This is a genomic window from Microbacterium rhizomatis (assembly GCF_008710745.1).
GTDB classification, from domain to species: Bacteria; Actinomycetota; Actinomycetes; order Actinomycetales; family Microbacteriaceae; genus Microbacterium; species Microbacterium rhizomatis.
Genome location: NZ_VYSA01000003.1, coordinates 1 through 439372 on the forward strand (window position 1 = coordinate 1; position 439372 = coordinate 439372).

The 439372-nt window shown below is 68.9% G+C and carries 384 protein-coding genes, 7 tRNA genes and 3 pseudogenes; 232 read left to right on the forward strand and 162 right to left on the reverse strand.

What is annotated here, in order from left to right:
- Positions 1-227 precede the first annotated feature (227 nt).
- Together F6B43_RS13960 and F6B43_RS13965 are read right to left on the reverse strand one after the other, a co-directional pair.
- Positions 228-1673 (reverse strand): CCA tRNA nucleotidyltransferase, encoded by a 1446-nt coding sequence (locus tag F6B43_RS13960; protein WP_150449610.1) that lies wholly within the window; start codon positions 1671-1673, stop codon positions 228-230.
- A gap of 170 nt (positions 1674-1843) precedes the next feature.
- Complete coding sequence (locus F6B43_RS13965; RefSeq protein WP_246159971.1) at positions 1844-3397, reverse strand: N5-glutamine methyltransferase family protein; 1554 nt, start codon at positions 3395-3397, stop codon at positions 1844-1846.
- Between the two features lie 147 nt (positions 3398-3544).
- Here F6B43_RS13965 and F6B43_RS19625 point away from each other — a divergent pair, with 147 nt between their 5' ends.
- The 5 genes from F6B43_RS19625 (at position 3545) to F6B43_RS13990 (ending at position 9546) form a co-directional block, all read left to right on the forward strand.
- Positions 3545-5794 carry a DUF6049 family protein gene (locus F6B43_RS19625; RefSeq protein ID WP_170285670.1) on the forward strand — a complete coding sequence of 750 codons (2250 nt, stop codon included), beginning with the start codon at positions 3545-3547 and terminating at the stop codon, positions 5792-5794.
- Positions 5791-7392: a murein biosynthesis integral membrane protein MurJ gene (murJ, locus tag F6B43_RS13975; RefSeq protein ID WP_150449612.1), complete on the forward strand. Its 1602-nt coding sequence runs from the start codon at positions 5791-5793 to the stop codon at positions 7390-7392. The genes F6B43_RS19625 and murJ overlap by 4 nt, the downstream gene beginning before the upstream one ends.
- Before the next feature lie 160 nt (positions 7393-7552).
- Entirely contained in the window at positions 7553-8539 is a 987-nt protein-coding gene (trxB, locus tag F6B43_RS13980) for a thioredoxin-disulfide reductase (protein ID WP_150449613.1), read from the forward strand.
- Positions 8540-8620: 81 nt separating this feature from the next.
- A complete protein-coding gene (trxA, locus tag F6B43_RS13985) occupies positions 8621-8944 on the forward strand; it encodes a thioredoxin (protein ID WP_150449614.1) in 324 nt (107 codons plus the stop codon).
- Between the two features lie 194 nt (positions 8945-9138).
- A complete protein-coding gene (locus F6B43_RS13990; protein ID WP_343030101.1) occupies positions 9139-9546 on the forward strand; it encodes a YciI family protein in 408 nt (135 codons plus the stop codon).
- A 17-nt stretch (positions 9547-9563) separates the two neighbouring features.
- Here F6B43_RS13990 and F6B43_RS13995 read toward each other — a convergent pair whose 3' ends face one another.
- The gene (locus F6B43_RS13995) at positions 9564-9911 is read right to left on the reverse strand and encodes a tryptophan synthase subunit alpha (protein ID WP_150449616.1); all 348 of its coding nucleotides are present in this window, start codon (positions 9909-9911) and stop codon (positions 9564-9566) included.
- Between the two features lie 59 nt (positions 9912-9970).
- On the opposite strand from F6B43_RS13995, the gene F6B43_RS14000 reads away from it, so the two are divergent.
- Positions 9971-11281 (forward strand): RNA polymerase sigma factor, encoded by a 1311-nt coding sequence (locus tag F6B43_RS14000; RefSeq protein WP_150449617.1) that lies wholly within the window; start codon positions 9971-9973, stop codon positions 11279-11281.
- Positions 11282-11318: 37 nt separating this feature from the next.
- On the opposite strand, the gene F6B43_RS14005 is transcribed toward F6B43_RS14000, so the two are convergent.
- From F6B43_RS14005 to rpmH, 10 genes and pseudogenes are all read right to left on the reverse strand, one after another.
- The gene (locus tag F6B43_RS14005) at positions 11319-11678 is read right to left on the reverse strand and encodes a nuclear transport factor 2 family protein (protein WP_170285671.1); all 360 of its coding nucleotides are present in this window, start codon (positions 11676-11678) and stop codon (positions 11319-11321) included.
- Between the two features lie 54 nt (positions 11679-11732).
- Positions 11733-12419 (reverse strand): DJ-1/PfpI family protein, encoded by a 687-nt coding sequence (locus F6B43_RS14010; protein ID WP_150449619.1) that lies wholly within the window; start codon positions 12417-12419, stop codon positions 11733-11735.
- Positions 12420-12499: 80 nt separating this feature from the next.
- On the reverse strand, positions 12500-13486 hold the full coding sequence (locus F6B43_RS14015) for a ParB/RepB/Spo0J family partition protein (protein WP_150449620.1): 987 nt from the start codon (positions 13484-13486) through the stop codon (positions 12500-12502).
- Positions 13486-14457, reverse strand: coding sequence for a ParA family protein (locus F6B43_RS14020; protein WP_150449621.1), 972 nt, complete (start codon positions 14455-14457; stop codon positions 13486-13488). The genes F6B43_RS14015 and F6B43_RS14020 overlap by 1 nt, the downstream gene beginning before the upstream one ends.
- A gap of 1253 nt (positions 14458-15710) precedes the next feature.
- Positions 15711-16334, reverse strand: a complete 624-nt coding sequence (gene rsmG, locus F6B43_RS14025; RefSeq protein ID WP_150449622.1) for a 16S rRNA (guanine(527)-N(7))-methyltransferase RsmG — start codon at positions 16332-16334, stop codon at positions 15711-15713.
- 19 nt (positions 16335-16353) lie between these two features.
- Positions 16354-16872, reverse strand: coding sequence for a Jag family protein (locus F6B43_RS14030; RefSeq protein WP_150449623.1), 519 nt, complete (start codon positions 16870-16872; stop codon positions 16354-16356).
- A 224-nt stretch (positions 16873-17096) separates the two neighbouring features.
- Positions 17097-18134: pseudogene (yidC, locus tag F6B43_RS14035) on the reverse strand (membrane protein insertase YidC); the annotation flags it as partial.
- A gap of 3 nt (positions 18135-18137) precedes the next feature.
- On the reverse strand, positions 18138-18494 hold the full coding sequence (gene yidD / locus F6B43_RS14040; protein WP_246159972.1) for a membrane protein insertion efficiency factor YidD: 357 nt from the start codon (positions 18492-18494) through the stop codon (positions 18138-18140).
- Complete coding sequence (gene rnpA / locus F6B43_RS14045; RefSeq protein ID WP_150449625.1) at positions 18491-18826, reverse strand: ribonuclease P protein component; 336 nt, start codon at positions 18824-18826, stop codon at positions 18491-18493. Before rnpA ends, yidD begins: the two co-directional genes overlap by 4 nt.
- 9 nt (positions 18827-18835) lie before the next feature.
- On the reverse strand, positions 18836-18973 hold the full coding sequence (gene rpmH, locus F6B43_RS14050) for a 50S ribosomal protein L34 (RefSeq protein ID WP_150449626.1): 138 nt from the start codon (positions 18971-18973) through the stop codon (positions 18836-18838).
- 318 nt (positions 18974-19291) lie between these two features.
- On the opposite strand from rpmH, the gene dnaA reads away from it, so the two are divergent.
- The 11 genes from dnaA (at position 19292) to F6B43_RS14105 (ending at position 31200) form a co-directional block, all read left to right on the forward strand.
- Positions 19292-20713 carry a chromosomal replication initiator protein DnaA gene (dnaA, locus tag F6B43_RS14055; protein ID WP_150449627.1) on the forward strand — a complete coding sequence of 474 codons (1422 nt, stop codon included), beginning with the start codon at positions 19292-19294 and terminating at the stop codon, positions 20711-20713.
- 472 nt (positions 20714-21185) lie between these two features.
- Positions 21186-22337 carry a DNA polymerase III subunit beta gene (dnaN, locus tag F6B43_RS14060; protein WP_150449628.1) on the forward strand — a complete coding sequence of 384 codons (1152 nt, stop codon included), beginning with the start codon at positions 21186-21188 and terminating at the stop codon, positions 22335-22337.
- A gap of 37 nt (positions 22338-22374) precedes the next feature.
- Positions 22375-23532, forward strand: a complete 1158-nt coding sequence (gene recF, locus F6B43_RS14065; RefSeq protein ID WP_150449629.1) for a DNA replication/repair protein RecF — start codon at positions 22375-22377, stop codon at positions 23530-23532.
- On the forward strand, positions 23525-24043 hold the full coding sequence (locus F6B43_RS14070) for a DciA family protein (protein WP_150449630.1): 519 nt from the start codon (positions 23525-23527) through the stop codon (positions 24041-24043). The genes recF and F6B43_RS14070 overlap by 8 nt, the downstream gene beginning before the upstream one ends.
- A gap of 124 nt (positions 24044-24167) precedes the next feature.
- Complete coding sequence (gene gyrB / locus F6B43_RS14075; protein ID WP_150449631.1) at positions 24168-26210, forward strand: DNA topoisomerase (ATP-hydrolyzing) subunit B; 2043 nt, start codon at positions 24168-24170, stop codon at positions 26208-26210.
- A 33-nt stretch (positions 26211-26243) separates the two neighbouring features.
- A complete protein-coding gene (gene gyrA / locus F6B43_RS14080; RefSeq protein ID WP_150449632.1) occupies positions 26244-28835 on the forward strand; it encodes a DNA gyrase subunit A in 2592 nt (863 codons plus the stop codon).
- A complete protein-coding gene (locus F6B43_RS14085) occupies positions 28832-29236 on the forward strand; it encodes a DUF3566 domain-containing protein (protein ID WP_150449633.1) in 405 nt (134 codons plus the stop codon). The genes gyrA and F6B43_RS14085 overlap by 4 nt, the downstream gene beginning before the upstream one ends.
- A gap of 188 nt (positions 29237-29424) precedes the next feature.
- Positions 29425-29498, forward strand: a tRNA-Ile gene (locus F6B43_RS14090).
- A gap of 12 nt (positions 29499-29510) precedes the next feature.
- Positions 29511-29583, forward strand: a tRNA-Ala gene (locus tag F6B43_RS14095).
- Positions 29584-29669: 86 nt separating this feature from the next.
- A complete protein-coding gene (locus F6B43_RS14100; protein WP_150449634.1) occupies positions 29670-30719 on the forward strand; it encodes an acyltransferase family protein in 1050 nt (349 codons plus the stop codon).
- 55 nt (positions 30720-30774) lie between these two features.
- Positions 30775-31200: an NUDIX hydrolase gene (locus tag F6B43_RS14105; RefSeq protein ID WP_150449635.1), complete on the forward strand. Its 426-nt coding sequence runs from the start codon at positions 30775-30777 to the stop codon at positions 31198-31200.
- A gap of 33 nt (positions 31201-31233) precedes the next feature.
- On the opposite strand, the gene F6B43_RS14110 is transcribed toward F6B43_RS14105, so the two are convergent.
- Together F6B43_RS14110 and F6B43_RS14115 are read right to left on the reverse strand one after the other, a co-directional pair.
- Positions 31234-31716: an aminoacyl-tRNA deacylase gene (locus F6B43_RS14110; RefSeq protein WP_150449636.1), complete on the reverse strand. Its 483-nt coding sequence runs from the start codon at positions 31714-31716 to the stop codon at positions 31234-31236.
- 76 nt (positions 31717-31792) lie between these two features.
- The gene (locus F6B43_RS14115; RefSeq protein WP_150449637.1) at positions 31793-32374 is read right to left on the reverse strand and encodes a DNA helicase; all 582 of its coding nucleotides are present in this window, start codon (positions 32372-32374) and stop codon (positions 31793-31795) included.
- 99 nt (positions 32375-32473) lie between these two features.
- On the opposite strand from F6B43_RS14115, the gene F6B43_RS14120 reads away from it, so the two are divergent.
- On the forward strand, positions 32474-33031 hold the full coding sequence (locus F6B43_RS14120; RefSeq protein ID WP_150449638.1) for a peptidylprolyl isomerase: 558 nt from the start codon (positions 32474-32476) through the stop codon (positions 33029-33031).
- 18 nt (positions 33032-33049) lie between these two features.
- Positions 33050-33952: a rhomboid family intramembrane serine protease gene (locus F6B43_RS14125; protein ID WP_150449639.1), complete on the forward strand. Its 903-nt coding sequence runs from the start codon at positions 33050-33052 to the stop codon at positions 33950-33952.
- 129 nt (positions 33953-34081) lie between these two features.
- Here the strand turns inward: F6B43_RS14125 and F6B43_RS14130 are convergent, their stop codons facing one another.
- On the reverse strand, positions 34082-34321 hold the full coding sequence (locus F6B43_RS14130) for a cell division protein CrgA (protein WP_150449640.1): 240 nt from the start codon (positions 34319-34321) through the stop codon (positions 34082-34084).
- A 103-nt stretch (positions 34322-34424) separates the two neighbouring features.
- On the opposite strand from F6B43_RS14130, the gene F6B43_RS14135 reads away from it, so the two are divergent.
- The 3 genes from F6B43_RS14135 to F6B43_RS14140 are packed head-to-tail and all read left to right on the forward strand — an operon-like array spanning position 34425 to position 36066.
- Complete coding sequence (locus F6B43_RS14135) at positions 34425-35216, forward strand: class E sortase (RefSeq protein WP_246159973.1); 792 nt, start codon at positions 34425-34427, stop codon at positions 35214-35216.
- Positions 35216-35371 carry a hypothetical protein gene (locus tag F6B43_RS19630; RefSeq protein WP_170285672.1) on the forward strand — a complete coding sequence of 52 codons (156 nt, stop codon included), beginning with the start codon at positions 35216-35218 and terminating at the stop codon, positions 35369-35371. Before F6B43_RS14135 ends, F6B43_RS19630 begins: the two co-directional genes overlap by 1 nt.
- 50 nt (positions 35372-35421) lie before the next feature.
- On the forward strand, positions 35422-36066 hold the full coding sequence (locus F6B43_RS14140) for an anthranilate synthase component II (RefSeq protein WP_170285669.1): 645 nt from the start codon (positions 35422-35424) through the stop codon (positions 36064-36066).
- Between the two features lie 12 nt (positions 36067-36078).
- Here the strand turns inward: F6B43_RS14140 and pknB are convergent, their stop codons facing one another.
- From pknB to F6B43_RS14175, 7 genes are all read right to left on the reverse strand, one after another.
- A complete protein-coding gene (gene pknB / locus F6B43_RS14145) occupies positions 36079-37779 on the reverse strand; it encodes a Stk1 family PASTA domain-containing Ser/Thr kinase (protein WP_150449642.1) in 1701 nt (566 codons plus the stop codon).
- Positions 37780-37848: 69 nt separating this feature from the next.
- Entirely contained in the window at positions 37849-39549 is a 1701-nt protein-coding gene (locus tag F6B43_RS14150; protein ID WP_150449643.1) for a serine/threonine-protein kinase, read from the reverse strand.
- Positions 39546-41003, reverse strand: a complete 1458-nt coding sequence (locus F6B43_RS14155; RefSeq protein ID WP_150449644.1) for a peptidoglycan D,D-transpeptidase FtsI family protein — start codon at positions 41001-41003, stop codon at positions 39546-39548. The genes F6B43_RS14150 and F6B43_RS14155 overlap by 4 nt, the downstream gene beginning before the upstream one ends.
- 1 nt (position 41004) lies before the next feature.
- On the reverse strand, positions 41005-42393 hold the full coding sequence (locus tag F6B43_RS14160) for an FtsW/RodA/SpoVE family cell cycle protein (protein ID WP_150449645.1): 1389 nt from the start codon (positions 42391-42393) through the stop codon (positions 41005-41007).
- Positions 42390-43628 carry a PP2C family protein-serine/threonine phosphatase gene (locus F6B43_RS14165; protein ID WP_150449646.1) on the reverse strand — a complete coding sequence of 413 codons (1239 nt, stop codon included), beginning with the start codon at positions 43626-43628 and terminating at the stop codon, positions 42390-42392. The genes F6B43_RS14160 and F6B43_RS14165 overlap by 4 nt, the downstream gene beginning before the upstream one ends.
- A 16-nt stretch (positions 43629-43644) precedes the next feature.
- Positions 43645-44175, reverse strand: coding sequence for an FHA domain-containing protein FhaB/FipA (locus tag F6B43_RS14170; RefSeq protein WP_150449647.1), 531 nt, complete (start codon positions 44173-44175; stop codon positions 43645-43647).
- Positions 44172-44912: an FHA domain-containing protein gene (locus tag F6B43_RS14175; RefSeq protein WP_150449648.1), complete on the reverse strand. Its 741-nt coding sequence runs from the start codon at positions 44910-44912 to the stop codon at positions 44172-44174. Before F6B43_RS14175 ends, F6B43_RS14170 begins: the two co-directional genes overlap by 4 nt.
- Positions 44913-45097: 185 nt before the next feature.
- Between F6B43_RS14175 and F6B43_RS14180 the strand changes: the two genes are divergently transcribed.
- A tRNA-Leu gene (locus F6B43_RS14180) sits at positions 45098-45181 on the forward strand.
- Between the two features lie 185 nt (positions 45182-45366).
- Here the strand turns inward: F6B43_RS14180 and F6B43_RS14185 are convergent.
- Positions 45367-45852, reverse strand: a complete 486-nt coding sequence (locus tag F6B43_RS14185; RefSeq protein ID WP_150449649.1) for a GNAT family N-acetyltransferase — start codon at positions 45850-45852, stop codon at positions 45367-45369.
- Between the two features lie 310 nt (positions 45853-46162).
- On the opposite strand from F6B43_RS14185, the gene F6B43_RS14190 reads away from it, so the two are divergent.
- Positions 46163-46369 carry a cold-shock protein gene (locus F6B43_RS14190; protein ID WP_150449650.1) on the forward strand — a complete coding sequence of 69 codons (207 nt, stop codon included), beginning with the start codon at positions 46163-46165 and terminating at the stop codon, positions 46367-46369.
- 69 nt (positions 46370-46438) lie between these two features.
- Here F6B43_RS14190 and F6B43_RS14195 read toward each other — a convergent pair whose 3' ends face one another.
- The 5 genes from F6B43_RS14195 to F6B43_RS14215 form a co-directional block, all read right to left on the reverse strand.
- A complete protein-coding gene (locus F6B43_RS14195) occupies positions 46439-48547 on the reverse strand; it encodes a bifunctional lysylphosphatidylglycerol flippase/synthetase MprF (RefSeq protein ID WP_150449651.1) in 2109 nt (702 codons plus the stop codon).
- A gap of 66 nt (positions 48548-48613) precedes the next feature.
- A complete protein-coding gene (locus F6B43_RS14200) occupies positions 48614-49879 on the reverse strand; it encodes a hypothetical protein (protein ID WP_246159974.1) in 1266 nt (421 codons plus the stop codon).
- A gap of 5 nt (positions 49880-49884) precedes the next feature.
- Complete coding sequence (locus F6B43_RS14205) at positions 49885-50682, reverse strand: HAD hydrolase-like protein (RefSeq protein ID WP_150449652.1); 798 nt, start codon at positions 50680-50682, stop codon at positions 49885-49887.
- A gap of 149 nt (positions 50683-50831) precedes the next feature.
- A complete protein-coding gene (gene nucS / locus F6B43_RS14210; protein WP_150449653.1) occupies positions 50832-51527 on the reverse strand; it encodes an endonuclease NucS in 696 nt (231 codons plus the stop codon).
- A gap of 31 nt (positions 51528-51558) precedes the next feature.
- Positions 51559-52800 carry an MFS transporter gene (locus F6B43_RS14215; RefSeq protein WP_150449654.1) on the reverse strand — a complete coding sequence of 414 codons (1242 nt, stop codon included), beginning with the start codon at positions 52798-52800 and terminating at the stop codon, positions 51559-51561.
- 61 nt (positions 52801-52861) lie between these two features.
- On the opposite strand from F6B43_RS14215, the gene F6B43_RS14220 reads away from it, so the two are divergent.
- The 8 genes from F6B43_RS14220 (at position 52862) to mnhG (ending at position 61567) form a co-directional block, all read left to right on the forward strand.
- Positions 52862-53926, forward strand: coding sequence for a LacI family DNA-binding transcriptional regulator (locus F6B43_RS14220; protein ID WP_150449655.1), 1065 nt, complete (start codon positions 52862-52864; stop codon positions 53924-53926).
- A 205-nt stretch (positions 53927-54131) separates the two neighbouring features.
- Positions 54132-55121, forward strand: coding sequence for a hypothetical protein (locus F6B43_RS14225; protein ID WP_150449656.1), 990 nt, complete (start codon positions 54132-54134; stop codon positions 55119-55121).
- 199 nt (positions 55122-55320) lie between these two features.
- The gene (locus F6B43_RS14230; RefSeq protein ID WP_150449657.1) at positions 55321-58269 is read left to right on the forward strand and encodes a Na+/H+ antiporter subunit A; all 2949 of its coding nucleotides are present in this window, start codon (positions 55321-55323) and stop codon (positions 58267-58269) included.
- Entirely contained in the window at positions 58266-58832 is a 567-nt protein-coding gene (locus F6B43_RS14235; RefSeq protein WP_150449658.1) for a Na(+)/H(+) antiporter subunit C, read from the forward strand. Before F6B43_RS14230 ends, F6B43_RS14235 begins: the two co-directional genes overlap by 4 nt.
- Complete coding sequence (locus tag F6B43_RS14240) at positions 58829-60388, forward strand: Na+/H+ antiporter subunit D (protein ID WP_150449659.1); 1560 nt, start codon at positions 58829-58831, stop codon at positions 60386-60388. Before F6B43_RS14235 ends, F6B43_RS14240 begins: the two co-directional genes overlap by 4 nt.
- Complete coding sequence (locus F6B43_RS14245; protein ID WP_150449660.1) at positions 60385-60948, forward strand: Na+/H+ antiporter subunit E; 564 nt, start codon at positions 60385-60387, stop codon at positions 60946-60948. Before F6B43_RS14240 ends, F6B43_RS14245 begins: the two co-directional genes overlap by 4 nt.
- Positions 60945-61214: an MrpF/PhaF family protein gene (locus tag F6B43_RS14250; RefSeq protein WP_150449661.1), complete on the forward strand. Its 270-nt coding sequence runs from the start codon at positions 60945-60947 to the stop codon at positions 61212-61214. The genes F6B43_RS14245 and F6B43_RS14250 overlap by 4 nt, the downstream gene beginning before the upstream one ends.
- A complete protein-coding gene (gene mnhG / locus F6B43_RS14255; protein ID WP_150449662.1) occupies positions 61211-61567 on the forward strand; it encodes a monovalent cation/H(+) antiporter subunit G in 357 nt (118 codons plus the stop codon). Before F6B43_RS14250 ends, mnhG begins: the two co-directional genes overlap by 4 nt.
- 68 nt (positions 61568-61635) lie before the next feature.
- Here mnhG and F6B43_RS14260 read toward each other — a convergent pair whose 3' ends face one another.
- From F6B43_RS14260 to argG, 6 genes are all read right to left on the reverse strand, one after another.
- Positions 61636-62403, reverse strand: a complete 768-nt coding sequence (locus F6B43_RS14260) for an aggregation-promoting factor C-terminal-like domain-containing protein (RefSeq protein WP_150449663.1) — start codon at positions 62401-62403, stop codon at positions 61636-61638.
- A gap of 296 nt (positions 62404-62699) precedes the next feature.
- Entirely contained in the window at positions 62700-64568 is a 1869-nt protein-coding gene (locus tag F6B43_RS14265) for an alkyl/aryl-sulfatase (protein WP_150449664.1), read from the reverse strand.
- Positions 64569-64658: 90 nt separating this feature from the next.
- Positions 64659-66554, reverse strand: coding sequence for a YhgE/Pip domain-containing protein (locus F6B43_RS14270; protein WP_150449665.1), 1896 nt, complete (start codon positions 66552-66554; stop codon positions 64659-64661).
- Positions 66551-67333, reverse strand: a complete 783-nt coding sequence (locus F6B43_RS14280) for a P-loop NTPase family protein (RefSeq protein ID WP_211368149.1) — start codon at positions 67331-67333, stop codon at positions 66551-66553. Before F6B43_RS14280 ends, F6B43_RS14270 begins: the two co-directional genes overlap by 4 nt.
- Entirely contained in the window at positions 67330-67959 is a 630-nt protein-coding gene (locus F6B43_RS14285; protein WP_150449666.1) for a TetR/AcrR family transcriptional regulator, read from the reverse strand. The genes F6B43_RS14280 and F6B43_RS14285 overlap by 4 nt, the downstream gene beginning before the upstream one ends.
- Before the next feature lie 69 nt (positions 67960-68028).
- Positions 68029-69471: an argininosuccinate synthase gene (gene argG, locus F6B43_RS14290; RefSeq protein ID WP_150449667.1), complete on the reverse strand. Its 1443-nt coding sequence runs from the start codon at positions 69469-69471 to the stop codon at positions 68029-68031.
- Between the two features lie 260 nt (positions 69472-69731).
- Here argG and F6B43_RS14295 point away from each other — a divergent pair, with 260 nt between their 5' ends.
- Positions 69732-77312 (forward strand): DUF5979 domain-containing protein, encoded by a 7581-nt coding sequence (locus F6B43_RS14295; protein WP_211368150.1) that lies wholly within the window; start codon positions 69732-69734, stop codon positions 77310-77312.
- A gap of 94 nt (positions 77313-77406) precedes the next feature.
- Positions 77407-78147: a TIGR00645 family protein gene (locus F6B43_RS14300; protein ID WP_150449669.1), complete on the forward strand. Its 741-nt coding sequence runs from the start codon at positions 77407-77409 to the stop codon at positions 78145-78147.
- Positions 78148-78176: 29 nt separating this feature from the next.
- On the opposite strand, the gene F6B43_RS14305 is transcribed toward F6B43_RS14300, so the two are convergent.
- Positions 78177-78887 (reverse strand): Pr6Pr family membrane protein, encoded by a 711-nt coding sequence (locus F6B43_RS14305; protein ID WP_246159975.1) that lies wholly within the window; start codon positions 78885-78887, stop codon positions 78177-78179.
- 107 nt (positions 78888-78994) lie between these two features.
- On the opposite strand from F6B43_RS14305, the gene F6B43_RS14310 reads away from it, so the two are divergent.
- Positions 78995-80281 carry an adenylosuccinate synthase gene (locus F6B43_RS14310; RefSeq protein ID WP_150449670.1) on the forward strand — a complete coding sequence of 429 codons (1287 nt, stop codon included), beginning with the start codon at positions 78995-78997 and terminating at the stop codon, positions 80279-80281.
- 52 nt (positions 80282-80333) lie between these two features.
- Positions 80334-81575 (forward strand): lactonase family protein, encoded by a 1242-nt coding sequence (locus F6B43_RS14315; RefSeq protein WP_150449671.1) that lies wholly within the window; start codon positions 80334-80336, stop codon positions 81573-81575.
- Positions 81576-81601: 26 nt separating this feature from the next.
- Here the strand turns inward: F6B43_RS14315 and F6B43_RS14320 are convergent, their stop codons facing one another.
- On the reverse strand, positions 81602-82801 hold the full coding sequence (locus tag F6B43_RS14320; protein ID WP_150449672.1) for an AI-2E family transporter: 1200 nt from the start codon (positions 82799-82801) through the stop codon (positions 81602-81604).
- A gap of 143 nt (positions 82802-82944) precedes the next feature.
- Between F6B43_RS14320 and F6B43_RS14325 the strand changes: the two genes are divergently transcribed.
- From F6B43_RS14325 to F6B43_RS19910, 3 genes and pseudogenes are all read left to right on the forward strand, one after another.
- Positions 82945-83250, forward strand: a complete 306-nt coding sequence (locus tag F6B43_RS14325) for a chorismate mutase (RefSeq protein ID WP_150449673.1) — start codon at positions 82945-82947, stop codon at positions 83248-83250.
- Positions 83251-83255: 5 nt separating this feature from the next.
- Positions 83256-83561, forward strand: a pseudogene (locus F6B43_RS19905) (helicase HerA domain-containing protein); the annotation flags it as partial.
- Between the two features lie 193 nt (positions 83562-83754).
- On the forward strand, positions 83755-84375 hold the full coding sequence (locus tag F6B43_RS19910; protein WP_246160007.1) for an ATP-binding protein: 621 nt from the start codon (positions 83755-83757) through the stop codon (positions 84373-84375).
- Between the two features lie 15 nt (positions 84376-84390).
- On the opposite strand, the gene F6B43_RS14335 is transcribed toward F6B43_RS19910, so the two are convergent.
- From F6B43_RS14335 to F6B43_RS14350, 4 genes are all read right to left on the reverse strand, one after another.
- Complete coding sequence (locus F6B43_RS14335) at positions 84391-85077, reverse strand: hypothetical protein (RefSeq protein ID WP_150449674.1); 687 nt, start codon at positions 85075-85077, stop codon at positions 84391-84393.
- Complete coding sequence (locus F6B43_RS14340) at positions 85074-86006, reverse strand: ABC transporter ATP-binding protein (protein ID WP_150449675.1); 933 nt, start codon at positions 86004-86006, stop codon at positions 85074-85076. The genes F6B43_RS14335 and F6B43_RS14340 overlap by 4 nt, the downstream gene beginning before the upstream one ends.
- On the reverse strand, positions 86003-86395 hold the full coding sequence (locus F6B43_RS14345) for a GntR family transcriptional regulator (protein ID WP_150449676.1): 393 nt from the start codon (positions 86393-86395) through the stop codon (positions 86003-86005). Before F6B43_RS14345 ends, F6B43_RS14340 begins: the two co-directional genes overlap by 4 nt.
- Before the next feature lie 86 nt (positions 86396-86481).
- Positions 86482-87558, reverse strand: a complete 1077-nt coding sequence (locus F6B43_RS14350; RefSeq protein ID WP_150449677.1) for a VanZ family protein — start codon at positions 87556-87558, stop codon at positions 86482-86484.
- A 32-nt stretch (positions 87559-87590) separates the two neighbouring features.
- On the opposite strand from F6B43_RS14350, the gene F6B43_RS14355 reads away from it, so the two are divergent.
- The 3 genes from F6B43_RS14355 (at position 87591) to F6B43_RS14365 (ending at position 89885) form a co-directional block, all read left to right on the forward strand.
- Positions 87591-87923 carry a hypothetical protein gene (locus F6B43_RS14355; protein ID WP_150449678.1) on the forward strand — a complete coding sequence of 111 codons (333 nt, stop codon included), beginning with the start codon at positions 87591-87593 and terminating at the stop codon, positions 87921-87923.
- Between the two features lie 297 nt (positions 87924-88220).
- Positions 88221-88607: a YciI family protein gene (locus F6B43_RS14360; RefSeq protein ID WP_150449679.1), complete on the forward strand. Its 387-nt coding sequence runs from the start codon at positions 88221-88223 to the stop codon at positions 88605-88607.
- 33 nt (positions 88608-88640) lie between these two features.
- Positions 88641-89885, forward strand: coding sequence for an RNA polymerase sigma factor (locus F6B43_RS14365; protein ID WP_150449680.1), 1245 nt, complete (start codon positions 88641-88643; stop codon positions 89883-89885).
- A gap of 16 nt (positions 89886-89901) precedes the next feature.
- On the opposite strand, the gene F6B43_RS14370 is transcribed toward F6B43_RS14365, so the two are convergent.
- The 3 genes from F6B43_RS14370 to F6B43_RS14380 form a co-directional block, all read right to left on the reverse strand.
- The gene (locus F6B43_RS14370) at positions 89902-90129 is read right to left on the reverse strand and encodes a hypothetical protein (RefSeq protein WP_150449681.1); all 228 of its coding nucleotides are present in this window, start codon (positions 90127-90129) and stop codon (positions 89902-89904) included.
- 174 nt (positions 90130-90303) lie between these two features.
- Complete coding sequence (locus F6B43_RS14375; protein WP_150449682.1) at positions 90304-90561, reverse strand: type II toxin-antitoxin system RelE family toxin; 258 nt, start codon at positions 90559-90561, stop codon at positions 90304-90306.
- Complete coding sequence (locus F6B43_RS14380; protein ID WP_150449683.1) at positions 90558-90806, reverse strand: type II toxin-antitoxin system Phd/YefM family antitoxin; 249 nt, start codon at positions 90804-90806, stop codon at positions 90558-90560. Before F6B43_RS14380 ends, F6B43_RS14375 begins: the two co-directional genes overlap by 4 nt.
- An 81-nt stretch (positions 90807-90887) precedes the next feature.
- Between F6B43_RS14380 and F6B43_RS14385 the strand changes: the two genes are divergently transcribed.
- The 3 genes from F6B43_RS14385 to F6B43_RS14395 all read left to right on the forward strand — a co-directional run bounded on the left by F6B43_RS14385 (position 90888) and on the right by F6B43_RS14395 (position 93564).
- Entirely contained in the window at positions 90888-91508 is a 621-nt protein-coding gene (locus F6B43_RS14385) for a TetR/AcrR family transcriptional regulator (protein ID WP_150449684.1), read from the forward strand.
- 170 nt (positions 91509-91678) lie between these two features.
- Positions 91679-92443 (forward strand): sugar phosphate isomerase/epimerase family protein, encoded by a 765-nt coding sequence (locus F6B43_RS14390; RefSeq protein WP_150449957.1) that lies wholly within the window; start codon positions 91679-91681, stop codon positions 92441-92443.
- Positions 92440-93564, forward strand: coding sequence for a Gfo/Idh/MocA family protein (locus tag F6B43_RS14395; RefSeq protein ID WP_150449685.1), 1125 nt, complete (start codon positions 92440-92442; stop codon positions 93562-93564). Before F6B43_RS14390 ends, F6B43_RS14395 begins: the two co-directional genes overlap by 4 nt.
- A gap of 46 nt (positions 93565-93610) precedes the next feature.
- Here the strand turns inward: F6B43_RS14395 and F6B43_RS14400 are convergent, their stop codons facing one another.
- Positions 93611-94552 carry a diacylglycerol/lipid kinase family protein gene (locus F6B43_RS14400; RefSeq protein WP_150449686.1) on the reverse strand — a complete coding sequence of 314 codons (942 nt, stop codon included), beginning with the start codon at positions 94550-94552 and terminating at the stop codon, positions 93611-93613.
- A gap of 797 nt (positions 94553-95349) precedes the next feature.
- Between F6B43_RS14400 and F6B43_RS14405 the strand changes: the two genes are divergently transcribed.
- Together F6B43_RS14405 and F6B43_RS19755 are read left to right on the forward strand one after the other, a co-directional pair.
- Positions 95350-95895: a hypothetical protein gene (locus F6B43_RS14405; protein ID WP_150449687.1), complete on the forward strand. Its 546-nt coding sequence runs from the start codon at positions 95350-95352 to the stop codon at positions 95893-95895.
- 41 nt (positions 95896-95936) lie between these two features.
- On the forward strand, positions 95937-96551 hold the full coding sequence (locus F6B43_RS19755) for a hypothetical protein (RefSeq protein ID WP_211368151.1): 615 nt from the start codon (positions 95937-95939) through the stop codon (positions 96549-96551).
- Positions 96552-96597: 46 nt separating this feature from the next.
- Here F6B43_RS19755 and F6B43_RS14415 read toward each other — a convergent pair whose 3' ends face one another.
- On the reverse strand, positions 96598-97866 hold the full coding sequence (locus tag F6B43_RS14415; protein ID WP_150449689.1) for an NAD(P)/FAD-dependent oxidoreductase: 1269 nt from the start codon (positions 97864-97866) through the stop codon (positions 96598-96600).
- Between the two features lie 139 nt (positions 97867-98005).
- On the reverse strand, positions 98006-98968 hold the full coding sequence (locus tag F6B43_RS14420; RefSeq protein WP_246159976.1) for a sugar-binding transcriptional regulator: 963 nt from the start codon (positions 98966-98968) through the stop codon (positions 98006-98008).
- A 114-nt stretch (positions 98969-99082) separates the two neighbouring features.
- On the opposite strand from F6B43_RS14420, the gene F6B43_RS14425 reads away from it, so the two are divergent.
- The 3 genes from F6B43_RS14425 to F6B43_RS14435 all read left to right on the forward strand — a co-directional run bounded on the left by F6B43_RS14425 (position 99083) and on the right by F6B43_RS14435 (position 102203).
- Entirely contained in the window at positions 99083-100822 is a 1740-nt protein-coding gene (locus tag F6B43_RS14425; RefSeq protein WP_150449690.1) for a glycerol-3-phosphate dehydrogenase/oxidase, read from the forward strand.
- 85 nt (positions 100823-100907) lie between these two features.
- Positions 100908-101480, forward strand: a complete 573-nt coding sequence (locus F6B43_RS14430; protein ID WP_150449691.1) for a YdeI/OmpD-associated family protein — start codon at positions 100908-100910, stop codon at positions 101478-101480.
- A 312-nt stretch (positions 101481-101792) separates the two neighbouring features.
- Positions 101793-102203: a hypothetical protein gene (locus tag F6B43_RS14435; RefSeq protein WP_150449692.1), complete on the forward strand. Its 411-nt coding sequence runs from the start codon at positions 101793-101795 to the stop codon at positions 102201-102203.
- Between the two features lie 23 nt (positions 102204-102226).
- On the opposite strand, the gene F6B43_RS14440 is transcribed toward F6B43_RS14435, so the two are convergent.
- A complete protein-coding gene (locus F6B43_RS14440; RefSeq protein ID WP_150449958.1) occupies positions 102227-103114 on the reverse strand; it encodes a DUF1214 domain-containing protein in 888 nt (295 codons plus the stop codon).
- A gap of 165 nt (positions 103115-103279) precedes the next feature.
- Here F6B43_RS14440 and F6B43_RS14445 point away from each other — a divergent pair, with 165 nt between their 5' ends.
- The gene (locus F6B43_RS14445) at positions 103280-103591 is read left to right on the forward strand and encodes a hypothetical protein (protein WP_150449693.1); all 312 of its coding nucleotides are present in this window, start codon (positions 103280-103282) and stop codon (positions 103589-103591) included.
- Between the two features lie 209 nt (positions 103592-103800).
- Here F6B43_RS14445 and F6B43_RS14450 read toward each other — a convergent pair whose 3' ends face one another.
- Positions 103801-104097 carry a HigA family addiction module antitoxin gene (locus F6B43_RS14450; RefSeq protein ID WP_150449694.1) on the reverse strand — a complete coding sequence of 99 codons (297 nt, stop codon included), beginning with the start codon at positions 104095-104097 and terminating at the stop codon, positions 103801-103803.
- 12 nt (positions 104098-104109) lie between these two features.
- Positions 104110-104391 carry a type II toxin-antitoxin system RelE/ParE family toxin gene (locus tag F6B43_RS14455; protein ID WP_150449695.1) on the reverse strand — a complete coding sequence of 94 codons (282 nt, stop codon included), beginning with the start codon at positions 104389-104391 and terminating at the stop codon, positions 104110-104112.
- A gap of 70 nt (positions 104392-104461) precedes the next feature.
- Between F6B43_RS14455 and F6B43_RS19635 the strand changes: the two genes are divergently transcribed.
- Entirely contained in the window at positions 104462-104614 is a 153-nt protein-coding gene (locus F6B43_RS19635) for a hypothetical protein (protein WP_170285674.1), read from the forward strand.
- Positions 104615-104658: 44 nt separating this feature from the next.
- Here the strand turns inward: F6B43_RS19635 and F6B43_RS14460 are convergent, their stop codons facing one another.
- The 6 genes from F6B43_RS14460 to purL form a co-directional block, all read right to left on the reverse strand.
- Complete coding sequence (locus tag F6B43_RS14460) at positions 104659-104970, reverse strand: winged helix-turn-helix transcriptional regulator (protein ID WP_150449696.1); 312 nt, start codon at positions 104968-104970, stop codon at positions 104659-104661.
- Positions 104967-105371, reverse strand: coding sequence for a VOC family protein (locus F6B43_RS14465; RefSeq protein WP_150449697.1), 405 nt, complete (start codon positions 105369-105371; stop codon positions 104967-104969). The genes F6B43_RS14460 and F6B43_RS14465 overlap by 4 nt, the downstream gene beginning before the upstream one ends.
- A 79-nt stretch (positions 105372-105450) precedes the next feature.
- Positions 105451-106419, reverse strand: coding sequence for a hypothetical protein (locus F6B43_RS14470; RefSeq protein ID WP_150449698.1), 969 nt, complete (start codon positions 106417-106419; stop codon positions 105451-105453).
- A gap of 61 nt (positions 106420-106480) precedes the next feature.
- Positions 106481-107287, reverse strand: coding sequence for a hypothetical protein (locus F6B43_RS14475; RefSeq protein ID WP_150449699.1), 807 nt, complete (start codon positions 107285-107287; stop codon positions 106481-106483).
- A gap of 130 nt (positions 107288-107417) precedes the next feature.
- Positions 107418-107552, reverse strand: coding sequence for a hypothetical protein (locus F6B43_RS20030; protein WP_281349560.1), 135 nt, complete (start codon positions 107550-107552; stop codon positions 107418-107420).
- Positions 107553-107678: 126 nt separating this feature from the next.
- Positions 107679-110006, reverse strand: a complete 2328-nt coding sequence (gene purL / locus F6B43_RS14480; protein ID WP_150449700.1) for a phosphoribosylformylglycinamidine synthase subunit PurL — start codon at positions 110004-110006, stop codon at positions 107679-107681.
- 171 nt (positions 110007-110177) lie between these two features.
- Here purL and F6B43_RS14485 point away from each other — a divergent pair, with 171 nt between their 5' ends.
- From F6B43_RS14485 to F6B43_RS14495, 3 genes are all read left to right on the forward strand, one after another.
- Positions 110178-110558 carry an ArsR/SmtB family transcription factor gene (locus F6B43_RS14485; RefSeq protein ID WP_150449701.1) on the forward strand — a complete coding sequence of 127 codons (381 nt, stop codon included), beginning with the start codon at positions 110178-110180 and terminating at the stop codon, positions 110556-110558.
- Between the two features lies 1 nt (position 110559).
- Positions 110560-111540, forward strand: a complete 981-nt coding sequence (locus tag F6B43_RS14490; protein ID WP_150449702.1) for an SRPBCC family protein — start codon at positions 110560-110562, stop codon at positions 111538-111540.
- Between the two features lie 105 nt (positions 111541-111645).
- On the forward strand, positions 111646-112539 hold the full coding sequence (locus F6B43_RS14495) for a TerC family protein (RefSeq protein ID WP_150449703.1): 894 nt from the start codon (positions 111646-111648) through the stop codon (positions 112537-112539).
- Between the two features lie 52 nt (positions 112540-112591).
- Here F6B43_RS14495 and F6B43_RS14500 read toward each other — a convergent pair whose 3' ends face one another.
- The 20 genes and pseudogenes from F6B43_RS14500 to F6B43_RS14585 form a co-directional block, all read right to left on the reverse strand.
- The gene (locus tag F6B43_RS14500) at positions 112592-113275 is read right to left on the reverse strand and encodes a response regulator (protein WP_150449704.1); all 684 of its coding nucleotides are present in this window, start codon (positions 113273-113275) and stop codon (positions 112592-112594) included.
- Positions 113272-115806 (reverse strand): DUF4118 domain-containing protein, encoded by a 2535-nt coding sequence (locus F6B43_RS14505; protein WP_150449705.1) that lies wholly within the window; start codon positions 115804-115806, stop codon positions 113272-113274. Before F6B43_RS14505 ends, F6B43_RS14500 begins: the two co-directional genes overlap by 4 nt.
- 9 nt (positions 115807-115815) lie before the next feature.
- Positions 115816-116427 carry a potassium-transporting ATPase subunit KdpC gene (gene kdpC, locus F6B43_RS14510; protein ID WP_150449706.1) on the reverse strand — a complete coding sequence of 204 codons (612 nt, stop codon included), beginning with the start codon at positions 116425-116427 and terminating at the stop codon, positions 115816-115818.
- 18 nt (positions 116428-116445) lie between these two features.
- Positions 116446-118653 carry a potassium-transporting ATPase subunit KdpB gene (kdpB, locus tag F6B43_RS14515; RefSeq protein WP_150449707.1) on the reverse strand — a complete coding sequence of 736 codons (2208 nt, stop codon included), beginning with the start codon at positions 118651-118653 and terminating at the stop codon, positions 116446-116448.
- 2 nt (positions 118654-118655) lie between these two features.
- Positions 118656-120359 carry a potassium-transporting ATPase subunit KdpA gene (kdpA, locus tag F6B43_RS14520; RefSeq protein ID WP_150449708.1) on the reverse strand — a complete coding sequence of 568 codons (1704 nt, stop codon included), beginning with the start codon at positions 120357-120359 and terminating at the stop codon, positions 118656-118658.
- Entirely contained in the window at positions 120359-120448 is a 90-nt protein-coding gene (locus F6B43_RS14525) for a potassium-transporting ATPase subunit F (RefSeq protein WP_150449709.1), read from the reverse strand. Before F6B43_RS14525 ends, kdpA begins: the two co-directional genes overlap by 1 nt.
- Positions 120445-120588 carry a hypothetical protein gene (locus tag F6B43_RS19640; protein WP_170285675.1) on the reverse strand — a complete coding sequence of 48 codons (144 nt, stop codon included), beginning with the start codon at positions 120586-120588 and terminating at the stop codon, positions 120445-120447. The genes F6B43_RS14525 and F6B43_RS19640 overlap by 4 nt, the downstream gene beginning before the upstream one ends.
- 247 nt (positions 120589-120835) lie before the next feature.
- The gene (locus F6B43_RS14530; RefSeq protein ID WP_150449710.1) at positions 120836-122977 is read right to left on the reverse strand and encodes an APC family permease; all 2142 of its coding nucleotides are present in this window, start codon (positions 122975-122977) and stop codon (positions 120836-120838) included.
- 96 nt (positions 122978-123073) lie between these two features.
- Positions 123074-124363: an LLM class flavin-dependent oxidoreductase gene (locus tag F6B43_RS14535; protein ID WP_150449711.1), complete on the reverse strand. Its 1290-nt coding sequence runs from the start codon at positions 124361-124363 to the stop codon at positions 123074-123076.
- Positions 124360-125772, reverse strand: coding sequence for an LLM class flavin-dependent oxidoreductase (locus F6B43_RS14540; protein ID WP_150449712.1), 1413 nt, complete (start codon positions 125770-125772; stop codon positions 124360-124362). The genes F6B43_RS14535 and F6B43_RS14540 overlap by 4 nt, the downstream gene beginning before the upstream one ends.
- Positions 125769-126995 carry an aminotransferase-like domain-containing protein gene (locus tag F6B43_RS14545; RefSeq protein WP_170285676.1) on the reverse strand — a complete coding sequence of 409 codons (1227 nt, stop codon included), beginning with the start codon at positions 126993-126995 and terminating at the stop codon, positions 125769-125771. The genes F6B43_RS14540 and F6B43_RS14545 overlap by 4 nt, the downstream gene beginning before the upstream one ends.
- The gene (locus F6B43_RS14550) at positions 126988-128556 is read right to left on the reverse strand and encodes an FAD-binding oxidoreductase (RefSeq protein WP_150449714.1); all 1569 of its coding nucleotides are present in this window, start codon (positions 128554-128556) and stop codon (positions 126988-126990) included. The genes F6B43_RS14545 and F6B43_RS14550 overlap by 8 nt, the downstream gene beginning before the upstream one ends.
- Complete coding sequence (locus F6B43_RS20070; RefSeq protein ID WP_425486849.1) at positions 128553-128804, reverse strand: alpha-hydroxy-acid oxidizing protein; 252 nt, start codon at positions 128802-128804, stop codon at positions 128553-128555. The genes F6B43_RS14550 and F6B43_RS20070 overlap by 4 nt, the downstream gene beginning before the upstream one ends.
- An 80-nt stretch (positions 128805-128884) precedes the next feature.
- Positions 128885-129613: pseudogene (locus F6B43_RS20075) on the reverse strand (alpha-hydroxy acid oxidase); the annotation flags it as partial.
- Entirely contained in the window at positions 129610-131277 is a 1668-nt protein-coding gene (locus F6B43_RS14560; protein WP_150449716.1) for a dipeptide ABC transporter ATP-binding protein, read from the reverse strand. The pseudogene F6B43_RS20075 and the gene F6B43_RS14560, both read right to left, overlap by 4 nt.
- On the reverse strand, positions 131274-132185 hold the full coding sequence (locus F6B43_RS14565; RefSeq protein WP_150449717.1) for an ABC transporter permease: 912 nt from the start codon (positions 132183-132185) through the stop codon (positions 131274-131276). The genes F6B43_RS14560 and F6B43_RS14565 overlap by 4 nt, the downstream gene beginning before the upstream one ends.
- A complete protein-coding gene (locus F6B43_RS14570) occupies positions 132182-133189 on the reverse strand; it encodes an ABC transporter permease (protein ID WP_246159977.1) in 1008 nt (335 codons plus the stop codon). Before F6B43_RS14570 ends, F6B43_RS14565 begins: the two co-directional genes overlap by 4 nt.
- Positions 133186-134847: an ABC transporter substrate-binding protein gene (locus F6B43_RS14575; protein WP_150449718.1), complete on the reverse strand. Its 1662-nt coding sequence runs from the start codon at positions 134845-134847 to the stop codon at positions 133186-133188. Before F6B43_RS14575 ends, F6B43_RS14570 begins: the two co-directional genes overlap by 4 nt.
- A gap of 40 nt (positions 134848-134887) precedes the next feature.
- Entirely contained in the window at positions 134888-136057 is a 1170-nt protein-coding gene (locus F6B43_RS14580; RefSeq protein WP_150449719.1) for an LLM class flavin-dependent oxidoreductase, read from the reverse strand.
- A gap of 203 nt (positions 136058-136260) precedes the next feature.
- The gene (locus F6B43_RS14585) at positions 136261-137475 is read right to left on the reverse strand and encodes an amidohydrolase (protein ID WP_150449720.1); all 1215 of its coding nucleotides are present in this window, start codon (positions 137473-137475) and stop codon (positions 136261-136263) included.
- Between the two features lie 132 nt (positions 137476-137607).
- On the opposite strand from F6B43_RS14585, the gene F6B43_RS14590 reads away from it, so the two are divergent.
- On the forward strand, positions 137608-138060 hold the full coding sequence (locus F6B43_RS14590) for a DUF2975 domain-containing protein (RefSeq protein ID WP_211368152.1): 453 nt from the start codon (positions 137608-137610) through the stop codon (positions 138058-138060).
- A 43-nt stretch (positions 138061-138103) separates the two neighbouring features.
- Here F6B43_RS14590 and F6B43_RS14595 read toward each other — a convergent pair whose 3' ends face one another.
- The 3 genes from F6B43_RS14595 to F6B43_RS14605 form a co-directional block, all read right to left on the reverse strand.
- Positions 138104-138655, reverse strand: coding sequence for a hypothetical protein (locus F6B43_RS14595; protein ID WP_150449722.1), 552 nt, complete (start codon positions 138653-138655; stop codon positions 138104-138106).
- 285 nt (positions 138656-138940) lie between these two features.
- Positions 138941-139168 (reverse strand): hypothetical protein, encoded by a 228-nt coding sequence (locus tag F6B43_RS14600; protein ID WP_150449723.1) that lies wholly within the window; start codon positions 139166-139168, stop codon positions 138941-138943.
- 105 nt (positions 139169-139273) lie between these two features.
- Entirely contained in the window at positions 139274-140959 is a 1686-nt protein-coding gene (locus F6B43_RS14605) for a glycoside hydrolase family 13 protein (protein ID WP_150449724.1), read from the reverse strand.
- A 178-nt stretch (positions 140960-141137) separates the two neighbouring features.
- Here F6B43_RS14605 and F6B43_RS14610 point away from each other — a divergent pair, with 178 nt between their 5' ends.
- A complete protein-coding gene (locus F6B43_RS14610; RefSeq protein WP_150449725.1) occupies positions 141138-141674 on the forward strand; it encodes an adenine phosphoribosyltransferase in 537 nt (178 codons plus the stop codon).
- A gap of 9 nt (positions 141675-141683) precedes the next feature.
- Here the strand turns inward: F6B43_RS14610 and F6B43_RS14615 are convergent, their stop codons facing one another.
- Genes F6B43_RS14615 through uraD form a run of 4 tightly spaced genes read right to left on the reverse strand, consistent with a single transcriptional unit; the run spans position 141684 to position 144901 of the window.
- Positions 141684-143081, reverse strand: coding sequence for an amidohydrolase family protein (locus tag F6B43_RS14615; RefSeq protein ID WP_246159978.1), 1398 nt, complete (start codon positions 143079-143081; stop codon positions 141684-141686).
- Between the two features lie 28 nt (positions 143082-143109).
- Positions 143110-144021 (reverse strand): factor-independent urate hydroxylase, encoded by a 912-nt coding sequence (gene pucL, locus F6B43_RS14620; protein ID WP_150449727.1) that lies wholly within the window; start codon positions 144019-144021, stop codon positions 143110-143112.
- 2 nt (positions 144022-144023) lie between these two features.
- Entirely contained in the window at positions 144024-144371 is a 348-nt protein-coding gene (gene uraH, locus F6B43_RS14625) for a hydroxyisourate hydrolase (protein ID WP_150449728.1), read from the reverse strand.
- The gene (gene uraD, locus F6B43_RS14630; protein ID WP_150449730.1) at positions 144368-144901 is read right to left on the reverse strand and encodes a 2-oxo-4-hydroxy-4-carboxy-5-ureidoimidazoline decarboxylase; all 534 of its coding nucleotides are present in this window, start codon (positions 144899-144901) and stop codon (positions 144368-144370) included. The genes uraH and uraD overlap by 4 nt, the downstream gene beginning before the upstream one ends.
- Before the next feature lie 246 nt (positions 144902-145147).
- Here uraD and allB point away from each other — a divergent pair, with 246 nt between their 5' ends.
- From allB to F6B43_RS14680, 10 genes are all read left to right on the forward strand, one after another.
- Positions 145148-146536: an allantoinase AllB gene (gene allB, locus F6B43_RS14635; protein ID WP_246159979.1), complete on the forward strand. Its 1389-nt coding sequence runs from the start codon at positions 145148-145150 to the stop codon at positions 146534-146536.
- A 56-nt stretch (positions 146537-146592) separates the two neighbouring features.
- The gene (locus tag F6B43_RS14640; RefSeq protein WP_211368153.1) at positions 146593-147702 is read left to right on the forward strand and encodes an acetamidase/formamidase family protein; all 1110 of its coding nucleotides are present in this window, start codon (positions 146593-146595) and stop codon (positions 147700-147702) included.
- A gap of 140 nt (positions 147703-147842) precedes the next feature.
- Positions 147843-149459: an AtzH-like domain-containing protein gene (locus F6B43_RS14645; protein ID WP_150449732.1), complete on the forward strand. Its 1617-nt coding sequence runs from the start codon at positions 147843-147845 to the stop codon at positions 149457-149459.
- Entirely contained in the window at positions 149456-150703 is a 1248-nt protein-coding gene (locus F6B43_RS14650; RefSeq protein ID WP_150449733.1) for a pyridoxal-phosphate-dependent aminotransferase family protein, read from the forward strand. Before F6B43_RS14645 ends, F6B43_RS14650 begins: the two co-directional genes overlap by 4 nt.
- 118 nt (positions 150704-150821) lie before the next feature.
- Entirely contained in the window at positions 150822-152096 is a 1275-nt protein-coding gene (locus F6B43_RS14655) for an allantoate amidohydrolase (RefSeq protein ID WP_150449734.1), read from the forward strand.
- A 296-nt stretch (positions 152097-152392) separates the two neighbouring features.
- Entirely contained in the window at positions 152393-153472 is a 1080-nt protein-coding gene (locus F6B43_RS14660; RefSeq protein ID WP_150449735.1) for an ABC transporter substrate-binding protein, read from the forward strand.
- 13 nt (positions 153473-153485) lie between these two features.
- Complete coding sequence (locus F6B43_RS14665) at positions 153486-154355, forward strand: ABC transporter ATP-binding protein (protein WP_150449736.1); 870 nt, start codon at positions 153486-153488, stop codon at positions 154353-154355.
- Entirely contained in the window at positions 154345-155199 is an 855-nt protein-coding gene (locus F6B43_RS14670; RefSeq protein WP_150449737.1) for an ABC transporter permease, read from the forward strand. The genes F6B43_RS14665 and F6B43_RS14670 overlap by 11 nt, the downstream gene beginning before the upstream one ends.
- A complete protein-coding gene (locus F6B43_RS14675) occupies positions 155196-156077 on the forward strand; it encodes an ABC transporter permease (protein ID WP_246159980.1) in 882 nt (293 codons plus the stop codon). The genes F6B43_RS14670 and F6B43_RS14675 overlap by 4 nt, the downstream gene beginning before the upstream one ends.
- 4 nt (positions 156078-156081) lie before the next feature.
- Positions 156082-156693: a helix-turn-helix domain-containing protein gene (locus tag F6B43_RS14680; RefSeq protein ID WP_211368154.1), complete on the forward strand. Its 612-nt coding sequence runs from the start codon at positions 156082-156084 to the stop codon at positions 156691-156693.
- Between the two features lie 128 nt (positions 156694-156821).
- Here F6B43_RS14680 and F6B43_RS14685 read toward each other — a convergent pair whose 3' ends face one another.
- From F6B43_RS14685 to F6B43_RS14705, 5 genes are all read right to left on the reverse strand, one after another.
- Positions 156822-159596 (reverse strand): molybdopterin-dependent oxidoreductase, encoded by a 2775-nt coding sequence (locus F6B43_RS14685; RefSeq protein WP_150449739.1) that lies wholly within the window; start codon positions 159594-159596, stop codon positions 156822-156824.
- Positions 159593-160432, reverse strand: a complete 840-nt coding sequence (locus F6B43_RS14690; protein ID WP_150449740.1) for an FAD binding domain-containing protein — start codon at positions 160430-160432, stop codon at positions 159593-159595. Before F6B43_RS14690 ends, F6B43_RS14685 begins: the two co-directional genes overlap by 4 nt.
- A gap of 434 nt (positions 160433-160866) precedes the next feature.
- Positions 160867-162225 carry an 8-oxoguanine deaminase gene (locus F6B43_RS14695; RefSeq protein ID WP_150449741.1) on the reverse strand — a complete coding sequence of 453 codons (1359 nt, stop codon included), beginning with the start codon at positions 162223-162225 and terminating at the stop codon, positions 160867-160869.
- A gap of 36 nt (positions 162226-162261) precedes the next feature.
- Positions 162262-162789, reverse strand: coding sequence for a nucleoside deaminase (locus tag F6B43_RS14700; protein ID WP_150449742.1), 528 nt, complete (start codon positions 162787-162789; stop codon positions 162262-162264).
- On the reverse strand, positions 162786-163868 hold the full coding sequence (locus tag F6B43_RS14705) for an XdhC family protein (protein WP_150449743.1): 1083 nt from the start codon (positions 163866-163868) through the stop codon (positions 162786-162788). Before F6B43_RS14705 ends, F6B43_RS14700 begins: the two co-directional genes overlap by 4 nt.
- Before the next feature lie 98 nt (positions 163869-163966).
- On the opposite strand from F6B43_RS14705, the gene F6B43_RS14710 reads away from it, so the two are divergent.
- The gene (locus F6B43_RS14710; protein ID WP_246159981.1) at positions 163967-164530 is read left to right on the forward strand and encodes a nucleotidyltransferase family protein; all 564 of its coding nucleotides are present in this window, start codon (positions 163967-163969) and stop codon (positions 164528-164530) included.
- Positions 164531-164545: 15 nt separating this feature from the next.
- On the opposite strand, the gene F6B43_RS14715 is transcribed toward F6B43_RS14710, so the two are convergent.
- The 3 genes from F6B43_RS14715 to purS are packed head-to-tail and all read right to left on the reverse strand — an operon-like array spanning position 164546 to position 166464.
- The gene (locus F6B43_RS14715) at positions 164546-165478 is read right to left on the reverse strand and encodes a 2-hydroxyacid dehydrogenase (protein ID WP_246159982.1); all 933 of its coding nucleotides are present in this window, start codon (positions 165476-165478) and stop codon (positions 164546-164548) included.
- 33 nt (positions 165479-165511) lie between these two features.
- A complete protein-coding gene (gene purQ, locus F6B43_RS14720) occupies positions 165512-166219 on the reverse strand; it encodes a phosphoribosylformylglycinamidine synthase subunit PurQ (protein WP_150449744.1) in 708 nt (235 codons plus the stop codon).
- A complete protein-coding gene (gene purS / locus F6B43_RS14725) occupies positions 166216-166464 on the reverse strand; it encodes a phosphoribosylformylglycinamidine synthase subunit PurS (protein ID WP_150449745.1) in 249 nt (82 codons plus the stop codon). Before purS ends, purQ begins: the two co-directional genes overlap by 4 nt.
- Before the next feature lie 372 nt (positions 166465-166836).
- Between purS and F6B43_RS14730 the strand changes: the two genes are divergently transcribed.
- From F6B43_RS14730 to F6B43_RS14750, 5 genes are all read left to right on the forward strand, one after another.
- Entirely contained in the window at positions 166837-168117 is a 1281-nt protein-coding gene (locus tag F6B43_RS14730) for an ABC transporter substrate-binding protein (RefSeq protein ID WP_150449746.1), read from the forward strand.
- 86 nt (positions 168118-168203) lie between these two features.
- Positions 168204-169331: a carbohydrate ABC transporter permease gene (locus F6B43_RS14735; RefSeq protein ID WP_425486850.1), complete on the forward strand. Its 1128-nt coding sequence runs from the start codon at positions 168204-168206 to the stop codon at positions 169329-169331.
- Positions 169328-170242, forward strand: a complete 915-nt coding sequence (locus F6B43_RS14740) for a carbohydrate ABC transporter permease (protein ID WP_150449748.1) — start codon at positions 169328-169330, stop codon at positions 170240-170242. Before F6B43_RS14735 ends, F6B43_RS14740 begins: the two co-directional genes overlap by 4 nt.
- Complete coding sequence (locus tag F6B43_RS14745) at positions 170239-171756, forward strand: GH1 family beta-glucosidase (RefSeq protein WP_211368155.1); 1518 nt, start codon at positions 170239-170241, stop codon at positions 171754-171756. Before F6B43_RS14740 ends, F6B43_RS14745 begins: the two co-directional genes overlap by 4 nt.
- Before the next feature lie 16 nt (positions 171757-171772).
- Positions 171773-172786, forward strand: a complete 1014-nt coding sequence (locus tag F6B43_RS14750) for a LacI family DNA-binding transcriptional regulator (RefSeq protein WP_150449749.1) — start codon at positions 171773-171775, stop codon at positions 172784-172786.
- Positions 172787-173152: 366 nt separating this feature from the next.
- Here the strand turns inward: F6B43_RS14750 and F6B43_RS14755 are convergent, their stop codons facing one another.
- Positions 173153-174472, reverse strand: coding sequence for a uracil-xanthine permease family protein (locus tag F6B43_RS14755; protein ID WP_150449750.1), 1320 nt, complete (start codon positions 174470-174472; stop codon positions 173153-173155).
- Between the two features lie 293 nt (positions 174473-174765).
- Here F6B43_RS14755 and F6B43_RS14760 point away from each other — a divergent pair, with 293 nt between their 5' ends.
- On the forward strand, positions 174766-175653 hold the full coding sequence (locus tag F6B43_RS14760; protein WP_150449751.1) for an ABC transporter ATP-binding protein: 888 nt from the start codon (positions 174766-174768) through the stop codon (positions 175651-175653).
- On the forward strand, positions 175635-177212 hold the full coding sequence (locus F6B43_RS14765; protein ID WP_150449752.1) for a hypothetical protein: 1578 nt from the start codon (positions 175635-175637) through the stop codon (positions 177210-177212). Before F6B43_RS14760 ends, F6B43_RS14765 begins: the two co-directional genes overlap by 19 nt.
- Positions 177213-177510: 298 nt before the next feature.
- On the opposite strand, the gene F6B43_RS14770 is transcribed toward F6B43_RS14765, so the two are convergent.
- Together F6B43_RS14770 and F6B43_RS14775 are read right to left on the reverse strand one after the other, a co-directional pair.
- Complete coding sequence (locus tag F6B43_RS14770; protein ID WP_150449753.1) at positions 177511-178431, reverse strand: phosphoribosylaminoimidazolesuccinocarboxamide synthase; 921 nt, start codon at positions 178429-178431, stop codon at positions 177511-177513.
- A 24-nt stretch (positions 178432-178455) separates the two neighbouring features.
- Positions 178456-178794 (reverse strand): MmcQ/YjbR family DNA-binding protein, encoded by a 339-nt coding sequence (locus tag F6B43_RS14775; RefSeq protein WP_150449754.1) that lies wholly within the window; start codon positions 178792-178794, stop codon positions 178456-178458.
- 172 nt (positions 178795-178966) lie between these two features.
- On the opposite strand from F6B43_RS14775, the gene F6B43_RS14780 reads away from it, so the two are divergent.
- Positions 178967-179593, forward strand: a complete 627-nt coding sequence (locus F6B43_RS14780; RefSeq protein WP_150449755.1) for a PadR family transcriptional regulator — start codon at positions 178967-178969, stop codon at positions 179591-179593.
- Between the two features lie 122 nt (positions 179594-179715).
- Positions 179716-181146, forward strand: a complete 1431-nt coding sequence (locus tag F6B43_RS14785; RefSeq protein WP_246160003.1) for a DHA2 family efflux MFS transporter permease subunit — start codon at positions 179716-179718, stop codon at positions 181144-181146.
- Between the two features lie 154 nt (positions 181147-181300).
- Here the strand turns inward: F6B43_RS14785 and F6B43_RS14790 are convergent, their stop codons facing one another.
- Both F6B43_RS14790 and purD read right to left on the reverse strand, forming a co-directional pair.
- Positions 181301-182290, reverse strand: coding sequence for an alpha/beta fold hydrolase (locus F6B43_RS14790; protein WP_150449757.1), 990 nt, complete (start codon positions 182288-182290; stop codon positions 181301-181303).
- Positions 182291-182324: 34 nt separating this feature from the next.
- Positions 182325-183596 carry a phosphoribosylamine--glycine ligase gene (gene purD / locus F6B43_RS14795; protein ID WP_150449758.1) on the reverse strand — a complete coding sequence of 424 codons (1272 nt, stop codon included), beginning with the start codon at positions 183594-183596 and terminating at the stop codon, positions 182325-182327.
- A gap of 166 nt (positions 183597-183762) precedes the next feature.
- Between purD and F6B43_RS14800 the strand changes: the two genes are divergently transcribed.
- The gene (locus F6B43_RS14800; protein ID WP_150449759.1) at positions 183763-184146 is read left to right on the forward strand and encodes a sterol carrier family protein; all 384 of its coding nucleotides are present in this window, start codon (positions 183763-183765) and stop codon (positions 184144-184146) included.
- 37 nt (positions 184147-184183) lie between these two features.
- Positions 184184-184546 (forward strand): potassium transporter Trk, encoded by a 363-nt coding sequence (locus F6B43_RS14805; protein ID WP_246159984.1) that lies wholly within the window; start codon positions 184184-184186, stop codon positions 184544-184546.
- A gap of 120 nt (positions 184547-184666) precedes the next feature.
- Here F6B43_RS14805 and F6B43_RS14810 read toward each other — a convergent pair whose 3' ends face one another.
- The gene (locus tag F6B43_RS14810; protein ID WP_150449760.1) at positions 184667-185278 is read right to left on the reverse strand and encodes a zinc-binding alcohol dehydrogenase; all 612 of its coding nucleotides are present in this window, start codon (positions 185276-185278) and stop codon (positions 184667-184669) included.
- 282 nt (positions 185279-185560) lie between these two features.
- Between F6B43_RS14810 and purM the strand changes: the two genes are divergently transcribed.
- Positions 185561-186715, forward strand: a complete 1155-nt coding sequence (purM, locus tag F6B43_RS14820) for a phosphoribosylformylglycinamidine cyclo-ligase (RefSeq protein WP_150449761.1) — start codon at positions 185561-185563, stop codon at positions 186713-186715.
- 9 nt (positions 186716-186724) lie between these two features.
- On the forward strand, positions 186725-188185 hold the full coding sequence (purF, locus tag F6B43_RS14825; RefSeq protein ID WP_150449762.1) for an amidophosphoribosyltransferase: 1461 nt from the start codon (positions 186725-186727) through the stop codon (positions 188183-188185).
- Between the two features lie 12 nt (positions 188186-188197).
- Here the strand turns inward: purF and F6B43_RS14830 are convergent, their stop codons facing one another.
- Entirely contained in the window at positions 188198-189580 is a 1383-nt protein-coding gene (locus F6B43_RS14830) for an LLM class flavin-dependent oxidoreductase (RefSeq protein WP_150449763.1), read from the reverse strand.
- A 102-nt stretch (positions 189581-189682) separates the two neighbouring features.
- Here F6B43_RS14830 and F6B43_RS14835 point away from each other — a divergent pair, with 102 nt between their 5' ends.
- Entirely contained in the window at positions 189683-190462 is a 780-nt protein-coding gene (locus F6B43_RS14835) for a YqjF family protein (RefSeq protein WP_150449764.1), read from the forward strand.
- Here the strand turns inward: F6B43_RS14835 and F6B43_RS14840 are convergent.
- Entirely contained in the window at positions 190450-190797 is a 348-nt protein-coding gene (locus tag F6B43_RS14840; protein WP_150449765.1) for a LysR family transcriptional regulator, read from the reverse strand. The genes F6B43_RS14835 and F6B43_RS14840 overlap by 13 nt on opposite strands.
- A 66-nt stretch (positions 190798-190863) precedes the next feature.
- Positions 190864-191607 (reverse strand): hypothetical protein, encoded by a 744-nt coding sequence (locus F6B43_RS14845; protein WP_150449766.1) that lies wholly within the window; start codon positions 191605-191607, stop codon positions 190864-190866.
- A gap of 153 nt (positions 191608-191760) precedes the next feature.
- On the opposite strand from F6B43_RS14845, the gene F6B43_RS14850 reads away from it, so the two are divergent.
- Entirely contained in the window at positions 191761-192990 is a 1230-nt protein-coding gene (locus F6B43_RS14850) for an MFS transporter (RefSeq protein WP_150449767.1), read from the forward strand.
- A gap of 12 nt (positions 192991-193002) precedes the next feature.
- Here F6B43_RS14850 and F6B43_RS14855 read toward each other — a convergent pair whose 3' ends face one another.
- The gene (locus tag F6B43_RS14855) at positions 193003-193182 is read right to left on the reverse strand and encodes a DUF3073 domain-containing protein (protein WP_150449768.1); all 180 of its coding nucleotides are present in this window, start codon (positions 193180-193182) and stop codon (positions 193003-193005) included.
- Positions 193183-193332: 150 nt separating this feature from the next.
- Between F6B43_RS14855 and F6B43_RS14860 the strand changes: the two genes are divergently transcribed.
- Positions 193333-193884, forward strand: a complete 552-nt coding sequence (locus F6B43_RS14860) for a universal stress protein (RefSeq protein ID WP_150449966.1) — start codon at positions 193333-193335, stop codon at positions 193882-193884.
- A gap of 27 nt (positions 193885-193911) precedes the next feature.
- Here the strand turns inward: F6B43_RS14860 and F6B43_RS14865 are convergent, their stop codons facing one another.
- Positions 193912-194523: a PadR family transcriptional regulator gene (locus tag F6B43_RS14865; RefSeq protein ID WP_150449769.1), complete on the reverse strand. Its 612-nt coding sequence runs from the start codon at positions 194521-194523 to the stop codon at positions 193912-193914.
- Entirely contained in the window at positions 194520-195485 is a 966-nt protein-coding gene (locus F6B43_RS14870) for a DUF4097 family beta strand repeat-containing protein (protein ID WP_150449770.1), read from the reverse strand. Before F6B43_RS14870 ends, F6B43_RS14865 begins: the two co-directional genes overlap by 4 nt.
- Positions 195486-195619: 134 nt before the next feature.
- Here F6B43_RS14870 and F6B43_RS14875 point away from each other — a divergent pair, with 134 nt between their 5' ends.
- A complete protein-coding gene (locus F6B43_RS14875; protein WP_246159985.1) occupies positions 195620-196396 on the forward strand; it encodes a MerR family transcriptional regulator in 777 nt (258 codons plus the stop codon).
- 80 nt (positions 196397-196476) lie between these two features.
- Here the strand turns inward: F6B43_RS14875 and F6B43_RS19645 are convergent, their stop codons facing one another.
- On the reverse strand, positions 196477-196641 hold the full coding sequence (locus tag F6B43_RS19645) for a hypothetical protein (RefSeq protein WP_170285677.1): 165 nt from the start codon (positions 196639-196641) through the stop codon (positions 196477-196479).
- A 253-nt stretch (positions 196642-196894) separates the two neighbouring features.
- On the opposite strand from F6B43_RS19645, the gene F6B43_RS14880 reads away from it, so the two are divergent.
- The 5 genes from F6B43_RS14880 (at position 196895) to F6B43_RS14900 (ending at position 202457) form a co-directional block, all read left to right on the forward strand.
- Positions 196895-197179 carry a DUF7218 family protein gene (locus tag F6B43_RS14880; RefSeq protein WP_150449771.1) on the forward strand — a complete coding sequence of 95 codons (285 nt, stop codon included), beginning with the start codon at positions 196895-196897 and terminating at the stop codon, positions 197177-197179.
- Positions 197180-197182: 3 nt separating this feature from the next.
- The gene (locus F6B43_RS14885) at positions 197183-198142 is read left to right on the forward strand and encodes a DNA topoisomerase IB (protein WP_150449772.1); all 960 of its coding nucleotides are present in this window, start codon (positions 197183-197185) and stop codon (positions 198140-198142) included.
- A gap of 49 nt (positions 198143-198191) precedes the next feature.
- On the forward strand, positions 198192-198611 hold the full coding sequence (locus F6B43_RS14890; RefSeq protein ID WP_246159986.1) for a fluoride efflux transporter FluC: 420 nt from the start codon (positions 198192-198194) through the stop codon (positions 198609-198611).
- Positions 198608-198982, forward strand: a complete 375-nt coding sequence (locus tag F6B43_RS14895; RefSeq protein ID WP_150449773.1) for a fluoride efflux transporter FluC — start codon at positions 198608-198610, stop codon at positions 198980-198982. The genes F6B43_RS14890 and F6B43_RS14895 overlap by 4 nt, the downstream gene beginning before the upstream one ends.
- A gap of 124 nt (positions 198983-199106) precedes the next feature.
- Positions 199107-202457: an efflux RND transporter permease subunit gene (locus F6B43_RS14900; protein ID WP_150449774.1), complete on the forward strand. Its 3351-nt coding sequence runs from the start codon at positions 199107-199109 to the stop codon at positions 202455-202457.
- Positions 202458-202612: 155 nt separating this feature from the next.
- On the opposite strand, the gene F6B43_RS14905 is transcribed toward F6B43_RS14900, so the two are convergent.
- The gene (locus F6B43_RS14905) at positions 202613-203665 is read right to left on the reverse strand and encodes a DUF998 domain-containing protein (protein WP_170285678.1); all 1053 of its coding nucleotides are present in this window, start codon (positions 203663-203665) and stop codon (positions 202613-202615) included.
- A 450-nt stretch (positions 203666-204115) separates the two neighbouring features.
- On the opposite strand from F6B43_RS14905, the gene F6B43_RS14910 reads away from it, so the two are divergent.
- Complete coding sequence (locus F6B43_RS14910; RefSeq protein ID WP_150449776.1) at positions 204116-206524, forward strand: DEAD/DEAH box helicase; 2409 nt, start codon at positions 204116-204118, stop codon at positions 206522-206524.
- A 442-nt stretch (positions 206525-206966) separates the two neighbouring features.
- Here the strand turns inward: F6B43_RS14910 and F6B43_RS14915 are convergent, their stop codons facing one another.
- Complete coding sequence (locus F6B43_RS14915) at positions 206967-208028, reverse strand: Rv2578c family radical SAM protein (RefSeq protein WP_150449777.1); 1062 nt, start codon at positions 208026-208028, stop codon at positions 206967-206969.
- A 705-nt stretch (positions 208029-208733) separates the two neighbouring features.
- Between F6B43_RS14915 and F6B43_RS14925 the strand changes: the two genes are divergently transcribed.
- Both F6B43_RS14925 and F6B43_RS14930 read left to right on the forward strand, forming a co-directional pair.
- Positions 208734-209969 (forward strand): M15 family metallopeptidase, encoded by a 1236-nt coding sequence (locus F6B43_RS14925; RefSeq protein WP_211368156.1) that lies wholly within the window; start codon positions 208734-208736, stop codon positions 209967-209969.
- 164 nt (positions 209970-210133) lie between these two features.
- On the forward strand, positions 210134-211297 hold the full coding sequence (locus F6B43_RS14930; protein ID WP_150449780.1) for an acyl-CoA dehydrogenase family protein: 1164 nt from the start codon (positions 210134-210136) through the stop codon (positions 211295-211297).
- 127 nt (positions 211298-211424) lie between these two features.
- Here F6B43_RS14930 and F6B43_RS14935 read toward each other — a convergent pair whose 3' ends face one another.
- From F6B43_RS14935 to F6B43_RS14955, 5 genes are all read right to left on the reverse strand, one after another.
- On the reverse strand, positions 211425-212243 hold the full coding sequence (locus tag F6B43_RS14935; protein WP_150449781.1) for an energy-coupling factor transporter transmembrane component T: 819 nt from the start codon (positions 212241-212243) through the stop codon (positions 211425-211427).
- Positions 212240-214057, reverse strand: a complete 1818-nt coding sequence (locus F6B43_RS14940; RefSeq protein WP_150449782.1) for an ABC transporter ATP-binding protein — start codon at positions 214055-214057, stop codon at positions 212240-212242. The genes F6B43_RS14935 and F6B43_RS14940 overlap by 4 nt, the downstream gene beginning before the upstream one ends.
- Before the next feature lie 83 nt (positions 214058-214140).
- Complete coding sequence (locus F6B43_RS14945; RefSeq protein ID WP_150449783.1) at positions 214141-214707, reverse strand: ECF transporter S component; 567 nt, start codon at positions 214705-214707, stop codon at positions 214141-214143.
- A gap of 148 nt (positions 214708-214855) precedes the next feature.
- A complete protein-coding gene (locus F6B43_RS14950) occupies positions 214856-215848 on the reverse strand; it encodes a pirin family protein (protein WP_150449784.1) in 993 nt (330 codons plus the stop codon).
- Positions 215845-216195: a GNAT family N-acetyltransferase gene (locus tag F6B43_RS14955; protein WP_211368157.1), complete on the reverse strand. Its 351-nt coding sequence runs from the start codon at positions 216193-216195 to the stop codon at positions 215845-215847. Before F6B43_RS14955 ends, F6B43_RS14950 begins: the two co-directional genes overlap by 4 nt.
- Before the next feature lie 111 nt (positions 216196-216306).
- On the opposite strand from F6B43_RS14955, the gene F6B43_RS14960 reads away from it, so the two are divergent.
- From F6B43_RS14960 to F6B43_RS15060, 21 genes are all read left to right on the forward strand, one after another.
- Positions 216307-218877: a DEAD/DEAH box helicase gene (locus F6B43_RS14960; protein WP_150449785.1), complete on the forward strand. Its 2571-nt coding sequence runs from the start codon at positions 216307-216309 to the stop codon at positions 218875-218877.
- A gap of 215 nt (positions 218878-219092) precedes the next feature.
- Positions 219093-219626 (forward strand): hypothetical protein, encoded by a 534-nt coding sequence (locus tag F6B43_RS14965; RefSeq protein ID WP_150449786.1) that lies wholly within the window; start codon positions 219093-219095, stop codon positions 219624-219626.
- Positions 219623-220663, forward strand: coding sequence for a class I mannose-6-phosphate isomerase (locus F6B43_RS14970; RefSeq protein ID WP_150449787.1), 1041 nt, complete (start codon positions 219623-219625; stop codon positions 220661-220663). Before F6B43_RS14965 ends, F6B43_RS14970 begins: the two co-directional genes overlap by 4 nt.
- A 114-nt stretch (positions 220664-220777) precedes the next feature.
- A complete protein-coding gene (gene recQ / locus F6B43_RS14975; protein WP_150449970.1) occupies positions 220778-222706 on the forward strand; it encodes a DNA helicase RecQ in 1929 nt (642 codons plus the stop codon).
- A 185-nt stretch (positions 222707-222891) separates the two neighbouring features.
- Positions 222892-224685 (forward strand): glycoside hydrolase family 3 protein, encoded by a 1794-nt coding sequence (locus tag F6B43_RS14980; protein WP_150449788.1) that lies wholly within the window; start codon positions 222892-222894, stop codon positions 224683-224685.
- Positions 224686-224855: 170 nt separating this feature from the next.
- Positions 224856-226961 carry an acyl-CoA dehydrogenase family protein gene (locus F6B43_RS14985; protein ID WP_150449789.1) on the forward strand — a complete coding sequence of 702 codons (2106 nt, stop codon included), beginning with the start codon at positions 224856-224858 and terminating at the stop codon, positions 226959-226961.
- A gap of 139 nt (positions 226962-227100) precedes the next feature.
- Positions 227101-227673 carry a DNA-3-methyladenine glycosylase I gene (locus tag F6B43_RS14990; RefSeq protein WP_150449790.1) on the forward strand — a complete coding sequence of 191 codons (573 nt, stop codon included), beginning with the start codon at positions 227101-227103 and terminating at the stop codon, positions 227671-227673.
- Between the two features lie 182 nt (positions 227674-227855).
- Positions 227856-230216, forward strand: a complete 2361-nt coding sequence (locus tag F6B43_RS14995) for an ATP-binding cassette domain-containing protein (RefSeq protein WP_150449791.1) — start codon at positions 227856-227858, stop codon at positions 230214-230216.
- A 260-nt stretch (positions 230217-230476) separates the two neighbouring features.
- A complete protein-coding gene (locus F6B43_RS15000) occupies positions 230477-236548 on the forward strand; it encodes an Ig-like domain-containing protein (protein WP_150449792.1) in 6072 nt (2023 codons plus the stop codon).
- Between the two features lie 60 nt (positions 236549-236608).
- Positions 236609-237595, forward strand: coding sequence for an AAA family ATPase (locus F6B43_RS15005; RefSeq protein WP_150449793.1), 987 nt, complete (start codon positions 236609-236611; stop codon positions 237593-237595).
- Positions 237595-238851 (forward strand): DUF58 domain-containing protein, encoded by a 1257-nt coding sequence (locus tag F6B43_RS15010; protein WP_150449794.1) that lies wholly within the window; start codon positions 237595-237597, stop codon positions 238849-238851. The genes F6B43_RS15005 and F6B43_RS15010 overlap by 1 nt, the downstream gene beginning before the upstream one ends.
- Entirely contained in the window at positions 238848-241244 is a 2397-nt protein-coding gene (locus F6B43_RS15015) for a transglutaminase-like domain-containing protein (protein ID WP_211368158.1), read from the forward strand. The genes F6B43_RS15010 and F6B43_RS15015 overlap by 4 nt, the downstream gene beginning before the upstream one ends.
- The gene (locus F6B43_RS15020; protein ID WP_150449795.1) at positions 241237-242355 is read left to right on the forward strand and encodes an RDD family protein; all 1119 of its coding nucleotides are present in this window, start codon (positions 241237-241239) and stop codon (positions 242353-242355) included. The genes F6B43_RS15015 and F6B43_RS15020 overlap by 8 nt, the downstream gene beginning before the upstream one ends.
- Positions 242352-243203, forward strand: coding sequence for a PP2C family protein-serine/threonine phosphatase (locus F6B43_RS15025; protein WP_150449796.1), 852 nt, complete (start codon positions 242352-242354; stop codon positions 243201-243203). Before F6B43_RS15020 ends, F6B43_RS15025 begins: the two co-directional genes overlap by 4 nt.
- Positions 243200-244501 carry an FHA domain-containing protein gene (locus F6B43_RS15030; RefSeq protein ID WP_150449797.1) on the forward strand — a complete coding sequence of 434 codons (1302 nt, stop codon included), beginning with the start codon at positions 243200-243202 and terminating at the stop codon, positions 244499-244501. The genes F6B43_RS15025 and F6B43_RS15030 overlap by 4 nt, the downstream gene beginning before the upstream one ends.
- Entirely contained in the window at positions 244498-246141 is a 1644-nt protein-coding gene (locus F6B43_RS15035; RefSeq protein ID WP_150449798.1) for a serine/threonine-protein kinase, read from the forward strand. The genes F6B43_RS15030 and F6B43_RS15035 overlap by 4 nt, the downstream gene beginning before the upstream one ends.
- Positions 246142-246179: 38 nt before the next feature.
- Positions 246180-246917, forward strand: coding sequence for an FHA domain-containing protein (locus F6B43_RS15040; protein WP_150449972.1), 738 nt, complete (start codon positions 246180-246182; stop codon positions 246915-246917).
- Positions 246914-251350, forward strand: coding sequence for a type VII secretion EssC family protein (locus tag F6B43_RS15045; protein ID WP_150449799.1), 4437 nt, complete (start codon positions 246914-246916; stop codon positions 251348-251350). The genes F6B43_RS15040 and F6B43_RS15045 overlap by 4 nt, the downstream gene beginning before the upstream one ends.
- 287 nt (positions 251351-251637) lie before the next feature.
- Positions 251638-251907, forward strand: coding sequence for a WXG100 family type VII secretion target (locus F6B43_RS15050; protein WP_150449800.1), 270 nt, complete (start codon positions 251638-251640; stop codon positions 251905-251907).
- Between the two features lie 130 nt (positions 251908-252037).
- Positions 252038-253285 carry a WXG100 family type VII secretion target gene (locus F6B43_RS15055; protein ID WP_150449801.1) on the forward strand — a complete coding sequence of 416 codons (1248 nt, stop codon included), beginning with the start codon at positions 252038-252040 and terminating at the stop codon, positions 253283-253285.
- A complete protein-coding gene (locus F6B43_RS15060) occupies positions 253282-253788 on the forward strand; it encodes a hypothetical protein (RefSeq protein ID WP_150449802.1) in 507 nt (168 codons plus the stop codon). Before F6B43_RS15055 ends, F6B43_RS15060 begins: the two co-directional genes overlap by 4 nt.
- A gap of 21 nt (positions 253789-253809) precedes the next feature.
- Here F6B43_RS15060 and F6B43_RS15065 read toward each other — a convergent pair whose 3' ends face one another.
- The 3 genes from F6B43_RS15065 to F6B43_RS15075 all read right to left on the reverse strand — a co-directional run bounded on the left by F6B43_RS15065 (position 253810) and on the right by F6B43_RS15075 (position 257348).
- On the reverse strand, positions 253810-254970 hold the full coding sequence (locus F6B43_RS15065; RefSeq protein WP_150449803.1) for a N(5)-(carboxyethyl)ornithine synthase: 1161 nt from the start codon (positions 254968-254970) through the stop codon (positions 253810-253812).
- Positions 254971-255062: 92 nt separating this feature from the next.
- Positions 255063-255545 (reverse strand): recombinase family protein, encoded by a 483-nt coding sequence (locus F6B43_RS15070; RefSeq protein WP_150449804.1) that lies wholly within the window; start codon positions 255543-255545, stop codon positions 255063-255065.
- A gap of 60 nt (positions 255546-255605) precedes the next feature.
- The gene (locus tag F6B43_RS15075; protein ID WP_150449805.1) at positions 255606-257348 is read right to left on the reverse strand and encodes a cation:proton antiporter; all 1743 of its coding nucleotides are present in this window, start codon (positions 257346-257348) and stop codon (positions 255606-255608) included.
- A gap of 284 nt (positions 257349-257632) precedes the next feature.
- Between F6B43_RS15075 and ypfJ the strand changes: the two genes are divergently transcribed.
- Both ypfJ and pip read left to right on the forward strand, forming a co-directional pair.
- Complete coding sequence (ypfJ, locus tag F6B43_RS15080) at positions 257633-258502, forward strand: KPN_02809 family neutral zinc metallopeptidase (protein WP_150449806.1); 870 nt, start codon at positions 257633-257635, stop codon at positions 258500-258502.
- Positions 258499-259479: a prolyl aminopeptidase gene (gene pip / locus F6B43_RS15085; RefSeq protein WP_281349562.1), complete on the forward strand. Its 981-nt coding sequence runs from the start codon at positions 258499-258501 to the stop codon at positions 259477-259479. The genes ypfJ and pip overlap by 4 nt, the downstream gene beginning before the upstream one ends.
- Before the next feature lie 110 nt (positions 259480-259589).
- Here the strand turns inward: pip and F6B43_RS15090 are convergent, their stop codons facing one another.
- The 6 genes from F6B43_RS15090 to F6B43_RS15115 are packed head-to-tail and all read right to left on the reverse strand — an operon-like array spanning position 259590 to position 266524.
- Complete coding sequence (locus tag F6B43_RS15090) at positions 259590-261287, reverse strand: GMC family oxidoreductase (protein WP_150449809.1); 1698 nt, start codon at positions 261285-261287, stop codon at positions 259590-259592.
- Positions 261284-263059, reverse strand: a complete 1776-nt coding sequence (locus tag F6B43_RS15095) for an aldehyde dehydrogenase family protein (RefSeq protein ID WP_150449811.1) — start codon at positions 263057-263059, stop codon at positions 261284-261286. The genes F6B43_RS15090 and F6B43_RS15095 overlap by 4 nt, the downstream gene beginning before the upstream one ends.
- A 58-nt stretch (positions 263060-263117) precedes the next feature.
- Positions 263118-264359 carry a kynureninase gene (locus F6B43_RS15100; RefSeq protein ID WP_150449815.1) on the reverse strand — a complete coding sequence of 414 codons (1242 nt, stop codon included), beginning with the start codon at positions 264357-264359 and terminating at the stop codon, positions 263118-263120.
- The gene (locus tag F6B43_RS15105; RefSeq protein ID WP_150449816.1) at positions 264349-265341 is read right to left on the reverse strand and encodes an amidohydrolase family protein; all 993 of its coding nucleotides are present in this window, start codon (positions 265339-265341) and stop codon (positions 264349-264351) included. The genes F6B43_RS15100 and F6B43_RS15105 overlap by 11 nt, the downstream gene beginning before the upstream one ends.
- Positions 265342-265343: 2 nt before the next feature.
- A complete protein-coding gene (kynA, locus tag F6B43_RS15110; protein WP_150449818.1) occupies positions 265344-266216 on the reverse strand; it encodes a tryptophan 2,3-dioxygenase in 873 nt (290 codons plus the stop codon).
- A gap of 50 nt (positions 266217-266266) precedes the next feature.
- Positions 266267-266524 carry a glutaredoxin family protein gene (locus F6B43_RS15115; protein ID WP_150449819.1) on the reverse strand — a complete coding sequence of 86 codons (258 nt, stop codon included), beginning with the start codon at positions 266522-266524 and terminating at the stop codon, positions 266267-266269.
- Positions 266525-266646: 122 nt separating this feature from the next.
- On the opposite strand from F6B43_RS15115, the gene F6B43_RS15120 reads away from it, so the two are divergent.
- A complete protein-coding gene (locus tag F6B43_RS15120) occupies positions 266647-267807 on the forward strand; it encodes a glycosyltransferase (protein WP_150449820.1) in 1161 nt (386 codons plus the stop codon).
- 493 nt (positions 267808-268300) lie between these two features.
- On the opposite strand, the gene F6B43_RS15125 is transcribed toward F6B43_RS15120, so the two are convergent.
- Positions 268301-268903 carry an acyltransferase gene (locus F6B43_RS15125; RefSeq protein WP_150449821.1) on the reverse strand — a complete coding sequence of 201 codons (603 nt, stop codon included), beginning with the start codon at positions 268901-268903 and terminating at the stop codon, positions 268301-268303.
- 253 nt (positions 268904-269156) lie between these two features.
- Here F6B43_RS15125 and F6B43_RS15130 point away from each other — a divergent pair, with 253 nt between their 5' ends.
- From F6B43_RS15130 to F6B43_RS15185, 13 genes are read left to right on the forward strand one after another with little or no spacing between them, the layout of a single operon-like run.
- Positions 269157-274523: a DUF4082 domain-containing protein gene (locus F6B43_RS15130; RefSeq protein WP_150449822.1), complete on the forward strand. Its 5367-nt coding sequence runs from the start codon at positions 269157-269159 to the stop codon at positions 274521-274523.
- A gap of 45 nt (positions 274524-274568) precedes the next feature.
- Positions 274569-275654: a Gfo/Idh/MocA family protein gene (locus F6B43_RS15135; RefSeq protein ID WP_150449823.1), complete on the forward strand. Its 1086-nt coding sequence runs from the start codon at positions 274569-274571 to the stop codon at positions 275652-275654.
- The gene (locus F6B43_RS15140) at positions 275651-276643 is read left to right on the forward strand and encodes an NAD-dependent epimerase/dehydratase family protein (protein ID WP_150449824.1); all 993 of its coding nucleotides are present in this window, start codon (positions 275651-275653) and stop codon (positions 276641-276643) included. The genes F6B43_RS15135 and F6B43_RS15140 overlap by 4 nt, the downstream gene beginning before the upstream one ends.
- Positions 276640-277803 carry a DegT/DnrJ/EryC1/StrS family aminotransferase gene (locus tag F6B43_RS15145; protein ID WP_246159987.1) on the forward strand — a complete coding sequence of 388 codons (1164 nt, stop codon included), beginning with the start codon at positions 276640-276642 and terminating at the stop codon, positions 277801-277803. The genes F6B43_RS15140 and F6B43_RS15145 overlap by 4 nt, the downstream gene beginning before the upstream one ends.
- A complete protein-coding gene (locus F6B43_RS15150) occupies positions 277800-278426 on the forward strand; it encodes a NeuD/PglB/VioB family sugar acetyltransferase (RefSeq protein ID WP_150449825.1) in 627 nt (208 codons plus the stop codon). Before F6B43_RS15145 ends, F6B43_RS15150 begins: the two co-directional genes overlap by 4 nt.
- Positions 278423-279544 carry a DegT/DnrJ/EryC1/StrS family aminotransferase gene (locus F6B43_RS15155; RefSeq protein WP_150449826.1) on the forward strand — a complete coding sequence of 374 codons (1122 nt, stop codon included), beginning with the start codon at positions 278423-278425 and terminating at the stop codon, positions 279542-279544. Before F6B43_RS15150 ends, F6B43_RS15155 begins: the two co-directional genes overlap by 4 nt.
- Positions 279541-280578: a glycosyltransferase family 2 protein gene (locus F6B43_RS15160; protein ID WP_150449827.1), complete on the forward strand. Its 1038-nt coding sequence runs from the start codon at positions 279541-279543 to the stop codon at positions 280576-280578. Before F6B43_RS15155 ends, F6B43_RS15160 begins: the two co-directional genes overlap by 4 nt.
- Before the next feature lie 58 nt (positions 280579-280636).
- The gene (locus F6B43_RS19915; RefSeq protein WP_246159988.1) at positions 280637-282079 is read left to right on the forward strand and encodes an oligosaccharide flippase family protein; all 1443 of its coding nucleotides are present in this window, start codon (positions 280637-280639) and stop codon (positions 282077-282079) included.
- Positions 282076-283191, forward strand: a complete 1116-nt coding sequence (locus F6B43_RS19920; RefSeq protein ID WP_246159989.1) for a glycosyltransferase family 2 protein — start codon at positions 282076-282078, stop codon at positions 283189-283191. Before F6B43_RS19915 ends, F6B43_RS19920 begins: the two co-directional genes overlap by 4 nt.
- Positions 283188-284402, forward strand: a complete 1215-nt coding sequence (locus tag F6B43_RS15170; protein WP_150449828.1) for a rhamnosyltransferase WsaF family glycosyltransferase — start codon at positions 283188-283190, stop codon at positions 284400-284402. Before F6B43_RS19920 ends, F6B43_RS15170 begins: the two co-directional genes overlap by 4 nt.
- On the forward strand, positions 284399-285961 hold the full coding sequence (locus tag F6B43_RS15175) for an acyl-CoA ligase (AMP-forming), exosortase A system-associated (RefSeq protein WP_150449829.1): 1563 nt from the start codon (positions 284399-284401) through the stop codon (positions 285959-285961). Before F6B43_RS15170 ends, F6B43_RS15175 begins: the two co-directional genes overlap by 4 nt.
- Positions 285958-287184, forward strand: a complete 1227-nt coding sequence (locus F6B43_RS15180) for a pyridoxal-dependent decarboxylase, exosortase A system-associated (RefSeq protein ID WP_150449830.1) — start codon at positions 285958-285960, stop codon at positions 287182-287184. The genes F6B43_RS15175 and F6B43_RS15180 overlap by 4 nt, the downstream gene beginning before the upstream one ends.
- A 40-nt stretch (positions 287185-287224) precedes the next feature.
- On the forward strand, positions 287225-287479 hold the full coding sequence (locus F6B43_RS15185; RefSeq protein ID WP_150449831.1) for an acyl carrier protein: 255 nt from the start codon (positions 287225-287227) through the stop codon (positions 287477-287479).
- Here F6B43_RS15185 and F6B43_RS15190 read toward each other — a convergent pair.
- Positions 287476-288198, reverse strand: coding sequence for a hypothetical protein (locus F6B43_RS15190; protein WP_211368159.1), 723 nt, complete (start codon positions 288196-288198; stop codon positions 287476-287478). The two genes, F6B43_RS15185 and F6B43_RS15190, sit on opposite strands and share 4 nt — an antisense overlap.
- A 102-nt stretch (positions 288199-288300) precedes the next feature.
- Between F6B43_RS15190 and F6B43_RS15195 the strand changes: the two genes are divergently transcribed.
- The 4 genes from F6B43_RS15195 to F6B43_RS15210 are packed head-to-tail and all read left to right on the forward strand — an operon-like array spanning position 288301 to position 292484.
- The gene (locus F6B43_RS15195; protein ID WP_150449832.1) at positions 288301-289053 is read left to right on the forward strand and encodes a hypothetical protein; all 753 of its coding nucleotides are present in this window, start codon (positions 288301-288303) and stop codon (positions 289051-289053) included.
- Entirely contained in the window at positions 289050-290354 is a 1305-nt protein-coding gene (locus F6B43_RS15200; RefSeq protein WP_150449833.1) for an O-antigen ligase family protein, read from the forward strand. Before F6B43_RS15195 ends, F6B43_RS15200 begins: the two co-directional genes overlap by 4 nt.
- 5 nt (positions 290355-290359) lie before the next feature.
- The gene (locus F6B43_RS15205; protein ID WP_170285680.1) at positions 290360-291259 is read left to right on the forward strand and encodes a glycosyltransferase family 2 protein; all 900 of its coding nucleotides are present in this window, start codon (positions 290360-290362) and stop codon (positions 291257-291259) included.
- 1 nt (position 291260) lies between these two features.
- Entirely contained in the window at positions 291261-292484 is a 1224-nt protein-coding gene (locus F6B43_RS15210; RefSeq protein WP_150449835.1) for a glycosyltransferase family 4 protein, read from the forward strand.
- Here F6B43_RS15210 and F6B43_RS15215 read toward each other — a convergent pair.
- Entirely contained in the window at positions 292459-294060 is a 1602-nt protein-coding gene (locus tag F6B43_RS15215) for a DUF4082 domain-containing protein (RefSeq protein ID WP_150449836.1), read from the reverse strand. The genes F6B43_RS15210 and F6B43_RS15215 overlap by 26 nt on opposite strands.
- 187 nt (positions 294061-294247) lie before the next feature.
- On the opposite strand from F6B43_RS15215, the gene F6B43_RS15220 reads away from it, so the two are divergent.
- Positions 294248-294676 carry a VanZ family protein gene (locus F6B43_RS15220; RefSeq protein ID WP_150449837.1) on the forward strand — a complete coding sequence of 143 codons (429 nt, stop codon included), beginning with the start codon at positions 294248-294250 and terminating at the stop codon, positions 294674-294676.
- 4 nt (positions 294677-294680) lie between these two features.
- Here F6B43_RS15220 and F6B43_RS15225 read toward each other — a convergent pair whose 3' ends face one another.
- Genes F6B43_RS15225 through F6B43_RS15235 form a run of 3 tightly spaced genes read right to left on the reverse strand, consistent with a single transcriptional unit; the run spans position 294681 to position 297770 of the window.
- Positions 294681-295700, reverse strand: coding sequence for a PD40 domain-containing protein (locus F6B43_RS15225; RefSeq protein ID WP_170285682.1), 1020 nt, complete (start codon positions 295698-295700; stop codon positions 294681-294683).
- Entirely contained in the window at positions 295697-297055 is a 1359-nt protein-coding gene (locus F6B43_RS15230) for an MFS transporter (RefSeq protein ID WP_246159990.1), read from the reverse strand. The genes F6B43_RS15225 and F6B43_RS15230 overlap by 4 nt, the downstream gene beginning before the upstream one ends.
- Before the next feature lies 1 nt (position 297056).
- Positions 297057-297770, reverse strand: a complete 714-nt coding sequence (locus F6B43_RS15235) for a hypothetical protein (RefSeq protein ID WP_150449839.1) — start codon at positions 297768-297770, stop codon at positions 297057-297059.
- A 98-nt stretch (positions 297771-297868) separates the two neighbouring features.
- Between F6B43_RS15235 and F6B43_RS15240 the strand changes: the two genes are divergently transcribed.
- Complete coding sequence (locus F6B43_RS15240; RefSeq protein WP_211368160.1) at positions 297869-298735, forward strand: hypothetical protein; 867 nt, start codon at positions 297869-297871, stop codon at positions 298733-298735.
- Between the two features lie 15 nt (positions 298736-298750).
- Here the strand turns inward: F6B43_RS15240 and F6B43_RS15245 are convergent, their stop codons facing one another.
- The 5 genes from F6B43_RS15245 to F6B43_RS15265 all read right to left on the reverse strand — a co-directional run bounded on the left by F6B43_RS15245 (position 298751) and on the right by F6B43_RS15265 (position 304970).
- Positions 298751-299404: a polysaccharide deacetylase family protein gene (locus F6B43_RS15245; RefSeq protein WP_211368161.1), complete on the reverse strand. Its 654-nt coding sequence runs from the start codon at positions 299402-299404 to the stop codon at positions 298751-298753.
- Positions 299401-300309 carry a glycosyltransferase family 2 protein gene (locus tag F6B43_RS15250; RefSeq protein WP_150449840.1) on the reverse strand — a complete coding sequence of 303 codons (909 nt, stop codon included), beginning with the start codon at positions 300307-300309 and terminating at the stop codon, positions 299401-299403. The genes F6B43_RS15245 and F6B43_RS15250 overlap by 4 nt, the downstream gene beginning before the upstream one ends.
- Before the next feature lie 33 nt (positions 300310-300342).
- Positions 300343-301788, reverse strand: a complete 1446-nt coding sequence (locus F6B43_RS15255) for a glycosyltransferase family 4 protein (RefSeq protein WP_246159991.1) — start codon at positions 301786-301788, stop codon at positions 300343-300345.
- 186 nt (positions 301789-301974) lie between these two features.
- Entirely contained in the window at positions 301975-303534 is a 1560-nt protein-coding gene (locus tag F6B43_RS15260) for a sugar transferase (RefSeq protein ID WP_150449841.1), read from the reverse strand.
- Positions 303535-303800: 266 nt separating this feature from the next.
- Positions 303801-304970 (reverse strand): polysaccharide deacetylase family protein, encoded by a 1170-nt coding sequence (locus F6B43_RS15265; RefSeq protein WP_150449842.1) that lies wholly within the window; start codon positions 304968-304970, stop codon positions 303801-303803.
- Between the two features lie 123 nt (positions 304971-305093).
- On the opposite strand from F6B43_RS15265, the gene F6B43_RS15270 reads away from it, so the two are divergent.
- Both F6B43_RS15270 and F6B43_RS15275 read left to right on the forward strand, forming a co-directional pair.
- Positions 305094-305615 (forward strand): glycine cleavage system transcriptional repressor, encoded by a 522-nt coding sequence (locus tag F6B43_RS15270; RefSeq protein WP_150449843.1) that lies wholly within the window; start codon positions 305094-305096, stop codon positions 305613-305615.
- Between the two features lie 82 nt (positions 305616-305697).
- Complete coding sequence (locus tag F6B43_RS15275; protein WP_150449844.1) at positions 305698-306294, forward strand: TMEM175 family protein; 597 nt, start codon at positions 305698-305700, stop codon at positions 306292-306294.
- Between the two features lie 66 nt (positions 306295-306360).
- Here the strand turns inward: F6B43_RS15275 and F6B43_RS15280 are convergent, their stop codons facing one another.
- On the reverse strand, positions 306361-307038 hold the full coding sequence (locus F6B43_RS15280) for a TetR/AcrR family transcriptional regulator (RefSeq protein WP_150449845.1): 678 nt from the start codon (positions 307036-307038) through the stop codon (positions 306361-306363).
- A 99-nt stretch (positions 307039-307137) separates the two neighbouring features.
- Between F6B43_RS15280 and F6B43_RS15285 the strand changes: the two genes are divergently transcribed.
- Positions 307138-308640, forward strand: a complete 1503-nt coding sequence (locus tag F6B43_RS15285) for an MFS transporter (RefSeq protein ID WP_150449846.1) — start codon at positions 307138-307140, stop codon at positions 308638-308640.
- A gap of 87 nt (positions 308641-308727) precedes the next feature.
- Here F6B43_RS15285 and F6B43_RS15290 read toward each other — a convergent pair whose 3' ends face one another.
- The 3 genes from F6B43_RS15290 to F6B43_RS15300 are packed head-to-tail and all read right to left on the reverse strand — an operon-like array spanning position 308728 to position 310225.
- Positions 308728-309066 (reverse strand): hypothetical protein, encoded by a 339-nt coding sequence (locus F6B43_RS15290; RefSeq protein ID WP_150449847.1) that lies wholly within the window; start codon positions 309064-309066, stop codon positions 308728-308730.
- The gene (locus tag F6B43_RS15295; RefSeq protein WP_150449848.1) at positions 309063-309659 is read right to left on the reverse strand and encodes an Asp23/Gls24 family envelope stress response protein; all 597 of its coding nucleotides are present in this window, start codon (positions 309657-309659) and stop codon (positions 309063-309065) included. Before F6B43_RS15295 ends, F6B43_RS15290 begins: the two co-directional genes overlap by 4 nt.
- Entirely contained in the window at positions 309650-310225 is a 576-nt protein-coding gene (locus F6B43_RS15300) for an RNA polymerase sigma factor (RefSeq protein WP_150449849.1), read from the reverse strand. The genes F6B43_RS15295 and F6B43_RS15300 overlap by 10 nt, the downstream gene beginning before the upstream one ends.
- Before the next feature lie 130 nt (positions 310226-310355).
- Between F6B43_RS15300 and F6B43_RS15305 the strand changes: the two genes are divergently transcribed.
- The 7 genes from F6B43_RS15305 (at position 310356) to treS (ending at position 315321) form a co-directional block, all read left to right on the forward strand.
- Positions 310356-310832 (forward strand): Asp23/Gls24 family envelope stress response protein, encoded by a 477-nt coding sequence (locus F6B43_RS15305; RefSeq protein WP_150449850.1) that lies wholly within the window; start codon positions 310356-310358, stop codon positions 310830-310832.
- A complete protein-coding gene (locus tag F6B43_RS15310) occupies positions 310829-311017 on the forward strand; it encodes a DUF2273 domain-containing protein (protein WP_150449851.1) in 189 nt (62 codons plus the stop codon). The genes F6B43_RS15305 and F6B43_RS15310 overlap by 4 nt, the downstream gene beginning before the upstream one ends.
- Positions 311017-311370, forward strand: coding sequence for a hypothetical protein (locus F6B43_RS15315; protein WP_150449852.1), 354 nt, complete (start codon positions 311017-311019; stop codon positions 311368-311370). The genes F6B43_RS15310 and F6B43_RS15315 overlap by 1 nt, the downstream gene beginning before the upstream one ends.
- Positions 311367-311951 (forward strand): DUF6286 domain-containing protein, encoded by a 585-nt coding sequence (locus F6B43_RS15320; protein ID WP_150449853.1) that lies wholly within the window; start codon positions 311367-311369, stop codon positions 311949-311951. The genes F6B43_RS15315 and F6B43_RS15320 overlap by 4 nt, the downstream gene beginning before the upstream one ends.
- A complete protein-coding gene (locus tag F6B43_RS15325; RefSeq protein WP_150449854.1) occupies positions 311948-312562 on the forward strand; it encodes a hypothetical protein in 615 nt (204 codons plus the stop codon). The genes F6B43_RS15320 and F6B43_RS15325 overlap by 4 nt, the downstream gene beginning before the upstream one ends.
- Positions 312563-312617: 55 nt before the next feature.
- Positions 312618-312797 carry a CsbD family protein gene (locus tag F6B43_RS15330; protein ID WP_150449855.1) on the forward strand — a complete coding sequence of 60 codons (180 nt, stop codon included), beginning with the start codon at positions 312618-312620 and terminating at the stop codon, positions 312795-312797.
- A gap of 169 nt (positions 312798-312966) precedes the next feature.
- On the forward strand, positions 312967-315321 hold the full coding sequence (treS, locus tag F6B43_RS15335) for a maltose alpha-D-glucosyltransferase (RefSeq protein ID WP_150449856.1): 2355 nt from the start codon (positions 312967-312969) through the stop codon (positions 315319-315321).
- 98 nt (positions 315322-315419) lie between these two features.
- Here the strand turns inward: treS and F6B43_RS15340 are convergent, their stop codons facing one another.
- From F6B43_RS15340 to F6B43_RS15355, 4 genes are all read right to left on the reverse strand, one after another.
- Complete coding sequence (locus F6B43_RS15340) at positions 315420-316079, reverse strand: class I SAM-dependent methyltransferase (RefSeq protein WP_150449857.1); 660 nt, start codon at positions 316077-316079, stop codon at positions 315420-315422.
- A 256-nt stretch (positions 316080-316335) separates the two neighbouring features.
- A tRNA-Phe gene (locus tag F6B43_RS15345) sits at positions 316336-316408 on the reverse strand.
- Positions 316409-316479: 71 nt separating this feature from the next.
- A tRNA-Asp gene (locus F6B43_RS15350) sits at positions 316480-316553 on the reverse strand.
- A 28-nt stretch (positions 316554-316581) separates the two neighbouring features.
- Positions 316582-316654: transfer RNA gene (locus tag F6B43_RS15355), tRNA-Glu, on the reverse strand.
- A gap of 219 nt (positions 316655-316873) precedes the next feature.
- Between F6B43_RS15355 and F6B43_RS15360 the strand changes: the two genes are divergently transcribed.
- Positions 316874-318265: a M23 family metallopeptidase gene (locus tag F6B43_RS15360; protein WP_246159992.1), complete on the forward strand. Its 1392-nt coding sequence runs from the start codon at positions 316874-316876 to the stop codon at positions 318263-318265.
- Between the two features lie 85 nt (positions 318266-318350).
- On the opposite strand, the gene ppa is transcribed toward F6B43_RS15360, so the two are convergent.
- The gene (ppa, locus tag F6B43_RS15365) at positions 318351-318884 is read right to left on the reverse strand and encodes an inorganic diphosphatase (RefSeq protein WP_150449859.1); all 534 of its coding nucleotides are present in this window, start codon (positions 318882-318884) and stop codon (positions 318351-318353) included.
- Between the two features lie 190 nt (positions 318885-319074).
- On the opposite strand from ppa, the gene tilS reads away from it, so the two are divergent.
- From tilS to lysS, 12 genes are all read left to right on the forward strand, one after another.
- Positions 319075-320070, forward strand: a complete 996-nt coding sequence (tilS, locus tag F6B43_RS15370; protein WP_246159993.1) for a tRNA lysidine(34) synthetase TilS — start codon at positions 319075-319077, stop codon at positions 320068-320070.
- A gap of 2 nt (positions 320071-320072) precedes the next feature.
- Positions 320073-320624, forward strand: a complete 552-nt coding sequence (hpt, locus tag F6B43_RS15375) for a hypoxanthine phosphoribosyltransferase (RefSeq protein WP_150449861.1) — start codon at positions 320073-320075, stop codon at positions 320622-320624.
- Between the two features lie 152 nt (positions 320625-320776).
- Entirely contained in the window at positions 320777-322783 is a 2007-nt protein-coding gene (gene ftsH / locus F6B43_RS15380) for an ATP-dependent zinc metalloprotease FtsH (protein ID WP_150449862.1), read from the forward strand.
- Between the two features lie 9 nt (positions 322784-322792).
- On the forward strand, positions 322793-323395 hold the full coding sequence (gene folE / locus F6B43_RS15385) for a GTP cyclohydrolase I (RefSeq protein ID WP_150449863.1): 603 nt from the start codon (positions 322793-322795) through the stop codon (positions 323393-323395).
- 1 nt (position 323396) lies between these two features.
- Positions 323397-324242: a dihydropteroate synthase gene (gene folP, locus F6B43_RS15390; protein WP_150449864.1), complete on the forward strand. Its 846-nt coding sequence runs from the start codon at positions 323397-323399 to the stop codon at positions 324240-324242.
- Positions 324215-324589 (forward strand): dihydroneopterin aldolase, encoded by a 375-nt coding sequence (folB, locus tag F6B43_RS15395; protein ID WP_150449865.1) that lies wholly within the window; start codon positions 324215-324217, stop codon positions 324587-324589. The genes folP and folB overlap by 28 nt, the downstream gene beginning before the upstream one ends.
- Complete coding sequence (folK, locus tag F6B43_RS15400; RefSeq protein ID WP_150449866.1) at positions 324586-325128, forward strand: 2-amino-4-hydroxy-6-hydroxymethyldihydropteridine diphosphokinase; 543 nt, start codon at positions 324586-324588, stop codon at positions 325126-325128. Before folB ends, folK begins: the two co-directional genes overlap by 4 nt.
- Positions 325125-325619: a DUF3180 domain-containing protein gene (locus tag F6B43_RS15405; protein ID WP_150449867.1), complete on the forward strand. Its 495-nt coding sequence runs from the start codon at positions 325125-325127 to the stop codon at positions 325617-325619. Before folK ends, F6B43_RS15405 begins: the two co-directional genes overlap by 4 nt.
- Complete coding sequence (locus F6B43_RS15410; RefSeq protein ID WP_150449868.1) at positions 325564-326175, forward strand: PH domain-containing protein; 612 nt, start codon at positions 325564-325566, stop codon at positions 326173-326175. Before F6B43_RS15405 ends, F6B43_RS15410 begins: the two co-directional genes overlap by 56 nt.
- Positions 326172-327740, forward strand: coding sequence for a PH domain-containing protein (locus F6B43_RS15415; RefSeq protein ID WP_246159994.1), 1569 nt, complete (start codon positions 326172-326174; stop codon positions 327738-327740). The genes F6B43_RS15410 and F6B43_RS15415 overlap by 4 nt, the downstream gene beginning before the upstream one ends.
- On the forward strand, positions 327737-328441 hold the full coding sequence (locus F6B43_RS15420; protein ID WP_150449869.1) for a DUF2520 domain-containing protein: 705 nt from the start codon (positions 327737-327739) through the stop codon (positions 328439-328441). Before F6B43_RS15415 ends, F6B43_RS15420 begins: the two co-directional genes overlap by 4 nt.
- A gap of 228 nt (positions 328442-328669) precedes the next feature.
- On the forward strand, positions 328670-330199 hold the full coding sequence (gene lysS / locus F6B43_RS15425; RefSeq protein ID WP_150449870.1) for a lysine--tRNA ligase: 1530 nt from the start codon (positions 328670-328672) through the stop codon (positions 330197-330199).
- Between the two features lie 23 nt (positions 330200-330222).
- On the opposite strand, the gene F6B43_RS15430 is transcribed toward lysS, so the two are convergent.
- Positions 330223-331422, reverse strand: a complete 1200-nt coding sequence (locus F6B43_RS15430) for a DUF4192 family protein (RefSeq protein WP_150449871.1) — start codon at positions 331420-331422, stop codon at positions 330223-330225.
- A 92-nt stretch (positions 331423-331514) separates the two neighbouring features.
- Between F6B43_RS15430 and F6B43_RS15435 the strand changes: the two genes are divergently transcribed.
- The 7 genes from F6B43_RS15435 to F6B43_RS15465 all read left to right on the forward strand — a co-directional run bounded on the left by F6B43_RS15435 (position 331515) and on the right by F6B43_RS15465 (position 339896).
- Complete coding sequence (locus tag F6B43_RS15435; RefSeq protein ID WP_246159995.1) at positions 331515-331769, forward strand: hypothetical protein; 255 nt, start codon at positions 331515-331517, stop codon at positions 331767-331769.
- An 87-nt stretch (positions 331770-331856) separates the two neighbouring features.
- Positions 331857-333323 (forward strand): cardiolipin synthase, encoded by a 1467-nt coding sequence (gene cls / locus F6B43_RS15440; RefSeq protein WP_150449872.1) that lies wholly within the window; start codon positions 331857-331859, stop codon positions 333321-333323.
- 74 nt (positions 333324-333397) lie between these two features.
- Positions 333398-334120: a hypothetical protein gene (locus tag F6B43_RS15445; RefSeq protein WP_150449873.1), complete on the forward strand. Its 723-nt coding sequence runs from the start codon at positions 333398-333400 to the stop codon at positions 334118-334120.
- Between the two features lie 119 nt (positions 334121-334239).
- Complete coding sequence (locus tag F6B43_RS15450; protein ID WP_150449874.1) at positions 334240-335664, forward strand: dihydrolipoyl dehydrogenase family protein; 1425 nt, start codon at positions 334240-334242, stop codon at positions 335662-335664.
- Between the two features lie 198 nt (positions 335665-335862).
- Complete coding sequence (locus tag F6B43_RS15455) at positions 335863-338382, forward strand: ATP-dependent Clp protease ATP-binding subunit (RefSeq protein WP_150449875.1); 2520 nt, start codon at positions 335863-335865, stop codon at positions 338380-338382.
- A 207-nt stretch (positions 338383-338589) separates the two neighbouring features.
- Complete coding sequence (locus tag F6B43_RS15460; protein WP_150449876.1) at positions 338590-339093, forward strand: amino-acid N-acetyltransferase; 504 nt, start codon at positions 338590-338592, stop codon at positions 339091-339093.
- A gap of 86 nt (positions 339094-339179) precedes the next feature.
- Entirely contained in the window at positions 339180-339896 is a 717-nt protein-coding gene (locus F6B43_RS15465) for a hypothetical protein (RefSeq protein WP_211368163.1), read from the forward strand.
- A gap of 347 nt (positions 339897-340243) precedes the next feature.
- Here F6B43_RS15465 and F6B43_RS15470 read toward each other — a convergent pair whose 3' ends face one another.
- Positions 340244-341806 carry an amino acid permease gene (locus tag F6B43_RS15470; RefSeq protein ID WP_150449877.1) on the reverse strand — a complete coding sequence of 521 codons (1563 nt, stop codon included), beginning with the start codon at positions 341804-341806 and terminating at the stop codon, positions 340244-340246.
- A 209-nt stretch (positions 341807-342015) separates the two neighbouring features.
- Between F6B43_RS15470 and F6B43_RS15475 the strand changes: the two genes are divergently transcribed.
- From F6B43_RS15475 to F6B43_RS15500, 6 genes are all read left to right on the forward strand, one after another.
- A complete protein-coding gene (locus F6B43_RS15475; RefSeq protein WP_150449878.1) occupies positions 342016-343371 on the forward strand; it encodes a glutamine synthetase family protein in 1356 nt (451 codons plus the stop codon).
- Positions 343352-344119: a gamma-glutamyl-gamma-aminobutyrate hydrolase family protein gene (locus F6B43_RS15480; protein ID WP_150449879.1), complete on the forward strand. Its 768-nt coding sequence runs from the start codon at positions 343352-343354 to the stop codon at positions 344117-344119. The genes F6B43_RS15475 and F6B43_RS15480 overlap by 20 nt, the downstream gene beginning before the upstream one ends.
- Positions 344116-345474 carry an aldehyde dehydrogenase family protein gene (locus tag F6B43_RS15485; RefSeq protein WP_150449880.1) on the forward strand — a complete coding sequence of 453 codons (1359 nt, stop codon included), beginning with the start codon at positions 344116-344118 and terminating at the stop codon, positions 345472-345474. Before F6B43_RS15480 ends, F6B43_RS15485 begins: the two co-directional genes overlap by 4 nt.
- Positions 345475-345505: 31 nt before the next feature.
- A complete protein-coding gene (locus F6B43_RS15490) occupies positions 345506-346285 on the forward strand; it encodes a 3-oxoacyl-ACP reductase (protein ID WP_150449881.1) in 780 nt (259 codons plus the stop codon).
- Between the two features lie 299 nt (positions 346286-346584).
- On the forward strand, positions 346585-347301 hold the full coding sequence (locus F6B43_RS15495; RefSeq protein WP_246159996.1) for a FadR/GntR family transcriptional regulator: 717 nt from the start codon (positions 346585-346587) through the stop codon (positions 347299-347301).
- 24 nt (positions 347302-347325) lie between these two features.
- A complete protein-coding gene (locus F6B43_RS15500; RefSeq protein WP_150449883.1) occupies positions 347326-347736 on the forward strand; it encodes a dehydrogenase in 411 nt (136 codons plus the stop codon).
- A gap of 58 nt (positions 347737-347794) precedes the next feature.
- Here F6B43_RS15500 and F6B43_RS15505 read toward each other — a convergent pair whose 3' ends face one another.
- The 3 genes from F6B43_RS15505 to F6B43_RS15515 are packed head-to-tail and all read right to left on the reverse strand — an operon-like array spanning position 347795 to position 350369.
- Positions 347795-348007: a type II toxin-antitoxin system VapC family toxin gene (locus F6B43_RS15505; RefSeq protein WP_150449884.1), complete on the reverse strand. Its 213-nt coding sequence runs from the start codon at positions 348005-348007 to the stop codon at positions 347795-347797.
- Positions 347988-349355 (reverse strand): DNA repair protein RadA, encoded by a 1368-nt coding sequence (gene radA / locus F6B43_RS15510; protein WP_150449885.1) that lies wholly within the window; start codon positions 349353-349355, stop codon positions 347988-347990. Before radA ends, F6B43_RS15505 begins: the two co-directional genes overlap by 20 nt.
- Before the next feature lie 60 nt (positions 349356-349415).
- Positions 349416-350369 carry an L-lactate dehydrogenase gene (locus F6B43_RS15515; RefSeq protein WP_150449886.1) on the reverse strand — a complete coding sequence of 318 codons (954 nt, stop codon included), beginning with the start codon at positions 350367-350369 and terminating at the stop codon, positions 349416-349418.
- Positions 350370-350608: 239 nt separating this feature from the next.
- Between F6B43_RS15515 and F6B43_RS15520 the strand changes: the two genes are divergently transcribed.
- From F6B43_RS15520 to ruvA, 4 genes are all read left to right on the forward strand, one after another.
- Positions 350609-351664 carry a hypothetical protein gene (locus F6B43_RS15520; RefSeq protein WP_150449887.1) on the forward strand — a complete coding sequence of 352 codons (1056 nt, stop codon included), beginning with the start codon at positions 350609-350611 and terminating at the stop codon, positions 351662-351664.
- A gap of 4 nt (positions 351665-351668) precedes the next feature.
- Positions 351669-352643, forward strand: coding sequence for an LLM class F420-dependent oxidoreductase (locus F6B43_RS15525; protein WP_246159997.1), 975 nt, complete (start codon positions 351669-351671; stop codon positions 352641-352643).
- A gap of 133 nt (positions 352644-352776) precedes the next feature.
- Positions 352777-352867: transfer RNA gene (locus F6B43_RS15530), tRNA-Ser, on the forward strand.
- 627 nt (positions 352868-353494) lie between these two features.
- A complete protein-coding gene (gene ruvA / locus F6B43_RS15535) occupies positions 353495-354088 on the forward strand; it encodes a Holliday junction branch migration protein RuvA (RefSeq protein ID WP_150449888.1) in 594 nt (197 codons plus the stop codon).
- Between the two features lie 184 nt (positions 354089-354272).
- Here ruvA and F6B43_RS15540 read toward each other — a convergent pair whose 3' ends face one another.
- Positions 354273-354920 (reverse strand): TetR/AcrR family transcriptional regulator, encoded by a 648-nt coding sequence (locus F6B43_RS15540; protein ID WP_170285683.1) that lies wholly within the window; start codon positions 354918-354920, stop codon positions 354273-354275.
- 113 nt (positions 354921-355033) lie between these two features.
- On the opposite strand from F6B43_RS15540, the gene F6B43_RS15545 reads away from it, so the two are divergent.
- The 7 genes from F6B43_RS15545 (at position 355034) to F6B43_RS15575 (ending at position 365065) form a co-directional block, all read left to right on the forward strand.
- On the forward strand, positions 355034-357520 hold the full coding sequence (locus tag F6B43_RS15545; protein ID WP_246159998.1) for a glycoside hydrolase family 2 TIM barrel-domain containing protein: 2487 nt from the start codon (positions 355034-355036) through the stop codon (positions 357518-357520).
- A gap of 43 nt (positions 357521-357563) precedes the next feature.
- Positions 357564-358916, forward strand: a complete 1353-nt coding sequence (locus F6B43_RS15550) for an MFS transporter (RefSeq protein ID WP_150449891.1) — start codon at positions 357564-357566, stop codon at positions 358914-358916.
- 83 nt (positions 358917-358999) lie between these two features.
- Positions 359000-360214 (forward strand): glycoside hydrolase family 1 protein, encoded by a 1215-nt coding sequence (locus tag F6B43_RS15555; protein WP_150449892.1) that lies wholly within the window; start codon positions 359000-359002, stop codon positions 360212-360214.
- Between the two features lie 8 nt (positions 360215-360222).
- Complete coding sequence (locus F6B43_RS15560) at positions 360223-360819, forward strand: GDSL-type esterase/lipase family protein (RefSeq protein WP_150449893.1); 597 nt, start codon at positions 360223-360225, stop codon at positions 360817-360819.
- 38 nt (positions 360820-360857) lie between these two features.
- Positions 360858-362948, forward strand: coding sequence for a hypothetical protein (locus tag F6B43_RS15565; protein ID WP_150449894.1), 2091 nt, complete (start codon positions 360858-360860; stop codon positions 362946-362948).
- Positions 362939-364015 carry a family 43 glycosylhydrolase gene (locus tag F6B43_RS15570; protein WP_246159999.1) on the forward strand — a complete coding sequence of 359 codons (1077 nt, stop codon included), beginning with the start codon at positions 362939-362941 and terminating at the stop codon, positions 364013-364015. Before F6B43_RS15565 ends, F6B43_RS15570 begins: the two co-directional genes overlap by 10 nt.
- Positions 364016-364054: 39 nt before the next feature.
- The gene (locus tag F6B43_RS15575) at positions 364055-365065 is read left to right on the forward strand and encodes an SDR family NAD(P)-dependent oxidoreductase (RefSeq protein ID WP_150449895.1); all 1011 of its coding nucleotides are present in this window, start codon (positions 364055-364057) and stop codon (positions 365063-365065) included.
- A gap of 85 nt (positions 365066-365150) precedes the next feature.
- Here the strand turns inward: F6B43_RS15575 and ald are convergent, their stop codons facing one another.
- A complete protein-coding gene (ald, locus tag F6B43_RS15580; RefSeq protein ID WP_150449984.1) occupies positions 365151-366275 on the reverse strand; it encodes an alanine dehydrogenase in 1125 nt (374 codons plus the stop codon).
- A 126-nt stretch (positions 366276-366401) separates the two neighbouring features.
- Between ald and F6B43_RS15585 the strand changes: the two genes are divergently transcribed.
- The 7 genes from F6B43_RS15585 to F6B43_RS15615 all read left to right on the forward strand — a co-directional run bounded on the left by F6B43_RS15585 (position 366402) and on the right by F6B43_RS15615 (position 372409).
- Positions 366402-366887, forward strand: a complete 486-nt coding sequence (locus F6B43_RS15585; protein WP_150449896.1) for an Lrp/AsnC family transcriptional regulator — start codon at positions 366402-366404, stop codon at positions 366885-366887.
- 27 nt (positions 366888-366914) lie between these two features.
- Positions 366915-367430: a YybH family protein gene (locus F6B43_RS15590; RefSeq protein WP_170285684.1), complete on the forward strand. Its 516-nt coding sequence runs from the start codon at positions 366915-366917 to the stop codon at positions 367428-367430.
- 26 nt (positions 367431-367456) lie between these two features.
- Positions 367457-368665, forward strand: a complete 1209-nt coding sequence (locus tag F6B43_RS15595; protein ID WP_150449898.1) for a M24 family metallopeptidase — start codon at positions 367457-367459, stop codon at positions 368663-368665.
- 218 nt (positions 368666-368883) lie between these two features.
- Positions 368884-369831 (forward strand): transporter substrate-binding domain-containing protein, encoded by a 948-nt coding sequence (locus F6B43_RS15600; RefSeq protein ID WP_150449899.1) that lies wholly within the window; start codon positions 368884-368886, stop codon positions 369829-369831.
- 25 nt (positions 369832-369856) lie between these two features.
- Positions 369857-370630, forward strand: coding sequence for an SDR family oxidoreductase (locus F6B43_RS15605; RefSeq protein ID WP_211368164.1), 774 nt, complete (start codon positions 369857-369859; stop codon positions 370628-370630).
- Positions 370611-371618 (forward strand): amino acid ABC transporter permease, encoded by a 1008-nt coding sequence (locus F6B43_RS15610; protein ID WP_246160000.1) that lies wholly within the window; start codon positions 370611-370613, stop codon positions 371616-371618. The genes F6B43_RS15605 and F6B43_RS15610 overlap by 20 nt, the downstream gene beginning before the upstream one ends.
- On the forward strand, positions 371615-372409 hold the full coding sequence (locus F6B43_RS15615) for an amino acid ABC transporter ATP-binding protein (RefSeq protein ID WP_150449901.1): 795 nt from the start codon (positions 371615-371617) through the stop codon (positions 372407-372409). The genes F6B43_RS15610 and F6B43_RS15615 overlap by 4 nt, the downstream gene beginning before the upstream one ends.
- Before the next feature lie 18 nt (positions 372410-372427).
- Here F6B43_RS15615 and F6B43_RS15620 read toward each other — a convergent pair whose 3' ends face one another.
- The gene (locus tag F6B43_RS15620) at positions 372428-373225 is read right to left on the reverse strand and encodes an IclR family transcriptional regulator domain-containing protein (protein ID WP_150449902.1); all 798 of its coding nucleotides are present in this window, start codon (positions 373223-373225) and stop codon (positions 372428-372430) included.
- Positions 373226-373307: 82 nt separating this feature from the next.
- Positions 373308-374072, reverse strand: a complete 765-nt coding sequence (locus tag F6B43_RS15625; RefSeq protein WP_150449903.1) for an SDR family NAD(P)-dependent oxidoreductase — start codon at positions 374070-374072, stop codon at positions 373308-373310.
- Positions 374073-374270: 198 nt separating this feature from the next.
- Here F6B43_RS15625 and F6B43_RS15630 point away from each other — a divergent pair, with 198 nt between their 5' ends.
- Complete coding sequence (locus F6B43_RS15630) at positions 374271-375983, forward strand: FAD-dependent oxidoreductase (protein WP_150449904.1); 1713 nt, start codon at positions 374271-374273, stop codon at positions 375981-375983.
- A gap of 24 nt (positions 375984-376007) precedes the next feature.
- Here F6B43_RS15630 and F6B43_RS15635 read toward each other — a convergent pair whose 3' ends face one another.
- A complete protein-coding gene (locus F6B43_RS15635; RefSeq protein ID WP_150449905.1) occupies positions 376008-377165 on the reverse strand; it encodes an NAD(P)/FAD-dependent oxidoreductase in 1158 nt (385 codons plus the stop codon).
- Between the two features lie 57 nt (positions 377166-377222).
- Here F6B43_RS15635 and F6B43_RS15640 point away from each other — a divergent pair, with 57 nt between their 5' ends.
- The 20 genes from F6B43_RS15640 to F6B43_RS15735 all read left to right on the forward strand — a co-directional run bounded on the left by F6B43_RS15640 (position 377223) and on the right by F6B43_RS15735 (position 399770).
- Positions 377223-378155: a dihydrodipicolinate synthase family protein gene (locus F6B43_RS15640; RefSeq protein WP_150449906.1), complete on the forward strand. Its 933-nt coding sequence runs from the start codon at positions 377223-377225 to the stop codon at positions 378153-378155.
- 165 nt (positions 378156-378320) lie between these two features.
- On the forward strand, positions 378321-378767 hold the full coding sequence (locus tag F6B43_RS15645) for a nuclear transport factor 2 family protein (protein ID WP_150449907.1): 447 nt from the start codon (positions 378321-378323) through the stop codon (positions 378765-378767).
- Positions 378764-380350, forward strand: a complete 1587-nt coding sequence (locus F6B43_RS15650) for an ABC transporter substrate-binding protein (protein ID WP_150449908.1) — start codon at positions 378764-378766, stop codon at positions 380348-380350. The genes F6B43_RS15645 and F6B43_RS15650 overlap by 4 nt, the downstream gene beginning before the upstream one ends.
- 89 nt (positions 380351-380439) lie before the next feature.
- Positions 380440-381453, forward strand: a complete 1014-nt coding sequence (locus F6B43_RS15655; RefSeq protein WP_150449909.1) for an ABC transporter permease — start codon at positions 380440-380442, stop codon at positions 381451-381453.
- A complete protein-coding gene (locus F6B43_RS15660; RefSeq protein WP_211368165.1) occupies positions 381450-382364 on the forward strand; it encodes an ABC transporter permease in 915 nt (304 codons plus the stop codon). The genes F6B43_RS15655 and F6B43_RS15660 overlap by 4 nt, the downstream gene beginning before the upstream one ends.
- Positions 382364-383146 carry an ABC transporter ATP-binding protein gene (locus F6B43_RS19760; RefSeq protein ID WP_150449910.1) on the forward strand — a complete coding sequence of 261 codons (783 nt, stop codon included), beginning with the start codon at positions 382364-382366 and terminating at the stop codon, positions 383144-383146. Before F6B43_RS15660 ends, F6B43_RS19760 begins: the two co-directional genes overlap by 1 nt.
- Positions 383143-384015: an ATP-binding cassette domain-containing protein gene (locus tag F6B43_RS19765; protein WP_150449911.1), complete on the forward strand. Its 873-nt coding sequence runs from the start codon at positions 383143-383145 to the stop codon at positions 384013-384015. The genes F6B43_RS19760 and F6B43_RS19765 overlap by 4 nt, the downstream gene beginning before the upstream one ends.
- A gap of 72 nt (positions 384016-384087) precedes the next feature.
- Positions 384088-385329: an amidohydrolase family protein gene (locus F6B43_RS15675; RefSeq protein WP_211368166.1), complete on the forward strand. Its 1242-nt coding sequence runs from the start codon at positions 384088-384090 to the stop codon at positions 385327-385329.
- Entirely contained in the window at positions 385326-385652 is a 327-nt protein-coding gene (locus F6B43_RS15680; protein WP_150449912.1) for a TIGR04076 family protein, read from the forward strand. Before F6B43_RS15675 ends, F6B43_RS15680 begins: the two co-directional genes overlap by 4 nt.
- A 13-nt stretch (positions 385653-385665) precedes the next feature.
- Positions 385666-386691 carry an LLM class flavin-dependent oxidoreductase gene (locus tag F6B43_RS15685; RefSeq protein ID WP_150449913.1) on the forward strand — a complete coding sequence of 342 codons (1026 nt, stop codon included), beginning with the start codon at positions 385666-385668 and terminating at the stop codon, positions 386689-386691.
- A 75-nt stretch (positions 386692-386766) separates the two neighbouring features.
- On the forward strand, positions 386767-388752 hold the full coding sequence (locus F6B43_RS15690) for a S9 family peptidase (protein WP_150449914.1): 1986 nt from the start codon (positions 386767-386769) through the stop codon (positions 388750-388752).
- A gap of 91 nt (positions 388753-388843) precedes the next feature.
- A complete protein-coding gene (locus F6B43_RS15695; RefSeq protein WP_150449915.1) occupies positions 388844-389443 on the forward strand; it encodes an Lrp/AsnC family transcriptional regulator in 600 nt (199 codons plus the stop codon).
- 159 nt (positions 389444-389602) lie between these two features.
- Positions 389603-390796 (forward strand): pyridoxal phosphate-dependent aminotransferase, encoded by a 1194-nt coding sequence (locus F6B43_RS15700; protein WP_170285686.1) that lies wholly within the window; start codon positions 389603-389605, stop codon positions 390794-390796.
- A complete protein-coding gene (locus tag F6B43_RS15705; RefSeq protein WP_150449917.1) occupies positions 390793-391797 on the forward strand; it encodes an LLM class flavin-dependent oxidoreductase in 1005 nt (334 codons plus the stop codon). Before F6B43_RS15700 ends, F6B43_RS15705 begins: the two co-directional genes overlap by 4 nt.
- Positions 391794-393440, forward strand: coding sequence for a DUF885 family protein (locus F6B43_RS15710; protein ID WP_150449918.1), 1647 nt, complete (start codon positions 391794-391796; stop codon positions 393438-393440). The genes F6B43_RS15705 and F6B43_RS15710 overlap by 4 nt, the downstream gene beginning before the upstream one ends.
- A 222-nt stretch (positions 393441-393662) precedes the next feature.
- Positions 393663-395447 (forward strand): ABC transporter substrate-binding protein, encoded by a 1785-nt coding sequence (locus F6B43_RS15715; protein WP_150449919.1) that lies wholly within the window; start codon positions 393663-393665, stop codon positions 395445-395447.
- Positions 395448-395494: 47 nt separating this feature from the next.
- Positions 395495-397342, forward strand: coding sequence for a dipeptide ABC transporter ATP-binding protein (locus tag F6B43_RS15720; RefSeq protein ID WP_150449920.1), 1848 nt, complete (start codon positions 395495-395497; stop codon positions 397340-397342).
- Entirely contained in the window at positions 397339-398394 is a 1056-nt protein-coding gene (locus F6B43_RS15725) for an ABC transporter permease (protein WP_150449921.1), read from the forward strand. Before F6B43_RS15720 ends, F6B43_RS15725 begins: the two co-directional genes overlap by 4 nt.
- Positions 398391-399350, forward strand: a complete 960-nt coding sequence (locus F6B43_RS15730) for an ABC transporter permease (RefSeq protein WP_150449922.1) — start codon at positions 398391-398393, stop codon at positions 399348-399350. Before F6B43_RS15725 ends, F6B43_RS15730 begins: the two co-directional genes overlap by 4 nt.
- A 30-nt stretch (positions 399351-399380) precedes the next feature.
- On the forward strand, positions 399381-399770 hold the full coding sequence (locus F6B43_RS15735) for a TIGR03618 family F420-dependent PPOX class oxidoreductase (protein WP_150449923.1): 390 nt from the start codon (positions 399381-399383) through the stop codon (positions 399768-399770).
- Positions 399771-399785: 15 nt separating this feature from the next.
- Here F6B43_RS15735 and F6B43_RS15740 read toward each other — a convergent pair whose 3' ends face one another.
- Genes F6B43_RS15740 through F6B43_RS15760 form a run of 5 tightly spaced genes read right to left on the reverse strand, consistent with a single transcriptional unit; the run spans position 399786 to position 404904 of the window.
- A complete protein-coding gene (locus tag F6B43_RS15740; protein ID WP_150449924.1) occupies positions 399786-401462 on the reverse strand; it encodes a DUF885 domain-containing protein in 1677 nt (558 codons plus the stop codon).
- Entirely contained in the window at positions 401459-402220 is a 762-nt protein-coding gene (locus F6B43_RS15745; protein ID WP_150449925.1) for an HpcH/HpaI aldolase family protein, read from the reverse strand. The genes F6B43_RS15740 and F6B43_RS15745 overlap by 4 nt, the downstream gene beginning before the upstream one ends.
- A 59-nt stretch (positions 402221-402279) precedes the next feature.
- Positions 402280-403296, reverse strand: coding sequence for a 3-hydroxyacyl-CoA dehydrogenase (locus tag F6B43_RS15750; protein WP_150449926.1), 1017 nt, complete (start codon positions 403294-403296; stop codon positions 402280-402282).
- Positions 403297-403345: 49 nt separating this feature from the next.
- Entirely contained in the window at positions 403346-404104 is a 759-nt protein-coding gene (locus F6B43_RS15755; RefSeq protein WP_150449927.1) for an SDR family NAD(P)-dependent oxidoreductase, read from the reverse strand.
- 14 nt (positions 404105-404118) lie between these two features.
- Positions 404119-404904, reverse strand: a complete 786-nt coding sequence (locus F6B43_RS15760; RefSeq protein ID WP_150449928.1) for an SDR family NAD(P)-dependent oxidoreductase — start codon at positions 404902-404904, stop codon at positions 404119-404121.
- A gap of 202 nt (positions 404905-405106) precedes the next feature.
- Between F6B43_RS15760 and F6B43_RS15765 the strand changes: the two genes are divergently transcribed.
- The 7 genes from F6B43_RS15765 to F6B43_RS15795 all read left to right on the forward strand — a co-directional run bounded on the left by F6B43_RS15765 (position 405107) and on the right by F6B43_RS15795 (position 412581).
- The gene (locus F6B43_RS15765) at positions 405107-406069 is read left to right on the forward strand and encodes a VOC family protein (protein ID WP_150449929.1); all 963 of its coding nucleotides are present in this window, start codon (positions 405107-405109) and stop codon (positions 406067-406069) included.
- Positions 406066-406869, forward strand: a complete 804-nt coding sequence (locus tag F6B43_RS15770; RefSeq protein WP_150449930.1) for an amino acid ABC transporter ATP-binding protein — start codon at positions 406066-406068, stop codon at positions 406867-406869. Before F6B43_RS15765 ends, F6B43_RS15770 begins: the two co-directional genes overlap by 4 nt.
- Positions 406869-407645 carry an amino acid ABC transporter permease gene (locus F6B43_RS15775; protein WP_150449931.1) on the forward strand — a complete coding sequence of 259 codons (777 nt, stop codon included), beginning with the start codon at positions 406869-406871 and terminating at the stop codon, positions 407643-407645. The genes F6B43_RS15770 and F6B43_RS15775 overlap by 1 nt, the downstream gene beginning before the upstream one ends.
- A gap of 84 nt (positions 407646-407729) precedes the next feature.
- Entirely contained in the window at positions 407730-408578 is an 849-nt protein-coding gene (locus F6B43_RS15780) for an ABC transporter substrate-binding protein (RefSeq protein ID WP_170285687.1), read from the forward strand.
- A gap of 3 nt (positions 408579-408581) precedes the next feature.
- Positions 408582-411278, forward strand: coding sequence for an FAD-dependent oxidoreductase (locus F6B43_RS15785; RefSeq protein WP_150449933.1), 2697 nt, complete (start codon positions 408582-408584; stop codon positions 411276-411278).
- Positions 411279-411313: 35 nt separating this feature from the next.
- Entirely contained in the window at positions 411314-412258 is a 945-nt protein-coding gene (locus F6B43_RS15790; protein ID WP_150449934.1) for a dihydrodipicolinate synthase family protein, read from the forward strand.
- Entirely contained in the window at positions 412255-412581 is a 327-nt protein-coding gene (locus F6B43_RS15795) for a (2Fe-2S)-binding protein (RefSeq protein ID WP_150449935.1), read from the forward strand. The genes F6B43_RS15790 and F6B43_RS15795 overlap by 4 nt, the downstream gene beginning before the upstream one ends.
- A 65-nt stretch (positions 412582-412646) precedes the next feature.
- On the opposite strand, the gene F6B43_RS15800 is transcribed toward F6B43_RS15795, so the two are convergent.
- From F6B43_RS15800 to F6B43_RS15810, 3 genes are read right to left on the reverse strand one after another with little or no spacing between them, the layout of a single operon-like run.
- Positions 412647-413729, reverse strand: a complete 1083-nt coding sequence (locus F6B43_RS15800; RefSeq protein WP_150449936.1) for an NADH:flavin oxidoreductase/NADH oxidase — start codon at positions 413727-413729, stop codon at positions 412647-412649.
- Positions 413730-413770: 41 nt separating this feature from the next.
- Positions 413771-414568: an IclR family transcriptional regulator domain-containing protein gene (locus F6B43_RS15805; protein WP_150449937.1), complete on the reverse strand. Its 798-nt coding sequence runs from the start codon at positions 414566-414568 to the stop codon at positions 413771-413773.
- A 43-nt stretch (positions 414569-414611) separates the two neighbouring features.
- On the reverse strand, positions 414612-416081 hold the full coding sequence (locus F6B43_RS15810; RefSeq protein ID WP_150449938.1) for an NAD-dependent succinate-semialdehyde dehydrogenase: 1470 nt from the start codon (positions 416079-416081) through the stop codon (positions 414612-414614).
- A 120-nt stretch (positions 416082-416201) separates the two neighbouring features.
- Between F6B43_RS15810 and F6B43_RS15815 the strand changes: the two genes are divergently transcribed.
- The 6 genes from F6B43_RS15815 (at position 416202) to lhgO (ending at position 423587) form a co-directional block, all read left to right on the forward strand.
- Complete coding sequence (locus F6B43_RS15815; protein ID WP_150449939.1) at positions 416202-417572, forward strand: aminotransferase; 1371 nt, start codon at positions 416202-416204, stop codon at positions 417570-417572.
- Positions 417573-417580: 8 nt separating this feature from the next.
- On the forward strand, positions 417581-418696 hold the full coding sequence (locus tag F6B43_RS15820; protein ID WP_150449940.1) for an ATP-NAD kinase family protein: 1116 nt from the start codon (positions 417581-417583) through the stop codon (positions 418694-418696).
- Positions 418697-418733: 37 nt separating this feature from the next.
- Entirely contained in the window at positions 418734-420134 is a 1401-nt protein-coding gene (gene gcvPA, locus F6B43_RS15825) for an aminomethyl-transferring glycine dehydrogenase subunit GcvPA (RefSeq protein ID WP_150449941.1), read from the forward strand.
- Positions 420131-421657, forward strand: a complete 1527-nt coding sequence (gcvPB, locus tag F6B43_RS15830) for an aminomethyl-transferring glycine dehydrogenase subunit GcvPB (protein ID WP_150449942.1) — start codon at positions 420131-420133, stop codon at positions 421655-421657. Before gcvPA ends, gcvPB begins: the two co-directional genes overlap by 4 nt.
- 28 nt (positions 421658-421685) lie before the next feature.
- Positions 421686-422153, forward strand: coding sequence for a nuclear transport factor 2 family protein (locus F6B43_RS15835; protein ID WP_150449943.1), 468 nt, complete (start codon positions 421686-421688; stop codon positions 422151-422153).
- Positions 422154-422381: 228 nt separating this feature from the next.
- Positions 422382-423587 (forward strand): L-2-hydroxyglutarate oxidase, encoded by a 1206-nt coding sequence (gene lhgO, locus F6B43_RS15840; protein ID WP_150449944.1) that lies wholly within the window; start codon positions 422382-422384, stop codon positions 423585-423587.
- A gap of 30 nt (positions 423588-423617) precedes the next feature.
- On the opposite strand, the gene arfA is transcribed toward lhgO, so the two are convergent.
- The 3 genes from arfA to F6B43_RS15855 all read right to left on the reverse strand — a co-directional run bounded on the left by arfA (position 423618) and on the right by F6B43_RS15855 (position 427300).
- Entirely contained in the window at positions 423618-425147 is a 1530-nt protein-coding gene (gene arfA / locus F6B43_RS15845; protein WP_150449945.1) for an arabinosylfuranosidase ArfA, read from the reverse strand.
- A gap of 62 nt (positions 425148-425209) precedes the next feature.
- The gene (locus F6B43_RS15850) at positions 425210-426040 is read right to left on the reverse strand and encodes a phosphoenolpyruvate hydrolase family protein (RefSeq protein ID WP_150449946.1); all 831 of its coding nucleotides are present in this window, start codon (positions 426038-426040) and stop codon (positions 425210-425212) included.
- Between the two features lie 6 nt (positions 426041-426046).
- Positions 426047-427300, reverse strand: a complete 1254-nt coding sequence (locus F6B43_RS15855) for a Tm-1-like ATP-binding domain-containing protein (protein WP_150449947.1) — start codon at positions 427298-427300, stop codon at positions 426047-426049.
- Positions 427301-427356: 56 nt separating this feature from the next.
- On the opposite strand from F6B43_RS15855, the gene F6B43_RS15860 reads away from it, so the two are divergent.
- The 8 genes from F6B43_RS15860 to F6B43_RS15895 all read left to right on the forward strand — a co-directional run bounded on the left by F6B43_RS15860 (position 427357) and on the right by F6B43_RS15895 (position 436198).
- Positions 427357-428820, forward strand: coding sequence for an aminotransferase-like domain-containing protein (locus F6B43_RS15860; protein WP_150449948.1), 1464 nt, complete (start codon positions 427357-427359; stop codon positions 428818-428820).
- Positions 428821-428997: 177 nt separating this feature from the next.
- Positions 428998-429378, forward strand: a complete 381-nt coding sequence (locus F6B43_RS15865; protein ID WP_150449949.1) for a cupin domain-containing protein — start codon at positions 428998-429000, stop codon at positions 429376-429378.
- Positions 429375-430373 (forward strand): Gfo/Idh/MocA family protein, encoded by a 999-nt coding sequence (locus tag F6B43_RS15870; RefSeq protein ID WP_211368167.1) that lies wholly within the window; start codon positions 429375-429377, stop codon positions 430371-430373. Before F6B43_RS15865 ends, F6B43_RS15870 begins: the two co-directional genes overlap by 4 nt.
- Positions 430373-431116, forward strand: coding sequence for a sugar phosphate isomerase/epimerase family protein (locus F6B43_RS15875; RefSeq protein WP_150449950.1), 744 nt, complete (start codon positions 430373-430375; stop codon positions 431114-431116). The genes F6B43_RS15870 and F6B43_RS15875 overlap by 1 nt, the downstream gene beginning before the upstream one ends.
- 60 nt (positions 431117-431176) lie before the next feature.
- Positions 431177-432439, forward strand: coding sequence for an ABC transporter substrate-binding protein (locus F6B43_RS15880; RefSeq protein WP_150449951.1), 1263 nt, complete (start codon positions 431177-431179; stop codon positions 432437-432439).
- A complete protein-coding gene (locus F6B43_RS15885; RefSeq protein ID WP_211368168.1) occupies positions 432439-433398 on the forward strand; it encodes a carbohydrate ABC transporter permease in 960 nt (319 codons plus the stop codon). Before F6B43_RS15880 ends, F6B43_RS15885 begins: the two co-directional genes overlap by 1 nt.
- Positions 433395-434300, forward strand: coding sequence for a carbohydrate ABC transporter permease (locus F6B43_RS15890; protein WP_211368169.1), 906 nt, complete (start codon positions 433395-433397; stop codon positions 434298-434300). Before F6B43_RS15885 ends, F6B43_RS15890 begins: the two co-directional genes overlap by 4 nt.
- Complete coding sequence (locus tag F6B43_RS15895) at positions 434300-436198, forward strand: glycoside hydrolase family 127 protein (RefSeq protein WP_170285689.1); 1899 nt, start codon at positions 434300-434302, stop codon at positions 436196-436198. Before F6B43_RS15890 ends, F6B43_RS15895 begins: the two co-directional genes overlap by 1 nt.
- A gap of 100 nt (positions 436199-436298) precedes the next feature.
- Here the strand turns inward: F6B43_RS15895 and F6B43_RS15900 are convergent.
- A partial coding sequence (locus tag F6B43_RS15900) for an RHS repeat-associated core domain-containing protein (protein ID WP_150449953.1) occupies positions 436299-439372 on the reverse strand: 3074 nt, incomplete at its 5' end.

Genomic DNA, 439372 nt, shown 5'->3' on the forward strand with positions numbered 1-439372 from the left:
CGGGCGGGCGGCCGGGGGGTGGCCGGGCGGCGTCCGGGTGCCGGGCCGGGGCGGCCGGGCCGGCACGCGGCCGGCCATCTGCAGGGAGCGATGGGACAGAAGTGGCCGAAGTGCGCGTGAGCGACCGCGCACGGGCCCACCTCCCTGCAGATGGCCGAACGGCCGGGCGGCCGGGCGGCCGGGCGGCCGGCCGGGCGGGGCGGCCGGGTGCCGGCGGCCGGGGCGGGTCAGGCCCGAGCGGCCCACCACTCGCGGAGGCGCTGCTCGGCAGCATCCGCCCCGAGGAGCCCCTCGTCGAGCCGCAGGTCCAGCAGGAACCGGTAGGCCGCACCGACGTCGCGGCCCGGCGGAATGCCCAGCACTTCCTGGATGCGATTGCCGTCGAGCTCGGGCCGCATGGCATCGAGCTCTTCCTGCTCGCGGAGTTCGGCGATCCGCCGTTCGATGTCGTCATACGCGCTCGAGAGCATCGCGGCCTTGCGGCGGTTGCGGGTGGTGACATCGGCCCTGGTGAGGATGTGGAGCCGGTCGAGTTCGGAACCCGCGTCCCGCACGTAGCGCCGCACCGCCGAATCGGTCCAGGCGCCTTCGGCATAGCCGAAGAACCGGAGGTGCAGCTCGATCAGCAGGGCGACGGCATCCGTCGTCGCCGAATCGAAGCGCAGGTCGCGCATGCGTTTGCGCGCCATGCGCGCTCCGCGGACGTCGTGGTGGTGGAACGTCACGATCCCGCCGTGCTCGAGCTTCCGCGTGGAGGGCTTGCCGATGTCGTGCAGCAGGGCAGCGAGCCGAAGGGTCACGTCGGGCGCAGCATCCGGCGTCCGGGCACGTTCCAGCGCGATCGCCTGCCGCAGCACGGTCAGGGAGTGCTCGTAGACGTCCTTGTGGTGGTGGTGCTCGTCGACCTCGAGCCGCAGTGCGGGGATCTCGGGCAGGAACTGCGCCATCAGTCCGGTCTCGACGAGCAGCCGGATGCCGCGCACCGGGTCGTCGGTCTGCAGCAGCCGCACCAGCTCGCCCTGGATACGCTCCGGGCTCACGATCGCGAGCGTCTCGCGCAGCGTCGCCATCGCATCGACCGTCGCGGGGTCGACCTCGAACTCGAGCTGGGAGGCGAAGCGGGCGGCCCGCAGCATCCGAAGCGGATCGTCGCCGAAGCTCACTGCCGGATCGGCCGGAGTGCGCAGGCGCCGGGCCAGCAGATCCTCGACACCGCCGGTCGGGTCGACGAGCGTGCGGCCGGGCACCCGCAGGGCCATCGCGTTGATCGTGAAATCGCGCCGGACGAGGTCGGCCTCGAGCGTGTCGCCGAATTCGACGGTGGGCTTGCGCGTCGTGCCGTCGTAGCTGTCGGCGCGATAGGTCGTGATCTCGACCTGCTCGGCGGTGCCTCTCTCGCCGTCGCGGATGCGCGCGCCGATCGTGCCGAACTCGCGGCCGATGTCCCACTGCGCGGTGCTGATCGGCGTCACGATCCGGAGGATGTCGTCGGGTCGGGCGTCTGTGGTGAAGTCGAGGTCGTGGGTCGTGCGGCCCAGAAGCAGGTCACGCACCGGACCGCCGACGATCGCGAGATCGTGGCCGGCGGCGGCGAACGCTCGACCCAGGGCCGAGACCACCGGCGAGCGGGTCAGGGCGTCCAGACGCGCGATCCCCTCGGCCATGTTGATCACCCCCCGAGCCTACCGATCCGCACCGGAGCCCGAGCTTGCCCGCCCACTCCTGTGCACAACGCAGGATCAACGCCCCGCCGCCACCGCGGCACCCGCGGAATCACGGGGCCGCGCGACACCGACACGAGGATCGGTCCTGCGTTGTGCAGCGCAGAAGGCCGTCACCGGGCTCAGGCGAAGCCGAGGAATCCGGTGAACACCAGCTCGCGCACCTTCGGCAGCAGCTCCGCGCGCAGCGCGGCGGGGTCGGCCTCGAGCAGCTGCGCGATCGCCTCGATCAACGTCCCGACGGGCAGGTCGCCGTCGCACGCGCCGACGAGGGCAGCGAGCCCCGGATCAGCGGTCACTGTCCGTGCGAAGCCGCCGCCCTGCCTGAGCTCGATCACGCTCGGGTGCTCCGCGCCGGGCAGATGGTGGCGCGCCTCGGTCACGTCGGGCGCCGTGATCAGCACTGCCTCTGCGAGAGCGGATGCTCCGGCAGGGCCGTCGCCGAGGGCCACCACTGTGTCGTGCGCGGCGAGCGACGCGGCCAGGTGCGCCCCCAACGGCGCGTCCGCCAGCCCGCCGGTCAACCTCTCATAGCGGGCGAGGGTCGGCCCGTCGCCGGATGGAGGCCGCCGCAGCAGCACGTACCCGAACCCGATGCGAGTCACACCGCGCGCGGCGAAATCCTCGAGCCAGGCGTCCACGAGCGCCGCGAACGCGGGCGTCCCCGCGACGGTGCCGCCGTCGCGCACCCACAGCTCGGCGTAGGCGAGCGGGTCGAGCGACTCCCGCTCGATCACCCACGCGTCCATCGGGACCGGCGATGCCTCGACCCAGCCCCGTACGCGGTCCAGGCCGTCGATGCCGTCGAGCGTCTCCCAGTTGCCGAGCAGCTGCGCGACGCCCCCCGCCGTCAGATGCGCCCCCACGTCGTGGATGACCGCCGCCACCAGATCGTCGCCCACCATGCCGGCGTCGCGATACTCGTACGCGGGCACGCCCGTCACGCGCGGAGTGATCACGAACGGCGGATTCGAGACGATCCGATCGAACGTCTCGGCGATGCCGGTCGGTGCACTCACGGGCTCGAACAGGCTCCCCAGCCGGGTCTCGATCCCGTCGATGCCGTTGAGCAACGCGTTGAGGCGGGTGAATCGCAGCGCGCGCTCCGAGATGTCGGTCGCGATGACCCGATCGACCATCCGGCGCGCGCGCAGCGCCTGGATGCCGCATCCTGATCCGAGGTCCAGCCCGAATCCGGCCGGAGTCGGCAGCTGCAAGCCGGCGAGGGTGAGCGAAGCGCCGCCGACGCCGAGCACGTGCTCCTCCGGGAGGGCCGTCCCCAGCGCACCTTCGTCCAGGTCACTCGCGATCCACCATTCGCCCTCCCCCTGCGCGTCGACGAACGACTGAGGGCGCACCAGCACGAGAGGACGGATGCTCTCCCCCTCGCGCACCGCGATGCCCAGGTGCTCGATGCCGGCCACTCCGCAACGCGGCGCGGCTGCCGCGACGTCTCGCGCCGGCTGCGCGACGCCCAGCACGAAAAGGCGCCCGAGGACGGCGAGCGCGTCGGAGCGAGCATCGAGAGATCGCAACGCCGGACCGCGGAGCCCGCGCGGGATCGCATCGTCGGCCTGCGCACCCCATGCTTCCCGCAGCGCTCCGGCGGTGAAATCCGCGGCGTGCAGATCTTCGGCGAGAAGTCGGCAGAGTTCGGGCTCGGGTTCGGGCAGCACGCCTCCATTCAACCCCCTTCCGCCGCACGCGCAGGGGCGATGGAGCACCGGTGCCGGGCGCCTGCGGCGCGCGCTCGGGGTGCTCGGAGGGTCGGACCGTAGAATCGCACCCGATCGTGCGGTCATGAATCGCACAGGAGCGCCCACATGACCGTCACCCCTGCCCGCACCCGCGCCTCGTCGCGCCCGTTGGCGCGCGGGCGCGACCAGTCGGGTGCCAGCGGCCGAGGAAGACGCCGGGCGCGGTTCGTCGGTGCCATCGCGGCGACGATCCTGGTGCTCGGATCCGGTGTGTGGGCCGCCGCCCCCGCGACAGCCTCCGGTGTGGTCGGCGCGGCCGGCAGCACCGCCACTCCCTCCCCGTCACCGAGCCCCACGGCGAGCGGACGGATCGACCTGACCCTGTCGCCCTCAGGCAACGGGGTCGTCACCGCCGGCGAGGGACTCTCGGCCACGGTGACGATCGCGAACGGCACGGAGGCGACCCTCCCGTCCGTCCGCATCACGCTGAGCCTCGGGGCCACGGCTCTGCCCGATCGCGCAGCGCTCACCGCGTGGCTGAGTTCGACCGGCGGCACCGGCGGGATGGTCGGCGTCGGTGACGTCGACATGCCCGCCATCGATGCGGCGTCCTCCCAGAGCCGCACGATCTCGATCGCATCGACCGACGCCGCTCTGGCCAACCGCGCTCCGGGCGTCTACCCGATGATCGCGTCGTACACGGACTCTTCGGGAACCGTCTCATCCACCAGCACGATGATCGTCCCCGATGCCACGGCCACGGCGACCGGCGTGGGGATCGTGGTGCCGATCACCGCCCCCGCCATCGGCACCGGGCTCCTCACCGCCGACGAGCTGACCGACCTGACCGCCGCGGACGGGTCGCTCACGAGCCAGCTCAACGCCGTCGACGGCACGACGGCGATCCTCGCCGTCGACCCCGCGATCCCGGCTGCCATCAGGGCGCTCGGCACGGCAGCGCCCACGCGAGCGATCGCGTGGCTGAGTCGGCTGGAGGCCCTTCCGAACTCGCGATTCGCCCTGCAGTTCGGCGATGCGGATGTCGCCGCCCAGGTCGCGTCGACGTTCGCCGCCCCGCAGAGCCCCGTCTCACTCCAGGCGTACATGTCGGCGCCCGACTTCGTGACCGCGGCGGGCGACAGCCCGACCCTGAGACCGACCTCGTCGCCCACGCCCTCACAGACACCGACTCCGGCATCGACCTCCCCCTCGGGTCCGGCATATCCGTCGCTCGATGAGCTCCTCGACATCGGCGACGAGCACTCCGACGTGTACTGGCCGGAGGGGGGTACCGCGAGCGCCGCCGTCCTGAGCGCCTTGGCGGGCAGCGCGCCGCAATCGCTCACCCTGGTCCCCTCGGCGACGCTCGCCGGCGCGAACCCCGGCGCACGCGCGACGGCCGACGGCGCTCAGGTGCTGGCGTACGACAGCGACGTGTCGTCCGCGCTGCACGCAGCATCGCTCGTCGACTCCGCCGCCCTCCGCGGGGCTCCCCTGACCACGGCCACGGCCTATCTGGCATTCGCCGCGAAGGATGCCGGGGGCCGCCCGCTCCTCGTCACCGTCGATCGTGGGTCCGGTCGCTCCGCGCTCGCGCTGGGGGCTGCGATCTCGGCCGCGCAGGCGCCCGGGCTCGTGCCCGTGGGGCTCGACGCACTCGCTTCCACGACTCCGCTGCCGGCGCAGACCGCAGAGACGGCGATCGACCAAGAGCGTTCGGCTGCCGCATCCACGCTGGCGGCGAGGGAGGCACGAGTCGCCTCGTTCGCGACGATCCTGGACGATCCTTCGCTGCTGACCGGGCAGCAGCGCGCCGAGACCCTCCAGCTGCTCGGCAACGCCTGGCGTGACACCCCGGATGCGTGGCAGTCCGCCCTCGCGGTCAACGAGGCGGCCACGGCGGCGACGCTCAACTCCGTCGGGATCCTCGCTCCCACGACGATTCAGCTGCTCAGCCCCCAGACACCCCTGCAGTTCTGGGTGCACAACGACCTCCCCTACCCCGTGAACGTCGTGCTTCATGCCTCGCGCGATGACCTCCGTATCGACGTTCAATCGCAGACGGTCGTGAACGGGGCCAGCCCCCGCAGCAACACACGTGTCGAAGTGCCGGTCACCACCCATGTCGGGAATGCCCAGGTCAGCATCGCGATGCAGCTGCACAGCCCGACGGGTGAGGTGATCGGCGCATCGCAGCGTGCCGACGTCACCGTCCGCGCCGATTGGGAGGGCATCGCGATCACGGCGCTCCTCATCATCATCGGGGTGCTCGTCGTCTTCGGCCTGGTCCGCACGATCCTGCGGCGTCGGCGGGCCCGCGGCGCGGGAGCCGCACCGGCGTCGGATGCCCCCACCGACGGTGCGGGGTCCACATGAGCAGCCTCGGGCGCGCGAGCGTGATCATCGGCGCGGGCACACTCGTCTCGCGCGTGACGGGCCTCCTCCGCACGATCGTGCTGGTGGCGGCGATCGGGGCGGTCGGTAAGGCGTCCGACGCGTTCACCGTCGCCAACACCCTGCCCAACTCGATCTTCGCGATCATCTCAACTGGCCTGCTCACGGCGGTGATCGTGCCGCAGATCGTCCGAGTGAGCGCCGACCCCGACGGCGGCAGGGCGTTCATCTCGAAGCTCTTCACCCTCGGCACCGTGGTCCTCATCGTCACGGCGGCGATCGCGACGGCCGCCTCCCCGTGGCTCGTGCAGCTGTACGCGCCAGACTTCACGGCCGACCAGCTCGCGCTCGGCACGGCGTTCGCCTACTGGTGCATGCCGCAGATCCTCTTCTACGGGCTCTACGCGCTGCTCGGCGAAACGCTCAATGCGCGGCGCATCTTCACGCCGTTCACGTGGGCGCCGATCGTGAACAACTTCGTCTCGATCGCCGGGTTCGTGCTCTTCATCGTGCTGTTCGGCAGCGACCGTTCCGGCCTCGAGGGCTGGACACCCGAGATGGTCACGGTCCTGGGCGGCACGGCCACCGTGGGCATCGTCGTCCAGGCCGGCGTGCTCATGCTGTTCTGGCGCCGCACCGGCATTCACGTGCGACCCGACTTCCGGTGGCGCGGCGTCGGCCTCAATCAGATCGGCCGGCTCGCGGGCTGGACGTTCCTGATGGTGATCGCCGGCCAGCTCGCCGGCCTCGTGCAGTCCCGGGTGGTCTCGGCGGCCTCGGGCGGCAACGCTGCGCAGACGGTCATGGGCAACGCCTGGCTGATCTTCATGCTCCCCTACTCGATCATCGTGCTGTCGATCGGCACGGCGTACTTCACCCAGCTGAGCGAGCACGCCGTCGCGGGGCGACACGATGAAGTGCGCGGCGACGTCGCGCGCAGCATCCGCACCCTCGGTGTCTTCCTCGTGGGAGGCACCGCTGCACTCGCGGTCACAGCGATCCCCGCCTCGCGCATCTTCACGAACAACCGAGCGGATGCTGCCGCCGCCGCAGAGGTGCTGCTCTGCTTCCTCGTGGCCCTGGTGCCGCTGGCCGTGCTGTTCGTCGTGCAGCGCACCTTCTACGCCTACAACGACACCCGTACACCGTTCTTCTTCACGCTGCTGCAATGCGTGCTCGTGGTTGTCTCTGCGTGGATCGCCGCCGCCGTCTTCCCCCCGCAGCACCTGGCCGCCGGCATCGCCCTGGGGCAGTCGTTCGCGAGCATCGTGCAGGTGATCGTGGCGACGTGGTTGCTGAACCGGCGCCTGGGCGGCATCGCCGTCGGATCGTGGATGCGGGCGCTCGTCCGTTTCGCGATCGCCGCGCTGCCGGCAGCCGGCGTCGGCTGGCTCACGTTCGTCCTGCTGGGCGGGATCGAGGGATGGATGGTGTCGAGCACCGTCCTCGCGGTGGTGGGGACGATGATCGTCGGCGGCGTGAGCATGCTCGTGTACATCGGCTTCCTCGCGCTGCTGCGCGCTCCGGAGCTCGAGCCCGCTCTCGACCTGGTGCGCCGGCGGCTCCCGGGCCGACGCTAGCGCTTCGTCGGAGAATCCGGCGCATGTCGAAGGATTGGCCGCAAATCCTCCGACAATCCGTGGATGCTCCGACGTTCAGGGTTTCGCGACCCCGCGATCGCGGGAATGCCACGCGGTTACCATGTGTTGAAGCGTCTGTCACTCATCGAGGGGAATCGCCGTGCGTCAGGTCATCATCATCGGATCAGGTCCTGCGGGCTACACGGCCGCGGTCTACGCGGCGCGTGCCAACCTCGAGCCCCTCGTCGTCGCGAGCTCCGTCGAGGCGGGTGGCGAGCTCATGAACACGACCGAGGTCGAGAACTTCCCCGGGTTCCCCGAGGGCATCCAGGGCCCCGAGCTCATGGAGAAGATGCAGACGCAGGCCGAGAAGTTCGGCGCCGAGATCCTCTACGACGACGTCGTGGAGCTCGATCTCGACGGCGACGTGAAGACCGTCACACTCGGCAGCGGCGCCGTGCACGAGGCGTCGGCTGTCATCTATGCGACGGGTTCGGCGTACCGCAAGCTCGGGCTCGCAGGCGAAGAGCGCCTCTCCGGCCGCGGCGTCTCCTGGTGCGCCACCTGCGACGGCTTCTTCTTCCGCGAGAAGACGATCGCGGTCGTCGGCGGCGGCGACTCGGCGATGGAGGAGGCGACCTTCCTCACGCGCTTCGCATCGAAGGTCTACATCATCCACCGCAAGGATTCGCTGCGCGCCTCGAAGATCATGCAGGAGCGCGCGTTCGCGAACGACAAGATCGAGTTCGTCTGGAACAGCGAAGTGGCCGACATCCTTGGGGAGGATGCGGTGAACGGCGTCGTCCTGAGAGACACCGTCGACGGGTCGACCCGTGAACTGGCGCTCGACGGCCTTTTCGTCGCGATCGGCAACGACCCGCGCACGCACCTCGTGCACGGCAAGCTCGACCTCACCCCCGAGGGCACGATCTGGGTGGACGGCCGCTCTTCCCGCACCTCGGTGCCCGGCGTCTTCGCGGCAGGCGACGTGATCGACCCCACCTACCGTCAGGCTGCGACGGCCGCCGGCAGCGGAACGGTCGCGGCCCTCGACGCCGAGCATTTCCTCGCCGCTCTGGGTGAAGCCGGCTTTCCCGAGGTGAGCCGCGACCAGATCGAGAACCTGGCCGGGGCCGACGCCGCCTGAGCGCCTCCTGTGAGGGTGGAACAATCCGCCTCCACCGCATGTTCTACCCGATATCAAACGTTCCGATCTAAGGAGAATGACATGACCGCCAAGGCAACGAATTCCAGCACGTGGGACCAGGACGTCCTGCAGGCGGAGGGGCCTGTGCTGGTCGATTTCTGGGCTGAGTGGTGCGGGCCGTGTCGCATGGTCGCCCCCGTGCTCGACCAGATCCAGTCGGAGCACCCCGACAAGATCACGATCCTCAAGCTCAACGTCGACGAGAACCCCGACCTCGCGATGAAGTACCAGATCACCTCGATCCCCGCGATGAAGGTGTTCTCCGGCGGCGAGGTGAAGACCACGATCATCGGCGCCAAGCCGAAGTTCGCTCTCGAGAAGGATCTCGCCGACTTCATCGGCTGATCGATCCCGCTTCGGTGAACGGGGAGCGAGCGTGCGAGCGTATCGAGATCCCCGAACCGACGAGAAACCCCCGAGGATATTTCCTCGGGGGTTTTTCCGTGGGAGTGTCGATCTCGCTCGACCCCGTTCGACGTACAGGGTGAAGGGGCCGATGGGTGCCCCGCCCGACCGAGAGGACCACTCCGATGCGTTACATGCTGATCATGAATGTGCTGCCCGAGGCCGCTGAGGCCGCGAAAGACCTCGACATGGCCGCGATCGTCGCCGCGATGGGCGCATACAACGAAGAACTGCAGGGAGCGGGCATCCTGCTGTCCGCGGAAGGCCTGTCGGATGCCTCCGAGGGCTTCCGCGTCGACTTCTCGTCGACACCGCCCGTGGTGACCGACGGGCCGTTCGCCGAAGCCCGCGAGGTCTTCACGGGATTCTGGATGCTCGAAGTCGCCACCCGCGAAGAGGCCGAGCACTGGGCCCGCAAGTGCCCGCTGGGCCCCGGTGTCTTCCTGGAGGTGCGCCGGGTGAACGAGATGGCCGACTTCGATCTGCCCGCCGACAACGAGTGGCTCGTCAAGGAGCAGGAGTGGCGCGCCGCCCAGGCGTGAGCGTTCTCCTGCCGCGCTCAGGACGCGTCCGCACGCACCACCGCATCCCAGCGGCGGTGCGTGTTGGCGTCGCCGAGCAGACGCCACACGGCGGGCGTCAGGGGCGGGTAGTCGAGAGCGATCTGCCGCAGCACACGGTAATGGCGTGCGGCATTGGGCTTGGCTCCGCCGTTCTCGGTGATGTTGTCGGCGCGGAGCATGAACACGACCAGCTCATCGACGCTCGGGAGATCTTCCATGAAGTCCCACGGGTCTTCGCCCTCACGGAGCCGCTCGTGGATGAGGGTCTGACGCTCATCGGATGCCTCGGCACGAAGCACTTCGAGGCTCGCCCGCCGTCTCGTGGTGTCATCACGCCTCTCCATGAATCCAGCCTACGACGAGCACGAGAGCCGGGACCTTCCCTCGCGAATACGCTGGGCGGATGAGCGAGGACACGGCGTCCGGGCACCGCACGGCCGATGGCGGGCGCGGGTCCGGGCAGCGCGCGGTCGAGGCGGTGTGGCGTGCCGAATCCGCGCGCATCGTCGCCGCCCTCACGCGTCACACGGGCGACTTCGCGTGGGCGGAAGACCTCGCCCAGGAGGCTCTTGTCGAAGCTCTCGCGAATTGGCCGGGGTCCGGCATCCCCGACAATCCGGGTGCGTGGCTCCTCACCGTCGCCAAGCGTCGGGCGATCGACGGCTGGCGGCGCCGAGAGCGTATGAGCCGGCGTGAGCCGCTCCTGGCCCACGATGTGATGCTCGCGGAGCAGGAGGACCCCGTCGAGGCCCTGGGCGACCCCGATCGCATCGACGATGACGTGTTGAGGCTGGTCTTCATCGCGTGTCACCCGATCCTTCCGGCGCAGGCCCGTCTGGCCGTCACGCTCCGAACTGTCGCCGGGCTCACCACCGAGCAGATCGCCCGCGTCCTCCTGATGACCGTTCCCGCGGTGCAGCAGCGGATCGTCCGGGCCAAGCGCACGCTCAGCTCCGCGCACATCCCCTTCGAGGTACCCGACCGCAGTGAGCGACCCGAACGGCTCGCGAGCGTGCTCCAGGTGATCTACCTGCTCTTCACCGAGGGGTACGCGGCCGCGGGGGGCGATCATCCCATCCGCCCGGATGTCGCTCGCGAAGCCGTGCGCCTCGCCAGGCAGCTCGCTCCTCTCATGCCCGCGGAGCCCGAGGTTCAGGCACTCATCGCGCTCATGGAATTTCAGTCATCGCGATTCGCGGCTCGCGTGGATGCCGAGGGACTGCCGTTGACCCTCGCCGAGCAGGACCGGCGCCGGTGGGATCGCTCTGCGATCGGCCGGGGGCGAGCGGCTCTGGCACGCGTCGCCGCCGCCGATCGAGGACTCGGGTACTACGGACTGCAGGCGTCGATCGCGCAGTGCCACGCGGTGGCGCCCACCGTCGACGACACCGACTGGCCGCGGATCGTCGCACTCTACGATGGCCTGCTCTCGCTGGCGCCCTCCCCCGTCGTGCGCCTCAATCGCGCCGTCGCCGTCGCCATGGCAGACGGGCCCGACGCGGCCCTCGTGCTCGTCCGGGAGCTCGAGAGCGATCTGGGTGACTTCCGGCCGCTGCATGCGGTGCGTGGCGAACTGCTCGAGCGAAGCGGAGATGCGGATGCTGCCGCCGCCGCCTTCGACAGGGCTGCCGCACTCCCCGGCAACGCGGCCGAGACGATCGTGCTCCGCCGCCGCTCGGCCGCGCTGCGGCCCCACCCCGCGGTGGTCGAGTAGCGGGCTTGCGAGCGTATCGAGACCCCCGCGCCTCCCGTCAGGCCGTCGCAGATCCGGCCGGACCACCGCTTCCGGGCGGAATCACCGTCCCCTGATGAAACCGAATCCTCGGCACCCCGCTCTTCGTGTCCCAGATCGACGAGTGGCGGCTGCTGGTCGCATGCGTGTCCAGCCGATAGGTCACCAGAAACAGGCCCGGTGCGATCTCGTTGAACAGCCATTCGTCTGTCGTCGGCATTTCGCGTCTTTGTTCCGCCGCCAACGCCCCGACGATCTCGTCGCGCGTCCAACGCCGTCCCGAGCGCCCGATCTCGATGAAGTCGGTGTCGAGCAATGCGTCAACCCCCGTCGGGTCGCGCCGGGTCTCGTTCCTGAGGAGCGCGATCTCGGCATCCATGATCGCTTCGAAGCGGTCGGCGGGTTCCCACATGAGATGAACCTATCGACGCGATCAGTAGCCGAGCCGTGCCGCCGCACGCCGGACGATCGGCTCACGGCTCATCCTCGCGCTCACCATGCCGGCCTCCACCTGCGCCGGGTCGACATCGCTGCCGTGCGGTGACCCCGCGTCGAAGGGAGGTTCGGGTTCGTACTCCATCGCAAGCTGAGCGCTTCGCGCCACATCGGCGCCATAGAGTTCTGCGGCCAGACTGAGAGCGAAGTCGATGCCGCTCGTGACACCGCCTCCGGTGATCAGAGCGTCATCGCGAACGACCCGCGCATGCACCGGGATCGCTCCCAGAATCTCGAGCATGGGGTGGGATGCCCAGTGGGTGGTCGCGCGGTGTCCGTGGAGAAGCCCTGCCGCGCCGAGAACGAACGACCCCGTGCAGACGCTCGTCACATACCGGGCACCTGCGGCTTGCCGCCTCACGAAATCGAGCACCGCGGCATCCTCCATCACGTCGAACGCACCAGGCCCACCGGGAACCATCAGGACATCTGCCTGCGGTGCGTCTTCGAAGCTGACTGTGGGAAGGATCGAGAAGCCCGACCCCGTCATGACAGGTTCGATGCGGTGCCACACCAGATGACTGACTGCTCCCGGCAGCCGTGAGAACACCTCGAGGGGTCCGGTGAGATCGAGCTGAGTGACCCGCGGAAACAGCAGGGAGACGAAATGAATGGGCGACGTCATCCGTCCATCGTGCCCGAGGACCGACACCCGCGGTGCTCGAGTAGCGAGCTGCGAACGTATCGAGCCCCCGCGCCGTCCGCTCAGACCGCGCCGTACTCCGTCTCACCGATCGCGGCGAGGATGCGGTTCAAGTCCTGAATCGTGGCAAAATCTATGCTGATCTGGCCTTTTCGTGCACCGAGATTGATCCGTACCTTGGTATCGAGTCGATCTCCAAGCCGCTCGGCAACCTCGTCGAGGTGCGCCCGACGCGCTCCCGCCTTGGGTGCGGGTGACCGCCGATCGGCAGCATCCGCTCCCTTAGCCGCGGCCTCAGCGGCGCGCACCGACAGATCTTCGTTCACGATCTTGTCCGACAGGCGCTGCATCGCGTCCGGATTGTCGAGCGACAGGATGGCCCGGGCATGGCCGGCACTGAGTACACCGGCGGCAACGCGCTGCTGCACAGGGATCGGCAGCTTCAGGAGGCGGATGGTGTTGCTGATCTGCGGACGTGAGCGGCCGATCCGCGTCGCCAGCTGCTCCTGGGTGATGCCGAAGTCGGCGAGCAGCTGCTCGTAAGCGGATGCCTCTTCGAGGGGATTCAGTTCCGACCGGTGAAGGTTTTCGAGCAGGGCGTCGCGCAGGAGGTTCTCGTCAGCTGTATCGCGTACGACAGCGGGAATCGACGTGAGTCCCGCCTCGCGGGCCGCGCGGGTGCGTCGCTCCCCCATGATGAGCTCGTAGGTCCCGTCGCCTGCCGCGCGAACCACGACAGGCTGCAGCACACCGAACTCGCGCACGCTGTGAACGAGCTCGGCGAGATCATCGGCATCGAAATTCGTGCGTGGCTGGCGAGGATTCGGCACGATGGCGTGCGGATCGATCTGTACGAGATGAGCGCCCGGAACCGCGACCAGATCATCCGCAGCCGCGGGCGCTGCCACGGTGCTCTCGGCGTCCCCCGTGGACTGTGCGGGCCCGATCTGTGCGCCGGGAAAGAAGACGTCGACCGGTCGCGCCTCGTTGGGCTCCTGCGTCGGGATCAGGGCACCGATGCCGCGTCCGAGTCCAGTTCGCTTCGCCATCAGGATTCTCCCTCACCGCGCTCGGCGGAATCGGGCACCGGGGATGTGCTCCCGGTGCCGGTGTTGTCACGGCGGATGATCTCGACGGCTGCTTCGCGATACGCCACTGCGCCTGCCGATTGCCCATCGTAGGCGATGACCGTCTGGCCGAAGCTCGGTGCCTCCGAGACGCGCACCGAGCGCGGTATGACGGTTGTGAGCACTTCCTGCGGAAAGTGACCTCGCACTTCTTCCGCAACCTGCTGCGCGAGACGGGTGCGGCCGTCATACATCGTGAGGAGGATGGTGGACAGGCGCAGCTTCGGGTTGAGGTGCTTCTGGATCATCCGGACCGTGCCGAGAAGCTGGCTGAGCCCCTCGAGGGCGTAGTACTCGCACTGAATCGGGATGAGGAGTTCCTGTGCCGCGGCGAAGGCGTTGATGGTGAGGAGTCCCAGCGACGGCGGACAGTCGATGAGAACGAAATCCAGTCTGTCTTCGAGGCCGTCGAGATAGTCGTCGAGAGCCGTGCGGAGCCGATACTCACGGGCAACCTGCGTCACGAGCTCAATCTCTGCGCCGGCAAGGTGAATCGTGCTCGGCGCACAGAGAAGGTCGGGGGATTCGGGACTCGTTTGCACGATGTCAGCGAGCGGGAACTCATCGATCAGGACGTCGTAGATGCTCGGGATATCGGCTGTGTGCGGAACACCGAGCGCCGTGGACGCGTTCCCCTGCGGATCCAGGTCGATCACGAGGACCCGGGCACCGACCGATACGAGTGCCGCGGCGATGTTCACTGCCGTCGTCGTCTTCCCCACGCCACCCTTCTGGTTCGAGACCGTCAGCACTCTCGTCCGCCCGGTGAGCGGTACATCAACCGCCTCGAGCGCACGGCGGCGGGCGGAAAGGTCCGCGATCTCGCGGCCAAGGGGAGTGTCGTCGTCGAGAGAGAAGGATGCTGCTGCACCCGTGGTCTCGGGATGTTCCACGTGAAACGCTCCGCTCACTCACTCGGGGGACCTCCCTACTCTAGGCGAGGCCTTCATGACTCTAGGCGAGGCCTTCATGGACTTGTTGTCGACGTCGGTTCACGGACGTCTGGTGGACGCAGCGAGCTCGCCTTCACCCGCTGATCGATTGGTGAGCTCCTTCACCCCGTGGTCGAGTAGCGAGCTCCTTCGCCCGGTGGTCGAGCTCGCGACCGCCACCCGTTTCACGTGAAACACCACGATCTCGATACGCTCGTCGAAGCTTCACTGCTCGATCACCGAAAGACCCTCACCCGCTGTCCAGTCTCGGACTTGCCCGCAGCCGTTGGTCGAGTGACGACCTCGCGAGCGCATCGAGACCGCCACCCGTTTCACGTGAAACACCACGATCTCGATACGCTCGCTGGGGCCACTGCTCGATGACTGAAACACCCTCCATCGCTGGCCGAGTCGCGGACTCATCCTCACCCGCGGGTCGAGTAGCGAACTCGCGAGCGTATAGAGACAGTCACCCGCTCACGTTTCACGTGAAACATTCGTTGATCTCGTACACTCACCGGCGCCTCCCTGCGGATGGCGATCGAGTAGCGAGCTCGCGATCGCATCGACTCCACGACGATCACACCAGGCACTCCGGAGCGTCGAAGGGCACATCGGCTTCCGGGGACTCTTCCTGCTGAGCGCGGACAATACCTCTGTGTACCCCCAGATGAGCGCGCGCCGCTTCGCTCGACTCCCGTTCAGCGCCTGCTTCTGTCGGAAGCACGCCGCGACTGCCAGCGACCTCTCCGAGTAGCCGAGTCGCACAGGAAGCCGTCGTTCGGTGTACTCCGAATCTGCGCGCAGATTGCGATGGGCGACAGGGCGATCGAGATCCCACCTCCTGCCGACATAGAGCGATCCGTCGGCACAGGTCCGGATGTACATGAACGGCATCACCCCAGCATCGAGTACGTCACCCGATGCCCGCGCCGCCGAAATCACATCTGTGCAGAACGGTCCTCCAACCCCCACCTGGGGAGGGCTCGTGATCTCGATACGCCCGAAGCCCGGTCCTCGATCACCGTCGCACCTTGGTCGATTCGGCGCGCGGCGCCGTACCGAAACTCCACGCTCATGACGCTCCCGCAGTGTTTCACGTGAAACACCCCGGAGCTCGATACGCGCTAAATCTCGCTACGCGCCCCGCCGCCTGGGGGTTGAGCGGGCGCGCGGCGCCATACCGAGACCATGGGCCGGCAACACGCGGATCGTCAGCGAACGGTCGCCCGGAACACGCGGGTCGCTTCGTCAACGAGGCCTTCACCGACGACCTCGACGCGCACGTCGCTCAGACCGTATTTGCGGATCTGCTTGCTCGCCGCGGCGACTTCACTCTCGACGCTTGCGCCCTTCATGAGGATCAGCTCGCCACCATCGCGCACGAGGGGAGCGGTCAGAGGAATCAAGGTTCGCAGTGCGCTGACCGCCCGAGCCGTCACCGCGTCGAGCGGAGCATCCGGCTTCCAGTCCTCAGCGCGAGCTCGAACGACCTCTACGTTGTCGAGTTTCAACTCATCGACCTGCTCGTTCAACCACGCGATGCGTCGCTCCATCGGCTCGATGAGAACCCACTGCACATCAGGGCAGACGATCGCCAGCACAAGTCCGGGTAGTCCCGCTCCGGAACCGACATCTCCCACCCGACCGGAGAAGAGGGGACCGACGATGGCGCTGTTGAGTACGTGACGACTCCACAACCGCGCTGGTTCGAGCGGGCCGATCAGGCCCCGTTCTTCACCATGCTCAGCGAGCGCCATTGTGAAGCGTCGCGCGACGTCGATCCGGTCTCCGAAGATCGCAGCGGCTGCCGGTGGCTCTGTCTCAAGGGAAGCCATCACCGTTTCACGTGAAACATCAACCGCGGCGAATCACGGTGTGACGGTCAGCGCCCTCGCCATACGACTCAGAGACCAGACCGCGATCAGCGACGATGTCGTGGATGAGCTTGCGTTCGTAGCTCGACATCGCCGGCAGCGAAGCCTGAGTCGCCCCGTCGTCCAGACGCTCTATTGCGCGCGACACGAGCGCCTCGAGCTCGCGTTGCCGCGTGTCTCGCGACCCCGCGACATCGAGGATGAGCCTCGAGAACCGTCCTGTCTTGGTCTGCACGGCGATTCGTGTCAGTTCTTGCAGCGCCTGCACGGTGTCGGGATCTGCGAGCAATGAGAGGGATGTTGCATCCTCACCCTCGACGGAGAGATACGCCCGCCCGCCACGCACGTCGATAGCAAGATCCCCGTCGATGTCAGCGATGTCGAGCAGTTCCTCGATGTAGTCGGCGGCGACGTCGCCCTCTTGCTCCAACTGCTCTACGGTGGCTGTCGCTCGCTCCGGAATGGTGTCGATCGACGCGTTCTCAGACGTACTGGTCATGGCTGTCCTCGGTGGAAGGGGTATCAGGAGGTCGCAGGCTTGCCGGTCGCGGCATCACCGGGTCGTGAAGATTCAGAGCGAGCCTGCGACTGGTTCTTCACCTTCGAGGCAGGCTGACCGCCGGCTTTCGCCGCGGGCTGGCCGGCCGGCTTCGCGCTGGGCTGATTGCCGGAGTTCGGACCGGATTGGTTCGCGGTCTTCGGCCCCGACTGCGCGGGCGGCTTCGTCGTGTCCTGCGGCTTTGCCGGGGGGAGCTGCTTCTTCGCGCGCTGCTTGCCCACAGGTTGCTGTCGCTTCGGCGCGGCAGCCTTGGCCTTCTCCGCCTCGTCGAGTAGACGCTGCTGCTCGGCCTGATACTTCTCCATCGAGATGATCTTGCCGCTCGAATCGATCGCCTTACCTCGGCGGGCCAATCGCTCCTCGCGCAACTTCGCTGCTTCCGAGCCGGGCGTCGGGAGATTACGGATGACGAGGAACTGCTGCACCATCGTCCACACGTTGGAGGTGAACCAGTAGATGACGACACCCAGCGGGAAGAACACGCCCGAGAAGACGAACGCGAAAGGAAGGATGTAGAGCATGATGCGCTGCATCTGGTACGCCTGGCCGGTCTTCGCCTCGGGGGAGAGGTTCTTCGAGATGATCTGCAGCTGCGTGAGGAACTGCGATGCGATCATCAGGACGACCAGCACCACGAGGATCGTGACGGTGACCTGCCATCCCTCGGGCTGAGTCTGCCAAGCGCCCACGAGCGTGTCGTGGAGGGAGGCGACCCCGAAGAGTTTGGCGTTGTAGAACTCCATCGTGAGCTCAGGGGTCAGCGGACCGACACCACCGCGGCCGGCCTCGGCGTTGGCCTTGATCGAACTCAGTGTGCTGTACAGCGAGAAGAACACCGGCATCTGCACGAGCAGGGGAAGACACCCTGAAACGGGGGAGGTGCCGTTCTTCTTATAGAGCGCCATCGTCTCTCGGCTCATGGCTTCGCGAGAGAGCTGATCCTTCTTGCCCTTGTACTTCTCTTGAACTTTCCGCAGTTCAGGCGCAATTTCCATCATCTTGCGCTGACTCTTGATCTGCTTGACGAAGAGGGGGATCAGCGCCGCCCGGACGACGACCACCAGCCCGATGATCGCCAACACCCACGTGATACCCGCGGCCGCAGGCAACCCGATGAAGGTGAAGACCGCGTGCCATGCGACGAGCACGAGCTCGACCACCCATTTGAGTGGCCACAGGATGGTTCCAAGCAGATCCGGCACGGATCAGTCCTTTCCAAGGGGTACGACGAAACCGTGGGGGGTCAGGTCGTACGAGAAGTTCTTGTGCGGGGGCACGTCGTCGATCCCGCCGGCTGCCCACGGGTGGCAACGAGCGATGCGAGCCGCGGCCATGAGCGAGCCTTTCAGTGCACCGTGCTGCTGCACGGCGCCCACGGCGTAAGCGGAACAGGACGGGTAGTACTTGCAAACGTCGCCATAGGCATGAGAGATCGTCGCACGGTAACCATGGAGCAGGCTCAACGCGACGTTGCGTGGAACGAGAGGCACCGATAGCCAGAGCGCGGATGCCGCGAGGCGTCCGTCACCGGTGGCCGACGTGGGCAAGGTCGCCGAACTCATGCGGCTCTCCGTGCGAGACATCGAGCCACTTCGTCGCGAAGATCGCCGTACGCGGCGGTCGCGGCGGTCGGAAGTGCGCGGATCACGATCTCGCTGCCGGGGCGAACAGACGGAAGGGCCTCGAAGCACACGGCCTTCAGACGGCGGCGGATCGTGTTTCGTACGACCGCGTTCCCGACCTGCTTGCTGACGATGAAGCCGAAACGAGATGCTCGGACTTCACCCGAGGTGACGACGTACGTCACCGTGTGGGCACCGGCACACCGCTGCCCCCGACGGACGACGGCCTTGTACTCCGCCCCTCGGGTGAGTCGGTTCGGCCGTGAGAGCACCGCTGCGGGTCAGGCCGAGAGCTCGGTGCGCCCCTTGGCGCGGCGAGCCGAGAGGATGGCGCGACCGGCGCGCGTGTGCATACGGGCACGGAAACCGTGCTTCTTCGCGCGACGGCGGTTGTTGGGCTGGTAGGTGCGCTTGCTCATGAAGATCACTTCCGGATCAGGGTGTCACCGGTATCGTTGCGACGCTCGACCGGGACGAAGGGATGCAGGGACTGCCGCGAAGGCATAAGTCAACCGATTTAGGCTACGTCGGATCGCGGAAATACTCAAACCGGCACCCGAGCGCCGCATTATCCCCATTCTCTGTCACGGGCATGGCAAAGACACGCGGGCGGCCCCTACAGTGGAGTTTGCTCAAGCGACGCCCTCTGACTAGCGTGGCTCCGGCAAGTTATCCACAGGCCGACGTGCGTTTCTCCGTCGGAGCCGCGGACGCAACAAGATAACCCCGGGGGGGTCATGTCACCGCACGATATTCCAGATGTTCCCATCTGGTCGGCCGTGCTCGGCGAACTCGCCGGCGATGACAGGATCACCCCGCAGCTCCAGGGCTTTCTGAACCTCGCTGTGCCGCAGGGCGTCATGAGCGGCACGCTCTATCTGGATGTGCCGAACGACCTGACGGCCGCTCAGATCAACAAGCGCATGCGCGCGCCCATCCTCGAGGCGCTTTCACGAGTGGATGCGGAACCGGAAGCCGCGTCGTTCCGCGTGGTCGTCAATCCGGAGCTGACCGAGAACTCCCACGCCTTCTCCGCACCGGCGCCCGCGCAGTCGGTCGCCCCGACTGCACCGATCAGACCGCAGACGGAAGAGGCGGCGGATGCCGCAGCATCCGTCTCGCGAAGTGACACGCGACTGAACCCGAAGTACACGTTCGACAACTTCGTCATCGGGCAGTCCAACCGCTTCGCACATGCTGCGGCAGTCGCCGTGGCAGAGGCCCCCGCCAAGGCATATAACCCGCTGTTCATCTACGGCGATTCGGGGCTCGGCAAGACACACCTGCTGCACGCCATCGGCGACTACGCGATGAGCCTGTACTCCGGCATCCGTGTCCGCTACGTCTCGAGCGAAGAGTTCACGAACGACTTCATCAACTCGATCGCGAACAACCGCGGCTCCGCATTCCAGGCGCGGTACCGCGACGTCGACATCCTCCTGATCGACGACATCCAGTTCCTGCAGGGTCGTGCCGAGACACAGGAAGCCTTCTTCCACACGTTCAACACGCTGCACGATCATGACAAGCAGGTCGTCATCACCAGCGATGTGCCCCCCAAGCACCTCACGGGCTTCGAAGATCGCATGCGCAGCCGATTCGAGTGGGGCCTGATCACCGATGTGCAGGCGCCCGATCTCGAAACGCGCATCGCGATCCTCCGCAAGAAGGCGCAGAGCGAGCGGCTGCAGATCCCCGACGAGGTGCTGGAGTACATCGCCACGAAGGTCTCGTCCAACATCCGCGAGCTCGAGGGCGCGTTGATCCGTGTCTCGGCATTCGCCAGCTTGAACCGTTCGACGCTCGACATGTCGCTCGCGCAGACCGTGCTCCGCGACATCATCGACCAGGACGACGCGAACGTCATCTCGCCGACGGACATCATCACCGCCACAGCGCAGTACTTCAAGCTGTCCGTCGATGACCTCTACGGCTCGAGCCGATCGCAGTCCGTAGCCACGGCGCGTCAGATCGCCATGTATCTGTGCCGCGAACGAACCAGCCTCTCCTTGCCGAAGATCGGGCACCTCTTCGGCAACCGCGATCACACGACGGTCATGTACGCCTACAAGAAGATCAGCGACCTGATGAAAGAGCGTCGGTCGATCTACAACCAGGTCACCGAGATCACGACGCAGCTCGGCCGCGTCGGCCGCTGAGAGGCGTTCCGATCCGCATCTGTCGGCGTTGATCGCTCCTCCGAGCGCGTCAGCGTGTTCCGACACGCCCGCCGATGGAATATGCCGCAATCAGTCCTTGACACGAGGGCCGCAGCGGGGCCATTATTCCGGTTCTGCACAGTGTGGAAAACCTGTGGATAACTTTTCTAAGTTGCGGAAACCGTGTGCGTGGCGCCGACTCACCTGTGGATGGATTCGCCGCGAGTGCACGACGTCCACGGACGATGGGATGTCGGTTCCGCAGGCCGTGCACATCTCACACCGTTGTAGTTCCCCGCTCTCGACAAGCATCGCTCGAGTTGTCCACAGTTTCCACAGGCGTTAAGAAGATGACAGATAACTACTCAATTGAACTCCGATCGATCACCTTGACGGCGAAAGTCCCGGATCTGGTGTGCAGCGCGGCGGGCACTAGCATGGGAACCCAGACTCGAAGCTCGAAGGAGCGCCAGTGAGGTTCCACGTCAATCGCGATGTGTTCAGCGAAGCAGTGTCGTTCGTCGTCAAGCTTCTGCCGCAGCGCAATCCGCAGCCGATCCTGGCGGGCGTGCTGATCGAAGCATCCGATGCGGGGCTCTCGCTCGCAGCCTTCGACTACGAGGCCTCCGCACGGACCACGATCGAAGCCACGGTCGACGAACCCGGCACGATCCTCGTGCACGGACGGCTACTGTCCGAGATCGCCAGCCGCCTGCCGAACGCCCCGATCCAGATCGAGGTCGATGACGACGGCGGGATCGTGCTCACCTGTGGGTCGGCACGCTTCACGCTCTCGTCGATGCCGGTGCAGGAGTACCCCGCGATCCCCGAGGTGACGGGTGACTCGGGTCTCGTCCCGGGTGAAGATTTCGCGACGGCGATCGCCCAGGTCGCCTTCGCGGCGTCTCGCGACGACGTGACCCCGGTCCTGACCGGTGTACAACTCGAAGTGAGCGGCACGCAGCTGAGCCTCGTGGCGACCGACCGCTACCGCGTCGCGCTGCGTGAGATTCCGTGGGACGGCGGAGCGACAGCATCCGAAGAATCCACCACCGCTCTCGTGCCGGCACGCACACTCCAGGAGGTGGGCAAGACCTTCGCCCACGGTGGCGACATCTCGATCGCTTTCTCGGGTGCCGGCGACCGCGAGATCATCGCCTTCACGGCGGGCAACAAGACGGTCACCTCGCTGCTGATCAAGGGCAACTTCCCGCCGGTGCGACGCTTGTTCCCCGAGGCGACCGACCACCACGCGGTCGTCAACACGGCCGAGCTGACCGAAGCCGTGCGGCGCGTGTCACTCGTTCTCGATCGCTCGGCTCCCCTCCGGTTCACGTTCACGACCGACAGCGTGTCGATGGATGCCTCGGGCACCGAGCAGGCGCGGGCATCGGAGTCCGTCGATGCCCACCTGGTCGGCGAAGACGTGACGCTCGGCCTCAACCCGCAGTATCTGCTCGAGTCACTCGCGGCTGTTCGCAGCGAGTTCGCGCGGATCACGTTCACGTCGAGCGAGAACGCGAACAAGCTCAGCCCCGTGCTCGTGACCGCGCAGACGTCGGTCGACAAGGCAGGCTCGGACTCGTTCAAGTACCTGCTGCAGCCGAACCTCCTCCTGCGCTAGCGCGGGCGGCGTCGGAATCCCCGACTAGCCTGAACCAGTGATCGTGGAGCACCTGAGCCTCGTCGACTTCCGCAACTATGCGGTCGCCGATGTCGCACTGGTACCCGGGCCGAATGTCTTCGTCGGGCGAAACGGCCAGGGCAAGACCAACCTCGCTGAGGCGATCGCCTACTTCGCCACGCTCGGGTCACACCGCGTGTCGTCCGACGCGCCGATGGTCCGCGACGGTGCCGACGCCGCGATCGTGCGCGCTCGACTTGCACACGGCGAACGGCGTGTGCAGCTCGAGCTGCAGCTGAACAGACAGGGTTCGAATCGCGCGCGAGTCAACGGTTCGGCGGTGAAGACCGCTGAACTGCCGCGCTACGCGCAGGTGGTGCTCTTCGCGCCGGAAGATCTCCAGATCGTGCGCGGCGACCCGTCCGCGCGTCGCCGCTTCGCTGATCAGCTGCTCGTGCAGCGCGCGCCCCGCATGTCGGGTGTTCTCGCCGACTACGACCGGGTGCTCCGTCAACGCACCGCGCTCCTGAAGTCGGCGAAGGCGAGAGGCATCCGCGGTGATGCCCTTTCGACTCTCGATGTGTGGGACGAGAAGCTCGTCTCACTCGGTACCGAGCTGATCGAGGCGCGCCTGGGTCTCGCGGCCGACCTGGCCGCGCCCCTGGCCGACGCCTACACCGCCATCGCAGGAGCGGATCACGAGCCCCGGCTGGACTGGGCGCTCTCGGTTCGCGGCGGCGATCCTGAAGAAGATGCCGCAGCTCCCGCGCCGGATGGGACTGCGACCTCGATCGGCGACCTGTTCCGTGCTGCACTCGCGGCGAAGCGCCCCGCCGAGATCGATCGTGGTCTCACGCTCGTGGGTCCGCACCGCGACGACCTCGTGCTGCGGGTGCGCGGTCTGCCGGTGAAGGGGTACGCGTCGCACGGCGAATCGTGGTCGATGGCGCTGAGCCTGCGGCTCGCGTCCGCCGAACTACTGCGCGCGGAGTCTCAGCTGGGCGACCCGGTGCTCATCCTCGACGATGTGTTCGCCGAACTGGACACGGATCGGCGGGCCCGGCTCGGCGAGCTCGCCGGCGGGTACGAACAGGTCATCGTCACTGCTGCGGTCGAGCAGGACGTTCCGCCCGGGCTGCGCGCGCGCATCGTGCGTGTCGAGGGCGGAAGAATCGTCGAGGAATCGGATGCCTGATCCCGCCGCCCCCGGCGAAGCAGGCGCCGGCGAACCCGATGTCCCCGAGACACTCGCCACCTACCTCCGGCTGCGGGGTCTCAAGCCCTCGGCCCGGGCGAGCCGTCGCAAGCGTCGTGTCCGTGGCGACGATGAGAATGCGCCGTTCACACCGGGGCGCGATCCGCACGGCGTGGGCGACGTGCTGTCGGATCTCACGCGCAGCGCGGGCTGGGATTCTCAGCTCGCCCGCGAAGACCTCGTGCGCCAGTGGGCCGATGTCGCCGGTGCGGACACGGCCGGCCACACCCGTCCGGTGGCCCTGACCGACGGTCTGCTGACCGTGCAGGCTGATTCCACCGCATGGGCGAAACAGCTCCAGCTCATGCGTGCGCACATCCTTTCGGAGGTCATCCGGCGCTTCCCGGATGCGGGGGTCGACAGCATCCGCTTCATTGGGCCGGACGTTCCCTCTTGGAAATGGGGTCCCAGAGCCATTCCAGGGCGCGGCCCGCGCGACACCTACGGCTGAGCCACGGTTTGGGGACACCCCGTGCAGTTCATCGCTCCACAGGGGCGTATAAACCCCGGTCGAAGCTCGTCTCTTGGTAGGCTGGGGTCACACTGCCGAACCGATCTGGAGCGCTCGAACACCTATGACGTCTCTTACCCCCGAAAGCGTTCCCGACGAACCCGTCTCCTCTGCCGCTGCGACCACCCCGCATGAGTACGGAGCCGACGAGATCCAAGTTCTCGAGGGGCTGGAGGCGGTGCGCAAGCGACCGGGCATGTACATCGGGTCCACGGGTCCGCGCGGTTTGCATCATCTGGTTCAGGAGATCGTCGACAACTCGGTCGATGAGGCCCTCGCGGGAGCCAATGACGCGATCATCGTGACGATCCTCGCCGACGGCGGTATCCGCGTCATCGACTTCGGTCGAGGCATCCCGGTCGATCCTCATTCCTCGGATCCGACGAAGTCCACCGTCGAGGTCGTGCTGACGATCCTCCACGCCGGAGGCAAGTTCGGTGGCGGCGGCTACGCGGTCTCGGGTGGTCTGCACGGCGTCGGTTCGTCCGTGGTGAACGCCCTCTCGACCCGGTTCGAGGTCGAGATCAAACGGCAGGGTCACGTCTGGCGGCACAGCTTCGCGAACGGCGGCCAGCCGCAGCAGCAGCTGGAGAAGGGCGAGGAGACCGACGAGACCGGTACAACCATCACCTTCTGGCCCGACCCCACGATCTTCACCGAGACCGTCGAGTTCGACTACGACACCCTCCGCACGCGGTTCCAGCAGATGGCGTTCCTGAACAAGGGCCTACGGATCGAGCTCCATGACGAGCGCCCCCAGGCCACGATCGACGAAGAGGTCGACGGGGTTCTCGTCACGAAGCAGCGCGAAGACGTCTTCCTCTATGAGCGCGGCCTCGTCGACTACGTCGAGTACCTCAACAAGGTGCGCAAGGCCGAGCACGTCAACGAAGAGATCATCGACTTCGAGTCCGAAGACACCGAGCGCAAGATCGCGCTCGAAGTCGCCATGCAGTGGACCACGAGTTACACCGAGAACGTCTTCACCTATGCGAACACCATCAACACGCACGAGGGGGGCACACACGAAGAAGGCTTCCGAGCCGCGCTGACCACCCTGGTGAACAAATACGCCCGTGCGAACGGCCTCCTCAAGGAGAAGGACGAGAACCTCTCGGGCGACGACGTGCGCGAAGGCCTCACTGCGGTGATCTCGGTGAAGCTGTCGGAACCGCAGTTCGAGGGTCAGACGAAGACGAAGCTCGGAAACACCGAAGCGAAGGCGTTCGTGCAGAAGGTCGTGGGCGACCGGCTCGGAGACTGGTTCGATCGCAACCCGGCGCAGGCCAAGAACATCATCCGCAAGTCGATCGATGCCGCCACGGCCCGGCTCGCCGCGCGCAAGGCGCGCGAGACCGCGCGCCGCAAGAGCGTGTTCGAGAGTGCGGCCATGCCCGACAAGCTCAAGGACTGCACGAGCAAAGACCCCTCGATCAGCGAGATCTTCCTCGTCGAGGGCGACTCGGCCGGCGGCTCGGCCGTTCAGGGTCGCGACCCGCACACGCAGGCGATCCTCGCCCTCCGCGGCAAGATCCTCAACGTCGAGCGCGCACGCCTCGATCGCGCACTGGGTAACAAAGAGGTGCAGGCGATGATCCAGGCGTTCGGCACGGGCATCGGCGAGGACTTCGACATCACCAAGGCGCGCTATCACAAGATCGTGCTCATGGCTGATGCCGACGTCGACGGCCAGCACATCACGACGCTGCTGCTCACGCTTCTGTTCCGTTACATGCGCGGACTCATCGAAGCCGGGTACGTGTACCTCGCTCAGCCTCCGCTGTACCGGCTCAAGTGGTCGAACTCGCCGCACGAGTACGTCTACAGCGACCGCGAGCGTGACGCGCTTCTGGCCGAGGGCGTCGCCGGTGGCAAGCGGATCCCGAAAGACAACGGCATCCAGCGCTACAAGGGCCTCGGCGAGATGAACGACAAAGAGCTCTGGGAGACCACGATGGATCCCGAGACACGCACTCTGCTGCAGGTGACGATCGACGACGCCGCGTCGGCCGACGAGATCTTCTCGACGCTCATGGGCGAAGACGTCGAATCGCGCCGGACCTTCATCCAGCGCAACGCCAAAGACGTCCGCTTCCTCGACATCTGAGCCCCGCTCGAGCAATAGCCAGGAACTGAGAACATGACTGACGAAGAACGCCCCGACGTGACGCCCGAGCACAACCACGGCCAGATCGACCAGGTCGACCTGCAGTTCGAGATGCAGCGCAGCTATCTCGACTATGCGATGAGCGTGATCGTCGGGCGGGCGCTGCCCCGCGTCGAGGACGGGCTGAAGCCCGTGCACCGCCGGGTCATCTACGGCATGTACGACGGCGGCTTCCGCCCAGACAAGTCGTTCTCGAAGTGCGCTCGCGTCGTCGGCGAGGTCATGGGGCAGTACCACCCGCACGGTGATGCTCCCATCTACGACGCGCTCGTCAGGCTCGTCCAGCCGTGGGCTCTGCGGTATCCGCTCGCGCTCGGGCAGGGGAACTTCGGCTCGCCCGGCAACCAAGGCGCCGCGGCGCCCCGCTACACCGAGACGAAGATGTCGCCGCTCGCGCTCGAGATGGTGCGGGACATCGAAGAAGACACCGTCGACTTCCAAGACAACTACGACGGGCAGACGCAGGAGCCGGTCGTGCTGCCTGCGCGCTTCCCCAACCTGCTGGTCAACGGGTCGGTCGGAATCGCGGTCGGGATGGCGACGAACATCCCGCCGCACAACCTTCGAGAGGTCTCAGCGGGTGCTCTGTGGGCTCTTGAGAACCCGGATGCATCGCGGGAAGAGCTGCTCGAAGCGCTCATGGAGCGCATCCCCGGGCCGGACTTCCCCACTGCCGCGCAGATCCTCGGGACGCGCGGGATCAAGGACGCCTATCGCACGGGCCGCGGATCGATCACGATGCGCGCGGTCATCAACGTCGAAGAGATCCAGGGCCGCACGTGCCTGGTGATCACGGAACTGCCCTACCAGGTCAACCCCGACAACGTCGCGGTCAAGATCAGCGACCTCGCCCGCGAGGGCAAGATCACCGGCATCGCCGACATCCGCGATGAGACATCCGGCCGCACCGGGCAGCGTCTCGTGGTCGTGTTGAAGCGGGATGCTGTCGCCAAGGTCGTGCTGAACAACCTGTACAAGCACACGCAGCTGCAGGAGAACTTCGGCGCGAACATGCTCGCGATCGTCGACGGGGTGCCGCGCACGCTCCCCCTCGACGGATTCATCAGCCACTGGATCGATCACCAGATCGACGTCATCGTCCGCCGCACGCGGTTCCGCCTGCGCAAGGCCGAGGAGCGGATGCACATCCTGCGTGCGCTCCTGAAGGCGCTGGATGCCCTCGACGAGGTCATCGCGCTCATCCGCCGCTCGCCCACCGTCGACGAGGCGCGTGAAGGCTTGAAGTCACTGCTCGACATCGACGAGATCCAGGCCGACGCGATCCTGACGATGCAGCTGCGCCGGCTCGCCGCCCTCGAGCGTCAGAAGATCATCGACGAGGCGGCCGATCTCGAGACTCAGATCGCCGGCTTCCAGGCGATCCTGGCCGACCCCTCCCTGCAGCGCGAGATCATCCGTGACGAGCTCACCGCGATCGTCGAGCGGTTCGGGGATGACCGTCGCACCGAGATCCTCCACGGTTTCGACGGCGACATGTCGATCGAAGACCTCATCCCGCAGGAGGAGATGGTCGTCACCGTCACGCGTGACGGCTACATCAAGCGGACGCGCAGCGACAACTACCGCCAGCAGCATCGCGGGGGCAAGGGAGTGAAGGGCGCGCAGCTGCGCGCCGACGACGTCGTCGAGCACTTCTTCGTCACCACCACGCACCACTGGCTGCTGTTCTTCTCGACCAAGGGCCGGGTATATCGCGCCAAGGCGTACGAGGTCCCGGAAGCGGGTCGCGACGCGAAGGGTCAGCACGTCGCGAACCTCCTCGCACTGCAGCCCGACGAAGAGATCGCACAGATCCTCGACATCCGCGACTACAGCGTCGCGACGTACCTCGTGCTCGCCACCAAGAGCGGGCTGGTCAAGAAGACCCGCCTGACCGAGTACGACACCAACCGGCAGGGTGGTGTCATCGCGATCAAACTGCGGTCGGATGCCGGCGAAGCCGACGATGACGTGCTCGGCGACGTCTCGGACGAGCTGGTCAGCGCGCTCCTCGTCGACGAGGGTGACGACATCCTGCTCATCAGTCGCCACGGCATGTCGTTGCGGTTCTCGGCGACGGACGAAGCACTACGGCCGATGGGCCGATCGACCTCCGGGGTGAAGGGAATGTCGTTCCGCGAGGGCGACAGCCTGCTCTCAGCGTCCGTCGCCCAGGACGAGGGTTACGTGTTCGTCGTCACGGAGGGCGGCTACGCGAAGCGCACCTCGGTCGACCAGTACCGAGTCCAGGGACGCGGTGGCCTGGGCATCAAAGTGGCCAAGCTGAACGAGGATCGGGGCGTGCTCGCGGGCGGTTTGATCGTGAGCGAGGACGACGAGGTCTTGGTGGTTCTTGCCAGCGGCAAGGTGGTACGCTCTGCCGTGGCCGAGGTGCCGGCCAAGGGGAGAGACACGATGGGTGTCGTGTTCGCCCGTGCCGGCGACGATGACAAGATCATCGCGATCGCGCGCAACGGAGAGCGTGGCCTGACCGAGGAATCGGAGGCCGCCGCCGACGAGGAGCAGCCCTCCCCCGAGACCCCCGAAGAGAGTACTGACGCATGAGCACGGTAGCCGACAAGCTGGCGAAGAAGTCGACCCACAAGACCAGCGCCAAGCAGGTGCGCCTGCGTCTCGTCTATATCGACTTCTGGTCCGCCGTGAAGCTCTCGTTCCTCGCGGCGGTCGCTGTGGCGATCGTCACGGTCGTCACGTTCTTCCTGGTCTACACGGTGATCCAGACCACGGGTCTGGTCGACAAGGTCGACGAGTTCTTCCAGAGCTTCTCGGACGGCGGAGTCTCGATCCAGACATTCATCGGCCTCCCCCAGGTGATGGCGTTCGCTGCGATCGTCGCGATCCTCAACCTGATCGTCATCACGGTGCTCGGCGCCGTTCTCGCGGGCATCTACAATCTCGCGGTGAAGGTGACCGGCGGCTTGCTGGTGGGCTTCACCTCGAACTGACCCCCTCTCCCCTTTCCGCTCCTCTCCCCTTTTCGCGAGACCGGATATGCGCCACGAAACCGGGTGCATTCGCGTCGGTCTCGTGGCGGCTATGCCGTCTCGCGGATGGAGGGCCGGACGGATTCGAGAAATCGGCGGCCGTCGGGTAAAGTCTTGGAGGTTGACGGCGCTCGCGTCGTCGCAGTTTCGGGGCTATAGCTCAGGCGGTTAGAGCGCTTCACTGATAATGAAGAGGTCCCAGGTTCAAGTCCTGGTAGCCCCACGTAAACCCCTCGGGGCCTTAGCTCAGTTGGTAGAGCGCCTGCTTTGCAAGCAGGATGTCAGGAGTTCGAATCTCCTAGGCTCCACAGTTACCCACTCCGGCGCTCCCGCTGCCGGACCGGGGTCGAGATAGGATCGATCACTCGATTCCCCCGATGAGACGGTGAACGTCGTGAGAACTCCTCCTCTCTCTGCGCCCGCGGCTCGCGTGGCCTGGCCCGACGTGGCGCGCGGGTTGAGTGTCGTACTGATCGTGATGCTCCACCTGTGGGCGACTCATCTCGTTTTCTGGATCGGCGACGAGAGGATCATGTCGGTCATCTCCACGGTGCTCGAGTGGACCACCCCTCTGCGCGTCCCGCTGTTCTTCTTCATCTCCGGCTACCTCGCCTCACGCTCCCTCACGCGCCCGTGGAGAGCCGCGTGGCGGGGACGAGTGCTCTCGGTCGCGTACCTCTACGTGCTGTGGGTTGCCATCATCGCCGTCTTCGTGTGGCTGGACAACCTCGCGAATGACTTCTCGTCGGTCAACCCGCTGACGATGCTCGCGCGGAACATCGGCTCGCCTGAGACGCACATGTGGTACCTGTGGGCACTCGTCGTGCTGTTCGTCGCAGTCTGGGCGACAAAGGCGGTTCCGGCGTGGATCGTCATCGGCGTCGGTGCGCTCATCAGCGTCGGCGCCCCCTTCCTCATCGACCAGCCGTATCGGCAGGTGGCTGCAGCGGTCCTCTTCTACGCCCTCGGCGCACGACTTCCGGCGGTCGGGGACTGGCTGGCTTCGACACGAGGGGTATGGATCTTCCTCGCGGGCGCAGCCCTCTATACGGGGTCGATGCTCCTCGGACCGACCGGTCCGTACGGCTTTGCAGATCCGCTGACCTCGTTCATCGGCGTCGCTGCAACCATCGCCATCATCGGCGTCGTGGCGAATCGACCGTGGATGGCTCTGTTGCGCAGAGTGGGCCGGAACACACTGCCGATCTTCATCCTCAACCCACTCATCTTCCTTCTGCTCAACGATGTCCTTCGCGCGATGCCCGGCCTCGCAGCCTGGCTCGGCGAACATGCCGTGTGGGGCTCGCTCTATGCGGTGGGCATCGTCGTGGCCACCCTGGCGGGAAGCATCTGCATCAAGATGGCGGCAGACCGTGTCGGACTGCGCTGGCTGTTCGAGATGCCCGACCGGTGGGCGCGCGTGACCTCGCCCGGACGCGTGTAAGACGACGCAACCGCTCGCGGTCGCCGTCCACGCCCGCTTCGATAGGGTGAAGCGCATGGATATGCGCGTCGCGGCGTACTGCGTCATCACGGACGACGTCGGCCGCGTGCTGCTCGCGCACTGGACCGAGGGTCGCCGCGCCGCGTGGACGATGCCCGGTGGGGGGCTGGAGCCCGGCGAGGATCCCGCGCGCGCAGCGCGTCGTGAGGTGCGCGAAGAGACCGGGTATCGCGCCGTGATCGGTGACCTGCTCGGCATCCATTCCCGGGTGATTCCCGCCGGGAGGCGCATTACTGCGGAGACGGACGGACCACTGCACACTCTGCGCATCGTGTACCGCGCACGCATCACCGGCGGCAGACTGCGTAACGAGAAGGCGGGGTCGACCGATCGTGCGGACTGGTTCACCCTCGCCGAGGTGCGCGCCCTTCAGCGCGTGAAGCTCGTCGACATCTCGCTTCGTATGGCCGGTCTCATCTGATGCGAGACCGAGTCGGCCGAAGTGGGGATGCCGTCACTCTGCCGGCTGCGATATGTCGGCCACGGTCGCGCCGTACGCCGCGATGAGATCGTCGGCGTCGACGAACAGGCTGTAGCCGTGAGCACCGGCACCCATCGCGATGCGCGCGCCCACGATGAGTTGGTCAGCGAACACCGGCCAGTCCGTCGTGCTGCCGATGGGCACGATCGTGCCGCGTTCATAGCCGGTAGCCTCCAGGGCCCGACCGGCGTCCGGGAGCTGCAGCTTGTTGACACCGACCACCGCGCGCAGCTTCGCCCAGGAGATCGAACGGTCGCCCGGGATGAGTGCGAACAGGTAGGTGTCGTCACTGCGCTTGACGACGAGCGTCTTGACGATCCCGGCTGCCGGGATCCCTAAGAGCTCGGCGGCTTCCGCGAGGCTGTTCGCCGGGGGCCGTTCGCGGATCTCGATCTCGAGGCCGCGTGCGGATGCCGCGTCGCGGACGCGCGCGAGCGGGTCTGTGTCGTCCGTCATCAGTCTCCCTGTGTCCAGTACCAGGCTACTCACGACAAAGAGCCCCGCCTGAGGGCGGGGCTCTTCGAGAGGTCGATCAGGCGTCCGGCGCGCGCAGCGGGTCGTCGGCCACCCAGAGCTCGTCGTCGGCGCGGAGCGTCTGCCACGCGGCGTACAGCACACCGGCCGCTGCGGCGACGCCGAGGATGATGGCGATCACGCCACCCGCGCCGATGCCCTTCTTCTGCGGCGCAAGGGCGAGAGAAGCGGCGAGCTTCTTCGTGGCGGCCTTGCTGTACTTGTCGGCGCTCTTGGCGTAGACGCCGGCATCCGGCAGGGCGAAGCCGTTGCCGGCCGCGATCCGCGCCCGGGTATCGTTCGCTGCATCCCACACCGAGAGGGCCGACCCGACGACGGCGCCTGCGGCGGGGACGACTCGGTCCGAGAGCACCTGCTTCGAGAACTTGACGCTCTTGTCGACGTACGGCGCGGCGTACCGGCCGTAGCCGTCTTTGACGGTGGGAACCACCTGTTCACGACCGAAGTTGCCGAGCTGACGGCTGGCTTCCCGTGCGACACCGGCTGCTTCACCGACGAGGATCTGCTGTGACGACCACAGATCGTTCGCCTGGGACTGAAGCTTGCGGAGTTCCTTCTTGCGCTTGCGGCTGAGGCTCACGAGGGGCCCTCCCTTAAGGCTGGGGGTTGTAGTCGTCCCATCTTGCCAGACCAGACTCTGCGCGGGAGGGCTTGCACAGAACTCTGAGAGAATGTACCCATGCCTCAGCACACAGCGGTTGCCACTCTGCACACCAACCACGGCGACATCGTCATCAACCTGTACGGCGACCACGCGCCGCGCACCGTCGCGAACTTCATCGGGCTCGCCGACGGCTCCGGCCAGTGGACCGACCCCAAGACGGGAAAGCCCGGCGAGGGACCCCTGTACAAGAACGTCGTGTTCCACCGCATCATCCCCAACTTCATGATCCAGGGTGGCGACCCGCTCGGTCAGGGCACCGGCGGCCCCGGCTACAACTTCGACGACGAGATCAACGGCGAGCTCAACTTCAACGAGCCGTACAAGCTGGCGATGGCAAATGCGGGGCTCCGTCGCAATGCGATCACGGGGAAGGCCGAGGGCACCAACGGGTCGCAGTTCTTCATCACCACCGATCCGACGCCGTGGCTGCAGGGCAAGCACACGATCTTCGGTGAGGTGGCGGATGCTGCTTCCCGCCAGGTCGTCGACGCATTGGGTGCCGTCCCGACCGGCGCCGGCGACCGCCCGGTCGAGCCCGTCGTCCTTCAGTCGATCGACATCGTCGCCGTCTAGGCGCCTCGCTCCACACCTGTGACCACTGCCGAGTTCCGCCGCAACAGCGACAACTTCTGCTATCGGCACCCCGATCGGCAGAGCTTCGTGCTGTGTCAGCGGTGCCTGCGCACGGTATGCCCTGAGTGCCAGACCCAGGCTGCCGTGGGCGTGATCTGCCCGGAGTGCCTCCGCGATCAGCAGAAGGCGCAGACCCCTGCCCAGGCGAAGGCGGAGCGGCGCTGGGGGCGGTCTCGCACCCGCGTGGTCACCGCATCCGATTCACGTCCGCTCGTGACCTACGGCATCATCCTGGTCACGGCGATCGCTTACCTGACGCAGCTGATCCCCGGCTCCCCGGTGCAGCAGTGGCTGGCGTTCTACGCCCCGCTGCTGTACCCGGAATTGTCGGGCGTCTTCCAGCCGTGGCGATTGTTGACGGTGCTGCTCGTGCACTCGAGCTTCTGGCACGTCGGGCTGAACATGCTCGCGCTGTGGATGATCGGGCGGAGCCTGGAACCCCTGCTCGGCAGAGGGCGCTTCCTCGCGCTGTACCTGATCAGCGGCTTGGGCGGTTCGGTGGCGGTCGCCCTCCTTGGATTCAGCGTGCCTGTCGTCGGCGCATCGGGAGCGATCTTCGGGCTGTTCGGAGCGCTCCTCGTGATCGGCCGGCACATCGGTGCGAACGTCACGGGGATCGCGATCCTCATCGCGATCAACTTCGCGTTTCCGTTCGTCCAGGGCTTGATGGCGGGGTCGATGGCCGCCGTGCAGATCTCTTGGCAGGCGCACCTCGGGGGTCTGATCGCCGGCGCAGCCGCGGGGTTCATCTTCGCCCGCACCAGGTCGGTGCGGCGTCGCCGGCTTCAGGTCGTCCTGCTCGTCGCGCTGACGATCGTGCTCCTGCTCCTGCTGCTGATCCCCGTCGCGCTGTACGCGTAGGATCCGAGCGCAGGGAGATCTCGATACGCTCGCAAGCGCGCTGCGCGTCGAGTTATCCACAGGTTCATCCACACATGGGGATGAATCACACGGGTGTAATTCGACAGGCTGTAATTCGAAAGCGAAGCGCTATCGCCAGCGCGTCGTCATCAGGAAGCCCACGAAGGCGATCCCGAAGCCGATGACGAGGTTCCAGGCGTCGATGCCCGGAATCGGGTACTGCATGCCGCTGAGATAGAAGTCCAGCACCCAGACCAATCCGACGAGCATGAGCCCGATCATGATCGGCTTGAACCACACCGGGTTGGGCGCGGCCTCACCCTCGCTGCGCTCGACGAGCGGATCCTCGTTCTTTGCTGACCGTGCCATGGCGACCATCCTACCCGGCCGGTTGGTTCCCGCGAGATATCGCGGATGGGGCCATCGTCTACTGCCAGCGGGAACACAGCCCTCGCTCAGTAGAATTCCCCCTGTGAGCACTGCGACGAACGAGACGGACGGACCGGCCATGCCGGGTGTCAGCCGTCGCGCCCGTCGCCCGCGCCGTCGCACGACATTCTTCGGCGTCCTCGGTGAGATCCTCATCACGGTCGGGGTCGTCACGCTGCTCTATGTGTCGTGGCAGCTGTGGATCGGCGACATGATCTACGGCGCAGAGCGCAACGCTGCGGGTCAGCAACTCACACAGCAGTGGGAGGACGATTTCCTCGCGCGGCCGAAGCCGGCGACGGTGCCGGACACCTCGCCGACCGCCGACCCGATCGCCCTTCCTCAACCCGAGAACTCGCAGGTGTTCGGAACGATGCTGATCCCCCGCTTCGGTTCGGACTACAACGTGAGCATCGCCGGCGGCGTCACGCGCGAGGGCACTCTCGACACCATCGGGATCGGGCACTACCCCGGCACCAATATGCCCGGTGAGGTCGGCAACTTCGCCCTCGCCGCCCACCGGACGACGTGGGGCAAGCCGTTCAACCGCATCGCCGACCTTCATGTCGGCGACGCGATCGTGATCGAGACGCCGGACGGGTGGTACACCTACCGATTCCGCACCCTCGAGTACGTCACTCCGGATGCGGTGAACGTGCTGCTGCCGGTGCCGCAGGTCACCGGGGCCGCCGCTGACGGTCGGTACATGACCATGACCAGCTGCAGCCCCATGTACGCGATGAGCGAGCGGATCGTCGCGTACAGCGTGTTCGAGTCGTTCACTCCGCGCGCATCCGGACCTCCGAGCTCGCTGACCGAAGGGTTGACCACCTGATGTACGCCGGACTGTGGCGCATCCTTCCCGGCCCATGGTGGGTGCGGACGTTGATCCTCCTCGCGCTCGCCGCTGCGGTGCTGTACGGCCTGTTCTTCTACGTGTTTCCCTGGGTGAGCCAGTTCGTGAATCCCCAGGACGTCACGGTTCAGTGAGCAACGGCGGAACCGGCGGGCCGGTGACCGACGGCGAAGCAGGCGGGCCAGTGACCCTCAACGCCCGAGCTGATGTGCTCGTCGTCGACAACCACGACAGCTTCGTGCACACCCTGGTCGGGTACCTCCACGAGCTGGGTGCCACCACGACGCTCGTCGAGGCGGATGCCATCGACCCGGAGGACGCGGCATCCGTCGTCGTTGAGTACCGAGGTGTGCTGATCTCGCCCGGGCCGAGTACTCCAGCCAACGCCGGGGCGTCGATCGCAGTGATCCGCGATGCGGCCGGTCTCGGCATCCCTGTCTTGGGGGTGTGCCTGGGTCACCAGGCGATCGGAGAGGCGTTCGGCGCGCGCGTCGACCATGCCCCCGAGCTCATGCACGGCATGACTTCGCTCGTCGAGCACGACGGCAGTGCGCTGTACGCGGGCCTACCGAACCCGTTCACAGCGACGCGCTACCACTCGCTCGCCATCGTGCCCGAGACCCTCCCCGACGAGCTTGTCGTGACCGGACGCACCGCCAGTGGCGTGATCATGGGCATCGCGCACCGTGATCTTCCGGTGTGGGGCGTGCAGTTCCACCCCGAGAGCGTGCTGACCGAGGGTGGTCATCGACTGCTCGGCAATTGGCTCGAGAGCGTAGGAATCGTGGATGCTGCCGTCCGCGGCGCTTCTCTCACACCGCGACGCTGACCGGCAGACTCGTCAGGGACCGGAGCAGTAGGTCAGCGTCACCGTGGAGTGCACGGGCGCTTCGCCGGGGGCGATCGACTGCGTCTTGACGATGGTCGGGTTCGACGCCTTGCAGCTGGGATCCTCTTGCGTCGCCACGGTGAGCTGCGACGAGGGATCCTCGAGTTCGCGCGTGGCTGCCTCGACCGTGTAGCCCGTCAGATCGTTGATCACGACCCGGCCGGTCGCGACAACGAGGTCGATCGTCGTTCCCACCGGCACGACGGCGCCGTCAGGCTGGGCCGCCGAGATCACCACCCCGGCCGATAGGCCGGCGTCATTCCGCGACGTCACGGCACCGAGGGCGAGTCCTGCCTGAGTGAGAGCCGTGGCCGCCGCATCCTGTGACAATCCGACGAGCACAGGGACCGTAGCGGTCTGCTGCCCCTTCGAGACGTAGACGGTGATGCGCTGCCCAGGGTTCACCGAGGCGCCTGCGGCGGGATCCGTGCGTGTCACGTTGCCGGCGGCGATGTCGGAATCGGCGACGTCGATGCGGAATGCGATCAGATCCTCTTCGGCGAGCATGCTGTTCGCCTTGTCGTACCCTGTGTCGACGACGTCCGGCACGATACGCGCGTTGGCGGGAATCTCGTTGCCGCGGGGAATCGTCATGACCCAGATGAGTACCGAGATCATCAGTACCGCCAGGACGGCTACACCCGCCCAGATCCACGCCACCGGAGGGCCGGCCTGCGTGCGCTTCATCGTCGTGTCGGTGCTCAGCTGGCGCAGCGACCGGGCCGTCTCAGCCGCCTGACGCGGGCTCGGCCCGTACAGTTCGCTCGTCAGTGCGCCGAGCTGGCGCTTGGAAGGCGACGCACCATCGATCGTGGCATCGAGCGCTTCACGGAAGCTCGCCGCATCTTGATACCGCTGGAACGGGTCTTTCGCGAGCGCACGGAGGGCGACGGCATCCAGTGCTCGGGGCACTGTCTCGTTGACTTCTGACGGCGCGAGCGGCGTCTCGCTCACGTGCTGGTAGGCGACGGCAACCGGAGACTCGCCGCGGAACGGCGGGCGTCCCGCGAGCAGCTCGTAGAGCACGACACCGGCGGAATAGAGGTCGGCGCGGGCATCGACAGGTTCGCCCTTGGCCTGCTCGGGCGAGAAGTAGGCGGCCGTGCCGAGGATCGCGGTGGTCTCGGCGACAGTGGAGGACGAGTCCGATACCGCGCGGGCGATGCCGAAGTCCATGACCTTGACCTGGCCGGCGCCGGTGACCATGACGTTGCCGGGCTTGATGTCGCGGTGCACGACGCCCGCGCGGTGGGAGTACTCCAGCGCTTCGAGGATGCCGTCGACGTAGCGCACCGCGTCGTCAACCGGAACGGGGCCTGACGCGATGACGTCTTTGAGGAGTTCGCCGTGCACCAGTTCCATGACGATGTACGGAACGGGATGCGACGTGCCATCCGGCGCGACCTCGGTGTCTTCGCCGGCATCGAACACACGGACGATCGTGGGATGCGACATCCGTGACGCGGCCTGCGCCTCGAGGCGGAAGCGCGTTCGGAACGCGTTGTCGAGGGCGAGATCATGCTTGAGGATCTTGATCGCGATCTGCCGGCCGAGCGTCACGTCATACCCGCGGTACACCGAGGCCATTCCACCGCGCCCGATGAGCTCGTCGACGCGATAGCGCCCCGAAAGCACTCGTGGCTCAGATGTCACGGTCGCCCCCTGCGTGGAAAGATCCCAGCCTAACCCAGTCCGCTGACCGGGCCAGGCCGGGATGGTCGATCAGGGGGTCGCCGACGGCGCGGGCGTGGTTGTCACAATCTGCGCGTTGGCTTCGGGCGAGTCACCCGAAGCGCGCTGGCCCGCGCTCCCGCTGCACGTCACGGTGTACTTGACCGTCAACGTCCCTGGAGTGTTCGCCACGTTGATGTCAGCCGTGCGGTCGCTCGGGCCGAACGAGGCTGATGAGGCGCCGTTGACGGCGAAGATGCCGTTGATGGCGACCAGGTTGTACGCGGTCACCGCAGTGCCCGCGGGGCACGTGTATCCGGTCCATGCCGCCTTCGCGGTTCCGCCCGCGTTGACCTGGGCGGGCAGCGTCGGAGCGGTCGGGGTCTCCATAGGCGTCTGGTCGCTGTAGAACGTGAGCGTGAGGAGCTGGGAGGGCTCGATGCGTCCGGTCGGCGATACGCGGTACACCTTGTTGACGTCGTCGGCGGTGGGCGCGGGGTCACCGCCCACGCAGTTGACGGCCTCTACCCCTGCGGCCTTGGCCGCTTCGCTCGCCGCGGTGCAGTCCATCCCCACCAGGTTGAGAGCATCGATGTTGATGCGCGTGGCGCTCGGACTCGGGGTACTGGAGGGCGTGTTCGACGGCGTCACGGCCGACGTCGTCGTGTTCGACGGCGCCGGCGCCGGCGCCTGATTGGCGACCAGCGCCCACACCGTTCCTGCGATCACGAGCGCCAGCAGCACGATCAGGGCGATGAGCGGCCAGGTCCACGGACTCCGCTTGCGCTCGGCATCGGTCGCCTTCGCCGGCTCGGCGGATGGGAGCAGGCGGGTCGTGTCGGCGCCGGCGGCCGGCGTCAGCAGCTGCGTCATCTCTTCGCCGACGGCGGCACCGGTCGCGATCGCCGGGACTGCTGCGGCCGCAGTGGCGAGATCGCCACGACGCAGCGCGGTCGCCGCGCGGGCGACCGCGGCGGCGGAGGCCGGGCGGTCTTCCGGCTTCTTGGCGATCATGGCCATGACGAGGTTCTGCACGGGCACGGCCACGGTGGGCGGAAGCGGCGGGGGCTGCTCGTTGATCTGCGCCATCGCGATGGCGACCTGCGACTCGCCCGTGAACGGGCGCTTTCCCGCGAGGCACTCGTACGCGACGATGCCGAGCGAGTACGTGTCGGTCGCCGGCGATGCCGGGTGACCGGATGCCTGTTCGGGCGACAGGTACTGGACGGTGCCCATGACCTGGCCGGTCGCGGTCAGCGGCACCTGGTCGGCGATGCGGGCGATCCCGAAGTCGGTGATCTTGACGCGGCCGTCGGGCGTGATCAGCAGATTTCCCGGCTTGATGTCGCGGTGCACCAGACCGGCCGAGTGCGCGGCCTGCAGTGCGGCAGAGGTCTGCGCGACGATGTCGAGCGTCTTGTCGGTCGAAAGGGACCCGTCGCGCTCGAGGATCGTCGACAGCGCCTCACCCGGCACGAGCTCCATCACGAGGAAGGCGCTGCCGGCCTCTTCGCCGTAGTCGAAGACACTGGCGATGCCCTCGTGGTTGACGAGCGCGGCATGGCGCGCCTCAGCGCGGAAGCGCTCGAGGAAGCCGGGGTCGCCCATGTATTCGTCTTTGAGGATCTTGATCGCGACGGTGCGACCGATGACGTGGTCGGTCGCCTCCCACACCTCGCCCATGCCGCCGATGGCGATCCGCGAGTCGAGCTCGTAGCGGCCGCCGAAGGTCACTCCCTGCGTCGGTCTCATTTCCCCAGCACCGCCTCCATGACCTTTTTCGCGATGGGCGCCGCGATGGTGTTGCCGCTGCCCGTTTGACCCTGGCCGCCCCCGTCTTCGACGACAACTGCCACGGCGACCTGAGGGTTCGTCGCAGGGGCGAAGCCGGTGAACCACAGCGTGTAAGGCTGGTCCGACCCGTTCTCCGCGGTGCCCGTCTTACCGGCCACGTCGACCCCGTCTATTCTTGCACCCGAGGCTGCGCCATCACTGACATTGGCCACCATCATCGTCACCATCTCCTGTGCCAGACCCGAATCGAGCGCGCGCCCGAACTGGGTGTTGTCGAACGTCTGCTGCACCGACAGATCGGGTGCGATGACCCGGTCCACCATGCGCGGATTCATCACGACGCCGCCGTTCGCGATGCCCGCCGAGACCATCGCCATCTGCAGCGGGGTCGCGCGCACGTCGCCCTGTCCGAACCCGGTCAGGGCGGTGCGGTCGTCGGAGAGGCCGCGCGGGTAGGTCGAGGGGGTCGAGGCGAGGGGCATCGTGAAGGACGAATTGAACCCGTACTTCTCCGCCTCCTGACGGATCGCATCGTCGCCCAGTTGCACGGCGAGCTGCGCCATCGGGATGTTGCAGCTCAAGCGCAGCGCGTCCGCGATCGAGACGGTGTCGCCGCCGCCGCAGGTACCACCGCCGGCATTGCTGATAGCCGTGTTCGTACCCGGGAGGGTGTACGACGCCAGGTTGGGCAGCGTAGAGGCGGGGCTGAAGTTGCCGGATGCCAGCGCAGCCGACGCCACCACGAGTTTGAACGTCGAACCCGGTGGGTTCAGATTTCCCCCGATCGCGCGGTTGAAGAGGGGATGCGCGGGGTCGGTGTCGAGGATGTCGTACGCGGAATTGGCCCCGTCGCTGTCATGCGAGGCGAGCAGGTTCGTGTCGTAGCTGGGGCTCGTCGCCATCGCGAGGATGCGGCCGGTGGACGGCTCGATCGCGATGACCGCGCCCTGCAGGCCGTTCAGAGCCTCGTACGCGACGCGTTGCACGTTGGCATCCAGTGAGAGCACGACGTTCGAGCCACGGGCGGTCTGACCCGTGATGATCCGGTCGACGCGATCGAGGAACTGCGAGCTCGCGGTACCGCTGAGCTCTTGATTCATGGCCTGTTCGATGCCCGTCGCCGAGCCCAGGGCCGGGTTGATGAATCCGGTCACCGGCGCCCACATGGCGGCGTCGGTGTACACGCGCTGCCAGCTGTACACGTCGTCGGACGGAACGGACGACGCGATCGCGGCACCGGACGCGATGATCGATCCTCGCTGGACCTGGTAGGAGTCGTAGAGGGCACGCGTGTTGCGCGCATTCGCGGAGAGCGATTCGGCCTGCACCACCTGGATCCAGCTGGTGGAGCCGAACAGCGCGAGGAACATGATCAGCATCAGGATGCTCAGACGGCGGAGTTCTTTCGTCATGTCAGCCGATCACCACCCGCGGACGGCTGCGGACAGCATCCGAGATGCGCAGCAGAAGCGCGACGATCAACCAGTTCGCAACGAGCGAGGAACCACCCGCGGCCAGGAACGGGGTCGTGAGGCCGGTCAGTGGGATCAAGCGCGTCACCCCGCCGACCATGATGAACACCTGTAGGGCGATCGTGAACGACAGGCCGGTCGCGAGCAGCTTGCCGAAGTCGTCCTGCCCGGCGAGGCCGATCCGGATCCCGCGGCTCGTGAACACCATGTAGAGGCACAGGATCGCGAAGACACCGACGAGCCCCAGCTCTTCACCGAGACTCGGCAGGATGTAGTCGCTCTGGGCGAGCGGCGTGATGTACGGTCGCCCCTGCCCGAGACCGGTGCCCATGAGACCACCCTGCGCGAGGCCGAAGATGCCCTGAACGAGCTGATAGCTGCCACCGTTGCGGTCGATGACCTCGGGGTTGAACGCATCCAGCCAGTTCGCGAAGCGTCCTCCGACATAGGGGAGCACGCGCGAGGCCAGGAATGCACCGGCTGCGGCGAGGATGACGCCGATCACGACCCAGCTCGTCTTGCCCGTCGCGACGTACAGCATGGCCACGAACATGCCGAAGATGAGCAGGCCGGTGCCGAGGTCGCGCTGGAGCACGATGATGCCCAGTGACACGAGCCAGATCACCAGGAGGGGTCCGAGTTCGCGCGCGCGGGGCCACGTCAGGCCGAGGAACCGGGTTCCGACCGATGTGAGGCTCTCGCGCGTGCGGACGAGGTAGCCGGCGAAGAAGATCGCGAGCGCGATCTTGGCGAGCTCGCCAGGCTGGAAGGAGAAGATGCCGAACGACACCCACACGTCGGCGTTCGCGTCGGTGCCGATGCCCGGGATGAAGGGCAGCACCAGCAGCATGATGCCGACGAAGCCCGACACGTATGTGTATCGGAAGAGCACCCGGTAGTTGCGCAGGAGCACCACGATGAGCACCGCGCCGACGAGTGCGATTCCGGCCCATGCCAGCTGGCGGGTCGAGAACGCCTCCCAGCCGTGCAAGCCCTCGGCGATGTCGATGCGGTAGATCATCGCGATGCCGATGCCGGTCAGGAGGGTGGCGATCGGCACCACGAAGGGATCGGCGTCTCTGGCCACGAGCCTGAGCACGATGTGCAGCGCGACGACGAGAGATGTGAGACCGCCGCAGTAGATCAGGAACTTGGGGTCGATGACTCCCGCGGCACCCAGCTGCACCAGGGCCACGGCCGAGGCGTTGATCGCGATCGCGAAGATGAGGAGCGCGAGCTCGCGGTTGCGCTGCGTCTGCGGAACGCGGATTCGCCGCAGGGCCCGGATGACGGCGGTGTCGGTGGAGACCTGCTCCGGCGCAACGGTCATTTCGTCACCGCCACGGTGGCTCGCAGGCGCGCGGCGATGTCTTCCGCTTCGGCGAGCGACTGCGCTGAGACCGTCGCTTCGACGGCCGATCGCTCGAACTCGGGCAGGTCCGCGATCGGGATGCCCGTGTCTTCGTACACGGACGAGAGCGAGATCGGTCCGATGCCCTGTTGGATCCCGCGGTAGATGATCACGGTGTCCTCGTCGGTCCCGACGAAGAAGCGCGTCTGCGTCCACTGGTAGCCGCCGAACAGCCCGGCGGCGATGAGGGCGAGCACGACGATGAGTCCGACGATCCAGCCCGCACGGCGCCTGCGGGCTCTGCGCCGGTCTTCCTCGATGAGCTCCTCGAGGAACTGCGCCTCGGGTTCGAAGTGGGTCGGCTCGTTCGCCGCCTGACGGTTCGGGTGCAGCCAGCCTCCGCGCCCCGATCTCGCCGCGGGCACGACGATGCCGTTCGGGTTGGAGGCGGACCCCACGATCGTAGGAGTGCCGGAGAAGATCGGATGCTGGCCGCCGACGTCGACCAGAACGAGCGTCACGTTATCGGGTGCACCGGCGTCGAGCGCCTGCTTCAGCAGGGAGTCGGCGGTGCGGCCGGGAGCGAGTCCGGCTCCGAGCGCCTTCGCGGTGTGCGCGTCGTCCACGACGCCCGAGAGCCCGTCGGAACAGAGGAGCCACCTGTCGCCCTGCTGGGTCGGCATGATGAACGTGTCGACCTCGGGGTCGGGATCCATGTCGCCGAGCACCCGCATGAGGACCGATCGGCGGGGATGGAACCGCGCCTCCTCCGGCGTGATCCGGCCCGAGTCGACGAGTCGCTGGACGAACGTGTGGTCGGTCGTGATCTGGGTGAGCGCGTCGTCGCGGTACAGGTAGATGCGCGAGTCGCCGATGTGCGCGATCACCGCGTAGTCGTCGACCATCACGAGCGCGCTGACGGTCGTACCCATCCCCGCCAGTTCCGGGCGCATCGCGACGGTGTCGATGAGCTCGGCCGCGGAATCGGAGATCGCATCCCGCAGCGCGCGTTCGGCCTCGGACGTCGAGGCGAACGGCTGATCGACCGCCTGGAGGCGCATGATGGCCAGGCTCGAGGCGACATCGCCTCCGGCGTGCCCGCCCATACCGTCGGCGACGGCGAAGAGGTTGGAGCCCGAGTAGCCGGAGTCCTGGTTGTTGGAGCGCACCTTGCCGGTGTGCGAGATCGCCGCGCTCGATCCTTGGAAGACCATGGGGAGGGGCCGCCCGCTACTTCCGCAGCTCGAAGGTCGTCGCGCCGACCTTGATGGGAGCGCCGACCGTGATCGGAACAGGTGCCGTCACGCGCGCGCCGTCGTGCCACGTGCCGTTCGTCGAATCGAGATCCTGGATCATCCACTGCTCGCCCCACAGGACGAGCCGGGCGTGGTGGCTGGAGGTGTAGTCGTCGCGAATGACCAGACCGGATTCGCTCGAGCGGCCGATCGTGAGCGGCTCGGTGCCCAGTGGCAGCTCCAGGCCCGCCTTCGGACCGCTGGTGATGACGATGCGTGAGACGGCGGAGGTCGTGGCGGCGCCCCCTTTCACGCCTTTGTCGCTGGGCTTGGGCGTGGCGACCGGAGCGACCGGAGTCGTCGCACCCCCCGCCTTCGCCGGGGCTGCCGGGGCGGCGGATTCCGGCATCCGACGCACCTTGACGCCGAACAGGTCGGCGCGCAGCGAGTAGACGACCGCGAACACGAAGAACCACAGCAGCAGCAGGAAGCCGATGCGCAGAAGCAGAAGGGTGAGCTCGCTCACGGCTGGAAGCCCCCCTGACGAGTGTCGAACACTCGCGTGACATCGGATGCCTGTGTGCTCGGACGTGGGGGTGCGGCCTGAGCGACCACGCGGAAGACGATCCTGGTGCGCCCGATCGTCACGGTCGAATCAGGCGGAAGCGCGGCTTCGGTGACCTTGCGGCCGTCCAGGAGCGTGCCGTTCGTGGAGTTCATGTCACGCACCATCGCGCGCTCGCCGTCCCAGAGGATCTCGACGTGCTTCCGGCTCGTGCCCGCATCGGAGATCGTGATGTCGGCGTCGCTCCCGCGCCCGATCACGGTGCGCGACTTGACCAGCGGGTGCCGCTGCCCGTCGATGTCTACGACGCCGCGCCAGGCGACGGTGCCCTGCGCGGTGGAGGATTCGACCCGGAGCGTCCCGGTAGACAGCTGCTCGTCGCGGACGAGGGTGATCGACACCGGACCGGCGAACGAGTAGCCCTGGGCCTTCGCGTGCTTCTGCACGAGCGTATCGAGCTCGTCGCCCAGGGCGGGACCGATCGTCCGCATCCTCTCGTCGTCGGTCGGTGCCAGTCGCACCGTGAACGTGTTGGGCGCGAGGATGCGGTCGCGGCTGACGACCGCGGCCTTCTTGTCGAGCTCGCTGCGCAGCGCGGATGCGATCTCGACAGGCTGGATGCCGCTGCGGAAGGTCTTCGCGAACGCGCTGTTGACGGCGCGCTCGAGACCCTTCTCGAAGCTGTCTAGTAGTCCCACGGGGCTCCTCAGGCAGGCCAACCGGTCGCGTACATGTTAGTTGCCTCCGCTGTGCCCGCCGTGAGAGGCGCGGGAGAGCCCCGGATCGGCGACATCCTGGGGCTCGGGAACCGCCCGTTCGGGCCGCCGCGGGGCGCGTGATATCCTCGGGAGGTTGAGTCGTGGATCTTCGGATGCCGCGGTTCGCGCGAGTGGCGGAATAGGCAGACGCGCTGGCTTCAGGTGCCAGTGCCCGAAAGGGCGTGCGGGTTCAACTCCCGCCTCGCGCACGGAATGGAAAGACCCCCCGATGTATTTCGGGGGGTCTTTCTGTGTTGCTGGGGGTAGTTCCTCGCAGACCCCCGCTCGTGGATACCGCCCGACGATCCTGCCGTGTCGTGCCGAACCCGCCCCTTCCTGACGTCAATTAGCGGCGGGCTGGGCACGACACGGCAGGCTCGAGCAAAAGGCGGGATCACTCCAGGGTGGGGACGAGCGCGAACACGATCTCATCGACATCGCGGCCGAGCCCCGGGGCGAAGCTCACCTCGCGCCTCACCTCGGTGAAGCCCGACTTCGACAGCACCGCGACCGAACCGCCGTTGTGCGCTGCGGCCCGGGCGAAGAGAGGTCGCTCCGGCTCGTGCGACACGAGCAGATCGAGCGCGGCGGTGGCGACGCCCCGACCCCAGGCGTGGCGCGCGATCCAGTACGTCACTTCGCGGTCGCCGTCTACGGTGAACAGGCCCGCGGTACCGGCGAAGCCGCCGTCCTCGGTGACCACGAACATCCGCACTCCGGGGGTGGATCGCTGACGCGCGAGCCACGCGTCGAATGCGGCGCGATCGTCCGGGTCGGATGCGGTGAACGCAGCCATGGCGACCGCCTCGGGGTCGCGCATCATCTCGAAGATCGCGTCGACGTCGTCATCGTCGAGGTCGCGCAGTGCGATGTGGCCCACACCGCCACGTTACCCACACGGCAAGATCGGCAGAAGCACTCCATGGCATCTGAGCCTCGCCGGCGAATCGATCTGTCAGTAGAGTTGGCGCCAGCTGCGTTCGCGTGGCCTATCCGGGGGGATCCGTCGACGCCCGGGCCTCAGAGCCTCGCTCGGGCCTGGGCGTCGAATGGTTTGCGTGTCGGATGCCGCGATCGCCGTTGCAACGTTTGTGTCACCATCCGATCTCGGGGGTGAGTTCGCCCGGCGCGTTCGTTAGCGTGGGAAAATCCGCGCACGGGGCGCGGAAACCCCAGCAGAACGGCACGAAATGAGTACCCAGGGCACTGTCAAGTGGTTCAACTCGGAGAAGGGCTTCGGCTTCATCGCACCCGATGACGGAGGCGCCGATGTGTTCGCGCACTACTCCGCCATCGCAGCGAGCGGCTACCGCTCCCTCGAAGAGAACCAGCGCGTCGAGTTCGAGGTCGCGCAGGGCCCCAAGGGGCTCCAGGCCGAGAACATCCGTCCTCTCTGAATGACCGTCACGCTCTGACGAGCAGCTGACGAGGGGATGCGGCATCCGACCGGGTCGGATGCCGCATCCTCAGTCTTTCCCGCCGCCGCGCACGAGTTCGATCCCCGCGCCGGCGAATTGACGCAGCGTCGCGTCCGGGAGGAAGGCGCGCGTGAGCGCGGCCGCGATGCGAGTGAGGTCGCCCTCGTCGTGGAAGAGCAGATACATCGTCTCGAAGCGCGGGTTGAACTTCATCTTGAATTTGTGCAGGGACTGGAAGCCGTAGAGCGGTTCGAGGGAATCGGCGAGCTTGTCGCTCAGATCGGCGATCATGCCGGCTCCCGGCGGGTAGTCGTGCGCGAGAGGCGCGCCGGACAGCGACATGATCTGGGCGCCCTCCTCGGAGAAGAACCGCGCTGATGACCCGATGAGGAACTCCATCACCGGGCCGAACCCCCCATCGCGTCGCCGCATCAGGTCGAGGGTCCAGCCGCGGACCTCTCCCTCGCCGCCGTAGACCGGCAGCCAAGAGAGGAAGCCGTCGATGTCGCCGGCGGGCGAGACGGCGATCGCGAGGCGCACCTCCGGGTCTTTCGCCTCGTCGAGCGAACCGAGGGTGAACCCCATCTCAGGGAGCCCCTTGTCGCCCACCCACATCTCGGAGATCGCCCGGATCTGCTGCTGGATGCCCCACGACTCCTTCTTCAGCTGGGTCATCCGGAACGTCATCTCTTCTCGCCCCGCTTTGTTCATGGCGGTGCGCACCGAGTTCCATTGCTTGCCGGTGAAGGCCAGGCCAGGCAGATCGACGATCGTGTCGTCGGCCACGACGAGGCTGCGCCATGTGTCGGGAACTGCAGCTTTGGTGGCTTCGGATGCACTGAAGAAGCAGGGGATCAGGCCCGCGCGCTCGGCCATGTCGATGAACTCCCGGACCGACTCCGCGCGATGCTCCGCGGGCCCCAGTGGATCGGCGAGTGCCAGAGCCACCCCGGCGCGCCGCTGATAGACGACGAGCCCGTTCGTCGTGCGCGCGAAATTGTTGTCTCGCCACGTGCTCATCCACGAGAGCGTGCCGCCGCCGTACTGGCGGATGTCGTCTTTCACCTCGTCGAGCGTCGGGGTTGCCGTCCGTCCGATCGTGGATCTGCGCCGTGCCTGGAACGCCCCGCGCACCCACACCAGATAGATGAAGATCAGGGTCCACAGCACCGCGGTGGCCAGCGGGACCGTCGGGTCGCCGTCGATCGTGAGCTCGATGTACTGGTGGTCCAGCAGCAGCATCGCGACGATCAGGAGTGCGCCGACCATCATGTTCACGAGCGAGAGCAGGATCGTGACGATCCACGCCCAGCGTCGCCCGCGGTTCAACCCCGTGGCGACGAGCAGGATCACGACCGTGTCGATCGCCACGTCGATCCACGAGCCGGATCCCGGAGCGGAGCTGCCGAACGGACCGAACGTCGGGGTGAGGAACGTGAGGATCTGCACCGCTCCGAGAGCGAGGATCGCGATCGATGCCACAAGCCGCTGTTCGCGGATCGTCGTGCGCTGCACCCGCAGAGAGCGATCGACGGCCAGGACGCCCAGCGCTCCCAGGGCATGCTCGACATCCGCGAGGGCACCCCAGAAGAGCACCGCGACGAAGAGGAAAGCGAGAAACACCAGCCACGCGCGGGTGCGCCACGGCGCGACCAGCAGGCCGATGGCGGCAGCGATGCACGCCATCGCGCCACCGGACGGCCCGACGTCCGTCACGAGGGATTCGTACTGCGCCCACGGCCACGGCAGCATCGCGGCCAGCCAGAAGAACAGCGCGGCACCGAGCACGGCGAACAGCTGCCCGCCCGCGAAGTACAGGAGAGCGATCCGCGTGCCGCGGCGGAATTCGAGGTACCCCATTCCGACGAAGGCGCCGATGGTGAGCACATAGACCCACGGCAGATTGACGAAGAAGGTGCCGGTCACGACGGTCCACCACTGACCCTGCTGGAACGCGGGGAGTCCGTACGAGACGACGTCGAACAGCGGATCGTCTTCGAACGGCGACCAGAGCCCGCCCCAGATCACACCGGCGAGCAGCAGTGCGACGACCACCGCCAACGTGGCGGGGATGCGCCGCAGCACCTTCACGATCAGTGGTCGGCCGACCTGCGGCGAGGATGATGCGGTGGCGTCAGGAGCGGCGGCATCGGTCATGGGGCCAGGGTACCGGCGGGTGGGCAGGGGAAGTCCAGCCCCGCGGATGCGCCGACGGAGTGCGACTCAGATGCCGCCCCGCCTGTCGTAGTCGGCCAGGGCCTTCGCATCCTCGGCGTGCCGCATCGCGCGGCGTGCAGCATCCAGTGCCTCGACCGGATCCTGCGCGCGCCGCGCTGCGGCCAGGTCGTCCTGCGCCGCCGCGAGTCGTGCACGGGCGTCGGCGCCCGATCGGGCGTGTGCGGCAGCTCCCTCCGCGCGTGCGACGGCGCCGCGTGCGGCCGCGAGGGTTCCGGGCAGCGCCGTCCGCGCACCGCGCAGGCGCTGCTGCGCGGTGCGGGCGTCGCCGAGGGCGAGGTCGAGCCGGTCACGCAGGCGCGCGATGGCGTCGACCGTGCGCGTGGGGCGGCGCGCCGCATCCTTCTCGAGGGCTTCCAGCGCGTCCTGGATGCTGCGCACTTCGTCGCCGAGCCGGTCGGCGTCCGACGGCTCGAGCTGCTCGCGCGTCACCATCGCGTGCCGGACCGCGGCGCGCGCCGCATCGAACTCGGACGGGAGGGCCTGGGCGGCCTGGGTCACGAGCCGGTGAGTCTCTTCGAGAGTGCGCGCGTCGGCCTGCGCCCGCCGGAGGGACCGCTCGGCGGCGGCGAGGTCGGGCAGCGCGCTGCGCGAAGGATCGGCCGCTGCGGCGGCGGCTGATTCGAGGAGGCGATCCGCCTCTTCGGCCTCGGCCGTGGCGTCTGCCGCCGCACGGGCCGCTTCTCGCCATTCGTCGTCGTCGAAACGCGAGGAGAGCTCGGCAACGAGCGCAGCGGGATCACCCATGCCCTCGCGGAGCCCGGCCAGCCGGGCGCGCGCCGAGGCCACCTGCTCTGCGGCCGAGACGTTCTGGGCCACCCAGTCGGAGTGCTCGGCGCGCGCCCGCGAGATCGTTGCGAACGCGGCATCCGTCTTCGACGTGATGCGTGCCGCCACCCTGCGGATCTCGCTCGGCGCCACCTCGGAACCGCTGATCGCGCGATACTCGACGAACGCGTCGTCGCGGATGTGCTGAGCCGTCATCCGCGCGCGGCGCAGTGATGTCGGCGCACCACCGCCGTACAGAGCTCCGGACAGTCCCGCCTCGAGCTCGAGCTCATCGACGGCGTCGTCCAGGCGCACGAGCGAGGTGCCGGCATGCGCCCGCGCGGTCTCGGCCGCTGCGCGGGCCTGCGGCGAGCGTCGGGAACGGCGGATCGCCCAGGCGATCGCAGCGATAGCGATCGCGGTGACGCCGAAGACGATCAGGGCAGGGATCGCCCAGCCGAGTATCGCCGCGACGATCTCGGGCACTGTTCTCAGGCCCCGGTCTCGGTCGCGCTGACGGTCTGCGTCGCAGGGACGGTCTGCGTCGCAGGGACGGTCTGCGTCGCAGGGACGGTCTCGGCTGCAGGGACCGTATCGGCTGCGGGGACCGTATCGGCTGCGGGGAGCAGGAGCAGGGCGCGCAGCTGCGCCACGTCGTCCACGACCGCCTGCGCTCCCTCCGATTCGTGTGGCCAGCTGAAGCCCCACCGCACGAAGATCGAGGGGATGCCGTTGGCCGCGGCGCCGTCGACGTCGTGGTGACGGTCGCCGATGAGGACGGGGCGGCTGACGTCGATCCCTTCCGCCGCGAGACGGCGCAGCGCTTCCGCCACGATGTCGGCCTTGGCGCCGAGCGTGCGCTCGTCGGGGCTCGCGCCGACGATCGTCGCGAAGTCGTCGGTGAGGCCGAAATGCTCCATGAGGGCGCGGACCTGGACTTCGGGCTTGGAGCTCGCGGTGGCCTGCGGCACTCCGGCCGCGTGCAGCTCCGAGATGAGTTCACCGACGCCCGGGTAGAGCTTGGCGCCGGTCGTGTAGCCGTCGCGTTTGCCGAGCTCGCGGTAGTAGCTGACGGCCTCCGTCGACTGATCGGGCGTCATGCCGAACTGCTTCTGGAACGTCTCGAACATCGGTGGCCCGATCCAGTGGATCAGCTCCGCCCGCGTCACCTCGGGGCGGCCGTAGTGGCGGCTGGCGATCTGGAGGCGTCGCAGGATGCCGTCGGAGGCGTCGACGATGGTGCCATCGACGTCCCACAGGATGCAGGTCCAGGGCGATCGGTGTGGCATGGTCCTACGCTACCCGCCCCCCGTCCCCGCCCCGCCCTCCCCCCGCCCCGCCTCCCGCGAGACCGGATGGGCGGTGCGAGACCGAGCGCATCTGTCCGGGTCTCGTGGCGCCTATCCGGTCTCGCGGACTGGACAGGGGGGCGGGGGGGTTAGAAGAGGCGGCCGGCGCTCGAGTCGACGCCCTTCATCTCGTCGTAGTCGAGGGTGACGCAGCGGATGCCGCGGTCCGTCGCCAGCACGCGGGCCTGGGGCTTGATCTCCTGTGCCGCGAACACGCCGGTCACCGGGGCGAGGTGCGGGTCGCGCCCGAGCAGCTCGAGGTAGCGCGTGAGCTGCTCGACCCCGTCGATGTCGCCCCGGCGCTTGACCTCGACGGCGATCGTGCCGCCCAGGGGGTTGCGCAGGAGAAGATCCACCGGTCCGATCGCCGTCGGGAACTCGCGGCGGACGAGCGTGAGGCCGTCGCCGATCACCTCGACCTGATCGGCGAGCAGGCGCTGCAGATCGGCCTCCACACCGTCCTTCACGAGCCCGGGATCGATCCCGAGCTCATGCGACGAGTCGTGCAGGATCTCGTGGATGTGCACGAGTAGCGAGTCGCCGGACTTGGCGTGCGTGACACGCCACTGCTCGATCACCCCGTCGGCGATGCTGTCGGCATCCGGAGACTCGACTGCGAGCGTGCACGGGGGGCTCATCCAGTTGAGGGGCTTGTACGAACCGCCGTCCGAGTGCACGAGCAGGCTGCCGTCGGTCTTGTGCACGAGCAGGCGCGTGGCCAGGGGAAGGTGGGCGTTCAGTCGTCCGGCGTAGTCCACGGAGCATCGGGCGATGACGAGGCGCATCCGATGAGCCTAGTCCGACGTGCCGTGCGCGTCAGTGATGCGGGCCCTTGTGCCCGGCGCCGACCTCCGAGCCGGCGATCGGCTTGGCGGCGCCGGAGGCGAGTCCGGATGCCACGATCAGCGCCACGAGGATGTACAGCGTGTTCAGCAGGCCGATGTGCTCGCTGATGACTCCGAGCAGCGGCGGCCCGGCGAGGAACGCGATGTACCCGATCGTGGCGGCCGCGCTCACGCGCGCGGCGGCCTTGGCGGGGTCATCGGCCGAAGCCGACATCCCGAGCGGGAAGCCGAGGGAGACTCCGGCGCCCCACAGGGCGGCTCCGACGAAGATCAGCGGGATGCTCGGGGCCAGGATGAACAGCAGGAGCCCGACCGTGGCGGTCACGGCGAGCACCCGGAGCGTCGCGACACGGCCGAAGCGGTCGACGAGCGGGCCGCCGAAGACGCGCACGACCGTCATCGATACGGAGAACACCGCAAGGCCTGCGGCGCCGAGCGCAGCATCCGCTCCATGTCCTTCGACCACGCCTAGGGCGAGCCAGTCGTTCGCGCCGCCCTCGGCGAACGCCATGCCGAGCATGATGACGCCGAGCGCATACGTACGGGGCTCTCGCCAGGCCGAGAGCGAGACGGACAGGCGATCGCGCCAGCCCGCCTTCTCAGCGGGTTCCGCGACGTCCATGGTCGCCTCGCGGGCCGGCACGTTCGCGATGCTCACGACGCCGACCACGACGATGAGCACGGCGATCACGGTGAGGTGCGTGATGATGTTCAACCCCGCCCAGATCGCGAGCACGCCGAGGGCCGCGCCGATCACCGTGCCGAAGCTGAAGAAGGCGTGGAAGAGCGGCAGGATCGTCTTGTTCCACTGCTTCTCGATCGCCGCGCCCTCGACGTTCATGATGACGTCGCACACGCCGTTGCCGAAGCCCCACAGGGTCAGGCCCACGATCACGACGCCGTACGATCCGAACACGTCGGCGCCGACGCCGATCACGGCGATGCCCAGCGCGAACAGGACGATGGCCCCCAGCATCCCGTTCCGCGCTCCGAACCGCGCGAGGATGACCGATGCCAGCGTCACGCCGATGATCGAGGCGACACCGCCGACGAAGAGCATGAGGCCCAGCTGGGCGCGGTCGACGTCGACGGCGACCTTGATGTCGGGCACGCGGGCGGCCCAGGTCGAGATGCTCAGACCACTCGCGAGGAAGATCGCGAAGACCGCCGCGCGCCAACGCACGAGCTGGGGGCGGGTGAGCACTGCGTCCATGGCGACAGCCTACCGAATCGATTCGACGGCGTGAAACACGCCAAGGTACGATCGATCGGACATGAGCACGCACCGGGCAACCATCACGGACGTCGCACGCGCGGCGTGCGTCTCTCCGTCGACCGCCTCGGTGGTCTTCAGCGGTAAGACGCCCGTGTCGGATGCCACGCGCCGCCGCGTGCTCGACGCCGCGGCCGCGCTCGGCTACACCGGGCCCGACCCGCGCGCGGCGTCGCTGCGACGAGGGCGTTCCGGCATCGTGGGGGTCGTGTTCGAGGAGCACCTGGGCGCCGCGTTCCTCGACCCGGTCAAGACGCTCATGATGGACGGCCTGGCCGACGGCGTCGCGCCGCTCGGGGCGGGGCTCCTCCTCCTGCGCGACCACGTCGGGTCAGCCGACCGGCCGCTCGGCACCGAGCCGACCCTGACGACCGCACCGCTGGACGCCGCCGTGCTCATCGGCTGCAGCGGCACCCTCCGGGAATCGCTCGACGTCGTGAAGGCCCGAGGCATCCCGGTCGTCGTGATCGAGGGCGATGCCGGTGAGGGGGTGCCGCAGATCCGGCTCGACAATCGCGAGGCGCAGCGCCAGGCCGCCAGCCACCTGCGCTCACTCGGCCACACGCGGGTCGCGATCGTGACCCTGCCGCTCGACAACGCCCGCGAGCGCGGCTGGATGACGCCCGAGCGCGAGGCGGCGATCGTGGTCGACGTGACCCGTCACCGACTCGAAGGCGCACGGGACGTGTTCCCGGATGCTCCCGCCTACGTCTCGGCGGGGAGCTTCATCGACGAGGGGCACGCCGCCGGGCGCCTCTTGTTCGCCGGCGAGGACCGCCCCACCGCCGTGATCGCGCAGAGCGACCTGCTCGCGGCCGGTGTGATCCGCGCCGCCGAGGAGGCGGGTCTCAGGGTGCCCGACGACGTGAGCGTCACCGGGTTCGACGGCATCGTCGTGGACGGGCTGTCGCCGTACGAGCTCACGACCCTGGTGCAGCCGGCGACCGAGAAGGGACGTGCCGCCGGGCAGGCGGTCGCCGCGATGCTGGACGGACGGGATGCCGCATCCCTCCGTTTCACGTGCGTCTTCCGCGAGGGCAACACCGCAGGCCCCGTCCCGTCCTAGCCCCCCCGCCCCCCCGCCGAGCCTGCCGTGTCGTGCCCGGCCGGCCGGAAATCGACGTCAGGAAGGGGCAGGTTCGGCACGACACGGCGGGTTCGGGGGAGGGGGGGGAGGGGGGGCTCCTCCCCAGGGGGGGAAGTTGTGACTCAGGGGGAAGGTGGGCTGTGGATGCTGCGCACCGTGGCCACGGGGCATCCATAGTGCGGTGATGCCGAGGATGATCACCGCGCACGAACTTCGGGGCGCGCTCCTGGATCGCGGCCAGTTGCTTGCGCGCGGCTGGAGCGATCGCGGTATCCGTGCCGCCGTCGAGAGCACCCGGCTCCACCACGTGCGTCGCGGAGCCTTCATCGATGGCGCCCTCTGGGGGGAGCTCTGGGCGGAGGGCAGACATCTCGCTCGGATGATCGCGGTCGATCGTCACGCCCAAGGCGATCCCCCCGTATTCGCGGGGCTCTCGGCCGCAGTCGCACACGGGTTGCCGCTCTATCGGGTCGAACCGGCGAAGGTCCATGTGCTCGTCGGTGCGGCCGAGCGGCGCAGCAGTTCCGACGTCCATCGGCACGAGGGAGCGCTTCCGGAAGCGGACGTCTGCGTTGCGCAGGGGCTCGCGTGCACGACGCCGGAGCGGACGGTGTACGACGTGGCTCGCCTCGAGCGTCCGGAGGTCGCGCTTCCGATCGCGGATGCCGCGCTTCGCCAGGTCGCGCTCGCGGGCACCGAGTACAGCGAGGCCCGGGCGGCGGATTGGCTGCAAGGCCTTCACGCCAGGATCGGCAGGGGGGTGGGCGCTCGCGGCATCCGGCGTCTGCGCATGATCGCGGACCTCGTCGACGGGCGTGCGCAACTTCCCGGAGAGAGCGTGAGCCGGCTGCAGCTCCACCGGCTCGGGTTCGCACGCCCGCGTCTCCAGGTCGCCGTCGTGGGCCCGGGGGGTCGTCGATATTACGTCGACTTCGCCCTCGATGACGTCGACGCGTTCGGCGAGTACGACGGCAAGGGCAAGTACCTCGATCCGGATCTTCGGTCTGGACTCACCACGGAGGAGGTACTGCTCGCGGAGAAGGAGCGCGAGGACTGGATACGCGGAACAACCGGGCGCGCATTGCTCCGGTGGGGGGCCGAGCATATCCGCTCGCCCGAGCTCCTCGGCGAAAGGCTCCGCAGGTTCGGCATCGTGCCCCCCCTTGCACGGTGAGGTCGCGCGAACCTGCCGTGTCGTGTCGACCCCGCCCCCTATCCACGACGATGACCGGCGGGTTCGAGACGACACGGCAGGTTCGGGGGAGAGGGGTCGGGGGAGAGAGGGGGGAGAGGGGGGAAAGGGGCCGGGTAGACTGGGGTGGACCCCGATCGCCCGCCCCTGCTTCGGCCGACGACCCTGAGGAGGCCTCCTTTTGCTGGCCATCCTCGGCGCGTTCGCGATCGTTCCGCTCGTGCTCCCCTGGCTGGTCGGCCGGATAGGCGCCAGAGCATTCTTCATCGCCGCGCTGCTGCCCATCGCCGCGTTCGTCCAGGCCGCCATGATGACCTCCGCGGTGCAGAGCGGCGCCATCCCGTTCGAGGTATACGACTGGATCCCGAGCCTCGGCATCCAGCTCTCCATGCGGATGGACACCCTGGCGTGGGTGATGACGCTCATCGTCACCGGCGTCGGTGCGCTCGTGATGATCTACTGCCGCTGGTACTTCCGCGACAAGACCGAGGGCGTCGGGCAGTTCTCGGCGGTGCTGCTGGCGTTCGCCGGCGCGATGTACGGGCTCGTGCTCACCGACGACATCGTCGTGCTGGTGATGTTCTGGGAGATCACGAGCGTGCTCTCGTACCTCCTGATCGGCTTCTACCACCGTCGAGGCGCCAGCCGCCGCGCGGCTCTCCAGGCGCTGCTGGTGACGACACTCGGTGGCCTCGTGATGCTCATCGGCGTCGTGCTGCTCGTGGTCGAGAGCGGCACGTCGAGCCTCTCCGGCATCCTCGCCCTCGCCCCCAGCGGCCCGATCGTGGACGCCGCACTCGTGCTCCTCCTCGTGGGGGCCCTCAGCAAGTCGGCGATCTTCCCGTTCCACTTCTGGCTGCCGGGCGCGATGGCCGCGCCCACCCCGGTGAGCGCCTATCTTCACGCCGCGGCCATGGTGAAGGCCGGCATCTACCTGATCGCGCGCCTCGCCCCGGTCTTCGCGATCGCCGCTCCGTGGCGGCCGATCGTGATCTGCCTCGGGGTGTTCACCATGCTGCTCGGCGGTGTGCAGGCGCTCCGCGAGACCGACCTCAAGCGCATCCTGGCGTTCGGCACGGTGAGCCAGCTCGGCTTCCTCACCGTCGTCCTCGGATTCGGCACTCAGGCGGCGGCCCTGGCGGGGCTCGCGCTGCTGCTCGGTCACGCGCTGTTCAAGTCGGCACTCTTCCTCGTCGTCGGCGTGATCGACCGTCAACTGTCGACGCGCGACATCTCCGAGCTGAGCGGGGTGGGCAGGCAGGCGCCGGTCATGGCGGTGATCTCGTTCGTCGCCATCGGCTCGATGATGGGCATCATCCCGACGATCGGCTTCGTCGCGAAGGAGTCCGCGCTCACCGCCCTCCTCGACGAGGCGGCCGGCGGCTCGGGGTGGGGGCTCGTCGCGCTGATCGGAGTGGCCCTGGGTTCGGTGCTGACGGCGGCCTACGGCATCCGCTTCCTGTGGGGTGCGTTCTGGACCAAGAAGACGCCCGCCGGCGATGCCGCGCCGCGCACCGAATGGCCCGACCCGCCGATCGGCTTCCTCGGCGCACCCGCCGTGCTGGCCGTGATCACGCTGGCCGCGGGCATCGCCGCTCCGCTGGTGGATGCTGTCCTCCAGCCGTACGCGGCCACCGCACCCGAGTCCACCCCCGGTGTCCCCGCGCCCGAGTACCCCGCGCACCTGCAGCTGTGGCACGGCCTCGAGCCCGCCCTCTGGATCTCGATCGGATCGATCGTGCTGGGCGCCCTCGTCTTCCTGGTCACTCGCACCGGGCTCGCGCGGAAGCGCGTGCTGCCCTTCACCGCGAACGACATCTACAACCTCGCCCTGCGCGGGATCGCGCGGCTCTCGGTGCTGACCACGAGCTTCACGCAGAGCGGGTCGCTCCCGGTCTACGTCGGCACGGTGTTCGTCGTCTTCGTCGCGGCAGAGGGCACAGCGCTGCTCGCCGGGTCGGAATGGCGGGCACAGCTCGACCTCTTCCAGACTCCGATGCAGCTCGTCGTGGCGCCGATCATGATCGTCGCGGGCTTGATCGCCGTCCGTGCGCGCAAGCGCTACACCGGCGTCGTGCTCGTGTCGGTGACGGGCCTCGGCATGGTGCTGCTGTTCGCGACCAGCGGCGCGCCCGATCTCGCACTCACCCAGATCCTCGTCGAGACGGTCACGCTCGTCGCGTTCGCGCTGGTGCTGCGCCGCATCCCGTCGCGGCTGGGCGATCACAACGCGTCGGTGTGGCCGGTCGCCCGAGCGGTCCTCGCCGTGGCGGTCGGAGCGACGATGGGGGTGATCGCGCTCGTGGCCACCGCCGCACGCACGGCGACCCCGATCTCCGACTCGTTCCCCCAGCTCGCCTATGAGCTCGGCCACGGGAAGAACGTCGTCAACGTCGCCCTCGTCGACCTTCGCGGATGGGACACGATGGGCGAGCTGTCGGTGCTCGTGCTCGCGGCGACGGGTGTGGCATCCCTCGTCTTCGTCACCCACCGCGCCGACACGCTCTCGAACCTGACCGCGCCGCTTCCCCAGGCGGGCGTTCGCGACCGACGCGTTCTCGTCGAGACGGACGACGGTGCCCGGCCCCGCACGCCCGGCACCCGCAATCAGCGGCAGGCGTGGCTCGTCGGCGGCCAGCGCGTGCGGCCGGAGAACCGCGCGATCATCCTCGAGGTGGTCGTGCGGATCCTCTTCCACTCGATCATCATCGTGTCGCTGTACCTTCTGTTCGCGGGGCACAATCTGCCCGGAGGCGGTTTCGCCGGCGGACTCGTCGCCGGTATGGCGCTGGTCATGCGCTACGTCGCGGGCGGGAGATACGAGCTCGGGGCCGCGGCCCCGACCGATGCGGGCAGGCTGCTGGGCGTCGGGATGACGCTGGCGGTCGCGTGCGCCGTGGTGCCCTTGCTCTTCGGCGCCGCGCCCCTGACGAGCATGGCCTTCGAGTGGGACGTGCCCGTGCTGGGGCACATCGAATTCGTCACCTCGACGATCTTCGACATCGGGGTGTATCTCGTCGTGATCGGCCTGGTGCTCGATGTGCTGCGCAGTCTCGGCGCCGAGGTCGACCGGCAGGCACAGGAGCTGAGGGATGCTGCGGCTCGGTCCGGCGAGGTGAGCGCCCGATGAATGTCTCGCTGATCCTCATCGTCGTCATGGCGGCTTTATTCGCGTGCGGTGTGTACGCGATGCTCGAGCGCAGCCTCACCCGGGTGCTCATCGGCTTCCTCCTGCTCGGGAACGCGACGAACCTGCTGCTGCTGATCGTGATGGGCCAGCCGGGCATCGCGCCCTTCTTCGGTTCGGCGACGCCCGACGAGATGTCAGACCCCCTGCCTCAGGCACTCACCCTCACCGCCATCGTGATCACCTTCGCGGTGTCGGCGTTCCTCCTCGCGCTGATCTACCGCTCGTGGCAGCTCGGTCAGGCCGACACGGTCGAGGACGACGCGGAAGACATGGCCGTCCGCGAGCGCGGGACCGAGGACGAGGACACGATGGACGACGAGCTCGACCGAGAGTCGGATGACGCGGCCACCGACTTCGTCGGAGTCGACACCTCGCCCATCACGATCCTCGGCAGCCGCGACCTGTCGTCGCTGCGCGACGATGCCCCGACGGATGCTCCCACGGATTCCCCGGTCGGCCGGTCGCGCGGCGACCGCCCCGGCAACGAGGGAGGCGCGTCGTGAACGCCGAATCTCTCGTCCCGCTCCTCGTCGCCCTCCCGCTCGTGGGTGCGGCGATCGCGCTGATCGCAGGCCGCCATCGCAGGACGCAGGTCGTCGTCTCGATCATCACGCTCACCCTCGTGCTCGTGATCGCGGCGATCCTGCTCGTGGTCGTCGACGTGGGTGACGCGCCGATCGCGGTCTCGGTCGGCGGTTGGCCGATCCCGTTCGGGATCGTGCTGTACGTCGACCGGCTCGCGGCCCTCCTCGTGGTGGTCTCGAGCATCGTCCTGCTGGCGGTGCTGCTGTTCTCGGTCGGCCAAGGCGCCGCCGATGGCGACGATGACACCCCGGTCTCGATCTTCCATCCGTCGTACCTGATCCTCGCCGCCGGGATCTTCAACGCCTTCATCGCCGGCGACCTGTTCAATCTCTACGTCGGCTTCGAGATCCTCCTCGTCGCCTCGTACGTGCTCATCACCCTGGGAAGCACCGAGTCGCGCATCCGGACGGGTGTGGTCTACATCGTCGTCTCGCTCGTGTCGTCGATCCTGTTCCTCGCGGCGATCGCGATGATCTACGGCGCGCTCGGCACGGTCAACATGGTGCAGATCTCCGAGCGCATGGTCCAGCTGCCGCAGCAGACCCAGCTCGTGCTGCATCTGATGCTGCTTCTCGCCTTCGCGATCAAGGCGGCCGTGTTCCCCCTGTCGTTCTGGCTCCCGGACTCGTATCCGACGGCGCCGGCCCCGGTCACCGCCGTCTTCGCCGGCCTGCTGACCAAGGTCGGCGTGTACGCGATGATCCGCACCGAGACCGAGCTCTTCCTCGACAACGACGTGAATACGCTCCTGCTGGTCGTTGCTCTCGCGACGATGATCGTGGGCGTGCTGGGCGCCGTCGCGCAGGCCGAGCTCAAGCGCATCCTGTCGTTCACGCTCGTCAGCCACATCGGCTACATGGTCTTCGGGCTCGCGATAGCGACCCCGGCGGCGATCGGCGCGACCATTTACTACATGATCCACCACATCGTGGTGCAGACGACCCTGTTCCTCGCGGTCGGTCTCGTCGAGCGTCGCGCGGGCAGTACGTCGATCCTCAAGGTGAAGGGCCTGATGCGCGCGGCGCCGGTGATCGCCGTGCTCTACTTCATCCCCGCGATCAACCTCGGGGGCCTTCCGCCCTTCTCGGGGTTCATCGGCAAGTTCGCGCTCTTCGACGCCGCGGCTCAGATCGGCACGCCGATCATGATGGTGATGATCGTCGGCGGGATCGTGACATCGCTGCTCACCCTGTACGCGCTCATGCGCGCATGGAACCTCTCGTTCTGGCGTGAAGAGGACGACTCCGCCGAGACCGAGGCGCGCATCTCCTACCTCGGCGCGTCACCGACAGGGGTCGAGACCGAGCGCCGGGTCATCCCGAAGATCATGACCGCGGCGACCTCGGGGATGGTCGTGATCACCGTAGCTCTCACGGTGTTCGCCGGCCCGCTCTACGAGGTGTGCACGCGGATAGGGGCTTCGCTCCTCGAGCCGGTGACCCTCGTGCAGCTTCAGGACGAGGCCGACCAATGAGCCCGCCCACGCGCCGGCAGCAGCTGTGGCGTCAGCTCCCGTTCTTCGTGTGGCTGGTCGCTCTGTGGATGCTGCTCTGGGGCCAGTTCACCGTGCTGGCGTTCCTTACCGGCCTGATCGCGGCGATCTTCGTCACCCGCATCTTCCGCCTGCCTCCCGTGGAGCTCTCCGGCCGGGTCAACCTCTGGTGGGGGCTCGTCTTCGTCGTCGAGTTCATCGGCGCGCTCATCCTCGGATCGCTCACGGTCGCCTGGCAGGTCCTCGATCTGCGGCGGCAGCCCGGCACGGCGATCGTCGCGGTGCCGCTCGTGACCGATGACGACCTGATCATGACCCACACGGCGGTGACGGCATCACTCATTCCCGGATCGCTGCTGGTCGAGGCCGACCGTGACCGCCGCATCCTGTACCTGCACGTGATCGGCGTGCGATCCAGCGCCGACCTCGAACGCCAGCGCCGCGATGTGCGCCGCTGGGAGCGCCGGATCGTCATGGCGGTGGGCTCGTGCGCTCAGCTCGAGAAGGTGCGGGCGGATGCTGTCGCCGGAGGTGTCTCGTGAACCCGCTCCTGATCGTCATCTACGCGGTCTTCTCGGTCGCGGCGCTTCTGACCCTGGTCCGCATCGTGCGGGGTCCGTCGATCCTCGACCGGGCCGTGGCATCCGATGTCCTTCTCACACTGGTGATGTGCGTGCTCGGAGCCGAGATGGCGATCAACCACCACACGCGCACGCTTCCCGTGCTGCTCGTGATCGCGGCGGTCGGTGTCTTCGGATCGATCTCGATCGCCCGGTTCGTCGCGAGGAAGGACAACGTCGACAAATGAACGAGTTCCTCGATGCCGCGTCGCTGATCCTCATCCTGATCGGTGCGATCCTGTGCCTCACGGCCGCGATCGGGCTGCTGCGGTTCCGCGATGTGCCGACGCGGCTGCACGCCGCGACCAAGCCGCAGGTGCTCGGGTTCGTCCTCATCTGCCTGGCGATCGCCCTGTCGCTGCGGTCCTGGCCGGTCGTGGCATTCCTGATCCCGGTCGTGCTCATCCAGCTGGCGACGGCGCCGCTCGCGGCGTACATGGTCTCGCGCCAGGCCTACCGCAACGGCACGATCGACGAGAACGCCCTGCTGGTGGATGAGCTGTCCGAGTCGAGCGAAACGCCCCCCGCCGCGGGCGGCTGACCTCGCGCCCGCTCGACCCCTTTCGCCCTCAGGCTGCCCCGGGCGAGGGCGAGAGGTGGCGTGGGGCGTCAGTACCAGTTGACCGACTGGGAGTGGCTCCATGCCGAGCAGGGCGAGCCGTAGCCGCGCGAGATGTAGTCGAGACCCCACGCGATCTGCGTCGCCGCGTTGGTCTCCCAGTCCGAGCCGAACGAGGCCATCTTCGAGCCGGGAAGCGACTGGGGGATGCCCGTGGCTCCGCCGTCCGCGTTATAGGCCTGGTAGTTCCAGCCCGACTCCTTCTGCCACAGCGAGTCGAGGCACGAGAACTGGCCGTCGCCCCAGCCGTACTGGCTGGCGGCCATCGCGCGCGCGGTCGCCCGGGCGCCGTCCGGAGTGTTGGCCTGTGCGAGCGCATCGGCCGCGGCCTGTGCGGCGGCTGCGGCCGCCTGCGCCGCGGCCTGTGCGTTGTAGTCGGCGACGGCGGCAGTGACCTTCGCCGACGAATGCTGAACGAGGCTGGTGAGCGCCTGGACCGAAGGCTCAGGCAGCGCCGACGAGTCGTTGAGCGCGTCGATCTGGCGGGCGAGGGTGGCCGTGTCGACCTTGCCGGCGGCGGACTTCTCGACCGCGTTCGCCACGGTGACGTAGAAGGCCGCATCGTGATCGATCGGTCGCTCGACTGTGGCGATCTCGGCGGTGGCGGTGCGTTCCTGCGATGAGGTGGCTGCGATCGCGCTCGTCGTGCCGGCGGCCACGCCGGCTGCCGCGAGGAGGGCGATGGCGAGACTGGCCGGAAGGATCGTGCGGCGGGCGCGGTGGACTCGGTGGATACGGGCGATCGTGCGAAAGCGCACAGGGCTCCAATGGTCGAGCTTCCCTGCGGTGCCCCGTCATGGGGCGGGCGGACGCAAGGGTGGGACGCGACCTGCAGCAGGCTGAACGCTCCACTCGCACGCTCTCGTCGGATGGCTTCGGGGCCACCCGGTGACCGGGACGTGCGGGCGGAGCATCCGTCACGTCATCCTTCGGGTGGATTCCGTGACGAACCCGTACACGGTAGACGCCGTTTCTGGACGACTCCTCCGAAAGCCCTAGCCGTTCCATCCACGCGAATCGATCCGCACGGAGCTCTCTTGCGGTGCGATGACTTCTACGGCGTCACGATGTCGAAGGCGGGGTCGCCCGGATCGAGTACGCCGAGCAGCGAGTCGAGCACAGCCCGATCGCCCTCGATCTGCACGCCGGGGCTCGTGAGATCGCCGCCGGCCAGGGCGATGAGTCGCGGTTTGGTAAGGATCAACGAGACGCCCGCACCGCCCGGCTCGCGGCGACGGTGGATCAGCACGCCGTTGCGCAGGGTCAGGCGATAGGTGACCTCGAGGTCGGTGAGGGTGACGTCGATCGCGAGATCGAGATCCCACGCCTTCGGGCCGTCGATCGAGAGGGCGAGCGAGTCGAAGAGCTGTTCGGGCGTGAGCTGCGCGACGATCGCGGGGGCCGCGGTCGCGGCCGGCGTGCCGAAGTTGCCCTCGCGCAGCTCGGTGGCACCGGAGAGGTAGAAATTCCGCCAGGTGCCGTTCTCGGCGCCGTACGCGAGTTGCTCGAGCGTGTCGGCATAAAGCTCGCGTGCGGCGGCGTGACCGGCGTCGGTGAAGATCGCGTGGTCGAGCAGAGTCGCCGCCCAGCGGAAGTCGCCGTCGTCGAAAGCGGTCCGGGCGAGCGCGACGACCCGGTCGATCCCGCCGATCGCCGCGACGTAGCGATGCGCCTGCTCTTGTGGGGGGTGCGGCCAGAGCCGGGCCGGGTTGGCGTCGAACCATCCCATGTACCGCTGGTAGACGGCCTTGACGTTGTGGCTGACCGACCCGTAGTAGCCGTGCGTGCTCCAGGCGTCGGCGAGAGCAGGGGGGAGCTGCATCATCTCGGCGATCTCGGCCCCCTGATACCCCTTGTTCAGCAGGCGCAGCGTCTGGTCGTGCAGATACGCGTACAGGTCGCGCTGCGTCTCGAGGAAGGCGATGACGCGCTCCTTCGTCCAGGTCGGCCAGTGGTGCGATGCGAAGGCGACGTCGGTGCGGTCGCCGAACGTGTCGATCGCCTCGGTGAGGTATTCCGACCACACGTGCGGGTCGCGCACGAGCGCGCCGCGAAGGGTCAGCAGGTTGTGCAGCGTGTGAGTCGCGTTCTCCGCCATGCACAGCGCACGATAGCGCGGAAAGTAGAAGTGCATCTCAGCCGGCGCCTCGGTGCCGGGGGCCATCTGGAACTCGATCTCGACTCCGTCGACCGTGAGCGTCTCGCCCGTTTCGGTGACTTCCACGTTCGGGACGATCAGCCCGACCTCGCCGCTCGAGGTGGTCTGCCCGAGCCCGGCGCCGACCTGGCCCTGCGGACCGCGGGCGAGCGCGGCTCCGTACATGTAGCCGGCTCGGCGGCTCATCGCCGTGCCCGCATAGACGTTCTCGGCGACCGCGTGCCCGGTGAAGCCCTCGGGCGCGATGATCATGACGGCGCCGGACGCGGCATCCTCTTCCGTGGTCACTCCGAAGACGCCGCCGAAGTGGTCGACGTGGCTATGGGTGTAGATGACCGCGACGACCTTCTTCTCGCCGCGATGCGCGCGGTACAGACTGAGAGCCGCGGCGGCTGTCTCCGTCGAGATCAGCGGGTCGATCACGATCACGCCGGTGTCGCCCTCGACGAATGTGATGTTCGACAGGTCGAGGCCGCGCACCTGGTAGATACCCTCTACGACCTCATACAGCCCCTGCTTGGCGACGAGCTGCGACTGCCGCCACAGGCTCGGATTGACGGATGCCGGTGCCTCGCCGTGCAGGAACGCGTAGCTGTCGTTGTCCCACACGACGCGGCCGTCGGCCGTTCGGATCACCCCCGGATCCAGTGCGGCGATGAAGCCGCGATCGGCGTCATCGAAGTCCTGGGTGTCGGCGAAGGGCAGCGTCGTGAGCAGCTCGCGGTTGGCCTTCTCGATTGCGGGGGTGACGGGCTTGCCGACCATGATTGCGCCAATCTTCGGGGCATTCGAATACGACACCCTCACTCTGCACCCATTCGCTCGGCCCGTGCGTGGAAATTCGTCCGGGCCCGATCAGCCGATCAGGCTGGGCTGCAGGTCGCGCAGCGTGCGTCGATGGGTCATGCGCGTCACACCCACCGCTGCGAGAGCGAGCGCACCGACGAGCCAGCACAGCAGGACGAGGATGTCGCCGCCCACGCGCGCGACATCGCCGCCGTACATGAGCTGGCGCATGGCGTCGACCACGTACCCCATCGGCAGGACGTGGTGCAGTGCCGCCAGCGGAGCGGGGAGCGTCTGCCACGGGAACGTGCCCCCCGCGGTCACGAGCTGCAGCACCATGAGCACGAGACCGAGGAACTGCCCGACCGAGCCGAACCACACGTTCAGGGCCAGGATGATCGCCGCATACGTGAACGACGCGAGCACCATGATCCCCAGGGTGCCGAGCGGATTCGCGAAGCCGAAGCCGAGAGCCACGGCAAGGACGCCGAACAGTGCCGCCATCTGTACCGCCCCGAGCGCCGCGGGGGTGAGCCAGCCGGCGAGCGTCACGCGCAGGGGTGAGTGCAGGGCGGTGACCGCGCGCCGCGAGATGGGCTTGACGATCAGGAAGAGTGCGTAGATGCCGATCCAGCCGGCCAGAGCCGCGAAGAACGGAGCGAGGCCCGCGCCGTAGTTCGAGGCTTTCGTGAGAGCGCTCGATTCGACGTCGACGGGATTCGCGAGCGTCGATGCCTGCAGCTGGCGCGTGGCCTCGTCGGTGTCCGGAAGCTGCTGCACCCCGTCGGCCAGGCCGCTCTGCAGCGTCTGCGCACCGGTCTGCAGGGTCGCCAGGCCGCTGTCGAGCGCGGTTGCGCCATCGCGCAGCTGCGCGGCGCCCTGCGCGGCCGTCGTCGCTCCCGCCGACAGCGCGGCGGCCCCGTCGGCGGCGGTGCGGGCGCCCGTGGCGAGCTGTGCGCTCCCTGACGCGACCTGGCCGGCGCCGTCATTGAGTCGGTCGATGTCCGACACGGCGGTCTGCACCCTCTGATTGACGTCGACCAGCTTTGACCCGACCGGATCCAGCGCGGCGAGCACATCGGCGATCTGCTGCGGAGTGAGTCCCGCCGCCTCCAGGCGCGCCTGAATGTCGGCGCGTGCCTGAGGAAGGAGGGCGATGGCGTCGCGGGATGCGGCGCCCACCCGGTCGGCGACTCCTGCGAGCTGCCCCGTGCCGGCCGACACCTGGGCGGCGCCGTCGCTGAGCGTCACGAGGTTGTCGGCGATCTGCCCCGTGCCGGAGGCCAGCTGTGCCGCTCCGCTCTGCAGTGCCGCGGTGCCGTCGGCGAGCTGCGTCGAGCCGGAGGCCAGCTGCGAGCTGCCGTCGTGCGCGGTACCCAGGCCGTCGGCGAGTTGCTGCGCGCCGTCCGCGGCATTCGAGAGGTTTACGCGGACGGTGGCGAGAGCATCCAAGAGTGTGAGTCCGCCTTCGCGCACGATCTTCTGCGCGACTGTGGTGCGGATCTTCTCCACGGCCTGCGTGCCGATCGTCGACGCCAGGTAGTTGTTCGCGTCGTTCGTGCGCAAGAGGATCTGCGCCGTGCGTGGGTCATTCGACGTGATCGAGGCGATGGCCGAAGAGAAGTCGGCGGGAACCTCGACGGCGAAGTCGAACTCGCCCGAGTCCAGGCCCGCCGTCGCGGCGGCATCGTCGACGACGTGCCACTGGAAGCTGCCGCCCGAGACGAGTTCGTCGGCGACCTCGTGGCCGACGTTGCGGTCGGTGCCGTTGATCGTCGCGCCCTCGTCGTCGATCACGAGCGCGACCGGGATGTCGACGAGCTTGGCGTACGGGTCCTGGTTCGCCCAGAGATAGAGGCCGCCGTATAGCACCGGCACCGCGATGAGGGCGATGAGGGCGATGACCGCCATGCGCGTCGACGTCAGCCGCCGGAGTTCGGCGGCGATCATCTGTGGCACCTTCACGAGTGCTGTCCCTCTTGTTCTTCTTGTTCTTGTTCTTGTTCTTCTTGTTCTTGTTCTTGTTCTTGTTCTTGTTCTTGTTCTTCGCTTGTCGGAGCATCCGCGGAATCTCGGACGATGTCGCCGGGATCCTCCGACAAGGGGTCGATTCTCCGACTTTCGGATGCGGCCGGCTCCGGTTCATCCGTGGGTTCGGGCGCGGCGAGGACGGACTGCGATGCCCGCCCGGCGATCACGAGGACGGCCGTGCCGCGCGCGGCGAACTCCTCGGCGATCTCCCACCAGACGAGCGGCTCACCGCCGTGGCGGTCGGGAGACGTGAGCACGAGCCCGGTGACGCCCGGCCGCTGCGCGGCGAGCTCGCACAGGAGCCGGATGCGCTGGGCGGGATCGACGTCGCCGATCGGCATCGACGCGACCGCCGCGAGTCCATGTTCGTCGAGCCAGCGCCGTGCGGCGATGGGGTGCGAAGGACGGCCGGCGAACATCAGCTCCTCGGCGACGACACCCGCGACCGACACGTTCGGCTCGGGCTCGGAGACATCCAGCGCGTCGACCAGGGCGACGGCACGGCGGAGGGCTCCGGCATCCGTCCGCCCGTCGATGCGTACGCTGCCGCTGTCGGGGCGCATGCGGCCGGAGGCGATCAGGCCGAGCACCGTCGGGCGCTGCTCCGTCTCGGCGCACACCAGCGCGGCACGGCCGGATTCGTAGACGAGCGACGTCTCAGGAAGTGCGCGCCGGTCGCGCCCCTTCGTGACGGCATCGAGCTCGACCCTCACGACTGGCCTCCGAGCAGATCGGGATGCTGGGCCAGCAGCGCGACCGCCTCGCGCCACGACAGGCCCGCGATGCTCATGACCGCCTTGACGGCGAGAGCGTGCGCCGCCGGAGAGGTGCCGTCCACACGGGTGATGACGCTCCGCGCCGCTTCTTCGATGAGGCGAGCGAGCGTCGGCGCGGCGATGTCGGTGCGGAGGGCGTCGCGGCTCTGCCCTTCGCGCACGATCTCGACCAGCCGGCGGCGGAGCGGCGCCAGTGCGGCGGCTGTGTCGTCGATGTGCGCGTCATCCAGGGCGATCGCCGCGGCGACCTGCACGTGCGCGGCGTCCTGCCAGAGCAGTGACGCGAGTCGCGCGAGCGCGAGCCGGGGGTCATCGTCCGTGACGCCGTCGGCGATGTCGTTGAAGCGCCGCGCGCCCGTGGTCACGAGCTCGCGGATCAGCGCGTCGCGGTCTTCGAAGTGCCCGTACAGCGCACGACGGGAGAGCCCCGCGTCGAGCGCGATGGTGCCGAGGGATGCTGCGGGGTCGACCGCGAGGGCACGACGGGCGGCATCGAGGATCGTCTGCCTGTTCTGCAGCGCATCGCGCCGCTGGGGCCGTTGAGGAGGGGCTTCTGTCGTCACGTCTCCAGGATAGCTAACCTGCACATCGGTGTGCAAGTTAAACGGTGGCGGCGACCGCGGAGTGCGGGGTCAGTCGGTGCCGAAGTCGAACGCCGAGCCCTCGGACGCCTCGTCGACAGCATCCGCGAGGGCCTCGCGATCTGCGTCGAAAGGCACCGCGTGCTCCGTGATCTCGTCGGCTTCGCCCGCGGTGACGCTCCCGACGAGATCGGCTGTCGCGCCGCCGATGAGCCCCATCGCGGCGTACTGCTCCAGGCGCGAGCGCGAGTCGGCGATGTCGAGGTTGCGCATCGTGAGCTGGCCGATCCGGTCCACGGGTCCGAACGCCGCATCCCCGACGCGTTCCATCGAGAGCTTCTCGGGTGCATACGAGAGGGTCGTTCCCGTCGTGTCGAGGATCGTGTAGTCCTCGCCCCGACGCAGCCGCACCGTGACCGAGCCGCTGACGGTCGACCCGACCCACTTCTGGATCGACTCGCGCAGCATGAGCGACTGCGGCTCGAGCCAGCGCCCTTCATACATCAGGCGGCCGAGCCGTCGCCCCTGCTCGTGATACGTCGCGAGGGTGTCTTCGTTCAGGATGCCGTTGACCAGGCGCTCGTATGCGATGAACAGGAGCGCCATTCCGGGCGCCTCGTAGATGCCGCGGCTCTTCGCCTCGATGATGCGGTTCTCGATCTGGTCGCTCATACCCAGCCCGTGGCGACCGCCGATGCGGTTGGCCTCGAGCACGAGCGCCACGGGATCGGGATACTCCACGCCGTTGAGCGCGACGGGGCGGCCACGGTCGAAGGTGACGGTGACGTCTTCGGGATCGATGGATACCGCAGCATCCCAGAATCGGACGCCCATGATGGGCTCGACCGTCTCGAGCGACACGTCGAGGTGCTCGAGCGTCTTGGCCTCGTGCGTCGCGCCCCAGATGTTCGCGTCGGTCGAGTACGCCTTCTCAGCCGAGTCGCGGTAGGGGAAGCCGTGGGCGACGAGCCATTCGCTCATCTCCTGGCGGCCGCCCAGCTCGGTGACGAACTCGGCGTCGAGCCACGGCTTGTAGATGCGCAGTGCGGGGTTGGCCAGCAGGCCGTAGCGGTAGAACCGCTCGATGTCGTTGCCCTTGTAGGTCGAGCCGTCGCCCCAGATGTCGACGCCGTCCTCTTTCATGGCCCGCACGAGCAGCGTGCCGGTGACGGCGCGCCCCAGCGGCGTCGTGTTGAAGTAGGTGCGTCCCCCCGAGCGGATGTGGAAGGCCCCGCATGCGAGGGCGACGAAGCCCTCTTCGACGAGGGCGGTCTTGGCGTCGACGATGCGCGCGATCTCGGCGCCGTACTCGAGTGCGCGGACCGGGATGGCGTCGATGTCGTCTTCGTCGGGCTGACCGAGATCGCCGGTGTAGGTGCAGGGGATGGCGCCCTTGTCGCGCATCCACGCGACCGCCACCGAGGTGTCGAGTCCTCCGGAGAAGGCGATGCCGACGCGCTCGCCGACGGGCAGGGATTGAAGGACTTTCGACATGCGCCAAGTCTAGTGAGCGCCGCCCGCCGGCCCCGCGGGCCCGGGGTGCGGAGGGGGGTCCGCGCGGATGCCAGAATGGGACGCCGGATATATCACGATTCCCTTTCGTGTACATCCGTAACACTGGTGTCGGTGCTGAGAGCCTGGCTAGGCTGACGCGGGCGGGCACCGGGGGCTTCGCAATGTTGGGGTTTGAAGATTCCGGGGGGAATACCGTGCGCAGTGGTCTGATGAGGCGTGTTCTGGCAACGATCGCCGTCGTGGCGACGATCGCAGCGAGCGCCGTGGCGATCGGTGCACCCGCAGCTGCGGCCGGCGACACCGCCGTGCTGTCACAGCTGAAGACCGTTGTGGGTTCTCAGACGAACTTCGCGCCGGGCGACACGTTCCAGTACCAGATCGATCTGGGATGCTCGTCCACGATCGATCCGTCGTGCCGCAACACCAAGATCACCGACATCCTCCCGGCCCCCCTGGTCCTCGACCCGAGCGACCCCAGTCCCGTTTCGGCGACGACCAGCCCCAATGCCCCCGTCGACATCGCGCTGAGCGGCAACAACGGCTTCACCGTCACACCGCGCCTCTCGGCGGGCGGGTCGGCGGGGCTTCCCGCGGGCGGGAGCATGACGGTCTTCGTCTCGGTCCAGGTGCCGACGACGACAGGCGCCGACTTCAACGGGCAGACGATCACGAACACCTCGTTGGCGACCGCCGACAACGCGCAGGACGACCAGTCCTCCGCCGACATCACGCTCACGGTCACCACGACGCTGTTCGCCTCGCTCTCGAAGACCGTGTCGCCCACGTCGACGCTTCCCGCCGCGGCGGGGCGCACCGTCGACTGGACCCTCGTCCCGGGGAACGCCTCGAATCAGACGGTCGACACGATCACCGTTCAGGATCCGATCACCCCGCCGGGGCCGTTCACGTACCTCGACATCACGAGCGTCGACATCACCGACCCGGCCGGGGCGACAGGAAGGGCGACCGAGTACTACGTGGGCGGCGTGTGGACGGCAACGCCACCGACGCCGATCAGCCTTGCCAAGGGCGTACGCGTCGTCTTCACGGGATCGTTCGCGCCCGGCGTCACGGGGAACGTCGTGGTGCACTCGGTGACCAACGACACCGTGAGTTCGATCCCGAACGGCCAGACCGTCGATGTCCAGAACGACGCGTCCACGACGGTGACGAAGTCGGGCGTCGACAGCCCTGTCGTCACCGACACCGCGTCGGTGTCGATCGCCGCGGTCGATCCCGACGTCAGCATCACCAAGAGCTTCCTCGACTCGACACTGGTCGCCGGACAGAGCACGACGATCGCGATCGTCGCGACCAACGGTGCGCAGGACGTGCAGACCTTGACGGTCACCGAGCCGTCGTCGGGCGAGCCCGGATTCACCGCCCAGGGCCTGGCCTTCAACGGCTTCGGGCCGACGCTCGCGTGGCCCGTGGCGGCGAGCTCGGCGACCATCCTCTACACCTACTCCGGTTCCGGATGCTCCACCCTGCCGCAGACGACCACCACGCCGCAGACGCTGCCCGCTCCGCAGAACGGATGCACGGTGGAGGGATTCACTGTCACCTATGCATCGACAGGCGACGGGATCACGGCGGGCGGCTACGCCGCACTCCCGCTCCTGGTGACGGCGCTTCCCGTTCCCACGCTCGCGCCGGTGAGCAGCACGAACGTCGTCGACACCCAGGTCGTCAACTCCGACGGCGCGAGCGGCGAGGCGACGGCATCCACGCCGTTCACGATCGATCCGCTGCGTATCGACACCGTCGTGTCGAAGTCGATCACGCCAACGGAGGCGTTCGCCGTTCCCGGGGCGAGCATCAGCATCGCCCTTTCGGGCAAGGTCAGCGATGACTCGACGGTCGGATCGACCAAACTCGAGATCTCGGACCCGGTGGACCCCGCGGCGACGCCGGACTTCTGGAACACGTTCGCGCCCACCGCGGTGCGCAACACCGACATCCCCGGATGCAGCTCCCTCGAGTTGAGCTACTACTCCAAGGCCTCCGGGGACTGGGTCGACTTCCCCGGTGCGGGCAACGTGGCCGGCCCTGTGGCCGGCTACACCTATCCGATTCCTTCCGCCCTGCGCTCCGACATCGGCGGCATCCGGTTCACGTTCCGGCCGCTGCTGACGTCGCCCTGCACCGGCACGTTGCCGCCCGGATTCACGGTGCTGCCGAACATCGCGGCAGAGGTGCGCGAGTACTCGGATGTCAGCTCCGTCCACACCAACGACGTCCGGTCGGCCGTCAACAACCCCGTCGCGGTCGAGCCCGACGCGATCGACGACGCGTCCGCGCCGATCACCCTGCAGCCCATCAACGGCGGCGACGGACCCGACTTCGTCGATAAGGCCTGGCTCGACGCGACCCTCCCCGCCCAGGTGCCCGCCCTCTCGGCGCAGACACGCACCGCGCGGCTCTCGTGGAGCACGCAGGGACTCAACCTCACCTCGATGACACTCACCGACCCGGCCTCCACGGGCGAGCTGACGAACCCGGCGACCTCCGTGTACGACGCGTTCGACCTGGTCGCGATCAAGCCGATCACGCCGTCCACCGATCCGCTCATCGTCAACGATGTCGTCACGAGGGTGGAGCTGTACTCGACGACCGCGAACGACTGGGTCGACATCACGGCGGCCGCCTGCGCGCTCGGGTGCGACGGCGGTTTCGGCGGCTACGCGCTGTCGACCGCTCAGCAGGCAGACACACTCGGCGTGCGCGTCACGTTCACGGAGAAGACCGCCGGCGCGGGAGTGGGAACCTCCTACACCGGCCGCCCGTTCGACCTCGATTACCGCATCCGCGACACGCTCCGCAGCGATCCGACGCAGTACGTCCTGGGTCAGTACCACTCGTACACGTACAACACCACCACCCCCGGGCTGGTGAACAACACCGTCAGCGCGCGCGGCCAGAACCCGAGCATCGACTTCGATTCCACTTCGACGGATGCCGACACCATCCAGGTCATCGACAGCCCGGTCAACGTCACCCTCACCAAGAGCTTCGATCAGACGGTACTCGGGCTGCCGCAGGCCGGCACGCCTCAGGCGAACTACCCCCTCATCTCCGGCACCATCACCTCGCGGAACCAGTCCAACACCAAGATCGCATCGATGGTCATCGACGACCCCTCGCCCGGTCAGGTCGCTCCGACCGCCTTCGAGACGCTCAACCTGTACTCCATCGATACGCTCACTCCGCCGAAGCCGCTCACCGCCGCGGATGTCACCGTCACGCTGACGCGAGAAGGGGGCGGAGTCGACCTGCCGATCTCGGGCGATGCTGCGAAGCTGCTGACTCCGGACCAGCTCGACGATGTCGTCGGCATCTCGGTCCGCTACGCCGACGCCGCCGGTCGCCCCATCATCGTGGCGGCGACCCCGGACTCAAACGACGCGGCAGGCGTCGTGGGTCTCACCTGGCAGCTTCGTGCCACCCAGCGCACATCCGGTGACCCGATCGCGGTGACCGAGCCCGGCGGCGAGCCGATCGTGAACGTCGCGCACACCGCCCTCGACAGCCCCGGACGCATCCCGTGCGTCAACGGTCAGAACATCCCCGGCTGCAGCACGGGGGAGTTCTACGCGTCCAGCCAGTTCAACATCGTCGCGGCCGACTACTCGATCTTCACCGACAAGGCCATCAACCCCGCGTCGGTGCTCGAGAACGGCTCGAAGAACTACACCACGACCCTCACCGCACGCCCGAACGGGAACGCGCGGACGTACCTCGCGACGGTGAGCGACAGCACGCCGACGTTCTGGAACACGATGACCTTCGTGGGCGCGCGCATCACCGTTCCGCAGCCCGTCAACCAGGTCGCCATGGACGTGCTCGTGAACGACGCGACCCGCGTGGTCGCCTATTCGGTCGTCGGCGGAGCGCTCGTCGCCACGTGCAACGGCCTGCCGCTGGACCAGACCTCCCCATGCTGGGCGACGGGTGACTGGGTGACCGCGAACCCGGGGTCCGCCGTGACGTTCGGCCTGCCGGGCGGCGTTTCTGCCGGTGATGTGGTGGGCACCCGATTCCGCGCCCAGGAGGTCGTCGACGGTGAAGTCGTGGTGTGGGAGCGCCCGTACAACCCGAAGCTCGACTTCGTCGTTCAGACGACGCGACGCGACTTCCTCCGCAGTGATCCCTCCGTGCCGGTGTCCACGACCCGCCCCGGCGTCGCCCCGAACCCCGGTGAGACGGTCTCGGGCACGATCACGAACACGGTCGTCACCGACGGGAACGCCCGGTTCGGAGCGTCGCAGCTCTATACCGGACATGCCGAGAAGACGACCACGACGCGCGTGACGCACCTGGTGAATCAGATCAGGGTCACCAAGACGCGCGGTACGACAGCCCTCTATCCGGCCGGCAGCACTGTGCCGTTCACGATGGTGGTCACCAACACCGGTCGCTGGGACATGACCGGCTTCACAGTCGTGGATCAGATCACTCCCGTGGGCGGGTCGTCGCCGATGGTCGAGCCGAACCCGGCGCAGTACTCCTTCGCGATCACGGGCCCGAGCGCGCCGTCCGGCTCGGCCGGGTTCTCCGCCTCGCTGGATGCCGGCACCGGGCTCCTGTCGATCGTCAACTCCGACCCGAACTTCGTCTTCAAGGCGGGGTGGACGCTCACCATCAAGGCCGGTCTCAATTTCCGCGCGGGCCTCTCGCCGGATGTGACGGTGCAGAACGCCGTGACTGCGACATCCGACCGCGCCTTCGAGAAGTGCGAGTCGACCTCGACCGACCTCAGGCCCAAGCCCGACGAGACCAACGTCGCATCGTGCACGGCGAACACGTCTGTGACTCCGCGCGCCGCCGCCACCGTGTCGCTGAAGAAGTGGGTCAAGGGCGAGCTCGCCGGCGACCCGAAGGACCCGACAGCGGACGACCTGGGCGTGCTGAACGTGGACGACACGATCGCGGGCGGTTCCGGCTCGGCGTGCGACTCGACGACGGACGCACCCAGAGACGCCGGCTACTACGATGAAGCCCGCTTCTACTCGTACCCGTGCGCGCCGATCACCCGCCCGGGCGGCCTCGAGCGATGGCGGCTCGACTTCACGAACACGGGGAACGCGAACGCCAAGGTGCTCGCCATGGTCGACACGCTGCCCGCCGTCGGCGACAAGGGCGTCATCACGACGAACCCCCGCGGTTCGCAGTTCCCCGTGACGCTCGTGGGCAACGTGCAGACCAACATCACCACCCTGCGGGATGCGAGCGACGCGCAGGTCGCCGCCTATTTCTCCACGGTCGTCCTGAGCGCCGACTGCAACAAGAACGCGATCAACGTCCACACTGCGAACTCTGCACCGCTCCCGTCGTGCGTCTTCAACTGGACGCCGTTCACCTCCTCCACGCCTGAGTCGGATCTGGTGAACGCCAAGTCCGTCAAGTACGTCGTCACGTTCACCCCGACCGTTGCGAAGCCGACGCCAGGACTTGCCCCCGGCGAAGTGCTCTCCCTCACCTACAGCACTCGGACCCCGTACGTGCTCCCGAAGGAGACGGCGATCTCGCAGGGCGCGTCGACCGCGTACAACTCGTTCGCCGGTGCCTCGCGCTCGGTCGCCACCCTGACGCAGCCCGAGACCCCCCAGGTCCCGCTCGAGCCGCAGCGCGTCGCGGTGGCGACCTCCACGGGTCAGCTGCAGATGAGCAAGAGCGTCGTCGCACCGTCGTTCTCCACGCCCATCCAGCTGCCGACGACGTACCCGCTCCTCGTGACGTGTGTGTCGGGCGGCGAGCCCGTCACCTTGCTCTACGCATCCGGCGGCGACGCGAGCCGGCCCACGGTCGCAGCCGATGGCACACTTCTGGTGTACGACGACCCGACAGGTCCCGTGAACCTCCCGCTGTTCGCTGACTGCACCGTCGTGGAAGACCCGGTTCCGCCCGGGGCGACCTCGGTGATCACCCCGCCGACCGCCCTGACCGCCGAGCGCGACCTGAGCTCGAATCCGCGTATCTTCAACGGCTATGCCGGCGACCCGACCCAGTCGTTCTTCGGCATCGAGAACACCTTCACCGCCGGCGGCTTCGTCGTCTCGAAGTCGATCGACAACGGCGGCGCGGTCGATCAGGACGGCACGCCGATCGCCTACAACAGCCTGTTCGGCTTCACCGCGTCGTGCACGTACCTCGGACAGGAAGCCGTCCCCGAGGGCGACCGTTCCTTCGCGCTCGCCGATGGAGAGAGCAAGACTTTCACCGGCATCCCGACCGGGGCCACCTGCGTCGTCACCGAGACCGACACGGCGGGCGCGGCATCGACGACGGTGAACGGTGTCCCGCAGGAAGGCACCCCGACTTCGAGCTTCACGATCGAGGAGGGCGAGACCCCGGCGTTCACGGCCGCGTTCGTGAACAACTACACGGTCGGCAGCGTGCAGGTCACGAAGCAGATCACCGGTACGGGAGCGGATGCCTGGGGCCAGGGTCCGTTCACCTTCCAGCTCGTGTGCACGCTCGACGCGGCCACCCCGAGCGTCGTCTACTCGGCGACGCACGACGTGACGCCCGACGAGCCGACGTGGACCGTAGACGACCTTCCGACGGGTGCGACGTGTGCGGTCAGCGAGCCGGACAACGCCGGTGCGACGGAGTCGACGTTCTCGCCGGAGAGCCGCACCGTCACCGTCGGCGTCGCGGATCAGGATGAGCCCGCCCTCGTCACGGTGACGAACGACTTCCGCACCGGAGGGCTGAGGATCGCCAAGACGCTCTCCGGCCCCGGGGTGCCCGACTTCGGACGGGGACCGTTCGTGTTCTCGGTCGTCTGCACCTACCAGGACGCGACCGTCTATACCGGCGATCTCACGGTGAGGACCGACGGTGAGCACCCGCTGTTCTCCGATACCGTCACCGGCATCCCGGTCGGCGCGGTCTGCGTGATTCGCGAGACGGACTCGGCCGGTGCGGACGACGTTCCCGGGCCGACGACCATCACCATCCCCGACGAGGAGAACGGCGTTCCGCAAGTCGCGACCACCGACCCCTTCGTCAACGAGTTCTCGGTCGCCGAACTGACGCTGACCAAGACGCTCGACGGTGCCGGTGCGACCGCCGACTACGCCACCAGCGCGGTCTTCACCGTCGTCGTGACGTGCGAGATGGAGGCCGGCGACGGCAGCATGATCACGCTGCTCGACAGCCCGTACGACATCAAGGGCGGCGAGACGATCACGCTGACGGATGCCGACGGAAACCCGGTGCGGATGCGGGCCGGCGCCCACTGCTACGGCACCGAGACGGTGACCGGCGGAGCGACGGCATCCGTCGTCACTCCGGACAACTACGAGGACGGCCTGGTGGTCCAGCCGGGCGCCGAGGTGCAGACCCTGGCGCTCGAGGCCACCAACACGTTCGACCCCGGCATCCTCGCCCTCTCGAAGGTCGTGACGGGGACCGCGGCCGAAGGCAATGCGTCCAAGACGTTCACGCTCGATCTCACCTGCGTGCTCGATCAGGGTCAGGAGACCCCGACCGTGCTGATCGACCATCGCGCGGTCACGATCACGGGTGGTCAGACGATCCGTATCGAAGACCTCCCTATCGGTGCGCAGTGCTGGGTGGCCGAGACCGATAACGGCGGTGCCGATCGCGTCGAGATCACCAACTCGACCGCGGCGATGCCCGCGGTGGTCGCTAGCGACCCCGTCACGATCACCGTGACCAACACGTTCACCGCGCCGCTGCCGGCCACCGGTGTCGACGGTCGGGCGCTGCTGATCGCAGGCGGGGTCGCCGGCATCCTGATCCTCGCGGGTGTCGTCGTGATGATCGTCATGCGCCGGCGCCGCCGGGATTGAAACGAGCAGCGCCGGATCGGGATGCGGTCGATCCGGCGCTGCTCGCCTGCGCGGCTCAGGGATCTCATAGCATCACTGGGTAATATACTGCAATATGAGAACTCGCGGGCGTGCGGCTAACGGCATAGGTGGCCTGATCTTCTTCAGCCGGTGGCTACAGGCACCTCTGTACCTCGGACTGATCGTGGCGCAGCTGATCTACGTCGTGGTGTTCCTCATCGAGCTCATGCATCTGGCCGAGACGGTGATCGCCGACCCGGCGCATATCGACGAGGCGCAGATCATGCTCGCCGTGCTCGGGCTGATCGATGTGGTGATGATCGCGAACCTGCTGATCATGGTCATCATCGGCGGGTACGAGACGTTCGTCTCCCGAATCAATCTGGAGCACCACCCGGACCAGCCGGAGTGGTTGTCGCACGTGAACGCCAATGTGCTCAAAGTCAAGCTCGCCATGGCGATCATCGGGATCTCATCCATCCACCTGCTGAAGACGTTCATCGAGGTGGGCGATCTGGGTGCGCCGAATGCGGGGCAGGACTCCATCACCGGACAGACGTACACCGGTGAGGGAGTGTTCTGGCAGGTGATGATCCACAGCGTCTTCATCGTCTCCGCGCTCGCACTCGCTTGGATCGACCGAGCCTCTCATTCCGCTCCGAGCGCCGGGCCCACCCCTCCGCAGGTCGCCGCAGGCGGGGCCGCCGCCATCCCTCTCACGCGCGCGCTCGGGACCACCGGTCAGAGCACGTCTTACACCGACGAGAAGCACGTACCGCCCACCGTCACCGGGCATATCGTCGATGGCTACTTCATTCCCCACACGACCACCTGAGGTCGCGGCGGTTCGACGTCGCAGTCGGGTCAGCGCATGTTCCCGCCGGAGCCGCGGCGTCGTCCGATCCACACCACGAACAGCGCGACAGCGACGATCGCGACCGCGATGCCCACGACGTAGATGAGCACGGTCAGATAGCCGTTGGCGAAGTTGTTCGGATTGAGGAACGGGTACGGGTACCAGAACGGGTCTGCGCTCACGGGGTTGGTCACGAGCGGCCCGCGGATGAGGGTGTAGATCACCCAGACGACCGGGAAGACGATGATCGCGAGCACCGCCCTCCAGGGGAGCCGGCGGCGAAGCGGCCCGACGAACAGGTCGAGCAGAAGGAAGATCGGCGCGACGACGTGCAGGGTCTCGTTCGACCACGGCACGGGCTGGCTGCCCTGCGGCAGCTCGATTCCGCGCAGCAGCAGGTTGTAGACGATGCCGGTGACGATCATGTACACCGTCACCGATGCGAGGGCGACGGCCAGCCCACGCGGCTCATGGGTCGCGGCACCGCGACGGGTGAGGTACCAGATCGCGGCCCACGCGAGCACCACCACCGAGCCGGCGTTGGAGAGGATCGTGAAGAAGCTGAAGAAGTTCGCGACCACCGTGCCGACGTCTTGACCGTTCGCGGCCGTGCGTGTCACGGAGGCGACCAGTTGGGTCACGATGGCAGCGGTGATCGCCGCAGCCATCACGAGTCTCAGGATCGTCCAGGTCGTCGCCCATGCGGAGGTACGCAGCATGCGATCACCCTAGCGGCGGCATCCCCCGGAGTACGCGAGCCCGGCCGATAGGATGGGGCGTAAGCGTGCTCTCCGCCAGGAGTGCCCGACAGCGGGGGAGTGGACCCATGCCAGGCATCGTGATCGTCGGCGTCCAGTGGGGTGACGAGGGCAAGGGCAAGGCGACCGACCTGCTCGGCGAACGCACCGACTGGGTCGTCAAATTCAACGGCGGCAACAACGCCGGTCACACCGTCGTCATCGGCGACGAGAAGTATGCACTGCACCTGCTGCCGTCCGGCATCCTGTCGCCCGGGGTCATCCCGGTCATCGGCAACGGCGTCGTGGTCGACCTCGAGGTGCTCTTCGGCGAGCTCGAGGCGCTGAACGCGCGCGGTATCGACACGTCGCGACTCAAAATCAGCGCGAACGCGCACATCATCACGCAGTATCACCGCACGCTCGACAAGGTCACCGAGCGGTTCCTGGGCAAGCGGATGATCGGGACGACGGGCCGCGGCATCGGTCCGGCATATGCCGACAAGATCAACCGCGTCGGCATCCGCATGCAGGACCTGTTCGACGAGAACATCCTGCGACAGAAGGTCGAGGGTGCCCTCGACCAGAAGAACCACCTGCTCGTCAAGGTCTTCAACCGTCGCGCGATCACGGTCGACGAGGTCGTCGAGGACCTGCTCTCGTACGCCCCCCGGTTGCGTTCGATCGTGTGCGACACTTCTCTGCTGCTGAACACCGCGCTCGACGACGGCGACGTCGTCGTCTTCGAGGGCGGCCAGGCGACCATGCTCGACATCGATCACGGCACCTATCCGTTCGTCACGTCGTCGTCGGCCACGGCGGGCGGTGCGGCAACGGGTGCAGGCATCGGACCCAACCGGCTCGACCGCATCGTGGGCATCGTGAAGGCCTATACGACCCGGGTCGGCTCGGGCCCCTTCCCGACCGAGCTGTTCGACGAGCAGGGCGAGTGGCTGCGCTCGCGCGGCTTCGAGTTCGGTACCACGACGGGCCGGCCGCGCCGCGTCGGGTGGTACGACGCCCCGATCACGCGCTACGCGACGCGCGTCAACGGCATCACCGACCTCGTGCTCACCAAGCTCGATATCCTCACCGGGCTCGCTGAGATCCCGGTGTGCGTCGCCTACGACGTCGACGGCGAGCGGTTCGACGAGGTGCCGGTCAACCAGTCCGACTTCCACCACGCCACGCCGATCCTGCAGTACTTCTCCGGCTGGAAGCAGGACATCTCACGAGCGCGCACGTTCGAAGATCTGCCGCTCGAGGCGCAGGACTACGTGCTCGCGCTCGAGGAGATGAGCGGCACCCGCATCTCGGTGATCGGCGTCGGTGCGGCGCGCGACGCCGTGATCGTGCGCCACGATCTCATCGACTGATGCCGGGTCTCGACGCGCTTATCGTGCGGCATCTGCGCGACGGAACCCGCTGATGCGGCTCTGGCTGGGCGCGTACACCGCTGACAGCGACGGCCGCGCGAGCGGCATCGGCACGATGGTCGCCGGCTCCGCCGACACGGGGTCGGCCGCGGGAGCTCTGTCGTTCACCGGAACCGCGATGACCGCCGACTCTCCGTCGTGGCTGGCGCAGCATCCCGCTCTCGACGTGGTCTACGCGTCGCTCGAGGCCGCAGAGACCGTCGCGGCGTTCGTGCGCACCGGCGAGAGCACGTTCGCCGCGCTCGGCTCACCGGTCACCGCCGGCGCCGCCGTCTGCCACGTCGCCGTGGCGCCCGACGGCCGCTCGCTCGTCGCGAGCTGCTGGGGCGACGGGCGCGTGGTGCGGATGGCCCTGGATGCTGCGGGCCGGCCCTCCTCTCCTGTGCTCGGTGCGGCGGCTGCCGACCCGTTCGCCGGGCCGGTCGACCCGTTCGCGAGCGTCGCCGTCGACCCCGCGTCCGCCCGCGACAGCGGGATGGAGAGCGAGCTCGCCGCTGCGGCCCGATCGTTGCGCGCTGCGGCCGGCGACGAGTTCGCCCACCTGGTGCCCGGCTACGATGAGCTCGCCGATCCTCCTGCCGCGGGGTCGGGCGTCCTGCTCTTCGGATCGGGCGAGGAGGACGCCGTGCCAGAGCGGATCTCGCGCGCGCACTCGGCCGTGTTCCTCTCCGATGGGCGCATTGCGACGACCGATCTCGGGTTCGATCTCGTGCGCGTCTGGCGGCCGACATCCACCGGCCTGCGGCTCGACCACGAGGTCGTGCTGCCGCTCGGGACCGGCCCGAGGCACATGGTGCTGCACCCCAGCGGTCATCTGCACGTCGTGACCGAGTACTCGTGCGAGGTGTTCACGCTCGCCCCGGGACGCGATGGCCGATGGCGCCTGCTCGGAGGCGTTGCGGTGAGCCCCTTCGCCGCCGCCGACGACAGCGCTGCCGAACTCGCTCGGTCGCGCGACGGCGATTACCTGTACGCGGGCCTGCGGGGCACCAACACGATCGCGACGCTCCGCGTGCGCGGTGCGGGCGAGCGGGTAGAGCCCGTGGGCTTGGCCGACTCGGGCGTCGACTGGCCCCGCCACCACCTCGTCGTGCGCGACACGCTTCTGGTGGCGGGTCAGCGCTCCGACGACGTCGTCTCACTCACGCTCGACGCCCGCACGGGCGTGCCCGGCGCCGTTCGCCATCGCGGCGAGGCGCCGAGCCCCACTTGCCTGCTTCCGGCCCGCTCCTGACCCGGCCTCTGCCCCCGGGGCGGGGGTCAGACCTTCGCGTCCTGCCGGGGGATGAAGACCTGCTTGATGATCAGCAGAATGGATGCCGCGACAGGCACCGCGATCAGCGCGCCGAGCAGCCCGAGGAGCGTGCCACCGATCAGCGCGCCGATGATCACGAGTGATCCCGGGATCGAGATCGCCTTGCTCATCACCCTCGGGGTGATGACGTACGCCTCGATCTGGATGTAGATGAAGTAGGCGATCGCGAAGATGAGCGCCGAGAGAGGGCTCGTGAAGAGGGCCAGGACGGATGCCGCGATCCAGTACAGCACCGGACCCACCAGCGGGATGATCGTGATGGCGAACGCGAGAACGCCCATCAGCAGCGGGTACGGCAGCCCGAGGAACAGGTGCAGCAGGAAGGCCACGATCGAGTTGAAGAACGCGAGGATGACCATGCCCATGAGGTAGCCGCCGATCGAGTCGGTGATCTGGTTGGTCATGTCGCGCACCTTGGCCCGGTTGCGGGCCGGTGCGAACTGTGTCAGCGACTCCTTGATGCCGGGCAGCGTCGCAACGAAATACAGCGTCAGCACGACGATGATGAGGCCCCCCGATACCGCGGTCGCGATGCCCGCGCCCACCTTCAGGATTCCCCCCGAGATCGCCGCGATGTTCGACGGGGTGGTGAGGAACTTCTGGACCTCGGTCACGAGGTCGGTGAGTCCTGTCCCGAAGATCCCTTCCAGCCAGTGGTAGAAGTCCGTCGTCTGGAAGTTCGTGACGGTGGAGGGGATGCTGGTGAAGAACTGCCCCACCTGCGTGATGAACGTCGGGATGACCAGCACGAGGAGGCCCCCGCCGAGCACGAACAGGATGAAGAAGATGATCACGATCGACCACGTTCGCGACACGTGGTGCCTGCCGAGCATCTTGATGACGGGATCGAGGCCGAGCGCGGCGAACATCGCGAGGGCGATGTAGATGATGACCGTGGCGATGTTGGTGATCGCGATGCCGAGCAGGATCGCGACGAGTCCACCCAGGGTCAGGAACAGGCCGACGGCGAACGGACTGTCGAGGCGGGCCCAGAGCGGCTTGCCGCCTCGGTCGGTCGGCAGAGTCGCTTCGGATGCGACGACTTCGAGCGGCTTCGCGTCTGCCTGCGCGGAGGGGGTGGCCGCATCGGTGCCGGCGCGCGGGTCGGCCGCGAGCGGCTCGGGAGAGGGTGTGCCGTCGGTCATGGACACACTCTAGGGCTCGACGGCGGGCCAGAACGACGGCTGTCGTTCGATATCGCCCCATGAGGATGACGGGTGTCGTCGGGCCACGTCTCATCGGTACCGCGCGGTATCGTCGGAAGCCCCAGCCGGACCGAGGAGGACCGATGGCACAGAATCCTGACAGCGATCCCACATCGACGCTGCTTCGCCTCCGCAGCAGCATCGACAACATCGACGCGGCGCTCGTCTACATGCTCGCGGAGCGATTCCGCTGTACCCAGCAGGTGGGTGAACTGAAGGCGGAGTATGGGATGCCGGCATCCGACCCCGCCCGTGAGCAGCGGCAGATCGAGCGGCTCCGCTCCCTCGCTGCCGAGGCCGATCTCGACCCCGAATTCGCGCAGAAGTGGTTCACCTTCGTCGTGGCCGAGGTCATCCACCACCACGAGCGCGCCGCAGAGAGCCGCTGAACCCCATGCCCAGTGTCTTGCCGATCGGCACCCTGCTCGAGTCCGAAGACGCCGCCGTCGCCCATCTGCACGCCGCCAAGTTCAACCGCCACACGTTCTGGTGCGGGCAGAGCGGTTCGGGCAAGACGTACGCGCTCGGCGTCGTGCTGGAACAGCTCATGCTGCACACGCACCTGCCGCTCGTCATCCTCGATCCCAACTCCGACTTCGTCCGGCTGGGTGAGATCCGTGCGGATGCCTCGACCGAGGCGAAGGAAGAACTGGCGACGCGCGACATCCGGGTGCTCCGCAGCGGCGACCGCGAGGGCCTGCCGCTGCACGCGCGATTCCTCGACCTTCCGCTCCGCTCCCGCGCGGCGGTGCTGCAGATCGATCCGGTGTACGACGCCGAAGACTTCAACGTCATGCTGCACATCGAAGACCAGATGCAGGAGATGGTCCGCGGCGGCGGAGCCGATCGGGTGACCGGGGACGGAGCCCTGGTGAAGTTCCTCCGCGCTTCGGATGATCCTGCCCGTCATCGCCTGGCGACCCGGCTCGAGAACCTCGGCATCGCCGACTGGGGACCTGTGGTCGTGGGGGCGCGACGGCGTCACGGATGTGATCGATCAGAAGCCCGACGCGACCGTCGTCGATCTCGGCAGCTTCGCAACGCAGCCCGAGATGCGATCCGCGGCTCTCGCCGTGCTCGATCATCTCTGGCTGCATCGCGAAGACCGCATCCCTCGCCTCATCGTGATCGACGAGGCGCACAACCTGTGCAGCCCCGAGCCCGAGACTCCGCTCCAGCGGCTCCTGACCGAGCGGATCGTGCAGATCGCCGCCGAGGGGCGCAAGTACGGCCTGTGGCTGCTGCTTTCCACCCAGCGGCCCTCGAAGGTGCACCCGAACGCCCTCTCGCAGTGCGACAATCTCGCTCTCATGCGCATGAGCTCGACGCGGGATCTCGACGAGCTCGGGTCGGTGTTCGGCTACGCACCGGCCTCTCTCCTCGAGCGCTCACCGGGGTTCGCACAGGGTCAGGCGCTGTTCGCGGGCGGCTTCGTCAATGCCCCGGTGATCGTGCAGATGGGCGGCAGGCTCACGCACGAGGGCGGCATCGACGTCAGCGTGCCGCTGCGCTGACCCGAGGCATCCCGGTCAGGGGATCGCGCGGCGGAGAGTGAGGAACGACGATGCCGCCAGCACGGCGATCAGGAGCATGCCCCAGAGGGTGAGCCCCAGCGCGCCCTGCGCGCCGATCCAGCTGAACACCCGGGCCCACGCGTCGGCCAGTCCGGTGAGCCACATCAGTGCTACCAGCACGGCACCGAGCCCGACGAGCACGATCGTGAGCACGAGCGGGCCGCCGCGCTTGTAGATCGTCGCGCCCCAGAAGCCCGCGACGAACAGCAGCATCGCGATCGCGAAGTACGCGAGCCACGCCGCCCACCAGCCCGCCTCCCAGAGCCAGCCGAGGTAGAAGAAGTACCCGTTCATGCCGTACCCGTTTGTCGCCTGCTCGGCGAAACCGCCGATCACGAAGATCGACGCGAGGATGCCCGAGGTCAACGCCGCGGTGAGCAGAGTGCCGAGGTAGAACTCGCGGCGCGTCACGCTCAGCGCCTGCGAGAACGGGAACGAGAGGGTGAGCGCCTGGACCCCCACGAACATGAAGTACCACAGCGGCGCCTGGGCTCCGCCGCCGTACTTCGCGCCGTCGTAGGGGATCATGCTGAAGACCACGAGCGTCAGCACCCATGACCCGGCGAGGATCAGGAGCGGCACCCAGATGTACGTCTGCCGGTTGACCAGCTGCAGCCGGACGACGTTGAGCGTACGACTCATCGGGAGACCTCCTCGGTCGTGGTGCCTGCGGGTGGAGCGAAGTCTGCGGATGTTCCGCCGGCGTGCTGCGTGAGCCGCACGATGAGCTGCTGGAGAGACACTGGTGCGATCTCGAGGCCGGCGGCGGCCAGTCGTGCCCGGTCTTCCTGGGTGAGAGCACCGAGCACGGTGACCGACGACACATGACCGAGCGACTCGCGGTGGATGATCTCGCGGCCCGCGACGAATGCGTCGACGGCAGCCGAGTCGCCCACGATCGTTGACGCGCGGTCGCGCACATCGTCGGTCGGCTCGTCGAGAAGGATGCTGCCGCGATCGATCACGAGGACGCGCTCGATGAGGTTCGCGACCTCGTCGATGAGGTGGCTCGAGAGGATCACCGTGCGCGGATGCTCGGTGTAGTCCTCGAGCAGCCTGTCGTAGAAGATCTGGCGCGCGACAGCATCCAGACCCAGGTACGGCTCGTCGAAGAAGGTGATCTCGGCGCGCGAGGCCAGGCCGATGATGACGCCGACCGCAGAAAGCTGCCCGCGCGACAGCTTCTTGATGCGCCGCGTGAGGGGCAGTTGGAACTCGGCGATCAGCTCTTTGGCGAGCGCTTCGTTCCAGTTCGGGAAGAACAGGCTCGCCGCGCGGAACGCGTGCAGGGGCTTCGAGTCGTCCGGATACTTCTGCCCTTCGCGCACGAAGCACATCCGGCTGAGCACGCGGGCGTTCTCGTACGGATGCTCGCCGAAGATGCGCACGTCGCCCGCGGTCGCGAAGTTCTGCGCGGTGAGGATCGACATGATCGTCGTCTTGCCCGCGCCGTTGCGGCCGAGCAGCCCATAGATGGTGTCCTTCTCGATCGAGAAGGACACGTCGTCCACGGCGCGTACGTCGCGATAGGTCTTGACGAGGTTCCGCACCTCGATCACCGTCTCGGTCATCGCGTGGTCCCTTCGGTGGATGCCGCATCCGCCCGCGCGAAGCGTTCCTGGATGAGGCGGCTGATGTCGTCGGGGGCGAGCCCGAGCTTGCGCGCCTCGCCGAGCAGCGGCTCGACGAAGCGGTCGGCGAATGCCGTGCGGCGCTCGGCCAGGAGGCGTTCGCGCGCGCCCTCGGCGACGAACATGCCGATGCCACGGCGCTTGTAGATCACACCCTTGTCGACGAGCACGGCGACCCCTTTCGCGGCGGTGGCGGGGTTGATGCGATAGAACGCGGCCAGCTCGTTCGTGGACGGTGCCTGGCCCTCTTCGGGCAGGCTGCCGTCGACGATCGAATCTTCGACGCTCTCCGCGATCTGCAGGAAGAGCGCACGTCCTTCTTCGATCACATCCACCTCGTTCTTTGGTTACTTACTCAACTAACTAACCACAGAACCCGCGCAACCGCAACAGATACTTCAGCGCTGTACCTCGTCTATGCGCCGGCGACGTCCGCCTTCGCGCGCTCCCGCGCATCCGCAAGGCGCATCCCAGAGATCAGACCGGGGATGCCGCGACCACCCTGCGTCGCGAAGAACGCGATGAGCGTGATCACGCCGAAGACGCTCGCGCAGAGGTTCCATGGCTCGGGAAGCAGGGTGAGCAGCGCGTAGCCGCTCACTCCGCCGATCCACCGCAGGACCTGGGCCAGCCACGACGGCGCTGGGCCACCCCCGTAGCGGAGCTGCACCGCGAGATCGCCGAGCGAGCGGCCCGTTGCCAGCACGAGGATGAGCCACACCGCCGCCGGCAGCACGGTGGCGGCGGTGCCGGCGATGTCTCCTGTCAACACCTCGTCGTGGGCGCCGACGACGAATTCGAGCCAGAGCTGGATCGTGACGCCGATGATCAGCGAGGTCAGTCCGAAGGCGACGGTGTCGCACAGCATCCCGAGCGCCCGTCGTCCGCGCGTGACCGGGCGGGGGTCGTCGGCGCCCGCGAGCACGCCTGACCCGCGGAGGCGGCGCGGCACCACGAGTGAGAGCACCGAGCCGACGAGCGCACCGAGCGTGTTGGTGAGCATGTCGTCGACGTCGAAGACGCGGTAGGCGCAGGGGTACAGCGTCCAGACGCCGGTCACCTGCGTGGTTTCGATGAACACCGATACGGCGAAGCCGACGAGGGTGGCTACGACGATCCCGCGCCCGCCGAGCACGCGGACGAAGAAGCCCAGCGGCACGAACAGCAGCACGTTGAGGAGCAGCTGCAGAACGCCGGGGTCGGTGAGCGCGTTACCCGGGCGCCGTATCGCCCCCTGAATGTCGCCGACGAATGCCCACACGTCGAGATTCGCCCCGGCGCAGCGGATCGCGTCGGGGTCGGGAAGGGAGAGGAGCGTGTACGTCCAGATCGCCATGAAGTAGACGAGGGCGGCGGCCCACAGCGTGAGGCGTCCGAGCGTGAGTCCCCCGCGGCGCCGGTAGCTGATCGCGACGAACGGCACGAACAGGATGAGGCCGGCGAGACCGCCGAGCACGATCGCCACCGCGCCGAGACCGAGCTGATCGTGCACGGGAGAATTCTTTCAGGTGATATCTTCGGGCCGTGAGCCTGGGGGGACGAGACACCGCGAGCGGCCCCTTCGTCGTGACCCTCGTCGCCGACATGCCCGTCACGAAGCTCGACGCGCTCGAGGTCATCGCATTCGTCTCGGACGGTGGCGTCGAGCACGCCGGCACCGCGTTCCCCCGCGTTCCCGTCGGCCCGAACGCATGGGCGGAAGTCCAGATCCCGCGCTTCGCCGATCCACCTCCCGTCGCCATCGACGTGTGTTCGGATGCCTCGATCGAGGTCGCCCGGGTGGCGGCCGCCCGTCTCACCGCCGCCCTCGAGCGTGTCGGCTGGACGATGCGCGCTCCGCGAGCCGACGAGATCTGACCCCCCGCCGCCGCGGCGCACCGAGTCGCATCCCTCCCTTCTGCGGCTCACGCCACCTCGTCCTGCCGAACCACCCCGCTACTTTCGAATCACCCCTCTGCCGAGGCGGTATGGAGGGGTGGCTCGGAGATACGAGGGTGGTTCGGCGGACAGGGAGCGTTCGGGTAGTCCCCCTACATTTCTCGGGGATATTGTCGTAATCGGGCATCGCCGTTCGTGGATCAGGTGTGCGGCCCGATCGGGTCGCCGCCGGCGAGGAGCACGACACGGCCCTCGTCCCGACGTGAGGAGACGACAATGCCGAAATATCTGATCGCATTCAACGACGAGTGGGTTCCTGCGCACACGCCCGAGCAGTTGCGGAGCAAGAGCGAAGCGTCGAAGGCCGTGCTCGATGACATGCAGGCCGCGGGGGTGTTCCTGTTCGCCGATGGCGGGATCGATGCCTCGACCGCGGTGTTCAGCGTCGTGAACAAGGGCGGTGAGCCGGTGTTCACGGATGGGCCCTTCGTCGAGACGAAGGAGCATCTCGGCGGATTCACCGTCGTGGAGGTGGCGGACGATGACGCTGCGCGCTACTGGGCCGGGCGCCTCGCCGTCTCGCTCGACTGGCCGCAGGAGGTGCATCGCTTCCCCTCCGGCGTGGACGAGATCGTCGAGCGCCAGGCGCCTGCGAGTGAGTGACATGACGGCATCCGTCGAGGTACTGCGGGGGTCGTGACCGCTTCCCCGGTCGACGACGCGATCACCCGTGCCCATCACGAAGAGTGGGCACGGGTGGTCGCGGGCCTCGCCCGCCGCTTCGGTGACCTCGATCTCGCAGAGGATGCTGCGGCCGAGGCGTACGCCGCCGCGGTGGAACGGTGGCCGCGCGACGGCGTGCCTCCGAACCCCGGCGCGTGGCTCACCACGACCGCGACGCGAAAGGCGATCGACCGGTTGCGCCGCGAGTCTCATCGGCACGACAAACACCGAGCAGCCCTGATAATGTCCGACGACACTCCTCACGAACCGACCGGCCCGGTCGAGGACGACCGGCTCCGGCTGATTTTCATCTGTTGCCACCCCGCCCTCCCGATGGAGGCGAGGGTCGCCCTGACTCTGCGGCTGCTCGGCGGCCTCTCCGTCGCAGAGATCGCCCGCGGCTTCCTCGTGCCCGAGACGACGATGGCGAGGCGCATCACGCGCGCGAAGGCGAAGATCAAGGCTGAACGGATCTCCTTTCGGGTGCCGCTGGAGACCGACCTCCGCGAACGGCTGGGCAGTGTGCTCGCTGTGATCTACCTCGTCTTCAACGAGGGGTACCTGGCCACGGCGGGCGAGGATTCGGTGCGCGCAGAACTGACCGACGAGGCGATCCGCCTGGCCCGCCTGCTGCACGCTCTTCTTCCCGAGGAGGGCGAGGTGACGGGCATCCTCGCCCTCATGCTTCTCTCGGATGCTCGCCGCGCTGCCCGCGTGTCGCACTCCGGCGAGCTCGTCACTCTGGAAGAGCAGGATCGTGGCGCGTGGAACCGTACGCAGATCGTCGAGGGTCACGCTCTCGTGCGGGAGCGGATCGCCGCCGTCGCCGCCGGTGCGAACCCGCCCGGCAGGTACCAGCTCCTCGCTGCGATCAACGCGGTCCATACGGATGCCCCGTCCGCACGCGACACCGACTGGTCGCAGATCGTCGCTCTCTATGACCGGTTGACTGCGACGGATCCGTCGCCGATCGTGCGCCTGAACCGGGCGATCGCGGTCGCGGAGGTGGACGGGCCCGACGTTGCGCTCGCCGAGATCGACCGACTCGACGTGACCCTCGACGGGTATCACGCCTACCACGCCGCACGCGCCGACCTCTTACGGCGGGTCGGGCGGAGCGGCGAATCGCGAACCGCCTACGACCGGGCGATCGAACTCGCGGGCAACCCCGCCGAGCGCGCCTACCTCACCCGTCGTCGCGACCAGCTTGGCGGGTGACCCGGCGCTCGGGTATTCATTGGCGACGGGAGGGGAGCTTCTTTTGTAGCGCTGCCGCCCATGCCAGCAGGGCAACAGTCGTCAGGAGGGCCACAACGATCAGAGGCGGAACGAAAGCGGGAACGGGTTCGTTTGCGTTCGCCACGAGGAGCATCTGAAAGGCGATGACGCCGCCTGTGGCCGAAGCGATCATCGCACCGATCGTCACGATGGCGATGTTGATCCGGGGTTTCATCTGCTTCACACTCGCCATCACTGGCCCCAGCAGGACATGCCCATGACGCCCACGGCGGCTCCAACGATGTTCTCCGCTGATGTGATTGTCCAGCCAACGGCGGCGAGCACCGTTGCGAAGCGGTTCTCATCTTGGCCGTGTGGGGGTCCGCAGTCGTGGCCGTCACCCACCGTCGGCGCGCGATCAGCGGTCGTATACGTCGCGGCGGTGGCCGAGCGTGATCACCGCGACGATGAGGATGTCGTCATCGATCGTGTAGATGATGCGGTAGTCGCCGATGCGTACGCGCAGACCCGGACGCCCTTGGAGTGCTCGTGCGCCGGGCGGGCGCGGGTCTTCGCCGAGGAGTGCGATCGCCCCACGGATTCGGTCGCGATCCTGATGATCGATTCGCTTCAGCGCCCGAACCGCGGCTGGGCGCAGTTCGACCCGATACGTCATACCCAGCCCAGGTCGGCTTTCACCTGCGCCCAGGGGATGTTCGGACCTTCTTCCGCCATGGCGTCATCGAATGCGGCGACGTCTTCGGCGTCTTCGAGGGCTTCCATCATGCGTTCGTATTGGTCAGGGCTTACGACAACCGCGGCACGGTGGCCGCGCCGTTCGATGAACACCGCCTCATTCTGCGAGCGAGCGATGACCTCCGAGAGGTGGTTGCGGGCGTCTGCGACACTGACCGTGGACATGGGGCAATTGTACATCTCAGCGATTCAGATGTACACGCGTGAGCTAAGCCGTGCAACCGGGGCGCTGGCTAGAATTCGACGATGAGCGCGCCTCCGTCGGAATCCTCTCGTGAACGGGGCAGCTACCCGAAGGGTGTTGCACGACGCCAGGAGATCCTCGACCGGGCGATCGAGGTGTTCGCCAAACGTGGCGCGCAGCGAACCAGTCTCCGGGCGATCGCACAAGAGGTCGGGGTCACGCACGCTGCCCTCACGCACTACTTCGGGTCACTGGAGGAGCTGCTCGTCGCCGTGTACCGGGAATCCGAGCTGAGGCTGGATGACAGTGCTCCGGCAGCGCCGCCGGACGAGAATCCCGCGGAGAGCATGCGCGTCTCCGCGGAGAAGAACCGCGAGATCCCGGGAATGGTGCAGCTCTACTCGACGCTCGTCGCAACGGCGTTGGAGGAGGGCCACTCGGCAGCGCAGGAGTTCGCCACCGCGCGATTCGCGCGTCTGCGCGCCGAGCTTGCGCAGCGCGTGCGGCACCTGCAGTCGGTCGGTGGTCTCCGCGAAGACCTCGACCCGGAGCTCGTCGCTGCTCTGATCATCGCCGCATCGGACGGTCTGCAGACCCAATGGCTCCTCGACCCGACGGTGGATCTCGAGGCCGGGCTCGGCATGCTCGGCGTGCTGATCGCGAAACCCCCCACTGGCCATTGACCGACGACGCGAAGTCTGCATAAACTTCCGGGTGGAGGTTTTCTGTTCCTCCCGGGCATGCGAGTGCTGCCTGCATCGACGACGAGAAGGTCACCGTGGCCCTGCCTGAAGAATCCAAGCCCCTAGCATCCGTCCAGCTGTATACGCTCGCCTCGGCGTTCTCCGCCGATATGGGCGGATCGCTCGACAAGCTCGCCGCGATCGGCCTGAAGAACGTCGAGGCGTTCGATTTCGTTCGCCGCCCGAAAGAGATCCGCAGCGCTCTGGATGCTTCCGGACTGGCGTCCCCGACCGGACACGCGCCCCTGCTCTCGGACGAGCTGTGGACGCCCGACGGCTCGATCCCCACTCCGGCACCCGAGGTCGTCTTCGAAGCGGCAGCGGAGGTGGGAATCACCACGGTCATCGATCCGTTCGTCGCGCCGGATCGGTGGCTGACCCTCGAAGGTGTCACCGACATCGCCGATCGCCTCAACCGGCTGGTCGACGTCGCCGCCGGTTTCGGACTCAGCGTCGGATACCACAACCACGCGCAGGAGTTCGTCGCCGATTTCGACGGGCAGACCGCGTACGAGCGCTTCGTCGCACTCACCGACCAGCGCGTCGCCATCGAGCTCGACCTGTACTGGGCACTGGTCGGTGGGCAGGACGGCGTCGGACTCGTCTCGCGGCTCGGCGACCGGCTCGTCGCGGTGCACGTGAAGGACGGCATCGCTCCCGCAGTGAACCCCTTCGGACCGGATGCCGGCGAGTTCGGCTCTGCGAGCCTGGACCAGCGCCGCCCGGGCCAGGGCGACGTACCGCTCGCCGACGCGCTGCGCGCAGCGACCGCGGTCACGTACGCGGTCATCGAGTACGACAACTGCCCCGGAGACGTGTTCGACGACATCGCGGCGAGCTACGCGTTCCTCACCGACGGCGGGTTCGTCCGATGAGCGCGGTGGGTGTCGGCATCGTCGGTGTCGGAGTCATCAGCGACACCTATCTGCAGAACCTCTCGTCCTTCCCGGACGTCGAGGTCGTCATCCTCGGCGACCTGCTCGTCGATCGCGCGCGCGAGCAGGCGGAGAAGTACGGGGTGCCGGCGTACGGCACGGCCGAAGACGTGTTCGCGCACCCGGGCGTCGACCTCGTGATCAATCTGACGATCCCGGCCGCGCACATCGAGGTTTCCCGCGCCGCGATCGCGGCGGGCAAGCACGTCTGGACGGAGAAGCCGCTCGGCCTCGACCGTGACGCGGCAGCGCTCCTGCTCAGCGAGGCGGACGCCGCCGGACTCCGTGTCGGGTCGGCCCCCGACACGCTCCTCGGACCGGGCTTCCAGGCCGCGCGCCGCGCGATCGAGGAGGGCCGGATCGGCCGGCCCCTGTTCGCGCAGACGGTGTTCCAGACGCAGGGGCCCGATCTCTGGCATCCGAACCCGGCGTTCCTCTTCGCGGAAGGTGCCGGCCCGCTGCTCGACATGGGTCCGTACTACTTCTCGGCACTCGTGAGCCTTTTCGGCGCGGTTGACCGAGTGTCGGCCTTCGGCACGAAGGCGAACGAGGTGCGCAGGATCCACACCGGCCCGAATGCCGGCGAGACCTTCCCGGTCGAGGTGCCCTCCACGATGCAGATCATCGCTGCCTTCGATTCGGGTGCGCAGTCGCAGAGCCTGCTCAGCTTCGATTCGGCACTCGAACGACACGGCATCGTCGAGATCCACGGCACCGAGGGCTCGATCGTCATCCCCGACCCGAACCAGTTCGCCGGCCGTATCGCCGTGGTCGCCCCGCTGGGTGTCCTTCGCGACGGGATGTCGTTCGAGCAGACGTGGATCGAGATCGAGCACGACGAGCTCGAGGTCGGTCGCGGGCTCGGGGCCCTCGACATGGTTCGTGCGATCGCGGAAGGGCGACCGCATGTCGCCTCGGGCGAGCTCGGATTCCACGTGCTGGACGTGCTGCTGTCGGCCGCCGAATCCGCGTCGAGCGGCGAGACGGTCAAGGTCCGCAGCACGGTCGCGCCCGTACCGCTGCTCCCGGAGGGATTCGACCCCTTCGCCTCGACTCTCTGAGGTGAACGGTCGCAAGAGTCGGGGTCTTGGCCAAGACCCCGACTCTTCAGCGCACGCGGATGGCGCCCGGTTGAATCGTCACGGCGAATGAGCTCGTCTCGCCGATCTCCTCGCCGTCGATCTCGAACGCCCGGGGGTCGGGGAGCGTGATCTCGAGCTTCTTCGCACGACCGTGATTGACGGAGTCGGTGCTCGTGGTCTCGGCCTCCTTGTTGAGGGCCTTCTTCAGGCCGTTGTCCCACACCATCGTCTTCAACGTCCCGACCCACTGACCCACGCCTTCGGCGCTCAACAGCAGATAGTCGAGTTCGCCGTCGGACGGGTCGGCGTCGGGAAGCAGGGTGATGCCGCCCTGCAGCATCCCGCAGTTGGCGATCAGCAGGGTGTGGCCCTCTTCGTCGCTGCCCGGTTCATCGTCTTTGACGATGTGGAACGGGACGATGTCGCTGGCGTCGAGGGCGCGACCGAGCGATTCGACGTAGGCGAGCCAGCCGGCCTTCGCCTTCAGGTCGTCATCGGTCTCGGCGATCATCTGCGCGTCGATACCGAAGCCGACCATCACCACGAACGCGTGGCGTTCTGTTGCGGCCTCCAACTGGACATCGACCCACCCCACATCGATGGAGAGGGGATCGCCGGTCAGCGCTCGCGCGAACGCCGCCGCGATGTCGTTGAGCGGGACGCCGAGGTTGCGGGCGAGGAGATTACCGGTGCCGAGCGGCACGATACCCAGATCGACGTTCGACCCGTCGTCTGCGAGCCGCTCCGCGACCGCCCGTACGGTTCCGTCCCCGCCGGCGACGACGAGCAGCTGAGCGCCGGCATCGATGGCGCGCTTGGCGACCGCCTGGCCCGCATCGTCGGCGCTGGTCTCCCACCACTGCACACGCGGTCCGGCCTCTCCATCGAGGGCTTTGGCGAGGCCTGTCTCGAGAGCCTCGCGGTCGGTCTTGGTCGGATTCCAGATGACGCCAACGTCCGTGAGCATGCGGATGTCCTCTTCCTGGGCCCGGATCACCCGTCGCCACTCCTGCGACGATACTGAGCGCCGAGGACGAGCCCGATGGGGTTGACAGTGAGCCGAACGATTGCGGTTCGTCGACCAACGGTACAGCGCCGTCGCGGGTGGGGCCTCGATTTGTCTACGACCTGCCCTGCGAATGCAGAGTGATGTACTATAACCGTAATATTCGATATGCAAGGGAGCTCACGCATGAGGATGATGATCACCATCGGCGCAATCGCAGCAATGTTAACCGCGGGGGTAGGGGGTCCGGCTCTCGGCTCAGGCCTCGATTCCGAGCCAGAGCCCGCGTCGGTGGCAAGTCCGTACCCCGACGGTGGCGACAATCCCACTGATCCGGCTCTGGTGTACCCCTCGATTTCGAGCCTCCGTGCCGAGGGCAACGATCATGCGGTTTCGGCGACAGGAATCAGTCCAGCCGGGTGCTACGGCCAAACAGACATTCCTCACCCATCTGAGCTCATCTATGCGTCCGTGCATGGCCGCACGTATTGCGAGCTAGCACCAGTGCTGGAGTTGGGTGTGACCACGACACTCCAGAAGCTGGGATGGCTCTATTGGGAGTACGCGCTTGCCGACAAGAACATGAGCCAATACAGTCGCACCTCAAATGACGCTCATCCTCACTGGCAGTGCAGTGGCTGGGGATCCCAGGCCTATCGGGGGACCTCGTTCCACTACTCGGTAGAGCCATCGGGGACGTACACCTCCAACACGACGGGCTTGGAGCGGCGCTTCTCTTGCTGAGGAAGGTAATCGTCATGGTCACGGTTGCCTTATTGTGCGCCGGTTGCACTCCGGAGGCATCGACGCAACGGCGAGAGGCTGGGCAACCGCTTTCCTCCTCTGCCCCGGTCCCATCGACACCGCCAAGCCTGCTCGTCAACAACGCGCCCATCGACCTCGCCTCATACGACTGGGTGATCGATGGAAAGAAAGAGAACTTCAGGGTGTCCGCGCAGGAGAACGATGCGACGCTGCAGGAGGTGGCCCTCGAGCAGAATGTTCCCGTAGTCATGACGATTCGGCCCGGGAGGATGCCAGATCAGTTGATCGTGAGCGCTTTCGACGAATTGGATGATCGGGGGATTCCTACCTCGAGCACTGGCAAAGAGTTCGACTGCAATCGCGGGCAGTGCGACGTGACTTCAGTATCCAGCGCGATGCTCACGTTCAGCGTGACCCTTCCACCAGAAACACGCGTCTTCGCTACGCATGTTGGCTACTTCGACGCAACGGGGTTGGGTTCGGGGCGAGAGCCGGTCCTGCTATCTGCCTCCTGGGGTGTGCGGGTTGCACATGACTAGCCGCGCCTCGAGCTGTCATGTCAGTTGAAGACGCGAAATGGTTGCAGACGCCATCGCTCAGGCCGGCCGTCGTTGTCTCGGACTACGTCTCTGGATACTTCAAGGCGTATGTCAGGGTCATGAACCCAGCGACCGATCTGACGACAGGGAAGCCGACCAGTTGGTCTCGCGTCGCGGCAGGTCACAAATTGGTGGTTGACGGGACGACGCAGTGGCATCAGATCGCACAGATTCTGCCGCCCGCCCAGTGGGAGCTGATCCTGCAGCCGGAGATGGGAACCATGAGCAGGGACACTGCGCGAGCGCTCGCTACCCACCTCCCCGGCGCACATGATGATCACATCATCGGTGCCGTGTGGGCAGGATATGCGGATGTTCCGGTCGGTCCGAGGATCTTCCTCAGCGGTGACCGCGAATACATCATCGTCGCGGGATCAATCGATGAGGTGCCTGGCGGATACCAGCCGCATGCATTCGAGCGCATCCCTCTGAGGTGGTGGCCGGGCGACCACGCGTGGTGCATCGGAAACGACATCTACGCGAGAAGCGTGTACGTCGGCGCAAGCCAGGACGTGGCAGACGCGATCCTGGCCGACTCGTCGCTGGAGGCGTATCCCGTGTCGCCTGACATGACCGTTCGCGCCGAGGATCTCTGAAGTATTCGGGCTTGCTGTCGTGTCCCCTGCCCAATTCAGAGCAGGGTCAGCCCGCTCGGTCGGCGAGCACCGCCCGGGCTGCGCGGTCGCCCGACACGAGCGCCCCCTGGATCGACGCGGTGTCGCGATAGTCGCCGGCGACGTAGACGCCGTCGCCGAGGTGGGCGGGACTCGTGGTGCGCAGCGGCGCCGGCTGCGCGGGCAGCGCGTCGGCGATGTCGTCGCGGCGCAGCAGCTCCCACCCGGCCGATTCGGCTTCCCAGACCTCAGAGAGCTGGCGCCGGACGTCAGCCTCGCGCGCCGGGCCACCGGCATCCACTCCCTCACTTCTCGGCAGCAGGCACGTGGCCGCCACGAGGTGTCGCCCCGGGGGCGCATACGACGGGGCGCCGTTCGAGATCACGACGGTGTTGACGATCGGTCCGCGGCGCCTTCCGTCGACGGCCAGGAGAGCGGATGCTGTCGGTGCGGCGTCGGACGCGAACCACCACGTCTGCAGACCTTTCGTCGCCGGCGGGGAGATGTCGAGCAGGTCGGCGACGGCTCCGGGTCCGACGGCGACGATGACCGATCGCGCCCGCAGAGGGTCGGAGCCCGCGACGTCGACCTCGACGCCGTCCGTGCCGGCGCGAAGCCCGCACACCCGAGCGTCGAGGCGGATGTCGGCCCCCGCGACAGCGGCCACGCCCGCCAGTTGCGCGGGCAGGGCCCCGATCCCGTTCGCGGGAAGGCCGGGCGCACCGAGGGCGAACATGCGCATGAGGAGCCGGGTGAAGGCATCCGACGAGGTGCCGTCATCTTCGCCCAGCACCCCGGCGAGGAACGGCTCGAGAACCTCCGTGCGAAGCGGGCCGCGCAGGCCGATCCGTTCCCATTCCGCGCGGACGGCGCGATCGCCGCCGGCGATGACCGACCGAGGGCGCAGGAGCACGGGCGCGAGCCACCGCACGAGCGCGGCGAGGTCCTTCGGAGTGATCAGTCCGCTCCGCAGGGTCGCCGGGATGCCGGCGGGAAGCCTCAGCGGGTGGGTGAGCTCAGCCGAACCGCGCTCGCGTCGGACGCGAACGCCGACGGGGAAGCGCTGCAGGTGCAGCTCCGCGACATCCACCCAGCGTGTGACCGCCGGGTACGCGGGATTCAGGATCTGGAATCCGCGATCCAGGAGGAACCCGTCGACCGCGTCGGTGCGCTGGCGTCCGCCGACGACCTTCTCGGCCTCGAGCACGACCACGTCCCTGCCCGCCTCAGCCAGGCGGGCAGCGCTTCGCAAACCCGCCAGGCCGGCGCCGATGACGATCGTGTCGTGCGTGTCCACGCTCTCACGATAGGCGTCGGGCGCGGAGGGGGGTCGAGCGCAGACGAGCAGTGCAGAGTTCCGGTGCCCGGGACGATGCGCGATGCGCGTCGACACGTGCGAGGAGAGTCGCCACACACGTTGCAAAAATGTGCAGCTTTCAGCGACCCGATCGCAGGGTCGCGAGCGCGAGGTCTCGATCGACGATGAGGTCGGTGATCAGGCCGGCCGCGAGCGCACCGCCCAGTGCGGGGGACTTGCCGGCGCCCGAAACGACGCACACGCGTCGGCGCGCGCGGCGCAGCACGGCGAACGACGGACCGCTCGCGCGATCGTTGAGGGGGATGCCGGTGAACGACCCGTCTGCGCGGTAGAACACGGTGGCGACGTCGCCGACCACCCGTTCCGCTCGCAGCTGGCTGTAGTCGCTGCGCTCGAGGTATCCGCCCTGATACACGTGGCCGGGAGTGTTGGCGAAGGGCGACCCGATGCCGAAGACGGCGAGATCCAGGCGCGCGTGGAGGGCGAGGATCCGCCGCGTCGTGCGTTCGCGCCAGAACGCGTCGCGCGTGGCTGCGGCATCGAAGAAGGTCGGGACCGGGAACTGCTCGATGCGCGCGCCGAACGCCTCGCCGAATCGACGGAGCAGCTCGCTCGCGTAGGGCACGCCGCTGGTGTGGAAGTTGCCCGCGCCGTTGAGCTGGACCACGGTGGAGCCCGGTGTGGCCCGAGCGGGAAGATGCCGGCTCACCGCTTCCATCGTCGAGCCCCACGCGACGCCGATGACCGACTCGGGGGTGACGGCGTCGGCGATGACTCGCGCGGCCATCTCGGCGACGTGCTCCAGTGTCGCCTCGTCTCCGGAGCCCGGCGGGACAGCGGCGACGACGACCTTGATGCCCCACCGCTCTGAGAGGCGACGCTCGAGGGGCGCGATCTCGTCGGGGCTCGATGCGACGCGCACCTCGACCAGCCCGATGTCTCGCGCGTGCTGCAGCAGGCGCGAGACCGTCGACCGCGAGACGCCGAGACGATCGGCGATCTCCTCCATGCTGTGACCGCCTTCGAAGTGCAGGCGGGCGACATCCCACGCTGCGCGATCGCGACGGGCCGTAGAAGCCACTCCCACCTCCTCGTCGACCGTCAGGGGCCGACGACCCTGCACATTATTGCAAAAGCGTGTGCAGCCCTGTCAAGGCGTGGCACTGTGGCGGAGTCGCCCGACCAGAGGAGCCCCGTGACCAGCCAGCATCCGCCATCGACGGCCCGCGAGTCCGCGCTCGAGGAGGCTCGCGCGAGACGCCGTGCGGATGTGCTCATCATCGGGGGTGGCATCAACGGACTCGGTCTCCTGCGCGAGCTCGCCCTGCAGGGGGTCGATGTGACGCTGGTCGAACGCGATGACTTCGTGTCGGGGGCATCTGCGGGTTCATCGCACATGGTGCACGGCGGCATCCGCTACCTGGAGAACGGCGAGTTCCGTCTGGTCCGCGAGTCGGTGCAGGAACGCAACGCGCTGATCCGGCTCGCCCCCCACCGCGTCGTCCCGCAGGCGACGACGATCCCCATCTACTCGACCTTCTCCGGCCTGCTGTCGGCTCCGCTCACCTTCCTCACCGGATCCAAGCGCCCCGGCCGGCAGCGCGGAGCGATCGTGATCAAGGTGGGCCTTGCCCTCTACGACGCGTATTCACGAGCGGGGCGGACCGTCCGCAGACACCGATTCACGGGTCGCCGCAGGGCCCTGGCCGACCTGCCGGAACTCAACCCGCGCGTGAAGTACGCGGCGACCTACTACGACGCGGTGATGGCCAGCCCCGAACGCCTGGCCCTGGACGTACTCGCCGATGCCGTCGCCTGCGGACCGGCCGTCCGGGCCCTGAACTACGTCGAGGCCGTCGGACTCGATGCCGACGGAGTGCTCGTCCGCGATCGCCTCACCGGCCGAGAGTTCACACTCGATGCGGAGCTCATCGTCAACGCGACCGGCCCCTGGACCGATCTGACGAACGGGGCGCTCGGGCGCACGACAGTGTTCATGGGGGGAACCAAGGGATCGCACATCGTGCTCGATCATCCCGAGCTCCTGGCGGCGACCCGCGGACGCGAGTTGTTCTTCGAGCACGAGGACGGCCGGATCGTGTTGATCCTCCCATTGGGCGATCGCGTGCTGGTGGGCACGACCGACCTCGAGCACCGCATGGGGGATCCGATCGTCTGCAGCGACGCAGAAGTCGACTACTTCCTCGACCTCGTCCCGACCGTGCTGCCCGGCATCCGGGTAGATCGCTCGCAGATCGTGTTCCGGTTCGCCGGTGTCCGGCCGCTCCCCGCCCATGGCGATGCCAGCGCAGGAGCAGTCAGTCGCGACTACCGGATCGAGGAGCGGGAGGATGCCGGGCGCCCGGGCCGCACGTTGCTGAGCCTGGTCGGTGGAAAGTGGACCACGTTCCGCGCTCTCGCCGCCGAGCTCGGGGCCCGGATCCTCGGTGAGCTGAACCGTCCAGGGCCTGTCGACACGTCGGATGCGCCCATCGGGGGCGGGCGCGGCTACCCCGTCACCCCGGTCGCCCGCAGCGCCTGGATCGAATCCCACGCTGACGGCGTTGCGAGGTCGCGCGTGGACCAGCTTCTGTCTCGCTACGGCACCGCGGCAACGGCGTACATCGATGCCATCTCCGGCGGGTCGGATGCGCCGCTCGGATACGCGCCCGGGTACTCGCGTGCCGAGATCCGGCACCTCGTCGAGACGGAGTCGGTGTGTCACCTCGATGATGTGCTCCTTCGCCGCACCACGCTCGCGTTCGAGGGACGGGTCACCGACGAGCTGCTCGCCGAGCTTGCAGAGATCGTGGGCGACGCGCTCGGGTGGGACCACGACGTACGCGCGGCCGAAGTCGCACGTACCGCCGGCATCCTCCGCGAGCGTCATGGGGTTGATCTCGAGACGCCCGCGGCGTATCCCGCACGCGGCTGATCCGGGGACAGCCGGTGTCGTGAGGCGGTGTCGTCGCGGTCAAGGTGGGGTGACTCGTGTCGGGGGCGGGAGCTATCCTCGCGTCATGGTGGATCGCTCGACCAAGCCCGAACTCCACGTCGATACGGTCGCCGACTGGGAGAGCTGGCTTGACGCGGGCCCCGACTCGAACGGGGTATGGCTGCGACTGCGGAAGAAGGGCACGACCCGACCAGGCATCACGTACGCAGAGGCGCTCGACGTCGCCCTGTGCTTCGGGTGGATCGACGGGCAGTCGCGATCCCTCGACGAGGACTACCACCTGCGGATCTTCACTCCGAGACGACCGCGGAGCATCTGGTCGAAGGTCAACATCGGCCATGTGAATCGGCTCATCGACGAAGGTCGTATGCGGCCTCGGGGCCAGGAACAGATCGACCTCGCGAAGGCGGACGGTCGATGGGATGCCGCGTACCGGCAGAGCGACGGAGAGCTCCCGATCGAACTGCAGCAGGTTCTGGACGCAGACCCTGTGATCGCCGAAGCATTCGCGCGCCAATCGGCCCAGAACCGGTTCGCGATGGCGTTCCGCGTGGCCAACCTCAAGCGGCCCGAGTCGCGAGCGGCACGTGTCGCACGGTACGTCGAGATGCTCAAGCGAGGCGAGACGATCTACTGAGCGCTCGCCCGAATTCGAACACCCTCACGGACGAAGCCGCAGCATCCCCTCTGCGCGATGACGTGACGTCATAGGCGTTATCCACAGCTGGCGAATGCGCCTCCGGCACGTCCGCTACGGTATTCGAAATGCGCGTTACGAAACCCTCGTAGCTGAAGCCGCCCTTTTCACGCCCGAGGTATCTACCCGAACTGCACGAACGTGCTGCCGAGCCGACACACGCGGAGACAGGGCACACGTCCACCCGCGCATAGGCATCACCGGTACCGACGTCGCCAGGCATCGACAACTCGCGGTCGCTACACTCACGAGGTGCGATTGCGCCCCACCGACCTCGTCGACGTCTTCGTCTATCTCGTCGTGCTGGGCATCTTCATCCAGCTCTTTCCTGCCGTCATCTCCGAGTCTTTTCTGCTCGCGCTCCTGACCGCCATCCTTCTGAAGCTGATCCTCGAAGTCGTGCTCTGGGTGAAGAAGAAGATCCTGAACCGATTTCGCACCGCCGACACGGTGCGGGCTCGCGTGGTCAGCGTGATCACGCTCGTGCTCGTTCTGCCGGCGAGCAAGTTCGTCGTGCTCGAACTCGTCGATCTCGTGTTCGGCGATGCTGTCTCACTCGGCGGGTTCTTCCAGGTCACCGCGCTGATCATCGTGCTGATGCTCGCGCGCGGGGGAGTGCGGCGACTGCTCGACCGGTCGGGCGACTCACCGACAGCGGGTTAGAAGAACGTCGCCGGGGGAATCGGCTACCTGGCGAGCGCCGGGAACACCCAGCTGCCATCGGTGATCTCGGGGCGAGGGCGGTAGAGCCGAACGAGGTAGTTCCACCCCTCGGTGATCGGGATCGCGTTCGGAGTGTCCGCCGGATAGTCGCCGAACCGCACCGTCGTCGACCCATCGGCGTTCTTGACCGCGGTGATGTTGTTGACGGTGTAGGAATCACGAGCATTCGGCTCGAAGAACCCCTTGGCGTTGTAGACCGAGATCGACCAGAAGCCATCGACGGGAACGTCTCCGACAGTGAGTTCGTACCGCCCCACCGGCAAGCGCGGATCCACGCCGATGTAGGCAGCTTCGCTCGTCGGCAGACCACCCCACCCGGCCGCTGTCCCGATCAGATGCCGGATCGGCTGCACCTCATCGCTCGTGCCGAACATGTGGTCGAAGCCGCTCATGTTGCGAGCCAGGGAAAGCAATGCGTCCCGGGTCTCGTCCAGCGACGCGCTGTCGTATTCCGGATACTCGAAGGGCTGGGCGGAACGACTCGTCAGCGCGATCTGATCCTGCAGCGCCGTCACCTCGGCGATATCCGCCTGGTCCGCCGGGTCGACGAGGATTCGCACAGCCACCCCGACGTAGCGAGTGCCCAGCTCGTCTGCGGTGAGTTCGTAGTCGCCGGCGTTGTGGAAGATCGCTTCCACGAAGTGGTCTTCGCTGACCACCATCGCCGACAGATACCGCTCACCTGCGTCCGGAAGCGTCAAGGTCGCGCCGGCCGCCACGTCGACCACAGCGAAGCTGTACAGCGTGTCGCGGTTCAGCCGAATGACAGTCTGCTTGTCGATCGCCGCGGGCTCACGATTGTGCAGGAACGTGTTCACCCCGCCCGCGCTCTCTTGGAGATCGTGGAACATCCGATCCGTCTCCGCGCGAACGAAATTGTCAGCGTTCACCCGAATAGCCACGAGGCCGATCTTTCCACAATGCCTCATCACGCGTCAGTGCAGGAGTGCGGGCCCAGCTGCTCGGCCCGCCTGCAGACCGTTGGCGACCCTAGTGAAAGATGGCACGATGAAACGATGACGACTGCAGACGCGACTCCGGCTCGAGTCACAGGTGCCCCCTCCCTGACCCTCGCTCGATTCCAGGCCGAGAGCGGGCGTGGCCTCGCCGTCGCCTCGCTGATCTTGGGGCTCTACTTCCTCCTGGGATCTCTCCTGCTGGTGGCGACGTCCGCAGGAGCCGGCGCCGTGGCTGCCATCTTCACCGGGCTCATCGGGCTTTATCTGGTGGTTGTGGCCGTCCTCGGCCTCTCTCGAGCGGCAGCGCGGGTTCGGGCGTTCGAGGCGACCTATGGTCGTGACGCGGGCAAGCAGCAGCCGGTCACATAACCAGCGGAGGCATACCCGGGACATCCCTCCTCTACGGATGAGTCTCGCGATCTCGGGCTTCCTGAGCATCCTCCGCTGCCCAGCGTCTGAGCTCGGGGATGGTCGCGCGCAAAGCGAGGCCGCGAGCGGTCAGCGCGTACGCCCGGTGAATGGACGGGCGGTGTCAAAACCCGCCGCGCCCCGGGCAGAGGGTCATCCCGATGAGGCCGTCAAGCGGGGATGAGCAATTCGACCTGAGCAAGGTCCGCGTCGTGTTCGTCGTGTTCGAGTTCGATGTCGTAGTCGTTCTGGATGTTGAGCCAGAAGCGCTCGGAGAGCCCGAACGCGCGGGAAAGCCGCAATGCGGTGTCCGTGGTGATGCGCCGCTTGCCGCGGATGATCTCGCTCAATCGGGTCTGGGGCAGGCCGGTGGCCTGCGCGAGCCGATACGCAGTGATCCCGAGTGGCTCCAGAAACTCGGTCCGGAGGATCTCGCCCGGCGTGATGGGCGCGTGTGCCTTCGTCATCGGAGTGCCTCTCTAGCGATAGTCGACCAGCTGGACGTCTGCGGGGCCGGCGGCCGTCCAGACGAAACAGATGCGGTATTGATCGTTGATCCGGATCGAGTGCTGACCGTCGCGATCGCCAGACAGCTTCTCGAGCCGGTTTCCCGGCGGGATGCGCAGGTCATTGATCGTTTCGGCCGCGTTGAGCAGACGAAGCTTCTTCTGGGCTGCGCGCTGCAGTTCCGGACCGAACTGCCGGACATGCTCGCGAGTCCAGACTCTGCGGGTCGGCTCATCTGCGAATGAGTGGATCACACCCAATAGTAACGCGCTGCGATAGTATCGCCGAACAGAACTAGCCCCGAAACCGTGCTCGCACCGCACCGTGGAGCGCGAGATCATCCGGGTCGCGGTGATGCTCATCGGGCTCTACCCGGTGGTTGTGGCCGTCCTCGGCCTCTCTCGAGCGGCAGCGCGGGTTCGGGCGTTCGAGGCGACCTATGGTCGTGACGCGGGCAAGCAGCAGCCGGTCACATAGCCCGCTCTCGGGGGAGCCGGGCGAACCCCGGGGCGATACCTCGTCTACGGATGAGCCGTGGGATCACGGGTGTCGTGAGCATCCTCGGCTGCCCAGCGTGTGAGCTCGGTGATCGTCGCGCGTAGAGCGAGGCCGCGATCGGTCAGCGCGTAGGCTCGGGTGTTGTGCCTGAGGGGCAGACGTCGGAGGATGCCGGCGGCTTCGAGCTCGCGAAGGCGGGTCGCGAGCATGTTCGTCCCCAAGCCGAGGTCGCGCTGCAGATCCCCGTACCTCTGCGGGCCGTCGAGCAGGCGCTCGACGATGAGGAGGGCCCACCGTGCTCCGACGATGTCGAGGGCTGCGGCGAGGTCGCTCACGCGGTCGGATCGGTGTCCGGCTTCATCCAGAACGGCGAGTAGTGGTAGCCGTCAGGATCATCGAACTGGCGCTGGTACATGAAGGGGTAGTCATCGACGTCGCCGACGCGCCCCCCGGCGAGGCCGGCGCGCTCGACGAGGTCATCGACGGCCTCACGGCTGCCGAGGTCGAACGAGACCGTCACCTTGGAGGGGGTGTCGGGCCCGCCGACCAGCTCGTCGGTGCCGCCGACGCTCGCGTACATCTCGCGGCTGCCGAGCATGACGTACTGCTCAGGCGCGATCGCGAAGCACGACACGTTGTGATCTGACATCTGGGCGTTGAGGGTCCAGCCGAGGGCGGTGTAGAACGCGGTCGCTCGCTCGACGCTCTCGACCGGGCAGGTGATGAAGAGGCTCATGTGGCCAACACTTCCAAAATGAAAGTGCCGTGTCAAGACCTGTCGCGCCTCCGGCAGTCGTTCGTCCCGATGAAACGGGCTACGGCTGCGGCTTGGGGTGCGTCACGCGCCCGGGGGCGGTGTTCGTGCCGCGCGCGGGCACCGGCCAGGGGCCGGTCTTGGGCTCGCGCATGGGTAGAGGCAGGGGTTCGGCCAAGGGAGGCGAGGCGCTCTGCGGCACCGGGCCCGGAGAGGGCGAGGGGGTTGCGCCCGCCGAAGGCGCGGGGGGTGCCGTCGACGCGGGGGCCGCGGCATCCGGAACTCTCGGCTGCGCACCCGTCGTGAGCTCGAGCGTGACCTTGTGTTCGAGCACCTCGATCGCCTCGTCCGAGAGCGAGATGAGTCCGTCGAGCTCTTCGCGTACACGGCGGTAGGCCAGCTGCCGTTCGGCGGGGGTCGCGGCCTGATCGATCGCGACGCTCAGCAGCTGCTTCGCCGTGTCGAGCCGCTTGCGCTCGACGACGCTGAACGACGAATCCTTGATGCGCCTCGCGTCGCGCTCCGCGACGTCGAACGCCACCTCGTAATCGGTCACGGCATTGCGGTACTCGGCCAGCTGCTCGCGCGAGAGTCGCGCCTTCGGCGAGGCGGGCCGGAGGCCGTCGGCCATCTTCTTCGCGCGGAGGAAGGCCGCGGTGAGGGGCTGCCGGCCGTCGCTCATCGCGGGGAACGCGATGATCTTCGCCACATCGAGCTCGTACTCGAGCCAGCGCGCGGTGACCGCATCGTGCGACGCCAGCAGGCGCTCGAGTTGGGTGGCAGCGGGAGCGGATGCTGTCGCCCCAGCACCCGCGCCGACCGAGGTCGTCGTTATCGGCGCTGTCGCAGGGAGGGCTCGACCGGCTGCCGCGGCGGCCTTCAGCTCGGCCTTGGCGTGCAGCACTTCGAGTCGGCGCTGATGCCGCCGGCGCGCGCCGCGCTCCCAGGCCCTGCCGGCCCCGCCCAGAACCCCCAGAAGAGGAAAGACGAGCCACCAGTAGCCTCCGACGAACTGGAAGAACTCCTGCACTCTGTCATGGTAACCGCCGGGCGGCGCGCAGGACCGGGCGGTCAGGGCACTCGCAGGTCGGTCAGGCAGGCGGGTTGGGTCGGCGCACCTTCGACATGGTCTCGGCCGACCACGCGACGGCACGCTGAGCGCCCGCCAACAGGTCTTGCGCGGTGTCGATCCACGCCCCCGAGACGAAGGGGATGCCGGGGCGTTCCGGCTCGCCGCGAACCTCACGCTCCGCGGCATCGAACGCCCGCTCCAGGCGGCGGACGGCGTCGCGGTATGCCGCGAAATCGGCAGGGGTCATGCGTACGGACGCCGAAGCAGGGCGCAGCCACTGGGCCTGCGACTGCTCGCGGAGGAAGTCGGCCATGAGGGGTGAGCGGCCGTCGCTCATCGCGGGGAACGCGATGAGCTTCGCCGGATCGGTCTCGTACTCCATCCACCGGGCGAGCACGCGGTTGTGCGCGTCCATCACCTTCGCGAGCGGGTACTCGGATGGATCGGCGCCGACGTGCGGCATGCTCACCCGTGCCGCGCGGAGACTCGCGCGACGGGCCAGGAGCGCCGCGTTGGCCGACTTGACGTTCTGTCGCGCGTTCTGCAGCGCGTGCCGCGCGGATGCCAGATCGCGGTCGGAGCCACCGCGGGCCGAGCGCTCGGCCTGCACACGCATGACCTCGGCGTGCGCGACAGCCACGTCGGCTCGGCGCTGAGTCAGTGCCTGGCGGGCGGCGCGCACGTCATGCCCCGCCGCGTCCACCTCGAGCCGCCGTGCCCCGGCGGTGCGCTGCCCGCGCAGGCCGAACCAGCCGAGTGCGCCCGCACCGACGATCGTCGGCGCGATCCACCACACCCCGGCGACGAACGCCCACAGCGGATCCACGGTCTCATGCTAACCGCGCCGGGGAGTCCCGGCCTGGGAATCAGATCCTCATGCGCGCTCAGCGCGGCTCAGCGCGGGTCAGCGCGGGTCAGCCGAAGAGCAGCGCGGGTCAGCCGAAGAGCAGGGCGGGTCAGCCGAAGAGCAGGGCCAGGACCGTGGCGCCCCCGCCGACGAGGATGAGCGAGACGATGACGACCCACGCGACGACCTTGATGCGTCGCTGCCGCGTCTCGGTGTACGCGTCGTACTCTTCGTCGTTCGCCATGGGCCCAGTCTAGAGGGACGGTCCCAGAGACCGCGAAACAGGGGGGGTTCCGCCGAGGCAGGGCGAGCACGTGCCCCTGTGTCGGCGAGATCCCCTGTCTCGGCGGCCATGTCCGCACCGCGGGGGTCAGACCGGCTCGGAGACCGTGGGGCCGAAGTGCGCGGGCAGCGTCGACGTGGACAGCTCGAGCAATTCGCCGAGCGGCACGGTGAAGACGTCCTGCACCTCGAGCGCCGCGGCGCCGTCCTCGGCGACGTCGGTCACCCCGATGCGCAGCACTGGGTAGCCGCGACCGTCGCAGAGGCCCCGGAACTTCACGTCGTCTTCGCGCGGCACCGTCACGATGACGCGGCCGGTGGATTCGGAGAAGAGGGCGGATGCCGCATCCACCCCATCGCGCTCCATGATCTCGCCCAGCCACACGCGGGCGCCGACGCCGAAGCGCATCGCGCCCTCGGCGAGGGCCTGTGCGAGGCCGCCGTTGGAGAGGTCGTGCGCGCTCGAGATCAGCGACTGCGTCGCACCGGCGTGCAGGAGTTCGGCGAGACGCTTCTCGTTCGCGAGGTCGACGGCCGGCGGTCGTCCGCCGAGGTGTCCGTGGATCGTGTCGGCCCACGCCGAGCCGCTGAGCTCGCCCGCCGTGACGCCGAGCAGGTAGATGTTCTCACCCGCGTCCTGCCACCCGCTCGGGATGCGGCGCGCGACGTCGTCGATGATCCCGAGCACGCCTACCACCGGCGTGGGGAAGATCGGCACGTCGCCGGTCTGGTTGTAGAACGAGACGTTGCCGCCCGTGACGGGGATGCCCAGTTCGAGGCATCCGTCCGACAGCCCTTCGACGGCACGCGAGAACTGCCACATGACCTCGGGGTTCTCGGGGCTGCCGAAGTTGAGGCAGTCGGTCACCGCGGTCGGCACGGCGCCCGTGACGGCGACGTTGCGGTAGGCCTCGGCGAGGGCGAGCTTGGCGCCCTCATACGGGTCGAGCTGGCAGAACCGGCCGTTGCAGTCGGTGGCGATCGCGAAGCCTAGGCCGGACTCCTCGTCGACGCGGATCATGCCCGCATCATCGGGGAACGCCAGCGCCGTGTTGCCCATGACGAAGTAGTCGTACTGGTTGGTGATCCACGACGTGTCGCTGAGGTTGGGGCTCGCGACCAGCCGGGTGAACTGGCTGCGAAGCGTCTCGGCATCGGTCGGGCGGGGCAGCGCGCTCGCCGAGTCGTCGCGGAGCGCATCGATCCAGGTCGGATAGGCGACGGGCCGGTCGTATACCGGTCCGTCGACGGCGACGGTGGACGGGTCGACGTTGACGATCTCGTGGCCGTGCCAGTCGATCACGAGGCGCCCGTCGCCGGTGACCTCACCCAGCACGCTGGTCTCGACATCCCACTTGCCCACCACGGCCAGGAACGCGTCGAGCTTCTCGGGGGCGACTATCGCCATCATCCGTTCCTGCGACTCGGACATGAGGATCTCTTCGGCCGTCAGCGACGGGTCGCGCAGCAGCACCCTGTCGAGCTCGACCTTCATACCGCTGTTGCCGTTCGCGGCCAGCTCGCTCGTCGCGCACGAGATGCCCGCGGCGCCGAGGTCTTGGATCGCCTCGACGAGGTCACCCTGGTACAGCTCGAGGCAGCACTCGATGAGCACCTTCTCGGCGAACGGGTCGCCGACCTGCACGGCGGGGCGCTTGGTCGGGCCCGTGGAATCGAACGAGTCGGAGGCGAGGATGGATGCTCCGCCGATGCCGTCGCCGCCCGTGCGGGCGCCGAACAGCACCACCTTGTTGCCGGCGCCCGTGGCGTTGGCGAGCTTGATGTCTTCGTGGCGCATGACGCCGACAGCGAGGGCGTTGACGAGAGGGTTGCCCTGGTAAACCTCGTCGAAAACGGTCTCGCCGCCGATGTTCGGCAGGCCCAGGCAATTGCCGTAGAACGAGATGCCGCTCGTGACTCCGTGCACGACGCGGGCGGTGTCGGGGTGGTCGATCGCGCCGAAACGCAGCTGGTCCATGACCGCGACCGGGCGGGCCCCCATCGAGATGATGTCGCGCACGATCCCGCCGACGCCGGTGGCGGCGCCCTGGAACGGCTCGATGTAGCTCGGGTGGTTGTGCGACTCGACCTTGAAGGTGACGGCCCAGCCCTCGCCGACGTCGACGACGCCCGCGTTCTGACCCATGCCGACCATCAGACGCGTCTTCATCTCATCGGAGACCTTGGAGCCGAACTGCCGCAGGTAGATCTTGCTCGACTTGTACGAGCAGTGCTCGGACCACATCACCGAGTACATCGCCAGCTCGCCGCTCGTGGGGCGCCGACCCAGGATCTCGCGGATGCGCGCGTACTCGTCGGGCTTCAGCCCGAGAGCGGCGTAGGGCTGCTCCTTGTCGGGAGTGGCGGCGGCGTTGTCGACGGTGTCGATGGACAGGGCTGCAGGGGAAGTCGTCACGCGGCTGGACTCCAAGATCGCGGGATGCCGGACCCATCGAGTCTAGTTGGGGCCGCGGTGCCGCGAGTCCGGCGGTTCTCTCCCGGCTTTGCCGCCATTCGTGACTGCCCGCACACGATCACGAGAGAGGAGGGTTGCGGCGAAAGCATCCGGTCGCTAATGTACAACCAAATGGTTGCACAACAGGAGCTCAGCGATGATGAGATCGACCGCGTCTTCCACGCCCTCGCGGACGCGACGCGGCGCGACATCGTGCGGCGGACGATCGCCGGCGAGCTGTCGATCTCGAAGGTCGCGGCGGATTACGACATGTCGTTCGCCGCGGTGCAGAAGCACGTCGCCGTGCTCGAGTCGGCTCGGCTCATCGTCAAGCGTGCCGAAGGGCGCGAACGACTCGTCCGGGCAGACCCCGCCATGATCGCCCGCGCCCGCATCCTGCTCGCGCGCTTCGAAGACATGTGGCGCGCCCGCGTCGACCGCCTCGACGCGCTCCTCGCCGAACCCGCATCTCCACCCACCGATGAAGGCCCATCCACCGAAAGAGGAGAGTGACATGCCTGTCACCGCCGTCAGCACCGATCCCGAAGCGTTCACCATGACCCTCGAGGCCGAGTTCGCCGCTCCCGTCGAGCGACTCTGGTCTGTCTTCACCGATCCCCGCCAGCTCGAGCGCTTCTGGGGTCCTCCCGGGTGGCCGGCCACGTTCACGGCGTTCGACTTCGCCGTCGGAGCGCACGCGAACTACGTCATGACGGGCCCGCAGGGCGAGCGCGCCGGGGGTCGGTGGGAGTTCGTCGAGATCGATGCCCCCCGCTCGTTCTCCGTGCTCGACTCGTTCGCCGACGAGCACGGCGCCCCGATCGAGGCCATGCCCTCGATGCGCATGGTGCTGTCGTTCGAGCCGACGGACGCCGGGGCGAAGCTCGTCAGCACGAGCTACTTCACCTCGGCCGAAGCGCTCGAGCAGGTCGTGGCGATGGGCGTCGTCGAAGGATCGACGCTCGCGATGAACCAGCTCGACCGTGTGCTCGAGGGGCTCCGTGCGTACGCCCAGGGCACCGGCACGCGCACCGAGATCCTCGACGACCAGCACGTGCGCATCACCCGGCTGATCGAGGGGCCGCGAGAGCTCGTCTGGCGTGCCCACACCGAGCCCGAGCTGATGACGCAGTGGCTGCTCGGGCCGGACGGCTGGCGCATGAGCGTGTGCGACTTCACCCCGGAAGCGGGCGCGTCGTACCGCTACGCCTGGGAGCCGGTCGGTGACGCCGAGGGCGAGCCGTTCGGCTTCGACGGCGAGATCCTCGTGGTCGTGCCCCAGCGTCGCCTCACGAACACCGAGCACATGACCGGCACCGACTACCCGTCGACCCTCAACGACCTGACCCTCGAAGAGGAGGACGGGGTGACGCTGATCACGACGCTCATCGAGTATCCGGATGCCGCGACCCGCGACATGGTTCTCTCCACCGGCATGACCGACGGCATGGAGGCGAGCTACGCACGGCTGGAGCGGGTGCTGATTCCGGCCTGACCGGGCCCGATCGGGCATGACCGTGCGCGGAGGCCCCTGGCTGCGACGATCCTGCGAGGTCGGCTGCGGCTGGGGGCCTCCGCGTTCGCCGCCTACGATGGCGGCGTGGACTTCTCCTTCGACTTCACACCGGATCTGATCGCGGTGTTCCTGACGCTCTTCGTCCTCGAGGTGGTCCTCGGGGTCGACAACGTCATCTTCATCTCGATCCTCGCGTCCAAGCTGCCGCCCGAGCAGCAGGCCAGAGCACGCAACCTCGGCCTCACGCTGGCGATGGTGGTCCGGGTCATCCTCGTCTTCTTCGCCGGCTGGATCATCACGCTGAAGGAAGACGTCGTCGTGCTGTTCGGGATGGGCTTCTCGGTCAAAGACTTCATTCTCATCGCGGGCGGCCTGTTCCTCGTCTACAAGGCCGTCACCGAGATACACCACAAGCTCGAGGGCGCAGAAGAGGAAGAGGCGGCGGGCCCCAAGCGGATCACCTTCGCGTCGGTGCTGACGCAGATCCTGCTGCTCGACATCGTCTTCTCGCTCGATTCGGTCATCACCGCCGTCGGCATGACCGAGAACCTGGTCGTGATCATCACCGTCGTCGTGCTGTCCTTCGGCATCATGCTCTTCGCCTCGAGGTTCATCTTCGCGTTCGTCAACAAGCATCCGACGGTCAAGATGCTGGCTCTCTCGTTCCTTCTGCTGATCGGGGTGTTCCTCGTCGCCGAGGGCTTCGGGGTGCACATCGACAAGGCGCTGATCTACGCCCCGATGGCGTTCGCCATCCTGGTCGAGGCGCTCAACCTCACGTACTCGGCGCGCAAGGCCGCGCGGGAGAAGAAGCGGCAGAGCGCGGTGCAGCTGCGCCCGACCTACCCCGGCGTCGATGAGTCGATCGCGGTCGCCGCGGCGCTGTCGAACGCTCCGGATGCCGGATCCGTCGGCCTCTCTCGCAAGCCCGTGCAGGGCACCGCCGAGCCCGGAGAGGAACGCGCGGGCCTCGGGTGAGAGCGGGGGCGCGCGCCAGCTGGCTCACGTGCTCAGAGAGACCCGGGGCGGCTCAGGGGTCGACCACCAGCCGATAGCCCATGCCCGACTCGGTGAGGAGGTGGCGCGGAGCGCCGGGGTCGGCCTCGAGCTTCTTTCGCAGCTGCGACATGTACAGCCGCAGATAGCCCGAGTCGCTCACCTGCTCGCTCGCCCAGATCTCCTTCAGCAGGGTCTGGCGGGTCACGAGGGCGCCCGGGTTCTTCGCGAGGAACTCGAGCATCTGCCATTCGGTGGGGGTCAGGTGCACGCGCGCGCCGGCGCGGGTGACGTCGCGCGCGGCGAGGTCGACCACGACATCGCCGAATCGCACGAGGGGCGCCGAGGTTCCGGCCGCGGCGGCGGCGCGTCGGCCGAGGGCGCGCAGCCGGGCGAGCAGCTCGTCGATCTGGAAGGGCTTGGTCACGAAGTCGTCTGCTCCGGCGTCGAGCGCCTCGACCTTGTCGGCCGAACCGGTGCGCCCCGACACGACGATGATGGGCGCCGTCGTCCAGCCGCGCAGCGCGTGGATCGCCTCGACGCCGTCGAGCCGGGGCATCCCGAGATCGAGCACGACGATGTCGGGTCGCTCCTGTGCGGCGAGGGTGATGGCGGCTGCGCCGTCTGCGGCGGCCACGACGTCATAGCCGTGTGCGGCCAGGGTGATGCGCAGCGCACGGACGAGCTGCGGATCGTCATCGGCGATCAGCACCTTCACGAGACGGCCCCATCCAGGACGGATGCCGCAGCCACCGGCAGTGCGATGACCATCGTGAGCCCGCCGCCGGGGGTGTCCTCCGGGGTCAGTTCGCCGCCCATGCCCTCGGTGAATCCCTTCGAAAGCGCTAGCCCGAGCCCGAGCCCCATGGTGTTGTCGACATCGCCGAGTCGCTGGAACGGCGCGAAGATGTCGTCGCGGCGCTCGGGCTCGACTCCGGGCCCGCGATCGATGACGCGGATCTCGGATACCCCGCCCAGACGGCTCGTGGTCACGCGGACGCGCTCGCCGCGTGGGCTGTGCCGGTGCGCGTTCGCGAGGACGTTGACGAGCACCCGCTGCAGCAGGACGGCGTCGGCGAGGACCGCGGGCAGCTCGGCGTCGAGGTCGAGTTCGACTTCTTCGGGGCCGAGCCCGAGTTCGGCCAGAGAGGCCAGGACGACCGCCGCCGCGTCCGTCGGCGCCAGCGAGACGGCGAGCACGCCGGCCTGCACCCGACTGACGTCGAGCAGGTCGGTGACCAGGGCCGAGAGGGTGGCCAGGCTCTCGTCGGCGGTTTCGAGCAACTCACGGCGATCGTCAGCAGACAGTGCTGATCCTGCGGCGCGGAGGCCGCCGATCGCGGCGACCGCGGCGGCGAGAGGGCGGCGCAGGTCGTGGCTGACCGCCGAGAGCAGCGCGGTACGCACCTGGTCGGTCGCGGCGAGCACGCCCGCTTCGCGGGCCGTCTCGGTGAGGTCGGTGCGTTCGAGGGCGGCGGCGAGCTGCGCGACGATGACGTCGAGGAGCCGGCGCTCCGATGCATCCAGATCGCCACCGTGCCTCTGCAGACCGTGCAGCTCCAGCGTCGCGCGCGGCGCAGCGTCGGTGCCGACCGGGATGCGGATCACCCGCCCGTCGGGCACGGGCTCTCCGTCGGCGGCGAGCACCTCGCCATCTGGTGCGACGAGGCGCACTCCGGTCATCGAGAACGCCTCGCGGGTGCGTCCGATCAGGGCAGGAACCGCGCTCTCGCCCCGCAGCACGCTGCCGGCGACCGTGGCGATCAGCTCGGACTCGGCCGCCGAGCGGCGGGCGGCGCGCGACCGGCGGGCGGCCTGGTCGACGATCCAGCTGACGAGGATCGCGATGACGACGTAGAGCGTGAGCGCGAGGGCGTGCAGCGGGTCGGCGATCGTGATCGTGTAGAACGGCTCGACGAACAGGTAGTCGAGCGTCAGCCCCGACAGCACCGCGGCGAACAGCGCCGGCCAGATTCCGCCGACGAGGGCGACGACGACGACCAGCAGCTGGTAGGCGAGCACGTCGGAGGTGATAGAGGCATCGCTGCGCACCGAGACGAGCAGCCACGACAGCAGCGGTCCGCCGACCACGGCGAGCACGAACCCGAGCACGCGACGCGTGACGCTGAGCGCCCCGCCTCTGATCCGGGGCAGGGCGAAGCGGCCGCCGGCCGCAGCGTGGGTCACGATGTGCACGTCGATATCGCCCGATTCGCGGACGACCGTGGCCCCGATGCCGGGGCCGGTGACGGCGGCGGCGAAGCGTCCGCGACGGCTCACCCCGATCACCAGCTGCGTCGCGTTCACGCCGCGGGCGAAGGCGACGAGCGACCGGGGCACATCGTCGCCGACCACCTGGTGATACGAACCGCCGAGCGATTCGACCAGGGCGCGCTGCGATGCGAGGGCCTCGGGGGCGCCGGCGCGCAGGCCGTCCTGGCTTGAGACGTGTACCGCCATGAGCTCGCCGCCGGCGGCGCGCGACGCGATCCGGGCGCCGCGCCGGATCAGCGTGTCGCCCTCCGGGCCGCCGGTGAGCGCCACGACGACGCGCTCGCGGGCACGCCACGATCCCTGGATGCCGTGCTCGGCGCGGTACGAGTTGAGCGCCGTGTCGACCTCGTCGGCGAGCCAGAGCAGGGCCAGTTCGCGCAGGGCCGTGAGGTTGCCGATCCGGAAGTAGTTCGACAGTGCGGCGTCGACCCGCTCGGCGGGGTACACGAAGCCGGCGGCGAGGCGGTCGCGGAGCGACTGCGGCGCGAGGTCGACGACCTCGATCTGGTCGGCGCTTCGGACCACCGCATCCGGAACCGTCTCGCGCTGCACGACACCGGTGATCTGCTCGACCACGTCGTTGAGCGACTCGATGTGCTGCACGTTGAGCGTCGTGATCACGTCGATGCCTGCCTCGCGGAGCGTCTCGACGTCTTCCCATCGCTTGGCATGGCGCGATCCGGGGGCGTTCGTGTGTGCGAGCTCGTCGACGAGCGCGACCTCGGGGGCACGGGCGAGGACCGCGTCGAGGTCCATCTCGCTCAGCTCGACCCCGCGGTGCGGCACGGCCCGGCGGGCGACCTCGGGCAGGCCGACCGCCTGCGCGAGGGTGGCCGCGCGCCCGTGCGTCTCGACGATCGCGATCACGACGTCGACGCCTTCGCCCTGCAGACGCCGGCCCTCTTCGAGCATCTCGTACGTCTTGCCGACGCCGGGAGCGGCCCCGAGGAGGACCCGCAGTCGCCCCCGCTTCATCTTCCGCTCCTAGCCTTGCAGCGCATCGAGCGCCAGGTTGAGCTCGAGCACGTTCACCCGCGGCTCGCCCAGGTAGCCCAGGTCTCGTGACTGAATCTTAGACTCCACGAGCGCGACGACCTCGGTGTCGGTGAGGCCGCGCTCGCGCGCGATGCGCGGTGCCTGGAGCAGGGCGTAGGCCGGGCTGATGTGCGGGTCGAGCCCAGACCCCGACGCGGTGAGGGCATCGGCCGGGATGCTCGAGGGGTCGACTCCCTCGAACGCGGCGATCGCCGCCCGGCGCTCGTCGATCGCCGAGACGAGATCGGCGTTCTCGGGGCCGAGGTTGCTGCCGCTCGAGGCTCCGCCGTCGTATCCGTCGCCCGCGGCCGACGGGCGGGGCTGGAAGTACCGGGGGAGCGGGTTGCCGTCGCTGTCGGTGAACGACTGGCCGATGAGCGCCGAGCCGACGGGCGTGCCGTCGGCGGCCACGACCATCGAGCCGTTCGCCTGCGAGGGCAGGAACGCCTGGCCGATGCCGGTGATCAGGAGCGTATAGCCGACCCCGAGGACGAGGGTGAACACGAGCATCGCGCGGACGGCGACGCCCGCCTGACGCAGTGTGGCGCGGGTGAGGGACATGGGATTCTCCTTGGAGGGTCAGAAGCCGGGGATCAGGCGCACGACGAGGTCGATGAGCCAGATGCCGATGAACGGGGCGATGACGCCGCCGAGTCCGTAGACGAGGAGGTTGCGGCTCAGGATGCTCGACGCACTCGCCGCGCGATACTTCACGCCGCGCAGCGCCAGTGGGATCAGCACGACGATCACGAGCGCGTTGAAGATGATGGCGCTCGTCACCGCCGATGCCGGCGAGTGCAGCTGCATCACGTTGAGGGCGGCCAGGCCCGGGAAGATCCCCATGAACATCGCGGGGATGATCGCGAAGTACTTCGCCACGTCGTTGGCGAGCGAGAACGTGGTGAGCGCGCCGCGCGTGATGAGCAGCTGCTTGCCGATGCGGACGATGTCGATGAGCTTGGTCGGATCCGAGTCGAGGTCGACCATGTTGCCGGCCTCCTTCGCCGCCGATGTGCCGGTGTTCATCGCCACGCCGACGTCGGCTTGCGCGAGCGCGGGCGCATCGTTCGTGCCGTCTCCGGTCATCGCGACGAGGTTGCCGCCCTGCTGCTCGCGCCGGATCAGCGCGAGCTTGTCTTCGGGCGTGGCCTCGGCGAGGAAGTCGTCGACGCCCGCCTCGGCGGCGATCGCCTTCGCGGTGAGCGGGTTGTCGCCGGTGATCATCACGGTGCGGATGCCCATGCTGCGGAGCTCGTCGAACCTCTCGCGCAGGCCGTCCTTGACGACGTCCTTCAGGTGGATGACGCCGAGCACCTGACCGCGGTCGTCTGTGGACGTTTCGTCTCGCTGCGCTCGCTCAACGACCGGTGGGCGAAGGGTCGCGACCACGAGCGGCGTCCCGCCCGATTGGGCGATCGCATCCGTCTTGCTGGTGAGCTCTGCGCGGGTCGTCGCGGGAAGGATGACACCGGATGCCTCGAGCCACGCCGTCACCGCCGAACCGGCACCCTTGCGGATCTGCGATCCGTCGGGGAGATCGAGGCCGCTCATGCGGGTCTGCGCGGTGAACGGAACGATCACGGCGCCGGCCGGCTCTTGCACCCGGATGCCGCGGCTCGCCGCGAGTTCGACGACCGACGTCCCCTCGGGGGTCGGGTCGGCCAGCGATGACAGGGCGGCGGTGCGGGTCAGGACGTCTTCGCGGACGCCCGGCATCAGGACGAAGTCGCTCGCACGGCGGTTGCCGTAGGTGATCGTGCCGGTCTTGTCGAGGAGCAGCGTGGTGACGTCGCCCGCGGCCTCGACGGCGCGACCGGACATCGCGAGCACATTGCGCTGCACGAGCCGGTCCATGCCGGCGATGCCGATCGCCGACAGGAGCGCGCCGATCGTCGTGGGGATCAGGCACACCAGCAGCGCGACGAGCACGGGGATGCTCACCGGAGCCGCCGCGTACGAGGCGATCGGGTTGAGGGTGAGCACGACGATCACGAACACGATCGACAGGCTCGCGAGCAGGATGTTCAGCGCGATCTCGTTCGGAGTCTTCTGGCGGCTCGCGCCCTCGACCAGGGCGATCATGCGATCGACGAAGGTCTCGCCGGGGCGTGAGGTGATGCGCACGACGACGCGGTCCGACAGCACCCGCGTCCCGCCCGTGACGGCGCTTCGGTCGCCGCCGGATTCGCGGATCACCGGCGCGGACTCGCCGGTGATCGCCGACTCGTCGACGGTTGCGATGCCCTGCACGATGTCGCCGTCGCCGGGGACGAGTTCGCCCGCCGACACGATCACCACATCCCCGAGCACGAGGTCGGAAGATGCGACCTCGGTCGTCGCGGCGCGGAGGGCCGCGGCATCCGTCCCCTCGTCGTAGTCGTCCACCCGGTGCGCCATGGTGCTCGTGCGTGTCTTGCGGAGACTCGCGGCCTGGGCCTTTCCGCGGCCCTCGGCCACCGCCTCCGCCAGGTTCGCGAAGATCACTGTGAGCCAGAGCCACACCGCGATGCCCGCCGTGAAGCCGGTCGGCACGGGCGTGCCTCCGGACGAGTCGGGGCCGCCGATGAACGGTTCCGCGATCGCGATCAGCGTCGTGAGGGCTGCGCCCACCCACACGAGGAACATGACGGGGTTGCGCCAGAGCTCGGCGGGGTTGAGCTTGCGCAGCGCGCCGGGGAGCGCCTGCAGGACCTGCGCTGCGGTGAACGCCCTGGTCGGCGGGGCGGCCGGCCGCGGCGAAGCGTCGCTCGTTGAGCGAGCGGAGCGAGACGAAACGTTCAGAGACATTTTCAGACGAGCCCTTCCGCCAGGGGACCCAGCGTCAGTACGGGGAAGTAGGTCAGTGCGGTGACGATGACCGCGACGCCGACGAGCAGTCCGACGAACTGCGGTCGATGCGTGGGGAGGGTTCCGGCCGTCGCCGGGACCGGCTCCTGCGCCGCCAGCGAGCCGGCGAGGGCCAGGACGAGCACGATCGGCACGAAGCGCCCGAGCAGCATTGCGACGCCGAGCGCGGTGTTCAGCCACGGGGTGTTGGCGGTCAGACCCGCGAACGCCGAGCCGTTGTTGTTCGCGGCAGAAGTGAACGCGTAGAGGACCTCGCTCAGCCCGTGCACGCCGGGGTTCCAGATCGAGACGGTCTCGACGTCGGACCGGATGCCGGGAATCGCGAAGCTGAGGGCGGTGCCGGCCAGCACGAGCATGGGCGTGACGAGGATGTAGAGGCTCGCCAGCTTGATCTCGCGTGGCCCGATCTTCTTGCCGAGGTACTCGGGCGTACGGCCGACGAGGAGCCCTCCGACGAACACCGCGATGACCGCGAGCACCAGCATCCCGTACAGTCCCGAACCCGTGCCGCCGGGGGCGACTTCGCCGAGCATCATGTTGACCATCGGCATCATGCCGCCCAGGGCCGTGAACGAGTCGTGCATCGAGTTGACCGCGCCCGTCGAGGTGAGGGTGCTCGCCCCCGCGAAGAGGGTCGAGCCGAGGATGCCGAAGCGCTGCTCCTTGCCCTCCATCGCGCCCCCCGCCGCCTGCGGCGCGCTCCCACTGCCGAGTGCCTCGAGCACGGACAGGGCTGTGATGCTGACGAGGAAGATCGTCGCCATGACGGCGAGGATCGCGTAGCCCTGACGGTTGTCGCCGACGATGCGGCCGAAAGCGCGGGGCAGGGCGAAGGGGATGGCGAGGAGCAGGACGATCTCGAGCACGTTCGTCCACGGCGTGGGGTTCTCGAACGGGTGCGCCGAGTTGGCGTTGAAGAATCCGCCGCCGTTCGTGCCGAGCAGCTTGATCGCCTCTTGCGAGGCCACCGGGCCGCCGGGGATCGACTGGGCTCCGCCGGTCAGGGTCGTGACATCGGTGAAGCCCGCGAAGTTCTGCACGACTCCGCCCGCGAGCAGGGCGATCGCCGCGATGACCGAGATCGGCAGGAGCAGCCGGAACGAGCCCCGCACGAGGTCGACCCAGAAGTTGCCGATCGTGGCTGCGCCGGTGCCGCTCCCGCGTGAGCCCCGGGCGGCGAAGCCGCGCACGAGCGCGATCGCGATGGCGATGCCCACGGCGGCAGAGACGAAGTTCTGCACCGCGAGGCCCGCGAACTGAACGGTGTAGCCCATCGTCAGCTCGGGCGAGTACGACTGCCAGTTCGTGTTCGTGACGAACGACACCGCCGTGTTGAACGCGAGGCCCTCGGGCACGGGCGGGAGTCCGAGAGAGGCGGGCAGCACCGCCTGGAAGCGCTGCAGGGCGTAGACGAAGAGCACGCCGACGACCGAGAAGACCAGGACCCCGCGGAGGTAGGCCTGCCATGTCTGCCCGGCCTTCGGGTCGACGCCGATGACGCGGTAGAGGGCCCGCTCCACGCGCCAGTCCTTCGGCGAGGTGTAGATGCGGGCGATCCCGTCGCCCAGTGGTCGGTAGAGGAGCGCCAGGATCAGGATGACCGTGGCGACCTGGAGGATGCCGAAGAGGATGGTCTGAGCATCCATCAGAACCACTCCGGCTTCACGAGTGCGATGACGAGGTACCCGATCGCGGCGAGTCCGAGGACGGCGGCGATGATCGAGAAGACGATCACAGCTTCTCGACCCCCTTTGCGACGAGGCCCACGATCGCGAAGAGCGCGAGGGTGGCGAGGAGGTAGATGAGATCGAGCACGGCGGACTCCTGCTGTGGGGTGCGGCGCCCGGGATTCCGGGCGCGTGCCCGGCGGGGCACAGCAGACGACTCAACTCCTGTTCGCCGGTCGCCCGGTCGGTCCTCACGCTTTCCATACGGCGCGAGCCCGGATGCCTACGGCTCCCGAACGATGAGGTTCGTCGCGCGCCGGTGAAGCCGCCGGGATCGAGTGCGCCGGGCGCGGCGCGCCGGGCGCTGAGCGCCTGGAGTCTCCCGGAGTTCGACTCTTCGCGGCGGCGAGGAGAGGTCAGGCCCGGGCGGCGGTCAGGCCGGGCGCGGGCGGGCGTCAGTCGGTGTGAGGAGCCTTCGGGGCCGGCTCGGGCGGACCGGCGGGGCGCGTGGCCCGCGCGTGATGCTGCTGCAGCGTGGCCTGACTCGGCAGTCCGGAGCGCTGCTGGCCGGGAAGCGGGCGCGAGCGGCGCCCGTAGATCAGCTCGGACGAGTCGAGGAGCCACGGCACGAGGTTGATCGAGACGCCGTGGATCAGCATGAGCTGGTTCGCGATGCGGCGGGCGCGGCGGTTGTGGAGGATCGCCTCCCACCAGTGCCCGACGATGTACTGCGGCAGGTAGACCGTCACGACGGCCGAGCCGTGCTTCTTGCGGTACTCCTTGATGAATCCGGCCACCGGGCTCGCGAAGGTGCGGTACGGCGAGTCGATGATCACGAGCTGCACGGGGATGCTGTGCTCGGTCCACTGAGCCTGCAGGTGCGCGGTCTCCTCTTTGTTGGTGGAGACGTGTACGGCGAAGGTCTTCTCGTGCTTCGCGGCGAGCGCATAGTCGATCGCCTTGACGATCGGCTTCTGCAGCCGGTTCACGAGGATCACGGCGACGTCGCCGCTCGAGCCGAAGTGCGTCTCGTCGTCGACCTCGATCTCGTGCTCGACGTCGCGGTAGTAGCGGTTGACCCCCACCATGAGCGTCGCGAGGATCGGGATCAGCAGGAACACCAGCCATGCGCCGTGCGTGAACTTCGTGATCGTGACGATGACCAGCACCAAGATCGTCAGCGCCGCACCGGCGGTGTTGATGACGAGTCCGTTCAGCGCCGATCGCCGTTCATACGCGGCGGATGCTTGAGCCGCCGCCTCGGCGGAAAGCCCGCGGAGGTTGCGCAGCGACCTCTTCCAGTGCCGCACCATCCCGATCTGGCCGAGCGAGAACGAGACGAACACGCCGATGATGTACAGCTGGATCAGGGTCGTGAGGTTGGCCTGGTACACGATCAGGACCGCGATCGCCGCCAGGCCGAGGATGATCATGCCGTTGGAGTAGACGAGGCGGTCGCCGCGCGTGTTCAGGCCCTTGGGGGCGTAGCCGTCGCGGGCGAGCACCGACCCCAGCAGGGGGAAACCGTTGAAGGCGGTGTTGGCCGCGAGCAGGAGCACCAGAGCGGTCGCCGCCTGGATGACGTAGAACGGGATCGACCCCATCCCGAACGTCGCGCTCGCCACTTGCGCCATCAGGCTCGGCTGGGGGTTGTTCGCGCAGTCGAACCCGATGAGGTCGCAGGGGTTCTCGGCGTAGTGCACACCCGACACGAGGGCGATCAGCGTGAGGCCGGCGAACAGGCAGATCGCGATGCCGCCCATGAGGGTGAGCGTCATCTGGGCGTTGCGGATCTTGGGCTTTCGGAACGCGGGCACGCCGTTGGAGACGGCCTCCACGCCCGTGAGGGCGGAGCATCCGCTGGAGAACGCACGAAGGATGAGGAGGATGACGGCGACCTGCCCGAGGTCTTGCGCCTCGACGCCGTATTGGGCGCTCGAGGCGATCGGCGGGTCGCCCAGCGCCATGCGCGCGAGACCGACGACGATCATGACGGCGACGGATCCGATGAACACGTACGTCGGGATCGCGAAGACGGTCGACGCCTCGCGCACTCCGCGCAGGTTGACGATCACGATGATGACGACGAAGAGGATCGCCAGCTCGACGCGCCACGAGTTCAGGAACGGCAGCGCCGAGATGATGTTGTCGACCCCGGAGGCGACCGACACCGCGACGGTCAGGACGTAGTCCACGAGGAGGGCGGATGCCACGACCACCCCGGGGATCTCGCCGAGGTTCTTCGACGCGACCTCGTAGTCGCCGCCGCCCGACGGATACGCCTTGATCAGCTGGCGGTAGCTCACCACGACCACGATGAGCAGCACGACGACGGCCGCGGCGATCCACGGGCTGAAGGCGAGGAACGCGAGCCCGCCCGTGAGCAGGATCATCAGCAGTTCCTGCGGTGCGTACGCCACCGACGAGAGGGCGTCGGACGCGAAGATCGGCAGGGCCATCTTCTTCGGCAGCAACTGCTCGTCGAGCTTCTCGCTGGTCAGCGGGTCGCCGATCAGCAGGCGCTTCGCTATCGGGGATTCGGCGATCGGAGACTCGTCTCCGGGTTCGCGGCTCTCATCTGCCACGGCGGGCGACACTACGCCTGTCCCGTCGCCTATGCAACGCGACGGGCTGTGCTTCACCGGATCGTCGCTGGATATTGGTACCTCGGTCAGGGTGATCGCCGGCTCGGCTCACGCGGAGGGAAGGGGCGCGAGCAGGTGCGATCGGAGCGTCGTGTCGGCGTACTCCGTCGGGTAGACCCCGCGTTCCTGGAGGAGCGGGATCACCTTCTCGGTGAACTCGTCGAGCCCCGTCGGGGTGATCGTGGGCACGAGGATGAATCCGTCGCTGCCGCGCGCCTGCACGAATTCGTCGAGGCGCGCGGCGATGTCGCCGGGGGTGCCGACGAACGGCGGTCGAGCATCCTTCGTGATGACCGCCTGGCGGATGCTGAGACCTTCGGCCTCGGCACGTTCATGCCAGGCCTCGGCGACGCCGCGCGTGTCGTGATGGATCGTCGCCCGGCCCTCGGCCAGCTGCGCGCCGGTGACGACCAGGTCGAGCGGGGGGAGCGGTCCGTCGGGGTCGAAGTCGCTGAGCTCGCGGCCCCACACCGCCTCGATCGTCCGCAGCGCCGTGGCCCCGCTGATCTGGGCGGAGCGCTCGTAGCGGTATCGCTCGTCGGCCTCACTCGGGGTGTCGCCGAGGACGAAGGTCGCACCGGGGAGGATCTTGAGGTCGTCGGGCTCGCGTCCGGCGGCGACGACGCGGGCCTTCACGTCTTCGTAGAACTCCTCGGCGGGCCCGGTCGTCGCGAACGGAGAGAAGATCGCGTCGGCATACCGGGCGGCGAAATCGCGACCTTCGGCCGAGACCCCGGCCTGCAGGATCACGGGCCGCCCCTGGGGGCTGGCGGGGGTGTCGAGGCGTGCGCGCACGTCGAAGAAGTCGCTCTCGTGCACGCTCTCGGCCCGCGTGCCGGCGTGCTCCCACAGCGCCCGTGCGAGCTCGACGAAGTCATCGGCGCGGCGATAGCGGTCGGCCGAGCCGAGGTACCCTCCGCGGCGGAAGTTCGCGCCGGTGAACGCGTCGTTCGTCGTCACGACGTTCCATCCCGCGCGTCCGCCGGACAGGACGTCGAGCGAGAGCAGCTGGCGCGCGAGCTCGAACGGCTCGTTGTAGGTCGTGTTCAGTGTGGCGACGAGCCCGACGCGCTCGGTGACGGCAGCGACGGCGGCGAGCACCGAGATCGAATCGGGTCGGCCGACGACATCCAGATCGTGGATGCGACCGGCGTGCTCGCGCACCCGCAGGCCCTCGGCGAGGAAGACGAAGTCGAACAGACCTCGCTCGGCCGTCCGCCCGAAATGCTCGAACGACGTGAAGTCGATCTGGCTGCCGGCCCGCGGGTCGGACCAGATGGTGGTGTTGTTCACCCCGGGGAAGTGGGCGGCCAGATGCACGCGGCGCTTGGCGGTCATGCGGTGATCCCTTCACGGACGTAGCGGCTGGCGGGCCTTATGAGCCCCAGGCGATCGCGGAAGGTTCCGCCGCGGCCCGAGCCGGTGCCGCGGACGGCCTCCGCGATGTCGCGGATCTCAGCGGGGATCCGGTCGAAGACGATGACCGCTCCGTCGGCGCCCGTCTCCTGTCTGATCGAGACCGCGCGCCCGGCGTCGCCGCGCGGTGAGGCCGAGGCGGGCAGCTCGACGATCACGGCGACACCCTCGCGGCCGACCGCGCGCACGGCATCCCTCGCCCGCGCGACCCCCGACGCGGAGACGCGGATGACGTCGGCCCGCGCCGCGGCGACGGCCAGAGCATCCTCGTCCTCGTCGTCGACCCTGAGTACGATCGGCGGCTGCCCCTGCGGGCTGCGCGGCACGATCGACGGCCCCTTGACGGAGAAGAATCGCCCCACGAAATCGATGTGGTGCACGCGGTCGCGGTCGATGAAGCGGCCCGTCTCGACGTCGCGGATCTCGGCGTCGTCCTCCCAGCTGTCCCAGAGGCGGCTGACGACGTCGATGACCTCGTCGGCCTCGGCCCACAGCGTGGCGTCGTCCTCGACGCCCTTGCGTCCGAAGAGGGCGGCGATGCGAGCATCCGTCTCGACTCCCGGCTGCCACCCGGCGCGACCGCGACTGACGAAATCGAGGGTCTGGATGACCTTCGCGACGTGGAACGGCTCGGTGTGGGTCGCGGTGATGACGGGAACGAGCACCGCGTGCCGGGTGCGGGGCGCGGCGAAGGTGGCGAGGGTGCCGGCATCCAGGAGCAGTGAGCCCTCCGGCGCGAGGTAGCCGTCGGTCAGGACGATGAAGTCGGCGGCGTCGGCGGCGAGGATCGCCTCGATCACGTGCTGAGGGACGGCTCCGGCGTTCGCGCCGGCGGGGAGCTCGACGCCGACGATGAGGGGCTGGAGGGGCTTTGCGAAGCAGCGGCTGATCTCTCCATCGTCGGCATACGGCCCGAAGGGCGCGATCGGCGTCCAGCCCTCGCGTTCGTACAGCGCGATCGCCTCGGGCTGCCTTGCCCCCGTCTGCAGGACGAGATCGAGGATGCCGCGGCTCCGCGCCACCTCTTCGAGCCCGGCGAGCAGCCGGGCCGCGAGCCCGGTGCGGCGATGGGTGGTCTCGATGAACACGCGCTTGACCTCGGCGTACGGGCCGGTGCGCTTGAGCGAGGCGGTTCCGACCGGCTCGTCGCCGTCGTAGGCGACGAGCGTCGCGATGACGTCGTCAACCTGCACGGGGGGCGGGGTCGTCGACCCGTCGCGCAGCAGGTCGGCGTAGCGCGGGTGCACGTCCTCGTCCATCCGGGCGCGCAGAGCGGTCGCGGCAGCGCCGTCCCAGCTCTCTTGGACGATGCGGATGCTCGACTCGGTCATCGTGCGACCTCCCGGTAGGCGGCGCCGAGGCGCCGGACGCCCTCGTGGATCTGCTCGGGCGAGGCCTGCCCGAACGACGTGCGCGCGTGCCGTGCGATGTCGGCGGCATCGGCATCCCCCCCCGCGCTGCCTGCCCGGGCGGCGAATTGGCTCCCCGGCAGGATCACCACGCCCGCGCGCGCAGCGGCGGCCGCGATGTCGTCGACGCTGACTGACTCGTCGACGAAACGGGGCCACGCGAACACGCCGCCGTCGGGGGCGCTCACCTCGATCGCGTCGCCCAGTTCGGCGCGCAGGGCGCCTTCGAGCACGACAGCTCGTTCGCGATACAGGGATGCTGCTGCCCCGACGAGTCCGTCGAAGAAGCTCGGCCGCGACACGAGCTCGGCGACGACGGCCTGCGTGAGCGTCGAGGCGTGCTGGTCGCCGCGGGCCCTGAGATCGAGCACACCGGGTCGCACCCACTCGGGCACGACCGCCCACCCGAGCCGGAGCCCCGGGCCGAACGTCTTCGAGAACGAGTTGACCCGGATGACCCGGTCGCTCGCGACGTCGAGGTCGGCGGGGCGTGCGCCGTGCCCGCGCAGCTCGGCATACGGGTTGTCGGAGACGACGACGAACCCGTACGTGTCGGCGAGCTCGACCAGGTGCGCGCGGCGCTCGGGCGAGAGCGTGCGACCGGTCGGGTTGTGGAAGTCGGGGACGGTGTAGAGCGCGCGGGGGCGAAGGCCCGCGCGCAGTCGCTCCTCGAGGACGTCGGTGCGGAGACCGTCGGCGTCGAGGGGGACGGGGTGGATCTCGGCCCCGGTCAGCTGCAGAGTCTTCACCGCCAGCGGGTAGACCGGGTTCTCGACGACCACGACATCAGCGGGGTCCACGGTCGCGAGGAACGACAGGCTCAGGCCGTGCAGGGCGCCGTTGGTGATGACGACGCGGTCGGCGTCGACGCCCTCCCGCTCGGCGATCCAGGCGCGGAGGGCAGGTGACCCCTGGTGCCCCGAGTAGTCGAGGACGGCGCTGCGCGCCGGCGACTCGAGCACGACGGCGGTCGCCGCGATGAGCTCCGCCCAGGGCAGGGCCTCGGCCGCAGGCGAGCCCCCGGCGAAAGAGATCGCCGTGATCGGAGAAGCGCCCAGCACCGCGCCGAAGGCGGACGGCGACGCGAGCCCGGCCACGCGGGCGGCCAGGGCGGGTGGGGCGAGGGGGGTCAGAACGTCAGTCATGGGTTCTTCCGGTCGTTTCGGGGGAGCGCGGATTCGGAGAAGCGGGGTCGGGGGCCGCCGGTTGGGCTTCGGTGGCTGTTTCGGCTCCGGCGGCGTGGGCTGAGGCGGATTCCGGAACGGCACCGGGCAGGGTGGGGTCGTCATCGTGGATGCCGAGGAACCCGTCGGGCGCCAGCAGGTCGAGCGGGTCGAAGGCGCGCTTCACCTCGCGCTGAAGCTCGATCTGCGTCGCGCCGAGCTCGTGTTCGAGCCAACCGCGCTTGAGGGACCCGATGCCGTGCTCGCCGCTGATCGTGCCGCCCATCGCGAGGGCGGCCCTGATGAGCTCGTCGGCGGCGATCGCGAGGCGGGCAGGCGGGCGGGTCTCGCCGCCACGCCGCGGTGTCGAGAAGCCGGGATGCAGGTTGCCGTCGCCGGCGTGCGCGACAGCCTGCACGGCCAGGTCGTGTCGGGTCGCGATGTCTTGGATCGTCGCGAGGATGTCGACAAGCTTCGACCGGGGGACGGCGATGTCTTCGCCGATCGACCAGTCGTCTCCCGAATACCCCCGGCCGGTGCGGCGGAGCTCGTAGTACCACGCGCCCGCCGCGTCATCCAGCACACGGACGGTCAGGCCGGCGGCGGCAAGGGCGTCGCCGAGAAGGTCGATCTCGACGCTCGCGCCCGGGCCGTCGGTCTGCACGAGCACGAGCCCGTCGCCGTGACGCGCGACGAGATCCGTCCCGCTGTGGGTGTCGATGTTCTCGAGGCTCGCGCGATCGAGCAGCTCGACGCACGACGGGCGTACCCCCGAGCCCGTCACGACGCCGACCGCGCGGCCCGCCTCGCGGAGGCTCGGCACCGACACCACCAGCGTCCGGACGTGGAGGGGCGCGGGCACGAGCCGGAGCGTGGCGCCGACGATGATGCCGAGGGTTCCCTCCGAGCCGACGAGCAGCGACGTGAGGTCGTACCCTGTGACGCCCTTGACCGACCGGTGACCGGTCTGCACGCGGCGCCCGTCGGCCAGCACGACGTCGAGGCCGAGCACGGCATCCCGCGTCACGCCGTATTTGACGCAGCGGAGGCCGCCGGCGTTCGTCGCGATGTTGCCGCCGATCGTCGACCACGCCGATGAGGCCGGGTCGGGCGCGTACATCAGGCCGTGCGCTCGGGCGGCCGCGTCGACGTGGTCGGTGATCGCACCAGGGCCGACGACGGCGACGTGATCGTCGACGTCGATGCGGATGCCGGTGAGGCCGGCCGTCGACAGGACGATGCCGCCCGCGGGGGCGGTCGCCGCGCCGGAGAGCCCTGTGCCCGCGCCCCGGACGACGAGCGGCACGCGGTGGCGCGTGGCCGCGCGTGCGATGGCCTGCACCTGCTCGATCGAGCGCGGTGTGACGACCGCGAAGGGCGGAGCGGCGGCGAGCGTGCGCGTGAGGTCGGACCGGTAGGAATCGATCGCGTCGGGCTCGGTGAGGATGTCGGCCGGATCGAGGGCAGCCGCGAGGTCGGCCAGGAGCTCGTGCGGGGCGATCACAGCACCGTCATCCAGAGCGGTGTCATCGACGATGGTCATGATGTCTCCTGCGGAGTCGAGGCGACCAGATCGAGGCCGACGGATGCGATCGTGGGGGCGCCGCACAGGATGAACGCCCGTCGGACGTCTTCGACCGTCTCGCGGGCCCATCGGGCGACGCCGTCTTCGCCGTCGGCCGCGAGGGCGGTGGCGATCGGACGCCCGACGAGCACCGCGTCCGCGCCGAGCGCGAGCGCCCGGACGACGTCTTCGCCGCGGCGGATTCCGCCGTCCACGAGTACCGGCACCGCCGAGCCGACCGCGGCGACGACCTCGGGGAGCGCGGCGGCCGTGGTGATCGAGCCCGCGAGCTGGCGCCCGCCGTGGTGATCGAGCCCGCGAGCTGGCGCCCGCCGTGGTTCGACACGACGATGGCGGCGGCTCCGGCATCCACGGCTCTCTGGGCGTCGTCCGCGCGGACGACGCCCTTCACGATGACAGGGAGCCCGGTCTTCGCCGCGAGCACGCCGATGTCGGTGGGCCCGAGGTCGGTCGCGGTTCCGAGGGCTGAACCCGATGGCAGATCGGCGAAGTTCGGAGGCGGTGCGTCACCGCTGAGGATCCGCCCGAGGCCTGCGCGGAACGGGAGCGTGTTGCCCACCGCGGGATGATCGACCGTGAGCACGAGGGCGGTCGCGCCGGCCGTGACCGCCCGTGCGAGGAAGCCGTCGATCAGGGTCCGGTCGTCGGGCACGTAGACCTGCTGCCAGAACGGCCCGCTGTGCACGGCGACATCGTCGAGGGCGACGGACGAGCCCGCCGACTGGACGAGGGGGATCCCGGCGGCGCGGAGCCCGCGGGCGGTCGCGATCTCGCCGTCCGGGTAGAGCAGGCCGTGACCGGCCCAGGGCGCCGCGATGACGGGCACCGGCGAGCGCAGGCCGAATAGGTCGATGCCGAGGTCGACCGTGGTGACATCGCGCAGTACGCGTGGACGCAGCGCGATGCCCTCCCACGCCTCGACGTTGGCCCGCACGGTCGCTCCGTCGGCGGGGCCGCCGTGGATGTAGGCCTCGATGACTTCTCGCACGTCGTCGGCTGTCGCGGTGACGCTCATACTGCCGCCCCCTCGGGAAGGGCCGCGACCAGCTCGCGCGTGTAGGCGTGCTGCGGGCGCAGGAAGACATCGTCGACAGGGCCGCTCTCAACGACCTGGGCGTCCTTCAGGACGATGACCCGATCGGCGATGTGGTGGATGACGCCGAGGTCGTGCGAGACGAAGACGAGCGACGTGCCGCGCTCGGCCTGGATCTCGGCGAGCAGGTCGAGCACTTCGGCCTGCACCGAGACGTCGAGCGCGCTCGTGGGCTCGTCGCACACCAGGATCTCGGGCTCGGGCGCCAGCGCGCGGGCGATCGCGACACGCTGGCGCTGCCCGCCGGACAGCGAGCGGGGATGCCGCGACAGCACCGATTCGTCGAGTCGCACGCGATCGAGCAGTCGGACGGCGCGGCCACGCACCTCGGCGGCGGGAAGACGCAGGTGCAGCGTCGACTCTGCGATGATCCGGCCGACGGTCCAGCGCGGGTCGAACGACGACAGCGGATCCTGCGAGATGAGCTGGACGTGACGGCGGCGCGGACGGCGCTCGCGCTCGGAGAGCGCCGTCCACGGCCGCCCGAGGATGTCGACCTCGCCGGAGTCCGGGGTGAGGAAGCCCAGGAGCAGGTTCACGACCGTGCTCTTGCCCGAACCGGATTCGCCGACGATCCCCAGCGTCTCGCCTCCGGCGACCGTGAACGAGACGTCGTCGACCGCGACGTGACGCTCGTGGCGCCCGTCGCCGAACGACTTCGTCAGGCCACGGGCCTCGAGCACGATGCGCTCCCCGTCGACACGGCGCGACGGGAGCGGCGCGCGCTCGCCGACGCGGGCCGCTTCGGCGGTGCGGGTCAGGCGCAGCCCGCGGGAATCGGCCGAGGGCACAGCATCCAGCAACGCGCGCGTATACGCCTCGCGAGGCGATTCGAGCACGTCACGCGTGGGACCGGATTCGACGACGACGCCGTCGCGCATCACGATGACCTGATCGGCTATGCCCGCGACGACCGCGAGGTCGTGCGAGATCAGGAGCAGCCCCGACCCCGCGGCGACCCGGGCAGCGAGGGTGTCGAGCACCTGGGCCTGCACCGTGACGTCGAGCGCCGTCGTCGGCTCGTCGGCGATGATCAGCTGCGGCTCCGCCGCGATCGCCGAGGCGATGAGCGCCCGCTGCCGCAGGCCCCCGGATAGCTGATGCGGGTACTGGCGGGCCCGCACCTCGGGGCGCGGCACCCCGACGTCGCCGAGCAGCTCGATCGTGCGCTCGTGCGTTCGGGTCCGCGGGACGACGCGATGCGTGTCGATCGCCTCGCCGATCTCGGCCCCGACGGTGCGGAGCGGATCGAGAGACACGAGAGCATCCTGCAGCACCATCCCGATCCGGCCGCCTCGGACCTCGCGCCACGCGTTCTCGGTGAAGGCCGTGGCATCGTCGCCCGTGATCTCGAGCTGTGCCGCCGTGACGCGCGAGGCGGGGCCGGCGAGCCCGAGCAGCGCGCGCGCCGTCACCGACTTGCCCGAACCCGACTCGCCGACGATCGCGACGCACTCGCCGGCGTGGACGGTGAACGATACGCCGCGCACCGCGGGAGTCCAGGTCGCACGGCGTCCGCGACCGGACGAGAACTCGACCGTGAGGTCGCGGACCTCGACGAGGGGTGCGACGGATTCGGCGGTCATGCGTTTCTCCCATCCAGGCGCACCTGCAGCCAGCGGCCCAGGACGGTGAAGGCGATCACCGAACCGGTGATGAAGATCCCGGGGAAGAGCCCGGCCCACCAGGCGACCCTCAGCACATCGCGGGCCTCGGCCAGCATGACCCCCCATTCCGGGATCGGCGGCTGCGGGCCGAGGCCGAGGAAGCTCAGGCCCGACACGGCGAGGATCGACGTGCCGATATCGATCGCGGCCAGCACGGGGACGGCGGTGAGGGCGTTGGGGAGGACGTGCTCGCGCAGCACGGCCCAGCGTGAGCGCCCGTAGACGGCCGCGTGGGCGACATAGTCGGCCCTGGTGACGACGAACGTCTGGGCACGGACGATGCGTGCGTACAGCGGGATGCCGGCGATCCCGATCGCCACCGCGATGTTCCAGACGCCCGGGCCGGTGAAGGTCACGACCAGCATCGCGAGCAGGATCGCGGGAAAGGCCGAGATGACATCGAGTGAGCGCGTGAGCCCCTCGTCCATCGTGCGCCCCGTGCGGCCGGTGATGAAGGCGCCCGAGAGACCGGCCGCCATGCCGATGAGGGTGCCCAGGACGACCGAGAGGGAAGTCGCGGCCAGCCCGATCAGCACCGAGTAGCGCGCTCCGTAGGCGATGCGCGACCAGATGTCGCGCCCCAGCCGGTCGGTGCCGAACCAGTGCTCGGGTGACGGCGGCTTGAGCGATGCCGCGATATTCGTGGCGTACGGGTCGCTCGTCGCGAAGAACCCCGGCACCAGGACCAGGAGCACCAGGAGCGTGATGAACGACGTCGCCACGACCACGCGTACCGGCGGCCGAGGGCGGCGTCGCGCGGTGCGGACGACGGTCGGTGCGGGCAGAGCGGAAACCGCCTGGACGGAGGGCTCGAGGGTCGTGGTCATCGCGCACCTCGCAGGCGGGGATCGACGGCGGTGTAGAGGATGTCGAGCAGCGTCGAGACGACGACATAGACCAGGGCGGCCAGGAGCACGACCCCCAGCACGACCGGGACGTCCTTGTTCGTGACGGCCGAAAGGGTGACGGATCCGAGGCCGGGGCGCCCGAAGACCTGCTCGGTGATGACGGCGCCGCCGAGGAGCCCGCCCACGAGGGCGCCCGCGATCGTCATTCCGGGCAGCATCGCGTGACGCAGAGCGTGGCGCCAGATCACGAGCGTCTCGCGTACACCGCGTGCGCGCACCGAGACGATGAACGGCTCGTCCATCGTGCGCTGCATGGCTTCGCGCAGCACCTGGCTCAAAAGGCCGGCGGCGGGAAGGGCGAGGGCGATCGTGGGCAGGACGAGCGATTGGATGCCGTTGCCGCCCGCGACGGGGAAGAGCTTGAGTGCGAACGAGAACACCATCAGCAGGAGCAGACCCGACCAGAAGACCGGGATCGACACGAAGATGAGCTCGACCGTCGACAGCGACGCCCGGAGCCGCGGGCGACGACCGACCGTGAGCGTCGACAGGACGATCGCGAGGATCACGGCGAGCACTCCGGCAGCCACCGCCAGCGTGATCGTCGGGAGGATCTGATCGCCGATCACGCCGAGCACGGGCTGGCGCTGCACGTAGGACGTGCCGAGGTCGCCGACCGCGAGGCGCCCGAGGAAGGCGAGGTACTGATCCCACGCCGAGAGGTTCAGGTGCCACTCCGCGATGAGCGCCTCGCGCAGTGCGGGATCGTTGAGGTCTCCGGCGAGGATGTCGACGACCGAGCCGGGGACGAGCTGGAGAGTCCAGAAAGCGAGCGTCGCCGCCGCCCAGAGAACGACGATGCCCGACGCGATCCGTGTGACGAGGCGTCGCACGAACGGGTGGCGGCCACGCACGGCCGTCCTTCCCTCCCCCGATGCGGGGGAGGGAAGGACGTCGTTCGCCTGGATGGCGGCTGATGTCACGGCTGGATCCAGATGTCGTACGAGCTCGCCGGCGAGTCCAGCTGCGGCTCGAACGAGATGCCGCCGACGGTGCTCTTGGCCGCCACGGTGTACACCGGGTGGTAGAGCGGGATGTAGCGGGCGTCCCCGACGACGGATGCCTGAACAGCATCCAATGCCTTCTTGCGGGCGACGGGGTCGATCGTCGCCCGGCTCTCCGCGACGAGCGCGTCGAGGTCGGCGGTGACGTCCGTGGCCTTGGCGTAGAGGAACCCGCTGCTGGTGAAGATGCTGCGGAACAGGTTCGACGGGTCGGCGGTCGGGAGCGTGTTCGGGTATACCGTCCACGTCTGGCTCGCGAGTGCGTCCGAGAAGGCCGCGCCGGTGATGATCTGCACGTCGAGGTTCAGGCCGATGTTCTCCTTGAGCTTGGCCTTGATGCCCTGCAGCAGCACGTCGCGCTCGTCGCGGACGTACGGCTCGGGGTAGCCGACGACGATCGTGAGGCGCTCGCCGTCCTTCGTGCGGTAGCCGTCGCTGTCGCGGCCGGTCCAGCCGGCCTCGTCCAGCAGTTTGTTCGCGCCGTCGACGTCATTGCCCCACGTGCCGACGAGGTCCTTGTCGAAGTACGGGCTGTCGGGCCCGACGCTCGAGTAGGCGCGCTGGACGGTGCCCTGGTACTGGCCCTGGATGAGCGCGTCGAGGTCGAAGCCGTCACGCAGCGCCTGGCGTACGCGTACGTCGTTCGCGGGCGCGATCCTCGTGTTGATGTTGAGGCTGAACGCCGTGCCGGTCGTCGGGCCGGTGAGGTACTGGAAGCCGTCGACGTCCTTGAACAGCGACGTGTCGGTGACCTGGACGTTCTCGATGATGTCGACCTGGCCGGCCGACAGCGCGCCCGAGCGGACGGTCGCCTCCGGCAGGTAGCGGTACGTCACGGTGTCGAGATACGCGGGCCCCTGGTGCTGTGCGTAACCGGGCGCCCAGTCGTAGTCGGCGCGCTTGGCGAACGAGATCTCCTGGCCGGCCTTCCAGTCGGCGACGGTGAACGGACCGGTGCCGACGAGGTCGGCGGTGGGCTGGCACAGGTCGCCGGAGGCCGCGAGTGAGGCGGGGGCGAGGATCGCGGCGCCGATCGAGGCGACGGAGTCGAGGAACGCCGCGTCGGGCTGCTTGAGGGTGACGACGAGTGTCGTGTCGTCGGTCGCTTCGGACGAGGCGTACGCGACGAAGCCGGTGCGCGCATTGAGCGTCGAATCGGCGGCCACGAATCGGTCGTAGTTCTCTTTGACGATGGATGCCGTCAGGGGCGTGCCGTCCGAGAAGGTCACGTCGTCGCGCAGTGTGAAGGTGTAGACCGTCTCGTCGTCCGAGATCGTCCACGACTTCGCGAGCCAGGGCGTGTACTCGCCGGACGTGTCTTTCCCGACGAGGGATTCGGCGAAGTTGCGGATGATCGGGTACGAGTTCTGCTGGCCCGAGCGCTGCGGGTTGTAGCAGACGGGCTCGACGCTCACGCCCCACGTGACGGTTCCGCCCGCCACGGGAGTGGCGGCGGACGACGCGCCCGGGTCGGCGGAGCCGCCGGTCGCGCAACCGGCGAGGGCGAGCGCGGCGGCCACGGCGAGTGCCGCAGCGCTGAGGTGGCGGCGGCGCCGCGACGGGGTCTGGAAGGTCATTGCAGTTCTCTCTTGTCGTTCGGTTGGTGGAGGGGGTGCCTCACGCGTCCACGGGGACGCGCGATTCTGTGCGGCGGGAAAGGGCAGTGCGGGACAGGGCGCCGACGAGTCCATCGGCGACCCACCGGGTCTCTTCGAGGTTGGGGAAGCCGGAGACGATGAACTCCGAGATCCCGACCCGCGCGTATTCGGCGAACCGGTCGGCGACGTGGTCGAAACCGCCCACGAATCCGAGCGCGGGACCGCCGGCGACGAGCCCGAAGCCGCCCCAGACGTTCGGCGCGATCCAGAGCGAGTCGGGGCGCCGCAGGTCGGCATCGTTCAGATGGGCCTGGCCGCGCTGCTGACCCACCGACTGACGCGAGAGGAGCTGAGTGCGCGACTGCGCGAGCTGCTCAGGGGTCGCGCCGTCCAGGAGGGCGAGGGCCGCGCGCTCGGCCTCGGCGTCGGTGTCGCGTACGAGGATCCATGAGCGTACGCCGAACCGCACGGTGCGGCCCTGGGCGGCGGCGAGGGAGCGGATCCACTCCACCTTCTCAGCGAGCTGGTCGAGCGGCTCGAGCCACGACAGGTACACGTCGGCATGCGCCGCAGCCACGGTCCCGGCGTACTCCGACGAGCCGCCGAACCACACTTCGGGTGCAGGCGGGAGGCCGTCGCCGCTGCGAGGACGCGCGAGCTTTCCGTCGCGGACCCTGTAGTGGCGACCGTCGCGGTTCACCGTCTCGCCCCGGAAGAGCGCGCCGTAGATGTCGAGGAACTCGCCCGTGCGGGCGTACTGGTCTTCCTTGTCGCCGAAGTCTCCGTGCAGCCACGCCTCGGCGCCCGGTTCTCCGGTGACGACGTTCAGGGCGAGCCGGTCGCCGGAGAGTCGCTGCAGGGTCGCCGCGCGGTGCGCCGCGTACGCCGGGGTCGTGGTGCGCGGGTGCTGCGCGACCAGGAAGCGGAGGTCGCGGGTCACCCCGGCCAGCGCTGCAGCCACGATCCAGGGATCCTCGCAGTACGACCCGGTCGGAATGAGCACCGAGTCGAAGCCCGCCTCCTCGACGGCGAGGGCGACCTGCGTCAGATACGAGAGCGAGGGGCGGCGGAACGGCGCACCGGCCGGCTCGCCGTCGACCGGGTACACGTTGGTGCCCCCGCGCAGCGTGTCACGCGACTCTCCGGCGGTCGGCAGGTACCAGTGCAGTCCGAGGCTGCTCGTGCTCATCGCTAGGGGTCTTCCGCGCCGGGTGATGGATCAGGACGAGATCCAGGCTCGCCGCTTCGCCGAGCGCGCGGCGGCCGGCACGTCACCGCCGGTCATGGACCGTCACGCGGGTTCACGCGGCAACACAATTCGTCACACGCCCGTGCGCCGGGCCGGATTGCACGACCCCCGGGCCGCCCGTCAAGGCACCGGGATACTCCGGGTCAGCCCAGGAATTCCTTCGCGGCCACGACGAGTGCATCGATGCCGCGGCTGAGCGTCGGCTGCAGCACCGGGGCGAAGAACGGGGAGTGGTTGGTCGGCACGTCGCGGTCGAGGGTGCCGGCGGCCGCAGCATCCGCGAATCTCTGCGGATCCACCCCACCCCAGAACCAGTACACGAGCGGCACTCCGGCTTCGCGCGCGAACCACGACACGTCTTCACTGCCGGTGAACATGCCGGGGTCGACCACGGAGCCGTCGCCGAACGCGCTCTCGAAAGCCGCAGTCAGGCGGGCCGTCGCGGCCGCATCGTTGATCGTGGGCGGCAGGGTGTGGTCGGTGACGATCTCGGGCTGGCGTTCGGCCCCGGATGCCGCGGCCTCCGCCCGCACGACGCGCTCCACCTTCTCGAGCACGCGTGCGCGGGCCGCGTCGTCGGGATAGCGGAGGCTCAGTTCGAGCTTCGCCTCGGCGGGGATGATGTTGTTCTTGAGCCCGGCGTGGATCGAACCGACGGTGACGACCGCCACATCGCGGGGGTCGACCTCGCGCGAGACGATGGTCTGCAGCCGCATCACGGTCGCGGCGGCCATCACAACCGGATCGATCGTCGAATGCGGGCGCGAGCCGTGCCCGCCGCGGCCGAAGAGCGTCACCGTGAGGCCGTCGGATGCGGCCATCTGCGTGCCGGGGCGCACCCCGATCACGCCGGCGGGGAGTGGAGTGACGTGCTGGCCGAGCACGATGTCGGGGCGGGAGAAGCGGTCGAGCACGCCGTCGGCGATCATGGCCTGGGCTCCGGCGCCGTACTCCTCGGCGGGCTGGAAGACGACGACGATCGTGCCCGACCATTCGTCCTTCGTGTGCACGAGCTTCTCGAGGGCTCCGAGCATCGCGGTCACGTGCATGTCGTGCCCGCACGCGTGCATCACCGGCACGTCGTTGCCTGCGGGGTCGGTGCCGCGCGCCGTGCTCGCGTACTCGAGGCCCGTCTGCTCGTGGACGGGGAGCGCATCCATGTCGGCGCGCAGCCACACCGTCGGTCCGTCACCGTTGCGGATCACCGCGGCGATGCCCGTCTTGCCGATGCCCTCTTCGAACTCGATGCCGAGTTCCGCCAGGGTCGCGGCGATGACGCCCGCGGTGCGCGTCTCCTGGAACGAAAGCTCGGGATGCCGATGCAGGTCGATGTAGAGCGCTTCGAGGTCGATCGTCATGCCCCGAGCCTACTTGCGCTCCGTCTCGGGTCGGGGGTCATCTGACCTCAGGCGTATGCCCGGCCGAAGAAGTGCCGTGCATGTCGGAGAAGCAGTGCACGCTGACTGAATGGTCGAGGAATAATGGATACTATGAACCGCGGTGGATCGACCTTCCTCTTCTTCCTCGTCGTCGTAGCTCTGGTCGTTTCCGCATTCGTGGAGGTGTGGGTTCTTCCGACGACGATCAGCCGCGTGGTGGAGGCCTTTCCCGAGGTGAGTCGCCTTTCCCTGCCAGCTGCGGTATGGGGAATCGCGGCGATCACGTGTCTCCAGGGCGCCGCGGTCACATGGCTCACCCTCCTTTACGAAACGCGCGGAGGGTCGGCGCGATCGAGGGGCGGTCGCACCGGATTGAAGGTCATCGCAGGCTTCCTATGCGCCTTCGCTGTTCTTACCGCGGTCGCGCTCGTCGCGCTTGTGGCGCTCGGATTCGCCTCGCCGGGCGTGATGATCGCCCTTCTCGTGTTGGGGCTTGCCGCGGTGGTCACCACGGTATGCCTCCTGCTCAGCCTCGCGGCGAGATCACAAGTGCGGAAGATCTAGCGCGGCGCAGCGGAAGAGAGTTCATTGCAGCGGACGGAGGCGATCACAAGTTCGGGTCGACGCGAGCCGTCGAGATGTTGAAGATTGTCGGCGGAGCGACGGGATCGAGTGTGTCGTTCATCGATCCAGTAACCTCTCGGCCAGCCACCCAGCTTCCGTTCGCAAAAGACGCATCGGAGCAGAAATTCGAGGTGAGACGGACCCCTCCCCGACTCCACCAGAAGCAAACTTGCACGATCCGTTGACCTCCGGAAACGTTGGCACCGGCCTTGCCGTGCCCGACATATCCCAACTGGACGACCTCCTCGGCGTACGCGAAGCTGCTGCCCTCCACCCATTGAGGTGAAATGACTCCGTCCGTCGGCGGATCCGTGTAGTACGTCGTGCCAACGCGCCCGCCGCCTGACGCCATCTCGAACGACTCCGTGGTGATGGTGAGACCGTCGTCAGCGTCGAGTCGCTGGCCATCGACCATCAGCGCGTCCGGGATCGGCCCGTTGTCGGCAGCATCGGCGCCGCCGCCACTCAAACCGACACCGCACACCAGAGTGGCACCGATCGCGATAGCCGTGAGGGTCCGCAGTGGATCTGCCATTTTTGCTCCATCCAGTCCAATGTGTGTGCCAGTTGCAGCTGACGTCGGGCGCGTCCCGCTTTTCGATTGACCCTCATAACCCTTACTGCCACTGTTCTAGAATCCGATATTTCCAAATACATAGCAAGTATTGTGAAATGAGCGTCCGGAGCAGCGCTCGACAGCCAAACACCCCGAACGCGATCAGTGTGAGTGACTTCTGAAGGCGTGGCGCGGATGGACCGCCACAGGGTGGGTGGCTTAGGGGCGGATCGCTACGCGTCGGTGTATCGACCGCAGCGTGGGTTATGACTCGTTCTGCCCGAACCGCCATACGCCGATCCCGATCGCGGCGATCAGCAGCACAGTGAGCACCGGAGCGACTGTCCCCCAGATCAGCTCCTCGACGGGTCTGGGAGCGAGAACCGCGGAGACGGCGATCACGGCCGCGCATGCGAGGGCGACGGTGGCAAGGGAAACCAGCAGTTGTCGTGTTCGGCGGGCGACTCTCGCCGCGTCGTCGGAGGTTGTCATGTGGTCATCCGCATCGATACGTGATCCAGGGTTCTGGGCCTTTTGACGACCATAATCGATGCTCTGTTCTTGGTGACTACTCTCCGAAGTGCGGCGCGCGGCCGGTCAGGCGCGCGCGATGAGCCAGACCGTGACGTCCTGCGGGACGGCGGAGCCGGCGAGGGGCTCGCTGCTGAGCAGCACATCCGACCCGGCCGGGATCGCGACCGGCTCTGCCCCGAAGTTCGTCAGCACCGTGACATCCCCATTGCGGAAGGCCAGCACCTCGGCCTGGGCGGGCAGCCACTCGAGCGCACCGAGCCCGAGGCGGTGCGCGCGGCGGGCGCGCAGCGCGTCGCGGTACATCGAGAGCGTGGACGCCGGGTCGTCGCGCTCGACGTCGCGGGCGAAGCGCGCCCACTCCGCCGGCTGCGGGAGCCATGCGGCGCCGGTGTCGTTGAAGCCGTAGGCGGGGGCCGATGCTGCCCAGGGGAGGGGGACGCGGCATCCATCCCTCCCGTACTTCTCGCCGTGCGTGCGGAACCACGTCGGGTCTTGCCTGGCGTCGTCGGGAAGGTCGATGACCTCGGGAAGCCCGAGCTCCTCGCCCTGGTACAGGTAGCTCGAGCCGGGAAGGGCGAGCATGAGCGCCGTCGCAGCGCGCGCCCGGCGCAAGCCCAGCTCGGGGACCGGCTGCCCTTCCGACCGCGGACCCACGCCGTATCCTTGCGGGTTCTCGGCGGTCAGAGCGAGACGGCTCGCGTGTCGCACGACGTCGTGGTTCGACAGCACCCACGTGCTCGGCGCGTCGACGGCCGCGTACTCGCGCAGCGACTCGTCGATGACCGACTGCAGGGCCGCCTCGTCCCACGGCGTCTCGAGATACGCGAAGTTGAACGCCTGATGCATCTCATCGGGACGCACCCACTGGGCGGTCTCCTTCACCGTCGGCAGCCACGCCTCGGCGCACAGCGCGCGATCGCCGTCGTACTCGGCGAGCACCTTGTGCCAGTCGCGGTACACGTCGTGCACGCCGGCCTGGCCCCAGTACGGCACGTCGACGTCGTCGCCGCCCATCGATCCGCCCTCCGGGTCGGGGAGGTGGTCGGGCAGGCCGTCGGCCTTCACGAGCCCGTGCGCGACGTCGACGCGGAACCCGTCGACGCCCCGGTCGAGCCAGAAGCGCAGGACGCGCCGGAACTCGGCCCACACCTCGGGGTTCGACCAGTCGAAGTCGGGCTGCGACGCGTCGAACAGGTGCAGGTACCACTGGCCGGGTGTGCCGTCGGCCTCGACGACGCGCGTCCATGCCGGGCCGCCGAAGACCGACTCCCAGTTGTTGGGCGCGATCTCGCCGTGCTCGCCCTTGCCGTCGCGGAACATGTAGCGAGCACGCTCGGCGCTGCCGGGGCCGGCGGCCAGGGCGGCCTGGAACCAGGCGTGCTGGTCGGACGAATGGTTCGGGACGAGATCGACGATCACCCGGATGCCGCGGGCATGCGCCTGCGCGAGCAGCTCGTCGAAGTCGGCCAGCGTGCCGAAGAGCGGATCGACGTCGCAGTAGTCGGCGACGTCGTAGCCGGCATCCTTCTGCGGGGAGGTCATGAACGGCGACAGCCAGATCGCGTCGACGCCGAGTTCGAGCAGGTCGTCGAGGTGTGTCTCGACCCCGCGGAGGTCACCGACGCCGTCGCCGTCGGCGTCGGCGAACGAGCGGGGGTAGATCTGGTAGATGACGGCGGAGCGCCACCACTCGTGGCCGGGGCGGGAGGCGAGCCCGTCTACGAGCAGGGCAGCGTCGGGCGAGGTCATGCGTTCCAGCGTACGGGAGCCCTGATGTCGTCCCGGCCGCGGGGCGCCCGCACCGGTACAGGAGAGATCGTCGGGACAGGATGCTGTGGGGCCACATCCTCCTGTTCTGGTGCGTTCTCCTGCCTCGGTGCGGCGGCAGCCGGCGGGGACCCGGCGCCGGGCCGGGTAGGGTGGGCGCGTGCCGACCACCGACCCGACCGCTGCCGCGCTCGATCGCGCCGAGTCGCTGATCCTCAGCATCCCCGACTATCCCGAGCCGGGCATCCTGTTCCGCGACATCACCCCGCTGCTGGCGGATGCTGCGGGCCTGCGCGCGTGCATCGACGCCCTCATCGAGCCCTTCGCCGGCACGTTCGACGTCGTCGCCGGCGTCGAAGCGCGCGGATTCCTGCTGGCCGGGGCGATCGCCGTCGCGGCGGACGTCGGGCTCGTGCCGATCCGTAAGGCGGGCAAGCTGCCGCGGCCCGCGGCGGCCGTCTCGTACACGCTCGAGTACGCCACCGCGACGATCGAGGCGCACGACATCGTCGACGGCACGCGCGTGCTGCTCGTGGACGACGTGCTCGCGACCGGCGGCACCATCGCGGCCGCGCACGAACTCGTCGACGCCCTCGGCGGCGTGGTCGTCGGTACGGCCGTGCTCATGGAGCTCGACGCCCTCGGCGGCCGCGCGGTGCTCGGCGGGATGCCGGTCACCGCGCTCTTCCACGCCTGAGCGCGAACGTCAGTCGGCGACCACGCGTCTGCCGCGCACGTGCACAGCGGCGACGGCCGCCTCCCGCATCCCCATGAGCAGCGTGAAGAGGTGCGCTTCCGGACTCTGCTCGGCCGCGAAGGCCAGGGCGGTGTCGAAGCCGGGCTGGGCAGCAGCATCCACGATGACGAAGTCCGCGTCCTTGCCGACGTCGAAGTTGCCGAACAAGCGCTCCTGATCGAGGGCGCGAGCGCCCGCGAGTGTGCCGAGGAACAGCAGCTGAGCCGGGTGGATCGCCTGCGCCAGGAGCCCCTCTTCGCTCATGTGCACCTTGAAGGCGTCGTTGAGCACACGCGGAATGAGCCACTCGTCGCCCGCGCCGACGTCGGTTCCGATCGCGATGTTCACGCCGGACGCCACCGTGCGCCGCCACGGCATCGTGCCGCTCCCGAGGAAGAGCTGCGAAGTCGGGCAGTGCGCGATAGACGACTTCGTCTCGGCCAGGCGGTGCAGCTCGCGCTCGCGCGAGTGCACGGAATGGGCCAGGACGCTCCGCCGCCCCAGCAGAGATTCACCACCGCGCCGCGAGCCGGGGAGGAAGAGCCCGTCGTACGTGTCGAGGTAGGCCTCGACGCCGTATACGTCGCGCACCGCGGCGATCTCGCCGTCGCCGGGGCGATCATTCTCGTTGAGGTGCGAGTGGAAGTAGACCCCGGCCTCGCGCACCTCGGCGTAGAGATCGCCGAGCCGGCCGAGCGTGTCGGTCGTGACCGACAGGCTGAATCGTGGCACCACCGCGACCTGCGCGAGTGCATCGCGGGCGTCGCGGGCGAAGCCGTCCGCCTCGCGGCCGTGCCAGCGGGCGATCTCATCGCGGGTCAGGCCGATCGCGGTGTCGTCATCGGTGAGGAGAGGAGCGGCGGAGGCGGGGCCGACCGTCTGGATGCCGCGGCCGCTGATGATCCTCAGGCCCGCGTCGAGCGTCTTGCCGAAGAGGGCGTCCTGCGCGGCCGGGAACGCCGAGCCGAACACCATCGCCGCCGTCGTGCCGGCCGCGATGCGACGCCGCACGAACTGGGCCGCGATCGCATCGGCGTAGTCGGTGTCGGCCAGCCGCGCCTCGGCGGGGAAGACGCAGCGCTCGAGCCACTCGAGCAGCTCGCCGCCCCCGAATGCATCCGTCGTGAAGGTCTGGGGGTAGTGCAGGTGGGTGTCGACGAACCCGGGGAGGAGGCATCCGGCCGTCTCCACGACCTCGTCGTGCGCCATGTTGGGAGGAAGGTCGCGCCAGGGTCCGGCGTACGAGACCCGGCCCTCGGGGTCGACGGCCAGGGCGCCGTCGGGCTCCGACACGAGCGCACCGGCCGCCTCGTGGAGCGTCGGAGTGCCGGCGATGTGGATGAGATGCCCGCGGTAGATCAAGCGCACCTCCTCAGGTGTCGGCTTCAGGATCGGCTCAGACGAACGTCGGCAGATCGGCCCACGCTGCGGGGGCCGGCGCCACGCCATCGCGTGTGATCGTGCCCTCGATCAGGCCGTAGGGGCGGTCGGCCGCGTAGAACACCTCGTTCGGGTTCTCGAGCCCGAACGGCGACAGGTCGTACACGAAGTGGTGCTTGTTCGGCATCGCGAAGCGCACTTCGGCGATCTCGGGGCGGGCCTCGATCGCGGCCCTGCCCATCTCCCACAGGGTCTGCTGCAGGGCGAGCGAGTGCACGGTCGCGAACGTCGACAGCAGGACCGCGCTCACCTCGGCGTAGAGGCCGTTGTAGTCGATGCCGGCGGCGACCGCCTCGGGGATGAAGCGCCAGCGACCCGTGACCGACGTCGCCATCACCCGGTCGTCCGTCTCGACGAGCGTCGTATACGTATCGCGGGGGAAGCCGGCGAACTCGCTGCCGGTCGACTTGAGGACGACGAGGTCCTTCACCCCGCCGGTGACGTGCGTCTCACCGTCCACGGCGCGGACGGCCGCCAGGCGCGTGCCCCGGCCCGACCGCACGAACGAGTGGTCGTGCGGCTGACCGTCGACCAGGATGCGCTCCCATTCGTACTGCTCGGCCTGCCAGAGGCCGCCCTCGATCCACTCGAACCCCGACACGAAGTGGTCGGCGAGCGTGAGCAGGAACTCTTCCGGCGAGCGGATGCCGTGCTTCTTCGCGAATGCGAAGATCGTGTTCTTCTGGGTGTCGGTCGCGACGACCGGGCCGTTGTCGCCCTCGAAGTACGAGGGCGCCAGGGCGGCTCCGGTGAGCTGCGAGGTCACGTTCAGGTCGACGATCTCGTGCCGCGGAGTGTCGCGGTAGATCCGCACGACGCGGTTCTCGGCCTTGCCGTACTTGTGGGCGCCCAGGCTGACGGAGACCATGTCTAACTCCCTCGATAGGTCGAATAGGCGAACGGGCTGAGCAGGAGCGGCACGTGGTAGTGCGGCCTGCCGGTCTCTTCGACGGTGAAGGTGACGGTGACCAGGGGATAGAACGTCGGTGTGCCGCGGTCGGCGAAATAGGCGCCGGTGCCGAACGTGAGCGCGTACATCCCGGCATCCAGAGTCTCAGGACCCAGCCCGAGCCGGCCGTCGCCGTCGGTGAACCCCTGCGCGATGCCCTCGGTGCCGCCTCCCGGAAGGTGGCGGGCGAGCGAGACGACCACATTCACGGCGGGGCCGCCGGTCGTCGCGTCCAGCACGTGGGTGGTCAGGTGCGTCGAGGCTGTCATGACGGCATTCTCGCGTGCGGATCGGATGCCGCGCTCGGCGTGATCGCGGATCGCAGCCGCAGGAGGGCTATTTCTGCAAGCTGCCGGGTCGCCTCCGTCGCCTCGGCTTCGTCGGTGTTGTCGAGACGCCGTTCGAGCTCGCCGAGCATCTCTTCGGGCGAACGCCCGGCGGCGCGGATCAGGAAGACGCGCCCGAATCGCGCTTCGTAGCCCCGGTTGCCGGCGGCGAGGCGCGCGGCGACATCGTCGGTCGCGTGCGCCATGGACGACTGCTCGGATCGGGATGCTTCCGCCGCCGCGCCCGACCCTCCGGGCTTCTCGCCGATCCGCGGGTGGTGCGCGAGCGCGGCGTCGAGATCGGCGCGCGTCCACGTCGCGGCGAGCTCGGCGGCACGGTCGGCGAGGGCGTCGATCGATGCGTAGGGTCGCCCCCCGACGACGGCGTCGACCCACGCCGGGATCGCCGCCCAGACGCCCACGAGCGCGGCGGCGGTCGCGGCATCCGCGGCGTTGAAGTCGTCGAGCTCCATCGGCACACGGTACCGTCCGCGCGTTTCCCGTCGGTTACGGGCGTCCCGCGGACATCTCGAAGGACGAATGGGGCACGTGTGTGCTCACGGGGCCACATCGGCGCTCACGCGAGCCGTCCATCCTCCGAAATGCACGGTGAGCCGCGCGAAGAATCCGCTGGAGCGCGGAGCGCGGCGGCTCGCGGCCGTAACCCGGCCGAAACCGGGATAGGCGAACCTAGAGTCAGCTCAGCGAAGGGGGCTGCCGTGGCATCCAGCGAAGCATCGACGGTCATCCGCGCTGCACGGACGTGGCTCGACGGCGCGTTCCGCCCCGCCGCCGTCCTCATCCAGGACGGCCGGATCGCCGATGTGCTCGACCTGCGCGCGGCGGTCGCCGGGGCCGAGGTGGTCGAGGTGCCGGACCACGCGGTGGTGCTCCCCGGCCTCGTCGACTCGCACGTCCACGTGAACGAACCCGGGCGTACCGAGTGGGAGGGGTTCGCCTCGGCCACCCGCGCCGCCGCAGCGGGGGGCGTCACGACGATCGTCGACATGCCGCTGAACTCGCTCCCGCCCACCACGACGGCGGAGGCGCTCGCGATCAAGAAGGCGGCCGCCGCGCCCTCGGCTTTCATCGACGTGGGATTCTGGGGCGGCGCCGTGCCCGAGAACCTCGGTCGTCTCGCTCCCCTCCACGAGGCGGGCGTCTTCGGCTTCAAATGCTTCCTGTCGCCGTCCGGCGTCGACGAGTTCGGGCACCTCGACACCGCCCAGCTCAACGCGGCGATGGAGGAGATCGCCGCACTCGGATCCCGCATCATCGTGCACGCCGAAGACCCGGCCCTCCTCCACGACAGCCCTCTCGCGACCGGCGGTGCCCTCGGCCCCGGCTACGACGCGTTCCTGCAGTCCCGACCGGCCGAGAGCGAGGCATCCGCCATCCACACCGTCATCGACGGCGCGCGCCGCAGCGGCGCTCGCGCGCACATCCTCCACCTGAGCGATGCGCACTCGCTTCCGGCCATCCGCGCCGCCAAGTCCGAAGGCATCGCGCTCACGGTGGAGACGTGCCCGCACTACCTGACGATCATCGCCGAGGAGATCCCCGACGGGGCGAGCGAGTTCAAGTGCTGCCCGCCGATCCGCGGCTCCGCCAACCGCGACCTGCTGTGGGAGGGCGTCGTCGACGGCACGATCGACGCGATCGTCAGCGACCACTCGCCCAGCACCGTCGACCTCAAGCGCTCCGGCGGCGGTGACTTCGGCCTGGCGTGGGGCGGGATCGCAGGGCTCCAGGTGGGGCTCTCGGCCGTGTGGACCGAGGCGCGGGGCCGCGGCATCCCCCTCGAACGCATCCTTCCCCTCTTCACCACCGGACCTGCCGCGGTCGCGGGCCTGACAGGTGCGGGGATCATCGAGATCGGCGCGCCCGCCCACCTCACGGCGTTCGGCGTCGACGACCCACTTCTGGTCGAGGCCGTGAGGCTCCAGCACAAGAACCCCATCACCGCGTACGACCACCGCCATCTCACCGGACGGGTGCGCCGCACGTGGTTGCACGGTCGGTCGGTCTACGACGCCGACACGGCTCCGCAGTTCCGGGCCGAGCCCCGGGGGCGCCTGCTGTCGGCGCCGGTGCAGGCACCCGCATGACGACCCGTGCGCCGCAGACCCCGATGCACTCGGCCCGGATGGACTTGGATGGGACCATGCCGACCGACTTCGCGATCCTGCAGCCCGGCACGGGCGCTCTTCCCGGCGACCACTACCTCGCCTCGAGCGTCGAGACGGTTCTGTGGGGGCGTCTGCCGTGCGGGACGGATGCTCCCGCTCTCACGATCTCGTCGGGCCAGACCGTCACGATCGATACGGTGAGCCACGAGGGCATCCTCGAAGACCACGGCAAGGATCCGCTCGGCTACTTCACGTCGCAGGGTGTGGCTGCCGCATCCGTCCTCGAGGACGCGATCGCGATCGCCGCCGGTCTCTCGCGCGACCCGGCGACGGACGGGCCGCACATCGTGACCGGACCGATCTTCGTCGAGGGTGCGCAGCCGGGCGATCTGCTGAAGATCACGGTCGAGAGCCTCGTGCCGCGCGTGCCGTACGGCGTGATCTCGAACCGGCATGGCCGGGGCGCCCTCAAGGGCGAACTGCCGCGCGGCGACTACCACGTGAGCGTCTTCACGCCCGTCGAGGAGCGTGACGGGGCGCTGTTCGGCCTGCTGCCGATCGTCGATGACGGCGAACGGGTCGTAGCCTTCCCGCTCGCGCCGTTCCTCGGCACGATGGGCGTCGCCGTGGCGGGCGATGTGCGCCCGCACTCGGTGCCGCCCGGCTCGCACGGCGGCAACATCGACATCAATCTGCTCGTCGAAGGCTCGGTGCTCTACCTGCCCGTGCAGGTGGCCGGGGCTTTGGCCTACGTCGGCGATCCGCACTTCGCGCAGGGCGACGGCGAGGTCGCGCTCACGGCGCTCGAGGCATCCCTGCGCGCGACGCTGCGCTTCGACGTCGTGCCGCACGATGAGGCGATCGCCGAATTCGGAGTGGTGCTCGGGCCGCTCGTGCGCACCCCCGAGTACCTTGTGCCCACGGGCCTCCACGAAGACCTCGACGAAGCGATGCGCAACTGCGTGCGCGCGGCACTGTCGCTCATCGAGGCGCGGTGGGGCCTGTCGGAGCACCTCGCCTACGCCTACCTCAGCGCGGCCACCGACTTCGACATCTCGCAGGTCGTCGACATCGTGTGCGGGGTGCATGCCCGCATCCGCGAGTCCGATTTCGCCGCGATCGACCGGAGTGCCCGGCATGGCTGAGCGGAACATCCGCTCGTCGCGCTCAAGGGCCGCGCACACGAGCACAGGACAACGCGCCGGAACAGGCCCCGCGGCGCCGCATCGTCCTGCGCCGGTGATTTCTCCTGTCGCCGTGCGGGCTCCGAGGGGGCGCAAGGCGCATGCCTGACTCCGACGAGCACGGGATCCCCGGTTCGGAGAGCATCCCCGCCGACCTGCTCGCCGCGTTCGACGCGTACGAGCGGGCGATCGTCTCGAATGATCTGGATGCTCTCGACGCGGCGTTCGCGCCGGGTGAGGCCACCCTCCGGGGCGACGCGGCGGGGCTGCTCGTCGGCCACGACCGCATCAGCGCGTTCCGCGGCGGCCGTGGGGGAGTCGCGGCGCGGGTCATCTCGCGGATCGAGTACCGCCCGATCGGCGACGATGCGGCGCTGCTCGTCTCGGTGTCGTGGTTCACGGGCGGCGGAACGGGTCTTCAGACCCAGCTCTGGCAGCGCGTCGACGGCACGTGGCTGATCACCGCGGCCCACGTCACCCCCCGCGGGCAGGCGTTGGACCGATCGGTGTGGCGTACCGTCGGCGATCCGCTGTGGCAGGGGGCGTGGGAGGGGCCGCTTGCCGGGCTCACGGTCGCGGTCAAAGACCTCTTCGCGATCCGCGGCTACCGCATCGGCGCGGGTAATCCGACGTTCCTCGACGGCGCGCGGGCGGAGAAGACGACCGCCCCGGCCGTGGCCGACCTCATGACCGGCGGCGCGTCGCTGCGCGGCATCGCGCGTACCGACGAATTCGCCTACTCGATCGCCGGCGACAACGTGCACTACGGCACGCCTCCGAACGGTGCGGTGCCGGGGGCACTTCCCGGCGGATCGTCCAGCGGCCCCGCGACGGCGGTGGCGACTGGCCAGGCCGAGATCGGCCTGGCCACCGACACCGCGGGGTCGGTGCGGGTGCCCGCGTCGTACCAGGGCCTGTGGGGTCTGCGGACGACGCACGGCCTCGTGCCCCGTCAGGGGCTCCTGCCGTTGGCGCAGTCGTTCGACACGGTCGGGTGGCTCACCCGTGACGGTGCGACGATGCAGCGCGTCGTCGACTGGTGCCTGAGCTACGACGGGTCGGACTCGACCGAGAGCGTGCTCGGCGAGTCGGACGTCGACCTCCCGTGGCGCATCCTCGTGCCGGCGGAGGTGCGCGACGCGGTCGAGCCCGAGACGCGTGCGGCCTTCGACGCCGTGCTCGGCGCCCTCGACGCCGCCGGTGCGGGCGGGGCGACGGCATCCGTCTCGATCGGCGATCTCGACGAGTACTACGCGCCCTTCCGAACGGTGCAGGGTGCCGAGGCGTGGCGGAACAACGGCGACTGGATCCGCGAGCACCCCGGCGCGGTCGGCCCGGCGGTGGCCGAGCGGTTCCGCATCGCCGCCGCGATCACCCCTGAGCAGGAGGCCGACGCACGCGACGCGCTCGCGGCGCTCCGGGAACGGATGCAGGCGATCGTGGCCGACGCGGTGCTGATCATGCCCACCGTGCCCGGCACCGCACCGCTGCGCACCGCCGCGGGTGAAGCAGTGGATGCTGTCCGCCAGGCCACGCTCCGCATGACCACCCCGGCCGCGGTCGGCGGACTGCCCGCGATCTCGGTCCCCCTGATGACCGTCGCGTCGCCGGTAGGCCACGCACCCGTCGGCATCTGCCTCGTATCCCGCGCCGGCACCGACATCGCCCTCGTACGTCTGGCACGCCGCATCCACGATCTTCTTCAGGAGTCCTCATGACCGTCCCGGTTCCGCCCGCCCTGCCCGGCCCGATCGACCCGCCCGCGCGGCTCCTGATGGGCCCGGGCCCGATCAACGCGGACCCGCGCGTGCTGCGCGCGATGTCGGCCCAGCTCGTCGGCCAGTACGACCCGGCGATGACCGGCTACATGGCGGAGACGCAGGAGCTGTACCGCGCGATCTTCGCGACGCGGAACGACGCGACGGTGCTCGTCGACGGCACCAGCCGCGCGGGCATCGAGGCGGCGATCGTGTCGCTCGTGCGCCCGGGCGACCGCGTTCTCGTGCCCGTGTTCGGCCGGTTCGGGCACCTCTTGGCTGAGATCGCCGAGCGGGCGATGGCCGAGGTGCACACGATCGAGGTTCCGTGGGGGCAGGTCTTCCCGGTGTCCGTCGTCGAAGAGGCGATCGAGCGGGTGAAGCCCACCCTGCTCGCGCTCGTGCAGGGTGACACGTCGACGACGATGAACCAGCCCCTGGACGAGATCGGCGAGATCTGCGCGCGCCACGGCGTGCTCTTCTACACCGACACGACGGCGTCGCTCGGCGGCAATGCGTTCGAGGCCGACGCGTGGGGAGTGGATGCAGCGACCGCCGGCCTGCAGAAATGCCTCGGCGGGCCGTCCGGGTCGGCGCCGATCACCCTGTCGGAGCGCGCGGTCGCGGTCATCTCGTCGCGCAAGAAGGTCGAGGCCGGCATCCGCGAGGCCGGCGACGTGGACGCGCCCGACTTCGTGCGCTCGAACTACTTCGACCTCGGCATGATCCTCGACTACTGGGGACCGCGCCGCCTCAACCACCACACCGAGGCGACGACGATGCTGTACGGGGCGCGCGAGTGCGCGCGCATCATCCTGGAAGAAGGGCGGGATGCCGTCATCGAGCGGCACCGCGTCGCCGGCGCCGCGATGCTGGCCGGTGTGCAGGGGCTCGGGCTGTCGGTCTTCGGTGACGTCGCGCACAAGATGAACAACGTCGTGGCCGTCGAGATCCCCTCGACCGTCGTCGGAGACGCCGTGCGGGCCTCGATGCTCTCCGACTTCGGCATCGAGATCGGCACGTCGTTCGGGCCGCTCCACGGCAAGGTGTGGCGCCTGGGCACCATGGGGGTCAATGCGCGCAAGGATGCGGTGCTGCAGACCCTCGCGGCGCTGGAGGCGGCGCTGCGCCGTGGCGGAGCATCCGTCCCCGCCGGCGGGGGAGTCGACGCCGCGATGGACGTCTTCGGCGGCACGGAGGTGTAGGGCCAGTGGCGAGCATCCCGAAGGACCGATGGGGCCGAAGTAGCGACTCGGGGCTCCCCCCGTCCACTGCCGCCCCCGCCGTCCTCCCAGATGTCCGGGCAGACGGAGGCGGAGCCTGATGCCGACGCGGCTGCACGACCTCGCGCCCGATCACTTCGAGGTCGCGTCGCGGCGGGTGATGGCGCGGTGCGAAGAGCTCGCCCGGGTCACCGCCACGCCGGGCGAGATCGAGCGCGTGTACCTCTCGCCCGAGCATGCGCGCGTCAACCGCCTTGCCGCCGAGTGGATGCGCGAAGTCGGGATGACGACGAGACAGGACGCCGCGGGCAACCAGGTCGGAAGGCTCGGCGGGGCGGACCTCCCCGCCCTCATGATCGGCTCGCACCTCGACACCGTGCCCGACGCGGGCCGGTTCGACGGCATCGTCGGGGTGCTCATGGCGCTCGAGGTGGTGCGCATCCTGCGACCCCGGATCGACGCGTTCCCGTTCGCGATCGAGGTCGTCGCGTTCTCGGACGAGGAGGGCACGCGGTTCGGCAAGGCACTGCTCGGCTCGTCGGCGGTCGCCGGCTCATGGAACGACGAATGGTGGACCCTGGAAGACGCCGACGGCACCACCCTGCGTCAGGCGTTCCTCGAGTTCGGGCTCGATCCGGGGCGGATCGGCGAGGCCGCGCGGCGGCCCGACGAGCTGGTGGGCTACCTCGAGGCGCACATCGAGCAGGGGCCCGAGCTCGACCGGCGGGGCGAGTCGCTCGCCGTGGTCTCGTCGATCGCGAGCGCCCGGCGATTCCAGCTTTCGATCGAGGGCGAGGCCCGGCACGCCGGCGGCACACCGTACGACGTGCGCCACGACGCGCTGCTCGGCGCGAGCGAGGCCGCTCTCGCGGTCGAGCGCATCTGCCGCGCCGAGCACCACATCATCGGCACGGTCGGCCAGCTCGAGGCGTTTCCCGGGGCGGTCAACATCATCCCGGGCGAGGCCCGCATGAGCGTCGACCTCCGCGGGGAGTTCGACGGCGCGCGCGACCGCGTGTGGGACGAGATCGAGCGCGAGCTCTACGCGATCATGGGCCGCCGGGGGCTGCGCTGGCGCGCGCACGAGATCCACAACGCCCCCGCGGTGCTGTGCGCGCCCCTGCTCCAGGACGTCGTGCGGCAGGGCATCGTCTCCACGCTACCGCGCGGAGCCGACGCCCCCGCCTCGATCTTCAGCCGCGCCGGGCACGACGGCATGGCGATCGGGGCGATCACCGATGTCGGGATGCTGTTCCTCCGCAACCCCGACGGCATCAGCCATCACCCCGACGAGTCGGTGAGTGCGGGCGACGTCGCGCTCGGCATCCGCGCCCTCACCGAGTCGGTGCTGCACCTGGCCGCCGAGCCCGCCTGAGGTTTGCCGCCGCACGTCCCGCGGTTTCTCGGAGATCTGCAGGATCTCGGGGAATCTCCCACCGAACTGTCCGATGTTCTGCAGATCTCCGAGGTTGCGGCGGTGATCGGGGAGCGAGCGTGCGATGTGCACCGGCGGCGATTGATCTCGGCTGACCTTTTACGCCCAGGAAACATCCGGGCAAGTGTTGGGGAAATCTACATCGCCTAGCTTCAGGATCAGCCGCTTCGTCGAGCCCCGTAGGCGTGCGTGCCCATCCACCCGATGCATCACATCCGCTTCTGGAGACACAGCACATGACTCTTCTTTCCTCTCGGCGCGCGAAGCGCGTCGCGACCGCCCTCGCGGGCATCGCCCTGGCCGCCCTGGCCCTCGCCGGCTGCGCATCCGGCAGCGGCTCGAGCCCGTCCGCATCGTCGGACGGCGCCGCCGCGGGGCTCGGCGACCTCAACGTCCAGCTCAGCTGGATCAAGAACGAGGAGTTCTCGGGCGAGTTCTTCGCCGACTCCGAGGGCTACTACACCGCGGCCGGCCTCGGTACGGTGACGCTCGTCCCGGGTCCGTCGACCGGTGCCGCCGAGCTCATCTCGGGCAGCGCAGACATCGCGCTGTCGGATGCTGTCTCCATCGGCTCCGTCGTATCGTCCGAGGGTGCGCCGCTCAAGATCATCGGCACCACCTATCAGAAGAACCCGTTCACGGTGCTCTCGCTCAAGAGCGGCGGCAACATCGCGACGCCCGCCGACCTCAAGGGCAAGAAGATCGGCGTGCAGGACTCGAACACCGCCCTGTTCAAGGCGCTGCTCGCCGCGAACGGCATCGCCGAGTCCGACGTGACGATCGTTCCCGTGCAGTACGACCCGGCCCCACTCCTCAACGGCGAGGTCGACGGATTCATCGCCTACCTGACCAACGAGGCGATCACGGTCGCCGCATCCGGAGTCGCGACGACCAACCTGCCCTTCGCCGACAACGGCCTCCCGTTCGTCGCCGAGACGATCACGACGACCGACGACATGATCGCGAACAAGCGCGACGCCCTCAAGGCGTTCCTCCTCGCCGAGATCAAGGGCTGGACCGACGCGGTCAAAGACCCGGAGGCCGGCGCGAAACTCGCCGTCGACGTCTACGGCAAAGACCTCGACCTCAACCTCGAGAACTCGATCGCCGGCGCGAAGGTGCAGGCCGAAGAGCTCGTGACGTCGGACGAGACCAAGAAGAACGGCCTCTTCACGATCTCGGACGAGCTTCAGTCCGAGACCGTCAAGAGCCTCGCCGGCGCGGGGATCATGCTGTCGGCATCCGACCTGTTCGACCTCTCCCTTCTGGCCGAGGTCTATCAGGAGAACCCCGACCTGGTCGCCTACGCGGGCTGACAGGATCACGGTCATGTCGCAGCCCACTCTCACGACGGGTCCCGCTCAGCCGGGAAGCGCCCAGGCCGGTACTGCAGAGGCCGGTGTCCAGGGTGAATCCCTGGGCACCGGCCTGCAGATCTCGGGTCTGAACAAGGTCTTCACCACCGGTCGCAAGAGCGTCGTGGCGCTGAAGGACGCGAACCTGCACACCGAGCAGGGGTCGTTCCTGGCCCTGCTCGGTCCGTCGGGATGCGGCAAGTCGACCATCCTCCGCATCCTCGCCGGTCTCGAGGCGGCGACGAGCGGCACCACGCGCGTCGACGGCAAGAGCCCGAAGGAGCTCCGCAAGGCGAACAAGCTCGGCATCGCCTTCCAGGACTCGGCGCTCCTGCCGTGGCGGAGCGTCCTGACCAACATCCGCCTGCCGTTCGAGATCGCCGGCCAGCCCGTCGACAAGGAATACGTCAACGACATGATCTCGCTGGTGGGGCTGAAGGGTTTCGAGAAGGCCAAGCCCGCCCAGCTGTCCGGCGGCATGCGCCAGCGCGTCTCGATCGCGCGATCCCTCATCCTCAAGCCCGAAGTGCTCTTGTTCGACGAGCCGTTCGGCGCGCTCGACGACATGACCCGGCAGAAGCTCAACCTCGAGCTGCTCCGCATCTGGATCGAGAAGCCCGCCACGACGCTCCTGGTCACCCACGGCATCTCTGAGGCGATCTTCCTCTCCGACTACGTCGCCGTGATGAGCCCGCGTCCTGGCCGGGTCAAAGAGGTCATGACGATCGACCTCCCTCGCCCGCGCACGCCCGAGATGATGCGCACGCCCGAGTTCCACGCGTACGTCGACCAGGCCTCCGAACTGCTCTTCGGAGAGGGCGGAGCGGCCACCGATGACCACTAGCACCGCGCCCGTCGGCCAGGCTCCGGGGCCGCAGAAGCCGCGGACGATCGTGTGGCAGGACATCGCGCTGCCGGCGTGGGTCACCGGAGTCATCGGCGGCGTCCTGATCGTCATCGCCTGGTGGGTGATCGCCGAGGTGTTCGTGACCTCGACGGGCGCGCATCCGATCCCCACTCCGCTCGCGGTGCTCATGGCCTTCATCGACAACGGGTTCGCCTACTACTGGCGCAACTTCCTGGTGACGATCACCGAGGCGGGGATCGGATACCTCTGGGGCAACGGCATCGCCCTCATCCTCGCCGCGATCGTGCTGGTCGTGCCGCGCCTCGAAGGCGTCGCGATGCAGCTCGCGATCATCACGTACTGCATTCCGATCGTCGCTGTCGGGATGCTGGCGATCGTCGTGATCCCGGCACCCGGGGTGGGTCAGCCCAGCGGCACGGCCATCCTTCTCGCCGCCCTCTCGGTGTTCTTCACCACCGTCGTCGGCGCGCTCCTCGGGCTCAAGTCCGCCGATCGCTCGAGCCTCGACCTGATCACCGTCTACGGAGGCAACAGCTTCACCCAGCTCGTCAAGGTACGCCTGATCGCCGCGCTGCCCGCGATCCTGAACGCCTTGCAGATCGCCGTGCCGGCCGCCTTCCTCGGCGCGGTCCTGGGTGAGTTCTTCGGAAAGATCGAGGTCGGCGTCGGGATCGCGATGATCCTCGCGCAGCAGAACTCGAACGCGCCGTTGGTATGGTCGCTCGCGCTCGCGAGCGGCGCGGTGGCGCTCGCCGGATTCGCATTGATCGGGCTCGTCGCGCGCGGGATCGCGCCGTGGTCGAGGGGGAAGTCCGCATGACGACGATGACCGCCGCCCACGAGATGCAGCTGTCTGCTCCGGCCGCCGACCTCAGCCGCGACGTCCGCCGCGCCGCGCGGAGGGGCGTGCTCACGGCCCTCGGCTGGAGCGTGCTCACCTTCGTCCTTACCCTCGTCGCCGCCACCGCTCTCTGGGTGGGCGTGCTGTGGATCTTCCAGATCTCTCCGCTCATCGCCAAGGGCCCGGTCGACGTCTGGCGCTACTTCTTCGTGGTTCCGGCTGCTCCGGCGAACCGCGAGCTGATCATGGGCAACCTCGTCGTCACCCTCGGCGACGCCGCCATCGGCTTCATCGCGGGCCTGGTCGCGGCGATCATCGGTGCGGCGGTGTTCCAGCTCAGCAAGGGCATCGAGAACGCGCTCATGCCGGTGGCCATGCTCCTGCGATCGGTGCCGCTGATCGCGATGGCGCCCGTGATCATCATGATCTTCGGCCGCGACGTGGTGACCGTCGCGGTCATCGGCGGCATCGTCGTGCTCTTCCCGGCCCTCGTGAACATCTCGTTCGGCCTGAAGTCGGCATCGACCCAGATGAACGACCTCGTCGAGGTGTACGGCGGCGGATCGTGGTCGAAGCTCAACAAGGTCGCCATGCCGTCGTCGCTCCCGGCGTTCTTCGCCGCGGTGCGCATCTCCGTCCCCGGGGCCATCACCGGCGCGCTGCTGGCCGAGTGGCTGGCCGTCGGAGGCGGGATCGGCGGATCGATCGGCGGCTTCATCCCGCAGGCGCAGTTCACCGCGCTGTGGGCGTCGGTGGTGGTGGTCACGGCGACCTCGCTCATCCTCTACAACGTCATCCAGATCGTCGAGGATGTCGTGCTGGCCCGCATGGGCATGCACCCGCAGAAGAACCTCTGAGCGCGTGGCCGCCTCCGCCGTGCTCGCGGATCCGTCCGCCGACCGCTCCGCTGACACTCCGCGAGACGATCAGGCGGGTCAGCGTCTCGGAGCCCACATCCGGATGCTGCGCCGAGCCCGAAGACTCACGCTCGTGCAGGTCGCGACCGAGACCGATCTGTCGCATCCGTTCCTGAGCCAGATCGAACGCGGGCTCGCACAGCCCAGCCTCGGTTCGCTGCGGCGCATCGCCGTGGCGCTCGGCACGAGCCCGATCGAGCTGATCGCCGCGGCGGAGGGCCCGGCATCCACCGCTCCCGCCGTGGAAGTGCACCGCCGGGGGGACGGGGCGGTCGCGGCCGATTTCGCTTCGGGCTCGGCGCGGATGCTCGCGCACGGCGACCGGGCGTTCCGGCCGATGGAGTACGAGGGCGAGAACACCGAGCCGGGCGAGCACTTCGTGCATGCGGAGGACGAGTTCGTCTATGTGCTCGAGGGCACGGTCTGCGTCGATCTCGACGGCGAGCTGCGCACTCTCGACGCCACCGAGTGCGCGTATTTCCGCGGCGGCGTGCGGCACCGGTGGTGGTCGGTCCGCCCCGGCATGTACCGCCTGCTGATCGTCAAGTCGACCTGATGCGCCGATCGCCGCGCACCTCGAAGGATGGACGGCTCGCGTCGGCGCCGGTATTGCCTCCCGAGCACACTCCTGCCCCATTCGTCCTTCGAGATGCCCGGCGCGATCTCGATACCAGCGCGAACTCGCTACTCCATCACCTCGGGCCGCGCAGCGGCGACCCGCCAGACGCGATCGCGCGAGAACGGCTGGACGAACGGCCGGGCGCCGAGCGCGCGGGCGATGGCGTTGCCCAGTGCCGGGGCGACAGGGTTGTAGGGCGACTCGCTCATCGACTTCGCCCCGAACGGTCCGAGGTCGTCGCTGGTCTCGGCGAAGTACACCTCTGTGTCAGGGATGTCGGCGAACTGCGGAACACGATACGTGCGGAACACAGGGTTCTCGATGCGCCCGTCGGGATCGATCATGACCTCTTCGTACAGGGCGCTGCCGATTCCCTGCGCCACGCCGCCCTCCACCTGGCCGAGCGCCTGGGCGGGATTCATGACGAAGCCGGCGTCGGCGGCGTGGACCGACTGGAGGATCCGCACCGTGCCGGTCGCCGCATCCACCGCCACCCGGAACGCCTGCACGTCGAACGCGAGCGACCGCAGCTCGCCGTACTCGCTCCCGTCGGCGGTCAGCCCGTTCGCATCGACGAACTCGCGGGGCGCGGCGGCGACGATCTCGTCGAACGCGACGAGCCGCGCGCCGGTGCGCACACCGTCCGTCTCGAGGTGGGCGTCCGCGGCGGCGGTGCCGGTGAGCGATGCGGCGGTCTGCAGCATCCGGTCCTTGAGCGCCAGGCACGCGGCGTGCAGGGCCTTGCCCGCGACCGTGATGCCCGCCGAGGCGAAGGCGCCGGTGTCGTGTCGCACGGCGTCGGTGTCGGCGCTGTGCAGCTCGAGCCGAGCGAATGAGGCCCCGAGAACGGATGCCGCGATCTGGCGATGTACGGTCGTGGTGCCGTTGCCGAACTCGGCGGTGCCGACCCCGAGCAGGAACGTTCCGTCCGGGCGAAGGGTCGCGGTGGTGTGGGCGATGTGGCCGCGCGGAGCCATGGTCGCGATCATCGCGACCGCCATCCCCTCACCGATCGCCCAGCCGGAGGGCGCTTCCGCCCCGTTTCCGCGGCGCAGGGCCGATTCGGTCAGATCGAGGCACTGGTCGAGCCCGTAGCTGCCCCAGACCAGGTCTTCTTCGTACTTGTCGTCTTCGTCGTGGAGCCGGTCGCCCTCGCGGACGGCGTTGATCCGACGAAGTTCGAACGGATCGATGCCGAGCTCTTCGGCGAGCATGTCCATCGCGGACTCGACGCCGAGGATCACCTGGCCGAGGCCATACCCGCGGAACGCGCCCGACGGCACGTTGTTCGTATACACCGCCTCGGCGTCGATGCGGCGAACGGGGCAACGGTAGATGGTGGTCGATTCAGCGACTCCGTGGAACATCACGCCGATCGCGTGGTTGCCGTACGCGCCGGTGTCGCTCAGCACGTCGACCTTCATCGCGGTGAGCACGCCGTCGGAGGTCGCTCCGAGGGAGACGCTCACGCGCATCGGATGCCGCACCGCGGCGCGCTGGAATTCTTCGGTGCGCGAGTACTCGAACGCGGCGGGGCGCCCCGTCCGCAGGACGGCGAGGGCCACGAGGTCCTCCGTGAAGATCTCCTGCTTGCCGCCGAAGCCCCCGCCGACGCGGGCGGCGTACACGCGCACCCTCACGGGGTCGAGGTCGAAGATACGGGCGAGCTCGTCGCGCGTGAGGAACGGCACCTGGGTGCTGGAGCGGATGACGAGTCGTCCCTCGTCGTCCATCCACCCCACCGAGCCGTGGGTCTCGAGCTGGGCGTGCACGACCCGCGACGTCCGCCACGTGCCTCCGACGCGAACAGGGCTCGAGGCGAGCGCCGCATCGATGTCCCCTCCGCTTCCGTCGTGCAGCGCCGCGACGACGTTGCGGGATGCCTCGGCCACTCGGTCATCGGGAGTTCGGTCGGGGTGCAGCAGCGGTGCGCCGGGGGTTCGAGCCTCTTCGGGGTCGAACACCGCCGGGAGAACCTCGTACGAGATATGCACCAGGCGGCATGCTTCCTCTGCAGCGGCAGCGCTCTCAGCGACGACCGCGACGACGCGCTGGCCGACGAAGCGGACGACATCGTCGAGCATCCTGGTGTCATCCGGATCGTCTTCGCGATGCTCGTGCCGAGCGGTCGAATAGCGACCCTGCGGCACGTTCTGGTGCGTGTAGATGTCGACGACGCCCGGCACGGCGGCGGCCGCTGCCGTGTCGATCGCCGTCACGCGTGCGTGCGCGTGAGGAGAGCCCACGACGCGGATCGTGAGGGCCCCGGGTACGGGCTCGTCGAACGTGAACGGCTCGAGTCCCTGCACGACGCGCCGCGCGGCCGGAGGCGTGACGGAGCGGCCCACCCCGTCGGGCGGTCCGGGGTTCGCCGTGGCGTCGTACCGCTCTCCCGTCTCGCGCACGGGCCCTCGCACGGACTGGGCGATCGCTGCGCGGATCGGGCGATAGCCGGTGCACCGGCACAGGTTTCCCTTCATCCGCTTCTCGAGGTGCGGCAGGTCGTCAGCGGTCAGGGTAGAGGCGGTCACGCTCATGCCGGCCGTGCAGAATCCGCACTGGAATCCGAAGTGCTCGACCAGTGCCTCCTGCACGGGGTGCAGCTCCTCGCCCGTGGCGAGTCCGGCCGCCGTCGTCACCGCGCGACATTCGACCCGCGCCGCGGGGATGATGCACGAATGAACGGGCTCGCCGTCGAGGAGCACCGCGCAGGCTCCGCAGTCTCCGGCGTCGCAGCCCTTCTTCACCTCGCTGTGCCCGTGCTCGCGCAGCAGCGTGCGCAGGCATTGGCCGGCGCGCGGTTCGGCGTCGACGTCCTCGCCGTTCACTTCGAACCTCATGCGACGCCGCCGAGGTCTCGGCGCAGTCGCTCGGCGAGCGCCGCGCTCACCGCGCGGCGCCAGTCCGCCGGGCCGAGGGGATCCGTGTAATAGCCCGACGCCGTGGCGACCGCGCTCGCGAGGGCCGCAGCATCCGGAATGCCGGCGAACCGCAGCACCTGCGGCGTCAGGGTCGCGGCCGTGATCACGAACGTCGAGCTGCCGTCCTCATCGCGGCGCGCTGTGACCACCGCGCCCGAGCGACCGAGTTCGGCGAGGGCGATCTTGCGCAGCAGCGCGCGCCCGCGGAGCGCGGTGGATGGCAGATCGATCGCGCGCACCACCTCGCCGCGCTCCAGCACGTGAGTCCCGTTGCCGGTGGGGAAGTCGGCGACCGCGACCGTGCGCTCGGTGCCGTCCGGACGCCAGATGAGCGCTGTCCCGTCGAGCCCCGCGGTGAGCGAGATCATCGCGCCGGCACAGAATGCGCGGCCGAGGTTGCCTCCGATCGTGGCGGTGTTCCAGATCTTGAACGAGGCGAGCAGGGCGTCGGCCGCGTCCGGAACGATGTCCAGCGCCGTCCACTCCGCGGGGCGGGGTGCGGCATCCGGAATCTTCTCGCCCTTCGACCAGGCCAGCAGCCGGGCGATCGTGCAGGTCGCGCCGATACGGAGGCCGGCCTCGGACACTTCGATGTCGGGCCAGTCGAGGGTCGTGAGGTCGACGAACCCGGTCGTGGCGGGCTGGGGCTCACTCATCAGCCACGTGCCGCCGGCGATGAACACCTCGCCGGGCGCGAGTGCGAGATCGGTGCGCGTGCGCGCGCTGCGGAAGCTCGTCACGGTGTTGATGTCCATCCCTGCCCCTTCTCGACTCAGTCAATCAAACCTCGGTTTCCCCGGTGTTTCGCCGGATCGGGCTGGCCCCCGGTGCACAACGCAGGATCGCTTGCCTGCGTGCGCGGCGACATCCGCGTGATTCCGGGAGAGCGGCGGCCGCAGCCGCCGGTCGATCCTGCGTTGTGCAGCGGGGACGGGCCTGAGTATGCAGGGGGGACGGGCCTGAGTGCGCGGCGGCGCCGGCGGGGGCGCCGGGGGCGCCGGGGGCGCCGGCGGGGGTCACAGCCGCGCGGCAATCTCGCGCGCCACGTCGGTCCACCCGTCGCAAGCTGCACAACGCAGGATCGCTTGCCTGTGTGCGCGACGACATGCGCGTGATTCCAGGGGAGCGGTGGCCGCGGCCGCCGGTCGATCCTGCGTTGTGCAGCGGGGACGGGCCGAAACGCAGGGGGTCAGAGTCGCTCGGCGAGCTCGCGCGACGCGGCAGCGACCTCTTCGGCCAGGATCGGCGCCTCGGCGGTGACGAGCTCGGACTCCTCGACGACGACCCTCCCGTTGACGAACAGACGCGCGAGCGGAGGCAGCGCGCCCAGCCCGAGAGCGGCGACGGGATCGAGGATGCCGGCATGCTCGACCGTGTCTACCCGCCAGACCGCGATGTCGGCGAGCTTGCCGGGCTCGAGCGAGCCGATCTCGGCGTCGCGGCCGAGCACCCGCGCCCCGCCCATCGTCGCGATGCGCAGGCCCGCGCGGACGCTGAACGAGTCGGCACCGGTCTTGAGCCGGCCCATGAGCACGGCCTCGCGGATCTCGATGCCGAGCTGACCCGACTCGTTCGACGCCGCCCCGTCGACGCCCAGCCCGACGGGAACCCCGGCCCGCAGCAGATCGCGCACCGGCGCGATCCCCGAGGCGAGCCGGGCGTTGGATGAGGGGCAGTGCGCGACGCCCGTGCCTGTGGCGGCATATCTCGCGATCGCCGGCTCGTCGAGGTGCACGCCGTGCGCCATCCAGACGTCGGGGCCGAGCCAGCCGAGGTCCTCGAGGTACTGCGTCGGAGTCTTGCCGAACCGCTCGAGGCAGTACGCATCCTCCTCGACCGTCTCGGACGCGTGGGTGTGCAGCCGAACGCCGAGCGAGCGGGCGAGCTGTGCCGACTCGCGCAGCAGGTCGGCCGTGACGGAGAACGGCGAGCACGGCGCGATCGCGACGCGCGCCATCGATGCGAAGGACGGGTCGTGGTACGTCTCGACCGCGGTGCGGGATGCTTCGAGAATGGCGTCGGTCGTCTCCACGGCGAAGTCCGGTGGGAGGCCGCCCTGCGACTGCCCGAGATCCATCGATCCGCGGGTGGCGTGCACCCGGACCCCGATGCGCTCCGCGGCCTCGACGATCGAACCGACGATGTCGCCCGAGCCCCGGGGGAACACGTAATGGTGGTCGCCGACCGTCGTGCACCCCGATCGCGCGAGCACCGCCATCGCACCGGCAGCGCCGATGCCGGTCAACCGGGCGTCGATCCGCGACCACAGCGGATACAGCGCCGTGAGCCAGTCGAACAAGATCGCGTCCTGCGCGTAGCCGCGCGTGAGCCACTGGTACAGGTGGTGGTGGGTGTTGACCAGACCCGGGGTGACGAGGCATCCCGACCCGTCGACGATCTCGGCGCCTGCGCGCCACTCGCCGGGCGCCGCTCCTGAGCCCACGGCGGCGATCGTCTCGCCTTCGATCACGACATACCCGTCCGGATGCTCCGACCCCGCGCCGTCCACGGTCGCGACGTACGCGCGCTCGATGATCGTCCGGGCCACCTCAGTGCACCATCTCGAGCGCCACCGGAGCCGCCGTCACGCGTGGCCCTCCGGCGTTGTCCAGAACCCCGCGTGCACGGCCGCCGCCTCGGGGAGCGCCACCGGACCGACGACGTCGATCGGCCGCCCGCCGCGTGCGAAGACCTCACGGCACGGCAGCGCGAGGGTGGGGATGCCCTCCTGCGCGTCCACGATGCGGATGAGCTCGTCCTCGCCCAGCGCATACACGACGCGGCTGATTCCCGACCAGTAGATCGCGCCCGCGCACATCGCGCAGGGTTCGGTGCTCGTGTAGAGAGTGGATGCGGTGAGCTCCGCCGCGGGAAGCGCGGCAGCCGCGATGCGCACGAGGTTCGTCTCGGCGTGGCCCGTGGGGTCGGCTCCGGTGACGACCGAGTTCAGTCCTTCGACGATCGTGCCGGCGGCGGTGACAACGATCGCCCCGAACGGATGGTCGCCCCGCTCGCGCGCAGCGCCGGCCAACGCGATCGCACGCAGGAGGTGGGCGCGCTCGTCGGGCGGCAGTTCGGCGCTGGGGCGTTCGGTCATCGCGGGTTCGGTCATCGTCGGGCCTCCGAGGTGAGTGCGGGCGAGCACGAACGGTCGACCTCGCCGGTGCTGCGGTGCACCGCGCTCGAGAGGTCGCGCAGCGGCAGGCCTGTGCCGTGCCGGCGTGCGGCCACGATCTCGGCGAGCACGGCGATCGCGGTCTCGTCGGGGGTCGTACCCTGCAGGTCGAGGCCGAGCGGCGAGTGCAGGCGGGCGAGGTCGTCCTCGTCGACGCCGGACTGCCGCAACAGCTGCGCCCGTCGCGCCACCGTCGAGCGCGACCCCATCGCTCCGACGAACCCGATGGGCAGCGCGAGCGCGGCGCGCAGCGCGGGCACATCGATCCGCTCGTCGTGGGTGAGCACGCACACCGCCGTGCGTTCGTCGAGTTCATCGGCCGGGATGCTGCGCAGATACTCGTGCGGAAGACCCGCCACGAGCCGTTCCGCGTCCGGGAAGCGTTCGCGGGTCACGAGAAGCTCCCACGGATCGCACACTGAGACGGCGAACCCGGCGGCTGTCGCCACCCGGCACAGGGCTGCGGCATGGTCGCCCGCGCCGGCGATGATCAGGCGCGGCCGGGGTCGGTGCGTGAGGACGAGGAGGTCGGAACCGTCGTATGCCGCGGGGAGCATGCGGCTGTCGGCCACCTCCATCGACCGGTCGGGAAGCACCTCCGCGGGGAGGATGCGACCCGGATCCCGGTCCCCGCACGTCACGCCCATCGCGACCCGCCGGTCGGCCGCGGCGAGTGCGAGGGCGCTCAGCGCCGCCGCGTCCGTCGGATCGATCCGATACACGACGACGTCGATCGCGCCGCCGCACGCGAGCCCCGCCGCGGAGGCGGCTTCGTCGGTGAACCCGAATCGCGCGGTGCGCCCGACGCCGTCCCTCAGCACCGCGTGTGACAGCAGTACAGCGTCGCCCTCGACGCAGCCGCCGGAGATCGAGCCGATCACTCGCCCGTCGGCCGTGACCGCCATCGAGGCGCCGACGCCGAGCGGGGCGCTGCGCGGCACCCCGATGATCGTGACGACGGCCACCGCGCTCCCGGCGCGCAGCACCGGCAGAAGTTCGGGCGCGAGTTCGAGCATCCCGTCACGTTACTCGCGACGTGTTTCCTGCGCGCTACGGGATGCGGCGGAGCCCCGGACGCTCCCGCGATCGCCCACCGGGGCTACGCTCGGTGCTCGTGGATTCTCCAGCGCTCTGCGGGCTCGTGCTGGCCGCAGGCGCCGGCACGCGGTTCGGTGGGCCGAAGGCGCTCGCGCGGTCGGCGGACGGAACGCCGTGGCTGCACGCCGCGGTGCGGATGCTGCGCGCCGCCGGGTGCGCCGAGGTGCTGGTCGCTCTCGGTGCGGGTGGCCACGAGGCCGCCGGGCTCGTGCCCGCGGCAGCGGAGATCGTCCACGTCGCGCACGGGGGCGACGGGCTCTCTGCGACGCTGCGAGCCGGAATCGCCGCGGTCGAGGACATGGGCGCCGATGCGGTCCTCATCACGCCGGTCGACACCCCGGACGCACCGGCGTCGGCCGCGATCCGGGTGATCAGCCTTGCGGGCACGCGAGCGGGGCTCGCTCAGGCGACGTACGGGGGCGAGCCGGGGCATCCGGTGTTCATCGGGGCCGACCACTTCGCCGATGTGATCACGTCGCTGTCGGGCGATCGCGGGGCCGGGCAGTACCTCCGTGAGCACGGCGCCCTCGCCGTCGAGTGCGGCGACCTGTGGTCGGGCGCTGACATCGACCAGCGCTGAGCGCCTGCCCGGGTTTCAGCCGCCGATGACCACGTTCAGCGGCCGCTCGCCTGCCAACGCGCGGTCGATCTGGGCGCGCACGAGGCGGGCGACGCGCGGCCGCATGGCGGTCGAGGCGCCACCCACGTGCGGGGCGATGAGCACGCCGTCGAGGCTCCAGAGCGGGTGGTCGGCCGGGAGCGGTTCGGGCTCGGTCACGTCGAGCGCGGCGCGGATACGGCCGCGCCGGACGTGCGCCACCAGCGCGTCCGGATCGATCAGCGATCCGCGCCCGACGTTGACGACGAGCGCGCCGTCGGGCAGCGCGCTCAGCGCATCGTCGTCGATGATGTGCCTCGTCGTCGCCCCTCCCGGGAGGCTCACGATCAGGATCTCCGCCGAGCCGAGCAGGGCGGGCAGCTCGTCGACGCTGTGCACCGGCATCCCGTCCTCGTCGCGGGCGCGGGATGCGACGGCGGTGATCTCGACCTCGAAGGGTGCCAGGCGCGCGGCGATCGCCTTGCCGACGCCGCCGTAGCCGAGCAGCAGCACGCGGCGGTCGGCGAGGCTGGCCGCGAAGTCCGGCGCCCAGCGTTGCTCGTCCTGCGCGCGGACGTAGGCGGGCAGATGGCGCTGCGCGGCCAGCGTCAGGGCGACCGCGAGCTCGGCGGTCGAGGTCTCGTGCACCGTCGCCGCGTTCGCGAAGACCATTCCCTCAGGAAGCTGCGCTTCGATCCCCTCGTAGCCGATCGACTGCCCCTGAACGAACCCGACCTCGACGCCCTCGAGTCGGGGCAGTACGTCGCTCATGCTCATGTACGGCGGCACGACGATGTCGATGCGGTCCGCCGGCGCGGGACTCTCCATATCCCAGACGTGAAGCTCGACCCGGTCGGGAAGAGGCCCGAGATCGGCGGCGAGCTGCTCGGTCGGAACGGACACGATCAGGGACGGGATGCCGGTGGTCACCCCCTCACGCTACCCGCGCGCGGACACCCGGGGTCAGGCGGCGGCGCCCACGACAGCGGCGATCGCCGAGGCGAAGAACCCGAGGCCGTCGACGCCGGAGCGCATCGCGAGAGCGGTGTCGGGGCCGAAACCCTCTTCCACGGCGTGCTCGGGGTGCGGCATGAGACCCACCACGTTGCCGCGCTCGTTCGTGAGTCCGGCGATGTCGTCGAGCGAGCCGTTCGGATTGACGCCCACGTAGCGGAAGGCGACGAGCCCTTCGCCCTCCACACGGGACAGCGTGTCGGCATCCGCGATGTAACCGCCGTCGGCGTTCTTCAGCGGGATCACGATCTCTTGCCCGACCTCGAACGCCGAGGTCCAGGCGGTCGACGCGTTCTCGACCCGGAGGCGCTGGTCGCGGCGGATGAACTGCTGGTGGGCGTTGCGGATGAGGCCGCCCGGAAGCAGGTGCGCCTCGACGAGCATCTGGAAGCCGTTGCAGATGCCGAGGATCGGCATGCCCTGGGCCGCGGCATCCTTCACCTCGCTCATGATCGGCGCGAGCGCGGCGATCGCGCCGGCGCGCAGATAGTCGCCGTAGCTGAAGCCGCCGGGCAGGACCAGGGCATCGACGCCGTCAAGGTCGTGCGCGCCGTGCCAGAGGGCGACGGGCTCTGCGCCGGCGATCCGGATGGCGCGCTGCGCATCGCGATCGTCGAGCGATCCGGGGAAGGTGATGACCCCGATCCGTGTGCTCATTCCACCACCTCGATGCCGATCACGTCTTCGATGACGGCGTTCGAGAGGATCTCGTCCGCGATCTCGCGGGCCTTGGCGAGGGTGTCTTCGCCCACGGGGCCGTCGACGGTGAGCTCGAACCGCTTCCCGATCCGCACGGACGTGAACTGGTCGACTCCGAGGCGGCTGAGCGCGCCGGAGACCGCCTTCCCCTGGGGGTCGAGCAGCTCGGCCTTGGGCATGACGTCGACGACGATGGTGGCCATTGAGAACGCTCCGGATGTCGCGGGCAGGGGGTTCACCCATTCTACGGCCGCCGCATCCGAGGGCTGTGCCGCTCGCCTCCGGTACATCTGGAAGGACGCCGGGGTCCGCGGCCGCCGATCCGGTTCACACCAGGCTCCACCTGCAACATCCGTCCTCCCAGATGTGCGCCGACCCCGCGTGACCGAACCGTGATCGACCGGTGGGAGCGCTCCCTTGACTTCGTGGGAGCGATCCCATAGCGTGACTGATCGTCTGGTGAGAGCGCTCCCACGGCCACGTCGACGTCGTCGACCGAAGCGGAAGGGCGTCGCCCAGGCCCCACCGCACGACCCACACCACAGCTGTACCCCCACACACACAAAGGAGTGACCGTGAAATCACGCGCACTGCGCCGGACCGCCATCGTGGCGGCGACCGCATCCATTTCCGCCCTCGTCCTCGCGGGCTGCGCCTCCGGTGGCAGCTCGGCACCGACGGCCGATCCGAACACCCCGGTCACCCTGACCGTCGCCACGTTCAACGACTTCGGCTACACGCAGGAGCTCGTCGACGAGTACACGAAGCTCCACCCGAACGTGACTGTCGAGCTGACCAAGGCGGCAACGTCCAACGATGCGCGCGCGAACTACTTCCAGAAGCTCGGCAAGTCGGGCCTCGCCGACATCGAGGCCATCGAGGTCGACTGGCTGCCCGAGGTCATGAAGTACTCCGACCTGCTCGCCCCCGTGCCGGCAGACCTGAAGAGCCGCTGGCTCGACTGGAAGACCGCAGCCGCGACCGATTCGTCCGGCAACCTCATCGGGTATGGAACAGACATCGGCCCCGAGGGCATCTGCTACCGCTCCGACCTGCTCGCCGCCGCCGGCCTGCCCACTGATCGCGATTCCGTCGCCAAGCTCTTCGAGGGCGACTGGTCGAAGTACTTCGAGGTGGGGGCCAAGTACACGGCGGCCACGGGCAAGGCCTTCTTCGACTCCGCCGGAGGCACCTACCAGGGCATGATCAACCAGGTCGAGGCGGCGTACGAAGACCCGAAGACCGGCGACATCACCGCCACGACGAACCCCGAGGTCAAGGACATCTACGACCAGGTGCTCGCCGCCAGCGCGACGCAGTCGGCACACCTCGGCCAGTGGTCGGACGACTGGATGGCGGGCCTGAGCAACGGCGCGTTCGCGACGATGCTCTGCCCCGGCTGGATGCTCGGAGTCATCTCGGGCAACGCCAAGGACGTCACCACGTGGGACATCGCCAACGTCTTCCCCAACGGCGGCGGCAACTGGGGCGGCTCGTACCTGACCGTCCCCGCGAACGGCGCGCACGTCGCGGCCGCGCAGGAGCTCGCCGACTGGCTGACCGCTCCTGAGCAGCAGATCAAGGCGTTCGGCAACGCCGGCACCTTCCCGAGCCAGAACGACGCGCTGACCGACCCGACGCTGCTGAACGCGACCAACACGTTCTTCAACAACGCTCCGGTCGGCCAGATCCTCTCCGACCGCGCGAAGGCGGTCACCGTGGCGCCGTTCAAGGGGGCGTTCTACTTCCAGATCAACGACGCCATGCAGAAGGCGCTGACCCGTGTCGAAGACGGCACGCAGGACGCGACGGCTTCGTGGAACCAGTGGGTCTCCGAGGTCGGAACCCTCAAGTAGAAGACCGGATGCTGCGGGCCCGGGCCTCTCCGGGCCCGCAGCATCCCCCACCGCGTTCCCCCATCACCGACCGGCTGGACTTCACCGTGACCACCACACTTCACCCCTCCACAGAGGCGAAGCCGTCTGCCGAGCCGGCACCGCGCCAGCCGAAGCGGATCGGCTTCAGCCAGCGTCTCAGCGCGTGGGACTTCAAGCTCGCGCCCTACCTGTACATCTCGCCGTTCTTCATCCTCTTCATCGTGATCGGGCTGTTCCCGATCGCGTACACCGCGGTCATCTCGTTCATGGACTGGGACCTCGTCCGCGGCCGCGGCACCTTCATCGGGTTCGACCAGTACATCTACGTGCTGAGCAACCCCAAGTTCTGGATCGCCCTGCGCAACACCTTCAGCATCTTCCTGCTGTCGACGATCCCGCAGCTGATCCTCGCGATCTTCATCGCCGCGATGCTCGACCAGAACATCCGCGCGAAGACCTTCTGGCGCATGGGCGTCCTCGTGCCCTACGTCATGGCCCCCGTGGCGGTGGCCCTCATCTTCAGCAACATGTTCGGTGACCAGTACGGCATCGTGAACACGTGGCTCGGCGACATCGGGCTCGGCCCGATCAAGTGGCACAGCGACGCGTTCGCCAGCCACATCGCGATCGCCACGATGGTGAACTTCCGCTGGACCGGCTACAACACGTTGATCCTCCTCGCCGCGATGCAGGCCATCCCGCGCGACTACTACGAGGCGGCGGCGATCGACGGCGCGAACAAGTTCCGCCAGTTCCTCTCGATCACGGTGCCGAGCCTGCGTCCGACGCTCATCTTCGTGATCGTCACCTCGACCATCGGCGGGCTCCAGATCTTCGACGAGCCGCGCATGTACGACCAGTACGGCACCGGCGGCGCCGATTCGCAGTGGCTCACGATCACCCTCTGGCTGTACAACATCGGCTGGGGCGAGTGGAACTTCGGCCGGGCAGCGGCCCTGGCCTGGATCCTGTTCCTGATCATCCTCGTGATCGGCGTCATCAACCTCTTCGTCACGCGCGGGCTCGTCCGTGATGAGGGCACGCGAGGGGCCCACCTCAGTCGCCGCGACCGCAGAGCGGCGGCTCGCAGGGCCCAGGAGTCCGTGGCGGCGCAGTCCAGAGAGTCGGCGCATTCCCGAGACGCGGATGCCGCAGCATCCGATCTTCGCAATCGAAACGAGGCAGCGCGATGAGCTCTGTGACCCGCGTGCCGCTGCACGTCGACGACGATCAGATCCCGGGCGAGGAGACGCGCCGCCCGCGCCGTTCCCGCCACATCAAGGGCAGTCGTCCCGGATGGTTCGTGTACGGCTCGCTCGGCGTCGTGCTCGCCGCCGCCCTCTTCCCGTTCTACTGGTCGTTCCTGATCGGCTCGGGCGACTCGTCGACCATCCGCGACCCGAACATGTCGTGGCTGCCGGGCGGCAACTTCATCGCCAACGCGCTGTCGGTCATGAACGACCCGGCCGTGAACTTCTGGCCGGCGCTGTGGAACTCGATCTACAGCTCCGCGCTCATCGCGCTCTCGGTCGTCTTCTTCTCGACCCTGGCGGGCTGGGCGTTCGCCAAGCTCCGCTTCCGCGGGAGCAGGTGGCTGCTCGTGTTCGTCGTGGCCACCATGGCCGTCCCGATGCAGCTGGGCGTGGTTCCCCTCTACATCCTGTTCAGCAATCTCGGCTGGACCGGCCAGATCGGCGCGATCATCGTGCCGGCCCTGACCAGCGCCTTCGGCGTGTTCTGGATGACGCAGTACCTCCAGCAGGCCGTACCTGACGAGCTGCTCGAAGCCGCCCGCGTCGATGGCGCGAGCGCATTCCGCACGTTCTGGACGATCGGCGTCACTGCCGCCCGACCCGCGGCGGCGATGCTCGGCCTGTTCACGTTCGTCTCGGCCTGGAACAACTTCTTCTGGCCGTTCATCGTGCTCGACCGCTCGAACCCGACCCTGCCGGTGGCGCTGTCGCTCCTGCAGTCCAACTACTTCGTGGACTATTCGATCGTGCTCGCCGGCGTTCTGCTGGCCACGATTCCTCTGCTCATCCTGTTCGTCTTCGTCGGCAAGCAGCTCGTGAGTGGGATCATGGCGGGAGCGGTGAAGGGATGACCTCGATCACCGACGCGCTCCACACCGTGACCGAAAGGACGACCCTCGTCGTGCCAGCATCCTCTCGCTCCTTCCCCGCCGGTTTCCTCTTCGGTGCGGCGACCGCCGCCTATCAGATCGAGGGCGCCGCCCACGAGGACGGGCGGCGCGATTCGATCTGGGACGCGTTCAGCCGCGTACCGGGCGCCGTCATCAACGGCGACAACGGCGATGTCGCGTGCGATCACTACCATCTGTACCGCGATGACGTCGCGCTCATGAAGAGCATGGGCCTGCAGACGTACCGGTTCTCGTCGTCCTGGTCGCGCGTGCGCCCCGATGGCGGGCCGCTCAACCCCGCAGGGCTCGACTTCTACAAGCGCCTGACCGACGAACTGCTGGATGCCGGCATCCTGCCCTGGCTCACCCTGTACCACTGGGATCTGCCCCAGGCGCTGCAGGACCGCGGCGGCTGGACGGTTCGTGAGACCGCCGACCTGTTCACGGAGTATGCCCTCGACATGCACGACGCCCTCGGCGACCGCGTGAAGGTGTGGACGACGCTGAACGAACCGTGGTGCTCGTCGTTCCTCAGCTACACCGCGGGCATCCATGCGCCGGGCCACTACAGCACGGCCGAGGGCTTGCTCGCCGCCCACCACCTCCTGCTCGGTCACGGCCAGGCGGTCAACGAGCTGCGCGCGCGCGATTCCTCCCTCGAGCTGGGCATCACGCTCAACCTCACGGTCGCCGATCCCGCCGACCCGAGCGACCCGGCAGACGCCGCCGCCGCGCGCAAGATCGACGGCCGCTTCAACCGGTGGTTCCTGGATCCGGTGTTCCGCGGTGAGTACCCCGCGGACGTCATCGACGAGATCCGAGCGGTGGATGCTGCGGCCGTCGACGCCTTCGAAGCCGCCGTGCACCCGGGCGACCTCGATGTGATCTCGACCCGGATCGATGCTCTGGGCGTGAACTACTACCACGGCGAGCTCGTGGGGGCACGGCCGCCGGCCACCCCCGCGCGCAGCGGTGACGCTCCGACCGACCGGGCCGCGGCATCCCCGTTCCCCGCGTCCGACGGGATCTACTGGTACGACCGCGGGCTCGCCCAGACCGCGATGTACTGGGATGTGCAGCCCGAGGGCCTGACCCGCCTGCTGCGGCGCGTGTCGGAGGAGTACGCGGCCGCGGTCGGCACCGTCCTGTACGTCACCGAGAACGGGGCGGCGTACGACGACGAGCTCGTCGTGGAGGCCGGGGAGAGGCGCGTTCACGACGCCGACCGCGTCGACTTCCTGCGCGGGCACCTCGGGGCGATCCTGGATGCGGTCGAGGCGGGCGTCGATGTGCGCGGGTACTTCTACTGGTCTCTTCTGGACAACTTCGAGTGGGCCTGGGGGTACGCGAAGCGGTTCGGGATCGTGCGAGTCGACTATGAGTCACAGGAGCGGACGCTGAAGGACAGCGGGCGCGAGTATCGTCGCATCATCACGGATCGGGCGCTGGATGTGAGCCCGGCCTCGACGAACTAGAGCCCTGGGGGCGGCGATGAGCACGGAGGGGCTTCAGCGCGCCATCACGATCGAAGAAGTGGCCGCCGCATCCGGCGTGTCGCGCTCGACCGTGTCGCGCGTCGTGAACGGGTCGACGGCGGTCAGCCCGAGCGCCCTGGCCGCGGTGCAGCGCGCGATCGCCGACCTCAACTACGTGCCGAATCGCGCCGCGCGGTCGCTGGCGAGCCGGCATACCCACGCCGTCGCGCTCGTCGTTCCGGAAGACACGACGAGGTTCTTCGGCGACCCCTTCTTCGCCTCTGTCGTCTCGGGGATCAACACCGGCTTGAGCCGCTCCGACTATGTGCTGAACCTCTTCATCGCAAGCGACGACCCCGGCGACAAGACGACGAGCTATGTGCGCAGCGGCAGCATCGACGGGGCGTTCATCATCTCGCACCACACGAGCGACACCTTCATCGACCGCATCGCCTCGTCGGTGCCGGTCGTCTATGGCGGCCGGCCGCTGCGTGAGCGCGAGAATGACTACTACGTCGACGTGGACAACGTCGCGGCGGCGCGGGATGCCACGGCCTACCTGATCGAGAAGGGACACCGCCGGCTCGCGACGATCACGGGGCCGCTCACGATGCCCGCCGGCATCGACCGCCTCCAGGGATTCCGCGACGCACTCCGCGCCGCCGGGCTGCGCGAGGGCGCGATCGAGGACGGCGGGTTCACGAGCGACGGCGGCGCGGACGCGATGCGCCGCATCCTCGAGCGCGGTGAGGCGCCGGATGCGGTGTTCATCGCGAGCGACCTCATGGCGCGGGGAGCCCTGTCCGTGCTCGCAGCCGCCGGGCTGCGTGTGCCCGACGACATGGCGATCGCGGGATTCGACGACTCGCCCGTCGCGACCTCGGTCACCCCTCATCTCACCACGATGCGGCAGCCGTCGTTCGAGCAGGGCGAGAAGATGGCGGGCGTGCTGCTCGACCTGCTCGCGGGCCGCGCTCCGCAGCGCGTGACGATCCTCGACACGGCGCTGATCGTCCGCGACAGCGTCTAGCCCGCCCGGCCGACGTACGACGCCAGGCTTTCGCGCCCCCGCTCCGCGGGGTGTCCTGTCGGCGAAGCTTCCCCCGCGGCGGCCTTCGGTCGCCGCTCCCGCCAGTCCCGAGCCAGCTTCGCCGGCGGGACACCCCTCTGCGCTCTCCCGGACTCCGCCGCGATCCGCCGAACCGACGTACGACGCCGGGCTTTCGCGCCCCGCTCCGCCGGGCGTCCTGTCTGCGCTCTCCCGGAGAGCGCGGGGCTTTCGCGCCCCGCTCCGCCGGGCGTCCTGTCGGCGCTCTCCCGGAGAGCGCGGAGGCCCGGCGGACCGGCGCACGACGCCGCGCTGTCGCGCGCCCGCGCCCGCGGCATCCCCGCGTCCTTACTGGGGATCGCCCCCCAGCTGACCGATCACCGGGAGCGGCCCGCCGTCGTCGGCGCCGGTCTTGCGCCAGCGGGCGATCGCATTGCCCACGTGGTAGATCAGCAGCGCTGCGGCGGCGCCGAGCACGATCGCCCCCAGCTGGAAGTCGCCCCACTGCATCGTGAAGCCCGCGATCGCGATGACGAGTGCGACGGCCCCCGTGTACTGGTTCACGGGGCGCGAGAAGTCGACGCGGTTGTCGACCCAGATCTTGATGCCGATGATGCCGATCAGTCCGTACAGGGCGGTGGTGACACCGCCGAGCACGCCGGCCGGAATCGTGTTGAACACGGCGCCGATCTTGGGCGAGAGGCTGAGCAGGATCGCCGTGGCGCCGGCCACCCAGTACGCCGCGGTCGAGTACACGCGCGTCGCGGCCATGACACCGATGTTCTCGCCGTACGTCGTCGTGCCCGACCCGCCGAACGTGCCGGCGATCGTCGTGGCGACGCCGTCGGCGATCAGCGCGCGACCCGTCTGCTTGTTGACGGATGCTCCGGTCATGGTCGCAACGCCCCGCACATGTCCGACGTTCTCGGCGATGAGCACGAGGACGACCGGAAGGAACATCGCGATGACGCTCCACGTACCGGGCGAGGCGAAGTTCGCGAGGTGGAACTCGGGGAGGCCGACCCACGGCGCGGCGTCGATCGCGGAGTAGTCGAGCTCGCCGACGATCGCGGCGAAGACGTAGCCGACGATCACCCCGAGGAAGATCGAGATCCTGCCGAGGAATCCGCGGAACAGCACGCTGAAGAGGATCACGGCGCACAGCGTGACGGTGCCGGTGACCGGCGCCTGCTGGAAGTTCGTCCACGCGACGGGCGCGAGGTTGAACCCGATGAGCGCGACGATCGAGCCGGCGACGACCGGGGGCATGAGCCTGTCGATCCATCCGAGACCTGCGAACTGCACGATGAGGCCGACGGCCACGAGGAGCACTCCGACCGCGACGATGCCGGCCAGCGCCGATCCCATGCCCTGGCTCGCGGTCGCGGCGGTCACGGGTGCGATGAACGCGAACGATGATCCGAGGTAGCTGGGCAGCCGGTTGCGCGTGATGACGAGGAACAGCAGCGTCCCGATGCCGGAGAACAGGAGGGTCGTCGAGACGGGGAATCCGGTCAGCACGGGCACGAGGAACGTCGCACCGAACATCGCGATGACGTGCTGCACGCCCACCGCGATCGTGGCGGGCCAGCTGAGCCGCTCGTCGGGGGCGACGACCTCGCCCGGCGCCACCGTCCGGCCGTTTCCGTGCAGCTTCCAGATCGGCATGGCACTCCTTCATGGGGTCTTCGCCGCGCGGAGCGCGGCATGAATCGTTGCGCTCACGATAGCGCCGAGCTCGAAGTCGCCCATGTGGCAGCGGCGCCTCGCCCCGAACCCGCCGTGTCTTGTTGAGCCGACCCCTTGTTTGAGACCAGAAGGCGGGGGGTTCGGCACGACACGGCTGGCTCGGCGCCACGCGCGGGCGCGGGGCGGGGCGGGCGTTTGCGCCCGGGGGGAATGTCCGAGAGGGTGGGACGGGAGCGCTCCCGCCGTTGAGAGGTGCGCGAGTCCGCCGGACGATGCAACGACGCGATGGAGATGATGTGACCGACAGCCTGCCGCGCCACCAGCCGGCACCCGCCCCCGTAGGGGGCGCCGCGACGGTGCCGACACCCGCGCCGACACCCGCGCCGACGATCGATTCCCCGGCGCCCGACGCAGCCCTGCAGCTCGAAGGCCTCGTCAAGCGCTTCGGCGACAAGGTGGCGGTCGACGGCATCTCCCTCACCGTCCCCTCGGGTTCGTTCTACGGCCTGGTCGGGCCCAACGGCGCGGGCAAGACGACCTCGCTGTCGATGGCGACGGGGCTGCTGATGCCCGATGCGGGCCGCGCGATCATCCACGGCGTGGATGTCTGGCGCGAGCCGGTGAAGGCCAAGGCGATGCTCGGCAATCTGGCCGACGGAGTCAAGCTCTTCGACCGGCTCACCGGCGAGCAGCTCGTCACCTACAACGGCCTCCTGTTCGGAATCTCGCACGACGAGATCGCGCGCCGCACCGCCGACCTGCTCGCGCTCATGGACATGACCGCCGCCGCAGGCACGCTCGTCGTGGACTACTCCGCCGGCATGACCAAGAAGATCGCCCTCGCGTGCGCGCTCGTGCACGCCCCCCGCGTTCTCGTGCTCGACGAGCCTTTCGAGTCCGTGGATCCGGTCTCGGCCGCCAACATCCAGGACGTCCTGACGGGCTATGTCGGCAGCGGCGGAACGGTCATCGTCTCGAGCCACTCGATGGATCTCGTGCAGCGCCTGTGCGATCACGTCGCCGTGATCTCGGCGGGACGCCTGCTCGTCGCGGGCACCGTCGACGAGGTGCGCGCCGGCGAGTCGCTGCAGGACCGCTTCGTCGACCTCGTCGGGGGTCGCCGCCACTCGGAGGGCCCGGAATGGTTGCGACGCTCCTGAGGCTGCGGTTCCGCGTGCTGGGCAACCAGCTCGCGCGGAGCCCTTGGCAGCTCGTCGGATTCCTGTTCGGCGTGCTGTACGGCCTCGGGGTGCTCGCCGCCGCCGTCATCGGCCTCTTCTTCCTCGGTTCCGCGCCCCAACAGGTGGCGGCGAGCGTGATCGTCGGTGTCGGGAGCCTCGTCACGATCGGCTGGGTCGTGGGTCCCCTCGTCGCGTTCGGAGTCGACACCACCCTCGACCCCGAGCACCTCGTGGTGTTCCCGATGTCGCTGCGCCGCATGATGGTGGCGCTCACGCTCGCGGGGGTCTGCGGCATCCCGGGCATCGTGACCTCCGTCGCTGCGCTCGCCACCCTCGTGACGTGGGTGCACTGGCCGGCGGCCGCCGCGACGGCGATCGTCGCGATCCCGGTCGCCGTGCTGACCGCCGTCATCGCGTCGCGGACGATGGCATCGCTCGCCTCCGGCACGGGAGGTAATCGGCGGCTGCGCGAAGCATCCGGCATCCTCGTCTTCATCCCGCTGATCCTCGCGGGCCCGATCATCGCGGGCATCGCCACCGGATTCGCGCTCAACCTCGACACGCTCGGCGTCGTGGTCCGTGTGCTCGGCTGGACCCCCGTCGGGGCGGCATGGTCGGTACCCGCCGATGCGGCGGCCGGTGACTGGGTCGCGGCGCTCGCGAAGCTCGTCATCGCGCTCGCGACGCTGGGTCTGCTCTGGATGCTGTGGGGCTGGTCGCTGCGCAGTGCACTGGCGCGCCCGCGCCAGCAGTCCGCAGCGAAAGTACGGCCCGGTCGCATCGGCTGGTTCGGCCGAGTTCCCGCGACGCCCGCCGGCGCCGTGTTCGCGCGCTCGCTGACCTACTGGATCCGCGACCCGCGGTATCTGCGGCAGCTGATCGGCGTGCCGCTCGTGCCCGTTCTGCTCTGGTTCTACCTGCGCAACGGCGACGTGGCCGCCGGGCTTGCCTTCTCAGCCCCGCTGATCGCGCTCGTGGTCGGCATCATCCTGTACTCCGACATCTCCTACGACGGCACCGCGTTCGCCTCCGAGCTCGCCACCGGAGCACCGGGGCGCGCCGACCGCAGCGGCCGGATCCTCGCGGCCGCGGTCATCGCGGTTCCCCTCGTGGTGATCGCCGCCGTCCTGCCGTTCGCGTTCTCGGGTCAGTGGGCGCAGTTCCCCGGCATCCTCGGCATGTCGCTCGGCATCCTGCTCACCTCCTACGGGGTCTGTGCGGTCACATCGGCGCAGCTCGTCATCCCGGTCGCGGGCTCGGGCGACAACCCGTTCAAGCGCGTGCCGGGAACGACATTCCTGCAGGGGATGTCGTTCCTCCTGATCTGGCTCATCGCGATCGGCCTGTCGTCGCCGTCGATCGTGATCGGCCTGATCGCGTTCTTCACCGGCAACGCGGCACTCAGCCTGATCGGCGGGGCGATCGGCGTCGTCCTCGGTGTCGTCTTCGTCATCATCGGCATCCGGGTGGGCGGACGGATGCTGGACCGCACCGGCCCGCTCCTCCTGAGCCGCCTGAAGGCGATGAAGAACGCCTGACCGGGGCATCCGAACAGCCTCGGAGATCTGCACAGCCTCGGAGATCTGCACAGCCTCGGAGATCTGCACAGCCTCGGAGATCTGCACAACCTCGGAGATCTGCACAGCCTCGGAGCGACGCGCCGCGAGGCGCGCCGCAGAACAGCAGACCTCCGAAGAACGGCAGGCGACAGCCTCGGGGATCTGCACATCCTCGGGGATCTGCACAACCTCGGAGATCTGCACAGCCTCGGAGCGACGCGCCGCGAGGCGCTCCGCAGAACAGCAGACCTCCGAAGAACGGCAGGCGACAGCCTGGTCAGGCCGCGGTGAGTCGCTCGAGCAGCTCGCGGTAGCGGGCGGCAGTACGCTCCACGATCTCGGGCGGCAGTGGGGGCGGCGTGCCCTCCTTGTCCCAGTGGGCGGCGAGCCAGTCGCGCACGATCTGCTTGTCGAAGCTCGCCATGCGCTCGGCCGGGGTCGTGCCCGCTGCCCAGGCCGCAGCATCCCAGTATCGCGACGAGTCGCTCGTGAGCACCTCGTCCGCGAGGGTGAGCGTGCCGTGCCCGTCGGCTCCGAACTCGAACTTCGTGTCCGCGAGGATCAGGCCGTGCCTCTCGGCGAGGGCCGCGGCACGGCGGTAGATCTCGAGCGAGGCGTCGCGGAGGGCGGCCGCGGCATCCGCGCCGACGAGCGCCACCGTGCGCTCGTACGAGATGTTCTCGTCGTGCTCGCCCATGGGCGCCTTGTAGGCCGGGGTGTAGAGGGGCTCGGGCAGGCGGTCGCCGTCGCCGAGTCCTGCCGGCAGGGCGATGCCGCACACCGTGCCGCTCACCTGGTACTCGGCCCAGCCCGACCCCGTGAGGTACCCCCGGACGACGCATTCGATCGGGTACATCTGCAGACTCCGCACGAGCATCGCCCTGCCGATCACCTCGGCCGGGATCAGCTCCCGCACCGTATCGTCGGCGCTGAGCTCGTGATCGGCCACGAGATGGTTCGGGATGCTCCGCCCCCCGTCCGCGCCCGCCAGCTGGTCGAACCACCACAGGCTGAGGGTCGTGAGCAGCTCGCCCTTGCCGGGGATGCCGGGCTCCAGCACGTGGTCGAACGCGCTGACGCGGTCGCTCGCCACCACGAGCATCCGGTCGGCGTTCGCCGCAGGGTCGGGTACATAGAGATCACGCACCTTGCCCGAGTAGACGTGCCGCCAGCCGGGGAGATCGAGGGGGGTGCTCACCCGCCCATTATCGCGTGGAGCGACTCAGGGGGTGATCTCGTCGACGTAGGCGAACGCCTCGGCGATGAGCGGTGCCCACTGCTCGTGGTCGGCGCGAGCGACGCTGAGCCACTCGCGCATCTCGCGCTCGCGCATCACCATGCGCGCGGCGACGCCCTCGGCGACGATCTCGTCGGCGCGGCTCTGCGGGACCTTGACGACGAGCCCGCCGCGGAAGTCGAGGAAGGCGAAGATCTTGCCGCGCACGCGCAGGCCCTCGCTGCCGAACATCGGGCCGATGTCGACCTCGGGGCGCGTCAGATAGTCGTCGGCGATCGGATCGAAGATCGCGTGGGCTCGGGCCAGGCCTTCCTCGTCCTTCATGCACACACGGTAGCCGCCGACCCGGACATCCGGAAGGACCGATGGGACAGGAGGTGCCCCGAGCCGTCCTTCGCGTCTCGTTCCGCACCAAAACTCCTTCGAGAAGTCCGGCCTCAGATGGGCTATAGTCCATATGGACTAACCCATATCGAACACTCTCGGGACGCACCTCATGAAAGACGCCGTCGACCGGCTCACGCCGCTGGGGCTCATGGTTCTCGCGCTGCTGCGCGAGGACGACATGCACCCCTACGAGATGATGCGGCTCATGCGTCAGCGGCACGACGACCGCCTCGTGACCATCACGAACGGCACGCTGTACCACACGGTCGGGCGCCTCGTCCGGGCCGGGCTCCTCGTCGAGGTCGGTGTCGATCGCGAGGGCAACCGCCCCGAGCGCACGACCTACTCGCTCACGGCCGACGGGCGCGATGCCGTTGAAGAGTGGGTGCGTCGCGAGCTGCCGCGCACGGACCATCCTGCGGAATTCCGCATCGCGCTTGCAGAGGCGCACAACCTCGACCGCACCGAGGTCATCGACCTCCTCCACGAACGCCGGTCCAACCTCACCGGCGAGCACCTCATCCACAGCGGCGGCCGTAGCAAGGCGCTGGAACGCGGAGTCCCCGAGCAGTTCCTGCTCGAGGTCGAGCGGACCGAGATCCTGCTCGAGGTCGAGCTCCGCTGGACGGACGCCCTGATCACCCGCCTCGAACAACACGTCTTCCCCTGGGGAGCGGACGAACTCTTCCCGCTCTCCGAGCGTTACCTCACCGATCGAAAGGCCGCACGGCAATGACCGATGCATCGACAAGCTCCGCAACCGAAGGACGGCGGGCCGCAGCATCCGCCGCCCGCGACAAGAAGACGAGCGAGCGCAATCCGTGGCCGGCCCTGTGGGCGCTGGTCATCGGATTCTTCATGATCCTCGTCGACACCACGATCGTCTCGGTCGCCAACCCTGCCATCAAAGCGGCACTCGACCCTGCGACCAACAACCTCGACAACGTCGTGTGGGTGACCTCGGCCTACCTGCTCGCCTATGCGGTGCCGCTGCTGGTCACCGGCCGCCTCGGCGACCGCTTCGGTCCGAAGAACATCTACCTCATCGGGCTCACGGTCTTCACGCTGGCATCGCTGTGGTGCGGGTTCTCGACGACGCTCGGGATGCTGGTGGCCGCCCGAGCGGTGCAGGGCATCGGCGCCGCGCTCCTGGCCCCGCAGACGATGGCGATCATCACCCGCACGTTCCCGCCGAACCGCCGCGGTGCGGCCATGGGCCTGTGGGGCGCGACCGCCGGTGTGGCGACCCTCGTCGGCCCCCTCGCGGGCGGCCTGCTCGTGGACGGGTTCGGCTGGGAGTGGATCTTCTTCATCAACATCCCGGTCGGGATCATCGGCTTCGTGCTGGCTTGGATCTTCGTGCCCAAGCTCGAGACGCACGCGCACACGTTCGACATCCCGGGCGTCCTCCTGAGCGGTGCGGCCCTGTTCCTCATCGTGTTCGGCCTCCAGGAGGGCGAGACATACGACTGGGGCGTGATCTGGGGCCCGATCACGGTCTGGAGCATGATCGTCACCGGCATCGTGCTGCTGGTGCTGTTCATCTGGCTGCAGAGCCGCACCAAGCGCGAACCGCTCGTTCCGCTCGTGCTGTTCCGTGACCGTAACTTCTCGGTGTCCAACATCGGGATCTCGGTGGTGGGATTCGCGGTCACCAGCATGTCGCTTCCCCTGATGTTCTTCATCCAGCTCGCCCGGGGCCTCACGCCCACCGAGTCGGCGCTCCTGCTGATTCCGATGGCCGTGCTCACGGGGGTGCTCTCGCCGCTCAGCGGCCGGCTGCTGGACCGCGTCGATGCCAGGGTGATCCTGGTGCCCGGTCTCGTGCTCTACGCCGCCTCGCTCGTCTGGTACTCGGCGCTGATGAACGCATCCACGCCGATCTGGATGTTCCTGCTGCCGTCGGCGCTGATGGGCGTTGCGAGCGCCGGAATGTGGGGCCCCCTGGCGACCACGGCGAACCGCAACCTGCCCGTGCAGCTCGCCGGCGCCGGGTCGGGCATCTACAACACGACGCGCACGGTCGGGTCGGTGATCGGCTCTGCCGCGATCGCCGCCTTCATGCAGTCGCGCTTGAACGCGAACCTGCCCGGAGCCGACACGGCATCGGGCGGATTCGGCGGCGGGCAGCTCCCGCCGCAGGTCGTGGACGGATTCTCGCAGGCCATGGCGCAGACGCTGCTGCTGCCCGCTGCGGCGATGGTGGTCGCGATCGTCGCGGTTCTCTTCCTGCGCCCGACCCGGGCGTCTGCGAACACGGAGTGGAAGGCGTCCGCGGACGCGCAGTAGCTGCACATCCGCCCCCCCGCCCTCGCCGCCCCCCGCCCCCGCGCCGATAGCCACCGCCGAACCGCCCCCCTGCGCCCATCAACCCCGTCCCGCGCGCGGAGCAACGGGTGGGCTCGGCGGGAGGGGGGCGGCGCGGGATCAGCGCGCCGCGGCGTCAGCGCGCCGCGGTCGTCGCGCCGGCGCGGACCTCGGTCACGACGTCGAGGATCGCCTCGGCGACCAACGCGGGTTGCGTGTGGTGCACGTTGTGGCCGCTGTGCGTCTCGGTGATGTGCACCGCTCCTTCCACCAGGTCCGCCTGATCGGCCTGGCTCCGCGCCTGAGCGGCATCGAGCACGGAGCCGAAATCGTCGGGCACGTCGGCACCGATCGCTCCCGACGCCTTGAGCGCGGGGAAGGTCGGCCCGATCGGCGCGTCCGCCGAGATCACGATCAGCGGCATCTGATGAATCGGCGGTGCGCTCTCCAGCTCGTCGAAGCTGGCGTCGGGTGAGATCCATTCGAGCGCCGGATACTCGGCGATCGATGAGTCGATCTCGCCGCGCAGCAGCGGCTTCTGGACGGCCCACTGCTCGGGAGTCATGTGGGTGCGCAGGCCGTCGGACAGAGCATCCACCAAGACCATCCCGGAGACCTCGTCCGGGTGCAGCGAGGCGAGCAGCCTGCCGGCCAGTCCGCCCGCCGAGTGCGCCGCGATGACCACGGGACCTTCGATCCCGGCGGCGCCGAGGAGGGCGTGCAGATCGTCGGCCATCTCGAGCGCCGTCACCGGCTGGGGGACGGGGTCGCTGCGGCTCGGAGCGTCTCCGACGGGCGTGCCGGGCCGGTCGTACGCGCACACCCGCGTGTGGTCGCCCACGAGCGACCAGACCGATGGAGAGGTCACGCCCGGATCCACGATCTTCCAGTCGTCGGCCGATCCGCGCTGGCCCGAGATCAGGACGATCGTCGGCGAGCCGGTCCCGTGGCACTCGAGGTACATCATGCGGCCGCCGCCGACATCGAACCGTCCCGCCACATCGGCGTCAGGAGTCGCGAGGGGCCTCGACGGGCTTGCCGCCGTGCACGCGGAGAGCGCTGCGGCGGTCGCGACGGCCGCGACCAGGACGAGTCCGCGCAGCCGCACTCGACTCGTTCGCGTCATCCCGTCACCTCCGTGGTCTGCGGCCCCGCGTCGCTCAGTCGCCCGCTACTCGCGCGGCGATGTCGGTGCGGAACTGGCCCCCCTCGAGGTGGATCTCGCCGAGGGCCCGGTAGGCCCGCTCGCGCGCAGCGCCGAACGAATCCGCCGTCGCCACAACGCTCAGCACTCGGCCGCCGGTCGCCACGAGACCGCCGGCGCCGCGCGCGGTCGCCGCGTGCGCGATGTGGACTCCGTCGACGGATGCCGCAGCATCCAGCCCTTCGATCGCGCGGCCTGTGAGCGGGGCCTCGGGGTAGCCTTCGCTCGCCAGCACGACCGTGATGGCGGCGGCGTCCGAGAACGCGGGCTTCGTCTGGTCCTCCAGGGTGCCGGCCGCCGCCGCGAGCAGCAGCGCGGAGAGCGGGTCGACCAGGCGCGGCAGCACGACCTGGGTCTCGGGGTCGCCGAACCGTGCGTTGAACTCGATGACCTTGACGCCGTCTTCGGTGAGGATCAGGCCGGCGTAGAGCAGCCCGATGAAAGGAGTGCCTTCGGCATCGAGCTGACGGATGACCGGCTCGGCGATCCCGCGGGTGACGAGGTCGACGAACTCGGTCTCACTGCCGTACCGATCGGCGAGCCAGGGGAGCGGCGAGTACGCGCCCATGCCGCCGGTGTTGGGCCCGGCGTCGCCTTCTCGCAGGCGCTTGAAGTCCCGCGCCGGACTCAGCGGAAGCACGTGGTCGCCGTCGCTGAGGAAGAAGAGCGACACCTCGGGGCCGGAGAGGAACTCCTCGATGAGTATCGTCCCGTCCGCGAGGTACGCGTCGGCGTGGGCGAGGGCCGCGGCACGGTCGGAGGTGACGATGACGCCTTTGCCGGCGGCGAGTCCGTCCGCCTTCACGACGTAGGGTGCGCCGAGCTCGTCGAGGGCGGCATCGACCTCGGCCCGGGTGTGGGCGCGGAGAGCCCGGCCGGTCGGCACCCCCGCGGCATCCATGATCCGCTTCGCGAACGACTTCGATCCCTCGAGCTGCGCCGCCGCCTTGCCCGGCCCGAAGACGGGGATGCCCCGGGCCCGCAGGACGTCCGCGACGCCCGCGACGAGCGGGGCCTCGGGGCCGATGACGACGAGGTCGATCGCCTCGTCCTGAGCGAAGCTCTCGACGGCGGCCGGATCGTTCGGATCGAGCACGACGAGCGTGGCGTCGTGGGCGATGCCGGCATTGCCCGGGGCGGCGAACAGCTCGTGCCCGACATGCTCGGATCGCAGCGCGAGGATGATGGCGTGCTCGCGCGCGCCCGAGCCGAGGACGAGGATTCTCACCCGGTCAGCCTATCCGGGCGCGTTTCGAGTCTCCCGGTGCGTGGTGCACAACGCAGGACCGATCGCCCGGAACGGGCCGGATCGGCCGAGAATCGCCGCACCGCGGGTGGGTGATCCTGCGTTGTGCATCGGACGGGGGGCGAAACGCAAGGCGTACGGTGAGGGGATGGCGCGCAAGATCTCGACGGACGAAGGTCGCGACGCGCTCGCCGCGGTGCAGGTGGCCGTCCAGCAGGCGGGGGCGACAGCATCCGCGAAGCCCGCCCGCACCGATCTCGCGACGGCGGTGCGATATCTGCTGCAGCTGCTGGCCGAGAAGGCGCCGGGGCACTCTGTCGAGGTGCGTGTGCCGCCGTTCGGCGCCGTACAGGTCATCGAGGGCCCGCGGCACACGCGCGGGACCCCGCCGAACGTCACCGAGACCGACGCGCTGACGTGGATAGCGCTCGCAACCGGGCAAGAGCAGTGGGCGGATGCGGCAGCCGCAGGCCGCATCCTCGCCTCCGGCACCCGGGCCGACATCTCCGGCCTCCTCCCCCTTCGCCCGTAGCCGCGACGGCCGCGCCCGACGGTGAGACAATGGAGCCATGGCCGATCAGGTGCAGTCCGGAGCAGAGGCGGATGCGGGAGCCCCCGTCACCTCCACCGTCGTCGACGCGGAGCTCGTCACGGTGCGCCGCTCGCCCAAGTACTCCGTGTTCCTCATCTTCGGTGCAGCGCTGGGCGTGCTCGTCGCCTTGATCCTGACTTTCGCATTCCACGGCACCGACGGCCAGAGCCCCAACACCGCGATCGTCTACTCGCAGTCGCAGGTGTTCGGCTTCCTCGCGCTGGTCGGCGCGGGCGTGGGCGTGCTCGTGGGCGGGGTCACCGCCCTCATCCTCGATCGTGCCCTCGCCCGCCGTACGCGCCGGATCGCCGCCGACCGCGAGCACACCATCGTCCTCTGACTCCGGGCCCCTTCGCCGAGCCTGCCGTGTCGTGCCGAACCGGCTCGATCTCGACGTCGGCAACCGGCCCGCTCGGCGCGACACGGCAGGCTCGCGGGGGCTGAGAGGGGCTGAGAGGGGCTACGCGAGCTCGGCGATGATCGGGTGGATGGCCGCGTCGAACGCGACGACATCGCCGCGCAGGCCGTCGGTGACCGCGATCGTGAGCGACCCGATCCACCACACTCCGCGCTGGGTCAGGGGCAGCACCTGCACGTTCAGCTCGAACGAGTGCGCCCGCCGGCCGACCTGCCTCTCGTGCTCGGCGATCGCGCTGGCGTACGCGCGATACGACACACCCGGCTTGGCCGTGGCATCCTTCCGATACCTCTCGTACGCCGACTGCGAGAACGCCAGCGCGCCCGCCGCGTGCGGTTCGATCGCCGCCCGCAGCTCGGCCGATCCGTCTGCGGGCAGGGCGATGAGCGTCTCGAATCCGTCGACCAGGTCGAGTGGCACCGGCGAAGGGTGCGCCTGCGGCTCGACGGTCATGGCCCAGTACTCGCGCCACTGCCGCTCCAGCAGGGCCTGGTCGGTCTCGCTCCGGTCGTTCACGCGAGGAGGGATGCCGCGCAGCTGGGGCAGCTCGTCGGGTGAGCGGATTCCGAGCACCTGGCGCAGGTAGAGCGCGAGGAGTACCGGGCGACCCGCATCCTCGCGGATCACCCACTCCGGAGACCCCGTCCCGCCCATGCGCCTCATTGTACGGCCGGGGCACCCGCGCGGACCCGGGTCTCGCTCCGCCGCGCACGAAGACAGGCGAAATCGCCGAGACAGGGCGGATCAGCGCCGATTCGTCCTGCCGCAGTGCGTTCTCCTGCCTCCGTGCGGTGAGCGCCGTGCGGTGAGCGCCGTGCGGTGAGCGCCGTGCGGTGAGCGCCGTGCGGTGAGCGCCGTGCGGTGAGCGCCGTGCGGTGAGCGCCGTCCGGCTCCGGCCCGGCGTCCGGCCCCGCCGCCCGCCGGTAGGCTGAGCGGGTGGCCTCCGCATCCACCAATCCCTACACCGAGGCCGGCGTCGATACGGCTGCCGGTGACCTCGCCGTCGAACTGATGAAGTCGGCCGTCCGCCGCACTCACGGCCCCGAGGTGCTCGGTGGCGTGGGCGGATTCGCGGGCCTCTTCGACGCCAGCGCGCTGCGCGGCTACCGCCGGCCGCTCCTGGCGACCAGCACCGATGGCGTGGGCACCAAGGTCGCGATCGCCCAGGCGATCGACAAGCACGACACGATCGGCATCGACCTCGTCGGCATGGTGGTCGACGACATCGCCGTCGTGGGCGCGAAGCCCCTCTTCATGACCGACTACATCGCGTGCGGCAAGGTGTACCCCGAGCGGATCGCCGACATCGTCGCCGGCATCGCGCGCGGCTGCGCCCAGACCGGCACGGCCCTGGTCGGTGGCGAGACCGCCGAGCATCCCGGCCTTCTCGGCCTGGGCGACTACGACGTCGCCGGTGCGGCGACCGGCGTCGTCGAAGCGGATCGGATGCTGGGCGCACAGCACGTCCGCGAGAACGACGTCGTCCTGGCCCTCGCCTCGAGCGGCCTGCACTCGAACGGTTACTCTCTCGTCCGGCACATCGTGGCGGGAGCGGGCATCGGCTACGGCGATCGCGCGCCCGACCTCGGCACCCACGGCACGACGTGGGGCGAGGCGCTCCTCGAACCCACGCGGCTCTATACCGCCGAGCTCCTGCGCCTGATCGCGACGCTCGACGGCGACCTCGACGGCGACCTCGACGGCGATGAGCGCGGCGTGCACGCCCTCAGCCACGTGACCGGCGGCGGGATCGCAGCCAACCTCGCACGGGTTCTCCCTCAGCAGACGTGGGTGCAGGTCGACCGGTCGACGTGGTCGCCGCCCCCCGTGTTCCGCGTCCTCGCCGACCTCGGCGGACTCGACCTGGCCAGCACCGAGGGCACGTGGAACCTCGGCGTCGGCTTCATCGCCGTCGTCTCGCCCGCGGTGGCCGATGCGGCGGTCACCGCGCTCGCCGCGGATGGCATCGACGCGTGGCAGGTGGGCACCGTGCAGGGCGGGGATCGGCCGGCAGAAGACTTCGAACAGGGCGCGAAGGGTGTCGACGGTGGAGCCGTCCGGCTCGTCGGCGCCTACGCGGACGGGAGCTAGACGCAATCCATGTGCGGAATCGTCGGCATGGTGGGCCGTGGGCCCGTCAACCAGGAGATCTACGATGCGCTCCTGCTCCTTCAGCATCGCGGGCAGGACTCGACCGGCATCGCGACGGCGGAGTCCAACGGCACGTTCCACATCGCCAAGGCCAAGGGCCAGGTGCGCGAGGCGTTCCGCACGCGCGACATGCGCGCTCTCCTCGGCGAGATCGGCCTCGGCCACGTCCGCTACGCGACGCAGGGTACGGCGGCCAACGAGCAGGAGGCCCAGCCGTTCTACGTCAACGCGCCGTACGGAATCGTGCTCGTCCACAACGGCAACCTGACCAACACGCGCGAGCTCACCGATGAGCTGTTCCACACCGACCGCCGGCACCTCAACACGACCTCCGACACCGAGCTGCTCGTCAACGTGCTCGCCAACGAGCTGCAGTCCCAGATTTCGGGGCTCGAACTCGACCCCGAACAGGTCTTCGAGGCGGTCGCCCGGGTGCACGACCGCGTCGAGGGTTCGTATGCGGCCATCGCCCTGATCGCGGGGTACGGGCTGCTCGCGTTCCGTGATCCGTTCGGCATCCGGCCCCTCATCCTCGGCACCCGGCACGCTCCCGAGGGCGGATACGAGTGGACCGTGGCATCCGAATCCCTCGTCCTCGAGAACGCCGGCTTCGACATCGTCCGCGACGTGATGCCGGGCGAGGCCGTCTTCATCGACCTCGACGGGCACCTGCACACGAAGCAGTGCGCGAAGAACCCCATGCTCGTGCCGTGCTCGTTCGAGTACGTCTACCTCGCGCGCCCCGACTCCGAGATGAACGGCGTCTCGGTGTACGAGGCGCGCCTGCGCATGGGCGAGCGTCTGGCCGACACGATCGCGAAGTACACCCCAGAAGGATCGATCGACGTCGTCATGCCGATCCCCGACTCTTCACGACCCGCGGCCATGCAGGTGGCACGCAAGCTGGGTCTCGAGTACCGCGAGGGCTTCTACAAGAACCGCTACGTGGGGCGCACGTTCATCATGCCCGGGCAGGCGGTGCGCAAGAAGAGCGTGCGTCAGAAGCTGAACGCGATGTCGAGCGAGTTCAAGGGCAAGAACGTCCTGCTGATCGACGACTCGATCGTGCGGGGCACGACGAGCAAAGAGATCATCCAGATGGCACGGGATGCCGGAGCCAAGAGCGTGACGTTCGCCTCAGCCGCCCCGCCCGTTCGCTACCCGCACGTCTACGGCATCAACATGCCTTCGCGCCACGAGCTCGTCGCCCACGGCCGCACGATCCCCGAGATCGCCGCCGAGCTCGGCGCCGACTACCTCGTGTATCAGGAGGTCGCCGACCTCAAGGCTGCGATCCTCGAGGGCTCCGACCTCGACGATCTCGATATGAGCTGCTTCGACGGCCGGTACATCACCGGAACCGTCAGCGAGGAGTACCTGGCCTGGGTCGAGGGCTCGCAGGAGTCCTGACCATCCCGTCTCTCAGCGGGTGACGGGTTGCCCGACCTTGTACCGCGCGCCGTGGTGCTCTTCGGGCAGGCGGTCGCCGCGGCCGTGCAGCTTGTTGCGCAGCGTCCCGGCGGCGTAGCCCTCGGGGTACGCGCCGCGGCGGCGCAGTTCGGGGATGACGAACGTCACCACGTCTTGGAAGGTGCCGGGCGTGATGGCGTAGGCGAGGTTGAAGCCGTCCACATCGGTCTCCTCCACCCATGCCTGCAGTTCGTCCGCGATCTCGGTGGGTGAGCCCACGACGAACGGGCCGAGCCCGCCGATGGCGCCCAGGCGTGCGATGTCGCGCACCTTCCACTCGCCGCCCTCGTCGTTCGCGGCCTGGAAGTTCGAGACCGTCGACTGGATGGCGTTGCTCTTGACGTTGCCGATCGGCTCGTCGAGGTCGTACTGCGAGAGGTCGATCCCCATCCATCCCGACATGAAGACGAGCGCGCCCTCTTCGCTGGCGTACGACAGGTAGTCGGCGTACTTCGCCTGCGCCTTCTCGGTGGTCTCGTCGGTGATGATCGTGAGCAGCGTGTAGATCTTCGCCGAATCGCGGCTGCGCCCGGCCTGCTCGAGCGCGTCGCGGATGTTCTTCACCACGCCCTTCAGCACGGACTTGGTCGGCGCGGCCACGAAGATGGCCTCCGCATTCCCCGCGGCGAAGGCGATGCCGCGGGGGCTCGCCCCTGCCTGGTAGATGACGGGCGTCCGCTGCGGTGACGGCTCGGAGAGGTGGATGCCGGGCACCGTGTAGTGCGTGCCGTAGTGCCCGATCTCATGGACCTTGGCGGGGTCGGTGAACACGCCGGACTCGCGGTCGCGCACAACGGCGTCCTCTTCCCACGAGCCCTCCCACAGCTTGTACAGCACTTCGAGGTATTCGTCCGCGACGTCGTACCGCTGGTCGTGCTCGAGCTGGTCGTCGTGGCCCATGTTGCGGGCGGCGCTCGGCAGGTAGCCGGTGACCACGTTCCAGCCCACGCGGCCACCGGTGAGGTGATCGAGCGTCGACATCCGCCGGGCGAAGGGATATGGATGCTCGTAGGCGGTTCCCGCCGTCACCCCGAATCCGAGGTTCTCGGTGACGGCGGCCATCGCGGAGATCAGCAGGATCGGGTCGTTCACCGGCACCTGGGCCCCGTGCCGGATCGCCGCCTCGTTCGACCCGCCATACACGTCGTAGGTCCCCAGCACGTCGGCGATGAAGATTCCGTCGAACGCGCCGGTCTCCAGCAGCTTCGCCAGTTCCGTCCAATACGACAGCTCCTTGTAGCGCCAGGACTGGTCGTCGGGGTGGCGCCACATGCCGGAGGACTGGTGGGCGACGCAGTTCATGTCGAACGCGTTGAAGCGGATCTGCTTGGTCATCCCGCAATCCTGAGGTCACACCTCGCGAGTGTCGATCCGTTCGTCACACGGGGTCACCTTCGCCACGGATCCCGCACATCGGTGACCGGGGAGAATAGGGCTGTGCAGATCTCGCGAACGGCACCGCCCTTGGCAGGACCGGTCGTCGCCGCGCAGGAGTGGCGCGATGTGACGTTCGCGCACTGGCGGATTCCCCCTGACGATGTCGCACCCCTCCTCCCAGAGGGGGTCGTACCCGACGTCTTCGACGGGTCCTCGTGGGTCGGGCTGATCGCGTTCGAGCTCGGCGAGGCGCGCGTGGGGCCGTTCCCGCCTTCGCCGGTGGGGAGCCGCTTCACCGAAGTGAACGTCCGCCTCTACGGGGTGGACGAGACCGGGCGCCGTGGTGTCGTGTTCCGCTCGCTCGAAGCATCCAGTCTTCCGGCCGTCCTCGCCGCCCGCGCGCTGTTCTCGCTGCCTTACCTGTGGGCGCGCACGGCGCAGTACGCGCGCGATGGCGGTTGGGATTACGCGTCGCGTCGCATCTCGGCGCGCCCTGGGCAAACGGGTCCGGGTTTTCAACTGAGCGCCTCGGTCGACACGTCCACGGTGGTGGATGACGAACTCACGCACTTCCTTACCGCTCGGTGGGGCCTCTTCCAGTCGCGATTCGGCCGCACGCAATGGCTGCCGAACGCGCACGAGCCGTGGATCATCCATCCCGCGAGAATCGATCACCTGCGTGATGACCTCGTGGCGGCCGCAGGGCTGGCCGGCGTCACGCAGCGCGCACCCGACTCGGTGCTCTACAGCGAAGGAGTGACCTCGAGGTTCGGGCTCGGGGAATGGCTCGGCTCCGCGCGTCGAGGCGCTGGGTGGTCCGAGGCCGCTCAGCGCCCCTGACGCTTCTTGAACGGCTTCGGCTGACCCTTCACAGCGGGCGCGCGCCCTTTGCCCTTCGACGCCTTCGCCTTGCCGCCGGCCGGTACGACGGGCTTGGGCGGCGGGGGAGGAGCCGCGGCGAGCTCCCGCTGGGCATCGGCGAGCAGCAGCACACCGGCGGGTGTCAGCCGGGTAGGCCCGTCGCCGCGCGTGAGGAGGGGCTGCCCGACCTCTTCCTCGAGTTTGTCGATCGACGAATAGAGCGAAGCGAGAGGGATGCCGAGGGACTCCGCCGCGCGCGGGAAATGCAGCTCCTGTGCCACCGCGATGAAACGCACAAGCAGAGTGGTGTTCACGACAGCCCTTTCGTCTTCCTCCTCACGATAGGCGCGCGGGGGCCGAAGACAGGTATCCGGCCGGACTCAGCCTCCGGGGGAGGGGGCGTGCGCAACCCACACTCCGACGTCATCGCCGCTCAGGACGAAGCGGATCACGCTGCCGGTCGGGAGGCCGCCGACCAGGCCGGGCCGCACGTCGTCGCCGACACGCAGGTCGAGGGATGGGTCCAGCGGAGCAGGGGCGCACGCGGACCGGAACTCGGAATCGCCGGAGCCCACGAGCAGGCATCGCGTCCCCGATTCGTTCGTCGCCGACCACACCGAGAGCGCGCCGTATCCAGCGAACGGGTCCAGGCGGGCACCCAGCATCCCCATCGCGATCAGATCGACGTGGTCGACGAGATTCTGCCGAGCCTGCGCGCTCGACCGAGCGGCGGCGAGCGTGTCGTCTGGGTGGGGAATCAGCACGAAGCTCGCGATCCACCCCAACGCGACGATGCCGGCGATGATCGCCGCGACCCGTCGGGTCGACCAGCGGCGCCCGACGGGCGGCCTTTCCGCGACGTGTCGGAGCGGGTCGAGCAGCTCGTCGGGCTCGCGGGCATCGACGAGGGTCGTGGCCAGCGCACGGGTTGCCCCGGCCGACAGCAACCCGACGGGTGAGGGAGCGGGCGGATGCTCGAGCGACGAGTGCGCCGCCGCCTCGAGCTCGGCCAGCCGCCGCAGCGCGACCGGGTCGCTCTCGATGTCGGCGTCGAGCCCGTACGCCCGACGCCGCAGAGCATCGAGTTCGCGAACGAACTCGGGCGGCATCGGCGACGCGTCCACGCCATCATCATCCTCCCGTTTCAGCCCGCCTACCAGGCCTTCTCGGCGTCGATGCTGATTCCGCGGGTCTCGCGGAGCCGGCAGTGCTCACCAGGGCATCAATATATGAGATGACGGCGAGGGGCAGTCTGCGCCGGACCATAGGCTGGTCTGATGCCTGACGAACCCGCCCGCCCGCTCTGGCGGGGTCGCACTCTGGCCGTCGTCGGCATCGTGCTCTTCGCGTTCTCGCTTCGATCGGCCGTGGCGTCGCTCTCACCGCTGATAGCTCTCATCACGCTCGACTTCCCGATGCCCGCGTGGATCATCGGCCTGATCGGCACGGCGCCACCGGTCTGCTACGCCGTGTTCGGCATCCTCACTCCGATGTTCGAACGCAGACTCGGGCTCGAACGCCTCGCCGTGGTCTCCTTGGCTGTCGTCACCGTCGGGATGGTGGTGCGTGGATTCGCACCGGACGCCATCGCGCTGCTGCTGGGGACGGCCCTCATCTTCGCGGCTGTGGGGGTCGGCAACATCCTGCTGCCACCGCTGGTGCGCACGTACTTCCCCGATCGCATCGGGCTCATGACGACGATCTTCTCCACGACCATGGCGATCGCCACACTGATGCCGCCTCTGATCGGGGTTCCGATCGCCGAGGCGACGCACTGGCAGTTCTCGCTCGGCATGTGGGCGATCCTCGCTGCTGTCGCGCTCGTTCCGTGGATCGGGATGAGCATGCGAGCACAGGCGGCGGCATCCGAAGCAGCGATCGAACCCCCGAGCGCCAGGGTCTTCGAGCGCATGTGGCGAATCCCCCTCGCCTGGGGTCTGGTGGTGGGTTTCGCGTGCGGCGCCTCCATCGCGTACGCGACGTTCGCATGGCTGCCGCAGCTGCTGGTCGACACCGCCGGGGTGACCCCGGCGATCGCGGGTGCTCTGCTGGCACTCTTTGCCGCGATGGGCGTGCCGGCCTCACTCCTGGCGCCGCTGCTGGTCACGCGCTACCACGCGACGCAGGCGCTGTTCGCGGTCGCCGCGGTGACCGGATTGGTGGCGATCGCGGGCCTGATCTTCCTTCCCCAGACGCTCACCTGGCTGTGGGTCGGGATGCTCGGACTCGAGCCCCTTCTGTTTCCGCTCACCCTCGTGCTGCTCGGACTGCGTGCCCGCACGCACGAGGGCTCCGTGGCGCTGAGCGGTTTCGTGCAGAGCGTCGGCTACGCGATCGCCGCCCTGTTCCCGGTGGGCATCGGCCTGATGCACGACGCGACGGGCGGATGGACGCTTCCGCTCATCGTGCTCGCCGCGGTGGTCGCGGCATCCATTCCCACGGGTTTCGTGGTCGCGCGACGTACGACGATCGAACAGGAATGGGAGCGTCGCCACGGTTCGTGGTGACGCGAGAGGGCGCTACGCCTTCTCGTCTTCCAGCTCGTCCTCGTATTCGTCGGCCCACTTGTCGACGTAGAGGTCGCCGTCACCCGTGGGGTGCAATTCGCGTTCCAGCGCGCCGTAGTTCACGGTCGGACTGTACGACTTGAGTTCACGGGCGATCTTGGTGTGCTTTGCCTTCTGACGGCCACGACCCATGCGAGACCCCCTCATTTCTGAGACGCGGGCTGTGCGTGCCCGCCGCATTCACGAAAACCGGCCCGAAGCCGGTAAGAGTAGCATTCAGGATATCACGGAGCATCCCCACGACCGGCTGTGCGGGTGACGATGCAGAAGGGCCACACAGGCATGTCACAAGAGGCATCCGACCCGCTCGACGGCGAGCAGCCCCCCTCGCCCGACCCGGCGCAGGGCGCCGTGATCGTCGGGGTCATTCCCGACCAGCCCGTACGCGTGCTGAAAGAGGCGGCGCGCTACGCCAAGCTCCTGGGCGCGCACCTGCTCGTCGTCTACGTCGACGTCACGCGCTTCGTCACGTATGAGGACCCGGACGGCTACGTGCACGCCACCCCGATCGATGTGACGCTGGCGCTCGGAGAGGGTGAATTCGCCGCTGTGAAGGCCTCGGCCGCCGCTCTTCTGGACGGGCACGACCTCGACTGGAGCGCCCGTCAGCTCGTGGGCGACCCCGCGCTGTCGATCAAGCATCTCGCCGACCAGATCGACGCGAAGCTGCTCGTCGTCGGCACACGCAAGCGTGGGCTCGGCGAGTCCATCCGAGAGTTCTTCACCGGCGCAGTCGCGGCGCGCCTGGCACATCGGCAGCACCGGCCGATCCTCGTCGTCCCGTTGGGTGAGCCCGTGCCGGACGATCAAGACATCTGGCCCGACCGGGTCTGAGTCGGCTCAGACCCGGTCGCGCCGGGCCTATCCGCGCAGAACGCGGGTGAGCTCGTGACCGGCCGCGTCGAGCGCCCCGGTGAGCGAATCGACGACCGACGCTTCGAGCACGCCTCCGCGCGCGACGAATGTCCGCAGGTCGGCACGCACGCGCGCCCGGAATTCGCTCACCGCGGCGTCGGCGCGTGCGAGCTGCTCACGGCTCGCAACGCGTGGCGACTCCTCATCGGGCCGACTCTGCGCCGCGTTCGCGTGCTCTTCGCGCGAGGCCGCAGCCAGATCCGCTCGCAGGCTCTTCATGGCGTCCCGCACGCTGCCGCGCACCTCGTCGGCGATGAGTCGGATGCTGTCCGTCAGACCCGCCTCGATCCCTTCCAGGTCGCCTGAGCGCGAGGCCACCTCGGCGCGTCCGGCATCCGTGATCTCGTAGACCGTCTTGCGGCCGTCCACCGTCTTTGTCACGAGGCCCTCTTCTTCGAGCTTCGCGAGCCGCGGATAGATCGTGCCCGCGCTCGGCGTGTAGGTTCCCCCGGTCCGATCCGACAGGGCCGTCATGATGTCGTACCCGTGTCGCGGCCCTTCGTCGAGCAGGCTCAGGAGGTAGAGGCGCAGGTCGCCGTGCGAGAAGACCGGGCTCACGACCGCTCCTCCGTGCCGAATCCGCTCGCGAACCCTGCACCGAAATCGGCGCCGGCCTCTCCACTGGCGTCCGCGTGGTCGCTCTGGGGCGCGGCGTCGGCAGCGCCACGGCCGGCCGCCTCCACCCTGTCGGCGGTCGCCGCATCCGTGCCCCGGCGCAGCACCGTGATGTCGCCCGAGACCGAATTCGCTCGCACATCGACGAACGAGCCGCTGAGCTCGCCGACCGAACCGGCGAAGTTCGTTGTGGGCCCGCCTGTCGTGCGCGTGCGCACCACGCCGTCGACCTGTACACGCCCACTCACGCTGCGCATGACGTAGTTGGCGGGGAGACCTTCGTCCAGCCGGATCGTCATGTTGCCGCTGACCGTGTTGAGTGCCACCGAGCTGACCGGCCCGGTCGAGTCGACGAGCGTGGCGCCCGAGACGGTGTCGATCGTCGCCTTGCGAATCTCACCGGTCACGGCGACGTCGCCCGACACGCTGTTGGCGCTCAGGCCACCGACGACCTGTCGCGCCTGGACATCGCCCGAGACGGCGTTGACGCTGAGGTCGCCGGTCAGGCCGTCGACGATGATGTCGCCCGAGACGGTGTTGAGCTTCGCGTCATGGCGGATGCCCGAGACGAGCGCGCTCGCGCTGACCACGCCGAGCGTGAGGGCGACCTCGCGGGGGACGGCGACGCTGATCTCGGCCTTGGGTCCGCCCGAGCCGAAGTTGCGGAACACCTCGAGGAAGTTGTCCCACCGCAGCTGCGGGTGATCGATCTCGACCACATCGCCGGTGACCTCGATCCGCAGATCCTTGATCGTGACGGCGTGGACCTCGATGCGCGCGCCCGGCTCGTCGTGGGCGATCACGTCGATCTGGCCGCCGATGAGGCCGATCTTCAGTTTGCGCACGTCTTCGATGTCGATGACGCGCGTCTCGCCCGGGTGGATGATCCACTTCTCAAGGGTCATGACTGCTCCTGTCCTCAGGTTTCACACGCGATATATCGCGTGTGAACAGACTAACACGATATATCGCGAGTTTGTCAAGAGTTCTTGGGTTGAGCGCCTTGACCTTGACGCTACGTCAACGTCTAGCGTGATCGATGAAGGAAGGGGACGAGGTGGACTGGTCCATCCAGGAGATCGCGAAGCTCGCCGGGACGACGAGCCGCGCTCTTCGCCACTATGACGACATCGGCCTGCTCGCGCCGTCGAGCATCGGGGCCAACGGATATCGCCGCTACGACGGGGATGCGCTGGTGCGGCTCCAGCGCATCCTGCTCCTGCGCGAACTCGGGCTCGGGCTGCCGCAGATCGCCGAGATCGTCGATCGCGACACGCCCCAGGAGGACGCTCTGACGAGCCATCTTGCATGGCTCCGCCAGGAAGAGACCAGGCTGGCGCGGCAGATCGCGTCGGTCGAATCGACCATTCAGGCACTGAGAGGAGGTGAACGACTCATGGCAGAGAACATGTTCGACGGGTTCGACCACACCCGGTACAAGGATGAGGTGGAGGAACGCTGGGGTGCCGACGCATACGCGCGCGGCGACGCATGGTGGCGCGGGATGTCGGATGACGACAAGACGGCGTGGCAGCAGCGCGTCTCAGACCTCGCCGCGCAGTGGACGGCGGCAGCCGAGCGCGGCATCGCGCCCGATGGCGACGAGGCGCAGGCGCTCGCCGCGCGTCACGTCGACTGGGTGACCGGCATCCCCGGTACCCCCGCGTCCGTGCCGGGCGGCGACGTGAAGGCGTACGTGATGGGCCTCGGCGAGATGTATGTCGCCGATCCGCGCTTCGGCGCGAACTACGGCGGCGAGGTCGGAGCGGCGTTCGTGCGCGACGCGCTGCGCGTCTATGCGGAAGCGAACCTGTAGACCGAACACAAGAAGCCGGAAAACAGAAGGATGCCGCGACCCGAACGGGCCGCGGCATCCTCCTGCGTGTGTGCGACGGGTCAGACGCGGTTGCGCCCGCCGATGACGCGGAACAGGAACGCGATCAGCGCGATCACACCGACGATGAGGGCGACCCACAGCAGCCAGTTGAGTGCGGAGCTGAGGCCGCCGACGATCGCGAGAACGATGGCGACGACGATGATGATGATCAGGGCAATGTTCATGGGAGGGTTCTCCTTCTCCAAAACCGTGTGCAAAGGGGGTCTCGCGCACGGGTGCCTCGTGGGCACGGCACCTGACTCTGCCACCACCGCGACCTCGCAGGTACGGGCTTGACTCGGCGAGCCGCGCGGTGGTACGTCGGTACCGGACGGTGGTTAGCGACGCCGCCGCCCCCTGTCAAGAGCAGGTTGCGCCGATCGCGGAGCTCTACTCTCTGCTTGCAGCAGCCACGTCCGTGGCGCAGAGGGAGCAGTCATGCCCAGCGCAAGAAAGTCCGCCCGGCAGGCATCCGGCAGTCTGAAGGATCCCAGCCTGTACACGGAGCTCCGTGACAAGGGCGCCTCGAAAGAGAAGGCCGCTCGAATCTCGAACGCGGTCGCCCGCGACGGGGCCGAGGCCGTGGGTCACCGGGGTGGCGAGGCAGGCGACTACGAGGACTGGACGGTGCCGGAGCTTCGCGCTCGCGCGAAAGAGCTGGGTATCACCGGATACTCGGGCAAGAAGAAGTCCCTGCTCATCTCCATGCTCAGGAATCACTAGCGGATGCCGCGCCTCAAGCGAGTCGTTCCGTTCATCGACCCCGGGTACACCCGCATCCGCGTGGGCAAGGACTTCCGCTTCGTGACCCCCCGGGGCCGGGATGCTTCGAAGAAGGACACGGAGCGCATCCGTGCGCTCGTCATCCCGCCCGCCTGGACCGAGGTGTGGATCAGCGCCCACGCGGACGGTCACATCCAGGTCGTCGGGACGGATGCCGCGGGGCGCAAGCAGTACCTCTACCACCCGCGATGGAGCGCGAGCCGCGACAAGGGCAAGTTCGCCCGGGCGCTCGCTCTGGCCGACGCACTCCCGCGCGCTCGTGCGCGCGTCACGCAAGATCTGCGCCAGGACGGGCTCTCGCGCCAGCGGGTGCTCGCCGTCGCGTTCCGGATGCTCGATCAGGCCGCGCCGCGCGTGGGTTCGACCGTGTATCTGAAGGCCAACGGAAGTCGCGGCCTGTCGACGCTGCAGCGGAGGGACGCCTCGGTGGAGGGCTCGGTGGTCACCCTCTCGTTTCCGGCCAAGAGCGGCAAGCGTGCGCTGCTCAGGATCGACGACGCGGATCTGGCCACCGCGATCGGAGAACTGGCGGCGGGGCGTCCGGGTGCACCACTTCTCTCGCCTCGACGCGGCCGCAAGCGCGTCTCACTGAGCGCCGGCGACATCAACGAATACCTCCGCGCCGTCACCGGCGGCAGGTTCACGGCGAAGGATTTCCGCACGCTCCGCGGCACGGTGCTCGCGGCCGAGACGCTCGCCCGGATCGGCTCGGTCGAGACGAAGAAGGACCGCGCACGCGCCGAGGCGCTCGCCGTCGCAGCGACCGCGGAGGGTCTGGGCAACACTCCTGCGGTGGCGCGTGGCTCCTACATCGATCCTCGTGTGTTCCAGCGCTATCGCGAGGGCCGGGTGCTTTCGCTCGAGGGTTCGCGCGACAAGGCGATCCGGGCGCTCCTCGGCTGACAAACCTCGCCCGCGCGGATGGAGGCGCGACGGGCGCTAGCGTTGCACCGTGGCATCGACCCCGGCGTTCTCGTGGCGCATCCTGGGACTCGTCGTTCTCGGCGGGATGCTGGGGGTCGCCGCGCGCGCGGCACTCGTGTGGCCGTTCGACGCCGCCGCGGTTCCCCTTGCCACCGCAGCCATAAACATCGTCGGCGCGTGCGCGCTCGGGATCGTCGTCGGGGCGCTGGGGACGCGGCATCCCTCGGCGCGTGCGTTCCTCGGCACCGGCATCCTCGGAGGCTTCACGACCTACTCCGCGTTCGCGGTACAGGTCGCGACGCTGGCGCCCGTCGCGCCGTGGCTCGCCCTGCTGATCGCGGCCGTCTCGCTCATCGCCGGGGTGGCGGGCGCCGGGCTCGGGCTGTGGGTCGGGCGCCGTCTCGGCCATCGCCCGGGCGCACCAGACGCCCCGGCGGAGGCGGAATGAACCCGCTCACGCTCCTCCTCGTGGCCGTCGCCGGCGGGGTGGGCGCCGGCCTCCGCTATCTGGTGGATGCCGGAGTGACCGCGATCGCGCGCGGGCGATTCCCGTGGGGGATCCTCGTCGTGAACATCTCGGGCTCCTTCGCCCTGGGCGTCGTGACCGGCGCGGTACCGGCATCCGATCTCACCTGGATTCTCGGTACCGGACTCCTGGGCGGCTACACGACATTCTCGACGGTCGCCGTGGAGACGTGGCTGCTCGGAGAGAAGCGCGACGTGCGGGGCTTGTGGGGGAACGTGGTCGGGACCGCGATCGCCTGCTTCGTCGCGGCGGGAATCGGAGTCGCCTCGGCCTCCTTCCTGCTGGCGACCTGACAGCGATTCGACAGCGAAGTGTCAGGAACGACCATGGGATACTGACAGCCGATACATCTTCGTATCCGCGCCGGGCTTTCACTGTTCGCCGCGACTCCGCAGCTCTTGCCCAGAAGGCCGTCCCGTGTCGAATCTTGCCGTCCTGAGCCTGCGCAACCGCGCCCTCATCGCCCTCGTCACGATCGTCGTCGCGATCTTCGGGGGCATCGCTCTGACCAGCCTCAAGCAGGAGCTCATCCCGTCGATCGAGTTCCCCCAGCTCGCGATCGTCTCGACCTACCCCGGCGCCTCTCCAGAGGTGGTCTCGAACGACGTCTCCACGCCGATCGAGAACGCGATCCAGGGTGTGGCAGGCCTCGAGTCCAGCAGCTCGACGAGCACGACGAACGCCTCGATCGTGCAGGTCTCGTTCACCTACGGCACCGACCTCGCGACGGCTGAGCAGAAGCTCACCCAGGCGATCAACCGCATCAAATCCACGCTTCCCACCGGTGTCGAGCCGAACGTGCTCTCGGCGAGCTTCGACGATTTCCCCGTCATCCAGGTCGCCGTCACCGGCTACACCGATCAGGCGACGATCCAGCAGCAGCTCGAGAGCACGGCGATCCCCGCCCTGAAGAAGGTCACCGGCGTCAACGGCGCCCAGATCGTGGGCGGACAGGGCTCACGAGTCACGATCACTCCGGATGCTGCCAAGCTCGCCGCATCCGGATACACCGCGCAAGCGATCCGCGACGCGCTCGACAAGAACGGCGTGCTGTTCCCCGGCGGGAGCATCACCGAGAACGACCAGACCCTCACGGTGCAGACCGGTATGAAGATCACGAGTGTCGACGAACTCTCGGCTCTTCCGCTCGTGCCATCGAGCGCGGCTCAGTTCGCCGCGGGAACCCAGACGATCGCAGACGTCGCCACCGTCGCCCAAGGCACTGACCCGGTGACGACGATCTCCCGCGTCAACGGCGAGCCGGCCCTCACGATCGCGATCACGAAGCTTCCGTCCGCCAACACGGTCGACGTCTCGAAAGGCGTGATCGCGGCGCTCCCCGGCATCGAGGACTCGCTCGGCGGCCCGGCGTTCACCGTGGTCTTCGACCAAGCTCCTTACATCCAGCAGTCGATCGACTCGCTCGCCCAGGAGGGCCTGCTCGGCCTGCTGTTCGCGGTCATCGTCATCCTCATCTTCCTCGGCTCTGTCCGCTCCACCCTCGTCACCGCGATCTCGATCCCGACGAGCGTTCTGATCACCTTCATCGGCATCCAGGCCTTCGGCTACTCGCTGAACATCCTCACCCTGGGCGCGCTGACGATCGCGATCGGGCGCGTGGTGGATGACTCGATCGTGGTGATCGAGAACATCAAGCGTCACTACGTCGGCGGGGCCGACAAGCTGGCCTCGATCCTTCGCGCCGTGAAGGAAGTGGCGTCGGCGGTCACGGCTTCGACGATCACGACCGTGGCGGTGTTCCTTCCGATCGCGTTCGTCGGCGACGTGACGGGTGAACTGTTCCGCCCGTTCGCGCTCACGGTCACGATCGCCATGGTGGCCTCGCTCCTGGTGGCGCTCACGATCGTGCCGGTGCTGGCCTACTGGTTCCTGCGTCCCGGTAAGCCCCTGCTCGATGCGGACGGCAACGAGGTCGATCCCGAGTCGGCTGCCGCGCCGCCCACTCGACTGCAGCGCGGGTACCTGCCGATCCTGCACTGGACGCTCAAGCACTCGTGGGTCACGCTGCTGCTCGCCGTTCTCGTCCTGGGCGGGACGGTCGCTGCCGCGCCGTTCATGAAGACCAACTTCCTCGGCGACTCGGGACAGAACACGTTCACGATGACGCAGGACATCGGCCCCGCCCCGAGCCTGCAGGCCGAAGACGCCGCGTCGCAGCAGGTCGAGAGCGTCTTGATGGGTGTCAACGGCATCAAGAACGTCCAGGTCTCGATCGGATCGAGCGGATCAGCCCTGCGCGACGCGTTCTCGGGCGGCGGATCGGGGATCACCTACTCGATATCGACCGACACCGGTGCCGACCAGGTCGCTCTGCGACAGGAAGTGCAGACGGCCGTCAGCGCCCTCGACAACGCGGGCACCTTCACGGTCGCCGGAGGCGGCGGCGGCTTCGGGTCGACCGACGTCGCCGTCGACGTCACCGCGCCCGATCAGACGACGCTCCAGACCGCGACGGATGCCGTCGTCACGGCCGTCACGGGTCAGCCGGGCATCGGGCAGGTCACGAGCAACCTGGCCGCATCGCTGCCCTACATCGCCGTGCAGGTCGACCGCGAAAAGGCGGCGGCGCTCGGCCTGTCCGAGGTCGCTGTGGGCGCCCTGGTCTCCAACACGATGCAGCCGCAGCAGATCGGCACCGTCGAAGTGAACGGCACCGGGCTGACCGTCTACCTCGCGGCGTCGCAGACCCCCCAGACGATCGACGAGCTCAAGCAGCTGACCGTTCCGTCGGCGACCGGTCCGATCCAGTTGCAGACCATCGCGAATGTGACGCAGAGCGAAGGCCCGACGACGATCACGACCCAGCGCGGCGAGCGCACATCGACCGTGACGGTGACCCCCGCGACCGACAATCTGAACGAGGCCTCGGCGTCGGTCACCGCCGCGCTGAAGACCGTCGACCTGCCCACGGGTGCCGGTGCGTCGATCGGAGGTGTGGTCACCAGCCAGCAGGACGCGTTCCAGCAGCTCGGCCTCGCGCTGCTCGCCGCCATCCTGATCGTCTACATCGTGATGGTCGCGACGTTCAAGTCGCTGCGCCAGCCGCTCCTGCTGCTGGTGTCGGTGCCGTTCGCGGCGACCGGGGCGATCCTGCTGCAGATCATCACAGGCGTGCCCCTCGGCGTCGCCTCGTTGATCGGCGTGCTCATGCTCATCGGCATCGTCGTCACCAACGCGATCGTGCTCATCGACCTTGTGAATCAGTACCGGGTGAAGGGGATGTCGGCGCACGACGCCGTCGTCGCGGGAGGGTCCCGCAGGCTCCGCCCCATCCTGATGACGGCCCTTGCCACGATCTTCGCGCTCACTCCGATGGCCCTGGGCATCACGGGTCACGGCGGTTTCATCTCGCAGCCGCTTGCGATCGTCGTGATCGGCGGACTCGTCTCCTCCACGATCCTGACGCTCGTCGTGCTGCCCACGCTCTACAACCTCGTCGAGGGTGCGCGCGAGCGGCGGAGGCTGCGCAAGGGCGGAGTGGATGCCGGTCCGCAGGCGCCGGCGCGTGAACCCGAGCTCGCTCTGGCCGGCGGCGCCCCGGCCTCCCAGACCCGTCGCGAGCGTCGCGAGCGCGAGGTGTCGGAGGCGACGGGCGCGACCGGCGCGGCTCTCCCGGCCGTTGGATCGGAAACGGTGACATCGGTCGAGAAGGAGCGCGCCCAGGAGGGTCCCGATACCGACGTCGGGCAACACCCCGAGCCCCTTGATCCGTCCGATCCAGATGCTTCGCACCGCGAGGACGATTGATTCAGGCGAAGGCAGATATCACTGTAGTATTCATGAATACGAGCGTGATACGCTTCCCGACATGCCGTTCTTCGTCCTCGCCGTACCGTTCCTTCTGATCTTCGGGTCCATGGGTCTCACAGCCCTTTTCCGCTGATCCGACGTGGATGGGCGGGTCAAGCTGGCGCGGCGACGAGGGTCCGTGGCGTGCGTGTGTGACGGGCGTGGCGGCGTTTGGTTCCGTTTCGCTGAAGCGAACCGACGATATGGGGCGCGGCATCCGTCGTGAATCGGGCATGGTCCGGTGGGCTGCCGGAAGGCGTCCACGAATGCGATGTGCGGTGAAGCGCGAGAGAAGCGGGTGCGTCGGTGCGCGCCCGCGCGATGCTTTCGCGCACCGCGATGAACTGGCGATCCGACTCGCGGACGAGGGCTCGGCGCGGCGCAGACACGCGGCGGCGGCGAGCGGGAGCGACATGCCTGCCCTCGGCGTTCGAGGTGCGGGACGAGCGGTCATGGTTCGCCTCGTGCTTGCCGAGGCATGCGACGAAGAGCAGAACCCAAGTGAACATCACCGCGAAGCCGAGAAGCTCGTACGCGGCGAGGTTAATCACGCCGACGACCATCGAGACGCCGCCGCCCACGAGCAAGGCGATAGCGGGAGCAGTGATCGCGGCGAGCGGCCGGCCGAGGCCGCGGAGCATCGATGGCACGCAGATGAGGATGGCGAGGAACGAGAACACCATTCCCTGCGCGCCGCGATCGTGCAGGAAGGTCCAGGTGTTCACCGGGACGCCGCCCACGAAGGCGAGGTGCACGCCCAGAGAGCCGAAAAGGATCGAGACCACGATCGGAGAGCCTCGCCACGAGCCCGAGCGGGCGGCGTGCTTGGCCAATTCGCGGCGGAAGTAGCGTGCGAATGCCACGATCAGTGCCCCGGTGAGGAACAACGTGCCATTGAAGACATAGCTGGAGAAGGCGTTGAAAGTGCCGAGCTCGCTGAAGTGCAGTTGCCACCACAGCGGATCGGGTGTGGTGATCATCGCGATCGCGATGCCGATCATGATGAAGATCATGATGCCGGCGACGCGGTGAGTAGGGCTGGCGCGGGCGAGCTGCCGTTCGGCAACACGCCGCGCGCCATGGGTCGACAGGATGCCGCGCAGCCTTGTGCCGGCGCGCGTCAGATCGATCGGCGAGGGTGAGGGGAGGATCTCAAGTGTCGTCATTTTGGGCCTGCTGGATTCGCTCGGTGAGCAACCCAACCGAGGGCCCCAGGACGTCGCCGCCATTTCCCACGGTCGGGAGCGCGTTTCGGCAGCCGTTCCCAGTCGACTCGTTGGGCTGATCGTACCCTGGCAACGTTACTAGGAGTAAACCGAAAGACGCTGAAAAGACCGTGTCGCATACAGCGGCGGCGCAGGTCGATGCGGTAGTCTTCCCGCAGTCGGCTCTGGACACCGCGATGGATCGCGGAGGGTTTGTGAGTCCAAGGGGCCGATGGTGGGGATGAATCCATCCCGACGACCATCCAGTGAATGGCCCCCGGCCGACAGTGTCCGGGTTACTCCCGCTTCTGCCTGAAGAAGCATGCCGCTCGTGTGCGGCAGCGCCTCCGCGTGTTGCGGAGCGCTCTGGAGTGCTGTTCTCATCACGAGACAACCCAGGAAGACACGATCATGCCCAAGAGCAAGAAGCCCGCCGGCGGGCGCCCGGCCAAGAATTTCGAACCCCGTTACGGCGAGAAGAAGACCTCGTTCCAGGACCGCCAGCACCGCCCGGCTACCGGGGCACCCAAGGCGGGCAGCCGCAGCGCCGGCCACCGCGGATTCCGCGCACCCGAAGAGGGCGCTGCGGCGCCGAAGGCGCGGTGGACCGCCACACAGCGAGCGGGTCGCGATGAATCGCGCAGCATCCGTTCCTCGCGCCCGAACGACGATCGTCCGGCGCGTTCGTACGATTCGCGTCCGGTGCGTTCGAATGATTCGCGTCCGGCGCGTTCGTTCGACAGCCGTCCGCCCCGCACGGACGATCGTCCGGCGCGTTCGCATGACGATCGTCCGGCGCGTTCGTATGACGATCGTCCGGCGCGTTCCTACGACAGCCGTCCCGCGCGTTCCTACGACAATCGTCCGCCCCGCACGGACGATCGTCCGGCGCGTTCGTACGATTCGCGTCCGGTGCGTTCGAATGATTCGCGTCCGGCGCGCTCGTTTGACGGCCGTCCGCCCCGCTCGGACGATCGTTCGCCTCGGTCGTACGATGACCGACCGGCTCGTTCGCACGATTCGCGTCCGGCTCGTTCGTACGAGGATCGTCCGGCGCGTTCGAATGATTCGCGTCCCGCGCGTTCCTACGACAACCGTCCGGCTCGGTCGGACGACCGTCCGGCGCGTTCGTACGACAACCGTCCGGCCCGCTCGGGCGACCGTCCGGCGCGTTCGTACGAGGATCGTCCGGCTCGCTCGGACGACCGTCCGGCGCGTTCGTACGAGGATCGTCCGGCGCGTTCGAATGATTCGCGTCCCGCGCGTTCGTACGACAACCGTCCGGCTCGCTCGGACGACCGTCCCGCTCGTTCGTACGACAACCGTCCGGCTCGCTCGGACGACCGTCCCGCGCGTTCCTACGATGACCGTCCGGCTCGGTCGGACGATCGTCCGGCTCGCACCTCCAGCGATCGCCCTGCCCGCTCGTACGACGACCGGCCGCGTCGCGATGATCGCGACCAGAACCGTCGGTCCGGGGCATCCGCGGCTGCTGCCGGAGCATACGCGGGCAGCCGCTCGAACTGGAACGACAAGGGGTCAAAGCCCGTCGACCACAAGTACGAGCAGCACGTCGACGTCGTGCACGAGCGCCTGCAAGCCGAGGCCGTACAGGCCGACGAGGTCGGCGGCACGAGCTGGGCAGACCTGGGCCTCGGTCAGAACATCGCCAACACCCTGATCGACCTCGGTGCTCCCGCGCCGTTCCCGATCCAGGCCGCGACGATCCCGGAGGTGCTCGCAGGTCGCGATGTGCTCGCCCGCGGTCGCACCGGCTCGGGCAAGACGATCGCCTTCGGCGCCCCGCTCGTCGAGCGCGTGCTCAAGGCACAAGCAGGCAAGAAGCGCGAGTTCGCCCGGGCCCCGATGGCGCTGATCCTCGCTCCGACGCGCGAGCTTGCGCTGCAGATCGACCGCACCATCCAGCCGATCGCGCGCAGCGTCGGCCTCTTCACGACGCAGATCTACGGCGGTGTGCCGCAGGCGCGCCAGGTGGGCGCCCTGCGCAAGGGCGTGGACATCATCATCGGCACGCCCGGACGCATCGAAGACCTCATCAACCAGCGCAAGCTGGATCTGTCCGACGTCATGGTCGCGGTGATCGACGAGGCAGACCACATGAGCGAGCTCGGATTCCTCGAGCCCGTGCAGCGGATCCTCCGCCAGACCGGCGAGGGCAGCCAGAAGCTGCTCTTCTCGGCGACGCTCGACCGTGAGGTCGCAGGAGTCGTCGACGAGTTCCTCGTCAAGCCCGCCGTTTACGAGGTCGCGGGCGAGACACAGGAGACGGGCACGATCGAGCATCGCGTGCTCGTGATCGAGCACCGCGACAAGGCCGAGATCCTCGACCGGCTGGTGGATCGCGACGGCAAGACCCTCGTGTTCGCCCGCACCCGCGCATACGCCGAAATGCTCGCCGAGCAGTTCGCCGATTCGGGCATCCCGGCGGTCGCGCTCCATGGGGATCTGAACCAGGCCAAGCGCACGCGCAACCTCGAGCGACTCACGTCGGGCCGGGTCAACGTCCTGGTGGCGACGGACGTCGCGGCACGCGGCATCCACGTCGACGACATCGATCTGGTGATCCAGGCCGACCCGCCGGATGAGTACAAGACGTACCTGCACCGCTCGGGGCGTACCGGCCGCGCCGGTGCGCAGGGGCGCGTCGTGACGCTCATCACACGCCAGCGTCGTCGCAAGATGACCGAGATGCTCGAGCACGCCGAGATCAATGCCCCGTTCGAGGACGCACGCCTCGGCGACGACATCATCGACGAGCTCGCGGGCTCGTTGCTCACGAACGCGGAGCTCACGGCCTAGTCGAGCGTGAAGAAGGGCCCCGGGTTCATTCCCGGGGCCCTTCTTCGTCCCTCGTACATCTGGAAGGACGCCCGAGCGGGAAACTCGCCGATAGCGTCCCACCCATCGACTTCAGGAACCTCCGTCCTTCCGGATGTTCGCGGAGGGGGTGTGAGAGCGGGGCGGGGCGTCGATCACCTCTCTGTAGGCACGCACCTCCTCGCGGCGTGCACAACGCAGGATCGATCGGCCGAATCCAGCCTCCGGAGGCGGTTTCGGACCCGGGATCACGGGTTGATCCTGCGTTGTGCGGCCGTGGCCGGGCCGACGGGGGCTGGCCGGGCCGACGGGGGCTGGCCGGGGCTGGCCGGGCTGGCCGGGCTGACCGGGGCTGGCCGGGCTGGCCGGGGCTGGCCGGGCCGACGGGGCAAGGGGCGTGTCAGTCGGAGCGGAACGCTGCGGTTCAGAACAGGCGGTCTGCCTCCGCAGGCTTCCCGGTCGTGATGAAACGCGGAGCGGAACGTGTCGCCAGGCCGGGGGTTCGGCTCCCACGCGGATGGGCGTCTTCGTCGTGACCGTCGAGGCCGTACGCGCGCATGAGTGGCCGCACCCGCTTAGCCAGCCACGCTCGATACGGCTTCGGCGCCTGTGAAACCACGCCGGGATACAGCCCGAGGTATGACGAGACGAGTTCCGGATGCTCGCGCTCCAGCCAGCGCATGAACCACTGCTTCGCACCTGGGCGCAGGTGAAGTGCGCCGAACACGACCCGCCGCGCGCCGGCCGCCTTGATGCGTCTGAGTCCATCGTCGATCGCCGCGATGGAGTCGGTGAGATGCGGCACGATCGGCATGAGGAAGACCGTCACCGCGAACCCCGCCGCGGTCGCTGCCCGCACGGTTTCGAGTCGCGCGGAAGCGGAAGGGGTGCCCGGCTCGATCGCATGCTGCAGCGCGTCGTCGTAGAAGGCGATCGACATGGCGAGCGAAACAGGGACGGATGCCGCAGACTCGGTCAGCAGCGGAAGGTCGCGGCGCAGCAGGGTGCCCTTCGTCAGTATCGAGAAAGGCGTGCCGGATGAGGTCAGGGCCTGGATGATGCCGGGCATGAGCCGATACCGTCCTTCGGCCCTCTGGTAGGGGTCGGTGTTGGTGCCGAGCATGACCGGTTCGCGCGCCCACGAGCCGCGCCGGAGCTCTCTGCCGAGCACTTCAGCCACATTGATCTTCACAACGATCTGCGAGTCGAAGTCGCGCCCGGCGTCGAGGTCGAGATATTCGTGCGTACCGCGAGCGAAGCAATATGTGCACGCATGGGAGCACCCTCGATACGGGTTGACGGTCCAGTCGAAAGGCATCGCGGATGCCCCGGGCACGTGGTTGAGCGCCGACCTGCACATCACCTCGTGGAAGGTCATCCCGGAGAACTCCGGCGTCGTGACAGATCGTACGAGGCCGTCGATGCGTTCGAGGCCGGGCAGCGCCGCCCCATCCGCCACACCCAGTTCCTGCCCCTGCCATCGCATGATTCCATGGGAACAGAAATACGAATATAGGTCAAGTCCGATTGCGCGGATATCGAACACATCTGGAAGGGATGCCCGAGCCCGGCGCGGTTCAACCTGCAAGCCCGGTGGGTCGGGGGGAGAATGGGATGCGTGACGGCCCCCGAACCGCACGAGACCCCCGCTTCGCCCCGCGCGTCACGTGCTGCCCGTGAAGAGGCCGTCGAGCGCGCGTCGGACACGTCAGGATCGAAGTCCTCAGCGCCCGATCCACGTTCACGTCGTGAGCGTCGAGGCTCTCCTCCGGCGCCTGCCGGCCAAGCCGGCTCCGAGGCGCTCCCGACCCGCCGGTCCCAGCGACGGGTCGCCGATTCGCGGTCGACGGATCTTCGTCGCGCGGATACCCCGATCGACGGGTCGCACGCGGAGCCGCCGAGCTCTCGGGCGATGCGCCGTCCGGAGCCGCTGCCGAAGCCCATGCCGGCCAGTCGGGAAACGTCGGCGCCCGCGCCGACCGATGCGGAGGCGCTCGACGAAGCACCGCGCAGACGTCGCCGCGCGGGGATGCCTGCTCCCGAATCGCCACCCTCATCGCCGGTCTCCGCGCGTCGGACCGCGGCCCCTGTCCGGGAGGCGGTCCCTGTCCGGGAGGCGGCCCCTGTCCGGGAGGCGGTCCCTGTCCGCGAGGCGGTCGCTGTCCGCGAGGCGGCCCCGGCGGGGACCCCGGTGCCGGCAGTCCCGTCCACGTCTGACGATTCCGCGCCCCTCGCCCCCGCGCCCGTCGCCCCCGCGCCCGTCGCGCCCGCGCCCGTCGCGCCCGCGCCCGTCGCCCCCGCGCCCGTCGCGCCCGCGCCCGTCGCGCCCGCGCCCGTCGCGCCCGCGCCCGTCGCGCCCGTCTTACGCGGGCCCGCCTCAGTGGCCGCGCCCGCGCGCCGGCAGGAGCCCGCCACCCCCGCTCGCCGGGCCGCCCGGGCGGCGTCGATGCCGACCCACGACGGCGCGACGCTCGTGCGCCATGCCCGCGCGCGGCGCGCACGTTGGATCGGAGCGATCTTCGCGTGCGTCGCCGCGGGAGCCCTCGTCTTCGGCGGCGCCGCCGCGGTGACAGCCGCCGTCACCGGACCGGTGCTCTCCGGCGCGGAGGATCAGCGTCTCGACGAGAGCGGGCCCGCGGTGGCGGAGGCGGCAGCATCCCCTTCGCCGTCCCCGACCGCGACGCCCGTGGCAACCCCCCTGGCCGCACCGGCGGCGGTCGACATCTGCGCGAATCCCGCCGTGTCGGCGGCGCTCGCGGCAGGGGACGACGAAGGCGCCATGACGGCGGCGGGGGGAGCGGCGGTATTCCGCGACGCGGTCGCGGGGGGGCGGGCTCCGTGCGTCGCGCTCGACGATCCGAGCCACGACTGGGTGATCGTGAACAAGCTGCGGCCGTTCTCGCCGGTCGACTGGGAGCCGGCATCGCTGGCTCTGCCATCCGGCGTCCAGAGCCTCGAAGGCGGCAGGCTGCGGCCCGAAGCCGCGACCGGCCTCAGCGCGATGGCGGCCGCCGCGGTCGCCGAGGGCGCCGGCGAGATCGCGCTCGACAGCGGCTACCGCTCGTACGCGACTCAGCAGACGAACTACGGCGACGGTGGCCCGTCGGTGGAGGCGTCCGTCGCGCGGCCGGGATACAGCGAGCACCAGTCGGGGCTCGCGGCCGATGTCGTGGCGTGCTCGGGCGGCTGCGGAACGCTGGACGACCTGGCGGCGAGTCCGCAAGGCGCGTGGATCGCGGCCAACGCCTGGCGGTACGGCTGGATCGTTCGGTATGAGAGCGGCAAGACCGATGTGACCGGCTACATCCCCGAGCCGTGGCACCTGCGCTACGTCGGCACGCAGCTCGCGGCGGCCTACCACGCGGGGGGCTGGCACTCCCTCGAGGAGTTCTTCGGCCTGAGCGCCGCGCCCGACTACGCGGGCTGAGGCATGCCGGTTCGGGGTGATCCGGACTGCGAGACCGAGTTCCAGCATCCGTGGGATGGAATGTCAGCCAGCACCCACCTGGCTGGCCTAGAATCGCAGGCGGCGACGTGGCTTCAGCCGGTCGCGAATGCGAACCGCTCGATGCGGAGAGGAAGGACCGGCACATGGACCGCGAGATCTACGACGAAGACCACGAGGCGTTCCGCGACGTCGTGAAGGAGTTCGTCAAGCGCTACGCGACGGAAGAGAAGCGCAAGCAGTGGGACGCGGACGGCGAGATCGACCGGGCGACCATGCTCGCGGCGGGTGAGGCCGGCATCATCGGACTCTCGGTGCCGGAAGAATTCGGCGGCGCGGGGATGCTGCAGGACTACCGCTTCCGCTCCGTCGTGCTCGAAGAGACGATCGGCGCCGGACAGGGCTCGCTCGCCGGCGCTCTCGGCATCCAGGACGACCTCGCCGTGCCCTACATCGTGCACATGGGCACGCAGGAGCAGAAGCAGAAGTGGCTCCCGGGCATGGCGACCGGCGAGATCCTCGGCGCTCTGGCGATGACCGAGCCGGGAGCGGGCTCGGACCTGCGGGGCATCAAGACCACCGCGAAGCGCGTCGAGGGCGGCTATGTCGTCAACGGGGCGAAGACCTTCATCTCGAGCGGCAAGACCGCCGACATCGTCGTGACCTTCGTCAAGACCGGTGAGGGCAATCGGCCCGACGCGTTCAGCCTGCTCATCCTCGAAGACGGCATGAAGGGCTTCGAGCACGGCAAGAAGCTCGAGAAGATGGGCTTCCACGGGTGGGATACCGCGGAGCTGTCGTTCGTCGACGTGTTCGTGCCGGAGGAGAACCTGATCGGCGGCAAGGAGGGCATGGGCTTCATCCAGCTCATGATGAACCTCCCGCTCGAGCGTCTGTCGATCGGCGTCGCGGCCGCCGCGGCCGGCGAAGCGGCGTTCGTGTGGACGCGCGACTACACGCTGAGCCGTGAGGCGTTCGGCCAGCCGGTCGCCGACTTCCAGAACACCCGGTTCCGACTCGCCGACATGGCAACGACGGTCGACGTCATGTGGACCTACATCGACCGGGCCATGATGCTCTACAAGGACAAGAAGCTCACCGCCGAAGAGGCTGCGAAGGTCAAGTTCTGGGCGACCGACCGCGAGTGGGAGCTGCTGGACCTGGGAGTGCAGCTGCACGGCGGATACGGCTACATCACCGAGTATCCGATCGCCCGGGCCTTCCTGGATGCTCGTGTGCACCGGATCTACGGCGGCACGAACGAGATCATGCGCGACATCGTGAGCCGTCAGATCGTCGGTCGACGCTGAGTATCGGGAGCCCGGCGTACATCTGAGAGGACGGTCGGTGCGCGAGTGGGCCCGGGTCGCCGCCCGGGGGCCGCTCGCGCACCGGCCGTCCTCTCGCGTGTACGGCTCGACGTCGAGACCGGCCGGTTCAGCCGAGCTGCCAAGGGAAGAACAACCACAGCACCGCCGCCGAGACGATCCAGAAGAGCGCGATGAAGACGATGTCGCGAGGGCGGAACGGAACGAGGTATCGCTCGGTGCGGGTGGGGTAGGCGCCGAAGGCGCGAGCATCCATCGCCAGCGCGACGCGCTCGGCGTGCCGGATCGCGCCCGCGAGGAGCGGAACGATGTAGCCGATCGCCCGGGCGGCGCGCGAGAACGGGCCAGCACCGCCGTGATGGCCGCGCACACGGTGCGCGGCGCGGATGACGTCGAGTTCGTACGCGAAGCGCGGCACGAACCGGAAGGCGGCCAGGGCGGTGTAGCCGATGCGGTACGGCACCCGCAGCTGCTGCACGGTCGCTCGGACGAGATCCGGTCCCGTGGTCGTGACGCCGCCGATGAGGGCGAGCGCGACGATCGCGGCGAGCCGCAGCGCGGTGGCGAACCCGAGTTCGAGCGCTCCGCTGTACAGCACCCCGTCGCCGATCCGCAGGACGGCCGGCGTGGCCTCGACGAGCGCGGAATCGACCCACACGGAGAAGCCGAATCCGACCACGGCGACTGCGACGGGGACGCCGAGGAACATCACGGCCGCGAGGCGGCCCGTCAGACGTGCACCGACCAGCACGACGGCGTACGAGATCGCGACGAAGACGAGCGGGGTGGCGAGGTCGCGGACGAAGACGAGCGCGATCATCGCCGGCACGGGCGCGGCGAGCTTGGCGAGCGGGTTGAGTGCGTAGAGGAAGCGCACAGGGGATGCCGGCGCAAGGGTCGCATAAGGGTCGAACGCCGCGGAGGTCATGCGCGCAGCACCCCGGGAAGGTCGGCGAGACGCAGCGCTCCGCGCAGAGCGGGGATTCCGTGGAACGCGGCCGCGAGGGGCGGCTGACGCAGCCCCGCTCGGTCGAGAAGGGCGTCGTCGGCGAGCACGTCGGTCGTGGCCCCCGACGCGAGGATGCGCCCGTCCGCGAGTACGACGGTGTGGCTCGCGTACTCGGCGACGAGCTGCATGTCGTGCGTGACGACGATGATGGTGGTGCCGTCGGCGTTGAGCGCCGAGAGCAGCCCGAGGAGTTCGTCGGCCCGCGCGCGATCCTGTCCGAAGGTGGGCTCGTCCAGTGCCAGAACAGGAGCCCCGGCGATCAGTGCGGTACCGACCGACAGCCGCCGCTTCTGCCCGCCGGACAGCAGGAACGGGTGCGACCGCGCCTTCTCGGCCAGACCGAACCGCTCGAGCATGTGTCCGACCCGTTCGTCGATCTCCGCATCGGGGAGTCGGGCGAGGCGCAAGCCGTGCGCGAGCTCGTCGGAGACCGTGTGGGCGATGAACTGGTGCTCGGGGTTCTGGAAGACGAATCCGATGGTCGAAGAGACCGCCCGCGGCGAAGCCGTTCCGGGGTCGATGCCGCCGACACTGATGCGTCCGCGCGGGGGCGCGACGACGCCTGCGATCGCCTGGACGAGGGTCGTCTTGCCCGCGCCGTTCGCTCCGACGACGGCGACGAACGATCCGGCCGCCACGTCGAGGTCGACCCCGTGCAGAAGCTCGCGGCGCCTTCGGCCGCGGCCCCTGGTGACCGAGAGCGCCCGGACGCGGATGAGCGGCGGGACAGCGTCGCCCGGGGGCTGTGCGCTTCGCTCGATGACCGAAGCTCCGCTGGCTGCGGGCGCGAGGCGCGACGAAACGGGGTCTTCCGATGGTCGCGGCGCGGCACCGCGCGCCTCGAGGCCCGCGCGCAACTCGGCCGGGGTGAGCGGCAGCGGGTCGAGCGTCCAGCCGGCCTCGCGCAGGCGCAGCGCCGCGATCGCCGCGGAAGGCAGCCAGACGCCCATCCGCACGAGCTCATCCACGTGTGTGCGGAGCACCTCTTCGGCAGGCCCGTCGAAGACCAGGTGGCCCTGCTGATCGAGCACGACGACACGATCGACGAACGAGATCGCAGCATCGAGGTTGTGCTCGACCAGCACGATCCCCCTGCCACCGTCCGCGACGAGTTCGGCCAGGGCGGCGTAGACCTCGTCGATGCCCGCCGGATCGAGGTTGGCCGTCGGTTCGTCCAGCACAAGGAGTGGCGACCCCATCGCCAGCGCGCACGCGATCGCGAGCCTCTGGCGGCCGCCGCCGGAAAGCCGGTCGGGATTCTCGTCCCGCCGATCCCACAGCCCCACGCGTCGCAGCGCGGCCTCGGCGCGCGCACGGACCTCTGCCACCGGCATCCGCAGGTTCTCCGGACCGAACGCGACCTCGTCGAACAGGGTGCCGGTCACCAGCTGGGCATCCGGATCCTGGAACACCATCGCCACGCGCGTGCTCAGTTCGGCGACGGTGGTGTCGGATGCTGTCACCCCGCCGACCTCGATCGCGCCGGTCACCCTGGCGGGCACAGCGTGTGGGATCAAGCCGTTGAGCGCGAGGGTCAGCGTCGATTTGCCCGATCCGCTCGGGCCGAGCAGCAGCACCACCTCGCCGGGGGCGACGTTGAAGCTCACGGCGCGGGGGGTCGGAGCATCCTCACCGTCGTGGGTGATCGACACGTCGCGCACCCGCAGGAGGGTGCCGCCGGCGGCGCCGACCGGCGCAGGGGCGGCGGAGAAGTCGCGTTCAGGTGCGGTCACAGCTCGTTCCGGATCGGGTAAGTCCAGCCTAACTTAGCCGACCCTTAGCCGAACGTCGGCCCATCGTCGAGCCGCCCGCGATGTCAGCCTCGGGAGCGTGGGCGGGCTACGCCCGCGCGACGCAGGCCAGCGCCGATCCAGAGTGCGACGGCCGTCCAGGCGATGGGCCCGAACACGGAGAGCACGAGGTAAAGGGCTTGCGCCCACACCGGAAACACCGAGAGATGGGCCGCGAAGAACACGACGACAGCGACGAGGACGCCGATGATCCCGCCCGAGATGAAGAAGCGCCATGCGCCCCATGCGCGGTACCGGGTCGCCGCGGCGACGAGTTCCTGGATTCCGCCGAACAGCAGCGCCGTCCCCAGGAAGCGCGGCGCGAAGGCGACCGCGAACGCGCTCGCGACCAACGCGGCGATGAGGTGGGTGATGATCGCCACGAGCGGCAGACGCAGTGTCTCCTGCGCGATGATCCCCGGCAGCACGTGCACGCCCAGCACCAGTCCGTAGAGGGGTGCGGCGGCGGCTATCACAAGCGGTGTGAGAGCACCCGCGATACCGCCGGCGACCCCGGTGGCGACGCCGATCGCCGCGCATACGAGCAGGACGCGCGTCGAGAGCACAGGGGTTTTCCGGGGAGGCGAGGACACACGCTCAGCGTACTGGCTGGTCGTTTCGAGCTCGGGGTCTTCGCGGATCCGCGCGCATCCGGAAGGACGGTTGTGGCTCGAGTCGCCCAGTGGGGCTGCCCGGGCGCCGTCGACACCTGTGCATCCTTCCGGATGTCCGGGTCGGGCGTCAGACCCGGCGTCGGCGCTGGGTGAGACGTACGCCGGGGAGGGGCGGCGCGGGGATGCGCTCGTCGCCGTGGCCGACGACGTGACCGAACCGGGGGGAGCCCTGCTCCCACGCGTCCCTGGCGTCGACGATCTCCTCGTGCGTTCGGCCGACGAAGTTCCACCACATCACGATGTCGTCTTCGAACGGCTCGCCGCCGAGGAGGAAGACGACGGTGTCGGTGTCGCCGCCGATCACGAGGTCTTCGCGGCCTGTCCCGAGATAGAGCAAGTGCTCGGGGTCGATGAGGGTCGCCTCAGGAAGAGAGAGGGATGCAGCGCCCTCGACGCCCGCGAGGGCGTACTCCCAGTCGGGGTGAAGGGGCAGGTGCACCCGCGAGCCGGCGGGGATCCGCAGTTCGGCGCCGACGATGGGCGTGTACGCCGTCGCGGGCGAGGTCGCACCGCCGAACTCGCCGAGGACGACGATCGCCTCGCCCGTCTCTCCTTGGTCGGCGACGAGGGTGACCCGCGGCAGGTCGTCGTGGCGTTCGAAGTCGGGCGCACCCGCGCGCCGCGACTCGGGCAGTGCGACCCAGAGCTGCAGAGCGTCGAGCGGGATCGCCTCTTCGCCGACCGAATACTCGGAGTGCGCGATGCCGGCGCCGCTGGTCATGATGTTCAGCGCTCCGCGGCTGATCACGACGTCGCTGCCGACGGAGTCGCGGTGGTGCACCTCGCCCACGAACGGCCAGGTCACCGTCTGCAGCCCGATGTGCGGATGAGGCTCGACGCGCATCCGCGTGCGCTGTGGCCCGAACCGGTCGAGGAAGCACCAGGCGCCGACCATCGGCAGGTCGCGCTGCGGCAGCGCGCGATGCACCTCCATGCCCCGCACGCCGCCGAGCGGGACGGCCCGGAACTCGAGGAGGAGCGCGCGGGGCCCGTCGGTCGTCGGGGTCGGCTCGTCCGCGTGGACGACAGCGGATTCGGGCCCGACGTCGAGGCGGGTCATACGCCCGAGCCGCCGGCGGCGGCGCCCGTGCCGGCGGTGCCGCTGCGTGACCAGTCGATCTCGAGCCCCTCGACCTCGTGCTTCTGCAGGAACCGCACGACGTACGGGCACTCCGGCACGACGGTCTCGTGGCGGGCGACAGCATCCTTCATCGCGTCGCCCACCAGAACCGCACCGAGGCCGCGGCCCGCGAAGGCGGGATCGATCGAGGTGTGCGGGAACACGAGGCGCCCGCGGCTGTCGACACGGAACTCGGTGAACCCACCGAGCACGTCGCCCACGTGGATCTCGTATCGACCAGCGGCGTCGTTGCGGGTCACGGTCACATCTTCGGTCGGCTCTGTCACGGGGCATCCTCTCGTCGTCGCTTCCAACGTAGGTCGCTTCGGGATGCTTCCGCCACCGGTTCATCGGCGACTGCGGCCGCGGACGCAGCCCGGACCAGGCAGACTCGGGGGATGGCCGCTTCGCTCCTGGACTCCGTGCCGCGCGGCGCGGACCCCGATGCCGCATATGCGGGCTTCGTCGAATGGGCCGAGGGCGCGGGGTTCGCCCTGTACCCGGCGCAGGACGAGGCCGTGATCGAGCTGGTCTCGGGCGCCAACGTGATCCTGTCGACGCCGACGGGCACGGGCAAGTCGCTCGTCGCGGTCGCCGCGCACGCGATCGCCCTGGCCCGCGGCGGCCGGACGTATTACACCGCGCCGATCAAGGCGCTCGTGAGCGAGAAGTTCTTCGCCCTGGCGGACGTCTTCGGGGCCGAGAACGTCGGGATGGTCACGGGCGATTCGTCGGTCAACCCGGATGCTCCGATCATCTGCTGCACGGCCGAGATCCTCGCGAACCTCGCCCTCCGGCACGGCGCCGACACCCAGGTGGATCAGGTCGTCATGGACGAGTTCCACTACTACGGCGACCCCGACAGAGGGTGGGCGTGGCAGGTGCCGCTGCTGCTTCTGCCGCGCGTGCAGTTCGTGTTGATGTCGGCGACGCTCGGCGACGTCACGGCGATCGCCGACGACCTCTCGCGCCGCACCGGCCGGCCGACGGCGCGGATCACCGGCGTCGAGCGCCCCGTGCCGCTGCACTTCTCGTACGCCCGCACCCCCGTGCACGAGACGGTGGAGGAGCTGCTGACGACGAACCTCGCGCCGATCTACATCGTGCATTTCTCGCAGGCCGCCGCGATCGAGCGGGCACAGGCCCTGTCGAGCGTGCGGATCGTCAGCCGCGAGCAGCGCGACGAGATCGCCGAGGCGATCGGCGGATTCCGTTTCACGACGGCGTTCGGCCGCACCCTGTCGAAGTACGTGCGCGCGGGCATCGGCGTGCATCACGCGGGCATGCTGCCGCGGTACCGCCGTCTGGTCGAGACGCTCGCGCAGCGCGGCCTGCTGCGGGTGATCTGCGGCACCGACACGCTCGGCGTCGGCATCAACGTCCCGATCCGGACGGTGCTGATCACCGCGCTCGCGAAATTCGACGGGCAGCGGATGCGGCAGCTCAGCGCCCGCGAATTCCACCAGATCGCCGGCCGCGCGGGACGCGCGGGGTACGACACGGCGGGAACCGTCGTGGTGATGGCGCCCGAGCACGAGATCGAGAACACGTCCGCGCTGGCGAAGGCCGGCGACGACCCGAAGAAGCTCCGCAAGGTCGTACGGAAGAAGGCCCCTGCGGGGTTCGTGAACTGGGGCGAGGCCTCCTTCGAAAGACTCGTGGATGCTGAGCCCGAGCCGCTCACTCCGCAGATGCAGCTCACCGCGGCGATGCTCATCAACGTCATCGCGCGCGGCGGTGACGTGTTCGCGAACGTCCGGTCGCTCGTCTTCGACAACCACGAGCCTCGGGCGCGGAAGTACGAGCTGGCCCGGCGGGCGCTCGGCATCTTCCGCACGCTCGTCGCGGCCGAGGTCGTCGTGGTGGCGCCGGGTGGGAGCATCCGCCTCACCGTCGATCTGCAGCCGAACTTCGCGCTCAACCAGGCCCTGTCTCCGTTCGCGCTCGCCGCCATCGGGCTGCTCGACCCCGAGACCGAGCTGAGACACGGTGCCGCGGCGTCGGGCGCGCCGGGCACCGCGGGGACCGGGCATTACGCGCTCGACGTCGTGAGCGTCATCGAGGCCACGCTCGACGACCCTCGTCCGGTGCTCTCGCAGCAGCAGTTCATGGCGCGGGGCGAGGCGGTCGCGGCGATGAAACGCGACGGCATCGAATACGACCAGCGCATGGAGCTGCTGGAAGAGATCACCTACCCTAAGCCGCTCGAAGAACTCCTCGCGCAGTCGTTCGAGGTGTTCGCGTCGAGCCAGCCGTGGGTGCGCGACTTCGAGCTGTCGCCGAAATCGGTCGTGCGAGACATGTTCGAGCGGGCGCTGTCGTTCGCCGAGCACATCCAGCTGTATTCGCTCGCGCGCAGCGAGGGACTCGTGCTGCGGTACCTCAGCGATGCGTACCGTGCGATCCGGCAGACCGTGCCCTCGGACGCCCAGACTCCCGACCTGCTCGACCTGATCGAGTGGCTCGGCGAGCTCGTGCGGCAAGTCGATTCGAGTCTCGTCGACGAATGGGAATCGCTCGTCAACCCGGTGCTCGATCCGTCGGCACCCGTCGTGCCGCCCGCACCGCCGTCGGTGCTGACGAACCGGCGCGCGTTCCTCGTGCTCGTTCGCAACGAGATGTTCCGCCGGGTGCAGCTGGCCGCCCTCCAGCGCGACGACGAACTGGCCGCTCTTGATCCCGACGTGGATTGGCCGGCCGCCCTCGACGCCTACTTCGACGAGCACGACGAGATCCGCACCGGTGGCGCGGCCAGGTCGTCGGCGCTCGTGGCCATCGACGAGTCGGTCGCCACGCCCGCTCCGGGCGCCGCCGGCGCGGCGGCGGCATCCCGGATCTGGCGTGTCGAGCAGACGATCGATGACCCGGCCGGTGACCACGATTGGCGCATCCGCGCCGAGGTCGACCTCGCCGAGTCGGAAGAGCTCGGTACCGCCGTCGTGCGCGTCACCGAGGTGCTCCGGCTGTGATCCCGCCGCGCCTTCCCGCTCCGCCCGGTGCACAACGCAGGATGGATAGCCCCGGGCGGCCGCGAATGACGGCGTGTCGGGCATTGCGGGCGCACTTCGTCCTGCGTTGTGCACGCCGGGGAGAGGGCAGAGGGGGGCGGGGGCTATGGGGCCGGGAGGGTGCGGACGGCAAGGCCGGTCTGTACTGATCGGCCGATGTCGGAGAGGATCACCCTGTGAGCGCCGAACTGCTGCTGGGGCTCGGCGGCACCGTCGACGACGAGATCGCGTGGGATGCCGCCGTGCTGGAGGGCGTGGCCCGGTACGACGGCATCCGCGCGCCCGAGCTCGACGCGTCGGCTCCGGACGAGGCCGCTGAGGCGCTCGCGCGGGTTCGCCCGCTCATTCCGGCGCCCACGCTCGTCGTTCACACGAAGCACTGGGCGCTGGCGCACGGGGCGGGAGCCGGCCGGTGGCGCGATGCGCTCGAGGGCGCGTCGGCCATGGCCGCCACACGGTTCCGCGTCGGCGACGCGCTCACCGCCGACGAGTACGAAGCGACCATCGCGCTGCCGCGACAGGGGGCAGCCGTCGCGTTCGCGCGAGCGCTGGAGCGGCGGCTCGGCGATGATGTGGCCGTCGTACCGTCCTACTTCCTCGATGTCGCCGCGCCGACCACGATCGGCCTGGGCGACAGCTTCGTCGGGGGTTTCATCGCCTCGCTCGCGCGCGCCGATGCATCCGCCACGGCCGTCGGCACTGCCTCATGAACCTGTACGTCCTCGCCTCGAACCGCCCCGCCGCGAGGTTCTACCGCGGGGGTGCGCGCATCGCGGACTTTCGCGGCGAAGCGCCGTACGGCCCGGATGAGCCCGAGGACTGGGTCGGTTCGGTGACGACCGTGGCCGGCGAGCAGTCCGTGGGTCGGACTGTGCTTCCCGGCGGATCATCGCTCGCCGAGGCGATCGCCTCGGATCCGCGCGCATGGCTCGGTGATGAGCACGTCACGGCGTTCGGCGCCGACCCGATGCTGCTCGTCAAGCTGCTCGATGCGGGTCAGCGCCTTCCCGTCCATGCGCATCCGGGCCGGGCATGGGCGTTGGAGCATCTCGGTGCTGCGCACGGCAAGACCGAGGCGTGGTACATCCTCACGCCGGGAACCGTTCATCTCGGCCTCACCGAGAGCATCCCCCGCGACGAGATCGAGCGCATCGTCCGCGTGCAGGACACGACCACCCTTCTCTCGGCCATGCACCGCATCGACGTGCGGCCCGGCGACACCGTGCATGTTCCTGCGGGAGTGCTCCACGCCATCGGCGCGGGCATCCTGCTCGTGGAACTCCAGGAACCCGAGGATCTCTCGATCCTCCTCGAGTGGCGCGGGTTCGCCATCGACGGCAGCGCGGCGGGCCACCTGGGGGTGGGATTCGACACGGCTCTGGGCGCGGTGGAGACGCGGGCCATGAGCATCGACGAGGTCGAGCACCTCATCCATCGCCAGGAGGATTCCTCTCGTCTGCTGCCGGACGAGGCCGCGCCCTACTTCCGGCTCGAGCGGACCGCCGTCGACGGCCCCGCGCAGCTCGCGCGCGGGTACGCGATCATCGTCGTCCTGGAGGGCGAGGTGACCCTGACCGCCCTCGATGAGATGCCTGAGAAGCTCCGCTCGGGATCAACCGTCCTGGTGCCGTATGGCGCAGGAGAGGTGCGGGTCGAGGGTGCCGGCGCGCTCCTGGTGTGCCGGCCTCCTCTCCCGGGGTCGTCCGGCCGCTCCGCATCGAGGACGACTGTCGCGGGGCGTCGTTAGACTCGCCGGGTGACTCCCCGCCCCTCCGACGACATCGTGCAGGGGGAGTACGTCCCGTGGGATGACGAGCCGCCGCCGGATGACGAGTGGGGGCCTCCTCCGGACGACGGATGGATGCCGCCACCGCCCGATCGCGGAAGTGCGATCGTACGCGGGGTCGGGCAGCCGCGGGCTGCCGCACCATCCTCCTCCGCCCCGACCCGAGCCACTCCCTCGCGCTACGCGACCCCGCTCGAGGCGCTCCGAACCGTCTTCGGCTACGACGCGTTCCGTGGCGATCAGGCCGCCGCGATCGACACGATCGTCGCCGGCGGCGACGCGGTCGTGCTCATGCCCACCGGCGGCGGCAAGAGCCTGATCTATCAGATCCCCGCGCTCGTGCGCGAGGGAACGGGACTGGTCGTCAGCCCCCTGATCGCCCTCATGCACGACCAGGTCGACGCGCTCCGCGCGAACGGCGTGCGCGCGGCCTATCTCAATTCGACGCAGCGCGCCGACGAACGGGCCGCGGTCGAGCGTGCCTACCTCTCGGGCGAGCTTGATCTGATCTACGTCGCGCCCGAGCGCCTGTCGAGTCCCGCGACGCTCGCTCTCCTCAAGCGCGGCACGCTGAGCGTCATCGCGATCGACGAGGCGCACTGCGTGTCGCAGTGGGGCCACGACTTCCGCCCCGACTACCTCGCCCTCGGCGGGCTCGGCGACGATTTCCCCGGTGTTCCGCGGGTCGCGCTGACCGCGACGGCGACCGAGGCGACGCACACCGAGATCGGCGAGCGCCTGCGGATGCCGCGGGCCCGCCACTTCGTCGCGAGCTTCGACCGGCCCAACATCCAGTACCGCATCGCCCCGAAGGCCGAGGCTCGCCAGCAGCTGCTCGCGTTCATCCACTCGATGCGAACACCCGCAGAGCCTGCCCCTGCGGGCATCGTCTACGCCCTGAGCCGCAAGAGCGTCGAGCAGACCGCCGAGTTCCTTCGCGGCAAGGGCGTCGACGCGCTGCCCTACCACGCCGGCCTCGACGCGTCGATGCGGGCGTCGCATCAGGCGCGCTTCCTCCGCGAAGACGGCGTGGTGATGGTGGCCACGATCGCGTTCGGCATGGGCATCGACAAGCCCGACGTGCGCTTCGTCGCCCACATCGACCTGCCCAAATCCATCGAGGGCTACTACCAGGAGACCGGCCGCGCCGGTCGCGACGGCGAACCGGCCGTCGCCTGGATGGCGTACGGTCTCGGCGACGTCGTGCAGCAGCGCCGGCTCATCGACCAGGGCGACGGCGACCGCGCGCACCGCATCCGCCAGGGTCAGCACCTCGACGCGATGCTCGCGCTGTGCGAGACGACGGGCTGCCGTCGCGTCGACCTGCTCGGCTACTTCGGCCAGTCATCGACCCCCTGCGGCAACTGCGACACGTGCCTCGAGCCGCCGGAGGTGTGGGACGGCCTGATCCCCGCTCAGAAGCTGCTGTCGACGATCGTGCGTCTGCAGCGCGAGCGCAATCAGTCGTTCGGTGCGGGCCAGCTCATCGACATCCTCCGGGGCAACCGCACCGACCGCGTCGTGCAGCAGCGCCACGACACTCTCGCGACGTTCGGCATCGGCGCCGATCTGAGCGAGCCCGATTGGCGCAGCGTCATCCGGCAGCTGCTGGCCAGGGGCGTGCTCGTCGCGCGCGGCGAATACGGCACGCTCGCGATCGGCGAGGCCGGCGCCGGAGTTCTGGCGGGCGCGACACCCGTGCCCCTGCGGCGGGATGTGCTCGGCCGCACCGGCGGTGGGTCCTCGCGCGTGCGCAAGGCGGCAGCATCCGAGACTCTGGATGCCGGCGATCGCGGGCTCTTCGAGGCGCTCCGCGCGTGGCGCGCCGAGACCGCGCGTACGCAGGGCGTGCCGGCGTACATCGTCTTCGGCGACGCGACGCTGCACGCGCTCGCCGCGGGCCGGCCGACGTCGCTGAGCGACCTGGACGGGATCAGCGGGATCGGCCAGAAGAAGCGCGAGGCCTACGGCGACGCCGTCCTCGCCGTGATCGCCAGCCACTAGGGGGTTAACGGAGGCGCGAGCGCCGTATCGAGATCCCTCGGGCCGGTGCGCGACGCGGGCTCCGCGGATCTCGGTACGCTCGCTGGCGCTCGCTACTCGATCAACGAATCGCGCTCCGCGCGAAGAATTCGACGGCACGGGGATCACGCTAAGAAACCAAGCGCTGTTCGGTTTACACTCGATCCATGAGCAACGAAGCCACGACCACCGCTGTCGACGACCGTTATCGCGATGCATCGCTCCCCGTCGAGGAGCGCGTCGAGATCCTCCTGAACCAGATGACGCTCGACGAGAAGGCCGGGCTGTTCTTCCAGACGATGATCTCGATCGGCCCGGACGGCGAGCTGTCGGACGGCGACCCCGCGTTCAACCTGCCCTCCAACGCGCACTATGTGCTCGAGCGCTCGATGAACCACTTCAACCTGCTCGGCGTCGCCCCCACCGCCGGCACGATCGCGCGCTGGCACAACAGGCTGCAGGAGCTGGCAGCATCCACCCGCCTGGGGATCCCGGTGACGATCTCGACGGATCCGCGGCACGCGTTCAGCGAGAACCCGGGCGCGGCGTTCCTCTCGGGCCCCTTCTCGCAGTGGCCCGAGCCGCTCGGGCTGGCCGCCACCCGCGATGCGGACCTCGTGCAGGGCTTCGGCGACATCGCGCGACAGGAGTACACCGCCGTCGGCATCCGTGTCGCACTGCACCCGCAGGTCGACCTCGCGACCGAGCCGCGCTGGGCGCGAGCTCTGCAGACCTTCGGCGAGGACGCAGACCTGAGCGGCGAACTGGGCGCGGCGTACGTGCGCGGGTTCCAGGGCGAGTCGTTCGGCGCCGGCTCGGTGTCGACGATGACGAAGCACTTCCCCGGCGGCGGCCCGCAGAAGGACGGCGAAGACCCGCACTTCGCCTACGGCCGCGAGCAGGTCTACCCCGGCGACAACTTCGAGTACCACCTCAAGCCCTTCGAGGCCGTCTTCGCGGCGGGCGGGCGGCAGATCATGCCGTACTACGGGATGCCGGTCGGCACCGAGCACGAGGAGGTGGGGTTCGGCTTCAACAAGTCGGTGCTCACCGGGCTCCTCCGCGAGCGCTTCGGCTTCGACGGCATCGTCTGCACCGACTGGGGATTGGTGACCGACTCCGAGATCATGGGGCAGCCGTTCCCGGCGCGCGCGTGGGGCGTCGAGGACCTGACCCCCGCCGAGCGGATCGTCAAGATCCTGGATGCCGGAGCCGACCAGTTCGGCGGCGAGAAGTGCACCGAGCTGCTGATCGAGCTCGTCGAGCAGGGCGTGATCACCGAGGAGCGCCTCGACGTCTCGGCCCGCCGCCTGCTGCGTGAGAAGTTCGAGCTCGGACTCTTCGAGAACCCGTACGTCGACGCCGAGGCCGCCGATTCGATCGTCGGCTCGGCCGCGTTCCGCGCGGCGGGCGACGCCGCGCAGCGAGCATCCATCACGGTCCTCTCGAACGAGCGGACGGATGCCGGAGCCCCCGCACTCCCGTTCGCGCGCGGCGCGAAGCTCTACGTCGAAGGCCTCGCCCCTGAGGCCGCGGCCGCGTACGGCGAGGTCGTCGCCACGCCCGCCGAGGCGGATGTCGCGATCCTGCGGCTGCAGGCGCCGTTCGAGCAGCGCGACACGATGTTCGAGAACTTCTTCCACGCTGGCTCGCTCGAGTTCCCGGCCGAAGTGCTCGACCACGTCGCCGAGGTCGCCGCCCAGGTGCCGACGGTGGTGGACGTGTTCCTCGATCGCCCCGCGATCCTCGCCCCGATCGTCGAGTCGGCGGCGGCGGTCGTGGCGAACTGGGGCGTGAGCCCCGCGGCGCTGCTGGACGTGCTGACCGGCGAGGCCGCGGCCCACGGCAGGCTGCCGTTCGATGTGCCGCGCAGTATGGCGGCGGTCGAGGCATCCCGCCCGGACGTGCCCTTCGACACGGCGGACCCGCTCTTCCGCTTCGGGCACGGCCTGACGCTGTGACCCTGGGGATGTCGCGGGTGATGCGGGGGGCGGGGACTGTCGGGAGCGCACAATCGGACGGGGCTACGGGTCCCGAGGGGTTTGTGGGAAGTGTCCATGCACTTTCGGGTGGCGTTGTGGGACTTCTACCATTGGAGGAACTTCCCTTCTCCGCGTGATGTGAGGATCCCATGACCGACGCCGTCGTTCGTTCCCAGAAGCCCGCCACCAGCAAGCGCACCCCCGCGGGCGGCGCGGCTCCCACGCCGCACACCGCCGCCGAGGCATCCGAACCGCGCATCCACGTGTCGCAGGTCACCGACATGCTGCTCGGCACGTGGGCCGACACGCGGCGCGAGGCGCGCGAGATGATCAAGGATCCGGCGTTCTGGCGCGTCGACGGGCTGAGCATGGACGAGCACCGCGAGCGCGTGCTCTCGCAGCTGCACCTCCTCGTCGAGCAGGGCGGTGTGCACCGCGCGTTCCCGAAGGAGTACGGCGGCGCCGAGAACAACGGTGCGAACATCGCCGGATTCGTCGAGCTGGTCGCGGCAGACCCCAGCCTGCAGATCAAGGCGGGCGTGCAGTGGGGTCTGTTCGGCTCGGCCGTGCTGCAGCTCGGCACGAAGGAGCACCACGACAAGTGGCTCCCCGGCATCATGAGCCTCGAGATCCCGGGCGCGTTCGCGATGACCGAGACGGGGCACGGATCGGATGTCGCCGCCGCCGGCACCACAGCGACGTATGACCCCGAGGCCGAGGAATTCGTCATCCACACGCCGTTCCGGGGCGCATGGAAGGACTACCTCGGCAACGCGGCGGTGCACGGCATCGCGGCCACTGTGTTCGCGCAGCTCATCACGAACGGCGTGAACCACGGCGTGCACTGCTTCTACGTGCCGCTCCGCGATGAGAACGGCGAGTTCCTGCCCGGTATCGGCGGCGAGGACGACGGCCTCAAGGGCGGCCTCAACGGCATCGACAACGGCCGGCTGCACTTCGACCACGTGCGCGTGCCGCGGACGAACCTGCTGAACAAGTACGGCGACGTCGCCCCCGACGGCACCTACTCGAGTCACATCTCGAGCCCGGGCCGCCGCTTCTTCACGATGCTCGGCACGCTCGTGCAGGGCCGTGTGTCGCTCGACGGCTCGGCGGCATGGGCCTCGGCGCTGGGGCTGAACATCGCGATCACGTACGCGAACCAGCGTCGTCAGTTCGACTCCGGTGCGGGCACGGACGAGATCGTGCTGCTGGACTACGGAAAGCACCAGCGACGCCTGCTGCCGCGCCTGGCGACGACATACGCGTCGATCTTCGCCCACGACGAGTTCCTCCAGAAGTTCGACGCGGTCTTCAGCGGTGCCGCCGACACCGACCACGATCGCGAAGACCTCGAGACCCTCGCGGCGGCGCTCAAACCGCTGTCGACCTGGCACGCGCTGGACACCCTCCAGGAGGCGCGCGAAGCGTGCGGCGGCTCGGGATTCCTCGCCGAGAACCGGCTCGTGGGCCTGCGTGCCGACCTCGATGTGTACGCCACATTCGAAGGCGACAACAACGTGCTCCTGCAGCTCGTCGGCAAACGCCTCCTCGCCGATTACGCGAAGCAGTTCAAGGGTGCGGATGCGGCGAAGCTCGCCAAGTACGCGGTCGGCCAGACCGCCGGCAAGCTCTTCCACGGTGCCGGGCTGCGCCGCCTCGGCCAGGCCGTGGGCGACCTCGGTTCGACCGCGCGCTCGGTCGAACGCGGGCTCCGCGCCGACCAGCAGCACGAGTTGCTCGCCGGTCGCGTGCAGCAGATGGTCGCTGATGTCGCGGGGCGCCTGCGTCCGGCATCCAAGCTCTCCAAGACGGAGGCCGCAGCGATCTTCAACGCGAACCAGTCCGAGCTGATCGAGGCAGCGCGCGCACACGGCGAGCTGCTGCAGTGGGAGGCGTTCACGGATGCGGTCAACTCGATCACCGACCCGGGTACGGCCCACGTGCTGACCTGGCTGCGCGACCTGTTCGGGCTGAGCCTGATCGAGAAGCACCTCTCGTGGTACCTCATCAACGGCCGGCTCTCGACGCAGCGTGCGGCCGCCGTGTCGAGCTATATCGATCGGCTGTGCCTGCGCCTGCGTCCGCACGCCCAGGACCTCGTCGATGCGTTCGGCTACGCGCCCGAGCACGTTCGCGCCTCGATCGCCTCCGGCGCCGAGCAGGCTCGCCAGGACGAGGCAAGGGCCTACTTCGCCGCGCTTGAGGCCTCTGGCGAGGCCCCGATCTCGGAGAAGGCCGCGGGCAAGCGCTAGCCCCCCGCATCCCCTCGCTCCTCTTCTCTTTTCTTCTTCTGCGAGACCGGATAGGCGACACGAGACCTGGTGCGTTCGTCACCTTTTCGTGGCGCCCATCCGGTCTCGCAGGCTTTGGAGGGGACGTAGGGTGGGCGAGGTGAGCAGCGTGCGGGTCGGGGAGGACGGTATCGCGCGGTGCGGGTGGGCCGACAGCGACCCCGAGTACCGCCGGTACCACGACGAGGAGTGGGGAACCGCCCTGCACGGCGACCGCGCCCTGTTCGAGAAGATGAGCCTCGAGGGCTTCCAGGCCGGGCTGTCGTGGATCACGATCCTGCGCAAGCGCCCGCGGTTCCGTGAGGTGTTCGCCGGCTTCGACCCCGCAGTGGTCGCCGCGTTCGGGCCCGACGACATCGAGCGGTTGATGGGGGATGCCGGCATCATCCGCAATCGCGCCAAGATCGAGGCGACGATCTCGAACTCGCGACTGATGCTCGATCTCGAGCCCGGGGAGCTGGACGCGTTGCTCTGGTCGTTCGCGCCCGCTCAGCATCGGCCGCCCGCGACGTTCGCCGAGGTACCGGCGACCACGCCCGAGTCCGAGGCCATGAGCAAGGCGCTGCGCACGCGCGGGTTCCGCTTCGTCGGCCCGACGACGATGTACGCGTTGATGCAGTCCGCCGGCATGGTCGACGACCACGTCGCCGGCTGCTGGCGCGCGCGGCGCTGAGGCCCCGTGGGGCGCCCCCGCGTGCCTCGCCCCGTGCACAACGCAGGATCGACCAGCGCCATCGGGGGCGACACGCCGCGCAGTGGTGCTCGGCGGGCCGGTTGATCCTGCGTTGTGCACCCGGGGCGGGGGTGAGCAGGGCCGGAGAAGGCGTCGTCGGAGGCGTACGACAGAATGTCGGCATGACGGAAAGCGCAGTGTCCGCTCACATCGCCGACTCGCACGAGGTGATCCGCGTCGTCGGGGCACGGGAGAACAACCTCAAGAACGTCAGCGTCGAGATTCCCAAACGGCGCCTCACCGTCTTCACCGGGGTGAGCGGATCGGGCAAGTCATCGCTCGTGTTCGGCACGATCGCGAACGAGTCGCAGCGGCTGATCAACGAGACCTACCCCACGTTCGTGCAGCAGTTCATGGGCCAGCTCAGCCGCCCCGAGGTCGACGCGCTCGAGAACGTGAGCCCGGCGATCATCGTCGACCAGGAGCGCATGGGCGCGAACGCGCGCTCCACCGTGGGCACAGCCACCGACGCGCACGCCATGCTGCGGCTGCTGTTCAGCCGGCTCGGCCAGCCCCACGTCGGGTCGCCGCAGGCGTTCTCGTTCAACGTCCCCTCCGTCAGCGGCGCGGGCGCCGTCACGCTGCAGAGCGGCAAGAAGGAGCGCCGCTCGTTCGAGATCACGGGTGGGATGTGCCCGCGCTGCGAGGGCCTCGGCGAGGCGAGCGACATCGACCTCGACGAGATCTTCGACCGCGAGAAGTCGCTCGCCGAGGGCGCGATCGCGGTCCCCGGCTACAGCGTCGACGGGTGGATGGTGCGCGGCTTCACCGAGTCGGGCTTCGTCGACCCCGACAAGAAGATCAAGGACTACTCCGAGCAGGAGCTCGCCGACTTCCTCTACAAGGAGCCGACGAAGGTCAGGATCCAGAACATCAACATGACGTACGAGGGGCTCATCCCCAAGCTCACCAAGTCGATGCTCCAGAAAGACCGCGACGCGCTCCAGCCGCATGTCCGCGCCTTCGTCGATCGCGCGGTCAGGTTCACGGCGTGCCCGGCGTGCGGCGGCACCCGGCTCAACGACGGCGCCCGGTCGTCGAAGATCGCCGGCGTCAGCATCGCGGATGCCGCGGCCATGCAGATCACGGACCTCGCGGCGTGGCTGCGCACCGTCGATGACCCATCGGTCGCTCCGCTCATGGTGACGCTCCGGGATGTCATCGACTCGTTCGTCGACATCGGGCTCGGGTACCTCTCGCTCGACCGGTCCAGCGGCACGCTCTCGGGGGGCGAATCGCAGCGCACGAAGATGATCCGGCACCTCGGCTCGGCGCTCACCGACATCAGCTACGTGTTCGATGAGCCCACGGCCGGCCTGCACCCGCACGACATCCAGCGCATGAACGCGCTGCTGCAGCAGCTTCGCGACAAGGGCAACACCGTGCTCGTCGTCGAGCACAAGCCGGAGGTCATCGAGATCGCCGACCACGTCGTCGACCTGGGCCCCGGGGCGGGTCGCGCGGGCGGTGAGATCCAGTACGAGGGGGATGTCGCGGGCCTCCGCGCATCCGGAACCCTGACCGGGCGGCACCTCGACCACCGGGCGCGGCTCAAAGCATCCACCCGCACCTCGAAGGCCGCGATCCAGATCCGCGGGGCCGCGCAGCACAACCTGAAGAACGTCGACGTCGACATCCCTCTCGGGGTCCTCACCGTCATCACCGGCGTCGCCGGATCGGGCAAGTCGTCGCTCATTCACGGAAACGTTCCCGCGTTCGACGATGTCGTCGTCGTCGATCAGGCGCCGATCAAGGGCAACAGGCGCAGCAGCCCTGCGACCTACACCGGCATCCTCGATACGGTCCGTGCGGCGTTCGCGAAGGCCAACGGCGTCAAGCCCGCGCTGTTCAGCGCCAACTCCGAGGGGGCGTGCCCTGCGTGCAGGGGGCTCGGCGTGATCATCACGACCCTCGGGTTCACCCAGACCGTCGAGACGCTCTGCGAGCTGTGCAACGGCAGCGGTTTCAGCGACGAGGTGCTCGAGCACCTGCTCGACGGCAGGAACATCGCCGAGGTGCTCGCGATGTCGGCGGCTGAGGCGGCCGAGTTCTTCGCCGGACGCAAGGGCATGGGGCCGGCAGAGGTGACCCTCGCCCGCATGATCGACGTCGGAATCGGGTACATCACGCTGGGCCAGGCGCTCAGCACGCTGTCGGGCGGCGAGCGTCAGCGCCTCAAGCTCGCGATCAGCATGGCCAAGAAGGGGGCCATCTACGTGCTCGACGAGCCCACGACGGGCCTGCACCTCGCCGACGTCGACAACATGCTCGGGATGCTCGATCGCCTCGTCGAGGCGGGCAACAGCGTCATCGTGATCGAGCACCACCAGGCCGTCATGGCGCATGCCGACTGGATCATCGACCTCGGACCGGGGGCAGGGCACGACGGCGGGACGATCGTGTTCGAGGGCACCCCCGCCGACCTGGTCGCGACGGCCGAGACCCTCACCGCGACGCACCTGAAGGCGTACGTCGCGGGCTGATCGCGTTTCGTCTCGCGTCGCTCGCTCGACGAGCGGCTCCGCGGAGCCCCTGGACCGACGTACTGCGCAGATGCGGCGGATCTCGGTACGCGAGCAAGCTCGCACCCCGATCACCGGATCGCGCTGGCGCGCGAAGAATTCGGGGGCGGGGAAATGTCCCCATCCATAGCACGCCGACGCGCAGGTTAGTCTGAGAAAGCTCTTAGTCCGTCTCGCTCGCGGATTCCCCACTCTGACGACGACCGAAAGCGCTCCCGCTCATGAAGTCCTTCGCGTGGCTCCGTGCGCGCCCCAAGGCGCTCGCATCGGCGGGCGTGGTGACCGTCTCGGCGCTCGCCGTGACTCTGATGGCGTTCGTCTACCAGGGGTTCCCGACCACGGAGGTCGACCTCCACGACGGTGGGGTGTGGGTCACGAAGAAGTCGAGCCTGCTCGTCGGGCACTTCAACCACGTCTCGCAGGTGCTCGACGGCGGCCTGCGCACGTCGTCCGATGAGTACGACGTGCTCCAGGCGGGTTCGACCGTGCTGGTGGTCGACGACTCCGCCAGCACCGTGACCACCGTCGACCCGGCGATGGTCGTGCTCGCCGACTCGGCGCACGTCCCCGCCGGCGCGAAGGTGCTGCTGGGCGGTTCGACCGTCGCCGTCCTCGACCCCGCCTCCGGGTCGCTCTGGGTCGTCCCGTCGGCCGCGATCGGCTCATTCGCGGTCGAGGGCACCGACCCGACGCTGGAGCTGGGCCCGGATGCGGTGGCCGCCGTCGGCGTCGACGGCGTCGTGCACGCGCTGTCGGTGCAGTCCAGCGAGCTCGTCTCGATCGGGCTGGATCCGACGGGCGAGCCGGGCGACCCGTCACGGCGGGGCATCGATCCGGTACCCGCCGGCGCGAAGGTCGCCGTCACGGCGGTCGGATCGGTCGGGGTCGCGCTCGTGAACGACACGATCGTCACCTCCGACGGAACGAAGACGACGGTCGCCGGATCCACCGGCGCCGCCATCCAGCAGCCCTCGGCGGAGGCGACGACCGTGGCGCTGGCAACATCCTCCGCGCTCGTGCAGGTGCCGCTGGACGGGTCGGCGCCCGCCGAACAGCCCGCGGGCGCGGACGGAACCGCCGCCGACCCCGTGACACTCGCCGGATGCACGTACGCCGCGTGGTCAGGTTCTGCGAAGTTCCTCCGCGACTGCGCCGGAACGGACGACGACCTCGCCGCGGACATTCCGGGTGCAGATCCGGCATCCGTCCTGCGGTTCCGGCAGAACCGCGACGTCGTGGTGCTCAACGACATCGTCGGTGGGGCGGCGTGGATGGCGAGTCAGAGCCTGCAGCGCATCGACAACTGGAACGACATCACGCCCCCGCAGGGCGATACCGACGAAGACCAGCAGACGACCGAGGAGACGGTCGAGACGACGCTCCCCGAGCGCACCGACGTCAATACGGTCCCCGTCGCGACCGACGACTCGTTCGGCGTCCGCCCCGGCCGCACCACGGTGCTGCCTGTGCTCGACAACGACAGCGATGCAGACGGCGATGTGCTGACCGCATCCGTCCCCGATGGAGACCCGCGCCTGGGGCCGGTGCAGCCGATCAACAACGGCGCGGCGCTGCAGATCTCGGTACCCGCCGACGCCACGGGCTCCGACTCGTTCGGCTACAAGATCGACGACGGCCGAGGCGGCACGGCCACGGCCACCGTGCGCCTGGCCGTCCACGGGTGGGAGACGAACGCCTCGCCGACGCAGAAGCGCGTGACGACGGTCACGGTGGAGGCCGGCGGCACCGTCTCGTACAACGTGCTGCCCGATTGGATCGACCCCGACGGCGACGACGTCTTCCTCAAGGCGGTCACGCCCGCCGCGGGGGACGAGGCCGATTTCACCTCCGACGGACGGATCACCTATCGCGCGATCGGCGGCACGCAGGGCCGGAAGGATGTCGCGATCATCGTCTCGGACGGCGACGAGGTCACCGAGGGGGTCGTGCGCTTCGACGTGCGCCCTGTGGGCTCGACCGTGCCGGTCACGAACGCAGACCATGTGGTCGTGCGCGCCGGTCAGACGGCGACGGTGTCTCCGCTCGTGAACGACACGAGCTCGAGCGCCGAGCCGCTGCGGCTGACGCGGGTGGACGAGGTCGCGAACGCGACGATCGTGCCGGACTTCGCGAACAAGACCTTCTCGTTCCTCTCGAGCATTCCCGGCACCTACTACGTGCAGTACCTCGTCGCCGCAGGTGCCAACGCGGTACCGGGACTCGTCCGCGTCGACGTGCTCGACGGCACCGAGACCGACCTTCCGCCGATCGCCGTCCGCGATGTCGCACTCCTGCCCAGCGGCGGCGAAGTGCTCGTCAACGTGCTCGCCAACGACACCGATCCGGCAGGAGGCATCCTCGTCGTGCAGTCCGTCACGGTCGACGCGAACGCCGGAGTCGCCGTGTCGGTGCTCAACCACGAGACGCTCCGCATCAGCGATCAGGCGGCGCTCGCCGCGCAGGTGCGCATCTCGTACCGGATCTCGAACGGGTCGAAGACCGCCGACGGCGAAGTCGTCGTGATCCCCGTGCCCGCACCCGCGCAGCTGCGCCCGCCCGTCGCCAACGACGACCAGGTCGTGGTGCGCGCCGGCGACGTCGTGACGATCCCGGTGCTGGAGAACGACTATCACCCGAACGGCGATACGCTCCACGTCGCGCCAGACCTCGTGCCTCCGCTGGTGACGGCCGACAAGGGCGAGATGTTCGTCTCGCAGGACACGCTGCGCTTCCGCGCCTCCGACACCCCCGGCACCGTGTACGCGACGTACGAGGCGGTCGACAGCACGGGCCAGAAGGATGCCGGCTACGTCACGATCCAGGTGCTGCCCGTCAACGCCGACACCAATTCGGCGCCGCGCCCGCGCGACCTGGTCGCCCGCGCGCTGAGCGGATCGAAGGTCCGCATCCCGGTGCCGCTGGACGGCATCGACGCCGACGGCGACTCCGTCGCTCTGGTCGGGCTCGCCTCCGCGCCTACGAAGGGCGCGATCTCGGACATCGGCTCGAACTACATCGAGTACGACGCGTTCACCGGTTCCAGCGGCGTCGACCTCTTCACCTACCGCGTCCGCGACCGGCTCGGCAAAGAGGCGACGGCCACCGTGCGGGTCGGCATCGCGCCGCCCGAGGCCGCGAACCAGGCGCCGTATGCGGTGAAGGATGCCGTCATCATGCGCCCCGATCGCTCGATCGCGGTGCCGGTGCTGCAGAACGACTCCGACCCGGACGGCGATGAGATCTCGCTCGTGAGCAACGGGCTCGTGCTCCCGGACGTACCGGGACTCTCGGCCACCGTCGAGGGCAACCGCGTCGTGGTGACCTCGCCGTCGACGCCGGTCGAGACCTCCCTCCAGTACACGATCCGCGACAGCCGGGGCGCCACGGCCACCGCGGTGCTGCAGGTGACAGTGAAGGACGACGTGCCGCTGCTGCGGCCGATCGCCCGCGACGACACCGTCCGCGCCGCCGACATCGTCGATGCGTCGGTCGATGTCACCGTGCTCGCCAACGACGAAGACCCCGACGGCACGATCGCGGCGCTCGACGTCTCGGTCGCCGACCCGCAGGCGCGCGTCCTGGGCGACGGCGTCGTGCGCATTCCTGTCACCGAGCAGGATCAGCTGATCACCTACACGATCACCGACCAGGACGGACTCACCGCCTCGGCCTTCATCCGCGTGCCCGCCCTCTCGTCGCTGCCGCCCACGCTGACCTCGACGGCGGGGATCACCGTCAAGAGCGGCGAGACCGTCGACATCCCGCTCGCCGACCATGTGAAGGCGGCCGGGGGCGGCACCGTCATCGTCACCGAGGCCGCGAAGGTCTCGGCGGTGCACTCCAACGGATCGTCGCTCGTGAAGGACCAGACGACGCTCGTCTACACCTCGGCCCAGGGATACTTCGGGCGCGACGCGATCACTTTCGAGGTGACCGATGGCACGGGGCCCGATGACCCGGCCGGCCGAAAGGCCACGCTCACGCTGCCGATCACGGTGCTGCCGCCGTCGAACCAGCCGCCGACGTTCGTCAACGGACAGATGGACGTCGCGCCCGGTGAGGACGCGACGAGCCTCGACCTGCTCGCCCTGACGTCCGACCCGGATCCGGAAGATCTTCCCGGGATGCGCTACTCCATCGTGGGGGGCTCGCCCTCCGGCATCTCTGCCTCGGTCGACGGTCAGCTGATCAAGGTCAGTGCCGACTCGTCGACGCCGAAGGGCACCGCGGCGACGATCCGCCTCTCGATCACCGACGGTCAGACTGCTCCGGTCGAAGGATCCGTGACGGTGCGGGTGACAGCATCCACCCGCCCCCTCGCAACGGCCAATGACGACACCGTCGCCGAGGCACCGCAGGGCAAGACCGTGAGCGTGCCCGTGCTCGCGAACGATTTCAACCCTTTCCCCGACAAGCCGCTCAAAGTGGTGGCAGCGGTGGTCGAGACCGGGCAGGGAGCAACGCCCGAGATCTCGGGAGGCAACGTCAACGTGACCCCCGATGCGTCGTTCTTCGGCACCATGGTGGTGCGCTACCGCGTGCAGGATGCCACCGGCGACCCCGAGCGCGAGGTCGAGGGCCGCATCCGGCTCACGGTGCAGGGCAAGCCGGAGGCGCCCGGCACACCGACGGTATCGAGCGTGCAGGACCGCACGGTCGTGATGTCGTGGAGCCCGCCCGCCAACAACGGTGCCGACATCACCGGGTACACCGTGAAATCCGTCGCGGGCAACTACACGAAGGCCTGCGTCGCGACCACGTGCACGCTCGACGGGCTGACGAACAACGTCGAGTACAACTTCGTCGTCACCGCCACGAACAGGGTGGGCACATCGGACCCGTCGCCGGCATCGGCGACCGCGCGGCCCGACGCCCGGCCCGACACTCCCAACCCCCCGACGCTCGTCTTCGGCGACAAGAGCCTGAACGTGTCGTGGACGACCCCGTCGACGCCCGGCTCGCCGGTCGAGTCGTACACGCTCGAGATCTCGCCCGCCCCGCCGTCGGGCATCACCCAGAAGACCGGCGTGACCGGCAACGCGCTGGTGTGGGAGGGGCTCGAGAACGGCGCCGCGTACCAGGTGCGCGTGCGCGCGCACAACCGCGCACCCGAGCCGTCGAGCTGGAGCGGCTACTCGGCGACCACGGTGCCCGCCGGCCCGCCCGCCGCCGCGGGTGCGCCGACGACCGCTCGCCTCGCACCCGTCGGCTCGCAGGCCCAGATGCAGGTCTCGTGGAACGCTCCGAACTCGAACGGCGACGCGATCTCGGGATACCGGCTCAACGTCATCCGCGGCGGCTCGGTCATCAGGACGATCCCCGTCGGGGCCGGCCAGACCTCGCAGGCTGTCGTGGTGGATGCCAACACCACCGATTACACGTTCACGGTCGCCGCCTCGAACAAGGCCGGCTGGGGCGCCGACAGCGCGCCGTCCGCGCCGCGGCGCGCGTTCGTCGCACCGGGTCAGCCGAGCAACGTCCAAGCGTCGACGCCGGCGGGCGACGGTCGGATCGTCGTCACGTATGGGGCAGCTGCCGGCAACGGCGCCAACGCCAGCGAGATGGGCTACGAGTACTCGGTCAACGGTGGGGCGAGCTGGAGCGGCAGCTGGGACGGCAGGGTCATCTCCAGCGGCATCTCCAACGGGAGCAGCTACAACGTCCTCGTGCGGGCGTACACCTCGCTGGACGGTGTGCGCTACGACGGCCCGGCATCCAACCCGTCGGGCGCGGTGGTCCCCTACGGTCCCGTGAACACCCCCGGTGCCAGCGCGACGAACAACGGCACGAGCATCACCGTCGGCTGGTCGATGCCCGGCGAGAACGGGCGTGCGATCGTGCGGCTCGAGATCAACGTCGACGGCAACGGCTGGGAGAATGTGGGCGCATCGGGCGGTTCGCGCCAGGTCGGCAACGGCTACAGCCAGGGGCACTCGATCCAGGTGCGCGCGATCGACAGCGCAGGGCAGACGTCCGCGACGAACTCGGCCAGCGCGACGACGAGTCCGCCGCCGCAGCCGGTTGCGATCACCCAGAAGGGGCCGGGGCGCGCGCCGGACGGCAACTGCGGCAACTCCTCGTGCGCGTTCTTCCGCCTCCACGTCGAGAACTTCCCCGCCGGCCGGTACACCCTCGCGTGCTCGCACCAGGGCGACGTGCGCTTCTCGGTCCAGGCCTACGACATCCCCGCGAACGGCGACGTCGACCTGCGCTGCTACATGGGCTACCCGGGCTACGAGGCATGGATCACGATCGACGGCTGGGGCGACGCGCAGCACATGACCTGGTATTAGCGAAGAACCGGCATCGACCGACATCCCGAGAAATCCCTCTCAGAACAGGACTCTTCCCGCATGACCGCATCTCTCACGACGATGACACCCGAGCAGGCAGCGTGGTTCCAGGGCACTTTCGCGCGCCTCGTCGACAACGTCGACCGCGCCGTGATGGGCAAGCGCGAGATCGTGAGCCTCGTGCTCTCGGCGATGCTGTCCGAAGGACACGTGCTGCTCGAAGACGCCCCGGGCACGGGAAAGACCAGCCTGGCCAAGGCGATCGCCGCGACGGTGCAGGGCACGAGCAACCGCATCCAGTTCACGCCCGACCTGCTGCCCTCCGACGTGACGGGCGTCACGATCTACGACCAGGCCGCACACCGGTTCGAGTTCCACCGCGGCCCGATCTTCGCCTCGATCGTGCTGGCCGACGAGATCAACCGTGCCTCGCCGAAGACGCAGTCGGCGCTGCTGGAGGTCATGGAGGAGTCGCGGGTCACCGTCGACGGCGTCACTCACGAGGTCGGGCGCCCGTTCCTCGTGATCGCGACGCAGAACCCGATCGAGCAGGCCGGCACCTACAAGCTTCCCGAGGCGCAGCTCGACCGCTTCCTGGTGAAGACCTCGATCGGCTACCCCGATCTCGCGGTCGCCGAGCGGATCCTCGCCGGCGCCGCCGACCGCAACCCGTCGGCGAGCCTGCCAGCCCTCATCACCACGGGTGCCGTCGCCGATATGGCGGACCTCGCCGCCACGGTGCACGTCGAGTCGGCTGTGCTGCGCTACGTCGCGCAGCTCGCCGAGGCCACGCGCACCGACCCCGCGACCCGCGTGGGCGTTTCGGTGCGCGGTTCGCTGGCGATGGTGCGCATCGCGAAGGTGTGGGCGGCCGCGCAGGGTCGCCACTTCGTGATCCCGGACGACGTGAAAGACCTCGCGGCGTCGGTGTGGACGCACCGGCTCGTGCTCGATCCCGAGGCGGAGTTCTCGGGCACGACGCCGGCGACCGTGCTGAACCGCGTGCTCGAGACCGTTGCGGCACCGCAGGCGAGGTCAGCCGCCTGATGGCCGACGAGGTGCTCTCGACGACGATCCCCCGGGGGGATCGCGCGGGCTGGCGCGATATCGCCGGCCCGCTCGTCGAGCGCGTCCTCGGACGCGTGCGTGCCGTGCTGAGCGTGGCCCGGCCCGTCACGTGGGTGCTGATCGCCGGGGCCGTCGTGCTGTGGATCGCCGGGCAGGCGCTCGGCTGGTGGGAGCTCACCGTCGCCGCGCTCGTGATCGCGGTGACCCTGGCGCTGTGCGCACTGTTCCTGATCGGACGCACGGCATACGACATCTCGCTCGACCTCACCCGCACGCGCGTCGTGGTGGGGGAGCGGGCGGTCGGCGCGCTCACGCTCTCGAACCCGGGAACCCGGGCGATCCTGCCATCGCGCGTCGTGCTTCCCGTGGGCTCGGGCCGCGGCACGTTCTCGGTGCGGCGTCTGGCGGCCGGCGACTCGGCGGAAGAGCTGTTCGCGATCCCGACCCAGCGCCGCGGCGTGCTGCAGGTCGGACCGGTGAGCGTGGTGCGCGGCGACCCGCTCGGGCTGTTCGAGCGCGTGCATCGACGCGACGAGCCGGTGGACCTGTTCGTGCACCCCCGCACGGTGCTCTTCGCCGGTCAGTCGCTCGGTTTCCTCCGCGACCTCGAAGGCCTCCCGGCCACCGACCTGTCACCCGATGACGTGTCGTTCCATGCGCTTCGTGAGTACCACCCCGGCGACGACCTGCGGCACGTGCACTGGAAGTCGACCGCCCGCACCGGCACGGTGATGGTCCGTCAGTACGAAGAGACCCGGCGCTCGCACTTCGTGATCGGCCTTTCGCGCAGCCCCGCCGATTACCGCGACGACGCCGAGTTCGAGCTCGCGATCTCGGCGGCCGGCTCGCTGGGGCTCCGGGCACTCCGCGACTCGCAGCGCGTCGAGGTGCGGGTGCAGGGTCGCTCGCTGCCCGCGGCGACGGGCAAGCAGTTCCTCGACTCGCTCTCGGCGCTCGAGCCGTCGCGGCCGCGCGAGGGCGGCATCGTGCCGCTGGCCGGTGTCGTCGCGGCCACGCTGGCTCTCGCGAGCGTCGTCGTGCTGGTGTGCGGGAGCGCGGTGGATGCTGCGCAGCTGCGCGTCGCGTGCTCTCGCCTGCCCTACGGGGCCCGGGCGCTCGCGGTCGTCGCGCAGACCGACGCCGCCCCGTCGCTCCGGCGCATCGGCGAGGCCGACGTCCTCACGATCGGCTCTCTCGATCAGCTCGCCGGAGCACTGCGGAAGGTGCTCGCGTGAGCGCGCCGGCCCGCGTTGCGGCCCCGAACACGCCGGGGGCGGCCGTGTCGATCGCGCCCCGCCGCACCGCACTGGATCTCGCCGCGACGGCAGCCCTCCTGCTCGTCGGCATCGTGGGCTTCTGGCCGACCTTCGGCGGCCCGGGCTACCTCTTCGCCGCCCTCGGGGCGCTCGCGCTGGGCGTCGCCATCGCCTGGCTCGGCGCCCGGTTCCGGTGGGGCATCCTGATCGTGGCCGCGCTGACCGTCGCGACGTACTTCGTGTTCGGCGGCGCGCTCGCGCTGCCCCACACCGCGATCGCCGGCGTGATCCCCTCACTCGACACGCTGCAGCAGCTCGGGCTCGGCGTCGTCACGTCGTGGAAGCGCCTGCTCACCACGGTGGCGCCGGTCGCCGCATCCGACGGCCATCTCATCGTGCCGTTCCTGCTCACCCTCGTCGCCGCCGTGGTGACGGCGAGCCTCGCCCTGAGGCTGCGGAGTGCGGGGTGGGCGCTCATTCCCGCCGCGGCATACCTCGGTCTGCAGATCGCCCTCGGTACTCCCCAGCCCGCCGTTCCCATCATCCAGGGCGTCGTGTTCGCGATCGCGGGCGTGGTCTGGCTCGCGGTGCGCCAGGCATGGTCGTCGTCGAGCGGCGCGGTCTCGCTCGGCGGCGAGGACTCCGCGAGCACGGGCATGGCCGTCCGCCGCGTGGTGGCGGGGGGCGCCATTCTCGCGGTCGCCGCCACCGCCGGATTCGCCGCCGCCGCGATCGCCGCGCCCGCGGCGCCCCGCTACGTCCTGCGCGACGCGGTGATCCCTCCGTTCGACATCAAGCAGTACGCGAGCCCGATGCAGGGGTACCGCGGGTACGTGCGCGACGACGCATCCACGACCCTGTTCACGGTGTCCGGCCTGCCCGTCGGGGCGCGCGTGCGCATCGCCACGATGGACGCGTACGACGGCACCGTGTACAACGTCTCCGACGAGGGCGCCGGTTCGTCGAGCGCCTTCACGCCGGTGCGCGCCAGCATGTCGGCCGGCGCCACCGGAACGCCGGCGACCGTGCGCGTCGACATCGGCGACTACGACGGGGTGTGGATGCCCGAGGTCGGCGCCGTCACGAACGTGACGTTCGACGGGGCCCGCGCCGACGACCTGCGTCGCTCCGCGCACTACAACGAGTCGACCGAGACCGGGGTGGTGACCTCGACTCTGCAGACCGGCGACGGGTACACGATGAGTGCGGTGCTGCCGACGGTGCCGAGCGACACGAGCCTGGCGAACTCTCGCTTCGCGCCCGTCCGCATGCCGAAGCAGGAGGGCGTGCCGCAGGAGTTCGCCGACATCGCTGCGAAGGCGGTCGCCGACGCGAACACCCCGATCGAGCAGGCGCGAGCGCTGGAGCAGATGCTCTCGAAGGGCGGGTTCTTCAGCCACGGGCTGGAGGGCGAGGTGCTCTCGCGCGCCGGGCACGGCGCCGCGCGCATCACGACGCTGCTGGGCTCGACGCAGATGGTCGGCGACGACGAGCAGTACGCGACCGCGATGGCACTCCTTGCGGGCGAGCTGGGGATGCCCGCGCGGGTCGTCATGGGCTTCTACCCCGCGGAGGATCAGGCGCAGAACCCGGTGTTCGACGCGACGGGCGACAACCTGCACGCATGGGTCGAGGTCGCGTTCGAAGGCGCCGGATGGGTGCCGTTCGATCCGACACCGCCGAAGGATCAGATCCCGACCGACCAGACGACCAAGCCCCGCGCCGACCCCAAGCCGCAGGTGCTGCAGCCGCCGCCGCCCGAGCAGCAGCCCGCGGATCTTCCGCCCACGGTGCCCGACGAACGGGCGACGGACGACCCGTCGCCGCTCGATCTCGGGCTGCTGCTGATGTGGATCGCGATCGGCGGCGGCATCCTGCTCCTGCTCGCTCTGCTGGCGGCACCCTTCATCGTGATCGGCGCGGTGAAGGCCGCCCGCAGGCGTCGCCGGCGTGCCGCCGAGCGCGCGGCCGATCAGATCAGCGGCGGGTGGGACGAACTGCGTGACCGTGCGGTGGACTACGGCACTCCCGTGCGCCTCGGCGCCACCCACGCCGAGGACGCTGCGATCATCGCGACCGCGTTCGGCGAGCCCCGCGTGACGACGCTCGCGCGGCGCGCGGACGTCGACGTGTTCGGGCCGGCCGAGCCGACAGCATCCGATGTCGACGAATTCTGGCGGCAGGTCGATGAGATCGTCGACGGCATCGGGGAGCGCGCGACTTTCCGGCGGCGGCTCGCCGCCCGGCTCAGTCTGCGGTCGCTGCTGGCCGGTACGAGGTTCTCGCGCACGCTGAGCGTGCTGGCGCCGGTGCGCAGGAGCGCGGCGGCCGAGAGCCGTTCGATCGTGAAAACGGAGGAGCACGATGACTGACCCCCTCTCCGGCCAGGCCGTGATCCCTGCGGCGATCGGTCGCCGTGTCGCCGCGTACGCGATCGATCTCGCCATCGCGCTCGTGATCCCGATCGTCTTCGGGCTCATCGGCGGGGTCATCCTGCTCACGTCCGGCACGAGCGGTTCGCGCGGCGGGCTGCCGATCGCACTCCTGATCACGTACGGCGCAAGCTCCGTCGTCAGTGTCGCGTGGCTGCTGGTCTACACCGCGATGCAGGGCGGGCGAGGCTCCATCGGGCAGCGCGCACGGGGACTGATGCTGGCGGACGCCACCACCGGCGGCGACATCGGATTCTGGCGCGCGCTCCTGCGAAACGTGGTGTGGGCGCTCGCCGCCGCGATCGTCGTCGGCTACTTCACGCCTCTGTTCGACTCATCGAGCCGCCGTCAGGGCTGGCACGACAGAGCGGCGCGCACCGTCGTCGGTGACCGGAAGGCGGCGGAGGCCGCGGCCTCCGCCGTCGCCCCGCCGCTTCCCGCGCCGGCCGCGAACCCCTTCCTCCCGCCGCCCGCCGGTGCCACCGCAACCGCGTCGGTCGTTGCGCCCCCCGCGCCCGTTCGCACGGCCGGCTTCGCGCCCCCGGCCTCCGCGCCCGCGGGCGCGGTGGCCTCCGCGCCCGCGATTCCTGTGGCCGAGGGGCTGATCTCGCAGGTCCCCGGCGTCTCGGCACCGCCGGTCCCCGCCGTGGCTTCCGACGTCGCTGCGCGCGCGGCTTCCCCCGCGAGCGACGACGTCGACGCGACCCGCGCAGGGCGCTCGAGCGCCCCCGCAGTGGTGGCGGCGACGTGGGACGACGGCACGCGGTTCGCCGTGTATGGCCGCACGCTCTTCGGCCGGAACCCTGCCACCGAAGATGGAGCGACCGCGGTGGCCGTGCGCGACGAGACGCTGTCGCTCTCGAAGACCCATTTCGAGCTCGACGGCGATGCCGGCGGCGCGTGGGTGATCGATCGGCACTCGACGAACGGCACGGCGCTCGTGCGCGACGGCGAGCGTCTGACGGTCGAGCCCGGCGAACGCACCACTCTGCGCGCGGGCGACCGGCTCGAGTTCGGCGATCGCAGCCTCACGATCGGGGGCGGCGCATGACCGGAACGACCCCACCCATCACGGTCGCGTTCGGCGCGGCCACCGACACGGGACTCCGCCGGCGCGTGAACCAGGACTCCCACCTCGCCGCTTCGCCCCTCTTCTTGGTGGCCGACGGCATGGGCGGCCATCAGGCCGGAGAAGTCGCCAGCGCCACGGTGATCGACGAGTTCGCGCTCCTCGCCGGGCGATCGAGTCTGCGTATCGACGACGTGCAAGCGGCCCTCGTGCGTGCGCGTCGGCGGGTGGCGGAGCTGCCGATGGGCGCCGGCGCCGGGGCGGGTACGACGCTCACCGGCGTCGTGATCGCCGATGTCGACGGCGACGGCTACTGGCTCACGATCAACCTGGGCGATTCGCGCACCTACCGTCTGAGCGAAGGCGAGTTCGAGCAGATCAGCGTCGACCACTCGGTCGTCCAGGAGCTCATCGACCGGGGCGAGCTCGATCCCGTCTCGGCCGCGATCGATTCGCGACGCAATGTCATCACGCGGGCGATCGGCGCGGGCAGTGACGGTGAGCCGGACTACTGGCTGCTGCCCGCGGAGCAGGGCGACCGCATCCTGGTGTGCTCGGACGGACTTTCGGGAGAGGTCGACCGCAGTCGCATCCACGCGATCCTGCGGGACGAGCCCGACCCGCAGGCCGCCGCCACCCGTCTCGTGCACGAGGCGATGCTGCACGGCGGGCGCGACAACATCACCGCACTGGTCGTCGATGCCGTCGCGGTGAGCGCCCGCACCCGGTGGTCGTTCGACGACGACACCGCGCCCGGAGCGGCATCCAGCCGTGACGACATCGACAGCGACACGCGCCCGCGCGCAGGTCATACGATCGGAGGTCGATGATGGCGCCCGTCCGCTATTCCCCGGGTGCGATGCACCTGATCGTCACGGATGAGGGCGTCGCCCTGCTCGGCGGCGACCTGCCGGCCGCCCTGGTCACTCGAATCTGGACGCACGTGGGCGAAGGCCGCGGTCTCGCCGCCGTGCTGGAGGCGCTCACCGGCGCTTTCGGCACGTCGCTCGCAGCGATTCCGCCGTTCGCGGTCGCGCTCGCCGAGGGCGGATCCGTACGCCTCGCCGTGCGCGGGGCGCTCACCGCGACCATCGAGACCTCTGCGGGTGGCGAGGCGGTGAGCGGGGCGGGTGTCACGACGTGGGCCGAGCGGATGTTCGACGGGGTCGTCCGCGTCGGGATCACCGTGGCCAGGGGAATACCGGAACCCCCCGAGCTCCCCGTGCGCGACGGTGTCGTGCTCGCCTCCCGCGTCGACTGGCTGCTGTACAGCGGTGGGATGGATGCTGCGCCCCCGCCGGCGAACGAGACGACGGGGCTCATCGAGCCCCCGGTCATGGAGCCCCCGGTCATGGAGCCCCCGGTCATCGAGCAGCCGGCCGAGCCCGGCGATCTCGCGCAGCCGGACCCCGAACAGGCTGCCTCCGCGGATGCCGCGGACTCTCCCACCCGGGTCATCGATTCGGTCCCCGGCGCGGGCTCGCTCGACACGTGGCTTCCGCCCGAGGCGACGTACGCTCCGACTGTCGAGTCGGATGCCGTCTCATCGACGACCGGCTACGACCATCTGTGGGGCGAGACGGTGGTGCGCTCGGTCGAGGACGCGGCCGTGCGCCCGGACGATGAAGCCGAAGCCGAGGCGCCGGTCGTCGAGCCTGTTCCCGACGGCGCCTCCGAGACCTTCGGCGACCACGACGGCGAGACGATCTCGGTCGCGCAGGCGCGCGCGCTGCGCGCGGCGGATCCTGATTCCGCGCCGCCCCCGCTCGCACCACCGCGCCCGCCGGCGTTCGGACGCATCCGGCTCTCGACCGGTCAGACGCTCCTTCTGGACCGCACCGTCGTGATCGGGCGGCGCCCGCGGTCCACCCGCGTCACCGGCACCGATCTGCCGCATCTCGTGGCCGTCGACAGCCCGCAGCAGGACATCTCGCGCAGCCACCTCGAGCTGCGGGCCGAAGGCGACAGCATCCTGGCCACCGATCTGCACACGACCAACGGCAGCACGCTCCTTCGTGCCGGCGCCGAACCCGTGCGGCTGCACCCGGGTGAGCCGACCGTCGTCGTGCCGGGCGATGTCATCGACCTCGGCGACGACATCACGGTCTCCATCGAGGACGCCCCGTGAGTCCGAAGCGCGCCCCCATGGCGCCGCCCGATCTGCAGGGCTTCACGTACGTGGATGTCCTCGGTTCGGGCGGCTTCGCCGACGTATACCTGTACGAGCAGCATCTGCCCAAGCGCCGCGTCGCGGTGAAGGTGTTGCTCACCGAGCGCATGTCGACCGGCTCTGTGGCCGAGTTCACCGCCGAGGCCAACGTCATGGCGATGCTCTCGACCCACCCGGCGATCGTGACGATCTACCAGGCCGGGGTCGCCCGCGACGGTCGCCCCTACCTCGTGATGGAGTACTGCCCCAAGCCGAACCTGCAGGTGCGGTATCGCCGCGAGCCCTTCGCGGTCGCCGAGACCCTCCGTGTCGGCATCCAGGTCGCCGCCGCGGTCGAGACCGCGCACCGCGCCGGCGTGCTCCATCGCGACATCAAGCCCGCCAATATTCTGGTGACGGAATACAACCGTCCCGCCCTGACCGACTTCGGGATCGCGTCGACGACGGCGGCCGCTGCGGAGTCGGCCGGGCTCAGCATCCCGTGGTCTCCGCCCGAGTCGTTCGCCGACGTCCCGCAGAGCGGGCCGCGTTCGGACGTGTATGCGCTCGGCGCCACGGTCTACACGCTGCTCGCCGGTCGGTCGCCGTTCGAGGTTCCCGACCAGCGCAATACGGGGGCCGACCTCATCCAGCGGATCGAGACCTCGCCGCTCCCGCCGCTCCAGAGAGCGGATGCTCCACTGTCGCTCCAGCGCGCGCTGGAGCGGGCGATGGCCAAGGCGCCCGCCGACCGCTACGACACCGCCCTCGCCTTCGCCCGGGCACTGCAGAAGGTGCAGATCGAGCTGTCGCACTCCGTCACGCCGATCGACATCCTGGACGACGGCCTCCCCGACGACGTCGAGGCGGACGACGACGACGGGCTCACGCGCGTGCGCGGCGTGGTGAGCATCAGCCCCGAGACGTCGCCGGCCGCCGGTCGCACGCGACAGCCCACGGACCCGATCACCGTTGTCCCGCGGGCCGATGTCACCACCTCCACGCCGGCGACGTCCGCGACGATCGGCGCCGCGCCGCTGGACACCGTCCGGCGCGATACGGTGCCGCCCCCGCCGCCGGTCCTGCCCACCGTCGACTTCCTCGCGCCGTCGACCGGACTCGGCGAGACGATCGCCCGCCCGGTCTCGGTCGCCGCCGAGCCGGCCGAGGCGTCCTCCGATCTGCCGCCCGCTCCGCCCCGCTCGCGCCGCGGACTCCTGTGGTCCCTGGCGGCAGGCGCGTTCCTCGTGATCGTCGCGGCGATCATCGTGTTCTCTCTGCCGGGCGTCCTGGCCGGTCCCGCCCCGGCCCAGCCCTCGTCGCCCGCGACCTCCGACCCGCAGAACCCGATCGACACGCTCGTCGCACCCGCGACCGGCATCACCGGTGCGGTGGACGCGAGCGGCGTGCTGTTCACGTGGAGCAACCCGTCGCCGCAGGAGGGCGACTACTACCTGTGGGGTGTCGTTCCCCGCGATGGGTCGGCGCCCGAACTCGACAAGGTGGATCAGCCGAGCGTCACGACGGCCGCCGATGCGTCAGGGACCACGTGCATCGAGGTCACCGTCGTCCGGGCCAACGGCCGCCCCTCCGAGCCGGCGCGGGGGTGCACGCCGTGAGCGACAGCATCCGCTCCGATGGCATGCGTTCCGGAGGCATGCGCTCCCAGGGCATCGTCGTCGAGTTCGCCGGCGAAGAGTTCGCCGTTGCGCCGGGGTCTTCCTTCACCGTCGGTCGCGAGGGCGATCTGTCGATCGACGACAACCTCTTCCTCCACCGCCACTTCCTGACCTTCGAGCACGTCGAGGGGCTGTGGCTGCTCTCGAACGTCGGCAGCCGGCTCGCCGCGACGGTCACCGATTCGGGCAGCCGCGTGCAGGCGTGGCTGGCACCGGGCGCGCGCCTGCCGATCGTCTTCGAGACCACGACGGTGATCTTCAGCGCCGGCCCGACGACGTACGAGCTGACGGTGCACGCCGATCAGCCCACGTTCCACGAGACGCCGCGCTTCGACGACGCCGACGGGCTCAGCACGATCGGCGACGTGCCGCTCACGGTCAGCCAGCGCCTCATGATCCTCGCGCTCGCCGAACCCGTGCTGCGCCGCGAGGGCGCGGGTATGAGCGACCTGCCGACCTCCGCCCAGGCGGCTGCCCGCCTTGGCTGGACGCTCACGCGTTTCAACAGGAAGCTCGACAATGTCTGCGACAAGCTCGACCGCATCGGCGTGCCCGGCATGCGCGGCGGAGCACGGTCGTATGCGACCAACCGGCGCGTGCGGCTCGTCGAGCACGCCGTCGCGGCGCGGCTCGTGACGCGCGACGATCTGTCGATGCTCGACGATCAACCCGACGATCCGAACGACGGCGAGAGCGCCGCGGAGGACAACGCGTGAAGCTCAAGTTCACCCTGCAGCGCCCGGCCGGACCCATCGATCTCGAGGTCACCGCAGACGGCACGTCGACCGTCGGCGACATCGCCCGCACGCTCGCCGTCTCGGATCCGTCGGCCGACAGGGTGGGCGACCCCGTCGAGCCCGATCGCCTCACGATCGTCGCCCACGAGAGCGGCGGCCCTCGCGTGCTCGACCCCGCGCGCGCGGTGGGCGAATCCGGCATCCGTTCCGGGACGACGCTGCAGCTCAGCGCCGCCCCGGACGACGCAGGCGATGACGCACCCGCCGCGGTGCTGCGCATCCTGAGCGGTCCGCACAGCGGCACCCAGCGTCCGCTCCGGTCCGGATCGAACGTCGTCGGCCGCGACCCCGGCGTCGACGTCGTGCTCGATGACCCCCTCGTCTCCAAACGTCACGCTCGCATCAACGTCGACGCGGGGGTCGAGATCATCGACCTCAACTCCGCGAACGGCCTCATGATGGGCGGCGAGCAGATCGCCCGGTCTGCCCTCGGCCCCGCCGACGTCGTCCTGCTCGGCGGCACCGAGGTCTCGATCGTGCCGCTCAGCCGCCCCGGCACCGCGCATGTCGCGAGCTCCACCGTCGACGTGGTGCGTTCGCCCCGCGTCGTGCCGCGGTACCCGCGCCAGAAGTTCGTCGCTCCGAAGGCTCCGAAGCAACCGGCGCTGAACCGGCTGCCGATCGTGGCCCTCATCGCCCCGCTCATCATGGGCGCGGTGCTGTTCGCGTTCACGCAGCAGATCCTCGCGGTGATCTTCATCGGCCTGAGCCCGCTCATCATGATCGGCGCCTACATCGACAATCGCCTGACCGCGAAGGCCGAGCACAAGAAGGCCGTCCAGCAGTTCGACGCCAACATGCAGAACTTCGACGCGCGAATGGTCCGCGAGCACGAGGCCGAGCGCGCCGCGCGATCGGCCGAGGTGCCCGCCCTGGCCGACGCTCTCGCGTCGCTGTCGTCGTGGGGCGACCTGACGTGGACGCATCGGCCCGAGCATCCGTTCTTCCTCACCGCGCGACTGGGCACCGGCCGTCTGCCTTCGCGCGCCGAGATCGAGCTGAACGGCACCGACGAGACGCTGCCCGAATACTCCGACCGCCTCTTCGACCTGCGCGACCGCTTCGCGGGCATCGACGACGTGCCCGTGATCGCCGACCTCCGTGAAGCCGGCAGCGTCGGGATCGCGGGGGCGAGAGGGCAGGCGGATGCCGCGGCCCGCGCCATGCTGATGCAGCTCGTGACCACGCATTCGCCCGCCGAGCTCGTGGTCGCCGCGTTCACCTCGCCCGCATCGCGGCCCGCATGGTCGTGGCTCGAGTGGCTGCCGCACGCGAGCTCGCCGCACACGCCGCTGGAAGGCTCGCACCTCGCGGCCAACCCCGGCACGGGCGCCGCGCTGCTCTCACGGCTGGAGGGCCTCGTCGAGTCGCGCCAGGCCGAGCGCGAGGGCAACGTCACGGACGGCGGCCCCCGCGGACCGATCGAGACGAACGCCGAGGCCGCCCCCGCGCCCGCGCGCACGCCCGTCGTGATCGTGCTCGTCGAAGACGACGCCACCGTCGATCGGGCACGGCTCACGCGCCTCGCCGAGCGCGGGCCCGACGTGAGTGTGCATCTGGTCTGGGTGGCCCCGTCGCAGGGCGCGATCCCCGCCGCGTGCCGCACGTTCCTGCTCGTCGACGGCGTCGCCGAGGGCACGGCCGCAGGCATCGTCCGCCGCGGGCTCGTCACCACGCCCGTGCGCGTCGAGCTTCTCGACGAGGGCTCGGCGACCGCCTGGGCACGCGTGCTGTCGCCGACGGTGGATGCCGGAGCCCCCGTCGAAGATGAGTCCGACCTTCCCCGCAGCGTCTCCTATGTCGACCTCTCGGGCACCGACCTCGGCGCCGACCCGGGGGTCATCGTCGACCGCTGGCACGAGAACGACTCGATCACACCTCGCGACGGACGCGCCCCGCGGCGGCGCGCGCGGGAGGGCAACCTCCGCGCCCTCGTCGGGTATGCCGGCTCAGGCTCGTTCCACCTCGATCTGCGCGCGCAGGGGCCGCACGCGCTCGTGGGCGGCACGACCGGCGCGGGCAAGTCCGAGTTCCTGCAGTCGTGGGTGCTGGGAATGGCCTCGGCGCACAGCCCCGACCGGGTGACGTTCCTGTTCGTCGACTACAAGGGCGGCTCGGCGTTCGCGGACTGCGTCGACCTGCCGCACACCGTCGGCCTCGTCACCGACCTCTCGCCGCACCTCGTGCGCCGTGCGCTCACGTCGCTCCGCGCCGAGCTGCGCTACCGCGAGCATCTGCTCAACCGCAAGAAGGCGAAAGACCTCGTCTCGCTCGAGCGCACGGGCGATCCCGAGACGCCGCCGAGCCTCATCATCGTGGTCGACGAGTTCGCCGCGCTCGTGCAGGAGGTGCCCGAGTTCGTGGACGGAGTGGTCGACGTCGCGCAGCGCGGCCGCTCGCTCGGGCTGCACCTCATCCTCGCGACGCAGCGCCCCGCCGGCGTGATCAAAGACAACCTGCGCGCCAACACGAACCTCCGCGTCGCCCTCCGCATGGCCGACGCCGAGGATTCCAGCGACATCCTCGGCGACCAGATGGCCGCCCACTTCGACCCGTCGATCCCCGGCCGCGGAGCCGCCAAGACCGGCCCGGGGCGGATCGTCCCGTTCCAGACCGGCTACGTCGGCGGCTGGTCGAGCGGTGAGAAGCCGCGTCCGCAGATCGACATCCACGAGCTCGATTTCGGCGCCCGGGCCACGTGGGAGCTGCCCGACGAAGCGATCGTCGAGGTCGCCGACCCCGGCCCCACCGACATCGCGCGCATCGTCCGCTCGGTGCGGTCCGCCGCATCCGAACTCTCGATCCCGGCCCCCCGCCGCCCGTGGCTCGACGAGCTGGCCGTCACGTACGACCTCGCCAGGCTGCCCAGCCCTCGTACCGATGAACGGCTGCTGCTCGGCGTGCTGGACGACCCCACCACCCAGTCGCAGCCGACCGCGTTCTACGAGCCGGATCGCGACGGCAACATCGCTCTGTTCGGCACCGGCGGCTCGGGCAAGAGCACGGCCCTGCGCTCGATCGCCGTCTCGGCGGCGATCACTCCGCGCGGCGGTCCGGTGCAGGTCTACGGCCTCGACTTCGGCGCCGGAGGCCTTCGGATGCTCGAGACCCTCCCGCACGTGGGTGCGATCATCGCCGGCGACGATCAGGAGCGCGTGACGCGCCTGCTCCGGATGCTGCGCGACATCGTCGACGAGCGCTCGGTGCGCTACGGCGAAGTGCGGGCGGGCACGATCGCCGAGTACCGGCGGCAGGCGAATCGCCCCGGCGAACCCCGGATCCTCGTGCTGATCGACGGGCTCGGCGCGTTCCGCGAGGCCTACGAGTTCGCCGCGGGCAGCGCCGGGTGGTTCACGATCTTCTCGCAGCTCGCAGTGGACGGCCGGCAGGTCGGGGTGCACTTCGTGATGTCGGGGGATCGGCCCAACTCCCTGCCGACCTCGATCGCCTCGACCGTGCAGAAGCGGTTCGTGCTGCGCCTCGCCACCGACGACGACTACCTGCTGCTGGGCGCGCCGAGAGACGTGCTGGATGCGGCATCCCCTCCTGGGCGAGGGATGATCGACGGCGACGAGCTGCAGTTCGCCGTGCTCGGGGGCAGCGCGAACATGGCGGTGCAGTCGCGCGAGCTGGAGCGCCTCGGCGAATCGATGCGCCGCAACGGCATCCCGCAGGCGCCCGCGGTGGGCCGGCTTCCCGAGTCCGTGCCGCTCGCCGACCTGCCCGTCCGCACCGCGGGGGGCGAGCCGGTCATCGGCCTGGCTGACCTCGACCTCGGGCCGCTGGGCATCGACCCGAAGGGCGCGTTCCTGCTCGCCGGGCCCCCCGGCAGCGGGCGGACGACCGCTCTCGCGACGATCGGCCGCGCCGTGCGCCGTGCTTCCCCGCAGCAGCCGGTCGTGCACCTGGCGCCGCGCCGGACGACTCTCGGGCTCGCGTCCGAGTCGCGCTTCGCCGCCGACGACCCGGCGACCGTGGCGGCGCTCGCGGAGAGCGTCGCCACCGCGATCGAGGGCGGGATGCTCATGCGCCCGGCGATCCTGATCGAGCACGTCACCGAGTTCACCGGGACGGAGGCCGAAGCATCCCTCGACCGCCTCATCCGCGTCGCGGTGCGCGCCGACGGCTTCGTGGTCGGGGAGGCGGAGTCCTCGACCTGGGGGCAGGCGTGGATGCTCGCCCAGCCGTTCAAGGCCGCACGTCGCGGGCTCGTGCTGGCGCCGAGCGACATCGACGGCGAGGCGCTGTTCGGCACCTCCCTGGGTCGCGTGCGGCGGTCGGACTTCCCACCCGGGCGCGGGTTCGTGATCCACCAGGGCCGTGTCGCCCGCCTCCAGGTATCCACCCCCTGACCCCCCCCGCCCCCCCACCCCCCGCCGAGCCTGCCGTGTCGTGTCGACCCCGCCGGTCGTGTCGGGCAGCAACCGGCCGGTTCGACACGACACGGCAGGCTCGGGGGAGGTGAGGGGGGCGGGAGAGGGAGAGGGGGTGGGGATTTGTCCCCATCGACGGTGCGTCGCCTGTCGCGTTAGCGTCGAGGTACACGAGAGGCAGGCCTCTCACGGGGACTTCCCGGAGATCCGGGTCACGTCATCACAACAGCGCCGGCCGGAAGAGCCGTCCAACGAAGGAGAAAACAATGGCCGTATGGGGTCTCGATGTCCAGCAGGTCCGTCAGCTCTCGTCGCAGCTGAACAGCAAGGCGAGCGACATCCAGGGCATCCTTTCGCAGCTCACCTCGGCGCTCGCGTCGACGCAGTGGACCGGCCCCGACGCCGAGCAGTTCCGCAGCGACTGGTCGGGCCAGCACACCGCTTCGCTGAAGAATGTCATCGCCGCGCTGCAGGATGCCTCGCAGAAGGCGTCGTCGAACGCGTCGGCGCAGGAGAGCACGTCCTCGTCGCTCTAGGCGCTCGCAAACCCGCGAGACCGCAACCGAGCGCCGAGACGGCGGGTGATAACCGCTGTCTGGCCCTCCCGTTGCGGTCTCGCGGTATGAGAGCGGGCAGGACAGGACGAGTCGGGGGAAGGGACGAACGGTGAGTGTCTACGGAGCGGATGTCGCGGAGCTGCGCGCGACGGCGGCCGAGCTCGATCGCTCCGCCGACCGCCTGGGCAGCACGCGCACCGAGCTGACCGCGCAGCTCGCCCGGACCCCGTGGACGGGACAGGATGCCGCATCCTTCCGCTCCGCATGGAACTCGTCGCATGCACCGCGGCTGAACGCGGCGGCCGACCGCCTCCGCGAAGCGGCGGCGGTCCTCCGCCGCAACGCCGATGCCCAGGAGACGACGAGCGCGGCGGCCGGAGGGTCGACGTCGAGCCCGGGCGCGCCCGGCGCGAGCGCACCCGCCGGGTCACCGGCATCCGATTCACCCGATGACGTACGCGACTGGTGGACGGGGCTCAGCGACCAGCAGCGGCAGGACCTCTTGACGAGCTATCCGCTCCGCTACGGCAACCTCGACGGGATCCCCATCGAGGACCGCGTCGAGGCCAACCGGCTCACCGCCGAGGATCGACTCAGCCAGTCCGGACTCTCGGACGCGGAGCGGGCGTACCTCGAGGCCGTCGTGCGCGGCGACCGCAACCTTGCGCTGTACGACCCGGCCGGTGAGCGCCTGGTCGAGATGATCGGCACGTTCGGCCCCCAGACCACCGATGTGCTCACGTATGTGCCCGGCACCGGCACGAACATGGACAGCTTCTACGGCGGCGGCGCCCAGACTGTCGCGACCTACCTCACCGACCGCGACAAGAGCGGGGGCACCGTGTCGTTCGTCTACAAGGACGGACCCTGGGCCGACTGGACGTTCTTCGGCGAGCACGGCACCGCGAACGAAGGCTACGTGCTGAACGCGGGCCAGGGCCTCGCCGAGTTCACGACGGCTGTGCAGTCGGACCCGGCGCTCGGCGGGGACGTCTCGTTCTCGGCGGCCGGGCACAGCGCGGGCATCAGCTACGTGTCGGCGTCGGAGGTCGCGGGCGCGCACTACGACCACGTCCTCTCGCTGGCGGGCTCGTGGCTCGCGCCGGGCTGGCAGGCGAACCCCGGCACCGACTACCAGCACTACCAGTACGGCGTCGACGCACTGAACTACCTCACGCCCGTGAAGAACATGCCGATCGAGAACGACGTGTTCTCGCAGCACGTCTATGCCCCCGACACATTCGAGATCCTCGGTGTGACGTTCCAGAATGAGGGACAGAACCACACGCACATCGCCGAGGGACCGACCACCAACCAGAATGCGCTGAACGACATGTACAAGGACCTGCACCGATGACCCGGCGATGGGCGATGGCGCTCGTGCTCCTGCTCGCCGCTCCCCTCAGCGCCTGCGCCACGACACCCCAGGAGGCACCCGTGACCCTCACCCTCGAAGACGCCAAGGCCGACGTCCGTGCCGCCGAGGACGAAGTGATCGCCCTCATCCCTTCGGGCGTCGTCACCGAGACGCTGCCGCGCACCGAGACCTCGCGGACGCTGTTCGCGTGCGACGGGCCGGACACGTACTACTGGCCGGGCGGCGCCCAGCTGCAGATCGACCCCTCCACCGACAGCGGCGCCGTGATCGGCGCGATCGGCGATGCGTGGTCGGCGAAGGACGGGTGGAAGGTCACGTGGGTCGAGCGGGGCGAGAAGGACGGCGTCTACCACCTCGACATGCTGCGCGACGACGGGCTGCACCTCGCGGTGATGAACCTCGAGGGCAACACCCTCCTCGACATCAGCTCGTTCTCGCCGTGCTTCGGCCTGGATGACTACGACCCGAACCGCTCCTACTGACCCGGACTCAGCCCGGCGGGTTCAGCCGAGCGGCAGGTAAGGGTAGACGGGCGACCGCCGCTGGAATTCCAGGATCGCCTCATTGCGGATCCGGCCTTCCGCGATCTCGATCGCTCGCGTGATCGTGTCGGATTCGGCCCACGCCGCGGGACCCTCCATCACCGTCCGCAGGAACGGCATGAGCGCGTCGCTGATCTCCCATGTGGCCGAGTTCCACAGCACCGAGGGGCTGTGGTCGACCGCGTAGTAGTTGGTCGACTCGCCGACGGTGATCATGGGCTCGGCGAACGTCGTCGGGCGCGCCCACTCGAATCCCATGCCCTCGTCGATCGACACGTCGACGATGAGGCTGCCCGGCCGGAAGGCCGCGAGGTCTTCCGTGCGCAGGTACGTCAGGGGCGCGTTCGGGTCTTGCAGCGTGCAGTTCACCACGATGTCGTGGCTCGCCAGGAACGGCGCGAGCGGCACCTGTCCGTCTTCGGTGTTGACCGTGCTGTCGAACGGCGCATCCGGATTGTGCTCGAACTGGATGATGTCGATCGACGGGATCGGAGAACCCACCGCCGCCACATCGCGGTTCGTCAGCACGCGCACGTCGTGGATGCCGTGGGCATTCAGCAGTGTGACGGCTCCGCGCGCGGTCGCTCCGAACCCGATCACGACCGCGTTCAGACGCCGGCCGTAGTCTCCGGTCGAGCCGCAGAGCTGGAGGGCGTGCAGCACCGAGCAGTAGCCGGCGATCTCGTTGTTCTTGTGGAAGACGTGCAGCCCGAACCCGCCGTCGCTCTTCCAGTGGTTCATCGCCTCCCATGCGATGAGGGTGAGGCCCTTGTCGACCGCGTGCTGCGTCAGCTCGCGGTCCTGCACGCAGTGCGGCCATCCCCACAGCACCTGACCATCGCGCAGGTCGGCGAGGTCGGAGGCGAGCGGCTTGGGGAGCGTGATGATGTCGGCCTCGGCGATGATCTGCGCCCGCGAGGCGATCGCGCCCACGAGCGGAGCCAGCTGCGCGTCGGGAACACCGAACCTGGCCCCGTAGCCGGTCTCGAGCATCATCGCGGCGCGCAGGTCCTCGTCGATGCGGTCGAAGTGCGCCGGGTGGATCGGCAGACGCTTCTCGTCGGGCTTGCGGGAGGTCGCCATCACGCCGAGGCGCAGGAGCGGGGGTGCGGTCGGTGACATCGGAGCTCCGCTCTGAGGGTGGATGCAGCATCCGCCCTCTTTCGAAGGCCCGCCCTTCTGTGAAGGCTACGCCACGCGCGGTTCCCGCGCGGTCAGCGGCCGGCGTCGAACAGGTGCCGGCCGCCGTGACCGAGCACCTTGACGACCACGCCGTTGCGGTGCAGCTCGGCGACCGTGCGGGTCTCTTCGTCGATGTCGCGGCCGAGCGCGTGGACGCTCGTCACCACCAGCACATCGCCGTTTCGGAGGGTGCTGATGAGGCGGGTGAGGCGCTCCTCCCACGACTCGAGCGTCTCGGGAGCGGGATGCCGGAACCCCTCGATCGGCACGCCGAACCGTGTCAGCTCATCGCGCTGGGCCTTGATCGACGGCATGTCGTCGCGGGCCACGACCAAACCCACGAGCCGCGACCCGGCCGGGCGGGCGACCCACCAGTCTCGGTCGCGCTGGAGTTCCGTGAAGCACTTCGGGCAGTCAGCGGCATCGTGGGGGAGATGGATCGGGCTCGTGTCGGCCGAGTCGATCGCTCGCGAACGCCGGAGGGCGGCATCCGTCATTTCCGTCGCCTCGCCCATCGATCCTCCTCGCTCCCTCTTATTGTGCCCTGCCCTGCCGACGCGCCGCGACGGCGGAGGTCACTCCTCGTCGTCGAGCCGGAGCTGGATGCTGATCTCGTCGGCGTCGAGCTCGGCGAGCGAGTGACGCAGCGCAGCGGTGCTGAAGGTCCCGTCCGAGGAGAGTTCGTTGAGTCGCTTGCGCATCGCCCCGATCATCGCGAGCCGCATCTCGATCATGTCGCGGGCGGTCACGGTGGTCTCGTCGTCCGGCGGGGTCGTGAAGCGGTCCCCCACCCGCCGCACGAACCCGTCGGGGAAATCGGTGCCGTCGCGCCGGGTGATGTGCTCGTGGGTGAGCGCCCGGGCCGCCGCTGCGCGCAGCTCCTCGTCGAGCGCCTTCTGCTCCTCGGCGGACAGGCCGCCTCGGCCCGTCCCCACCAGTCCGAGCATCCGCGCGACCCAGGGCAGGGTGAGGCCCTGCAGCAGCAGGCTTCCCGCCGCCACGAGGAAGGCGATGAAGACCAGGAGCGCGCGCTGCGGCGAGTCGCTGGGCAGTGTCTGGGCCGCGGCGAGCGTGACCACGCCGCGCATGCCCGCCCACACGATGATCGTGCCGTGCCGCCAACCCAGCGGCGACGCCTGGTAGTAGTCGAGGTCGGCGAGGGCGCGGGAGATGCGCTTGCGCCCCACCGCCAGCCATCGCTCCTGGCGGGCCGGGTCCGGCGGCCGACGGCGGCCGCGGGCCAGCGCCGCTCGGTTCTCGGGCTGGAGGGTTCCGGCTTCGAGCCGCTCCTGGAAGTCGGTCAGTCGGTCGCGGTCCATCGCTTTCGCACGCCGTTGCTGCAGCCACAGGAGCACAGACACGTAGGCGGCCCGCACGACGAGCACGATCACCAGCGCGATCGCCGCGAGCCTGACCCCGTGCCAGATCCCCTCGTGGTCTTCGACGTTCGCCAGCACGATGTCTTTGAGCTCGAGGCCCATGATCAGGAAGACGGCTCCCTCGAGCATCAGCTCGATGGTCCGCCAGTTCAGCTCGTCCGACAGGCGCTGCTCGGGCGTGAATCGGCGGGCCGCTCCCTGCCCTGTGACGATCCCGGCGACCACGGCGGCGACCAGACCCGAGCCGCCGAGGTGCTCCGTAGGCAGATACGCCACGAACGGCACGACGAAGCTCAGTGCGGTGTTCGCGGCCGAGTTCGACACCCGCTCGCGCACCCGCAGATTGAGGTAGCCGACGATCGCGCCGATCACGATCGCGATCAGTACGCCCCACACGAACGACCCGATGGCCTGGCCCCATGACACTGTTCCGGCAACGAATGCGGCGGTCGCGGTGCGCAGCAGCACGAGGGCGGTGGCATCGTTCAAGAGGCTCTCGCCCTCGACCAGCGTGATCACGCGGGGTGAGATGCCCAGGCGCTTCGCGATCGTGGTGGCCACCGCATCCGTCGGACTCAGGATCGCGCCGAGCCCGATCGCCAGCGGAAGCCCCAGGCCCGGGATCATGAAGAAGAAGAACGCACCGAGCGCGATCGAGCTCAGCACCACGAGGAACACCGAAAGACCCGCGATCGGACGGAAGTCGCGGCGGAACTCGATCGCGGGGAGCGAGACGGCGGACGAGTACAGGAGCGGCGGCAGCACGCCCACGAGGATGATCTCGGGATTGACGTGCACGCTGACGAACGGCAGGAGGCTCACGGCCGCCCCGATCGCCACCAGCAGCAGGGGACCGGCGACACCCAGCCGCGGCGACACCGCGGTGGTCAGCGCGATGACGACGACGCACGCGAGGATGACGATGAGCGGATCGAGCATCAGAGCACTCCGAGGGTGCCCGCGGCAGCCCGCCGCCCGACGAGACCGGTCGTGGGAGCGTGTCGCATGGACCGAGCATATTGCCGTGCCGGGGCTCCTCTCGCTCTTCGCCGAGCCACCCCGTTCGCGCCGAACCACCCCCCTCCGGGCCGTCAGGATCGGGGTCCCTCGATACGAAGGGGGCGGCTCGGCCAGCGCCGGGGTGGCCGCCCTGCAGCGCGGGGGTGGGGCCGCGCTCCGCGAGGCTCGTCGGCGCGGGGCGCAACCCCCGGTACGGTGACCCCATGACGTTCAACGACAACGCCAGTGTCGGCGGCAACACCGCGAAGCGGCGCGGCGCGGGCATCGCCGTCGCGGGGGGCGGGGTGGCGGGGCTCGGTGCGATCGCGGTTCTGCTGCTCAGCTACTTCACCGGCACCGATCTCTCGGGGTTGCTCGGCCAGGCGACGGGTGGCGGATCATCGGCCGAGAGCAGCATCGCGCAATGCCAGACGGGAGCCGATGCCAACCGCAGCGACGATTGCCGGCTGGCCGCGGCATCCCTCGACATCGATCAGTTCTGGGCGAAGAACGTCACCGGGTACACGCAGCCCCAGTTGATCATCGTCGACGGATCCACCTCGACGCAGTGCGGGACGGCCTCGAACGCGACCGGCCCGTTCTACTGCCCGCCGGAGCAGACCGTGTACGTCGATCCCACCTTCTTCGGGCTGTTGCGTCAGCAGTACGATGCCACCGCCGGCCCGCTCGCGCAGCTGTACGTGCTCGCCCACGAGTACGGGCATCACGTGCAGAATCTGATCGGCGTGATGGACCAGCATCCGAACAACGGCACAGGCCCCGACAGCAACGGCGTACGCACCGAGCTCCAAGCCGATTGCTTCGCCGGCGCGTGGGTGGCGGGCGCGGCGGGCGAGCTCGATCCGAACGGGGTCCCCTTCCTGAAAGCCCCGACACAGCAGCAGATCGCCGACGCCCTGAACGCCGCGGCCGCTGTGGGCGACGACCACATCCAGCAGCAGTCCGGCGGTCGCGTCAATTCCGAGAGCTGGACGCACGGCTCGAGCGAGCAGCGGCAACGCTGGTTCGCGGCCGGCTACCAGGGCGGCGCGCAGGCGTGCGACACCTTCGCGGTGTCGGGGCGGCAGCTGTGAATCCCGGTCCGAACTCGGGCCTCGACGCGCTCTATCCGCCCATCGAGCCGTATGAGACGGGGATGCTGCTGGTCGGCGACGGCAACCGGATGTACTGGGAGCAGAGCGGAAACCCCGACGGCAAGCCGGTCGTCTTCCTCCACGGCGGCCCGGGTTCGGGCACGTCGCCCTGGCACCGCCGCTTCTTCGACCCTGAGCGGTACCGCATCGTCCTCCTCGACCAGCGCGGCTGCGGGCGCAGCACGCCCCACGTCAGCGATCCCGACGCCGAGCTGCGCTACAACACGACGTGGCATCTCGTCGCCGACGTCGACCTGCTCCGCCGTAATCTGGCGATCGAGAAGTGGCAGGTGTTCGGCGGATCGTGGGGGAGCGCCCTCGCGCTCGCCTACGCGCAGTCGCACCCCGACGCCGTCTCGGAGCTCGTGCTTCGCGGCATCTTCACGCTGCGCCGCCACGAGCTCGAGTGGTTCTACGAGGGCGGTGCGGCATCCCTCTTCCCGGATCTGTGGGAGGAGTTCATCGCCCCCATCCCGGTGCTGGAGCGCTCGCGGATGATCGAGGCCTACCACCGGCGCCTGAGCGACCCCGATCCGGCGGTGCACGTGCCTGCCGCCGTCGCCTGGACCCGCTGGGAGGCATCGACCCTGACCCTGCTCCCCGATCCCGAACTCGTCGCCTCCATGACCGAGGCGTCGGCGGCGACCGCGTTCGCGCGCATCGAGAACCACTACTTCCTGCACGAGGGGTGGTTCACAGAGGGCCAGCTCATCGCCGGCGTCGGGGCGATCCGGCACATCCCCGCCGTGATCGTGCAGGGACGGTACGACGTCTGCACGCCGATCATGACGGCGTGGGATCTGCATCGTGCGTGGCCCGAGGCGGAGCTGGTGGTGATTCCGGATGCCTCGCATTCGGCGTCGGAGCCGGGTATCGCCGCGGCGCTCCGCGCCGCCACCGACCGCTTCGCCGGGTAGCCCTCCCGCTCCGCGCGCCGAACCTGCCGTGTCGTGCCGAGCCAGCCGGTTCCAGGCGTTGACAACGGGATGGTTCGGCACGACACGGCAGGCTCGCGGGCGCGGCGAGGTCAGGCGCGGAGCAGGTCGGCCGCGACCTCGCCGATCACGATCGCCGGGGCGTTCGTGTGCCCCCGGATCACCGTCGGCATGATCGACGCATCCGCGACACGCAGTCCCTCGACGCCGCGAACGCGCAGCTCCGGATCGACGACGGATGCCGGATCCGCTCCCATCCGCGCCGTCCCGACCGGGTGGTACAGCGTATGCGAGTAGCGGCGCAGCGACAGCTCGGCGCGCTCGGGCGCGGTCATCGCCTCGCCCCCCTCGGGCTGCACCCAGCCGCCGGTCGTGATCGCGCGGAGCGCCTCGGTGTCGATCAGTCGCTCGCACGCCGCGAGGCCCGCGAGCATGGTGTCCTGGTCGATCCCGTCCGGGTCGGACAGATAGGCCGGGTCGATCACGGCCTTCTCCGCAGGGTCGGCCGAAGCGAGCCGGATGGTTCCCCGACTCCGCGGCCGCAGCAGGATCGCCCCCACCGTGAGGCCTTCGCCCGGGAGGGGCACGAGGCCCTCGCCGACGTAGGGCGCGGGCGCGAAGATGATCTCGATGTCGGGCAGGTCGGCCGCCATCCCCGCGCGGTCCGCCACCTCGGTGCGGACGAACCCGCAGCCTTCGCCGACGTTGGAGGTGAGCATCCCCCGCCGTCGCGTCAGGTAGTTCGCCAGCTGCGACACCTTCTCGGCGCCGTACAGTGTGCCCTCGCGCGCTTCCGGCGCGAGGCCCGCCACCAGGTGGTCCTGCAGGTTCGCCCCCACTTCGGGCGCATCCACGACGAGGGGGATGCCGTGCTCCGCCAGGTGCGCGGAGGGCCCGATGCCGCTCAGCATCAGCAACTGGGGCGTGTTGACGGCTCCGCCCGCGAGGACCACCTCGCGCCGTGCGAGCGCGTGCCGGGTCACGCCGTCGATCTCGACATACACGCCCGTCGCCCGCGGAGCCCCGGTCCCCGAGCCGGAGCCGGAGCCGGAGCCCGAGCCGGAGCCGGAGCCCGAGCCGGAGCCCGAGCCCGAGCCCGAGAACGTCACCTTCCGCACGAGCGCCCCGGTGACCACGCGGAGATTCGGGCGACCCTTCGCGGGACGCAGATACGCATCGGCCGTGGAGGCGCGAGCGCCCCGGTGCTGCGACACCATCGTCTGGCTGAAGCCCTGGCCCTCCGGAAGGTTCGCGGGAGTGACGGGGTACCCGGCCTCGCGCGCGGCCTCCAGGAACGCCGCCGTGTGCGGCCGGGGGTCGCGCTGGGTCTCGACGGACTGCGCTCCGTTCGTGCCCTGCGTGTCGTCGGTCGGGTGGTCGGTGCGCTCGACTCGGCGGAAATACGGCACGAGGGATGCCCATGACCAGCGCTCGCCGGCGGTCCGGGCCCATTCGTCGTAGTCGGCGGCGAACCCGCGCACCCACATCATCGCGTTGAGCGACGACGACCCGCCGAGGGTCTTGCCCCGCGGCCAGTAGATCGTGCGGCCCTCGAGCTCGGGCTGGGGGACGGTGTCGTAGCCCCAGTCGTACTCGCCGCGGAAGAGTTTCGAGAACGCCGCCGGCACGTGCAGCTCGAGCGCCTTGTCCGGCCCGCCGGCCTCGAGGAGCAGCACGCTGACCGACGGGTCCTCCGTGAGACGAGCGGCGAGGGCGGCCCCGGCCGAGCCCGCGCCGACCACGATGTAGTCGGCGGTGAGCCCGTCGCGCCCGAAGGCTCCGGTGCTCACGCCCCGTACGCCTTGACGAGGGTCGCGCTGAGGCGCGCGAGGTTGCCGTCCATGCGGAACCGGGTGAACCCCTCGCTCACGGCGGCGCCGGTGCGCGACGTGACGAACCACGGCGGCTTCGGCAGCACGCTCACCCCGCCTCGGCCGCGCGCCCGCACGACCCCGGGCACCGACCGGGGGAACGGGCGGAACGGTCCGCGCGCGACGGACCGCTCGACCCGCTCGAGCAGCATCGCGTTGTGCACGACCCCGATCCCGCTCTCGACGTCGTCGATGGATGCACCTGGGAAGGCTCCCCACGTGGCCGTCGGGGTCAGGAACGCGAACGCCGTCCACGTGTTGATCGCGATGTCGCCGTAGCGGAGGTCGGCGATCGCCCGCTCGAACCCGTCGCCCAGCGCCGCCTGGGTGACCGGATCGATCAGCACGTTCGCGCCGAGCGTGCCGGTGAGCCTCTCGTTGGCGTGCGCGACGGCGGCGTCGAGGAACTCCTGGCCGTTGCCCGGCAGTGTGACGACGCCGAGGACGGGGGAGAAGTACTCCGTCGTCTCGAGATCGGATGCTTCGTCCTCGGCGCCGATCTCGACGATCGCGCGCGTGTGGTCGACGCTCCACCGGGCGTCGGGGTACGAGGCGGCCGCGGCATCCATCTTCGCCGCGCTGTTCGGATACCACACCGGGCGGGCCGGCGCCCTGTCGTAGGCGGCGCGGAGTTCAGCGAGGAACGCGTCGCGCTGCGCCCAGTCCGAGCTCAGGATGACGACCTGCCCGGCGATGCAGTTGTGACCGCTGTTCTGCAGGCGCATCGTGGCGACGTGCTCGGCGTGGAACCGGAGGTCGGCCGAGGTCCACTCGCCCGGAACGATGATGATCGGCGAGACACCGCCGAGCTCGGCGGTGATCGGCTTCTTCAGCTGCGGGCGGTTCTCGCGGCGACGCCGGGCGCCGTCCGCGCCGGTTCCCCACGTGATCGCGTCGAACGTCGCCGCCGAGCCGGTGATGTGCACGTGGGCGATCTCGGGGTGTGAGACGAGGTAGCCGCCCACATCGCCCGCCCCCCGCACGATGCGCAGGAATCCGGGTTCGATGAGCGGCGCCAGCGCCCGTTCGTAGACCGGGACGAGTGAGTCCTGCGTGGGATTCACCTTCAGGATCGCGACGCGGTTGAACGCGAGCAGTTCGTACAGCACGTCCAGCACGGGGATCGAGGTGATGTTGCCCGCGCCGAGCACGAGGCCGACGGAGCTCGTGCCGGTGGCATCGAGCTGACCCAGGCCCGCCCGGGCGCGCGCCTCCGCCTCGGTCACGCCCGGTTCGAACCACACCTCGGTCGTGTAGCCCGACAGCAGCAGCCCGTCGATCGCGTGGGTCGGAAACGTGTGGACGCGCACGCGCTCGCCGGGTGCGGCATCCATCCGCACCCCGTCCAGCGGCGAGCCGCCCCTCTCGATCCTGCCGAGCGATTCGGCGTAGGCGTCGAGGGCGACGAGGGTGGCATACGGCCCCGACAGCCACTCCTCGCCCCGGAGCGGATGCCCCGGCTCCAGGCCCTTCGACAGCGACGCCACGTCCGCCCACTCGGCCGCTGTCGCGACGACCGTCGCCCGCACGCGGCCGAGGAGCTTCGCCCGCTGCCCGATGGTGAGGTGGCTCCACGCCCGCGCCCCGCGCTGGAGGTCGGAGATCGCCGCGTCGATCGGCGCTCGCCGCTCGTCGTCCAGCTGCGGGGCGCCCTTCGGCGGACTCTTCAACGCGGTGCGCTCAGCGGCCATGACGGTCTCCTTCGACGGGTGCAGACAGTGTACGTCTCGCGGTTCACGGCGGACGGGGTCAGGCGGCGATCGCCCGCAGCGCGGCGGCCACGGCATCCAATCCGGTGAGCGTCTCGGTGAAGCTCGTCGACAGCGGGGCGAGCCCGATCCGCAGGCCGCCGGGGTCGCGGTAGTCCGGAATCACGTCCTGGCTCCACAGCCGCGCCGTGACCTCGCGCATCGCCGGATGGGCGAGCGTGACGTGTCCGCCGCGCTGCGACGGGTCGCGGGGCGAGGCGAGGGTGACGCCCAGCGGAGCGAGGATGCTGTCGCTCACCCTGACTGCGAACTCGGTGAGCGCGATCGACTTGTCACGGATCGCGTCGATTCCCGCTTCGCCGATCATCTCGAGGGTGTCCTGCATCGCCAGCATTCCGAGCACCGGCGGCGTCCCGGACAGGAATCTGCGCATACCGTCGGCCGGGCGGTAACCGGGACCCATCGCGAACACGTCGGCCGTGCCCATCCACCCCTGGATCGGCTGAGCGAGCGAGTCCTGGTGCCGCTCGGCCACGTAGGCGAAGGCGGGCGAGCCCGGGCCGCCGTTCAGATACTTGTAGGTGCACCCGACGGCGAGGTCGAATCCCCACTCGTCCGCCCGCACAGGCACCGATCCGGCCGAGTGGCAGAGGTCCCACACCGTCAGCGCCCCGGCATCCCGGGCGATCGTGGTGAGCGCCTCGGCATCGGCGAGGTGCCCCGACCGGTAGGCGACCTGGCTCAGCAGCACGACGGCGGTCTCGGGGCCGACCGCGGCTCGGAGGCCGTCGGCGTCGACTCCCGCGGTACGGTCGACCTCGATCCACCGCACCCGCCCGCCCCGCTCGGCGGCGATGCCGTCGACGATGTAGCGGTCGGTCGGGAAGTTGTCGCGATCGACGACGATCTCGACGCGGGCGGGATCGGCCGCGCACTGCGCGTCGAACGCCGCGCGGACGAGCTTGTAGAGCAGTACGGTCGTGGAATCGCCGATCGTGGTCTGCCCGGGGGCTGCGCCGATCGCGACGCGCCCGATCTCGTCGCCGATCGCGAACGGCAGGCCCATCCACGACTCGTCCCAGCCCCGGATCAGCCGGCCGCCCCACTCGTCGCGGACGAAGTCCTCCAGCCGGGCGAGCGTCGCCAGGGGCGGGCGTCCGAGAGAGTTGCCGTCGAAGTAGACGAGCGGCGAGTCGGCGCCGACGAAGCGGTCGCGGAATCCGCGGAGGGCATCGCGCGCGTCGAGCGAGGATGCCTCGGCGGCGAGGTCGTCAGAGATCATCGTGGATCAGCTCCTCGGTGGGCACGACCGTCGCCAGCGCGAGCCACAGGGTCAGGTCGTCGTCGGTCGGCGGTCCGCCGGGGACGAAGGTCGAGGTGCCCGCGAGCAGCGAAAGCCCGTCTGCGCTGTCGTCGGGCCACGGGTCGATCAGGCTCGCGACGATTGAAGCGGCATCCAGCCCCGCCTCTCGGAGTGCCGCCAGCTCGTCGGGGTTCACGCCGACGGGCAGGTCGCCATTTCCCAGATCGGTGCCGTACAGCACGCGTCCGCCTGCCGCCGCGAACGCCCGCAGGTTCGCCACGGCGATCTCGTGGGTCGCGGGATCATCGCGATGGATGGCGAGTGTCGAGATCCATGCCTGGCGTGCGGCGGCGCGCTCGATGAGGTCCGGGGCGAGGATCGCGGTGAAGGGTGTGTGGGCGAGCGCGTCCAGACCGGCCTCGATCGCCCTCTCCGCGGTGTCGTCGCCCTGCACGTGGGCGACGACGGGCAGCCCGCGGCCGTGTGCGGCCCTGACGATCGCCGCCAGCAGCGCATCGTCGAAGACCGGGCCGCTCTGCGCGTTGAGCGCGATCTTGATCACGGATGCCCCGCACTCCGCCTGTTCGTCGACCGCCGTCGTCGCTCCCCCCGCGACGCCGGGCCTCGTGGAGGGGTCCGTCACTTCGCGCACCGTCTGCGACGGCGCCCACGACCGGCCCGAGGGGTAGCCGCCGGCCGCGGTGAGGAACGCACCGGCGTATGCCACGTGCGGCATGCCTCCATGGGGGCGCCGGGCGAAGGAGAGCGGGTCGCCGCCGAGGTCGACCACTCCGGCGATTCCGTGCGCGGGCAGCGGCGACTCGTCGACGAGGTGCAGATGCACGTGGTGATCGAGGAACGGGGGAAGGGCGATTCCGCGGGGGCCGGCGACTCCGCGCCGGCACGGCACGGCGTGCGAGCCGAGGAGGGCCTGGACGGTGGCGGGGTCGGGATGCGGCATCCTCACCCCTCCGGAACGGAGCCGATCTCGGTGCGGACGGCGAACAGCTCGGGGAAGAACGTGAGCTGGAGCGCGCGCTGCAGGAAGGGCACGCCGCTGGAGCCGCCGGTTCCGGTCTTGAACCCGATGATCCGCTCGACGGTCTTGAGGTGGCGGAACCGCCAGAGCTGGAAGTTGTCCTCGAGGTCGACGAGCTCTTCGCACGCCTCGTAAGCGGCCCAGTGACTCTGCGGGTCGGCGTAGATCGCGGCGAAGACCGGGACGAGGTCCGGCGTGAAGGTCCACGCCGCCGTCACGTCGCGATCGAGGATCGCCTCGGGGATCGGGTAGCCCGCACGCGCGAGCGAGCGGAGGAATTCGTCGTACAGGCTCGGGGCTGCGAGGGCTGCGCTCACCAGCTCGAGCGCCGCGGGCTCTGCGGAGAACACCCGCAGCATCCCGGCGTTCTTGTTTCCGAGGGTGAACTCCACAGCACGGTACTGCGCCGACTGGAAGCCGCTCGCGTTGCCCAGGACGCCGCGGAACTGCGAGTACTCGGCGGGTGTGAGCGTCGCGAGCACCGACCACTGCTCGGTGAGGGTCTTCTGGATGTGCTTGACGCGGGCGATGCACTTCAGTGCGGGCGCGAGCTGATCTTCGCGCAGCAGGCGGCAGGCAGCACCGAGCTCGTGCAGCACGAGCTTGAGCCACAGCTCGGTCGTCTGGTGCTGGACGATGAACAGCAGCTCGTCGTGGTGCTCGGGGACGCTCAGCGGCCGCTGCGCGGCCAGAAGCGTCGACAGATCGAGATACCCGCCGTAGCTCAGGCGGTCCTCGAAGTCGGTGACGACCGATTCCTCGATCGCCCGGGTGTTTCGTTCGACGCCCTCGCTCACGGGATCACCCTACCGAGGGACGCCTCGGCGCCGCGCGAGGCCGCGGAGCCTCAGATCAGCGCGAGCTCGCGGAGCTTCTCTTCGACGTCGGCGTTGGACGGCTCGACGTGGTGGGTGGAGTCCGGATACACCACGACGGGGATGCTCGTGCGACCCGAGATCTCGCGCGCGACGTCCGCCGCGGCGGGGTCTGCCTCGAGGTCGATGTACTCGTATGCGACGCCGAGCTCATCGAGCTGCTTCTTCGTGCGGCGGCAGTCGATGCACCATGCCGCGCCGAACATCGTGAGGGAGGGGGCTTCAGTCATGGATCGAGCCTATGTCCGCACTGCTGAACGGGCGCCGGGAGCGCGCGCCATAGCTGTGCAGTGCCTATGGCTTTGTGTCAAGAGGATGAACCTCACAGGCTGGTCATGGGACGATAAGGGGGATGCTGCTCTCCATCGTGGTCCCCACCTTCAATGAAGCTCCTAACATCATGGAGCTCGTTCGTCGTGTCACGGACGTCGCCGGCCGTATGGCGCGCGACGGAGTCGAGACCGAGATCATCTTCGTCGACGACAGTCGCGATGCCACACCGGACGTGATCCGCGGTGTCGCCGTGAACGCGCCGATCCCGATCACGCTGATCCATCGCGACGTGCACACCGGCGGGCTCGGCGGTGCCGTGGTCGAGGGAATCCGCGCGGCCGCATCGGACGTCTGCGTCGTCATGGACGGCGATCTGCAGCATCCGCCCGAGACCATTCCCGACCTCGTCGACCGCTACCGTCGCGGCGGCGTCGACCTCGTCGTCGCGTCACGCTACGTCGACAACGGCTCGGCGACCGGTCTCGCCGATCGCTCCCGCGTGCTCGTCTCGAAGAGCTCGACGGCCCTGACGAAGTCGATGTTTCCGATCCGGCTGAGGGACGTCAGTGATCCGATGACCGGGTTCTTCCTCGTCGATCGCCGCGCGATCGACATCGACACCCTCGCACCGCGCGGATTCAAGATCTTGCTCGAGATGCTCGCGCGCAAGTCGATGCGCGTCGCCGAGGTGCCCTTCGATTTCGCCGACCGTCACGCGGGCGCTTCCAAGGCGTCGATGCGGCAGGGCCTCCACTTCCTCGTCCAGCTGGCGGCGCTGCGCTTCGGCAAGATGTCGCTTTTCGCGGTCATCGGCGGGCTCGGTGCGATCGCGAACGTCCTGATCGTGTGGGCGCTCACCCACCTCGGCATGGACTACATCGCCGCGGCGATCATCGCTGCGGAGTTGACGATCGTCGCCAACTTCCTGCTGATCGAGCGCTTCGTCTTCCAGGACATGAAGAACGACGCGTCGAACGTCTGGTCTCGTTTCGCCAAGTCGTTCACGTTTAACAACGCCGAGCTGCTGATCCGTATCCCGATCGTGGCGCTCATGGTCGGCAGCGGCCACATCACCGCCGTTGTCGCGACCGCCATCACGCTCGCGATCGCCTTCTTCGTGCGGTTCCTGTTCCACTCGCTCGTCGTCTACGCGCCGCGCAAGACCGGAGCGCGCCCGAGCCGTGTCCGCGAGCTGGTCGAAGAGCTCGACTCGCAGTCGATGTCGCCGGGCGAACTCTAGGCACCGATCGACAACGGCCTGAGATCTCTGAGATCGACTCTCCGCGGGCCGACGGACGATTCAATGAGTTCGGAGTGAAGTGATGACAGGCGACCTGACGGCCGAAGCGATTCTCGAGTTTCCCCACATATTCAAAATCGACGCAAAATCGTCGCTGCCAGTGCAGGACTGATCCTTCTCATCTGTAGCGGGATCAGCCAACTGCAGGTCCTCTTAGGAGTTCCTGGGTTCATTCAGGAACAACAGGGCTGGGTCGCAATTCTCGGAGGCTCCCTGGTCGTTGCTTCCTTCCTCGCCATCGCTCTTCAGAAGATGCAGGATCACCACAGCTGATACGTGGTCTGTCGCGAGGCAGAGGGAGGGCCAGCCTGGGTTGGCTGCTGCGTGGGGGCGAACTCGCAGGACATTGTGGCTCCTCGGTGCTCGCAGTCGCGCCGAAGAACGGGTGGCGTTCCCTGCTCTCGTCAACACCGACAGAGCGAACTGGCCGGCATCAGGCGACCGGCGAGAGAGCTCCGTCGGTCTCGGCGTAGCGGTCGCCCGTGACGGGGCACACCCACTGGCCGTCGCGTGACTCGAGCGGGCTGCCCGCTCGTCCCACCCATCCGATCCGGCGTGCGGGCACACCGACGACCAGCGCGTAGTCGGGCACGTCGGAGCGCACGACCGCGCCCGCGGCGACCAGTGCCCAGTCGCCGATCCGAACCGGCGCGATGCAGACCGCGCGAGCGCCGATCGACGCTCCTCGGCCGATCGTCACCCCCACCGCCTCCCAGTCGTGAGCGCTCTTGGGGGTGCCGTCCGGATTCACCGCGCGCGGGAACACGTCGTTCGTCAGCACCGCCGCCGGCCCGATGAACACCCCGTCGGCGAGGCGCGCAGGCTCGTAGATGAGCGCGTAGTTCTGCACTTTGCACGCGTCGCCGAGCACGACGTCCGGCCCGATGTAGGCACCGCGGCCGATGTTGCAGTCGGCCCCGAGGCGCGCGCCCTCGCGCACCTGGGCGAGGTGCCACACCCGGGTCCGTGCGCCGAGCACGGCGGTCTCATCGACGTCTGCGGTGGCCTGCACGACGGGAGCATCGACTTCGTTCACGGGGCATGACCTCCTGGTCGGGGCGCGGGCGGTCTCAGCTTACGGCGAGGCCGATCACCGGCATCCGGAGTCTTCTCAAAACCCGATGGTGACGAAAGCGGCCCCTTCCGGGTATGCTCGCCGAGGGGAAAGATCTCTGTCGCGACGTCACTGGGGCTTTTTGGACGCAGACGGAGATTCAACGCACGTAGCGATGGGGATCGCCGGGGCGCAGGTACGCGCGGGGCGTTTCCAGGTCTGGGGACTGGAATACATGGGGAACATTGCCGGCACACGGCGCCGTTGGGCGAACCGCTTCTCGGGGAGCCTTCGGGCGACCGCGATCACGGCGATGGCGGTCCTTGTCGCTGCCACCCTCGTCGCCGTGGCGCCGCCGGCGACCGCCGCGGCAGGCAGCCCCTGCGGTGCCACCATCAACGCCATCACGTGCGAGAACTCCAAGCCGGGCACCGATCCGAGCATCTGGGACATCCAGGGCGCGGGTGATGCCGACATCCAGGGCTTCGCCACCGACATCAGCGTCAACGTCGGCCAGAAGATCGACTTCAAGATCGACACGACGGCGTCGTCGTACAAGATCGACATCTACCGCACCGGCTGGTACCAGGGGCTCGGAGCGCGATACATCGCCTCGGTGAACCCGTCCGCGGCGCTGCCGCAGAAGCAGGGGCAGTGCGTCTCCGATCTCAACACCGAGCTGTACGACTGCGGGACGTGGGCGGTTTCGGCCTCGTGGAACGTACCGGCGGACGCGGTGTCCGGCGTGTATGTCGCGAAGCTCACACGCAACGACAACGGCGATGCGAGCCACATCATCTTCATCGTCCGCAACGACGGCAACACGTCGCAGGTGCTGTTCCAGACGTCGGATCCGACCTGGCAGGCATACAACACGTACGGCGGATCGGACTTCTACCAGGGTGCTGCCAACGGCCGCGCCTACAAGATCAGCTACAACCGGCCGTTCGCCACACGCGGTCTCGAGCAGGGCCGCGACTTCTACTTCGCCTCCGAGTACGCCACGGTGCGCTTCATGGAGCGAAACGGCTACGACATGAGCTACATCGCCGGTGTCGACACCGACCGCCGGGGCGGCGAGCTGCTCTCGCACAAGGTCGTGCTGTCGGTCGGGCACGACGAGTACTGGTCGGGCGCGCAGCGCGCCAACCTCACGGCGGCACGTGACGCGGGAGTGAACCTGCAGTTCCTCACCGGCAACGAGGGGTACTGGCGCACCCGATACGAGAACTCGGTCGACGGATCGAACACCGCCTACCGCACGCTCGTGACGTACAAAGAGACGTGGGGCAATCAGGCCAATCCGGGCGGCGGCAAGATCGACCCGAGTTCGGAATGGACGGGCACCTGGCGCGATCCGCGCTTCGCCACCCCTGCACAGGGCGGTGGGTCGCCCGAGAACGCGCTCACGGGCACGATGTACATGGTCAACCACGGCGATCTGCCCGTGACGGTTTCGTCGACCGAGGGAAAGACCCGGCTCTGGCGCAACACGGGGCTCGCCTCTCTGGCGGCGGGCACGACCGCAGCCCTGGCCCCGCACACCGTCGGCTACGAGTCCAACGAAGACATCGACAACGGCTTCCGTCCCGCGGGTCTGATCCGGCTCTCGACCACGACGGGGGCGGTGCCCCAGTACCTGACCGACTACGGCAACACCGTCGTGGCCGGCACCACCCGGCACCACGTCACGTTCTACAAGGCCCCGAGCGGTGCGAAGGTCTTCTCCGCCGGCAGCATCCAGTGGGGCTGGGGGCTGGACCAGGAGCACGACGGTGCCGGCGCCCCCGCCGATGCGCGGATGCAGCAGGCGCAGGTCAACCTGCTCGCCGACATGGGGGCTCAGCCCGGTTCGCTCATGTCCGGCCTGGTGGCCGCGACGGCCAGCACCGACACGACGGCTCCGACCACCACGATCACCAGCCCCGCCGCCGGTGCCTCCATCCCGGGGGGAACCACGGTGACCGTGACGGGAACCTCGGCCGATGCCGCGGGCCAGGTCGCCGGCGTCGAGGTCTCGACGGACGGCGGCACGACGTGGCATCCCGCCACCGGCACCACGTCGTGGACCTACACCTACGTGCAGCAGGGATCGGGCGCCTCGACGATCAAGGCACGCGGTATCGACGACAGCGGCAACTACAGCGCCTCCGGGACCTCGACGGCGATCACCGTGACCGGCCCGTACTCGGCGTTCGGCACCGCCACGCCGACGATCGCGTCGGCCTCCGACGCGGGAGCGGTCGAGCTCGGCCTCAAGTTCACGCCGACCTCGGACGGTTTCGTCAAGGGCGTCCGCTTCTTCAAGGGTGCCGCCAACACCGGCGCCCACGTCGGCTCGCTGTGGGACACCTCCACGGGCGCCCGCCTGGCGACGGTGAACTTCACCGGCGAGACGGCCACAGGGTGGCAGACCGCATCATTCACGACCCCGGTGCCGGTGAGCTCCGGGCACACGTACACCGTGTCGTATTCCGCGCCCAACGGTGGATACGCGGCCGACCAGCTGTACTGGCCGTACGTGGCACGCGCCAGTGCGCCGGTGAGCGTGACGTCGGGCGTCGGCGCCGCCGCACCGGGTGTGTACGGAGCGCTCGGGACAATGCCGGCCGCGACCAACCTGGAGACCAACTACTACGTCGACGTGCTCTTCGACAGCACCGACAACTCGCCATTGCGCCTCTCATCGACGACTCCGCTCGCGGGCTCGTCCAGCGTCGCACCGGGTGTGCCGATCTCTGCCACGCTCTCGCGAGCGGCGGTCGCGGCATCCGTATCGATCGCCGTGAAGACCTCTGCCGGGGCGTCCGTCGCGGGGAGCACGGCCTACGACACCGCCACGCGCGTGGCGACCTTCACGCCTTCGGCCGCGCTCGCGCCGTCTACGACGTACACCGCCACGGTCACCGCGACGGATGCTGCGGGCATCGGCGTCGCGCCGGATGCCAACAGCTGGTCGTTCACCACCGCCGCAGCCACGCTGCCGGACGGCACGTGCCCGTGCACGCTGTTCCCGGATGCATCCCAGCCCGCCGTCTTGAACGGCAATGACCCTCTCGCCGTCACCGTCGGTGTCCGCTTCACGAGCACGACGGCCGGCACGATCACGGCGCTGCGCTTCTTCAAGTCCACCGCGAACACCGGCGCGCACACGGGTACGCTGTGGCGCGCCGACGGAAGCGTCGCCGCGACGGTGAACTTCACCGGGGAATCGACGCAGGGATGGCAGACCGCCACGCTGTCGCAGCCGGTCGCGATCACCGCGAACACCGAGTACATCGCCTCCTACACCGCTCCGGCGGGTGGGTACTCCGTGACGCCCGGTCAGTTCGGGAGCGCGTTCACCCGCGGTCCCCTGGTGGTGCCGGCGAACGGTGGCAGCTACACCTACAGCAACGGATCGTTCCCGGGCCAGCGCTCGACCGCGGGCTACGGCGTGGACGTGGTGTTCCAACCCGCCGCCATCGGGCCCGCCATGTCGGCGACCACCCCGCAGAACGGGTCGGCGTCGGTCGCGACATCCTCGACGATCACGACGACCTTCGACAGTGCCCTGACCAGCGCGTCGGTCGCAGTGACGAGCGCGGGATCACCGATCGCAGGGTCGACAGCACTGTCGGCCGACAGCAAGTCGATCGTGTTCACTCCCGCTGCCGCCCTTCCCGCGGGAGCGATCATCGCGGTCGCGGTCACGGGGATCGTCGGTTCGAACGGCGCCGCCGGAACCGATGCGTCCTGGTCGTTCGAGACCGCCGCCGCCGGAGCGACCGTCGTGTCGTTCTTCAGCGGTCAAGGGGCGGCGTCGTCCACGGCGACCAACGACACCAGCGCCGTCGTGCTCGGCATGAACTTCACGACGTCCGCACCCGGTGAGGTGCGCGCCATCCGCTTCTACAAGGCTGCGGGGAACACCGGCACGCACACCGGATGGCTGTGGGGGAGCGGCCCGACGCCGCTCGCGACGGTGACCTTCAGCGGCGAGACCGCCTCCGGCTGGCAGCGCGCGGTGCTGAGCACCCCGGTGCAGCTCCAGCCCGGCACGACCTACACGGTCTCCTACCTTGCGCCCGCGGGGAACTACTCGTTCCAGGGCGGTGCGTTCTCGTCGCCGGTGTCGAGCGGTCCGCTGACGGCGGCCTCGCCCGCCAACGGCGTGTATCTCTACGGCACGTCCGGAAGGCCGACCGCGAGCTACAACTCGACGAACTATTTCGTGGATGTCGAATTCGTCCCCTCCACGGCCGTCGTGCCCGAGACCCTGTTCGGCCAGACCGTCCCCATCGAGTCGTCGGTCACCGACACGGCCGCGGTCGAGTTGGGCACGGCGTTCACCGTGGCCGAAGCCGGTCAGGTCACCGCCATCCGCTTCTACAAAGGGCCGGGCAACACCGGTCAGCACACCGGATCGCTGTGGCTCGACGACGGGACGAAGCTCGCGACCGTGACCTTCACGGGAGAGACGGATGCCGGATGGCAGCGCGCCGTCCTCACCACGCCCGTCGGGGTCGACCCCGGCAAGACCTACGTCGTGTCGTACTTCGCGCCCTCGGGCGGCTACGCGCGTGAGCTGTCGTACTTCGCCACTCCCAAGGCCAACGGACGCATCACCGCGGTGACGCCGCAGAACGGCCGCTTCTTCTACGGTGCGAACGGCGGCTTCCCGACGGGGTCGTACCAGTCTTCCGCGTACTTCGTCGACGCCGAGGTGACCTTCGCGACGTCCCCGGGGACCACCCCTGCGCCGGTGCCCAGTCCGTCCGCGACGCCGACCAGCACGCCGACACCTACACCTACACCTACGCCGACGCCGACGCCTACGCCGACGCCGACGCCGACGCCGACGCCGCCGCCGGCCGTGACGATCTCCGCGCGCACTCCGGCGAGCGCGGCGACGGGCGTGGACCCGGCCACGGTCAAGACCGTGACCGCGACGCTCGCGAACGCCTCGTCGGCCACGCTCGCCCTCACCCTCGCCGGTGCGAACGTCGCGGGGTCATCGGCCTACAACACCACGACGAAAGTCGTGACCTTCACGCCGACGGCGCAGTTCGACTGGTCGAAGACCTACACCGCGACCGTCACCGCGAACGGCGCGGCCGTGACGGGCGGCGGCTGGACGTTCACGACCAAGTCCGCGCCCTCCACGATCTTCGGCACCACCGCCGCTCCCGCGAACGCCAACACGTCGGTCGCTCAGGCGATGCAGATCGGCACGCGGTTCAAGACCTCGGCAGCGGGCGTGGTCACCGCGATCCGCTTCTACAAGGGCAACCTCAACACCGGCACCCACACGGGCTACCTGTGGGCGTCCAACGGCACCAAGCTCGCGACGGTCACGTTCACCGGCGAGACGGCGTCCGGGTGGCAGACGGCGACGCTGTCCACACCCGTCCGGCTCACGGTCGGGGCCGAGTACCGGGTCGGCATGTACAGCACGTCGGGGCGCTACCCGTCCACGACGAGCGGGCTGTCGGCGGTCGTGACCTCGGGACCGCTCTCAACGTACGCAACCGGCGGAGCGTATATTTACTCCGCGAACTATCCCAGCACCACATCAACGACGAACTTCTGGGTCGACGTCATCTTCAACCCAGACAACTAGGACAACGCGTCCACATCTGATTACGCCGCGCGGGGGTGCGGTTACATGAGGGGGAGTGACTTCAGCGTGTCTTCGCGACTGAACGTGGCAGTGATCGGCGCCGGCTATTGGGGCCCGAATCTCGCCCGCAATTTCCGGGCGAGCCCGGACTGGAATCTCGCAGCGATCTGCGATCTCGACATCGAGCGCGCCCAGCGCGTGGCCGACGGCGTGGGTGGCGTGCCGGTCACGCCGAGCCTCGACGACGTGCTGGCCGACCCGGGGATCGACGCGATCGCGATCGCTACCCCGGCGCGCACGCACCACCCGATCGTGCTGAAGGCGCTGGATGCCGGCAAGCACGTCATGGTGGAGAAGCCGCTCGCAGACGAGCGCGCGCGCGGTGTGGAGATGGTCGAGCGCGCACGGGCGAACGGCCTCGTCCTGATGGCCGACCACACCTACTGCTACACGCCAGCCGTCCTGAAGATCCGCGAGCTCATCGCCGACGGCTTCCTCGGCGACATCCTCTTCGTCGACAGCGTGCGCATCAACCTCGGGCTCATCCAGCCCGATGTCGACGTCTTCTGGGACCTCGCGCCGCACGACCTGTCGATCATGGACTTCGTCCTCCCGGGGGGCCTGGACGCGACGACCGTCTCGGCGCACGGCGCAGACCCGCTCCGCACCGGCAAGTCGTGCGTGGGCTACCTCGCCATGCCCCTGCAGAACGGCGCGATCGCGCACGTGCACGTCAACTGGCTCAGCCCGACGAAGATCCGTCAGATGGTGATCGGCGGCACCAAGCGCACCCTCGTGTGGGACGACCTCAATCCGCAGCAGCGCGTGAGCGTCTACGACCGCGGTGTCGACCTCGCCCTCCAGTCCGCCGGGACAGCCGACACCAGGGACTCGACGATCTCGTACCGCCTCGGCGACACGTGGGCTCCTGCCCTGCCCGAGCGCGAGGCCCTGGCCAACGTCGCCGCGGAATTCGCGGCATCCATCCGAGAGAAGCGCGACGCGCGCACGAGCGGCGAGTCCGGCCTGCGCGTGCTGTCCGTGCTCGAAGCAGCCACCGGCAGCCTCGGCCGCCAGGGCGCCCCCTACCCCGTGGCTTCCGGCCACACGAACGGAGACCACGCATCATGACGAACCTCGAAGGCACCGACATCCTCGTCACGGGGGGTGCGGGCACGATCGGCTCCACGCTCGTCGACCAGCTCCTGGATGCGGGCGTCGCGCACATCGACGTCCTCGACAACCTCGTCCGGGGGCGGGTCGGCAACCTCGACGACGCGCTCGCGTCGGGGCGGGTCACGCTGGTGGACGGCGACATCCGCGACGCGAAGCTCGTCGACGACCTGACCGCAGGCAAAGACCTCGTGTACCACCAGGCGGCCATCCGGATCACGCAGTGCGCGGAAGAGCCCCGGCTCGCGCTCGAGGTGCTCGTGGACGGTACGTTCAACGTCGTCGAGTCGGCGGCCAAGCATCGCGTGAAGAAGCTCGTCGCAGCCTCCAGCGCCTCGGTGTTCGGCCTGGCGGAGGAGTTCCCGACGACCGAGCGTCACCACCACCACAACAACGACACGCTCTACGGGGCGGCGAAATCGTTCAACGAGGGTCTGATCCGCAGCTTCCGCGCGATGCAGGGCCTGGACTACGTCATCCTCCGCTACTTCAACGTGTACGGCCCGCGCATGGACGTGCACGGCCTGTACACAGAGGTCCTCGTTCGCTGGATGGAGCGGATCGCCGACGGCAAGCCCCCACTCATCTTCGGTGACGGCCAGCAGACGATGGACTTCGTCTGCGTGCCCGACATCGCCCGGGCGAACGTCCTGGCGGGCGCGAGCGACGTCGTGGACGGCGACTACAACATCGCCAGCGGCACCGAGACGAGCCTGCTCGAGCTCGCCGAGGCGCTGCTGCGGGTGATGGGGTCGGATCTGGGTGTCGAGCACGGCCCGGAACGCGCCGTCAACGGGGTGACCCGACGCCTCGCCGACACGAGCGCGGCCAAGCGCGACCTCGGATTCGAGGCGACGATCGGGCTCGAAGAGGGTCTGCGTCAGCTCGTCGAGTGGTGGACTCCGCTGCGCGACGAGATCGGCGCCGGACGGACGGTCAGCGCATGAGCGAGCGCATCAACGTCATGGTTCCCTGGCTCGGCCAGGAGGAGGCGGATGCTGTCGCCGAGGCCATCGCGAGCGGCTGGGTCGCGCAGGGTCCGCGCGTGCTGCGCTTCGAGCAGGAGTTCGCGGCAGCCATGCAGGCGCCGTACGCGGTCGCGACCACGAGCTGCACGACCGCGCTGCATCTCGCGCTCATCGTCGCGGGCATCGGGCCCGGCGACGACGTCGTGATCCCGTCGTTCTCGTTCATCGCGACCACCAACGCGGTGCGCTACGTGGGTGCGAATCCCGTGTTCTGCGACGTCGATCCGGTGACGGGCAACATCACGGGCGAAACGGTCGCCGCGGTGCTCACGGACGCGACGAAGGCGGTCATCGCGGTCGATCAGGGCGGCGTACCGGTCGACCTCGATGATGTCCGCGCGGTGACCGATCCCCGCGGGATCGTCGTGGTCGAGGACGCCGCGTGCGGCGCCGGATCGACCTACAAGGGCCGCCCCGTGGGTGCCGGAGCCGACATCGCCGCCTGGTCGTTCCACCCCCGCAAGCTCCTGACCACGGGCGAGGGCGGCATGATCACGACGCAGCGCGAGGACTGGGCGGCGCGTGCGCGCCACCTCCGCGAGCACGCCATGAGCGTCTCGGCCGCCGACCGGCATGCCTCCGTGCTCCCTCCGGCGGAGGAGTACACCGAGATGGGCTTCAACTTCCGGATGACCGACCTGCAGGCAGCCGTCGGACTCGTCCAGCTCGGCCGCCTTCCGCAGATCGTGGAACGTCGCCGCGAGATCGCGGAGACGTATCAGCGCGCGATCGACGCGATCCCGGGGCTCCGCGCCGTGGCCGATCCCGCATACGGGACCGGTAACTTCCAATCGTTCTGGGTCGAGGTCGGCGAGGACTACCCGACCGACCGCGAAGGGCTGCTGGAGGCGCTCGCGCTCGCCGACATCTCGGCGCGGCGCGGGATCATGGCATCGCACCGGCAGCCGCCCTACCGTGCACTCACTCCGTCGCAGGGTCTGCCCGTGACCGAGCGGCTGAATGACCGGACGCTCATCCTCCCCGTGTTCCATACCCTCACGGATGCCGACCAGGCGCGCGTCATCGCCGTGCTGCGCAACCCCGGAGAATTCGCAGCCGCCGGGAGCGCACTGTCGTGAGCGGGGGACTCCTGCTCGTGGGGGCGAGCGGACTGGCGCGCGAGGTGATCGCCGCCGGCATAACGGGTGTGGTCGGCATCGTCGACGACAACGAAGACCTGCACGGCGGCGACATCGAGGGAGTGCCGGTGGTGGGCTCGATCGCCGACGCGGTCACCCGCGACGAGTCGCTGCTGGTCTGCGTGGGGCCGAGCGCGAGCAGGCGCAACGTGGTGCGTCGGCTCGTGAAGTTCGGTGTGACGCAGGAGCGCTTCGCGATTTACGTCGCGCGATCGGCGCGGATCGGGGCCAGCAGCGAGATCGGCCCGGGCAGCATCCTGCTGGACGGCGCCGTCGTCACCGCGAACGCGACGATCGGCCACCACGTCGTGGTGATGCCCAACTCCACGATCACCCACGACTGCGTCCTCGAGGATTTCGCGACGCTCGCCTCCGGCGTCTCGCTCGGCGGGGGCACCCGTATTCGCGAAGCGGCATACATCGGCATGAACGCGTCGATCCGGCAGGGAGTGACCATCGGCCGCGAGGCCACCGTCGGGATGGGAGCCGCCGTGCTCGCCGACGTACCGAAAGAACAGACCTGGGCCGGCGTGCCCGCCCGACCTCTGGAAGTGTCCGAATGACAACGATCGTCCCGTTCCTCGACCTCGCCGCCCAGCAGGCGGAGATCGCCGCCGAGGTACTGCCCGTGTGGGAGCGCCAACTCGCCTCCGCCGGCTTCATCGGCGGCCCGGAGGTCGACGCGTTCGAGCGCGAGTACGCCGACTACATCGGCGTGCGGCACGTCGTCGGCGTCTCCAACGGCACGGATGCGCTCGAACTCGCCTACCGCGCCGTCGGTATCGAGCCCGGCGACGAGGTGATCATCCCGGCCAACACGTTCATCGCGACAGCCGAGGCCGTCTCGCGGATCGGGGCGATACCTGTCCCGGTCGACGTCGACGATGAGTTCCTCCTCCTCGATCCCGACGCCGTCGAGGCGGCGATCACGTCACGCACCCACGCGATCGTGCCCGTCCACCTGTTCGGCCAGACCGCACCGGTCGAGCGGATCGCTCCGATCGCCGAGAAGTACGGACTCGTGGTGATCGAGGATGCCGCGCAGTCCCAGGGGGCCACGTCCGGCGCCGGCCGCGCGGGCGCGCTGTCCAGGGTCGCCGCTACGAGCTTCTACCCGGGCAAGAACCTCGGCGCCGCCGGCGATGCCGGCGCTGTCATGACCGACGATGCCGAGGTCGCCGCCCTCGTCCGCAACCTCGGCGGCCACGGAAGCTCGGTCAAGTACGTGCACGACCACGTCGGCATGAACGCGCGACTGGACGCCGTGCAGGCCACGGTCCTCCGGGCGAAGCTCCGTCGGCTCGACGGCTGGAACGCTGCGCGCCGGGCCGCCGCCGACCGCTACGCGGATCTCCTGAAGGACGTCGCGGGCGTGCGCACCCCGTCGGTGCGGCCGGGCAATCAGGACGTGTGGCACCTGTACGTCGTGCGGGTCGCCGAGCGCGACCGCGTCATGGCAGAGCTCGGTGCAGCCGGCATCGGCGTGGGCATCCACTATCCGACGCCCGTCCACTTGACCCAGGCGTACGCGTCGCTCGGCTACCGCCGAGGGCAGTTCCCCATCGCCGAGGCGGCGGCAGACAGCATCCTCTCGCTGCCGATGTTCCCGCACCTCACCGAGGCTCAGCAGGATGCCGTGGCCGATGCGCTCCGCGCAGCCGTCGGCGAGGACAAGAGATGAAGCTGCAAAAACCGGCGCCGCTGCGGCGCCGTCCGCTCGTCACCGTCGTGGTGCCGCACTACAACTACGGGCAGTTCCTGCCGGTCTCGGTGCGGTCCGCGCTCGACCAGCGCGGCGTCGACGTCGAGGTCATCATCGTCGACGACAAGTCGACCGACGGCAGCGAGCAGGTAGCCCGCCGTCTTGCCGAGGAGCACCCTCAGGTCACCCTCGTCGAGCACGAGCAGAACATGCGGCACATCCGCACCTACAACGACGGTCTCTCCCGCGCCAACGGCGACTACGTCGTGCTGCTCTCGGCCGACGACGCGCTGACCACCGACTCGCTCACCCGCTCGCTCGCCCTCCTCGAGGCCCATCCCGAGGTCGGGCTTGTCTACGGGCGCGTCGAATGGTTCGACGGCGAGCCGCCGGAGTTCGGCCCGACCAGGGAGTGGTGGCAGATCTGGCGCGGCGACGAGTGGGTCGACCGCGTATGCCACCGCGGTCGCAACCCAATCGGCAACCCCGAGGTCGTCATGCGGCGTTCGGTGTATGACGACATCGGCGGCTACGACCCCGATTTCCCGCACGCTGGCGACATGTTCATGTGGCTGCAGGCGGCCGCGCGCGCCGACGTCGGCTTCATCGGCGGCCCTCGCCAGGCGTACTACCGCAATCACGGCGGCAACATGCACACCAACGACTTCGGCGGGGTGCTCGATGACATGACGCAGGTGCGTGATGTGTACCGCCGCTTCTTCGTGCACGACGGTTTCGATCTTCCCGGCGCAGGGCGGATGCTCCACACGGCCATGAAGTCCGTCGCCCGCGAGTCGCTGCTGCGGGCTGCCCTGCTCACGGCGCAGGGCGCGCCGGCCGAGACGCTCGCGCAGCTGCAGCGCTTCGCGGAGGAGACGGCGCCGCATGCCGCCGACAGCGCGACATGGCGGTGGGCCGACCTGTCGCGCCGGCGCGTCGCCCCGGCGATCCGTGCCACCGAGAGCCTGCGCTGGAAGGTCCGCTCCCGCCGCACCGACCTGATCGGCCTCTGACCGCGCACGGGCTCACGAACCCTGACACCCCTCACCGACGACAGACATTGACGCACCCATGACACAAGAGCAGCCATCGCTCCGCGCCGCCGCCGCACGCGGCGCGGCGTGGAGCGGCCTGAGCACGATCGTGCTCAGGCTCGGCGGTCTCGTCGTGGGCATCATCCTGGCCCGCATCCTCGCTCCCGAGCAGTTCGGCGTGTACGCGGTCGCGCTCACGGTGCAGGGCATCCTCCTCACGGTCGCCGACCTCGGCCTCTCGGCTGATCTGATCCGCTCGGACGACCCGCGGCGGATCGCCCCGACGGTCGCCACGCTCGGACTGCTCAGCGGCACGACGCTCGCCATCCTGACGATGACGACCAGCGGGATGCTGGCGGATGTGCTCGGCAGCCCTGATGCGGCGCCCGCGATCGCGGTGCTCTCGCTCACGCTGTTCTTCGGCGGCGCGTCGGTCGTGCCGTTCGCGATGCTCTCGCGGCGCTTCCAGCAGCGGGAGCTGTTCTTCGTGGGAGCCGCGGATTTCGTCGTGTCGACCACGGTCACGCTCGCGCTGGTCGGGCTCGGTTTCGGAGTGATGGGCCTCGCCGTCGGCCGCGTCGCCGCTCAGCTGGTGTCGAGCACGATGCAGTTCATCCTCGCCCGAGAGGTCCCCCGCTTCGGCATCGACCGTGTGATGCTCCGACCGGTCCTCGCCTTCGGCCTGCCGATCGCCGCGGCGAACCTCCTGTCGTGGGCGCTCCTCAACGTCGACAACATCGTGCTCGCCCGCGTCGCGGGGGCCACCGCGCTGGGCTACTACGTGCTCGCATTCAACATCTCGAGCTGGCCGATGAGTGCGCTCTCGCAGATGGTGCGCTCGATCTCGCTGCCGTACTTCTCGCGGACGGGACAGAGCAGCGAGGGTCTCGCCTCCGTCACGGCGATCGCGTGGGCGGTCGCCCTCCCCGCCGGCGGCGTGCTCGCCGTGCTCAGCGCGCCCGTGATCAACGTCGTCTACGGCGAGAAGTGGATGCCGGCAGCTCCCGTTCTCGCCGCACTCGGGCTCTACGGGAGCCTCCGCGTCGTCTTCGACATCTTCGCGGGATACCTCTACGCGCGGGGCCGCTCCAAGCCAGTGCTCTGGATCCAGATCGCCTGGCTGGTGGTGCTCGTCGGCGGGATGATCGTGGCCACGACGCAGTTCGGAATCCTCGGAGCCGCCTGGGTGCACGTCGCTGTCGCCGTCGTGATCATCCTGCCCATCTACCTCCTGGTGCTGCGCGCCGCCGGCGTGCACGTCGGCGAGATCGTGCGCGCGCTGTGGTGGCCGACGCTCGGTGCCGTGGGCGCGATCGCGACGGCGTTCGCCGTGCACGCGCTGATCAGCGAGTCGCTCCCCGCGCTCCTGGCGGGCGGATTCGCCGCGGTCGCGGTGTGGGCGGCGATCATGTGGCCGTGGGCGCGACGACGCCTGGCCGAGATCCGGCGCACACGTGCGGTGGCGGCGGAGGTCTCGTGAGATCCCGTCACGATCGGTCGATCGACACACGCGCCGTCTCGCCCGAGGAGTCTCCCTCGCGCGCCACGGTGAGTGTCGTCATCCCCTGCTACAACTACGCCCGGTATCTGCCGGAGGCGGTCGCGAGCGCGCTCGACCAGATCGGTGCGGATGTCGAGGTCATCGTCGTCGACGACGCCTCGACCGACGACAGCGCGGCGGTCGCGGCGGATCTCGCACGATCCGACGGTCGCGTGCGCGTGGTCGCGAATGCCGAGAACAGCGGGCCGGTGGCCACGTTCAACCGCGGCCTCGCCGCGGCGACCGGAGAGTTCGTCGTTCGCCTCGACGCCGACGATGTGCTCACTCCCGGCGCGCTGCAGCGGGCGGCGGCAGTGATGCAGCGGCTGCCCGACGTGGGTCTGGTCTACGGTCGTCCGCTGCACTTCTCCGGCGACGCGCTCCCGCCCGCGCGCAGCCGGCCGTCGCAATGGCTGGTCTGGAAGGGCGCCGACTGGCTCGCCGCACGCTGCGCCGACGGCACGAACGTCATCACCTCACCCGAAGTGACGATGCGCCGCAGCGTGGTGGACGTCGTCGGCGGCCAGCGCGAGCTCGCGCACACCCACGACATGGAGATGTGGCTGCGGATCGCGGCGCACGCGGACGTGGCCTACATCCAGGGCGCGGACCAGGCATGGCACCGCGAGCACGCGGCCAGCCTGTCGACGCAGGCCGAAGCGCCGCTCGTGATCCTCGCGGACATCCGCGTCGCGTTCGACACGCTCTTCGCGGGGCTCGGACCCGGCTATCCCGCGATCGATCGGCTGCGGGCGCGTGCGCACCGGGCGGTGTCGCGCCAGGCCCTCGCCGAGGCGGGGAGCCGGATCGACCGCGGCCGATCGGCGGACGACCTGCTCGACTTCGCCGCCGCGGTGGACCCGACGATCACCGGCACGAAGGCGTGGCGTCGCGCGAAGGCGCGGTCGCAGCATCCCGCCCCGCGGAGCGTCGCCCTGGCGCGCGGGCTGCCGGACCGGGTCCGGCGGCGGTTGTCGGCGGCGTCGCGTATGCGACGATGGCGCGAGGCGGGCGTGTACGAGAAGATCCGCGTGGAAGGGGCTCCGGCATGAGCGGGCGGTTCAGCGACGTCCTCTCGCGGCTGCGGCGCGCGCGGGACGTGGGGATGCGCGGCGTGGCCCAGCGGGTGGCGCAGCGCGCGTATCGTCAGACCGGCGCGGCGGAGCTGTCGTTCCAGATCGCCCCCGACGACCTGCTCACCGCCGTGCCCGATGCCCTGCCGGTGCCCGCGCGCCGACCGGCGAAGGGCGCCCCGCTCGTCATCGGCTGGATCATGAGTCCTCCGACGGTCGGGTCGGGCGGTCACACCACGCTCTTCCGGATGATCGAGAGCCTCGAGAAGCGGGGCCACACCTGCATCGTCTACATCTACGACATGCACGGCGTCGACGTCGAGGCCATCACCCGCGTCATCCGGCGCGGCTGGGCCGCGGTACGTGCCGAGGTGCGCGACGCCGACGAGGGGCTCGCGGGGGTGGATGCCGCCGTCGCGTCGTCCTGGGAGATGGCCCATGTCCTCGCACGACGCGGCACCGACCCGCTGCGGCGTCTGTACTTCATTCAGGACTACGAGCCGTACTTCTACGCGCACGGCGCCGAGTACGAGTTCGCGAAGATGACCTATCGCCTTCCCTACCGTCGGATCGCGCTCGGCGAGATGCTCGATGCGATGCTGCGCGAGGGGTCGGGGGTCGACTCCGATGTCGTCCCCTTCGGATGCGACTCGTCGGCGTACGGGCCGCCCCCGGCAGGCACGCGCCGGAGCGGCATCGTCTTCTACTGCCGGCCTGACACCCCGCGACGCGGCTATTTCCTCGCGCGCGCGGCGCTCGAAGAGTTCCACCGGATGCATCCGAACGAAGAGATCCACGTGTACGGCGCCCGACCGGAGGGGCTCGACATCCCGGTGACGTTCCACGGACGCCTGTCGACCGACCGGTTGAACGAGCTGTACGGGCGCACGGTGACCGGACTCGCGATGTCGTTCACGAACATCACCCTGGTCGCCGAGGAGATGCTCGCCGCCGGCAACATCCCCGTCGTGAACGATATGGAGCTCGCGCACCTGGTGCTCCCGAACCCCCACGTGCGGTGGGCGGAGCCGACGGCTCGTTCTCTCGCCGAGCAGCTCAGCGCCGCCGTATCGGCGAACGACATCGACGAACGCGCGGCGGCGGCGGCGGCATCCGTCGTCGGGCGATCCTGGCAGCCCACGCATGACGCCGTCGTGCGCATCATCGAAGAAGAGGTATACGGCGCATGAGCGCTCGGACCAATCTGCATCACCTGCTCTCCCAGGCGGCAGCCTCGACCCCCGAGGCGCCCGCGCTGTCGTACCGCTCGCAGACGCTCACCTACGCGCAGACCTGGGCAGCCGCGCAGGCTGTGGCCGCTCGGCTGCAGGCGATCGGCCTGCAGCGGGGGGATCGCGTCGCGATCTACCTCGAGAAGCGATTCGAGACGGTCGTGTCGATCTTCGCCGCATCGGCCGCCGGCGGCCTGTTCGTGCCGATCAACCACGTGCTCAAACCCGCCCAGGTCGGGCACATCCTCACCGACAGCTCCGCGCGCGTCCTCATCACCTCGGGCGATCGGCTCGCCCAGCTGGAGGGCACCCTGCCCCCCACCATCGAAGACGTCGTGGTCGTCGGGACCCCGCCCTCGGGGCACGCGGGCATGTACCGCGTGCACGCGTGGGACGAGCAGGTCCGCGGGACCGCAGCGCCGGCCTTTCGCGGAGTGATCGACGTCGACCCCGCTGCGATCCTGTACACCTCGGGGTCCACGGGGGCGCCGAAGGGCGTGGTGCTCAGCCATCGCAACCTGATCGTCGGAGCCGAGAGCGTGAGCACCTACCTCGGCAACACGCGCGAGGACGTGATCCTGAGCGTTCTGCCGCTGAGCTTCGACGCGGGCCTGAGTCAGGTGACCACGGCCTTCGCGGTGGGAGCGCACTGCGTGCTGATGAACTATCTCCTCCCGCGCGAGGTGCCCAAGCTCTGCGCCCAGTACGGCGTCACGGCGCTCACGTGCGTGCCGCCCCTGTGGCTGCAGCTCGCCGACCTTGACTGGCCGGCCGAGACGGCGGGGCGGCTGCGCTACTGGGCGAACACCGGGGGACGGATGCCGCGCGCCACGCTCGATCGGCTGCGCGGGATCTTCACCGGCGCCAGCCCGTTCCTCATGTACGGGCTCACCGAGGCGTTCCGCTCCACGTTCCTCGACCCGGCGGAGGTCGACCGCCGGCCGGACTCCATCGGCAAAGCCATCCCGAACGCCGAGATCCTCGTCCTGCGCCCGGACGGAACGCCGTGCGATCCCGGGGAAGAGGGAGAACTCGTGCATCGCGGAGCCCTCGTCGGCCTGGGTTACTGGAACGATCCGGCGCGCACCGCCGAGCGGTACCGGCTCATCGCGCGACCGGGCGAGGAGTGGCGCACCCCCGAGATGGCCGTGTGGTCCGGCGACACCGTCGTCGCCGACGAAGACGGCTTCCTCTTCTTCGTCGGACGCCGCGACGACATGATCAAGACGTCCGGCTACCGGGTGAGCCCCACGGAGGTCGAAGAGGCGTCGTACAGCACCGGCCTCGTCCGTGACTGCGTCGCGCTCGGGATTGAGGACGCCGCCCTCGGGCAGCGGATCGTCCTCGTTGCCACGCCGACGGGCGAGACTCTCGATCAGGATGCTCTGACCGCCGCGCTGCGGCAGGTCCTGCCCTGGTTCATGGTCCCGTCGGAGATCCAAGTGCGCGACGAGCTTCCCCGGTCGCCCAACGGCAAGTTCGACAGGAACCTGATCAAGGGGGAGGTCACCGCATGAACGCGAACGATCACGTCGCGCCTTTCGGCACGATCGACGGCGAGCTGAGGGTGGGAGGCATGCCCCTCAGCCGATTGGCTGCGCGCGTCGGATCTACCCCGTTTTTCGCGTACGACCGCGGCCTCCTCGATGCACGGGTCGATCGCCTCCGCGCGGCTCTGCCCGAGCGCGTCGAGCTCAGTTTCGCGATGAAGGCGAATCCGATGCCCGCGGTCGTGCAGCACCTCGCGCGCCGTGTGGACCGCATCGACGTCGCGTCCGGCCTCGAGATGCAGGCCGCCCTGGATTCGACCATCCGTCCCGACCGGGTGAGCTTCGCCGGTCCTGGCAAGGCGCCCGCGGAGATCCGCCAGGCGGTGGCTGCCGGCATCATCGTCGAGGTCGAATCGACGACCGAACTGGATCGCGTGCTCGCCGCCGGTGACGCCCTCGGCATCACCCCGACCGTCGCGATCCGCGTCAACCCCGACTTCGCGGTCAAGGGCTCCGGCATGCGCATGGGCGGTGGGCCGCAGCAATTCGGCATCGACGCCGAGCAGGTCCCTGCCGTGCTCCAGAAGTATTCCTCGACGGGCATAGACGTGCTCGGATTCCACGTCTTCGCCGGCTCGCAGAATCTGAACGCCGAGATCATTGCGGAATCGCAGCGCCGAACGGTCGACCTGGTCACCGACCTGTCCGCGCACCTTCCTACGGCGCTGCGGTACCTGAACCTCGGCGGTGGCTTCGGCATCCCCTACACCGAGCGCGATCAGCCGCTCGACCTCGACGCGATCGGCGGGGCGCTCGCCGACCTCGTCGATGGACCGATCGCCGATCGCTTCCCGGAGGCGAGCCCGGTGATCGAACTCGGGCGCTACCTCGTCGGCGAGTGCGGGGTGTACGTCACGAAGGTGCTCGATCGCAAGGTATCGCGCGGCAAGACCTATCTCGTCGTCGACGGCGGCATGCATCATCAGCTCGCGGCGTCCGGCAATTTCGGGCAGGCGATCCGCCGCAACTACCCGCTCGTGGTGGGCAATCGCGTGGAAGAGACCTCCGGCGAGGGGGTGACGGTCGTCGGCTGTCTGTGCACGCCACTCGACCTGCTCGGCGACGATGTGGCACTCCCGGCCGCGGGCATCGACGATCTGATCGTCATCTTCCAGGCCGGCGCGTACGGCCTCACCGCCAGCCCGACGGCGTTCCTCGGGCACCCTGCCCCCGCCGAAGTGCTCGTCTGACCCTCTCACCCCACTTACTCGTCCACGTCAAGGAGACATCATGACCGACACCCTGAATGCCGTGCGCGGCGTACTCATCGAGACGCTCGAGCTCTCGCAGCAGCCCGCTGACCTCACTCCGGAAACCGCCCTGTTCGGCGCGCTCCCCGAGCTCGATTCGTTCGGCGTCGTGCAGCTGGTGGCCGCGATCGAGGAGCGCTTCGACATCACGATCGACGACGATGAGTTCGGGGCCGAGTTGTTCGACACCGTCGGGACCCTGACGGCGTTCGTCGACGAGAAGCTCGCCGCCTAGCGAGAAGCGGACGACTCCGCCATCGCGGGCGGAGTTGCGCCCGCCGGAGTGACCCTTTCCCGGGGGGCCGATGTGATCTTCGCCGTGGTGCGTCGTCGCGCCCGGTGCTCGAGGAACACAACCAGCGCGAGCACGGCGCCCATCCCGAGCACTCCGGTCATCGCGACGGCACGGATGCGGCTGCCGATCACGTGGTTGACGACCGCCGAGGCGGGAGTCACCGTCGAGATGATGTCGTTTACCGGATCGACGCCCTGCTCGCGCTGGAGCGCGTCGAGCTGGGTGGCGATCTCGGCGATCAGCTCGTCCTGGCGGGTCTCGACGGATTCACGGGTCGGCCCCACCACTTCGAGGATGATGGTCTGGCTCGCGAAATTGGTGGCCCACTGGCCGCCCGTGTCGGGAAGACGCATCGACCACCCGTCGCGGACGCCCTCCCCGATGAGGTTGACGGAGGAATCCGCGAACTTCGGCACGGCCGCCGGCCCCTCGATCCGCTTCGCCACAATGCCCGCGGTGATGATGAGGTCGCCCGAGGTGGTCTGCAACGAGTTCGGGTAGCGCGCGCTCGAAGGGGCCAGGAAGGCCACCTCTGTCCTCGACCAGTAGACGCCGCGGTCGCTGACGGCGAGAAATGCGACGGCGCCGGTCACGAGGGCTCCGATGAGCAGGATCGGCCAGCGGCGCACGAGCGCCCGCACGAGATCCCTGATCGTCACGCCCGAACTCTACGGCCACTGCCTGTGGGAGTGCCTCACATCGTCGGGGAGAACGCCTGACCGGGACGGCAATCGGTCCAGGGTTGCCTAGGATGAGGGACTGTGATCCTCATCGACTTCCTCCGCGCGCTCGGGCGCCGGTGGTACGTGCTCGTGGTCGGGCTCGTCCTGACCGTCGCGCTCGCGGTCGGTGCCTACGTCATCACGCCGCCCGAGTACACGGCGCGGGGCCTCATCATCCTGCTCCCTTCGGAGGAGGCGGTCGCCAACGGCGGCAATCCGTTCCTCGCGCTCGACAACCTCGACCTGCCCGCGCGCATCCTGGTCTCGTACTTCCAGAGCGAGTCCGCCCAGACCGACGTAGCGAACGTCGCAGCCGAGGCCACGTACGTCGTGTCCATCGAGGAATCCACGCGCGGCCCGATCATCGCGATCGATGTCAAGGACGTGAGCGCCGCCGGAGCCCTCTCGACACTCAACTACATCGCGGGCGAAGTGCCGTCCAATCTCGCCCGACTGCAGACCGAGGTGAGTGCGCCGCCCGCATCCTTCGTCCGCTCCACCCCCCTGACGATGGACACGATCGCCAAGGAGGATCTCTCGGGCACGATCCGCGTGGTCGTCGCCGCGGCCGCCGCCGGGCTGGTCGTGTCGCTCATCGTGGCCTTCCTCGTGGACCGCGTGCGACTGGGCAGTGGCCGTCGACGCGGTCTCGCGTTCGAGGACGAAATCGACGACGACACCGACGACGTCGACGAGACCGACGCGGATGAGCCCGAGGGCGGCGATCTGGACAACGCTCCGGAGGGCAGCATGGCTCCCGTCGGGATGGCGGCTCGCCGAGCCCAGCGATGACGATCGCTGAGCTGGGGCTTCGCAAGAGGACTCAGTTCGACGCGGTCACGTGGCTCAGCATCTACGTGGTGCTGCTGTTCCTGATTCCCTCGAAACTCGTCATCGGCCCGTTGGGGAGCGCAGGCGCCCCCTCGATGATCTTCGGGTTGGGAAGCCTGCTGATCTGGTTCCTGTTCCGCGCGGGCGCGCCGCGCAACCCCGTCGCGACGTACCACCCCGTGCGCATCGCGCTGTGCGCCTTCCTGTTCAGCATCGGCGTGAGCTACGCGATGGCGATGGCACACCCCATCAACACCGACGAGATCAGCCCGGCCGATGTCGCGCTCCTGGCCGTCGCGTCGTGGACGGGCACGCTTCTCACCGCACATGACGGCATCGTCAACCGTGATCGCCTGAACACCCTGGTGTGGCGCATCGTGTTGTGCGGCGGCGTCATCGCCGCGATCGGCCTCGCGCAGGTCGCGACCGGGCAGGCCTTGGTCGACATGATCTCGATTCCCGGGCTCACGGCCACCGAGGTCGCAGGCATCTACACGCGCGGGGCGTTCATCCGGCCGTTCGGCACCGCCATCCATCCGATCGAGTTCGGCGTCGTGATCACGATGCTTCTGCCGCTCGCTCTGCACGTCGCGTTCTTCCACACCCAGCGCAATTTCGTCGTGCGATGGATTCCGGCCGCGCTCCTCATCGCGATCATCCCGCTCACCTCGTCGCGCTCGGCGTACCTCGGGGCGGTCATCGCCATCGGCATCTGCCTGTTCAGCTGGCCGCGAGCGCGTCAGATCGGGATCCTGATCGTTGCTGCGCTCGGGGTGATGCTCATGACGATCGTGACGCCGAACCTCTTCAACTCCATCGTCAACCTATTCGCGGGCGTGCAGAACGATCCGAGCATCGCGTCCCGGACGGGGAGCTTCGATCTCGCATTCGACTTCGTCGCCAACAACCCCCTCTTCGGCCGCGGCCTCGGGACCTTCCTCCCCAAGTACCGGATCTTCGACAATCAGTACCTCGGGCTGCTTGTCGCGATCGGGATCGTCGGAACTCTGGTGTTCGTGGCGCTGGGCGTCACCGCGATCATCATGCTGCTGCGTCTGCGGCGCACCGCCGACGACGCGAGCACCCGAGACCTCTCGGTGTCGTTCGTGGCGGCGATCGCCGTCGGCTTCGTGTGCCTGGTCATGTTCGACGCGTTCTCGTTCCCCATGACGATGGGAGCGCTCTTCATCATCCTGGGGATGTCGGGAGCCCTGCGCCGACTCGAAGGCGAGCAGGAGAGCCTCCTGAGAACGATACGATGAGGCCCATGTCTGGGGACGTCGCGGCGGTGGTTGTCACGTACAACAGTGCTGACCACGTCACGTCACTGCTCGACAGCCTTCCCGCGGCCTTCGGAGACCTGAGCTACTCGGTCGTCGTCGTCGACAACGGCTCGACGGACGACACGCTCGCGATTCTCGACGCCCGCGACGACTGCATCGTCGTGCGTTCGGGCAACGTGGGGTACGCGGGTGGGATGAACCGCGCGGTTGCGGAATCGCCCGAGGCGGCCGCGGTTCTCATCCTGAACCCGGATGCGGTGCTCGACCCTGGTTCCGTCCCCGTCATGATGCACGTCCTGTCGAAGGACGGCGTCGGGATCGTCGCGCCTCGCACGCGCGAGGCGGACGGCAGTCTCTCACCGACCCTCCGCCGCGCGCCCACCCTCGGACGCGTCGGAGGCCTGAGCTTCACCGGGCTGCCGATGTTCACCGAGCGCGTCGAAGACCCGCGCGAGTACGTGCACGAGCACGAGGTCGACTGGGCGGTCGGGGCCGTCCTCCTGGTGGACGGCGAGTGCTACCGGACCCTGCGCGGCATGGACGAGTCGTTCTTCCTGTACTCCGAAGAGACCGAGTTCAGCATCCGCGCCCGTGACCTGGGCTGGGCGACGGTCTACACGCCCGACGCCGGTGCGATGCACGTCGGTGGCGGGTCGGGCGAGAGCGCGGCCACGCACACCATGAAGGTCGTGAACAGGGTCCGTCTCTACCGGCGGCTCACCGGACCGATTCGCGGTGCGACCTATTTCTGGATGACCGTGCTCGTCGAGGTCCGTCGCGGCATCCTCGGCCATCGGAAGTCGTGGCCCACCGTCCGCGCACTGCTGCAGCCTTCACGGCGCCCGGCAGCGCTGGGCGCCGGCGAATCGCTGATCCCCGCCTGAGATGGGCGTCGTCCGCACGGTGCTGGTCATCGCCCCGGCCAGCGACGGCCAGGATGTCGGCGAGGCATGGCTCGCGCATCAGTGGGTCTCGCTCCTCGCCGAGCGCTATGAGGTGACTCTCCTCACCACGTTCAAGAAGGGCCACCTCCCCGAGTCGCAGCAGCTGACCGGCGTTCGTGTCATCGAGTGGAGCGAGCCTCCGCTGATCGGCAGGTTCGAACGGCTCAACAGCCTGATGCAGCCGGGCTACATCCCCTTCTACACGCGTGCCCGAAGGTGGATCAAGAACCGCGTGAAGGCGGGGGAGACGTTCGACGTCATCCACCAGGTCGTGCCCGTCGCGATGCGATACCCGTCGCCGGGCGCGGGCCTCGGCATCCCCCTCGTGATCGGACCGGTCGGCGGAAGCCTCGAATCTCCGCCTGCGTTCGTGCCGGAGGAGGGTGCGACGCCCTGGTGGCAGCGACTGCGAAAGCTCGACGGGTGGCGGCTCCGGCACGATCGTCTGCTGCGGTCGAGCTTCGAGTCGGCGGACTGCGTCGTCGGAATCGCCCCCTACGTCGAAGACCTCCTCGGTGACCTCTCGCTTCGCCGTTTCGTCGCGATGGGGGACGTCGCCACGGACGAGGTGCACGACGTCGTCGGCCGGACCGAGCGGACGGGTCCGGTTCGGCTTCTGCACGTCGGGCGTACGGTGCGGACAAAGGGTCTGCGTGACACCATCCGCGCGATGGCGCGGGTGCGCGACCTCGACGTGGTGCTGGACGTGCTCGGCGACGGAAACGACCGCGACGCCTGCAGTGCGCTGATCGAGGAACTCGGGCTCGGCGACCGGGTCGTGCTGCACGGTGCCGTTCCACGGGCAGCCGTCGATGAGTTCTACCGGGCCGCAGACGTGTTCGTGTTCCCCAGCTATCGCGAGCCGGGCGGGAGCGTCGTGCTCGAAGCCATGTCGTTCGGGCTGCCGCTCATCGTCGTCGACCGCGGCGGACCGGCCGCGGCCGTCGACGACTCCTGCGCGCTGCTGCTCGACGCGCAGTCTCCGGCCCAGCTGGCCGAAGACCTCGCCGCCGCGATCCGCCGTCTCGTGGAAGATCCCGCGCTGCGACTCCGGATGGGAGCCGCAGCGCGGGATCGGGTTCTTGCCACGCACCTCTGGTCGAAACGCGTCGACCAGATGGGTGCGGTCTACGAGGCGGTCAGTTCCCCACCCCGCCGCAGCTGAGGCTGCGGACGACCGACGGCTGCCCGGCGGCGTTGAGGGTCACCGCGTTGGCGTTCCACTGCGTGAGCGCTGCGCAGTTGACGTCGACGGGGCCGTAACCCCAGCCGCGGTCGACGATGTTCAGATTGCGCACCGTCCCCGGCATCCCATTGCGGAACGAGTAGCCGCCGCCCTGGAGGAGCAGGCCGTCCACGTCGACCCGGGTGTTGCCCTGGCCGCTCGGGTAGAAGAACGGCGCGGTGCCACCGCAGTTCGAGCGCTCCACCATGACGATCGTGGTGTTGCGGACGGTGAGCGCTCCGCCGTCGTAACCCTGGATGCCGTCGCCGTGCCAGTCGGTGCACGAATCCGGCGCGGTCACGCGGATGAAGGAGTTCTCGACCGTGACGCCGCCGCAACCCCATGAGTTGCCGCCGACGCGCAGGCCTTCGGGGACGCCATCGATCTTGACGTTGCGGATCGTGTAGCCGCCCGGTCCGATGACGGACACGTCCTTATCGCTCGTGGGCCCGTTCGCGACGAAGTTCGAGTTCTCGATCACGAGGCCGTTCTTGCACCCGTTCGCGTCCGTGATGACGTCGGTTCCGACGGCTTCGATGCGACGCAGCGTCACGTTGGGCGCATCCACGTAGATGGTGCCGTTCGTGACCCTGAGGTCTTCGATCACCGCGCCGGCTGTACGCACCCAGTAGTCACCCGAGACCTGCGTCTTGGGTGCCCAACCGGCCGGCAGGCCGGCGGAGGATGCTGTCGGGTATCCGCCCTGTGCCGGCTGTGTGGGGGTCGGCGTCGGCGTCGGGGTGGGCGTCACCGTCGGGGTGGGCGTCGGAGTCGGAGTCGGCTTCGGCGTCACCGTCGGCGTGGGGGTGGGCGTCGGAGTCGGCTTGGGGGTTGCCGTCGCCGTGGGCGTGGGCGTGGGCGTGGGCGTGGGCTTCTGCGTCGCGGTGGGGGTCGGCGTCGGCTGAGCACCGACGCTGGTGCCCACCTGGTACACGATGTCGGCGAGATAGTTCGAGCCGGCGTACGTCGAGGTGGGGAACGTGATCTTGGATCCGTAGGCGTAGACGCCCGCTCCGGCCTTCAGGGCGAAGCCGTTCTGCGACCGGCTCGACGTGAGGTCGCGCTCGGTGACGGCGTATCCGCCGCGAGGCGCGTGGTACGAGACGACATAGGTCTTCCCGGCGGTGAGCGCGACGGCGGACGTGAGCGGCACGGTGCGCCATCCGACCGTGGTGCTGGGCGCGAAGGTGGACCTGGCCAGCACCTTGCCGTCGGACGACCACAGGGTCGCCGTGGTGACGCCGGTGGCGCCGCGGCTCTGGTAATACTGCAGCGCCGTGACCGCCCCCGACTTCTCGGGCGCGAAGCGCACGCCGAGCTCGACGGACGAGGTGTCGGGATCTGTGGCGACCTTGGGGGCCAGGTCGTCGGCGAAGATGCCGGTCGCAGTCGGCGCCGCAACGGCGGGGACGACGGCGAATCCGGTGAAGGCAATGGCAACAGCCGCCACGATGGCGGCGGTGAGCTTCATTTGATTGCGGTGGCGGGCACGGGCATGGAGCTCTCGGCGGGTCATATCAATCCTGGGGGAGACGAGTATTCGGTTAATGGAAGTATCACCCAATCGTGACGATTCGATGTGTGTAATGAGAGAAGCCTCACAGAGGATTCGCCGTCCGGTAATCTTCGGGAAACAAGCCAGTGGCCGTGCCTGCGCCCTCTCCAAGGGTCCCGGCGGAGCCTGATTCGGATGGGCGGCGGGCGTGCGGCAACGGGGATGGGTGCTGATCGGCCTGGGTGTCTACGGGGTCATCATCGTCGCGCTGCTGCTCGCACCCGTGTCTGTCACCGGCATCCTCAACGTCCTCTCCGGCTGGATGCGCGATGACCTGGGGATCACCACGTTCGGCTCGGGGTGGATCGAATTCGGCGCCAACATCCTCGCTTTCGTGCCGCTGGGCTTCCTCCTCACGCTCCTGCTGCCGAGGCCCTGGCAGGGCTTCCTGCTCGCGCTCGGGCTCTCCGTCGGGGCCGAGCTCGCGCAGATCGTCATCCCCTCGCGCCAGGCGAGCCTGCGCGATGTGCTCGCCAATGCGCTCGGCGCCGCGATCGGTGCGGCGCTGGCCTGGCTGATCGTGTTGCGCCGACGCCGCAGGGCGGATGCCGCGGCATCCGCCCCCTCCGTACCCTGAGGCCTCATCGCGCCCGCACCACCGACGGTGACCACGCGTGCTCGATGAACACCGCGGGAGCGCCCGACCCGTCGGCGGCGAGCCGCCACACGTCGGAGTCTCCGGCGACGCCGTCGCGCGGCATCCCGTACAGGATCGTGCTGTCATCGAGCCATTCGATCTGGTCGTCGATGCTGCGGTCCTCGGGGAGAAGGCTGATCGCGCCGCTGCCGAGGTCGAGCACGGCGGGGGTCCAGTGCGTCGTCGCGTCCGTGCCCGCGGTGACGCGCTTGAACGCGATGCGCGTGCCGTCGGGGGAGAGGGACGGGCACTCGACGCCCTCGGCGACGGAGGTGAGGGTCCGCGCCGCGATGTCGCCCTTCACGAGATAGGTCTTGCCGCCGGTTCCGGCTGTCGCGTAGAAGACGTTGTCGTCGACGAACGTGACACCCCAGAGGTTGCGGTCCACCGGGGCGACCTGGGCGCCGTCGATGATGAGGGCGAACTGCTCGAGGTTGCCGATGCTGTCGCCGTTCGCGCGCCGGATCAGCGTTTCGGTCGAGAAGCCCACGGTGGCGTAGGAATGACCCGTCACGAAGGCCGTCGTGGCAACGAGCGACCCATCGGGCGAGAATCGCGTGCGGCTCGGGACGCCGGGGATGGGCCACTGTGCGATCGTCTGACCGTCCAGCCCGTACACCGTGCCGGTGTAGCTCGGCACGATGCCTCGTTCGCTGCGGAGGCAGACGAACTCGGTGGGCGTCGCGTCCACCCGATCGCACGCGGTCGACGTGAGGGCGCGCGGGCCCGCGGGCTCGCCGAGGGGCACGCTCGCGACGAGGCCGTACCCCTGGCCGATCGCCGTGTTGCGGAAGACGATGCTGTCGCTCGTCCCCCAGCCGGAGGCGCCGCCGGTTTCCACGCCGCTGGGCGCGCTCGCGCGAGCCTGGTACTGAACCCACGCGTAGGCCGCCACGCCCCCGACTGCGACGAGCGCGACGAGGGCGAGCGCCGCGATCAGCAGCCACTTCGAACGGGCGGTCACGCGGTGCGTTCGCCGTGGTCGGCGAGGAACGGGCGCAGCAGGAGCGCGATGAGCGGGATGGCGACGGCCAGCAGCACGGCCACGATGATCATCGCCGGCTGGGGGCCGATCGCATACCAGAGGACGCCGAAGCCGACGGCTGAGGCGAACCGCGCGAGCGCGACGACGGTCTGCGCCGCCGCGATGCCGGTGCCGTGCGTCTCGGGGGTCGTGAGCTGCGCCGCGAGGGCGGAGAGCACTCCGTCCGTCGAGGCGTAGAAGGCCCCGAGGAAGACCAGGCACAGGATGGTCGCGGCGACGTCGGCGAGCGGAAGGGTCGCGATGACGTAGGCGGCGACCAGCGCGACGTGCCCGAAGACGAAGACCCGCGCCCGGCCGACCCGGTCCGCGAGGCGCCCGAGCGGTATCGCGAAGGCGAGGAAGGCGACGTTCGTGCCGACGTAGAGCAGCGGGAACCACTGCGCGGCGAAGTCGCTGCGCGCCTGCAGGAACAGGTAGATGAAGCCGTCGCCGATCGTGAGGAGGCCCAGGATGCCGGCGGCGGCGAGCACTCGACGCATCGGACCGGTCGTGACGACGGACCAGTCGAACTTCTTGCGCGGTGTTGCGAGCGCGGCGGGCGCGGCGGCTGCGGCGTCGGCATCGTCATCGGAAGAAGCGGATGCTGCGGCATCCGCTCCCGTCGTCTCGGTCTCCGCCGTGCCACGGTCCGTCCGCACATTGGGGACGACGATGCCGAGGATCGCGACGCCGAGCAGGGCGAACGCCAGCGATGCCACGAAGATCACGTGGTAGCCGTCGGGGATGAGCAGCAGGATGAAGAACGCGATCAGGGGTCCGACGGCGGCCCCGATGTTGTCGAGGGTCCGGTGCACGCCGAACGACGTGCCGAGGTTGTCTGGCCGGGAGGCCGCGGTGATGAGAGAGTCGCGCGGCGCCGTGCGCACCCCCTTGCCGATCCGATCGGCAGTGATCACGGCGGTGAGGGCGACGAAACCCGAGGCGAACAGCAGGCCGATGCGAGCGATCGCGGCTAGTCCGTAGCCGATGAATGCGACCCACTTGGGCTGGTGCACCCGATCGGACGCGTAGCCGCCGGCGATCCGGACCAGGGCGCTGACACCCTGGTAGATCCCGTCGAGGAAACCGAACGCGATGGTCCCGAGGCCGAGCACTCCGGTGATGTACAGCGGGAGGATCGCCGCGACCGATTCGGACGAGATGTCGGTGAGCATCGACACGATGCCGAGAGTGACGACGGTGGATGAGACGGTGCGGATGCCGGGGCGCGCGGGCTTGCCGATACCTGCAGGCGCTTCGTCGGGCTCAGGGGTGTTGGAGAGGGAGATGTACACGTCAGGAAGCCCGGAAGATGCCGAAGACGGTGTACCGGGTTCCCGTTCCCCCTACGGTCGTCGAGACCGTGAGCGACTCGAGCGGGCCGGTGAAGCTGAGCGATCCGTCCGAAGTGGTTCCCGCGTTCGTCAATCCGAGGCCCGACCACAGCTCGGTGTAGTGCGCGCGGACGTCGTCGGGCGAGGCATCCGTTCGACCGACGAGGGTCACCTGCATGACATTGCCCTCGGTAGCGATCGCGCTCTGCAGGATGTCGGATGCCGGTGCCGGACCCATCACCTGCTCCGGAAATCCGGGAACGAGCGAGAAGTCGGCCGTCGCCGATTCCGGGTACGGCGGTGCGATCAGCGGTGTCGGCGGCGCGGAACTCGGCGCCGCGACCGGCGGCAGCGTCGCGTCGGGGACCGCGGTCGGAGGCAGCACTTCGCTGCCGGCGGTCGGTGTCGCCCCGGGCGCCGGGCCGGCCGTCGTGGCCTGCGCGGTGCCCGGTGAGCCCGCAGAACCGGTCGAGCCGGGGGCGCCGCCCGACGCCATCAGCCATACCGTGACGCCGATGCCGACGAGCACGATCGCGAGCACTCCGAGCAGAGCCCACCGCATCGCCGGTGTCGTCGATCGCACCCGCTCTCGCGTCGGAGCGGACTCGCCGGCGGACTCGCCGCCGGTCGCCGGTGCACGCCCATCCTCCGCCGGCTCCGCCTCGTCCTGTGTCATGGCAGCCGCACCCCGTCTGTCATGCGCCCCCGCGCAGTCGTCCGAACCCCCACGATACTCGCGCAGCCGCGGGTCGCCGTACCGTACGATACGGCGAGATGGACAGTGAAAAGGTCGAGCTGCGGCCGATCCTCGAGGCCGACCGCGGCGAGGCAGCGGTGTTCCTGCACGAGTGCCTGAACGACCGCCTCTCGGTCGCGGACTGGATGCGGCTGCTCTCGCCGCCGTGGCCGGCCGAGGCCCCGAACAGCGGATTCCTGCTGCGCGCCGGCGAGCGCATCGTCGGCGTCTACGCCGCGGTGTACTCCGAGCGCGAGATCGACGGTGAGCGTCTGCGGTTCTGCAACCTGGCCGCCTTCTGCGTTCTCGACGAGTATCGGGCGCACAGCTTCCGTCTGCTCCGCGCGGTCCTCGGGCAGAAGGGCTTCGAATTCACCGACCTCTCGCCGAGCGGCAATGTGGTCGCCCTCAATGAGCGGATGGGCTTCGAACGGCTCGACACCCGCACGACGCTCGCTCTCAACCTTCCTGCCATCGGCGCGGGAGGGGTCTCGCTGTCCGGTGACCCCGCGGCCCTCCGCGCGACGCTGGAGGGGGCGGATGCCGCGATCTACCGCGATCATCGGGATGCTGCGGCCGCCCGGCACCTCGTCGTCACGGCCGGCGACGAGTACGCCTACCTCGTCTTCCGCAAGGACCGGCGCAAGGGCATCCCGGTGTTCGCGACGCCCCTGTACGTCGGGGGCAGCCGCACGCTCCTGCGGTCCGCCTGGCCTCGCGTCGCCGGGCACCTGCTGCTCCGGCACGGACTGCTCGCGACGCTGGCCGAGGAGCAGATCCTTGGTTTCCGGCCCCGCGCCGGCCGGCCGCTCGCCGCCCCGCGGGCCAAGATGTTCCGCAGCAAGACCCTCGGCGCGCCGTCGATCGACTATCTCTACAGCGAGCTGACGCTGATCGAGTGGTGAGGCATCCACAGAGTCCTACCGCACGCGTTTGATGGCGCTCTTCATGACTCTGCACCCGTCCTGCAGGCCGGGCTTGCGTGTGAGCAGCGCCCGGATCGACTCCCGCGAGTCGTCGGCCGTGACGCTGTAGCGGGCCTGGAACCAAGAGCCGGCGCGTGCAGGAAAGCGGTCGCTGGAGTAGACCGTCGAGTACCCGGCGCCCTTGAGCCGCTGGACGAGGAGCCGGTCGTAGCGGCCGAGGGGCATGGCGGCTTCGACCACGCGCTCTCCGCTCGCCTCCGATAGGACCGCGCGGGCATCGACGAGCTCTCGCCGTGCGTCGTCGTTGCTCATCCCGCGCCACGGGATGTGCTCCCACCCGTGGCTGCCGATCTGCATTCCGGCGCTGCGCAGCAGACGCAGATCCGACGGGCTGAGGCTGGACGAGTCCTGCAGGCGCCCGGCGAGCGCGAAGAATGTGCCGCGGATGCCGCGCTCCTGCATCGCCGGAAGCGCGAGCGCGACGTCCGACACGTTGCCGTCGTCGAAGCTGACTCTGACGTCGTCGCGTCCGGCGATCTCGTCGAGGATGCGCAGGAAGTGCGACTCGCGCACCCAGTAGCGCGCCTCGCCCTCCTCGCGTTCGCGGACGCACGTCCCGATGCCGTGGAAGCAGATGTTGCGGATCACGCGGGACTTCTCCGTCCGACCGTGGCGGCGCGCTCGCGTGTGCTTTCGTCCCTGCCCCAGGCGGCCTGGCCTGTGCCGGCGCGCCGTGCCCGGCGCGAGGCGACCAGGGTGATCGTCGCGTAGGCGACGGCCGCGGCCCAGAGCTTGGGGTGGGGAAGCGCGACGCGCAGCCATGCCCGGCGATCGGCGGGACGCACATCCAGATCGATCTCACCCGCCGCGGCGGCGGCGCGCATCTGGGCGTTGCCGCGGCGCACGCGCACGAGCCGGTTCAGCAGCTCGCGGGTCGTGTACGGCGCCTCCACGACGACGGTGACGTCGTCGACCTGCGCCTTCTCGGACTCGTCGAACTGCGAATCGAGGAAGAGATCGTCGGCGACCATCGCGGGGAACGCGCCGAAGCGACTCCGGCCCTCGGCCGAGAGCACGATGAGCCCGCGTCCGAAGAGGCCGGCGCGGAACGCGGGCAGGCGCTCGTTGATCGAGAAGTAGGCGCGCACGGGCCACTGCCGTCCCGCCGTCTCGAGACGCCGAGCCGGGACGACGGCCGCGACGCTGGGCTCGACGGCGAGTCGCCGCACGAGGGCCGCGACACCGCCGTCGGGGACGACGATGTCGGCGTCGAGGTAGATGCGCGTCGAGCTCGGCGCGACGGCGTCGCCCGCGTTGAGGGCTCCGGCCTTGCCGGGCTCGACGCGGTCGATCACTGTCACGCCGTAGTCGGATGCCACGTCGGCGGTGCGGTCGGAGCATCCGTTGGCGACGACGATGATGTCTCCGGCCCGCACGTCCTGGCCGAGGAGCGCCTCGAGGCAGGCGCCGATCACGCGCTCCTCATTGTGGGCGGCGATCACGAACGTCGGGCGCGCGTGAACATCGCGTGCGGCCGTGGCGGCACGGTTCACGGCAGAGTCCGGCAGTGTGGCGTGCGACACGGTTCAGTACGCGGCTTCCGTGCGGTGGACCGAGCCCGCGTGGGAGGCAGCGCCCACCGGTGACGCGACGCCGACGAGTTCGATCTGTGCGTGGTCGCGGGCGATGAGGTAACTGTAGAACGCGCGGTCGTCGGTGAGGTCGACGTAGCGCCGTCCCTGCGGGTCGACCGCGGGCAGGACCGGCGTGGTCGGCACGGCGGGCACGTCCACGTGGTGACCGGTGAGCTCGTCGAACACGCCGACGTAGGCCTCGGCCTGCGGGCGCCAGTCCATGATCTCGTGGGCGCGCTTGCGGGCCGCCCGTCCGAGCCGGGCACGCAGCACCGGGTCGTCGATGAGTCGCTCGACCTCGTCGACGAACGCCGAGAAGTCGCCCGAGGGCGCGTACAGCACCGTGTTGTCGCCGGAGACGACGGTCTCGGCGAGGTCGAACGCCACGGACGGCAGCGCGTAGGCCATGTACTCCATGGTCTTGTTCATCGTCGACACGTCGTTGAGGGGCGTGCGCGGATCGGGGCACAGGCCGATGTCGCTGCGGCTGAGGTGCTCCGCCATCTGCACGCGGTCGACGCGGCCGGTGAACGTGACGAAATCGTCCAGATGCAGGGCGGTCGCCTCGGCCTTGAGGCTCTCCAGGCAGTCTCCGAATCCGAGCAGCGTCGCGGTGACATTCGTCCGACCGCGGCGGTGGACCAGCTCATCCACGACGTGGAGCACCTGATCGACGCCGTCCTGCGGGCCCATGATGCCGACGTAGACAAGGTTCACGGTGTCGGCGGGGCGCGGGTGCTCGGGGTAGATCGGGCGCATCTGCTCGGTGTCGGGGCCGCTGCGCACGACGGTCACCTCGCTCGCATCCCGATCGCCGCGGCGTACGGCGATCGCCTTGTAGGACTCGTTCGTCGAGATGATCCGGTCAGCCGTGCGGAACGAGCGTCGCTCGAGCCAGAGCAGCGCGCGGTACTCGAGCTTCTTCAGGAAGCCCTCGGGCTCGCCGAAACGGGAGCGGAACAGCTCGGGGTTGAGGTCGTGGTGGTCGAAGACGAACTTCACGCCGGCGATCCGCCACAGGAGCGCCAGGAGCCAGTACGTGTCCGGCGGGTTGCAGGCCTGCATGACGTCGAAGCGACCACTGCGGCGACGAACGGCGAGGCTGAGCCATGCGGTGCGCACCCAGCTGTACGCGAACTCCCACGCGAACCCGGCGAGCCCCTCCGCCTCCGGGGCGGGCTTGTACTTGTAGATGTCGACGCCGTCGAGGTGCTCGAATGCGGCATCGCCCGGACCCAGGGGGCAGATGACGCTCACCTGGTAGCCGCGGGTCACCAGCGTCTGGCATTCCAGCCAGACGCGGCGGTCGAGCGGCACCGGAAGGTTCTGCACGATGATCAGGACGTGCGGACGGCTGTGCGTGGTCGAGTCGTGTGGTTCGCGGCGGGCCATGCTCATGCTCCTGTGCGTAGGTACGTCGTGCGGAACGCGCGAGCGGATGCTGCGTCGTTTCGGTGAGAGGAGGGATCCACGGCCGGGGCGATCGGCGTGGGACACGCCGTTGAAAGGGCGCCGCCGACACAAATGGGGGGTACCGCGGCCGTGGATCCGGTCTGTAGGGCGGAGTCGGTGCTCCGAGTCATGTCAGTACGCGCCCTTGGGGCGGATCATGACCTGCGCCGTGCGCCACATGATCATGAGATCGGTCATGATCGACCAGTTCTCGACGTACCGCAGGTCGAGGCGAACGCTCTCGTCCCACGAGAGGTCGCTGCGTCCGCTCACCTGCCAGAGACCGGTGATGCCCGGCTTGATGTAGAGGCGCCGATACACGGTGCCGTTGTAGGCGGTGACCTCGCGGGGGAGCGGCGGGCGCGGGCCCACAACACTCATGTCGCCGACGAGGACGTTCCAGAACTGCGGGAGCTCGTCCAGTGACAGCTTGCGCAGGATGCCGCCGATCCTCGTGATGCGCGGGTCGTGCTTGAGCTTGAAGAGCGGGCCCGCTCCCTCGTTCGCCGTCTGCAGTGCGGCGAGCTCGGCCTCGGCGGTGATGCGCATCGTGCGGAACTTGAGGATCGAGAACTCCTCGCCGTTGCGGCCGATCCGCGTCTGGCGGAAGAACACCGGACCGCGATCGTCGAGCTTGATGAGCACGGCGACCACGGCCGTCACCAGCGCGGTCGGGATCAGCGCGAGGCTCGCGAAGAGGATGTCGGTCGCGCGCTTGAGCACGTGCTTGCTCCCCTCGAACTCCGGGATGCGCACGTGGATGAGCGGCAGACCGTCGATCGGGCGCAGCGAGATGCGCGGCCCGGCCACATCCGCGAGGCGGCTCGAGAGGATGAGCTCGGCGGCGGTGCCCTCCAGCTGCCAGCTGAGCTGCTTGATGTAGTCCGGATCGTCCGTGGGACGACTGGCGACGATGACCGAGTCCGCGCCCAGCTGACGTGCGTGGGAGGCCACGGTGTTGGTGCTGCCGAGCACGGGGTGGCGGCGCCCGTCGATGATGAGGTCCGACGCCGAGTCGCCGTCATCGGTGGCTACACCGACGACGAGGTGGCCGTGGGCCCCGCTGCCCTGCAGCGTCCGGATGACGTACTCGACGTCGTCGCGCGTGCCGGCCACGATGGTGCGGGCCGCGTAGCGTCCGGCGCGACGCTGCGCGCCGAGCCAGCGCCGCCACGACCAGCGGCCCACCAGCAGGGCGAGGAGCCCCGCCGGGAGGGCGATCATGAGCTGCACGCGCGTGCCGGGTGTCTCGAAGAGCAGGAAAAGGATCGCGACGAGGCCGAAGGCGAGACCGGTCGAGTGCGCCACGCGCTTGTACTCCGTGGCGCCGGACCCGACGACCCTCGCATCGCGCGTGTGGAAGGCCCCGAGCATCACGAGCCAGGAGGCGGCGGTGAGTGCGGGAATGCCGGCGGTGGCGACGACGCCCACCGGCCCGAGGGGGTTCAGCATCACGTTGACGAACTGCGCTGCCGCCGTCACGGCGAGGACGATCAAGGCGTCCGTGACGAAGAGGCGACGCGCGTACCGCCGCTCCCACAGCCGGCGCAACTCCACCGCCGGCTGTGGGAACGGGGCGACGGACGTCGTGAGGCGAGGCTCGGATACTGCTCGTGCCCCAGACACGAGTCGGGACGGTGCGAGGGCGTCGAACGCTCCCCGTACCGTCGTCGGCGCATCGATCGCCGTCATCGTTCGCTTGCGGTTGACCGCACGCGCGCAGACGCGTCCCCAGACGTCATGACATTCCCCAGAAATGCACATTGACGAGCAAAGCTCGCCACTTCCCCAGTTTGGCTAATCGGTCCCCAGACCGATTCGGAGACGACCCCTCGTCTCCGCCGCAGTCACTCTATCCCGCCGATCCCCGAAAAGGAAAGTGCGAGTTTGCCCTGTGTCCGCAATCACCCGGGTCTGTGGCCGAATCACCCGGGTCTGTGGCCGAATCACCCGGGGATTCAGCCGATCGCGCTGATCAGAGCATCCACTCCCATGCCGTAGTTGATCCGCTGCACAGGAAGGGCGAGCTTGTCGGTGCCGATCGTGACGTAGCCCGGTTCGATCGTGCGCCCCATCTCGAAGCCGGCCTCTCTGACGCCTTCTTTCGTGACGTCGTTGTAATGGCCGAAGGGGTAGGCCACCACCTCTTTCGCGCCGAGGATCGCAGCCGACTTCTCGAGGTCGGCCGCGATGTCGGCGGCGGACGAGTTGACCATCAGGCCCTTGCCGTTGGCGCCCGCACGGTGCATGTCGTGCGTGTGGGAGCGCTGCTGGATGTACGGGGACGGCGAGGGACCGGTGCCGTCGACCGTGATGCAGAATGCGGTGGTGAGCAGCTTCTTCTCGATGGAGATGGGCATCGCCAGCTGCAGCCAGGAGACGTCGCAGTCGTCGTCGGTGATGATGACGGAGTGATTCGGGAGCGAGAGTCTGCCGTCGATGAAAGCGGCCAGTTCGGGCCAGGTGGGCAGATAGAAGCCGTTCGAGGCGATGTAGTCCATCTGCGCCTCGAAGTCGCCGATGTAGGCGTAGTTGCCGCGCAGCCAGCCGGTGACGCCGTTCGGATCGGACGTGAACTGGTGGTACATCAGGATGGGGATCCGGGTGTTGTCGGCGACGTTCTGCTCCGGCGTCTTCCACGCCGCGGTGAGGGTGATCTCGCGATCCACGCACGTCACCGCGTGCGCGCCGTTCACCCGCGCCGACGCGGTGAACGACGCGGCATCCTGCGGCGTCGAATACCACCCGGCGAACACCATTCCCGCGCGTGAGGGGATCGGCAGATGCTGATAGAGGGTGCCCTGCGACTCCAGAACGGGCGGGTCGGTGACGCCGTCGCCGCGGAAGGTGACCGCGCAAACAGCCGGGTCGCTCGTCTGCGCCAGCAGCTTCTCGGCCGGCGAGAGGGGCGGCGGAGTGGGTGCTGGCCCCTGCGTGGGCGTCGAGGTCGGCACAGCGTTCGCGGCGGGATCGATCGGGTTCGACGGCGTCGTGCGCGGCAGCAGGACGAGGCCGATGACGGCGACGACGGCGATGATCGCCACGGCGCTGGCCACGGCGGCGAGCGCACGTCGCCTCCGCCGCACGCGGGCCGACGGCCGATAGCGCGTGTGCCTCGCAGATGCCATCCTCGTCCCCCATCGATCCGCCCCCAGGCGGACCGATTCTGATCTTACGAGCAGACCTCGCTGCCGCGCGGGAGGCTGTGGAGAACGGCCCGTCATAGGGGAGGCCTCGCTACGCTGTGGCTCATGACAACACTGGTTCTGACGATCGTCGGCGACGACCGCCACGGTCTCGTGGCGGCTGTGGCGGACGCCGTCGATGCCCACGGTGGCAACTGGGAGAACAGTCAGCTCGCTGAGCTCGCCGGGGTGTTCGCGGGCATCGTCGAGGTCGCTGTGCCCGACGATCGCGTGGACGAGCTGCGGGCCGCCCTTCGCGGCATGGACGGGCTCCTGAACATCACCGCTCACCCGAGCAGCGCGGCAGCCGCTCGCGAGCGCGAGGCGTCCGCGAGGCATTTCGGCTTCCGCGTGCTCGGCAACGACCGGCCGGGAATCGTCCGCGAGGTCTCATCGACGCTCAGCGCTCAGGGCGTGAGCATCGATCGGCTGACCACGGAGACGCGCGACGCGGCCATGTCCGGCGGGCGCCTGTTCGAGGCGACGATCGCCGCCCGAGTTCCGCCCACCGTCGACATCGACGCGGTGCAGGCCGCGCTGGAGCGGCTCGCCACCGAGATCCAGGTCGACGTCACGGTCGGCGACTGATCCCGGCATCCCCTGACGGCCCGCACTTCTTCCGAACGCGATACCGAGGCGGGGACAGACGCAGTCGAAAGGCGGACACGCGATGACCAAGACGAGGTTGGAAGCGTTCAGTGACGGCGTCCTCGCGGTGGCGATCACGCTTCTCGTTCTGGATCTGCGCCTCGAACCGGAGCAGAGCGGGGGGCTGCTGGATCAGCTCGTCGCTGCGTGGCCGTCTTTCGCGGCCTACGTGGTGAGCTTCCTGGTCATCGGGGTGATCTGGGTCAACCACCATTCGATCTTCCGCCTCGCCACGACCGTCGACAGGCCGCTGTTGTTCTGGAACCTCATTCTGTTGATGTTCGTCACGACCATCCCGTTCACCACCGCAACCCTCGCCGGTGCCCTCGCTGAGGACAGCCCCGCGGATATCCGGGTCGCGGCCGTCCTGTACGGCGCGGTCTCCACCGGTTTCGCGGTCGCCTTCACCCTCGTCTACGGCCGGATCACCCTTGCCCTCGTCCGAGCTGGCTCGATGCCCGGGGCCGCACGCCGCAGCGCACTCATCCGCTTCGGCGCGGGGACTCTCTTCTACCCGCTGCTCACCGTCGTCGGGGTCATCAATGCGCCCGCCATGCTCGTCGGGTTCGCCGCCCTCAGCGTCTTCTACCTGTTCAATCAGACGGGCGCGCGAGAGTGACGGTGCGACCGGGTGAAGGCGCCGGACGGGCAACGCTGAGGACGCGCATCGCCGGTCGATCCCACGCTACGCGCCCGCTGCGGCGGGCGGCAGTCCGGCCGCCGGCAGGATGATCTCATCGATCACCCTGATCATGAACTCACGGTTCACCGGCTCGCGGAGCATGAGGGTGCGGTAAGAGACCATCGCCGGACCGATGACGCAGAGAGTCTCGATGTCGCAGCCCGCCGGGATCTCGCCGCGAGCGACCGCGCGGGCGAAGATGATGCGATTGGCCGCGGCACGCGGCTCCACCAGAGCCTCACGAGCGGCCGTGGCGAGGTCGGGGTCGCGGGCGATCATCGAGACGATTCCCGCCATGACCTTGAGCTTGCGCTCGGACTCCTGGATCGTGGGCGACTTGACCATGGCGATCAGGTCGCCGCGCAGGGTGCCCGTATCAGGCGGTGAGGTGAGGTCGCGGTCGTTGGACTTCATGCACGCGACCGCGTCGAGGACCAGCTCGGACTTGGACGACCAGCGGCGATAGAGGGTGGCCTTGCCGGCTTTGGCGCGCGCGGCGACCATGTCGATCGTCATGCCGTCGTAGCCGGTCTCCGCCAGCACTTCGAGAGCAGCATCGAGGATCTCAGGGTCGCGCGTGTGATCGCGTTTGCGCCCCAGCCGCGGCTTCGCGGTGTTCTCCGGGTCATCCTGGTCGAGAGTGTGCGAGTCGGGCGCCGTAGACAGGTCGATCTGCGTCATCGCAGCGGCCTCCTTCCGTCGTCGGCTCCACGTTACCAGCGGGTTAATTCCTGAACCATGTAGATCCGGAACTCCAGAGTACCGTATAGAGTGACGGTCATGTCTTCTTCATCCGCCCTCCCCGCGACCGACAACCGTCGCTGGATCACGCTCGTCGTGGTCGGACTCGCCCAGCTCATGGTCGTGCTCGACGCGACGGTCGTGAACATCGCTCTCCCGTCGGCTCAAGCCGACCTCGGGTTCACAGACGGCCAGCGCCAGTGGATCATCACCGCGTACTCGCTCGCCTTCGGCAGCCTGCTGCTGCTCGGCGGTCGCCTCTCCGACCTCATCGGTCGCAAGCGCACCTTCATCATCGGCCTCATCGGCTTCGCCATCGCCTCTGCCCTGGGCGGAGCGGCCGGCTCGTTCGAGCTCCTCGTCGCCGCCCGCGCGCTCCAGGGAGCGTTCGGCGCGCTGCTGGCGCCCACCGCCCTCGCCGTGCTGACCACGACATTCACGATCCCCAAAGAGCGCGCCCGCGCCTTCGGTGTCTTCGGTGCGATCGCCGGGGCGGGCGGCGCCGTGGGCCTCCTCCTCGGTGGCATCCTCACCGAGGCGCTCAACTGGCGCTGGAACCTGTACATCAACGTCTTCATCGCCGCATTCGCCATCGTCGGTGCGCTGATCTACATCCCCTTCATGGCGCGCACCGGCCCCCGTCCGAAGCTCGATGTACCCGGCACGCTCCTGGTCTCGGGAGGCCTGTTCGGTCTCGTCTTCGGCTTCTCGAACGCCGAGACCGACGGCTGGGACTCGCCGCTCACGTGGGGGATGCTGGCAGCAGCCGCCGTGCTGATCGCGGGTTTCGTGTTCTGGCAGACGCGGGCGAAGCATCCCCTTCTTCCTCTTCAGATCGTGCTGGATCGCAACCGGGGCGCGGCCTACCTGTCGGTGACGATCGCCGGAGCGGGCATGTTCGGGATCTTCCTGTTCGTCACCTATTACCTGCAGCTCACCCTGGGGTACTCGCCGATCCAGACCGGCCTCGCGTTCCTCCCGATGATCGCGATGCTCGTGCTGGCCGCGCAGCTCGGCACGAACATCTTCGTGCCCCGGTTCGGGCCGAAGGTTCTCGTGCCGACGGGGATGACGCTCGGCGTGATCGCGATGATCTGGCTCACCACCCTCGACGCATCGAGCATCTACGTGGCGAATGTGATGCCGCCGCTGATGCTCATGGGCTTCGCGATGGGCACGATCATGCCGGCATCGATGCAGACCGCGACCCTGGGCGTCGATCGGCACTTCGCGGGCGTCGCCTCGGCCATGGTCAACACCAGCCAGCAGGTGGGTGGGTCGGTGGGTACCGCCCTCCTCAACACCCTCGCGGCGACGGCGATGACCGACTACCTCGCCTCCCACGTACCGGTGACTCCGGACGTCGTGTCGTCTGCAGCGATCGCGAGCTACGCGACCGCGTACTGGTGGGGCGCGGGATTCTTCGCCCTCGGCGCGGTGGTCTCGGCGCTGCTGTTCCGCCGCCGCGGCCACGGCCTGTCGCTCTCGCACACCCCGTCCGCGCCCGGCGAGCCTGCGGCCGAGCCGGTGATCGCGCACTGACGAGCAGCATCCCGAACAGGACCGCTCCTGTCACGACACGCCCTTCCGCTCCGCGCGGGAGGGCGTGTCGCGTCGGGTGAGCGCGAGCTACGAGATGCGGGAGACCTCGACCGAGATCGTGACCTCGGCGCCCGGCGGCGCCGACGCCAGGAGTGCGGACGCGACCTCACGGGCGGTGGCCGGAGTGCTGGCGTCGACGTCGATGGCGATCCGAGTGGCGATGTCTGTGCTCTCGGGGGTCGAGCGTACGCGGACCCGGTTCAGGGCGTCGGCGTCGCCCGTCACGAGCGCCGTGACCAGGCCAGGGAGATGCGCGACCTCGATCGACGGGGTGAAGACGTCCGTGACACCGTCGACGTTGCGAACGAGGTGCGTGAGCGCGACATCCGGCGACAGACCGGTCGGTTCCTCCTGGGGAATGCTCATCGCGGTCCTTCCTCCTCGGAGTCGACGTGGACGTCTTGGATCTCGACGTCGATGGCCGTCACGTTCAGCTCGGTGTGCCGGCGCAGGGCCTCGAGCACGTGCTCGCGCAGCAGAGCGGTGAGGGCCGCCACCGGGCGTCCCCACGCGACGCTCGCGGTGATGGTCACCGTGACCGGCGCCCCCGGGTCCTCGACGTCACCGTTCAGACTGCAGCGCCCGACCACGAGCCCCGGGATCTCGTCGCCGACGGATCGGATCAGCGCGCGCACTGCGCCCTCCGTCACCGAGAGGTTCACCCGTGGGTCGGGGTGCGACAACGGCAGCGGCCGGCCCGCGCGGACTTCGTTCTGGATGTTGGCGAGGATGCCTCTGATCCAGGTCTCCGGCGCGGGAGGCAGATCCTCGACGTCCTGTGCGAGCATCTCGCGCGAGAGCCGCGACACGCGCTCGAGGCCCTGCAGGGCGTTGAGGCACTCGGGGCAGGTCTCGATGTGGGCATCGCGAGGCGTGCGATCGGCGGCGAGGTAGTCGCTGAGCTCCTCGACCGTTCTTCCGCAGTCCAGCGTGCGGGGTGTCTCGTCTGTCACCGCCATCCCTCCATCTGTGCATAGATACTCGCTCGCGCCCTGGCGAGTTTGCCGCGAACGGTGGCCTTGGGCAGGTCGAGATCCTGTGCGATCTCGTCGTAACTCAGTTCGGCGACCTCGCGCAAGAGCCAGCATCGCCGCTGATCCTCGGGAAGCGCATCCAACGCCTGGGAGAGCGCCTTCAGCTGCGCGTTGCGCACGGCCACGGTCTCGGGCTGCGAATCGCGGGATGCCGGAGCCTCGAGGTCGGCGAGCCCGGCATCGGCCGGACGCCGCCGGATCTGCGTGTAGGCCAGCCTCGCGACGATGCGCATCAGCCACGACTTGACCGCGGACGGATCGTGCAGCTCAGGCAGTTTCCGCCACGCGGTGTAGAACGCGTCCTGCACCACGTCGTCCGCCTCGGCGTACGAGCCGACGACCCGCGCGGCGAAGGCCCTCATGACCGGGCCATGACGCCGGATGAGCGCCTCGAATGCGGCGGTGTCGCCGTCGGCAGCGCGTTCGGCGAGGATCTCGTCGCCGACGACGCGCGTCCAGTCGCCGGGAGTCTCGTCGGGGCCCACGCTCATGCTCCAGAAACTCCTCGAAACTTTTTTGTGACGAAATCGAGCCGGCGTGCGTCTTACTTGTAGAGCGACAATACCGCTCCCGGACGCCACCGAACGGTGGCGCCGGCAGACGAACCGGATTGAGGATTTCATGGCTACCGAAGACAACAAGCCCGCGGCACCCGCCACCGTCGGGGCGACCACGTCCCGCGTGGACCGCACGTTCGGACTCAGCGGCGTCTCCGTCGAGACCGCGGCCGGCCGCACCACGATCGCCGATGGCGTCGTCGCGAAGGTCGCCGGCATCGCCGCGCGCGAGGTACCCGGCGTCTACGCGCTCGGCGGCGGCGGAGCCCGTGCGCTCGGTGCCCTGCGCAGCGTCGTGAACGCCGACGACCTGACCCAGGGCGTCAAGGTCGAGGTCGGCGAGACCCAGGCCGCGGTCGACATCACGATCGTCGTGGAGTACCCGGCACCCGTCCACGAGGTCGCCGCACAGGTGCGCGCCGGGGTCACCGCCGCGGTCACCGCGCTGGTCGGTCTCGAGGTCGTCGAGGTCAACGTCGATGTGAATGACGTGCACCTGCCCTCCGACGACAACACGCCGGAAGAGTCGCGCGTCTCATGACCCCGACCGTCTCCGGCGCTGTCCTCGGCGCAGTCCTCGCGGTGTCGATCATCCTGTTCGGGTTCTGGGGATTCCTCCTCGTAGCCCTGTTCATGGGTGTCGGGGCGCTGCTCGGACGCATCGTCTCGGGCCAGCTGGATGTGCGCGTCCTCGCCAACGCGTTCAGCGGCCGCCGCACCTCCTGATGAGTACGGCAGCAACGCCCGACCTCCCAGGGCGCATCGTGGTTCATCCGCGCGTGCTCGAGAAGGTCGCGCGGGAGGCCGCAGCATCCACCGTCGGTGTGGACCGCGGCAGCCTCTCGGTGGGCGTCATCGAGGGCTCCCGCGGTGTCGCGATCACCGTCACGACGGCGCTCCCCGTGCCCGACCTGGAAGACACTGCGGCGATCCGCGCCGGCCAGCCGGTGCTGGCGCGGATCGCCGGCATCCAGGAAGAGCTCCGCGACCGCATCGGCCCCCTGATCGGCCGCGACGTCGCCCGCGTCGACATCACCATCACCGGCGCCGTCATCGCCCAGAAGAGGAGAGTGAAATGAGCACCCCCGCCTACCGCAGGATCGTGCGTCGCGAGACCCACTCGCCTCGCACCGTCGCGACGATCGTCGTGGCCGTGCTTCTCATCCTCGCCCTGCTGTACGCCGGGGTCGAGATCGTGCTGGGGCTGCTCGCGCAGCCGCCGCTCCTGGTGAGCCCGGGCGACGCGGCCGCATGGATCGTCGGGCTCGCGGGCGCGCAGCCCGCGGGTGCCGTGATCGGCGGCGGCGTGGTGGTCGCGGTGCTGGGGCTCGTGCTCCTGGTGCTGGGCGTGGCCCCCGGGCGGCTGCCCAAGCACGAGATGGCCGTGGACGGGAGAGCCGTCGTCGTCGACAACGGCGTGGTGGCCTCGTCGCTCGCTCAGCGCATCAGCGAAGAGACCGGCATCCTCCGCGACGACATCACCGTCGGAGTCTCGCACCGCTCCGTCGATGTGACGGTCCGCTCCGGATTCGGCGACCCCTACGAGGTCGCGCCCATCGCCGCGGTCGTCGACGCCGAGCTCGAACGCTACGCGCTCGTGCCCGCCGTGACGCCGCGTGTGCGCGTCACGAGTCCCCCAGAGAGGCGAGAGAGCCGATGAACAAGACCAATCGCGCGCTCAACCGGATCGTGCTGATCGTCGTGGGCGCCCTGCTGCTCGCACTCGGTGCGGCCGCGGTCCTGCTGTTCGCCTGGCCTCCGGCGGCCGACGCCTGGACGACGGCGACAGAAGCGGGGCGCACATGGATTCAGGATGCCGTGACCGCATCCGCGATCGGAGGCTCGACGCTCAGCTGGCTGATCGTCGGCGTCCTCGCGGCGATCGTTCTGCTCGTCGTACTGCTGATCGTCCTGATCGCCCGGCTCGGCGGAGGCCGCTCGCGCACCGTGCTGCGGGCAGCCTCATCCGACACCGAGCTGGGACGCGTCAGGATCCGCTCCGGTTTCGTCTCGGACGCCATCCAGCACTCGCTGCAGGGTCGCGACGAGATCCTGTTCTCGAGCGTGAGCGCCAGCGACGTCCGCAAGCAGCCGGTCATGCACATCAGTGTGACCCCGCGCCAGAACACGTCGCCGAGACAGGTGCTCGACGACGTCGGCCGCCTCGTCGCGAACCTCTCGACGCTCACCGGCGAGGACGTTCCGACCTACATCTCGATCCGCTCGGGGCTTCGCGCGAAGCTCGCGCACGACCAGCGCCGGCTGGCCTGACGAACACGCGGATCCACCCAGACCACCCGCAAGAAGAGAAAAGAAGGAGGATGCCATGGGCATCGGAGACGACATCAAGAACAAGGCCGAGGAGCTCGTCGGCAAGGGTAAGGAAGCTGTCGGCAAGGTGACCGACAACGACAAGCTCGTCGCCGAGGGCAAGGCCGACCAGGCCAAGGCCGGCGTGAAGCAGGTCGGCGAGGACGTCAAGGACACCCTGACGGGCGACAAGTAGCCTTCGAGAATCAGCGGGCCGGGATCAGCGCATGGCGCGGATTCCGGCCCGCTGTGGTGTGCGGCCTATGACGTTCATCCCGGGTCGCGTCAAGTTCTTCTCGCACACCGCGTCCCCGCGTACGCTGGGCCGGGCGCACCGTCGTAGGGGTGCGAAGGGAAGGATCGCAATGCTCGAGAACACCGGAGTGAGCACGCCGGCCGGAAAGCAGCATCCCCTGGGCACGAGCGAACCGACCGAGCCGAGCACTCCTGGCGATGCCGTGGAGCCCGAGGAGCGCGAGATCCCGGAGATCAGCTACGACGAGCAGCGCTATCCCGCGCGTCCTCGCCGGCTGCGCCCCCGCGATCAGCTCCGCGGCGGAAGCCTGCGGCGCTTCACGAACGACCCTCGCACGGCCAACGGGACGAACCCCTCGTACGTCGAGTGGCTCGTGCGGCAGTCGATGCTGAAGGACGCCGACGTCCTCAGCCGCACCCTGTCGGGAAAGCCCTCGATGTGGCGCAACCCCTACGCGCGCCCGAACGCCCGCAAGGCGATCGAGACGAGCGACGTCTGGTTCACGGCGTATCCGATCTCGTTCATCACGCGCCTGGACGAGTCGTTCCTGCAGGCGCTCGGCAGCGAAGCGCTGTGGGACGCCTTCCAGAAGATCGGCATCAACGGCATCCACACCGGTCCCGTCAAGCAGGCCGGCGGCATCACCGGCTGGCAGCACACCCCGAGCGTCGACGGCCACTTCGACCGCATCAGCACCCAGATCGATCCCGAGTTCGGCGACGAAGAGGCCTTCCGGCACCTGTGCGATGTGGCCGACAGCCACGGCGGCAGCGTCATCGACGACATCGTGCCCGGTCACACCGGCAAGGGCGCCGACTTCCGCCTCGCCGAGATGGCGTACAAGGACTACCCCGGCGCCTACCACATGGTCGAGATCCCGCCGGAGGACTGGCACCTGCTGCCGGATGTGCCCGAAGGGCGGGATGCGGTCAACCTCGACGCCGAGCGTGAGGCGGTCCTCAGCGAGCACGGCTACATCATCGGCGAGCTCCAGCGCGTCATCTTCTATACGCCGGGCGTGAAAGAGACCAATTGGAGCGTCACGCCGCCGGTCGTCGGCACCGACGGGCTCGAGCGGCGGTGGGTGTACCTCCACTACTTCAAAGAGGGGCAGCCCTCGATCAACTGGCTCGACCCGACGTTCGCCGGCATGCGACTCGTGATCGGCGACGCGCTCCACTCGCTCGGCGACCTGGGCACGAGCGCGCTGCGGCTCGACGCGAACGGCTTCCTCGGCGTGGAGAAGAGCGCCGAGGGACTCCCCGCGTGGTCGGAGGGGCACCCCCTCTCGCACGCGGCGAACCACATCATCGCCGGAATGGTCCGCAAGGTCGGTGGTTTCACCTTCCAGGAGCTCAACCTGACGATGGAAGACATCCGCGACACCGGTGCCGTCGGCGCCGACCTGTCGTACGACTTCATCACCCGGCCCGGCTACCACCACGCCCTGGCCACGGGGCAGACCGAGTTCCTTCGTCTCGCGATGACGACCGCGCTGGCCACGGGCGTCGAGCCGGTGCAGCTCGTGCACGGCCTGCAGAACCACGACGAGCTGACGTACGAGCTCGTGCACTGGGCCACCGCCCACCGCGACGACGTGTACCCGTTCCGTGGGGGAGAAGTCACAGGAGGAGAACTCGCCGAGACCATCAGGGCAGAGCTGGCGCAGAAGCTCACCGTCGACGCCGACTACAACCTGATCTTCACGCAGAACGGCATCGCCTGCACGACCGCGTCGCTCATCGCGGCAACACAGGGCAAGGCGTCGCTCGCCGACATCGTCGACGACGACGTTCCCGGCATCCGGGATGCTCACCTGCTCCTCGCGAAGTACAACGCGTGGCAACCGGGCGTGTTCGCCCTGTCGGGGTGGGACCTCACCGGCACCCTCACCCTTCCCGCCGAAGAGGTCCGCGCCCTGATCGCGTCAGGAGACACGCGCTGGATCGAGCGCGGTGCACACGACCTGCTCGATTCGTCGCCGGAGGCGAATTTCTCACGGGCGGGGATGCCCCGCGCCCGGTCGCTCTACGGATCGCTGCCCGCTCAGCTCGAGCAGCCCGGCTCGTTCCTGCTCGGCCTCCGCGACGTGATCGAGGTGCGGCGTGAGCACGGCATCGCCGTCGCGACGCAGGTCGACATCCCGCGCGTCGCCCACCCGAGCATGCTCGTCATGGTCCATCGCCTCGACAACGGCGACGCGACGCTCGCGGATGCGCAGCTGCAGATCACGGCGCTGAACTTCTCGGAGCAGCCGATCGAGGGGACCGTGCACTCCGAGGCGCTCGTTCCGGGAAGCCTCGTCCGGGATGCCGCGACCGGCGAATCGATCGCCCGCGTCGACGACCTCAACAGCTTCAGCCTCGAGCTGGATGCGTACGGCGGCCGTTTCCTGCTCCTCGAGGCGCCGGAGCCCGGTGACGAGCCGTATCCCCTCACGGGAGTGATCAACGTCATCCGCTGACCTCCCCGGTCCCGCCAAAGTCGGAGGATCGGCCCGATGTCGGAGGATTCGGCGCGAATCCTCCGACATCGGCCCGATCCTCCGACGACTGCGAATGGCTAGAGGCGCCGCAGCGTCAGCACGCTGTCGGTGATGGGGCCCGTCGACCCGTCCGGGCCGACGCCGATGCGCTCGACGAGCGCCTTCGTCAGCACCGACCACTCGGCCTCCACGAGGGGCGAGTCGGTGAACAGCGTCTCGTATACATCGTCGGGGGTCGGCAGCTCGACCCGCTCGTGCGCGTGCTGACCCTTGTGGGTGGTGTCGGCATCCGTCCAGTGCGGCACGCCCGCGTGCCCGACGATCAGCAGGATGCCCCCGGGCGCGACCGCGCTCGCCGCGCGGCGCAGAATGTCTTCCCGCGGGAGTTCGACGCTCGAATGCAGGAAGCACGACGTCACGAGGTCGTACTGCTCGGGTGCGGTCCACTCGGCGAGATCCGCCGCGACCCAGGTGATGTCGTCGTCCGGATGCTGCGCCGCAGCGCCGATCGCAAGCGCAGACGGAGCGATGTCCACAGCAGTCACCCTCCACCCCTGATGGGCGAGCCAGAGTGCGTCGCCGCCTTCACCGCTTCCGAGGTCGAGGGCGGTGCCGGGCTCCACGCCCGAGATCTCGCGCTCGAGCGCGGCGTTCACTCGACCGCTCCACGACCGGCCCCGCTCGCGGTAGCGGTTCTCCCAGTACTCGGCGGCGGTCGGCGGCTGAGTCGACGTCATCCCGCAACTCTGCGCTCCGCCTCGCCCCCGGCGCAACTCGCCCCCGCCCGCTCGCCCGCCCGCCAAAGTCGGAGGATCGGCCGCATGTCGGAGGATTCGGCGCGAATCCTCCGACATCGGCCCGATCCTCCGACGATCGCGAATGGCTAGAGGCGCCGCAGCGTCAGCACGCTGTCGGTGAACCGGCCAGGTACCGCCCGAGTTGAACGAGCAAAATAAAAGGCCCTCCTCCAGTAGAAGCCTGAAGAAGGGCCAGTGGCTCCGACGGGCGTCGATCCCGTGACCTCACGATTTTCAGTCGTGCGCTCTACCAACTGAGCTACAGAGCCGCGCAGCATCCATGGATGTCGCGCTCGAAACGAAGGGCCCTTCTCTCGCGAAAAGGGCCCGTCGCTCGAAGCGACCCTGACGGGACTTGAACCCGCGACCTCCGCCGTGACAGGGCGGCACGCTAACCAACTGCGCTACAGGGCCATGCGTATTGAGTTGTGATGTCGAAAAGTGACCCCAACGGGATTCGAACCCGTGCTACCGCCGTGAAAGGGCGGCGTCCTAGGCCACTAAACGATGGGGCCGGGCGAGCCCGAGGGCTCACGCTTGCCGACGCTCAAGCATACGCAATCGACCGCGGATCCGCCAATCGGGGGCGCGCCGAGCGATCATTCGTACGCACGCGGGTGAGGATGAGCGATGGCGCCGTCTTCTCGGCGCGACCGATATTTCGCGCTCACCCCGTTGCGCTTGTGACTCGTGTTGCTAGTGTGATGGATGTTGTTCGCGACGGGAGGCCCCCAGTGGAAGACCAGCTTCAGCGTTCTTCGAGCGCGGACGGCGTCGACTGTGGCTGCGGACCGACCCCTGACGAGCTCAAAGCCTTCGCCACACCTGGTCGCGCCGTCAGTCGCCGCAAGGCCCTGACCTTCGGTGCGCTCGGCGTCGCGGCGCTCGGCGTCATCGGGGCCGTCGGGGCACCGTATCTTCCGCGCGCGTTCGCCGCCGATTACCCCTCGTGGGACGACGTGCAGGCCGCGAAGTCGAACGAAGCGGCCAAAGCCGCGCAGGTCGCGAACATCCAGAGCCTCATCCAGGGCCTCAACGACGACGTCGCGCGCACGCAGGCGGCGTCGATCGCGGCATCCGATGTGTTCTACGAGGCGCAGCAGAAGTTCTTCGAGCAGGCGCGTCGCGCCAACGAGCTTCAGCAGCAGGCCGATCAGCAGGCGGCACTCGCGACGGATGCGGCCAACAAGGCCGGCCGCGTCGCCGCACAGCTCTACCGCAACGGCAGCGACGACACCTCGCTGCAGCTCTTCTTCGCGGGGTCGGCCGCGTCGACCGACGATCTGCTGGCACGCCTCGGCACGATGGACAAGCTCATCGCCCAGAACAAAGCCGTGTACGCCGACGCCGTCACGGCGCGCGACTCGGCCCAGAACCTGAGCGATACCGCCGTCAAGGCCCGTGACGAGCGAGACCGCATGCAGAAGGACGCCGAGCAGAAGATGGCGGCCGCGCAGCAGGCGGCCGACGCCGCGAAGGCGGCGCTGGATGCTCAGACCGCCAACCTCGCAACCCTCCAGGCCCAGCTCGCCGCTCTTCAGGACAACACCGCCAAGACGATCGCCGACTACCAGGCCGGTGTCGAGGCGGCCCGTATCGCCGAGGAGCAGCGCCAGGCAGCGCTCCGCGCCGAGGCCCAGCGCCTCGCCGACGAGGCCGCGGCTGCCGCAGCGGCCAATGGCGGTGGTGGGGGCGGCGGCGGTGGCGGCTCCGGGTGGGTGCGTCCGAACTGGGGCGAGGAGAGCTCCGGCTACGGCTACCGCTACGTGCAGTGCGGAAACGGCTACTGCTCGAGCGGCTTCCACGAAGGCGTCGACCTCGCGGCCGGCTGCTACTCGAGCATCGTCGCGGCGACAGCGGGCACAGTCGTCTATGCCGGCTACAACGGCGGCTACGGCAACTACATCAAGATCGACCATGGCGGCGGCATCGCGACCGGCTACGGCCACATCGCTCCGGGGGGGATCTACGTGAGCTACGGGCAGTGGGTCAACGCCGGCGACCAGATCGCGGCGGAAGGCAATACGGGCAACTCGTTCGGCTGCCACCTCCACTTCGAGGTCTACGTGAACGGCTCGACCGTCGACCCCGGTCCGTTCATGGCCGCGCGGGGCATCTCGGTCTGACCCGCCTCTGTCCGCACGGACGCGAAAGGCGGACGATGCGCTGCGCGCAGCATCCGCCCTCCGTGTCAGGAGTCCGCGTCTTGACTCAGATCGTCTTGGGCGATTCGCCCTCGCCCTGCGTCTTGGTCTGACCCTCGTGCTCCTCGAAGCGCACGATCGCTTCGGCGAGGATGCGGTCGGCCTCGGCCTTGTCGCCCCATGCGTCGACCTTGACCCACTTGTTCGGCTCGAGGTCTTTGTAGTGCTCGAAGAAGTGCTCGATCTCTTTCTTCGTGTAGTCGGGGATGTCGGCGAGATCCTGGATGTGGCTCCAGCGCGGGTCCTTCGTCAGCACGGCCACGAGCTTGTCGTCGCCCCCGGCCTCGTCGCTCATCTTGAGCACGCCGACCGGGCGGACGTTGACCATCACGCCGGGGAAGAGCTGAACGTCCAGAAGCACGAGCACGTCCAGCGGGTCGCCGTCCTCGCCGAGCGTGTTGTCGAAGAAGCCGTAGTCGGCCGGGTAGCCCATGGGCGTGAACAGCACGCGGTCGAGATAGACGCGCCCGGTGCCGTGGTCGACCTCGTACTTGACGCGGCTGCCGCGCGGGATCTCGATGACGGCGTCGTGTGCGGCCATGGCTGTGTTCCTCCGTTGGTGTGTGGGGCATCTGCAGGCGCCCGGATGCCGCGACCAGCCTAGTGCGGGCCCTCCGCCGTGCAGAACGCAGGACCGATCCCCCTCGGTGGCGGCGAAAACCGGCGTGTCGCCCGAGTTTCGGAGGATCGATCCTGCGTTGTGCACGAGGAGCGGCCGGTACCGTGGGCTCGTGACGCACAGACCTGGCCTCGACCCCTCCGTCGCCGAGGTACGGCGGGCGGTCCGCCGTGCGCTCGAGCCGCTCGGGCACGGCTCGACGGTCGTGGTGGGGCTGTCGGGCGGAGCGGACTCGCTCGCGCTCGCCGCCGCGACGGTCTTCGAGGGGCGCAAGCTCGGGTTGCGCGTGGTCGCCGCGACGGTCGACCACGGCCTCCAGCCGGGGTCGGCGGATGCGGCGGCCACCGCCGCGCGCGCCGCGACCGCACTCGGCGCCGAGGCGCGCATCGTCACGGTCGACGTCGGCACCGACGGCGGTCCCGAGGCAGCGGCCCGCGAGGCCCGCTACGCCGCATTGATCGGCGTCGCGCGGGATGCCGGTGCCGCCGCGATCCTGGTCGGTCACACGCTCGACGACCAGGCCGAGACGGTTCTCCTGGGGCTCGCGCGCGGAGCGGGCGGCGCGAGTCTGCAGGGCATGGCTCCGGCATCGGATCTGGACGGCATCGCCTTGCTCAGGCCGCTCCTCGGCGTGCGTCGCGTGACGACGCGCGCCTCGTGCGCGGCCGAGGATCTCCGCCCCTGGGACGACCCCCAGAACGTCGATCCGCGCTTCGCGCGCGTCCGGGTCCGGGAGCGGGTCCTGCCCGCGCTGGAGGCAGAGCTCGGCCCCGGCATCGCCGAGGCGCTCGCACGCACCGCCGAGCAGCTGCGCGAAGACGGCGAGGCGTTCGCCGAGATGATCGACGAGACGATCGAAGACATCGTCGAGCATGCCGAAGCCGGCATCTCGGTCTCGGTGCCGGCGCTCGCGGCGAACCCCCCGGCCCTGCGGCACCGGATCATCCGGCACGTCGTCGCGAGCGAGTTCCACCAGAGCCTGACGCGCGCTCAGACCCTGGAGGTCGCCCGGCTGGTCACCGACTGGGCGGGGCAGGGACCGATCGATCTACCGGGATGCCGCGCCCACCGCTCCGGATCGCTGATCGTGTTCACGGGTACGCTCTGACCATGCGCGCGGCCGACATCTCCGACGACCTGACCGAGATCCTCGTCACCGAGGAGCAGATCCAAGACAAGCTGCAGGAGCTGGCCGAGCAGGTGCTGGTGGACTACGAGGGCAAGGATCTGCTGCTCGTCGGCGTCCTGAAGGGTGCGGTCATGGTGATGGCCGACTTCGCCCGGGCACTGCCGCGGCACATCATGATGGACTGGATGGCCGTCTCGTCGTACGGCACAGGGACGCGATCGAGCGGCGTCGTGCAGATCCGCAAAGACCTCGACACCGATCTGCACGACAAGGACGTCCTGATCGTGGAGGACATCATCGATTCGGGCCTCACGCTCAGCTGGCTGCTGGAGAACTTCGCGTCGCGCGGCGCGAAGTCGGTTTCGGTGCTGGCGCTGCTGCGCAAGCCCGACGCCATGAAGGTGCACGTCGAATGCCGCTACGTGGGGTTCGACATCCCCAACGATTTCGTCGTCGGCTACGGCCTCGACTACGCCGAGAAGTACCGCAACCTGCGCGATGTCGCGGTGCTCGCGCCGCACGTGTACGCCTGACCGGTCGCGACGCCGTTCCCCCGGGGAGCACGGCGAGTACGCCCACGGCGAATCCCGCGAATACGCAGGCTAGCCACAGAATCGCCGCGCTACCCTGATTTGACCGTGTTCGCGCGGATCGTCGACGAAAGGGAACGGGCCCGGCCCGCACCATGGACTTCAAGAAGATCACCCGCAACCCCCTGATCTACGTCTTGTTGATCGGGGTGTTCCTCATCGTGGGCTTCTCGCTGATCTCGAGCCTCGGGGGCGCCAAGCAGATCTCCACTCAGGAGGGGCTCGAGCTGCTCAAGGGCTCGACGGTCACCGAGGTCACCAACACCGACGGCGACCAGCGCGTGGACATGAAGCTCTCCGAGCAGTACCAGGGCGCCAACGACGTGCAGTTCTACTACGTGTCGGCGCGCGCGAACGAGGTCGTGAACGCGGTCAACGCGGCCAACCCGAAGGACGGCTTCAACGACGCCGTGCCGAAGGCGAGCTGGTTCGACGGGATCATCTCGCTCCTCGTGCCGATCCTCCTGCTCGGCCTCCTCTTCTGGTTCCTGATGTCCAGCGCCCAGGGCGGCGGCAGCAAGGTCATGCAGTTCGGCAAATCCCGGGCCAAGCTCGTGTCGAAAGAGTCGCCGACGGTCACGTTCCAAGACGTCGCGGGGTCGGATGAGGCGATCGAAGAGATGCAGGAGATCAAGGACTTCCTGAAGGATCCCGCTCGCTTCCAGGCCGTGGGCGCCCGCATCCCGAAGGGCGTGCTCCTGTACGGCCCTCCAGGAACAGGAAAGACACTGCTCGCCCGCGCCGTCGCCGGTGAGGCCGGGGTGCCGTTCTATTCGATCTCCGGATCGGACTTCGTGGAGATGTTCGTCGGCGTCGGCGCGAGCCGCGTGCGCGACCTCTTCAACCAGGCGAAGGAATCCAGCCCCGCAATCATCTTCATCGACGAGATCGACGCCGTCGGCCGCCATCGCGGTGCCGGAATGGGCGGCGGTCACGACGAGCGTGAACAGACCCTCAACCAGATGCTGGTCGAGATGGATGGGTTCGACCCCAAGGTCAACGTGATCGTCATCGCCGCGACCAACCGTCCCGACATCCTCGACCCCGCACTCCTGCGCCCCGGCCGCTTCGACCGTCAGATCGGTGTCGACGCCCCCGACCTCAAGGGTCGCAAGAAGATCCTCGAGGTGCACGGCCGTGGCAAGCCGCTCGCCGACGGCGTCGACCTCGAGGTCGTCGCCCGCAAGACCCCCGGATTCACGGGTGCCGATCTGGCGAACGTGCTGAACGAGGCGGCGCTGCTGACGGCGCGCTCGAACGCGCAGCTCATCGACAACCGCGCCCTCGACGAGGCGATCGACCGCGTGATCGCCGGTCCGCAGCGCCGCACGCGCGTCATGCGCGACAAGGAGAAGCTGATCACGGCGTACCACGAGGGTGGTCACGCGCTCGCGGCAGCCGCGATGAACAACACCGATCCGGTGACCAAGGTCACGATCCTTCCCCGCGGGAAGGCGCTCGGGTACACGATGGTCCTGCCGCTGGACGACAAGTACTCCATCACCCGCAACGAGCTGCAGGATCAGCTGACGTACGCGATGGGCGGCCGTGTCGCCGAAGAGATCGTGTTCCACGACCCCACGACCGGTGCCAGCAACGACATCGAGAAGGCCACAGGCATCGCCCGCAAGATGGTGACCGAGTACGGCATGACGAACGAAGTCGGCCCGGTCAAGCTCGGCGCCGCGAGCGGCGAGGTCTTCATGGGCCGCGACATGGGTCACGGTCGCGAGTTCAGCGAGAAGATCGCCGAACGGGTCGACGTCGAGGTGCGCGCGCTCATCGAGCAGGCGCACAACGAGGCCTACCAGGTCATCAACGACAACCGCGATGTGCTCGATCGCCTCGCCCTGGAGCTGCTCGAGAAAGAGACGCTCGACCACCTCGAGCTCGCGGAGATCTTCAAAGACGTCAAGCGTCTTCCCCCGCGTCCGCAGTGGCTCTCGAGCAATGAGCGCCCGGTGTCGCAGCGTCCTCCCGTCGAGGTGCCGCAGCGTCGTCACGAGGCGGGTCTGGCCGCGTCGGTCGAGGCAGAGCAGACGGCCGCCGAGAAGGCGCCGCGCCTCCGCCCCAGCGGACAGGCGCGTCCCGCGACCGCGTAGGCTCGGCCTGTGGCCGTCGATCATGAGCGTGTCGTCTCGCTCGTGCGCGAGCTGCTCGAGGCGATCGGAGAAGACCCCGATCGTCCCGGGCTGCGGATGACCCCCGAACGCGTCGCCGAATCGTACGGCGAGTTCTTCGCGGGCGTGGGGGCGGATGCTGCGGCCCCCCTGGCCCATACGATCTCCGTTGCGCGGGGGCCGGCGCCCGACACGCTTCCGTCCGGCGCGGTGATGCTCCGCGACATCCGGTTCCGGTCCGTGTGCGAACATCACCTGCTTCCCTTCCGCGGGATGGCGCACATCGCCTACCTGCCTGGCGAACAGGTCGTCGGGCTGGGCGCGCTTCCGAAGGTGGTCGAGATCCTCGCTGCGCGACCTCAGGTGCAGGAGCGGCTGGGGGAGCAGATCGCCGACACGATCTCGACCGCGCTCGACAGCCGCGGAGTGCTCGTCGTGCTCGATGCCTCGCACGAGTGCGTCACGATGCGCGGTGGCAAGCAGCCCGATGCGTCGACGGTCACGATCGCGGCGCGCGGAGAGCTGGCCGATCCCGTCGCCCGCGCCGAGCTGATCGCACTCCTGGGCGCTTCCAGGACCCCGGGACCGGAGTGACATGACCACCCTGATCATGGGCATCGTGAATGTCACGCCCGATTCCTTCAGCGACGGCGGGAGGTTCCTCGATCCGGATGCGGCGATCGCGCACGGACTGCGCCTCCGTGCCCACGGCGCCGACCTGCTGGATGTGGGCGGCGAATCCACGCGTCCCGGCGCCCAGCGCGTCGACCCCCTCCTCGAGCAGGAACGCGTGCTCCCTGTCGTGCGCGGACTCGCTGCCGCGGGCATCGCGGTCAGCATCGACACCATGAACGCCACGACCGCCCTTGCCGCCGTCGCGGCGGGCGCCCGTATCGTCAACGACGTATCGGGCGGCCTCGCCGATCCCGAGCTGCTGGCGGCGGTCGCCTCCACCGATGCCGACCTCGTGCTCGGGCACTGGCGCGGCCACTCCGCCGACATGTACGCCCGCGCCCAGTACGACGACGTGGCGCGCGACGTCGTCGCCGAGTTGGGGGAGCGCGTCGATGCGGCGCAGGCTGCCGGCATCCCCCCCGCTCGTCTGATCACCGATCCGGGCGTCGGATTCGGCAAGAAGGGCGACCAGAACTGGGGTGTGCTGCGCGCGCTGCCGCGCCTCACGGCCCGAGGCATGCGGGTGCTCGTCGGTACGAGCCGGAAGCGCTTCCTGAGCGAGGCGATCACGGCCGATGACGAGGGGGACGAGCCGGTCGCGACGTCGCGACTGGACCTGGCCACCGCCGTCACGAGCGTTCTCGCCGCCCAGGGCGGCGCGTGGGCGGTGCGCGTGCACGATGTCGCGGCGACGCGGGATGCGCTGCGCGTCTCACTGAGCTGGGAGGGGGAGAGCCGGTGGATGTCATCGACGAGATCCGGCTGACCGGCCTGCGGGTCTTCGGTCGGCATGGCGTCTACGATCACGAGCGTCGGGACGGTCAGGACTTCGTCGTCGACCTGACGTTGATGCTCGACATCGGCCGCGCCGCCCAGACCGACGACGTCGCCGACACGGTTCACTACGGCGTGGTGGCGGAGCAGGTGGCCGCGATCGTCGGCGGCGAACCCGTCAACCTGCTCGAGACTCTCGCGACGCGGATCGCGGATCGGCTTCTCGCGGACTACGCCGTGCGAATCGTGCGGGTGACCGTGCACAAGCCCTCCGCGCCGATCCCGCTCTCGTTCGACGATGTCTCGGTCACGGTCACACGATCGAGGGACGCCCGATGAATCGCCGCCTCGCTCAGGGGTTCGACGGTGAAGTGACCCCGGTTTCGCATGAACCCGTGGTCGCCGTCGTGGCGCTCGGTGCCAACCTCGGCGATCGGGCGGCGACTCTGTCGGCCGCGGTCGACGCGCTCCGTTCCCTCCCGCTGGTCGACGAGGTGCGGGCGGCGACCCCGGTGGAGTCGGTGGCTGTCAAGCCCGGAGGGCCGGATGCCGGGGCCCCCGCGTATCTCAACTCGGTCGCCCTCGTCACGACGCGCCTCGCGCCGACGGTGCTCCTGGAGTATCTGCACGCGATCGAGGCGCGCCACGGGCGCGAACGCCGCGAGCGGTGGGGCGACCGCACGCTCGACCTGGATCTCATCGCCTACGGCGACGTCTCGAGCGCGACTCCCACGCTGATCCTTCCCCATCCGCGCGCTGCCGAGCGCGACTTCGTGCTCGCTCCGTGGGTATCGCTCGATCCCGACGCCGTCCTCCCCGGAGCGGGGCGGGTCGACGCGCTCCTGGCGGCACTGCGCGAGTCGGAGGAGGCCCCGTGAAGCGCACGAGTCCGGGCATCCTGCTCCTGTCCGCCGTCATCGGTCTCGCGGTCGGCTTCCTGCTCGACAACGCCCTCACCGCTGCCGGTCGGCCCACCTTCACTCCGGTGATCACGCTCCCGATCCTGCTCGTCCTGCTCGGGCTCCTCACCCTCGCGCTGGCCATCCCGATCCGTCGCGCGACGCGCGGCAGGGCGGGAGCGCCGGTCAATCCGTTCCGGGCCCTTCGAGTCGCGATGCTCGCGAAGGCGTCGAGCATCGTGGGCGCCGCGGTGGGCGGCCTCGCGGTGGGGCTCCTGGTCTTCCTCCTCACCCGCCCGGTCAGCCCCTCGGTAGGCTCTGTGGGGGCGATCATCCTGACGGGGGTCGCCTGCGCGATCCTCATCACGGCCGCCCTGATCTCCGAGCACCTGTGCACCATCCGGAAGGACGACGATGACGAACACCCCGGAGCCGGCGGCGACGCCGGACTCTCCGACCGCAGCCACTGATCCGTCGGAGCGCAGCGGTCGGGACGAGGTGCTCGACGCGCGGACGTTCGACCGGATACGGCAACCGCGCGGGGCGGCACGGCTGCCGCTGGGCGACGGCGCGTGGCACCAGCTGGCGCGGGCGTACGTGTGGGTGCGGCTGATCTCCACGACGACCGTGCTGCTCGTCGTGCTCGCCGTCGCGCTGGCGCTGAGTCTGTGGGTGCACCAGTTGTGGGTCTGGATCCCGGCGGGAATCGTCCTGGTGATCCTGGTCTGGACGCTCGCGATCACTCCACGTCAGGCACGTGCGTACGGTTACCAGCTGCGCGCCGACGACCTGGTCATGCGCCGCGGCATCCTGTGGCAGCGCATGGTGGCCGTGCCGTACGGCCGCATGCAGCTGGTCGACATTTCGCACGGACCTCTGGACCGCGGGTTCGGCATCGCGCAGCTCAAGCTCGTGACAGCGGCCGCGTCCAGCGGCGTCACGATCCCCGGGCTCACCCAAGAGGCAGCCGAGCGCCTTCGAGACACGCTCATCGATGTGGCCGAGAGCAGACGGACCGGGCTGTGACCGGCATCCCCGATTCTGAGACTTCCGCGCCGCTTTCGCCCGGGGCTGCGGCGTCGCCGTTGAGCGACGGTGAGTGGCATAGGCTCCACCCGCTGACCCCTCTCTTCCGCGGGGGACTGTTCCTCGTCGTGATCGTCGGCGTGGTGATCGCCAATCTGCGCGAGCGACTCATCGAGTGGTTCCTGCCGCAGCTGCCCGGCGGGGGGTTGCCGCCCGACCCGGTCGATTACATCCTGAGCCACAACCTGATCCTCATCGCGCTCGTGGTCGTGCTGGGGATCGCCGTCGTCGTGTTCGTGCTGTTCTACGTCTCGTGGCGGTTCCATACCTTCCGCATCACCGACGACGACGTCGAGGTGCGCAGCGGGGTGCTCTTCCGCACCCATCGCCGCGCGCCGCTGGATCGCGTGCAGGGCGTCAACCTCACGCGCCCGATGTTCGCGCGGCTGTGCGGGATGGCCAAGCTCGAGGTCGTAGGGGGAGGGCTCGATGCGAACGTCAAGCTGGAGTACCTGTCGACGGCGGCCGCCGAGGAGGTGCGCGCCGACATCCTCCAGCTCGCGTCGGGCCTCCGCCTCGCCGCCGGTCGCTCCGCTCCGGAGGGCGCGCCGCCCCGCCGCACGACCGCGGCAGCATCGGCGGTGAGCGCCGGGATCACGGGACTCATCGTCGGGGCGGAGCAGCCCGTCGCCCAGCCGGAATCGGTCGTGCACATCCCCACGGTCCGGCTTGCGGCATCTCATCTGCTCAGCGGATCGACGGTCGCGCTGATCGTGATCCTCGCGGCGACCGTGTGGGGCGCGATCGTGGGCACGCCCTGGGTGCTCGTGGGATTCATCCCCGCGCTGCTCGGGTTCGGCACGTACTGGGTACGCGGCATCACCCGGGCCCTCCGCTATTCCATCGCGCCCACCCCCAGCGGCGTGCGCATCACCTACGGTCTGCTCACGACGATCACCGAGACGCTCCCGCCGGGGAGGATCCACGCGATCGAAGTGACCCAGTCGATCCTGTGGCGGCCGGCCGGGTGGTGGACCGTGACCGTCAACCGGCTGTCGGGGCGAAGTGCCGCGGACGGCGCGAACGACCAGTTCACCACTGTGCTCCCCGTCGGCACCCGCGCCGACGTCGAGCGCGTGCTGCGGCTGTTGCAGCCCGGGATTCCCGAGGGCGAGTGGCCGCTCGTGTTCGAGCACGGGATCCTCGGCCCGCGCGACGGTGATCCGTATACGAACACTCCTCGTCGGGCGCGGCTGCTCCGGCCGCTGTCCTGGACGCGCAACGGCTTTCTGCTCACGCCGGATGCGATCTTCACGCGACGGGGACTCATCTGGCGAAGGCTCGGCATGTTCCCGCTCGCCCGCATGCAGAGCGTGGGGATCGAGCAGGGGCCGATCGACCGGATGCTGGGGGTTGCCGCCGCCCGTGTGCACACGATCGCCGGGCGCGTCTACGGCGGGCTGGGCGCCATCGATCGCGACGAGGCGATGCGCTTGTTCGAGGCTGCGGAAGCCGGTGCCATCACGGCGGCTTCGGCCGATCACAGTCACAGGTGGGCGGGATGAACCGCGACGGACGACTCGGCGTCGGCATCATCGGCGCCGGAAGGGTCGGTCCGGTGATCGGTGCGGCGCTCGCCGGGGCCGGGCACGCGCTGACTGGCATCACGCACGGGTCGGACGACGAACGCGTCGAGGGCATGCTGCCCGGTGTGCCCCTGCTGGACGCGCAGGAGGTCGTGCGCCGGAGCGAGCTCGTGGTGATCGCCGTGCCGCACGATCAGCTCGCCGGGCTCGTCGCCGGCCTCGCCGAGGTATCCGCGTGGCAGCCCGGCCAGCTCGTGCTGCACACCGACCCCGACTACGGGATCGACGTGCTCGCACCGGCGACCTCGCGAGGAGCGATCCCGCTCGCCGTGCATCCCGCGATGACCTTCACCGGCACATCGATGGATCTGCGTCAGCTGCCCGCCGCGTATGCGGCGGTGACGGCTCCGGCGGCGGTGCTGCCGATCGCGCAGGCGCTGGCCGTCGAGCTGGGATGCGAACCGGTCGTGGTGGCCGAGGCCGACCGCGCGGCCTACGGTGAGGCGATCGCGGTGGCGACCGAGTTCTCGCGCTCGATCGTCCGTCAGGCGGCTGTGACGCTCCGACGGGCCGGCATCGACAATCCGTCCACGTACCTGTCGGCGCTCGTGCACTCCACCGTCGACCTCGCGCTGACGGATGCGGGCGGCGCTCTGGAACCTCCTCCGGTGATCGAATGACGCGCGTGCGGCTTGCGGGCGCCTTCCGGCGGTGATCGCTACTCGGTCACCGCATCGCGCTGCGCGGATCGCAACCTCGGAGATCCGCAGATCTTCGGACCATTCCCGCGGCGAAGCTCCGGAAACCTGCGGATCTCCGACACTCCGCGGACGGCTTCGCCGACCGGTACACCGCGGAGCGCAGTGCGCGGCCTCGGTAGACTTGGCCAGACTTCGAGGAGCCCGCCGATGACCGAAACGCCCGCGCCCCACGGCGCGCCCGACGCCGAGCCGACCGAAGAAGACATCTTCGAGCAGAAGGCCGTACGGCTCGCAAAGCGCGAGCGACTCATCGCCGAGCGGACGGATGCTGCGGGCGGCGCCTACCCTGTCTCCGTGCCGATCACGAGCACGATCCCGGCGCTGCGCGCCGAATACGGCGAGCTCGAGGCGGGAGCCGAAACAGGAGTGAACGCCGGCGTCGCGGGGCGTGTCGTGTTCAGTCGCAACACCGGCAAGCTGTGCTTCGCCACCCTGCAGTCGGGCGACGGAAGCCGCATCCAGGCCATGGTGTCGCTCGCCGTCGTCGGCGATGACTCGCTGCAGGCCTGGAAAGAGCTCGTCGACCTCGGCGATCACGTGTTCGTCGACGGCGAGGTCATCTCGAGCCGCCGCGGCGAGCTCTCGATCATGGTCTCGCACTGGCAGATCGCTGCGAAGGCGGTGCTCCCGCTTCCCAACATGTACAGCGAGCTCAGCGAGGAGAGTCGCGTCCGCAGCCGTTTCCTCGACCTCATCGTTCGTGATCGGGCCCGCGAGACCGTGCGCGCACGCGCGAAGGTGAACGCGAGTCTGCGCGCGACCTTCGCCGCGCACGACTACCTCGAGGTCGAGACGCCGATGCTGCAGGTTCAGCACGGCGGAGCATCCGCCCGACCGTTCGTCACGAAGTCCAACGCGTTCGACACCGAGCTGTATCTCCGCATCGCGCCCGAGCTGTTCCTCAAACGCGCCGTCGTCGGCGGTATCGACCGGGTGTTCGAGATCAACCGCAACTTCCGCAACGAGGGCGCCGACTCGACGCACAGCCCCGAGTTCGCGATGCTCGAGGCCTACGAGGCGTACAGCGACTACAACGGCATCGCCGATATGACGCAAGAGCTCATCCAGAATGCGGCGATCGCCGTCTCGGGTTCGACCACGGTGACGTGGGCCGATGGCACCGAGTACGACCTGGGCGGCGAGTGGGACCGCATCTCGATGTACGAGTCGCTTTCGGCGGCGGCTGGTCGCACGATCACGCCCGAAACGTCGCTGGAAGAGCTCGTCGCCTTCGCCGGGGAGGTCGGGGTCGACGAGCCGCCGCACCCGACGCACGGCAAGTACGTCGAGGAGCTGTGGGAGCACTTCGTCAAAGGCGGCCTCACTCGTCCCACGTTCGTCATGGACTTCCCGCTCGACACGAGCCCGCTCGTGCGAGAGCACCGTTCCATCGCCGGCGTGGTCGAGAAGTGGGATCTCTACGTGCGCGGGTTCGAGCTGGCGACGGGGTACTCCGAGCTCGTCGACCCGGTCATCCAGCGCGAGCGCTTCATCGAGCAGGCCAAGCTGGCCGCGCGCGGCGACGTGGAGGCGATGCGCATCGACGACGAGTTCCTCAGGGCGCTCGAGCACGGCATGCCGCCGTCGGGTGGGATGGGCATGGGCATCGATCGCCTGCTCATGGCCATCACCGGGCTCGGCATCCGCGAGACGATCCTGTTCCCGCTGGTCAAGTAGCGCCGCCTGGCCTCGCCTGCGACTCACTCGCGGCTCCCGCGAAAGGCCCAATCGGGCAAGTGCCCGGCGAGCACGAATGATCGCACGATCTCGGCCAGGCCGTGCTCCGGCTCGAGTTCGCACGCGTGCGCGGCGTACCGCTCGGCATGTGTCGAGCGGCCGAGCGCCCACGAAAGCCAGGCGCAGGTCGCCAGGGCCCCCGCGCCCTGCTCGCCCGGCGCGGCCGCGGCGGCGCGCCGCGCCAGCTCGAGCGCCTTCTCGAGCCTGCCGGGATCGGGCTGGACGCCCTCGCCCCACATGTGCATCGCCAGGTGCGCCGGGTACTCCTCACCCGCCTCCCACCGCAGCTGAGCAGTGAGTGCTTCGTCACCGTCCTCCAGGTCGCCGCACCACTGCACGAGCGCGATGTCGCGCACCGCAGGCCGGGCGAAGCACCAGATCAACAGTGCCGTGCTGTATGCGCCCAGCGCGCCGGTATCCCACAGCAGGGCGTCTTCGAACAGGGTCGGCAGATCGTCGAGATCGCACACGGCGGCGAGCGCTGCGGGGTCGATCCGCCGTTCCTCCCCACCGGATTCCGCCCCAGGGGGATCTTCTCCACGCGGCGTCTTCGCCCGCCACGGCGATCTGCCGACGGATCCTCCCGAGGGGGCGCTCTCCGTTCCGCACACGAGCTCAACAGCGGCCACCAGCGCCTCCAACGCGCGGGAGACCCGCTCCTTCTCCGCGGGTTCCGCGGGAGGCAGCTCGGCGCCCGACCACTGATCGCCGACCGGCTCGGGAACCCCAGCGGCGATCGCGGGAGCGTCGTCGAGAAGGGCGAGCCGCCGACCGCCGGGAGGGAGGGAGTCATCGAGGTACGACCCCCACGCGTCGGCTCCGACGCAGAGCGCGTCGCTCACGGTCAGTCCGCAGGCGTCGGCTCGGCGCAGAACACCCCGCACGAACTCCTCTTCGGGCATTCCGCCGGCGCCGAACGCGGCCTCGGTGTACACGACGGCGGCCACGGCATCCGCCGACGGGATGCGGCACACCATCCCGATGAAGGTGGCGGCGGCGGCGTCGTCGGCGTCGTGTGCCGGGAGATCCACCCGCATCGCCCCGAGGCTGCGCGACTTGGCGAATGGGATGAGCACGAGGCTTCGCCGCGGCGCGTAGCCGAGCATCCGCGGTACGAGAGACAGGAACTGCGCCGCGTCAGCGGCCTTCACGATCGTCGTCATGGGAAGACTCTGACGCTGTGGATCGGCCGCAGGATCGCATCCGCCCCCGTTTGGGGATGGAGAGTCCATGAACCCCGGCTGGGGAGGCGCGGATGAGCTCTGTCCCCGCGGAGGGCGGGAGGAGCCTCGTCACGGCGTACCCTGGAGGGGTGGAGAACTTCTGGGTCGCGGCCGTCTGGTCGCTCGCGCCCACCGTCGTGGTCAGCGCGATCTTCTTCTTCGTGCTGCGCGGCATCCTCCGGGTCGACCGCACCGAGCGACGCGTCTACGCCCAGGTGCAGGCCGAGGAACGCGCCAAGCGCGGCCTGCCGCCGGTCGATGCGGCCCCGCTGCCGTCGGATCGCTGACCGGCAGCGGCATCGCGCTGTCGCTGCCCGCCACGACGCTGTCCGCTCCCGCCACTACGCTGGTGTGACGCCCAGCGAGGAGAGCCCGTGATCAATATCACCTTCGATGCGTCGTGGTGGTTGATCTTCGTGTTCTTCTTCGATCTCACGGTGCGCATCACCGCGATCATCGTCGTCCCCCGCAACCGCCGTCCGACTGCGGCGATGGCGTGGCTTCTCGCGATCTACTTCATCCCGTTCATCGGGGTGCTGCTGTTCCTCGTGATCGGCACGCCCCGGCTGCCGCGAAAGCGCCGCCGGATGCAGCGCCGCATCAACGAGTACATCAGCGAGACCAGTTCGCACCTCGATTTCGGCACCCACCGTCCGAACGCGCCGGAGTGGTTCACCTCGCTGGTGACGATGAACCGCAACCTGGGCGCCATGCCGCTCGCCGGCGACAACACGGCGCACCTGATCTCGGACTACCAGGAGAGTCTCGACGCGATGGCCGCCTCCATCCGCGAGGCGAAGGAGTACGTGCACGTCGAGTTCTACATCCTGCAGACGGATGCCTCGACCGACAACTTCTTCCGCGCGCTCGAAGAGGTCGCGTCCCGGGGCGTCACCGTCCGTGTGCTGCTGGACCACTGGGCCAACCGCGGCAAGCCGTTCTACAAGAAGACCCTCAAGCGGCTGACAGAGATGGGCGCCCAGTGGCACCTGATGCTCCCCGTGCAACCGCTCAAGGGCAAGTACCAGCGCCCCGACCTGCGCAATCACCGCAAGCTCCTCGTCGTCGACGGATCGGCGGCGTACATGGGATCGCAGAACGTCACCGACTCGACGTACAACCTGAAGAAGAACATCAAGCGGGGCCTGCACTGGGTCGACCTGATGACCCGGCTCGAGGGGCCGGTCGTGGCATCCGTCAACGCGGTCTTCCTCTCGGACTGGTACAGCGAGACCGACGAAGTGCTCACCGACGAGATCGACCTCTTCGACGTCGGCATCGGGCCCGGCGAACTCGATTGTCAGGTCGTGCCGTCCGGCCCCGGATTCGAGGTCGAACTGAACCTGCGACTTTTCGCCGGACTGCTGTACGCCGCACAGCGCAAGATCTCGATCGTGAGCCCGTACTTCGTGCCCGATGAGGCGATGCTGCTCGCGATCACCACAGCCTGCCATCGGGGCGTGGATGTCGAGCTGTTCGTCTCGGAGGAGGGCGACCAGGCGATGGTGTACCACGCTCAGCGCAGCTACTACGAGGTGCTGCTGCGCGCGGGCGTGAAGATCTGGATGTACCGCAAGCCGTACATCCTGCACACGAAGTGCTTCACGATCGACGACGAGGTCGCCGTCATCGGCTCGAGCAACATGGACATGCGCTCGTTCGGCCTCAACATGGAGATCTCATTGCTCGTGCGCGGCGAGGAGTTCGTGGACGAGATGCGCGGCGTCGAAGACATCTACCGCGCGCTCAGCCGCGAGCTCACGATGGAGGAGTGGCAGAAGCAGCCACTGCGATCGACCGTGCTCGACAACCTCGCACGGCTCACCTCCGCCCTTCAGTAGGGGTCCCGGGATCCGTTATTAGGCCGTGACCGGTTTCCCTGGTTTCGCCCAGTGGCGTCCGCGAGGATCGAATCATGCCCTCCACGTCTCGCCGCGTCCTGACCATTGCCCTCGCCGTCGGGCTCTCCGCTCTCGGCCTCGCCGGTTGTGCGTCCTCCACCGGTTCGACCCCGTCGGTGAGCCCCGACTCCTCAACCGCTCCCGCAGATCTCGGCTCCGCCTGGCTCGATGAGGGCCGTGCCGTCGGCATCGTGACCTCGGGCAGCTCGACGTGCGTGCCCTACGCCGGCGAACCGACCTACGACGCCAAGACCGCGACCCTCACCGTCGAGCTGACCGACCCCGACGGAGCGGCATGCACGCGCGACTTCGTTCCCCGGGCGAGCCTCGTGTCGCTTCCGGCCGGCGTCGATCCCACGAAAGACCTGTCCATCGTCGTGACCGGCACGTATGCGGGCGAGACCTCGCTCGTCGGCGACCCGCAGCTCACCGGCGTCCCCGGCGGGATGACCGAGTACCTGCCGTCGGCCGGCTGGTACAGCGGCACCGGATTCCTCATCCTGTCGTGGGGCAGCTCGTCGTGCGTCCCCCAGCTGGAGAGCGCCGAGCCGACCAGCGCGAAGCTCATCACCGCGACCTTCGCCACACCGCCGGCCGATCAGGTGTGCACCGCCGACATGGCGCCGCGCGTGACCGTCGCCGAAGTGGCGGACGCGACGTCGGGGGTGAACGTCGACGTCCTCCTCACGGGTGGGGAGTTCGACAGCATCACCGTCCCGATCGCCGGTCTGAGCTGACACGGAGCTGACGGAGGGGGCGGATGCTGAGCATCCGCCCCCTCCGTCTTCCCGCGCGCGGCGACGGGAGGTTCGTCAATACCTGTCCCGCCCTCGCGCGGGGGCGTTAGCGTGAATGCATGCAGACACGCGAGTACGACGTCATCGTGATCGGTGCGGGGCCCGTCGGCGAGAACGTCGCCGACAGGGTGGTGCGGGGCGGGCTGTCGTGCGTGATCGTGGAGAGCGAGCTCGTCGGCGGGGAGTGCTCGTATTGGGCCTGCATGCCCTCGAAGGCGCTGCTGCGCAGCGGCGCGGCGCTGCGGGCCGCGGAGTCCGTCGACGGGGCCAAGCAGGCCGTGACCGGTGGGGTGGACGTCGCGGGCGCCCTGCGCCGCCGCGACGTGGCGACCCACGACTGGGATGACGGGTCGCAAGTGAAGTGGCTGGAGGGCGCGGGCATCGAACTCGTGCGCGGGCACGGCCGCGTGAGCGGCGAGAAGACGGTCCGAGTGACGGGCGAGGACGGCGGCGAGATCCGCCTGGTCGCACGTCACGCGGTCGCCGTCGCGACGGGGTCCGCGGCGCTGCTGCCCGACATCCCCGGCCTCCGCGAGATCGATCCGTGGACCAGCCGCGACGCCACGAGCGTGCAGGACGTTCCTGCGACCCTCGCGATCCTCGGCGGGGGAGTGGTCGGGGCCGAGATGGCGACCGCCTTCGCCTCGTTCGGCACGAAGGTGACGATGATCGTGCGCTCCGGGCTCCTCGCCGCGATGGAGCCGTTCGCCGGCGAGCTCGTGCAGACCGCCCTCGAAGACCTCGGAGTCGTCTTCCACGCCGGCGTCGACGTGACAGCCGCGCACCGCACCGACAAGAACGCCGTACTCACCCTCTCCGACGGCGGCCGGGTCGTCGCCGAGCAGGTGCTCGTCGCGACCGGAAGGGTGCCGCGCTCGGGCGACCTCGGTCTGGACTCGGTCGGGCTCGAGCCCGGATCATGGCTCGACGTCGACGACACGCTCCTGGTCACCGGCACCGACTGGCTCTACGCCGTCGGCGACGTCAACCACCGCGTGCTCCTCACCCACCAGGGCAAATACCAGGCCAGGGCCGCGGGTGACGTCATCGTCGCGCGTGCCAACGGGGGAGCGGTGGATGCTGCTCCCTGGGGCGTGCACGTCGCCACCGCCGACCACGATGCGGTGCCGCAGGTGACCTTCACCGACCCGGTCGTGGCGTCGGTCGGACTCACCGAGAAGGCGGCGCGGGCGGCGGGACGCAGCATCCGCGTCCTCGACTACGACCTCTCGTGGGTCGCGGGCTCGTCCACCGTGTCGGACTCGTACGTCGGCCAGGCCCGCGCGATCGTGGACGAGGATCGCGGCGTGCTGATCGGCGCGACCTTCGTCGGGCCCGACGTCGCCGAGCTGCTCCACTCCGCCACGATCGCGATCGTCGGTGAGGTCCCGCTCGAGCGCCTCTGGCACGCGGTGCCGTCGTACCCCACGGTGAGCGAGGTCTGGTTGCGCTGGCTCGAGGCCTACGGCCGTCCCACGGTCTGAGCCGCTGCCGTTCTTCGCACGTCGGAGGATCCCGCCTTCGTCGGAGGTTTGACGGCGGAATCGTCCGACGATCGCCCGATCCTCCGGCGCGCAGCGCGCAAGCGCCGCGTCACGCCCACGGCGAACAACGGCTTGCGGCATCCGCGCCGTCGTTACCCTCGATGTAAGGCGCCCGAAGAGCGTCTGGAGGAGTAGACGATGTTCGAGAGATTCACGGACCGTGCCCGTCGTGTGGTCGTCCTCGCCCAAGAAGAGGCGAAGATGCTCAACCACAACTACATCGGCACCGAGCACATCCTGCTCGGGCTGATCCACGAGGGCGAGGGAGTGGCCGCGAAGGCACTCGAGTCTCTCGGCATCTCGCTCGACGCCGTGCGCGAGCAGGTGCAGGACATCATCGGCCAGGGCCAGCAGCAGCCGACGGGCCACATCCCGTTCACGCCGCGCGCCAAGAAGGTGCTCGAGCTCTCGCTCCGCGAGGCTCTGCAGCTCGGCCACAACTACATCGGAACCGAGCACATCCTCCTCGGCCTCATCCGCGAGGGCGAGGGCGTGGCCGCACAGGTGCTCGTCAAGCTCGGCGCAGATCTCAACAAGGTGCGCCAGCAGGTCATCCAGCTGCTCTCGGGCTACCAGGGCAAAGAGCCGGCCGCCGTCAGCGGCGCCGCGCACGACCAGACCCCGAACGCCCAGGGCGGCTCGCAGGTGCTCGACCAGTTCGGTCGCAACCTCACCCAGGCCGCACGCGACAACAAGCTCGACCCGGTGATCGGGCGCGAGAAAGAGATCGAGCGGGTCATGCAGATCCTCTCGCGTCGCTCCAAGAACAACCCCGTGCTGATCGGCGAGCCCGGCGTCGGCAAGACCGCCGTCGTCGAGGGCCTCGCCCAGGCGATCGTCAAGGGCGACGTGCCCGAGACGCTGAAGGACAAGCAGCTCTACTCGCTCGACCTCGGCTCGCTCATTGCAGGTTCCCGCTACCGCGGTGACTTCGAAGAGCGCCTGAAGAAGGTCACGAAAGAGATCCGCACGCGTGGCGACATCATCGTCTTCATCGACGAGATCCACACGCTGGTGGGCGCCGGTGCCGCCGAAGGCGCGATCGACGCGGCCTCGATCCTCAAGCCGCTGCTCGCCCGCGGCGAGCTGCAGACGATCGGTGCGACCACGCTCGACGAGTACCGCAAGCACTTTGAGAAGGATGCTGCGCTCGAGCGCCGCTTCCAGCCGATCCAGGTCGCCGAGCCGTCGCTGCCCCACGCGATCAACATCCTGAAGGGTCTGCGCGACCGCTACGAGGCGCACCACAAGGTGCAGATCACGGACGGCGCGATCGTCGCCGCCGCGAACCTGGCCGACCGCTACATCAGCGACCGGTTCCTGCCCGACAAGGCGATCGACCTGATCGATGAGGCCGGCGCCCGCCTGCGGCTGTCGATCCTGTCGAGCCCCCCCGAGCTGCGCGAATTCGACGAGAAGATCTCGAACGTGCGCCAGCAGAAGGAGCAGGCCTCGGAAGACCAGGACTTCGAGAAGGCCGCGAGCCTGCGAGACGAGGAGAAGAGCCTGCTCGCCGAGCGCCTCCGCCTCGAGAAGCAGTGGAAGAGCGGCGACGTCGCCTCCCACGCCGTGGTCGACGAGGGACTGATCGCCGAGGTGCTCGCCCAGGCCACCGGCATCCCCGTCTTCAAGCTCACCGAAGAGGAGTCCAGCCGACTGGTCTTCATGGAGAAGGCGCTGCACCAGCGCGTCATCGGTCAGGAAGAGGCGATCGCCGCACTCGCCAAGACGATCCGTCGTCAGCGCGCGGGCCTCAAAGACCCCAAGCGCCCGAACGGCTCGTTCATCTTCGCCGGTCCCACGGGCGTCGGAAAGACCGAGTTGGCCAAGGCGCTCGCGGAGTTCCTGTTCGACGACGAGGGCGCGCTGATCTCGCTCGACATGTCGGAGTTCGGTGAGAAGCACACCGTCTCGAGGCTGTTCGGTGCCCCTCCGGGCTTCGTCGGGTTCGAAGAGGGCGGTCAGCTCACCGAGAAGGTGCGCCGGAAGCCGTTCAGCGTGGTGCTGTTCGACGAGATCGAGAAGGCCCACCCCGACATCTTCAACTCGCTCCTGCAGATCCTCGAAGAGGGTCGCCTGACCGACGGTCAGGGCCGCGTGATCGACTTCAAGAACACGGTCATCATCATGACCACCAACCTGGGTGCGCGCGACATCGCGGGCGGTCCGGTCGGGTTCCAGGTCGAGGGCGACAGCGCGACCTCGTACGACCGCATGCAGGGCAAGGTCAAGGAAGAGCTCAAGCGGCACTTCAAGCCCGAGTTCCTCAACCGCGTCGATGACATCATCGTCTTCCCGCAGCTGAGCAAGCCCGAGCTGATCCAGATCGTCGACCTGTTCACGAAGCGCCTGGCCGACCGCCTGCTCGACCGTGACATGACGATCGAGCTGTCGCTGGCGGCCAAGGAGCGGCTCATCGAGATCGGGTTCGACCCGGCTCTCGGCGCTCGGCCTCTCCGTCGCGCGATGCAGCACGAGGTCGAAGACCGTCTGTCCGAGCGGATCCTGCACGGCGAGCTCAACTCGGGCGACCATGTGAAGGTCGACGCGCAGAACGGCGAGTTCGTCTTCGAGCACGGCCCGCGCGGCGACAAGGTCGCGGTCGGTGCTGTGGCCGGCGGCGAGATCGCGCAGACGCCCGACCTCGCCATCGGCTGACCCGGCCCGAGCCCCACGAAGAGCGGATGCCTCGGCATCCGCTCTTCGTCGTTTCCGCCCCTGCTCAGGTCAGCCCGTCGTGCACAACGCAGGATCGATGGCCGCCCCGCATGCGGGCGCCCTCGGAATTCCGCGGCCCGCCGTGATCTCGCGCTCGATCCGTCCTGCGTTGTGCACCCCGGGGCCGGGCGAGCCTAGGCTGGTGGGATGAGCGAATTCCGCATCCGGCCGGCGCGCGCGGCCGATGTGCGTGAGATCCAGAGTCTGCTGGAGCCGTTCGTGCAGCGGCGGATCCTGCTCGGCAAAGACCTCGTCGTGCTTTACGAGGCCGTTCAGCAGTTCGTCGTCGCCGAAGACGAGAGCGGGAGCCTCATCGGCTGCGGCGCCCTGCACGTCATGTGGGAAGACCTCGGCGAAGTGCGCACGCTGATCGTCGAGGACGAATGGCTGCACCACGGCGTCGGCCGTGGGATCGTCGAGGCCCTGGAAGTCAACGCCCGGACCCTCGGGCTGTCACGACTGTTCTGTCTGACGTTCGAGACGGAGTTCTTCGGTCGGCGAGGGTTCACCGAGATCGGCGAGCAGGTCGTCGACCCCGACGTCTACTCGCAGCTCGTGCGGAGTCCCGATGAGGGCGTCGCGGAATTCCTCGACCTCGCGCACGTGAAACCCAACACGCTCGGCAACACCCGGATGCTCAAGCGGCTGTAGCCGACCGAGGACTCTCGGCGAACGTGGAGGCGCCGCGCGGGGCGCGTCGACAGGGGCGTGCGGGACTCGCCGCATAGCCTGGATCCATGGCAACCCCCGCACCGCGCAGGCGACAGTCGCCCGCCGTCTATCGCCGGCGGCGCCTCATGCTCCTCCTCGTGATCGCCGTCGTGGTCGCCGCCGTCTGGCTGCTCGTCGCCCAGCCGTGGCGGGGGACCGCGGCCGAGCAGCCGGCTTCGAGCCCGTTACCGAGCCGATACTCGAGCATCACGACAGGCTTCCCCGCGCCGAGCGCGGGCGCGACCGCCGCGCCGAGCGCGAGCCCCACCCCGACCGCATCGGTCGCTCCGGTCGCCGAGCCGACGCCGACGCCGGCGCCTACCGCCACCGAGGCCGTGGCCTGCACCGCGGGTGATGTCACCGTCGAGGCTCTCGCCGATCATGACACGTACGCCTCGGATCAGAACCCGCAGCTGTCGATCAAGCTCACCAACAAGAGCGCCAAAGATTGCACGATCAACGTCGGCACGAGCGCGCAGGTCTTCACGATCACCAGTGGCAGCGACACCTGGTGGCGATCGACCGACTGTCAGAACCAGCCGAGCGACATGGTCGTGCTGCTCACGGCAGGGCAATCCGTGACCAGCGCCACTCCCCTCACGTGGGACCGCACGCGGTCGTCGGTCGACTCGTGCGACAGCCCGGACCGCTCGCGGGCCCCGGGCGGCGGCGCGTCGTATCACCTGGCCGTATCGATCGGTGGGATTCCGGCCACGCAGACCGCATCGTTTATGCTCTATTGAGGCACCGCCGGGCGGGTCTCACGGCAATCTGACTGCCGCGACGTGTCCCCCAAAATGTCCCCCAAAGAGGGGACAGACAACCAGTAGAGCGCCCGGTAGCGTTTCTGATAGCTCCCGTATGCGATCCAGCGCCGTCCCCAGCGGTGTTGTTCGACTCGTCCCCAGCGTGTTGACGGATCGCCGCGGTGAGCAGTAGGCCCTCTCGAGCCCTCCAGATCTTCAGGATGGTTCGAGAGGGCCATGCGTTTCGGGGGGCAGGCGCATTTCACGCCCATGACGCACCGAATGGCCGAGGTGAATCAGGTTCACCTCGGCCATTCGTTCCGATTCAGGCCGCGCGTTGCGCGTCAGACCCTGTCGCCGAAGACGTCCTTCTCCATCGCGTCGTATCCCTCGGTCTGCGGGTCGCCGTGCGTGCCGCCCGAAAGCGCGTACTCCTCTTCGGGCGAGAGCACGAGGCGGTGGCGGAAGAAGACGGCGAAGCCGATCAGGATGACGACGTAGACGATCGCGATCGCGATGATCGCCGGACCGAACGTCGGGTTGAGCAGGAAGCCCACGAAGATGAGCGCCGCGATCACGGCGGCGATCACCGCGCCTGGAATGCCCCATGGGCTGAGATAGGGCCGCTCGACGTTCGGCAGCTTCTTTCTCAGGATGATGAACGAGACCATCTGCAGCAGGTACGCGAGCACGGCACCCCACACGGCGATGTTCAGCACGATCGCCCCGGCGACGGCCCCTGCGCCCTCGTTGACAGCGGCCAGCACGTCGAGCACGACGAGGGCGATGAAGCCGATGGCGGCGCCCACCACGAGCGCGACCCAGGGGGTCTGCCGCTTGCCCGTCAGTGAGAGGAAGCGCGGGTAATACCCGGCCCGCGAGAGCGAGTACATGTTGCGTCCGTAGGCGAACATGATGCCCTGCAGCGAGGCGAGCAGCCCCACCAGGGCGAGGAGGGCGAGCACCGCGGCGAGCTCGTCGCCCACGATCGCACGGAAGCCGTCGAGGAGCGGCTCGCCGGCGACTCCCGTCGCCTCGGCGCCGATGACCCCCGTGTTGAGGAACAGCACCAGCAGGCCCGTGACGATCAGGGTGCCGCGTGCCCAGAAGCCGGCCTTCGGGATGTCGCGCACGGGGTTGTGCGATTCTTCGGCGGCCAGGGGCAGCTCTTCGATGCCGAGGAAGAACCACATCGCGAAGGGGAGAGCGAAGAGGATCGGGAAGACGCCGTGCGGGAGGAACTCGGTCTGCCCGGGGTCGGGCACCATGTCCCACAGGTTCGCCCATTGGAACGCGCCCGAGGCGAGCGCCATCACCGAGAAGACCACGATGATGCCGATCGAGATGATCGAGACTACGATCGCGAACTTGAACGAGATGGACGCGCCCGCGGCGTTGAGCAGCACGAAGGCGAGGTAGAGCACGACGTACCAGACCCACATCATGTTCGCGCCGTCGGCCGACAGGTCGAAGCCGAGCAACTCGCTGGTGATCGCGTTGGCGTACGAGGCCGAGAAGTAGACGATCACCGCCGTCGTGGCGACGTACTCGATCGTCTCGGCGGCCCCGGTGACCAGACCGCCCCACGGGCCCATCGCCGAGCGCGCGAACGAGTACGCACCGCCGGTGTGCGGCATCGCGGCGGCCATCTCGCCGATCGAGAAGATCATGCCGTAGTACATCGCGACGAGGATGATGAAGGCGATCAGCATTCCGCCGAAGCCGGCGAAGTCGATCCCGAAGTTCCATCCGGAGAAGTCGCCGGAGATGACCGCGGCGACCGCGAGCCCCCACAGCCCCCACACCCCGGCTGATCGCTTCAGGGTGCGCTTCTCGAAATAGCCGTCGCCCGCTCGGGCGTAGGTGGCGCCGGCGACCTTGCGCGCGTCGCTCCTGGATTGGGACATGGGGTCCTCCGGAATGCTCGTGTCGGGCGGCGGGCATCAAGGGATGGAGCAGCCACGCCTTTGCGGATGATTGTGCTGGCTATTGGTACGGGTGTCTACCTTTAGATGTAAGTTTCTCGTTACAGTTGGCTTCGTCGACGTGTGCAGGAGCGGTCTATTGGTCGCCTGCGCAGTCGATGGAGCCCCATGCGCGTCACGAGAGGAACACCATGCCGGGAAACCTGACGGCCGCCGAACTGGACGAGGCGATCGGCGCCGGAGAGATCGACACGGTGATCGTCGCGTTCCCCGACGCCCAAGGGCGACTCGTCGGAAAGCGGGTGTCGGCCAGGTTCTGGCAGGACGTCGTGCTTCCGCACGGCGCCGAGGCGTGCAACTACCTGCTGTCGGTCGACGTCGATCTGAACACCGTCGACGGCTACGCGATGTCGAGCTGGGAACAGGGTTACGGAGACATGGTCCTCTCGCCGGACATCGAGACGCTGCGGCGACTGCCGTGGATCCCCGGGACGGCACTCGTCATGGCCGACCTCGGGTGGGAGAACGGCGATCGCGTCGTGCAGTCGCCGCGCAGCATCCTGAACGCGCAGCGCGAGCGTCTCGCCGCCCGCGACCTCGTCGCCTATGCGGGGACGGAGCTCGAGTTCATTGTCTTCGACGATTCGTACCGGGATGCCTGGGGCAAGGGTTACCGCGGGCTCACCCCGTCGACCGACTACAACGTCGACTACAACCTCCTCGCCACGACCCGGCTCGAACCGCTGCTGCGGGACATCCGCGTCGGCATGGACGGCGCCGGAATGTACTGCGAGGGCGTGAAGGGCGAGTGCAACGACGGCCAGCAGGAGATCGCCTTCCGGTACGCCGAAGCGCTCGAGACCTGCGACAACCACACGCTCTACAAGAACGGGGCGAAGGAGATCGCCGACGCGCACGGCAAGTCGCTCACGTTCATGGCCAAGTACAACGAGCGCGAGGGCAACAGCTGCCACATCCACCTGTCGGTGCGCTCCGCGTCGGGCGATGCAGTCATGGCCGGTGACCAGGCGCACGGATTCAGCCCGCTCATGGAGCACTGGATCGCCGGCGTGCTCGCCACGCTCCGTGAATTCACGCTCCTCTACGCGCCGACCATCAACTCGTACAAGCGCTACGCGAAGGGCAGCTTCGCCCCCACCGGGGTGGCGTGGGGGCTCGACAACCGCACGTGCGCGCTCCGGGTGGTCGGTCACGGCAAAGGGCTGAGGGTCGAGAACCGCGTTCCGGGCGGGGACGTTAATCCGTACCTCGCTGTCTCGGCGATCATCGCGGGCGGACTCTGGGGCATCGAGAACGAACTGCCCCTTCCCGACCCGGTGGGCGGGAACGCGTATGCGGCCGGAGCCGACACGCTTCCGACCACGCTGCGCGACGCGGCGGCACTGTTCGAGCAGTCCGCGATCGCCCGTGCCGCCTTCGGCGACGACGTCGTCGAGCACTACCTGCACCAGGCGCGCATCGAGGTCGAGGCCTACGACGCGGCCGTGACCGATTGGGAGAGGGTCCGTGGGTTCGAACGGCTCTGAGACGCGACTGCCGGTCATCGGCCTGACGACCTACCTCGAGCAGGCCAAGCAGGGGGTGTGGGACGTGCGTGCGGCGTTCCTTCCGCAGCAGTATTTCGACGCCGTCACGTCCTCGGGGGGCGTCGCCGTGCTGCTGCCCCCGCAACGACACTCATCCGTCGACGTGGATGCCGCGGCATCCGCTGTGCTGGACGGACTGGACGGGCTGATCCTCACCGGTGGGCTCGACGTGCAGCCCGAACTGTACGGCGCGCCCCGCCATCCGCTCACCGACCCCGCGCGCCCCGATCGCGACGACTGGGAGCTCGCGCTCTTCCGCGGAGCGGAGTCGCGGCGCATGCCGGTCTTCGCGATCTGCCGCGGCCTCCAGCTTGTGAACGTGGCGCGCGGTGGCACGCTGCAGCAGCACCTCCCCGAATCGATGGGCACCGAGCGGTACCGGATCGGCGGGGGAGTGTTCGCGACGAACGAGGTCGAGATCGCTCACGGGTCTCGCCTGGCGGCCCTCGTCGGCGACGACATCCTGAACGTGCACAGCTACCACCACCAGGGCGTCGACCGGCTCGGCGAAGGTCTCGTCGCGTCGGCACGCACCGATGACGGGCTCGTCCAGGCGTTCGAAGACCCCTCCGGCGGCTACCTCGTCGGCGTCCAATGGCACCCCGAGGAGAACCTCGAAGACCGGCGGCTGTTCGCCGGCTTGGTCGCGGCCGCCGCGGAATACGCACGCACGGAGGTGTCGGCATGACGTTCACGCTCATCAACCCCTCGACGGGGGTCGCCTTCCAGGAGGTGTCGCGCGCGACGGTCGACGAGGTGGATGCTGCCATCGCCCGTGCCGTGCAGGCCCAGCGGTCCTGGGCCGCGCTGCCGCCCGTGGCGCGCGCCGACGCGCTCCGCGCCTTCGCGCGCGCGGTGGAAGACCATGTCGAAGAACTCGCTGCTCTCGAGGTGCGCAATTCGGGGCATCCGATCTCGTCCGCCCGATGGGAGGCGTCGCACGTCGCCCAGGTGCTGAACTTCTACGCCGGAGCGCCTGAGCGGCTATCGGGGCAGCAGATCCCGGTCGCGGGCGGGCTCGATGTCACATTCCATGAGCCCTATGGGGTGGTGGGGATCATCGTGCCGTGGAACTTCCCGATGACGATCGCGTCGTGGGGGTTCGCGCCGGCGCTCGCCGCGGGCAACGCCGTCGTGCTGAAGCCCGCCGAGCTGACCCCGCTGACCGCGCTCCGCCTCGGGGAGCTCGCGCTCGCCGCAGGGCTGCCCGACGGGGTCTTCCAGGTCGTGACCGGCCAGGGGTCGGTCGTCGGGGAGCGGTTCGTCTCGCATCCCGGCGTGCGCAAGGTCGTCTTCACTGGCTCGACATCTGTGGGGATCGGCGTGGCGGCCGGATGCGCGGCGGCCCTCAAGCCCGTGACCCTCGAGCTCGGTGGCAAGAGCGCGAACGTCGTGTTCGCCGACGCCGACCTCGAGAAGGCCGCGGCCGCCGCGCCCGGAGCCGTCTTCGACAATGCCGGGCAGGACTGCTGCGCGCGCAGCCGCATCCTCGTCGAGCGCTCGGTGCTCGATCGCTTCATGGAGCTTCTCGAGCCCGCCGTCGCGGCATGGCGAGTGGGCGACCCGTCGCTCGACGAGACCGAGATGGGGCCGCTGATCTCGGCCGGGCACCGTGACACGGTGTCATCCTTCCTCGACGGAGCCGATGTGGCGTTCCGCGGGTCGGCGCCGGGTGGCGATGGATTCTGGTTCGCGCCCACCGTCGTGCTCGCCGCCCCCGGCGACCGCATCGCGCAGGAGGAGATCTTCGGCCCCGTCGTCGCGGTTCTTCCGTTCGACGACGAGGCCGATGCGATCCGGCTCGCGAACGACACGGCGTACGGCCTGGCCGGATCGGTGTGGACCGAGAACCTCGGCCGCGCCGTGCGCGTGACTCGTGGAGTGAAGAGCGGGGTGCTCTCGGTGAACTCGCACTCGTCGGTGCGGTACTGGACCCCGTTCGGCGGCATGAAGGCATCCGGCCTCGGGCGCGAGCTCGGTCCCGATGCGGCCGAGCACTTCACCGAGACCAAGAACGTCTTCTTCGCGACGGACGCCTCGTGACCACCCCTTCGACCGACCGGGAGCACCAGCCATGACCATCGACCTCACCGCACGCCTCAAGGACCGGGTTGCGATCATCACCGGCGGCGGCTCGGGCATCGGCCTGGCCACGGCCCGCAGATTCGCGGCCGAAGGCGCATTCGTCGTGATCGCCGACCTCGATCCCACGGCCGGCGAGGCCGCGGCGGCGGAGGTCGGAGGCGCCTACCGGCACGTGAACGTGGCCGACGAGGCATCCGTCGACGCCCTCTTCGACGGCGTCGCCGCCGAATTCGGCCGTCTCGACATCGCTTTCAACAACGCCGGCATCTCGCCCGCCGACGACGACTCGATCGAGACGACCGGCCTGCCGGCGTGGGATCGCGTGCAGGACGTGAACCTCAAGAGCGTGTACCTGTGCTCGCGCGCGGCCCTGCGGCACATGGTTCCGGTGGGAAAGGGCTCGATCATCAACACGGCGTCGTTCGTGGCGCTACTCGGGTCGGCGACGTCGCAGATCAGCTACACCGCCTCGAAGGGCGGAGTGCTTGCCATGACCCGCGAGCTCGGTGTGCAGTTCGCGCGTCAGGGCATCCGGGTCAACGCCCTCTGCCCGGGGCCGGTCAACACTCCGCTCCTGCAGGAGCTCTTCGCGAAAGACCCAGAGCGCGCGCAGCGCCGGCTCGTCCACGTGCCGATGGGCCGGTTCGCCGAGCCGGAGGAGCTCGCCGCATCCGTCGCCTTCCTCGCCTCGGACGACGCGTCGTTCATCACCGCGACGGCCTTCGTGGTCGACGGCGGCATCACCAACGCCTACGTGACACCCCTCTGAGCCCATGCCGCGCGCACCGTTACCCCCGTTCCGTGATGCACAACGCAGGATCGATCGCGCCGACACGCCGCGCTCGACCTCGGAATCGGGGTTCGGGGCGGCATTGGTCCTGCGTTGTGCGCGCAGGGCGACGGGTGCGGGGCGCTGGCGCCACTGGGGTGGCGGACCGGTCGCGGATGCACAACGCAGGATCGATCGCGCCGACACGCCGCGCTCGACCTCGGAATCGGAGTTCGGGGCGGCATCGGTCCTGCGTTGTGCGCGCAGGGCGACGGTGTCCGGCACGCGGGAGGCCGGGCGTGGCTGAGCCGGCGCTGACCGAGGTGCAGCGCGCCGTGTACCGCCCGGTGCGGCACGGCAACGCGCTCGAAGACACCGTCGCGCGCCTGGTGCAGACCATCCGGCTCGGCATCGTGGCTCCGGGTGAGACACTGCCGCCCGAGCGCGAGCTCGCGGGACGCTACGGCGTGAGCCGCGACACCGTGCGCGAGGCGATCCGCGAGCTGGCCGACGCCGGCTACCTCGTCCGCCGCCGCGGCCGGTACGGCGGAACGTTCGTGGCCGACCCGGTGCCGCGGCCGGCGGAACTCGGCCCCGTGCCCCCGGCAGAGATCGACGACGTGCTCGGCCTGCGCCGAGTCCTGGAGTGCGGCGCCGCGCGCGCCGCCGCGGGCCGGGCGCTCACGGCCGAGGATCGGGACGCGCTCTGGGCTCGGTACGAGCAGACCTCGGCGGCGAGCGAGGCCGACTACCGCCGATTCGATACCCTGCTGCATCTCGCGATCGCGGAGGCCGCGGGCATCCCGTCCCTTGTCGCGCTGGTCGCCGAGAATCGGGCGCGCGTCAACGCCTGGCTAGACACCTTTCCGCTGCTGCCGCGCAATATCGAGCACTCGGACGCGCAGCACGAGCAGATCGTCTCGGCGATCCTGGCGGGGAGAGCGGATGCCGCACAGGAGGCCGTGCTCGCACATCTGGCCGGGTCGGAGGCGCTGCTGCGCGGGTTCCTCGCCTGACCGCCTGCGGATTACGCTGGTTCGATGGCCAAGAAGCGCGCGAAGGGGAAGGGCAAGGACCCTCTCGAGTTCCGCAACACGGTGCTGAGCGACGCGCTGCAGACGCAGGACATGGCCGCCGTCGCCTTCGCATTGCGTCACGGGCCGACGGTGGTGCCGCTCATGACGCCGGGCACGCGTGACAATCCGCTCGATATCGGCGAGGTATGGACGTATCGCGATCCCGCGACCGGCGATGTGGCACTGCTGCTGTTCAGCGATGCCGCCCACAAGCCCGCGACGCTGCCGCCCGCCGTCGGCCTGCAGCCGCCGGCGTGGCTGCGGGCCTTCCTGAGCACGCACGAGGCCGAGATCCGCACCGTGTTCTTCGACATCGCAGGGCCGCACCCGATGCAGGCGTCTCCCGCCGACGTGATCGCGGCGCTCGAAGCCTGAGCCGGCCCTCAGCCTGCCGGGCCGAGCGAAGATCGGTCTGCGAGAAGTGGTCGCCGACCTAGAGCAGCGGCTGCCGGCGTTCGGATGCGAGCGCGTAGCTGAAGCAGTCGCCGTCGTTGAGGTTCGCGGGGTGACTCGACCCGCGCCCATAGTCGCGGTAGGCCTCGCGGGCGAGGTGGGCGTGCTCGGCGGTGACGGGAACCACCTCGAGCGCGAGTTCCTCCCGCAGCTTCGTCTTCTCCCTTGGTAGATCAGAACTGGGGGATGTCATCGCCCGGGCGGATCTTCGACCGCCCGTTCACGTCGTCGAGCGCGCCGCGCAGGCTGCGCGACCGGTGATCGATCAGGTCGGCGTAGCCGAGTCGTGCGGCCTCGCTCCGCCGCTGCGCGGCCTGCGTCACGGGGCGGATCTCGCCGGCGAGACTGAGCTCGCCGATCGCGGCGATGCCCTGCGAGATCGCCAGGTTCTTGATCGAGCCCGCGACCGCCACCGCGATCGCGAGGTCAGCCGCCGGCTCGGTGAAGCGCACGCCACCCACCGTCGAGACGTAGACGTCCATCGCCGACGTCTTGATGCCTGCGCGCTTCTCGAGGACGGCGAGCACCATCGCCACCCGGGCGGCGTCGACGCCATTGACGATCCGCCGAGGATTGGGAGCCGTGGTCGCGATCGTCAGCGCCTGAACCTCGACCGGCAGAGCGCGCCGGCCTTCGAGCGCGATCGCGACGCACGTGCCCGGCTGTGGGTCGCCGTGACCCAGGAACAGCTGGCTCGGGTCGGGTACCTCCGCGATCCCCGCGCCGGTCATGTCGAAGCAGCCGACCTCGTCCGTCGGGCCGAACCGGTTCTTGAGCGCCCGAACGAACCGGAGCGACGTCTGCCGATCGCCCTCGAACTGGCAGACCACGTCGACCAGGTGCTCGAGGATGCGCGGGCCCGCGATCGAGCCGTCCTTCGTGACGTGCCCCACGATGATCACCGGGAGTCCGCGCTCTTTCGCCACGCGGATGAGAGTGGATGCCACCTCCCGTACCTGGCTCGGATGCCCGGCCATGCCCTCGGACAGCGACGACGACACGGTCTGCACCGAGTCGACGATCAGCAGCTCGGGCTGCACCTGATCGATATGGCCGAGGATCGTGGCGAGGTCGGTCTCGGCCGCAAGGTACAGCTCGTCATGCAGCGCGCCCGTGCGCTCGGCGCGCAACCGGACCTGCGCGGTCGACTCTTCGGCGCTCGCGTAAAGGACGCGACGGCCGGCGCGCGCCGAAGCCGCCGCGACCTCGAGAAGGAGCGTCGACTTGCCGACGCCGGGCTCGCCGGACAGCAGGATCGCCGCGCCGGGCACGATGCCGCCCCCGAGCACCCGATCGAATTCGCCGACGCCCGTCGTTCGTCGGGGGGCGTCGCGCGTGTCGATCGAGGTGATCGGCCGTGCGACACGGTCGGCGCCGGGCGCGATGGGTGCGACCGCGCGCAGGAGGCCGGTGGGTTCGGATGCCTCGACCACCGTTCCCCACTGCTGGCACTCGCCGCAGCGACCGGCCCACTTCGGCGTCGTCCACCCGCACTCCGTGCACCGGTACTGCGCGGGAGCGGTCGCGCGTCGGGTGGCCATGGACTCAGGCTATGCGCAGCATCCGACATCCCACCGCCGCACGCCGGGGCGGGCGAGAACTCAGCCGCGCAGCGACTCGACCACGTCGCCCAGCGCGGTGGCCGAACGCTCGAGCAGTCCGAGTTCGCGCTCGGAGTAGGGCGTCTGCGCGATCGGCACCGCCCCCGACGCCGAGACGATCGACGGTACGGACAGGGCGATCCCGTCGATGCCGTGGTAGTCGGTCAGCACCGTGCTCACCGGCATCACCGCGTGCTCGTCGTTCAGGACAGCCTCCACGATGCGCGCACTCGACAGGCCGATCGCGTAGTTGGTCGCGCCCTTCCCCTGAATGACCTTGTACGCGGCGTCCCGCACATCGATCGCGATCGCATCCAGCTCGTCGACCGTCATCCGTGGGTGCTCGGCGGTCTCCCACTCGAGGATCGGCACCGTGCCGATGGTCGCGGTCGACCACAGCGGGAACTCGGTGTCGCCGTGCTCCCCGACGATGTAGGCATGGACGCTGCTCGTCGAGACCCCTGCCCGCTGGGCGAGCTTCCACCGCAGGCGCGACGTGTCGAGCACCGTCCCCGAGGAGAAGATGCGGTTGTGCGGGAGTCCGGATGCCTCGGCGGCGAGCACCGTCAGCACATCGCACGGATTGGTCACCAGCACGTATGTCGCGTGGGGCGCGACCTCCAGCAGCTGCGGCATCATGCTCGCGATGATGCGCGCGTTGACGCCGGCCAGCTCGATGCGCGTCTGTCCCGGGTTCTGCTTCGCGCCGGCCGTGACGACGACGATGTGCGATCCCTCGACGACCGATATGTCGCTGCCGCCGGTGATATCGCTCGCGCCGGTGAACTGGGTGCCGTGGGCGAGGTCGAGCACTTCGGCCTCGACCTTCGCCGTCGCGATGTCGTACAGCGCGATGTGTCGTGCGGATCCGCGGATCAGGGCGGCGTACGCGACGCTCGCGCCCACGCTTCCGGCGCCGACGACGGTCAGTTTCGAATTCTCGATCACGCTCATGGCCACAGTCTGACAGTGAAGCGATCACGGATGCCACGGCCGCCGCCATGCTTAAGCCCTGCCGGTGGATTCCGGTCTGTTACCGGTGGTGTCATCGCGCTTGCGCGTCATGAGCGCCGGTGCGATCGTGGTGGGGTTCGCAGGCTGACGCGAGGCCTCGCGCCCATCGACGGGCACTGGCTGCGGCTTCCACCCACGCGGGGGAGTCGTCTTCCCCCTCTTCGCGAAAGAGATCAGCCATGCCACAGCCTCAGGGTGCCCACCTCGTCGGCAGCATCAACTTCAACGACGCCGAGACCACGATCCGCACCGCCGCCGACATCCTCGGTGGCCGGCTCAAGCGCATCCCCGACGGAGAGGTCGGCGCGCGATTCCACTGGATCCTCTTCCAGCCCGACGTGATCGGCGAAGCCGACGGACTCGAGCGCATCGGCGACGAACCGATCCTCGTGCGTGGCCTCGACGCGCGGCCGGTGCGCATCGCAGACGGAGTGGATGCGGCATCCATCGTGCTTCCTCCGCTCGGGTACGCGGATGCGGCGATCGAGTCGTACGCGATCTTCTCGCGCCTCCGCGACGAAGGCGCTGTGCCCGAGGGGGTGCGCTTCCAGGTGTCGCTCCCGACGCCGGTCGGCGTGATCGCCGCATTCTTCCGCGGCGACGACCGGCCCGCGATCGAGCCGGTGTACGCGGCCGCCCTCCGTGGTGAGCTGGAGCGCATCGTCGACGCGATCCCGCACGACGACCTCGCGATCCAGTGGGACGTCGCGACCGAGTTCGCCGTGCTCGAGTCGGGCGGCTACGAAGAGACGTACGGCGGCGCCTACAGCGGATGGTTCGACGACCAATGGGCGGAGCTCCCCGCGCGGGTCGCAGCGCTGGTGAACGCCGTGCCCGCCGACGTGGAGGTCGGCATCCACCTCTGCTACGGCGACGCCGGCGAAGCGCACTTCTTCGAGCCGGTCGACACGGCCAACCTCACCCGGTTCGCCAACGCGGTGCTGTCGCAGCTCGAACGACCGCTCACGTGGCTGCACCTGCCGGTGCCGATCGAGCGCGACGACGCTGCGTACTTCGCGCCGCTCTCCGAGCTCGCGCTCGACGCTGAGACCGAGTTCTACCTCGGCCTCGTGCACCGAGAAGACGGCGTCGAGGGGGCGCGTCGGCGGATCGCCGCAGCCTCCACCGTCGTGACGGAGTTCGGCGTCGCGACCGAGTGCGGCATCGGCCGGGCCCCCGAGGGCACGACGGAGGGAATCCTGCGAACGCACGCCGAGGTCGCCTCCGCCTGGTAGCCGCGTGTCGTTTCGTCCGGCGTTCACCCGAATGACGGACGAAGCGCTCCTCGCCCCCTCTGACGGTCGTACCCTGATCGGTGGAGCGGATGCGGCATCCGCCCGGGAACGGGAGCGGCACATGGAATTCGGACTCCACATCGCGGACTACACCTGGAACTCCGGCCCCGCGCAGCTCGGGCCCGCCCTGGCGGCGCACGTGCGCAATGCGGAGGCGGCCGGCATCCAGCGGATGACCGTGATGGATCACTTCTGGCAGCTCCCGGGGATCGGCCCGGAGAGCAACGAGATGCTCGAGGCGTACGCCACGCTCGGCTTCATCGTCGCGCACACCGAGAAGGCGCTGCTGCACACCCTCGTCACGGGAGTGATCTACCGGCACCCCGCGCTCCTGGCGAAGGCGGTCACCACCCTGGATGTGCTCTCGGGCGGTCGGGTCGGCCTGGGCATCGGCGCCGCGTGGAACGAGCAGGAGTCCGCCGGGCTCGGGATCGAGTTCCCGCCGGTCGCCGAGCGGTTCCGCCAGCTCGAGGAGCAGATCCAGATCTGCCTGCAGATGTGGTCGGGATCGGAAGAGCCGTACGAGGGTGCGATCTGGCAGCTCGGCCGCACGCTGAATTCTCCGCAGAGCATCACGCGACCGCATCCGTACCTCATGATCGGCGGCAGCGGCGAGAAGAAGACGCTGCGGCTGGTGGCCCAGTACGCGGATGCCTGCAACATCTCGTACTCGCCGGAATCCGCTCGCAAGCTCGACGTGCTCCGCGCGCACTGCGACGCGGTGGGCCGCGATTACGACGAGATCGAGAAGACGGCGATGATCCCGGTGAGCCCCGCCTCATCGACGGAGTCGGTGGCGGCGACCGTGCGCGAGCTCGCCGACCTCGGTTTCACCGCGACGTATGTCTTCGCGGTGCAGATGCCCGAGCCCGCCGAGGTCGTCGACCTGATCGCCGGGGCGGCGGCGCTGGTCGAGTAGCGCGGGACGCGCTTTGTCGCGAGACGCGGCGAACGCACCTTTGCGGGGACTGTTCAGGTGCGGATGCCGCGTCTCGCGGCGCGGGGGAGGCGCCGATTCGCGGCATCCGTGAGTGTGACGTAAACTCTTCGGCGGTGACGTGTCCGAGCGGCCGAAGGTGCAACTCTCGAAAAGTTGTGTAGGGTAACCCCCTACCGTGGGTTCAAATCCCACCGTCACCGCCATAAATCCCTGATCAGAGGGTATTTCTCGCTCCCGTCGAACGGAAATGAGAAAAGTTGTGTGTGGATGGGCGCTCGCCAACGCCCGGATTGGCGCGCAGTTCCGCGGGTTTTTGGGCGGCTTTGCCGAGTAGAGCCTGGGAACGGGTGCATAGCCATCCTTCCTCGCGGCGCGATTGACGGCCAGGGCTCGGCCTCCCGATCCCGCAAATCACGCGGTTTCGGCCGCGAAAGTTGCCGTGGGAATCTGCCCCACGGCAGCCCACCGGGTTAGGGATCTTGCTTAGCCGCATCGGCAAGGCGGCGTCGACGCCATCACTCATCTGTGCACTGTCGCCTCGTCCGGTCCGCTCAAATTCGATTCCATGGTGGTTGCCCACACCCGGCCGAGGCTCCCCCCACGGCCAGAGGGGCCGCAGCCACTGTGGCCGATGAGATCAGGTATGGGCCGGGGGTCAGCACCGGTCGAGGCGGTCGGGGGCCGTTCATGGGCCGGTAGGCTTTCAGTCTGCCCGGGATGCTCGGGGCGGTCGGGCGCGTTGCGCGGAGATCCGAGGCTTGAAACCTCCAGTCGTTTACTCGATCTGGAGGAAGAATGCTGTCTCGTCGATCACCCGATGTTCGTCCCGTATGATCTCCGTCGTCGCAGGGAAGGTTGTTGTTGTTCATCGCGATCGCGTTGTGGTGGATGTCGGTGGGGTGGGGCTTGAAGTCTCCGTGGCCGGGGGTTTCGCGGAAGCCACGTTGGCCGGCGATGAGGTTTGCCTGTTCACCACGCTGACCGTCCGTCAGGAGGATTTGACTATCTACGGTTTCGCGATCCGCGAAGAGCTGGAGCTGTTCGAGTTGATGACCTCCGTGCCGGGTGTCGGTGCGAAGATCGCGCGTAGTGCATTGTCGAGCCTGGGGTACAACGGTCTCGTCGACGCGATCCGGCAGGGCAATGAGCCGGTGCTGCGGAAGGTCCCGGGAGTAGGCCCCCGTGCGGCGGCGATGATCCTCCTCTCGCTTCGTCCTCGCCTGGGCGCGGCTGCCGATGCCGCGCCCGCTGACGGGTCGGGTGCGGCATCACATGTCGGCGAGGCGGTGACCGCGCTGCAGGGGTTGGGGTGGAACAAGCGCGACGCCATGACGGCCGTAGAGCACGCTGCACAGGACGCGAGAGCGGCCGGATCGGTCGCTTCCTTGATCAAGGCAGCCCTTGCACTCCTGGGACCCGAATGACCTTCCCTGTCCGTGATGGATCCATCAGATCCGCCTAGATCGGGGATCTCTCTGGGTAGCAAGGGTCGAGGGCTTTGCGCGCCCCCACTTCGTCAATCGCCGCCGCACACGGGCGAGGGAAGCACTACGCAACGTTGGGCCACCGGCGTGAGCCGCAAGCACGGCGCTCACAACCAGTCGTCGGTCAAGTGAGCGAGGTCGCGACCAAGGGTCGGGCATCTGCCGCCTGCGGGAATGAAGGGACCACGCTCCTCATGTACGCGCGGAGGACCCGATCGATGTCGGTGCTGGCGCGGTTATAGAGCCACTGAATCTGAAGCCCGTCCATAAGCGCGAGAAATGTGGATGCCAGGGTGCCAGAGTCCTCGTCCGAGTTCAGCTCGCCGGCGGCGCGCACCTCGTCGAACGCTCGGGCCAAATAGAGTCGCAGCCCGTCGTACTGGAGCCGGTGGTGCTCGTGCGCGGGGTGTTCGGCGGCGGTGGCGTCCGCGCGCAACAGACTGTAGAGCTGGATGAGGCCTGGGCGCTCGGTGTTGTGCGTCGACACGGCGAGCACGGCGGCGAGCGAGTCGATTCCGCTGGTATTGCGGATAAACTCAGCGTCTTCATCCTGGCGCTGATCGAGGACTACCGTGAGCAGCTCCTCTTTGCTCTTGAAGTGGTGCCCGAGCCCCCGGCGGCTGATCCCTGCTCGGTCGGCGATGTCGTTCAGCGACGTCGCGTAGTAGCCGGCTTCAGCGAACGCCTGCATTCCAGCCTCGAGGATGCGCTGACGAACACCCGCGGACTTCGCGTACGGCCCGCGGGTGTGAGCTTCAGACTCGCTCGTCATCATGCACTCCTTCGTTCCCGAAAATGAATTTACCCCACTCCGGCGGGTTTTGTGCTACCGTCTTCAAAACCGCCACACATGGGTATTTTCGGCGGGACGTCGAGGAGGATGTTGTGCCGTCAGAGCAGATCGCAGTGGCCGAGGTGGAGAGTCGCGACGACTCCCGGCGTGCCCCTGGGCGCGTCCTCTTCAACGACGGGTGGGGCTTTCGTAATAAGGTCACTGCATTCCAGGAGCTCGGCGGAAGCGTCGCGTCTGGCTGGAACAACGTGCATCTTCCGCACGACGCTCTCATCGCCCAGCCCCGCCGAGCCGACTTTCCGCGAGGCGAGATGAACGGGTACTTTGCCGGCGGCGTATTCGAGTACCGCAAGACTTACCGCGCCTCGACCGAAGACAGCGGTCGCCGCATCCTGCTCGAGTTCGACGGTGTCTACCGTGATGCCGCGATCTACGTGAACGGCAGCCTCGCCGGCCAGCGCGCCTTCGGGTACTCCCGATTCGCCGTGCGCATCGACCCCTTTCTCGTCTTCGACGCCGAGAACGAGATTCGGGTCGAATGCCGCACGCACCTCGACAGCCGCTGGTACGCGGGCGCGGGGATCTACCGCGACGTGCACCTCGTCGTGAAAGATGCCGGCCACATCGTTCGCGACGCCGTGCGTGTCACATCCCCGACCGTCGAGCACGACGCAGCTGTGGTCGAAGTCATCGCCGACATCGAGAACGCTGGACCGCTCACGAAGACCTATCGCGTCGACGTCCTCATTCTTGACCCGGAGGGCGCGATCGTCGGCACCGGCAGCTCACCCGTCACCCTCCTTCCCGGCACGCGGGCGACCGCTCGGCAGCGGCTCTTCCTCGACAACCCTGCTCTGTGGAGCGTCGACGCACCTAACCTCCATGACGTGCTCCTGACGCTCCGCGACGGCGAGCGGGTGGTCGACGAGGAGTCGACAGTGGTCGGCATCCGCTCGCTGCAGCTCGACCCCCGGCATGGCCTTCGCATCAACGGCGAAATCGTCAAGCTGCGCGGCGCCTGCATCCACCTCGACAATGGTCCGCTCGGCGCCGTATCCATGCGCGCCGCCGAAGAGCGCAAGGTGGCGAGGCTGAAGGACGCCGGGTTCAACGCCATCCGCAGTTCGCACTGCCCGATGAGCACCGCACTGCTCGACGCCTGCGACCGGCTCGGGATGCTGGTGATGGATGAGACCTTCGATGTGTGGACCTCGGGCAAGAGCGATTACGACTACTCCTTCGACTTCCCCGAGTGGTGGGAACGCGACGTCGAGGCGCTCGTCGCCAAGGACTTCAACCACCCGAGCGTTATCTTCTACTCGATCGGCAACGAGATCCCCGAGACCGGGACCCCGATCGGGTCGACGTGGGGACGCCGCCTCGCGGAGAAGGTGCGCTCGCTCGACCCGACGCGCTTCGTCACCAATGGCATCAACCCGTTTGTGGCGATGCTCGACACGATCGTGCCGCAGATGAAGGCTCGGCGGGACGCCGCCGCCGACACCACTGCCGGGGGCGGCGGCGTCAACACAATGATGGCCGGGTTCGGTCAGATGATGGGGCACATCCAGGCCTCGGATGCCGCAACCGAACGCACCGAGGAATCTTTCGCCGTCCTCGATGTCGCCGGAATGAATTACTCCGACGCTCGATACGTGGCCGATCGCGAACGCTTCCCCGACCGCATCATCGTCGGAACGGAGACGTGGCCGAACTCGATCGCGAACAACTGGGCGCTGGTGGAAGCCGACCCGCGGGTGATCGGAGACTTCACGTGGACTGGCTGGGATTACCTCGGCGAGACCGGCATCGGCGCCATCCGGTACGCAGATGCGATGGTGGAAGGCAGCGGGTTCTCCGGCGGATTCCCCGAGCTCACCGCATGGTGCGGCGACATCGACATCATCGGTGATCGCCGGCCCGTCTCCTTCTTCCGCGAGACCGTCTTCGGGCTGCGATCAGTGCCCTACATCGCCGTGCAGCGCCCAGAGAATCACGGTCGGCCGATCGGTGTCGCCACCCCATGGGCCTGGAGCGACTCGATCTGCAGTTGGTCCTGGCCCGGCAGCGAAGGACGGCCCGCCGTCGTCGAGGTGTACAGCGACGCCGACGAGATCGAGTTGCAGCTCAACGGCGCGAGGTTGGCTCTGGTGCCCGTTCAGGACTACCGCGTCGAGTTCGACACGATCTATCAGCCTGGCACGCTCGTCGCGATCGCCTACACCGCTGGGGTGGAGACCGGGCGCGCCACCGTCGAAACGGATCTCGCACGCGAGCTGAGCATCGACGTGGAGGGAAACCCTGTCCTTTCGGACGGCACCGACCTTGCCTATCTGCCGATCACCCTGACCGGGGGTGGCGGCGACCAGCCGGTCAAACTCACGATCACCGGGCCGGCTGTACTGCAAGCCTTCGGAAGCGGCGCTCCCGTCACAACCGAATCCTTCGACTCGGCAATTCACACCACCTTCGACGGTCGAGCCCTTGCGATCCTCCGACCGACCGGATTCGGAGAGATAACCGTCACCGCAGAGACCGACGGGTGCACTCCGGCCACGATCACGCTGACGGCCCAGTAGCCCGAACACCCCCGCACCCGCACGCACGACAAAGGAGTCATCCATGAACGCCCCCGATAGCCCCACGCCCATCCCGTCCGAGGGAGCCTTCCCGCTGGCGGGCGCGTCCGCGACGGACGATGCCGAGCAGCTGATCGCTGCCCAGCAGTCCGGGCCGGAGGAACGTCCCAAGGTGAGCAAGGGTTTCATCACCCTCCTTGCGCTGGGTTTGTTCGGCACCTATCTGGCGTTCGTCACGCCGATCGCGATCTCCCTCGCCCTCCGAGTGCGCGTGCTTGCCCCGGACAATCCCGAGTACCTCGGAATCGTGCTCGGGCTCGGTTCCCTCGCTGCACTGCTGGTCGGGCCTCTCGGCGGTCAGCTCAGCGACCGCACCCGCTCGCGATTCGGACGCCGCCGGCCATGGCTCGTCGGCGGGACGATCGTCGGCCTGATCGGCCTCACGATCATGGCAGTCGGCCCCAACGTCGTGATCCTGGGGCTCGGTTGGATGATTGCGCAGGTCGGCTGGAGCCAGGCGACCAACGTCTTCACCACGATCCAGGCCGACAAGCTCCCCGAAACTCAGCGCGGCAAGGTCGGTGCGATCACCGGCTTCGTCACCATGGTCGCCCCCGTGTTCGGCGCGGTGCTCGGCGGCATCGTCGCCACTCAGCCGTTCCTGCTCTTTCTGGTGCCCGGGGCGATCGCCCTGCTGTTCGTGCTGATCTTCGTCCTCTTCTATAAGGATGCCGATAGCTGTACCTTCACGTTCGACGCCCCGCTGACTGCCAAGGTCGCGCTGGCCAACTACGTGTTCAACCCGAAGCGCTATCCCGACTTCGCGTGGAACTGGCTGGGTCGGTTCTTCTTCTTCTTCGGTCTCACTCTGAACACCTCCTACACGGCCTACTTCTTCGCCCAGCGACTGAACATCCCCGTTCTGGAGATCAGCGGCACTGTCGCCACCTTCGGACTGGTCGGCATTCTGGGTACCATTGCCGGCGTCTTCTTCGGTGGGTTCCTGTCCGACAGGCTGCGGCGCCGGAAGATCTTCGTCCTCGGCTCGGGCATCCTGTTCGGCATCGGCGCACTGATCATGGTTGTCGCACCTGACCTGACGCTCCTGCTGATCGGATCGCTGTTGTGCAATATCAGCATCGGCGTGTTCTCCGCGGTTGATCAGGCGCTGTTCCTCGACGTGCTTCCCGAACGGGACACCGAAGCCGGCCGCTTCATCAACATCACCCAGTTCGCGACGACGATCCCTCAGGCCCTCGCGCCGATCGCGGCATCCGCCGTTCTTGCGATGAGCGCGCTCACGGGGGAACCGAACTACGCGATCCTCTACATCGGCGCCGCGGTGCTCACGGTGATCGGCGGCATGGTGGTCTTGAAGGTCAAGTCCGTTCGGTAACCCCTCGTCCCCAGCCCTGCGGCCCGTCCTCGTCGACCGGCCGCGACTCCCGTCGTCACCTGCTGCACTGAAGGAGAAGACCGATGGCCGCCTATCCACACACATTCCTGTGGGGTGCGTCGACCTCGCCGCACCAAATCGAGGGCAACAACATCAACAGCGACTGGTGGGCACGGGAGGGCCTCATGCCCGGCATGGAACCCAGCGGTGACGCTGACGACAGCTACCACCGTTACCGCGAAGACATGCAGCTTCTCGCCGACGCGGGTTTGAATGCCTACCGCTTCGGCATCGAGTGGGCGCGCATCGAGCCGCGGCCCGGCGAGTTCTCGAACGCCGAGCTCGCGCACTACCGCCGCATGATCGACACGGCGCTCGAGCTCGGTCTGAAGCCGGTCGTGACACTGCATCACTTCAGCAACCCCCGCTGGTTCGCGGAAGAGGGCGGATGGCTGTCGCCCGCTGCGACCGACCGGTTCATCGCGTACGTGACCAGGGCCACCGAGGTCCTGCACGGCGTCGAATGGGTCATCACGATCAACGAGCCCAACATGATGGCGATGATGGTGATGCTGCAAGAGTCCATGCGAAACGGTCAGTTGTCACAGTGGCAGAGCCCCACTGTCGAGGGTGAGTCCGACCGTGATCGGATCGCGGCCAGTCTTCCCGTCCCGACTGCAGAGTTCGCGGCCCCGTTCATTGATGCGCACCACGCCGTGCGTGACATCATCCGTCAGCGCGCCGGGGCACAGGTCGGCTGGTCGATCGCCAACGGGGCCTTCTACTCGACGCCCGAGAATTCGACGAAGCTCGCCGAAGTCAGATTCCTCTGGGAAGACATCTACCTCGAGGCGTCCTCCGATGACGACTTCGTCGGCGTCCAGGCATACTCCGCCCAGGAGGTCGACGCGAACGGTCTCGTGCCGCATCCTGAGCACCCCGAGAACACAGCGGTCGGCTCCGCTTACCGTCCGGACGCGCTGGGCACGGCCCTCCGTCATTCAGCTGAAGTCACTGGACTGCCGACCCTCGTCACCGAGAACAGCATCGCCACCACCGATGACGCACGCCGGATCGAGTATACGACCGCGGCGCTCGAAGGCCTCGAGGCTGCGATCGCCGACGGCGTCGACGTGCGCGGCTACCTGCACTGGTCGCTACTCGACAACTACGAGTGGGGTCACTGGGGCCCCACCTTCGGGCTCATCGCCGTCGACCGCACGACGTTCGTGCGCACGCCGAAGCCGAGTCTGCACTGGCTCGGCAAGGTCGCGCAATCACGAGGCCAGAACGCTTAGGAGCCGCCGTGTCATTCATCGGAAACCTCATCGTCAAGCGGTTCATTCAGCGCGCTCACGACATGCGGGTGTCGCAGTTCACCGAGCTCGCCTCGGGGTCGGCCGACATCGTGTTCATCGGTGACAGCATCACCGCCGGTGGCCTCTGGCAGGAGTGGTTCCCCGACGTCGCCGTGGCCAACCGCGGCATCGACGGCGACCTCACCGCCGGCGTGCTCACGCGACTGTCGAGCGCGATCGTCGGCACACCGTCGAAGGTCTTCCTCCTCATCGGTACGAACGACCTCAGCTGGAAGATCAGCCCGGACGACATCGTCGCCCGGGTCACACAGATCGTTGACGGAATCAGAACCGCAGCACCGGGAGCCGAGATCGTGCTGCAGAGCGTGCTGCCTCGCAACGCGAAATTCCGCGACCGCATCAAGAATCTGAACGAGCGCTACCAGCAGCTCGTGCGAGATCAGAACATCACCTACCTCGATCTGTGGCCGGTGCTCTCCGGTGCCGATGGATCGCTGAAGCCCGAGTTCACCCTCGATTCCCTGCACCTGAACGGGGCGGCTTACCGCGCGTGGGTCTCCGTCCTCCGAAACCACATCGAGTAAAGACCAGAACCATTCACTGTTTCGACGAAGGAGTTCCCATGTCCCGGGATGCGCGAGCGCCCATCGATAGGGAGGCGTTGGTCACACGACACAACATCCGCATCACTGCGCCTCATCCCGAGCACGTTCTGAGCGTGGGGAACGGCGACTTCGCCTTCACGGCCGACATCACCGGACTGCAGACCTTCACCGACTTCCACGACCAGTCGACGGCGATCCGCCAGGGACGGAAGGTGGTCAACACGGCGACGATGAGCAGCTGGGGCTGGCATGCGATGCCCAATCCGGAGGGCTTCGTGCTCGACGACGCGATGTCAGAGCACCAGACCCGCCGCGGCGCGGTGCTCTACCCCGATCGCCACGACCTGGAGGGCGCGATGCGAGGCCAGGTCGCTGACGAGAACCGCGCAGGAGCATGGCTCAACGCCAACCCCCAGAGGCTCGACCTGGGGCGCATCGGGCTCGACTTCCTCGACGAGCACGGCGGTTCGGTGGCGGTCGCCCCAGATGACCTCACCGACACAGAACAAGAACTCGATCTCTGGTCGGGAGTGATTCGTAGCCGGTTCCGCTACGTCGGCGTTGAGGTCGACGTCGAAACGGTTGCCGATCCGGATGCGTCCACGGTGGCTTTCCGGATCCGCTCAGCGCTCCTCGCCGAAGGCCGACTCCGGATCGTGCTGCGGTTCCCCTACGCGCACGCCGGATTCTTCCAGACCTCGGACTGGGGCGCGGAGGAAAGACACTCCTCGACACTCACCCCGGCGGGCGGCGCATCCCATATCGACCGTGCCCTCGACGAAACGAGATACTGGGTCCATCTCCTCCACCCTGATGGCAGCGTCCTAGCAGGGAATGCGCCCCAGACCTTCATGATTACGGCTGAGAGTGCGCAACTCGACCTCGTCGCGAGCTTCACGCCGAGCGAAGCCACAGAGGAGCCGACATCGTTCGATCAGGTGGCTGCGGCATCCGCTCGCTCGTGGAAACAGTTCTGGATGTCGGGCGCTGCGATGGACCTCAGTGGGAGCGACGACCCACGCGCGAAGGAGCTGGAGCGGCGCGTGGTCTTGTCGCAATACCTCACCGCGGTGAATTCAGCAGGCAGGATGCCGCCCGCAGAGACGGGACTCACCACGAACTCGTGGTCGGGAAAGGCGCACCTCGAGATGCACTTCTGGCACGCGGCGCACTTCGCGACCTGGGGGCGACCCGAGCTGCTCGAGCGCAGCCTTCCGTGGTACCTCGCGATCCTGGAGCGGGCGCGATCGACCGCGGCCGGCCAGGGCTATTCCGGTGCGCGGTGGCCGAAGCAGGTCGGTCCCGACGGGCGAGAGAGCCCCGACCCGATCGGATCGTTCCTCATCTGGCAGCAGCCGCACGTGCTCTACCTGCTCGATCTCGTGTGGCGTGCTTCCGCGCCGGCTGCGCGCAGCGCGCTCGTCCTCGAGTATGCCGAACTCGTGGACGAGACGGCGGAGTTCATGGCGTCCTTCGTCGAGGAGCGCGACGACGCGTTCCACCTCCTGTCGCCGGTGATGCCGGCGCAGGAGTTCTACGACGTCACCACTACCGAAGACCCCACGTACGAGCTGGCCTCATGGTGGTGGGGGCTCGAGATCGCGCAGCGATGGCGCGAGCGGCGAGGGCTGGACCGGCACCCTGCGTGGGCAGACGTGCAGAATCGGATGGCGACGCCCTTTGTCCAAGACGGCCACTACACCGCGATCGCCACCGAACCCTACCTGCGACGCGATGACCACCCCGCCCTGCTGGCCGCGCTCGGTGTCGTTCCGCCCACCCCGGTGATCGACCCCGAGATCATGCGCGCGACCCTTCACGACGTGCTCGAGAACTGGGAGTGGCCGTCGGCATGGGGCTGGGACTTCCCCGTGTTGGCGATGACCGCAGCCCGGCTCGGAGAGCCCGACACCGCGGTCGACGCGCTCCTGCGCGACGAGATCAAGAACCAGTTCACCCTCGTGGGACACAACAGCCAGATGGGTTCGATCCTGCCTATCTATCTACCCGGCAACGGCTCGCTCCTCGCGGCCGTCTCGCTGCTGGCGACCACCGGCTTCCCGGATTCCTGGGCCGCCCAGACTGAGGGATTCATCGCGTGGCCGTGAGCGGCATCCAGACATCGATCCGCCCCGGCCAGGTCTGGCTCGACACGAAGGGCGAGCGCATCCAGGCTCATGGCGGCTCGCTCTTCTACGAGAACGACACCTTCTACTGGTACGGCGAGAACAAGGAGAAGACCACTCCCGGAAGCGGCGTGTGGACGTGGGGCGTGCGCGCCTACTCTTCGACCGATCTGTACAACTGGGACGACCTCGGGCTGATCATCCCTCCGGTTCTCGATGATCCGGCATCTCCGCTGCATCCCGCCCAGAAGATGGATCGGCCGCACATCATCTTCAACGAAGAGACGGGGAAATACGTCTGCTGGGTGAAGCTGCTGGGTGACTCGGCGCACGCCACGCAGCGCTCCACGGTATTGACGGCCGACTCGTTGCTCGGACCGTACGAAGTCGTGCGGGCGGGATTCGAGCCCCTCGGGATGAGCGCCGGAGACTTCGACCTGGTCGTCGACCCGATCACGAAGAAGGCCTACTACTACTTCGAGAAGGTGCACACAGAGCTGATCTGCGCCGAACTCAGCGCTGACTACACCGACGTCTCAGGTGAGTACTCCACGCACTTTCCGCATCCCAGTCCACCGTTCACGCGAGAAGCCCCGGCGCACTTCGAGCGGCACGGCATCCACTATCTGCTCACATCGGGCTCGACGGGGTACTTCCCGAACTTCAGCGAGGTCGCCTCAGCGCCCGACTATCACGGACCCTGGGCCGTTCTCGGAGACCCCCACCCCGACGACCCGACTCGCACGTCGTTCCGGTCTCAGATCAGCTGCGTGTTCCGGCATCCGAAGAAGAAGGATCTGTACATCGCGCTCGCGGACCGCTGGCTTCCGCAGTTGCCCGAAGACATCCCCAACGTCTACGACGTCGTCGCGGCGATGGCACGCGGCCAAGCGCCCCCGGACACGAGCGGCGGAGACCGCTCCGCGATGGCTGCCGGTCTCGGAGAGAACACGGCGATCGCCGACTACGTCTGGCTGCCCATCCGATTTGACGGAGACATCCCCCGCATCGACTGGCTCGATGAGTGGCGTCTCGAGGACTACGCATGATCATCCTGAGCCCGAACTTCATGAGAAAGAGCCTGACGAATGACTGATGAACTCACACTCCTCAATGGCGACAGCCCGATCGGGGCGTGGCAAGCCCACCCGATCGGCGCTCAGATCATCGCGGGCATCGCGGCGCAAGGCGGGATGAACGAACAGGCCATCCGGCTCATGCGCAATATCCCGCTCGAACGCCTGATCAACGCGAACGGCACGGCGCCCGAGGGACTGCTCGACTCGCTCGTGGCGAAGGTCAACAGCGGTCAGACACCTGATCCAGACGCAGTGCCGACGAGCTGGGCTGAGAAGATCACGCCCGGGCGGTTCGCCGGCGAGACCGTCATCGTCACCGGTGCGGCCTCGGGAATCGGCCGCGCGGTCGCATCGCGCGTCGCTCGCGAAGGCGGGCGCGTCATCGCCGTGGATGTTTCCGAAGCGCGCCTCGACTCGTTTGTTGCGAGCCTGCCCGACGCCTCGATCACGGGTGTCGCCGCCGACATCACGAGCGCCGAGGGCATCGATCGCATTCTTGCCGCCACGGGCGGTCGGGCGGACGGGCTCGCCAACGTCGCCGGGCTGCTCGATGACTTCAGCCCGATTCACGAGGTGCCGGATGCCGTCCTCGAGCGTGTCTTCAACGTCAACGTGTTCGGGCTCATCCGTCTCACGCGCGCAGTCGTGCCGCTCATGATGGAGCGCCGTAGCGGCTCGATTGTGAACATCGCCTCGGAGGCGGCACTTCGTGGATCGTCAGCGGGACTCGCCTACACGGCATCCAAGAACGCGGTCGTGGGGATCACGAAGAACACCGCCTTCATGTACGAGCAGTACGGCATCCGCTCCAACGCGGTTGCTCCGGGAGGCACCCTCACCGGCATGCGCCCGGGCAACGTGAGTGAGTTCGGACAGGAGCGGCTCAACACCCACGTCGCGGATGCGCCCCTCGCGCTGCCCGAAGCGCTCGCCGCATCGATCACGTTCCTTCTCAGCAGCGACGGCGTGAACGTCAATGGCGCGGTGCTGCCGTCGGACGGCGGAGAGTCGATCTTTTAGAAGTCGGAGACGCCGTACACCGGCCGATCCTTCCTGGGCGGCCGGTGTAGCAGGGCACTCGTGTGCCGCGGATGGCCCGCGGGCGTCAGGCGGCGCGCGCGAGAAGGTCTCCGGCTGCCGCGAACTCGAGGCCGTGAGCTTCGGCGACGCCTCGGCTGGTGAGCACGCCGTCGTGCGTGCTGAGCCCGCGCGCGAGAGCAGCATCATCGGCGAGGGCGCCACGCCACCCCTTGTCCGCCAGCGCCAGCACGTACGGCGCCGTCGCATTCGTGAGCGCCGTGGTGGATGTCTCGGGCACCGCACCGGGCATGTTCGCGACGCAGTAGTAGGTCGATCCGTGGACGGCGTACGTCGGGTCCTCGTGGGTCGTCGGCCGTGAGCCTTCGAAGCATCCGCCCTGGTCGATCGCGATGTCGACGAGCACAGAGCCGGGCTTCATGGCGGCGACCATGTCGTCCGTGACGAGCTTCGGCGCAGTGGCCCCCGGGACAAGAACCGATCCGATCACGAGGTCGGCGTCGCGGACCTGGTCGGCGATCTCGAGATAGGACGAATGACGGGTCTGCAGCAGCCCGCCGAACCCCGCTTCGAGCTGACGAAGACGAGACAACGACAGGTCGACGACCGTGACGTCGGCTCCGAGACCGACGGCGTTGCGCGCGGCGTTCTCGCCGGCGACTCCGCCACCGATCACGACCACCTTCGCCTTCCGCGTGCCGGGAACCCCGCCGAGCAGCGTGCCGCGACCACCGGCCGGCCGCATGAGATGGAAAGCGCCGACCTGCACGGAGAGCCTGCCGGCGACCTCGCTCATCGGGGCCAGCAGCGGGAGACTGCGATCGGCGAGCTGAACTGTCTCGTAGGCGATCGCTGTCGTGCCGCTCTTCAGAAGCGCTCGCGTGCAGTCCTCGGATGCTGCGAGATGCAGGTACGTGAAGAGCACCTGTCCTCGCCGCAGCCGAGCGTACTCCTGCGCGATCGGCTCCTTGACCTTGAGCAGCAGATCAGCGCTGCTCCACACGTCGTCCGCGCGATCGAGGATCACCGCGCCCGCTGCGACGAAGTCGTCGTCGGAGATCCGTGATCCCTCCCCGGCGCCGCGTTCGATGAACACTTCGTGTCCACGCCCCGCGAGCGCATGCACCACCGCCGGCGTGACGGCGACTCGGTCTTCGTTGTTCTTTATCTCTGCAGGTACTCCGACGCGCATGTGAACTTCCCTTCTGGTCACGGCCAGTGTGTAGTAACAGCGGTAGGAGGGGTATCGTTCAGAAGATGATTCGCTCATTCAAGAGAATGTGCGACGAAATATCGAAAAGAGAGGGGGGGAGCGGCGGTGGAACGGAAAACTCTGCGACAGGATCTGGACGACGTGGATCGTCGGCTGATCGCCGCCCTCGCCGCAGACGGGCGGATCACGAATGCCGAGCTCGCCGCGCGAGTGGGGCTCGCCCCGTCGACCGTGCACGGGCGAGTGCAGTCGCTCATCCAGAGCGGGGTGATCTCGGGGTTCACGGCCACCGTGAACAAAGCCAAGCTCGGTTTCGGGTTGCAGGCTCTTGTCGGCGTGACGTTGGCTCCCGGAGCACGTCAAGCCAGCATCACCGATTTCGCCGATCATGCGCGAGCTTTCCCCGAGGTCGTGCAGGTGTTCTTCCTCGGCGGGGTGGACGACTTCATGGTGCACGTCGCCGTGGCTGATTCGTCGGCGCTGCGTACCTTCGTCGTCGAGCACATCTCGGGTCATCCGCGCGTCGCATCCACGCGTACGAACATCATCTTCGACTACCACCGCAGCGCCAGCGTCGAGTCTTTCCGCTGAGCGCGGCTGGTAAGCGTGTGGGTCACATTGCCAAACAGTCGTGGCTCTGTTAGTTTTTCGCACATCTGTACGCAAAGCGAACACCCATTCATCACAACCGCCCGCGAGGTCATCGACGCCGCCGACACGTCGTCGTTCGATCCTGATCAGCGCGCGATCTGGCGCGAGCAGAAGGCGATCTACAGCGCCTTCCTCGCCGGGGATCGAGCGAGGATCGACCGCCGGATCCATCCTGACGCGACGATCTGGGATGCCGTCACCGAGCGGATCGCTCGAGGGCTGGCCGAACTCGACGCGATCCGCGCGACCCGCCCCACGGGTGAGGCGAAGCAGGTGACGACGCGCCTGGAGGTCGACGAGCCCATCATCGACGTGTCGGGCGACCTGGCGGTCGCGCGGCACGTGCTGCGCGTCGAGCGCGAGGATGCGGATGGCTCAGCGCGCGAGCTCATGCGCGTCAGCCAGGGCTGGCGTCGCATCGACGGTGAGTGGAACATCATCCATTCCCACGAAGACCTGTTCTCGATCGAACCGCTCGGTTGAGCATCCTCCCCATCGAAAGGACCCCTATGGCCATCGACTACGTCTCGCGTCGAGCACGCCTCGACGAGCGCCTGGACGCCGCCGGCGTCGACGTGCTGTTCCTGCCCGCGTCGCAGACCGACCTCGAGTACTTCACCGGTCTCGAGCGCGGCGTGCCTTCGTTCGGCAACATCGGCTACACGAATCACTGGATCTCGGGCGCGTTCTTCGCCCCCGGCAAGGAGCCCCTCTTCGTGCTCACACGACACCACCAGGAGTTCCACCTGCCGGGGGGCGTGACGGGAGACATCATCACCGCGACGGAGTCCGATGACGGGGCCGAGGTGTTCCGGCGCGCGTTCGACGCCTTCGCCGCGCGCCCGCGCAGGGTGGCGGTCGGCGCAGCCCCGGGAGAGGAGTCCTGTGTGCACGAGTCGGGTGCTCAGGCGCGCATTGCCGTGAGTGGACGCACGTGGGCCGAGACCACGCTCCAGCTGCGCGCCCACCGCCCGGACGCCGACCTGACGGTCGCAGACGACATCATCAACGGCATCCGTCGCATCAAGGACGCGCACGAGATCGAGCTGATGACCGAGGCGGCCCGCATGGTCGACCAGGTCATGGCGGCCGTCAGCGACCGGGTCGTGGCAGGGATCACCGAACTCGAACTGGCGTCGGAGATCGACCTGCGCATCCGCCAGCTCGGTTCGCCCTCCTCGTCGTTCGACACCGCCGTGTGGGCGATGGGCAAGGGGATCGAGCGGGATGCCAGTGAGCGGCTCTCCCGCAAGGCGCTGCCGGATCGCGCCGGAGTCAACTTCGACTTCGGAGCGATCGTCGAGGGCTACTGCTCCGACTTCGGGCGCACGGTGCACATCGGACAGCCCGACGAGGAGTACGAGCGCGTGTACGACGTCGTCATGGCCGCGCAGGAGGCGGGTCGCAGAGCCGCGATCCCCGGTGCGACGGGCGGTGACGTGCATCGGGCGACGCGCGCGGTGATCGAGGAGGCCGGGTACGGCGACTGGTTCCGTCACCGCACGGGGCACTGCATCGGCAAGGACGTGCACGAGCTCCCCTACATCTCCGAAGAGGACGAGACGCCGCTCGAGCCCGGCATGATGTTCACGATCGAGCCGAGTGTGTTCTGGCCGGGGCGCGTGGGTGTGCGGGTCGAGGACGTGTTCCTCCTCACCGACAGCGGCGAGACCGTGAAGATCAATGAGCTCGACAACGCCATGCGCGTCAACGACTGACCTCCGACCGCCGACGAACGATCCGGCCCCCTCCGCTCAGGCGGTGGGGGCCGGGTCCGTTTCGGTGCGTCTGAACGGGACCTGTCTTCACACGGTTGACATATGTGGACGCATAGTGAACACTCGTGCGTATAACGAACACTTCTCGATGAGTGTCCCCGCCGAATCCTGATCTCGGGGCCGGCGGCGCTCACCCCGAACTCGAAGGAGCAGTCTCGATGAACACCGTCGTCGCCCCCCGCCGCACGCTCATCGGCCTCGCGGCCCTCACTGCGTTCGGCCTCGCCCTCGCCGGCTGCTCGAGCACTCCCGGAGGCGGATCCAGCGGCGCGCCGGATGCCGGCGGCAGCGTCGAGGTGGCCGGCGTCACGATCCAGAAGGATGCCGAGCTCGCCGCCCTCGTACCGCAGAAGGTGCTCGACCGCGGTACCCTCACGGCCATCCAGTTCGACAACGCGCCCGCTGACACGTTCCTCGGCGAAGACGACGTGATCACCGGGTGGGGGCCCGACCTCGGCCGCGCCGTCGCCGGGCTTCTCGGTCTGACATACGACGCCGAGGTCTCCGGAGCGTTCGACACGTTCATCCCCGGAATCCAGAACGGCCGCTACGACACCTCATGGGCGTCGATCATCGTGACGCAGGAGCGCCTCGACGTCGTCGACATCGTCGCGGTCCACGAGAGCACCACGGGCGTCATCACGAAAGAGGGCGCGGGCCTGTCCATCAGCACCCCGGAAGACCTCTGCGGGCTGCGGGTGGGAGCGCTCGCCGGCTCAGCGTTCCTCATCCAGATGGAGCAGATCGTCGCGACGTGCACGGATGCCGGAAAGCCGGCCCCCACGATCGACTCGTTCCCGCAGCAGGGTGCGGCGCAGCTCGCGGTGAGCTCGGACCGGATCGACGCGTTCATGACCGCGAAGGGCCAGCTCTCGTGGCTGCTGCGCGAGGACAGCAGCGCCGAAGGCTTCGAGATCCAGCCCCTCGACTACCAGCCGAACCTCGAGGGGATCGCCGTCAGCCGGACCTCGGACATGACCAAGGCCATCACGGCTGCGATGAACAAGCTCATCCAGGATGGCTCGTACGCGAAGATCATGGGCTTCTGGGACATCGACTTCGGCCTGCTGGACGAGGCGGTCGCCAACCCCGACGTCTCCAGCTGATCGCGGCCACGCGCACCTCGACGGCATGACGACCGCATCGCCCGCACGGGCAGACATGAGACCGACAGCTCTGGACGGACGGACGGCGCTCATCCTCGGCGCCGCAGGCCCGCACAGCGTGTCTGCGGCCACGACGCTCGCCGGACTCGGGGCGCAGGTGACCGTGGCCGGCGACATGCGCGAGTTCGAGGAGCAGTACCGCGGCGACGAACGCTTCCAGATCCGCCCGTTCGTCCCGGCGTCGGTCGAAGATGTCGCGGCGCTCGCTGCCGCGTTCGACGACACGGACGTCCTCGTGCACTCCGCCGGCACCGTATCCACCTGCCTCGATGCGATCCGCTGCTTCGCGCCCGCCATGGCTGCGCGCCGACGCGGATCGATCATCGCAATCTCGTCCCCGCGACCTACCTGTGCCGGTCGCGGGGACGGCCTCTCTCCGGCTTCGCGCCAGCCTCTGCACCAGATGGTGCGGAGCCTGGCGACCGAGATGAGGCCGTCCGGAGTCCGGGTCAACGCGATCTCGCCCCAGGGTGTGGATCCCGTGGCGGCGATCGCCTTCCTCGCCTCTGATGCGTCGGCACACATCACGGGCGCTGTGCTCGCGATGGAGCCCGGATGGTCGGTGCTCGAGCGACCGGATGCCGGACACGTCATGCCCGCACGGACCCCCGGCGTCGTCACGAACCTCCACCGCGATGGAGCCGGGCGCGCGGCCCGTGCGGCGCTGTCCTTCCCGGTCCGCCTGCACGACGACGAATCCGCGACGAAAGGCCACGGGGATGAGCGACGACGCGCCTGAGGACGGCCCGGCCAGGGGGCCCCTCACCACCACCCTGCAGATTGGGGCGCCCTCCGGCGGCACGCACGTGCGCACGCACAGCGGTCGCCGCATCGCCGGACGGATCGGCGGTTGGGCGCTGCGCATCCTCGTCGTGCTGATCGTGCTCGAGATCATCTCGAAGTTCGTCACCGCCGACGCGATGCGGTGGGATGTCGTCGGCGAATACCTCTTCAACCCCAAGGTGCTCGACGGTGTCGTCCTGACCCTCGTGCTCACCGCGGTCGCGATGATCCTCGGCTGCCTCATCGGGCTCATCCTCGCGCTCATGAAGATCTCGAGCAGCCTTCTTCTCAATGTGGCCGCCGATGGCTACATCTGGCTGTTCCGCGGCACTCCGCTCCTGGTGCAGCTGCTGTTCTGGTACAACCTCGCGAGCTTCATCCCGACCCTCTCGATCGGGATCCCCTTCGGGCCCTCGTTCGTCGAGTTGGACACCAACACCGTGATCACCTCGATGGTGGCGGCGATGCTCGGCCTCGGGCTCAACGAGGGCGCCTACATGTCGGAGATCATCCGCGCCGGCATCCAGTCCGTCGATCAGGGCCAGGCCGAAGCAGCCGCCGCACTCGGCATGTCGCGGCGGCGTGCGATGCGGCGCATCGTGCTGCCCCAGGCGATGCGCGTGATCGTGCCGCCGACGGGCAACCAGGTCATCTCGATGCTCAAGGGCACGAGCCTCGTGAGCATCGTGGCGATCAGCGAGCTGCTCTACACGGTGCAGGTCATCTACGCCCGCACCTTCGAGACCATCCCGCTCCTGGTCGTCGCCTGCATCTGGTACCTCTTCCTCACGAGCGTGCTCTCGATCGGCCAGCACTACATCGAGCGCTATTACGCGCGCGGAGCCACCCGGACCGCTCCCGACACGTACGCGACGAAGTTCAGGAAGCTGATCGCGCGCACGACGCCGGTGACCTTCACGGCCAAGGAGGGCACCCGCGCATGAGCGCCGCCGATCCGATCATCCGCATCGAGTCCGTCAGCAAGAGCTTCGGGCCGCTCGAAGTGCTGCACGGAGTCGACCTCGAGGTCTTCCCCGGGGAGGTCGTCTGCATCATCGGCCCCTCCGGCTCGGGCAAGTCGACGCTGCTGCGCTGCGTCAATCACCTCGAGCGTCCCGACGGAGGCATCGTGCGCCTCGGCGGCGAGGCCGTCGGCGTCCGCGAGAGCCGTGGACAGCTCGTCGAGATCCCGCCCGCCGACCTCGCTCGCCAGCGCACCGAGATCGGCATGGTGTTCCAGAGCTTCAATCTCTTCGGACATATGACGGTGCTCGAGAACATCATCGAGGCCCCGATCCAGGTGCTCGGCACGCCCCGTGCCGAGGCGCAGACCCACGCGAAGCAGCTTCTGCAGTGGGTGCGTCTCGAGGGAAAGGAATCGGCCTACCCGCGACAGCTGTCCGGGGGCCAGCAGCAGCGAGCCGCGATCGCCCGCGCGCTCGCGATGCGCCCGAAGGTGATGCTCTTCGACGAGCCGACGTCGGCCCTGGACCCGGAGACGGTCGGCGAAGTCCTGTCGGTCATGCGGCGGCTCGCGTCCGAGGGCCTCACGATGATCGTCGTGACCCACGAGATCGAGTTCGCGCGCGAGGTGGCAGACCGGGTCGTCTTCATGGATGACGGGCGCATCGTCGAGATCGGTGCGGCCGATCAGGTGCTCGACGCTCCGCGCGAAGACCGCACGCGGCGTTTCCTCTCGCGCATCCTCGACACGCGCAGCGACCTCGAGGACTGAACGAGCCGCGTGGGCCGATCAGCGCTGCGTGCCCATGAGGGCGATGTCGGAGCCGATCTGCGCCGTCGTCTCCAGGAGCGGCGGGAGGCAGTTCGCGATCAACTCGTCGACCGACACGCGCGACGTCGACACCGTGACGTTGACGGCGCTGATGTACGCGCCCGTGCGCTTGTCGACGACGGGCGCGGCGATCGAGCGCGCGCCCAGGTCGAGTTCCTGGTTGTTCAGCGCCCACCCCTGCTCGCGCACCTCCGCGATGCGATCGCGCAGTTCCTGCTCGTCGGTCACCGTCTGGGGCGTGAACTTCTCGCGCGGATACGTGCGGAAGAACTCATCGAGCTCGTCGGGGCTCATGGCCGAGAGCAGCACGCGCCCCGTGGACGTGCAGAAGGCGGGGATGCGGCGGCCGATGCTCACCCGCAGCGGCATGACGGATTCCGCCGCGGCGCGTGCGACGTAGACGATGTCGCCGTCGTCGTACTCGCACGCCGAGCACGATTCGCCCAGACGCGTGGACAGCTTGCGCAGGTGGTCCTGAGTGATGTCGACGCTCGATGACGACGAGAGGAAGGCATAGCCGAGATCCAGCACGCGGGGGCGGAGGTAGAACCGGTTCTGCTGCATCCCGACGTAGCCGAGTGTCTCGAGGGTGAGCAGCGATCGCCGCGCCGATGCGCGGCTGAGCCCTGCGATCCGCGCCACGTCGGCCAGGGTGAGCATCGTGCGCTCATCGGAGAAGGCCCGGATGACGGCGAGGCCCCGCGACAGCGATTGGACGAACTCGCCCGAGGGTTGCCGTGGCTCGTCGGCGTTCATGTCGTGCTCCCTCAGGAGTGGCGGCGTTGCAGGATCGTCTCACCCTACTGAGGTTGTGCGCAGGTCGAACGATCGACACAGGTCAGCGGATGTACGATGCCCCGTTCACGTCGATCGTCGCGCCGCTGAGGTGGCGGGTCCGCCCGGACGCGAGGAGTGCGACCAGCTCCGCGATCTCTGCCGGAGGGACCATCTCGTGCATCGCGAGGGTCTGTAGGATCGCGTCACGACCGCCCCGGTCAGCGCCGGCCGACGCCGACATCTGCGTGTCGACGACCCCGGGCGCGATGAGATACGCCAGCACGTCTCGCGCCGCGTAAGCCCGCGCCACGGTCTTGATCGCTGCGGCGGTCGCTGCCTTGGATGCGGCGTACACGGCCAGGTTGGAATTGCCAGCGCCGCGCTGCGCGGCCCAGCTGCTGAGCCCGATGACCGACCCGCCTCCCGCGTCGAGGAAGTGGGCGACGGCACGGCGCAGGAGCGTGAGCTGGCTGCGGGTGTTCACCTGGAGGGCCTCGTCCAGCGCGCGGTCCCAGACGTCGTCGGGCGCGTCGAGCTCGGCCTTCGGCATGACGGCGGCGTTGAGCACGACGACGTCGACGCGTCCCGCCCACGCGGTCGCGGCATCCCACAGCTCGGCCGCTCCGGTGGGCGTCGACAGGTCGGCGCGCACGAGGTGGGCCGTGCCGGGGGGGAAGCCTCCGATCGCGAGCGAAGCGCTTTGCGCCGAAGACCGATAGTGGGCGATGACGCGGGCTCCCGTCGGCGCGAGGCGCTCGACGATCGCACGCCCGATTCCTGCGGAGGCGCCGGTGACCAGAATCGTGCGGCCTGCCAGTTCGGTCATGCGCGGAGGCGCCTCGGGCGTGGGGCGAAAGCAGAATCCATGACGGTTCCTCCTACGGTGGTGATCGGGCCTGTGGCGTCGACCCAGCTCAGCATACGCGGTAGTGTTCGTTCTGCGACAATACGTTCGTATGGCGAACGACAGATAGTGGACGGCATGTACCGAGCGGGGTGCCGCCCACCTCGATGAGGAGAGCGCATGAGGGTGACGTCCCCCGGCATCGGTTCCCCGGACGAGTCCGGATCCCTGAGCTACGAGGGCCGCGACGTGCCCGTCGCCGCCTCCGACACCGTCGCCTCGGCGATGGTCGCGGCCGGCGAGCTCGGCAACCGGCGCACCGACGCCGGCGATCTGCGCGGGGTCTGGTGCGGGATGGGCGTCTGCCACGAGTGCGCCGTCACCGTCGATCATCAGGAAGGCGTGCTCGCGTGCGTGACACCCGCACGCGCGGGCCAGATCATCCAGACGCAGTCCGCCCGCCGCCGTGTGCCCACCTCCGCGCCCGCGCCCCGTCCCGAGTCGGAGTTGACCCCGGACGTGCTCGTGATCGGCGCAGGTCCCGCGGGGCTGGCGGCTGCGCGCGACCTGGCCGCCGCCGGACTGGACGTCCTGGTGGTCGACGAGCGCAAGAAGCTGGGCGGCCAGTACTACAAGCAGCCGGATCCGGCGCTGCCGATCGATGAGGATCGCCTCGACCGGCAGTACACCGCCGGGCGAGGACTGATCGACGCCGCGCGACGCGCCGGCGCCCGTATGCTGCTCGGGGCATCCGTCTGGGCCGCCTTCGAAGCCGACCGCCTTCTCGCCCGTTCCGACACGGAGCGGTGGATCATCCGCCCCCGGCGCGTCGTCCTGGCGACGGGCGCGTACGAACGGGGGGTGCCCATCCCCGGATGGACGCTTCCGGGCGTCATGACCACGGGCGCGGGGCAGACGCTCCTGCGTTCGTATCAGGTGGCGCCGGGCGCTCGTGTTCTGGTCGCAGGCAACGGGCCGCTCAACATCCAGCTCGCCGCCGAGCTGGCCAAGGCCGGCGTCGACGTGGTGGGCCTCGTGGAGGCGGCATCCTTCCTCTCGCCTGCACGGATCGGCGCGGGAATGCGCATGGCGTGGAATGCACCAGGACTCACGCGCGACGGTGTCGGCTACCTCTCGGCGCTCGCGGCCCATCGCGTGCCCGTGCTCACCGGTTCGGTCGTCGCATCGCTGGAAGGCGACCCGCAGCGCGGCGTCGAACGTGCCACGATCGCTCGGCTCGACGGGCACCGGCTGCCCACCGGCCGGCGTCGTTCATTCGATGTCGACGCGGTGTGTCTCGGCTACGGCTTCCTGCCGAGCAACGACCTGGCGCGCAGCCTCGGATGCCGTCACGAATACGATCCCGAGCGCGGCGCGCTGCATACGCTCACCGACGGGACGGGGCGCACATCCGTGTCCACCGTGTGGGCGATCGGGGATTCCGGAGGTGTGCGGGGAGCGAAGTTCGCACAGGTGCAGGGAGCGCTCGCCGCCGCCGCGATCATCGCCGACCTCGCCGACCGTCCAGCCGTGATCGATGCCACGACGACGCGCGCAGCGCGACGTCATCTGTCGTTCCAGGCGGGCGTCAACGCACTCTTCGCCGCGCCCCTGCTCACCGATCAGCTCGCCGAGCCGAGCACCGTCGTATGCCGGTGCGAGGGGGTCACGCACGCAGACCTGGTCGACTCCATGACGGAGGGGGTCACCTCGCCCGGAGCAGTCAAGCGCGTCACTCGAGCGGGCATGGGCAAATGCCAGGGGCGCTACTGCGGACCTGTTCTCGTGGAGATGGAGGCGCGACTGCACGGTGTGCCGGTCTCCGAACGCTCGGGATTCGCGCCGCAGGCACCGGTCAAACCCGTCCCGCTCGGTGACGTCGCCGCGCCCTGATCGCGGCGACGCCGGGCGGCGCGCCTAGAACCGATCGGGTGCGAAGGGGAGCAGGTCGCGACCCGGATCGCGACCCTGCACGAGATCGTTCAGCACGCGACCCATGAGCGGCGAGGCCGTGAACCCCATGTACGGGTAGAAGCCGAGCCAGACACCCGGATGCCCCGGGACGGCGCCGATGATCGGGCTGTGGTCGGGGGTGCCGTTGCCGATCCCGACCCACGTGCGCAGCAGGGCGACATCGGCGATCGACGGCGCGATGCGTGTCGCCATCGCGAGGTTGGCGCGCAGCGACTCGGGGTTCACGACCCACTCGCCCGCCGCATTCCTTCGCGCGGGCCAGCCTCCGCCGATGAGGAGCGTGCCCGACTGCGCCTGCTTGAACGTGAGTTTTCCCCCCGCGTAGTACACGAGGTGGGACACCATCGGGTCGATGCGCTCTGTGACGCTCACCTGTACGGCGGCGCTCGAGATCGGCAGCTCCAGCCCGAAGTGGCGGCCGAGATCCCGCATCCCGTCCCCGCCGGCGAGCACCACCTGGCGGGCGTGCACTTCGCCGCGGGGCGTGCGCAGGATGTGCACGCCGTCCTCTTCGCGGAACCCCTCGACGGGGGTGCGCGGCATGAGGACCGCGCCCTGCGCGGCGGCGCGGCGCGCGAACGCGGGGGCCACGAGCAGGGGATTGGCCTTGCCTTCGATGGGGCAGAGCTCGCCGCCCACGACGTCGTCCGTGATCCACGGTGCGAGCTGCTTCAGCTCGGCGGCCGACAGCATCCGGCTCTGGATCCCGACGCTGTTCTCGAACGCCACTTTGCGCTCGATCGCGGGCAGCTGGCTCTCGTCGTCGGCGATGAGGAGGCCGCCCTTCTTTCCGACCTGCAGGTCCGCGCCGAGCTCTTCGCTCAGTCCGTCCCAGATGTCGAGGGAGTCGGCGAGGAACCGCAGGGCGGGAAGCCACGCGCGTGCCCACTCGTCGCCCTCTTCGAGGAACGGCTCGTGCTGGATCTGCCCGTGGAGGCTCCCCGCGTTGCGGCCGGACGCCTCGGTGTTCATGTCGTGGCGCTCCAGGAGCGCGACCGTCCGGCCCTCCGAACTCAGGTGGTAGGCGGCGGCTGCTCCGCTCGCGCCGCCTCCGACGACGGCGACGTCGAAGATCCGATCGCCGATCTTCCGATTTGTCATGTCCACACCGTATCCTGGTGTTCACAATACGTACATGTGTGCGCAGAGAGGTCATTCATGACGGAGAAATTCACCGGTTCTTACACCGTGGCGGTCACGCCGTTCACCGACGACCTGAGCGCGATCGACGTCGATCGCCTCAAGGCCTTCCTGGACTGGCAGCTCGAGGAGGACGTGCCCGGGATCATCATGCTCGGTACGACGGGCGAGTTCCTCTCGGTGACACCCGATGAGCGCCGGATCCTGATCGACGAGACGGTGCGGCACATCGACGGACGCATCCCCGTGCTGGTCGGCACGGCGGACGCGTCGACGACCAAGGCGGTCGCTCAGAGCGTCGAGGCTCGTGATCTGGGCGCTGACGGGCTCATGATCATCTCTCCGTACTACTACACGCCGACCGACGATGAGATCTACCGCTACTTCGAGGCGATCACCTCCGCCCAGGACCTGCCGATCATGCTCTACAACAACCCGGTGACCTCCAACGTCGACCTGAGTGCCGAGCTCGTCGCGCGCCTGGCGAAGGACTTCGCGACGATCTCGTACATCAAGGAATCGTCTCAGGACATCGCACGGGTGCGTGATGTGATCGACCTCGCCGGAGAAGACATCACGGTCTACGCGGGAGAACGCGTCGTCGACTCGTTCCTCCTCGGCGCGGAGGGCTATGTCAACCCGTACGGCAACTACATCCCGCGTGCGTCCGCGGGGATCTGGCGGCTCCTGGAAGCCGGCCGCATCGAGGACGCGCGCCGGATCGACGGACTGATCAAGCGCTTCGACGCGATCATCGCCCAGGGCCATCCGACATACGGGCACCAGTGCTACTCGAAGCGTCTCGCCGCTCGCGCGGGGTACCCCGTCGGCACGGTGCGCCCGCCCCTGACCAGCTTCGCGCAACTGGGGGCGGAGGGTGAGGACCGCCTGGCCCGTATCGGCGCCGTGATCGACGAACTCGACGGGGTGACGAGCGATCTCGGTCTCTGACCGGATCCTGCCGTCAGGACTCATGCGCCAAGGAATAGTTGCCGAATCGTGATCGAATGTAAGTTTCAGTTCTGTCACAACCTCCCAATACATGCTGGTAACACAGCGATACTTTTCATGTGACAATCTCCCGATAGGGTTCCGTACAACGAAGTGAGGATACCTATGCCCGACCATGCCGTCTCGCCCACGGACGCCGAGTGGCTCAGCCGTGCCGTCTACGAAATGTACGACGCGTACCTGACCTCCGACCGCGCGAGGGCCGACAGCTACATCGCCGACGACGTGACGATCTGGGACACCGAGCACGAACCCCTCGTCCACGGCCTGACCGGTCTCAACGCGCTGCGCAACGCACGCCCCGCAGGCAGCGTCGCATCTGTCGCCGGCATCGACGTGACCGAGCCGGTCGTGGATGTCTGGGGCGACACCGCCCTCGTCCGCCACACGTTCGTCGTGCGGTTCGTCGACGCGGCCGCCGCGCCCGAGCGCGTGCGCAACACCGCTGTCTGGCAGCGTCGCGACGGGCGCTGGCTCGTCGTCCACAACCACGAAGACGTCCTTCCCGAGCACCCGATCACCCCCCACACCGAGAAAGAGGAAGCACAGTGAAGCGATCTGTGAAACTGGTCGGCGCGGCAGCCGTCATCGCCGCGTCCGCCCTCATCATGAGTGCCTGTTCCGCGCCCGAAGGGACGGATTCGTCCACGCCCGCAGCCGAGTCGCTCGTCATCGACAAGTCCTTCGACCTCGTCACGGCCGACCCGGCTCGCATGTTCGAGACGACGGGTGGCATCGTGCTGCACGCCGTCTACGACAGCCTGTTGACGTTCGCCGACGGCAAGGCCGACGAGCCGCTCCCCAGCGTGGCCTCCGAGTTCTCCGTGAACGACGACGCGACCGAGTACACGTTCACCATCCGCGATGGCATCACCTTCTCGGACGGAACCCCGCTCACGTCGGCCGACGTCGTGTTCTCGCTCGACCGCGTCAAGAACGTCGAGGGCAACGGCTCGTTCCTCATGTCCGGCCTGTCGGTGGCGGCACCCGATGACAAGACGGTCGTCATCACCTCCGAAGAACCCAACACCGCGATCCCCGCCATCGTGACGAGCCCGACGCTCGGCATCGTCAACAGCGCGGTGGTGAAGGAGAACGGCGGCACCGACGCGGCGGGCGCGGCCGACAGCGACACCGCAGAGGCCTTCCTCAACAAGACGTCGGCCGGCAGCGGGCCGTACATGCTCGAGTCGTTCGACACGACCACGGAGACGGTGCTCGTCGCGAACCCGAAGTACTGGGGCGAGAAGCCGAAGTACGACCGCGTCGTGCTGCGCAACGCCACCGCCGAGGCCCAGCTCATGGACGTCCAGAGCGGCACGGCCGACGTCGCGCTGGACCTGGGGTCCGACCAGATCGCGGGACTCAGCGGTGACGCCGTCGTGAGTACATCGCAGTCGCCCACGATCTTCTTCCTGTTCCTCAACGCCAACCCCGCCGTGTCGGGCGTCACATCGACCGCGGACTTCCGCGAGGCGGTCAAGTACGGTCTGGACTTCGACGGCATCCTCGAACTCGCCGGCAAGGGCGCGGAGCGCGCCTACGGCATCGTGCCCTCCTCGTACCTCGGAGCCCTGGGGTCGGACGCAGCGGTCACGCGTGACGTCGACCGTGCCAAGGCGGCGGCAGCTCGCGCCGGCAGCAACCTCACGGTCGAGCTCGAGTACGCGAGCGACTTCTCGAGCAACGGACTCTCGATGGGCCCGTTCGCCGAGCGCATCGCGGCGCAGCTGGCCGAGATCGGCATCACGGTCAACCTCAAGCCCGGTCCGATCTCGACCACGCTGGAGAGCTACCGCGCCGGCACCGAGCAGATGGGCCTGTGGCTGTGGAACCCGGACTACCCGGACTCGGCTGACTACCTGGCCTTCGGCCCCGGTGAGGTCGTCGGCCTCCGTGCCGGGTGGGCGGCGGGGAGCGATCCCGAACTCGAAGCGGTCATGGCCAAGGTCTCGACCGAGACCGACGCCGCGGCGCGCAAGACGCTCTACGAGCAGTTCCAGACGCTGCACAACGAAGCGGGCGTCATCCTCCCGCTCTTCCAGCCCGCGGCCTCGGTCGTCGCCGCCTCCAAGGTCGGCGAAGTGAAATACGACCCGGTATTCTCGCTGGACATCGCGGCCATCGGCCGCTGATCGCACACGCCGCCCCGAGGGGGAACTCCTCCTCGGGGCGGCGCGTGCATCCCCCCACATCCCTTCCTATGACAGATCCGAGGTGACGCGTGGCGCTCTTCATCGCCAAGCGCTTGGGTGCCGCCGTGCTGCTGGTCATCGGCACCGTGATCGTCGCGTTCGCCCTGACGGCGATCCTTCCGGGCGACGCCGCGACGGCGCGTCTCGGCGAGCGGGCCGCTGCCAACCCCGAGCTGGTGGCCGCGATGCGCGAGCGCCTGGGGCTCGACCGCCCGCTGTACGAGCAGTTCTTCCTCTACCTCGGCGGCCTCTTCCGCGGTGACCTCGGCGAGTCGGTCCAGACGTCGCGTCCGGTCTTGACCGACCTGCAGCTGTTCGGTCCCGCCTCGGCGGAGCTCGCGCTCGCCGCGACCCTCATCGCCGTGCTGATCGGCGGCGGTCTCGGGATCGTCGCGGCGCTGCGGGCAAACGGCCACATCGACAACGCGCTGCGCGCCGTGAGCCTCGGAGGCGTCTCGATCCCGATCTTCTGGTTCGCCCTCATCGCGACAGCGATCTTCTCGACCCAGCTCGGCTGGTTCCCCTCATCCGGGCGACTGAACGCCGGGGTCATACCGCCGCCGCGGGTGACGGGATTCTTCACGATCGATTCGCTCCTGGCCGGCAACTTCCCTCTGTTCCTGCAGGCCGTGACGCACCTGATCCTCCCCGCCATCGTGCTGTCGGCGGCGATGGTCGGCCTCCTGATGCGCTTCACGCGGGCGTCGGTGCTCGACGTGCTCGGACAGGAGTACATCCGGGCGGCCGAGGCCAAAGGCCTCAATGGCCGCCAGGTCGTCTTCGGCCACGTCCTGCGCGGCGCACTCGTGCCGGTCATCACCGTCGTCGGCACGGCGTTCGCCTCGCTCCTGGCAGGCACTGTCCTCGTCGAGCAGATCTTCGCATGGCCGGGGATCGGTTCGTACGCCTATCGGGCCGCGTCGACCCTCGACCTGGCCGCGATCGTGGGAGTGACGATCTTCGTCGCCCTCATCTACATCTTCGTGAACCTCGTGACAGACATCCTGTACGGGGTCATCGATCCGAGGATCCGACGCGCATGAGCACGACAGAGAAGGCCCTCGAAACCGTCGACCCGATCGCATCGACCGACGGACGGCGATGGATGCCGCGGTGGCGGCTGCCCGCGGCGTGGCGCCGCCCGCTCGCCGTCGTCGGCATCGTGATCGTGGTGTTCTGGGTGCTGGTCATCATCTTCGCGCCGCTGCTGGCCCCCTACAGCCCGCTCGCGCAGGACTCGCCCCGCTTCCTGCCGCCCTCGCCCGAGCACTGGTTCGGCACCGACGGTGTGGGCCGCGACGTGCTCTCGCGCGTGATCTACGGCGCGCGCATCAGCATCCCGATCGCGGTCATGCTCGTCGCGCTGTCGCTCGTCGTCGGAGCGACGATCGGCGCGATCGCGGGGTACTTCGGAGGGACGGTGGATGCCGTCCTGATGCGCATCGTGGACCTCTTCTTCGCCTTCCCCGCGATCATCCTCGCGATGGCGGTGTCGGCAGCGCTCGGCCCCTCTCTGGTCAATGCCGTCCTCGCGATCGTCGTCGTCTCGTGGCCCGCGTATGCCCGTGTCACGCGATCGCTCGTGATCGGACTGCGCGACAGCAACTTCATCGCCGCGTCGCGCCTCATCGGTGCTTCGTCGATCCGCACCCTCGGGCGCGACATCGCCCCCAACATCCTCGGTCCGATCGCGATCATCTCGACGCTCGAGCTCGGCAATGCGATCCTCCTTCTCAGCGGCCTGAGCTACCTCGGGCTCGGCGCGGTGCCGCCGACCCCCGAGTGGGGCGCGATGGTGTCGGAGGGCTCGCGCGTCTTCTACAACTACTGGGTCGCTCTCTTCCCAGGGCTTGCGATCCTCAGCGTCGTGCTGGCGTTCAACTTCATCGGCGACTCGCTGCGCGACGCCCTCGATCCCCGCACGTCGCGCGCCGTGTCGGCCATGGAGCTGTGATGGACGCGCTGCTGGACGTCCGTGATCTGCGCATCCTGCTCGGCGGCCGAGCCCTCGTCGACGGCGTCGACATCACGGTCGCGCCCGGTGAGGTCGTCGGACTCGCCGGCGAGAGCGGCAGCGGCAAGACGCTCACCGCGCTCACGGCCCTCGGCTTCGTGCCCGACAACGCCGAGGTGTCGGGTGAGGTGGTCTTCGACGGACGCAACGTGCTCTCGCTCGGAAAGCACGACCTCCGGGCGCTGCGCGGCGATCGCGTCGCGATGGTGTTCCAGGACCCGATGACCTCGCTGCATCCGATGCTCACGATCGAGCGCCAGCTCACCGAGCACCAGCGCGTGCATCGTGCCATGACCCGGGCGCAGGCGCGCGAGCGTGCGATCGAACTGCTGGACCGCGTGCGGATCCCCGATCCCCATCTCGCGATCAAGTCCTACCCGCACCGCTTCTCCGGCGGCATGCGGCAGCGCATCGCGATCGCGTCGGCGCTCGCGTGCGAGCCTGAGCTGCTCATCGCCGACGAGGTCACGACGGCGCTGGACGTCACGGTGCAGGCAGGCATCCTGAACCTCCTGCAGAGCCTGCGCAGCGAGACCGGGATGGCGATGCTCTTCATCACGCACGACCTCGCGGTCATGAACGTCGTGTCCGATCGGCTCTACATCATGCGGGCGGGCAGGGTCGTCGAATCCGGGCGTTCCCGTGACGTCCTGGCCGACCCGCAGCACGAGTACACGCGCGCGCTCGTCGATGCGCTGCCCGACACGGAGGTGGCACGATGACGGCTCTCGAGGTCGAAGACGCGGTCGTCGAGTACAAGGTCCCCGGCCGCCCCACCGTGCGCGCCGTCGGCGGAGTCTCGCTGCACGTCGACGCCGGCGAGGTGCTCGGGCTCGTGGGCGAGTCCGGCTGCGGCAAGTCGTCGCTCGGTCGCGCCATCGTCGGCCTCAATCCGCTCGACTCCGGCCGGGTGCTCGTCGACGGCCGCGAGATCGCGCCGCTGCGCCGCCGCGCGCGTCCCGTGGCCGATCGTGCCGTCCAGATGGTGTTCCAGGATCCGTACTCGTCGCTGAATCCGCGCCGCCGGATCGGACGTCAGATCCAGGATGCCGTGGCCGGCCGGGGCGGCACCGCACGCGTGCAGGAGCTGCTCGAATCGGTGGGATTGCCCGCCGCCGCGGCCAACCGATTCCCGCACCAGTTCTCGGGCGGGCAGCGACAGCGCATCGCGATCGCACGGGCGCTCGCATCCGATCCGCGGGTCATCGTGGCCGACGAGCCGGTCTCGGCCCTCGATGCCTCGACGCGCCTGCAGGTCGCGGGCCTGCTCTCCGACACCGCGACCCAGCGCGGCGCCGCACTGCTCATGATCTCGCACGACCTGTCGGGGCTGCGGGTCATCGCCGACCGCATCGCCGTGATGTACTTCGGTCGCATCGTGGAGGTCGGCCCGACGGATGCCATCTGGACCGAACCGCAGCATCCCTACACCCGCACGCTCATCAAGGCGATCCCGAGACTGGGGCGCGACGCGCCCATGCCGTCGGAGCCCGGCCGCCGCGAACCGGTGGTCGTGAGCGATGAGGATGCGCGGCTCGTGGAGTGCGCGCCGGGGCATTTCGTGGCCGCAGAGGCGCTCGTCGCCTCGTGACCACGTGTCCGCCGTAGTGATCACGTATCGGCCGCAGCGAGCACGCATCGGCAAGAGAGAGGAACGCAGGACGTGGGAGTAGTGCGGTCGTTCGAGACGCGAGGGGATGCCGAGCTGCGCGATCTGCGCCTCGTCGATGTCGAGGAGGGCGTCGTGCGCTCCGGGCTCGCGATCCGCGTGCGCGGAGGAGTCATCGAGTCGATCGCGTCCGATGAGCATCCCGCGCCAGGAGACCTCCCCGTGCTCGACATGGGCGGCGCCTTCGTGGCACCGGGGCTCATCAACATGCACACGCACTTCTCGCTGTCGCTGCCCGGGCCCGTGGGCGAGGAGCTCGAGGCGATGGATGCCGCGGGCATTGCGCTCTACATGGCCGACGGCGCCCGCCGCACCCTGCTCAACGGCGTCACGACCGTGCGCTGCGTCGCCGAGAAGGCGAATGCGGACTTCGCGCTCCGCCGGGCGATCGAGGGGGGATGGGTGCAGGGTCCGCGCATCTACACCGCGGGCCGCGCCCTGGCGTGCACGGGTGGGCACGGGCACGGTTCGGACGACACGATGGAGTGCGATGGGGCGGACGCGTTCGCCCGCGGCGTCCGCACGCAGATCCGTGCCGGAGCCGATCTGATCAAGCTCATGATCTCGGGAGGGATCGCGGGCGAGCACGAGACGATCTCGACACCCCAGCTCAGCACGGCCGAGATGGCGTCGGCGATCTCCACGGCGCACGCGTGGGGGCGCAAGGTCACGGCGCACGCCGGTCCGGCCGGGGTGATCGCGGAGGCGGTGCGCCTGGGCCTGGACTGCGTGGAGCACGGCTACGAGCTCACTCCCGACGTGTGCCGCGAGATGGCCGAGGCGGGCACGTCGCTCGTGCCGACGCTCATCGTGACGCGCTCCGGCGCCTTCTTCGACGAGCTGGGCGTTCCCGCCTGGATGCAGGAGCGCTCGCTCGGGGCGGGGGAACGGCACATCGCGTCGTACCGCATGGCGCTCGAGGCGGGCGTCGAGGTGCTGCTCGGCAGCGACATGCCGCCGTTCTGGCCCTTCGAGGGCACGTCGGCGGCAGTCCGAGAGCTCGAGCACATGCACGCCTTCGGTCTGGACGCTCCCGCCACGCTGCGCGCCGGTACGCTCGGGCCCGCACGATGGCTCGGCATAGACGCGAACACCGGGAGCATCGCAGAGGGCAAGTGGGCCGATCTGATCGCCCTCGCGGAGGATCCGCTGGAGTCGCCCTCCGCTCTGCGCACCCTGGACTTCGTCATGCGCGGCGGTGTCGTCGTCCGTGATGACGGGCGGGTTCGGCGATGACGGATGCCGGCGGCGACATGGAGCTGTACGACCTCTGCGTCGTCGTCGACCGCATCGAGGGCCGCTCCGTGTGCGGAATGCGCGCGGGGGATCGCTTCACGGTGACCGGGAGCAACGAGCTGCGGATCCCCGGCGGCGGGCACTTCTGCATGTATGCGCTCGCCGCGGCGCTGCCTCTCCTGGCGGCGAAGCAGCGCGCGCTCCCTCCTGGTGACTGGCTCGAGCGCGACAGCGAGGTCGCATGCCCCGACCCCGATGAGCGGCTCGTGATGCGCATCGAGCGCACGGGCACATCGCGCATGAACTCGGCGGACCTCACGTGAGGGCGGACCGCTCATGACCGTCGAGCGCGTGCCGATCACGCTCGGGTTGCAGACCGACAAACCCCGCGGCGCCTACGCCGAGCTCGCGGTGCTGGCCGAAGACCTCGGCTTCTCGGGGGTGAGCGTCTTCTCCGACCTGCTGTACCAGTCCTCGATCGTGCCGCTCATCGAGATGGCCTGGGCGACGGAGCGCATCCGGCTCGGCTGCGCGTGCTGGAATCCGTTCACACTCCATCCCTACGAGATCGCGAATCAGGCGGCGCTTCTGGATGCACACAGTGGCGGGCGGGCGTATCTCGGCCTCGCACGCGGATCGTGGCTCGGCGGCATCGGGCTGCGTCCGACCCGGCCGCTCGCGCACCTGCGTGACGCCGTCGGGGTGATCGACGCGCTCCTGGCCGGTGCGGGCGAGGGGTATGCCGGCGAGCACTTCCGGCTCGATGAAGGCGTACGCCTCGTCTCGGCCTCGCGCCCGATTCCCCTCCTCATCGGCTCGTGGGGTCCGCGGGGGGCTGCCCTCGCGGGCGAGTTCGCCGAAGAGATCAAGCTGGGCGGATGCGCGAACCCCGCCATGATCGCCGTCACGCGAGAGCGTCTCCGCGTGGGTGCGGATCGCGCCGGCCGCCGCGCAGAGGACATCGGCATCGTGCTGGGCGCCGTCACCGTCATCGACCGTGATCGCAAGACGGCACGGAGCCTCGCGCGCCGCGAGGTCGCGATGTACCTCGACGTCATCGCCGAGCTCGACCCGACCGTGCAGCTGCCCGAGGGGCTTCTTCCGGAGATCCGTGAGCGGCTGCGCGACGGTCGAGCGGATGCGGGCGAGGTGATCCCGGATGAAGTTCTGGACCTCTTCGCGTTCGCGGGCGATCCCGATGACATCGCCGCCCAGGCCCAGCGCCTGATCGACGCGGGCGTGGACCGGATCGAATTCGGCACGCCGCACGGCGTCGACGAGGCCGACGGCATCGCCCTGCTCGGACGCGAGGTGCTGCCGCGATTGACCGGCCCGTCCGCGCCGTCGTCCAACCCCCGCTGACCCCATCGCCGCTGGCTGTTCCACGAACGAGCGTCGCGCCTTGTCGCGCGCGACGCGATCACGAAGGAGAGAGAAATGACCACGACGCTCCCGAGCACCGGCACGGCACCCGTGCGCCCGCACGATCTGGAAGAGATCTGGACGCCATCGACGGTGCGCCGCGAGCCCGGTTCGCGCCGGGTGCTGATCGCGGAGTCGCGTCCGGATTCGACGGCGAACGCCTATGTCAGCCGGCTCCTCCTTCACGACCTCGCGCCGGAGAACGCTGCGGATCCGGTGCAGATCGACGGCGGTCCGGGAGTGCGGCTCGCCGCGTTCGCCCCCGAGGGCGGCGAGCTCGCCTGGGTGAGGACGCGCGAGGGGAGAAGTGTCATCCGCCACGTCTCGACCGCCGGACGGGGCAGCGCTCTGACGGACGGTATCCGCGACATCGCGGAGCTCCCCGACGCGATCGAGGAGCTCGCCTGGTCGCCGAGCGCGGCGCGGCTCGCCGTCGTCGCGCGCGTGCCGGTCGACCGCGAATGGTTCGAGGCCCCAGAAGACCGGCGTGCACCGCTGAGGATCACGACCCTGCGCTACTCCGCGGACGGGATCGGATGGACCGTCAACAACCGGCGGCAGATCTTCGTCGTGGATGTCGCCACCGGCGAGGTTCGGTGCGTGAGCGACGCCACGGCGGATGATCATGACGTCGCGTGGACGCCGGACGAGAAGGGTCTGCTGTTCACTTCGCAGCGCCAGCCCGACTGGGATCTCACCGAGGCGAACGCCCTGCACCGTCTCGATCTCGCGACGGGCGAGATCGCGACGATCACCGATGCGACCCGCGAGATCGTGCGTCCCGTGCCCTCGGCGGACGGCACGCGGGTCGCGACGGTCGCGGTCGACATCGCGCACTACCCGAGCACCTCGTTCCCCGCCCTCGTGGATCTGACGTCCGGCGCCGTCACGGACCTTCGCGCGATCGTGGACCGGGACTGCACTCCCGGATCGATCAGGTGGGTCTCACCGGACGCCTTCGTCGTCCTCGTCGGCAGTGAGGGACGCATCGAGGTCGTCGAGATCACCTGCGCGGCCGGCGGCGCGCCGACAGCGCGCACGCTGCTGACCGGTCCACGTCAGATCACCGGGTTCGACGTCCACGACGGGCTGTGGGTCGCGATCGAATCCTCGCCCACGACGCCGCCGAGGGTGATCGTCGGCGAGGAGGGGGCAGCATCCCGTGTCCTGCACGACCCCAACGCGCAGTACCGCGAGGGGCACAGACTTGCGGAGCCGCGCCATGAGCCGGTCGATGTCGACGGCACGACGATCGACTCGTGGATCGCGACCCCGGACGGCGAAGGCCCGCATCCCCTCATCATCTGGCTGCAGGGGGGCGGCACTCAGTACGGCTACCAGTGGTCGCACGAGGTGCACACCCTGATCGGCCAGGGGTTCGCGGTGGCATGGCTCAATCCCCGCGGATCGGCGGGCTACGGAACCGCGTGGATGAAGGTCAATGCCGCCCCGGGTGCCGCGGAGCCCGGGGAGGGCTGGGGCAATCGCGACCTCGACGACATCGTCGCGGTGGTCCAGCATCTGCTCGCGACCCATCCGGTCGACAGCGCGCGCGTCGGCGTCATGGGCGGATCGTACGGCGGCATGATGACGGCATTCCTGCTGGCCAAGACGGACCTCTTCGCCGCGGGCTGGGCCGAGCGGGGCTGCTACAACCTGTTCAGCGACGCCGCCACGAAGGACGAGGCGCCGTGGTTCTTCGAGAAGTACCTGGGCGTCTCGCATCTCCAGGACGCAACTCCGTACTGGGATGCCTCTCCGCTCAAGTACGTCGATGGGATCACCGCCCCCCTCGCCATCGTGCACTCCGAGTACGACCGCCGGTGTGCGATCCAGCAGGCCGAGGAGCTCTTCTTCGCACTGCGGGTGCTCGGGCGACCCGCGGAGTTCATCCGGTTCCCCGGCGAGGGCCACTCGCTGACCCGGGAGGGCACGCCCGTGCACCGGCGTCAGCGCGGCGACCTGCTTCTGGAGTGGTTCGGTGAGACGTTGTCGGCATAGCGATCGCCTGGTCGCCGCACCGGGTGCGACCGTATGCTCAATCGAGCCCGCGAGGGCTCGAGCATCCTTCCCACGATGATCAGGAGACGGCATGGCAAGCTCTCAATCCGACGGCGAGCGTCCTGACCCCCGCCCGCTCCGCTCCCCGATGTCGAACATGACCCGGGAGGTGGAGAAGCCTCGCCCGGTGGTGGAGCTCGACGAGATCGACCGCAAGCTCCTGTTCCTCCTCGCGGACGACCCTCGGGTTTCGCAGCGTCAGCTCGCGCGTGAAGTGGGGATGTCGCCCCCCGCCGTCGGCGAGCGGATCGCGCGCCTCGAGCGGCAGCGCGTCATCCGTGGGTACACGACGATCGTGGATTGGTCCGCCCTGGGCTATCCCGGACTGGTCTACATCCCGATGACGCTCGCGACCGATGCGGTGCTGTCGGAGATCCTCGCCGAGCTGCGCAGCATCGCGGAGCTGACCGAGCTCGTCGTCGTGACGGGCAGCTTCGACATGATCGCCCGGTTCCGCATCCGCGACCACGCGCATCTGCAGGCGCTGCTGCTGGACCGCATCTGGCCGATCCGCGGTCTGCAGCGGATCGAGACGTTCCTGAGCCTGGGAGAAGTGGTGCGTGAACGAAGCGTCCGCGAGCTGCTCGAGGGCTCGCTGACTATCGACCCCACCCCGGAGGACGACGACTGACCATGCAGGTCCTGGTGAGAGCGCGTCTCGCATCGCAAACGTAAGTATTTTTGGCTTGTTACTTTCCGTTAGACAGTGATCGCCTAGAGTTGGATTTACACACAGCTCGATGACGGCACGATCAGCGCGCACGTCCGGGTCTGCGCCGGAAGGATCGCTGTGCCCCACGCCACGACGGCCGCTCTGCGGCTGCCCCACTCGGGTATTAGAGAGATCGTCGATCTCGCGCTGACGTCAGAGCATCCGATCATCCGCCTCGAGATCGGTGAGCCCGACTTCGCGACGCCCGCGCACATCACCGAGGCGGCCTTCGACGCCGCCCGCGTGCGTGTCTCGTACGTCCAGACGGCGGGCATCCCGGCCCTGCGATCGGCGATCGGCGAGCGTATCGAGCGGGCCTACGGCGTGGCCGCACCGCTCGAGCAGGTGCTCATCACCCACGGCGCCGTCCAGGCGATCGACGCGATCCTCTCGGCCGTCGTCGCACCCGGCGACGAGGTTCTCGTGCCCGACCCCGCATGGCCGAACTACGAGATGCAGACCACCCTCATCGGGGCCACCCCTGTGCATTACGCGCTGCGACCGGAGGACGGCTTCCAACCCGACCTGGCGGAGATCCGTGCGCTTCTGACTCCGCGCACGCGCGTGATCGTGCTCAACTCTCCGAACAACCCGACCGGAGCCGTGATGCGTCCGGAGCTCGTGGCCGCGATCGTCGCCCTCGCGGTCGAGCACGATCTGCTCGTCGTCAGCGACGAGGTCTACGACGAGATCGTGTTCGAAGGCACGCACGCGAACGCCGCCGCCCTCGCCCCCGATCACGTCGCCTCGGTGTTCAGCTTCTCGAAGACCTACGCCATGACCGGCTGGCGGGTCGGCTACGCGCTCGTGCCGGCGTGGCTCGCCGATACGGTCACCCGGATCCTCGAGCTCGAATCGTCGTGCGTCTCGAGCGTGACGCAGGCGGCGGCTCTCGCGGCGATCACGGGACCGCAGGATGCGGTGGCGCACATGCGCGATGCCTACCGCGCACGGCGTGACGTCGCCGTCGGCATCCTCGAGACCGCCCGCATCGACATCGTCCGCCCGCAGGGGGCGTTCTACCTCATGCTGCCGCTTCCCGACGGGACGGACTCGCGCCTCGCAGCGCTCGACCTCGTCTCGGCGGGTGTCTCGCTCGCGCCCGGCTCGGCGTTCGGACGCGCGACGCCGCACCACCTGCGGGTGTCGCTCGCTGCGTCGACGGAGTCGATCACGGAGGGGCTCGAGCGGTTCCTCGCCTGGCGGGATGCCGGGGGCACATCGGCGACCTCGGCGACGACCGCCTCGACCATCGCGGAGCCGGCGCGATGAGCATCCGCTTCAGCCTGCGCGTCAACAACGACCTCGATCTGCCGACGCTCACGGGACTCGCCGTCGCCGGCGAGGCGGCGCACATCGATCAGCTCTGGGTGTCCAACGACCTGATGCTGCGTTCGGCCCCCGCTCTGCTGGGCGCGCTGTTCCAGAAGACGACCCGCCTGCATCTGGGCATCGGGATCATGAACCCGTATTCGGTGCATCCGGCGGAGCTCGCGATGATCGCCGCGACGCTGCAGGAGATGTCGGAGGGTCGATTCCTGCTGGGGCTCGGCGCCGGCTCGGGCGAGTTCCTCTCGTGGATCGGCATCGAGCAGGACAAGCCTCTGACCGACACGCGCGCCGCTCTGCGCGCGATCCGTGCGCTGCTGGCCGGTGAGCGACCGATCGACGCCGACGGCGCGGGGGAGGGCTGGACCCGCGATGCCTACCTTCGGCTGACGGCGACGCACGTGCCGATCTACATCGGCGCCATGAGTCCCCGGATGCTCGCGTTCGCAGGGGCGGAGGCGGACGGCGTCCTGGCGCTGCTGTTCCCGCCCGAGCACTTCACCACCGCGTCCGAGATCGTCGCTGAGGGCGCCGCGGGCGCCGGGCGCACGATGAGCGACCTCGACATGCCGGCCTGCGTGTGGCTCGCCCTCGACGAGGACCGCGCAGCGGCCGACCGTGCGCTCGCGCTCAAACTCGCATACTACGGCGCGGCGTTCTCGCCGTATCTGCTCGCCCGCGCGGGTCTGACCACCGCTGACTTCACCCCGGCACTCGACGCGCTCCGCGACGGCGATGAGGATGCGGCGGTGCGCGCGATCACCCCGCAGATGCTCTCGCTGGGGATCTCGGGTGATCCGGATGCCGTCATCCGGCGCTGTCGCGAGCTCGTCGGGCGCGGCGCCACCCACCTGTCTTTCGGGCCGCCTCTCGGGCCCGACCCCGTCGCCGCGATCGAGATGCTCGGCCGGCTCGTGCTTCCCGAAGTGAGGAGATCCGCATGACGACCACCGACCTCATCGCCCTCTCGGACGACATCGCGCGCTGGGCCGCTGCGGCCGCGTTCCGGTCGTCGGACGACATCCCGCGCATCCGCCGTTCTCCCGGATGGCTCCCGGACTTCACGCCCGCTTCGATCGATGAGCGTCGCGTCGAGCTCGCGCACTTCCGCGAGCGGCTCGCGGGCGTGGCGGTACCCGAAGGCGACGTCGCTGCCGCGGTCGACGCGCGATTGCTCGGCTCGGTGCTGGACCGCGTCGAGTGGGACCTCGATGTCCTCCGCAACTGGGAGCGCGACGCGGTGTTCCTCGTCGGGCAGATCCTCGGCCCGTGGTTCGACCTCCTGCTTCCGCGTCCGCCGTTCTCGGCTGCGGTCGAGCAGGGGCTCATCGCCGTGGCCCGCTCGATCCCCGAGCGGGTCGAGCTCGCACGCGACAACCTCGCCCGCGCGGGCGTCGGTGACCTCGCCCGGGTGGCCGCCCTCGAGCTGGCGGGCATCGACGCGCGCTTCGCGGCATCCGTCGACGCTCTTGACGCAGTGGTCTCACCGGAGGCGCTGGCGCAACTGCGTGCCCTCGCCCCGGCGGCAGGCGCGTCCCTCGCCGGACTCGCCGCATGGCTCAAGGATTCGGCGGCGGATCTCGCGGTCTCGGAGCCGGTGGGGCGCGACCGCTTCGTATGGTTCCTGCGCCACGTCGCCCTCATCGCGGACGAGCCCGAAGAGCTCGTCCGGGCGGCGCTGCAGGACTACCGGCGCGCCGTGGTCGCCGAGGTCGTGACCCGCAACCGGTACAGAGATGTGCCGCCGGCTCCGCTCGCCGAGAGCATCCAGGTGCAGGTCGCGCGTCAAGAGGCGCAGGAGGCGGAGGTCCGGGCGTTCTCGGAGGCGCAGGGTCTGCTCTCGCAGCCCGACTCGCTCGGTCGCTATCACGTCGCCCCCATGCCGGCGTATCTCCAGCCGCTGCGCTTCCTCGGCGTCTCCGACGATCTGACGGATGAGGATCGGCTCGATGTCGACGGCGTCTCGTACATGCCCGACCCGCAGCCCGACCTGCCCTACTTCTACGCAGCCAACGCGCAGGATCCGCGGCTGGGCATCATCCACGAGGGCGCTCACTACAAGCAGCTCGCGCTGTCGTGGGCCAACCCCGACCCGATCCGACGCCGCTACGTCGACTCCGTCGCCAACGAGGGCATCGCGTTCTACAACGAGGAGTTCATGCTGCTGGCGGGTCTCTTCGACGACGCCCCGCACTCACAGGAGATCGTCCACAACTTCAATCGCCTGCGGAGCCTCCGGGTGGTGGTCGACATCAACCTCGCGACCGGTGCGTTCACACTCGACGAGGCGATCGACTTCTTCGTACGGCTCGTGCCGATGGACGTCGAGACGGCGCGCGAAGAGTGCGCGATGTATCTGGCGACCCCGGGCCTTGCGATGTCGTACCACGTCGGAAAGCAGCAGCTGCTCCGGCTCGTGACCGACGCCGTCGTCGCGCAGGGCGGCACCTTCTCGCTGCGCGACGTGCATGACAGGGTGTGGGCGAACGGGAACGTGCCCTTCTCGCTGCAGCGCTGGGAGATCCTCGGCGACCGCGGAGACCTCGACGCGATCGACGCCTACGACGGCACGCTGACCGGGGCCTGACCGCGTGCAACACCGCTCGATCGTGATCGTCTCGAAATCGTTTGATAGGTGTTTGTGCAGTTAGACTTGTCAAGACGAAACTTCACACAGTGTTGCGTGGATGGTTCGTCAGCTCTTTAACGTGAATGACTTTTCACTGAAACACGTTCATGAGACAGTCTCAGCATGCGCGTCGGCGATCGTCCGGTGCGCATTCCGTTCTGCCGCTCGAGAGGAAACATCATGCTTCACCGATCACGGCTGGCCCTGATCGCAGCCGCCATCGCTCTGCCCGCGCTGGTCCTGACCGCCTGCTCCGCACCGCAGGGCGGTGACTCCGGGGGCGGCGGCGACGCCACGACCGGAGGCACCCTCAAGCTCGCGGGCAACTCCGACGTCCTCTACCTCGACCCCGCAGCGTCGTACTCGGCCCCGGACTACCAGATCCACCGCGCGCTGACCCGCACGCTGTTCGCGCAGGTTCCCGGTCAGGGCGACACCGATCGCTCCGAGATCGTTCCCGACCTCGCTCTCGAGATTCCGACCGAGGACAACGGCGGGATCTCCGCGGACGGCACGGTCTACACGATCAACCTGCAGGAGGGCGTCGAGTTCGATGCGCCCAGTGGGGCGCGTGAGATCGTCGCCGACGACGTCGTGCTCGCCGCCAAGCGCATCTGCAACCCCGTCGCGCCGTCCAACGCGCTGTCGTACTTCACGGACACGATCGTCGGCCTCGCCGCGTACTGCGAGGGATTCGCCGCCGTCGATCCCACCGTCGAGGCCATCCGCGCCTACGTCGAGGGCAACGACATCGCGGGCGTGCAGGCGACGGGCGACCACACGGTCCAGTTCACGATCACCCAACCGGCGGCCGACTTCATCGACATCATGGCCCTCGGCGTGTTCCTCGCTCCGCAGCCCGTCGAGTACCTCGACTACCTGCCCGACTCGCCCGAGCTCCGCCAGCACATCATCTCGAGCGGTCCCTACCGCATCGCGAAGTACGTGCCCGATGAGAGCTACACGCTCGAGCGCAACCCGGTGTGGAAGGCCGACCTCGACCCGGTCCGCAAGGCCAACGTCGACGCGATCGAGATCGCGATGGGTCAGGACGCCGCAGCCGTCCAGCAGCAGCTCGAGGCCGGCACGGTCGACATGCAGTGGGCGGACACGGTCACGCCGACCGCATCCGTCCCCGCGCTGATGGCACAGAACGACAAGCGGCTCGTGATCGGCGGTGACGGAGCGATCCGCCCCTACGTCGTCATCAACACGCTGAGTCCCAATGCAGGAGGCGCCTTCGGCAAGAAGGCGGTCCGGCAGGCGCTCAACTTCGCGATCGACCGCTCCGCCGTGCAGCAGATCCTCGGCGGGTCGGGCCTCGCAGAGGTCGCGACGCAGATCCTGCCGCCCGAGGTGCTCGGCGTCGAGCAGACGAACGTCCTCGACGTGCCCGACACCGGCGACTCCGCGAACGCGAAGAAGCTCCTGACCGAGGCCGGATACCCCGACGGGGTCCCCGTCCGGCTGCTGTACCGCGAGACCGAGCCCTACGCCTCGATCGCCGCCGCGATGCAGCAGGACCTCGAGGCATCGGGCTTCAAGGTCGAGATGAAGGTCACGACGCAGAACGCGTTCTACAGCGAGTTCCTGCTGAACCAGGACATCACGAAGGCCGGCGAGTGGGACATCGCGATCGCCGCGTGGAGCGCCGACTACTTCGGTGGCCGCCCCTACCTGGTTCCGATGCTCGACGGCCGCGGGTACGCCGCCGGATCACCGAATTTCGGTGGCTGGAACAACGACGAGTTCAACTCGCTGATCGACCAGGCGCTCGCCGCGAGGTCGCCGGAGGAGGCCGACAAGCTGTGGATCGCCGCGGACGCCGTCGCCACCGAGGATGCCGCATGGGTGCCGATCACGTTCGCCCGCACACCCGTCTTCCACTCCGACCGCGTCGGGGGCTTCGAGTACCTCTCGTGGACGAAGAACGGCGACGTGACGAACGTGTGGATCCAGAACTGATCGCCGTTCCGCGGTCGATCGTCCGATGGTGAACAAGGAGATGCCACGTGCTGCTCAGCGTTGAAGATCTCGACGTGTCATTCGACACGGGGGATGGAAGGCTGCACGCGGTGCGTGGCATCTCCTTCGACCTCGACGAGGGCGAGACCCTCGGCGTGGTCGGAGAGTCGGGCTCCGGGAAGTCCGTGAGCACGCAGGCGATGGTCGGGCTCTCCAGTGGCGCGATCGTCGAGGGGCGCGCGCTCTTCCAGGGCCGCGATCTGCTCACGATGAACGACGAAGACCTGCGCTCGGTGCGTGGGCGCGACATCGGGATGGTGTTCCAGGACCCGCTGTCGTCGCTGCATCCCCAGTTCCGCGTCGGAGCGCAGATCGCCGAGGCGATCAGCGTGCACGAGAAGACATCGCCGAAGCTCCTTCGCTCACGCGTGATCGACGTGCTCGCCGAGGTCGGGATCCCGAATCCCGACAAGCGCGTGGACGACTATCCCCACCAGTTCTCCGGCGGTATGCGCCAGCGCGTGATGATCGGTCTCGCTCTCGCGCTCCGCCCCGCGCTGCTGATCGCGGACGAGCCGACCACGGCCCTGGACGTGACGGTGCAGGCGCAGCTGCTCGACCTCATGAATCGTCTGCAGCGGGAGCACGGGACGGCGATCCTCATGATCACGCACGACCTCGGAGTCGTCGCGCAGGTGGCCGACCGGGTCCTGACGATGTACGGCGGGAGGATCGTCGAGCGCGGATCGCACCGGGAAGTCCTCACGCGCCCCCACCACCCCTATACGCGCGGCCTGCTCGCCTCCGTGCCGCGCGTCGGCTCGCAGCGCACGGTGCTGCAGTCGATCCCCGGCAACCCGCCGAGCCTGCTCATCGAGCAGCCCGGGTGCCCCTTCGCCTCGCGATGCGCGCTCGTGCACGACGAGTGCCTCACCCGGTTCCCCGCGGAGCAGCACATCGCCCTCGGGCACGGCTCCGCGTGCGTCCTCCCCGTCTCGCACGCGACACCCGTGGTGCTTCCCGTGCTTCCCGACGCCGCGCCCTCGGCGAGCACCGAGCGCGAGCTGCTCGCCCGCATCGAGGACGTGCGCATCCATTTCCCCGGTGCTCGCAAGGGTGTTCTCGGGCTGGGGAGCGACACCGTGGTGGCGGTCGACGGAGTGAGCCTCGACATCCGGCGCGGCGGCACGCTGGGCATCGTCGGCGAATCCGGCAGCGGGAAGTCCACCCTCGCGCGGGCGCTCACGGGCCTCATCCCGCTCACGAGCGGTCGCGTCGAGTTCGAGGGCCGCGACATCTCGACGCTGGGCCGGACAGCCAAGCACGAGCTCCGCCGCGATGTGCAGATGGTCTTCCAGGATCCGTACGGCTCACTCAATCAGCAGCGACGAGTGGGGTCGATCATCGCCGATCCCCTGGTCATCCACGGCATCGAGCAGGGCAAGGGCCTCCGCGCACGGGTGCAGGAGCTCATGGAGCTCGTCGGGCTCAATCCCGAGCACTACAACCGCTTCCCGGCCGAGTTCTCGGGAGGACAGCGCCAGCGGATCGGCATCGCCCGCGCCCTCGCCCTCAACCCGAAGCTCGTCGTGTGCGACGAGCCGGTCTCGGCGCTCGATGTCTCCATCCAGGCGCAGATCCTCAACCTGCTGAGCGCGCTGCAGCGCGAGCTAGGACTGACCTACGTCTTCATCGCGCACGATCTCGCGGTCGTCGAGCACATCGCCGACACGGTCGCCGTCATGCGCCGTGGTGTGATCGTCGAGCACGGGAGCGTGGAACAGATCTACCGTGCGCCGGAGCACGAGTACACCCGCTCGCTCCTGGCTGCGGCGCCCCATGTCGACACCGCGCTCGCGCCCCGTGCCGACGACCCGAGGGAGGCCCGCCGATGACCGGCCAGAACCCGACCGACCAGCGTCTCGAGGCCGAGCACGAGGCGGAGGCGGAGGCGATCGAGGCCGCCGCCGTGCCAGGGCTCACGCAACAGGCGCCCGTCGCAGCGCGCAGCCCGCTGCAGCTCGTGTGGAGCCGCTTGCGCAGAGATCGGGTGGCCGTCGCCTCGGCGATCATCATCCTCGTCGTGATCCTCGCGGCGATCATGGCCCCCCTCATCGCGATGTGGGTCGGCCACGGACCGGATGAGCAATTCCGCAAGGAGGGGCTCACGGAATTCGGCACGCCGATGCCCCCGAACGCGCAGTTCCTCCTCGGGACGGACAATCTGGGACGCGACGTGCTCGTGCGCCTGGTCTACGGTGCCCGGATCAGTCTCACCGTCGCGTTCTTCGCGACACTCGGCGCACTCGGGATCGGCACGCTCGTCGGGCTCGTCGCGGGCTTCCTGCGCGGGTGGGTGGACACCGTCCTCACCTGGCTCATGGACACGACACTCAGCCTCCCGCAGCTGCTCTTCGCGATCTCGCTCGTCGCCCTCGTCGGCCCGTCCCTGACGACCACCGTGATCGTGATCGTCCTCTTCTCGTGGGCACCGATCGCCCGCGTCGTGCGCGGCCAGGTGCTCTCGCTGCGCGAGCGCGAGTTCGTCGAGGCGGCACGCTCGCTCGGAGCATCCAACTGGCGCATCATGCGCGTCGACGTCATCCCCAACCTGCTCGTGCCGATCGTCGTGTACGGCACGCTGCTGATCCCGCAGGCGATCGTCTTCGAGGCGACGCTCTCATTCCTCGGCCTCGGCGTGCTGCCGCCGACCGCCACCTGGGGCAACATGCTCGCTGTGGCCTCGCAGGGTTCGCTCTACACGATCGCTCCCTGGCTCGTCATCTTCCCGTCAGCGGCGCTGCTGGCCGTGACCCTCGCCTTCAACCTCCTCGGCGACTCGGTCCGCGATGCGCTCGATCCGCGCCAGACGCTGTTCGCGGGCCGCCGCCGGCTCGCACGGCGCAGATCCGCCCGGCGCGCCGCCCGCAAGGAGGCGAAGGCGTGATCCGCTTCCTCAGCCGCCGGGTGGTCTCCGGCCTCCTCACCCTCTTCGCGATCAGCGCGATCATGTTCCTGCTGTTCTACGTCGCGCCCAACGATCCCGCCCGCACGATCGCCGGCGTCCAGGCCACGAACGATCAGGTCGAGCTCGTGCGGGAGCGACTGGGGCTGGATCTTCCGGTCATCGAGCGCTACTTCCTCTACATGGGCGGGTTGCTCAGGGGTGATCTGGGCTACTCGTTCTACAACCAGCAGCCCGTCCTGGATGCGATCATCCAGCGCCTGCCCGAGACGGCGTCCATCGCGATCGGGGGCCTGACGATGGCCCTCCTCATCGGCGTCGGCATCGGCATCGGCGCCGCCCGGCGGCCAGGATCACTTCGCGACCGCGTCAGCACGATCTTCGTACTGAGCGGACTCAGCGTCCCGACCTTCGTGGTGGGCCTCCTCCTGCTGTACGTCTTCTTCTTTCAGCTCACGGTGATCGGCCTGCCGATCTTCCCGGCCGCCGGCTACGTCGAATTCACCGAGAATCCCCTGGAATGGGCGAGGCACCTGATCCTGCCCTGGGTCACCGTCGGCTTCGTCTCGGCGGCGACCTACGCCCGCCTCACCCGCAGCCAGCTCGCCGGGGTGCTGGGGGAGGACTACATCCGCACCGCGAGGGCCAAGGGCCTGTCGGACAGCGCGGTCGTCTACAAGCACGGCATGCGCAGCGCCCTCACCCCCGTCGTCACGCAGGTGAGCCTCGACATCGCCGTCCTGATGGGCGGGCTCGTCGTGACCGAGCAGATCTTCGGGATCAACGGCATCGGCCGCCTCGCGATCCAGTCCGTCAACCGCGGGGATCAGCCCGTCATCATCGGCACGATGCTGCTGGCTTCGCTGTTCGTCGTGATCTCGTCGATCCTCGTCGATATCGTGTACGCGCTGCTCGACTCGCGCGTGCGGGTCAAGTGAGCGACAGAGATCGCCGAGGAGAGGGACAGGATGCTGGACGAACGAACGCGCGCGCTCGCGAAGGGCGTGAACTTCGCAACGCTCACCACGCTCCGGAAGGACGGGTCGCCCACCGCGCAGGTGATGTGGGTCGACTGCGACGACGAGCACATCCTCATCAACACCGAGGTGCATCGCGTCAAATACACCCATATGAAGCGCGATCCACGCGTCGTGGTCGTCATCATCGACAGCCAGGACCCGTACAGCTACACCGAGATCCGCGGCGAGGTCGTGGAGTTCGTGGGCGGAGAAGCTGCGCGCACGCACATCGACGAGCTCTCTCAACGCTATTTCGGCCGCCCTTACATCCAGGAGCAGATCGAGAGCGAGCGCGTGATCTGCCGGATCCGCCCGACCGTGCGGTCGGGCGGATCCTGAGTCAGCCGGTCCGGCTCAGCCGGCGAGCAGGAAGGTGCGCAGCGGGGCGAGTCCCATGGGTCCGAGCGCGAGCGCTTCGCGGTGGAAGTCCGCGAGCGGAGCGTCGGCACCGCGCCGCGCGCGCCAGGCCTGCCTCGCCTCCATCCAGAGCTTCGCACCGACCTTGAACGCGAGCGCCTGCCCGGGGATACCGAGGTAGCGGTCCACTTCGAATCGCGCGAGGTCCGGCTCGACCATCGCGAAGTCCTCGAGGAAGGCCTGCGCCAGCTCGGGCGTCCACACGGTCTCGGTCGTGAGCGGAGTCCGTGGGATCGGCCACGCCGTGTGCATGCCGATGTCGGCCACGATGCGCACCGACCGCCAGATCTGGCCGAGCACCATCCCGAGGCGTTCGGCCGGATCACGGATCAGTCCGAGCTCGTCCGAGAGCGCCTCGGCGTAGTGGGCCCACCCTTCCGCGTAGCCGTGAACTTCGCACAGGTAGCGCTGCCACGGATGCAGGTCGGCGTTGGCGCGGTTGATCGTGTGCTCGAGATGGTGGCCCGGGAGGCCTTCGTGGTGGACGCTCGTGACCTCCTGCCACGTCGAGGCCCTGGGTACCCCACTCGGAATCGTCCACACGATGCGGCTCGGGACCGAGCCGTCCGGCGGCGCGGGCGTGTAGTAGACGACTCCGGACGATGCCTGCGACACGACGCACTCGACGTCTTCGATCGTGGGCGGGATGTCGAACGCCTCGGCGCCCAGCACCTCGGCGCTCTCGGCGACGCGTGCGCGCAGCCACGCGACGATCTCATCGATGCCTTCGAGCCGGTAGCGCGGGTCGGCGTCCAGGAGCGCCGCCGCCGAGCGAACGGGGTCATCCCCCGAGCCCCCGAGCTGGACGGCGAGCTCGCGCGAGAGGGCGACGAGGCGCTCGAGTTCGCTCCATCCGAACGCGTACACCTCCGCGAGGTCGACGGGCGTACCGAGCATGCTCGCGACCATCGTGTCGTACACGTCTTCGCCCATCGCGTCTTCGGCGGGTGCGTCGGGGAGCAGATCGTCGCGGAGGAACCGCACGAGATCGCCCAGGGCTGCGGCCATGGCGGCGGCTGCGGCATCCGCGCGGGCCGCGAGCTCGGGCGCGAGCCCCTCAGCGCGCTCGATTCCGCCGAAGTAGTCGGTGTCGGCCCAGCCCTGGGCCTGGTCGGCGAGAAGTCCGATCTGGCGCACCGAGGCAACGGACGTCCCGGAGAAGCGCCCGGCCCGTCCGAGTTCGCGCGCGCGAGAGAGCGAGCGCATGTACTCGTGCACGGCGGCCGGGGCCGCCTCGAGCCGCTCGAGCACGGCGATGCCCCCGGCATCCTCTCCGATCACGAGGCCCTCGATGCCTTCGACGATGAGGTGCATGGGGCTTGCGAGCCCGGCAGCCATCCGCATCGTGAAGCCCGTGTCGAACATCGCCCGATCGCCGCTCAGTCGCTCGACGAGCGCCGCACGCAGCACACCGTCGGGGGCGTCGTCGGGCAGAGCCGCGAGCTGGTCGAGCACGTCGCCCTGCAGCGCGTACCGCTCCTCGAGCCACTCGGGGGAGAGGTCGGCGAGGGCGCGGTCGGGGCGCTCGCGCCGGAGGGCGAGGGCCGCAGACGGCTCGCGGGCCGCAAGGGCGCGGGTGTACTCGTCGGCGATGTCGCGGACAGCGGTGGTCATGCGTGCTCCTGTCGTGGGGAGGGGATGCTGCGGGCCTCGGCGATGAGGGCCGAACCCGCGGCGGAGATCAACTGGGTGTCGACGGCGACCGCGACCGTCGTGAAGCCGCGGTCGGCGAGGGCGCGGGCGGCATCGAGTCCACCCGCGAAGGCGCCCGCCCGTGTGCCCGCGCGTCTGCAGGCCTCGACCACCGCATCGAGCGGGTTGCCGGGGGAGTGGTCGGCGAGGAGCTCGGCGACACTCGTACCGAGGGCGATCGCGAGATCGAACGGCCCGACGAACACCATGTCCACACCGGGAGCACGTGCGATGTCGTCGACCGCGGCGATGGCGCGGGCCGTCTCGACCATGACCGCGCACGAGACCTGCGCGTTCGCATCGTCGGGCGCCGTCGTCGGTTCGCCGCGGTACGCCGCGAGCGGTCCCCATGAGCGTTCACCGAGCGGGGGGTAGCGGGTGGCGGCGGCAGCGGCGGCCGCCTCGGATCCGTCCTGGACCATCGGCACGATCACACCGGCGGCACCGGCGTCCAGCGCACGGCCGATCAGGGAGGCCGAGTTGCTCGCGACACGCACATGGACCGGCACGGCGGATGCCGCGGGCACGGAGGCGATCACGCTCGCGTCATCGAAGAGTCCGTGCTGGGCATCGACGACGAGCAGATCGGCGCCGATGCGGGACATGAGGGATGCGGCTGCAGGGGTGCCGAGCATCGACCACGCCGCGATCTGAAGGGGCGGATCCGTTGCATCGCTCACGAGTGAACAGTCTAGTCCGGTTCTGGCTTGCTATTGGAAAGCAAAAGCCGATTCAGACCTTACATAAGAGAAGTCGTGATGGGTTTCGGAGTTGCGAGTGGGTTGTCGAAATGGCGCAGCAGCGACGCCAGGCGGATCATCGCCCTGTCGCGCTCGTGGACGTTCTCCTCCCATGTCGGATGCGGCAGTCGCTGTTCGATGACCGAGGCCACGTGTTCGATCGTCTCGGTGGTCCACGGATCGTCCGAGCCGCGCTCGACGCCGATCCGCGCGTAGACCGGGCCGATCACCTCGGCATGTCGGCGCAGACCCCCTCGGGTGTTCAGCTCGCTCGTCGTGAACGGGCCGATCACCGACCAGCGCAGGCCGAGACCTTCGCGCACGAGCGTGTCGACGTCCACGGGCGAGATCACGCCGTCGCGCACCAGGCAGTAGGCCTCGCGCAGGACTGCCCCCTGCAGGCGGTTGAAGACGAATCCCTCTATCTCGCGATGCAGGACGATGGGGGTGATGTCGACCCGGGTGAGCAGTTCTGTCGCCTTCGCGATGGCGTCGGCCGACGTGAACGGAGCCGGCACGACCTCGGCGACGCGGAGGAAGTACGGCGGGTTCGCGGGGTGTACGACGAGGCAGCGCTCCCGCCCCGGCAGGTCCTCCGCGAAGAGCGACGCGATGATCGTCGAGGTGGAGCTGGCCAGCACCACGCGGCGATCGGTCAGCCGGTCGAGCTCGGCGAAGAGCCCGCGCTTGACCTCGATGTCCTCGATGACGCACTCCTGGACGAAGCCCGCTCCCTCCACCGCCGCGTCGAGCGTCGGGGTCATCGTGACGCGCGGCAGCACGTCCGCGACCGGCTCGGCGAGCAGACCGGCGCGAGACAGGTCGTTCAGCATCGATTCCACCTCGCCGAGCGCGCCCTCCCGGACGCCCGCGGCGGTCTCGAACATCTGCACGCGCACCCCCGCCGAGGCGAAGACGACGGCCCAGGCGATTCCGATGCTGCCTGCGCCGATGACCGCCACCGTCTCCGCGACGTGCGAAGCGGTGCTCGATCCGAGCGGAGGGGGTGAAGTCATGAAACGCGTCCGATCCGAAGTGTCGTGCTGAGTGGTGATCTCGTGCGGATCACCGGATGTAAGAGGCACCGTTGAGGTCGATGGTCGATCCGGTGAGGCTGGGGCAGCGGTCCGAGGCGAGGAAGGCGGCGAGCTCGGCGATCTCCGACACCGCGACGTGTCGGCCCATGACGAGCCCCTCCGCCACGGCGCGCACCTCTTCCGGGTCGAGGTCTGCCGTCCCCATTCCGCCGTCGACGACGCCGGGGGCGATCGTGTAGACCCGGACTCCCGAGCGCGCGTACGCGCGGGCGAGCGTCTGCGCGAAGCTGCGCAGCGCTGCTTTGGAGGCGGCATAAGCCCCGAGGTCGGGGATCCGGCTGCCCTGCAGCGCCGCCCAGCTCGAGATCGCGATGATCGAGCCGGATCCGCGCTCTGCGAACGCCTGCGCCGCCTCTCTCATGAGGGTCGAGGCCGCGATCACATTGACCTGGAGGGAGCGCTGCCATCCGGCATCCCATTCGTCGTCGTCTCCGGCGAGAGGGGTCGGGGCCATGGCCGCGGCGTTGACGACCACGGTGTCGATGGGCCCCGCTTGCAGCGCACCGGCCCACAGGGCGCGCGCGCTGTCGCCTCCGCCGAACTCGGTCTGCAGGAGCACGCGGCGCTCCGCCGGGATGCCTGAGAGCGCCTCCGTGGCGGCGTCCCGCCGATGCCGGTAGGTGCCGACGACCGTCGCGCCCTCGCGGCCGAAGACTCTGGCGAGCTCTCCGCCGATCGCGCCCGAGACACCGGTGATGAGTGCTGTGCGCCCCGCGAGTGTCGTCATATCGCCCGGTCCCTTCAGAGCATTCCGCCGTCGACGGGCAGCAGGTGCCCGGAGATCGCCGCGGAGAGCGGCGATGAGAGGAAGAGGACGGCATCGGCGACGTCCTGCGCGGTGGCCAGACGCCCGAGCGCGGTCGCTGCGGCCGACCGCTCGAGCGCGGCGTCGCGCTCGAGACCCGTCACCGTGACCCGGCTGTCGATCCGCGACAGCAGGGCGTCCGTGGCGACGGGGCCGGGAGCCACGGCGTTCGCGCGGATGCCGCGAGGTCCGAGGGCCAGGGCGGTCGAGCGCACGACGCCGAGGACCGCGTGCTTGCTCGCGACATAGGAGAGGAGGTTCGGATCGCCTTTCCACGAGTTCAGTGACCCGATCGCGACGATCGTGGAGCCCGGGGGCATGTCGGCCGCGACGCTCTTGATCGCTGCGACGACGCCGCGGACATTGACCGACATCGTCCGCGTGAAGTCGTCGAGGTCGATGTCGGCCGGGGAGTGCCAGGCAGGGACGATCCCGGCGGCGGCGACGAGCCCGTCGAAAGGGCCGTCCGTCGAGAGGGCGCGCACCGCAGCATCCATGGCATCGCCGTCCGTGACGTCGGCGTGCGCGAACGGCCACGGCGAAGGGGATGCCGGGGCGGCGAGGTCGATGATCGCTCCCTCCGCGCCGTGTGCGGCGAGGGTCTCGACGATGGCGGCGCCGATACCGCGGGCGCCGCCGGTGACGAGGAAGCGCCGCCCATCCAGCATCCGCGGTCCTGTCGACGCGCGAGCGTCGGAGATCTTCGGATCGTCGTTGACCAATGGAGCCACCTTTCTGTGTCTGCGGGGCTGATCGCCGAGTGGATTGTCAGCAAATGTACGGTATGCGAACGGATCATCGCAATACGAACGATGTTGTGCGTATTGCGGACAAGTGTGCGTTGTGCAACCATCTCTTCCAACAACAACGGTTGTCCGCGCGTGCCCCGAACCACGCGAACGGCGATGCTGCGAGGACTACGACATGAACGCACCAGAATTCCGATTCGGGACCCTGCTGGGTCTCGATCACATAGGCATCGGTGTCTCCGACATGGAGGCATCGCTGGTCTTCTACGGTGCACTCGGATTCGTCGACGTCGCTTTCGACTACACCGGGCCGCTCGGTGGAATCGAGACGGTGACGGGGCACGACGCGACCCAGGCGCGCGTCGTCTTCCTGCGCAGCTCGAACCCGACGGTGCTCGGACGCTCCGGCATCAAGCTCGTCCAGATCACGAATCGCCCGCAGCCTCCGCTCCCCGACGGCTTCGCCTACGGTGAACCGGGCATCTGCGAGGTGTGCATCCACGTCAAGTCGTACGAAGAGTTCCACGAGCGACTCGTCGCCGCCGGCCACACCGTGCTCATGGACCCCAACGACCAGATCCTCGAGCCCTATGACACGCACTGCGGGCTGTCGTACATCCAGGACCCCGACGGCGCGAAGATCGAGTTCATCGAGTGGCGTTCGCTCGAATCGGGCTGGCCCTACCCCGACGGCCCGCAGGGCGTGAATCACGTCGCCTTCGGCGTCGGCAGCTCCGATCGCACCGAGGCGTTCTACCGCTCACTGGGCTTCACGGCGAAGCTCTTCGACATGGCCGGCGTCAACGAGCCGATGAATCCGTGGTTCCTCGAGGTCGGCCGTCAGCCCCCCAGCCAGCGCATGATGCTGCTGATGAGCCCGCACGGCGGATCGCTCGAGCCCGTGGAGCAGACGCCCGCCGGGCCGGACATGCGCGGTGAATGGGGTCACCTCGGTACGTTCGAGTTCTCGATCGGTGCGCGCAACCTCGACCTCGCGATCGCCTACCTCGACTCGATCGGCGTCGAGCTCGTCGGGGCGCCGCACGAGATCCTCATGGACGGCGGCCGGAGCTGGCGCTACGCGTACTTCCGCGACCCGGACGGCCTTTACGTCAGCGTGACGGAGGTCCGCGCATGAGCGGGGGCACGGTCGTGACCGACGGCGTCTCGTCGGCACCGCGCACTGTCCAGCCGGTCATCGAGCTACGCGCCATCAACAAGACCTACGGCAAGACGCAGGTGCTCTTCGACATCGACCTGACGATCGAGCGCGGTCAGCACGTCGTGCTCTTCGGGCCGTCCGGCTCGGGCAAGTCGACCGTACTGCGCAGCATCAACCTGCTGGCCGAGCCCGACTCGGGATCCCTGCGGATCGACGGTGTCGAGTTCGGACCTGGCCTGCCCGGCGCGGCCGCGGTCAAGCGGGGTGGCCGGCTCGAGCTGCGCCGGCGCGTGGGCATGGTGTTCCAGCAGTTCAATCTCTTCCCGCACCTGTGCGCGCTCGACAACGTCGCACTGCCCCTGCGCAAGGTGCAGCGGATGAGCAAGGCGAAGGCTCGCGAGAAGGCGGCGATCGCGCTCCGGCGCGTCGGACTCATCGACCGCGCGGCGAACTATCCTGCCGAGCTCAGCGGCGGCCAGCAGCAGCGCGTGGCGATCGCACGCGCGCTCGCGCTGGACCCCGAGGTCATGCTCTTCGACGAGCCCACGTCGGCACTCGACCCCGAACTGGTAGGCGAGGTGCTCAAGACGATGCGAGAAGTGGCGGAAACCGGTATGACGATGGTCGTCGTCACTCACGAATTGGGCTTCGCGAAGGAGATCGGCGACCTCAACGTCTTCATGGAGGACGGCCGGATCGTGGAGTCCGGACCACGAGGCTTCTATGACAACTGCACGAGCGATCGGGCCCGCGAGTTCCTCAAGGCGGTGATGTGATGTCGATCACCGACTACGACTGGAGCTTGATCTGGGATAACCGCGAGGCACTTCTCGCGGGGCTGTGGACGGCGTTCTCCGTCGCGATCGTGGGCCTTGCGATCTCGCTCGTCTTCGGCCTCTTCCTGGCGGTGCTGCGCTCCGCGCCGCGCCCGCTGAACTGGATCGCGTCGACGTACATCAACGTCTTCCGCGGCGTCCCCGCCCTGGTGAGCGTGATCTGGGTGTACTTCGGCGTCGCGCTGCTGCTCGGGGTGCGCTTCACCGTGTTCCAGGCGGGCGTGATCGCGCTGTCGCTCCTCTACAGTGCGTTCTTCGCGGAGATCTTCCGCTCGGCCCTGCAGGCGGTGCCGCCAGGGCACACGGAGGCCGGATGGGCGCTCGGGATGCGGTCCTCGCAGATCTTCTTCTCGGTCACCCTTCCGCAGGCCGTCAAGATCGCCCTGCCCAACATCGGCAGCATGTTCATCGGCATGGTGAAGGACACATCGACCTTCACCGTCATCGGGCTCCTCGAGGTCGTCCGTGTCACGCAGAACCTCGTCGCCACGACGTTCCAGCCGTTCGTGCTCTACACCGCCGCCGCGATCATCTACGTCCTGGCCGCATTCGCGATCGACATCGTGTTCCGCCTCATCGAGGGCGCGTACGTGCGTCCGCCGCTGGGCGTGGTCGGGCGGACGCTGCGTGCACGTCAGCGCCGCACGATCGAGGCCATCGCGGCCCGCATCAAGGCGGTCACCCCTGCGACCGGCACCGTGTACACGCCCAAATGACCGCATCCGCAGAATGACCGCATCCGCCCCGCAAGCCCGGCACCACCTCCCCACATCCCGAAATCACATCGAATGGAGAATCACGTGAACGCACGATTCAGCATGAAGGCACTCCGGGTGCCTCTTGTCACCGTCGCGGCGGCTGCAGCGCTGGTGCTGACGGCCTGCAGCGGCGGGGGCGGCGGCACCGCGACCGACGGCGGCTCGGCCGACAGCGGACTCATGACGCCCGGAAAGCTCGTGGTCGGAATGAACCTGCAGTACAAGCCGCAGATGTTCCTCGACGGCGATACCCCGAGCGGATACGACGTCGACCTGCTCAACCTGCTGGCCAAGGACATGGGCGTCGAGCTCGACATCCAGAACCTCGACTTCAACGGGCTCATCCCGGGCCTGCAGTCCAAGCAGTTCGACATGGTGTCGGTCGGCCTCGGCGCCACCGACGAGCGCAAGAAGGTCATCGACTTCAGCCGCGGCTACGTGCCGTACGCCACGATCCTCGGTGTCGCGCCGGGCTCGGAGCTGGGCACGAACGTCGAGGACTACAACAAGGCCGGCGTCGTGATCACGGCCCTGCAGGGTTCCACGGGCGAGCAGCTCGTGCGCGACACGTTCCCCAACGCCACGGTGTCCGCATTCCCCGACCAGAACGCCGCACTTCTCGAGGTCGCATCGGGTCGCGCCAACGCCGTCGTGGTCGAGGACTATATCCTCGCGGAGTACAACCGCTCCAACCCCGGGCAGCTCACGCCGCTCGACCTGAAGGACCCGCTGAGCCTCTACTACGGTGCGTGGGGCGTCCAGAAGGACAACTCCGTGCTCGTCGACAAGCTCGACGCGTTCCTGTGCAAGGCGCAGAACGACGGCACGCTCGAGAAGCTCTACACGAAGTGGATGGCGCCCACGATGCCCGCGATGCCGGAGGGCTGCTGATCAATGCCCGTCGATGAGCACGTATACGACCTCCTGATCGTCGGCGGTGGGCCGGCCGGAATGGCCGCGGCCGCGTCGGCGGCGGGTGCGGGACTGGATACCGTGCTCATCGACGAACGCCCGACCCTCGGTGGACAGGTGTACAAGCAGCCCGGACCGGGCATGCGCGTGACCGATGCCAAGGAGATGGGCGCGCAGTACCTCGCGGGCCGCGCTCTGATCGACGCCGTCGATCAGAGCGCGGCCACCGTGCGACTGCGCTCCAGTGTGCTCGACCTCGAGGCGGAGGAGGGCGGCTGGGTCGCGATGGTGCAGACCGACGGCGACCCGGTCTCTTCTCTCCGCGCCCGCAGGGTCATCGTCGCCGCGGGTGCGCACGACCGCCCCGTGGTGTTCCCCGGTTGGACGCTTCCGGGTGTCATCACCGCCGGCGGCCTCCAGACCCTCGCGAAGACGCAGGCGTTCATCCCCGGCGAGCGCATCGTCTTCGCCGGTTCGGGGCCCGTCGCGCTGGCATTCCCCGCGCAACTGGCGGGATACGGCGCCAACATCGTGACCGCCCTGGAGGCCGGCCCCGCGCCGTCGCCCGGCGATCTCGTCAAGATCGCGGCATCCGCACCCGGCAACGTCGGACTCCTCATGGATGCCGCAAAATACCAGTCTGCGCTGATCGCGCGCCGCATCCCCCTCCGCTACCGGCGCATCGTCGTGCGAGCCGAGGGCGACGGTCGCGTCGAGCGCGTCGTCCACGCGCGCGTGGACGCGCAGTGGCGCGTCGTCCCCGGCACGGAGGAGACCGTCGACGCGGACGTCCTGTGCGTCGGCTACGGGTTCACGCCCACCGCTGAGCTGCTGCGCCTGGTCGGCTGCGGCTTCGACAACCACGAGGATCTGGGTGGCCCCGTCGTCCGCAAGGACGAGTGGTGCCGCACCGACATCGCGAGCATCTACGCGGCCGGCGACGGCGCGGGGGTCGAAGGCTCGGCCGTGGCGGCCGACGAGGGCCGTGTCGCCGCGTTCGCGGCGGCGCTCGACGCGGGCATCATGACACCGGATGCGGCCACGGTCGCTGCCCGTCCGCTCCTGCGTCGCATCGCACGACGCCGCGCGCTCACTCGGGCGACCGAGCGCATGTACGGGGTGGGCCAGGGCGTGTTCGATCTCGCGGATGCCGGGACGATCGTGTGCCGCTGCGAGGGCGTTGTCGAACGGGACGTGCGCGCTGCCGTCGAGGCGGCTCCCGAGGTGAGCGCGGTCAAGGCGCTCACGCGCGCCGGCATGGGGCCGTGCCAGGGCCGCATGTGCGGGAGGCACATCGCGGCGATGATCGCCGAGCGGCGAGGGGTGAGCATCGACGAGGTCGCGCCGGCGACTCCGCGCATGCCGCTGCGGCCCGTGCCGATCGGCGCCGTCGCCGACGCGGATGTCATCGACCCGGGGCTGTTCGCTGTGAAGGACGACGCCCCCATCGAACCCGACCGGACGGATGTCGTGCCTGCGGAGGTGATTGCCCGCGCCGGAGGCGTCGTCACAGACACCGATGTCCTCGTCATGGGGGGCGGCATCGCGGGGGCCGCAGTCGCCTACTACCTGGCGAAGGAGGGCGTAGACGTCGAGCTCGTCGAGCGCGGCGAGCTCAATCGCGAGGCGTCCGGCACCAACGCAGGCAGCTTCCACTTCCAGCTCGCGATCCACCAGCTGTCCGGCAAGGGGACGGATGCGGATCGCTCGCGCCTCCTCAGCGATGCCAGGGCGAGCGTCGAGGCGTACGGCCTGTGGAAGACGCTCGGCGACGAGCTCGGCGCCGACATCGGTCTGCATCAGACCGGTGGATGGATGGTCGCCGAGACGAGCGAGCAGCTGAGGCTCCTGCACGAGAAGCATGTCCTCGAGGCCGAGGCCGGCATCCATACCGAGGTGCTGACCGGTGCAGCCCTGCGCGACCGCGCGCCCTACTTCTCGGACCGGGTCATCGGAGCCACCTACTGCGATCTGGAGGGACACGCGAACCCCCTCGTGGTGGCTCCGCTGTACGCGCGTCGGGCCGTCGAGCACGGTGCGCGCATGCGCACGGGCATCGAGGTCTTCTCGATCGAGGTGGATGACACATCGGCGTCGCACCGATTCGTCGTGCGCACCAGCGCGGGCACGATCCGCGCGCGCCGGATCGTCAATTGCGCAGGAGGCTGGGCGGGTGAGCTGGGCGCGATGGTGGGACTGCGCTTCCCGATCCGGCGGGAGGGGCTGCACGTGAACGTCACGGAGGCGCGCGACGAGCTGCTGCCGTCCATGGTGCAGCACATCGGGCGCAGGCTCACCCTCAAGCAGACGCACCACGGCTCGTTCATCATCGGAGGCGGCTGGCCCACTCCGACGACCGGCTATCCCCGCCGCTACCCGACGACGTGGAACAGTGCGGCGGGCAACCTGCGCGTGGCGCTCGACATCGTCCCGCAGCTCGAAGACGTGCGGGTCATCCGCACGTGGTCTGGCGTGATCGCGTTCACCGACGATTACTCGCCCATCGTGGGAGAGTCCGTGAGCGTGCCAGGGTACTTCGCCTGCGTCGCCTCCACAGGGTTCACCTTCTCTCCCATCTACGCCCGCCGGATCGCCGAGATGATCGTCGACCCCGCCGCCGCGTCGCCCTTCGACGAGCGGTTCTCGATCGACCGGACGGTTGATCGGATCCGAGCGTGAACCAGCCCAACACGAATGAACAGGAGCATTGACCGATGAACCGCAATGACGTCGACTGGGCGGGCTACTTCCCCGCGGTGGTCACACCGTTCACGGAGTCGGGTGCGCTCGACACCGACACGCTCCACGCGCTGATCGAGCAATATGCCGATCGCGGCATGCACGGGGTCGTCGTGAACGGCACCTGCGGCGAGTGGTTCTCGCAGAGCGTCGAGGAGCGCGCAGCGGTCGCCGAGACGGCTGTGGCCGCGGCGGCCGGAAGGATGCGCGTGCTCGTGGGCTGCACCTCCAACACCGCCGAGAACGTCGAGGTGCTCGCCTCGCACGCGCTCGGCGCAGGTGCGGATGGAGTGCTCGCGTCGCCGCCGCCCTACATCAAGCTCTTCCCGAACGAGGTCGTCGCCTGGTACGAAGACATCGGCGCACGGGTGACGGGGCCGCTCGTGGTCTACAACTGGCCGCACGGCACGGGGATCGACATCGACAGCGATCTGGCCGACCGACTCGCCGACATCGATGCGATCGTCGCGATCAAGGACAGCACGCCCGACGCCGATCAGTTCTTCGAGACGTCGCGACGCGTGCGCGACCGCGTGCGGGTCTTCGGCCCGTACATGTCGGTGCGCGGCGTCGAGGTGCTCCGCACCGAGGGAGGCGACGGAACGATCGGCGGCGGCTCGCTCAGCGGCCGCCCTGATCCGGCTTTCTGGGAGAACTACTGGGCCGGCGATCTCGCCCCCATGGTGGCATACGCCGAGCAGGCCGACCGCCTGTTCCCGAAGCTGTGGCTGCCGGGCGGCTGGGCCGGCCTGTACGGCTCGTACCAGGCGCAGCTGAAGGCGCTCATGCACATGCTCGGACAGCCGGCCGGTCACGTGCGCCGACCGCGTCTGCCCATCACGGACCCGGACGACCTCGCGGTGATGCGAGCCGTCCTGGTGGAGGAGGGTCTGCTGCCGCAGGAGAGCGGAGCGGCATGAGTGCGGGGAGGGTCCCCGGTCACGGACTCCAGCGCGGGCGCCGCGTCCAGATCGTGATCGACGGCCGGGCCGCCGAGGCCTACGAGGGCGAGAGTGTCGCGGCGGCCGTGATGGCCGACCGCGGCCTCGGCCTGCGCCGCACCGGGCAGGGCGACCCGCGCGGCTACTTCTGCGGCATGGGCGTGTGCTTCGACTGCGTCATGGTCGTCGACGGCGTGCCGCAGACCCGCACGTGCGTCACGTGGGTGCGCGACGGCATGACCGTCGAGCATCAGCGGGGCGCGGGCTCGGTCGCCGCCGCGGATGGCTCGCCCGCGCACTGACGCAAGCCACGGCTGCCTGACACAGCGCCCCGCCCCTGCGCCGAGCGCGGGGGCGGGGCGCTGTGTCAGGGGATGCTCTCGATGTACTTGGCGCGGTTGTACTGCCAGGCCCACTCCAGCTCGCCGCGCAGGGCGGCCGCCGCGCGCAGCGCGAAGGTGGGCTCGCGCAGGAACTGACGGGCGACGTAGACGACGTCGGCATCGCCCGCGCCGAGGGCCGCTTCGGCCTGTTCCGGCGTCGTGATGAGACCGGCCACGCCGACGGGCAGATCGATCGAGGCGCGCACCTCCCGGGAGAGCGGCTGCTGGTAGCCGGGCCCGGCCGGAATCTGCTGGTCCGGGCTGTTCCCGCCGGACGAGACGCTCACCAGGTCGACGCCCTCAATGCCCTGCAGGGTGGCGATCGTGTCCTGCACCGTGACGCCCCCCGGCACCCACTCGGTCGCCGAGATGCGCAGGACGAGGGGCATGTCGGCGGGAATGCGCTCGCGCACCGCCGCGATCACCTCGCGCAGCAGACGATCGCGCCCTCCCGCGTCGCCCCCGTACTCATCCGTGCGGAGGTTGGAGGTGGGCGAGAGGAATTGGCCCAGCAGGTACCCGTGGGCGGCATGGATCTCAACGAGGTCGAACCCGGCTTCGACCGCGCGCTCGGCAGCATCCGCGTAATCCTCCACGACCTTCGCGATGCCGGCGGCGTCCAGTTCGACGGGCGTCGTGAAGGTGCCGTAAGCGACCGCCGACGGGCCCAGCGTCGTCCATCCGCCCTCTTCGAGGGGCACAGAGCCGCGCCCGCGCGTCGGCGGGTAGGTCGCGGCCTTCCGCCCCGCGTGCGACAGCTGGATGCCGATGAGGCTGTCCATGCCGTGGACGAAATCGACGACGCGACGCCACGCGGCCACGTGCTGGTCGTTCCAGATGCCGACGTCGTCCGGGCTGATCCGGCCCTCCGGCGAGACGGCCGCGGCCTCCGTCATGATGAGGCCGGCACGCCCGATGGCGAAGGACCCGAGGTGCACGAGATGCCAGTCGCCCGGCATCCCGTCGACCGACGAGTACTGGCACATGGGGGCGACCCAGAGTCGATGGGGGATCGTCAGGCCGTTGAGCGTGATGGGCTCGAACAGGCGCGGTGAGAGACGTGGCACTGTGTATTCCTTCGATCGTGCGGGGACGGATGCGGTCGCCGTCAGTTCTGGCGGCGGCTCAGGAGCGAGAGATCGGCGCTGATCATGCGGGTGGATTCGAGGAGCAGGGGCAGGTACTCCTCGCGCAGCTGCTCGGCCGATACACGAGAGGTCGAGACCGAGATGTTGACGGCGCTGACATACCGGCCATCGGCACCGATCACGGGGGCGGCGACCGAACGCGCGCCCAGGTCGACCTCCTGGTTGTTGAGCGACCAGCCCTGCTCGCGCACTTCGGCGATGCGCTCGCGCAACTCGTGCTCGTCGATGACGGTCGCCGGCGACAGCTTCTCGCGGGGATAGTCGCGGAAGTACGCATCGAGCCGCTGCTCGTCGAACTCCGAGAGGAGCACGCGACCCGTCGACGTGCAGAACGCAGGGAGGCGCCGTCCGATGCCGAGCCGGATGGGCATGATCGTCTCAGCGGCCGCTCGCGCCACGTACACGACGTCCCCGTCGTCGTACTCGCACGCCGAGACCGACTCGCCGATCCGTGCCGAGAGACGGCGCAGATGGTCCTGGGTGATGTCGACACTCGAAGACGACGAAAGGAACGCGTACCCGAGATCGAGCACGCGAGGGCGCAGGTAGAACCTGTTCTGCCTGCTTCCGACGTAGCCCAGCGTCTCGAGCGTCAGCAGGGCCCGCCGAACGGAGGCCCGGCTCAGCGAGGTGATCTTCGCGACATCGGCGAGCGAGAGCAGGTCGTGCTCGTTCGAGAAGGCCCGGATGACGGCCAGCCCGCGATCGAGCGACTGGATGAATTCTCTCGACCTGCGGTCGCTCTGGATGTCGGTCATCGCCGATCGCCTCCTCGTCAGGCTCCTGCTGCGCGTCTCGCAGTCACAGGACGCCCTCGATGCAGATGTACTTCAGCTCGGTGTACTCCTCGATGCCGTGAAGCGATCCCTCGCGGCCGATGCCGGACTGCTTGACCCCGCCGAACGGTGCGCCCTCATAGGAGATGAGTCCCGTGTTCACCCCGACGACGCCGACTTCGAGGGCTTCGGCGACACGAGTGATGCGACCGATGTCACGACTGAAGAAGTACCCGGCGAGGCCGAACTCGGTGTCGTTGGCGAGCGCGATCGCCTCTTCCTCGGTCGAGAACGTGAAGACCGGGGCCAGCGGGCCGAACGTCTCTTCCGACGCGACGAGCATGTCGGGTGTGGCGCCGTCGATCAGGGTCGGCTCGAAGAATGTGCCGCCGAGTGCGCTCACCGCGCCCCCGTTGAGGATGCGCGCGCCCTTGCTCGTGGCGTCGGCGATGTGCGACTCCACCTTCTGGACAGCAGCCTGCGAGATGAGCGGACCCTGGGTCGTCTCGGGGTCGCGCCCGTCGCCGACGCGCAGTTTCGCGATCGCCTGCGAGAGCGCCGCGACGAACTCATCATGGATGCCCTCCTGCACGATGATGCGGTTGGCGCAGACGCACGTCTGACCGGCGTTGCGGAACTTCGAATCCATCGCGCCCTTGACGGCGTTGTCGATGTCGGCGTCGTCGAAGACGATGAGCGGCGCGTTGCCGCCGAGCTCGAGCGCGAGGCGCTTGATCGTTCCCGCGGACTGCGCCATGAGCGTGCGGCCGACCTCGGTCGACCCCGTGAAGCTGATCGTCCGCACGAGCTCGTGGCTGGTGAGGACTCCGCCGATGACCGAGCCGGATCCGTTGACGACGCTCAGCACTCCGGGCGGGATGCCGGCCTCTTCGGCGAGCGCGACGAGCGCGAACGCCGTGAGCGGCGTCTCGCTCGCGGGCTTGATGATCATCGTGCAGCCCGCCGCAAGTGCGGGCGCGGCTTTGCGCAGGATCATCGCGGCGGGGAAGTTCCACGGCGTGATCGCGGCGGTGACGCCGACGGCGCTGCGCGTGGTGAGCATGCGCCGGTTGGGGTTGTTCGTCGGGATGACCTCGCCGTACAGGCGCTTGGCCTCCTCGGCGAACCACTCGATGAATCCGGCGCCGTAGAGCACTTCCGCCTTCGCCTCTGCCAGAGGCTTGCCCTGCTCGGCCGTGAGAATTTCCGCGAGGTCGTCTGCGCGTTCGACGACGAGGTCGTACCAGCGTCGCAGGATGCGGGATCGCTGCGGAGCGGGCACCTTCGACCAGCTCTTGAACGCTTCGCCCGAGGCCTCGACGGCGGCCACGACATCGTCGGCGGTGGCGACGGCGACCTGTGCGATCTCTTCGCCTGTCGCGGGGTCGGTGACCGGGCGTCGCTCGCCCGTTGACCCGTCGCGCCACTGTCCGCCGTAATAGAGCTGTGTGCGTACGAGATCGCCCTCGAGAAGCTCGGAACGGGTGGTCGTCATGGGTCGCCCTCAACTTTCTGACTCGGATCCCGACAAGGGGTTTGAATGATGTCCAGCATAGAGGGTAATGTGCGAAGTGCGACCATAAGTGCGTAATGCGAACGAACGAAGGTGTACGACATGCATGTCGAGGAGCTCGATCGGAACTACCTGTTCCACCCGATGACCAATCTCGCCGCCCACGCCGAGAACGGTCCTCATATGACGATCGTCAAGGGCAAGGGGGCGACCGTCACCGACCGCACGGGGCGTGACTACCTCGACGCGATGGCGGGGCTGTGGTGCGTCAACGTCGGCTACTCCCATCCCGAGATGGCCGAGGCGCTGCGCGAGCAGGCGCTCACGCTGCCCTACTTCCACGCGTTCTCGTCGATGGGCACGGACCTCCCTGCACGGCTCTCGGAACGCCTCATCGCGATGGCGCCCGTGCCGATGAGCAAGGTCTTCTTCGGCAACTCGGGCTCGGACGCGAACGACACGCAGGCCAAGCTCGTCTGGTATTACAACAACGTCCTCGGGCGTCCGCAGAAGAAGAAGATCATCGCGCGCCGCCGCGGGTACCACGGCGTCACCGTGCTCTCGGGGGGACTCACGGGGTTGAAGAACCTGCACGACGGGTTCGACCTGCCGCTCCCGATGATCCGCCACGTCCGCCCGCCGCATCGGCTGTGGGAGCGCGAGCCCGGGCAGACCGACGACGAGTTCGCCACGGCGCTCGCGACCGAGCTCGATCGCTTCATCGTCAACGAGGGGCCCGAGACGGTCGCAGCCATGATCGCCGAGCCCGTCATGGCCGCCGGCGGCGTGATCGTGCCGCCCGACACCTACTTCCCGAAGATCCAAGAGGTGCTCGACAAATACGATGTGCTCCTCATCGCCGACGAGGTCGTCAACGGCTTCGGCCGTCTCGGCGTGCCCTTCGGCAGCGACTCGGTGAACATGCGTCCCGATCTGATGACCGTGGCCAAGGGCATCACCTCGGCCTACGTGCCCCTGTCGGCCGTGCTCGTGAACGAGAAGGTCTGGGAGGTGCTGCTGGCGGGCTCGGCGAAGTACGGCAGCTTCGGTCACGGCTACACCTACTCCGCGCATCCGCTCGCCGCCGCGGCCGCCATGACGAACCTCGACATCATCGAGCGCGACGGTCTGATCGCCCAGGTCGCAGAGAACGGCACGCTGCTGCACGAGCTGCTGCACGACGCCTTCGCCGATCATCCCCACGTCGGAGAGATCCGCGGACGCGGGCTGATGGCCGCCGTCGAGTTCGTCGACTCGCGCGAACCTCTCAGGGCGTTCGCATCACAGGGCGCCTTCGCGGGCGCCGTCACGCGCGGGGCTCTGGCCGAAGGCGTGATCACGCGCGCGCTGCCCGCGGCCGACACCGTCTCGTTCTCGCCGCCGTTCATCACCACCCCCGACGAGCTCTCGCGGATGGTGGCAGGGGTCCGAGCCGGGCTCGATCGCGCCGTCGCCGAGATGCGCGACGCGTAGCGATCGTGATGGTGCGCGTAGGTGTGCTGCTGAACCCGATCGCGGGGTTCGGCGGCACGCTCGCGCTGCACGGCACCGATCGACTGCCCGCGCACCTCTTCGATGAGGCCGTGCGGGCGGGCCGCGCGGCCCGCAGGCTCGTGCGGGCGCTCGATCAGCTCGGGTCCCCGGGGGGCGAGGTCGAGCTGATCGCGGGGCCCGGCGTGCTCGGGGCGGACGCACTGTGCGATGCCGGTATCGGACACGTCGTTCTGGACATGCCGGTGCGTCCGGGTCGTACGACGAGTGCGGACATGGCCCGCGCCGCGCATCTGCTCGTGGCCGAAGGCGTCGATCTCCTCGTCTTCGCGGGGGGCGACGGAACAGCCACCGATCTGGCCGAATCGATCGGCGAGGTCGTCCCGGTGATCGGAGTCCCCGCCGGCGTAAAGATGCACTCCGAGGTCTTCGCCCGCTCGCCCGAGGCCGCGGGGCGCCTGCTCGTCGCCGCGGCTGCAGGTCACGCGTCGGTTGAGCCGGCCGAAGTGCTCGACGTCGGCGACGGCGGGGAGAGCGGAGTCGTGGGGATGCTGCGGGTGCCGCGTTCGCATGAGCCTCTGCAGGGCGCGAAGACGGCTGCCCCCGCCGCGGCATCGGCCGCCGTCGGACGTGCGATCGCCGAGAGCCTCGTCCTCGCGGCCGATCCACGGACCACCTGGATCATCGGGCCGGGAGCCACGACGGGAGCGGTCGCCGCTGCCCTCGGGCTCGACCCGACGCTGCGCGGGGTCGACGTGCGGCATCCCGACGGGAGCGTCGAGACGGATGTGACCGAGGAGCGCCTCTTCGCCGTCGTCGGCGCGGCGGAGCATCCCCTCCTCGTCCTCGGCGTGGTCGGCGGGCAGGGATTCCTCCTCGGCCGGGGCAATCAGCAGCTGAGCGCGCGGGTCGTCTCCGCGATCGGCGCGGAGCGCGTCCACATCCTCGCCACGGAGGAGAAGGTGGGGGCTCTCTTCCCGCCCGTGCTCCTCATCGACATCGAACCGGACGAGGTGCGAGGAACGCACCCGCTTCTCGGCTACCGGCGCGTGCGCACCGGGCCGAGGCAGAGCACAGTTCTGCGGGTGGTCGACGCCGCGGCGTGACCCCCGACCCCATTCACGACAGACAAAGGAGAGGGACATGAGTCCATCGCATCCCTACATGGCGAACTCGGCGGAAGGCAGCCGTCAGGCGCTCCTCGACGCGATCGGCATCACGGACGCGGACGAGCTCTTCGCGCAGATCCCCGCCGACCACCGCTCCGACGACAACGTCCGGCGCGTTGCCGGCATCCGCTCCGAGTACGAGCTGCGGCGACTCATCGAGGGGCGCCTGCGCGGCGGGATCTCCACCGACTCGCACGTGTCGTTCCTCGGCGGCGGGTACTGGAAGCACCACGTCCCCGCGCTCTGCGACGAGATCGCGAGCCGCCCCGAGATCTCGACGTCGGTCTGGGGCACGCCCAGCTCCGACCACGGTCGGAACCAGGCCTGGTTCGAGTTCGCCTCGCAACTCGGTGCGCTGGTCGATCTCGAGTTCGTCGGACTCCCCGTCTACAGCTGGGGCTGCGCGGCCGGTCACGCGCTGCGGATGGCCGCCCGCATGACGGGGCGCCGCGTCGTCCTCATCCCTGACAACATCGACCGCGAACGCCGGCTCGTCATCGACACCTATGCCGGGTACCGCGAGCTCGGCGGGTCGATCGAGGTGCGCGAGGTGCCCGTCGACGAGGCCACCGGCACCCTGTCGGTCGACGCGCTCGAACGGGCGCTCGGCGACGACATCGCGGCGGTCTACGTCGAGACACCCAACTCGTGGGGCGTCATCGAGCACGACATCGCCCGCATCGTCGAGGCCGCGCACGCCGCCGGAGCCGAGGCGATCGTGGGAGTCGACCCGATCTCGCTCGGCGGCCTCGCCTCGCCCGCGGCGTTCGGCGCCGACATCGTGGTCGGGTCGATCCAGCCCCTGGGCATCCACCTCAACGCGGGCGGAGGAGTGGGTGGATTCATCGCGAGCCGCGACGAGGAGCGCTACGCGCGACAGTTCCCGACGCTGCAGGTGAGCATCGCCCCCACGATCCGCGGAGGGGAGCGCGCCTTCGGCATGACCCTCTTCGGTCAGAGTTCGTACGGCGCGCGCGAGCTCGGCAACGACTGGACGGGCAACTCCGTCTACCTGTGGGCGGTGCGCGCCGCGGTCTACCTCGCACTGCTCGGCCCCGCAGGCATGCGCGAGCTGGCCGAGACCGTCGCATCCAATGCGCGCCGCACGGCCGAGCTCATCGGCGCGGTACCGGGCGTCTCCGTCCGCTACGGCGACCGCATCTTCAAGGAGTTCGTCGTCGACTTCTCGGCCACGGGCCGTTCTGTCGGCGAGATCAATGCGGCCCTGCTCGAGCACGGCATCCTGGGCGGTCACGACCTCACCGGGAGCCACCCACGGCTCGACGGCTGCGCCCTGTACAGCGTCACCGAGGTGATCTCGGAGGCCGACGTCCGACAACTGATCTCCGCTCTGGAAGAGGTGGTGGCCCGATGAGCGCGGTCCGCAGGTATCACGCCGCATCCTGGGACGAGCCCGTCGTCTACGAACTCGGTGCTCCGGGACGCCGAGGTGTCGTTCCGCCGGCATCGTGGGCGCCCAGCCCCGGGCAAGCCCTCTTCCCCGAGACGCTCCGTCGTGCACGGGACGCGGATCTGCCGGAGCTTGCCGAGTACGAGGTGCGGCGCCACTTCACCCACCTCTCGCAGCAGACGATGGGCATGATGGGCATCAGCCTGTTCGGCACGTGCACGATGAAGCACAATCCGACGGTGAACGAGCAGATCACGGCCCGCTCCGAGGTCGCCGCGGTGCACCCCCGTCAGGATCCGTCCACCTATCAGGGGCTCCTCGGCATCGTGCACTCGCTCGAGGGGGAGCTGTGCAACCTCTCGGGGATGGACGCGTTCAGCTTCCAGCCGGGTGGGGGAGCGGATGCCGCGTACCTCCACGCGGTCGTGACGCGGGCCTACCACGCCTCCCGCGGTGAGCTCGCCCAGCGCACGCAGATCGTGACCACCGCCCAGGCGCACCCGTGCAACCCCGCGACGGCGAAGGCGGCGGGATTCGAGGTCATCACCCTGCCGATCGAAGAGGACGGGTACCCGACCCTCGAGGCGCTCCGCGCCGTCATCGGTCCGCACACGGCCGCGCTCATGCTGAACAACCCCGACGACATGGGGATCTACAACCCCCACATCAAGGAATTCATCGCCGCGGTGCACGAGGTCGGCGCGCTCGCGTTCTACGACAGCGCGAACTTCAACGGGGTCATGACGCGCCTGCGCGCCCGAGACCTCGGCTTCGACGCGTGCATGTACATGCTGCACAAGACCTTCGGCGTGCCCAAGGGCGGCAACGGACCGTCTGTGGGGGCGTATGGATGTTCGGATGAGCTCGCGCGGTTCCTGCCAGGGCCGCGGGTGGTCAAGGAGGGCGATGTCTACGAGCTCATCGAGCCGGACCAGAGCGTCGGCCGGGTGCGCGAGTTCCTCGGCAATGTCCAGCAGCTCGTGAAGGCCTATTCGTGGACGCGTGCGATGGGCACGGACGGCCTGCGCGAAGCATCCGATCTCTCGGTCCTGGCCAACAACTACATGGAGAAGCAGCTCATGGCGCTTCCCGGCGTCACGATGTCGTTCCCGGGCAAAGCGCTGCCCCGACTGGAGATGACCCGCTACTCCCTCGAGGAGTACACGGCCGAGACCGGGCTGTCGACCGTAGACGTGCAGAACCGCATGACCGATTTCGGCATCGACGCGTACTGGCTCGCGCACGAGCCGTGGATCGTTCCCGAGCCCTTCACCCCCGAGGCGGGCGAGATGTGGTCGAAGGAGGATCTCGACGAGTGGATCGCAGTGCTCGCGCACGTTCTCGAAGAGGGTCGCCGCGACCCTGAGCTCGTGCGCACGGCGCCGCACAACCAGGTCGTCGCGCAGATCGACGGCTCGGGACTCGACGACCCCGACGTGTGGGCCGTGACCTGGGCCGCCTATCGACGCAAGCACGCGGACCGCTGACGTGCGGGACACGACGGGAGAGGGCATCATGTCGGACACGCAGATCATGGCGCTGAGGGATGAGCTGAGCATCCGCGATCTCTCGCATCGGTACGCGCTGGCTCTGGATCGCGACGACCGCGATGCCTGGCGTTCCCTCTTCTCGGACGACGTGGTGGTCGAGAGCGGGGGATCGGTGCGGGGCCTCGAGGACGTGCTGCGCATACCGCGCGACCAGCTCGCCCGCTATCAGAAGACGCTGCACTCCGTGACGACGCAGCACATCGTGCTCGACGGCGATACGGCATCCGGCGAGGTCTACTGCGTCGCGCACCACCTCTACGAGGACTTCCACCAGAATCGTCGATCGCCGTTCGATCTGAGCCACAACTTCCTCATCCGCTACGAGGACGAATACGCGCGCGAGAACGGGCGGTGGGTGTTCACCAAGCGCCGGATCATCACCGAGGCGCGGTACGTCCATCAGATCATCCCCGCCGCGCCCCCCGCCGTCTGACGCCGCGAAGCCGGCGGCTTCCGCCGCACCGGCCCTTCCGCCGCACCCCGGCAGGAGAAATCACCGGGACAGGATGCTCTGGCCCGATCTTGTCCTGTGTTCGTGCGATCTCCTGTGGGTGTGCGCCGAAGCGGGTGAAGGCCGACGATACGATGAACGCCAGGGAATCCGCGAGGGTGAGACCTTGATCGACGACTTCGACGACTTCGACGACGGATGGGCAGCGAGTTGAGCGACCGGATCGGCATCATCGGCGGGGGCATCGTCGGCATCGCTCTCGCGCGCGCGCTCAGCGAACGGGGCATCGGCGAGGTCACGGTGTTCGAGAAGGAGGAGCGGGTCGCCGCTCACCAGACCGGCCACAACTCCGGCGTCGTGCACGCCGGTCTCTATTACAAGCCGGGCTCACTCAAAGCGCGGCTCTGCGCGCTCGGACGTGTCTCCATCCGCGAGTACTGCGAGCAGAAGAACCTGCCGTTCCACGAGGTGGGCAAGCTCGTGGTCGCGGTGACCACCGACGAGCTGCCGGCGCTCGCCGAGATCGAGCGGCGTTCGATCGAGAACGGGGTGCCCGACCTCGCCCGCCTCGACTCGCAGGCGGCGCTCCGCGACATCGAGCCGCACGTCGCGGGCGTCGCCGCCGTGCACTCGCCGCACACGGCGGTGGTCGACTACGCCGCGATCACGGAAGCCATGGCCCAAGACGTCCGGGCATCCGGTGGCCGCATCCTGCTCGGTCACGAAGTCGTCGCGATCCGGCGTGAGGGCGCGACGGTGCGGGTTCTGACGCCGGTGTCGGAGCACGTCTTCGACCGGGTCATCGCGTGCGCCGGTCTCCAGTCGGATGTCGTCGCGACCTACGTCGGAGCGTCGGCCTCGCCCAAGATCCTGCCTTTCCGGGGCGAGTACTGGGCGCTGGCGGGCTCGCGCAACCACCTGGTGCGCGGCATGATCTACCCCGTCCCGGATCCGCGGTTCCCGTTCCTCGGCGTGCACTTCACGCGCGGTGTCTACGATGACATCCACGTCGGCCCGAACGCCGTGCCCGCTCTTGCTCGCGAGGGGTACACGTGGCCCACGATCTCGCCGAAGGACACGTGGGACTCGCTCCGGTGGCCGGGAGCACCTGCTCTGGCCACGCAGCACTGGCGCATGGGCGTCGATGAGATCTCCGCGTCGCTGCTCAAGCCGCTCTACTACCGGAAGGCCCGGAAGTTCATCCCCGAGCTGAAGATGTCCGACCTCACGGCGAAGACCGCAGCGGGTGTGCGCGCGCAGGCCTGGGGTGCCGACGGATCCCTGCTCGACGACTTCGCCGTCGACCAGATCGGCCCCGTCACGCTCCTGCGCAATGCCCCGTCGCCCGCCGCGACGTCGTCTCTCGCGATCGCCGACTACATCATCGAGCACTACCTCAGCAGCAGCGACGCCTGAATCGCGGCTCGGTCAGGTCGTCTCCGACGGCTAGACGACCTCGAATTCGACCACCGACCACGACAGCGCGGGCAGGCGGAGGGTGACCAGGCTGCCGTCGTGCACGATTCCGCCGAGCGGGCGCAGGCCCACCGCGTCCGGCCTGCCGGAGTTGTTCGCGCTGAACCGGTCGCCTCCTTCGGGTACGGCGAGCACCTCGGCGCGGGTCACCCGTTTCACGTCGAAGCCCTGGAGCGCGAGCGTCACATCCGCGTCGGCGTCGAGCCCGCGGTTGGCGACGAACAGGGCGAGCCGGCCCGTCTCCTCGTTCCAGGTCGCACTCGCATCGACGAGGTCGGCGTCGCCGTACTCGGCGGTATCGATGCGGTCTGACCGGGTCGCGACCCGGAGGATCCTTCCGCGCGCGAGCTCGGCCATCCGCGCGAAGGGCCAGAACGTGCTCTGCCGCCACGCAGGGCCGCCCGGTTCGGTGCGGATCGGAGCGATCACGTTCACGAGCTGAGCCTGGTTGGCGATCCGCACACGATCGCCGTGCCGCAGGAGCGAGTTCAAGAGGGTGCCGACCACGACAGCATCCGTGACGTTGTAGGTGTCTTCGATGAGCGGAGGATGCTCGCGCCATGCCGTGCTCACGCGGTGCGGCTGGTCGTCGGTGTCGAGGCCGCGCTGGTACCAGACGTTCCACTCGTCGAACGAGATGTGGACGTCCTTCTTGTGCTTGCCGCGTGCCTTGACCGCGTCGATCGTCGAGGCGACGGAGTCGATGAAGGCGTCCATGTCGACGGCGACCGCGAGGAAGCTCTCGGCATCGCCATCGTGCTCCTGGTAGTAGGCGTGCATCGAGACGTAGTCGATCTCGTTGTAGGCGTGATTCAGAACGGTGTACTCCCATTCGCCGAATGTCGGCATGTGGAAGTTCGAGCTGCCCACCGCGATGAGCTCGATATCGGGATCGACGAGCTTCATCGCCTTCGCCGCTTCCTGAGCGAGCCGCCCGTACTCTGCGGGCGTCTTGTGCCCGATCTGCCACGGGCCGTCCAGCTCATTGCCGAGGCACCACAGCTTGATGCCGAACGGATCGGCGGCCCCGTTGGCCCTCCGCAGGTCCGAGAGGCGGGTCCCGCCCGGGTGGTTCGCGTATTCGACCAGTTCTCGCGCGGCCTCCACGCCGCGGGTGCCGAGGTTCACGGCCTCCATGATCTCGGTACCGGCGAGCTTCGACCAGCGGGCGAACTCGTGGAGTCCGAAGGCGTTGGTCTCGACGGTGTGCCAGGCCCCGTCGAGCCGCCGCGGTCGCTGGTCGACGGGGCCGACGCCGTCTTCCCAGTTGTACCCCGAGACGAAGTTGCCGCCCGGATACCGGACCACCGTCGGACCCATCTCGGCGACCAGGTCGAGCACGTCGCGCCGGAACCCTTCCGCATCGGCCGAAGGGTGCCCGGGCTCGTAGATGCCCGTGTAGACGCAGCGCCCCATGTGCTCGACGAAAGACCCGAAGAGCCGTCGCGGCACGTCGCCGATGGTGAAGTCTCTCGAGATGGTCAGCGCTGCAGCGGTCATCGTGCTCCGTCGGATGCGCGCGCAGGACGGCGCCGCGCGGTGGGGGATAGGGGTGTCAGTCGTCAGAGCGACATGTCCGCGAACTCGCGGACGGCCGCGGTGATAGCGATCTCGGTGGGCAGGCGTTCCATGGATGACGCACCGTAGAACCCGTGGAGGCCCTTCGCGTGGTTCAGCACATACTGCGCGTCGGCCGGCATCGACACCGGGCCGCCGTGCACGAGCACGAGCACGTCCTCGCGCACGGAGCGCGCGGCGGCCGCCCACTCCGTCGCCAGCTCCACGCAGTCCTCGAGGGTCCGCGACGTGGCGGCGCCGATGCTGCCGCCGGTCGTGAGGCCCATGTGGCAGACGACGATATCGGCGCCCGCCTCGGTCATGTTGACGGCATCCTCGACCGAGAAGACGTACGGCGTCGTGAGCAGATCCGCGGCGCGAGCGTGCGCGACGAGCTCCACTTCGAGCTGGTAGCTCATGCCCGTCTCTTCGAGGTTCGCCCGGAACTGGCCGTCGATGAGCCCCACGGTGGGGAAGTTCTGGATGCCGGAGAATCCCTGGTCGCGCAGCTCACGCAGGAAGCGGGGCGGGTCGTAGAACGGGTCGGTGCCGTTCACCCCCGCGAGGACGGGAACGCGCGCGGGGATCGGCAGCACCTCGCGGCCCATCGCGACGACGAGTTCGTTGGCGTTGCCGTAGGCGAGCAGACCGCTGAGCGATCCTCGCCCCGCCATGCGGTACCGGCCGGAGTTGTAGATGACGATCAGGTCGGCTCCGCCGTCCTCTTCGCACTTCGCCGAGAGTCCCGTTCCCGCCCCCGCCCCGATGATCGGTCGGCCGGCATCGACCTTCTCTCTCAGGCGATCGAGTATCTCGGCGCGCGCGACGAATGGCATGTGCCCCTACTTTCCGTTGGGTGTGGTCGAAGTCTCAGCGGCTCGCTGCAGGATCAGCCCGTGGAGGCGGTCGGCCAGTTCCACAGCCAGCGCCGGGTCGTTGATGTCGAGATCCGACTCGACGAGCTCCACGGCCGATCCCACGAGCCCGTCGCGGATCGCGGTGAACAGCGCGTCATCGGCCGCGGGATCGTGGAACGGACCGCCCGGGACGGCGATGGCCGACACGCCGCCCAGCGGCAGGACGACGGTCGTGGACCCGGTCGACGCGGCAGCCTTGCCAGCGAGCTCCGCGCCGAGCTGTGCCGTCTCTGCGGGGGTCGTCCGCATGAGCGTGACGCTCGAGTTGTGCACGTAGAGATTCCTGTCGGCGAATCGGCTCGGCACTGTGTCGACGGGGCCGAAGTTCACCATGTCGAGCGCCCCGACCGACACGACCTGCGGTGTCGCGGTTTCGGCGGCCGCGGTCAGCCGGGTAGGGCCGGCGGAGAACACGCCGCCGACCAGATTGTCGGCGAGCTCGGTGGTCGTGACATCCAGCACCCCGTCGATGTACCCCTGCCGGATGAGGGATTCCATGGCTCGACCGCCCGCGCCGGTCATGTGGAACACCAGCACTTCGTACCCGAGCTCTTCGAGGCGTTCGCGGGCGCGGGTCACGGCGGGTGTCGTGACGCCGAACATGCTCGCGGCGACGAGCGGCTTCGCGTCGAGATCGGGGAGGGGAGCGGCGGTGACCATGCCGGCGATCGCCGCGGCGGCGTTCGCGAGGATCCGCAGCGAGATCCGATTCAACCCTGCGATGTCGACGACGCTGGGGGCGAGGATGAGGTCGGTCTCGCCGATGTACTGCTCGGTGTTGCCCGAGGCGGCCGTCGAGACGATGAGACGGGGAAAGCCCAGCGGCAGATCGCGGAAGGCTGCCGCGGCGACCGAGGTCCCGCCCGTACCGCCGAGAGCGAGGGCGCCCTGCGCGCGACCGGACCGGACGAGATCGGCGACGATCGCCGTTGCTCCGCGACTCATCGCCTCCATCGCTGCGCCGCGATCGGCGGAGGCCACGAGGGTCTTCTGGTCGCTTCCCCCGGCGCGGGCCACGGATTCGCGGTCGATGTCGGCGGCGATCTGCGGGTCGCCGAGAACCCCGAAGTCGACGATGATCGTGTCCACGCCGGCCGCGTGCAGCCGGTCGCGGACGAAGCCGTACTCGGCACCCTTGGTGTCCAGAGCACCGAGCAGTACCACCGTGGGGGAACTCATGACCACTCCGATTCACGTCTTGACCGCGGCACTGCGGCCGTACCAATAATGGCCACATGACTTCCCCCTATTCGAGTGCCAATTCCTTCCGATTGGCGACGATCGGCGCGAATCGGCTCGCGCGGCTGCTCGGCGACTGGGTCAGCGGCGAGGCGGCACTCCATGTGCAGCTCGCCGCGAACATCCGGGGCCTCATCGCCACCGGGGCGCTCACCTCGGGCACCCGCCTGCCCTCGGAGAGGAGCCTGGGCATCGCCCTGGGGGTGAGCCGGAACACGGTGACGAAGTCCTTCGACCTGCTGCGCGGCGAGGGAGTGCTCTCGAGCAGGCAGGGCGACGGGACCTATGTGTCGACCACCCGCACCTCGCACAGTGTCCGGGGAGATGACCGGCTGCGCTCGTTCACGGAGGACGAGGATGTCGACCACATCGATCTGCGGAGCGCGGCGCTACCCGGTCTCGCGCTGGTCGCCGACCAGTTCGACCTGCTGGAGAGCCCTCGGGCGCGGCAGCTCGTCGCTTCGCACGGGTACCTGCCGAGCGGGCTCGACGAGCTCCGCGACGCGGTGGCCCAGTACTACTCGGCGCTGGGCCTGCCGACATCGCGCGAGCACATCCTGATCACGTCCGGAGCGCAGCAGGCCCTTCGTCTGGCGGCCTCCAGCGTCACCGAGGCGGGATCGACCGTCGTGATCGAAGAGCCGTCCTTCCGCGGGGCGATCGAATCGCTCCGCTCACTCGGTGTGCGCCTGGTGAGCGTGCCCAGCGGAAGCCAGGGCATCGATGTCGACGAGCTCGCCGCCGTGGTGGCGCGCGAGCGGCCGGCCCTGATCGTGCTGCAATCCACCGTGCACAACCCCACCGGAAGCGTCCTGGACGTGTTCCGCCGCAGCCGGATCGCGTCGATCGCCAATCGCTTCAGCACCCCCGTCATCGACGATGCGACGCTGGCCGACACGATCATCGACGGTGACCGCAGGCCGGTGCCCCTCGCGGCGGGAAGCGACATGGTCATGACCGTCGGCTCGATGAGCAAGTCGTTCTGGGGCGGCCTGCGGGTCGGATGGCTGCGCGGCCAGCCCGACACGATCAGCGAACTGGCCGCGGTCAAGGGCGGCCAGGATCTCGGCACCTCGCTCCTCGCGCAGCTGCTGGCCAGCCACCTGCTTCCGCAGATCGAGCTCGCGCGTGACGAGCGGCTGCGCACTCTCACCGAGTCGCGCAGGCTCGCGCTCGAGTCGCTGTCCACCCGGCTGCCCTCGTGGGAGCCGGAGGTGCCGGTCGGTGGCGGCTCGCTCTGGGTGCGGCTGCCGGGCGAGGTCGCGACGTCGTTCGCCCACCGGGCAGAGCGATTCGGCGTGCGGGTGCTCCCCGGCTCGACCTTCAGCATCCACGATCGCCTCGACGATCATCTGCGGATCTCGTATGCCGCCGTCCCCGCGCACACGCAGCGCGGGATCGAGCTGCTCGCCCAGTGCTGGGACGCGCACTACGCCGCATCGGTCGGGATCTCCGCGTGAGGTGACCGCCCTCGGGCGGCGGTGGGCCACCGGGAGCCACCGGGAGCCACCGGGAGCCACCGTCGCCAAATTGGCCCTCGGGTTCTCCGGGCCGGGCACGCATCATTGCCTAGACGAGCTCATCAGCGCCGATGCACGACGTGTTGCATGGGCGCGGACACCCGAGGAGAACCGCACATGTCTGAACCGACCGAACGAACGGGCCGAGGCGGCATCACCGCGCTCGCGGACGTTCAGGTGGACCCCCAGCCGTGGGGCCGCCTCGAGTGGATGGTCTCGGGCGCGCTCGGCAACTCCGACACCCTCACCGTCGGCAAGTGCTTCATCCAGCCCGGTCAGCAGAACCCCGTGCATCATCACCCCAACTGCGACGAGGTGCTGCACGTGATCAAGGGCCGGATCCGCCACCGGGTCGGCGACGAGTACGTCGAGATGACCGCCGGCGACACGATCTCGATCCCGAAGGGCTCGATCCACAACGCCACGAACATCGGTGACGAGCAGTGCGAACTGCTCATCTGCTTCGACACCGCGAGCCGAGAGGTCGTCGGCGAGTGAGCAGATCCACCCGGCACCGGATCGCGATCATCGGCTGCGGCGGTGTCAGCGAGATGCACTTCCGCGGCTACCTCGCCCACCCCGATCGGATCGAGATCGTCGCGGCCGTCGACCCGTCGCCCGAGCGCCGGGAATGGGTGACCGAGACGTTCGGGATCACGGCCACGTTCGGCTCGATCTCCGAGGCGCTCGAGGGTGCGGACTTCGAGGTCGCCGTCGTGTCGACGCCGAGCCACGTGCGACTCGTCGCCGTCGAAGAGCTCGCCGCCGCCGGCATCCACCTGTTCGTCGAGAAGCCGCTGGCCGACGGGGTCGCTCAGGCGATCGAGATCGTCGACGTGGCCTCGGCAGCGGGCGTCCTTCTGGCCGTCGACCAGAACTTCCGCTACCACTACGCGTTCGGCCACGCCCGGGACGCGATCCGCGAGGGCCGGATCGGCCGCGTGATCGCGATCGACCACCGCGAGCTCATGTGGCGCGAGGTCACCGGCTGGCGTGCCGAACAGCGGCACCACTCCCTGTCGGTGATGGGCGTGCACTGGTTCGACGGCTTCCGCTTCATCCTGGGGCAGGAGGCCGACTGGCTGGTCGCGACGACCCATCGCTCGCCCGCGCTGGAGGCGGCGGGCGAGACGGATGCCTCGATCCACGTCCGCTTCGCGGACATCGGCGTCAACTACACCCAGAGCTTCTCGAGCAGGGTCGAACGCATCGAGACGATCGTCATCGGGGAGGCGGGCACGCTGCTGTTGGACTACGACCATCTCGAGATCCACACGGCGGACGGCGTCGAGACCGTATCGAATCCGTGGGCGGGCCCCGGCAAACCCGAGTCGGCCTTCCTCGGCCTGGATGATCTCCTGACGGCGATCGACGCGGGCGGCGAGCCGTCCAACTCCGGGCGCGACAACCTTCGCACCCTGTCTCTGCTCGAAGCCGCGTACCTGTCCGCGGAGACCGGCGAGCCGGTTCGATTCCAGGACGGAGTGCTCTGATGCGCATCGCCTTCTCGAAGCCCGTCGCTCCCGACGAGTTCCCCACTCTGCTGGCCGAGTTCGGCCCCGCGGGCTACGACGCACTGCAGCTGAAGACAGGGCAGTTCCTGCCGTGGCTGCACTCTCGCGCGGAGTTCGCCGCTCTCACCCGAGGTCACGAGGGAGCGTCGGCGGTGCTCGTGTACTTCGACGAACTCGACGACGACCGACTCGCCGACGTGCTCGATTTCGCCAAGGAGGTCGGCACCGAAACGGTGGTCTTCTGCCACAACCGCTCCCGCGAGGGGATCACGACGGACGAGCGCGTGCAGCTCGCACGGCAGCTGGAGGCGCACGGGAAGCGGGCGCGGGATGCCGGCATCCGGCTGTCGCTGCATCACCACTTCGACCAGCCGGTCATGCTCCCCGAGGACGTCCGCGAATTCTGGAGTGCCATCGAGCCCGGTGCCGTCGGCCTCACGGTCGACACCGCGCACCTCGCCAAGAGCGGCGTCACGGACATCCCCGGCTTCATCCGCGAGTTCGCACCGATCATCGACAACATCCACCTGAAGGACTACGCCGAGGGGGAGTGGCGCCTGGTTGGTCAGGGCGAGCTCGACCTCGACGGGATCCTCGCGGCGCTCGCCGACATCGGCTTCGACGGCTGGCTGTGCATCGATGAGGAGTCCACGGCCTCGCTCGACGATGGCCTGCGAATCTCACACGCCTGGCTCGACAAGCACCTCGCTCCTGCACCCTGAGCGAATCCACCCGAACCCCGCACCACGCTCTGTTCCGTCAATGATGAAGGGAATCAACGCATGTCGTACTCTCGCCCACGCCGCCGCCTCCTGAGGGGGGCCGCTCTCACCGCCGCGCTCGCACTCTCCGTCGGCGCGCTCGCCGCCTGTGCCCCGGGGGGCAGCGCCCCGGTCTCCACCGCCGGAGCATCTTCCGGCCCGGTCACCCTCACCTGGTGGGACTACTACGCCGACGGCAGCGCCTCGAGCGAACAGCTGCAGGCTCTCCTCAAGCAGTACGAGGAGGAGAATCCGGACGTCACGATCAACCGCGAATTCATCGCCTACGCCGACCTGAAGCAGAGCCTGCTCCAGTCGGCCGGCGCCGGGTCGCTCCCCGACCTCGTCGTGATCAACAGCCCCGACCACCAGCAGTTCGCCGAGCTGGGGCTCGCGGCCAAGCTCGACGACAAGATCGCGGAGTGGGGTCAGCTCGACAAGTACCCCGAGGGCGTCATCGCCTCGGCGACCTACCAGGACAGCATCTACGGCCTGCCGGCGTCGGCGAACTGCCTCGCGTTGTTCTACAACAAGGCCATGTTCGATGCGGCAGGGCTCAAGCCGCCCACCACGTGGGCGGAGATGGAGAAGGATGCCGCAGCTCTGACCACTCCCGAGCACTACGGTCTGGCCTACTCGGCGATCAACAATCAGCAGGCGGTGTTCCAGTACCTCCCGGCGCTCTGGCAGAGCGGATCGGATCTGGATGACCTCACCTCGGATGCCGCCGTCTCGTCGCTGGACTACTGGGCGGGAATGATGGACAAGGGCAGCGTCTCGAGGGAGGCGCTCAACTGGGACCAGGCGGCCGTCGCCACCGAGTTCGCCCAGGGCCGCGCCGCGATGATGATCAACGGACCGTGGCAGCTGCCGTTCCTCGCGAAGGAGGCGCCGAGCCTCGAATATGGAGTGGCACTGCTTCCGTCCGGGAAAGAGGATGCCTCCGTCACGGGTGGTGAGAACTACATGGTGATGGCCAGCCCGAACGAGGACGCGGCGTGGAAGGTGCTCCAGTTCCTCCAGCAGCCCGAGAACGTGACCCTCATGAACGTCGCGGGCGGCAGCCTGCCGACGCGCAGCGACATCGACCCGTTCCCGGACAACGAGGTGATCGGGGTGTTCACCGATCAGCTGCAGGTCGCCCGGCCTCGGGCGTACGGCGCCAACTACGCAGAGATCGCCGACAAGCTCGTGGTGGCTCTGCAGTCCCGGATGACGGGTGCGGCCACCTCGAAGGACGCCCTCAAGACAGCATCCGACGCGATCGCGCCGCTGCTTCCGTAATGTCTCTGGATACCCGCACTGACTCTCGGGTGGCCGGCCCTGCGCCGGCCGCCCGAGGGCCGCGCGCGAAGGGGTTCCGCTGGCTCGATGTGATGGGCAGGTACTCGTTCGTCCTGCCGGCGATCGTCTTCCTCATCATCTTCCTGCTGTACCCCCTGCTCTACACGTTCAACCTCAGCCTGTTCGACGTCAACGCGGGCAACTTCCTCACCGGGGGAGCGCCCTTCGTCGGCCTCGAGAACTACGTGCAGTTCCTGAGCTCGCCGCAGTTCGTGCCGTCGCTCGTGATCACCCTGGTCTTCACGATCGGGTCGCTGGTGTTCCAGCATTCGATCGGGTTCATGTTCGCGCTGTTCTTCAACCGCGGATTCCCCCTGTCGGGCTTCCTGCGGGCACTCATGCTCGTGGTCTGGGTGCTCCCGGCCGTCGTCTCGGCGAGCCTGTGGCGCTGGATCTTCAGCGGAAGCTACGGCCTTCTGAACGCCTTCCTCGGTCTGATCGGGCTGCCCTCCACCGTGCCGTGGCTGGTGAATCCGCAGACCGCCCTGATCGCCGTCATCATCGCGAACATCTGGGTGGGCATCCCGTTCCACATGATGCTGCTGTACGCGGGCCTGCAGGGCGTGCCCGTGCAGCTCTACGAAGCAGCGCAGCTCGATGGAGCCAACGCCTGGCAGCGGTTCTGGCGCATCACCGTTCCGATGATGCGACCCGTGATCGTCATCGCCCTGCTCCTCGGGTTCGTGCACACCTTCAAGGTGTTCGACCTCATCTACGTCATGACGGCCGGAGGCCCCGCCGGAGCGACCAACGTGCTCTCGATCGAGGTCTACAAGCTGTCGTTCGAGTTCTTCCGGTTCGGTGACGGCGCAGCCGCCGCGAACATCCTGCTCATCATCCCGCTGCTGCTGTCGGTGCTCTACCTCTGGCTGCGCAGACGAGAGGAATCCACGCTGTGAGCACCACATCGCGCACGGTCACCATGACCGAGACCCTCGTCACACCGCACCGCAAGCCGTCCACGCGCGGGCTGAAATCGGAGCGGCCCAAGTGGCACCTGACGATCATCGCGGTGATCGTCGTCGGGATCTTCCTCTTTCCGCTCTACTGGATGATTTCGACGTCGCTGAAATCGCCGGATCAGCTGTTCACCAGTCCGCCGACCTGGTTGCCGATACCGGCCGACTGGAGCAACTACGTGACGGCGGTCTTCGACAACCCGCTGATGCTGCGGGCTCTCGGCAACAGCGTCATCATCAGCGTCGGAACCACCGTGCTCACGATCGTGCTGGCCGCACCCGCCGCCTACGCGATGGCGCGGCTCCGCTTGCGATGGACCGCCCTGCTGCTCCTGCCGTTCCTGGTCGCGCAGCTGCTGCCGGCGATCAACGTCGCCCTTCCGATGTTCGCGCTGTTCTCGCAGTGGGGTCTGGTCAACACCTATATCGGCCTCATCCTCGCAAACACGGTCGGGACGCTCCCGTTCGCGGTGATCGTGCTCCGGCCCTTCTATCTCACGATTCCCCGTGAGCTCGAAGAGGCCGCGGCCGTCGACGGGGCCACCCGGTTCCAGTCGTTCTTCCGCATCGTGCTGCCGCTGGTCCGGCCCGGGCTCGTGACGGTCGCGGTGTTCGCCTTCGTGATGACGTGGGGCGAGTTCGTGTTCGGTCTCACGCTCACCACGCAGCGCGAGATGCAACCCGTCACAGTGACGCTCAACGCCTTCATCGGCCAGTACGGCACCGAATGGGGGCCGCTGATGGCAGCATCCACGGTCGTGGCGATCCCGCTCATCATCGTGTTCGTCGTCTTCCAGCGCCACATCACGGGCGGACTCGCCGCCGGATCGGTGAAGGACTGATGCTGCCCGCCGTCCGGGGGCACGTGGGCCCGGTCGGCGCGGTGGCCGGGGGAGCCGTACAGGCGGTCACGGGTGCGCGGTTCGCCCCCGGCTTCCACGCCGAGCTGGTGGCGCGCAACCGCGCCGTCACGATTCTGCACGGCATCCGGATGCTGGAGCACGCCGGGAATCTGCGGAACCTCCGGCGCCTCGTCGGCGCATACGACGGCCCGTTCGAGGGGCCGCGGTTCGCGGATTCCGACGTGTACAAGACGCTCGAAGCGATCGCCTGGGAGCTCGGGCACCAGGAATCGGAAGAGCTGCGACGGTTCTACGACGAAAACGTGACCCTGCTGATCGACGCACAGCGCGAGGACGGATACCTCGACTCGGCGTACCAGCGGGGCGAGCCGTTCGGCGAACCATGGAGCGACTTCGCGCACGGCCACGAGCTCTACTGCCTCGGCCATCTCGTCCAGGCCGCGATCGCGGGTGTGCGCGCGCTCGGCGATGAGCGGCTGCTCGGCGTCGCCCAGCGTTTCGTCGCCCTCGTCGATCGCTTGTTCGGAGGTGACGACAGCCCGGTGTACTGCGGTCACCCCGAGATCGAGACCGCGCTGGTCGAGCTGTACCGCCTCACGGGTGACGAGCGTGCCCTTCATCTCGCCGAGGCGTTCGTGCGCCGGCGCGGCAGCGGTTTCGTTGCTCACGGCGATTTCGGCCCGCAGTACTACCAGGATGACGCGTCCGTGGTCGAGACCGCGACCATGCGCGGTCATGCCGTCCGGGCGATGTACCTGAACGCCGGCGTGGTCGATCTGCACCTCGAAACGGGCGACTCCGCCCTCTGGGATGCTGTCGCGCGCCAGTGGGCGGACCTCATCGCCCACCGGCTCTACCTCACCGGCGGAACGGGATCACGGCACCGCGATGAGGCGTTCGGCGACGCATACGAACTCCCCAGCGAACGCGCCTACGCCGAGACGTGCGCGGGCATCGCCCTGATGAATTGGGCGTGGCGGATGTATCTCGCGAGCGGCCGCGCCGACTACGTCGACGTGATGGAGCGGTGCCTCTACAACGTCGTGCTCGCGGGCATCTCCGAGTCGGGCGATCGCTTCTTCTACAGCAACCCCCTGCAGTTGCGCAGCGATCACGGTGCGAGCCAGCAGGAATCCGCCGGCACCCGGCTGGACTGGTTCTGGTGCGCGTGCTGTCCGCCCAACCTCATGCGGGTCTTCGCGACCCTCGAGCACGTGATGTTCGCGCGGCGCGATGACGAGATCCAGGTCGCGCACTTCGGGAACGCGGCCCTTGCGCTGGACGGGGGCGGCACCCTCGAGATGCGTTCGGACTTTCCGTCCGACGGCCGCCTCTTGTTCTCGGTCGCGGGTGATGCCGGCGCCGCAACGCTCGCGGTGCGGATGCCGGCGTGGTCGGAGGGATGCGCCGTGGTGCGCGTCGACGGGCTCGACCGCCCGACGACTGCGGTGGACGGCTGGCTTCACCTCGGGGCGCTCGCGGTCTCGTCGAACATCGAGGTCGAGTTCGCGATGGACCCCGTGGTGTGGCGGGCGCACCCGGGCGCCGACGCGCTGCGTGGCACCGTCGCGGTCACGCGCGGGCCGCTCGTTTATTGCGCGGATCAGGCCGATAATACCCTCGACGTCGAGCGGATCGTCGTGCCGACCGACCCGGTCTTCGACGTCGAGTTGGGGCAGGGGCTCGGCACGCTGCTCCGCCTCGAGGCGCAGGAGCTCGATGTCAGCGCGACATCGAGCCCCCTGTACGTGCGGGCCGACGCGCCCGCGCCGATCGCAGGTCCCGCGGAGGTTGCGCTCGTGCTCCGCGCCTACGCGACGTGGGGCAACGGTGGGCCCGGCGTCCATGCGATGAAGGTGTGGCTCCCGCGGGGCTGACCGCGGCCCGACCTGCGGAGTTTCCGCCCTGCCGCCGACCAGAAATGCCCCGCCCGCCATTTCGGGCCCCATCTGAGGGCGACACCGAGCTTGCGCAGAATCAATCGTACTTCTCCCACTTCAGACCGTCGTAATTCCTTCCGAACTGATTCTGATCCACGTATAGGAGCTTCCCCGCCGCGTCCTGGAATGCCACCTTCTCGACATATTTGCCGTCCGGATACACATTGCCACCTGCAGCGTTTTTGAGTGTCAGCAGGTCAGGCTGAATGGTCTTTCTTACCTGCTGAAGCATTGGCGTCCCATCCCGCCCTAGCGCGAGTATCGACCCTTCCAACCGGTGGAGGTTTGACAATCTTGACGCCAAGGCGCTGTTTTTCACTGTGACCGGAGAACCAAGAGCTCCATTAAGAGTGGGTTCCCATCGGAGACCTGTGAATACTTGGTTCGCTTGATCGAGATGGAACTCCGCCGAGTACTCCAGATCTGCCGACTTGCCCACGGACAGCATCGCGATTTCCGCGCCGTTGTCGTGGATGATCTTTGCCAAGTCCTTCGTTCGGAGATCGATTCCGAGGGCTTTCAGATCATTCTTGACGATTCGAGCGGTGTCGCCGATTACGCGATCAAGCTCCACTCTCACACTCAACTTCTTGATTGCTTTGGCACCGCCGACGGCGGCGGCGCCGGCGCCGATGCCGAGGACGGTTTCGGAGAGGGTGAGGCCGAGGGCGACATCGTCGCTCATGATGTCGGTGATGTTGTCGATGAGGACGAGGCTTGCGGTGGTGATGGTGTAGGCGTCGGCGATGAGGCCGGCGATGCCGAGCCCTCCTAGTGAGGCGCCGCCGGTGTACAGCGCGGAGACGATGCTGATCGCAGCGAAGGCGATGGCCATTCCGCCCGTGACCCAGTTGGTGATGCTTTCCCAGTCGGGGGTGTTGCCCGTGGGGTCGGTCATCATGATGGGGTTGAGGTGGGCGTAGTTGTAGGTGTTGTGCAGTTGTGCGGTGTCCTTCGTGATGAACCGCATGGTGCCGGGGTCGTACGTGCGGGCTCGCAGGTATTGGGCGCCGTTGGGGGCGGTCTGCTCCCCCGAGTACTGGAACGGCTGGTACGACAGGTTCCCTACCCACTCCAGCGTCGTGTCGCCCGCCGCAATTGCGCCGGTGCCCGTGGTGGTGGGGGTGCCGTAGTCGGTGTACGTGTACCGGGTGGTGGGGGCACCGTCGCTACCGGTGAGGGCGGTCGTGTTGCCGTGCCGGTCTTGGGTGTAGTACTCCGTGTCCGGCCCGGTGTCGGGGTTGGTGGTGGTGCGGGTGTGTCGGGTGGCGCCGATCAGGTACGACGCGGTCCCGGGCGGTTCGTCGCCCTGCGCATGGGTGTCGTTGATCAGGGTGGTGTCGTCCCAGTAGAACTCTGCCTCCCCGGACCCGTCGTTCAGACCGGTGGTGGCGAGGGTCGCGCGTTGCCCGGTCGCCCAGTACCCCGTCCGCACCGTGTCCCCGGTCGGGGTGATTTCGGTAACCAGTTGGTTGGCGGCGTTGTACGTGTACCGGGTGCCGTCTACGGCGGTGGTGAGGTTGCCTGCTCCGTCATAGGTGGGGGCGACCGTGGTCACGGTGCCGTCGGGGGTGGTGGTTCTGAGGCTGCCGATTTCGCCGGTCGGGGTGTAGGTGAACTCGCGTACCGTCGCCTGGCTGACCCCGGTGTCGGGATCGGTGGTCGTGACCGTCTCACGGGAGATGTCGCCCGACACGGTCACCACGTAGGACGTGTCCGAGACCACGGCCCCCTCGATGGTGTCGCCCTGGTGGAGGGTGGAGCGGGTGAGCCGGCCCTGATCGTCGTACTCGTACGCCGTTGTGGTGACGGTCGGATCCGACCCGTCCGCGGGGGTGGTGGTGTCGGTACGGTGGGTGAGGTTGCCTCGATCGTCGTACGCATAGGAGCGCGCCTCTTGCACGGTCCCGCCCGGGCCCGTCGTCGTCTCGGTCGCGATCTCGTTCCGCGACGTGTAGGCGTACCGGGTCGTGACCCCGTTCGCCCGCGACAACTCCGCGACCCGCGCGTACGCGTCATACGTGTACCCGACCCGACCGATCTCCGTCCCGCCCGCGTCGACCTGGACCGCGGACGTGAGGAGCCCCGCTTGGTCGTACACGTACGACGTGGTGTTCCCGGCGATATCGGTCGTGGACGCTTTGCGCCCGTTGCCGTCGTACGTGTGGGTGACCTGCTTCCCGTCCGGGTACGTGATGCTCGTGATGTTGTGGAGCGGATCGTACGCATATGCGACCTGCGTCCCCGCCCGGTCTGCCGGGTCGAACACCGCCAGCACATCACCGGTGACCGGGTCATACTCGAACCCGGTACGCACCTGGTCGCCGATCGGAGACGTCGTGACCGTCTCGGTCAGTTTCCGCGTCACCGGGTGATACGTGTTCACCGTCACCGCCCCGTACCCCGTGGTGGCTTTCGCCACCTTCCCATCCGGGGTGTACTCGTAAGTCGTGGTCGACGCGTTCTGGTCGGTCTCCGACAATGTCTGACCCAGGATGTCCAGAGTCCGGCTACCGCCGGAACGGGACTGATCCCCCTCGATGAGGGTCTTCTCCACACTCGCTCCGAACGCGTCGAACCGACGCTTCGCGACCACCGGCAGCCCCGTCGTGGTCTGCGGGGTGACCGTGGTCGTCGTCGGGTTACCGAACACATCCAGATCCGTCGTGATGGCCGCAGCACCATCGTTGGTGGATGTTTCGCGCCCGAACCCGTCGAACACCGACGCGATCGTCGGGACAGGAAGCGCATCGGCACGAGTACCCGCCGTTTGGGTGATCTGCCCGGCCACATCCATCACCTGGGTGGCGGTGTAGTCGGCATCCGCCAGATCCCCGGTGGGGGTCAGTCCGGTGGTGATGGTGTGGGCGATGTCGTCGTAGCGGGTGATCTTGGTCAGCCCGGTCGCTGCTCGCGTCTCGATCTCACGACCGAACACGTCCTGCTTCGTGACGGTGACCGCTCCCCACGCGTCGGTGATCTCGACCGTGCCCGGCACCGGGTACGCGCGGGACTCCACCACCCGCACCTGGCCATCGACGGGGTGCCCATTCCTGAGGTTGTCGGTGGTCTTCACGACCCGGCCGAGCGCGTCGGTCTGAGTGGTGGTGG

What these genes read in the sequence shown, in the direction of transcription:
- F6B43_RS14430 (WP_150449691.1), top strand. Translation starts at nt 100,908, where the DNA reads ATGGTGGATCGCTCGACCAAGCCCGAACTCCACGTCGATACGGTCGCC.
- F6B43_RS15330 (WP_150449855.1), top strand. Translation starts at nt 312,618, where the DNA reads ATGGGCATCGGAGACGACATCAAGAACAAGGCCGAGGAGCTCGTCGGC.
- F6B43_RS15255 (WP_246159991.1), bottom strand. Translation starts at nt 301,788, where the DNA reads ATGAGCATGGCCCGCCGCGAACCACACGACTCGACCACGCACAGCCGT.
- F6B43_RS14985 (WP_150449789.1), top strand. Translation starts at nt 224,856, where the DNA reads ATGACCGACGCCGTCGTTCGTTCCCAGAAGCCCGCCACCAGCAAGCGC.
- F6B43_RS15855 (WP_150449947.1), bottom strand. Translation starts at nt 427,300, where the DNA reads ATGAGTTCCCCCACGGTGGTACTGCTCGGTGCTCTGGACACCAAGGGT.
- F6B43_RS15740 (WP_150449924.1), bottom strand. Translation starts at nt 401,462, where the DNA reads ATGACCACCGCTGTCCGCGACATCGCCGACGAGTACACCCGCGCCCTT.
- F6B43_RS15205 (WP_170285680.1), top strand. Translation starts at nt 290,360, where the DNA reads ATGTCTGGGGACGTCGCGGCGGTGGTTGTCACGTACAACAGTGCTGAC.
- F6B43_RS14105 (WP_150449635.1), top strand. Translation starts at nt 30,775, where the DNA reads ATGGATATGCGCGTCGCGGCGTACTGCGTCATCACGGACGACGTCGGC.
- F6B43_RS15435 (WP_246159995.1), top strand. Translation starts at nt 331,515, where the DNA reads ATGAGCTCTGTCCCCGCGGAGGGCGGGAGGAGCCTCGTCACGGCGTAC.
- F6B43_RS15600 (WP_150449899.1), top strand. Translation starts at nt 368,884, where the DNA reads ATGAACACCGTCGTCGCCCCCCGCCGCACGCTCATCGGCCTCGCGGCC.
- F6B43_RS14445 (WP_150449693.1), top strand. Translation starts at nt 103,280, where the DNA reads ATGACGACTGCAGACGCGACTCCGGCTCGAGTCACAGGTGCCCCCTCC.
- F6B43_RS15690 (WP_150449914.1), top strand. Translation starts at nt 386,767, where the DNA reads ATGACCACGACGCTCCCGAGCACCGGCACGGCACCCGTGCGCCCGCAC.
- F6B43_RS14375 (WP_150449682.1), bottom strand. Translation starts at nt 90,561, where the DNA reads ATGACGTATCGGGTCGAACTGCGCCCAGCCGCGGTTCGGGCGCTGAAG.
- F6B43_RS15695 (WP_150449915.1), top strand. Translation starts at nt 388,844, where the DNA reads ATGGCAAGCTCTCAATCCGACGGCGAGCGTCCTGACCCCCGCCCGCTC.
- F6B43_RS14335 (WP_150449674.1), bottom strand. Translation starts at nt 85,077, where the DNA reads ATGAGTCGTACGCTCAACGTCGTCCGGCTGCAGCTGGTCAACCGGCAG.
- F6B43_RS14150 (WP_150449643.1), bottom strand. Translation starts at nt 39,549, where the DNA reads ATGAGACCGACGCAGGGAGTGACCTTCGGCGGCCGCTACGAGCTCGAC.
- F6B43_RS15625 (WP_150449903.1), bottom strand. Translation starts at nt 374,072, where the DNA reads ATGACCGAACTGGCAGGCCGCACGATTCTGGTCACCGGCGCCTCCGCA.
- F6B43_RS14395 (WP_150449685.1), top strand. Translation starts at nt 92,440, where the DNA reads ATGAGCGCGGTGGGTGTCGGCATCGTCGGTGTCGGAGTCATCAGCGAC.
- F6B43_RS15120 (WP_150449820.1), top strand. Translation starts at nt 266,647, where the DNA reads ATGCTGCTCTCCATCGTGGTCCCCACCTTCAATGAAGCTCCTAACATC.
- F6B43_RS15075 (WP_150449805.1), bottom strand. Translation starts at nt 257,348, where the DNA reads ATGCTCGATCCGCTCATCGTCATCCTCGCGTGCGTCGTCGTCATCGCG.
- F6B43_RS15685 (WP_150449913.1), top strand. Translation starts at nt 385,666, where the DNA reads ATGACCGTCGAGCGCGTGCCGATCACGCTCGGGTTGCAGACCGACAAA.
- F6B43_RS15010 (WP_150449794.1), top strand. Translation starts at nt 237,595, where the DNA reads ATGGCCGACGAGGTGCTCTCGACGACGATCCCCCGGGGGGATCGCGCG.
- F6B43_RS14905 (WP_170285678.1), bottom strand. Translation starts at nt 203,665, where the DNA reads ATGACGACACTTGAGATCCTCCCCTCACCCTCGCCGATCGATCTGACG.
- F6B43_RS15265 (WP_150449842.1), bottom strand. Translation starts at nt 304,970, where the DNA reads ATGGCATCTGCGAGGCACACGCGCTATCGGCCGTCGGCCCGCGTGCGG.
- F6B43_RS14405 (WP_150449687.1), top strand. Translation starts at nt 95,350, where the DNA reads ATGGTCACGGTTGCCTTATTGTGCGCCGGTTGCACTCCGGAGGCATCG.
- F6B43_RS14645 (WP_150449732.1), top strand. Translation starts at nt 147,843, where the DNA reads ATGCCTGACTCCGACGAGCACGGGATCCCCGGTTCGGAGAGCATCCCC.
- F6B43_RS15775 (WP_150449931.1), top strand. Translation starts at nt 406,869, where the DNA reads ATGTCGATCACCGACTACGACTGGAGCTTGATCTGGGATAACCGCGAG.
- F6B43_RS15815 (WP_150449939.1), top strand. Translation starts at nt 416,202, where the DNA reads ATGCATGTCGAGGAGCTCGATCGGAACTACCTGTTCCACCCGATGACC.
- F6B43_RS13990 (WP_343030101.1), top strand. Translation starts at nt 9,139, where the DNA reads ATGCTGATCATGAATGTGCTGCCCGAGGCCGCTGAGGCCGCGAAAGAC.
- F6B43_RS14085 (WP_150449633.1), top strand. Translation starts at nt 28,832, where the DNA reads ATGAGCACGGTAGCCGACAAGCTGGCGAAGAAGTCGACCCACAAGACC.
- F6B43_RS15280 (WP_150449845.1), bottom strand. Translation starts at nt 307,038, where the DNA reads ATGACGCAGATCGACCTGTCTACGGCGCCCGACTCGCACACTCTCGAC.
- F6B43_RS15105 (WP_150449816.1), bottom strand. Translation starts at nt 265,341, where the DNA reads ATGCCGCATCCCGACCCCGCCACCGTCCAGGCCCTCCTCGGCTCGCAC.
- treS (WP_150449856.1), top strand. Translation starts at nt 312,967, where the DNA reads ATGCTCGAGAACACCGGAGTGAGCACGCCGGCCGGAAAGCAGCATCCC.
- F6B43_RS14830 (WP_150449763.1), bottom strand. Translation starts at nt 189,580, where the DNA reads ATGACCAAGCAGATCCGCTTCAACGCGTTCGACATGAACTGCGTCGCC.
- F6B43_RS14960 (WP_150449785.1), top strand. Translation starts at nt 216,307, where the DNA reads ATGGCCGCTTCGCTCCTGGACTCCGTGCCGCGCGGCGCGGACCCCGAT.
- F6B43_RS14785 (WP_246160003.1), top strand. Translation starts at nt 179,716, where the DNA reads ATGATCCTCGTCGACACCACGATCGTCTCGGTCGCCAACCCTGCCATC.
- F6B43_RS14320 (WP_150449672.1), bottom strand. Translation starts at nt 82,801, where the DNA reads ATGACCGACGGCACACCCTCTCCCGAGCCGCTCGCGGCCGACCCGCGC.
- F6B43_RS14000 (WP_150449617.1), top strand. Translation starts at nt 9,971, where the DNA reads ATGAGCGAGGACACGGCGTCCGGGCACCGCACGGCCGATGGCGGGCGC.
- F6B43_RS15170 (WP_150449828.1), top strand. Translation starts at nt 283,188, where the DNA reads ATGAGCGGGCGGTTCAGCGACGTCCTCTCGCGGCTGCGGCGCGCGCGG.
- F6B43_RS15180 (WP_150449830.1), top strand. Translation starts at nt 285,958, where the DNA reads ATGAACGCGAACGATCACGTCGCGCCTTTCGGCACGATCGACGGCGAG.
- F6B43_RS15040 (WP_150449972.1), top strand. Translation starts at nt 246,180, where the DNA reads ATGCGCTCCCAGGGCATCGTCGTCGAGTTCGCCGGCGAAGAGTTCGCC.
- gyrB (WP_150449631.1), top strand. Translation starts at nt 24,168, where the DNA reads ATGACGTCTCTTACCCCCGAAAGCGTTCCCGACGAACCCGTCTCCTCT.
- F6B43_RS14545 (WP_170285676.1), bottom strand. Translation starts at nt 126,995, where the DNA reads ATGACTGACGTTCTGACCCCCCTCGCCCCACCCGCCCTGGCCGCCCGC.
- F6B43_RS15630 (WP_150449904.1), top strand. Translation starts at nt 374,271, where the DNA reads ATGAGGGTGACGTCCCCCGGCATCGGTTCCCCGGACGAGTCCGGATCC.
- F6B43_RS15285 (WP_150449846.1), top strand. Translation starts at nt 307,138, where the DNA reads ATGTCTTCTTCATCCGCCCTCCCCGCGACCGACAACCGTCGCTGGATC.
- F6B43_RS15615 (WP_150449901.1), top strand. Translation starts at nt 371,615, where the DNA reads ATGAGCGCCGCCGATCCGATCATCCGCATCGAGTCCGTCAGCAAGAGC.
- F6B43_RS19625 (WP_170285670.1), top strand. Translation starts at nt 3,545, where the DNA reads ATGACCGTCACCCCTGCCCGCACCCGCGCCTCGTCGCGCCCGTTGGCG.
- F6B43_RS14875 (WP_246159985.1), top strand. Translation starts at nt 195,620, where the DNA reads ATGAAGGAAGGGGACGAGGTGGACTGGTCCATCCAGGAGATCGCGAAG.
- F6B43_RS15260 (WP_150449841.1), bottom strand. Translation starts at nt 303,534, where the DNA reads ATGACGGCGATCGATGCGCCGACGACGGTACGGGGAGCGTTCGACGCC.
- F6B43_RS14860 (WP_150449966.1), top strand. Translation starts at nt 193,333, where the DNA reads ATGTCACAAGAGGCATCCGACCCGCTCGACGGCGAGCAGCCCCCCTCG.
- F6B43_RS15540 (WP_170285683.1), bottom strand. Translation starts at nt 354,920, where the DNA reads ATGACGAGCGAGTCTGAAGCTCACACCCGCGGGCCGTACGCGAAGTCC.
- F6B43_RS15470 (WP_150449877.1), bottom strand. Translation starts at nt 341,806, where the DNA reads ATGTCCCAATCCAGGAGCGACGCGCGCAAGGTCGCCGGCGCCACCTAC.
- F6B43_RS14755 (WP_150449750.1), bottom strand. Translation starts at nt 174,472, where the DNA reads ATGCCGATCTGGAAGCTGCACGGAAACGGCCGGACGGTGGCGCCGGGC.
- F6B43_RS19645 (WP_170285677.1), bottom strand. Translation starts at nt 196,641, where the DNA reads ATGAACATTGCCCTGATCATCATCATCGTCGTCGCCATCGTTCTCGCG.
- F6B43_RS15820 (WP_150449940.1), top strand. Translation starts at nt 417,581, where the DNA reads ATGGTGCGCGTAGGTGTGCTGCTGAACCCGATCGCGGGGTTCGGCGGC.
- F6B43_RS14540 (WP_150449712.1), bottom strand. Translation starts at nt 125,772, where the DNA reads ATGACCGAGTCGAGCATCCGCATCGTCCAAGAGAGCTGGGACGGCGCT.
- F6B43_RS15750 (WP_150449926.1), bottom strand. Translation starts at nt 403,296, where the DNA reads ATGACTTCACCCCCTCCGCTCGGATCGAGCACCGCTTCGCACGTCGCG.
- F6B43_RS14155 (WP_150449644.1), bottom strand. Translation starts at nt 41,003, where the DNA reads ATGACGAAAGAACTCCGCCGTCTGAGCATCCTGATGCTGATCATGTTC.
- F6B43_RS15430 (WP_150449871.1), bottom strand. Translation starts at nt 331,422, where the DNA reads ATGACGACGATCGTGAAGGCCGCTGACGCGGCGCAGTTCCTGTCTCTC.
- F6B43_RS15550 (WP_150449891.1), top strand. Translation starts at nt 357,564, where the DNA reads ATGAACGCCCCCGATAGCCCCACGCCCATCCCGTCCGAGGGAGCCTTC.
- F6B43_RS19910 (WP_246160007.1), top strand. Translation starts at nt 83,755, where the DNA reads ATGATCCTGCCCGTCATCGCCTGGCGACCCGGCTCGAGAACCTCGGCA.
- F6B43_RS15895 (WP_170285689.1), top strand. Translation starts at nt 434,300, where the DNA reads ATGCTGCCCGCCGTCCGGGGGCACGTGGGCCCGGTCGGCGCGGTGGCC.
- F6B43_RS15705 (WP_150449917.1), top strand. Translation starts at nt 390,793, where the DNA reads ATGAGCATCCGCTTCAGCCTGCGCGTCAACAACGACCTCGATCTGCCG.
- F6B43_RS15680 (WP_150449912.1), top strand. Translation starts at nt 385,326, where the DNA reads ATGACGGATGCCGGCGGCGACATGGAGCTGTACGACCTCTGCGTCGTC.
- F6B43_RS15555 (WP_150449892.1), top strand. Translation starts at nt 359,000, where the DNA reads ATGGCCGCCTATCCACACACATTCCTGTGGGGTGCGTCGACCTCGCCG.
- F6B43_RS15520 (WP_150449887.1), top strand. Translation starts at nt 350,609, where the DNA reads ATGCCACAGCCTCAGGGTGCCCACCTCGTCGGCAGCATCAACTTCAAC.
- radA (WP_150449885.1), bottom strand. Translation starts at nt 349,355, where the DNA reads ATGGCCACCCGACGCGCGACCGCTCCCGCGCAGTACCGGTGCACGGAG.
- dnaA (WP_150449627.1), top strand. Translation starts at nt 19,292, where the DNA reads ATGTCACCGCACGATATTCCAGATGTTCCCATCTGGTCGGCCGTGCTC.
- F6B43_RS15340 (WP_150449857.1), bottom strand. Translation starts at nt 316,079, where the DNA reads ATGACGTCGACTCAGCCGCCGACCGCCGCCGAGTACTGGGAGAACCGC.
- F6B43_RS14685 (WP_150449739.1), bottom strand. Translation starts at nt 159,596, where the DNA reads ATGAGGTTCGAAGTGAACGGCGAGGACGTCGACGCCGAACCGCGCGCC.
- F6B43_RS19630 (WP_170285672.1), top strand. Translation starts at nt 35,216, where the DNA reads ATGTACGCCGGACTGTGGCGCATCCTTCCCGGCCCATGGTGGGTGCGG.
- lysS (WP_150449870.1), top strand. Translation starts at nt 328,670, where the DNA reads ATGACCGAAACGCCCGCGCCCCACGGCGCGCCCGACGCCGAGCCGACC.
- F6B43_RS14935 (WP_150449781.1), bottom strand. Translation starts at nt 212,243, where the DNA reads ATGACCTCCGCGGCGTTCGACCCTTATGCGACCCTTGCGCCGGCATCC.
- F6B43_RS15025 (WP_150449796.1), top strand. Translation starts at nt 242,352, where the DNA reads ATGACCGGAACGACCCCACCCATCACGGTCGCGTTCGGCGCGGCCACC.
- rpmH (WP_150449626.1), bottom strand. Translation starts at nt 18,973, where the DNA reads ATGAGCAAGCGCACCTACCAGCCCAACAACCGCCGTCGCGCGAAGAAG.
- purF (WP_150449762.1), top strand. Translation starts at nt 186,725, where the DNA reads ATGTGCGGAATCGTCGGCATGGTGGGCCGTGGGCCCGTCAACCAGGAG.
- F6B43_RS14300 (WP_150449669.1), top strand. Translation starts at nt 77,407, where the DNA reads ATGAGAACTCGCGGGCGTGCGGCTAACGGCATAGGTGGCCTGATCTTC.
- F6B43_RS14440 (WP_150449958.1), bottom strand. Translation starts at nt 103,114, where the DNA reads ATGTTCCACGATCTCCAAGAGAGCGCGGGCGGGGTGAACACGTTCCTG.
- ftsH (WP_150449862.1), top strand. Translation starts at nt 320,777, where the DNA reads ATGGACTTCAAGAAGATCACCCGCAACCCCCTGATCTACGTCTTGTTG.
- F6B43_RS14165 (WP_150449646.1), bottom strand. Translation starts at nt 43,628, where the DNA reads ATGGTCTTCCAAGGATCGAGCGCGGCGATCTCGCACACCGGCAAGGTG.
- F6B43_RS14880 (WP_150449771.1), top strand. Translation starts at nt 196,895, where the DNA reads ATGCCCAGCGCAAGAAAGTCCGCCCGGCAGGCATCCGGCAGTCTGAAG.
- F6B43_RS15300 (WP_150449849.1), bottom strand. Translation starts at nt 310,225, where the DNA reads ATGAGCGTGGGCCCCGACGAGACTCCCGGCGACTGGACGCGCGTCGTC.
- F6B43_RS14670 (WP_150449737.1), top strand. Translation starts at nt 154,345, where the DNA reads ATGACCACTAGCACCGCGCCCGTCGGCCAGGCTCCGGGGCCGCAGAAG.
- F6B43_RS14650 (WP_150449733.1), top strand. Translation starts at nt 149,456, where the DNA reads ATGACCGTCCCGGTTCCGCCCGCCCTGCCCGGCCCGATCGACCCGCCC.
- F6B43_RS14660 (WP_150449735.1), top strand. Translation starts at nt 152,393, where the DNA reads ATGACTCTTCTTTCCTCTCGGCGCGCGAAGCGCGTCGCGACCGCCCTC.
- F6B43_RS14705 (WP_150449743.1), bottom strand. Translation starts at nt 163,868, where the DNA reads ATGCTCGAACTCGCGCCCGAACTTCTGCCGGTGCTGCGCGCCGGGAGC.
- F6B43_RS15790 (WP_150449934.1), top strand. Translation starts at nt 411,314, where the DNA reads ATGAACCGCAATGACGTCGACTGGGCGGGCTACTTCCCCGCGGTGGTC.
- F6B43_RS20030 (WP_281349560.1), bottom strand. Translation starts at nt 107,552, where the DNA reads ATGGCGAACGACGAAGAGTACGACGCGTACACCGAGACGCGGCAGCGA.
- F6B43_RS15095 (WP_150449811.1), bottom strand. Translation starts at nt 263,059, where the DNA reads ATGGCCGCTGAGCGCACCGCGTTGAAGAGTCCGCCGAAGGGCGCCCCG.
- kdpB (WP_150449707.1), bottom strand. Translation starts at nt 118,653, where the DNA reads ATGTCTCTGAACGTTTCGTCTCGCTCCGCTCGCTCAACGAGCGACGCT.
- F6B43_RS15880 (WP_150449951.1), top strand. Translation starts at nt 431,177, where the DNA reads ATGTCGTACTCTCGCCCACGCCGCCGCCTCCTGAGGGGGGCCGCTCTC.
- F6B43_RS14465 (WP_150449697.1), bottom strand. Translation starts at nt 105,371, where the DNA reads ATGAGCCTCTTCATCACCTGCCCGGTCGAGAGCGTCGAGCGAGCGACC.
- F6B43_RS15275 (WP_150449844.1), top strand. Translation starts at nt 305,698, where the DNA reads ATGACCAAGACGAGGTTGGAAGCGTTCAGTGACGGCGTCCTCGCGGTG.
- F6B43_RS15770 (WP_150449930.1), top strand. Translation starts at nt 406,066, where the DNA reads ATGAGCGGGGGCACGGTCGTGACCGACGGCGTCTCGTCGGCACCGCGC.
- F6B43_RS15755 (WP_150449927.1), bottom strand. Translation starts at nt 404,104, where the DNA reads ATGACGACACTCGCGGGGCGCACAGCACTCATCACCGGTGTCTCGGGC.
- F6B43_RS14740 (WP_150449748.1), top strand. Translation starts at nt 169,328, where the DNA reads ATGAGCTCTGTGACCCGCGTGCCGCTGCACGTCGACGACGATCAGATC.
- F6B43_RS15475 (WP_150449878.1), top strand. Translation starts at nt 342,016, where the DNA reads ATGCCGGGAAACCTGACGGCCGCCGAACTGGACGAGGCGATCGGCGCC.
- F6B43_RS15795 (WP_150449935.1), top strand. Translation starts at nt 412,255, where the DNA reads ATGAGTGCGGGGAGGGTCCCCGGTCACGGACTCCAGCGCGGGCGCCGC.
- F6B43_RS14005 (WP_170285671.1), bottom strand. Translation starts at nt 11,678, where the DNA reads ATGGATGCCGAGATCGCGCTCCTCAGGAACGAGACCCGGCGCGACCCG.
- F6B43_RS15660 (WP_211368165.1), top strand. Translation starts at nt 381,450, where the DNA reads ATGAGCACGACAGAGAAGGCCCTCGAAACCGTCGACCCGATCGCATCG.
- F6B43_RS15810 (WP_150449938.1), bottom strand. Translation starts at nt 416,081, where the DNA reads ATGACGACCACCCGTTCCGAGCTTCTCGAGGGCGATCTCGTACGCACA.
- F6B43_RS14980 (WP_150449788.1), top strand. Translation starts at nt 222,892, where the DNA reads ATGAGCAACGAAGCCACGACCACCGCTGTCGACGACCGTTATCGCGAT.
- F6B43_RS14305 (WP_246159975.1), bottom strand. Translation starts at nt 78,887, where the DNA reads ATGCTGCGTACCTCCGCATGGGCGACGACCTGGACGATCCTGAGACTC.
- F6B43_RS14560 (WP_150449716.1), bottom strand. Translation starts at nt 131,277, where the DNA reads ATGACCGCCGAATCCGTCGCACCCCTCGTCGAGGTCCGCGACCTCACG.
- F6B43_RS15160 (WP_150449827.1), top strand. Translation starts at nt 279,541, where the DNA reads ATGAAGCTGCAAAAACCGGCGCCGCTGCGGCGCCGTCCGCTCGTCACC.
- F6B43_RS14930 (WP_150449780.1), top strand. Translation starts at nt 210,134, where the DNA reads ATGGACCGCGAGATCTACGACGAAGACCACGAGGCGTTCCGCGACGTC.
- F6B43_RS14015 (WP_150449620.1), bottom strand. Translation starts at nt 13,486, where the DNA reads ATGGCGAAGCGAACTGGACTCGGACGCGGCATCGGTGCCCTGATCCCG.
- F6B43_RS14995 (WP_150449791.1), top strand. Translation starts at nt 227,856, where the DNA reads ATGACGGAAAGCGCAGTGTCCGCTCACATCGCCGACTCGCACGAGGTG.
- mnhG (WP_150449662.1), top strand. Translation starts at nt 61,211, where the DNA reads ATGAACGAGTTCCTCGATGCCGCGTCGCTGATCCTCATCCTGATCGGT.
- F6B43_RS15235 (WP_150449839.1), bottom strand. Translation starts at nt 297,770, where the DNA reads ATGACACAGGACGAGGCGGAGCCGGCGGAGGATGGGCGTGCACCGGCG.
- purS (WP_150449745.1), bottom strand. Translation starts at nt 166,464, where the DNA reads ATGGCCACCATCGTCGTCGACGTCATGCCCAAGGCCGAGCTGCTCGAC.
- F6B43_RS15130 (WP_150449822.1), top strand. Translation starts at nt 269,157, where the DNA reads ATGGGGAACATTGCCGGCACACGGCGCCGTTGGGCGAACCGCTTCTCG.
- F6B43_RS15050 (WP_150449800.1), top strand. Translation starts at nt 251,638, where the DNA reads ATGGCCGTATGGGGTCTCGATGTCCAGCAGGTCCGTCAGCTCTCGTCG.
- F6B43_RS15595 (WP_150449898.1), top strand. Translation starts at nt 367,457, where the DNA reads ATGGCCATCGACTACGTCTCGCGTCGAGCACGCCTCGACGAGCGCCTG.
- F6B43_RS19760 (WP_150449910.1), top strand. Translation starts at nt 382,364, where the DNA reads ATGGACGCGCTGCTGGACGTCCGTGATCTGCGCATCCTGCTCGGCGGC.
- F6B43_RS14910 (WP_150449776.1), top strand. Translation starts at nt 204,116, where the DNA reads ATGCCCAAGAGCAAGAAGCCCGCCGGCGGGCGCCCGGCCAAGAATTTC.
- F6B43_RS14325 (WP_150449673.1), top strand. Translation starts at nt 82,945, where the DNA reads ATGGCACAGAATCCTGACAGCGATCCCACATCGACGCTGCTTCGCCTC.
- F6B43_RS15765 (WP_150449929.1), top strand. Translation starts at nt 405,107, where the DNA reads ATGAACGCACCAGAATTCCGATTCGGGACCCTGCTGGGTCTCGATCAC.
- F6B43_RS15240 (WP_211368160.1), top strand. Translation starts at nt 297,869, where the DNA reads ATGGACAGTGAAAAGGTCGAGCTGCGGCCGATCCTCGAGGCCGACCGC.
- F6B43_RS15575 (WP_150449895.1), top strand. Translation starts at nt 364,055, where the DNA reads ATGACTGATGAACTCACACTCCTCAATGGCGACAGCCCGATCGGGGCG.
- F6B43_RS14360 (WP_150449679.1), top strand. Translation starts at nt 88,221, where the DNA reads ATGCCGAAATATCTGATCGCATTCAACGACGAGTGGGTTCCTGCGCAC.
- F6B43_RS14110 (WP_150449636.1), bottom strand. Translation starts at nt 31,716, where the DNA reads ATGACGGACGACACAGACCCGCTCGCGCGCGTCCGCGACGCGGCATCC.
- F6B43_RS15295 (WP_150449848.1), bottom strand. Translation starts at nt 309,659, where the DNA reads ATGGCGGTGACAGACGAGACACCCCGCACGCTGGACTGCGGAAGAACG.
- F6B43_RS15465 (WP_211368163.1), top strand. Translation starts at nt 339,180, where the DNA reads ATGGCAACCCCCGCACCGCGCAGGCGACAGTCGCCCGCCGTCTATCGC.
- F6B43_RS15885 (WP_211368168.1), top strand. Translation starts at nt 432,439, where the DNA reads ATGTCTCTGGATACCCGCACTGACTCTCGGGTGGCCGGCCCTGCGCCG.
- F6B43_RS15500 (WP_150449883.1), top strand. Translation starts at nt 347,326, where the DNA reads ATGGCCAAGAAGCGCGCGAAGGGGAAGGGCAAGGACCCTCTCGAGTTC.
- F6B43_RS15315 (WP_150449852.1), top strand. Translation starts at nt 311,017, where the DNA reads ATGAGTACGGCAGCAACGCCCGACCTCCCAGGGCGCATCGTGGTTCAT.
- F6B43_RS14160 (WP_150449645.1), bottom strand. Translation starts at nt 42,393, where the DNA reads ATGACCGTTGCGCCGGAGCAGGTCTCCACCGACACCGCCGTCATCCGG.
- F6B43_RS15875 (WP_150449950.1), top strand. Translation starts at nt 430,373, where the DNA reads ATGCGCATCGCCTTCTCGAAGCCCGTCGCTCCCGACGAGTTCCCCACT.
- F6B43_RS14950 (WP_150449784.1), bottom strand. Translation starts at nt 215,848, where the DNA reads ATGACCCGCCTCGACGTCGGGCCCGAATCCGCTGTCGTCCACGCGGAC.
- F6B43_RS14575 (WP_150449718.1), bottom strand. Translation starts at nt 134,847, where the DNA reads ATGACCTTCCAGACCCCGTCGCGGCGCCGCCGCCACCTCAGCGCTGCG.
- F6B43_RS15850 (WP_150449946.1), bottom strand. Translation starts at nt 426,040, where the DNA reads ATGCCATTCGTCGCGCGCGCCGAGATACTCGATCGCCTGAGAGAGAAG.
- F6B43_RS14780 (WP_150449755.1), top strand. Translation starts at nt 178,967, where the DNA reads ATGAAAGACGCCGTCGACCGGCTCACGCCGCTGGGGCTCATGGTTCTC.
- F6B43_RS14690 (WP_150449740.1), bottom strand. Translation starts at nt 160,432, where the DNA reads ATGGACATCAACACCGTGACGAGCTTCCGCAGCGCGCGCACGCGCACC.
- F6B43_RS15065 (WP_150449803.1), bottom strand. Translation starts at nt 254,970, where the DNA reads ATGTCACCGACCGCACCCCCGCTCCTGCGCCTCGGCGTGATGGCGACC.
- F6B43_RS15215 (WP_150449836.1), bottom strand. Translation starts at nt 294,060, where the DNA reads ATGACCCGCCGAGAGCTCCATGCCCGTGCCCGCCACCGCAATCAAATG.
- F6B43_RS15715 (WP_150449919.1), top strand. Translation starts at nt 393,663, where the DNA reads ATGCTTCACCGATCACGGCTGGCCCTGATCGCAGCCGCCATCGCTCTG.
- F6B43_RS13995 (WP_150449616.1), bottom strand. Translation starts at nt 9,911, where the DNA reads ATGGAGAGGCGTGATGACACCACGAGACGGCGGGCGAGCCTCGAAGTG.
- F6B43_RS14805 (WP_246159984.1), top strand. Translation starts at nt 184,184, where the DNA reads ATGGCCGATCAGGTGCAGTCCGGAGCAGAGGCGGATGCGGGAGCCCCC.
- rsmG (WP_150449622.1), bottom strand. Translation starts at nt 16,334, where the DNA reads ATGGCTTCCCTTGAGACAGAGCCACCGGCAGCCGCTGCGATCTTCGGA.
- F6B43_RS14245 (WP_150449660.1), top strand. Translation starts at nt 60,385, where the DNA reads ATGAGCCCGCCCACGCGCCGGCAGCAGCTGTGGCGTCAGCTCCCGTTC.
- F6B43_RS15455 (WP_150449875.1), top strand. Translation starts at nt 335,863, where the DNA reads ATGTTCGAGAGATTCACGGACCGTGCCCGTCGTGTGGTCGTCCTCGCC.
- F6B43_RS14400 (WP_150449686.1), bottom strand. Translation starts at nt 94,552, where the DNA reads ATGCTCACGGACGTTGGCGTCATCTGGAATCCGACCAAGACCGACCGC.
- F6B43_RS14565 (WP_150449717.1), bottom strand. Translation starts at nt 132,185, where the DNA reads ATGACCACGACCCTCGAGCCCTCCGTCCAGGCGGTTTCCGCTCTGCCC.
- gyrA (WP_150449632.1), top strand. Translation starts at nt 26,244, where the DNA reads ATGACTGACGAAGAACGCCCCGACGTGACGCCCGAGCACAACCACGGC.
- F6B43_RS15305 (WP_150449850.1), top strand. Translation starts at nt 310,356, where the DNA reads ATGGCTACCGAAGACAACAAGCCCGCGGCACCCGCCACCGTCGGGGCG.
- F6B43_RS14030 (WP_150449623.1), bottom strand. Translation starts at nt 16,872, where the DNA reads ATGACCAGTACGTCTGAGAACGCGTCGATCGACACCATTCCGGAGCGA.
- F6B43_RS14700 (WP_150449742.1), bottom strand. Translation starts at nt 162,789, where the DNA reads ATGACCGAACCCGCGATGACCGAACGCCCCAGCGCCGAACTGCCGCCC.
- F6B43_RS15605 (WP_211368164.1), top strand. Translation starts at nt 369,857, where the DNA reads ATGACGACCGCATCGCCCGCACGGGCAGACATGAGACCGACAGCTCTG.
- yidD (WP_246159972.1), bottom strand. Translation starts at nt 18,494, where the DNA reads ATGAGTTCGGCGACCTTGCCCACGTCGGCCACCGGTGACGGACGCCTC.
- F6B43_RS14590 (WP_211368152.1), top strand. Translation starts at nt 137,608, where the DNA reads ATGAACCGCGGTGGATCGACCTTCCTCTTCTTCCTCGTCGTCGTAGCT.
- F6B43_RS14550 (WP_150449714.1), bottom strand. Translation starts at nt 128,556, where the DNA reads ATGACCATCGTCGATGACACCGCTCTGGATGACGGTGCTGTGATCGCC.
- F6B43_RS14010 (WP_150449619.1), bottom strand. Translation starts at nt 12,419, where the DNA reads ATGACGTCGCCCATTCATTTCGTCTCCCTGCTGTTTCCGCGGGTCACT.
- F6B43_RS14775 (WP_150449754.1), bottom strand. Translation starts at nt 178,794, where the DNA reads ATGAAGGACGAGGAAGGCCTGGCCCGAGCCCACGCGATCTTCGATCCG.
- F6B43_RS15100 (WP_150449815.1), bottom strand. Translation starts at nt 264,359, where the DNA reads ATGATCTCTGACGACCTCGCCGCCGAGGCATCCTCGCTCGACGCGCGC.
- F6B43_RS15185 (WP_150449831.1), top strand. Translation starts at nt 287,225, where the DNA reads ATGACCGACACCCTGAATGCCGTGCGCGGCGTACTCATCGAGACGCTC.
- F6B43_RS14655 (WP_150449734.1), top strand. Translation starts at nt 150,822, where the DNA reads ATGCCGACGCGGCTGCACGACCTCGCGCCCGATCACTTCGAGGTCGCG.
- F6B43_RS15450 (WP_150449874.1), top strand. Translation starts at nt 334,240, where the DNA reads ATGCAGACACGCGAGTACGACGTCATCGTGATCGGTGCGGGGCCCGTC.
- hpt (WP_150449861.1), top strand. Translation starts at nt 320,073, where the DNA reads ATGCGCGCGGCCGACATCTCCGACGACCTGACCGAGATCCTCGTCACC.
- F6B43_RS15805 (WP_150449937.1), bottom strand. Translation starts at nt 414,568, where the DNA reads ATGACCGACATCCAGAGCGACCGCAGGTCGAGAGAATTCATCCAGTCG.
- F6B43_RS14380 (WP_150449683.1), bottom strand. Translation starts at nt 90,806, where the DNA reads ATGTCCACGGTCAGTGTCGCAGACGCCCGCAACCACCTCTCGGAGGTC.
- F6B43_RS15860 (WP_150449948.1), top strand. Translation starts at nt 427,357, where the DNA reads ATGACTTCCCCCTATTCGAGTGCCAATTCCTTCCGATTGGCGACGATC.
- F6B43_RS14130 (WP_150449640.1), bottom strand. Translation starts at nt 34,321, where the DNA reads ATGGCACGGTCAGCAAAGAACGAGGATCCGCTCGTCGAGCGCAGCGAG.
- gcvPA (WP_150449941.1), top strand. Translation starts at nt 418,734, where the DNA reads ATGAGTCCATCGCATCCCTACATGGCGAACTCGGCGGAAGGCAGCCGT.
- F6B43_RS15725 (WP_150449921.1), top strand. Translation starts at nt 397,339, where the DNA reads ATGACCGGCCAGAACCCGACCGACCAGCGTCTCGAGGCCGAGCACGAG.
- F6B43_RS14385 (WP_150449684.1), top strand. Translation starts at nt 90,888, where the DNA reads ATGAGCGCGCCTCCGTCGGAATCCTCTCGTGAACGGGGCAGCTACCCG.
- nucS (WP_150449653.1), bottom strand. Translation starts at nt 51,527, where the DNA reads ATGCGCCTCGTCATCGCCCGATGCTCCGTGGACTACGCCGGACGACTG.
- F6B43_RS15460 (WP_150449876.1), top strand. Translation starts at nt 338,590, where the DNA reads ATGAGCGAATTCCGCATCCGGCCGGCGCGCGCGGCCGATGTGCGTGAG.
- F6B43_RS14195 (WP_150449651.1), bottom strand. Translation starts at nt 48,547, where the DNA reads ATGACCGATGCCGCCGCTCCTGACGCCACCGCATCATCCTCGCCGCAG.
- F6B43_RS15310 (WP_150449851.1), top strand. Translation starts at nt 310,829, where the DNA reads ATGACCCCGACCGTCTCCGGCGCTGTCCTCGGCGCAGTCCTCGCGGTG.
- F6B43_RS15410 (WP_150449868.1), top strand. Translation starts at nt 325,564, where the DNA reads ATGACGAACACCCCGGAGCCGGCGGCGACGCCGGACTCTCCGACCGCA.
- F6B43_RS15785 (WP_150449933.1), top strand. Translation starts at nt 408,582, where the DNA reads ATGCCCGTCGATGAGCACGTATACGACCTCCTGATCGTCGGCGGTGGG.
- pucL (WP_150449727.1), bottom strand. Translation starts at nt 144,021, where the DNA reads ATGGTCTCCGTCAGCCTGGGCGCCCACAAGTACGGCAAGGCCGAGAAC.
- F6B43_RS14885 (WP_150449772.1), top strand. Translation starts at nt 197,183, where the DNA reads ATGCCGCGCCTCAAGCGAGTCGTTCCGTTCATCGACCCCGGGTACACC.
- F6B43_RS15445 (WP_150449873.1), top strand. Translation starts at nt 333,398, where the DNA reads ATGCCCTCCACGTCTCGCCGCGTCCTGACCATTGCCCTCGCCGTCGGG.
- F6B43_RS19765 (WP_150449911.1), top strand. Translation starts at nt 383,143, where the DNA reads ATGACGGCTCTCGAGGTCGAAGACGCGGTCGTCGAGTACAAGGTCCCC.
- F6B43_RS15620 (WP_150449902.1), bottom strand. Translation starts at nt 373,225, where the DNA reads ATGAACGCCGACGAGCCACGGCAACCCTCGGGCGAGTTCGTCCAATCG.
- F6B43_RS15005 (WP_150449793.1), top strand. Translation starts at nt 236,609, where the DNA reads ATGACCGCATCTCTCACGACGATGACACCCGAGCAGGCAGCGTGGTTC.
- F6B43_RS15270 (WP_150449843.1), top strand. Translation starts at nt 305,094, where the DNA reads ATGACAACACTGGTTCTGACGATCGTCGGCGACGACCGCCACGGTCTC.
- F6B43_RS15735 (WP_150449923.1), top strand. Translation starts at nt 399,381, where the DNA reads ATGCTGGACGAACGAACGCGCGCGCTCGCGAAGGGCGTGAACTTCGCA.
- F6B43_RS14450 (WP_150449694.1), bottom strand. Translation starts at nt 104,097, where the DNA reads ATGACGAAGGCACACGCGCCCATCACGCCGGGCGAGATCCTCCGGACC.
- gcvPB (WP_150449942.1), top strand. Translation starts at nt 420,131, where the DNA reads ATGAGCGCGGTCCGCAGGTATCACGCCGCATCCTGGGACGAGCCCGTC.
- F6B43_RS14760 (WP_150449751.1), top strand. Translation starts at nt 174,766, where the DNA reads ATGCAACGACGCGATGGAGATGATGTGACCGACAGCCTGCCGCGCCAC.
- F6B43_RS14640 (WP_211368153.1), top strand. Translation starts at nt 146,593, where the DNA reads ATGCCGACCGACTTCGCGATCCTGCAGCCCGGCACGGGCGCTCTTCCC.
- F6B43_RS15710 (WP_150449918.1), top strand. Translation starts at nt 391,794, where the DNA reads ATGACGACCACCGACCTCATCGCCCTCTCGGACGACATCGCGCGCTGG.
- F6B43_RS15060 (WP_150449802.1), top strand. Translation starts at nt 253,282, where the DNA reads ATGACCCGGCGATGGGCGATGGCGCTCGTGCTCCTGCTCGCCGCTCCC.
- F6B43_RS15635 (WP_150449905.1), bottom strand. Translation starts at nt 377,165, where the DNA reads ATGACAAATCGGAAGATCGGCGATCGGATCTTCGACGTCGCCGTCGTC.
- purQ (WP_150449744.1), bottom strand. Translation starts at nt 166,219, where the DNA reads ATGAGCACACGGATCGGGGTCATCACCTTCCCCGGATCGCTCGACGAT.
- F6B43_RS14215 (WP_150449654.1), bottom strand. Translation starts at nt 52,800, where the DNA reads ATGGACGCAGTGCTCACCCGCCCCCAGCTCGTGCGTTGGCGCGCGGCG.
- F6B43_RS14800 (WP_150449759.1), top strand. Translation starts at nt 183,763, where the DNA reads ATGGCGCGCAAGATCTCGACGGACGAAGGTCGCGACGCGCTCGCCGCG.
- F6B43_RS14600 (WP_150449723.1), bottom strand. Translation starts at nt 139,168, where the DNA reads ATGACAACCTCCGACGACGCGGCGAGAGTCGCCCGCCGAACACGACAA.
- F6B43_RS14870 (WP_150449770.1), bottom strand. Translation starts at nt 195,485, where the DNA reads ATGACCCTTGAGAAGTGGATCATCCACCCGGGCGAGACGCGCGTCATC.
- F6B43_RS14765 (WP_150449752.1), top strand. Translation starts at nt 175,635, where the DNA reads ATGGTTGCGACGCTCCTGAGGCTGCGGTTCCGCGTGCTGGGCAACCAG.
- F6B43_RS15610 (WP_246160000.1), top strand. Translation starts at nt 370,611, where the DNA reads ATGAGCGACGACGCGCCTGAGGACGGCCCGGCCAGGGGGCCCCTCACC.
- kdpA (WP_150449708.1), bottom strand. Translation starts at nt 120,359, where the DNA reads ATGGATGCTCAGACCATCCTCTTCGGCATCCTCCAGGTCGCCACGGTC.
- uraH (WP_150449728.1), bottom strand. Translation starts at nt 144,371, where the DNA reads ATGACAGCCTCGACGCACCTGACCACCCACGTGCTGGACGCGACGACC.
- F6B43_RS15115 (WP_150449819.1), bottom strand. Translation starts at nt 266,524, where the DNA reads ATGACTGAAGCCCCCTCCCTCACGATGTTCGGCGCGGCATGGTGCATC.
- F6B43_RS15835 (WP_150449943.1), top strand. Translation starts at nt 421,686, where the DNA reads ATGTCGGACACGCAGATCATGGCGCTGAGGGATGAGCTGAGCATCCGC.
- F6B43_RS15645 (WP_150449907.1), top strand. Translation starts at nt 378,321, where the DNA reads ATGCCCGACCATGCCGTCTCGCCCACGGACGCCGAGTGGCTCAGCCGT.
- ppa (WP_150449859.1), bottom strand. Translation starts at nt 318,884, where the DNA reads ATGGCCGCACACGACGCCGTCATCGAGATCCCGCGCGGCAGCCGCGTC.
- F6B43_RS14190 (WP_150449650.1), top strand. Translation starts at nt 46,163, where the DNA reads ATGAGTACCCAGGGCACTGTCAAGTGGTTCAACTCGGAGAAGGGCTTC.
- F6B43_RS14665 (WP_150449736.1), top strand. Translation starts at nt 153,486, where the DNA reads ATGTCGCAGCCCACTCTCACGACGGGTCCCGCTCAGCCGGGAAGCGCC.
- F6B43_RS14970 (WP_150449787.1), top strand. Translation starts at nt 219,623, where the DNA reads ATGAACCTGTACGTCCTCGCCTCGAACCGCCCCGCCGCGAGGTTCTAC.
- F6B43_RS14505 (WP_150449705.1), bottom strand. Translation starts at nt 115,806, where the DNA reads ATGAAGCGGGGGCGACTGCGGGTCCTCCTCGGGGCCGCTCCCGGCGTC.
- ruvA (WP_150449888.1), top strand. Translation starts at nt 353,495, where the DNA reads ATGATCTCCGTCGTCGCAGGGAAGGTTGTTGTTGTTCATCGCGATCGC.
- F6B43_RS14915 (WP_150449777.1), bottom strand. Translation starts at nt 208,028, where the DNA reads ATGCGATGGCAGGGGCAGGAACTGGGTGTGGCGGATGGGGCGGCGCTG.
- F6B43_RS15135 (WP_150449823.1), top strand. Translation starts at nt 274,569, where the DNA reads ATGAGGGGGAGTGACTTCAGCGTGTCTTCGCGACTGAACGTGGCAGTG.
- F6B43_RS15565 (WP_150449894.1), top strand. Translation starts at nt 360,858, where the DNA reads ATGTCCCGGGATGCGCGAGCGCCCATCGATAGGGAGGCGTTGGTCACA.
- F6B43_RS15140 (WP_150449824.1), top strand. Translation starts at nt 275,651, where the DNA reads ATGACGAACCTCGAAGGCACCGACATCCTCGTCACGGGGGGTGCGGGC.
- F6B43_RS14265 (WP_150449664.1), bottom strand. Translation starts at nt 64,568, where the DNA reads ATGGTCGGCAAGCCCGTCACCCCCGCAATCGAGAAGGCCAACCGCGAG.
- F6B43_RS14585 (WP_150449720.1), bottom strand. Translation starts at nt 137,475, where the DNA reads ATGACGATCGACCTCGAAGCGCTCTACATCGACCTGCATCGGCATCCC.
- F6B43_RS15485 (WP_150449880.1), top strand. Translation starts at nt 344,116, where the DNA reads ATGACGTTCACGCTCATCAACCCCTCGACGGGGGTCGCCTTCCAGGAG.
- F6B43_RS15070 (WP_150449804.1), bottom strand. Translation starts at nt 255,545, where the DNA reads ATGGGCGAGGCGACGGAAATGACGGATGCCGCCCTCCGGCGTTCGCGA.
- F6B43_RS15020 (WP_150449795.1), top strand. Translation starts at nt 241,237, where the DNA reads ATGACTGACCCCCTCTCCGGCCAGGCCGTGATCCCTGCGGCGATCGGT.
- F6B43_RS15420 (WP_150449869.1), top strand. Translation starts at nt 327,737, where the DNA reads ATGAACCGCGACGGACGACTCGGCGTCGGCATCATCGGCGCCGGAAGG.
- F6B43_RS14675 (WP_246159980.1), top strand. Translation starts at nt 155,196, where the DNA reads ATGACGACGATGACCGCCGCCCACGAGATGCAGCTGTCTGCTCCGGCC.
- F6B43_RS14490 (WP_150449702.1), top strand. Translation starts at nt 110,560, where the DNA reads ATGCCTGTCACCGCCGTCAGCACCGATCCCGAAGCGTTCACCATGACC.
- folP (WP_150449864.1), top strand. Translation starts at nt 323,397, where the DNA reads ATGACCACCCTGATCATGGGCATCGTGAATGTCACGCCCGATTCCTTC.
- F6B43_RS14850 (WP_150449767.1), top strand. Translation starts at nt 191,761, where the DNA reads ATGCCTGACGAACCCGCCCGCCCGCTCTGGCGGGGTCGCACTCTGGCC.
- F6B43_RS15865 (WP_150449949.1), top strand. Translation starts at nt 428,998, where the DNA reads ATGTCTGAACCGACCGAACGAACGGGCCGAGGCGGCATCACCGCGCTC.
- F6B43_RS15000 (WP_150449792.1), top strand. Translation starts at nt 230,477, where the DNA reads ATGAAGTCCTTCGCGTGGCTCCGTGCGCGCCCCAAGGCGCTCGCATCG.
- F6B43_RS15145 (WP_246159987.1), top strand. Translation starts at nt 276,640, where the DNA reads ATGAGCGAGCGCATCAACGTCATGGTTCCCTGGCTCGGCCAGGAGGAG.
- argG (WP_150449667.1), bottom strand. Translation starts at nt 69,471, where the DNA reads ATGTCGAAAGTCCTTCAATCCCTGCCCGTCGGCGAGCGCGTCGGCATC.
- F6B43_RS14605 (WP_150449724.1), bottom strand. Translation starts at nt 140,959, where the DNA reads ATGACCTCGCCCGACGCTGCCCTGCTCGTAGACGGGCTCGCCTCCCGC.
- F6B43_RS15505 (WP_150449884.1), bottom strand. Translation starts at nt 348,007, where the DNA reads ATGACATCCCCCAGTTCTGATCTACCAAGGGAGAAGACGAAGCTGCGG.
- F6B43_RS14855 (WP_150449768.1), bottom strand. Translation starts at nt 193,182, where the DNA reads ATGGGTCGTGGCCGTCAGAAGGCAAAGCACACCAAGATCGCCCGTGAA.
- F6B43_RS15155 (WP_150449826.1), top strand. Translation starts at nt 278,423, where the DNA reads ATGACAACGATCGTCCCGTTCCTCGACCTCGCCGCCCAGCAGGCGGAG.
- F6B43_RS14315 (WP_150449671.1), top strand. Translation starts at nt 80,334, where the DNA reads ATGCGGCTCTGGCTGGGCGCGTACACCGCTGACAGCGACGGCCGCGCG.
- F6B43_RS15515 (WP_150449886.1), bottom strand. Translation starts at nt 350,369, where the DNA reads ATGAGCGTGATCGAGAATTCGAAACTGACCGTCGTCGGCGCCGGAAGC.
- uraD (WP_150449730.1), bottom strand. Translation starts at nt 144,901, where the DNA reads ATGGAGCTCGACGACTTCAACGCCGCGGATGCCGCGACCGCCGCCGCG.
- F6B43_RS14535 (WP_150449711.1), bottom strand. Translation starts at nt 124,363, where the DNA reads ATGACCGCCAAGCGCCGCGTGCATCTGGCCGCCCACTTCCCCGGGGTG.
- ald (WP_150449984.1), bottom strand. Translation starts at nt 366,275, where the DNA reads ATGCGCGTCGGAGTACCTGCAGAGATAAAGAACAACGAAGACCGAGTC.
- trxA (WP_150449614.1), top strand. Translation starts at nt 8,621, where the DNA reads ATGACCGCCAAGGCAACGAATTCCAGCACGTGGGACCAGGACGTCCTG.
- F6B43_RS15325 (WP_150449854.1), top strand. Translation starts at nt 311,948, where the DNA reads ATGAACAAGACCAATCGCGCGCTCAACCGGATCGTGCTGATCGTCGTG.
- F6B43_RS14580 (WP_150449719.1), bottom strand. Translation starts at nt 136,057, where the DNA reads ATGAGCACGAGCAGCCTCGGACTGCACTGGTACCTGCCGACCGCCGGA.
- F6B43_RS14220 (WP_150449655.1), top strand. Translation starts at nt 52,862, where the DNA reads ATGAGCACGCACCGGGCAACCATCACGGACGTCGCACGCGCGGCGTGC.
- F6B43_RS15290 (WP_150449847.1), bottom strand. Translation starts at nt 309,066, where the DNA reads ATGAGCATTCCCCAGGAGGAACCGACCGGTCTGTCGCCGGATGTCGCG.
- F6B43_RS14310 (WP_150449670.1), top strand. Translation starts at nt 78,995, where the DNA reads ATGCCAGGCATCGTGATCGTCGGCGTCCAGTGGGGTGACGAGGGCAAG.
- F6B43_RS19915 (WP_246159988.1), top strand. Translation starts at nt 280,637, where the DNA reads ATGACACAAGAGCAGCCATCGCTCCGCGCCGCCGCCGCACGCGGCGCG.
- F6B43_RS14895 (WP_150449773.1), top strand. Translation starts at nt 198,608, where the DNA reads ATGAACCCGCTCACGCTCCTCCTCGTGGCCGTCGCCGGCGGGGTGGGC.
- F6B43_RS15175 (WP_150449829.1), top strand. Translation starts at nt 284,399, where the DNA reads ATGAGCGCTCGGACCAATCTGCATCACCTGCTCTCCCAGGCGGCAGCC.
- ypfJ (WP_150449806.1), top strand. Translation starts at nt 257,633, where the DNA reads ATGACGTTCAACGACAACGCCAGTGTCGGCGGCAACACCGCGAAGCGG.
- F6B43_RS14790 (WP_150449757.1), bottom strand. Translation starts at nt 182,290, where the DNA reads ATGACGCGAACGAGTCGAGTGCGGCTGCGCGGACTCGTCCTGGTCGCG.
- F6B43_RS14225 (WP_150449656.1), top strand. Translation starts at nt 54,132, where the DNA reads ATGCCGAGGATGATCACCGCGCACGAACTTCGGGGCGCGCTCCTGGAT.
- F6B43_RS14595 (WP_150449722.1), bottom strand. Translation starts at nt 138,655, where the DNA reads ATGGCAGATCCACTGCGGACCCTCACGGCTATCGCGATCGGTGCCACT.
- arfA (WP_150449945.1), bottom strand. Translation starts at nt 425,147, where the DNA reads ATGACCGCTGCAGCGCTGACCATCTCGAGAGACTTCACCATCGGCGAC.
- F6B43_RS14340 (WP_150449675.1), bottom strand. Translation starts at nt 86,006, where the DNA reads ATGACCGAGACGGTGATCGAGGTGCGGAACCTCGTCAAGACCTATCGC.
- F6B43_RS15200 (WP_150449833.1), top strand. Translation starts at nt 289,050, where the DNA reads ATGACGATCGCTGAGCTGGGGCTTCGCAAGAGGACTCAGTTCGACGCG.
- F6B43_RS15030 (WP_150449797.1), top strand. Translation starts at nt 243,200, where the DNA reads ATGATGGCGCCCGTCCGCTATTCCCCGGGTGCGATGCACCTGATCGTC.
- kdpC (WP_150449706.1), bottom strand. Translation starts at nt 116,427, where the DNA reads ATGTCCCTCACCCGCGCCACACTGCGTCAGGCGGGCGTCGCCGTCCGC.
- F6B43_RS15210 (WP_150449835.1), top strand. Translation starts at nt 291,261, where the DNA reads ATGGGCGTCGTCCGCACGGTGCTGGTCATCGCCCCGGCCAGCGACGGC.
- F6B43_RS14750 (WP_150449749.1), top strand. Translation starts at nt 171,773, where the DNA reads ATGAGCACGGAGGGGCTTCAGCGCGCCATCACGATCGAAGAAGTGGCC.
- folK (WP_150449866.1), top strand. Translation starts at nt 324,586, where the DNA reads ATGAATCGCCGCCTCGCTCAGGGGTTCGACGGTGAAGTGACCCCGGTT.
- F6B43_RS14390 (WP_150449957.1), top strand. Translation starts at nt 91,679, where the DNA reads ATGGGCGGATCGCTCGACAAGCTCGCCGCGATCGGCCTGAAGAACGTC.
- F6B43_RS15640 (WP_150449906.1), top strand. Translation starts at nt 377,223, where the DNA reads ATGACGGAGAAATTCACCGGTTCTTACACCGTGGCGGTCACGCCGTTC.
- F6B43_RS14070 (WP_150449630.1), top strand. Translation starts at nt 23,525, where the DNA reads ATGCCTGATCCCGCCGCCCCCGGCGAAGCAGGCGCCGGCGAACCCGAT.
- F6B43_RS14235 (WP_150449658.1), top strand. Translation starts at nt 58,266, where the DNA reads ATGAATGTCTCGCTGATCCTCATCGTCGTCATGGCGGCTTTATTCGCG.
- F6B43_RS15490 (WP_150449881.1), top strand. Translation starts at nt 345,506, where the DNA reads ATGACCATCGACCTCACCGCACGCCTCAAGGACCGGGTTGCGATCATC.
- F6B43_RS14745 (WP_211368155.1), top strand. Translation starts at nt 170,239, where the DNA reads ATGACCTCGATCACCGACGCGCTCCACACCGTGACCGAAAGGACGACC.
- F6B43_RS15320 (WP_150449853.1), top strand. Translation starts at nt 311,367, where the DNA reads ATGAGCACCCCCGCCTACCGCAGGATCGTGCGTCGCGAGACCCACTCG.
- F6B43_RS14120 (WP_150449638.1), top strand. Translation starts at nt 32,474, where the DNA reads ATGCCTCAGCACACAGCGGTTGCCACTCTGCACACCAACCACGGCGAC.
- recQ (WP_150449970.1), top strand. Translation starts at nt 220,778, where the DNA reads ATGCCGCCACCGCCCGATCGCGGAAGTGCGATCGTACGCGGGGTCGGG.
- F6B43_RS14810 (WP_150449760.1), bottom strand. Translation starts at nt 185,278, where the DNA reads ATGGGCGGGACGGGGTCTCCGGAGTGGGTGATCCGCGAGGATGCGGGT.
- murJ (WP_150449612.1), top strand. Translation starts at nt 5,791, where the DNA reads ATGAGCAGCCTCGGGCGCGCGAGCGTGATCATCGGCGCGGGCACACTC.
- F6B43_RS14205 (WP_150449652.1), bottom strand. Translation starts at nt 50,682, where the DNA reads ATGCCACACCGATCGCCCTGGACCTGCATCCTGTGGGACGTCGATGGC.
- F6B43_RS14485 (WP_150449701.1), top strand. Translation starts at nt 110,178, where the DNA reads ATGGTTGCACAACAGGAGCTCAGCGATGATGAGATCGACCGCGTCTTC.